We start from the raw sequence: 461373 nt of genomic DNA, 5'->3' as shown, positions 1-461373 counted from the left end.
GCCGCAGTGATCGAGCGCAGCTTCGAGACCTGGCTGGCGGCCCTCGACCTGCCCGGCGAGGAAACCGGTACGCCGCTGCAGCGTTTCGTCGCCGTCGGCGCGGCGGTGGCCGCGTCGCTCGTCAACGCCCCCGACTTCCTGCGCCTGGGTCTCATGCTCGCCCTGGAGCGGCGGCCCGAGGAGCCCCGAGGACGGGCCGTGTTTCTCCAGGTCCGCGAGGTCGCCCGACAGAGGTTCATCGAGGTGATCGAGACGCTGCTGCCGGGCCTCGATCCGGCGGACGTGCGGACCGTCGTGACGTACGCCCTGGCCGGGGCCGACGGACTGTTCCTGCAGCGCGAGATCCACGGCGATGCCGTCGATCTCGCGGCGATGTTCGAGCTGCACGCGCGGCTGGTCTACGAGGCGGCCCTCCGGATGGCCCCAGGGGCTTCCCATGACCATGCCAAGCCGTAGCTGCGGTCAGCGGTGGTGGGGGATGGAGTTCACAGCCGTTCCGCAGCAGCAGTGTCTAGCGCGTCGAGAGGAACCACAGCATGACCGGCCAGTTAGCCAGGATCGACGTCCATCAGCACATCCTGCCGCCCTTCTACCGCGCCCTGCTCGCTGAGGCCGGCATCGCGGCAGCGGGCGGTCGGGCGCTGCCCACCTGGACACCCGAGTCCGCATTGGACCAGATGGACCTGCTCGGCACCGCCGTGGCCCTGCTGTCCGTCTCGACCCCCGGCACCAGCTTCCTCACCAGCCCGACCGAAGCCGGCGACCTTGCGCGGCAGCTCAACGACTACGCCGCGGGGCTGGCCGCCGAGCATCCAACCCGATTCGGGTACTTCGCCACCCTGCCGATGCCCCACATCACGGCCGCCACCACCGAGGCCCGTCGCGTCCTCGACGAACTCCGCGCCGACGGCGTCACTCTGCTCGCCAACAGCAACGGCGACTACCTCGGTGGCCCCGACCAGGACGCGCTGTGGCAGACCCTGGACGAGCGCGCCGCCGTCGTCTTCGTCCACCCCGCTGACCTGCCCGGACCAGCCGTCGACGGCATCCCACCGTTCGCCGCCGACTTCCTGCTCGACACCACCCGAGCGGCCTACCTCCTCGTCCGAACCGGCGTCCTCCGGCGATACCCCAGAATCCGGTTCGTCCTCAGCCACGCCGGAGGCTTTCTGCCCTACGCCTCACACCGCATGGCCCTGGCCATCGCCGCCGAAACCGCACGCAGCCCGCTGGACATCCTGGACGACTTCCGCACCTTCTACTTCGACACCGCACTGTCGTCGAGCCCGGCCGCCCTGCCCACCCTGCTTGCCTTCGCCCGACCCGGGCGTGTGCTTTTCGGCAGCGACTGGCCCTTCGCGCCCATCCCGGCCGGGCAGTACTTCGCCAACGGAATCGACACCTGCCTCGAACTCGGGCAACTGCGAGCGGTCAACCGCACCAACGCCGAAGCCCTCTTCCCGCGCCTGGCCACCGGCGGCACGCCAGACCCGGACCATCGGGTGGCCGCGCGCCTGCAACGGGCAGCGCAGCGGAGCGCCGCCCGGGTCTTCTTCCGACTCGTCCAATCCGGCAACGGGGAGAAGCAGATTCCGTGAGCGCCACGGCGGACCGTCTGTTCGGCGGCGTCATGACCTGTGTTGACGCGCGTCACGTCGTGTCGGGTGTCGGTGTTTCGCGGTGTCTTGGTGGGCATGACTGAGCATACGGAGGAGTTCCAGCGTGACGCGGTCGACCTGGTCCGCTCGTCGGGCCGGATCATTCAGGTCGTCCGTGAGCTGGGTATGAGTCACGAGTCGCTACGACACTGAGTTCGTAGGCAGGAGCAGCGGTTTGGGACGGGTACAGCCGCCGCGGAAGGGCTGTCGGTGGTGGACAGGAACGCCGAGATTGCCCGTCCGCGGCGCGAGATAGCTGAGCTGCGGCAGGAGAAGGAGATCCTGCGCAAGGCAGCCGCCAGCGGCGACATCGTCGGCCGTACCCCTGCGGCGTGTGGCCCGCCGGCCCGCCGGCGCATTCCCACGGCGCGGGCCCCCGCGACCTCGACAGCCCGGCGCGCCGACATCGTCAGGCGTTTCAAGCAGGCCTGGGAAGCCAAGGACATCGACGCCCTGATCGGCCTTCTCGACCCCGACGACGGCGATCGGCGGCGGCGTCGTCGGCGCCGTGCTCCGCCCGATCGAAGGCGCCGAGCAGATCGTGCGCTCGCTGGTCCATCTCGAGGGCAGACTTCGCGTCCTGACGATCCTGGAGCGTACGGTCAACGGCCAACCCGGCCTGATCGCCCAACAGGACGGCGTCACCGTATCGGTGTACGCGTTCGAGGTCGTCGGCGATCGGATCAAGCGCATCTGGGGGTACGCCATCCCGACAAGCTCCGGCCGTGGACGGATCGCCGGCCGAGTGGTCGGGGTCGCGGGATCGGCGTGAACTCCGTCCTTTCGGGCGCGTGCAGGGGTGTGCAGCCGCCTCATCTTCTTCGGCGGCACGGATCGGCGGCCCCGTCACACGGACCCTCAGCCCCTGCACCGCAAAGGCCGATCAGCGATCGATCAGGCGCTCGTCGACGCGAAATGCCCCACGGCGGCGACGGCGAGGACGAGGAAGACCGCGGGAAACGCGATGTTGTGGAACGCCCGCGTGCGGGCGTGAGCCAGGAGCGCGCCGACGAAGAACAGGACGAGGCCGAGGGCTGCGGCCAATCCGAAGGGACGTACGCCGAGAAGGCCGAGCACCAGACCCACGACGCCGGCCCCCTCGACCAGTGCGAGGTAGGGGATCCACCGCGCGGACAGCCCGACCTCGGCGCAGTTGCGCATCACGAAGTCGGCCCTGATCACCTTGGCGGTCACCTCGATGGCGTTGGCGAGGGCGCACAGGATGGTCGCGACGACCAGGACTCCCTCCAGTACGGCGATCATGACGCGCGCCAGCGCGATCGAGCAATCGGTAAACTCACAGGTGCCTCCACGTGCGCGGGTTCATCAGGTTGTGGTCTCTCGCCCCTTCTGACGCCCGGCACGCATGAAAGGTGACCAGACGTGGAACTCGTCGAACACTTCGAGGCATCGAGGGCCCGACTGATGTCGTTGGCCTATCGCATCGTCGGCTCGCACAACGATGCCGAAGACGCGGTGCAGGCCGCCTGGCTGCGCGCGCGGTCAGCCGACCCGGCGCAACTGGTCAACCCCGAGGGCTGGCTCACCACGGTGACGGCACGCCTGTGCCTCGACCAGCTTCGCGCCCGCCATCGCCGGCGCGAAGTCGCGCTCACGGCCGACGACATCCCCGCCGAGCAGCTCGCGGCCGACGAGGCGTTCATCCGTCGTGAGGACGTCTCCCGGGCGCTGCTGGTCGTGCTCCACGAACTGTCTCCCCCGCAGCGGGTGGCCTACGTGCTGCATGACCTCTTCGCCGTCCCGTTCGACGAGATCGGGCCCGTGCTCGACACGACGGTGGCCGCGGCGAAGAAGCTCGCGAGTCGAGCGCGGATCCGGCTCAGGGACGCTCCCGCGGTCGACCTGCCGGGATCCGCCCACCAGATGGAGATCATCGACGCGTTCCTCGCCGCAGCGCGTGGCGGCGACATCCCGCGGCTCGTCACGCTCCTGGCGCCGGACGTCGTCCGCACGGCCGACCTCGGATTCCTCGCCGACGGCACCGCGCCTGTCGTCCGGGGCGCCTGGGCGGTCGCGGAGGAGACCAGGGCGTTCGTGGACCGCATCGCGGCCGCCGCCCCGGTCCTCGTTGAGGGTCACCCGGGAGCGGTGATCGCCCCTGGTGGGCACCCATTCGCATTGATCCGGATCGGCGTCCACGACGGCCTCGTCACGAGCATCGACATCACCCCTACGAGCGCGGCACCGTGTCCCTCCCGGCGGCCTCGGTGCGTGATGCTCAGTCCACTCAAGATTGCATACCATACCGTATGGTATGCTCGATTGATGGGAACACGTGATCTCTGGCTCGGCGAGGGCATCGTGGTATTGACCGACGAGGGGCCGGCGGGTCTGCGGATCGACCGTCTGGCTGCCCGCCTCGGCCTGACGAAGGGGTCGTTCCATCACCACTTCACGGGGGTCGCCGACTACCACGCGGCGTTGCTGACTCATATCGAGCATGGACAGGTCAACCTGTTGGATGGGCTGTCAGGCGAGCTCGCGACCGTCGATCCGGTCGACGCCCTGCGGGCCCTTCCCTCGCGGCTCGACGAGCTGTTCGACGCCGAGCTGGATCGGGCGCTGCGGGCGTGGGCGATCGGGAACGACGGTGCGCGTGGCGTGGTCGAACGCGTCGACAGCGCACGGCTCACTTTCCTCGAGACCCTCTGGAACCGCGTTGTGCTTGACCCGACCCGGGCGCGTGCCGCCGCCCTGCTGCCGCATCTTCTCCTGATCGGAGCGAACGCCATCCGCCCACCGCTCGACGCTGCCAGTCGACGTGCGGTGTTCGACCTACTGCCAGACCTGATTCCCCATGTCTGAGGTCCCACTCGGGCGCCCCCGCCTGCGTACGGGCGCCGTGATTGCCGTCGCTGTTGCGCTCGCGCTGGGCATCGTGACTGCTACCGGGGTTCATCGCCTAGAAGGAGGAGACAGATGCCCGCCGTCGATGTGCTGATCGTCGGGGCCGGCCCGACCGGGCTCACCCTCGCGGTCGATTTGGCCCGCCGTGGAGTTCGCGCGGTACTGATCGAGGCCGCGCCCGCACTGCCTCGTCAGTCCCGAGGCAAGGGCCTGCAACCTCGAAGCCTGGAGGTGCTTGACGATCTCGGTGTTATCGACGCGGTTCTGGGACACGGCCAGTCGCGCCAGGACATCACCCTGTACCGCGATGGCCGGCGCCTTGCGCAGATACCCGCCGGTCTCGCCGAGCCGCGCGCGGACTTGCCGTACCCGAACATCGTGATGATTCCCCAGTGGCGCACCACCACGCTGCTCGCGCGGCGGCTGCACGAACTCGGTTCCGCGATTCGGTTCAACACCCGCCTTGAGTCGTTCAAGGCTGGTAACGACGCGGTGCGCGCCGTGGTCACCACACCGGACGGCGGCCGGGAAGATCTGACCGTCCGCTACCTCGTCGGCTGCGACGGCGCGCACAGCATCGTGCGCCGCACACTGGACCTGGAGTTCGCCGGCTCGTCCGACGAGACTCAGCGCTACCTGCTCGGTGACATCACCGTTCCCGGGTGGCACCCCGAAGTCGACGGAGCCGTTCGCTCACACGCATGGCTCGGCACGGACGGGTCGTTCCTCGGTCTGGCTGGCCTGCCCAGAACCGGGCAGTGGCAGATCGGCGCGAGCATCACCGTCGGCGACGACCTCGAGCCCACCCTGGAGGCCCTCCAGCGGCTCTGGGACGAACGCACCGGCCACCCGCAGGTTCGCCTTTCCGACGCGACCTGGTTGTCGAACTTCCGGGTCAATGTCCGCATGGTCGAGGACTACCGCCGCGGCCGAGTCCTGCTCGCCGGCGACGCCGCGCACGTGCACCCGCCCACCGGAGGGCAGGGAATGAACACCGGCATCCAGGACGCCTACAACCTGGGATGGAAGCTGGCCGCCTGCCTCAACGGCCACGACGACACCCTGCTCGACACCTACCCGGCCGAACGCCTTCCCGTCGCCCGTCGTGCGTTGGCGCAAAGCACCAACATCCTCGACGTGGTCACCAACCGCAACCCACTCGTCCGGTTCGCCGTGCAACGACTGCTCCTGCCGCTACTCGGCCGACCCTCGATCAACCGCAGGCTCACCGCTCGTGTGTCCCAGATCGACATTGGCTACCACGACGGGCCCCTGGCAGACGACGAGCTGTCCGGCGGCCGCGTCCGACCCGGCGATCGGGCCCCCGACGCCCGCCTCGTCGATACCGCAACCGGGCAGCCGCTGCGGCTGTTCGACCTACTGCGCGGGCCACAATGGACGCTGCTCCTCGTTGGCGACGCCTCCGCCGGCCGCCTCGACTGTGATGCTCTTCCCGACGAGGTGCACACCTGCTTGATCACGCCCGCGCGGTCGACGTCGTTCTCCGGCCGGGTGGTCATCGACCGCGACGGGACGTTTCGCCGGGCCTACCGAGCAAAGCCCGGCACAGCGCTGCTCATTCGCCCGGACGGCTACCTCCACTGGCGCGCGCACACCCCCTGCGCCGACGCGGTGGCCAAGCACGTCCTCGGCGCGGGCGCGCACCCCCCACCCGCTGCCGCCACCCGACGACAGCCGGGCACGTGAGAAGGCCAAGACACCGAGGAGGGCTGAGCCTTTCCGCTGAGGCAGGGTGGCTGACTGGCACGGCAGCAGAAGTCGAGAACGGGCCGTAGACGATGGCGGGTCACCGTTGTCCGACATGGTGAGGCTCCATTCACGTCCAGTGTGGTTGATCATGACCCATTACCTGAGGAGTCCTTCGAGATGGTGCAACCCTGGTGGCCGCTGGCCTTGTTGGCAGTGATCCAGCTCTGCGACGCGCTGCTATGTGTAAAGCCGGTCGCCTTCATTCGGCAATGTTTGACCGACGTCCGGTTCCCCGAACGCTTCTGGAAGTTTCTCCCCCCGCTCAAGGCTGCCGCAGCGGCTGGGCTCATCGTCGGGATCTGGGTTCCGCCGTTGGCGGTGCTCGTGTCTGCGGCGCTGGTCTGCTACTTCGCGGTGGCGGTCTCGGCGCACGTCCGCGCCCGCGATTTCGGCCGCAACCTGTTCCTGAACGCGACGGCCATGTTGGTCATCTGCTCGGCGACGCTGGCCTTCACCGTCCAAACCGCATGATCGAACACGCGACGACGGCGCGGGGGTTGGGTCATCGCGTGTAACGCTTCGTATTCGGCTGGTGGGACGTTGAAGCGCCTGCGCCGGATCGCAACCTGCAGCGCGTCCAATGCCAGGTCGATCTAATCGATCGCGGCATAACGGCGAACAATCGGGGGGTTAGGATCGTGGAGTTTCGGATCCTGGGCACAGTCGAGGCATGGGCGGGCGGGAAACAGGTCGATCTCGGTTCGCGCAAGCAGCGCCTGGTGCTCGCGGTCCTGCTGCTGGAACCCAACCGAATGGTGCCGCTGGACCGGCTGGTCGACCTCGCCTGGGGCGAGGATGTGCCGGCGTCCGCACGAGCCTCGATCCAGACGCTCGTATCCCGGCTACGTGCGGCGCTTCGGCAGGTCGGCGACGGGCCCGCCATCGTCGGCCGGGGAGCAGGCTACGTCATACACGTGGATCCGCTCGTGATCGACGCGCATCGGTTCACGGACCTGATTCTCGCGGCCCGCTCGTCGGACGACGAGCGCGCGGTCGAGCTGTTCGACCAGGCGCTCGCCCTCTGGCACGGCGAGGCACTCGCAGGCGTGGCGTCCACCGAAGTCGCCGAACGCCTGTGCGGTCACCTCGATGAAGCCCGATGGACCGCCCTGGAAGACCGCCTGGACGCCCAACTGCGGCTGGGCGACGGCCGGCGGCTGCTCGCCGAGCTCACCCGGCTCGTGACCGACCACCCGCTGCGGCAGCGGCTCGTGGGCCAACTCATGCTGGCCCTGCACCGCGACGGCCGCACCGCCGCCGCGCTCGACGTCTATCGCACGCTGCGGAAGCGACTGGCCGGCGACCTCGGCCTCGATCCGGCACCAAAACTTATGCGGTTGGAATCCGCGATCCTGCGCGCGGACCCGGCTCTGGATCCGGCCGCGAGACCCATGGACACATCACCACCCGAGCCGGTACGACCGGCGCAGTTACCGCCCGCCGCCCACGGATTCGCCGGACGCGCAGAAGAACTCGCCCGGCTCGACACCGCATTGGAGTCCGCGTCGGGCATGAAGATCTGGGTGATCAGTGGCACCGCCGGCGTCGGCAAGACGGCGCTCGCCCTCCACTGGGCCCACCGCCACCGGGAGAGGTTCCCGGGTGGGCAGCTCTACCTCGACCTCCGTGGCTTCGACGCCGAGCACGACCCGCTCAGCGAGTCCGCCGGACTCCTCCAGTTGCTCAGCAGCCTCGGTGTCGATCACCGGCTGATCCCGGCGGATGCGGCGGGCCGGGCTGCCCTGTTCCGCTCACTGCTGGCCGGCCAACGCGTCCTGCTGGTGCTGGACAACGTGCGCGACGCCGCCCAGGTGAACGCGCTGATCCCGTCGGCGGGAACGGTCATCCTCACCAGTAGGCAGCGGCTCGGAGAGCTGATCGCCCGCACCGGCGCGCAAACACTGTCGCTGTCCGTGCTCACCGCCGCCGACTCTCGCCGGCTGCTGGAGGCCGCGCTCGGCGTCGACCAGGTCGCCACCGAAGCAGCCGCAGCCGGGAAGCTGGCGGATCTCTGCGGTCACCTGCCGCTCGCACTGCGGATCGCGGTGGCCAACATCGTCGCTGTCCCGAAGGCGGAGATCACCGGGTTGGTGCAGGAACTCTCCGATGGCGACCGGTTGGCCGGGTTCACCGTGGACGGCGCCGAGGAAAGTGCTGTCACGAGAGCGTTCGCCTCGTCCTACTGGGCGCTTCCGGCGGAGCATCGCCTGCTCTTCCGTCGCCTCGGGCTGCTGCCGGGACCGACGTTCACTGCGCTGCCCGCGAGCGTGGCCGCCGGGCTGCCCCCGGCTCGGACTGACCGACTGATAAAGGCATTGGCCGCGGCACACCTGATCGAGCAATACACACGCGGGCGCTTCCGGCTCCACGACCTGCTCCGAAGGTATGCGGTCGGCCGGGCGCTGGTAGAAGACACTGCTGTCGAGCTCGAACACGCTCGCGGACTCGTCCTGGACCATTACCTGCACACGGCTGACGCGGCGGGCAGGCAGCTCATTTCTCACTTTCTGCGGCTGCCGAGGAAGGTGGAGAACGGGATCAGCTTCCCGGACAACAACAGTGCGCTCGCCTGGCTCGACGCCGAGTGGCCGACTCTCGCCGCCGCGGTCGGTCAGGCAGCGGCGCGAGGTCCACGACCGCTGGCATGGCACATCGCCGACGCCCTCCGCGCCTATTTCCACCAGCGCGGTCACCGGACGGAATGGGTGGAGATGGCCTCGTTGGGGCTGGAAGCCGCGCACGGCGAGGGCGACGAACGGGCGCAAGCTGCGATGCACCAGAGCATCGCGCTCGCCTACGTCAACATGGGCCACTACGCCGAGGCACAAGACCATCTCGACAGTGCACTACGGCGGAACGCAGCCGACGGCTGGCACGAAGGCCGCGCCGCCGTGCTGAACAATCTCAGTGCGGTGCACCAGCGCCTCGGTAATCCCCACGCGTCGATCGACTGCGGGCTGGAATCGCTGGACCTTCAACACGAGTTGGGGAATGGCGCCGGGAGCGCCATGACACTGGCGAATCTCGGCTTCGCCTATTGGCAGTTGGGCCTGCTGGATAAAGCGCTGGAGCACTTCGGCCGGGCGCTGGAACTGGGGGAGCGGCAACGCGCCAGCTTCAGCGTCGCCGTCCTGCTCGTGGATCTAGGGAACGTGCACCGTGACCTCGGCAACCCGGACACGGCCGAGGAGTTCTACGCCCGGGCGCTGGCCGCCAACCGTGAACTCGGGTATCACTACGGCGAAGCGACCGCGCTGTCCGGCCGCGCGCTGCTGCACTGCCAGACCGGCCCCTCGGAGCAAACCCTCGACGACGCCCGGTCGGCAGTCGAACTGACCAGGAAGATCAGTGACCGCGGTACCGAAGCGTGGGCGCTCAACGCCCTCGGTGATGTCTGTCTGCGGTTGGGCCTGCCCGCCGAAGCCGCAGACCATCACAACCGAGCCCTGCAGGTGGCGCGCTCGACCAGCTTCCGCTGGTGTGAGGCTGACGCGTTGCGCGGCTCGGCCATGGCGCTGCTGAACCTCGACGTCCTCGACGAAGCCGAGGCCCGAGCCACGCTCGCCATCGACCTCGCTCACCGGGCCGGGTACCGGCTCGTCGAGGCCCGCGCATCGCACGCCCTCGCCGAGATCCAGGCGAGGCTAAATGGGGCGTCTCGTAATTCGGTGAAGGAGTAGCCGGGGAGGGCTGCTGGTGTCACCCGACGTTCAGGTAGAACGGTCCTCACGTCGACTGGACACGGCCGACATCATTAAGAGCTCCTAACTCTTTGAGTGGTGGAGTCGGCACCAGCAGGTGATAGCGCGGGCGAGGGTGAGGAAGGCTTCGTGGATGTCGTCGCGGATCTCCCAGCGGATGCGCAGGCGGCGAATCAGTGCAGTAGGGCTCAATCGAGCTTCAGGCCCTCCTTGACGACTCCCTCTCCCGCTCGGCCGCGCACCTGCGGGACGGGGCGCGCGTCAGAGGGGTCGGGATGCTCACTACGTCACGGCTGCGCTGTCGCCCCTACTCCCTAGTCGAGGTCGATTTGCGAGCCGACCCGGACGAGTGCATGGCTTTTGCAAGCGCGTCACGTGACAGTGGCCGGACTCGCCCATCAACTGGCAGGAGCCGATACGTGCGGAAGATCCTCAGCCTGGTCTTGACTGTTCTGTCAGTCGTCATGTCCGCGGCGACAGTCGCGCATGCCGACGACGGGCCCGTGACCCGGGTGACGCTGACCAGCGCGAACAGTTTCCACTCGCGGGTCGAGGAGCGTCTGCTGAGCAGGACGGTCACCCTCGCGGCCGGTGAATCCCGGCACGTGCGCGGACGCCTCCAGGCGACCAGCAGCGTGCAGCAAATCGTGTCGATGAACAACACCCTGAAGTGTGTGAACCCAGCCGGAGCAGTCGTCGGCACCACATCAACGTCCTCGCGGAACCACGAGGGCTCGGACACCACCTACTACGCCAGGCCTGGGCACCTGCCGATCTACGCCGACCTGCTCTTCACCGCGCCATCGGCGGGCACCTACACCTGCGGCATGTACGGGTACACGGCCTCCACCTCGCTCGACGGCTACTACCTGACCGCCGTCGCGACAGACACCTGGCTGGAGGTGAGCGACACCAACCAGGTGGGTGCGCGGTGGTGGCAGAACCCCGCCTGCAGCAGCACCGGCACGTCGAGCACCTGCACCTACGTCGGCGCCGGCACGTCCACGGCCTGGGTGTTCTACGACGACGGCACCCCCGTGCACAAATGGAACGCCGCCGCCAACGCGACCTCGGCTCAGGCGCTGGCGACGCTGGAACTGACCACTTGCTACACGGGCACCGCGTCATGCAAGAGCGCCATCGACGCGTACGAGCAGCCGCGCGGAACGAATGCGGTGGTCGACGTGCGTTTCGAGTTCATCCAACTCGACCCGACCGCCCACACGTGCCGGACCACGAGCACCGCAACCTCGCGCAAGACGATTCGCGACGACGCCCACCACTACGTCGCGAACTTCGCCCTCACCGGCGTGCCGATCGACCCGACCTGCGGAACCCGGACCTTCATCATGCGGATCTTCGTGAAACACGTCTCCGGCAACCCGATCAAGATCGACGGGGTCCAGAGCACGACCTCATTGACGAACGGCATCGCCATGAACATCTTCTGACCGTCGCCGGTCCCGGTCGCCCGACCGGCCGTCAAAGAAGGACATGGAAAGGATGCGGGCCCTCCACGGGAGGGACCCGCATTCGTGCGTTCCGCAGGCCGAGGTGGGGGCCACCGCGATGCGGCGGTCGGAGACTGCAGGCGGATTGCAAGCGGACTGCGGGCATCCCGCGCGAAGGTAGCGGCATCGAGCCCATCCCCCAACAGGAGGTTCCGTGCGTAGACGCATGGTGTTTGTGAGTTGTGTACTCGTAGCGGTCGCGGGTACGACGTCCGCAGCCCAGGCAAAGGTGTCCCCGGACCGAGCGGCCGCACAACCGTCGCTCGCCGGTTTCGCCCCGGCCGTCGACGTGGACGCGATGAACCGGCAGTTCCACCACCTGGAAGCCATTGCCGCCGGAAGCCCCGAGGGCTCGGGCGGCACGTACTTCGACGAGAAGACCGGGCAACTGGTCGTCCGGCAGGTGGCGAACGCCGACGGCGCGCGACTGCGGTCCGAGGTGGCGGCCCGTTCGCGACAGGCGGGCGAGGTGCCGGTCCGGTTCGAGACCACGACGGTGTCAATGCAGCGGCTGGAGACCGCCACGAAGGCGTTGAAGAGTTCCCGGGCCTGGGCCGGCGACAGCGCCGGGAGTGTGCACCAGGTATGGCTGGACCGCCTGACACCGCAGATCGTCATCGACGCCTCCGGCGACGCCGAGGCCCTCGTCGCGGCGGCGGTCAAGGCCACCTCCCTGACGCCGAGGGTGTCCCTGTCGAAGACCGGAACCGTCGAGGCGAGCCGCCGGGTCGACAGCGCCCCCTACTACGGTGGGCTGGCACTGTTCAACAGCGTTCCCGGAAACGCCCGTACCGCGGACGCGTGGTGCACGACCGGATTCCGGATGACCCGCGGCGGGACCAACAGCAACTGGGTGACCACCGCCGGACACTGCGGCCCGAACCAGCGCAACTTCTGGCACGGCGGCTGGAACCTGCGGGTCAGCTCGAACTACTACAGCCTGGGCACGGACGTCGCCATGCTGGCGGGGGAGAACGGCGCTTACTTCAGCCGGCACTCCTGGTTCGGTGGGCGGGACACCAGCACGTCGCATCCGGTGACGGCGAAGTTGACCGGATGGCCCGCCATCGGGTCGGCGGTCTACCTGTCCGGTGCCAACGGTGGTCTGGTGTACGGCCTGGTCCGGGACACCAACAACACCGACTGCAACGGCACGCCGACGGTTGTCGTCGACACGGTCACCGGGCACCCGAGCGACGGTCCGGTGCTCGGCGGCGACTCGGGCGGGCCGGTCACGCGGTGGAACACCGCCACCTCGGCGACGAACGACCTCACCGCCGAGGGCATCATCACCTGTAGCGACAGCTCGAGCCGGGCGGACTTCACGCCCATCCACCGCGTCGAGGCGGCCACGGACGCCGTCGTGGTGATCGGCGGCAACTGACCGGTCCGGTACGCGGGCGGCGAGCGTGCCGCCCGCGTACCGGTGCCTTGGGGCCGGGGTCAGTTCGTGTACGACGACGTTGTCGGCTCGGGAGGCGAAGGCGCGGCGAGTCCAGGTGCCGTTGCTGTCGGTCCAGGTGGAGGTGGCCTCCCCGGTCCGGAAGTCGGTGATGTCGGTGAGCCACTGCGGCCGGGTGTAGAACGCCGAGCCGGTCATGCCGCAGCGCTTGAAGATGTTCTCCTGGATGTAGTCCCAGTACGTCTGCCGGCCACGGCCTCCACGATCAGCGCGGAAATGGTGACCTCCGCCTCGGCATGGGTGGTGGTGGGAATGCCCGGGACGCCCACCAGTTTCGCTTGCCGGGCCCGCTGCTCGTAGTATTCGTGCACCTCGTCCCGGCTCTGGAAGACGCGTTGCACGTCCTCATCAGGGGAGTCCAGGCCGGAGGTGCCGGACAGCAGGTGGTGGATGTTCGCCTGGTCGGCGATGTCCGTGGCGAAGCCGTTCAGGTGGGCGCCTACCGTGTCTGACAGCCGCAGCTTGCCCTGCTGGGCCAGCTGCAAGATGGCCGCCACATGGAGCGGCTTGCACGCCGAACTGAGGCTGAATGCCGTGCCCTCGTGGTTGCGGATCCCCTTCTCCTGATCGCCCATGCCGTAGCTGCGGGACAGCACCGTCCGGCCCCGGTGCGACAGCAGCACCACGCCGGAGAACCTGCCTGCCTCGGCGAGCTGAGCAGGGACGTGCCGTGTCCGGACTGCCTGGCGCCGGGCCGCACGACGAGGAACGCCAGGTGGTAGTGGGGCTCACTGGGTGGGAGCCTGAACGGCCTTCAACTGCGGCCAACGGCGTCGAACGGCCTCAACAGCACCCACCCCTACCCGGGGCTCTACGTTCCCGCAGGCCAGAGCGGGTGCGGTGTTGTGTCCTGTCTCCCGCGGAGTGCTCCGCGGTTCTGCGCAGCGGTCGACGGCGCTCTATGTCGTCTGACAGGGGAGTGTGCGCAGATCAAGGCGGTAAGGAGCCGTTGGTTGGCCTGGTCTTGCAACTGGGAGCAGATTGGACGCAGGTTGGCGAAGATGGTCAGCTGCTCCACCCAACAGCCCGACACCATGATCAGCCTAGTCGCATCGCATTGATGCTCTTGACACGCTCCAAATAGCACCGTTAACATCACTGAAACGTTGTTAGCGCTAACAGCCGCCGGCCGCTGATCCGCGCCGGACGAGGCCGAGTCGATAGCGTGTGCGCTGGAAGCCCAACTGGTCGAGCGGAAAGCCCTTCTCCCACCCTTCGTTATCACCGTCGAAGGATGCCTCACATCCAGCAATTAGCCACGTCAGGCCGGCTGATCGTGAAATCGGACGTTTTCTGCCCGTTGTTAGCGCTAAATACGCTCAGACGGAAGGTGGGACCTAATGGTTATCGAGAAGACTGCCGGCAATCGACGTCGAGGTTTAGCGGCGATTGGCCTTGCTCTCGCGATAGGAGTGGGCGTGGGTCAACTGACACCGATCGTGCCGGCCTCGGCGGAGAAACCCGTGCCGCCGGCAGCACCCGGCACCGGACCTCAAACCCCGTCCGCCAAGGTGCCACTGGCCGGCGTCGACATGGCTCAGACATACGTGAACCCGATCAATTTGCCCGGAATGGCCGTGCGCAACATCGTAGGGACGATGCCGCCTACGGACGAGAATGTCGCAAACACTTCGCAAATCCCGGCCAGCTTGAACCTGGAGACGTGGACGGCAGCGTCCGGGCGGACTCTCGCGAGCCGATCCACCGCCGGGTTCACCAGGATTTCCGAGAACTCTGCACGAACCGGGGCGGACTGGTCCGCCCTGAACGTCGACGGGACCATTTATCTCTATGCATCAGGCGCCATGCAGAACGCCCCGAACAACAACCGCACTGTCTGGTCCACCACTGACTACCTCACGTGGACGCCCCATCAGATGAACCTGGGCTTGGTCGCACCAACCGTCGTGCAACTCGGCGACAAGTTCTACATGGCCGGCAACAACACGCCGGTCTATCAAGCGGACTCGCCCACCGGGCCGTGGACCAGCATGGGAAGTTTCCTGCGCCCGAGCGGCCAGACCCTGAGCGTTGGCGACGTGCAATTCTTCCCGGACACGGACGGCCGGCTGTACTTGACGTACAACATCGGCTCGCCGATCATGGGCGCCGAGCTCGACCCGAACAATCCTCGGCAGCTCATCAGCGACCCGGTCGTGCTCTGGACCTTTGACCCGCGCCAGGAGTGGCAGCACATCGGTGACAACAAGGCGACCTACACGCATGGGTACGTGGAGGGTTCGCAGCTGTTCAAGGTGAGGGACACGTACTACCTATCGGTCGCATCCGGTGGCACGGAGTTCACCACGTACGCGACCGGTGTGATGACGTCGGACAAACCGCTATCCGGGTTCAAAGTCACCCAGCAAAACCCGATCGGCTACGGAAACAACCACCCGAGTGCGGTATATCCGAACGCTGGGCACGGCAGTTTCGTACTCGACAAGTCCGGCAACCTGGTGTTCTTCTACACCTATGTCATCGCGTACGAGGAGTTCTTCGAGCGGCGACTGGGGATGGACATCTGCAACGTGATTCCCGCCGGTCCGAAACGGGGAGCAATCGATTGCGAGTTGTCCAACACGCCGCAACTGGCCCCGGGGAAGAAGATCTCGGGCAGGGACGACACCGGACTCTACAATGTGGCCACCAACAGCCAGGCCTACTGGGCAAGCAGCTATGCGCCCGGGCGCAACCCGTACTACGGAAGCGACCGCTCCCTATCCACCTGGTGGGAGCCGGCTGACAGCGATACCGCGCCCACGTACATCAGGGGCTTCGGGACCGTTTTTCACATCTCCGCCGCGCAGATTCAGTGGAAGGAGCTCGGACGCACGTTTACCAAGGACAACGCGGTGCAGTACACGCTGGAGTACAAGGATATCCCCACCAACACGTGGCGGCCCTTGGTCGACAGGAGTACGAACTCCACCGCGTTCACGGCTGACTACGTCACCTTCGACCGGGTGCTGACGAACGCAGTCAGGCTGAAGGTCTTGGGTACGACCGAGACCGTCAAGGTCGGAGTCCACGAACTGAACGTTTTCGGGGAGAACTACAACCTGGCCGTCGAGAAGGGCATGATCACTCGATAGTCCGGTTGCTGGGCCGTGCAGTAGGAGCGGGCGAGATCAACAGATCTCGCCCGCTCCTACTTGTGCCGCATCTCAGCACGCCTAGGGGTGCCTATGCGGCTTCCGCACCGTCAGCTTCTGGTAATTGGCGGCGTGGGGCTGGTAGGTCGGGTTGCCGGAGTAGGCAACGTGGACCCGGTAGGCCCCGGGCTGCAGATCGGCGGTCGGCAGTTCGACGACGGCCTTACCGTCCGCCAGTGGCACGACGCGCACGGTGCCGCCGAAGGTGACGGTGACCTCGCCGGTCGGGGTCGGAGCGTGGTGTTTGTGCCCGCCCGCCGGTCCAACAGTCACGTTCAATCTGAACGTGCCCCCGCGGACAACCGATGCCGGCGCGGCTTTCGCCCGGACCTTGACGGCGGCCGGGCCGGAGGGCACCCCGAACGATGCCGTACCCACCGACGCCTTCAGGTAGTCGAAGCCGAGGTACTCGGCCTTGACCGTCCGGGCACCCGCGGGCAGACCTGTCGGCAGCGTGACCGTGGCTGCGCCGTCGCTCAGGCGGGCGAGCTTCGACCACGAGCCGATGCTGAGCCGCACCTGACCGCCGGTCTCGAACCCGTCAGCTGCCGTGACTGTCACGGTGGCCGTGGTCGTCTGGGCGCCGCTCGCGTACGGCTCGACAGCCACCTCGGTGGTGGTCGTGACGTCGCTGTTCGGGATTCCGCGGATATCGTTCCACTCGCGAACGGTCAGCGGGATCACGGTGCCGTGACGCGGACGGACGACACCCGCGTTGGTCATCGTGATCGCCTTGGCGTTCCAGGTCGGGGCCTCGACGTTCTCGTGACACGCGGCCTGGTAACCCCCACCGTTCGTGTACCGGTCACCCCAGAGGTAGAACTGGCCGGGGCAGGAGGTGTCACCGGGGTTCGCCTTGAAGATGACCGGCCCCTCGTACCCCTGGTTGGCGACCCACGTCGTGCGCCCCAGAGCTGGCGCGACCAACGTCCAGTTGTCAATGTTGCTGTCCAGGAAGTCGGTGTGTTTCTCCGAGAAGATGTCCGAGCCCTGGTTGCCAGCCTCGTTCTTGGTCACCCGGTAGTAGTGGTCACCGACCCGGATCGCGGTCGTGTCGATCCGCGACAGCGGGGCCGGATCCTGCCAGACCTGGGGAGCGGAGAACGTCTGGAAGTCTCGCGTCGTGGCATACCACATCTGCGCGTTCCCCTGACCGGTGCGGTTCACGGGGTCGCTCCACAGCGACTGCGCCCAGAACACGACGTAGGCGCCGATTTCCTCGACCCACAGCGACTCTGGTGCGAAGGCGTTCCCCGCGTTGCCGGGCGCGACCTTCACGTGCCGCTGAGGGGTCCAGTTCACAAGGTCGTGTGATTCGAACACCTCGATGTACTGGGTGTCGTTGATGGCGTATCCACCCTGGTCGTACCAGTTCAGGTCGGTAGCGATCATGTAGAACGTGTCGCCGTCAGGTGAGCGGACGATGTGCGGGTCACGAAGCCCCTGGTCACCCAGTTGGGAGATGAGTGACGGCCGACCTCCGGTCAGACCGGTCCAGTCCAGGGCGGTGTTTCCGTTGGATGTGGCGAACATGATCTGCTCGCCGTCGGCAATTCCCTCGCCCTTGAAGTACCCCATGAAGTACCGCTCGTACTCCTCGGAACGTGGCATGGCGGTGATGGTCACCGGGAACGACTTCTTCCGCGAGGCCGTACCCTTGGTGATGGTCGCCGTCAGGGTGGCGGCAACATCCTCATGGCCGAAGGCCGGGCGGGTCACCTCACCCGTCGGGGTGACGAGGCTTGTGGTCGACCTCCAGGTGATCGTGGATCCGAACTCGCCCCTGGCAGCGAGGTCGAGGTTTCCGCGTACGTCGTCGGTAGCGTCCAGGGTCAGGTCGGAGGCGTCACGGTCGGCCGCCTGCCCATCGTCGAACTCGGCCTTCACCACGACGGGGATCTCCCGTGTGGTGACCTGCTCGGCACCCTTGCGGACAGTCGCCGTGAGCATGACTGTCGCGTCGGGCTGCCCCTGGGCGGGCCGGGTGATCCTGCCGGTCACCGCAACCTTGCGTGCGCTGGCGAGGGCTGGCGGGGTGTAGACCTCGACGACCGACGGGTCCGAACTACTCCAGGTGATGGCCGAGCCCGCCACGGAACCCACCTTGGGCAGAACGACATCTCGTACGACCGCACTGGTCAGGCCGAGGTCGATGGCCGCGGCGTCGGCGCGAACGCCATGGGAGACGGTCTTCTCCGCCAGGACGAGTGTCTCGTCGAGACTCAGTGCCCGGTCGTACACGCGGAAGTCCCGGATTGTTCCGCGGAACGAGTAGTGGCCCGACGTCTGCGAGCGACCGAGGAAGTTGCAGTTGGTCCCCGCAGCGTTCACCGACGGCGCCGTGGTCAGGTCAGTCGACGTCGCGTGCAGCACGCCGTCGAGGTAGAGCATGCCGGTCCAGCTCGTGCCGTTCGAGTTCAGTGACTGGGTGTAGGTGACATGGGTCCACGCTCCCTCGAGCATGCGGACCCGGTTCTGTTGGAGGTTCGCCGGACCCACCGCGACCCGGAACCGCTGCGTGTTCGACGCGAAGATGGAGCCCTCGGCGCCGGTGTCGACGTCGCACGACCCGGACTTACGGCCAAAGCCCCACATCTGGTGCTCGCCGACGTTTGCTGGGTCGACCCACACGTCATAGTCGACGGTGAGGTTGGACATACCGGCGGTAATGTCGTTCGGCAGTGCCACGTATGCGCCGTCGCGGGCGCCCTGGTAGGAGTCGGGGTTGAACCTGACTCCTTCGCCGGTCAAGGCCGCCTTCTCGGGATTCACGAGCGTGGCGTTCGCCGCCGCGCCCGCGCTACCCGAGTTGACCAACGTCGTCCCACTGGTCTCGTCGAGGGCGAAGTGGTGGACCAGACCCTCGTTGAGCTGCTCCTCGGCAGCGTGCGACGGCGTCGCCGCGAACGAGACCGAAAGAAGCACACCCAGTGCCAGGACCGCGACACCTCTACTCTTGCGACTCAGCCCGAGACGTGGCCTTCGCTGTCGCAGTCTCAACTGATCCTCCTTGATCGGCGTGGGGTTTTCTCTAAGGTGGACGGAACTGTTAACGCTAACTACGGTGTGCTGCCAGGTCAACGCAGTGCGTTGCGGCCCAAGGGTCACGGAGCCCCGAGGTTGATGTGCCCACCGGTCGGCCTGTCGGGGTTCAGATGGTGATGCGGTACGCCAGTTGTCCCGGATCCCTTGCTGGGCGGGCCGTACGCGGGCCAGGAGGCTAGCCATCAGTGGTGGAGGCCGGACCGGCCGGGCGTCCAGAACGCCGCTACCTCGCCGAACCGATCCTCTAGTGGCTGGCCGATCAGTCTCCGCGCCCGAAGTGCTCACAGATGCCGGACGGAGACGGGTCTTTGACCTCCGGTGATGGAGCTCGAGCGGTGCGGCGTGACCTCCTAGTAGAGGTCGAAGTGGTCAGGCCTGTTGTTCCGGAATGGCTGGCGCCGGCAGGAAAGCGCGGACGTGCTCCCCGCCGGCCTTCCCTCCGGACGCTACTCGTCGTTCACGGTGAACGCTCGAAGCCCAAGGCTTGGTGCCAGCGCTTCGACAAGCCAGGTAACACGGTGATCACCAGCGGCCAGCCCAGCGCGAGCGACCGTGCACCAGTCGTCGCGATCGAGCAGGGAAAGATAGCCGCTCAGAACGCGCTCTCGTCCGCCCTCGGGCCAAGCTATTCGTTGCGCCGCTGGGTGATGTAAATGCTCAGCCAGTTGCGCGGCGATGACGAAACGCTCTACCGACGGCTCTAGGCGGCCGGCGTGTTCGCAGTGGGCCTCTAGAACGGCGGAGGCGGGCGGGTAGTGCTCGAGCGTGATGCCCGTGCCGCCGCTGTCAGCCATGATGGTCAGCAGCAGGCCGGTGTGATCGACCAACTCGCTGTCCGGATTCGCTGCGGTGATCGCCTCATGTAGGTGCGCCGCAGTGGCGACCGTTCCGGCGAAGTAGCGGTTGAGGTAGTCGCCATCACAGGCGCGTCGCAGCATCCACGGCCGCGCTGCGGTGCTGCCGATCGTGCACAGGGACTCCACGACATAGACCCGTCCCCAGCCCGTGACCCGCTCGGCCAGCCACAGCAGTGCCTCCGAGCCGCCGCACCACGACCGCCGTTCGAGCGCGCGGGCGGCCAGTGGGCCGAAGTGGTTCGACAACAACCCGATCGTCTTGATCAACTCGATGTCGTCGTCATCCCATACGGTGGTCAGCAACGCCAGACCAACAGTTGCAGCGCAGCGATCGGTCGCGTGCTGGACAAGCCAGCGACCGGTCGCTCGGACACGTTCGGCGTCCACGCGACAGGCAGCAGCCGCTATGTGTTCGTTGGGATGGATCGGAACATAGAGGTCATGGAACGCCCCGGCAAGATCGCCTGGAACGGTGGACCGATCGGCGAAATGCCTGTCCAAAACGCCGGCGACATCAGCACCGCTGCGGCGCCGATCCTCCGGCTCTCGAGGACGGGACTTCCGACCTCGGTGCTGTCCATCATCCGGATACGGCTCACCGTCACGGAGAAGAGGCACGTCGGGATCCGCGCGATGCATCCGCAATGCATGATCAAATAACGACAAGTTGGGTCCGAGCAGTCCAGGCTCGGGTGTCACGCTCACCAGCGGACGGAGGACTCGATTCTTTCGATCATGCCCAGATCATGCCAGGCACTTCAGCCGACCAGCAACCGAGCCCCGCCCCGCGTCGGTAGAAATTGCCTGTTCGGGCCGGGGTAGGCTGGCCGGCGTCCGATCCGCCGCTACCTCTCGGGATTTACATGCGGACGGGGTCAACGCGGACGCGGTGACGGGCGAGTTCGGACGCCGCCTATTGCCTGAGCGGCCTCCAGGTCCGGATCCGGTCCCGTCAACCCAGTCGATCCAGCTTGTCGCGAGCGGTGGTGTCGGGCCGAGGCGTGAGGACCACGAGGCGCAGGTCGGTGTTTTGGGTGGTCAGGACGTTGGCGTCCAGCGGGATGGCGCCCACGTCCGGGTGTACGGCGGTCTTGTGCGCGCTCTCGTGATGGGCCACCGCGCGGAGGGCCCAGAGGTGGCAGAACCTGTCGTTCCCGGCCATGCGCGAGATCAGTGCCGCCACGTCGGGATCGTTTGGATAGCGGGCGCTGGTCGCGCGCAGGTCTGCCACCAACGACTGCTCGAAGTAGGCGCGCTCGGTGTCGGTCTGGCGGACTCGGGGGTTTCGGGATTCGAACTGGACGATCAAGGCGTTGCGATCGTCGGCGGTGGCGCCGGCGGGGTCGCCGAAGACGGCTGCGAACAGCCGGTTCCAGTGCAGCAGCCGCCACACGGCGTCGTAGACGGCCACCGGGGTGTCGTCGAGGTGGTCAATGACGCGGTGCAGGCTGGTGGGGATCAGGTGGGGTATCCGGTCCGGGGCCGCGGCGAAGCCGGCAAGGCGCATCAGGTGCGCCTCCTCGTCGTCGGAGAGTCGTAGCGCGCGGGCCAGGGTGGTGCACACCTGCGCCGATGGTGTGGCGGCCCGGCCCTGTTCGAGGCGTGCCACGTATTCGGGGGAGATGCCGGCCAGTGCTGCCAGCTCACCGCGCCGTAGCCCGGCGACGCGGCGAGGTGATGCGTTCGTGAGGCCGACCGCGGCCGGATCCATGCGATCCCGCCAGGCCCGCAGCGCGGCGCCGAGGTCATTCATGAACCCCATGATCCGCCATCGCTGGGTGGTACCAGTGGTACGCGGAACATCTGTGTCTTCCACAGTGGTGGCTCGGCCCTTCAGGATGGGGATCATGAGCAGAGTGACCAGGATGAATCACATCGGAGTGCCGGTCAGCGATTTGGCGCGGTCGGTGAGGTGGTACGAGGATGTCCTCGGCATCGCGCCGAACGGCGTGACGATCTCGGCGACGAACCCGGCGATCGGTGCGGTTGTCGAGGTCGAGAACGCGTCGATGCGGGCATCCTTCGCGTTGGCCGGTGACAACGTCCTGCTGGAACTCATCCAGTACGACAGCCCGCAGCCGAGGCCCTTCACCGGGCGCAACTGTGACGTTGGGGTGATGCACCTGTGTTTTGAGGTCGACGACCTCGACGCGGCGCACCGCGACCTGGTAGAGCGGGGGGTGCACGTCAACGCCGATCCGGTCGTGCTCCAGGACGGCGATGGCGTCGAAGCGGGGGCGCTGGCCGGGACGAAGATCCTCTACCTACGTGACCCCGACGGCATCCAGCTGGAACTGTTCGAGTTGCCCTCGTAGGAGCGCCGACTCCGAACCCGGCGGCCGCCCCCGGTGAGCTGTCGACCCCATCGGTGCACTGCTGTGGATACCATCGTTCGGGCCGCTACCGACACCGCCGTGGGCACCGCACCGACCCCCACCACCATTCGTCCGGCGACATGCAGAAGTTGATGACAGACAACACATCCGGATCTTTCGTCGCTCGAGAGGCGGAGCTGGGTGAGATTGCCTCGGTGACGGCAGCCGCGGCGCGGGGCCGTGGCGGGGCGATGCTCGTTCTCGGTGACGCGGGGATCGGCAAGTCGACGCTCATCGGTGAGGCCGCTTCGCGGCTCGACGGATGGCAGGTGCTGCGGGCCGGTGGTGTCGAGTTCGAGAGCGAACTGCCCTACTCGGCCCTGCACCAGTTGTGCGCGCCCGTGCTCGACCACCGCGCTGGGCTCCCCGTACCGCAGCGGAGCGCGCTCGACGCGGTGTTCGGGCTGCACGCCGGGGTCAGGCCGACCCCGATGCTTGTCGGGCTGGCCGTCCTGGGCCTGCTGAGTGCCGTAGGCCGGCGCAGGCCGGTGTTCTGCGCGGTCGACGACGTGCAGTGGATCGACGCCGGCTCGCGGCTGGTACTGGCCTTCGTCGCGGCACGCGTGGCGGTGGAGCCGGTCGCCATGGTGTTCGCTGCCCGCGACGCCGCCTCGGTGTCGGAGCTCGGTCGCCTACCCGCCCTCACTCTCACCGGACTCTCCGATTCGGAAGCCCTCACCCTGCTGCGGTATCGGGCACCCTTCGGCCACGAGGCAGCGATCGTGCAACGGATCCTCGCCGAAGCAGCCGGCAACCCTCTTGCCCTGGTGGAGTTCGCCCGCGACGCCGGACCGTTCGGGCTACCCGGGGACGCCGGGCACCGCGCCGTGGAGCACCGGTTCGTGAGTCGGTTCCTGCGGCTGCCGGCACCCACGCGCTCGGTTCTGGCGCTGGCCGCGGCGGAGCCGACAGGTGACCTCGTTCTGCTGCGGCGTGCGATGGCGATCCAGGGGCTGGACGCCGTGGACCTGACCGCGGCCGAGGACAGCGGCCTGTTGGTGGCCGGGCCCCGGGTGCACTTCCGGCATCCGTTGGCGCGTTCCGCGGTGTACCTGTCGACTGGCGCCGGGGCGCGACGGCAGGCGCACGCGTCGCTCGCCGCCGGTACCGACGTCGACGTCGATCCCGACCGTCGCGCCTGGCACCAGGCGAACGCGATCACCGGCCCGGATGAGGAGACCGCGGCCGAGCTGGAGCGTTCGGCCGGACGGGCACAGCGCCGCGGCGGACTCGCGGCCGTGGCCGCGTTCCTCGAGCGCGCGGCTCGACTGACACCTGGCCGGTCGCGGCAGGCCCGCCGGTTGTTGGCCGCGGCCCGGGCGCGGTTGGGTTCGGGGGCGCCTTCTGCCGCCCGGGAGTTGGTGGACGAGGCCGAGCGTCTCCAGCCGGACCCCGTCGACCGCCGGGCCGCGCGACTGCTGCGCGCGACGATCGAATATCACGTGGCGCGCAGTATTCCGGCGACGATCGCGCTCATCGAGGCGGCCGACGGCGTGGGGCCCGACGAGGTCCGCGAGACCTACCTGGAGGCGTTCGCATCGCTCATGTTCAGCGTCGACGAACCGGGGAGGTTGCGGCGGCTCGCCCTGCACATCCGGGAACGGGTGCCCCAGCGTCAGCCGCCACGCCCGGCCGACCTGCTGCTGCAGGCGTTGGTCGAGCAGAACCTCCGCCCGGTGGACGAGGCGATGCCCCTGATGCGCCGCACGGTCGACGCCTTCCGGGACCACGCCCGCACGTCCGACGCGGATCCGTGGTGGATGGAACGCGCCTGCGTGCTGAGCGTCGACCTCGGTGACAGCGACGCCATGGAGGAGATCGCCGACCGTCAGGTGGATCTCGCCCGGGCACAGGGCGCCTACGCGATCCTTCCCCATGCGTTGCGCTTCCAGGCGGCAGCCCGGACGATCGTGGGCCGCTTCGCCGACGCGCAGGTCTGCATCATCGAGGCGCGTGCGGTCGACGAGGCCGCCGGGACATCCAACCTCGTCGGGTCCGACCTGATGCTTGCCGCCTGGAGCGGGGACGTCGACCGGTACCGGGAGATCCGGGAGAAGCTGCGCGGCTGGGTGGGGGTGAACTTCACCGCGCTGCACTACGCGGAGAGCGTGCTGTGCAACGGCAGCGGCGATCATCAGGCCGCGCTCGACGCGTTGCTGCTCGTGCGGGACCAGCACCGGCGCGGCGCGTACGCCGTCACCGCCTTCCACCACGAGCTGGTCGAGGCAGCCGCGTACCTCGGACGTCCCGAAGAAGCCAAGGAATCGGCTGACTGGATCGGGGATGTCGCACGGGTCAACCCGAACGCGTGGACGACGGGCGCGCATCTGCTGGCGTGTGCGCTGCTCGACCCGGGGCTCGGCGCGCAGGACCACTACCGTGCCGCGATCAGCCGGTTCGCCGGGAGCAGGATGCGGGTCCACTACGCGCGTGCCCGACTGCTCTACGGACAGTGGCTGCGACGGGTCGGCCGTCGCGCCGAGGCGCGGGTGGAACTGCGCGCCGCGCACGAACTGCTCTCCACCATCGGCGCGCGCGGGTTCGCCGGCCGCGCCGCCCGCGAACTGGATGCCATCGGCGAGCCGACCCTGACCGACGACGCCGATCCGCTCGCGGGGCTGACCGCACGGGAACTACTCGTCGCCCGCAAGGTCGCCTCCGGCGCAGGCACCAAGGAGGTCGCCGCGCTGCTGTTCGTCAGCCCGCGAACGATCGACGCCCACCTGCGCAACCTCTACCGCAAACTGGGCATCACCTCACGTCGGCAGCTACGAGAACTACTCCGCTGACGGAGCCGGGCCGACCGAGCGACGAAAGGGCCCCGCCGGTACGAGACCGGCGGGGCCCTTGGGTCACGTCAGCGCCGGGCCCGATCACACTCCCGTTCGGCACGTGTCTTCAGCTCCGTCAGCCACGTCTCCAGGCCCGCCCCGAGAGCCACGGTGGAGAAACTGACGTCCTGCTCTACCTGGTCACCGCGCCACGTCTCCTCGGTACGCACGAGAACCCGGCCGCCGATCTCGGTGAAGGTCCACACGTGCACCCCCTCGTCGATGCGCAGCCCTGCACCGACCGCCGGACCGTCCCACCGAAGACACCTCTGGTGCTGAAGCTGCCGGACGGTGGACGTGACGACGAGGGTCGTGGCGGGATTCAGCGCGGTCTCGAGGACCGGTGTCGTCCATCGAAACGACGATCCGGGACGCAGTGGTCCACGATCGAGCCGCTTGCTGGAGGAGACCGGCTTCTGCCACGACGGCCAGCGTTCCACGTCGGTCTGGATCTTCCAGATGGTTCGCAGCGGAGCGTCGATCGTCGTCTCCGTCCGATAGCGAATCTTCGCCGCGGTGTCGACAGTCCTTCCCGCACATCGCACCGTCGCGTGGTCGGAGCCGACATCGCGCCTGACCTCGGCCCGAGCCGGCGCACCTGCGGTGCCCACGAGGCCGGCCACGACCACTGCCGTCGCGACGGCAAATACTCGATTCTTCACGAGGCGGTCACCGCCTCGGCGGTGCCCTTGAGTCGTTCCAGCCACATGGCGAGGGTCGTGTCGAGGCCCTCCTGGAAAGGCCCAGGGTCGGCATCGACAGGCGGGCCGGCGAAGGACTCCTCGGTCGACACCTCCACACCGTCGCCGGCCGGAGTGAGCGCCCAGACGTGGACGCCGAGGACCCCGTCCGGTCCGTCACCGTATCCCCGCCACACGAGGCGTTCCCGCGGTCGTACCTGAACGATCGTCGACTCGATCTCCATGCCCGCGGCCGACCAGCGGAACACGGAGCCCGGGGCGAGCGGACCGGGTGTTTCCACGCGTGCGTACGGGATTTCTGGCAGCCAGGTTGTCCATGCGTCGATGTCGGTGAGGATCCGCCACACGGCTTCCGCCGACGCGGTCACCGTGACGCTGTGGCGGCTGACCACCGGGGCCGACACGTCAATGCCGGCCTCGTCGGTGTCCGTAATGTTCTCCATCGTGAAGCCTCTCTGCGGTCACTGACCATCGGATCGCCGGGCATGAGAGCGAGCCGCTAGATCCACACCCGGCAGATGCGATCGTGCCAAGACGGCAACCGCTACACATCGGCAAGAACTACCTAGTTCGCGGTACGTGGTGCCCGCGGCGGATGTCGGCTCCGAGGTCACAGGCGTGTTCGTCGAGCAGCTTCTCGAGTTGCTGCTGTGGAAGCGGCAGGGCGTGCAGCGGCGGATCGGCCAGCCGGGTGAAGTCAAGATGCACCCCTCCGAACGGGAAGCGGGGCGCCGGGACCGGGCCGGTGCAGGCTGCCTCGAAGCGGTCGAGCAGCCCTCGCTAGCGCAGCAACTCCAGGATCTGCCCGCCGAGACCGCCGGCTTTCGGGGTGTCCCGGCGCCCTGGTTGCCGTTCCAGGACCAGCGGCCGGACACCGGCAAGGCGCAGCTCGGCGGCCAGCAGGAGACCGGTCGGGCCGGCACCCACAATGATCACATCGGTGTGCTTCATGCGCACCTGTCCAGGTCGTCGATGCTGCCGGACATGATCGTGCGGACGTGCTCGGTGATGCGCTCGAACGGCCAGTCCCACCAGGCTACGGCGAGGAGCCGGTCGATGTCGGCGTCGCTGTAGCGGCGGCGTAGCAGCCGGGCCGGGTTGCCGCCGACGATGCCGTAGTCGGGGACGTCGTCGACCACGACGGCGCCCGACGCGATGATTGCTCCATGGCCGATATGGACACCCGGCATCACCATGGCTCGGTAGCCCAGCCAGACGTCGTTGCCCACGACGGTGTCGCCTCGCCCCGGCAGACCGGTGATGAGGTCGAAGTGCTCGGCCCAGGAACCACCCATGATCGGGAAGGGGAACGTCGACGGGCCGTCGAGGCGGTGGTTTGCGCCGTTCATTATGAACCGCACGCCTTCGCCCAGTGCACAGAACTTACCGATGACGAGCTTCTCGGGCCCGTAGTGGTAGAGCACGTTGCGAGTCTCGAACGCGGTTGGATCATCCGGGTCGTCGTAGTAGGAGAACTCTCCGGCTTCGATCAGTGGCGAGGTGATCAGCGGTTTCAGCAGCACCACCCGCGGTTGGTCCGGCATCGGGTGCAGCGCGGTGGGGTCGGCGGGAACGGGCATCGCAGTCTCTCCTCGTCGGAACGGCACGGGCCGTTCCGATAGGATCATGCCGGGGAGGCCTCTCCGAGTCAAGTACGGCACGTGCCGTACCGTTAAGGTGTCGGAATGACCGACGCACCCCGCCGCCGTGGCGCCGAGCGAACCGAAGCCATCATGCTGACCACGCTGGAGCTGGGCCGGGAGATCGGCTACGCCAGGCTGAGCATCGAAGCGGTCGCGGCCCGCGCCGGCGTCGGAAAGCACACGATCTACCGCCGCTGGTCATCCAAAGGAGCCTTGCTACTCGACTCGCTGCTGTCGCTGAACGAGTCCAGCCTGGACTATCCCGACACCGGCGACATCGCCGCTGATCTGCGGGCGCAGATCTACGCGGCCGTGGACCTGCTCGGTGGGCCGCCCTTCGGCCCGCTGTTCCAGGCCTTGGTAGGCGAGGCCCAGCATGATCGCCAGGTCGCCGTCACGCTGAACGAGCGCTTTATCGCCCCGCAGGCGGACAAGACCGTCGCCCGGCTCAAGGCGGCCCGCGACCAGGGTCAGGTGGCACCCGACTTCGACCTGGAACTGGCGATGGCGATCCTGTCTGGGCCGCTGTACTTCCAACTGCTGATCACTCAGGAACCGCTGACCCACGAGTATGTGGACCGGGTCCTCGACGCACTCTTCGCCGGGCTGCGGCCTTCCTGATCCGCGCTGGTCAGGTGATCGGGTCGCCGTTGAGGGCGGTGGCCTGTGTGTATGGGCGGTGGCGCCGATCGCCCCGTTGCGGGCGATCTCGCGGGCCAGCGTCCGCGCCCCGGCCTCGCCCCCGGTGTCCCGGCCAGCACGCGCGCGAACACTGACCCGCGTCTGGGTCGCCGGACCCTCGATCCGCACAGTGACTTACTTCGCAATACTTGCCTCTAACGCCAACGTTAGGTTTTAGCCTGGCGGCATGCAGATCAACGGCAAGAAAGCCCTCGTAACAGGCGCCAACCGTGGGCTCGGCAAGGCCTTTGCCGAGGCTCTCCTCGCCCGCGGCGCCACCACCGTCTACGCCACCGCCCGCCGCCCTGACCGCATCAACATCCCTGGCGTCGTCGCCCTCCAGCTGGACATCACCGACCCGACATCCGTCGACGCCGCGGCGGCCGAGGTGGGCGACCTTGATGTTCTCATCAACAATGCTGGCATCTCCACAAACGCGCCCCTGCTCGGGCCCTCTACGGAAAACGTCCGCCGCGAATTCGACACCAACTTCTGGGGCACCCTCAACGTCACCCGCGCCTTCGCCCCCAGGCTTGCCGGGGGCGCCATTCTCAACGTCATCTCAGCCCTGAGCTGGTACGCCTTCGCCCCCGCCAGCAACGGCTACGCCGCCTCCAAGGCTGCGGAGTGGTCTCTCACCAACGGCATCAGGCTCGAGCTGGCCGACCAGAAAACCCAGGTCACCGCCTTGGCCCTGGCCATAGCCGACACCGACATGATGGCCGCCTACGACATCCCTAAACTCCCACCCCACGAGGTGGTCACCATGGCACTGGACGGCTTGGAAGCGGGCAAGCTGGAAGTCATCGCCGACAGTCCCACCGCCAACGTCAAGGCCTCGCTCTCCCGCGATCCCGCCCTCTTCTACGCCGACATCCCCGCCGCCCTCTTCGGCTGACCATCCTCACGGCAAGCCCCGCCAGCCGCAGGCGTTCCTGAAGATCATTCGACGGACCTTACCCAAACCCGACCGGTTGGCGGGGCACGTCAATCCCGTGAGCCGGCAACAGCGCCGACAGCCGCCGGTGCGGATCCTCCCAGCGTTGTCTGACGACTGCCCCCCGTGCGTTCCCGCCGGGAATGAACACCTTGGTGGACCCGAAGGCGTCAGCGCTGGCGCTCCCCGCGGCGAGATCCGGATGTTGACCTACGCCACCTCCCAGAAGGTGGCCAACCTACGCCGCGATCCCCGCGTGGTGTGCCTGGCCGAGGACGGCGACGACTACTCCAAGCTGCGGGCGGTCCAGCTGACCGGGACGATGGAGCTGATCACCGATCCGTTGTGGATCGCCGACGTCGTGATGCGCCTGCGGATGAAGTACGAGCGGATCCCGGTCGATGACCCGGCTGCCGCCACGCGCGCCGCCCTGGACGGCGTCGCGAAGCAAATCGGCCTACGGGTCCGCGTCGACCGGGTCGTCTCCTGGGATCACCGCAAGCTGCGCCGTTGACGGCACCGCCCGGCCGGTCAGCGTGGCCAGCTCGCGTCGATGGCGCGCAGGGTCGTGTCGAGATCCTGCCGGCCGGCGATCCACGCGGTGGTCTCGCGCCAGAAGGATCCGGCGCCGACCGCGGGCGGCATGGAGTCCGAGCCGTCGAACCGGAAGGTCCGCACACGGTTCAGGATCTGCGCATGGGTCGCGTCGACCGGATGCGCGTAATCGCCCGGGCTCACGTCGGTGAAGGCCGAGAGGGTGCCGCCCTCGTGCGCCCGCGACTGACGGAACCAGTCGGCAGTCGTCATCAGCCGGGCGGTCTCCCGCACCGCCGGCCGGTCCTGGACCAGCGCCAGGATGTCGCCGCCGATGACCGCCCGGCTGCCGTCGGCCGCGCCGGAGCCGGCCGGGGCCGGGAACGGGAAGACGTCGTAGTCGCTGCCGGCCTTCGTGCCCTCCGGAAAGGAGCCCACGATGAAGCTGCTCTGCTTGTTCAGCCAGCATCCGGGCGGGGACTGGAACATCGGCTTGAGCGCCTCGGGAAAGGTGGTCGACACGATGTGGCCGCGTCCGCCGAGCGCGTTGCCGTCGGCGAGAGCGACCTGCTCGAACATCGTGAACGCCCGCTTGATCTCGGGCGCGGTGAACGGCAGCTCGCCGGCCACCCAGCGGTCGTAGACCTCCGGTCCGGCGGTCCGCAGGACCAGGTCCTCGATCCAGTCCGTGGTCATCCACCCGGTCGCCCCACCGTCGGCGATGCCGATGCACCAGGGCGCCGCCTTCTGCTCGTCGCGGATGCGCGCAGTGAGGGCCAGCATCTGCTCCCAGGTGGCCGGCGCCTGGTACGCCGCCTTACGGAACGCCTGGGGCGGGTACCAGACCAGGCCCTTGAGGTTGAGCGAGAGCAGCACGCCGTGGAGGTTCCCGCCGATCACCCCGTTGTCGATGAGTCCCGGGCGCATCCGGCGGCCGAGCTCGTCGCGGTCGAAGAGGCCCATCTCCTCCAGATCCTTGACGTCGCCCTTCTCGGCGAACTGCGACAGCAGTGCGGGCTGGGCAGCAGCAGCAGGTCGGGCGGGTCGGCCGAGCGTAGGCGTTCGGGGGCCTCGTTCTCGAAGTCGCTGGAGGTCACGTATGTGACGTGGATGCCGCTCGTCTTGGCCCACTGGTCAAAGTGTCTCTGCATGTACTTCTTGTGATCGGAGGTCGCACCGAGGATGGTGACGGTCTCCGGCGGGCCGGTCTTCGCGCTGCCGTCCGGTTCTTGTTCGCTGCATCCGGCGGCCGCGGCCAGCAGCACCGCCAGGGCGTAGATCCCGGCGCGATGACGCAACATCGTTGTCCTACCTCCTGTGACAGCCTGGGCGGGGACCACGACAGCAACCACATCGTTGCCCTTCGGTGGCCATTTCTGCCGGACCGTGCCCGGCGCGGAGGGCGGCAAACCGACCCCGCGGTGGCCACGGCCGGACAATCCCCGCGATGACCGGTTCCTGCCCGGCTACCCGGCGCTACAGCCAGCCCCGCTGTGCCGCCTGGACACCGGCCTGGAATCGGCTGGCAGCGCCGAGCCTGTCGAGCAGCAGGGAGACATGGCGCCGGACGGTCCGCACCGAGATCCCCATACTGCGCGCCGCCGACTCGTCGGTGACACCGAGCGCCAGCAGTTGCAGCAGCCTGCGGTCACTGTCGCTGAGCCCACCACCGGCCGACGCCGTATGGTCCGGGCCGCCGAGCCGCTGGGAGTGTGCCCAGCAGGACTCGAAGAGGGCCGCCAGCGTTTCGGAGACGGCGGGGTCGATGACGATGACGGTCTCGAGACGGCCTTCGTGGCCGGTCGTGAGCACGGCGGTGACCCGGTCGACGACGATCGCCGTGGCAGCCACATCGGCTGCCGTCCGAACCTGACCGCCCTCGCTGACCAACTCGCCCACGTACGCCAGGTCGTCCTGATGCACCAGCCGGCCGTGGGGATAGAGCGCCCGGATCGCCACGCCTCGGCGCAGCGCACAGCGGTCCAGGTCGGCAGAGGCGCCGGTGAGCCCGTGCACGGCGGGGCGGTGGCTCTGCAGGGCGACGATCTCACGGCTGGCGCCGCGGACCAGCTCGTCAAGCTTGGCCTGGCGCAGCGGCCAGCTGCGGATGCGCTGCCCCGGGCCGCCGCCGTCACCGGTCAGCTGCGCCGCCATCATCGCGGAGAGGTGTACGCGCGCTCGCATGGCGTTCGCACGCTGACGGGCCGCGGCGGCCTCGATGTCGGCGAGCCGCTGGGCGAGCACGACGTCGGGCACGACCGGCGCGAGCTGCCCGAGGCGCCGAGGATCGTCGACCAGCAGACCCTCCCGGATCAGCGCCGCCCGGCTGGCGAGTACGGCGTCCTCTTTCTCACCGAGGTGCCGGGCGACCTGCGCCGCTGTCCATGACGGGTTCCGCAGCCAGGTTTCGTACGCCTCCTGGTCGATCGTCGTCAGTCCCAGTGCTTCGAGCATCGATACCCCGATCGTCGATGTTGTCGGCCGGGTCCGCGAGCCCGTGCCGGTGACCCGCTGCAGGTGGGTGCCAAAAGGGGTGGCGGCATCGGCATGCCAGCCGATCGGCGTTTGACCGAAGCCGGCCCGGAAACCGGACCGGTGAGCAAAATTCGACGTACGTCGATACTTTCGGAAGGGGAGCGTCCATGACGAGTGCGCAGGAACCGCCCGACGACGAGATCACCGCGGAACTCGAGCGGTACTCCCGGGTAGCGGTCACCGGAGGATCCGGATTCGTCGGCCGTCATCTGGTTTCGGCCCTGGCCGCGCGGCACGGGGATGTGGTCGCCCTTGACGTGGCACCCCCGCCCGTACCGCATCCGCGCCGCACCCAGACCCGCCATGTGGACCTGCGCGACGCCCAGGCCGTCGAGGCCGCCGTCGCCGATGCCGACCTGGTCATCCATCTGGCCGGGAACGCCAGCGGAACGGTCTCGGTCGAGCGGCCCCGCTTCGACTTCGAGACCAACGCGGTGGCGACTTTCAATCTCTGTGAAGCGCTGACGAAATCGGGCGTCGCCCGGCTCGTCTACCTCTCCTCGGCGATGGTGTACGGCGTCCCGCAGGTGGCTCCCTTGCCGGAGACGCACCCCGTTGCCCCCTTTCTGCCGTACGCGTCGTCGAAACTGGCCGGCGAACACGCGGTGATCGGCTTCTGCCACGCCTTCGGCCTCGAGGCCACCATCGGCCGGGCCTTTACGCTGTACGGCCCGGGGGAGAAGCCGCAGATCGCCGGCGGCGAGGTGTCCCAGTTCCTGCGCTGGCACCTGCGGGGCCGGCCGATCCACGCCGCCGGTGACCCGGACCGCAAGACCCGCGACTTCTGCCACGTCGAGGACCTGGTCCAAGGCCTGCTCCTACTCGCGGTGCGGGGCCGCAGTGGGGAGGTCTACAACATCGGCTCCGGCACCGAGACGTCTCTGCGGGAGCTCGCCCACGTCATCGAGACCGTGACCGGCGAACCCGCCCGGCTGGTCAGCGACGGAACGGTCACTGAGGACACGTACCGCATGGTTGCCGACATCACCAAGCTGGGTGGGCTTGGCTACCGTCCTCGCATACCCCTGCTGGACGGCGTCCGGAACCTCGCCGACGCGCTGGGCGACCGGCCCGAGTTGCCCGGCGTGGACACCATCTTCCGCGCGGAGCAGCGCCTCGCCGCCAGTTCCGGTCGGGCCTGACCAGCACCCCGCCCTCATGCCCGGTGCTCCGGGTCCCGCGCCGGAGCACCGGGCATGATGAGCAGAGTCGTGAGGACCGACGCACCGACGACCACGGCCCCGATGAACTGCGTGGAGCTGTATCCGGAGCCGGCACCGATCATGGTGAGGTAGACGGCGACCGAGATCGCACCGCCGACGTGCGTGGTCGACTCGAACAGCGCGGAGGCGAGCCCGCGATCCTCCGGCGCGGCGTCGCCGATGCACTCTCGGGTCAGCCCCACGTAGATGGGGCCCGCGCTCAGTCCCCAGAGGACCAGGTACACCACCAGCACGGTCAGGGACCCGGCGGTGCCGAACGCCACCAGGGCCAACGTGATCGAACACAGCAGGAGAGCCAGCGCCACGACGCGGCGGGAGCCGTAACGCCGTACCAGCCGGCCGGCCGGAGCGGCACTGATCACGGCGCCGAGCAGCACCGGAGCCAGCGCGATGCCGGCCTGCGCCGCGGACAACGAGTACACGTCCTGCAACTGCAGGCTGCCCACGACCACGACCGCGGCGTACGCCGCCGAATGCGCACCGAATGCCAGGCAGCTGGCCACCAGCCGGCGGGACCGCACCACCGACGGCTTGATGATCGGGTTGCGAACCCGCCGCTCCCACCACACCAGCGCGTTCAGCATCAGCACGCCAGCCAGGACCGGCGACACCGTCGCCAGTCCTGGCCCGTGCTCACCGATCCGGGTGGCTCCGTAGATCACGGCGAGCAGCCCACCGGTGACCAACGCCGCCCCGGTGACGTCGAGCCGCTCCTGCCGGCTGCCGGACGGCTCGTCGGCCGGCAGCAACAACAGCCCAGCCACCACGGCGAGCGCCGCAGCCGGGACAACGACGATGAACACCCACCGCCAGCCGAGGTACGAAGTGATCACGCCGCCGAGGACCGCCCCGGCCATGCCGGCCGTGTTCGCCGCGGCCGCCACCACGGAGAACACCCGGCTGCGCCACGGCTCATCAGGAAAGAGGGTGGCAGCCGACGCCAGCGCCGCGGGAATGGCGAACGCCGCCCCGAGGCCCTGCATCACCCGGCCCACCAGCAGGAGCGCCAGCGTGCCCGCCACCCCGGAGAGCAGCAGCCCGGTCCCGGTCAGCGCGAGACTGGCGACGATCACCCGGCGCCGGCCCCAGACGTCGCAGACGCGGCCGCCGAGGACGAGGAAGCCACCGATGGTCAGCGAGTAGAGGGTCACCACCCACTGCAGCTGCGCGGGCGGGACTCTGAACTCCGCGCCGATGTCCGGCAGCGCCGTGGCGACGGCGAGGCTGTCGAACAGCACCAGGAACATAGCGCCGGCAAGCACCAGAGCGGTGGGCCAGCCATGCCTCACCGGCCGCGCCGCGGGCGCCATCGTCTGCGATTCCATCAGTCCTCCGTGCTCGCCGTATGACCGTCCTCGCCCTCGTCCCCGGCTCGGCTATCCGGCCGATTGGGCCTGTCGAACGGGTGCCGGCAGGTCGTATCCGTACTGCCGGGCCACCGCACCGAGCTCGGGATCGGAGAAGTACCCGGCCAGGCCCGGTGTCATCCAGGATGTCCAGCCCGACACCGCGCCCTTGCGGATCATCCGCGGTTGCTGCTGCCCTGCGGCGTCCTGCGCCAGCACGGCGTCCTCGTGCGCCCGCATCCGCTCGAAGCTGCTGGCCTCCGCGGCGGCGCGGAGGGTGTCCGCGGTGACGTCCACCGGAAGCTCGCGCAGCGCCGGCTCGAGTACCTCCACCGGGCGCTGCTTGAGGTCCTCGAAACGCAGTACCGTGGCATGGTCGTACCCTTGGGCCTGTTCTTCCCAGGCCTGGTAGAAGGCCGACCAGTCCTCGACCGGATTGGACGAGAAGTCACCGGGACCGCGCAGCCAGTCCTCGAACTCGTCGGGCACCTTGTCCCACTCCTCCTCGCCGAAGGAGCGGCGCCACTGGCGGCGGCGGAGGCCACCTCGATGACGGAGTCGAGCCCGAACCCGATCACCGCGGTCGAGGACACCATCGTCCCGGCGCTGATGGCGATGACCGCCTCGATCACGTTTTAGGTGATGGTCGCCGCGACGAACAGACCTGCCCGCCGGATCAGGATCGCGCAGCGGGCCGGTGACGGGCCAACCGACACCACCGGCAGGGGCGCGTCACCCGGTCGTCTTCGCCGCAGCGCCGGCCAGGATGACCGCGCCGGGGTCGACCTTTCGGCCGTATGTCATCCGCGCCTGCGTCCCTCGACGCCGGCAGACTTGGAGCAGCGACTGGTAGAAACGGCGGCAGTGCCTAAACCGCTAACCCCAGTCGTCGCGTCGCGCCGGTGACCGGCCTATGCAGTTGGCGATACGGGGTTAGCGTGGGGTCGAGGCGGGTCAGTCGCGCGTCGCGCCGAGGGATCTGGGTGATCGACATCGTGGACATGTTTGCGTTCGAGACTTCAGCCGGCCTGTTGGAGACACCGGTCGGGGTCGTCGGCTCGCGCCGGGTCGAGGTCCGGTGAGCGCCGTCGAGGTTTTGGTGGTCGGGGCGGGGCCAACCGGACTGGCCATGGCCGGGCAGTTGGCCGCCTTGGGTGTGCGGGTCCGGGTGGTGGATCGGTCTCTCGACCGGGTGCGGGAGTCCCGTGCCCTGGCGATTCAGCCCCGCACCCTGGAGGTGCTCGCCAGTCTCGGGGTGACTGACGAGATGGTGGCCGTCGGGAACCGCGCCGTGCGGCTGTGTCTGCACGCACGGGGGCGGGCGCGAACCGTGCCGCTGTTCGATTTGGGTCTGTCCGGCACCGCGTATCCCTATCTGCTCTTCCTGTCGCAGGCGGAGACCGAGCGGATCCTGGGTGAGCACCTCGCGGCGGTGGGGCTTGACATCGAACGGGGTGTCGAGCTGGTGGGGCTGGACCGTGCCGTCGACGGTGCGGTGGCGACGCTGCGGCACGGAGACGGCCGGGCGGAGCGGGTGGCGGCCCGGTACGTGGTGGGTTGCGACGGCGCACACAGCGCCGTGCGGCACCTCGCCGGAATCGGCTTCGAGGGCGCTGCGTATCCGCAGACGTTCGTCTTAGCTGACCTGGAGGCCGACGGCCTCGACACGGGGACGGCGCATGTCTTCTTGTCCGAGCGGGGAATGCTGTTCTTCTTCCCACTCGGCCATCCGAGGACCTGGCGGCTGCTGGTCATGCGGCCACCCGCCGAGGTGGCCTCACCAGACGCCCCGGTCACCCTGCACGAGGTGCAGGCACTCGCCGACACCTACACCGATGCGACGGTGCGCCTGCGTGATCCTGTCTGGATGACCAATTTCCGGCTGCACCACCGCGCCGCCACCCACTACCGGGCCGGTTCGGTGTTCCTGGCTGGCGACGCCGCGCACATCCACAGCCCCGCCGGCGCGCAGGGCATGAACACCGGCATCCAGGACGCCGTTAACCTCGGCTGGAAACTCGCCCAGGCCCTGCGGGGCAACGCCACCTCGGCCCTGCTGGATACCTACGAGATCGAACGGGCGCCTGTTGGCCGGATGGTGCTGCGCTTCAGCGACCGGGCGTTCATTGTCGCGACGTCCACCAATCCGGCAGTCCGGTTCGCTCGGACCCGGATCGCCCCCGCCCTCATCCCGGTCGTGCTCGCGTCGCGGTTCGTGCGGGCCTCCGCCTTCCGGACCGTGTCGCAGCTGGGCATCAGCTACCGGAACAGCCCGCTGTCGGTGGAAGGGCCGCGCCCATCGAGGACCGGTCCACGCCCTGGGGACCGGCTGCCCGACGCCCCGCTGCCCGGCACCGGAGACGCCAGCACGCTGCATCGGCTCACCTCCACGTCCGGATGGCACCTGCTGCTGTGTGGACTATCCGCTGCCTGGCCTGCCGGCGACACCGTGAGGCTGGCTGGGGAGCAACTCACCGTGCACCGGTTGGCCGAACCCGACGCCACCGCAGCGGCCGCCACGTCCGATACTCAGGCCTTGCGACGGTTGGGGTTCGGCCCCGGCGCTAATGGCGTGTTACTGGTCCGTCCCGACGGACACATCGGCTACCGGGCTGGTGGTACCGACCTGACCGGGCTGTTCGCCTACCTGGACCGCTGGCTCGGCTCCTAACCCCGCCCGCTGCTGTCATCGGGCGTACTGCGCTGGAGCAGCGACGGTGCGGCAGCCGAGGCCAAGGGGCAGCCGGTTGACGAGCGTCGCGCCCCGCCGGCCGATACCCCGTCTGTCAGGGCGGTACTGCCGGAAGCGGTTTCCTGAGGGCGGGGTGCTGTGGCTTCCCAGCGCTGCTACTCGAGGCCAAGGCGCCGACGGCGGGCAGCGTTTCGACGGGTCAGGCAGCAGGGATGAGTTCGGCGAGGAGCTTCTCCACGCGGCTGCGGATCTCGTCGCGGATGGGGCGGACGGACTCGACGCCCTTGCCGGCCGGATCGTCGAGCTTCCAGTCCTCGTAGCGCTTCCCGGGGAAGACAGGGCAGGCGTCACCGCAGCCCATGGTCACGATGACGTCCGACGACTCGGCGGTGGCGTACTCGAGGAGCTTCGGGCTCTGGTCGGTGATGTCGATGCCGACCTCGTGCATGGCCTGCACGGCAGCCGGGTTGACGGTTTCTGCGGGGGCGGAGCCGGCGGAGCGGACCTCGACTCTGTCGCCGGCGAGGTGGCGCAGCCAGCCGGCGGCCATCTGGGAGCGACCGGCGTTGTGCACGCAGACGAACAGGACGCTGGGCTTGTCGGGCATCAGGAGCCTTCCTTGCAGTAATGGGTCGTGGGGCCGGTGGAGCAGCGCCTGGTCAGGAAACCCGGCGAGGTGCCGGCGGGGTCGCTGTTGCGGTCGAGTAGCTGGTAGCGGCCGGCGGGCCAGGGTGGATTGACCAGGCCCCGGTGTGCCTCGTCGTTCTGCGGCACGGTGTTCACGTGCGAGGGTCGAGCGCTGGATCGCGCTCGCTGGTCGGGACGACAACCTGGTCGGCGGCCTTCCCGGCGTCGGGGTAAAGGGCGGCCAGGAGGCAGATGCCGATGGCGAGGCCGACGATCTGGGCGATGACGAAGCCGGGTACGGAGGCGGGGGCGATGCCGGCGAAGGTGTCGGTGAACGCCCGCCCGATTGTCACGGCCGGGTTTGCGAACGAGGTGGACGAGGTGAACCAGTACGCCGCGCCGATGTAGGCGCCGACGGCGGCGGGGGCGACCGGCGCGCGACCGGAGCGGGCGAGGGCGAAGATCAGCAGGATCAGCCCAGTGGTCGCGACGACCTCACCGAGCCACAGGTGTCCGGCCGCGCGGTCCTTGCCGGCGAAGTCAACGGCGGTCAGGTCGAACATGAGGTTCGCGAGGATCGACCCGCCGATTGCCCCGAGGATCTGGGCGGGGACGTAACCGGCGAGATCACGGCTGGTGAGGCCGGTGCCGGCGCGGCGGCCGAGGAACCAGTCCGCGGCGGAGACGACCGGGTTGAAGTGCGCGCCGGAGACCGGGCCGAAGATCAGGATCAGGGCGCCCAGGGCGAACGCGGTGGCGATCGAGTTCTCCAGCAACTGGAGCCCGACATCGTCGGGGGAGAGGGTGGTGGCCATGATGCCGGAGCCGACCACGGCGGTGACCAGCAGTGCGGTGCCGGTGAACTCGGCCAGCAGGCGCCGCCGGAGTGCGATGGTCATCAGTCTGTTCTCTTCCATTGCAGTGACGTCCCGGAGCAGGGTGTGGGCGGGGTGCGGTGATTACCGGTTCGCGGGGACGTTGAGGTCGTCGAGCAGGCGGCGGACGCGGCGTTCTATTTCGTCGCGGATGGGTCGGACGTCGGCCAGGTCGAGGCCGGCCGGGTCGTCGAGGTCCCAGTTTTCGTAGCGAGTGCCGGGGAAGACGGGGCAGGCGTCGCCGCAGCCCATCGTGACCACCACGTCGGCGGCGCGGACGACCTCGTCGGTCCAGGGCTTGGGAAACTCGTCGGAGATGTCGATGCCGCGCTCGGCCATCGCGGCGACCGCCGCCGGGTTGACCTCGATTCCTGGTTCGCTACCGCCGGACCAGGCGACGGCTTTGGCGCGGGCGAGATGGGTGAAGAAGCCGAGCGCCATCTGAGAGCGACCGGCGTTGTGGGTGCACAGGAACAGCGCCACCGGGAGGCCGTCGTGGTGGTGCCCCTCGACGCGGGCAAGAGCCTGCAGGCGCTGGCGGGCGAAGCGCTCGGCCAGCAGGGGCAGGTAGTTGGGGACACTCCCGACAGTGGCGAACTGGTCGTAGCTGGCGTGCAGAAACCGCTCCACAGTCTCGGTGCCGTAGGTGCCGTCGAACTCGGCGGCGAGGCGGGCGGCGGCGGTGCGCAGAGCGAGCTGCTGGTCGATGGAGAGGTCTTCGCGCAGGTACGCGCTGGTGTCAGTCATGGCGGTCTCCCGAACTCGTGGCGGGGGTGATGACGGGGGCGACGCGGTCGATGCGGGCGGCGAGGTCGGCGAACGCGGCCTCGAACGCGGCGTCGGTGTCGACGCGAACCGGGTCGGGCACCGACCAGTGCAGCCGGGGCCGGACCGGGCCGTTGAGTTCCTCGTGGGCGTTGTCGCAGACGGCGATGAGCAGGTCGTCATCGCGCACAATGTCCGTGACGTGCGCCGTGCCGGCCACGTCCAACTGCAGCCCATGGCGGTGAGCCACGGCGACCGCGCGCGGATGAATCCGCTCTGCGGGCTTCGTTCCGGCGGACGCCGCCGAGGTGTGGGTGCGGTCGGACCAAAGGGCGGCGGCGAGCTGCGAGCGGGCCGAGTTGTGGGTGCAGACGAAGACCACCCGACCCACGCCGGTCAGTGGCGCTGGCGTCAGCGTGGCCAGGGCCTCGGGTCGCAGGCGCAGGTAGGTGCGACGGCGGTCTCCCTCGGACCGGCCTCGGACGAGCAAACCGGCTTCGCTGAGGACCTTGACGTGGTGGGCGACCAGATTCGTCGGCATCTGAAGGTCGTGGGCGATCTCGCCGGGAGAGGCGTCGCCCAGGGTGAGCGCGTCGACGACCGCCAGGCGCGCAGGATCGCCGAGCGCGGCGTGGACCCGGGCGCGCGCCTGCAGGGAAGCAAACTCAATAGCCATTGACTCAACTATCACTGAGCAATCGCGATGTTGTCAAGCGACGACGAGTCAGCGGTCGGTGTGGAGCGCTATGGGTGCACGCGGCGAGCTGAGGTTGGGCCGAGAGGCTGCTTCTCCTGGGCCTGAAGTGGCTGTTCTTCCAGGTGATTCCCGCCGGGGTGATGGGCGCGGACGAGAGGGGTTGGCGTCTCGGCTCGGCCGTGAGGCTGCGGTCAGCAGCAGGTCATGAGGTACGACTGCAGCTCGGCCAGCGCCGCGACAGCGCCGTCGCGGTCGGCGCGGTAGTACACCGTCTTCCCCGCGCGCCGCGAGGTCACGATCCGACCCCGGCGCAACAGGGTCAGCTGCTGCGACGCCGTCGCCTGGCTGATGCCGGCCTGCTCAGCGACTTCCCCGACGGACAGCTCAGCGCCTCGGGAGAACAGCATCATGATCCGCTGTCGCGTCGGGCTGCCCAACGCCTTGAGGAACTCCTGCGTGTCCGGCGCCAGTCCGGTCGGTCCGACGCCGGGCGCGACCGCTGCCGGTTCTGGCTGATCCATGGTCACACCTTCCCGCATCACCATCATATTGTCATTCAACAAAACGACGACATGATCATTGAGTGATCACCTCCTTAGAGCCGGTCGTCATCGTCGGTGGCGGCCAGTCCGGTCTCGCCGCCGCCCGCGCCGCCCTCTCCGCTGGCCTGCGCCCCGTCGTCCTGGAAGCAGGCGCCGCACCGGTGGGGTCCTGGCCCGACTACTACGACAGCCTCACCCTGTTCTCCCCGGCCCGATACAGCTCCCTGCCCGGCGTGGCGTTCGACGGGGGAGACCCCGACCGCTACCCGGCCCGCGATGAAGTCGTCGCCTATCTGCGCCGCTACGCCGGGAGCATCGACGCCGAGATCCGCACCGGCGCCCGGGTCACCGCTGTGCACCCGCGCCCGAGCGGTGGCTACCTCGTCCACACCGACAACGGCGACGAGATCGCCGCGGCGGGCATCGTCGCCGCGAGCGGCTCCTTCGGCAATCCGTACCTGCCGGTGCTGCCCGGCCAGGACGCCTACGCTGGCGAGGTGCGGCACGTCGCGCACTATCGGCGGCCCGTGCCGTATGCCGGCAAGCGGGTCCTCGTCGTGGGCGCGGGGAACTCCGCCATCCAGGTCGCCTACGAACTCGCGCCACACGCGAGGGTCACCCTGGCCACCCGGGCGCCGATCCAGTTCCTGCCGCAGCGCATCCGGGGCCGGGACCTGCACCACTGGCTCCGCGTCACGGGCGCGGACCTGCTGCCCAGGGCGATACTCGCCCGCCTGATTCGCCACGCGGCCGTGCTCGACACCGGCGTTTACCGCGACGCGATCACAGCCGGCCTGCTGACCCGCCGGGAGATGTTCACCGCTTTCACCGCCGACGGCGTCATCTGGGCCGACGGTACGCACGAGCCGGTCGACGCGGTGCTCTTCGCGACCGGCTACCGCCCGAACCTCGACTACCTCGCCCCGCTCGGAGCCCTGGATGACGGGATGCCCTGCCATGTGGGGGGTGTCTCCACGACCCACCTGGGACTGGTCTACCTCGGGTTGGAGTTCCAGCGGTCGTTCTCGTCGAACACCCTGCGCGGCGTCGGGCGCGACGCGTCCCACGTCGTCGCCGCCCTGGCTGGCGACGAGTCCGGCGGATCGCGGCGCCGCCGGCAGTCTACGAAGCGGTCACCGGTTCGACGGTGAGCAGCGCCGCGAGTTGGCGCAGCACCGCCGGTCGGGCTCGGTAGTACACCCACGTGCCGCGCCGCTCGGAGTCCACGAGGCCAGCCTCGCGCAGGCTCTTGAGGTGATGCGAGATGGTCGGGCCGCTGAGGTTGAAGGCGGGGGTGAGGTCACACACACACGCCTCGCCGTTGTCAGCGGAGGCGATCATCGACATCAGCTGCAGGCGGACCGGGTCACCGAGGGCCTTGAACGCCGGCGCGAGCACCGCGGCGGTCTCGGCCGGCACACGGTGCTGCGCCAGGGGCTGGCAGCAGAACGCCTCGGCGGTCACGTCGGCGAGGGTGAGAGACGCAGCTTGCTTCGACATTCCTCTAGGTTGACATCCCTCTAATCAATGTGCAACTGTCTGCTTCGACAGACGTCAAGACAGTGGGGATGGGAGAGATCATGCTCAGGCTCACGCGCCGACAGAGGGCATCCGTGACCGGTGTCCGATTTTGCGACTCCTGTGCCGAGGTCAGCACCGCCGAGCAGCGTGCCCAGCGCCGCTTCGACGCGGCACGGACCGCCCACGCGACCTTCGGCCGATGATCGCCGCCTGTGGTTGGTAGGCTTTATCGTCTATCGGCGATGAACGATGAAGGGTGGTGGGGGTGACCGAGCTACTCGATCGGACGACGGCGCAGACATACGCGTCGTGGTTCCGGGCGCTGGCCGACCCAACCCGGGTGCAGATCGTCGAGTACCTTGCCCGGCAGGCTCAGGCGATGAGCGTGAGGGAGATCGTCACCGCGATCGGGCTGGCGCAGTCCACTGTCTCGCAGCACCTGAAGATCCTCACCGAGGTGCGATTCGTCCTCGTCGAGCCGGTCGGCACCGCCCGTCACTACCGGGTCAACGACGCCTGCGTCGACTGCTTCCCCTCCGCCGCGGACGTGGTCATGGGTCGGCCCGCTCCCAGTCCGAACGGAGCCTGCTGATGCCCGACATCACCGTGCGCCCCCTGCGGGACGACGACGCCGAGCGGGTGCTGGCTATCTACCAGTCGGGACTCGACGCCGGCAACGCCAGCTTCGAGACGACCGCACCGACCTGGCCGGTGTTCGACGCGGCGAAGCTGCCCGAGCACCGCTTCGTTGCCGTCAACCCGGATGACACGGTGCTTGGTTGGATCGCGGTCGCACCCACCTCGGCCCGTGCGGTCTACGCCGGTGTGGTGGAGCACTCCGTCTACGTCGACCCCGCCGCGCAGGGCCGCGGCGTCGCCCGGCTGCTGCTGGACACGCTGATCGCCTCCACCGAAGCCGCTGGTATCTGGACCATCCAGTCCGGAGTGTTCCCCGACAACGCCGCCAGCCTCACCCTGCACGAGCGGGCCGGCTTCCGGGTCATCGGCGTGCGCGAGCGGGTCGGTCGCCATCACGGCCGCTGGCGCGACGTCGTGCTGCTCGAGCGGCGCAGTCCCGTCGTCAGCTGACCAGCCCCAGCCCCGCACCAGTGGGTTCCGTTTACCTACTTGATTCGACAGTTATCAACACAGAGGAGTTTGATCGATGAGCACTATGAACGGCCTACCCGTCGTGGTCATCGGCGCCGGCCCGGTCGGCCTGGCCGCCGCCGCGCACCTGCACGAGCGGGGCATCGCTTTCACCGTCCTCGAAGCTGGCGACACCCCCGGCGCCGCCGTGCGGCAGTGGGGCCACGTGCGGGTGTTCTCCCCATGGCGCTACAACATCGACCCGGCCGCCCGCCGGATTCTCGACGAGGCGGGTTGGGTCGCCCCTGACCTGGAGGCGTTGCCGACCGGTGCGGAGCTGGTCGGCGACTACCTCCAGCCCCTCGCGCAGCTGCCGCAGCTCAAGCCGCACCTGCGCTACGGCGCCCGGGTCGAAGCGATCAGCCGCCTGGGCCTGGACCGGCTGCGCACCGCTGGCCGTGAGTCCACCCCGTTCCTGATCCGTCTCGCCGACGGCGATGAACTGCTCGCCCGTGCGGTGATCGACGCGTCCGGCACCTGGGGCACCCCGAACGTCCTGGGTGCGTCCGGCTTGCCGGCCCGCGGTGAGAGCACTGTCGCGGCGTTCCTGGAGCACGCGTTGCCCGATGTTCTCGGCGCGGCCCGGGACCGCTTCGCCGGCCGGCACACCCTCGTCGTCGGGGCCGGGCACTCCGCCGCGAACACGCTGCTGTCCCTGGCCGAACTGGCCGAGTCCGCGCCGGGCACCGAGGTGACCTGGGCGATCCGGACCGCCTCACCGTCGCGCACCTACGGCGGCGGAGACGCCGACGCGCTGCCCGCCCGCGGCGCCCTGGGCTCACGGCTGCGCGCGCACGTCGACGCCGGCCGGATCCGGCTGCTCACCGGCTTCTCGGTGCACGCCCTCACCCCGACAGACGGCCGGGTCAGTGTGGTGGTGCGCCACGCCGACGGCAGCGAGGAATCGGTCACCGTGGACCGGATCGTCGCCGCCACAGGCTTCCGCCCCGACCACTCGATCGCCGCCGAGCTGCGCCTGGACCTCGACCCGATCATGGGCGCCACCCGCGCCCTCGCGCCGCTGATCGACCCGAACGAGCACTCCTGCGGCACCGTGCCCCCGCACGGCGTGAACGAACTCACCCACCCGGAAACCGGCTACTACGCCGTCGGCATGAAGGCCTACGGCCGGGCCCCGACGTTCCTCATGGCCACCGGCTACGAGCAGGTCCGCTCCGTCGTCGCCGCCCTCGCCGGCGACTGGGCCGCCGCCCGCGACGTCCAACTCGACCTACCCGAAACCGGCGTCTGCAACAGCAACCCCGCCGACACCGCCACCGGCGACAGCTGCTGCGGCCCGGCACCCGCCGCCGAACCCGCAGCGCGCGGACTCGCCACCGGCATCTCCGGCGGGCTGCTGTCCACACCGTTGAACCTGGTCACCCTCGACGCCGCCCCCGCCGGCGCTCAGGCCGGCGGCTGCTGCAGCTGATGCCCACCACCGCGACGGTGCCCGCCGACCCTACAGTCGGCGGGCACCACGCCCACGGTTGGCGAATCGTCGCCGCCCTGGCCATCACCTCCACCGTCGGCTACGGCACCCTCTACTACGCCTACCCGGTGCTGCTGCGCCCCATGGCCGCGACCCTCGACGCCTCCACCACCGCCGTCACCGGCGCGCTCACCGTCTCCGTCCTCGCCAGCGCGCTCATGGCCATCCCGGTCGGCAGGTGGCTCGACCACCACGGCGGACGCGCGCTGATGACCATCGGGTCGATCGCCGCAACCGCCCTGCTCGTGGCCTGGTCCCAGGTGCAGACCATCGGCCAGCTCTACGCCGTCATGATCGGCATCGGAATCACCGGCGCGATGGTGCTCTACGAGCCAGCCTTTGCCGTCATCATCGCCTGGTTCACCCCCGACCGGCGCGCCACAGCCCTGCTGGCCGTCACCATCGTGGCCGGCTTCGCCAGCACCATCTTCATGCCCCTGACCGGTCTGCTGGCCGCGCACCTCGGCTGGCGCGGCGCGCTGCTCGTCCTCGCCGTCATCCATGGGCTGCTCACCGTGCCCCTGCACGCCCTCACCATCCGCCGACCCCGCACACCATCAGCGGCGCCGACACCTGCTGACCCCAGCCCGCCGGCCCACGCCCAGCGGCGCACGATCGTCAAGGCCGCGATGCGCGACGCCCGATTCTGGATCCTGACCGCAACGTTCATCGCGCAGGGCGCGGCCACCAGCACCATGACCGTCCACCTCGTCGGCTACCTGATCAGCCGCGGCCACCCCGCCACCTTCGCCGCCACCGTCACCGGCCTGCTCGGCGTCCTGTCGGTCACCGGCCGGCTCGTCCTCACCGCCGCCCGCCGACACCTACGCGTCACCACGATCGTGGCCGCCGTCTTCGCCACCCAAGCCGCCGCCATCCTCACCATGCCCCTGCTCGCCGACACCCGCACCGGCGCTGTCATCACCGTCGTCGGCTTCGGGCTCGGCTTCGGCATCACCAGCCTCGCCACCCCAGCCCTGCTCGCCGACCGCTACGGCACCACCGCCTACGCCAGCGTCGCCGGACGCCTCGCCGCACCCGTCACCATCGCCAAAGCCACCGCGCCCCTGGCAGCCGCCGCCCTCCTGCACACCACTGGCGGATACACGCCGCTGCTCGCCGCCGCCGCCACCTGCTGCGCGCTCGCCGCCATCGGCATGACCACCCGAGCGAAAACCACCGTGCCACGGCCTTTCACCCTCCAGACCTGAGGCGATCGCCGCAGCCTTCGCCCATATAGCGGGGCGGTCGCTGTTGTACCGATGTGAGTTCGCCGAGAAGTGGCCGTGGGTGCCGGCCTGGCCGCACAGGTCTCGCATTGCGACCGTACTCCTCGGCGATGTGCGGGCCCGCTGGCAAACGCTGATTGTCGGCGGGCTACAGGTTGTTGATTCGGGCCAGTAGGTCTGCCTCGGTCAGGTTTTCCAAGACCGCGTCCTGCTTGCGGCCCAGGACCGCCAGCAGCTTCTCCTTCTCCAGCTTCTTGGCCGCCGCCGCCTTCGCCGCCTGGTCCTCCATGAGGCGGACGGCGATGACGTGCTTGACGACCTCCAGCTTGGTCTCCAAGGTTGCCTTGGCCGGATTGGTCTCGGTGGCCACGAACGACTCAGTGTCGACGGCCTTGAGCTCGGCGTTGACCGCCTTGGCCACATCATCGAGGCTGAAGCCGGACCTGGCGGTCAGCGGAAGCTCCCACAGCTGTTCCGTGGTCAGCAGTCCCTTGGCCGACGGATAGCGGAACTTCTCCCGTGTGGCCTTCTCGAAAATGGTCACGGTAGCCTCTCTGGATATCTGGTTAAGGAATCAGAACTGGATGCTGATGAGGCGGCGCCGGCCGCCGGTCATGGTCACCTTGGCGACCACGGAGCTGCGGACCGTGGAGCTGAAGCCGAGGCCGGACAGCTGATCCGGAGACGGCTCGCACTTGGTGCGGTCGCCGAGAACCTCGAACACCTTGCGGTGCGGTTGCAGGTCGCTGCGGAGGAACTCGTTGTAGATCCCCCGTGTCGGCTGGTCGTTCACGCACCCCTTGAGGATGAAGAAGTAGTGCCGGTTGCCGACCTCGTTGTCGTCGAAGTAGTTCGGCGAGTACATGATGGTGGACACCGGTACGAACTGTTCGGTGGTGATGCCCCACAACTCCTTGCCCGCACTGCCCGGCTGCACGTCCTTACCCGGCCGGAAAGCGGTGATCACCCCGCCGGCAATCGTCATCCGGCCCACCTCGACGGTCTCCTTGTGGCCGACCGCGCGCTCGTGGCTGTAATGCTCGATCCTCCCGTTGCTCTCTGTCTCGATCACGAAGCCGACCTGGGTGCTGTCCCGCTTGCGGTACTGGTTCACCTCGATCCGGTACTCACCGTCGGGGACACGGTCGGTCCAGGTGACGTTCTCCACCGGCTCGCGGGAGAGCGTCCCGCTGGCGTTCATGTCGACGTCCAGCTTGTTGCGCTTCTCCTGGTACCAGATGTGCTCGCCGTTGGGTTCGTACACGTGCAGGTCCAGGTCGTCGTGGTTGAACCAGGACAGGCTCACCCGCAGCTTGCCGGTGACGTTGCCGCCGGCCCGCTTGACCTTCTCCCTGATCGAGTCGGTGACGTTGCCGCCGTACGACCAGCCGAAATCGTTGTCCCACTTGAACAACCGCGGAGCAGCCGGTCGCCGGCCGGTGGTGAGGCTGACGAGGTGCGGCTCGAAGGTGTTGGCGACCCACAGGTCGATGGTGGCGGCGCCGGGCAGGATGTCCTTCATGAAGGAGACCACGGGAATCTCCTCCGGCTTGGCGTCGCGAAGGAGCGCACCTGACGACCGGATGGTGGCCGCCTGCATGAGCAGCCCTTCGATGCCGTCCTTCATCCGTGCCTGGGTGTCGTTGTCGACCCACAGCACGTTGGTGACCGACACGTCGGACAGTCGGGCGAACCGTCGCTGCAACGACTCCTCGATGCCCAGCTCGGCAATGGTCCTCATGGCGGCCTTGACCATGCCCGGGGTGATCAACGCGGTGGGGCGCTGGTAATTCTGCGGCGCCACCTTCGCCTCGAACGACCGGACCGCCTGCTCCAGGTCGACGCCCGCGGAGAGATCCTGGACGAGGGTGCCGATCACCGTGTTGCGGAACCGGGCCGCCGGGTTCATGGCGTTGGCGAAGACGAAGGCACGTCGGTCGGTCGCCTGGGCCCACCGGTTCTGCAGCGAGCGGAACTCGATCACCGCCCGGCGATGCTCCGCGCCGCGGTAGAGGGCGTTGTCGTCGACGAGGTCGACGACGGTGTCCAGAGCGTGCCGGGTCAGCTCGGCCAGGCCACGCTGGAAGACCTGCACCGCGGCGTCAAAGTTGCCCTGTGCCGCGCCGACGTCCTCGATGCGATGCCGCTCTTCCACCCGGCCGTGCAGGTGGTGCCACACCTCTACCTGGCCGTCGCGCAGCGTTCGGGTGGTCTTCGTCCCGTACTGCGCCTGAGTGGATCGGAAGATGGTGGACAACGGCAGCGAAAGGACGAACTCGTCCAGAGCGGCCGCGACGACAGAGAAGACCGGGTCGGATGCCGACACCCCGGACCAGACGGTACGGACCCGCCCGTCGTGAATCTCGACGACGTTGCCGAAGTGCTTGATGAAACCGCGGCAGGTCGAGCAGTCGTACTCGGATCGCTCACGGAACCGCAGATTGGTGCTGGCGGGAAAAGAATCGAGAAAGGTGAGCCAGAGTGAGTCCCGGTCGAGACCGTCGCCGGCGGCGTACAACTCACCCCTGGACATCGTGGATAGACGCGAAGTCACATCCGTCACGAACTGCTGGAAATCGCCCACCGTTCATCCCCCTTGATCGCCGGAGATGCTACGCAGCGAACGCCAATCGGAGAAACGCGTTTGCGACTGTCCGCACGGTCATAGCGGGCACCGGTGGCCTGCGGTCAGTCGACCGGAGCGCGTACGGCGTTGGGGTGCCGGGCCGGCGGTCAGCGGTTTCCGCCAGTTGGCCGGTGGCGCCGTTGAGTACATCTCGGCTCACGCTGTGGTTGCCTTTTCCGGGCACCGGCAGGCCTGGGTGGTCGAACAACTTCTCAGGCACGCCAGGCTCGCACCGAGGGAACCGTGTGAACGCGCACTCGATCAGGTGCTCGCTCATGCCACCGACCGTGCGCCTGCGCCTCGGCACCCGGTCGCGTTGGCCAAACATCGGCCTCCCACTGCTCGGTGAAGACGTGCCGACACGTAGCCCCAAGGCGCCTGGGCGACGCCAGGGTCACGGGCCCGGGATGGGGGAGCAGGGGAGTGAGCAGCCGGGCGTCCTGAACGGCATTGAACTGCATCCAATAGCGCACAACGGCGCTCAACTGCACCTGCCCCCACCCGCGGCTTCTCGTTCTGCGGATCAGAGTGAGTGCAGCGTCCTGTTTCCCGCGGAGTGCTCCGCGGTTCTGTGGTGCTTCTGCTGGGCCTCGCCGACCGCGCGGAGGTCCGCGACGCCGCAGCCGCGTGGACCGGACGGGTCAACACCGTCACCGCCCGCACGGACCGTGTGGACGTCGACGCGTAGCTGATCCGGCCCGACGGCTGCGTCGCCTGGGCCTTGCCCACCGCGCAGGATCTGGATCTGGACCTGGACACCTCCGCGCTGGTGCGTGCGCTCGGCACCCGGTTCGGCCACCCGGCCTGATCGGCGCATTAACGGTCGTCTCAGATTCGCTCGGTACGAAGTTGGCCTCAGACAAGCGATGCAACCCGTCAGGAGGCTATTGATGTCAGTCAACGCAGCGCCGCCCAGGGAAGCGCCGCCCGGTCGCTTGGCAGGCCGGTGGGTGCCGTGGCTGGTGATCGGCTTGTGGCTGGCGCTGGCGGCGGTCATGGTGCCGTTGAGCGGGAAGTTGAGCTCGGTAACCACCGACAGCGCTGTGGACACCCTGCCGGCCAGCGCCGAGTCCACCAAGGTGGCGGTGCTGGAGGACAGCCTCCCCGGCGGTGAGGACAACACGTTCGTCTTCGTGTACCACCGCGCCGGCGGCATGACCGACGCCGACCGCGCGACGGTCGAGCGCCACTACAACACCCTTGCCGAGCGGTACCCGCCGAAGGCGGCGGCCGGCGAGGACGACGAGGGCCCGGCGACAAGACTCTCCACCGACGGCAAGGCGATGATGTTCACCCTCGACGTGAGCACGACCTACGGCGCACCGGAGGCCATCGTCGGCCCGTTGCGTGACGCCGTGAAGGACCGCCCCACCGGCCTGGAACTCGACGTGACCGGCCCGGCCGCGATCGACGGCGACATGGACGCTGTCTTCGACGGCATCGACCTGCAGGTCTTCCTCACCACGGTCGCCGTCGTCACGGTCCTGCTTATCCTCACCTACCGCAGCCCGGTGTTGTGGTTCATCCCGCTCATGGCTGTGGGCGCGGCCGCACTGACCGCGATGGCGACCGTCTACCTGCTCGTCAAGGGCTTCGGCATCGTGGTCAACGACCAGAACTCGGCGCTGCTGACGATCCTGGTGTTCGGCGTCGGCACGGACTACGCGCTGTTGCTCATCGCTCGATATCGGGAGACTCTGCACCACCACGAGAACGTCCGGGTCGCGATGGTCCACGCTCTACGCGGCGCGGCGCCGGCCATCGTCGCGTCCGCGGCCACCGTGGTCGCCGGCCTGCTCTGCCTGCTCGTCGCCGACCTGAACAGCACCAGCGGATTGGGCCCGATCGGCGCCGCCGGCATCCTGTGTGCGCTGGTGGCCATGCTGACGCTGTTCCCGGCGATGCTCGTGGTGCTCGGCAGGCGAATCTTCTGGCCGGCCATCCCGCGGTTCAGCACTGCCGTGCAGGACAAGCCGGGGTTGTGGGGACGGCTCGGCACCGGCATCAGCCGCCGACGGTGGGTCGCCACGCTCGGCTCGCTCGGAGTCCTCGGCGTGCTCGCCATCGGGCTGGTGGGCAACACCGGCGCCCTGCGGGAGCAGGACCAGTTCCTGTCCGCGCCGGAGTCCGTCACCGGCTTCACCGTCCTCCGCCAGCACTTCCCGGAGCTCGGCGGCCAGCCGATGACGATCTATACGCGGCCGGCGTACCAGGAGCGGGTGGTCGACGTCGTCAAGCGCACTCCCGGCGTGGCAGAGGCCGTCCCGGGCCAGACCGTCGGAGGCTGGGCCGACATCTCCGTGTTCCCGACCGACGCGCCGGACACCGCCGCGGAGTACGACACGATCAAGCGGGTGCGCACCGCTGTGCACGCGGTGAACGGGGCGGAGGCGATCGTCGGCGGGCCGAGCGCGGAGAACCTCGACACCGAGGTCACCACCACCCGCGACGAGAAGCGGGTGATCCCGCTGGTGCTCGCCGTCGTCCTGATCGTCCTCGGGCTGCTGCTCCGCGCGATCGTGGCCCCGCTGGTCCTGATGGCGACTGTGATCGTCTCGTTCGCGGCGGCCTTCGGCGGCAGCGTGTTCGTCTTCGACACGATCCTCGGGTTCAAAGGTATCGACTATTCGGTGCCGCTGCTGGCATTCCTGTTCCTGGTGGCGCTCGGCGTCGACTACAACATCTTCCTGGCCAGCCGGGCCCGGGAGGAGACAGTGCGCCTCGGCACCCGAGAGGGCATGCTGAAGGCCCTGTCGGCCACCGGTGGCGTCATCACCTCGGCAGGCCTGGTCCTGGCGGCCACGTTCGCGGTCCTCGCCACACTTCCGCTGGTGATGCTGATCGAGGTCGGGTTCCTGGTCGCCTTCGGCGTGCTGCTCGACGCCCTGCTGGTGCGGTCGGTCCTGGTGCCCGCCCTCACCCTGCTGATCGGACGGCGGATGTGGTGGCCGAGCCGGTTGTCCCGACCGGTGGAGCTGCCGGACGATCAACGGCCGCTCGTGGAGGGGCCCGCGCCGCAACGGTGAGCGCGGCGGCACAGTCGAGATCCGGGGCGGGCTCTTGCCCGTCCCGGATCTTTGTCATGGCCCGGCGGTCGTCACCGCCTCCGCCGCCCTTGTCCTGCGCCGCCCGCTGCGGCGGGTCCTGGCACCGCGCGCCGTGGCGGTCCCGGCGCCGTGCCGCAGCGGGTCAGCGCGCCACCGTGTCCAACCCCTCGGTGAGCCGCGTGATCCGAGCGGGCGGGGCGGCGGCCGGAAGGATGATCCGCAGCAGCGCGCCACCGCGTGCGGACCGGGCGACGGTGACCCGGCCGGCGTGGGCGTCGACGACCCGCTGCACGATCGACAGCCCCAGACCTGATCCCGGCAGCGCCCGGGCGCTGTCGGCACGGTAGAACCGGTCGAACACCCGCGGCACGTCGACTGCGTCGATGCCCGGCCCGGCGTCGTCGACCTCGAGCACCGCCGACGCGCCCTCGGCACGAAGCCGGACCTGGATCGGCTGGTCAGCGGGGGACCACTTGCCGGCGTTGTCGATGAGGTTGAGCACCGCCCGCTGGAGCGCAGCGGGACGCCCGCTCATCCACACGGAGGTCACGTCGAGCGCGACCTCGATGTCAGGCACGCGGGAACGCGCCCGGGTTGCGGCGGCCACCACCACGTCGGCGAGGTCGAGCAGCTCGGTGCTCTCGTCGCTGACGTCGCCGCGCGCCACCTCGGTCAGCTCGGCGGCAAGGGTGCTCAACTCGGCCACCTGGGCGCCGAGATCGTTGAGCAGCCGGGTCCGGCTCTCCGCCGACAGTGCGCTGTCCAGGGTGCCGCGCCGATCGAGCCGGATCAGCAGCTCGACGTTGAGGCGCAGGCTGGTGAGCGGGGTCTTGAGCTCGTGGGCGGCGTCCTCGGCGAGCAGCCGCTGGGCCTGCCGGGAGTCCCGGAGCGCGGCGAGCATGTCGTTGATCGACTGGATCAGCCTCCGGATCTCCCCACCGCCTTCGTCCGGGATGTCGGCGTCGAGAACCCGGGTGTGCGCGACACGTACCGCTGCGGCAGTCAGCCGGTCGATCGGTGCCAGCCCGGCCCGCGCCACGGTCCGCCCGACAAGGGCGCCGCCAACCACGCAGAGCAGCCCGATCAGCAACATCCCGAACCCGAACCGGTTGATCGGGCTGTCGTCGGCGACGCGGGCCACCTGGACCGCGCCGTCGCCCGCCCGCAGCGTGTAAATGCGGTAGCCGTCGTCGTCGCTGTCGTTCGACTCCATCAGGGCGGCCGACGCGCCCTGTGCCACGCGCCACGCGTGCCCGCTGACCGGAGGTAGCGCGGGTTGGCCGACCGGCGTCCGGGTCGAGCCGTCGGGCAGGATGACCCGTACCAGCCGACCGGACCCGGGATACGGCGGTAGCTGGACCTGCGCCACACCGGCGTGCTCCGCGTCCGCCGCCAGGACGCGGGAGTCGGCGCGCAGCTGATCCTCGGCGGTGTCCCGCAGCTCCCAGTCCATTAGCTCGCTGGCCACCTGGAAGGCCACGAACACGCTGACCGCGATGGCCGTCGCCGCGATCACCGTCAGCCTGGTCCGCAGGGACCGCCGGCGCCACCATCGGGTCAGCCGACGCGGTTCCCGGCCGGCGGGCCTGCTCACGGAGGAGTCTCCCGCAACGTGTATCCCAGGCCGCGCAGCGTGTAGATCAGTCGCGGCTCACCCTCGGTCTCCATCTTGCGGCGCAGGTAGCTCACGTATACCTGGAGGTTGTTGGCGGTGGCGCTCATGTCGAAGCCCCAGATCGCCTCGAACAGCGCGTCGCGGGTCAAGACCCGGGTCGCGTTGCGCACGAGAACCTCCAGCAGGGAGAACTCGGTCCGGGTCAAGCGCAGCGGCCGCCCGCCACGCCACGCCTCGAACCTGTCGGGATCGACCCGGACGTCGGCGAACGACAGGATCTGCGACTCCCCGTCGGCCGGCGTGCGCCGGCGCAGCAGGGCCCGCACCCGGGCCAGCAACTCCTCGGTGGCGAACGGCTTGGGCAGGTAGTCGTCAGCGCCCGCGTCGAGCCCCGCGACCCGGTCGGAGACCTGGTCACGGGCGGTCAGCATCAGCACCGGCAGATCCCGACCCGCGGCCCGCAACCGCCGGCAGGTCTCCAACCCGCCGAGGCGGGGCATCATCACGTCGAGGATCAGCAGATCCGGCGCCGCGCCACCGATCCCGTCGAGCACGGCGAGACCGTTGGCGGCGGTGCTAGTGCCGTAACCCTCGACCTGGAGAACCCGCTCCAGCGACTCACGGATGGCCGCCTCGTCATCGGCGATCATGATCCGCACGCCGGCCCGCCCCCTTCCAGTCGATGCTTTGCCGCTCATCCTCCCCGATCAACCTGAAGCCAGGATTAGAACCGTCGCCTCTGTGGTGCCCGCGGGCCGTGCCCTTACGGATGCCTGAGCTCAGGCTTGACCACTGACGGGACGGCAACGGTCGAACCGGCCCAACCATCCGTCCTCGACCAGGGCGATCCACGCCTACCTGCGGTGGCGCAACGCCAACGCCCGACACCCAGACGTCCTCGCCGCACAACGCCGCGAGCGCGCTCGCATCCGCTCCGAACGCCAACGACGATGGGGTCAGCCCGCCGTACGAACGGCAGCCTGACCCACACCGTGAACGTTCAGCATCAGAGCACTAGCAGGGCTTGGCGTACCAGTACGGGTCGAATTCCACCCAGCTTGCGCCGGCTCCGTCGACGAAGCCGTGGGCTTCATTGCCGTTCTGGTCCAGCAGATAGGCCCAGTAGCTCGGAGTCTGGTTGTTGTAGACGGACCCCCAGCCGTTCCAGTTGAACAGCGCGTAGTTGCCGCAGGCGTAGATCACGAACATGCGACCGCGGAAATCGCCCTCGGTGTAGAGGCACAGGGCGGTGTAGGGGCAGGAGCCAGCGGTCTGCGAGGAGATCCCGGAAACGCTTGCGTTGTTGTTGTCGTCGGGGCCGGCCATGATGGCCTGCGCGGAGATTCCGGCAACGCTCGCGCGGTTGCTGTCGTCGGGGTTGGCGTGGGCGGCCGAGGGCACCGTGAGGGTGGCGACGACAGCGGCGAGTGCGGCGATGAGGAACAGCCGTGGTTTCATGCGACTACAGTCATCAATACATGGCACTGCGTCAATAGACTCGATCTGTGGGGAAAATAACGCATGCGTCCCGTTCTCGTGAATCGGGCCCGTGCCCAGCACTGACGCCGCCGACACCCTCGCCGCCCGGCTGACGCGGTGGACCACCGGATCGTTCCGGGACCTCTTCGACGGCCCCACCACCACCGTCCCGAGCGGGCAGCTGGTGTGCTGGTCCACCCGGCACCTCGCCGACGAACTGCGCGCCCCCGGCATGCTCCTGGCGCTGGATGCGATCTGGCGGGAGGTCGACACCCCGGCCGTCCGCTGCGCGCAGACACCCCGGCGGCTCGTCGTCGTCGACGAAGCCTGGACCCTGCTGCGCGACGGTGAGGGCGCCCGGTTCCTGTCCCGCCTCGCGAAGTCCGCCCGCAAACGTCGGGCCGGGCTGGCGGTCATCACCCAGGACGTCGGGGACCTGCTCGGCTCCGAGCTCGGGCAGGTGGTCATCGCGAACGCCGCCACCCAGGTGCTGCTGCGGCAGGCACCGCAGGCCATCGACGTCATCGCCGACGTGTTCGGCCTGACCGCCGGTGAAGCCCGGGTACTGCTCTCCGCCGGCCGCGGCGAAGGCCTGCTGATCTCGGGCACCCACCGGGTGGGTTTCCAGGCGGTGGCCTCCCCGCAGGAGCACCGGCTGTGCATCGGGGACCTGGAGGTGCCCGACGACGAGTGACACCCGACCGTCCGGGACCGGCCACATATCCGGGGGGCCGCGGGCCGTCGGCAACGGCGGCGCCCGGCCCCTCTTGTCGGTGCTCTCACTGACCGGTCCGACACGTGAACATCAGCTGCACCACGAGGGCGGCCTGACCAACCCCGACCAACGGTGCGGTCACGGCGCTAGGGTCTGTTTCAGATGTAGCGGTAGCGTGAAGCGCCCGTCCTCGGCCAGTGCCTTGCACAATCGGGCCGTGGCCATCAGCGGGCCGGACCGCCCGTCGATGCGCGGGCGTCGCGCCTCGCCGTCAACGGCATACTGGTCAGCGTGCCGGAGCAGCAATCAGATCTTCGTGCCGTGGCGATGCCTCGGCTCCTGGTTCGTCACGTCGTTGAGGCGGACCGGCCACGTTTCGTAGAGCTCTTCTGCGACGAGGGCTTCATGACTTTCTCCAACGGTGTCCTGTCACTCAGCGAGGCCAACGAGCGGTTCGATCGGATGATCTTGCGATGCGCGGAAGTCTCGTTCGCCAAGCAGGCGATCGTTGATCTGTCGTCCGGCGTTGTCGTCGGCTACACAGGAGTTGACTGGATCGATCTGGAGGGCCACCGATGGCTGGAGTGGGGCTACCGACTCGTTCCAGCGGCTCGCGGCAAGGGCTACGCCACTGAGGCAACCGCAGCCCTCTTGGTCAGAGCTGCCGGCGAGTACAGCGGCGACCTCCTCGCGATCATTCACCCGGATAACCACCCATCGCAGAACGTCAGCCGAAAGCTGGGGTTCCGGTGGTGGAAAACGGCCGAAGTGAACGGGGAGCTACGCAACATCTACAGGATGCGATTGCCGACGGCAGGCAGCTAAACCCCTTCACGGCTGCGGTCATAGCCATTCGTTGATTGCGACGACGTGAAGGGTGGCCTGGTAGCGCACGGCGAGCTTGTCGTATCGGGTGGCGACGCCGCGGTGGCGTTTGAGCTGGTTGATGCCGCACTCGACGGCGTGGCGCTGCTTGTAGATCTCAGCGTCGAACGCTGGTGGTCGGCCGCCCTTCGAGCCCTTCTTACGACGGTTGGTCGCTTGGTCGGCCTTGATCGGGATGCATGCCGTGATGCCACGGTGGCGCAGGTGCTCGCGGTTGGCCTTCGAGCTATATGCCTTGTCGGCGAGGACTCGTTCGGGTCGGACCCGGGGTCGGCCGCCGCCGGGCCGAGGTACCCGGATCCTGGCCAGGATCGTGGTGAACTGCGGGCTGTCACCGCGCTGCCCGGCGGTAAGCAGCATCGCAAGAGGCTGACGGCCCTGTTTACAGCCCAGGTGCAGCTTGGTGGTCCAGCCGCCACGAGAGCGACCCAAGGCGTGATCGGTGGGCTCCGGCTCACCGCTACCGCCAGGTGGCTCCTTCTGCGCATCGGGTTCGCGACGGGCGCCGGCAGCGTGTTGATGCGCCCGGGCGATAGTGGAGTCCACGCTCACGTCCCAGGTGATCAATCCGGCAGTGTCGGGGCGAGTCTGCAACCCGGTAACGATGCGCTGCCAGATCCCGGCGCGCTGCCAGCGCCGGAACAGCCCGTAGACGGTCTGCCAGGGCCCGTAGCATTCCGGCACGTCGCGCCAGGGCGAGCCCACCCGCACCCGCCACCGAATACCGTCGATGAGTCGTCGTTTACTCCACTTCGGCGGTCGACCCGGCTTCTTACCCACGGGCAGCAGCGGCGCCCGCGCCGCCCACTGCGCGTCGGTCAGGTCGAACCGCCTCGTCACCGCTACCCTGGCCACGAGGTCTCCGGACTGATGGTCTTCTTCGTCGATGAACCATCTACCGGAGACCTCGCCACATCTCGGCCACCGACACACCAACCGTCGCGGCCTGCCAACGCTCAGCCGCGCCCTATGAAACACGGCGCTAGTCGGGGCCGACCAGGAGGACGAAGGTGCGTGCCAGGCCGAAACGGTCGGTACGCGGCCAGTCCAGGGCGGCGAGCGCCGCGGCGGACGGTTCGTGCCGCTGGCCGTTGATCCGGACCTCGCACTCGGTGGAGTCACCACCCTGGCCGACCAGCATGCGAACGCCATTGAGATACGGGCGGTCGAGCCCGGCCGCGATCACCGGCGCCAGGGTCGACCACGGCATCGCCTCAGCGAACCACTCCTGCTTAGCCTGTGATCCGTCAACGGACCACCCGGTCACACTGCCGACTATCGCATGCCAGCCGGCGAACCCGCCCTGGTCGCCGGACCTGAAGTGGTTCGCCAGTCGCCCTTGCTGCTCGATCATCTCCAGGACCGTCACCAGGCAGGTCTCCATCCACGCCTGGATCGCCTGATGGGCCGCCTCGACCGGATCAGCCGCAAGACCAAGCGTGCAGTCGACGACCGTTGGCACGTCCGGCCGGTCGACATTCAGCAGGATCTCCAGGTCCAGGTGGCGGTAGTCGTCGCTGTCCGACGGAAGAACCCGGACGCCCAACGATCCCGACCGCAGCATCGGCCCTTCGGTCAGCAGCCACTCGCCACCGACCTCGGCAAGCATCGGCGCGGCAAGCTCCAACACACGCTCGGCAGGGAGGGGCTGTGGGGTCGGCCGCTGGTCGATCATGGTGGTTCACCATACCGGCAACGCTCAGTGCCGTGGGCCGAGCAACATCGTGAACGTTGGTGGTCAGGGCACTAGGCGTCGCGGCGCAGCGTGAACCAGAAGGTCGGCACCGAGTTGGTGCCGGGTGTGACGTCGATCAGTTCCCAGCCGGGGAACCTGGCGCGGAGCTCGTCGGCGGTGACGCCCGCCGCCCACGACGTGACGTCGTGGATCGGATTGCCGAGCGGCTCGGGGCCGTACCCGAACATCAGCAGCCGTGCTCCGGGAGCGGCGCGGTGGGTGAGCCCGGCGGCGTAGGCGTCGCGGCGGTGTAGCGGGATCCCGCAGTAGCAGCTCAGGTCGAAGAACAGGTCGAAGGGGCCCGGCACGTCCAGTTCGTCGAGGCGGGTGGCGTCTCCGTGCAGCAGTCGTACCGTCACTCCCGCCGCCGCGGCCTTCTCCCTGGCCTGGTCGACGGCGTGGTCGATCAGGTCGACGGCCGCCACCTCCCAGCCGTGCCGTGCGAGGTAGGTGGCGTTGGTCCCCGTGCCGCAGCCGAGTTCGAGGGCGCGGCCGGGCGGCAGTGCGTCGTGCCCCTCGACCAGGTCGACCAGCTCGGGCGGCGTTACGCCGGTGTCCCACGGTGGCGTGCCGGTGCGGTAGTAGCCCTCCAGTGCGCGGTGGACGGACTCCTCCTCCGGGTCTCGCTGCGTGGGGGTCAGGTCCGGTGTTGGCGTCCGAGTGGCGGGGGGCCGGTCCATGTCTCCTCCAAGAATTTAGAGTCGAACTCTAGTGACGTGCTCTAAAGATAAGCTAGCCATATGGACAGGGTCAAGCGGCCGGACAAGCGAGCCGAGCGTTCACGCCGTACCCGCGAAAAGGTCGTCGAGGCGGCTCGCGAGCTGTTCGTCGCGCAGGGTTACGGGGCGACGAGCCTGCAGGAGGTCGCGGACCGTGCGGGCGTCGCCGTCCAGACGGTCTACTTCGTCTTCGGCAACAAGCGCACGCTGTTCAAGGACGTCGTCGACACGTCCATCGCCGGGGACACCGAGCCGGTGGCCACCATGGATCGTGAGTGGTTCCGCGCCGCGTGCGCCGAGCCCACCGCGGCCGGGCAATTGCGCGCGCACGTCCACGGCACCCGCGAGATCCTGGGCCGGGTCGCCCCGATCATGCCGCTGATCGCGACAGCCGCAGCCACCGACCCCGAGATCGCCGCACAGTGGCCGGACGGCCCCGACCCGCGCTACACCGTGCAGTACGCAGCGGCCGAAGCCCTGGCCGGCAAGCCCGACATCCGTCCCGGCCTCTCCATCGAGATGGCGGCGGACCTGTTGTTCGGCCTTCTCAGCCCGCAGCTCTACCTGATCTTCGTCCGCGACCGCGACTGGTCACCGGACACGTGGGAAGAGTGGGCCCGCACCGCTTTGACCTCCCACATCTGCGCCGACCCCGGCTAGGGCCAGCCTGTCCTTCCGATCATGGATCGGTGCGGCAGGGTGTCTTGGCTAGAGTCTCGCCGTGGTTGTGGTCAACATGGTTGAGAAGTTCGGCGTGGACGATGTCCTCGAACGCTCGTGGGAGCTGCCATCAGCGGTCATCGAGCCGCTGCGCGCGCATGTTGAGGTGACGCCCGACGGGTGGGTCGTGGACGTGTGGCCCATGACAGCGCGGCTCGCCGCCATCGTGCAGCCTTGACGCGAGTCATCGGAGCCAGATGGTGGCGGCGATGAGGACTAGGCTGGCCCGGCAGAGGGATGCGCGTTTGGCGTAACGGATAGCCAGATCACGCCACTGCTTGAGCCGGTTGAAGCAGCGTTCCACGACGTTGCGCTTCTTATAGACCTGCTTGTCGAAGGCCGGTGGTCGGCCGCCGGCGCTGCCCTTGGCGGCCCGGCGAGCGACTCGGTCGCTGCGTTCGGGGATGACGTCTCGTGCGACTGACCCGCTTGGGCTTCACCGTCTGCCGGGGGTGGCGGTTTGCGTGGCTCTGACCTCCCGAGGCTGGAACTTGCCTGGAACCATCAGAGCCGTGACGACCTTCCGCCTCCTGCAGCAGACGAATCGCTCCTCGCGATTCGCCCAGGTCACCGTCGAGGTCGCAGCATCGAGCTGGTTCGACGTAGAGGTGACCGCCGCCGCGGTCGACGAACACCGGCGGGAAGCTGAGCTGGGCGCTCGGTGGGCTCTGCGTGGACTCCCCGCAGCGGCGAGGGTAACCGTCACCAATCTTGTCGTCACCGAGGTCGACACCAGTGTGGGCGACGTCTACGAGGCCACTGCCCGCGCTGTGTGGCAGGCGTTGCGCGTCGAGTACCCGGTGCCGTACCTGGGTTTCAGCGATCCTGGGATGGTCGCGTCGTGGCTGGGGAGCATGGTGGGCCGACGGCTCGAGGCTGTGACGGAGGCCCGGTACTGGTCTGAGGGACGGCGTGAAGCGGATGTCGAGAGCCTGCTGCACGCGTGGCTGTTCTTCGGAAGCGCGATGCCGGTGGGTCTGCACGGTGGTGGCGATCAACTCTTGCTCGCGAAGGAGGATCCGTACTGTTCCTACGACATGGACGAGTACGGAGAGACGAGGGTCGGACCGGCGCGGCGTCCGGACGTGCTGTCCGGGTTCGTCGGCGCCCGGCTCACTGACGGCGCTGTGATCGTCGGCCAAGACGTTGACGAGGTCTGCGCTGGTCTCGTGTTGCGGTTCGAGGACGGCGACCTCGTTATCGGCACGCTCGGCGACGAGTGGGTTCTCGCCGTTGGCCCGGTGCCGTCGGCCGCCGCTCAGTACTGGGCTGTGCAGCCGTTCGTGCATGGCGGTTGCCGGTAGGGTGCGACGGTCGACGTGCAGTCGGACCTGGCCGAGGATTACGTAATTGCGACACGGTGCCTGCCAGCGGCGTGATGCCCTTGCGGAGGTTGAGCGCCCCGTAGGGTCAGGCGGGGCGTGTCGGTGGCTGGAATTACCGTGCTTGTATGGCTGCACGGATGGACAACGCGACTGACATCGCATCTGCCCTGCGAGCGACCGCCCTGCGTGGGCATCCCGTCCGGGAGGGAGCCGGCCGTACCTTCCTGGTGGAGGATGTCGATCCTGCTTGACTCCTTGAGGCTTGGCGGGCGGCTCATGCCGCCATGCCGGTTACCGGCCGATGGCCGGTTTTCACGTTGCCGGGCGACCTCGACCACGAACCGGACACTGATGAGATCGCTGAACTGGACCTGGCAGTTCGGACGCTGGACCCCTGGCCGGTGTATCAGCGATACGGCAGCGATGCCGTCCAGGGCCAGGCAGAGGTTGAGGGCTATGTTCGAGCGTTCCTGGGTGGCGAGATGGTCGCCGCGGCACTCGAGCAGTTGACCCTACCGACCACCTCGGCGGCGCTGCAGAGGTGGACCTATGACACCGTGCTCGCCGACCCGGAACTCGCCTCCCGAGCCTTCCGCGGGTCCGAATACCTTGTCGGCACGAGCAGATGGCACACCTGGCCCGAGGTGCAGCTGGTGCTGCTGCCCACGACGTCGCAGTGGCTGGCCCCCGGCTGGGTGCCCTACTTCGGAGCGACCCGCGACAACGGTATTCCGGCGTTGGCAGCGGCCATGTGGCAGTGGGAGCAGCGGTGGGGCGCCTCCCTCATCGCCGGCTGGGGCACCATGCTGCAGTTCACTGCCCAACGCCGGCCGCACTCGGGCTCGCAGGCGTGGGAGCTCGCCGGGCAGCACATGGCCGTCGGTGGCAGCTTGCAGTGCGAGCAGTGGCAACTCGCGATCGCGCTTACCCAGGGCGACGCATGGTTCCTGCACGATCGCCCCTGACCGGTGCCTCATCATCATTCACCGCTGGCCGGGATTGAGCCGTCGGCGCCAGCCGTCGGTGCCGAGACGGCACGCTAGGTAGTGGTGGCCTGTGCCTGCGGCATGAGGCTCTCGATCAGTTAAATTGCCGTCGTGGAAATGCGGATCCAGGTGCTGGAGGGTGCCCTCGTTGAAACCTCGACGGCCGACGCCACAGGCATGGACCGGCGGGCGTTCGGCGAGTTCGTGGGGCCGCACGGTGAGTTGGCCTCGTACGCGTTCGGCTGGACCAGCGGCTCGGACCCGCACGTCGCCCGTCTGTCCGTGGGGATTGGTGCCGGCAATCCTGGGGGTGGCACCTTCCACGCCGTCATCTTCGCGAACGAGGACGGTCACGCGTTCTCCCTCGTCGACGAGCCGTTCGAGCGGGTGCCGCAGGGCGGTCCGGACCTGACCGCGGAGCAGTCGCGGGCCCACGAGGACCTGCCGTTCGTTTGGTGGGTCACCGACCACGTCATGCGGCACGACCGGCGAGCCTGGTGGATGCGGCACTGGCTGCTGGGCACCGTCTGTATCCAGACCCCTGAAGTCTTCGAACGCCATGAGCCTGTTCTATTCGTCAGTCACGACGCCGACGACGGAGTCTGGCAGTTGATCGGAGCCTCCGACGCGAGCGGCACCAACGGCAAAGCCGGGCACCTGCACCATGCCGCCGACGAGGACCCCACCCTGATAGATGTTCTTGACCTGTCACGTGGTCGCAGCGTGGTACGCGCGGGCGTGGGACAACCCTGGACCGGCCACGTCTAACCCGATCGAGAACTCTTTCACCCTCTTTCGGACACAGCAGCAGGGAAGCGGTGTACCTGTAGCTGGATCTGCCGCTGTCTGGACGATACGCGTCAGGGTGTCGGGGAAGGCGAGGCCGACGCAAGCGAAGAAGGTGCAGGCCGCTGTCGAGGCCATGTGACCAACGGCGGCCTGAGGTGGTCACTGCTGCGGCTCTGCCGCAGTTCCAGCGTCCTCGCCGTCGAACCGCCACGCCATCAGTCGATCCGCTGCCTTAGCGGGCGTCCCGTCCGCCAGCAAATCCTGGCGGTAGCCGCGCAGCGCATCCTTCACTCCGTCGAAGCGTTCCTTCACGACGAACGCCCGAGCGCTCGCCTCGTTTACCGCATCCTCGGCAGCGCGCGGGCGGCCCATCACGTCGTCAAGTTCGACAGCGGCGGCGCCAAGGGTGGCGTGGATGTGGGCGGCGGCGAGCGTGTCGTGTCGGCGACTGCGTTCGACGAGTCGGCCATGGAGGTCCACTCGTCCTGCTGGTATCGGCCGGTGTGGCTTTCTGTGGCGCTTCTCTTGACTTCCCTCAAAGCCGGGCGTAAACAAAGCACAAGCAAAACGAAACGGCGGTGAAACAACACCATGTACGCCGAAGAACGACAGCAGGAGATCCTTCGCATCGCCCGGGACGTGGGCCGGGTCGAGGTCGCTGGCCTGGCCGATGGGCTCAACGTGACGTCGGAGACCATCCGCCGCGATCTCACCATCCTGGAGCGGGCCGGCGTGTTGCGCCGAGTCCACGGTGGAGCGATCCCGGTCGAACGGCTCGGGTTCGAGCCCGCGCTGGCGGCGCGTGACGCGGTACTCATCGAGGAAAAGGAGCGCATCGCCAAGCTCGCCTTGAGCGAGGTGCCGGAGGAGGGCGCGATCATCCTCGACGCCGGCACCACGACCGCCCGGCTGGCCCAGCTGCTCCCGGTCGACCGTGAGCTGACCGTCGTGGTCAACTCGCCGGTCATCGCCACGACCCTCGGTACCTATGCCAACCTCAACGTCCTGCTGTTGGGTGGACGGGTCCGCGGGAAGACCCTGGCGACCGTCGACGACTGGGCGCTGTCGCCGTTGGCGGACCTCTACGTCGACGTCGCGTTCATCGGAACCAACGGCATCTCGGTCGAGCGTGGGCTGACCACCCCGGACCCGTCCGAGGCGGCGGTGAAGCGGGCGATGGTCCGTGCGGCCCGCCGCACGGTGGTGGTCGCCGATCACACCAAGCTCGGCAACGACTATTTGGCCCGGTTCGCTGAGCTGGCCGACGTCGATCTGCTCATCACCGACAGTCGTGCCGACCTCGACCTGGTCGGTGACCTGGAGTCCGCAGGCGTTCGGGTGGTACGCGCATGAGAGCGGGCCGGGCATGATCGTCACCGTCACCCTCAACCCCAGCCTCGACCGGGCCGTAGAGGTCTACTCACTCACTCGGGGCGAAGTCATCCGGGCTGCCACCGCTCACCTTGACCCCGGCGGCAAGGGCGTCAACGTATCCCGTGCCCTGCTGGCCAACGGGGTGCCGTCGGTAGCGGTGTTGCCGTCCGGCGGTGACGAGGGCAACCAGCTCATCCGCCTACTGAAGGCGGAGGGTGTGGACGTCCTCGCCGTGTCGATTTCCGGAAGGACCCGTTCCAACATCACCCTGGCCGAGCCCGACGGCACGGTCACCAAGATCAACGAGCCTGGCCCGGCCATGTGCCGCGCCGAGTTCGACGAGGTGATCGACCGTGTGCTCGCCCGTGCCAGCGGTGCCGACTGGGTCGTGCTGTGCGGCAGCGTCCCGCCCGGCCTGCCCGCCGACGCTTACGCTCAGTTGTGCCGGAAGCTGCGCGCTGCCGGCGTCAGGGTCGCCGTCGATACCAGCGGTCCTGCCCTGCGCGAGGCTGCCCTGGCCGGGGCGACCCTGCTCAAGCCCAACCGCGACGAACTGGCCGACGTGGTCGGCACCCCGCTGAAGGACCTCGGCGATGTGATCGATGCCGCTCAGCGCCTGCGGGCATGGGGAGCCAGCACCGTCGTGGCCAGCCTCGGCGCTGACGGCGCTGTCCTGGTCGATGCCGAAGGGGTCCGCACCGGCACCTGTCCGGTCGCCCGGCCCCGGAGCACCGTCGGCGCCGGCGATGCGCTGCTCGCCGGCTTCCTCGCTGCGGGCGCGCAGGGTGCCGTCGCTCTCGCTGAGGGCCTGGCCTGGGGCGCCGCCGCGGTGAGCCTGCCCGGCAGCCGGATGCCCGGCCCAGCGGACCTGTTCCGCCACGACGTCACCATCCACCCCTAGCCGGACGAGCTTCTTCCCCTGCGGCCGTCTGGACCGCCCCTCGATGAAGGAGATACCCCCGTGACCTCCTCTTCCTACACACCAGAGGTGAAGGGCCAGGGCCTCAGAGCCACTGTGCAACGCCTCGGCGGCTACTTGGCCGCGATGGTCATGCCCAACATCGGCGCGTTCATCGCCTGGGGCCTGATCACCGCACTGTTCATCCCGACCGGCTGGATCCCCAACAAGACCCTGGCCGAACTGGTCGGCCCGATGATCAGCATCCTGCTACCGGTGCTCATCGGTTACACCGGCGGCCGGCTGGTCCACGGCCAGCGCGGTGCCGTCGTGGGCGCGGTGGCGACCATGGGCCTCGTCGTCGGCGCGGATGTGCCGATGATCCTCGGCGCGATGATCATCGGGCCGCTCACGGCCTATGTCCTCAAGCTGTTCGACGGCCTGATCGAAAACAAGATCCGTCCCGGCTTCGAGATGCTGGTCGACAACTTCAGCGCCGGCATCATCGGCGCCGCGATGGCCATCGGCGGTGTCTACGGCATCGGTCCGGTGGTCGAATGGCTCACCAAGCAAGCCGGCTCGGGCGTCGACTGGCTCGTCGGCAAGGACATGCTGCCGCTGACCTCGGTGCTCGTCGAACCCGCCAAGGTGCTCTTCCTCAACAACGCCATCAACCATGGCGTGTTCGGCCCGCTGGGCATCGCCGAGGCGGCCGACAAGGGCAAGTCGATCCTGTTCATGATCGAGTCGAATCCCGGCCCCGGTCTCGGTCTGCTGCTCGCCTTCATGGTCTTCGGCCCCCGCGCGCTGCGCCCCAGCGCCCCGGCCGCGATCATCGTGCAGTTCCTCGGCGGCATCCACGAGATCTACTTCCCGTACGTGCTGATGAAGCCGAAGCTGATCCTCGCCATGATCGCCGGGGGTGCGGCCGGCGTCGGCACCTTCGTGATCACCGGTGCGGGCCTGGTCGCCACCCCCTCGCCGGGCAGCATCTTCGCCTACCTGGCGGTCACCCCCAAGGGCGGCCACTTCGGGGTCATCCTCGGCGTCGTAATCGCCGCCGCCGTCACCTTCGCGGTCGCCTCAGCCCTGCTCGGCTTCGGCCGCGGCGAGCCCGCCGCAGACGCTGTCGGCCCCGACGAGGAGACGGCTGTCCGCCCGGACGAGGAAAGGGTTGTCGACCCCGACGAGACCCTGAACAAGTCTGCGAAGCAGGAGGTCTGAAGATATGTCCACCATCAACGGCACCGAGATCAAGAAGGTCGTCGTCGCCTGCGACGCCGGCATGGGCAGCAGCGTGATGCTGGCCAGCCAACTACGGCGGCAACTCGCGAAGAACGCGGTGACCGTCGAGCACACGCCGGTCAACTCGATCCCGGCGGACGCGGACGTGGTCATCTGCCACCAGGGGCTCGCCGCACGGGCCCGGGTCAGCGCGCCCGACAAGGTAATCGTGCCGATCCAGGTGTTCATCGGCGACCCGGCCGTCACCAGGGTCGTGAACGCGGTGCAGCGCGGTGGTGAGCTGAGTGGCTGAACTGCTGGCCCGCGACGCGATCCGGCTCCACGAGCGGGCCGGATCGCGGGACGAGGCGATCAGCCGCTGCGGCGCGGTACTCGTCGAGGTCGGCGCGGTCGCCCCGGCGTACGTGGACGCGATGCTCGCCCGTGAGCAGAGCGTCTCCACGTATGTCGGGGAGGGCGTCGCCATCCCGCACGGAACGCTGAACAGCAAGGAGTCGGTCCAGCGCGACGCCCTCGCGGTGCTGCGCTTCCCGGACGGCGTCGACTGGGACGGCTTCGACGTGCGGGTCTGCGTCGCCATCGCCGCGGCCGGCGACGGGCACGTGGACATCCTGGCCCAGCTCGCCTCGGTGCTGATGGACCCAGCGCAGGCGCAGCGGCTACGAGAGTCGACGAGTGCCGATGACGTGATTACCATCCTTGAAGGGAACCCCTCGTGAAGGTTGTCCGATTCCACGCACCCGGTGACGTCCGCATCGAGGACGCCCCCGAGCCCACGCCGGGCCCCACCGACGTGAAGATCCGCGTCCGGGCATGCTCCACCTGCGGCACCGACGTGAAGATCTCCCGCTTCGGCCACCACCACATCGCCCCGCCGCGCGTCATGGGCCACGAGATCGCCGGCGAGATCGTCGAGGTCGGCGCCGACGTCACGGGCTGGCAGCCCGGCGACCGGGTCCAGGTCATCGCCGCCATCCCGTGCGGTCAGTGCGCCGAGTGCCGGCGCGGCCGGATGACGGTGTGCCCCAACCAGGTGTCGATGGGTTACCACTTCGACGGCGGGTTCGCCGAGCACATGGTTGTGCCGCACAACGTCCTCGCCGTCGACGGACTCAACCGGATCCCCGAGGGACTCAGCTTCGCCGAGGCATCCGTCGCCGAGCCTCTCGCCTGCGTCCTCAACGGCCAGAACCTCGCCGGTGTGGGGGAAGGCGACGACGTGGTCGTCGTGGGCTCCGGGCCGATCGGCTGCCTGCACGTCCGCCTGGCCCGCTCGCGCGGCGCGGCCCGGGTGTTCCTCGTCGACCTCAACCGCGAACGCCTCGACCTGGCCGCCAACCTGGTCCGGCCGGACGCGGCGATCTGCGGCGCCGAGACCGACGTCGTCGACGCGGTACTCAAGCTCACCGAGGGCCGGGGTGCCGACGTCGTCATCACCGCCACGGCCGCCGGCGTCGCACAGGAGCAGGCGGTGCAGATGACGGCGCGGCAGGGCCGGATCAGCTTCTTCGGCGGCCTGCCGAAGGACAAGCCGGTCATCTCCCTGGACTCCAACCTCGTGCACTACCGCGAACTGACCATCGTCGGCGCCAACGGCTCCAGCCCGGAGCACAACAAGGAAGCGCTGCGACTCATCGCCAACGGCTCCGTGCCGGTCGCCGACCTCATCACCCACCGCCTGCCGCTCGACCGCGCCCTCGACGCCTTCGGCATCGTGGCGCGCGGCGAAGCGATCAAGGTGACGATCGAACCCTAGGGGGATCCGATGCCCACCAGAACAGTCCTCGTCGGCTCCGCCAGCGGGCTGCACGCCCGACCGGCGGCGCTGTTCGTCGCCGAGGCGGCGAAGCAGCCGGTGCTGGTCACCATCCGCAGCGGCGACAAAAAACCCGTGCCGGCCCGCAGCATGCTCGCCGTGTTGTCGCTCGGCGCCAAGAAGGGCACCGAGGTCACCCTGGAGGCCGACGGCGACGGCGCTCAGGCCGCCGTCGACACCCTGGCCGACCTCCTCGAACGTGATCTGGACGCCGTCGATGCGTGAACTTCGGGGGATCGGGGCCAGCCCCGGTGGTGCGGCGGGGCCGGTCTACCGGCTGGCCCCGCCGCCGGCCCTGCCGCCGCTGGTGGAGAGCGTTGATCCCGGGGCCGAGAAGGCGGCCGTCCGGGCCGCGGTCCTCGCCGTCGCCGCCGACCTGACCCGTCGCGCGGACACCGCCCTGGACGTGACCGCCGCCGAGGTCCTGCGCGCGCAGGTCATGATGGCGCAGGACGAGACGCTCATTGACGCGGCCGACATCGCCATCGACGGCGGTGCGGACGCGCCGCACGCGATCACCGACGTGCTCGCCGGGCACCGGGCCGCCTTCGAAGCCGCAGGCGGGTACCTCGCCGAGCGGGTCAGCGACCTCGACGACCTGCGGGACCGCCTCGTCGCGGCGTGCCTCGGGCTGCCGATGCCGGGCGTGCCGGACCCTGGCCATCCGTACCTGCTCATCGCCCGCGACCTGGCGCCCGCCGACACCGCCGGCCTCGAGCCGGGCCTGGTGCTGGGCCTGATCACGGCCGAGGGCGGGCCGACCAGCCACACCGCGATCCTGGCCCGGACACTCGGTATCCCGGCCGTGGTCCGCTGCCCGGGCATCCTGGACGTGACCGACGGCGTGCTGGCGAGTCTCGACGGCACGAGCGGCGTCGTGGTGGCCGGTGTCTCCGCCGAGACGGTGACCACTGTCAACGCGGACCGGCTCGCGGAGATCGACCGCCGCGCCCGCTCCCGAGGCCCCGGGCGGACCGCGGACGGCCATCCCATCGCGCTACTGGCCAACATCGGCTCCGCTCGCGACCTCACCGGCGAGGTTGAAGGCGTCGGCCTGTTCCGCACCGAGCTGCTCTACCTCGACCGCAGCGACCCGCCGTCTCACGAAGAGCAGGTAACCGCGTACCGCGACGTCTTCGCCGCGCTGCCCGGCCGCAAGATCGTCGTGCGCACCCTCGACGCCGGCGCCGACAAGCCGCTGCCGTTCCTGCGTCTGGCCGATGAACCCAACCCTGCGCTGGGCATCCGCGGTCTGCGGGTCGCGCGGCAGACACCTTCCGTACTCACCACGCAGTTGGCCGCGATCGCGGCGGCGGCTGCGGCGACGGACGCCGACGTCTGGGTGATGGCGCCGATGGTCGCCACGGCGGCGGAGGCGGCAGCGTTCACTGAGTCCTGCCGCGAGCACGGCCTGCCGACCGCCGGCGTGATGATCGAGGTGCCGGCCGCGGCCCTGCGCGCCAGCCAGGTGCTGCGCCACGCGGACTTCCTCAGCGTCGGCACCAACGACCTCAGCCAGTACACGTTCGCTGCTGACCGCATGTGCGGCGACCTCGCTGACCTGCTCGACCCGTGGCAGCCCGCGCTGATCGCGCTGCTCGCCTCCTGCGCGGCAGCCGGCGTCGAGGCGGGCAAGCCAGTCGGCGTGTGTGGCGAGTCCGCAGCGGATCCCGATTTCGCCCTGGTGCTGGCAGGCCTGGGCATCACCAGCCTGTCCATGGCGCCCCGCAGCATTCCGGCGGTGCGTGAGTCCCTGGCCCAGCACACCCTGGACGAGTGCCGCCAGATCGCCGAGGCGGCCCTGGCCGCCCCCAGCCCGGAGGCAGCCCGGGCGGCGGCGGCCGGTGCTTCGCGCCAGCTCCGGATCGGCGACGGCGTGTCCGTTCGGTGAGCCGGTCACGGTCAACGACGATGGTCTTGGCTGCCGACCGGCGAACCCGCCCGCGTCGACGCCGAAATGGCCGACCTGGCAACCACCCTGCGCACCCTCGCCACCGGCCACCGGCCATCGGCAGCAGGCCCACAGCACATCCTGGGCGCCGCTCCCACCGGTGTCCATACCAGGTTGGACAGCGGGCGTGCGTCAGCCTTCCGGGTGTCCGTCGTAGACGCGGGTCTTGTACTCGGTGGTCTCCAGCGCCAGCCTGAGCTCACGGATCTGCCGCGTGATCCGGTCGTGCTGGTCGCGCATGATGCGTCGGCGTTCCGTGACGGTGCTCGGGCCCTGCTCGACGAGCGAGATGTAGCGCTTGAGGTCGGTCATGGTCATGCCGGACAGGCGCATCCGGGTGAGGAAGACGAGGCGGCGCAGGTCGGATGCGGAGTACTCGCGGTACCCGGAGGCGTTGCGGGCGGGCCGCACCAGTCCCTCCCTGCTCGTAGTACCGGAGGGTGTGCGTCGGCCTGTCACGTAGCATTCGTGCAGCACCGTCTCCCGGGAGTCGGTGCACCTGCGCTGACACCCTTGCCTCCCCGCTGGCGGGGGTCAGGTGAGTCGTGATCGCCCGCGCCCTCGTTGGCGCGACGAGTAGATCGCCGAGGCGCTCGTACCTCCCACTGCCGGTCGCATCACCGGAGCCGGCGCCGCTGCCGACATTGCCTGCGCCCGCTGCCCGCAGTGGCGATGGCGTGCAATTGACGTGGGCCGCCCCGACGCCGCCGGCCGGGTCACCGCCCGTGCACTGCTGCGGACCTTGGGCTGGACGCCGGGCCCCACGCTGCACATCGACGTCGTGGCCGGCGCGCAGGTCGCCGTAGCCACGGCATTGCTGAGACACCGCGGATTGAACCCCCTGATCAGCGCAGGGCCGCGCGGTCTTCGGAAGCCGCGTCGACCATCTCGGCGGCATCGCGACGGATCCGCTCGCTCCCCCAGGCACCGAGCGGCCCGAGCGCCTGGTTGAGCGTGCGCCCGTGCTCGGTCAAAGAGTATTCCACCCGCGGCGGCACCTCGGCGTGGACCTTCCGGTGTACCAGGCCGTCCTCCTCGAGCTCGCGCAAATGCTGTGTCAGCATCTTTTCGCTCACTCCGGGCAGACCCCGACGCAGCTGCGCGAAACGGCGTACGCCATGGGCCTCGAGTTCCCAGAGGATCAGGCCCTTCCACTTGCCGCTCACCAGGTCGAGCGCCGCATCGATGCCGCAGATGTAGGGCCCGCGTCGGGGTGCCTTGGCCATCGCTGATCCCCTTACTTAAAGGTAAGTACCGCAGAACTTAGTGGGTACTTACGAGAATAGTGACACGTCGCCGAGCATGGAGAGGTGAACAACCAACAGCACAACAGCGCCGTCACCGTGATCGGGCTCGGCCCGATGGGCCAGGCGATCACCCGCACCATCCTCGCCGCCGGCCACCCCGTCACGGTCTGGAACCGCACCACCGGCCGGGCCGAGGGCGTCGTCGCCGACGGCGCGACGCTCGCGGCGACACCCGCCGAGGCGGTCGAGGCGAGCAGCCTCGTCATCCTCAGCCTCACCGACTACCAGGCGATGTACGACATCCTCGGTCCGGCCACCGCGTCTCTCGCCGGCCGGACGTTGGTCAACCTAAGCTCCGACACCCCCGACCGCAGCCGCGAGGCGGCATCCTGGGCGGCGGCCCACGACGCGGCCTTCCTCACCGGTGGCGTCATGGTCCCAGCGCCGATGGTCGGCACGGACGCGGCATACGTCTACTACAGCGGCCCCAGCGAGGTGCTGGACAGCAGCCGAGAGGCGCTGGCCCAGATCGGCGAGCCGAAACACCTGGGCGAGGACCCGGGTCTCGCCCAGCTGATGTATCAAGCCCAGCTCGCGGTATTCCTCGGCACCCTGTCCGCTTTGATGCACGCCACCGCGATGCTGGGCGCCACGGGAATGAAGGCCACGGAGGCAATGCCGGAGTTGATCGCCTCGGCCGAGTCGATCGGCGCCCTCCTCCGCGCCGGCGAGGAAACCCTCGGCGCAGCAATGGACGCCGGAGAACACCCCGGCCACCTCAGCACGGTCACCATGATGGGCGCGACCGCCGACCACATTGTCGAGACCAGCACGACACTGGGCCTCGACCTCGCGCTTCCTCTGGCCGTGCGAGCGCATTACCGGCATGCAATCGAGAATGGGCACGGCGGCGACAACTGGACCCGCATCATCGACAGCATCCGCGAGCCACGGGACAAGCGGCGTCCTCTCATCAGCTGACTTGCGGAACCGGACCTTGCCGTCGTTCGTCGTACGGCGGGCGGCGGCGACGTCGGGATACAGGTGCAACCGGCCGCACGGCACGGTCTTGCGGGTGACCGGGGACTGGCCAGGCTGGCGGCTGTCAGACGCCCTCAAGTCTCCCGGGCGACGGGCGCATGTACACGAACCAGGTGATGACGAAGCAGATCGCGTAGAAGGCGATGAAGGCGATGTAGGCCGCATCCGCGGTCTTGTAGGCCAGGAACGACTGCCGGAAGGCAAGATTGACGAGGACTCCGCCAAACGCGCCGATGGCACCGGCGACGCCGATGAGCGCGCCGGAGAGGCGCCGGGCCTCGTGCTCCGCCGCCCGGTCATGCGGGTCGGCCGCACCGCCGGCGGTCAACTGCACACCGCACCTGGCCCGGAAGATCGCCGGGATCATCTTGTACGTCGAGCCGTTGCCGATGCCGCTGAACACGAACAGCGCGATGAAGCCGACCAGGTACAACGGCAGCGAACGTTGCTGGGAGGCGAGCAGGACGATCGACGCGCCGGCCGCCATCGCCACGAAGTTCACGAAGGTGACCCGGGCCCCACCGAGCCGGTCGGCCAGCACGCCGCCCACCGGACGGATGAGCGAGCCGAGCAGCGGTCCGAGGAACGTCAGGTACGCGGCCTTCACCGGGGTGTCGAAGGTGTCGGCGAACTGCACCTGAAGCACCTGGCCGAAGGCGAACCCGAAGCCGATGAACGACCCGAACGTGCCGATGTAGAGCAGGGACATGATCCAGGTGTGCGGTTCGCGGGTGACGTCACGCATGGCCCGTTTCTCGTTGCGGGCATGGCTGAGGTTGTCCATGAACATCGCGGAACCGAGCGCGGCCAGCACGATCGCCGGCAGGTAGATGCCGGCGACGATGCCGGGACTGGCCGTCCCCAGGACTGCCAGCACGAACAGGCCGACGAGCTGGACCGCGGCGACGCCGAGGTTGCCGCCTCCGGCGTTGATGCCCAGCGCCCAACCCTTGAGCCGGTCGGGGTAGTACGCGTTGATGTTCGCCATCGAGGAGGCGAAGTTCCCGCCGCCGACGCCGGCCAGCGCGGCGATGAGCACCAGCGTCGAGTACGAGACGCCGGGCCGGATCAGGAAGGCGCCGAGCAGGCTCGGGATCAGCAGCAGCGACGCGCTGATGACGGTCCAGTTGCGGCCGCCGAACCGGGCCACGGCAAGGGTGTACGGGATCCGCAGTACCGACCCGACCAGTGCGGGCACGGCGGTGAGCAGGAATTTCCCGGCCGGATCGATGCCGTACTGCGGCCCGAGGAACAGCACCAGCACCGACCACATCGTCCAGATGGAGAAGCCGATGTGTTCGGAGAAGATGGAGAAGATCAGGTTGCGCCGGGCGATGCGGGATCCCCGGCGTTCCCAGAAGATGGGGTCCTCGGGCCGCCAGTCGTCGATCCAGTGTCCGCGAAGGGTCAGGCTGCGCGGGTCCTGCTCGATGCTGCCGGGCACGGCCGTGGTCATGGTTCCTCCCAGGTGAGTCCTCGGTCCGCTCGACACCGTGATTGCTTCGTTCCTCAGGCCGGCGGCAGACCCACCACCAGGCGTCCGTCGGCGTCGGCGCGGACCGGGTACACGGTGAGTGGGGACTGGCCGGTGGTCGAACAGCCGGTCGCCAACTCGAAGGTGTTCTGGTGCAGGGGGCAGACGACGACCTTCATATCCACCAGGCCGTCCGCGAGCGGCCCGCCGGCGTGTGGGCAGACCGCCGACACCGCGCGCAGGCTGCCATCACGCAGCCGGAAGACGGCGATCATGTCGTCGCCCACGGCGTAGGCACGTCCCTCCCCGAGGGGGATCTCGTCGACCGGCCCGAGCTGGTGTTCCACGGCGACGAGCCTGGCCATCACACCCGCCTCGCGGATGCCGGACCGGCACCGTTCCCGTTGTCGGCCGAGCCGCCCCCCGGCACGGCGGAGCCGATCGACGGCACCACCGGCCCCGGGACAGCGACCGGTACGGTGTCGCGGACCGGCACCTGAGGCAGGACCGCCAACGGAAGGGAGGTGCGGAACTGCCCTGGAGTGACCGGGTCGCGCCGTTCCAGCCACGGGTCCCGGTACGCGGCGACGGAGGCAGCCATGGCCGCGTCGAGCCGCGCCGCGATGCCGTCGCTGTCGTCGACGACCACCGCCCGGATGTGGTCGATGCCGAGGCGCGGCACCCACGCGTACGTGCGTTCCAACCAGTTCGCGCTCTCCCGGTAGTACTGCAGGAACCGGCCGGTCAGCGTGATGACCTCGTCGGGCGAGTCGACGACGGCGAGGAGGTCCCCCTTGCGGACGTGGGCGCCGGCGGCCCCGCCGACGTAGATCTCCCACCTGCCGCCGTCGATGGCGACCACACCAAGATCCTTCACGTACGCCTCGGCGCAGTTACGGGGGCAGCCGGTGACGGCAAGCTTCATCTTGCCGGGGCCCTCGATGGCCTTGAACCGATCCTCGATCGCGATGCCGAGAGCGGTGGAGTCGCCGACGCCGAAGCGGCAGAAGTCGGAGCCGACGCAGGTCTTGACCGTCCGGAAGCTCTTGCCGTACGCGTACCCGGACGGCATGTCGAGGTCCGCCCACACGCTCGGCAGGTCTTCCTTGCGGATGCCGAGCAGATCGATGCGCTGGCCGCCGGTGATCTTTACCAGTGGTACGGAGTACTTCTCGGCCACCTCGGCGATCCGCTTGAGCTGCGCCGGTGTGGTCACGCCGCCCTTGATCTGGGGGACGACCGAGAAGGTGCCGTCTCGTTGGATGTTGGCGTGCACCCGGTCGTTGATGAAGCGGGCGTCGCGTTCGTCGACGTACTCGTCGCCCCACATCATCCGCAGCAGCGAGGCCAGGCCCATCTTGCTCTTCGCGTCCTCCTCGCCGCCGGGCACGAGGGTGGCGAACACCGCGGAGACGGATTTCAGGCCGTGTTCGCGGATCACCGCCATCAGCTCCGCCTTGGGCATCGGCACACCGGGGACATACCAGCTCGCGGCCGGGTCGTCCTCGACCTTGCCGTCAGCGGCCCACTCGACGATCTGGGCGACCAGGCCCTTGCACGACCCGCAGCCCTTGCCGGCACGGGTGGCGTCCATGACACCGGTGAGCGTCTTCACGCCGCCCTGCACGGTGTCGACCAGCGCCCGCTTGGTGACGCCGTTGCAGTTGCACACCTGCACGTCGTCGCCGAGCTCCGCGGCACTCACGTCGGCCGACGGCGCGCCGAGGTCGAACAACATCTCGACCCGCTCCTTCGGCAGGGCAAGCCCACGGTCGAAGGCCTGCATGAGGAACGCGACCTTCTGCACGTCGCCGAGGAGGGTCGCGCCGACAAGCCGGTCGTCGCGGATGATGATGCTCTTGTAGACGCCCTTGCGCGGCTCGGCGAAAACGACGGTCTCGTCGTCGTCGCGTTCCGCCTCCTTCAGGCCCATCGAAGCCACGTCCACGCCCGCTACCTTGAGCTTCGTGGCCAGCCGAGAGCCGTGGTACGCCGCGTTCGGGTTCGTCCCGGTGATGTGGTCGGCGAGCACTCGCGCCTGCTCCCACAGCGGAGCCACCAGGCCGTACGTCTCGCCGCGGTGCTGGACGCACTCGCCGACGGAGTAGATGTCGACCTCGTCCTGCACGCGCATCTGGTCGTCGACGACGATGCCCCGCTCCACCGGCAGCCCGCTGGTCGCGGCCATCTCGGCATTCGCCCGGATGCCGGCGGCCACGACGACGACGTCGCAGGCCACGGTCCGACCGTCCTTGAGCTTGACTCCCGTCACGGCGTGCTTGCCGAGCACCTCGGTGGTGTGCGCGCCGAGGACGACCTCGATGCCGAGTCGCTCGATGCTGCGCCGCAGGATCGCCCCCGCCTGAGCGTCCAGTTGAGCGTTCATCAGATGGCCGGCGGCGTGCACCAGGGTCACGTGGGCCAGGTGATTCTGTAGGCCGCGGGCGGCTTCCAGACCGAGCAGGCCGCCGCCGATCACCACCGCGCGCTCATGCTCGCGGGCGTACCGGATCATGTTGCGGGTGTCGTCGATGGTGCGAAATGCGAACACCCCCTGGTGGTAGCCGCGCCCCGGGCGGTGGATGCCGGGAATCGGCGGGACGAACGCCCGGCTGCCGGTGGCGATGATCAGCTTGTCGTACGGCGTCTCGGTGCCGTCGTCCGCGTAGATCCGTCGCGCGAAGCGGTCGATGCGGATGACCCGGGTGCCGGCGTGCAGGGTGATCCCGTTCTCGGCGTACCACGACATGTCGTTGAGGAAGATGCCCGCCTCGTCGTCGACCCCGGAGAGCACGTTGGAGAGCAGGATGCGGTTGTAGTTGCCGTACGGCTCCTCGCCGAACATCGTGATGGCGAACTGGTCGCCCCCGCCGCGTTCGAGGATCTCCTCGACCGTGCGGGCGCCGGCCATCCCGTTGCCCACCACGACAAGGCACCGGCGCTGGTCGACGGCGTCCATCAGACCTCGACCAGCCCCAGGTCGACGATCACGGTGCCGGACACCCCGGCGGGCGCCGCCACGTGCACCTCGATACCGGTGCCGGAGTCGAGGTCCTCGACCACCCGCAGCGGCACGTGGACGTCGGACTTGGCGCCGATCGGGAAGTACCGCATCGGCTGGCCGTCGCGCATGAGCAGGACACAGATCAGCTCATCACTGGCATTGCCGCCCCGGAAGTAGACCGGCTGGGCAACGACGCCGCCTGGCACCACGTAGCTGAGCGTGCCGTCGACGAGCCCGGGCCGGTCGAGGCCCTTGCCCTCAAAGCTGTAGACGCCTTGCAAGAAACGGGGAGTGGTGTGCACAGCGACGCTCCCTTGCTCATTGAGGTGCTGGATTGGGCGGTCGGGTGGTCAACAGGTCCGTGTCGTCCGGGCCGCCCGCGCGCGCGATCGACACCGCGCAGGACTTGAAGGCCGGCATCCGCGAATGGCGGTCCAGCGCCGGGTCGGTCAGCGCGTTCACCGCGGAGCTGCCGGCCCAGTGGAACGGTGCGAAAATGGTGTCGCGGCGGATGCCGTTGGTCAGGCGCGCCCGAAAGAGAGCCCGCCCGCGTCGGCTGCGCAGTTCCACCACGTCGTTGTCGGCGATGCCGTGCCGGAGGGCGAGGTCCGGATGCAGCTCCGCCCGGGCATCCGGCAGCGCCATGGTCAGGGCGGCGACCCTGCGGGTCTGGTTGCCGCTCTGGTAATGCTGCATGTTGCGGCCGGTGGTCAGCACATACGGATAGTCGGCGTCGGGCAGTTCCGCCGGATCGCGGTGCTCCACCCGGAAGAACTTCGCCCGCCCATCGGCGGTCGGGAACTGGTCGGTGAACAGCCGCGGCGTACCGGGATGGTCCTCGCTCGGGCACGGCCAGAAGACTCCCTGCTCCGCCTCGATGCGCTCGTACGTGATTCCGGCGTAGTCGGCCGTCCCGCCGGCGCTGGCCCGGCGCAACTCGTCGAAGACGCGGCGCGGATCGTCGTCGAAGTAGCGGCCGCGCCCGAGCCGACCGGCGAGGTCGGCGAGCATCCGCAGGTCGGTGCGGACCTGCGGCGGCGGCGACAGGGCCCGCTTACGGCGGATGACGCGCCCCTCCAGGTTCGTCATCGTGCCCTCCTCCTCCGCCCACTGAGCCGTGGGCAGCACCACGTCGGCCACGGCTGCGGTCTCGGAGAGGAAGATGTCGGAGACGACCAGCAAGTCCAGGGCCTGCAGCCGGTCCATCACCCGGTTGGTGTGCGGGGCCGACACGGCGATGTTGCTGGCGAACACGAGCAGCACGCGTACTCCGTCGTCGGTCCCGAGCCGGTCGAGCATCTCCCAAGCCGACCGGCCGGGCCGGGGCAGCTCGTCCGGGTCGATGCCCCAGACGGCCGCGACGTGTGCGCGCGCCGCGGGGTCGTCCAGGCGCCGGTAGCCGGGCAGTTGATCGGCTTTCTGTCCATGCTCGCGGCCACCCTGCCCGTTGCCCTGCCCGGTGACCGTGCCGTAGCCGGAGAAGGGCCGTCCGGGTAGGCCCAGGGCGAGGGCCAGATTGAGGTACGCCTGCGCGGTGTCCGTGCCGTTGCTGTGCTGCTCGGCGCCGCGAGCGGTGAGCACCATCGCCGACGTCGCGGTCGCCAGCAGCCGTACCGTCTCCCGCAGGTCCCGTTCCGGTACGCCGGTCATCCGCTCCACCCGGTCCGGCCAGTACGCCGCGACGGTGGCCCGGACCGCATCGAAGCCACTCGTACGGTCGCGCACGTACGTCTCGTCGACCAGGCCCTCGCGGATCGCGACGTGCAGCAGCCCGTTCGCCAGTGCGAGGTCCGTGCCCGGCAGTGGCTGCAGGTGGAGATGAGCTCCCCCCACGGTGGTCGTACGGCGGGGGTCGACGACGACGTGCCGCGCGCCGGCGGCCCGTCCGGCGTCGAAGTACTGCATGGACGGCGGCAGCGCGTCAGCCGGATTTGCGCCCACCAGCAGCACGGCCTGCGCCTGGGCGATGTCGGCCAGGGGGAACGGCAGGCCACGGTCGATCCCGAGGGAGCGGTTCGAAGCGGTCGCCGCGGACGACATGCAGAACCGGCCGTTGTAGTCGATCGACGCCGACCGCAGCGCCACCCGGACGAACTTGCCCAGCGCGTACGCCTTTTCGTTGGTCAGCCCGCCGCCACCGAAGGCCCCGACGCTGTCGGGGCCGTACCGGTGTTGGCTGGTACGGATGGCGTCGACGATACGGTCGAGGGCCTCGTCCCAGCTTGCCGGTCGCAACGGGCTGGTGCGGTCGGCGGGATCCTTACGGACGAGCGGGCTCAGCAGCCGGTCACTGTGGTCGAGAAGGTCGGCAGCAGTCCATCCCTTGGCGCACAGACCGCCCCTGTTGACCGGGAAGTCGTTGGGCGCCAGCAGAGGCGGCCCGTCGCCGATCGTCAGGGATATCCCGCACTGCATGGCGCAGTAGGGGCAGTGCGTATCGATCATGGACGATGCGCTCACCCGTCCGATGTTTGCCGGGCACTGTTTCCGATCCATACCGAGGTCGTAACGCTCTGCGACCCTCGGCTGCTCCGCCAACCAGGAGGTCTTCGTGGCCCACTCAAACGCTGCTTCGAGATCCTCAACCGGACCCGGGAGATGTTCCCCAGGGCTGGCGCCGGCGTCTCGGTTCGCCTGATTCCGCGCCTGGTTGAGGTGGGCGGTCGCTCGGCGGGTGGGTGCATCTGACGCGGGTGGTGCTGTCGCCGATGTCTTCCTCGTCGCGTGACGCCGTCTGGACGATGTGCCGGCCGGATCGGCGTTGCCGTGGTTGTGCGGAGTGGCGCGTTTAAGGGTGTGCGGGCTTCAGATCCCGTTGAGGCGCGGCTGCGGCCTGACGCACGGATGCTTCCTCAGTGGGGTCGTTGCGTAGCGTGAGCAGCCAGCGGTGCGTCTGTTCTGTGAGCGGGGCGTGCTGAGCGGCCAACAGCCACGTGGTTGGCGGTGAGTCCTTCGGCGATGGCGAAGAGGCCGATGCCGGCGAGGAACTCGGCGAAGATCCGCCGGAGTCGTGGTGGTGATGTGCGCTGTTGAGCAGCGGGGCGGAACGCGACGTGTTCCTGGTTGCTCTGCTAATGGCCTGCGCTATCGGACACTACGCGTAACCCCGGAGGGCGAACCTCGAAGGCACGTGACCAGCAGCTTTTCCTTCTCCGGCAAACGTTTGGCGCCCCGACAGTTATAACCGGGAGAATGCTCGCAACGCGGGGAGTGTAGGCATTGTTCATCGACGTGCGTGCCCGCTGACTCTGATCCCGCCGCTATTAACATCCCATAGGAGGTTCACGGAATGACCACACGCAGGACACGGGCGCGAGTAGGTTTTACGGCGCTCGCCGCGCTTGGGCTCGCATTGTCCGCCGCAAGTCCAGCCTTGGCCGCCAACACATACGCTTTTGAAGGTAGCGACTACGCCGCAACCAACCCAGCCTGGAGCAACTGGTTCGAGGTATGCGACGTGGAGAAGGACGGCAACGGCGTTTATGCACAATTCCGCGACAGCTACGAAAACTACATTGGGGGATTTGACGCCAAATACTGGGACAGTGATGGGTCGGCTGGCGGGTGCAGGAGCGGAAACCTCTCTGGTTATGTCGCAAAGATCCAGGTCTGCGAGGACGATTGGGGCGATGACACCTGTTCCGGCTGGAAGCCTGTAACTCATTAGTGCGGCAGTTCTTGCAGCGCCGTTGCACGAACATCGCAGCCACTGAACGGTAATGGAGACGGAGGCCCGCGGATCTCTCCGGGGGTCTCCGTCTACGACCCCACAGCACCGGCACCATGATGAGGCTTCAGCGGTGCGGCGATGGCATCCATCGGCTGAGTTATACCGACGAGTTTCCTCCTCGGCGGAGGCCCTCACCATCTGGTCGGCGTTGGCCATCAGTTGTTGTCAGAGCGCTGCGCTGCGCGAACGGGTCACACTTGCGCGCGCAGCGGGCGGAAGAACGCTCGCAGCTCCTCGGCGAGCAGCCGAGGCTCCTCGATGGCCGGGAAATGTCCGCCGCGCGGCAGCTCGGTCCAGCGTTCGACCTGGTAGAAACGCTCGGCCAGCTCACGCGGCGGCTTAGGCAGCGGCACGAACTCGTTGGGGAAGAGCGCGAAGCCGGCCGGCACCGGGATTCGCTCGGTCACCGGCGTGGGTTGCCGGCGGTGCTCGTAGTACATCCGGATCGACGGCGTAATGGTGCCCGTGGCCCAGTAGAGCGTGAGCGTCGCGAGGAGGTGCGCACGGCCGATCCGTGCGTCGACGTCGCCGTGACTGTCCGACCAGTCGCGGTACTTCTCGACGATCCAGCCGGCCAGCCCGGCGGGGGAGTCGGTCAACCCGTACCCCAAGGTTTGGGGTTTCGTCGCGTGTTGATGTGCATAAGCGCCCTCGGCGGCTTGCCACTCGTCCATCCATGCGAGGTACCGCTGCTCCGCGTCGCTCCACGGCTGCTGCGGCCGCGGCATCGCCGTGGCGCTCAGGAGGATGCCGGTGACACTCCTCGGATGCAGCTTGGCGAGCTGCGTGGTGACGCCCGCGCCGAGGTCGCTGCCGTGGGCGGCGAACGTGCGGTAGCCGAGCCCTTCGGTCATCAGCCGATGCCAGCGGTCCGCGACGAGGGCGTTGACCACGCCCGGGGATGCCGGCCAGTCGGAGAACTTAAACCCCGGCAGCGACGGCACCACCACGTCGAAAGCGTCGGCCGGGTCGTCGGGCTCGGTGAGCAGCGGGATGAGGTCGCGGTATTCCAGGAAACTGCCGGGCCAGCCGTGGGTGAGCACGATAGGTAGCGGGTCTGGCCCCCGGCCGCGGGCGTGGACGAAATGCGTACCCTCGAATCGGTAGTGCGGCAGCTCGTTGAGCGTCTTCTCGAAGGCCGGCCAATCGAAACCCTGCCACTGGCTCAGCAGCTCGCGCAGGTAACCCGGCTCGGTGCCCTCACCACCGGTTTGCGCACGACAAGCAGGTAAAGCCCGGTCGGCGACGACGCGGGCAGCCTCAGCGAGACCCAGCACCGGCGGGCCGAACAAATAGCCGCCTTCGTCAGCTGAGACACGCTCATACTCGACGCATGGCGCGGGATGCTTCACCGACTGCCGCTGTTCGGCGGTTCGCCGCTGATTTGCGCGATATTCGTGGTCGGCTACTTGCCGACTTGCTTCCCATCGCGGACATCGCGGATCTTCTGACAGCGGTTCGCTCGCGGCGGGAACTGCCCCGGGAGGGCCTCACCCGTAGCGGGATCGGGTACACCGTCCACGGCGCAGGGTGCCGCATGGTCAGCTCCGAAGGTAGAGAAGTCGACGTCGACTTGGTCACCGATCCCGTCCTCGGGTGCGCGGTTGAAGCATTCGACGCTTGGCGCGTTCGCTGGTTCCTTGATGAAGCCGCCGATGACGGCTACAACCATGAGGACATCGTCGAGGCCTGTAGCCGCCTTGCCCGGGCGGGTCACCTACGCGAGGTGGTCGAGGGCCGCTGGTTCGCGTTGCCTGATGCTTCAGGTGGCTCAGCCTGAGACACCCACACAGCAGCCAACCGCCGTCCGCCTTGAACCATCGCACGTCGCAGGAATCCGGATCTGCCGCTGGGTGGGTGCCTGGGCTGTCCGGTGTCGACCGCCATTCGTAGCGGCTCTGCCAGCGGGAGCGGGCTGCTGGGGACGTCGAGAGCTCCAACTCGCGAGGGTCATCCAAGGACTGTCAAGGCACCCCACTTCGACCTGGAACTGGCGATGGCGATCCTGTCTGGGCCGCTGTACTTCCAGCTGCTGATCACTCAGGAACCGCGGGCCTCGTCAACGCCGACCGCACTGTGCCGGCGGGCCTTCATCGCCTCGTAGAAGGCATCGTCGTCACCACCCGTTACCTGCTCGTAGGCCTCGCTGGCCACGTAGTTCACCGACTCGGCGAACAGCGTGCCGTCATCTGCCTCGATCGCCGCTTGTCGTACCACGGGATGGTCAGCCAGTCCGTCGGGCGAGGCCAGGACACGTTCGTACCACTCGCGCCCGAGCGCGATGACCCCCGCCCGGAAATCGATGAAGCTGTCGTCCGAGCATCCCCCGCCGATCAGGTACGCAGCCGCCCACACGTCCCAGCGATAGAGGGCGTCATGGAGCTGATCGAACAGCTCCTGGAACTCGAGGATGCCCTGCGGTGATGTCGCCGAGTGCGGTCATCGGGGCCGTGATTTCTGCTCGGCTCATCCGGCGTGGGGTGGTGCCCGCAATCATGCTGGATCTGCTTCCGCACGTGGACATAACTTCAGATATGGCGGTGGCCGCCTCGCGTCCACACCTGCGCCTGCTCCGATCCTTACGGTCGCACTTCGACGAGGGGGGCATCAGCCGGACGGAGTGGGCCGGCGCGGTGGAACTCCACCAGGTGCGGCCGGAGTACTTAAGAACTTCTAACGGCCGCTGTGGTGGCTGCCGGTGGAGCGGAGTGACCGGTGACCGCCTTGCTGATCCGGCTCGTTGTCCGCCACCGGATTGCCCAGCTGGGTCACCCAGTCGACGAACTCCGCGTCCTGTCTCGGCAGCGGCTCGCCGTCCGCCGGGGTGCGCGCGCCGTTCCCGTCGGCCCGGGACTTGTTGCGCCGGAACAGGCCCAGCCGCCCGCTGGCCCGTCCCGCCTCGACGACGGATGCCGGGTGGGCCGGCGCGGGGTCGGTCCCGGCGGGGCGGGCCGGCGCGGCATCGGTCGTGCGCGTCGGCCCGGCGCGCCGGGCGGTCGCGAGGGCGTCCCAGTTCGCGGCCCGGCTCAGGTTGGGTAGTGGCGGCCGGAGCCGAGGTGGGAGCGCCGGTTCGGGCCTCTCTTGCGTGCCGGCTGACTGGGTCGCCTCGGCACCCGGAGCGGGCTCGGCCGAGGGCGGCACCCGCCGCGCCGGAACGACCGGCCAGATCGCCTGAACCCGCGTCCGGTCGGTCTTCGGCGGCTGGTACATCCGGAGGGTCCCCGGAGCGACGAGGCCCCCGTCGGGCGGCATCCCTTCGGGCTCGGTGTTGTCGACCTCCGCCTCCGCCGTCCCGGAGCCGTCCCCGCCAGGTCCCGCGGGAAGGTGGGCCGCCGTCGCGGAGGCCGGTTCCGATGTCGCCGGGGTGTCGTCGAGGTCGGCCACTGTGGCGAGGTCGGCGGGTGCGGCCAATGCGGCGGTAACAACCGGTGCACCGAAGCCCAGCGGTTCGGCTGCGGTCGGGAGCTTCGCTGCGGTCGCGCCGGCGACCGGCCCCGTGCCGGCCAGGTCGACGGGCTCCGGCTCGTCGGTTGTACCACCAACGGCCGGCCTCGTGGCCTGCCGCACGGCGGGACCGGCGGCCAGCGGGCCGAGGATGTCGGCTGACTCGGCGACCCGTGCTTCGGCGGTGCGCGGCAGGAGCGGCCATCGGAACGACGCGGCGGCGGCCGAGCCGAGCACACCGGCGGCGACGGCGAGCAGCGCCCCGTAGTACGGCGTGATCTGGTACCGGTCGACGGCGTCGCCGGGACCGGCGGTCAGATAGGTGAACGCGACCAGCATCGTGCCGGCCGCGCCGGTCACGCCGTTGACCAGCGGCGGATGCCCGCGCCAGCGGGCCAGCCCGCTGGTCGCCGCGCCGATGAGCAGGGCCACCGACGGCAGAGTCAGGATCGCCAGCCGGTGTGCCGCGTCGGCGTCGAGCCAGGCCGGCTCCAGCACACCGAGCCGTACGGTGGGCAACGGCCCGGCGGTTGCGAGCGACGGGACGACCGAGACGAGCGCCAGCAGCCAAACGACGCCGCCCACTGCTGCCATGTTCCAACCCAGCGGCGGCTTCACCAGTACGGCGATCGCGGCACCCGCGCCAACCAGCGCGCCGAGGGTCGCGCAGATGCCGAGGGCCCAGATCGGGTCCACAGAGAAGCGCTCGGCGGCCTGGGCCGGCCGGATGCAGAGCGGCGCCACGACGGTGGCGCCCAGTGCGGCGGCGGCGGCGACGGCCACCAATCTGCCCGTGCTCCCCAGCGCCCCGTACCGGCGGGCCAGGCGTGCGGCGACGACGGTGCCGGCTACGGCGGCGTGTGCCGCGAACCAGGCCACCCAGACGAGCTGTGCAGGCCACTGGTTGACGGCGGCGCCGGTGGAGGCGCCGGCGAGCTGGACGATGCCGAGGCTGAACGCGATGCCGAGTTGACCGGCACCGGCGAGCATGCCCATCCCGAGCGCTGTGAGCAACAGGTTACGCGTTGTGCGAGCGAACATGTCCGGCACGTTACGCACCTAGTGCGGCTATTTTTACGGAATTGCGGTTTTCGCGTCCGACCGCCGTGCCAGCTTTGCCTCAGTTCGACCAGGCGCGATGCACCTGGTGCCGCCCACATTGCTGAGCATGTGGACGCTGTCCGGGTCGCGACAGATGACGCCGGCGGTGGGTGCGAGCCGGCTCCCACCCACCGCTGCGCGTCGATGGTGCGACCAAGCGATCGGGCTCAGCAGCGTGGTCACACTCGATGTGGCAGGGTCATGCGGAGTTGCGCCACTTGCGGCCGTGCCGGCCGATGAGCCGGTCGGCGTCGGTCGGGCCCCAGGAGGCGGCCTCGTAGGTGGGGATCGGCGAGTTGTCCTTCTCCCAGTTGTCGATGATCGGGTCGACGATCCGCCAGCACTGCTGCACCTCGTCGCTGCGGATGAACAGCGACGCGTCACCGATCAACGCGTCCAGGAGCAGACGCTCGTACGCCTCCGGGGACTCCTCGACGAACGTCTGGTCGTAGGAGAACTCCATTGTGGCGGTGCGGACCCGGAACGAGTGGCCCGGCACTTTGGCACCGAAGCGCAGCGAGATGCCCTCGTTCGGCTGGATCCGCAGGATCAGCGCGTCAGCATCGAGGCCGGTGAGCTGGTCGGTCGGGATCGGCAGGTGCGGCGGCCGCTGGAACTGCAGTGCCACCTCGGTGAGCCGGGCCGGCAGCCGCTTGCCGGTGCGTACGTAGAACGGCACCCCGGCCCAGCGCCAGTTGTCCACGTTGAGCCGCATCGCGGCGTAGGTCTCGGTCCGCGACAGGGGGTCGACGCCGGCCTCGTCGCGGTAGCCGGCCATCAGTTCCTCCCGCGTGCCGCCCCGGGTGTACTGTCCCCGGACCGCGGCCTCGGCGATGTCCCGGTCGGTGGGGAGCCGGATCGCCTGCAGCAGTTTCACCTTTTCGTTGCGTAGGCCCTCAGCCTCGAATGAGGCCGGTGGCTCCATCAGTGCCAGCGCGAGAACCTGGAGCACGTGGTTCTGCACGATGTCCCGCATCGCGCCGGCGTCCTCGTAGAAGCCACCGCGGCTGCCGACGCCGAGGGTCTCGGCGACGGTGATCTGCACATGGTCGACCCAGGAGCGATCCCAGATGGGCTGGAAGATCGAGTTCGCGAAGCGCAGCGCCAGCACGTTCTGGACGGTGTCCTTGCCCAGATAGTGATCGATACGAAAGACCTGGTGCTCGTCGAACGCGCTGTGCACGACGCCGTCGAGCTCGCGGGCCGTGACCAGGTCGCGCCCGTACGGCTTCTCGATGACCAGGCGGGAGAAGGAGCCTTCGCGTGGCTGGTTGAGCCCGACACCGGCCAGTCCGTGGATCACCGGCTCGAACGCCCCGGCCGGAGTGGACAGGTAGAAGAGCCGGTTGCCGGAGGTGCCCCGCTGTGCGTCCAACTCGTCGAGGGTCTCCACGAGCCGCTTGTAGGTCTCCGGGTCGTCGTAGCCGCCGGCCACGTACCGCACGCCGCCCTGGAGCTGGCGCTTGCTGGCGAGGGTGCGTTCGCCGAGGGCGCTCTCGGCGAACTGCTCGTCGGTCATCGACGTGCGCGCGACGCCGACCAGCGCGAACTGGTCCGGGAGCCGCTCGTGCCGAGCCAGGCTCTCGATTGCGGGCAGCAGCTTACGCCGGGTCAGGTCACCGGAGGCACCGAAGATCACCAGCGTGGCCGGCGGGGCACTCCGCTCCTGGATGAGCTGAGAGGTGTGGTCCATGGTCTGCGTTCCTCCGGGCACAAGGGGTGTGGGGTCAGTGGGTGCCGTCTGTCATGCCAGGAATTGTGCGGCTATGGCGGTGGCGTCCGGGGGCCACGCGGCGTGGCCCGTTGGTCTTGGAGCTTGAGCGTCGCATGCCGGGCTGACGGGTAGGCGACTCGGTGGCGATTCGGTGCGGTCTGTCGGCGCGCGATGTGGTGGTACGAATGATCGTGGCTAGGCGGCCCGGGGCGGTCAACGGGCTCGCCGACGGCGGCGTCACTCTCGACCAGTTCGACACCGCGGGGATTGTGCCCTGGATAAGGTCCGGGTGGTTCCGTGCGGGGCCGGAGGCTCAGGACAGGAAGCGGTGCAGCGCTGCGGTCAGGTCGTCGGGGTTCTCCTCGGCGACGTGGTGGCCGGACTCAATCGAGTACCCGCGGAGATCGGCGGCCCAGGGGCGCCAGATGGCTAACGGATCGCCGTACAGGTCTTCCAGGTCGTCCCGGGTCGACCACAGCAGCAGAGTGGGGCAGCGGACAGTGCGGCCGTCGCGCCGGTCGGCTTCCTCGTGCGCTCGGTCGACGCCGAGGCCGGCCCGGTAGTCCTCCAGCATGGCCCGCACGGTGGCCGCATCGTGGATGGCCTGCCGGAACTCCTGGTAGTTCTCGGCTCCCATGCTCTCGGGCCGGGCCTTACCGGCGTACCAGGCATCGGGGTCGGCGGCGATGGCTCGCTCCGGCTTGTCCGGCTGGGCAAAGAAGAACCAGTGGTACCAGTCATGGGCGAACTTCGCATCGCAGCGGGCGAGGGCCTCGCTGATGGGTACGCCGTCGATGACCACCAGATGACTGACCGGATCGGGGTGATCGAGCGCCAGGCGTAACGCCACGTACGACCCACGGTCGTGCCCGACCGTGGCGAACGCCGGGTGGCCCAGTTCAGCCATCAGCTGGACCAGGTCCGCGGCGACCACCCGTTTGGACTGCTGGGAGTGATCCGTGAGGATCGTCGCCTTGCCTGATTGCCCGTAGCCGCGCATGTCGGGGCAGACGACGGTGAACCCGCGATCAACCAGCTGCGGCGCGACTCGATGCCACGTCGATCCCGTACGCGGATGTCCGTGAATGAGGAGGACCGCAGGCCCGTGCCCCGCATACCGGACCCGGAGCTCCACCTCCCCGACGTCGATCCGCTCGTCCTCGAAACCGTCGAACATGGGCGACAAGTATCCGATCACCCGCCGAGCAAACATCCACTCATCGCCGTGACCGGGCACCGGAACTGTGCGGCGGCCGATGAGGGCGCTCGACACCCCTGGCTCACGCCGGCACCACCGCCTCAGATGCCGAATACCGGGCAACCCGTCGCCGGGGTCGGGTCGGTGTCAACGCCGCCCTGCTCAATACACTGTCAGCCCGTGATCGTGGAACTGGCCACGGACCCGATGCAGCAGCGCCTCATCCGGTGGCTGCGTGTCCGCCAGCGGGAACGGCAGGCCGAGGGCGGCGTACTTCTGAGCGCCGAGCCGGTGGAAGGGCAGCACCTCGACGCGTTCGACGGTGGGCACGTCTGCCGCGATGGATGCGACCGCGTCGACGTTGCACGGATCGTCGGTGAGGCCGGGCACGAGGACGAAACGGACCCAGATCGGCACGCCGCGGTCGGCCAGGCGGTGCGCGAACCGCACGGTCGGCGCCAGCCGCCCGGTTCGGGTCACCGTCCGGTACGTGGCCGGGTCGCCGGACTTGATGTCGAGCAGCACCAGGTCGGTGGCGTCGAGCAGGGCGTTGTCGGCGCGGTCGCCGAGCAGGCCGCTGGTGTCCAGGGCGGTGTGCAGCCGCATCTCCTTGCACTGGCGCAGCACCTCGCGGGTGAAGGCGGGCTGTTGCAGCGGTTCCCCGCCGCTGAGGGTGACGCCGCCGTGGGCGACCTTCAGGAAGCGTTCGTAGCGGCGGATCTCGGTGAGCAGGTCATCGACGGAGGTGGGTCGGCCGAAACGACGGTACTGGGTGTCGGGGCTGTGGCAGTAGAGGCAGCGCAGCGGGCAGCCGGCCAGGAACGCGACGAACCGGGTGCCCGGCCCGTCCACTCCGGTGGAGATGTCGAAGGAGTGGAGCGAGCCGGTCACCGGGGCCGTGACGGCGGTCATCACAGCGATCCGTGGAAGGTCCGGGAGATGACGTCGCGCTGCTGCTCGGGAGTGAGCCTGACGAAGTTCACCGCGTACCCGGAGACCCGGATGGTCAGCTGCGGGTACTTATCCGGGTGGGCCATGGCGTCCTCGAGTGTCGCCCGGTTCAGCACGTTGACGTTCATGTGGAAACCGCCGCTGTCGGTGTAGCCGTCGAGCACGCCGGCGAGGTTGGTGATCCGCTCGTCACGGGTGTGGCCGAGGCCGTCCGGAGCGACGGTGATCGTCAGCGAGATCCCGTCGCGCGCGCAGCGGTACGGCAGCTTGGCGACCGACAGCGCGGCGGCGACCATGCCGTGCGTGTCGCGGCCGTTCATCGGGTTCGCGCCCGGCGCGAACGGCTCACCGGCGCGTCGCCCGTCGGGCGTGTTGCCGGTGTGCCTGCCGTAGACGACGTTCGAGGTGATCGTGAGAACAGAGAGCGAAGGCTCGGCGCCCCGGTAGCTGGGCTGCCGCCGGATCTTGGCCATGAATCGTTCGACCAGGTCGACGGCGATCGCGTCGGCGCGGTCGTCGTTGTTGCCGAAGGCCGGGAAGTCTCCGTCAACGGCGTAGTCGACGGCCAGACCGTTCTCATCGCGCAGCACCTTGACATGGGCGTGCTTGATGGCGCTCAGGCTGTCCACGGCGACCGACAGGCCGGCGATGCCGGTGGCGAGGAAGCGGTGCACGGGGTAGTCGTGGAGGGCCATCTCGATGCGCTCGTAGGCGTACTTGTCGTGCATGTAGTGGATGACGTTGAGCGCGTCGACGTAGGTCTCGGCCAGCCAGTCCAGCGTCCGGTCGTACGCGGCCAGGACCTCGTCGTAGTCGAGCACGTCGTCGGCGATCGGTTCGGCGACGAAGACCTGCTCGCCGGTCATCTCGTCGCGGCCGCCGTTGATCGCGTACAACAGGGCCTTGGCGAGGTTGGCGCGGGCGCCGAAGAACTGCATGTCCTTTCCCACCCGCATGGCCGACACGCAGCAGGCGATGGCGGTGTCGTCGCTGTACGCGGGCCGGATCAGGTCGTCGTTCTCGTACTGGATGGCGCTCGTGTCGATGGAGACCTGGGCGCAGAACCGCTTGAACCCCTCGGGCAGCGCCGGCGACCACAACACTGTCAGGTTCGGCTCCGGGGCCGGACCCAGGTTGTACAGGGTCTGCAGGTAGCGGAAGCTCGTGCGGGTGACCAGCGGGCGGCCGTCGCAGCCGATTCCCCCGAGCGCCTCGGTCACCCAGGTCGGATCGCCGGAGAACAACTGGTCGTACTCGGGCGTGCGCAGGAACCGGATGATCCGCAGCTTGATGACGAAGTCGTCGACCAGCTCCTGCGCCTCCCGCTCGGTGAGCCGGCCCTCTTCGATGTCACGCTGCAGGTAGACGTCGACGAACGTGGCGGTCCGGCCCAGGGACATTGCCGCGCCGTTCTGCTCCTTGGTGGCCGCCAGGTAGGCGAAGTACAGCCACTGGATCGCCTCGTGGCCGGTGCTCGCCGGACCGGAGATGTCACATCCGTACCGGCTGGCCATCGAACGCAGCTCCTCCAGCGACCGAATCTGCTCGGCCAGCTCCTCACGGTCGCGGATCACGTCGTCCGATGACAGCTGAGCGTCGAGCGACGCCTTCACCGCCCGGCGCTCGGCGACCAGGCGGTCCACCCCGTACAGCGCGACGCGCCGGTAGTCGCCGATGATCCGGCCCCGGCCGTACGCGTCCGGCAAGCCGGTGATGATGTGCGAGCGGCGGGCGGCCTTCACGTCGGCCGGGTAGGCGTCGAAGACGCCGTCGTTGTGGGTCTTGCGGTACCGGCTGAAGATCGCCTGCACGGCCGGGTCGAGGGTGAAGCCGTACGCCTTGAGGCCGGCCTCCACCATCCGCAGCCCGCCGTTCGGCATGATCGCGCGGCGCAGCGGCGCGCTGGTCTGCAGGCCCACGATGAGCTCATGGTCCTGGTCGAGGTAGCCCGGCTCGTGTGAGGTGATCGTGGACGGGGTGTGCGCGTCCACGTCGTAGACTCCGCGACGGGTCTCCTCGACGAACATGCGCTGCAGCCGCCGCCAGATCCGTTCGGTACGGTGCGTCGGCCCGGTCAGGAACTCCGGCCCGCCGGTGTACGGCTCGATGTTGTCGTGGATGAATCCGCCGACGTCGATCGTCTCGCGCCAGCCGGTGCCGCGGAACCCTTGCCAGGCTTCGTGTGATGTGGTGGCCATTACCCCTCCTTCATCTCCTCCCAGCATTGCCGAGCGACCACTCGCGGCTTAAGGGTCAGAGGTCCCGGACGGGTCGGGACCGTCCGGGACCTCCAGGGGCGGACGGAACGCTCAGCGCTGCTCGACGAGCCGGTGTGCCCGCAACAGGTGCGCCCACCAGGGCCGGCTCGTCGAAGCGGCGCGCAGCGGTGGCCTGCCGGTGCGCTTGAGACTGATCCAGCCGCCGGGACCCATCGTCACCGTGCCGATCGCCGGGCGCCGACGCATGGCCAGGCCCGCCGACACCGCCGCGGTGGCCACCGCCGCGGTGGCCAGCGCGGCCAGCGCGACGGTGGTGGCATCCACTGCCGGCACGAAGCGTCCGTCGATGTAGGCGCCGATCTCCCGATCGCCACGGCGAACCGGTGTCACCGTCGTTGTCATCGTGACCTCCTACCGGCTGTCCGAGCCGGCCGCTGCGCTCGCGGCGCGACCGGCCTCGAGCCGGGCGATCGGCACCCGGAACGGCGAGCAGGACACGTAGTCCAGGCCGGCGTCGTGGAAGAAGCGCACCGAGGCCGGATCGCCGCCGTGCTCGCCGCACACCCCGATGGTCAGGTCGGGCCGGATGGCGCGGCCGCGTCGGACGGCGGTGCGGACGAGCTCGCCCACGCCGTCGCGGTCGATGCTCTCGAACGGTGATACCGAGAAGATGCCCAGCTCGAGGTACCGGCCGAAGAACGCGCCTTCCACGTCGTCGCGGGAGAAGCCCCATGCCATCTGGGTCAGATCGTTGGTGCCGAACGAGAAGAATTCGGCGACGCCGGCGATCTGCCCGGCGGTCAGGGCGGCCCGGGGCACCTCGATCATGGTGCCGAGCCGGATCGGCGGCGCACCGGGCACGCTCGCCAGCACCGACTCCGCTTCCGCGCGTACCGTCTCGAGTTCTTGAACCGCTCCGACCAGCGGAACCATGATCTCCGGCTGGGGGTCGCCGCCTGCGGCGATGCGAGCGGCCGCGGCCTGCGCGATCGCGCGGACCTGCATGGCGAACAGACCCGGGATCACCAGGCCCAGGCGTACGCCGCGCAGCCCGAGCATCGGGTTCTGCTCGTGCATGCGCCGCACCGCGGTCAGCAGTGTGCGGTCGTGGCCCGGGTCCACGCCGAGCGCCTCTGCGTGGGCCACCCGGGCGGTCAGCTCCTCCAGCGGGGGCAGGAACTCGTGCAGCGGTGGGTCGATGAGCCGCACGGTCACCGGCAGCCCGTCCATCGCGGCGAACAGCTCCTCGAAGTCGGCCCGCTGCAAGGGCAGCAGCGTCTGGAGGGCTTCGGAGCGGGCGGTGGCGTCCTCGGCCAGGATCAGCCGCTCGACCAGCCGACGGCGGTCGCCGAGGAACATGTGCTCGGTGCGGCACAAGCCGACCCCGGTGGCGCCGAAGCGGCGGGCTCGGGTGGCGTCGACGGCGGTGTCGGCGTTGGCGTGCACGTCGAGCCGGGCCTGGTGATCGGCGTGGGCCATCAGCCGCTCCACCGCGGAGAGCAGCGGGTCGCCGTGCGCCGCCAGCTCGCCCTCGAAGTACCGCACCACCGCGGAGGGCCGCACGGCGACCGATCCCGGGTAGACGTTCCCGGTGGTGCCGTCGATCGAGATGATGTCACCGGCGTGCAGGGTGCGACCCGCCACGGTGACGGCGTCGCCGTCGATGCGTAGTTCCTCGGTGCCGCAGACACACGTCTTGCCCATGCCGCGGGCGACCACCGCGGCGTGTGACGTCTTGCCGCCGCGCGAGGTCAGGATGCCTTGAGCAGCGATCATGCCGGGCAGGTCGTCGGGATTGGTCTCCCGGCGCACCAGGATGACCGGCTCGGTCGCCGCCACCGCGGCGGCCGAGTCGAAGACGATCGCGCCGACCGACGCGCCCGGAGAGGCCGGCACGCCGGTGGTCAGCGGTGGGGGAGCGGCGGTGGTGTCGAAACTGGGGAACATCAGCTGGGCCAGTTGCTCACCGGTGACCCGCTGCAGTGCCTCATGCAGGGTGATGCGGCCCTCGTCGACCAACTGGGCGGCGATGACGAACGCGGCGGCCGGGGTGCGCTTGCCGACCCGGGTCTGCAGCATCCACAACCTGCCGTTCTCGATGGTGAACTCGATGTCGCACAGGTCGCGGTAACGCTGCTCGAGCCGCTGCATGATCGACAGCAGCTGCCGATGGCTCGCTGGATCGATGGCGGCGAGCTGGGCCAGCGGCACAGCGTTGCGGATCCCGGCGACCACGTCCTCCCCCTGAGCGTTGCGCAGGTAGTCGCCGTAGACGCCATGCCGTCCGGTGGCCGGGTCCCGGGTGAAGGCGACCCCGGTTCCGGAGTTCTCCCCGCGGTTGCCGAAGACCATCGCCATGACGTTGACCGCGGTGCCCAGGTCCTGCGGGATGCGCTCCTGCCGGCGGTACAGGATGGCGCGTTCGGCGTTCCACGAGCGGAACACCGCTGCGATCGCCAGGAACAGCTGTTCGTGCGGTGCCTGTGGAAAGTCTCGGCCGGTGTGCTGGTGGAACACCTTCTTGTACGCGTGTACCAGGTCCTGTAGTTGAGTCGTGCCGAGTTCCGGGTCCGTTGCGACGCCCGCGATCGACCGCGCGGCCGTCAGCTCCTCTTCGAAAGCTTCGCCGGGAACGTCGAAAACCGTCTTGCCGAACATCTGGATCAGGCGCCGGTACGAGTCCCAGGCGAACCGCTGATCCGCGCTCTGCCGGCCGAGGCCGACCACGCTCGCGTCGTTCAGGCCGATGTCCAGGATTGTCTCCATCATTCCCGGCATCGAGAACTTGGCACCGGACCGCACCGACAGCAACAGCGGATCTGCGGCGTCACCGAAGGTCTTGCCCATCCGGTTCTGCATTAGCCGCAGGTGGTGTTGGACCTCGGTGAGCAGGCCCGCGGGCATCGTGCCGGTGCGCAGGTAGGCGCGGCACGCCTCGGTGGTGACGGTGAACCCTGGCGGCACCGGCAGGCCCATCAGGGTCATCTCGGCCAGGTTGGCGCCCTTGCCGCCGAGCAGGTCCTTGAGGTCCTTGTTGCCGTCGGTGAAGTCGTAGACGTATCGGGTCATGGCACTTGTCACCCCTTCCCTTTTCTTCCTTTGTAGACCGGTCGGGGTTCTTCGCCGTAGGGCCGGACGACCCCCATCGACGGGCCGTGGCGCGACGCGCGTGGTGACGCGCTCTTTCGGCCCTGACCTGCGTCTTTGCGGGCCTCTACCGTCACAGGTGGGAAGCGGGGAGGCGGGTGGCTGACCGCCACCCGCCTCGAGGTCCCGCCGCTGCCGCCGGGCATCGCCGGGAGACGGCGGCGCCCGCCGGCGCCACCGTCTCGGTGAAGCTCAGCCGCGTGCGGCCCAGTCGCCGAGCGCCCAGTCGCGGACCTCGGGCATGTCCTCCAGGTGCTCCACCACGTACGCCTCGTGGCGGTCGAGCTGACTCTGGCACCAGGCCTTGAGGTCCGCGGCGCCGCGGGGGAGGCGCCTGGCGTTGTTGATGGCGTCCATCACGAGGTGGTACCGCGACGCCTTGTTGCGCACCGTCATGTCGAACGGGGTGGTGGTCGTGCCCTGCTCGATGAAGCCGCGGACGCGGAACCGGTCCGCGTCCGGGCGGCCGTGCACGAGCTGGTGGATCGCGCCGGGGTAGCCGTGGAAGGAGAACACCACGTCGACGGTGTCGGTGAACAGCTCGGTGAACAAGGTCTCGTTCATGCCGTGCGGGTGGTCCTTGGGCCGGACCAGGGTCATCAGGTCGACCACGTTGACCACGCGGACCTTGAAGCCGGGCAACCGGTCGCGCAGGATCTGTGCGGCCGCGACCGTCTCCATGGTGACGACGTCGCCGGCGCAGGCGAGGACGATGTCGGGGTCGCCGGTGCCGTCGTCGGTGCCGGCCCAGTCCCAGACGCCCGCGCCGCGGGCGCAGTGCTCGATCGCCTCGTCCATGGAGAGGTACTGCAGCTGCGGCTGCTTGTCGATCACGATCAGGTTGATGTAGGACCGCGACCGGAAGCAGTGGTCGGCCACCGACAGCAGGGTGTTGGCGTCCGGCGGCAGGTACACCCGGGCGACGTCGCCGCGCTGGGTCAGCACCACCTGGATCAGGCCGGGCCCCTGGTGGGAGAAGCCGTTGTGGTCGTTGCGCCACGCCGTCGAGGTGAGCAGCACGTTGAGGCTGGGGACCTTCTCGCGCCACGGCAGATTCTTGGCCTCCTGCAACCACTTGCCGTGCTGCACGGTTTGGGAGGCGCTGACCATGGCGAACGCCTCGTACGTGGCGAACATGCCGTGCCGACCGGTCAGGTTGTAGCCCTCCAGCCAGCCGTGGCAGTTGTGCTCGCTGAGCACCTCCATGACCCGGCCGTGGCGGCTGATCGCCACATCCTCTGACGTCACGCGCTCCATGAAGGCGCGGTCGGAGACCTCGAAGACGGAACCGAGCCGGTTGCTGTTGGTCTCGTCGGGGCAGAACAACCGGAACCGGTCGGCGTTGCGGGCGTAGATGTCACGCATCATCTCGCCCAGCTTGCGCGTCGACTCGGCCCGCCGCTGCGCGGGCCGGGGCACGTCGACCGCGTAGGCACGGAAGTCCGGCAGGTCCAGATCCCGGGTCAGCACCCCGCCGTTGGCATGCGGGCTGGCGCTCATCCGTAGGTCACCGTCGGGAGCCTGGTCCCGGATCAACGCCACGGGCGCGCCGGCGGAATCGAACAGCTCCTCCGGACGGTACGACTTGAGCCAGCGTTCGAGCAGTGCGAGGTGCTCCGGGTTCTCCTTGACGCCGGACAGCGGCACCTGGTGCGACCGCCAGGTCCCGGTGACGGTGATCCCGTCGACGGAGTCCGGCCCGGTCCAGCCCTTCGGTGACCGCAGGATGATCAGCGGCCAGGCCGGGCGGGTACCGTCCCAGGAACCGTCGCGCGCGGCGGTCTGGATGTCGCGGATCCTCGTCCAGGCAGTGACGAGGGCGGCGGCGAAGCGGTGGTGCATGCCGGGCAGGTCGGAGCCCTCGACCTCGATGACGTCGTAGCCGTGGCCACGCAGCAGGTTGCGTACCTCCTCGGGATCCTTGCGCCCCAGCACGGTGGGGCCGGAGATCTTGGCGTCGTTGAGGTGCAGGATCGGCAGGACCGCGCCGTCGCGCTCGGGGTTGAGAAAGGACACGCCCTTCCAGGAGCCCTCGAGGGGCCCGGTCTCGGCCTCACCGTCGCCCACCACCGCGATGGCCAGCAGGTCCGGGTTGTCCATGACCGCGCCGAACGCGTGGACCAGGACATAGCCCAGTTCGCCGCCCTCGTGGATGGAGCCGGGGGTGGTCACCGACACGTGCGACGGGATACCGCCCGGGCTGGAGAACTGCCGGAACAGGCGCAGCATCCCGGCCTCATCCTGACTGACGTCCGGGTAGATCTCGCTGTAGGTGCCTTCCAGGTAGCCGGCGGCCACCAGTGCCGGGCCGCCGTGACCCGGACCGGCCAGGTAGATCGCCTGCTGACCGGTGTGCCGGATCAGCCGGGAGACGTGCGCGTAGATCAGCGACAGACCGGGGCTGGTTCCCCAGTGACCGAGCAGGCGCGGCTTGATGTGCTCAGCCGACAGCGGCTCGCGCAGCAACGGGTTGCCCTGCAGGTAAATCTGCCCGATGGTCAGGTAGTTGTTCGCCCGCCACCACGCGTCCAGACGGGCGAGTTCGGTGTCGTCGAGCTCGGCGAGCGTACGGGGCTCGGATACGACCGCGGTCACGGCGGCTCCTTTCACAGATCTCGGCTTGTCAGGAGTCACGCTAGGCCCGGCCGACGTCGCCCCCAAGGGCCAGAAGCCGTCCGCCGAGGGACGTTCGGCCCCCAGCTCCGGGACCTCAGGGCACCGCCGGTCTGATCAGGAATACCGGGTAATCCGGCGCGATCGTCATGAACTCAGGGAGTGAGGAATGCCGATCGACCGGGAAGTGCGGGCGGGCGCCCGGTGCCTTGGCGAGATACTCGCGCAGGATCGGCGCTCGTTCCGCCACGTCCACCTCGACCAACCGGACCGACTCCCGCCGGCCACGCCGAAGGGTGGCCGCACCGTCGGCAGCCCGCACGTTGGCCACCCAGTTGGCCCGGCGCCCGAGCATCGAGACCAGGTAGCGCTCCCCGCCATGAATGGTCATCACCAACGGCACGGCCACCGTCCGCCCGCTTCTGCGGCCGACCACTTCCACTGTCACCCAGCCCGACGGTGCCAGGAATCCGCTGCTGTGCTGGGCAGCGGCGATCCGGTTGAGCACCCGCGCCAGGCGACCGGGGCGTCCTCCCCGGTACATCCGGGCGCGCCATGATCGTCGAATGGTCACTGGTCGCTCCTTCGCAGAAACTCGGACAGCGGCCGGCGCGGTGTCACCGCGGCCTGTGGTCCGTATCCGATCCGGATGATCGTCCTGCTTCGATCCTCGGACTGCCTACGCCGACGGGGTAGAGCGTGACGTCCCGTCGCCGCAGGTCCTCCGGCCCTCGCCGGCCGAGCTGGTGCAGGGCGAACCGGCCTCGCGTGCGGTTGTCGATATTCGAGCCGCGACGCCTACTCCTTCACACCGATGTTGTCGATCGGAGGAGCGCCGAGCAGGCGTCGGACGGGCCACACAGTCGTTGCCAACGCCAGCAGTGTCGTGCCGCCGAGCACCGCCACCCAACCGAGCGGCGGGACGTACGGGATCGGGCTGCCGGTCAGTCCGTTGACGATCGCGCTCAGGGTCAGCGCCGCGATCGTCACGCCGATCAGCACCGCGGTGCCGAGCAGCCCGGCCTGTTCGGCCTGGACCATCCTCCGGATCTGACGGCGGGTGACCCCGACCAGTTGTAGCAACGCCAGCTCGCGGCGGCGGGCCAACGCGGCCAGCACCATCGTGGTGGCCGCCGCCAGCGCCGCGTACCCCACCATCACGCCGATCAGCAGCCGGTTCAGCCAGGCGCCGAACGCCATGTCGGTGCTGATCAGGCGCGTACGGGTGGCGGCGTCGAGAACCTGGGCGCCCGGGTGCCCAGCCGACCAGGTGGCCAACGCGGTGTCGGCCTCCGGGCCGGCGCTGACCAGGATCTCGTCGTCGGTACCCCCGGCCGTGTGCCCGGCGACCGTCTCGGCGGCCAGCGTGACGTCGCCGAAGCCGAGGCCACGGCCGTAGATCGCGATGACGTCCAACGTGACTGGGGTGCCGTCGCCCAGCCAGAGTTGCGCCTGGTCGCCGACGTCCCAGCCGGAAGTGGACGCCTGCATCGCCGACAGGGCGACAGTGCCGGCGCGCAGCTCGGCCAGGTTGCCCTCGCGCACGGCGAGGTCCATCGTCGACGTGATGCCCGCCGGGTCGACCGACTGCGCGCTGACCGGCTCGATTCCGCCGAGCGCCCGCACCACCACCTGCGTACGGTGCACACCGGTGGCCGCCTGCACCCCGGGCAACTCACGGATCTCCCGCGCCGCGTCCTTCGGCAGCCCACCCGGAGCGACAAGCACCCGCTCGGCGAGGGTTCCCGCGCTGCTCTGCGTGGTGGTCTGCCGTTCCAGGTTGTTCTGCAGGAACCACACCGAGCCGCCGAACCCCACTGACAGCACGAGGGCGGTCAGGACGGTCGCCATGCCCTGCGCGTTGGCCCGCAGGTTGGCTGCGGCCAGGTAGCCGCTGACCCGCCACATCCGCGGCAACAACGGTGTGAGCAGGCGTGCCGCGTACGCGTTGATCCTCGGTGCGAGCAGCGCCACCGCGATGACGAACAGGTACAGCATGCCGACCGCGCCGGCCAGAGCCCCGGTCGACCCGGCGGCACCGAGCGTGAACGCCCCGGAGGCGCCGGCCGCCGCCAGCGTCAGCACGCCGGCGCTCAGCCGCACCCGGCCGCTACGCCGAGGCTCGACAGCGATCTCGCCGAGCGCCTCGATCGGCTTGATCCCGGTGACCCGGCGTGCCGCGAGCACCGCGGCGAGCACCGCCACGAGGACCGCCACGAGGACCGCGGCCGGCACCGCGAACAGGCCGTCGGCCATCGGGAAGCTGGCCGGCACGAACCCCCGTCCGACCAGCTCGCCGTGCACCCAACGGGCCGCCAGCAGGCCGGCCGGGCCGCCGATCGCAGAGCCGAGCAGGGCGAGCAGCGTGGCCTCGGCGACAAGCATGCGACGCACCTGCCCCGGCGTGGCCGCGACCGCGCGCAGTAACGCCAGGTCACGTCGACGGTGCCGGACGGACAGCCCGATGGTGCCGGCCACCACGAAGACGATCAGCAGGACGACGTACCCCCCGAAAACCGATCCGACCTCGATCAGCAACGTCTGGGCGGCCTGGTCCTCCGACTGCTCGACGTTCCCACGGTCTTTCCCGGCGTACGTCGTGGCGCCGGCCGCCGACGCGATCTCGCGTACCGCGCCGAGGTCGGCGCCGGGCACCATCCGCACGCCGATCGCATCCACCCGGCCCGGATGGGCGGACAACCGGGCGGCCTGCGCGTCGCTGAAGAACACCGCCGCCGAACCGGTCTCGGCGGTTCCGCTCACCCGGTACGACCGGCTGACCCCGCCGACGACCAGGTCGATGCGGTCGCCCGGTGCCACGCCGAGACGGGTGTCGACAAGCACCTCGTCGTCGGCCCGTGGCGCGGCACCCGCGGCGATGGGACGACCGGTGAAGGCGTACGTGTCCCAGCCGTGTCCCACGGCAGCGGGTGAGCCGATCAGCAGCCCTTCGTCGCCGGTGACGGCCGCGACGCCCGGCACCTGGCGGATCTGCTCCACCAGGGCCGCGTCCACAGTGCCGCCCTCGGGCAGCGTGACGGTGCTCGTGGTGGTGTCGCCGCCGAACTCTTTGAACGTGTGGCTGACCGTGCGGTTGGCGACGACCACGTCGGCCGTTGCCCAGAGCCGTGGCTCCGGGCGGAAACGCAGCCCGGACTCGACGAGCGTGCCCATCGCCACCAGGATCAGCACGCCGGCGATCAGGGCCAGCAGGGTCGCGGCGGCCGGGCCGGCGCGGTGCCGCAGCAGGCGGGCGGCGAGGCCGATCATCGGAGGACCCGCCGATCCAGCGAAGCCAGGTGCTCGGCGATACCGGCGGCTCCGAGCTGCGGAAGGTCGGCGACTATCGCACCGTCGGCCAACACGAGCACGCGGTCCGCGTACGACGCGGCGATCGGATCGTGGGTCACCATCACCACGGTCAGCCCGTGTTCGTCCACGACCGCGCGAAGCAGCGTCAGCACCTCCGCCGCGGTCCGCGAGTCGAGGGCGCCGGTGGGCTCGTCTGAGAAGATCACCTCGGGGCGGGTGGCCAGCGCCCGGGCGATCGCCACCCGCTGCTGCTGGCCGCCGGAGAGCGCGGCCGGCCGGTGGTGCAGTCGGTCGGTGAGGCCGACCCGCTCGACCACCTGGGTCAGCCAGGCCCGGTCCGGACGGACGCCGGCCAGGCGCAGGGGCAGCACGATGTTCTCCTCGACGGTGAGCGCGCCGATCAGGTTGAATGCCTGGAAGACGAACCCGATCCGGGTACGACGCAGCTCGGTCAGGCGGGTCTCGGACAGCCCGGACAGGTCGGTGCCTCCGATGACCACCCGACCGGAGGTGGGCCGGTCGAGCCCGGCCGCAGTCTGCAGCAGCGTGCTCTTGCCGGAGCCCGAGGGTCCCATCACCGCGGTGAAGGTGCCCCGGTCGAAGCCGACATCGATGCCCGCGAGCGCAGTCACCTGGTTACGGCCGGCGCCGTACACCCGGGTGAGGTGTTCGACGCGTACCGCCGGTTCGATGGTCTGTCCCGGATAATCCGGCATTCTGGTGGCCTCTCTCCGTGTCATCGGCAAGAACTGCGCGCACCAGAAACGCTATTGACGTGGGAGAACGGCGACCATCCCGCGGGCTGCCAGGTCCGGGTACAGCAGGCGCTACCGCCGACCACCGTTCAGGTAGCGCAGTACCGCGGTGACCCGGCGGTCGGCCTGGTCGTCCGGTGGAAGCTGAAGCTTCGAGAAGATGCTGCGGATGTGCTTGTGCACCGCGCCGTCGGTGACGAACAGCCGCTCGGCGATCGCGCTGTTGCCAAGCCCTTCGGCCATCAGCCCCAGCACCTCACGCTCACGCGGCGACAGCTCGCTCAGCGCCGTGTCCGTCCGGCGGTTGCGGGCGAGCAACTGCGCCACCACCTCCGGGTCGATCACGCTGCCGCCGTCAGCGACGCGGTGCAGCGCGGCGAGGAACTCCTCGACCCGGCCCACCCGCTCCTTCAACAGATAACCGAGCCCGGCGGCGCCGACCGAGAACAGGTCGGTGGCGAACGCCTGCTCCACGTACGCCGACAGGACCAGCACCGCGAGGCCGGGGCGGCGCCGCCGGGCCTCCACCGCGGCCACGATGCCCTCGTCGGTGTGGGTCGGCGGCATCCGTACGTCCACGATCGCGACGTCCGGAGCATGGTCGTCGACGGCGACCAGGAACTCGCCCGGAGTACCGGCTGTGGCGACCACGTCCAGATCCTCGGCCCGCAGCAGCAGAGCCAACCCCTCACGCAGCAGCGGGTCGTCCTCGGCGATCACGATCCGCATGGCAGCTCCACGTCCATTCTCGTCGGCCCGCCCGGAGGGCTCGTCAGTGTCATCCGTCCGTCGTACGCCTCGACCCGTCGGCGGATACCGGTGAGCCCTGAGCCACGTGTCTCGTCCGCGTCGCCGTGCCCGTCGTCCATAATGGACACCAGCAGTCGGCCGCGCTCGCGGCGCACGGCCACGTCCACCTGGCTCGCACCGCTGTGCCGGACGACGTTGGTCAGCGCCTCGGCCACCACGAAGTACGCGGTGGCCTCGACCGAGGCCGCGCACCGCACAGCCACGTCCACCTCAAGTCGGCAGGGCACCACGCAGCTGCCGGCCAGGCCCGCCAGCGCGCCGGCGAGACCCCGGTCGTCCAGCACGGGCGGCAGGATCCCGCGCACCACCGTACGCAGCTCGCCGAGTGCCTGTTCCGCAGCGTCCTGCGCCTGCCCGAGGATCTCGTCGGCGCGGTCCGGATTACGGCGCGCGGCCCGCCGCGCGGCGCCCAGCAACACGTTGACCGCGACCAACCGGTTCTGGGTGCCGTCGTGCAACGAACGCTCGATCCGGCGCAGTTCGACGGCGTGGGCGTCAAGCGCCGCAGCGCGGGTGGCGGTCAGCTCGGCCACCCGCAGCGACAGGTCGACACCCGGCGGCGGAGGCAGCAGCAACCGGCCCGGCCATGCCTGAAGACGGGCCAGGACCGGGCTGAACCAGATCGCGGCGGCCAGCCAGCCCACCCCGAGCACCCCGACCGCGAGTGCCTCGGACAAACCGTCGATGCGCCACCAGACGATCCCCGGCCCGCCGGCGTCGGCAGGGAGCAACTCGTACCACAGCGGGAACGTGACGTACTGCACGGCAGAGAGTGGCAGCACGAGGCCGACCAGCCCGGTCACCAGGCCGATGAGCGAGTACAGCGCGACCCAGCCGAGCTCCCGGCGCACGAAGGGATCACGCGTCGCCGTCCGCAACCCGGCCGGCACCGGCCCCGGCGTGAGGATCGGCTCACCCCAGCGGGACAGCCGGGCCCGCTCGCGGTCGGCCACCGAGCGCACCGCCCGCAACGCACCGGGCGCCGCCAGCAGCCCCACCCCGCCCAGGCAGGTCACCGCCACGATCGCCGCCCAGAGCAGCGCGCCCAGCGCCAGCGCGGCGGTGCCCAGCCCTCCGGCGAGATGCTCCAGGGCGTCGACCGAGGCGCGAACCCGGGCCCGCACGTACGCCATCGACCCACCTCCCACGCCAACATAGGCCACCGCGGGCCCCGCCCGACAACGCCCGGCGCGGAAGGTACAGCCTGCTGTACCACTGTCGTCGAGCTGACGGGATCGTCCCCGCCGCGCCACCCGCCTAGCGTTGACGGCGTCGAGAAACGTTCACTGAAGGAGGTAGTCATGACCGATCCGTACCGCATCACCGAAGCCACGGTCGACGCACCGAAGAAGCCGGGCGGCGGCCTGCTACGCCCGCTGCTGTGGCTGGTGCTCTTCGTCAGCGCCGCGGCCAACGTGGTGCTGTCGACCGCGGCGGACAACCAGTGGATCAGCTCGGCGTTCGGCCTGGTGGCCGTGCTCTGCGCGGTCGCGTTGATCGTCCACCACCGCCGTAACCGCGCCCGAGAGTCGTAGGAACACGAACCTCACCCCCGTCGCGCTCGATCAGCCTCGCCACGGGGCGCCCGGTCCGTTCGGGTCCGTCGGTCCGCACGGGTAGGTCCGCTGGGGGTGTGGTCGATCTGAGGGCGGGCGGGCGCTACTCGCTCGGTTGACGGCGCTCGTTCTCGGCGCGCTCCCGGCTGAGGAAGAACGCACCGACCGCGCCTGCGAGGGTGCCGAACACCGCGACGGAGTACGCGGCGAGCGCGAGCTCCAGGATCTGCGCGAATGTGTCGTCGGCGCGCAGCGGTTCGCCGGTGATGGTGGTGAGGGCCGCGTCGTGTAGGGCCTGGGCGAGGCCGGGGTAGGAGCGGGTGACCACAAGCAGTTGCCCGGCCGCGAGGATGACGGTGACGGTCACCGCGGCGAGCCAGGCCAGCCGGTCGGTGAGCAGCCGGCCGGCGGAGCGGGACCCGCGTACGGCGGCGGCGACGACGCCGCCACCGCGGGCGGCTCGCAGTGCGCTCGCCGCGCGCAGGAAGCGCAGGAACGGCACGGCCAGGAAGATCAGTTGCCACCAGTTGTGTTTCCAGAACTCGCGTGCCTGGTGGCGGGCCAGCCAGGCGCGGAGCGTGAACTCGGCGACGAAGACCGCCCACAGGACCCAGCTGGTGACGGTGAGTCCGGTGCTGAGCGGTCCGTCGTGAACGAGCGCCTGCGCGAGGACGAGCAGCAGGAAGAGCAGCCCGAGGACGCCCATTGGCTTGTCGAGCCGGTGGGCGAGGCCGTTGAGGCGGGCGTCGTCCTCACGTGGTCGCCGGCCGGGATCATCGATCACCCTGCCGCAGCCTACCCGCAGCCTGGTCCGAAAACGGCCACTCCCGTCGGGACTGTCGACTCGCGAGGGCGGGCGAATCGGCACGGGGACGCTCGCGTCAGGGCAGGAGGTGGAGGCAGGGGGTCCGAACAGCGCAGCCAGCAGTGGGAGGCCGAGTGTCTGGGCGGGATGGTTGCGGCGATGCCGATGCGGCCCCGATGCCGTAGTTGGCCCGGAACAGGTTGGTGAGGAAGACGAAGCTCGTCCAGCACCACGAGAGCAGACCCAGCACCACCAGGCTGCTCAGCAGCGTCAACGCGGTCAGGTACTTCGGACGCACCCACGGTCTGCTGCTCTTATCGACCACGCCGGCAGTCCCCCGTCACGCAGTCCGCCGCTGCGCTTTCGTCGAACGTGAACGGTGCAATCGACGCGGGAGTGACCATCAGCGTTTGGCCTGAGCCTTCGGCGATGATCATCCTTCCGGGGATGTCGCCTGTTCCGCGTGACGTGCGGTCTGCCGGACCTGCCGGTTCGCCTCGTCCGCCGAGCAGCCGGTTGCCCTGAGCAGGTCGCTGGCGGTCACCCGGACTTGCGTGGCGGTGGTGACACCGAAGTTCTGCAAACCGGTGGCTGTGGCCCGGCCGGCCGCGTCAGCGGCCCGCAGGGCGTGGCGTCGGGTCCGGTCGTGGGGTTTGTCGGCTCGTGTCTCCCGGTGCAACTGGCGAATGGCCTCGGCCAGGGCGGCGACGGCGTCGGGAAGGTGGTGGGGCAGCTTTTCCTGATACTGGATCATCGTGGCTGACCGTCGGGCCAGCGCTCTGCTGTCGTCGATGACTCGAACCAGGTAGTTGACACCTCGGTCGTAGCGTTCGACGTGGCGCCGCCAGTGCCACCGGGCCGGTGCGACAGTCACCACCTCTTCGGCGCCGCTGAGGGCTTCGCGGAGTCGTTCCAGGTCCGGTCCCATGGCGCGTAGTCCGTTCAGTGCGCGTGTCGCGCGGTCCGGGTCGCTGGTGCGCATCGCGGTCTCGATGTCACGCAGGTACGCGGCAAGGGCGTCGAAGACCGGCGCGGCTGCGCGGTGGAGGACGCGCATGGGGTTCAGGGGCAGCAGCAACGCCACCACGACCAGGCCGACCACGCTGCCGGTGACCGCGTCGACGACCCGGGGTAGTTCCAGATTCCGTTGGCTGGAGGAGAGCGTGGCGATCAGCACCGCGGTGCCGCCCACCTGACTGACCACGGTGCCGCCTCGGCCCACGAGGCCGAGGGCGACGGCGATGGCGAGGGTGACGATGATGCCTGTCTGCCATGCCCCGGTGCCGATGAGGAGGACCAGTCCGTCGCCGATGGCGATGCCGAGCCCCACTCCGAGCAGCAGTTCGAGGGTGCGCCGTGTCCGCTGGCCGATCGCCGCCGCGATGGTGCCGACCGCCGCTGTCGGGGCGAAGACGGGGTTTGGGTTTCCCAACAGGTCGTGTGCCAGCCACCAGGCGAGCGCTGCCGCGAGTCCGGCCTGCACCGCGATCAGCCCGATGATTTCCATTTGGCGCCGACGTAGCCGACCCGCTCGGCTTCCCTGCCGTCGGGTGCCGGCCGCCAAGCTCCGGATGCGGCTACCCACCGCGACGAGCGGCGCCTGATCACCGGATTCGGATCGGGAAGCGGCCACGTGGCGGACTACCCGTCACGTGGCCTCCCGAACCAGGCCACCGGCCGTCGGTAGGTGCGGCGCCAGCAGGCGGGGCGGAACCACTTCCGTGCCTGCCGAGGGTACGACGAGACTGGCATCCCGTAGTGGGGCCGACCATGGTGCAGCCACCCATACCGCCGACGAATTTGCCATAACGTCCGCGCTAATCACCTCTGTAGCCGAGGTTATCGGTCCCAGACCGTCACCTCCTGTGCGGCAAGTGCCCGGCCGCCTTCGAAGGTCCGGTACGGTCCCGCAGACCCGAGGTGGTAGCGACCGGATAGGTCGCGGTGCAAGAACGGGACCACCGTGCCCACCACGGTGACCAACTGCGGCGGAGCCGGCGCGGAGTGACCTGTCGACAGCACGAGCAGGGTCCCGTCGGTTAGATCCGCGTCGCGGACGACGAACGCGTTTTCGGTGATGACCTGCTCCACGGTGGCGGTCACGGTGAGGCGATCGCCCACCTCGGCCCGGGCGACAGTGCCTGCCTGGGTCGCCGCTTCGGGATCAGGGCGGGGTTCTGGAGTCGTATCCGGGTGAGTGCAGGCCACGGCGAGTAGGACCACCGGTGCGAGAGCTGCCAATGCCGGCCGCATCCGGTCACGCCACCTGTTCATACGCGGTTCCGCCTCCCTGTCCCGTTCCATATCAAGGAAGTTCCCTGAGATGTGGCGGTACGACGGCAGAACCATGACGGTCGTATGACACTCTCGACCACTTCCACGGCGAGGTGTTCAGCAGGGGTTTGGTCCGAATCAGCCCGGGTCCTGAGCATCCTCGTGCACGGCGTGACCGCGATGCCTGCTCGACTGGTACACCCGTGGTCAACACCGTCCGGGGGATTGAGCGGCCGGCACGCCGGGTTTCGCCGAGGCCTTCCCGCGGCATTGACGCGGGCACCATTGCAGTGGTCACGGGTTCAGGCGGCGGAGGATGTCCGGCAGGTGCTCCGGCAGCGCCACGGTTCGCAGATCTGCGAGCACGGCGTCCAGCAGCCGGGCGACACGGGGTTGGTCGCGGCCGGCCCGGCGTACGTCGTCGATCGCGACCGCGAGGAAGCTGTCGAAGCTCTGCGGTGTCGCATGGACCCGGAGCGTGCCGTCGTCGTCGCGTACGAGCCATGGATGCTGGAGCCGTGCGGCGAGACGACGCAGCAGGTCGTGCGCCTCCTGGATGGCTCGTATTGCGGTCGTGGTGTCGTTGAGACCGGGGGAGAGGGCCCGTTCGGCGATGTCGGCGAGCTGGCGAAACCCGAAACCCACGTCCTGACCTGCCTGTCGTTCCACCGCCAGGGTCACCGCGGCGCGTACCCGTGCTTCGGGCACAGGTGGTGGCGGCGCCGCCTCGGTGGCGTGCACTGTCACGAGCGGCTGCCCGGCGACGACGAAATCACCCGGCGTGGGCAAGACCGAGAAGGCGCAGGCGTGGGCTCGGGCGAGTCGGGCGAGGCTGCCCAGGTCGATGTCGTCGACCAGACCGGGTCCTGGCGCGGTGACCACGCTGACGGGCGGTGGCAGTCGTACCGTTGTCTCCTGCGCTGATGTGCGGGGAACGTGCTCGTCGATGCTGCGGCGCGTTTGTGCGCCGATGGCGGCGACGATGTGCGACACCCGCATGATCGACGTGATGTGGTGCAGGTAGTAGAGGAACAATCCACTGCTGACCAGCACGAGGATCATCGCGACGGCGAGGGACAGCTCCGGCAGTCGGGCGCTGGACAGGTCGGGCAGCGCGGCGAGCACCACCATGGCGAACAGTGCCGTGGCCAGGAAGGTGCCCAGGGCGAACTGGGTCACCCGGTCCTGCAGGAAGGTGCGCAGCACTCGTGGCGAGTACTGGCTGCTGGCCAGTTGCAGGGCGACCACCGTGATCGAGAAGACGAGCGCGGTGAACGAGATCATCGCGGTGATGATCGACGACAACAGGGACCGGGCGCCGGCCAGACCGCTGGGCAGGACGTTGCCGAAGGGCAGACCGACCCGCAGCTCCAGCACGGACAGGCCGATCGCCAGCAGGATGGCTCCCGCCGCGCACGCCGCTGGGACGGGCCAGAAGCTGGTCCGCAGGGCCGTCAGCCGGGATTTCACCGTGTGCGGAGTGCCCGTCATCCCTTGCGGTGTGCCCACTGCGTCCGTGCCCACACGTTGTCGGGAACTGAATCACGGTTCGTCCGTCGTGCTGCTGGACGACGACGAACGTGCCGTCCACCGGGTGCGGACGCGGCGCTCGACGGGGTATGACCGGTACATGTGGCTCAACGACCCTTCGGATCTGCTCGAGTCACCTGCGTGACCCTGCGCGACCAGCTAACCGACGTGCTCCGCCGGCTGCTCGACGTGGTGGAGTCCGCAGACAGGGTGCGGGTGGTGCCAGCCTTCGCCCGAGGACTGTGCGGCGAGGTGGATCAGCGACGAGACAGCGGAAACCGGGCGCGGCCAGTGTTGCGTGGCGCTCCTGGGGTACCCGTGGCCGCCGTGTTTCTGGGCCGTATCGGGCTGGCGCAGGTAGCTCGTCATACCAGGGGAGGACGCCGTGCCGGACAAGCATGAGCAGGCAGTGCAGATGCGCGAGAACGTGCCCTCGACCATCGCCAGGTCTGACGACAAGGCGGTTCGCACGTACAAGGAGACCCTGGAGTCCGCCGAGGACAGCTACGGCGACGGGGAAAGGGCGCACCGCACGGCGTACGCGTCGTTGAAGCACACCCATGAAAAGGTCGGGGACCACTGGGAACCCAAGGAACACAAGGGGCCCTCCGACCCGCAGGCGGAACAGGGCACGCCGGCCTCGCGCGACCGCGGGCGACCGACGGCGCAGGGCGTGGACGCCAACGCCAGCAAGGGCCATCTCGACGATGTGGCCCGCCGGGTGGGCATCGACGACCCGCCACCACTCGGCGCGGCGGCGACCGGAGAATCGGTGCGGCCGGCCTCCGGCGGTGATGGGGCAGTTTCCGCCGGGTCGACCTCTGCGGCCGGGTGGACCTCCTACGCTGGTACCACCTGCCAATCGCCAGCAGCGTCATGGGCGGTCATGGCGTCCTGCCGGCCGGGTTCCTCTCGCAGGATTGCGCAGTGCAACCACGTGTCCGGGACGGCGAAACCGTCCACGAGCGTGCGCAGATGCGGGCGCAACTCTTTGAGCAGGCCATTCACGACGCTGGTGATCGCCTTGGAGCGGGCCGGCGTGAGTCGGCCGTGTTCCAGGAACCAGCCCTTGTTGGTCTCGATGACGCTGAGCGCGTACAGGTCACAGACCCGGGACAGCAGCGCTCGAACCGCAGGGTCGGCGGTGTCCTCGATCCCGGCGACGAACGCCTCCAGGGTAATCCGGTCGATGTGCGCCGCGGCGACGGCGAGGACATGGTCCTGCACGTCGTTGAAGATGTCGAAGGGGTGACTCGCCTTCGCGGCCGCACCGTTGCGCAGCCGGCGGACCGCGCCGTCGAGGAGATGCCTCTCGCGGTCCTCGAAGACCTTGAGCTGCCAACCGCGGTCGGTGACGGCGACCTCGTCGTCACGGCCGGGCACGGCGCTGATCAGCCGCTCAATGAGCGAGCGTGCGGCGGTTCGCTCGAGCACCATCTCGCGGACCTGCTCGGCGACGAAGGAGGCGCGCCCCCAGCCGTCCAGCGAACCGAACTCGTCCCGGTAGCCGGTGAGCAACCCCTTCGCCACCAGTTGCAACAGCACCGTGTTGTCGCCCTCGAAGGTAGTGAAGACGTCGGTGTCGGCCTTGAGGCTGGGTAGCCGGTTCTCGGCCAGGTAGCCGGCGCCGCCGCACGCCTCCCGGCACATCTGGATGGTGCGCGTCGCATGCCAGGTCTGCGCGGCCTTGAGCCCGGCTGCCCGGGACTCCAGCTCGCGCTGCCGGTGTTCGTCGACCGGCCCGTCGCCGCCCTGCACCTCGTTCAAAGCGGCCACCAACTCGGCTTGGGCGAAGTGCAGCGCGTACGTGGTGGCCAGGGCCGGCAGCAGCTTGCGCTGGTGAGCCAGGTAGTCGTTGAGCAGCACCTCCCGACCCGCGTCGGGCGTGCCGAACTGCCGGCGGATGTCGCCGTAGCGCACCGCGATGGTCAGCGCCGACTTGGTGGCCGCAGACGCCGCGCCGCCCACGCTCACCCGGCCGCGGACCAGGGTGCCGAGCATGGTGAAGAAGCGCCGGGAGTCGTTCTCGATCGGGCTGGAGTATGTCCCGTCCGGCGCGACCTGACCGTAGCGGTCCAGCAGCATGTCCCGCGGCACCGTCACGTGGTCGAAGCTGAGCCGCCCGTTGTCCACGCCGAGCAGGCCGGCCTTGGGCCCGGCGTCGCCGATGCTCACGCCGGGCAGCGGGTGGCCCTGCGCGTCGCGGATCGGCACCAACAACGCGTGTACGCCATGCCGCTGACCGTTTGTGATCAACTGTGCGAAGACGACCGCCATCCGTCCGTCGCGGGCGGCGTTGCCGATGTAGTCCTTGCGGGCCGCCTCGTGCGGGGTGTGCAGGTCGAAGGTCTGCGTCTGCGGGTCGTACGTGCAGGTGGTGCGCAGCTGCTGGACATCGGAGCCGTGCCCGGTCTCGGTCATGGCGAAGCAGCCGAAGATCGTCCCCGAGATGATGTCCCGGAGATAGGCGTCGTGGTGCCGTCGGGTGCCGAGGGCCGCGACCGCACCGCCGAACAGGCCCCACTGCACGCCCGCCTTGACCATCAGCGACAGGTCGACCTGCGCCAGCATCTCGCTGGCGATGATCGAGCCGCCCACGTCGGAGCTGCCGCCGTACTCGGTGGGGAAGGCCGACGCCATACCCAGCTCGACGGGAAGCTCGGTGAGCAACCGGGTGATCCGCTCCCGTGCCTGGTCACCGGTCTCGCCGTACACCGGGAGGAACCGCTCGTCGAGGTGCTCCCGGTGGGCATTGCGCACCGTGGCCCACGGTCCGTCGAGCACTTCGCGCAGGCGAGCGAGGTCGATGTGGTCGAGCATGGTTCCCCCCTCAGCTGACGGGCAATGGTGTCGGCAGTGCCGAATCAAGAATACCGACGCCTCGGTGAGTCGCTAAGGGAGGCGGCGGTGAGAGGGCGCATCGATCACCTGACCCCCCGCCTGCCTGATCGTTTGTCGCGACGATTCGGGGTGTCGGCTGAATATGGAATATGACAGTTGTATGACAGTTCTCTATCAACCCCAACAAATTCTGGAACTGCTCTCCCCGGTCGGACGACCCACTGGTGGGAGGCGTTCCAGCGGGACGATCGGCGCAGGCTGTGCCAATCCTGCCTGGTCTGACCGCTGTGGGCGATGGGTTGCGCAACATCTGCCGGACGACCAGTCCGGCACCGGTGCTCGCAAATTTTTGTGTGCATATCCACAACCCTGTGGAGCCGACTGGATTTGTGGCGATGGCCTCGGTAGGTTTCGCCGCCGGGCCTATGTGACCCGTGGAATGTGATCGATGTTGATATCGACGACGAGACGCGAAGATGGCGCCGGTGATGCGATACACCAGCCGGTTTCCGTCGAGAGGGGGATCGTGTCCGCGCTCATAGTGCAGTCGCTCTACAAGATTTTCGGCAGCAGGGCTGACGAAGCGGTACGACGCCTGGCGGACGGCAAGCCCCGCGCCGAGGCGCTCGCCGGGCTGCCGGCCACGGCCGCGGTGATCGATGCGAACTTCGAGGTGCGCCCCGGCGAGATCTTCGTCGTCATGGGCCTCTCCGGTTCCGGAAAGTCGACCCTGATCCGGATGCTCAACGGCCTGCTGCAGCCCACCAGCGGAAGCGTGCGGGTCGATGGGGTCGAGTTGACCACGCTCAAGCCGGCGGCGCTGCGCAAGCTGCGTCGCGAGAAGATCAGCATGGTGTTCCAGCACTTCGCGCTCATGCCGCATCGGACGGTGCTGGAGAACGCCGGATACGCGCTGGAGGTTGCCGGGCTGCCCAAGGCCGAGCGACGTGAGCGAGCCATGGACGCGCTGCGCATGGTGGGCCTGACGGAGTGGGCGGACAACCTGCCCCACGACCTTTCCGGCGGCATGCGGCAGCGAGTCGGGTTGGCCCGCGCGCTCGCGGCCGGCACCGAGATCCTGCTGATGGACGAGGCGTTCTCGGCGCTGGACCCGCTGATCCGCCGGGAGATTCAGGACCAGCTCCTGGAGCTTCAGGCCGAACTCGGCAAGACGATCATCTTCATCACGCACGACCTGAACGAGGCCATGCGGCTCGGCGACCGTATCGCGGTGATGCGGGACGGTCGGATCGTTCAGATCGGCACCACCGAGGAGATCCTGACCGACCCGGCCAACGACTACGTGGCGCAGTTCGTCGCCGACGTCGACCGGACCCGGATCCTCACCGCCGCGTCGGTGATGGAGAAGCCCCAGCAGGTGCTGGACGTCAACGCCGGCCCCCGGGTCGCCGTCAAGGCGTTGCGGGAAAGCCAGACCTCGGTGGTCTACGTGACCGGTCCGATGAAGAAGTTCCTCGGCACGGTCACCGAGGACGAGGTGTTGCGGGCGCTCCGCGAGGGCCGCCCCCACCTCGACGGTCACGTATCGACCGAGCGGGTCCGCACGGTCACCGCGGACACCGCGGTGGCCGACCTCTTCGCCGACTGCGCGGAAAGTCAGCACCCGGTTGCCGTTCTCGACGAGCGTGACCGGCTGATCGGGGTGATCCCCCGGATCACCCTGCTCAGTGCGCTGGCCGCCGCGACCCCGGACGAGCCGACGCAGGACCAGGTGGAACTGGTCGGAACGAAGGGAGAGCCCGCATGAGCCTGATGCAGTCGCCGCTCGACAGTTGGCTGCCCCGGCTGCCGCTGGGCGCCTGGACCGAGTCGGCCGTCGACTGGGCCACCGGCACCCTCGGCCCGTTCTTCGACGGTGTCGCCGCCGTGGTCGAGGCGTTGGTGCGACCGCTCAACGACCTGCTCACCGGCGTACCGGCGGTAGTGGTCGTGCTGGTGCTCGCCGGGCTCGGCTGGTGGCTGCGCGGGTGGAAGTTCGCCCTCGGTACCGCGGTCGGCCTCGGCCTGGTGGCCGGAATGCCGTACTGGGAGGAGACCATGAGCACGCTCGCGCAGGTGCTGGTGGCCAGCACCCTGGCGTTGCTGATGGCTATCCCGCTGGGTGTGCTCGTCGCCGAGAACAAGCGGGCCTCCGCGGTGGCCCGGCCGGTGCTGGACCTGATGCAGACCATGCCCGCGTTCGTCTACCTCATTCCGGCGATCTTCTTCTTCGGCATCGGCACCGTGCCGGGCGTGCTCGCCACCCTGGTCTTCAGCATGCCGCCCGGCGTCCGCCTGACCGAGCTGGGTCTGCGTCAGGTCGACAAGGAAATCGTCCAGGCGGCTGAGTCCTTCGGCGCGCCACCGTGGATGGTGCTGCTGCGGACCAAGCTGCCACTGGCACTGCCCACGATCATGACCGGTGTCAATCAGGTCATCATGCTGGCCCTGTCCATGGTGGTGATCGCCGGCATGGTGGGCGCCGGCGGCCTCGGCGACGTGATCATGTTCGCGTTGTCCCAGGTTGAGGTGGGCAGCGGCTTCGAAGGTGGGATCGCCGTCGTGATCCTCGCCGTGGTACTCGACCGCCTCACCGACTCGGCGGGCGACCGCTTTCCGTCCGCCCGGGCGCAACGCCTCGCGCGGCAGGCCGCCTGACCCCTCGCTCTCCGCCGGCAATCCCCTTTCCCGCGTACGCGGGGTCCGTCGGCATACCCGAAAGAGGAAGGACAACCCCTTTGTTCATGACACTGAAGCGCGCCCTCGCGCTCACGGTGACCGCCGCCCTGGCCCTCGGTGGCGCTGCCGCCTGCGGCGAGCAGGACGACGCGTCCGACAACGGCAAGAAGATCACCATCGGTTACATGGCCTGGGACGAGGCGATCGCGGCCTCCCACCTGTGGCAGGACATCCTGCAGGACAAGGGCTACGAGGTTGAACTCAAGAACCTGGAGGCCGGTCTCGTCTACGGCGGTCTCGCCAACGGCGACATCGACCTGTTCCTGGACAGCTGGCTACCCCAGACGCACGCCTCCTACCTGGAGAAGTACGGCGACAAGCTGGAAAAGCTCGGCGTCTGGTACGACGACGCCAGCCTGAGCATCGCCGTGCCGACCTACGTCGAGGGCATCAACTCGCTGGCCGACCTGGCCGGCAAGGCTGGAAGCTTCGACGGGGAAATCATCGGCATCGAGCCGGGTGCGGGTCTGACCAAGGCCACCCAGGAGAAGGTCATCCCCGAGTACGGCCTGGACGGCAAGCTGAAGCTGAAGACCTCCTCCACCCCGGCGATGCTGGCCGCGTTGGACGGCGCGATCGCCGACAAGAAGCCGATCGTTGTCACCCTCTGGCACCCGCACTGGGCCTACGCGAAGTACGAGTTGAAGGACCTCGCCGATCCGAAGGGCACCCTCGGCCAGGCCGAGCAGATCAACACACTCGCCCGTACCGGCTTCGGCAAGGACTTCCCCGAGGTCACCGCAATGCTCAAGAAATTCAAGATGGACGGTGAGCAGCTCGCGTCCCTGGAGGACCTGATGTTCAACACCCACAAGGGCGACGAGGAGAAGGCCGTCGAGGAGTGGCTGAAGGCCAACCCGGAGTATCTCAACACGCTCTCCTGAAGCCGCATGACTCGAGGGGCCCCGCCGGTTCGGCGGGGCCCCTCGTCGTCTCCGCCAGTCGCTCGACGACCCGTCAGGAACGGGCACGGCGAGCCGTCACGAAAGTGGGCAGGAACCGTCATCGATTCGTCGTCTAGTCCCGGCCGTTCCTTGGGTAGCGAACAAGAACCAGACGCTACGGAAGGAGCAGCTCATGCCACACGACACGACGGCGATTCTGGTCAAGCTCAGTGACTCCGGGCAGACGATCGCTGCTGCCGAGCAGGACGTGCGTGGCCGGCGGGTCCTCGACGTCGACGGTGACGACCTGGGCAAGGTCGAGGACCTGCTGATCGATCGCGAGGAGCTCAAGGTGCGGTTCCTGCGCGTCGAGCACGGAGGAATTCTCGGCATCGGCGCCACCGCCACCTTCCTCCCCGTCGAGGCGGTCAGTGACGTCACCGACGACACCGTGCGGGTCGACCTGACCCGGGAGAAGGTCGAGCAGGCCCCAACGTACGACCCGGAGGTCGTCGAGGAGGCCGGCTACTACGAGGACGTGTACTGGTATTACGGCTACGCGCCGTTCTTCAGCCCGCGTGGGGTTGCTGCGCCGTACCCGGTGCCCCCGACCCGACGCTGAGTTTCCGGGTGCCCGCGACCGACCGGTGTCTCGGCCGCTGGACACGGCCGCCGAAACACCAATCACCTGTGAGGAAACGTCATGACCTACGTTCCCTGGTTTCTGCCCGACGATTTTCCGTCCCTGATCCAGGTCCAGCCCGCCTCTCCTGATGCCCAGCTGGCCTGCCGGCTGCTGGAGAGCATGCAGCGCGATCCCCGATTGCGTCACGAACGCATCTGCATCGAAGTGCAGAACCGCGTGGTCATCCTGGACGGCGTGGTCACGTGCGCCGACGTGAGCAGGGAGGCCCACGCGCGCGCCTGGAGCACTGCGGGAGTGCACGACGTCAACAACCGGCTACGACCGTTGGAGCGGTGAACGGCATGCAGGTGGGGTGGCCGGTCTGATGACAGAGGAACGGACCGGCCGCCTCGGCCTACCTACGGGCGTTCGCTGTCGATCTGAGCCCAGACGGTCTTGCCATCACCGAAGGCAAAGAAGCCCCAGTCGTTCGCCAGGGCGTTGATGATCGGTAGGCCTCGGCCGCCTTCGGCCAGCTGATCCGAGTCCGCCGCCACAGTCGGGCGCGGGACTCCTTTCGTGCGGTCCCGGACGCTGATCCTCAGCACGTTCGCCAGGGCGGCAACCGTGATGTCGACTTCGGTTTCGGCATGCATGACCGCATTGCTGATCAGCTCCGAGGCGACCACCATGGCCCGGTCGGCCGTCGAGTGCATACCCCAGTTGCGGCAGTGGTGGGCGATCAAGCGGCGACCGGCGGCGGGTGACTGATTGTCGGCGGCCAGGCGTAGATGGGCCCGGCGAGGGTCGGACGATTCGCATCGGAAGGATTCTCCGGTGGCGGCTAGCCTGAGCCTCTGACGATTGCCGAGGGTGGCGCGTAGCAATCGACCCGTGGGGGCCAGGGTGTCCACGGACAACACCAGCTCCGGTCCGTCCGGGCGGTCACTCGCCCATCTGCCAAGGAAGGCGGCGACGGTTGCCGCGTTCGAGGGCGGGATGGCATTGAGATCGACGATGAGCGCCAGTGGGGCGTCGAGACCGCCTTCGAACAGCAGGTCGGCGAGGCGTGGTTCCTCGTCCTGGGTGAGGATGCCCGTGAGTGTGACGGTGGTAGTGCCGAATTCGAAGTCGCGGAGAATTCGCCAGGTTATCCGGTTCACGGACACCGTTCCCGGACCGACGAGCCGTGGCTCGTTCCGGTCGGTCTGTTCCCGGGGCGGCCGAGGGTGCCCGCCGCACCGGCGACGCTCTCGACGGCGTCGCTGAGGTCGCCCGAGGACGCCGTGCCCGGTTCTTCGGCCGGGAAGATCGGCTGTGGCCTGAGGCCGTCACCCGGGGTCCGGATGGTGAACACGAGGAATGTCGTCGCCTTCCCGGTCCATGCCGTCGCTGAAAGATGCGTGCACAGTTGCAGGTAATAGGGCTCGAGGCAACAATAACGTTGCTGGTCGTGACCAGAACCGCAGGGATCGCCCGCAGGCAGGGCTGCGACGGCCGCAGCTTGGAGGCGGCAGGGACTACCGCGCAATCTGCTCCCAGTGGTGCCACCACTGTTCTTCCGTGGGCTCGCCGGCCGCGATCACCAGCGAGTTGATCAGCTCGGCGGTCGTCTGGGGCTCGCTGCCGACGGTCCGTACGAGTTGCCGGATCTCCTGGGTCCGGTGTCGCATCACGTCGCCCACCAGCGTCTTGCCGGCCGCGGTGAGAGTCAGCAGAGCGACTCGTCGGTCCGACGGCCGGTGGTGCCGGGCCACCAGGTCCCGACGCACCAGCCGGTTGCAGGTCCTCGTCGCTGTGGACGGGTGCACGTGCAGCGCGGCGGCCAGGTCCACGGTGCGGAGCGGACCGCGGGAGGCGAGGATGACCAGGGTCCGGTACTGCGAGAGGGTGACCTCGACATTCAGACTCGCCAGGGCTCGAGCGGTGATTCCCACCAGGGCCCGGCTGAGGGCCGAAAGTCCGTCGACCAGTTCCTCAACCCCGGCCGTCGACCCGACGTCACTCTCCGCATGGATCTCCACGGAAAAATGATTGCATGTGCCGATGCCTTCGGCGTCGGGCTCATGAGGTAGGCGAGTTACCACGACCGCGCGGTGACACGGGGTCCCGCTCTGCACGCCAAGGGCGGCATTGTTGGCAGGGCGTTATGATCTGCGGGATCCGTGGAGCGCCGGGAAGTCTGGTCGGCACCGTGTTGAACGCTGCGCCCCGGAGGCTCCTGTGCTGCTTCTCTGCTTCGCCGCTGTCCTGCTCGCCGCCGTGCTCGTGTCGGCGCTCGCGCACCGGACGATCCTGTCCACGGCGGCGTTGTTCCTGGTCGCCGGGTTCGTTCTCGGTGAGGGCACCACCGGGGTGCTGCACCTACAGGCAGACTCGCCGATCGTGGCGCAGTTGGCCGAGTTGGCCCTGTTCGCGGTGCTGTTCACCGACGGGATGCGCGTGGGGTGGGCGGACCTGCGCAGCGCGTGGCGGCTGCCCGGTCGGGCGTTGGGCTGGGGCCTGCCCCTGACGTTGCTGGTGACGGCATTGCTGGCGCACTATGTGGCCGGGTTGGGCTGGCCGGAGGCCTTTCTGGTCGGGGCGATCCTGGCGCCCACGGATCCGGTGTTCGCGGCCGCGTTGGTCGGCAACGACAAGGTGCCCACGCGGCTGCGGCATCTCCTCAATGTCGAGTCCGGGGTGAACGACGGATTAGCGCTGCCGTTCGTGGTGGTGCTGCTGGCGGTCGCGGCCGGCTCCGACAACCTGCACCTGGGCGAGTTGACCACCGAACTGGCCGTCGGCCTGGCGATCGGGGTGCTGGTGCCGCTGGCGGCGCTCGCGCTGGAGCGAACTCGCTTCTTCGCCGCCTCAGCGGCGTACGCGCCCCTGAACGGGGTTGCGATCGGGCTGCTGGTACTGGCGCTCGGGAAGGCCACCCACGGCAATCTGTTCCTGGCTGCGTTCGCCGCCGGCATCACCGTGGCGACCTTCGGACCCCGGGAACGCGCGGCGTTCGAGCACTTCGGGGAGAACGTCGCCGAATTGCTCAAGCTGGGGGCGCTGCTGGTGTTCGGAGCCCTGATCTCGGTGGAGTTTCTCGGCGATATCTCCTGGACCGGTTGGGTCTTCGCCGTTCTGGCGATCGTGGTCGCCCGCCCGATCGCGCTGTGGATCTCGTTCCTGCGGTCCGGGCTGAGCCTGCGGGAGCAGGCGGCCGCCATGTGGTTCGGGCCCAAGGGCTTCGCCTCGGTCGTCTACGGCCTGTTGGTGATCGAATCCGGCATCGCCGCAGCCGACGAGGTCTTTCACCTGGTCGCGTTGACGATCGTCATCTCGATCCTGGCGCACTCCTCGACCGACGTCGTGATCGCGCAGGCTTTTGACGACACCCGCGACACGCCCAACTGGCACCACGCGTTGCGTCGAGTGCGGCCGCTGCGCCGCAGGAAAGCGGTCTCGCGTCGGCCTGCCGGCGACCCCTGGGAGGCTGCCGCGCCAACCGCGACGCGAAGCGACAGTGAGGCTACCGACAGGCAGCCGAATGCCGAGTAGCACAACCCAGGTAGCGGATCGTTGGTCACCAGTGGGTTCGCCGCGGGCCGCTGAGCCGCAGTGTGTTGCAGATGTCGAAGACGCCCGGTACGTCGTAGGCGAGTTCCGCCGCGACCTGCCGCGCGTTCGCGTCGCTGACCACGCCGGCGAGGATGACGACCCGGTTCTGCACGGTGACGATGATGTGCTGACGCCGCGTGGTCCAGTCGATGCTCAGTCGCTGCGCGACCAGCGCCTCGATTCGTAGGTCCTCGCAGTCGGGCTCGGGCTGGTCCGAGGTGTCGGCGAACCAGTTCTCATCGGGTAGCGGCCATGGCATGTACACGGTCAGCTCCTAGATTGTGGCGAGGCCCGGGGGAACCGGGGACGGCGCTGCGTCGTTTCCGGTTCATCGCGGGTCGGATGGGTCGAGTCCGGCGGTGGCGACGACGAGCACGACGCTGCTGCCGGCGAGCCCGACCTGGATGATCAGGGCCAAGAGGTTGAGGGTGCTGGTATCGATGCCCGCCAGACGGGCGACGATGGTGCCCGCCAGCGCGGCGACCACCCCGACGGACACGGTCAGCCAGGCCGGGGCCTCCCGGCGTCCTGGGATGATGAGCTTGCCGAGCAGGCCGGCAGCGACGCCGACGAGGAGCGCGGTGACGAGACCAGCGATGCTCATGGGCTTTCCTCGGACGTTCTTCGAGACGGGGGTGCTCCAGCAGGTGGTGGCCGTGTAGGAGGTTCGATCAGGAACCGGCAGCGGTAGTGGCGATGGCGGTTGGGCGCTCCGACGCCGAACCCTCAGACAGTTTGGCGAGGGCGTCGTCGCGGCTGTCGAAGATGGGGAAGGCTCCGTCCAGGCGCATCGTGTGCAGGACGGTGCGAATGAACCGCGACGGCGCGGCCAGGCAGAGCGTGACCCCGCGGTCGCGGGCGTCGCGGTGGGCGCGGACGAGGTGCCCGAGGCCGGTGGAGTCGATGAGGTGCACCTGGCTCAAGTCGACCACGACATGTCCGCCCATGTCGGCCGCGTGGCGCAGGGCGGTGCGCAGGTTGTCCCCGGTGTCGAGATCGACGTCACCTGTCGCGGCGACGACGGTCACGTCGTCGAGGTGGTCGATGCCGAGGATGCCGCCAGGACCGTGGTCGCCGCACGACGCGTGGCCGCCAGCAGGGAGCGGCAGGAGGCTGCAGTGTGGGCAGCGGTGTGGGCCGGTAGCGAAGGGGGAACCGCTCCAGCCCTGTTCGGACACCAGGGTCCAGACGACCTCGGCATCGGGGAGCACGCACGCGGTGGCCTTGACGGTGTCGCCGCAGGTGTCGCAGATCAGGGTCATCAGGTGGTCGTCCGGGACAACTGTCATTCTGCTGGTCCTTCCTGGGGCCATGTCTACCGACGGGGTGGGACACGGCGATCGTGCGGAGCGATGCGGAGGCCCGCTCTCGAGCGTGACGTTTCCCCGATGGCGGGCAGGGGAGCCGGCTGGCGGTCGTCAGTGAGCGACCTTTACCGAGGCGCGACCATGAGCGACCAGCGTCGGCTGGGTGCGGCTGAGTTCCTGCCCGCCCGGCGGGGTGCCGGGCGGCGACGATGGGGCAGTGTCGACGACCGGAAGGATCTGGTCCAGGCGGGCGGCGTGCAGGATGCGCCGAATGCGCGGGTTCGGATCGCGGACGGTGAGGACCCCGTCGGCGCGGGCCAGCCGCCGGTGCACATCGAGTAGCAGGCCGATCGCAGCGGCATCGATGTGCCGGCATCCGGACAGGTCGACCACCACCTGTGCGGGATGCAGGGCGAGCAGGCGGTCGAACACTGCTCCGGTCGCCGGCATGCAAGCAAGGTCGAACTCGGTGACGCGTACCTCGACCAGCGGCAGCGTGCATGGCGTGGTTGCCAGTGGCCCTGTCACAGGCGCACCCCTCTCCCTCGCGGATCCGGTCGTCTGTCACCCTGCCGAGCGGGTTTGGCGGCCACCACGCGGATCTGTGACAGTTCCGTGACAAATCGGCCAACCGGACGCCACGGTTGGCCACCGAGCCGGTCGGCTGGGGATGATGCCGGGTATGACGGCCGTACTGGTGATCGAGGACGACGACCGCATCCGCTTGGCGTTGTTGCTCGCACTGGAGGACGAGGGTTACGACGCGGTGGGCGCGGCGACGGCCGAGGAGGGGCTGCGTGCGCAGCGCCGCGACCCCGCCGACTACGTGCTGGTCGACCTGATGCTGCCCGGTCTCGACGGCTTCGAATGTATTCGGCAGCTGCGCCGTGACGACGACGTCCCGATCGTGGTGGTCAGTGCCCGGGACGACACCCGCGACATTGTCGCCGCCCTCGAAGCCGGCGCTGACGACTACGTCGTCAAGCCGGTGGCGATCAAGGAACTGGCCGCTCGGCTGCGCGCCCTGCGCCGCCGGGCCCGTAGCGGCGTCGCGGGGCACACGCCGGCGCCGGTGCCCGTGCTCGTCGTCGGCGAACTGGAGATCAGCCCTGACGGGGGAGAGGTGCGCCGAGCCGGCCAACCCGTACCGGTCACCCGCACGGAGTTCCGGCTGCTGTGCGAGTTGGCAGAGCACGCCGGCCGGGTGCTGTCCCGCCAGCAACTGCTGGAACGGGTCTGGGGGTACGACAGCGGCGACGAACGGCTCGTCGACGTGCATGTGGGCCGACTGCGGCAGAAGATCGAGCCGGATCCGGCGAACCCGCGCCATCTGGTCACCCTGCGGGGTCTCGGTTACAAGTTGCAGCGATGAGACGCCTCGGACTGCGTACCCGGGTCACCGCCGCATTCGCCGTCGGGGCCCTCCTGCTCGCCGCGTCGATGGCCCTGGTCTCGTACGAGTTGACCCGCCGCTCCCTGATCGACGAGCGGGAACGTGCGGCTCTGCGCGCGGCGTACTTCGACGCGACAGTCGTCCGTGCCGGGATCGACACCGACACCCCCGACGTCGTACAGGTGCTCCGGTCGCTGGACACCGGAGGTGGCCGCCGCCCGGTGCTACACCTCAACGGCGAGTGGTACGCCCGCACTGCGGATCCCGGCCCCACTGCCGCCATCCCCGTCGATTTACGACGTCTCGTGGCGTCCGGGAAGCCAGCGGTGCAGCGGGTCCGCGTTGACGGACAATCCGCCCTGGTCGTCGGCGTTCCCCTCTCCGCGACAGCGACGTACTTCGAGGTCAACTCGCTGCGGGAGCTGGAACAGACTTTTCAGGTCCTGGCGCTCGCGCTGACCACCGTCGCGATCATGGTCGCCGGATCCGGCGCGGCCCTCGGCTGGTACGCCACCCGGCACGGGCTGCGCCCACTGACGGCTGTCGCTGATGCTGCCGAGAAGATCGCCGGCGGTGATTTCACCGCACGCCTCGACACGGCCAGCGACCCTGACCTGACCCGCCTGTCCTCCTCGTTCAACCAGATGGTCGACCGCCTCGCCCACCGCATCGAGCGCGACCGACGTTTCGCCGCCGACGTCAGCCACGAGCTGCGCTCCCCGTTGCAGACCCTCGCCGCCGCAGCCAGCGTCCTGGCCCGTCGTCGAGAACAGCAGGACGAGCGAACGGCGATCGCGGCGGGCCTGGTCGCCGACGAGATCGACCGCTTTCAGCGGCTCGTCAACGACCTGATCGACCTGGCCCGCAGCGACCAGCCCGCCCACCGGGCTCCCGTGGACGTCGTGGCGCTGGCCAGGGACGCCTGCCATGCCCTGGATCTGCCAGCGTCGATCGTCCGCCTCGCACCGGAGGTGTCCGCGACGTGGTTGGTCGAGCCGCGGCGTGTCGCGCAGGTGCTGGCGAACCTGTTGGACAACGCCGTCACCTACGGCGGTGGGCCGACGTGTGTTCTGCTCGATCGCGACGGCAGCGTGGGCGTCATCGAGGTCCAGGACGACGGCCCGGGTGTGCCTGTCGAGGACCGAGAGGTGATCTTCGACCGTTTCGTCCGAGGGCGGGCCGCCAACACCCGGGGTGCCGGCGACGGCACCGGACTCGGCCTGGCACTGGTCGCCCAGCACGCCGCCGCACACGGCGGACGCGTTACGGTCACCGACCGCCCCGGCGGGGGCGCCCGCTTCCGCGTCACGCTGCCGGAGAGCCTGACGTGAACCGCCGCCGATTTCTCGCCGTGGGGCTCGTCGGGCTGCTGACCGGTTGTGGCATCCCCACCGACAACGCACCCCGCGTCGTGCAACCGCCGCGCGGGCCGTTCCCGACCTCCGCCCCCGCCGAGACCGCACCGGTCGGCCCGGCCACCGAGACCGTCTGCCTGGTCCGCGACAACCGGATCGTCCCGGTGCTCCGGCGCGTGGACCGCCCACCCACCATCGAGGACCACCTGCGGCACCTGCTCGCCGGGCCCACCGAGGCCGAACGTGACACCGACCTGACCAGCGCACTGCCGGGTGCGGTCAACGCCGCCGGTGCGACAGTGACCGGTACCCAGGCGGGCGTCACGGTCGACGAACCCGGCGATGACGCCGGGCGCAGCGACGAGGTCCTCGCCTTCGGGCAGATTGTCTGCACCCTCACCAGCCGCGATGACGTCACCAGCGTGGCGTTCCTGCGCGACGGCAGGCCGTTGGGCGTGCCCCGCGCCGACGGTTCACTGTCCGAACAGCCGCTCAGCCGAACTGACTACGCCCCACTGATCACCCCACGGTGAGCCGCCCTGGTCCCGCAGACCATTGGCCGGACCGTCGCGCAGAACCGCGTCGAAGCCGTGTGCGAGCAACTCGCCCCCGCCGAAGGTTCAGCGACCAGGCAGAACCGAGGTTGGCCCACACCTGGGCCTGACGGGCGACGTGCACGATGGCCGCCAGCACCTGCCGGTCGTCCGCGCGGCGTCGGCCGCTGCCCTGCGGCCGGCGTACGACCGTGACCGGCACTACCTGCCGGAAACTTCTCCGCCACCGGCAACAGCCTCCGCCATGTCCGGCTCAGCTATGTCGCCGCACCGTCGGCCTCCGACGTCGACGACGCCATCCGCCGGCTCGCACCGCTGCTCATCGAGCGCTGATCCCAGCCGCCCGGCGATGGCTTCCGCGAAACGCGTCGGCCGGTGGCCGGTGAACGGCAGGTTCAGCGACGGCTCGCACAACTCCAGTTCCAATAGGCAAAGCCCCGGCAGCCCACCGATGTGTCATCCTCACGTCGCTGCTTCCCGTGCCCGGGAACGTATACCCGGTGTCAGCCGAGATCGATGGGCGGGCCGAGGTCAACCGATCCGCTGATTCTGGCGACGATGCCGTCTGCGGTGTATGTCGCGCTGGCGAAGACCGATGATGGGCTTTGGAACCTGTCACCCTGGTGGATTTCGATTGCGCCGTTGCCGGAGGTGTCGAGCAGGTGGGCGGCGAGGCAGCCGACACTGTTGGCGTTCGCGATGTCCTCGTCGACGCCGATCGCTGGGGCGAACATCCGGGCGGCGCCCGTTCTCGCGGTCGGCGACAGCGCGTAGGTGAAGCAGCCGAGATACCCGAGTCGCCGACACTCGGTTGCCAGCCGGTCGAAGTCGGGCTGCATGGACAGCAGCGTCCGGCGATCCCGGACGGGGACGAGGAGTCGTGGCATGCCGGGCGAGGCGACCCGTACGTCGGCGGCGATGTCCGCTCGTTCCAGGCCGAGGGCCGCGATGATGCCACCGCCGGTCGCGTCAGCGTCGTCCGGTAGGGCGATGACGCCTTGGTCGAACCAGACCTCGATGCCGTCGTGGCGCCGGATGGCGGTCGTGGCGAAGGTGCGGCCTCCGGTGCACTGGCGGCCGTGGTGCTCAGTGGCGCCGCTGCGGTCCAGCAGCACGGCCTGCGCGGCGATGATGCCATGCCCGCAGTTCGTGAGTTCCCCGGCGCTGGTGAAGAACCGCACCCTGGGTGGATCCGCTGTGCTGGTGTCGATGAACGCGGTGTGGGAGGTGCCGGCCCTACGGGCGATCGCGTGCCGTTCGTCGTCGATGAGCATGGCATCGTCGATCACGACTGTGGTGGGGCTACCGCCTCTCCCGTAGCGGGTACAGGCGTTCACCACCACCACTGGCGGGCCGGCCATCAGGCGGCCGTGACGTCGGCGACACGGCAAGCCCTCGGAGCGACAGCGACGCCGATCCATACAACAAGGTCAGGGCTCACTCGAGCAGATAGCCGGCCGGGACCGCGTCGGTGAGCCAGACGCCGTTGGCGCTGCGGTGGAACACGTGCCCGGCGGCGGCCATCGCCGCCGCGTCGATGGTGAGGAGCACGACCCGACCGGCCCGCCGGGCGCCGACCCGGTGGGCGGTCTCGGTGTCGGCGGAGAGATGGACGTGGTGACGGCCGCCGCGGTGCAGGCCGGTGGCCCGGATCGACTCAAGCGCACCGGCGCTGGTGCCGTGATAGAGCCGGTCCGGTGGGGACACCGGGGGCAGCCCGAGGTCCACCGGGACCGAGTGGCCCTGGTTGGCCCGGATCCGCAACACCCCGTCGGTGCCGCGCTCGACAGCGAACCGCTGCTTGTCGTTGCCGGCGACGACCGCGTCCAGCTCGGCCCGCTCGATCCGTAGGGCGGCGAGCAGGGCGTCGACGGGGGTCCAGCCAGCTGGGTCGAGCACCAGGCCGGCCCGCTCGGGATCGTGCCGGAGCGCCTTCGACATCCGTTTGCTCAACTTCACCAGTCGCTCGCGTTCCATAGTGGCATTGTGGTCGGTCCGCGTCGCTCGAATCGAGAGGTTTTCCGGCGACACCGGTGGGGGGCGTACACCCGCTCGTGCTCGGCGGCGGCAAGCCGGTGCCTCACACCACAAAGGACCGGATCGACCTGCGGCTCGCGGACCTTCGACGGCCGGGGCCATACTGCTCCGCCACGAATCCGCGGAACAGGGACGTAACGCAAATGGCGGCACTTCCACCGGCGGCCGATCGGCTGACCAGGGGTCGGCGGGACCCCGAAATCAGCCCGGGGCTGGCGGATCTTTTCCGCAATAGGGCATCGGCCGTAAGGGCCACAGTGGCTCCTCAATAGGACCTACGTGCCTCGTCCCCGGCGACCACCATCGATCCCGAAGGGACCAGCGGCCTGGCTTTGGTTTGCCTTGGAGCGGCATGATGTAGTGACTCGACAGAGGAGTGGCGATGCGATCGGTTGACGCGGCACGCTCCATCCCGTTCGAGCTACCGTTCGGCTTTCCCAGCGCCACCACTTTGACGTACAACTATCTCTACCCGGCCGCCGCGTTCGTCGTGGCCTTCGTCGTCGGTGCGTTCGTCGCGCGGATAGTCCAGACGCTGATCCGTCGCCGCCGTGCGGCGGCGCCCGCGATGGCGGTCGTGCCCGGCGGTCTGGACCTGGCCTCCGGCAGCTCGCGACGGCAGCGGATCGTGCCCGCCGAACTGCCCCCGCCGCCCGGCCTGCTCGCCGGCCGGGACCGCGAGTTGGATGAGATGTGTGACCACCTTGCCCGGCCCGACCGGGACGGCGACGCGCTGATCGTCATCCACGGCGAACCCGGGGTCGGGAAGACCGCGTTGGCGATCAGGATGGCCCACCTGGTGTCGGACCAGTATCCCGACGGGCAGTTGATGCTCCGGTTCGACAGCTCCGACGACCAGTTGACCGAGGACCGGTTGGAGACGTTCGTGCGGGCCCTACGTGGGCCACGGGAGGACATGCCGGAGCGCGCGGATCTCGGCCGCTGGTACCGGGACCGGACGCGGCGCCGGCGGGTGCTGGTCATCCTCGACAACATCGGCGACCCGGACCAGATCCGACCACTGTTGCCGGCCGGCCCCGGGTGCCTCACCATGGTCACCGCCCGCGCTGCGGTCCCCGGGTTCCCCGGACAGTTCCCGGTGGCGCTGGAGCCGCTGCGGAACGACGCCGCCACCGCCCTGCTCGACCGGCTGGTCGGGGGCGACCGGATCGGCGCCGAACCGGAAGAGGCGAAGCAGATCGTGGCCGCCGCGGCCGGCTATCCGGTGGCGATCCAGATGGCCGGGGCGGTGCTCGCGGTACGCAAGAACTGGACCCTGGAGATCGCCGTCCGGCGCATGCGGGACATGGCCACCGATCTGCAACGAAAGAAGGTCGTCGCCTTCTCCGGCATCCTCGACCTGGCCTTCGCCCTGCTCACCCGCGAGGAGCGGGAGGCGCTGGTCCTGCTCGGCCTGACCGACCGGCGCCGGGTGGAGCGGTGGATGCTGGCGATGCTGTTCAACGGCGCCTTCACCGAGCGCACCATGCCCGAAAACGTCGCCGGCCGATTCCTCGACCGCCTCGCCTCCGCCCGGTTCGTGGAACGGCGGGTGGACGACCACTCCGGGCTGCTGACCTTCCGGGTGCCGGTCTACGTCCACGCCTACGCCGCCACCCATCTCGGCAGCCACCTGACGAGCCCGGAGCAGCAGCGCGCCCGGCGGGAACTCACCGAGGGACGGCGCCGACGCAACGAACGCAACGCCGACGAATACCTGCGCAGTACGGTCTTCGCGTTCCTGGAACGGGGTCAACTCGACGACGCCCTGAACTCCGCCCGGGAGTCACTCGCACTCTGCCGGGAACGCGCCGCCGCGCTGTCGAACAGCGACTCCGGGGCGCTGGCGTTCGCCACCGAGGAAGGTCTCACCCTCGCCGCGCTGGCCGAGGTCAACGCCGAACTCGGCTGGATCGACGAGGCCATGACCGGCGCCGAAGACGCCGGAGAACGCGGCAGCCAGTCGCCGCGCACGCTGGCCCGGGCACTGCGGGTGACCGGCAGCCTGCGCCGGCGGTTACGCCAACTGCCGCAGGCCGAGGCGGACCTGCTCGCCGCCGAGCGCAGCGTCCAGAACGCCGACGACCGCGACGAGCACATCCGGGTACTCCGCGAGTTGACCGCTCTGCAGGCGCCGCGCAAGGACCTGGAAACGGCCAAGGGGTACTTCGACCAGGCTCAACGGCTGTGTGCGGGCGGGGGACAGTCCGGCGCGCGGCAACTTCCCGCCGTGCTGCTGGCGTACGCGCAGGTATTGCGGGAGTGCGGGGACCCGGCGGCGGCGGCCACCACCCTCGCCGATGCCGAGCGGCTCACCGGTGACCCCGAAGGCTGGCAGCGGCTGCGCCGGCCGTGGATCCGGCTGCACCGCGCCCTGACCCTGCTCGACCTTGGCAAGTACGACCAGAGCCGCGAGTTCAGCTCCGCGGCGTTGGAAGGGTTCACCACGTTGCGGCACCGCTATGGCAGCGGAAACGCGCGACTCGCCCTCGGCCGGGCGCACCTCGCCGACGGAAACCTCAGCGGGGCCACCCCGGAGCTGGAGGAGTGTCACGGGACGCTCCGCCGCTGCGGGGACCGCTGGATCGAGGCGGAGTCGGCGACCTGGCTGGCGGTGGCGTACCACCGGGCCGGGCGCGGCCAGGAAGCGGTCGACCTGCTCTCCGCCGCCGAACAGGCGTTCTCGAAGCTCGGCGACGAACAGGGCGTGCGGCGGGCCGGCCGGCTGCTGTGGGAGGTGGAGTCCTCACTGCCTGTCCAACCGCTGAGACCGTTGCCGGGTGTCCGGGAGTGGATCACCGCGGTCGGTCGGCAGCCGACCGACCCGGCCGGCACCCGAGCGGGAATCTGATGCGCTCCACCCGGCCCAGATGGGATGGCTTCCTTGTCGTTACGCTGGTCGATCCGGCGGCTACGCCGACGCCTCAGGCGGTTCCGGCTCCTGATCGCCGCTGCGGTGACAGTGCTGGCCAGCGTGCTCGGCACCGTCTACGACAAGATCCCCACCGATCTGCAATTGGCGGCGCTGCTGGCGATCGGCACGCTTGGCGCGGCAGCGGTGATCCTGGTCGAGTCGCCGGAGGCCAGTTACGAACAGTCGCTGGTGGACCAGCCGGCCGCCCGCAAGAGCAAGCGCGCCAAGCTGGCCCGACCGCACCGGGGCCGGACGGAGCCGCGCTTCCGGTTCACCCAATGGCTGGGCTGGTGGCGCAACCAGGTGGTGCCCACCCTGCCGCCCCGGGACGAGCTCTTCCGAGGCCGCGAGCGTGAACTGGCCGACCTGCAGGAACTGCACGACCAGCAACGGGCGGCCCGCGCCGGCGGCGTAAGGTCGATCTTCCGGCGCGGCGGACGGCGGCCGGCGGACCGACGCGGAGCCGCCGGCCCGGTGATCCTGCTCCTGCACGGCATGCCGGGGGTCGGCAAGACCGCCTTGGCCGACGAGTTGGCCCGGCGGCTCGCCCGCCGCTACCCGCACGGGCAACTGTTCGTGAACCTCGGCACCGGTGGCGCCGCCCGCACACCGATGGAGATCCTCAACGAGCTCCTGCTGGCGCTGGGCTGGACCGACATGCCCGACACCGCGGTCGGCCGGGCGATGGTCTTCCGCTCGCTGACGGCGAAGAAGAAGATCCTGTTCATCCTGGACGCCGCCCGCAACGCCGACCAGGTCCGGCACGTACTGCCGAGCGACTCCGCCGCCGCCGTGATCATCACCTGTCGACGCGGCATGACCTGGTCCGATCCGCTGGCCGAACCGTCGTACGCGTTGGGCCTGCCGGACGACGACGAGGCGCTGGCCATCTTCCGGGCCGTCTCCCGGACCGCCGAGAGCGTCCGGCCGGAATGTGCCGCCGAGATCGTCTCGTTGTGCGGACGGCTCCCGCTCGCCGTCCGGGCCGCCGCCGAGCGGGTCTCCAACGACGGCGCGGACATCTGCCAGATCGCCGGGCTGCTGCGCGAGCCCCGGTCCCGGCTCGGCTGGTTGGACCGCCCCGGCCGGTCGCTGCGGGCTCACCTTCAGACCGAGTACGGCCGGCTGCTGCCGAAGGAACAGCGGGCGCTGGCCATGCTCGCGCTGATTCCGTCGCCCACCTTCGTGCCGTGGGTGCTGGGTCCGCTGATGGACCTGCCGCCGGCCGAGGTGGAGGCCCTGGTCGACCGGCTGTCCGCGGCCCAACTGCTGGAAGACCTCGGCATGGACGAGGTGTCCGAGGTGGCCCGGTACCGGCTCCACCCGCTGGTCCGGCTGTTCGCCGGCGCGCAGGCCGCCCGGATTCCGGCCCACCAGCGGGAGTGGGCGCTGGACCAGCTCACCGCCGCCTACGTCCAGGTGGTCAGCGCGGTCCTCACCGTCCTGCACGACGACTTCGCGTACGACGGGCCGATGGACTGGCTCGCGCCGGATTCGAAGTTCCCGCAGCGGATCGCCGACCATCCCGAGGCCTGGGTCCGGGCCGAGTACCCCAACCTGCTGCGGGTGATGGACGACACCGCGACCCTGCCGCACACCGGTTTCGGCACGCAGTTGCGCTGGCGGGTCGGCGCCTGGCTTGACGGCTGTGTCGCCGAGGGAGTGACCTCCGCCGCGACCCTGGCGGCGTACGGCCAGGCGGCCCGCGCCGCCGAGCGCGACGGCAACGTCCTCGCCCAGGTGGACGTGCTGCTCGCCAAGGGCACCTTCCTGGTGGCCGTCGAACGGTACCGGGACGCCGAGCAAGGCCTGGACCGGGCGATCGCGTTGTCGCACCTGCTGCTCGGGGACCGGTCGGCGGCGCGCGAGGAGGCCGAGCGTCGGATCGCGATCGCCCTGCGGAAGATGGGTGAGGGATTCCTGCAGGCCGCCGCGTACCAACGCGCGGTCGAGAAGCTGGAGGATGCGCTCGCCCGGGCGGAGACCATAGGGGACGGCCCGGAGCAGCGACTGATCCGGATCCTGTTCGCCGAGGCGCACCACGTCGACACGGCGGAGGCCGTCTACGACGAACTGCTCGACCCCGGGCTTTCCGACGCCACCCGCTACCGGATCTACCTCTCCCTGGCCGAGGCGGGTCGCCGACGGGGGGACTGGCAGTCCGCCGGTGACTACCTCGGTCAGGCCGCCCGGCTGGTCGACGGGGACCTGCGCCGGGTCGCGAACGTGCGGTACCGGACCGCACGTCTCGCGCTCGACCAGTACGAGGACAGGCCCGGCGGCGGTCGCGACCCGGAACTCGCCGCGACCGCGGTCCGGCGAGCCGCCCACGCGTTGCTGACCTTCCGCCAGATGGGCAACCCGCTCGGGACGGTGCGGACCCAGTGCCTGCTGGCCCGGGCGCTCCTGGCAATGGGCCGGCCGGTGGAGGCGGACCACGTCGCGCACGCCGCCGAGGGCGAGCTGGCCGCGGTGCAGGGATCGGGCGAGAAACCCGAGGTGCTGGCTCCGCTCACCGCGCGGCTGACCCGGGTCAAGGGCGAGATCCGGCTGCGCGCCGGGGATCGGACCGGCGGACGGCAGCTGTTGATGGACGCCGCCATGGCGTTCGGCGAGCTGAAGGACTGGGCCGGGCTGCGCGCGGTGCTCGGCCTGCTGGAGGAGGTCGCCCCGGCCGGGACCGAGGCGCCCGGCGTCGGGCTGCCGGTGGTCGTACCGGTCGACGGATGGCCGGGGCGCGGTCCGATGCCGATGGGCGGCGGTCCGGTCAGCTTGTCGCCGGCTGTCACCGATCGCCTGGCGGCCCGGCTGAGCAGCCAGGTGGTCGACCGGGTGCAGGATGAGCTCCGGCAGACGCTCACCCCGGCCGAACCGGTCGCGTTCCGCGGTGCGCTCGGCGCCGGGCTGACCGGCGCCGAACCGGCCCACGACGAGGACCTGCCACCGACGTGGCGCATCCCGGTCGGCGAGCTGTGCCACCTCACGGTGCTCGTAGCGACCGGGCAACGGGCCTTCGCGGACGAGCCGGGGCGGCGGCCCGCCCTGGCCGGCCCGCAGGTCTGGCGCCCGCTCGCCGTCAGCACCGGCGTCCGGGCCGACGACGTCGACCTCACCCTGTTGGTCGACGCCCCGTTCGTCGACGTGTCCGACCCGGAACTGCGTACCACCTGCCGGGTCGACGGCGGACTGGCCCGCTTGGACAGCACCCTGCGGATCGACGTACCCGGTGAGAACGAACTGCGGATAACGGTGCTGTCGTCAGGTCGGCTTGTTCAGTCACTGCCGATCCTGCTGGTGGCGGTAACCGGAGGGGAGGGCGCGGGTGGACCTGCCACTGTTCCGCTCTCCTGATGTGACGGCCCGGACCACGGTCAACGACAAGGGCATCTGCCTGCGACTCACGGCCGCCCGCGGCCCGGCGCCGACTGACATCCAACTGGTCGACGCGGATGTCGTGCGCGAACATTGCGCCAAGCTCGGGAAGCGAGTCGGTCGGGTAGCGGCGAGTTGCCGGCAGCGCTGGCCGGAGGCGACCGGCGCTGCGGGCGAGGCGCTCGGCAACCTCGCGGCTGCCGGGCGGATATTTCTCTTCGACGTGCTACACGACCCGCAACGGGACTTCCCCCGGTTGTCGCTGTTCCTGCAGGCGGCCTGCCCGACCTGGCAGAGCCGGCAGACCCGTACCCCGTTGATCCACGCCATCGCCGAGACGAACCAGTACTTCCCCTGGGAGTTGTTGCCGTTGTTCGCGCCGACGTCCACGGTGCGGGCCGGCAACCAGGCAGAGTTGGAACGGGCCGCGCTGGCCTTCCCTGGCTTCGCGGCTGTCGTCGAACGCCGCGACCCGGACCACCTGCCCGATTCCACCTCCCTGAACGGCTGGGACGGACTCCCGATCCGGATGGTGTACGACGCCAGTTTCCCGGGAGTGCAGCAGGAGGTGGGCTTCTTCCGGGGCAAGGATGCCCTGTTCCTGCTGAGGGGGCCGTACCCGAAAGACAGCGACGACCCGGCGGCACCGACGCTGGCGCAGCAGCTCTGTGACCCGGCGCTGGGGCTTGACCACAACCGGGACGGCCCGCTCGACCAGGTGGTCCACTTCTCCTGTCACTGCCAGGCCGCCGACGGCGACAGCACCAGGTATGCCTACCACCTCTCCGACGAGCAGGGCCGCAAGCTGGTGGTACCGCTGGAGGAACTCGTCGAGGAGATGATGCGGATCTGGGCCGCCGAGGTGATGGCCGCCCGACCGGGGCCGCGACCGGACATGCCGTTGGTGTTCCTGAACGGCTGCGGCACCGTGGCGATGGACCCGACGAGCGCGGCGTCGTTGCACAAGCCGTTCCGGCACAACCGCAACCGAGGCATCATCGGCACCATCGCGAACGTGCCGGACCGGATCGCCGCCGAGATCTCGAAGTGGTTCTACCTGAACCTACTCGTCGAGCGGCACGACGTAGGGCAGGCACTGCACGAGGCGAAGTGGCGGCTGCTGCAGGACCGCGGCAACCCGCTCGGACTGCTGTATTCCATCCACGCGTACGCGGGCCTGCGGATCGAGCCGGTTCCCACGTACGCCGGCCCCGCCGACGGAGGCGCCCGATGACCAGCCTGCTGACCAGTCTCTGGCACGAGACCCGGGGTCGGTTCGACCGGCTGCCGGTCTGGCTGCCCGGGGCCCGCATGGAACTCGGCGACGTCGGTGTCTTCGACGACGGGGGTTGGGTGAAGCACACCACCCTGGACGCACTCGGCATCCCCTTCACGCCGGACCTTCCCGGCGTTCCGACCGGCTACGACTACGCCTCGCACGACGGCGCCCAGGTGAGTACCTGGCTGGCGGCCGACGGCGACCCCACGGTCAGCGGCATCGCCCAGGGCAACGCCGGGCTGCGGATCCGGTTCTCCCGGGCCGGCGCGTTCGTCCTGAAGGCCGACGAGGTGACCGTCCAGAGCCTGGCCAATCTCGCCGACGTCGACCGGCGGATCCTCGCCCGGCACCGGGCCGGGAAGTGGGAGCGCGGCTGGGTGCTGGTGAGCGAGGTGGCCCGCGGCGGGCCGGCGATCACGGTCGTCTCGGGCAGCTCCGACGGCGAGGCCTTCGTCGACCTCGGCGTGACGGCGGCCGCCGCCGGCCAGCCGCTGGCCGCCGCCGGCGCGGGGATCGCCCTCGGTACCCGGCGGGGCCTGGCCGGCTACTTCGTCAGCCCCACCGAGACGACCCTGCTGTGGCGGGGCCGCTGCGTACGGGATCCCTGGTGGTCGTCGAAGACCTCGATGACCGACAGGGGCGACCAGATCCACGAGGAGTTGCCGGTCGACGGCCTGGACCCACATGTCGTCGAGATCGAGCACCTCGAGGACGTACCGACCGACGACCGGTAGTCCGCCGACGCCGATTCCGCCGGCGGGTTCGGGGCAGCGGTGGGTGGAAGCCGGATCCCACCCACCGCTACCGACGCGGGGTGGGCGCATTACGTGTCGCAGGGGCCCCGATTGAGGTTGAGGACCAGTACGCAGGGGTCGAGGTCGATATCGACGTCAGACGTGGTCGGGGTGCCGGACATGGGCTCGTCCGGCGCCTTCTGGATCACGTAGTAGCCGTTGAACGTCCACGCGCGAATCTGCCCGCCTGGATCCTCGATGAGGTAGTCGGCCCTGCGGTCCCCGTTGAGGTCGGCGAACCGAACCCGGCCGCCGGAGACGCCGACCCCCGACGCGACCAGCCCGTCGAACCTCCAGCCGAAGCGTGATTCTTTGTATGCGTTGATCCAGACGTAGACCCGTCCTGCGGCGTCGACGACGAGGTAGTCGGCGCGCAGGTCACCGTTGAGGTCGGTCAGGTGGACCTGGTCGCGGGCCGCGCCGACGCCGGGTGAGATCTGCCCGACGTAGTCCCAGCCGTACCCGGAGGCGGAGCGCTTGTTCAACCACGCCCTGACCTCGCCGGCGTCGTCGACGACGACGTAGTCGTCCTTGCGGTCGCCGTTCATGTCGGCGAAGCGCACGCGTTCCTTCGCCGCGCCGACGCCGGCGGCGATGACTCCGGCGTAGTCCCAGACGAACCCACGGTCCGGGGCGTAATTGTTGATCCACGCCTTGACGCCGCCGACGTCGTCGATGACGAGGTAGTCGTCCTTGCCGTCGCCGTCGACGTCGGCGAACCTGACCCGCTCCCGTCCGGGGGTGACGCCGGCGGTGATCTGTCCGGCGTAGTCCCAGCCGTAGCCGCCACCCTGGGTCAGCCGGTTGATCCAGGCGGCGACGGTGCCGTCCGCCCGGATCGCGACCCAGTCGGCCCGGCCGTCGCCGGTCAGATCGACCATGCCGCTGGTGGTGTCGGCGTTGGGGTTCTGGCCGACGACACCCTGCCAGTCCCAGGTGTCCGGCTGGCCGTACCGGTCGTTGAGCGCGCCGACGGCCTTTCCGGTGGAGTCGACGAGGAGGTAGTCGTCCTTGCCGTCGCCGTTGAGGTCGGCGAAGCCCACCTGGTCCCGGTTCGCGGCCGTCGCGGTCAGGGTCTGGCCGTGGTTCTGCCACTCGATGCGGGGCGTCGGGTGGCCCGGGGCCTGCACGACGAACCTGGGAACCGTGTTCAGCCATACCTTCACGTGACCCTCGTCGTGCACGACGAGGTAGTCGTCGCGGGCGTCGCCGTTGAGGTCGGCGAAGCGGACCCGGTCCCGGGCAGCGCCGACGCCGGCGGCCACCAGGCCCAGTGACGACCATCCGTACGCGCCGCCCGGGTGGAACTCGTTGGAGTAGGCGGTGATCCGGCCGCTGTCGTCGACGACGAGGTAGTCGTCGAGGCCGTCGCCGGTGAAATCGGCGAAGCGGATCTGGTCGCGGGTCGCGCCGACGCCGGTGGCGATGACCCCGGCGTAGTCCCAGCCGAATCCGGTTCCGGGAGTGAACTGGTTGATCCAGGCCGACACCCGGCCCGTGCCGTCCACGACGAGGTAGTCGTCGAGCCCGTCGCCGTCGACGTCGGCGAACCGCACGTTCTCCGGGACCGCGCCGACGCCGGTCGCGATGGTGTCGCGGCCACGCCAACCGAACCCTCCACCGAGGGTGTGCGCGTTCGTCCACGCCTTGACCCGGGCCTGGTCGTCGAGGACGAGGTAGTCGTCGAGCCCGTCGCCGTCGACGTCGGCGAACTGCACGCGGTCCCGGTTCGCGCCGACGCCCGACGCGACGACGCCCTGCCAGCGCCAGCCCTCACCCTGCGCGGAGGTGTCGCCGGAGACGGAGTCCGGAACCTTGCTGACCTCGCCCCCGCACGCGACCGGGCTTGCGCCGACCGGGTCCTCGATGAGGTTCTCGGCGCGGGCGCTCCGGACGGCGCCGAGGAAGGCGTCGGCCATCTTGCGGTAGCCCTCGGCGTTCGGGTGCACGGTGTCGGTCAGGTCGGCCCGGGTCACCGCGCCCATGTCGACCAGGCGTACGCGCTTGCCGGCCGCCCTGAACCGGTCGACGACGCCGGGAATCGCCGCGTTGTACCTCTGGACGTTGTTGTTGGCGCCGGTGTTGAACGCCGGAACGAGCTTCGCGACCAGCACCGTGGTCTCGGGAGCCAGTCTGACGATCTTGCCGATCAGCCCTTCCAGCCGGGCAGGGGCGTCGTCGACCGCATCGTTGAACTGCATGTCGTTGGTGCCGATGTGCAGCAGCACGACATTGGGGCGGTACCTCGGAATCACGCAGTCGACCTGCCGGTCGATATCCGCGATCCGCCACCACGGGTGGCCCTCGTGGTTCCGATCGGGCAGGGTCCCCGAGTTCATCGAGCCGACGAAGTCGAGCACCGGCGCGTCGGACAAGCCGCTCCAGAGCCGGGCTCGGTATCCGGTGCCCTCCGGGTCGGAAACACCGACGCCGTACGTGATCGAGTCACCGAGCGGCATCACCCGCAGGGCCGTCTCCCCGCGCGGGAGGATCGCCCGGAACGTCGTCGAGATCGCGGCGGACAGGCCCTGGTAGGCGGCGCCGAAGACCCCTCCGCAGACGACGCAGGCCCTGGAGAGCCCCGCCCACACGGCGTTGAGTACATTCGCGACGTTCGTCCAGAACGTTCCGCCGTCCCTCACGATCGCGCCCTGCAGGGGGTGCTCCCACAGGAAGGCGAACTTGCCGGCGACGGCCGCGGCGAGGGTGTTCGCCCCCCACGTGTGCCCGTCACCCAAGGTGCCGTCGTAGTGGCTCTGCACCGCCTTCAGGAGGAAGTTGCTGAGGAACTCGGCGATCCCGACGCACAATCCCTTCATCACCGTGTTGCCGGCGTCGACCTGCCGGTTGAGGGCGCCGCTCAGGCACGCGCTGCGGATCAGGAGCGTCGCCACGGTGATGCCGGCCGTGAAGCCGAAGTGCGCCCACGTCTCCCCGTTGGCCGACGGGGGCTTGTCGTCGTGGATCGTCACCGCGACCCGGTTCTCGCCTGGCCGTAGCTCGATCCTGAAGTCGTCCGGCGCGTCGTTCGACGTCGGCACGTCGTACACCTTGCGCACCAGGCACTCGCCCAGTTCCTCCGCGCTGAGCTGCTTGATGTCGCCCTCGCACAGAACGCCCCGCTTGAACAGGTCGTCGTTGTGTTCGATCAGGAAGCCCTGGTCGCTGTCGTAGTACTGGGCGTCGTAGTTCTCGTTCAACCCCTCCTCGATCAGGGGCTCCTCGTTCGCGGGATAGCTGAACTCGTACACCTGTGTGTAAGCGTCCGCGGCCCCTGCGGGCGTCGCGACCAACCCGGCCGAGACCAGGACGGCGGCGAGGATCGCGGCGACCGTCCTGGTGCGACCGCCGTGCGCCGACCTCCGGTGAGGGACTGTCTTCGAAGGGCTCAAGGCGGGGTACGTCCTTCCCGACGTTCTTCCGACCGGGCCCGCAGCGCTGAGTCCCCGGAGAGGCGCGAGGCACTCCAGGTCATAATCCTTCCGATTCCGGATGACCGTGAATTGGCGACCGTGTAAACAGGAGAGAGTCGTCAGCGAATGAGTAATTCCACACAAGCAAGTGGTAGACGCCAATAGCTGGGGAAATGCCCGATCCCAGACGGGCTGGAAGATCGGCTGAGCCCGACACCTCATGGTCGCCGCCACCCTGAGCCTCGTCGTTTACCATTCGCCTGTGTCCGAAGACACCAGACAGGGCTCCACCGCGGAGCCGGCACGGCAGCGGTTTGTCGTCTGTGGGGACGGTGCGGTGGCTCGCCGTCTGGTCACTGAACTAATAGACCGCTACGGTGTCGCGGTCACCGTGGTCCTACCAGCGTTGAGTGACCACCAGGCACCCGACTTTGCTGACCTCGCCTTGGAATTCAACGTGGCGGAGGGGCAGCCAGAGATCGTCATGGCCCGCCGCCTGACCGGGGAAGTGCTCGATCAGGCTGGGGTCCGGGAGGCTGCGGCCGTGGCGTTCGTCGGTGTCGACGACGTGACCAATGTGGATGCCGCCATGATCACCAGGGAACTGGCTCCCGATGTTCGGCTCGTGGTCCGGCTGTTCAACCCGGTGCTCGGCGAGGGCGTGGCCGCGATGCTCGGGGACTGCGCCGTACTCTCCGGATCCGAGATTGCCGCACCGGCGTTCGTTGCCGCCACGCTCGGGGACGCCACGCCGACGTACCTGCGGATGCCCGACGGTGAGCTTCTGCGGAGCGCGATGCGCGGCGCCGTTGACCCGGCCGGTGCGGAGGTGGTTTGCGGCTTGGCCGACACGACCGGCACGGAGCCGGTCGTCCTTCCAGCGGACCAGGACTCGGCAGACCTGGTACTTGTCCGCGCATACGGGCGGCCCCGAACGGACCCGCCGCGTCGAAGGCCGCGCCTGCTTCGGGCCCTCGGCTTGGTGTTCAGCCGTAATCTGCGACTGGCCTTGATCGGCACGGCGGCGTTACTCGCCGCGGCCAGCGTCCTGCTGGCGTACACCCGCGGCGTGAACCTCGCGCAAGCCGTCTACCTGACGCTGCTGACAGCGATGGGAGCCGCCGACGTCGACTCCGCCGCACCGCTCATCGAAAAGGTGACCGCAGTGGTCCTGGTGAGCACCGGGATGGCGCTACTTCCCACCGTCACGGCCCTGGTGGTCGACTCGCTGGTGCGCGCCCGGCTGACGGTCGCCGCTGGCGGCATGATCGAGCCGATCGACAACCACGTCGTACTGGTGGGACTCGGCAACATCGGCACCAGAGTCCTGGAGGAACTGCATTCCGCCGGCGTCTCAGTGGTCGCCGTCGACCGCACCGAGTCGGCCCGAGGCATCGGTGTCGCCCGTGAGCTGGGTCTGCCGGTGATCGTCGGCGACGCGACCCGCCCCGAGACACTGCGGGCCGCGTCCGTACACACCAGCCGGGCGCTGGTGGTGTTGACCGACGACGATGTCACCAACCTCGAGACCGCCCTGTCCGGGCGGGCCTCGCATGAGGCGGACCGAGCGCGGTCGGCAGCAGTCAGGCCCCCATTGCGGGTGGTGTTACGGCTGTTCGACGACGGCTTTGCGGAGCGCACGCAGCGCATTTTGAACATTGACGAGTCACGTAGCGTCTCATCCCTGGCAGCGCCGGCGTTCGCAGCCGCCATGATGGGCCAGCAGGTCATCGACACCATCTCGGTCGGCCGCCGGGTGTTGCTGGTGGCCGAGTTCCCCGTCGGCGCCGGGTCCGAACTCGAGGGGCGGTACTGCCACGACGTCAACCAGCCGGGCGCAGTGTGGGTGATCGCGGTGCGGACCGGTCGGACGGGACAGACCATCTGGTCGCTGCCGGAACGTCGGCCACTGGTCCGCACCGACCGGCTGATCGTGCTGGCCACACGCGCCGGTCTCGCCGCGCTGCTGCCCCGAACCGTACCCAGCCCCGACGCTGAACCACTGGCCGATGTCGCGCCCTTGCGGCTGCTTGCGCCAGCACCGCGCGACGGTGAGTGAACGGGGTTGTTCATGCTGATAGCCGGCTTCAAGGGTTTCCAGTCGGGCCGGCTTGAAACGGGACACCGATATGCCGAAGGCGGTGTCTGGGGACACCGGCGGCGGCGAGGCGTTCGGCGATGGATGGGGAGGAGTGGTCGAGAAAGACGACGACCTGGTGATCGTCGCCGAGCTGACAGGCTGTAGCGAGGGTGCCGAGGTTGATCCCGTCCAGGTCGTCCAGGTCATGGAGGTCGAGGACCAGCCGCAGTGGGCGGATCCGTCGAAGGACTCGCACGAGGGTCTGGCGTAGCTCGACGGCATCCTCGGCGTGCAGCGTGCCATGCGGTTGGATGACCAGGGTGCCGTCGGTGGTGGTGTCGACGTCGACCGTCACGTCGCTCATCGCGTTACCTTCCGTTCCCCGCCGTTTTCCGAGCCGTTAGGTTAGAGCCTTTCGCGGGACACCGTCGAGCGTTCACCGACGTGCTGGACCAGGCGACCAGACGGTCGAACCGAACGGCCGGCAATAAGCGTCAAAGAGCACGCGCTTGCCGGCCGCTCTCCACTCCCATCCATGCTTCGGCCGATGCAGAACGAGGCGTACCGCACTGTTCGCCTGACCGACGACTGGGTGTGACGTCTCAGCCAGCTCCATCAACGCCTATGTATTCATGACTGGACATCACCCGCATCACTGCCATCACGATCATGGATCCGACGACGGCGTGCCGTACGGCCAGGTCGAGGTCCCCGCAGGCTTCGGCCGACGGGCGCTTCTGGCCGGTGCCGGCGGGACGCTGATGCTGGCCGCGCTACCGACCTCGGCCCGGGCGGCCAACACGACGATGGCCGGCGCCCCGACCGGTGCCGGCCGGACATCTCGGATCACCCAGGGCACGATGTTGGTCCACACGGACATGCACAACCACACGGTGATGTCGGACGGCGACGGCAGTGCCGAGGCCGCGTTCGCCTCGATGCGCGAGGCCGGCCTGGACGTCGCCGCGCTGACCGATCATGCGACGCTCTTCTCCATCGAAGGGCTCAGCTCGTCGGAGTGGCGGACCACCGGCGACCTGGCCAACGCGGCCAACGATCCCGGTCAGTTCACCGCGATCCGCGGGTTCGAGTGGTCGCATCCGTTGCAGGGGCACATCAACGTCTGGAACACCTCCGACTTCGCCGACCTGTTGCGGGCCGGCAGCCCCGGCAGCCTGTACAACTGGCTCACCGGCCGGCCCGGGGGGCTGGCGAGCTTCAATCACCCCGGTCGTGAGGCGGGCCGGTTCAACAACTTCTCCTTCAACGCCTCGGCCCGCGATCAGCTCGCGGGGCTGGAGATGTTCAACCGGACCGACGACTTCCTCTTCGAAGGCTGGTCGTCGGGTATGACGTCACCGCTGGTGGCGTGCCTGAACGCCGGTTGGCGGCCGGCGCTGACCGGTGTCACCGACGAGCACGGCACCACCTGGGGCTTCCACGAAGGTAAGGGACGCAGCGGCCTGTGGGTCGCCGAGAACACCCGCGCGGCGGTGTTCGAGGCGATGGCCGCCCGTCGTTCCTTCGCCACGCGCGTCTCCGGGCTGCGGGTGGACGCCACCGCCAATGGCGTACGCATGGGCGGGGTCCTGAACGTGACCTCCGGCGACGTCCGGTTCCTGCTGGACCTCGACCGCGGCGCGGCCTGGGACGGCAAGCCCCTGCGGATCCAGGTCCTCCGCCCCGGCACCTCGGCGCCGACCGTCGTCGACGTCATTGACACCGTCAACGGTCAGGTCACGGACTTCACCGTGCCGCTCAACGTCGCCGACGGCGACTGGGTGGTACTCCGGATCTCCGACCCGTCCCTGCCCAACGGCACCCCCGGCCCAGCCGGTCACCCGTGTAACGACTTCGCGGTGGCCTACACCAGCCCCTGGTGGCTCCGGCCCTGACCTCCGAGGTGCCGGTCCCGGAACGGCGTGCCGGCCGCAGGTGGCTGCGGCGGTCGTTCCGGGACCGGCATTCGGTCTCGCGTCATGGTCGTGTCATGTGCTCAGCGAGGTAGCGGGGGCAACGTCGGGCTGTCGAGCCAGGCACCGAACAGACCGTCCAGGGGCTCGCGGGCGAAGCGTTGGGCGTGCAGACGGAACTGCTCGGTCGTCACCGTCGCGTGTGGGTGCTCGGCGACCCAGGCTCGCAGGAGCGTGAAGAACGTCTCGTCGCCGACCCTCTTCCGCAGGGCGTGCACCGTCAGCGCGCCACGCTTGTAGACCAGCGGGTCGAACATCCGGTCGACGCCGGGGTCCGCGACGACGACGTGGCGCGGGCGAGCCGCGACCCACGCGTACCACTGCGCGGCGAGAGCGTCTGTTGACATCTCACCGCAGACGCCGGACCACAGCCACTCGGCGTACGTGGCGAAGCCCTCGTTGAGCCAGATGTGCCGCCAGTCCGCCACGGTGAGGCTGTTGCCGAACCACTGGTGGGCCAGTTCGTGCACGATCAGCCGCTCGTGCGTGCGCCGCCCGTCGACGTGGTTTCGCCCGAAGACCGCCATGCCCTGCGCTTCGACCGGATCGTCGAGGTCGTCGTCGGTGACGACGACGACGTACTCCCGGAAGGGGTACGGCCCGAAGAGCCGCTGCAGCGCCGACATGATCTCACCATGTCGGCCGAAGTCGTGGGCGACGTTCCTGCGCAACGCAGGCGGGATCGCCGCGCGCTGCGCCACCGCACCGACAGCCAGATCAACCATCTCGTAGCGTCCGATCTGGACGCTCATCAGGTATGGCGAGGTGGGCTCGCGCCGTTCGTACACCCAGGTGGTGCCGCTCGCGCCCCGCCGCTGGAGCACGGGATCACCGGTCACCAGAACTGTGTACGGGGAGGGAGTCGTGACTGCCACCCGGAAGGTGGCCTTGGCGCCGGGCTGGTCATCGCAGGGGAACCAGGACGGTGATCCGTTCGGCTGGCTTGCCACAAGTACCCCGTCGGTGAGTTCCTCCCACCCGAGTTCGCCCCAGCGGCCGGAGATGGGCACCGGCTTTCCCGCGTACCGGATCTCCACCCGGAAGGTGTCGTTGGCGCCGATCGGCCGCTCGGGTTTGATCTGCAGTTTGTCCGGGCGGTGCAGGTACTTCGCCGGGCGGCCGTCCACCCGGACGTCCTGGACGCGGAGCCGACCGAGATCGAGAGTGAATCGGGACAGCGACTGGACGGCCACCGCGGTGATGTCCGCCCGGCCGCCGAGGCGGTTCGACACGACCCGGTAGTCGAGGTCCAGGTCGTAGTGCAGCACCCGGTAGCCGCCGTTGCCGTGCTCGGGCAGGTAGGAGTCGCCGGAGCGGCCGGCGCCGGGCGTTGCGCCGCTCGACGCCGACACCTTCGGATTCATGCCGACCGTGCCGCTGGCGCCGGCCAGGTGGTGATCGGATTGCCCCACCACCGGCTGTCGCAGGGTACGGCGTCGCCGCGGGTCACCAGCGAACCGGGCCCAACGGTGGTCCGCGCGCCGATGCTCGCGCCCGGCAGAACGATGCCGTGCGGGCCCAGCGCGGCACCCGCGCCCATTGTCACCTCGTCCATACTCATCACACGATCATGGAACAGGTGGGTCTGCACCACACAACCGCGGTTCACCGTCGCGCCATCGCCGAGGCGCACCAGGTCGTACTCGGGCAGCCAGTAGGTCTCCAGCCACACGCCCCGGCCGATCTTCGCACCGAGCGTGCGCAGCCACGCCGTCAGTAGTGGCGTGCCGGTCGCGAAGCGGACCAGCCACGGTGCGGCAAGGACCTCGACGAACGTGTCCGCGAGCTCGTTGCGCCACACGAAGGAGGTCCACAGCGCGCGCTCGGTGACCCGCAAGCGCCCGACCAGCAGCCACTTCGCGGCCGTCGCGAGGGCGGCGGCGACGATCGCCGCACCCAGCAGCACCGGCCCGGCGCCGAGCGCGGCCGCCCACCACCCGGCGGCCCGCCAGACGAGAGCGAGTGCGGCCAGGACGCCGACCGCCAGGGCGCCGGCGCACATCACCGGAACGATTCGGCACAGCTCGATCGCGGCGCGGGCCAGCTTCAGCCGGAAAGGCGGGTCGAAGGTGCGGCTGGTATCGGCGGCTTCCACCGTCCGGCGCAGCGGCATCGGCGGCGCGCCGAGCCACGACGAGCCCTTCTTCGCCTTGAACGGCGCCGACGACAACACCCCGACAAGCCCGCGCTTGGGCACCGAACGCCCGGGCGCCGCCATTCCTGAGTTGCCGAGGAATGCCTGCTTACCGATGCGAGCCGGGGCGACACGCAGCCACCCGTGGCTCAGCTCGTACGTCGCGACCATGGTGTCGTCGGCCAGGAAGGCCCCGTCGGCGACCGTGGTCATCGCCGGCAGCGCGAGCACGGTGGAGGCCTCCACCCCGCGTCCCACCTTGGCGCCCAGCAGCCGCAACCACACCGGCGTGAAGAGACTGGCGTAGAGAGGGAACAACCCGACCCGGGCCATCCCCATCAGCCGCTCGGTCGTCCAGGCCTGCCACGCCACCCGCCCCTGCACCGGGTGGTGTCCGGCGCGAAGGCCGACGCTGAGCGCTCGGACCGCCCCGAGCACCAGCAGCGCATAGCCCGCGACGTAGGCGACGGTCGCCGCCGCGACGGCGGCCAGCACCGCGCCGACCGTCGGTCGGACGGTGAGCGTCCAGCCGAGCAGGGCGAGCGCCGGCAGGGCCGCCACGACCGGGACCAGCCCCAGCAATTGGGCGGTGATCCCGTACGCGAGCGGCCAGAGGCGTGCACCCGTGCGCGATCGAGGGGGACGCTGCCCGGGCCACCCGTCCGAACCCTTGACAACTGCGGCTGCGGCCGGTGAGCCGGCCCAGTGTTGGTTGGCCGGTACGGCGCCGGCCACCGTCGAGCCCGCGCCGACGCGGGCGCCCTTACCGATCCGAGCGCCGGGCATCAGGGTGCTGCGGGATCCGACCCGGGCGTCGGCACCGACGCGGACCCTGCCGATGCGGACGACGTCGCCGTCGACCCAGTGGCCGGACAGATCGACCTCCGGCTCGATCGCCGCGCCGCGGCCGAGCTTCAGCAGGCCGGTTACCGGCGGCGCGGAGTGCAGGTCGACGTCGGCCCCGATCTGCGCGCCGAGGGCCCTGGCGTAGGTGATCATCCAGGATGCTCCGGCGACGCTGGTGGCGCCGGTCAGCTCGGCGAGGCGTTCGGCCGCCCACAGCCGCAGGTGCACGCCGCCACCGCGCGGGTAGCTGCCGGGGCGCACCCCGCGCAGCAGCAGTCGCGCTCCTCCGGCGGCCAGGGCGATCCGGCCCAGCGGGCTGAACAGCAGGAGCCAGCCCAGTGCCACCCACCACCAGGACACGACCGGTGCCCACGGTGCCGGAGCGAGCAGGGCGAAAACGTTGCCGAGGGCAGCCAGGACGGTCAGCCAGCGCAGCCCGACCAACGCCACCATCGGCACCATCATCGCCGCCTGGATCAGCCCGGCGCGCCTCGGCGTCGGCCGGACCTCACGGCGCGTCGCCGCCGAGCTGTCGAGCGCGTCGAGCACGGCCGCGAGCCGCGACAGTTTCGGGTGGAGGTAGATGTCGGCCACCGAGACGCGCGGGTGCCGGCGCCGAATCCATGCCACCAGTTGCGCAGCGTTCAGGCTGCCGCCGCCATGGGTGAAGAAGTCCGCGTCCGCCTCCGTGGGGCGTACGCCCAGGATCTCCGCCCAACCGCCAGCGAGCCAGTCCTCCGTCGCGGTCAGCTCACCCGCGGTGTCCTGCGGGGTCGCCAGCGGCCAGGGCAGCGCGGACCGATCCACCTTGCCGGACGTCCGGGTCGGCAGTGCCTCCACCACGGCCAGCAGCGGCACGAGCGCGGCCGGCAGCTGCTCACGGATCCGCAGCGCCGCCGTCGCGGCATCGAACGTGACCTCGTCGTGCGGAACCACGTACCCCACCAGCAGTTGGCTGCCCGCGGCGGTGCGCTGCACCGCCGCGGCGGCGCCGGCGACGTTGGGTAGCGCCTGGAGTGCGGCGTCGATTTCGCCCAGCTCGATCCGGCGTCCGCCGAGCTTGACCTGTTCATCACCGCGGCCGACGAACAGGAGCCCTTCGGGCTCCGCCCGGACGATGTCACCGCTGCGGTACGCCCGCTGCCAGCCGAGCGCGGGCAGCGCCGCAAACTTCTCGGCGTCCTTGCCCGGATCCAGATAGCGGGCCAGTCCCACCCCGCCGATGACCAGTTCGCCGGTCTCACCCATCGCCGCCGGAGCGCCGGACGCGTCGACCACGGCGAGCTCCCACCCGGCCAGCGGCAACCCGATGCGCACCGGTCCCTCGCCGGTCATCCGCGCGGCGCACGCGACCACCGTCGCCTCGGTCGGTCCGTACGTGTTCCAGACCTCGCGACCCTCGACGGCCAGGCGCTGCGCGAGCTCCGGCGGGCAGGCCTCCCCGCCGAAGATCAGCAGCCGGACCTCCTCCAGCGCTTCGACCGGCCACAGCGCAGCGAGCGTCGGCACCGTCGACACCACCGAGATGCGCTGCTCGGCCAACCACGGACCGAGGTCGACGCCGCTGCGGACGAGTGACCGCGCGGCCGGCACCAGGCACGCGCCGTGCCGCCACGCAAGCCACATCTCCTCACAGGACGCGTCGAACGCCACCGACAGCCCGGCCAGGACCCGGTCCTGCTGGCCGATTGCCTCGCTGGCCTCATCGGCGAGGAACAACCGCGCCTCGGCGTCCACGAAAGCCGCCGCCGCGCCGTGGCTGACCGCCACACCTTTCGGGGTGCCCGTCGAGCCAGAGGTGAAGATGATCCAGGCGTCGTCGTCGGGGCTGGGCCGGCCGGTCCGACCTGCGGGGGTACGACGCAGCGACACCGTCAGCCCGTCGCCGAGGACCGCGACGACCCCCGCCTCGGCGAACACGAGCTCGGCGCGTTCCGCGGGATCGTCCGCGTCGACCGGCACGTAGGCGGCGCCCGCCGCGAGAACGCCGAGGATCGCCAGGTACAGCTCGGCCGTACCGGATGAAATCCGAACTCCCACGCGGTCGCCGACACCGATGCCGTGCCCGGAGAGCGACCTCCGGACGGCCTCGACCTCGTTGGCCAGGTCGCGGTACGTCAAGGTGGTGGCACCGCTGTCGAGCGCAACTGCGTCGGCGTGCGCGCGCACGGAGTCGTCGAGAATGTCGACAAGCGTGCGGCGGGCCGGGGCCGATGCGGATCGGAACACCGCAGGAATCGTCGGTGCGGCAGCTGACGGCGGTAGCGCGACCACCTGGGGTTCACTCGTCAAGGGCACCCGACGTTCACCATTTTCGTCTTGCGGATCGGCGTCAACCAGGCGCGCGGCATGCGGACCCGCCCTGGGCAGCCCTCAACGCTACGTCGCATCGGGCCGGAAGCACGGGCAAAAGACGGCTTCGTGTCCACCACCACAGGGACCCGTTGCGGAAACGTCGAACGGCGCGACGTGCCGCCGGCCGATCACACTCGTGTCTCTGCTCAGGCCGTGTCGGCGGCCTGGCCGTCGGTCATGGGACTCCTCCTACCCTGCGCGGCCACGGCCCCACTCCTGCGTGGTCGAGTTCACGCACAGTTCATCGCAACTGGGTGTGAGTCATCGGTGTTCCCGCAGGCGGCGGCAGCGTTTGGCCGGTGGGCCGTGGCGTTCACCAGGTGAACGCGCCCGTGATCAGGATCCTTCCGAGCGACGGTCGGTGTTCATCCGCGAACCTCACTTGGTCCCTAGGGTCTTGCGCCGGCACGCCTTTCGCCGTCTGCGACACCCGGGAGCACGTCATGAGTCAGGCCATCGACATCCGCACATCGCCGGTGGGGGAGGGTCCACTGTGGCAGGCCATCGCCGCCCAGGCCCAGCGCCGGCCCGCGGCCGCTGCGGTGGTCGACGGCGCGGGTGAGCTGACCTACGCCGAGCTGGTTGCCCGCGTCGAGGAGCGGGCGGCGGAGTTGACGGTGACGGGGGTGTCGGACGGCGACCTGGTGGGGCTGCGCATGCCGCGTAGCCGGGACGCGGTCGTGGCGATGCTGGCGGTCCTGCGGGTGGGCGCGGGCTATGTGCCCATCGACCCCGCCTATCCGGTGGCGCGTCAGGAGCTCATCCTCGCCGACGCGAAGCCCCGCGCGGTCATCACATCGGACGGCGTCGTCGCGACGGACCCCCTGCTGCGAACGGAAGCGCACGCATCGGCTGGCGCGGGAGCGGCGTACGTCGTGTACACGTCCGGGTCGACCGGGCGGCCCAAGGGCGTGGTCGTGCCGATGTCCGCGCTCGCCGCGTTCTGCGCCGCCGCCCGGCAGCGCTACGAGCTCACCGAGGCCGACCGGGTCCTGCAGTTCGCGTCACTGAGTTTCGACGCCAGCGTCGAGGAGATCTTCCCGGCGCTGACCTGCGGGGCGGCCGTCGTGCTGCGCGACGATGACATGATCAGTCGCCCCGACCTGTTCCTGGACCGCTGCGCGGGACTCGGCATCACCGTGCTGGACCTGCCGACCGCGTACTGGCACGACCTGGTCGCCGCCCTGGACCGTGCCGAGGCGACAGTGCCCGCCACGGTCCGGCTGACGATCATCGGGGGCGAGGCCGCGCGGCCCGACGCGGTACGCCGGTGGCAGCGCGCCGCCGGCCCCGGGGTACGGCTGCTCAACACCTACGGGCCGACCGAGACCACAGTCGTCGCCACAGTCGCCGACCTGACCGGATGGGCCGGCGACGCCGTGCCGATCGGGCACCCACTTCCCGGCGTCACGTGTCGCGTACTGGCCGAGGACGACACCGAGACCCCGGACGGCGAAGCCGGGGAACTGGCGATCGGCGGAGCCCAGGTCGCCACCGGGTACCTGCGCCGGCCGGACCTGACCACCGAGCGATTCCGGCCGGGGCCTACCGGCCGGGAGTACCGCACCGGGGACCGGGTGCGCCGCGCCGCGGACGGGTCGCTGGAGTTCCTGGGGCGCCTCGACGCGCAGATCAAGATCCGTGGCTTCCGGGTGGAGCCGGGGGAGATCGAGGCGGCGCTACGGACCGCGCCGGGCATCGAGGACGCCGTTGTGGTGCTCGGTGAGCGGGGCGGCCAGGCGCGGCTGACCGGACACGTGGTGGCCGCCCGCGAGGTCGACCTGACCGCGGTTCGTGCCGCCCTGGCCGAGGTGCTGCCCGCGTACCTGGTCCCGGCCGCTCTGGTGCGCCACGACCGCCTGCCGCTCACCGTGCAGGGCAAGGTCGATCGACGGGCTCTGGCCGCGGTGGTCCCGGACAGCCCGGTCGTGGACCCCGGCCTCACCCCAGCGCAGCGCGCGGTGGCCCGGATCTGGACGGCGGTGCTCGGCATCCCGCAGGTACGCCAGGACGACGACTTTCTCGCACTCGGCGGCGACTCACTCGACGCCGTACGGATGATCAGCGCCCTGCGACACGAGCACGGTGTGGAGCTGACGTTGAGCCAGCTGTACGCGGCGCCCACCCTGGCGGAGGTGGCGAACCTCGTCACGAGCGCCAACACCGGCGGGGTGGCCGAGACGGTCGCCGTGGCCGAGGGCGTCCCGGTGGCGCTGAGCGCACTGCAGCGGGACTTCTGGGTCGCCGAGCAGGTCTGCGCCGACCTGCCCGCGCACACCCTGGGCATCCGCTACCGCTTCGCCGAGCCGGTCGACCCCGCCGCGCTGGCCCGAGCCCTCACTGCGCTGGCTCGTCGACACCCACTGCTGCGCGCCGGTTTTCCCGACGACGGTGCCGAGCCACGGATGGTGATCGGCTCCGACGCCCTGCTCGAGCTGGTGCAGGGGGAACCGGTCACGGCGAAGTTCGACCTCGCCGCCGGGCCGCTGGCGCGGGCGTACCTGGGCGCCGACAGTACGGAGCTGGTCCTGGTCGTGCACCATCTGGTGTTCGACGGCTGGTCCGCAACGGTCGTCGGGGAGGAATTGGCCGCGCTGTACCGCGCCGCCCGTACCGGCACGGAGCCGGACCTGGCCCCTCCCGCCGCGCTGCCCGATCTGGCGGCGCGGAACACGACCGCTCGCTCCGACGCGGACCTGCGGGAGTACTGGCGGCAGCGGTTCGTCGACGCGGACCTCGACCTGGAACTGCCCGCCGACCGGCCGCGCCCGGTGGCGCGGTCCTTCACCGCCGCGCGGCTGACCCGTCACGTCGACCCCGCGCTCCTGAATCGGCTGCGCGCCTACGGCCGAGGCGAGCGCGCGAGCCTGTTCATGGTGGTGCTGGCCGGGCTGCAGACGGTCCTCGCCCGCTACACCGGTCGAACCGACGTGACAGTGCTGACTCCGGTCGCCGGACGCACCGGACCGGGCGAGGCCGCCCTGGTCGGTCCGCTGCTCAACATCCTGCCCATGCGAGGCGACGTGGCCGGTGCACCGACGTTCGCTCAGTTGGTCGCGCGGGTCCGCGACGCCGTCCTGGCCGACCTCGACCACCAGACGCTCGCCCTGCCCGACCTGGTTGACGCGTTGGCGCGGCCCGGCAGCGGTAACCGGAACCGGGTCAGCCCGGTGATGCTCACCGTGCACAACACGCCGGCGCCGCGCGATACGGCTGTCCGGTACGCCGGGGAACTCGCGCCCGCCGCCACCATGGTGGACCTCGCCGTCGGCTTGGACTTCCCGGCCGACGGACCGCTGCTGACCATCGACTACGCGACCGAACTGTTCGACGAGCCACGGGTGGCGGCGCTGGCCGACCATCTGCTCACCCTGCTGGCCGCCGCCGCGAGCGACCCGGGCACCGAGGTACTACGCCTGCCGCTGCTGACCGCCGAGGAGCGGCACCGGATCCTGCACGACTGGAACGACGTCGCGGCGCCCGTGCCGGACGCGACGACGGTTCACGAGCTGTTCGAGCGGCACGCCGCAGCCACGCCCGACGCGCCGGCGCTGACGTTCCGCGGCGACACGATGAGCTACGGCGAGCTGAACAAGCGGGCCAACCGGATCGCCCGGCGGTTGCGGGCTGAGAGTGTCCGACCTCGCGACCGCGTGGCGATCTGCCTGGACCGGGGTCTGGACCTGTTCGTCGCGATGTGGGGCGTGCTCAAGGCGGGCGCGGCCTACGTGCCCCTCGACCCCGCCTACCCGCGCGAACGGCTCGACTACATGCTCGCCGACAGCGGCGCCGCAGTGCTCGTCGACGCCGCGTACCTACGGGACCCGCTGCCGGAGGACGGCAGCGACGTGCCGCCGGCCGCCTCGGCCGACGACCCGGCGTACGTCATCTACACCTCCGGCTCCACCGGCAAGGCCAAGGGCGTCGTCGTGACACACCGCAACCTGGTGCACGCCGCCGGCATGTGGCAGCGCGCCTACGACCTGCGGCCGGAATGGACCTACCAGCAGGCGGCCAGCTTCTCCTTCGACATGTTCGTCGGGGAGACGCTGCGGGCCCACACCATCGGCGGGCGGCTGGTCGTCGTGCCCCGGGAGACGCTGCTCGACCCCGCTGACCTGTACCAGCTGATGCGCACCGAACGGGTCGAGTGCACCGAACTGGTCCCTGCGGTGCTGCGCGGGCTGCTCGCGCACGCTGACCGCACGGGCGCGGGCCTTGCCTGGCTGCGGATGCTCATCGGCGGCGGCGAGAAGTGGCACGTGCACGAGTACGAGCTGGCCCGCCGCCTGGTCGGGCCGCACGGCCGGGTGGTCAACGCGTACGGCGTGACCGAGGTGACCGTCGACAACGTCTGGTTCGACGGCTCCGCGGCGCACCTGCCCGCCGAGGCGCCGCTGCCGATCGGCCGCCCGTTCCCCAACAACCGTGTGTACGTGCTGGACGCCCACGGCGAGCCGGTACCCGCGGGTGTCGTCGGCGAGCTGTACCTGGGCGGCGCCGGTGTCGCCCCCGGGTACCACCAGCGGCCCGAGCTGACCGCCGAACGTTTCGTCGATGACCCTTACGCCCCCGAACCCGGGGCCCGCATGTACCGCACCGGCGACGCGGCCCGCTTCCACGCCGACGGCACCGTCGATTTCCTCGGCCGCCTCGACGACCAGGTCAAGGTCAACGGCTACCGGATCGAACTGGGTGAGGTGGAGGCCGCGCTGGGCGCCCTGCCGGGCGTCGCGTCCTGCGCGGTCGCCGTGCACACCCCGGCCTCGGGTATCGCCCGGCTGATCGGATACGTGGTCACGGCGACCGGCCAGGAGGCCGACGAGGCCGCGCTCCGCGACGGGCTGGGCCGGGCCCTGCCCGTGCACATGGTCCCCGCCCGCGTGCTGACCCTGAGCGCGCTGCCGTTGACACCCAACGGCAAACTCGACCGGCGCCGTCTGCCGACGCCGCCGCAGACCGGTGCCACAGTGGCCGGCCCCGCGCCGGGGACACCACGGGAAAAGACGATCGCCGCGGCATGGTCCGCCGTGCTCGGTGTCGCCGACATCGGTCTTGACGACAGCTTCTTCGCCCTCGGCGGGGATTCGTTCGCGGCGCTGAAGGTGGTCCGGCAGATCACGCCGGCACCCACGCTGCTCGACCTCTACCAGCAACCGACCGTACGCCGACTCGCGGCACTGCTGGACGGCCGCGCGGAAAGCCCGCCCGTCGGGCGGCGGATGCTGCACCGGCTCACCCCGCGCGACGCGGACCTCGCCGCCGGTGGCATGACCGTCGTCGGCGTCCCGTACTCCGGTGGCAGCGCGGTCGCCTACCAGCCGCTGGCCGACGCGCTGCCGTCCACCTGGGCGCTGCTGGCCGTCGAGCTGCCCGGGCACGACTACGCCCGCCCCGACGAGCCACTGCTGCCCTCTGCCGAGGTGGCCGAGCGGGTGCTCGTCGAGCTCCAGGAGGTCAGCGGACCGGTGCTGCTGTACGGCCATTGCCTCGGCGTCGCCGTCACCATGCAGATCGCGCGGCGCGCCGAGGAGGCGGGCGTCGAACTCGCGGGCGTGGCGCTCGGTGCGGGCTTCCCGACGGCCCGGCTGCCGGGGCGGATCTTCGACTGGTTCTACCGGTTCGTGCCGACGGACGCGTTGACCTCGGACCGCGAGTACCTGGCCTACCTGCGGGGCCGCGGCGGCTTCACCGACGTGGACGACCCGCAGCAGCAGGCGTTCGTGCTGCGCAACGTGCGGCACGACGCCCGCGACGCCGAGGAGTTCTTCACGGCCGCCTACCTGGGGCAGACCGCCAGACTGAAGGCGCCCGTGCTGGCCGTCGTGGGCTCCCGCGACCGGGTGACCGAGCACTACCAGGAGCGCTACCGCGAGTGGGAGCACTTCGGCGAGGGCGGTGTGCACCTCGCGGTCCTGCCCAAGGCCGGGCACTTCTTCGTCAAGTCGCACGCGCAGCCGCTGGCCGCCGAACTCGTGGCGTTCGCGGGCGGCGTAACGACCGAACCGGTGCACCGGAACCACCAGGCGGGGCCCGCGCCAAGTCTCGCGCGCTTCGCGACGGTCGCCGCCGGTCAGTTCCTCTCGATGATCGGCAGTGGACTCAGCGCTCTCGTACTCAGCATCTGGGTCTTCCAACGCACCGGATCCCTCACCGACTTCGCCGTCGTCAACGCGATCGGCCTGCTACCCGGCATCCTCATCGGGCCGATCGCCGGCGCGGTCGTCGACCGCTGGGACCGGCGACGGGTGATGCTCGCCAGTGACGCCGTCGCGGGCCTGTCCATGGTGGCGCTGGCCATGACGGTGTTCGCCGGTGGCGGACTGCAGCTCTGGCAGATCTATCTGGCGGTGTCGGTCACCTCGATGGCTGGCGCATTCCAACGGCCCGCGTACCTCGCGGCCGTCGCCCAACTGGTGCCCAAGCGGTTCCTCGGGCACGCCAACGGCATCAGCCAACTCGGCGTTTCGGTCGGCACAGTGTTCGCCCCGCTGCTCGGCGCCGGCCTGATCGCCACCGTCGGCGTTTCCGGCGTGCTGCTCATCGACACCGCCACCTTCGCGGCCGGGGTGCTGTCCCTCCTGCTCGTGCGGTTCCCGAACCTGATGTTCCATCGACGGGAGGAGACGTTCCGCACCGAGATCGCGAACGGTTGGCGCTACATCATCCGCCGCCCCGGCCTGCGCGCCGCGTTGCGGTTCTTCATCGTCGACCATGCCTTCTACACGCTCGGCTTCGCCGTCATCACCCCGATGCTGCTCATCGAGCAGAGACCGGCGGTGCTCGGTCTGGCCCTGGGCGCCGGCGGCGTCGGAGGGCTCGCCGGCAGTGTGGTCATGGGCGTCTGGGGTGGGACCGTCCGTCGCGCGCACGGCCTCATCCTCTTCATGGGCCTGGGCAGCATCGCGATGACTGTCGTCGGGCTCGGCGCCGGCCCGGTGTGGGTGATCGTGGGCATGTTTCTGCTGACTTTCGGTGAGTCGCTCGCCGAGGGGCACTGGATCGCCGTCGTACAGACGAAGGTCGGCTTCGAGTTGCAGGGCCGCATCCTGTCGATCTTCATCTCGCTGATGATGCTCACGATGCCGATCGGCTACCTGGTGGTCGGCCCCCTCGCCGAACGGTACGTCCAGCCGCTGCTCGAACCCGGAGGCGCCCTCGCCAACAGCGTCGGCGAGGTGCTCGGCACCGGACCCGGCCGCGGACTCGCGCTGCTGGTGACCATCAGCGGCCTGCTGCAACTCGCGTGGGCCGTTCGGGGCTGGCTCGACCGCCGGCTGCGCCTGCTCGAGGACGGCCTGCCCGACGCCCTCCCGCCCGCCGAGATCGGCTCCCGCGACGACCTGCAGCGCGCCGCCGACGCCGCCCTGCCCACCCCCCGCTGACACCCACCCCCACGAAAGGCCACCACGTGTCCGTCGACACCCACATCGAGCACCCCATCGACGCGTACGGGACCCCCCTGATCGACGCACAGAACCTCGTACCCGGGGCCCGGATCCTCATCAAGGACGAGACCCGGTACGCGTCCGGAAGCCACAAGGAACCCGCCGCACGCCAGGTCGTCGCCCAGGCGATCGCCGAAGGTCGACGGCGCATCGTCATCGCCACCTGCGGTAACTACGGGCGCGCGATGGCCATGGCCTGCGGCGCCGTCGGCATGCCCTGCACCGTCGTGCTGCCCACCGGCTGGAGCGACGGCGGCGCCTTCATGCGCTCGGCCGGCGCGGACGTGCACCTGATCGACGGCAGCTACGAGGACGCGGTCGACGAGTCTCGACGACTGGCCACCTTCGACGGCGCGATCGACGGCAACGTCGACGGACCCTACGTCGAGGCGGTGTTCACCGGCCACGGCACCGTCGCCCACGCCCTGCACGCCGAGCTCGACGAACCGCCGGCGGCGTTGTGGATCCCGGTCGGCAACGGCACCACAGTCATCGCCGTACACAAGGCGCTGGGCCAGCTCGGGTGGGACGTGCCGCTGCACGGCGTCGGCTCGGCCGGCAACAACCCGCTGGTGACGAGCTGGCCGGGACCGTACCGGATGCTCGACCCGGACGGCGTCACCACGACCGACCACAACCAGCCGCTGGTCAACTGGCACGCACTACAGGGCCCCGAGGCCCTCGATGCGATCAGAGCCAGCGGCGGTGCCGTGCACGCGGCCACCGACGACGAACTGCTCACCGCGCGACACCTGCTCGCCGAGTACGGAGCCCAGCCCACCGCCGCCGGCTCGGTCGCCCTGGCCGGGCTGCTCGCTCACGCCCGCAGCACCGCGTTGGCCGGAACCCACGTCGTCCTGCTCAGCGGCCGCTGATCCCACCCACCCGCCCCCGAGGAAAGAACCATGACGCTCACCGCCGCGCCCGCGTCCATCCCTACCCCCGCGCCCACCCTGCTGTTCGCCCGCGCCCGCACCACCGGCGCCGACGAGCGCGTCTTCCTCGGCAAGCTGGGCGTCCTGGCCCTGATCACCGCGGCCGGGGCCACCCTCGCCCTGCGTCCGGAGCCGGTCGCGGTCGTCGCAGGCGTGCTGCTGCTGGCCGCCATGTACACCCACGCGGTCGAGCTCCAACACCAGGTACTGCACCACTCCGCGTTCCGCAGGGCGTGGCCCCACCGCCTGGTCGGGGTGCCACTCGGCCTCCCACTGTTCGTCGTCTACAGCCACTACCGGGTACGGCACCTGCAGCACCACCGCTTCCTGGGCACCCCGCACGACACCGAGTTCTTCGGATTCGACACACGCCAATCGCTGACGCTGGCCACGCTGCTGCGCGGATCGTTCGACTACCACCGCGTCCTGGTCGTGCTACGGGACGTCGTCCGCAGCGCGGCCGGCCGGTGGAACTACGAGTTCGGTGACATCAGTCCGAAAATGCGGCGTCACGTCGTGCAGGAGCACCTGGTCCAGGGCGCTGCGGTTCTCACCGCCAGCGGTCTGGCCGTCGCGGGTCTCGGTGAGTACGTGTTGCTGCTCTGGGTGCTGCCGCTCGTCGCCGCCGTGCCGATGCACTTTCTCGTTGAGCTGCCCGAGCACATCCTCTGCGACACCGATACCACCGACGTGCTCCACAACACCCGTTCGATCCGAGGTAGCTGGTTGAGTACCTGGTACACCAACGGCAACAACCTGCACATCGAGCACCACGCCGCGATGAGCGTGCCCATCAACCAGCTCCCCGCCCGGCACGAGGAAACGAGGCGGCTCGCCACACACGTCGAGCGGACCTACACCGACTTCTACCGCACGCTATGGCAGGCGCTGCGCGCCCCGAAGTAGCCCTCGAGCAGCCGCGAGCGGACGGTATCACCCCCGATCTGGCCGAATACCGCTGAGTGTGACAGTAGGTACTCAGGCACGCGGTCCGACCAGGCCGTTGTCGTACGCGAAGATGACTGCCTGGATGCGGTCTCGCGCTCCGATCTTGGCCAGGACGCGTCCGACATGCTTCTTCACAGTGGATTCGGTGAGGGTGAAGCGTTCGGCGATCTCGGTGTTGGTGGCGCCCTGGCCGATTGCTTCGAGGACCTCTCGCTCTCGTTCGCTGAGTGTGGTCAGGCGAGGGTCGGCGTGCGTGGTCGGTTCCGGATGCTGGAGGTAGGCGTCCATCAGCTTGCGGGTCAGGCTGGGCGCTACCACTGAGTCTCCGCTCGCGACGGCGCGGATGCCGGCGATCAGCTCCTCTGGGCGGGCGTCTTTGAGCAGGAAGCCGCTCGCTCCGGCTCGCAGTCCGGCGTAGACGTATTCGTCCAGGTCGAATGTGGTCAGGATAAGCACGCGGGTACGTGAGCCGGCCGCTGTTATGCGGCGGGTGGCCTCGATGCCGTCCATGCCGGGCATGCGCACGTCCATCAGCACCACATCAGGCCGAATCTGATCGACTTTCCGCACTGCCTCGGCGCCGGCGGATGCCTCACCCACCACCATCATGCCCGGGGTGCCGTCGAGCAGCATCCGGAAACCCATCCGTTGCAACTGCTGGTCGTCGGCGATCAGGACGGTGGTCATGAGGGCTCCTTGAGGACCACGTCGACGAGCCAGCCTCTCTCGGCCGGGCCGGCGGTCACCTCGCCGCCGTACATGGCGGCGCGTTCCCGCATGCCGAGCAGGCCGTGACTCGGGTGAGCCGGCCCGCCGCGACCGTTGTCGCGTACCTGTACCCGTACCTCGCCGTCGGCGACAGCCAGAGTGACGTCTGCGGCCGCGCCGCGGCCCGCGTGTTTGAGGGTGTTGGTGAGCGCTTCCTGAACGATGCGGTAGACCGCGAGCTGCACGCCCCGACCGAGGGTGTGCAGCTCACCCGAGGTGGAGTAGGTGACTGGCAGCCCGGTCGCCCGCACGCTCGGCAGCAGCCGGTCGAGATCGTCGATTCCGGGCTGCGGGCTCAGCTGCGGATCGGCGTCTTCCTCGCGCAGGACGCCCAGCACCCGGCGCAGCTCGGAGAGCGCCTGCCGGCCGGTGTCACCGATCAACCGGAGCGGCTCGGCGGTCTGCTCAGCCCGCGCGGTGGCGAGCGCGGCGCCGCCGTCGGCCAGGCCCACGATCACCGAGACGTGATGTCCGACGATGTCGTGCATCTCGCGGGCCACCCGGGCCCGCTCCTCGGCGACGGCGAGGCGGGCCCGCTGATCCCGCTCGACCTCCAGGCGGGCGGCGCGGTCCTCGAGAGCGATGAGGTACGCCCGGCGGGTGCGCACCGCGACGCCGGACGCGACCGCGGCCCCCGACGTGCCGAGAACCAGGAACAGCGTGATGATGCGGTTCTCCGTCACCGGGTTGAGCAGGTAGATCTCGGCGACCAGCAGCGCGATGGTGATCACGGTGGCCCAGGCCAGCGCCCGCCACGAACCGCGGGAGGCTACCCCGAAGAGCATCACGAGCAGGATCACCCCGGCGCCGACGCCGACGTCCAGCAGCCCCTGGATCAACTCGATGAGGGCGGTGACCAGGAACGCCGGGAACGGGTACCGCCGCCGCCAGTACAGCGGCGGCAGCAGGGCCAGCGTCGCGATCGTCGCCGACAGGGGATTCTCGATGATGTTCGGGATGCTGAAGAGCACGATAGGAATGGCCACCAGCGTGTCCATGACCCACGGGCGGAGCCGGTCGAAGGCCCGCAACCGCGCCTGCCGGTCCACCAGCCATCCCTGCGTGCTCATCAGCCGATTCTCCCCTTACGCGCTTACGCGTCGGTCCTTTTGAGCCGGTACGCCGCCGCGGCGAGCGTCACGATCACATACCCGGCGAAGACCGCGAGGCCGGCCCAGGGCGCCAGGGTGCCGTCCGCCTGGGTCAGCGCCATCACCGCGCTGCCGGCGTTGCTGGGCAGGTACGGGGTGATGGCCTCGGAGATCGAGTCCGGCAGCAGCGCGGCCAGACCGGGCACGATCAGCAGCAGGCCGGACAGGATCGCGATGGCGCCGGCGCTGGAGCGGACGAGCATGCCGAGCGCGACGCCGAGCACCGCGACCAGCCCCAGATAGAGGCCGGCGCCGACCAGGGCCCGCAGCACACCGTCGTCACCGAGGCCCAGCCCGGCGACCTTGTCGTTGAGCACGGCCGACCCCGACGCGAAAGCAGCGAAGGCGCCGGCGGTCATCGTGACGAAGGCGGCCGACCCGGCCACGAGGCTCTTCGACCACAGCACCGGCAACCGGCGCGGCACCGCGGTGAGGGTCGCCCGGATCATGCCGGTGGTGTATTCGCTCGCCCCCAGCAGCGCGCCGAGCACACCGACGGACAGAGCGGCCAGGGCGCTGCCCGACAGGGCCAGGTCGACCGAGGTCAAGTTGTCGCCCGAGAAGGAAGCCGAGGCGATCATGCCGAAGGCGATCAGGAGGAGAGCGGAGATGCCGGTCGTGATCCAGGTGGAACGCAGGGAGGAAAACTTGGTCCATTCGGCGGCGGCGACGCCACCAGGGGTGATCTTCATCGGGAGGCCTCGTATTCGACAGCGTCGCGGGTCAGGTCCATGAACGCCTCTTCCAGCGAGGCGTTCTGCGGGGTGAGCTCGAACAGCGGGATGCCGCGAGCGGCCGCGGCCAGGCCGATCTTGCGGGCGGAGGTGCCGGCGACGAGCAGTTCCTCGGCGCCGGTCGAGGTGACCGTGATGCCCGGGCCGGCAATCGTCGTGCGCAGCGCGTCGGGGGCGGGAGTGACGACCCGGACGCCCTCGGCGGTCACGAAGTCGGCCACGGTGCTGTCGGCCAGCAGCCTGCCCCGGCCGATGATGACCAGGTGGTCCGCGATCAGCGAGACCTCGCTCATCAGGTGTGAGGACAACATCACGGTGCGGCCCTCGGCGGCCAGGCCGGTGAGCAGGTTGCGCACCCAGAGGACCCCCTCGGGGTCGAGTCCGTTGACCGGCTCGTCGAGCATCACCACGGCCGGGTCACCGAGCAGCGCGGCGGCGATGCCGAGCCGCTGGCCCATGCCGAGGGAGAACGCGCCGACCCGCTTGTGCGCGACGGCCGAGAGGCCGACCATGTCGAGCACCTCGTCGACGCGGGAGCGCGGGATTCCGTGCGTGCGAGCCATGGCGAGGAGGTGGCTGACCGCCGTGCGGCCGGGGTGCATGGCCTTCGCCTCGAGCAGCGCGCCGATCTCGCGCAGCGGTGCCTGCGACGACGCGTACGGCTTGCCGTTGACCAGCACGTCGCCGGAACTCGGCGCGTCGAGGCCGACGATCATCCGCATGGTCGTCGATTTGCCGGCGCCGTTGGGGCCGAGGAAGCCAGTGACCTGTCCGGGCTTCGCGGTGAACGACAGGCGGTCGACGACCGTCTTCGCACCGTATCGCTTGGTTACTTCGCGTACCTCAATCATGCGAGCAACGCTAGATGCGCGCAGGGTCAGGATCGTGGTACCGCAGTCGACACTTCCCGGCCGACAGTGGTACCCGGGTACCACTGGCCACCCGTCGGCGGCTCACTCAGCGGCCTGCACGTTGTGACTACACAGAGTGACTAATCAAGCCGCAGTCCGCACCGACCGGTGGGCGACCAGTGACGCCACGTCATACGTCGGAGTGACGTGGCGCCACTGCCGGACGGCCACGGCGGCTGGTGGCATGGAGGCACCGAGCCGGGCGCGAAGACGCAGCCGTGAACAGCCGACCGAGGGGTAGGCCATGCGGCCGGTCACACCGAGGACGCCTCGGGCGTACGTGTGGAAGCGCGATGAAAGGAGCCCCCTCCTCGTCAAACGCCTCGTCGGATTCGCTCGGGCGATGTCCTTTGATCGGCGCCGGTGATGCCAGATCAGCATGAACACCGCCAGTTCCGTCTTCGACCACATGGCGGATCCCTGTCAGGGTCGAGTCCTGTCCGACCAGCGCCGCCCGCGCTGGACCGACGCAGTGACCAAGGAGCGATGATGAGCGTTGCGACACACCGTCTGGTGGCCGCGGTGGCGGCGGTGTCCCTGGCCGCGTGCGGCCCCGCTGATGCCGCCCGGCAACCGACGCCCGACCCCGTGGCAACGGCCGCCTCCGCCGCCGACCGAGACCACGAGTTCCGGCGACTGGAGGGGATGTTCGACGCACGGTTGGGGGTCTACGCCATCGACACCGGCACCGGCCGGACCGTGCAGTACCGGGCCGACGAACGGTTCGCGTACGCCTCGACGTTCAAGGCGTTGGCCGCCGCCGAGGTCCTCGACGAGACCACCGACGCCGAGCTGGACCGGGTGGTGCGGTACTCGGCGGACGACCTGGTGACCTACTCGCCGATCACTGAGCAGCACGTCGCCACGGGCATGACGCTGCGCGCCATCGCCGACGCCGCCGTGCGGTACAGCGACAACACCGCCGGCAACCTGCTGTTGCGCCACCTCGGCGGACCGCAGAAGTTCGAGAAGGAGCTGCGGGAGGTTGGCGACAAGGTCACCGATCCGGCGCGTTACGAGACCGAACTCAACGAGGCGCGGCCCGGTGACCGGCGGGACACCAGCACGCCGCGGGCGCTGGCCGAGGATCTGCGGGCGTACGCCGTCGGCGACGCCCTCGACCCGGCGGACCGCGACACCCTCAACGGTTGGCTGCGGGGCAACACCACCGGCGGCGAGCTGATCCGCGCCGGTGTTCCGGACGGCTGGGTCGTCGGGGACAAGACCGGCGCTGGTGGGTACGGCACCCGCAACGACATCGCGGTGATCTGGCCGCCGGACCGGGCGCCGATCGTCCTTGCGGTGCTGTCCAGCCGCGACGAGAAGGACGCCAGCTATGACAACGCCCTCATCGCCGAGGCGGCGAAGGTGGTGATGGCCGGCTGGTGACCGGATGACCGGCACCCACTCGTCGCCGAGCGCCCGCACGGACGTTCCGGACACTGCGGGGCGGCAGCGGTGAAGGACCCGACGGGGGCGTGGGACGCCGGTTGGCGGGCCGCTGCCGCCCTGCACCTTCCGGCCCGACGACCCCGAGGAACCCGACCGTGATGAGCGCTGCAATGGGAATGTCACGCCACCCGAAAGGAACCTCATGAACACCCCAAGATCCCACGACCCCTGGGAGACGACGAGTCGTCCGAGCACCTCTCCGGCAGGAAGCTCGCGCCCGGTGACGCCGGAGCATTCCCGGTCGGCCGTCGACAGCACCCGACCCTTCGGCGCCCACCTGCGCATGAGCTGGTGGAAGCCGCTCGTGGTCATCCTTGTGCCGTCGCTGGTGATGCTGGCTCTCCAGGTGGTGCTCTACCAGGTCGTGGGCGTCATCGAGGGCAGTGACAACCCGATGTCGCCCACGATGACACCGTTGAAGTCCCTGGCCATCAACATCAGCATCGGCACGACGGGGGTCGTGGCGGTCCTGCTCCTGGCGCGGATCGCCAAGGTGCCGTGGCGCAGCCTGATCAGCTCACCCCGGGCCTTCGACGCACGCCGCCTGACGTACTACCTGATGGCAGCCGCGTTGCTCGTCGGCGCGGGGATCGGCGTCGTCGCGCTGGTCGCACCCGACTCGACGCCTTGGGTCGGCTTCGGTGTCAGCGGCACGACGATCGGCCTGCTGGTGGTCACCGTACTGAGTACGCCGCTACAGTCCGCAGGCGAGGAACTGCTGTGGCGAAGCGCCGTGCTGCCCGCCGCCGCGTCCTGGGTGCGTGCGGTCCGGCCGGCTCTGGCAGTCGGGCTCGTCGTCTCCAGCCTGGGCTTCGCCATGCTTCACGGGTCGACCGACCCCTGGCTGTTCGGCTACTTCACCTTTATCGGCCTCTGCACCGGCCTGATGGCCATCATCAGCCGCGGCATCGAGGCGCCGGTCGCCTTCCACGTCGCCAACAACGTCCTGTTCGGGATCATCAACACGGTGATGGCCGACGGCGAGCCCTACGCGATCGACCGGTCCACCGACACCGGCGACGCGTCCCTCTTGATCCTCGGCGCCGTCAACATCGCCATGGTGGCGCTGGTCTGGCTGCGCGAGCGGCGGGCCCGGGCCACCCGCTGACTAGCCCCACCAGGGCGGGGTTCCCGTCCGTAGGTGGTCGTGCAGGGCGCGGGCGACCTGTGCCATCGTCGCCTCACTGCCAGGCTGCGCGACGGCGGGCACCCGGGAGGCGGTGAGCGCGGCGACCGCGTACGACTGCCCGTCGGCGTGCTCCACCACCCCCACCTCGTGGCGCAGGTGCAACAGCGTGCCGGTCTTCGACGACCAGCGGGAGGCGTCGGAGGTGAAGTCGGGCGCGAGCCGCTGCCGATGCAGGTTGTCGCCCATCAGGGCACGTACCCGCGCGGCAGCGGTCTCCTGGATCGCCGACGGCCGCCAGAGGGCCTGCAACAGGTCGACGAAGGCCCGCGCCGACCCGGCGTTGGCGCGGGTGATGTCGAGTTGGGCGACCGGGTGCCCCTGCCCGGAGGTCGCCGCGCCGATGGCGAGGGAGTGAGCCAGGTGCACCTCGTCGGGGCCGAGACGTTCCGCCGGAGTGTCGGCGAGGTCACCGACCCGGTGCCGCACGGCGATGCCGTTGATGCGCAGTCGGCGCAGTTCGGCTGTGACCGTGGCCGGCGGGGTGAGGTCGAACAGGGCGTCGGCGGCGACCCCGTCGCTGATGGCGGTGCTCAGGTAGAGCAGGTCGTCCACGGCGATCCGCGCCGGATGGCGGAAGCGGCTCAGCCCGGTCGGGCCCGGTGTGGTGATCCGACCGGGCGCGATATCGACCGGCGTCGCCGGGTCGAGTTCCCCGCGCGCGACCCGTTCGAGCACGGCGACCGCCAGCGGCACCTTCACCAGCGACGCCGCCGGATACGGGGTGTCCACGTCGAAGCCGATCTCCTCGCCGGTGTCGAGGTGGCGGACCAGGAAAGCGCCGTGCAGCCCCGCCTCGTCGAGCAGTTCGCGCGCGTTGCGGACGACGGCGCTGGCGCTCATGTCGCCGCGCCCAGGCATTGCGCCAGGTCCGCGTGCAGGACTGTTCTCAGCTGTTCGAGGTCCTCACGGAGGCCGGCGGCGATGTCGTAGCCCCGTACGAGTGGAGGGCCGGCGAGGGGACACCAGTGCAGCCCGAAGTCCTCGGCCTGCTGACGGGAGCAGAGCAGCAGGTCGGGTGAGCTCAGCGCCGTCGCTGCGGCGTCGACGAGGGACGGCGCGACGGTGACCTGGGCCGGCGCCAGTCCGGCCGACTGGCCGGCACGGGTCAGTGGGTCCCGCAGCTGGGCGACGTCGTCCTCGGGCTGGATGAGGATCCGCCGTCGTGCCTGTGTGCGGGCTCGGCCGCTGCGCAGCGTCTCCAGGAACACAGTCGACGCCGGGAAGGGGGTCCGGGCGGCCAGCCCGAGCGGAACCCGCCAGGAAGCCGCCGCCTCCGTAACCGCTACGAGCCCCGCGCCGACCTCCAGGGTCTGGCAGAGCCGGGCGCGTTCCTGCGGGCCGGCCGGCCGTACCTCCAGATCGAGCCGATGACGTCGGCTCGCGACCACCAGGGCGGCGAGGCGGTGCGGCGGGCAGATTTCGGGTACGGCGACCCGTAGCGGGCGCAGCCGGGCCCGCTCGGCGTCGTCGGCCATCGCGTCGGCGAGATCGACCAGGCGACGGGCCGTGGGCAGCATGTCCTGCCCGAACGGCGTCAACCGGACCGCGCGGGACGACCGGTCGAACAGCCGCGCCCCGAAGTGTTCCTCCAGCCCGGCGATCCGGCGACTGGCGACCGACTGGGGGATGCCCGCCGCGGCGGCGCCGGAGGTGAAACTGCCGTGACCGCTGACGGCGACGAAAGCCCGGCAGGCGGCGACCACATCCATCCACCGAACCTATACCTGGAACGCATGGAAGCGGCGGCAGGAGGCCTGAGCGGGATTGTTCCCCTCCTGGCTCCTGCGCTCGGTGCCGACAATCCTGGCGCGGATGGTGCCCAGCACGACGGCACGGGTGCCGTCCGCCAGGCTGTTCAGTCATCGGGGGTGCGTCTTGTCCGTGGGCGGCGCGGCGACGTGGTACGACTGCTTCAGTAACAAAGCCGACGAAGCGGGCGGGCCGGGTGGCGAGGAACAGAGTGGCCAATCTGCTGCGCAGGCGTGAGAGTCCGCAGCGGCCGACCTTCCTGGAACTGTTCTTCGATCTCGTCTACGTCTTCGCGCTCACCCGGATCGTGCACGAGTTGGTGTTGGACTACACCAGGGGTCACGTCGCGGAGCGGTTGACCACATCCCTTGCGGAGAACGGCGAGACTCTGCTGCTGCTTTTGGCCCTCTGGTGGATCTGGACCCAGACGGCATGGGTGACCAGCAGATTCGATCCATTCCAGCCGCCGATCCAGTTCGTTGTCGTTGCGACAATGTACGGGAGCCTGCTCCTGGCGGTCGCGATCTCGGGGGCTCTCGCCGAGACTGGCCTGCTCTTCGCGAGCACCTATGTCGCGATTCAGGTGGGCCGCACCCTCTTCTTCGTAGGCATCGTGCGCGGTCACAATCTGCGCCGCGTCAATATGCTGGCGCTCATCTGGTTCGGCGCGTCGGCCGTACCGTGGCTCGCCGGAGCCTTCGCTCCCGAGGTGACCCGCAATTCGCTGTGGACGGTGGCCCTGGCGATCGACTACCTGGGGGCCAGACTCGGTTGGCCGGTACCGGGGCTGGGTCGCTCGCGGGTGTCCCCGTGGGCCGTCGCGGGCGAGCACTTGGCCGAGCGCTACTGGCAGCTTGTCATTGTCGCGCTTGGTGAGACGATCCTGACCTCCGGATCGAGTCTTCTCCGCGGTCCGATCGTGGCGCAACGAACAATGGCCCTTACCTTGTCGTTCCTCACCACGGTGTTGCTGTGGCGGATCTACTTCTATCGAGCTGGCCAAATCCTGGGCGAGGCCATCGCGGCATCCGCCGACCCCGGCCGGCTCGGTCGGTTGGCCGAGTTCGCACACCTACTCATGGTGTCCGGCATCCTCGCCAGCTCAGCCGGCTCCGAACTCGTCCTCATAGATCCGTCCGGAGATGCCAAACCCGCCTGGGTCGGGGCCATCCTCGGAGGGCCTGCGCTCTACCTCGCCGGGCGCTCAGTATTCGAGTACGTGGCCTTCGCCCGAGTGTCCTGGCCGCGGCCGATCGGGATCCTCGTCCTCGCGGCCATGGCGCCGATCATGGTCGGCCTACCGCCCCTCGGGGTCGCTGCAGCAGCAGTCGCGGTCCTGCTCGGCGTCGCCGTCACTGACACGACCCGAGCCCGCGGACGTCCATTGGAGGAGGCCTCGCCGCCACGCTGACGCGTCCCGGGCACCCCACCGGACAAAGTCAGTTCGCTGGTGACGTTTCAGATCGGGATCAAGCCTGCTTGCGTGGCTGCTGCTGTCACCGTAGTCGAGGAACGGGATGAACCCGGTTCAGGCGTTCTTCCACAGGTGGATCACCGCCGGCCGCCGGTCGCCCCCGCCCGGCCGGGTGCCAGGGCCCGCCGTTCGACGGACCCTGGCACCCGGGGAAGATCAGCGCAGGGTGTCGATGTCGATGACGAACCGGTACCGCACGTCCGAGGCGAGCACCCGCTCGTACGCGTCGTTGACTGCCTCGGCGCCGATGACCTCGACCTCGGGGGCGATGCCGCGCTCGGCGCAGAAGTCGAGCATCTCCTGCGTCTCGGCGATGCTGCCGATGCTGGAGCCGGCGAATGAACGTCGGTTGCCGAACAACGCGAAGACGGGCACCGGCAGCGGCTGCGGCGGGGCGCCCACGCTGACGAGCGTGCCGTCCAGACGCAGCAGGCCGAGGTAGCTGGCCATGTCGATCGGTGCGCTGACCGTGTTGATGATCAGGTCGAAGCTGTTCTTGAGCGCCTCGAACGTCGCCGGGTCCTTGGTGGCGTGGTAGTGCTCGGCTCCGAAGCGCAGGCCGTCGTCCTTCTTGCCCAGCGTCTGCGACAGCACGGTCACCTCGGCGCCCATCGCCGCGGCGATCTTGACGGCCATGTGGCCCAGACCACCCAGGCCCACCACGGCGACCTTCTTGCCGGGACCGGCGTTCCAGTGCGCCAACGGAGAGTAGGTGGTGATGCCCGCGCACAGCATCGGCGCGGCCGCCTCGTACGGGATGCTTTCCGGCACCCGCAGCACGAAGTTTTCGTTCACGACGATGTGGGTCGAGTATCCGCCCTGGGTGACGGTGCCGTCCCGGTCGACGCTCGCGTACGTCTGGGTGTTGCCCTTGAGGCAGTACTGCTCGTTTCCGGTGCGGCAGTTCTCGCACTCGCGACACGAGTTGACCATGCAGCCGACACCGGCACGGTCGCCGACGGCGTGGCGGGTGACGTCGGCGCCGACCTCGGTGATCCGGCCGACGATTTCGTGGCCGACGGTGAGTGGGTAGGGAACGCTGCCCCAGTCGCCGCGCACGGTGTGGATGTCGGAGTGGCAGATGCCGGCGTAGCGGATTTCGATGAGGACATCGTGCGGGCCCAGGTCCCGCCGCTCGATCGTGGTACGCACGAGCGGTTCGGTGGCGGAAGGCGCGGCGATGGCGTTGACGGTGAAGATGGTGTCCTCCGGTGACGTGATGCTGACCAACCTGCACCTCACCACAGCCGTGGCGGCGCTGCGAGTCTCTGTCAAGGCGCGTACTGCTGTACCCCTCAGGAGCGCCGGGTGTCGCTCCGGCCGATCAGGGTACTTCTTTGCTGCGCCCACTTTCCTGGCAGCACCAGCGGGCAGGCGGTGATAAATGCCCTGCTCTAGGTGGTAATACCAGGGCATCCTTTTCTGGGTAGCCTGCAGCACGTGCTGAAGGCGATCGGTGGTGCGGGTGCGCGCCGGTGACACCGTCATCTGTCCGCCCGGTGAAGAGCACTGGCACGGTGCCACCGGCGACACCTTCCTGAGTCACTTCGCGTTGCTGGAGGCCAATCCCGACGGCTCTGATCCCACCACCTGGCTCGAGCCCGTCATCGACGAGCAGTACAACGCGGCGCACCAAGCCTGAGCACACGACCGGCCTCAGGAAGGCGACGGTGCTCGAAGCCGCCGATCAACCAACCCGTTCGATCGTCACCTTAAAACCATCCGGCCGCACTTCGAGCACATGCCGGTCGCCGTCTCGACAGCGCCGCGCGCCGCTTCTACCCCGGCTGGAGGCACCAAGCAGTTCCACCACCACGTCGTCGGCGAGCTCACCCTGGCGTACGAGAGCTTGGACCTGCGTGCCGAGTCGGACCTCACCCTGACCATCTACGCCGTCGAGCAGGCCTTACCAACCGCCCAGGCGCTGGCCCTTCTCGCCTCCTGGGCCGCCACCGCCGTCGACAGCGACAAGTCGGTGCAACCGCAGTAAGGGTCGGCACGGCGGCCACCAGCGACTCCTGGCCACAGCATGCGAGGCGGCTCAGTCGAAGTCGATTCGCATCAGCCTGCTGGCGGTCCAGTCGTCTGGATGGGTCGGCCTGACGGTGCCGGGGTCGTGGGGCTGGTTGAGGTCGTCGACGATGGCCGCGATCACCGCGGCCCGTTCCGTGGAATCGGTGACGATGGTCGCATGCGCCGGCAGGTCCGCTCTGATGCCGTTCTTGAGGTGAAAGGTGAAAGCGGGGTTCGCTCGTAGGTTCGCGTACCAGCCGGTCGCGCCTGCGCCCGCTCCGCTGCAGAGATAGGTTGCGCCGTTGGCGCGATAGAAGAAGATCTCAATGCGGCGTCGCCGTCCGGTACGCCGGCCAGTGGTGGTGATGTCCACGATCCGTTCGCGAGTTCCGGCCGCGGGTGTGATCCTGATGGCACGCCTTATCTCGTGCGGCAGGTGTGCCAGCGGGTCGAGCGCGCTGCGCTCACCGTGCTGGTCTGCGGGGTTCATGCGGCTTCTTTCTGCAGTGCGGGGCCGAGGAGCAGTCCTCCGTCGATGACGTACTCGGCGCCGGTGATGAAGGCCGCCTGCGGCGATGTGAGGAACAACAGCAGCGCAGTGATGTCGGCGGGCTGCCCGAGTCGCGGGACGGCGAACGGCTCGGGCGAGTAGAAGTCGACGATCGGAGCGTCGCTGCCGGCCGCCGGCTCGGTGATGAACGGAGTGGCGACAACGCCGGGGTGGATGGCGTTGACGCGGATGTTGTCGCGGCCCAACTCGAGGGCAGCGGTCTGAGTGAGCCCGCGAACCGCCCACTTGCTGGCGACATAGGGAGCGTAGAAGGCGGTACCGCCGGTGCCCATGGTGGAGGCGATGTTGACGATCGCTCCTCCTCCCGCGCGACGCAGCGCCGGGGCCGCTGCCTTGATGCCGAGGAAGGTACCGGTGAGATTGATGTCGAGGATGCGAGCCCACGTAGCCCGGTCAGTGGACTCGATGAGGGCCGGCGGGTTCTGCACCCCGGCGTTGTTGACCAGGATCGTGAGCGCACCGAAGGCCCTCTCGGTCTCCGCGACGGCGGCGGCCCACGACTCCTCCTGGGACACGTCGAGGCGGACGAAACGTGCCCCATCTCCCAGCTCGGCCGCGAGGCCAGCACCACGCTCGGCGTTGATGTCACCGATGACGACGTTGGCGCCTTCGGCATGCAGGGCGCGAACGTGGCTGGCCCCCTGTCCACCGGTGCCGCCGGTCACGAGAACGGTCTGATTGGCGAAACGGGACATCAGATCCTCCGGGTACGTACGAGGGACGACAAACCCGAGACCGGGTGGTGAGTCGAGCGACTCACCACGCCGAAGTTACGCTCCCGCGAGTGGTGAGTCAACCCACTCACCTCGTTATGATGGGCGCATGACCCCAGCGCCGTCGGCCTATCACCAGCGCGTGGCGGAGGAGAAGCGCGCGCTCATCGTGCAGGCCGCTACTGAGCTGTTCCTTGAGTTGGGCTACGACCGGGCATCACTGGCGCGGGTTGCCGACAGCGCTGGCGTGTCGAAAGCAACACTGTTCAAGCAGTTTCCGACGAAGGCAGCACTGTTCGATGCCATCGTCATCGACTCGTGGGCCGAGAACGACGTCGACGACCTGCCGCCCGCCGGTGACCTGACGGCCGGCCTGACGGTTCTGGGACGGCGCTACGCGACGCTGTTGATCCAGCCGGAGATGACCGACCTGTTCCGCATCGTCATCGCCGAACTGCCACGCTTTCCCGAACTGGCCAAGGCACATTTCGCACAGGGCAAACTGCCGTACTTCGAGTCCGTCCGGCTCTACCTCCAGGCCGAGCGCGACGCCAGAGCCGCAGACATCGCTGACCCGGAGATGGCCGCTACTCAGTTCCTCGGGATGATCTCGAACTACCTGTTCTGGCCGCGCCTTCTGCTCCCGGACTGGACGGTGACCCCTGCCCGCACGACCGCTGTCGTGGAAGAAGCCGTCCGAACCATGGTTGCGCGGTACGGCACCGATGTTCACCACCAGGACCGTGAGGCCGTTACCGCAACTGCTGCGGAAAACCCGCAGGGCCGCTGACAAGTCCTGGCAACAGGCTCCGCGGACAAGCCCCGGCCGGATGCTTCTGCGGACCCTCGGTCCGCGACCCGTGCAGCGGCCCGCCGCCCGCGGCCCCCGGGCTGGCCCTCCGACGTCGCTCCCGTCCCCGCTGCCCGGCCGCGCCCGACGGGCACGGTGCCGGCCCACGCCGCGGGACGGACGCCGGCCGGCACCACATCTCGGTCGCGCACGCCGGTCGCTACAGGGCAGCGCTGGTCTTTCCCAGGATGCCGGCGAGTGCACCGAAGTCGACGTCCTGCCCTTCGGTGATGTCGACGGTCTTGCGCTCGCCGTTGCCCATCGCCCGGAGGAATCCCTTGACCTCGGGGACGTCCGCTGCGTTGAACACCATGAACGAGACCTTGGCCTTGGCCACCGCGATGACGGCCGCGTAGTGGCCGTTCTTGAGGTAGTGCGGCTTGCCGTACTGGAGTCGTTCCTCCACGCCTGGAACGGTCTGGTCGATCATCGCGCGCAGCTTCTCGCAGACCTCGATCTGCCACGGCTGCGTCTTGTTGATGTACTGGGTGACCTCGTCGTTCACGGCGTTCTCCTTCATCGGTGCTCACTGGACTTCAGAACGTGTCGTAGCCGAGGGTCGGCGACCGCCTCGCTGCCCGACTGCCAGGGAAGCCGAGTCGATGAACCCAGGACCTGCCGGTGGACGGTCACCGTATCCAACGATCCGAACTGCAGTGATCCCTTGCGGTCAAACCGGGCGAGCACTCACTCGCCACAGCAGGCGCACGGGGCGCAGGGATCGCTACCGCCTCAGCGTCCGAGGGCCATCGATTCCAGCGACCGCACGTCTGGCGCTTCTGCCCCACGTGACAGGAGCAGGCCGGCGGCGGGCGTCGGCAGTGGGTTCGTCGGAGTAGATGCGGTACGGGATCCGGACGTGCTCTTCGCCGACGAAGACACCGAAGGACCCTCCCGGTGGGAGTCCAGCGGCCGGCATCACCGCCAGCCCGGCGGCGACATCGGCGCTGAGAGTCTTCGGGAAGGCGGCATCGAGACCAGATCCACCGCCGGGCTCAAGGCTGCCAGCCCTCGTTCCGGGAACGGGCTCCATGATCCGAAACTACGGAGCGGGCGTCGGGGTGGGCAACTGCGTTCGGTAGCTCTGCGGCAGCTGCCAGCCTGTTTGCCCGGGCGGCTCGGGGACCGACGCACTCCCGGAGCAGCTCAGCCAGACAATCGTTCTACGGCCCGCGCATGGCGTTACGCAGGGGGAGGGGCAGTGAACTCGATTGCGAGCAGCGGCCAACTGGGTCACGATGGCGATCATGCGTGATGTGAAGGGCGGCCCGCGCCCGGTGCGGTGAACGGGTTGGCGCCGGCGGACGAGTCGGCTGACCTGGTCTGGTTGGACGCTGCGGTCGTCAGCGGTGACGTAGCCGTCGGTGGGAACAGGGTCCGGTCGAGGGTCTTCGCTGCGGTGAACGCGGACCGCACCGGCCCGGTCGTGCGCCGTCTCTTCCGGCTGGCTGGTGACCCGCGTTCTGCGGTGCGACTCACGGTGCTGACGTTGCTGAATGGTTTGTTCACTCCGGACGGCGGCGGGGATTCCTTTGCGGATGTCGCGGCGGTCGCCTTGGCGGATCCTGACGACGCCGTTCGACGCGCGGCGTGCTGGCTGTTCGTCGCTTCGGCCGGCGTTGATCGTGCGGCCGATGCGATGTCGTCGGCGTCGGATCCGGTGGTTCGGGTGGCGTTGGCCGAGGCGATCTACCTCGAGCCGCCGCAGCGTCCCGACGATGACCGGTGGTCGCGGTTGGTCGCACAGATGAGGCGCGACGAGTTGCCTGCCGTGCGGGTTCTTGGGTCGTTGGCCGCGCTGCGCACCGCAATCCCAGGGGACTGGACCGGGTTGGATGCGGCGCTCCGCGGGGACTTGGAGGCGGCGGCCGGGGCGCTCGGCGGGCAGGGCGGTCGCAGCACATGGGGAGCGGGGCAGCGGTGGGCTGCTGCTCTCAGCCGCCTCGACCGGGAAGAAGATTCGTACTCGTGGGTTGAACGGCTGCTGCGACGACACGAGCCGGAACGGGCACGCCAGGCCGGCCTGGATATCGCCGCTGAGGCGATGCGGACGTGGCGGGCTGCGCCAGCTCGGCTGACACCGGCGCTCTCGACGGTGTTGAACGAACCGCCGTCCCCGGTCCGAGTGACAGCGGTCGAGGTGGTTAGTGCTTCGCTGACCGCGACCCGTCTGGCCGCCGACAACCTCGTGCCGCTACTCGCCGAGCCCGCGTTGTCGACGACAGTGGCGGCCGCGCTCGGCAGCATCGGGGATCCACGGGCCTTGCCGGTGCTGCTTCGTATGCTGCGCGCCGGCGCCCGGAGTCCACGGCTTGCCAGGGCGCTCGCCGCGGTGGCGCCCGCACTGTCCGACCCCACCGAGGTGGTCAAGACCGCGCGGGACGTGCTGGCAGGGCACCGGGATCCGTGCCACGCAGGCCGATCGTGGCAGCCATGCCCGGCGGTGGCCGCCGTCCGCGCCCTGGCGACGATCGGGCCGGCCGCCCGTGCCGCCGTACCGGAGCTGACCGTACGCTTGCGCGCGGCTCTCGACCGTGGCGATCCCTCGGCGGCCGGTCTCGAGGTCTTCGCCCTGCAGCAGATCGGACCGCCCGCGACACCGGCGGTGGCGCTCCTGCGACCGCTGATGACCGGCGACCATCGCGACGCCGACTGTGCGGCCAAGGCGGTCCTGGCGATTACAGAGGACCGGACGGTCGCGGACGACTACCTCGACGCCCGCCCCGAACAGCTGCGCCGTTGCCGGATCGCCCCACACCTGCTGACGTGGCTGACCCACCACGGCGGTCTCACCGACCGGCAGGTCCGCCAGATGAACCACCTGTTTACCCAGCCTGGCGCGATGCAGGTCGGCGTCGCCGCCACCCTGTGGCGGCACAACGGTCCCGCTGCGGCGCCGCGCCTGCTCGCCGAGCTGCCCAAGTACCTCGATGACGACGCCTTCGGTCCGACCGCCATGACGGTCCTTAGCGAGATGGGTCGGTACGCGGGGCCCGCGCTGTCACATCTCGACCGGCTGATCGAGTCACCGCATCGGACAGCCGTCTACCTCGGTGACCCCGACGCCGAGATGCGCGCTGACGAGCAGCTCTTCGACCTGGCGGTGACCACCAGGACCGTGGTCCGCGGCACCAGCGTTTGACCGACGCCGGACGTCCCGTACCGAGTAGACACTGATCAAGGAGGAGCCTTTTGGGCCCTAGGGCCGAGCGTGAGCAGGCGAGCTTGCGCCGGCGGATGGAGGTCCTCCGGCTTCCTGCCGTGCCGCTGCGACATGCGGGCTACCTGCATCCGCCCTCCGCGGACCCGCAATGGGACAGGACCCCGCAGGCGGTCGGAGTGGGACCAGGCAACCAGGCCTACGCGGTGTGGGCGAGCAGGGACGGGTCGGGGCAGCGTCTCGTCACGATCCACGACGGCGACCGTCAACCGGTCCGATCCGTTCGACTCGACGGCCGTCTGGATCCCTCGTTCGTGCAGCCGCTGCCCGACGGCTGCGTCCTGCTCGTCAAGGCGCGCAGTCGCAGCGGCGCCAACGCCGAGATCTGGAGCCCTGACGGTGACCGTGTACGGCAGGGTGGATTCGGCGACGCGATTGAGACCGTCCTGACCACGCCCAGCGGAGCGATCTGGGTGGGCTACTTCGACGAAGCGATGGGTGGCCACGGCCCGCAAGGTCACGGACTGGCCAGGTTCCCGCTTGACCTAGAACCCGCGTGGGTCTATCCGCATCGAGCCGACCTGCCATCGATCGCCGACTGCTATGCGCTCAACCTGGCGGGGGAGACAGCGTGGAGTTGCGCCTACACCGCCTTCCACCTCGTCGCAGTCCGCGACGACCAGCCAATCGACTACGGAGCGGCCCCCTGCAATGGAGCACCCGCCCTGCTAACCGACGGCGCCACGGGGGCACTCATCGGCGGCTACGGACCCGAGTACGACCTGATCACCCCCTTCCACATCGGCGAAGAACACGTGACGGCGGTCGGTGGGCCACGCCGGCTCGTCCTGCCCGACGGTCTTGAGGTAAGCGCACGTCGCATCTACGGCCGAGGGACGGAGCTCCACGTCATCGTGCAGCAGTCCTGGTACCGGCTCGACCTCGCCCAGCTCGTGGAGTCGATGCGGCCGGCTGGTTGGCCGACCCAGCCCGACGCCGACCAACGTCGCCCGGGCGGTGAGTAGGTAGGTCATTTGTTACACATCGGGGCGCACCCCACGGAGATGAGGCAGATGAAGCGGAGCGGCAACCAGCTATGACATAGATGGGATTACATGTCTTGCGTGATCTCAGGTATGAAGGCCGAAGGCACGTCTCGGTACTGATTCCTGAGAAGGAGCGACAGATGACACATGCCCTGCGCCGCCTACGAACGGGGGCGGTCGCGCTCGCTGCCTGCACACTTGGGCTGAGCCTACTGTCGGTACCCGCGGCCGAGGCGTACTCGGTTGCCCCTCTCGCGCCACGATCCGAGCGGGCACCGGAATCGAACCAGTTCTCGGCAGAGGGTGTGACAACGATCGGTGAACTCCGCACCGTCGACAGCTCCGTGTCCTACGCCCCCGTCGGCGGGACACAGATCATCCAGCACCCCGGTGCCACCTACGTCAAGGTGCACTTCAGCTCGCTGCGACTGGCCCAAGGCGACTACGTCACCGTGTCGAGCCGCGACGGCAAGGAGAGCCACCGGTACGACCGCCACCTGAACCGGGCGACCGGTTCGGACTACACCACCGACGGACAGCCGGGTTTCTGGGCGATGTCGGTGGAGGGCGACACCGCCGTGGTGACACTGCACAGCAACCGCCCCTCACGTGGCAACGCCGCCACCATTGACCGGTTCTGGCGCGGATACGACAGCACGGAAATCGCCGCGCACAACTTCTCCACCCAGTCCGTGTGCAGCACCGACGCCCGCCGGGACGTGGTCTGCTACCAGAACAGCCACCCCACCGAGTACGCCCGCGGCAGGGCGGTGGCGCGGCTGCTGATCAGCGGCGGTGGACTGTGCACCACCTGGCGGGTCGGCAACACCAACCGGATGCTGACGAACAAGCACTGCTTCTCGACGCAGTCCGCCGTGAGCGGCAGCGAGATGCAGTTCAACTACCAGTGCGCCACCTGCGGCGGCGCGAACCCCGGCGCCGGCACCAAGGTCAGCGGCGCCACCCTCTACAAGGTGAGCAGCGGCGGCTCCAGCCAGCTGGACTACACCCTGTTCTCGGTCAACAACTTCGCCGCCATCCAGGGATTCGGCACGCTGTACCTGGCAACTACCGCAACCAGCAATGGCACGAGGATCTATGTCCCCGGGCACGGCGACGGCACCGCGAAGCGGCTGTCGATCTACGAGGACACCCAGAACGGCGCGACCTGCGCCGTCCGGAACGCGAACTACAACACCTGGAACATCAGTTACAGCTGTGACACCTCCGGCGGCAACTCGGGTTCACCCGTGCTGAACGCCAGCCACCGCGTGATCGCCCTGCATCACCTCGGCGGTTGTCCGTCGAACCAGGGCGCGAAGGCGCACCTGATCTACAACGAGATCGCCACCCTGATCGACAACGGCTGAGGCGGTGGGCCGCCGATGCGCGCTCTGCGCCTTGGCGGCCCACCGGCATCCCCGCCGCTCGACCTCCGCGACGCCGCCGGACGACGCCGTGCGTCGATGACGCCAAGCACGCGCCAGCTAGCCCTTGGACATCGAGGGCCCCGCGCCGACGCAGACAACGCGTCGGCGGAGGTGGGCGGTCAGGCGGATTGCCGGTGGCGGCCGAGTGACAGGAGCAGGCCGGCGGCGGCCAAGACGACTCCGGCGGCGGCGGTGTACGCCGGGAGTTGGGCGGGGATGCCGAGGTGGACGGTGATGCCGAGGATGCGGGACAGGCCCCAGGGCAGCAGCGCGAGCTGGTCGTTCCACACCGTCAGCGCGCGTTCCAGGCCCACCACCGAGACCAGGGCGGACAGCACGCCGAGGGGCACACCCGCGGCGGTGAGGGTCAGCCCGACGGCGCTGCGGCGGCGCAGGCCGTAGCGGTCCCGCAGGACCACGGCGACGACCACGAACAGCCAGCAGAACGCCGCGAACGCGACGGTGACGTACACCGCGCGCAGACCCGGCGCGGTCCAGAAGGCGAACCAGTAACCGCCGGGCCCGCGCCCGGCGAGCGCCGCCAGCAGCAGCACGCTGCGCAGCAGCGCGACGCCGCCGACCACGGCCCACAGGTGGAACGGCTCCCGCCAGCCGACGACGAGGCGTACGACGAGGGCGAACAGTGCCCACCCACCGAGGGCGACCAGCATGTGCACCGGCGCGGCGAACCAGGTCAACACGAGCCGGCTGGCCACCAGCACCACGGCCGGGACCAGCCACACCAACACCCGATCCGCCCGCGTCATGGGCGTCGGCAGCGCGGCGACCCGCCACGGCCGGAGCGCGCCTTGCAGCAATCCGCGCGTGGCGGCTGCGCCGAACCCGCGCCCGTACAGACCGAGTAGCACCACCAGCAGGATCGACCCGAGCAACGCCCGGGCCGCCCAGGCCATCGCCGGGTCCCGGTCGGCGCGCTGCGCGCCGAGGTCGGCGGCGGTGAAGTTGTACGCGGGCAGGTCCAGGTCGGCGCCGTAGCGCTGCCGGTGCGCGTCGCGCGCGTCGTGGTATGCCGCCGCGGCCAGCCGCCAGTCGTGGTGGGCGGCCGGGGAACCCGTGTCCAGCCACTGCGCGTGCCGCAGCACCATGGCCCGGTACGCGCCCAGCGTCTCGAACAGGTCGACCTGGTAGTCGAGAGTCGCTGTGAAGCGCCCGCGCAGTTCGGCGTCCCGCCAGGTCGTCGGTTCGGTCGCGGCGACCAGGTCCCGCATGCGCCGGGCCAGCACGACGGCCTGCGTGCCCTCCTCGATCGCCTCGTCGACGCGGCCGCCGGTCACCGCGTAGATGCTGTCCAGCGCCGCGGAGTCGCCGGTCGGGATGTCCCACTCGAAGATCCACATCATGGGCGGCGGTTCCAGCCCGAGCGCCCGCACCGACCGGTCGGCGTACGGACCGATGTAGAGGCCCTTGGTCACCGCCTGCCGGGACAGCGCCATGGCCTGCCCGATCGCGGCGACAGTGGCCGGGTCGCCGGAGAACGTGCGGTACGCCCAGTCCGCCGTGACCTCCGCCGGGTCGGCGTGCGGGTCCCAGGCCAGCCGGCCGACGGCGTACGTGTTGAGGTCGTAAAGCTGCCAAAATCCGGTGCGCAGGTACAGCGACATGGGCCCGGCGCGCAGCGGTCCGCCGTCCTGGGTCCAGTTCCAGACACCCTCGACGTTCGGGTTGGCGGCAAGGAATGCGCGCAGCGCCTGCCGGTGCAGCGGGCCCAGGTCGTTGGGTAGCGAGCCGAACGCCTCGAACTCGCGCCGCGCCTGGAACTCCACGATGCGACGGTGCCCGCCGCCCAGCAGTGTGGTGTTCAGCGGTAGATGGCTGTAGAAATCGCCCAGGGTGTACTTGGTGGACACGATCAGGTGAGGGTCGTCGAGCCCGTCGAGGACCTGCGCGTACGACACCGGGTTGGTGTGCAGGTCGCCGACGGCACCGACGCCCACCGTCCAGGTGCGGAAGATGATTTCCTTCCCGGCTCGGCCCGCGGTGTCCAGCAGCGCCCGCAGCATCGCGCGCACCGACGTCTCCATGGTGACCGCGAGCCTTGACGAGTAGTCCCAGCCGGCGCCGGCGTACACCTCGCCGCCCTCGCCGACGCGGACCATCAGGCCGTCGACGAACGGCATGCTCTCGAACAGCTCGGCCAGACCGGCCTGGTAGACCGCCCACAGCCGAGGGTCGGCCACGTCGAGGCCGCCGACGGTCCGCGTCAGGTACGCCTCCAGCGGGGGCGACACCGCGAGCATGTCGGTCAGCAGGAAGACCCGCACGCCCATGTCCTCGGCGTACCGGAAGACGGGGCCGAACGCCGCGACCATCGCCCGTGCGCGGTCGACGTGCGGGTCGCCGGGCGGGTAGACCGCGCGCCCGTCGCCAACCTTTCCGAACGTGACGTACTCCAGGAAGCCGGGCACGACGATTCCGTTGAATCCCTGAGCCACCGAGTGGTCGACGAACTGCCGAAACTGCGCGTCGATGCGGGCCACCGCGTCAGCGTCCACCCACGGCGCGCGAGGCAGCACCGCCGACCCGACCACGTCGGTGTTCAGGCCATAGTCGTCGCCGGCGGCGAAGACGGCCGGGTCGGGCTCGCGCCCCACCGAGCCCGCATCGGTCAGCCGCAGGCCGAGCCGGGGCGTGACCACCCGACCGGCGTCCGCCGCGGGGAGCACCTCGGCGCCGGAGCGGATCCGGTCGGCCAACCGGTACATCCCGGCTGCCACGCCCGCGACGTCGCCGCCCTGGACGGCCAGCTCAGCGCCGCGCACGTCGAGCCGGTACGACTCGGGCGTCCCGCCGAGGGCCGCCAGCACGCTCGCCCGCAGCGTGCTCACCGTCGACAGGTCCAGGGTCGCGACGCGGGCCGTGCCGGTGCCCGGCGTGGCCGTCGCGGACCTGGCCGGGCTCGGCGCGGCCGGGACGAGCACCGGCCGGGGCAGGCCGCGGAAGACGACAGCGTCGGCGACGGCGGCTGCGGCCTTCCTGACGCGCGGCTCGTCGGACACGACGAGGGACGCCAACGGCGGGACCGGTGCGGGCGTCCGCGCCGGCGCGGCGACAACGTCCTCGCGCGGCACGGCGGCGGGGGCGTGGCTCAGCCCCAGCGTGTCGCCGACCCCCCAGGCCATGGTCGCGCCGAGCGCCAACAGGACGACCGCGGCGACGAGCAGCGGGTACGGCCGGCGGACATGGGCAACGTGAGCCACGCTCGCATGGTAGTGGCCTCACCGGCCGCCGTCCTCGACGTGCGGCGACTGTTCATGCCGAGATGGCGGAGGCGTTCGAATGATGAGTCACCGCAGCGCCGCTGCGAGTTCGGCGGCGTTGTCGAACGCGGGTGCCGCCCTTTCGGACTCGTCTTTCGTGAGCGTGACGGACTGGGCGCGGGCCAGCAGCTCGGTCGCAGTCTGTGGATCGTGCAGCACCATCGCGAGTTCGGCGCGGTACACCAGGACCTCCACCTGCTCGACCGGGTCGTCGTCGGCTTGCGGTCGGGCCAACGCGCTGTCGAGGATCCGAACTGCCTGTCCGGCGTTTCCCCTGGAATCGGCCTGCACGACGGCATTCGCCAGGGCCTTGGCCAGCCGCCCGGCAGGCGTGGCGGCCGGCATGGGCGCGGTGGTGGCGTCCCGAAAGACGCGGATCCAGTTGCCGCCCGGGTCGATGACGCTGAATCCGCCCAACCCGTCGGCGTTCTTCCGCGCCCTGGGCCGGGTCATCCGCGGCGTCCCGGACACCAGTACCTTGCCGTACGCGGCGCGCATGCCGGCTACGAAGGCCCGATGTAGTCCCTCGATGTCCGCGGTGATGACGAGACAGGAGCCGTAGGACTGCTCCGGGTCGAATCCGGCGATCTCGAAGAACTGCAGGTGCAGGTCTTCCCGCTGCACCCCCACGCACGCGTTGGGCTTGCGTTGCTTGTACGTGGTGCGGAAACCGAGAACTCCGTAGAAGGTTTCGATGTCGTCGATGGACGCGCACGGCAGCAGGGGAACGGTCACCTCGTTGGTCATGCCTCCTTCCTAGGCGTCGCAGGGTGTCCGTCGCACATGGAAATAGCCGATCGCCGCCTTCGAACATCCGATCGGCTGATGACCCGGAACGCGACGCCACCCAGCCGACCGGCGGCGCGTCAGGGCAGGGTGATCGGGAGCGGCACACCCTCGTGGCCGCGGGCGCAGGCGCAGCCGAAGGAGTCGGGCGGCAACGCCGGAACCGCCCGGTGGAGCACCTCGCGTAGTCGCTCGACGTTCGCGGCGAAGATGCGCAGCACCTCTGCGTGGCCGACCGAGTCGGTCGCATCGACCCCGGCGTCAAGGTCGGTGACCAGGGCGATGGGGGTGTAGCACAGCTGCAGCTCACGAGCGAGGATCGCCTCTGGGTGCCCGGTCATGTTGATCACCTGCCAGCCCTGGTGGGCGTACCACTGTGACTCCGCTCGGGTGGAGAAGCGTGGGCCTTCCACCACCACCATCGTGGCGCCGACGACAGGTTCGAACCCGATCTCGCGGGCGGCGGCGGCGACGGTCGCGCGCCCGTTGGGGCAGTACGGGTCGGCGAACGACGTGTGGACCGCACCGTCGTCGAAGTAGGTGCAGGCTCGTCCGCTGGTCCTGTCGACCATCTGGTCGGGGAGGACGAGCGCCCCGGGGACCAGTTCCGTGCTGAGCGATCCGACGGCGCACGGTGCGAGAATCTGGCGTACCCCGAGCGCGCGCAGTGCCCAGAGGTTGGCCCGGTAGTTGATCCGGTGCGGGGGAAACCGGTGGTCGGCGCCGTGCCGTGGCAGGAACGCCACGGTACGGCCACCGACGCGTCCGACGGTGACCGGGTCGGACGGCGGGCCGTACGGTGTGGAGACCTCGACCGCCGTACCACCGTCGACCAGTTGGTAGAGGCCACTGCCACCGATCACCCCCACTTCGGCCTGGGGCAGTTCAGCGGACCTGGTCATGCTTGTGCCTTCCTTGGGACAACGACGGGGAGTCGCCTGTTCAACGCTCCGAACCATCGACCCGTCGCCAGCGGATCTGCCGCACGAGGTACCAAACGCCGCTGACCAGGAACAGCGCGGCGGTGAGTGCCAGCCAGCGGGCCAGGTACGGCTGCTGGTTCTGACCGGTGGCCGCGAGATAGGTTTCCCGGCCCTGCCGCAGGATTCCGGGGAGATACACCAGGAACAGCAGCCCGGTGGCGAGCGCAGGCACCCGGACGTGGTTCAGGAGGGAGGGCCGGAGCGGTGCCTGCCCGGCGCGAGCCGGCATCGGGTGGTGTACAGCCGGTGGCAGGCCCTCTCCGCCGGAGCGCCCGAGTGCACCGCGCAGCACCCGGTCGGCCGACGCGTAGATCGGAAAGAGGACGAGGTCGTGGGCGACGGCCGCCCCGACGAACCAGAGCAGCATTCGCCCAGCAGTGGCCTCCTCGGCGATTCGGAGCGCGACCCAGCCGGTGAGGGTGAAGCAGGCGATCATGACGATCAGGTGCTGCAGGGACGATCCGTAGGTCGCCCGGAATCGGAGGATGGGCTTATCCATCGGCACCGGTCCGGAAGGTGATCTCGGCGACCCACTTCGTGCAGTGCACGCCGGGCAGGGCGGGGACGATCACCCGGGCCGGAAAGCCGTGGTCGGCCGAAAGATCGACGCCGTTGACCCGCAGAGCGAGCAGAGAGTCGGCGTCGAGCACCTGATTGGCCTGGAGGATCGCCTGGTTGAACAACCCGGCCCTCTCCAGTGACCGGATCTGCGCCGACGCCGGGTCGTCCACACCGACCAGGGTGGCGAGGTCGCGCAGCCGTACACCTGACCAGGTCTGTCGCGTCGACCACCCCTCCACGCAGGCGATCGGCAGGCGGGCGGTGTGCTGACCCATGGCCAGCAGGCGGGGACGGTCGAGGGTGACGAGGCGGTCGCCGCCCCGCACGGTCAACCGCCATCGTTGCCCCACCTCGTCCGGTTGAATGCCTGCCGCGGCGGCGGTGCGGTTGATCGGGAAGCCGTTCGGTCCGGTGCCGGGCTCACGTCCGCGCGGTAGCAGCAGTGCGGTGCGGCGCCAGCGGCCGTCGAGGGTCTGCCCGATCGTGAGGGCGCCGAGCAGCACGGAGAGGCCACCGACCAGGGCAATCGCGCCGCGACGGCTCATCGTCGGTGCGCCGGGTGCGGTGGCCACCAGGTCGTCCGGATCGGGTGGCTCGGGCCGGGTCGCGGCCAGCGGGGTACGCAACTCGGCCCGCAGTGGTTCGCGCTGCCCCGGTCGGCGGCGGTCCCGCAGGGCCGGCCGGGATCGGAGTGCGCTGACCATCCGGGGAAGCTTCAGTGTCACGTGTGCCACGAACGCTGCGATGAAGACCCAGGCGCCGAAGTAGTGCGCGGTGTAGAAGTCGAAGCCGAACAGGTATGCGTACTGGATGTTGAGCAGGCCGGTCGCGATCTCGAAGAGGATGCCGCCGACCAGCAGCAGCAGGGACAGCCGCTCCAGCACCTGGGCCAGGGAGCGGGCCGGCGGCCAGCTGAAGAGCTTCGGGATCACCGACCAGAGCTTCGCCAGCACCACGGGGATCAGGATGATGCCGAGCGTCACGTGCAGGCCCTGGGTGACCCGGAACAGCCACGACGGTCGAGTCGGCCAGTCGAACGGCGGCAGCCGTAACCAGCCCACCTCGCGGGGTAGGGCCTGATCGAACTGGGGGCCGTAGGCGGCGTAGTCGAGCAGCCCGGTGATGATCACCAGCGGCAGCCCGACGAGGAGCACGGCGCCGTACACGGCGGTGAGCCATGGACCCCGCAGCGGGCTACGCCAGCGGTCCCCGGTCAGACCGGGGACCGGTGGGGGGTGTCGTTCCAGGGCACGCCACCACCGCTGGGGGAATCCCGTTTGCCGGTCCGTCACACCCATACCCCGGGACGCTAGACGTCACTGGCCCCCAAATTTGGGCATACCGGGATACCGATCGTCTGGCAGGCGGGCGATCCGGCCTCGCTCGGGCCGAGTGCCGTCTACGGTCACCGGGATGCGGGTACTGCTCACCGGCGCGGCCGGTTTCATCGGATCGCAGATCGCCGACCTGCTCGTCGCCGAGGGCCACGACCTGGTGGCGCTCGACGCGCTGCTGCCTCAGGCACACGGCAGGGACATCCCCGAGTGGTCCCGGCGGCACGCCCCGGTGGTCGGTGACGTCCGCGACGCCCCGCTGCTGGACCGGCTTCTTCCCGGTGTGGACGCGGTGTGTCACCAGGCGGCGATGGTGGGACACGGGCTGGACCCGTCCGACGCCCCCGACTACGTCAGCCACAACGACTACGCCACAGTGGTGCTGCTCGCCGCGATGCACCGCGCCGGTGTGACCCGGCTGGTGCTGGCCAGCTCGATGGTCGTCTACGGCGAGGGTCGGTACGTCTGCGCGACGCACGGCACCGTGCGGCCCGCCTCCCGCAGCATCGCCGATCTGGCCGCCGGCCGGTACGAGCCAACCTGCCCGGACTGCGCCGGCACCCTCTCGCCAGCTCTGGTGCCCGAGGACGCGCTACTCGAGCCGCGAAGCACGTACGCGGCCACGAAGCTTGCCCAGGAACACCTGGCCGCAGCGTGGGCGCGGCAGACCGGCGGAAGCGTCTGGGCGCTGCGCTACCACAACGTCTACGGCCCGCGGATGCCCCGGGACACCCCGTACGCGGGTGTGGCCTCGATTTTTCGGTCCGCGCTGGCGGAGGGTCTGCCGCCGAGGGTGTTGGAGGACGGCCGGCAGCGCCGCGACTTCGTCCACGTCACCGACGTCGCCAGGGCCAACCTGCTGGCGTTGACCGCCTCGCCACCGCTGGGCCTCGTGCCGGTCAACGTCTGTTCGGGCGAGCCGCACACGGTGGGTGAGTTGGCCGTTGCCCTCGCTGAGGCGATGGCTGGGCCGGCGCCGCAGATCGCCGGTGGTGGCCGGGCGGCCGACGTCCGACACGTGGTCGCCGACCCCCGGCGGGCGGCGGAACTGCTCGGCTACACCGCCCGGGTCGGGTTCGCCGAGGGGGTGGCCGCCTTCGCCACCGATCCGCTACGGGAAGCGGCCGCCCTCACCGCCTGAGACTCTCGCACCACCTACCGCCGGATCAGGACACCGTCCAGAGCAGGTGACTGACCGCGAGAGCGGTGAGCACCTGCCCAGCCAGCCACAGCCGTTGGGCAGCCGGCGGCAGGTGGGCGGCGGCCACCAGCAACCAGACCACGAACGGTAACCAGATCCGTTCCACCTCCGCCTTGCTCAGCCCGGACAGATCAGCCACGACGACCGCCAGCACGGCGACCAGCGGCAGCAGCATCGTGGGCCCGGCTCCCCGCAGGGCGTCAAACCAGGCGATCACCGGGGCGCGGTCAGGACAGCGCCATCGCCTCGCAACGGTCCGAGCCGGACCGATCGACGCGTGCGCGGTCCGGAGCAGCGCCGGCCCGAGCGCCGGGCCCGCACAGAGCAGAAGCGCCGCCACGTTCGCCCACACCCAATAGCCGTACGGGCGCTCCGCGGCCCAGCCCTGGTGATACCGCTCAACCACCAGGTGGTAGCCGTCCAGCCACCAGAAACCGGCCAACGTGAAGGTGGCAACCACCGCACCGGCACCGGCCAGTGCGGCGAGCACCGCCGGCCACCGGTCCCGCGGTCGCAGTGCCACCACCGCCAGGGCGAGGACGCCGACCAGTACGAGGCCGTATGACAGGTAGAGGGCGAAGCCGAGCAACAGGCCCCCGACCGCGGCGGCGGCCAGTCCCCGCACCGCCAACAGGGCCAGCCCCGCCGCGACCACACCGGCGAAGATGCCGTCGGCCGAGACTCCCACCCAGATCGCGCCGGGCAGCAGCACCAGAAACGGCAGCACCTGGCGGGCGGCTTCCTCCGCGCCGAGGGCCCGCAGCGTCACCGGCACCGACACGGTGACTGTCGCTCCCACCAGCACGCAGGCCAGGGCGGCGACGGTGGGGCCGCCGAGACCGATCCGGTCCAACCCGACGAAGAGCAGCAGCGGCCCCGGTGGATGGCCGGCGGTGTGGGTGGACCACGCGTGCGGCTGGAAATCGAGGATCCGGGCGCTGAAGCCGGCCAGCATGGCCGTGATGTCGGTGACTCGGGGCACCTCGTGCAAATATTCGGCCTGCGGGGTGAGTCGCCGGGTGAAACCGGCCGACCAGCCGTCCACCAGCGCCAACGACATCGTCCACGCCACCGCCGCGAGGTAGGCCGCGACCAGCAGCCGGCCCCACCCGGCGGTCCGGGCCCACTGGACACCCCAGCCGATCACCCCGGTGGCGACCAGCAGCGCGGCCGGGGTACCCCAACCCAGGTGCGGACGCCAGCTGGCGTAGAGCGGCGCGGCGTCGGCGTGTAGACCGACACCGCGCGCGTTGAGCAGCACGCCCACCGCCACCGCAGCGGCGACCAACGCCACCTCGACGCCGAGCACCACGAGGTCGGCGTCGACCCGCCGGGCGGGCACGTCCGGTCCCCGGCGCAGGGGCGCGAGCACTCTCATGACGACCGGACGGTACGGCCATCGCCGGCCCGGTGGTGCGGGAACGGGCAGGACATCACCCTTCGATGAACGGGCGATGCTGGCAGAATCGCTGATGGTCCGATTTCGCCCATCCAGGGCGGCTTGGCGTCCTAGCGTTTCCGGTATGCCATCACCGATCGACGTGGTACTGCCGTGTCTCGACGAAGCCGCGGCGCTACCCGGTGTCCTGACCGCCCTGCCACCCGGCTACCGGGCGATCGTGGTGGACAACGGCTCCCGGGACGGCTCAGCGCAGGTCGCGGCCCGGCACGGCGCCCGGGTCGTCCACGAAGCGCGCCGGGGCTACGGCGCGGCCGTACACACCGGCCTGGAGGCGGCCGAGGCCGCACTGGTCTGTGTGCTCGACGCCGACGGCTCCTTCGACCCCACCGAACTCCCGGCGCTGGTCGCGCCGGTGGCCAGCGGGTCGGCTGATCTGGTGGTCGGTCGTCGCCGGCCCGTCGCCGCCGGGGTCTGGCCGTGGCATGCCCGGGCCGGCACCGCGCTGGTCGCGGCGCTGCTGCGGCAGCGGGGCATACCGCTGCGCGACCTCAGCCCGATTCGGGTGGCCCGCCGCGAAGCGCTTCTCGGCCTCGGAGTCACCGACCGCGCCTTCGGATACCCGTTGGAACTACTCATCCGCGCCGCCGCCGCGGGCTGGCGGATCCGGGAACTCGACGTGCGGTACTCGCACCGCGCCGCCGGCACCCGGTCGAAGGTCTCCGGCTCGGTACGCGGCACGCTCCGCGCGACCCGGGACTTCGCCGGGGTCCTGCGCACGGTGGAGCGATCGCGGTGACCGTCCTGCTGGTGATGGCGAAGGCACCCGTGCCGGGTGCAGTGAAGACCCGTCTCTGCCCCCCGGCCAGCCACCTGCAGGCGGCCCGGATCGCCGCCGCGGCACTGCTGGACAGTCTGGACACCGTACGCGCCACTCCCGGCGTCACACCCGTCCTCGCCCTGCACGGTCGGCTGGCCGACGCCGAAGAAGCCGCCGAGCTGACCGCGGCGACCGCCGGCTGGCAGATCCTGCCGCAGCGCGGCACCGACCTCGGCGATCGTCTCGCCAACGCCCACGCCGACGTGGCTGACGACTACCCGGGTCGACCTGTGCTCCAGATCGGCATGGATACGCCACAGCTGACGTCGGCGCAGCTCGATGCGGCCGTCCACCGCCTCACCCTCACCGACGCCGTGCTCGGCCCTGCCATCGACGGCGGGTGGTGGGCCCTGGGCCTGCACAACCCCCGGTACGCCGCCGTGCTTCGCGCCGTGCCGATGTCCACCGCGCTGACCGGGCACCACACCATCGTGGCCCTACGCAACGGGGGTTTGCGGGTAGAACCCTTACCCCTGCTTCGAGACGTCGACGAGTGGGCCGACGCACTCGCGGTGGCCGCGTCGACGTCCGGCGATGCGTCGACATGGTCGACCGACGTGATTGCCGACGGTCGTCCCGGGCGGCCCGCGGCAGCCTTGCCGGAGCGGCCCGGGGGCCAAGAAGCCGCCCACCTGGAGGCCCGCCCGGCGCGGCACGGTACCGGCAGCCGCTTCGCGCGCCACGTCGCGGCGGTTCAGCGCAGCCTGACGCCCGGGATCCCTCGATGAGCCGCAGCATCCGGGCCAGACCGACCGAGGCATTCGGCAGCGCGTTGCGACGCCGCACCGACGACCACTGGCTGGTGCACGGCGACAACGGTTGGCGCAGCCGCCTGCCGGTACGCCGGTGGCACGGCCCAGCCGAACCGGCGGTGGCCGCACTGGTCGCCCGATGCACCGGCCCGACGCTCGACCTGGGCTGCGGTCCAGGCCGGCTCACACTGGCACTCACCCGGGCCGGGCTGACCGCCGTCGGAGTCGACATCTCCGCGCAAGCGGTTCGGTTGACCCGGGCCCGAGGCGCAATCGCCCTCCAGAGAGACGTCTTCGCCCCACTGCCCGCAGAAGGGCGCTGGGCTCACGTGCTCCTGATCGACGGAAACATCGGCATCGGCGGTGACCCCGTCACCCTCCTCGGCCGGTGCCACGACCTGCTGCGCCCCGGCGGCACCGTGCTCGTCGAACTCGAAGCACCAGGCCCAGGACTCTGGCGCGGTCAGGCCCAACTGGCCCTCCAGGCCGCGGGCGGTGGTTCGCGCCTCGGGCCACCCTTCCGGTGGGCCCGGCTCGACACCACGGCGGTCACCGGGGTGGCCTCCACCGCCGGGTTCACGGTCCGCGAGGTGTTTCGCCGCGACCGCCGCTGGTTCGCCGAGTTGGCCGAGGACAGCTCTGGCGCGGCCACCCCGATGAGGTGAGGTCAGTGCCGGCTTGCATCTGCCCGGCGGCGCGGGAGGCGTTGTCGTGCCGCCGCGCGTGAACCGCCAGCCACAGCGGGGACCGGCCCTCCGACATGCATGAGTTGGCGATGGGGTTGGTCAGGCAACCAGGTCACGCCGGCGGTAGCCGATTGTGCCGGCGACCACTCCTGCCGCGGCGATGCCGGCCATCACGGACGCCGCGACCCAGGCCGGCGTGGTGACCGGCACCGTGGCCAGGTGCGCGAACGGGGACAGCGCACGGATCCAGGAGGGCGCGTCGGTGCTGTCGGCGATGACCTGCCACAGGAACCCGCCAGCGGCCGGAAGGGTGCCGATCGCCGCGACGGCGCGTGGTGCCCATCCGAGCGCCAGGACGGCAGCTCCCAGACACAGCAGCACAATCGGCACGACGTTCCAGGCGCCGGCGAGCGCGTCGCCGGCCCCAAGGCCGGCATGGACAGTGGCCGTACCGGCCCACATGGCGACGCCGGCCGCCGTGATCAGGACCAGCGCGGCGCAGCCAGCGACGGCCGCTTCGGCGGCCATCAGCCGTACCCGGGTCACCGGTGCGGCCAGCAGCAGTGTGAGACGCCGGGCATTCTCGTCCGCGGCTACCGCGGCGAGCCGCACGGCGACGAACACCCCGACCGGAACGGCCAACAGCGCGAACAGGGTGGCCGCGTAGCCCTCGACCGTGTCGAGCGCCGGGAAGCCAGCCTGGGCCGCCATCGTCGCGAACTCGGGGTTGCCGGTCAGGAACTCGGCCATGGACCGGGCGATCAGGCCCAGGAGCAGGAAGTACGCGCCGATCCCGGCCGACCATGCGGCCAGCGGCCGCACGGTCCGCCGTACGGCGAAGGCGGGCACCGAACCGAGCAACGCGGTACGCGCCGGCCGGCTGCCGGCCGTAGCAAGAATCGCCGCGCCGACGTCGCGCCGAGCCGCAAGCCGACCGGCGAGGGCCAGTAGCAGCACCGCGGCGAACGCCAGCACCGACACCGGCAGCCCTCGATTGGTGTCGAACGGGCGGGTCAGCGCCAGGAGGCCGAATGGGGACAGCCACCGAAGCCAGGCCAGCGCGGGCACACCGTCGCCGACCATCCGCGTGAGGAGCCCGACGACCAGGACGGCCGCCGCGACACCGTTGGCCGCCGACCGGCTGACGAACATCTGCGCGGTGACGCCCCCGACGGCGACGAAGAAGAGCCCGACAACAGCGAGGCCGGTGCCGTGCACCAACGAACCTGTGGCGTCCACTCCCGCAGCGATCATCGCCGCGGCGGTCGCCGCGCCAACGAGGACCGGAACGACGGCCAGCACACCGAGGTGCTGGCGGACCGCCTCGGCGAGGGTGATGCGGCCGGACAGCAGCAGACCCCACCGGCCTGCGTCCTCCTCCCCGCGGGTGATCCGGGTGGCGGCCAGCATTGCCCACACTCCGAGCAGGACCGCCAGGACGGTGCCCGTGCGCCACACCGTGAACCCGCCCGCCTGGTCGAGGGCGACCGGTTCGCCGAACAGGGTGCGGATGGCGGGGTTGCGGGCCAGCGCCGCCAGGGCGGCCGGATCCAGTGCCTCGCTGTGGTAGCCGACCACCACCAGGGCGGACATGCCCGCGCACACAGCGGTCACGACCAGGGCGCCACGGCGCACCTGGCGCACTGCGAGCCCTCTGAGCACCCGCTCCGGGCCGGCTGCTGCCGCCGTGGTTGCGATCATCGGGCGTTCTGCCCGTAGTAGGCGAGGAAGATCTCCTCGAGGCTCTGCTCTCGGACGACGATCGTCGCCACGTCTGCGTCGGCTAGGGCGCGCAGCGCTGCGGCGGGGGAGCCGCTCAGGGTGAACCGCACTGTCGCGGCGCCGTCTGCGTGCAGGTCGTGGACGCCGTGGACGCCGTCGAGGTCCGGTGGTGTGCCGGTGAACGTCGCGGCAACCTCGGTGTGGTGCAGTCGGCGCAGCTGTGCGACGGAGGCCACCTCCACCAGTTCGCCGGCGCGCAGGATGCCGACGCGGTCGCAGACGGCTTCGACCTCGGCGAGCTGGTGGGAGCTGAGGAACACCGTCTGCCCATTGTCGCGGGCAACCCCGACCGCCTGTCGGAACTGCAGTTCCATGAGCGGGTCCAGGCCGCTGGTTGGCTCGTCCAGCACCAGCAGAGGCGCCCGGGTGGCGAACGCCGCGATCAGAGCGACCTTCTGCCGGTTGCCCGTCGAGTAGGTGCCGGCCAGCTTGGAAACGTCGAGCGCGAATCGTTGGATGAGCTCGTCGCGGTACGCGGTGTCGGTGCCGGGGCCGACGCGGGCGAGCAGGTCCAGCACCTCGGCGCCGGTCATCCGTGGCCACAGCGCCACATCCGCCGGCACGTAGGCGAGCATGCGGTGGGCGGCGGCAACATCGGCGGCGTCGGTGTCGAAGATCCACGCTCGTCCGGAGGTGGGTCGGGCAAGACCGAGCAGCAGCCGGATCGTCGTTGACTTTCCGGCGCCGTTGGGGCCGAGAAACCCGAATACCTCGCCCGCCGCGACGTCGAGGGTGAGGTCGTCGAGGGCGAGCAGCCGCCCGTACCGCTTGGACAGATGTTCGGTGCGTAGGGCAGAAACGCCCATCGGAGCCTCCAGAAGCCGCAGCACGACATGACCTGCCGACCAGACTTCCCGGCGCACCTGATGCGAGAGTACTCCCGGCGGTCGGGGCGCGCCGCCCGCCCGGGCTGGCATTCGGGCTATTACCTTCCGATGTTCGGCAACGGCATCAGCGGTATGTCGACCGGATGCTGACCTGATGCCGGGAGGGAAAGCCCGCGACGATGGGGGCATGACAAGCGACATCGCCCTACTCACCGAGGACCTGACCAAGTTCTATGGTCAGCGTCGCGGTATCGAGGGTCTCAGCCTGGAGGTTCGGGCCGGGGAGGTGGTGGGGTTCCTTGGGCCGAACGGAGCCGGGAAGACCACCACGATCCGGCTGCTGTTGGACTTTCTGCGCCCCACTCGTGGGCGCGCGACTGTGCTCGGGCTCGACCCGCGCAGGGACAAGGCCGCACTGCACCGTCAGATCGGCTATCTGCCCGGCGAGCTCGTGTTTCCCGGGCGGGACAAGGCGGAGGACCTGCTGCGCTTCTTCGCCGCAGCGCGCGGCGGCGTGGCCTGGTCGCAGGTGACCGACCTCGCGGAGCGGCTGGACCTGGACCTCTCGCGCTCGGTACGGACGATGAGTAAGGGCAACAAGCAGAAGGTCGGGTTGGTGCAGGCGTTCATGCACCGGCCGGCGGTGCTGGTCCTGGATGAGCCGACCAGTGGGCTGGATCCCCTCATGCAGCAGGAGTTCCTGGCCATGGTCCGCGACGCCAGTGGTGCTGGGCAGACCGTCTTCATGTCCTCTCATGTCCTGGCCGAGGTGCAGCAGGCGGCCGACCGGGTCGCCATCGTCCGCGACGGCCGGTTGGCCGCGGTCGAGCGGGTTGAGTCACTGGGGAAGCGGGCGGTCCGGGCCGTCGAGATTCATTTCGATGACCCGGTGGATCCGGCGGAGTTCAGTGTCCTGCCCGGAGTCAGTGACGTGGTGGTGTCCGGCCCGGTGCTGAAATGCACTGTCGACGGCCGCATCGATCCGCTGATCAAGGCGGCGGCGCGTCATGAGGTGGTGGACATGTTGTCTACCGAACCCGACCTGGAAGAGACGTTCCTGTCGTTCTACTACCACGGGGAAGGAGCCGGCGATGCTTCCCGCGCTGGTGCGTAAGACCTGGCGTGACGACCGCCTGGCACTGATCGGTTGGGCCGGTGGCGTCGCCGCCTTCACCGCCATCTACACCTCCTTCTACAGCCAGTTTCAGGGAGCCGCGGAGCTGAAGCAGGACGCTCTGCCCCAGGGCATGCTGGACTTCCTCGGCATCGCCGACATGCTGTCGCCCGCCGGCTATCTGCAGGCGACCATCTTCAGCCTGATCGGCCCACTGCTGGTCCTGATGGGCGCCATCACGCTGACTGCCCGCACGATCGCTCGGCCGGAGGAGGACGGCGGCATGGAGCTGATGCTGGCCAACCCGGTCTCGCGCACCGCTTTCGCCTGGCAACGGGTGGCCGCAGCCGGCAGCGCGCTCACCGGGATCGCCGCCATCCCCGGGATCCTGCTGATGATCATTGTTCCGTGGATCGGCATGGACATCTCCCTGTCCAACGTCGCCGCCGCGTCCGCTGGCCTGGTCGCCCTGGTGTGGAGCTTCGCCGGCGTCGCCTTCCTCGTTGGCGCCGCCACCGGAAAACGGGCTGCCGTCCTCGCGATCACCGGTGGCCTTGCCGTGGCCGCCTACATGGCCAACGCCATCGGCGGCATGCTCGACGGGTGGCACTGGGTGCGCTGGCTGTCACCGTTTCACTACTTCATCGGCACGGACCCGCTGCACACCGGCTGGCACCCGCCCGAGCTTCTCGCCCTCGTGCTCCTCGGCGCCGCAGCCACGACCGCCGGAGTCATCGTGTTCGACCGCCGCGACATCGGTGTGTAAACCTGAGGCTGGTGGCCTCCGGTTACCGGCGGCCACCAGCACGCCGACAAGGAACAGCCCATGAACGACGCCAATTGGCTGGCGGCAAACTGCCAGGATCTGCTGTACGTCCCGGCCACTGCCCGGCGTCAGGCAGCGGTCAACCTGGGCGCCCGCGCAGCGGATGAGGGGCTGACGCTGCCCGAGCTCGTTACCGGTCTGCTGGCTGCCACCACCGCCCACTGGAGCGCCACCCCGGTCGCGTCGACCGACACCGCCGTCGCCGTGCATTCCCGCGCCGAGACACTGCTGGACACCGCCCGTGTCCTGCTCACCGACGCCGTGGACGGGTACACCCGGCAGAACCGCGCCGAGCTGGATCGCCACGACAACGAACGTGCCGCGTTCGTCAACGACCTGCTCACCGGCCGCGCCGACCCGGGCGGTCTGGCCGAGCGCGCACACCGGTACGGCATCCGCCTGTCGGCCACCCACACCGTCCTCATCGCCCGTGCGGCGGGCCTGACTCCCGGTATCACCCACCGCATCGATGGCGCACTGGCCTCCAGGTTCGGCGAAGGAAACACCCTCACCACCCTCCGCGACGGCGATGTGGTCTGCATCAGCGCCGGTGGCCTACGCGGCATCGCTGCCGAACTCGCCCACCTGCTCGTCACTGAGCTCGGCGCGGGTAACTGGCAGATCGCCGTCGGCCGCACCCAACCCGGTGTCCATGGCCTGGCCACATCCCTCGACGAGGCCCGCCAGACCCTCGACTACGCCGTCAGGCTCGGCTTCACCACGCCCGTACTCAATGCTGCCGACCTGCTGGTGTTCCCCGTGCTGCTGCGTGACCGCGACGCCATCACCGACCTGGTGACCACGGTCCTCGGGCCACTGACGGCGGCGCGCGGCGGTGCCGGGCCGTACCTGGAGACCCTGACCGTGCTCTTCGACAACCAGGGCAACCACACCGCGACAGCGCGGCAGATGCACCTGTCCGTCCGCGCGGTCACCTACCGACTCGACCGCATCCGGGACCTGACCGGCTACCACCCCGGCGAGCCGACCCAACGCTTCACCCTGCAGACAGCTGTACTCGGCGCTCGACTGCTCGGCTGGCCGCCATAGCCCAGGAGCGGCCAGATCAGGACGGCGTCGTTTTTGTCGGCTGCTCCTCATAGACGTCTGGCACCCCGTCGGCGTCGCTGTCGCGCTCCTCCAGCGCGCAGACCCCCTGGTAATGCCGATTACGAGCGCGTAGAACGACGGTTGCCAGCACCGCCGACAGCAGCGACCCGAGCAGAACGCCGATCTTGGAGTGGTCGTCGCGTTCGGTGCCGGCGCCGAACGCCAATTCACCGATCAGCAGGGACACGGTGAAACCGACTCCGGCCAGCAGCGCCAACCCCACCATGTCCCACCAGGTCAGCCCTTCCGCGAGCCGGGCCCGGGTGAACCGCTGCACGAGCCAGCTGGCGCCGAGAACGCCAGCCGACTTACCCACCACCAACCCCACCATCACGCCCAGGGCGACCGAGTCGGTCAGGGTTGCGCCGAGACCGCCCGCCCCGGCTACCGAGACTCCGGCGGCGAAGAACGCGAACACCGGTACCGCGACCCCCGCGGACAGGGGCCGGATTCGGTGTTCGAAGTGCTCCGCCAGGCCAGGGCCAGGTCCCGGCTTGCGGCGTAGCACCGGCACGGTGAAGGCCAGCGCGACCCCGGCGACGGTGGCGTGCACCCCGGAGGCGTGCACCAGCGCCCACGTCGTGACCGCCAGCGGCAGCAGCAGCCACCAGGACCGCACCCGGCGCTGAACCAGCAGACCGAACAGCGCCATCGGGGCCAACGCGAGCAGCAGCAGCCCGAAGTGCAGGGTACTGGTGTAGAAGACCGCGATGATCACAATGGCCAGCAGGTCATCGACCACCGCGAGGGTGAGCAGAAACGTCCGCATCGCCGAGGGCAGGCTGGTGTTGATCACTCCGAGCACGGCCAGGGCGAACGCGATGTCCGTGGCGGTCGGGATCGCCCACCCGGTCAACGCCCCGTCGCCGGCCCCGACGTTGAACGCCACATAGATCAGCGCCGGCAGCGCCATACCGCCGAGCGCGGCGGCGACGGGCAGCATCGCCCGGCGGGGCTCGCGCAGGTCACCGGCGACGAACTCGCGCTTGAGCTCCAACCCGGCGACGAAGAAGAAGATCGCCAACAGGCCATCGGCGGCCCACTGCGCCAGTGAGAGGTCCAGATGCAGCGCCTCGGGGCCCACTGTGACGTCAGCGAGCGAGCGGTACGCGTCGGACCAAGGGGAGTTCGCCCAGGCGAGGGCAAGCACGGCGGCGACCAGCAGCAGCACCCCACCGACCGTTTCGGTCCGGAGAATGTCTCCGATGCGGCGTACCTCAGGCCAACTCCTGCGGCTGAGCAGGAGTGGCGTGCGGTTGGCCGGGGGGCGGCTCATCGTGGTCCTCCGGTGGGGTCGGTGAGGAAGTCGCCGACCAGTCTTCCCGGCACACCGGCTACCACGTTAGCCAAACGACGACCATCAGCCTGTCACCGCCCCTGAGAACGGGAGCGTGTCATCCACGGCCAGGCAGCGTGCAGCCTGGGAGGTCATTCGCGCCTGGTACCGCATTTCATGAACGGACGCAGCGCATCGAGTGTCGCCGGGGCGAGCACGTCTGGATTCGCGGGGTCGGCCAGATCGTGAGCCACGCCGGCCAGCACGATTCGGCCGGGCCCGCTGGTGTGCGCCCGCTCCAGCGCCACTGCCAGCGGCGTGGTCGTGTGGCACGGGACCTGTTGGTCGATGGTTCCGCAGGTGAGCAGGGCAGGAGTCCGAGGCGGAAGCTGGTGTGCGACCGAGGCAGGGTTGATGGCGTCGATGGTTTCCACGTACCGCCGGCTGGTGCCTTTATCAATTCGCCCTTGCTTCTGGTGAAGTTTCGCCCCTCATTCTCGTCGATGACGTTCTCGTCGAGAGAAGCTGGCGCTCGCCGGACGCATCCACAGTTCGGGGCCACTGCCACCTGCCGCAACTCTGCGGCCGCAGCGGCAGGTGGGGATCCGACGATCGTCAGCCCCCACCTTCATCGCCGCATTCGGATAATTGAGCGATGCTGCCGGCTTTAGCGGCCGGTGGGCACGATGTTTGAGGACTGTCCGTTCTGCTCGTCGCGCTTCAGGCGCTTCGCAGTCTGCTTCTCCTTGATCGTCTTACCCTTCTTCTTGACGTTCGCCTTGGTCGTCGAGTCCTTGGACATGATCGAACCTCCTGAAGCAGGTCGGTGAACGTGCAGCGTGGTACTCGCCTGATCGCGGCGTGCAGGTGACGGAAGTACCGCGCGGCGGGCGCGAAGTCTTCACTGCACGCCGACCCTACGCTGTTTCAGCTCTTGCGGACGTTGGGAGTGCATCGCCGCTGCTGGGGCAGTGGCTCGTGTCGCCCCTCGCCATCGGGTCGCCGCCCAGGGAGCTCCGTCACTGGCTGCGTCACCCACCCTCATCTGGATAGCCGTGGCTGACGGGCGCGAGACGTCACTGGGCATGACCTGCGGTGAACACCGTCTGAGCGGGGTCGCCGAAAGATCTTGAAGAAAAAATCTCGTTGGCGGCAACCTGCGGGCGATGGATCGCATGTACCCGGATGTAAGCGATGATCGCCACGAGCCATAGGGGCCCGGAAATGTCTGCACGTCACCTTCTGCTGCTGCCCGTTGCGACTGTCCTTATTGGACTGTCCGCCTGCGACTCCGCGGCGCCGTCCGGCCCCAGCCCAACCGCACCTGCTCCGACGTCGGCTGCTGCGGCCACTGGCACCCCCGGTGCCTCGCCCGCTGCCCCGGCGGCCGGGATTGCCGAATGTCCCTCGGTGGCGACCCTCCAGACGCTGGTCGAGCTGCCGAAGGGCTGGTCTCTCGGGAAGGTGAACTGTTTCAAGGGCTGGGCGGCGGCCGATCCGCAGGGCCCGACCGCGGGTGACGGGGTCTACCTGTTCCGCTACGTGGCCGACACGGGCTGGAAGTACTACGACCAGGGCAGCGGATGGGACTGCAAGGACCTCGGCCTCAGCGAGCCGGCGCCGTTCTGCATCTCGGATCCGGCGACGACGACCAAGCCGGCGAACAAGCCGGCCACGAGTGCCAAGTGTCCTTCGGCGAAGACCCTCGCGGGCCTGGTGGAGCTGCCGAAGGGCTGGACGTTCGGCAGTGTCCAGTGCGTCAAGGACTGGGCGGGAGCCGATCCGCAGGGCCCGACCGCTGGAGACGGCGTCTACCTGTTCCACTACGTGACCGGCACGGGCTGGAAGTACTACGGCGACGGCAGCGGATATGACTGCAAGGATCTCGGCCTCAACGAGCCGGCGCCGTTCTGCATCTCCTGACCCGGGAGACCCCAGTCCTTGCTGTGGCGCACACCAGCTAAGGTGTGCGCCACAGTCAACCGGCCGCATCGACGCCGCCGCTGCCTGAAGGACTTGGGGTACGTGGGGGGACGAGCGGGGCATGGCGGACTCCATAGACGATCTTTTCTGTGAGTTCGTGCGGACCCGCTCGTCGGCGTTGCTGCGGACGGCGTTCCTGCTGACCGGCGACCGGCACCTCGCCGAGGACCTGGTGCAGGATGCCCTGGCCCGCACGCATCGGGGCCGGCGCCGGCTACATGATCCCGGGCACTTCGAGGCGTACACCCGTACCGCCATGTACCACCAGCACGTGAGCTGGTGGCGGCGCCGCAAGATAGCCGAGTCCCTGCCCGGCGAGCTGGCCGACGTGGTTCAGCCCGGCAGCGATCATGCTCGCCGCACCGATCTCAAGGTCGCCCTGCACCAGGCTCTCGCCCAACTCACCCAGCGGCAACGGGCCGTGCTGGTGGCACGGTTCTTCGAGGACCGCAGCGAGGCCGAGGCCGCGGATCTGCTGCAGTGCTCGGTCGGCACGATCAAGAGTCAGACCAGCAAGGCGTTGGCCCGCATGCGGCAGATAGCGCCGGAGCTGCTCTCGGCCGTGATGGAGGAGGCCTGATGACCGACAACCTCGGCCCCCTGCGGCAGGCCATGTCCGATCTGAGCGAGCTCGGCGGCACCGCCGACATGTACGAGCGCGCCCTACGCAAATCACGCCAGGTACAACGACGGAGGGCGGTCACCACCGGCGCCGCGGCCGCGGCGGTGGTGTTCGCCATCGGCGGTACGGTCGCCTTCGCCACCCAGAACCGGCCCGACCCCCCGACGCCACCCGCATCCACCCGCACCAGTGACGGACCCCAGAATCCCACCTGTCCATCGACGCAGACCCTCGGGAACCTGGTAGAGCTGCCGGCCGGCTGGACTTTCGCCTCCAGGGCAGTGGAGTGCGTCGAGACGTGGGCGGCGGCCGACGTGCAGCGTCCGGACGCCAGCGGCGTCATCTACCTGTTCCATTACACCGCCGGCACGGGCTGGCGATTCCAGGACCAGGGCACCGGATGGGACTGCAAGGACCTCGGCCTTACCGAGCCGGCGTCGTTCTGCACTTCCTGAACGCCCGCCTGGGAAATCCCCGGCCGACGACGGCCGTCAGTCGGGTGCCCATCAAGGCCCGTCGCTAAGCCGGGCGCACCTCGCGCTGGCACAACGCCGCCGGCTCTCGGATCCCTTCGCTAGCATCTGCGGCGTGTCGATCTTTCCGTACGCGCCAGACAGCCCGCAGGGGTTGGCGGCCCGGTGGGTGCAGTGGGCCGCCGCGACCGGACCGTTCCGCAACCCCATCCTGGACCGGACCGGCCGGCATGCGCACCACCGTCAGCCCAACGACGTGTGGTTCCTCGCCGGCTGCTTCGGCGGAAACGTCGAACGCCGGTGCACCGTGCCCGTAGGGCGCCCGCTGTTCTTCCCGGCCTTCAACATGTGGTGCCCGCACGGTACGTACATTCCACCGCTGCCCGCGGCGACCGGCGAGGCGCACGTCGACCAGGTGCCGCATCCGGTCACCACGATCGATGTGACAGAGCTCTTCGACGTCCGGGGCGCTTTCCTGAACCCGGTCACCCGCCGCCGGCGCCGGGTACCCATGCGGGTGTGGGGCATCTGGGCTCGCGTGGACCCGCTCGCCCCAGGACCCCATACGGTGGCCTTTGCCGGCACCGACGGGCACGGCTTCCACGTCGCCGCGACGTACCAACTCCAGGTGGCCTGAGAGTTACGAGCCGTCCCTCAGGTCTCCCACATCCTCGGTCGTCCGCCAGCGGAAGGCAGCCTGCTGGGCCGCCCCGCTGCACGCCTCGGCTGGCCGGGCCAGGCGGCGGCGACCGCCGTGGGGAGTGGCTGGTCGTCGGGGACGAGGCACGGCAGGCGGTTCGCCACGAGAACGCTGTCGCGTACGGACGTGGACCAACCTCCATGGCGATCAACGACATCTATCGCTACGATCCGATATCGAAAGATTACCGAGCGTTGATGTGTGCTGTCCATGAACCCTGGACGCTGGCAGTCCGGCGCCGTACGAACGTACCGGCCCGAGGATCACGCCGTCTCGACGAAGGGAATCCGGATGACCGAGAGCGCGCAGACCACCGAGAGCCGAACCGTTCCGCCCGCGCGGCCGTACCCGTTCAGCGTGCCCGACCGCCTCGTCGTCGATCCGACCTATGGCGAGCTGCGCGAGAACGAACCGATGACCCGGGTGAAACTCCCCTACGGCGAGGAGGCGTGGCTCGCCACCCGGTACGAGGACGTCCGTACGGTCCTCGGCGACGTACGGTTCGGCCGCGCCCCAGCCGTTCACCGCGACGAGCCCAGGCTCACCGCGCGCCAGCAGTACAGCGGCATGCTGACCATGGACCCGCCCGATCACACCCGGCTACGCCGGCTGGTGGCGAAGGCGTTCACGGCACGTCGGGTAGAGGCCCTCCGACCCCGAACCCAGGAGATCGCCGACTCCCTGGTCGACAACATGCTCCGGCTCGGTCCTCCGGCCGACCTGGTGGAGCACGTCGCCACACCGCTGCCGATCCAGGTGATCTGCGAGCTGCTCGGGGTCCCGTACGCCGACCGCGACCGCTTCCACCTCTGGTCCGAGGCAATCGTCTCGACCACATCCCTGCCAATGGAAACGATCCAGGAGTACCTGAACAATCTCTGGGGCTACATGGGTGATCTCGTCGCCGAGCGCCGCCGCGAGCCGGGGATCGACGACCTGCTCGGCGCGTTGGTGCGGGCCCGCGACGAGAATCAGGATCGGCTCAGCGAGACCGAACTGGTCGAGCTGGCCGGAGGGCTGCTCGCGGCTGGCCACGAGACCACGGTGACCCAGATCCCCAACTTCGTCTACGTCCTGCTGCACAACCCGGACCAGCTCGCCCGGCTGCGGGCCAACCCGTCGCTGGTGCCGGCCGCGGTCGAGGAACTGCTGCGGTACGTGCCGCTCGGCGTCGGCTCCTCCTTCGCCCGGTACGCCAAGGAGGACGTCGAGGTCGGCGGGGTGCTGGTCCGGGCCGGTGAGCCGGTTCTCGGCTCACTGTCGTCGGCGAACCGGGACGGCACCGTCTTCGCCGACCCGGACCGCCTGGACCTCGACCGCGAGCAGAACCCGCACCTGGGCTTCGGGCACGGCGTACACCACTGCGTCGGCGCGCAGCTGGCCCGCATGGAGTTGCAGGTCGCCGTCGCCACCCTCGTGACCCGCCTGCCCGGATTGCGGCTCGCCGTACCGGAAGCCGAGCTGCAGTGGAAGCGGGGCATGCTGGTGCGGGGCCTGCTCAGCATGCCGGTGGCCTGGTGAGCAACGCCTGGCGGATCGGCGTGGACACGCGCCGCTGCATCGGCACGAGCATCTGCGCCGGTACCGCGCCCGAGCACTTCCGCCTGGTCGGCGGCCTGTCCGCGCCGCTGGCCGACGTCGTCGCCCCGGCCGAGGTCATCCTCGACGCCGCAGACTCGTGCCCGGTGGAGGCAATCACGGTCCACGACGCCACCGACAATCGGCTGCTCGCGCCCCAGGAGTGATCCGAAATCCAGCGCCCCGCCGTCTGCGCCCACGAGCTGGGCAGGTGCGGAAGTTCCGCAGATCAACGACGAGGCGGTCGCTCTGCCGCCACTCAGGGACGACGAGTTCATAGAGCACGGTGTTTTCGGACGCCGACGCCGCAGGTTCGATTCCTGCCTAGGGTACATCTCAAACTTGGATCCATACCGGCGTTGGTCGGTATGATTTCGAGTATGAGTGCGTTCGATGACGACGACGCCGTCACCGGGGCCATCGCCGGAGCCAAGTCGCGTAAGCAGGTTCTTGAACGGCTCGGCGTCACAGCTGCGACCTCCAACTACCAGCGGCTGACTAGGGCCGCCGAGCGGGTCGGGGCCACCCTGCCACCGCTAGGCCGGAACTTCGCGCCTCGCCCGTCGAGCGGTGCCCTCGCGGACGAGGTTCACCTACGAAAGCTAGTTGCCAGTGGCCTTGACCTGAACGGCATCCTGGCGGCCGTCAGCCTGGCGCAGACGCCCTCTAACCGCCACCGGCTCGCGGGGAAGCTGGCCGACCTCGGACTCACCGCCATGCGGGCGCGACCGTGGAAGCACAACACGACGGACAATCTCACCCGGTTGACCGGGGTGCCGGCAGATCGCCTGTTCAAGGCAAAGAAGCACACGAACGCAACCGGGGACATGGCCGAGCTGGCGGTCGCTGCCTGCCTGCGGCGTCTCGGCGCGACCGTGTCGTTCCCCTTCGGGTACGCCTGCCGCTACGACCTGATCGCTGACTTTGCCGGTGACCTTTTCCGCGTCCAGGTGAAGTCGGGCCACCTGTCGAAGGGATGTGTCTCGGCGAACACCAAGAGTTCCAACACCAACCGGCCCAGCCGTCGGTACGAGGTGTGCGACGTGGACGCCATCGTGGTCTACTGCCCTGCCCTGGGATCGATCTACTGGGTGCCGACGGCGGACCTCAACGGCGCGACGATCCTCTACCTCCGCGTAGATGAGCCGGCCAACGGTCAGCGGGCAAGCATCAGGTCCGCGTTCGACTATTACATCGGTCAGGTCTAGCCCTCACCTGGAGGCGGGTGTCGCTGGTTCGAACCAGTCAGAGGTAGGCAGAACCGGGTGCCCGAGTGGTGAGGGAGCGGTTTGCGAAATCGCGTACGCCGGCTTCGATTCCGGTCACGGCCTCTAAAGCCATCCACTGCGGATCTGAGCCGTCCTGTCGTGGGCCTGGCCCGGGCCGCCCGTTGAGTGGAGGGGGCCGGGGCGCCGCTGCGCCCCGGCCCCCTCGGACCTGCTCCGCTGGTGGGGAGTAGGGGTCTCTCAGGTCACCCGCAGCGTTGACCGTTGAGGGTGAAGGCGGTTGGCGCCGGGTTGGTGCCGCTCCACGTGCCGTTGAAGCCGGTGCTGGTGGATGCGCCGGGGGCGAGTTTGCCGTTCCAACTCATGCTGTCCGCGGTGACGCTCGTTCCGGTCTGTTTCCAGGTGGCCGACCAGCCCTGGCCGACCTTCTGGGCGGTGGTGGGGAAGTCGAAGGCGAGTTTCCAGCCGTCGATCGCGGTGGTGCCGGTGTTCTTGATTGTCACGGTCGCGGTGAAGCCGCCCGGCCAACTGGTCGCCGTGTAGCCGACCGTGCAGCGGACGGTCGGGGCGGTGGGCGCGGTCCGCACGGTCAGGCCGGGCGAGGCCGTCGAGACGTTGCCCGCCGCGTCACGGGCGGTTACCACGAAGGTGTACGGGGTGTCGGGCGTCAGCCCGGTGACGGTGTACGTGGTGCCGGTGGTGTTGCCCACCTTCACGGTGCCTGTGGTGTCGACCCGGTGCACGTCGTAGCCGGTGACGGCGGTGTCGTCGGTGGATGGCGTCCAGGCCAGGGCGACGCTGTCGCCGGTGATCGTGCCGGCGGTCGGCTTGCCCGGGGCGGTCGGCGCCTGGGTGTCGGCGGGCGTGGTGGCGCGCGGCAGCACCAGGTGGGTGATCGAGTTGGCCGGGAAGGTGGCCGTGAGGCCGCCGGCGGTCACCGGCTGGTCGGCCTCCCGGACGACGCCGGCGAGGTTCGCGCCGCTGTAACGGTAGACCTGGGCGGTGCTGGCGGAGGCGCCGGTGAGGGCGACCGGGCTGGTCAGGTCGTCGCCGGTTTTGTTGACTACGACCAGGGTGAGCGCCTTGTCGGCGCTCCGTTCTGCGGCGTACACGGCCAGCTTGCCCTGGTCGGCGCTGGTCGCCTGGACGGAGGTTTCGCCGAACGCGCCGCCCTTGCCGTCGTAGTTGCGGTAGACGCGGAAGGCGTTGGCCACGGGCTGGTCGGCGGCGGGTGCGGTCCAGAGGGTGGCCAGGTCGAGCCCTTCGCGGCCGAAGATGCCGAGGACGTCAGCCTGGGCGAGGGCGCCGTTGAGCGACCCGTGGGCGCCCCAGTTGTATTCGGTCATCGCGATCTTCGTGCCCGGGTAGTGCTGGTCGACCAGCTCGCGTAGGCGCGGGATGTACCGGACCGGACTGTTGATCCAGCTCTCGTCCACGTAGGTCGGGTCCCAGAGTTGGCGGGTCGAGCGCAGTCGCAGCGCCTGGGTGTTGGCGTCGCCGGCCGCCTCGCCGAGCACGCCGGCTTGCTGCGGGTAGAGGTGGACGTCGAAGTAGTCGAGGATGCGTGTGCCGTGTTGCTGCTCATACTCGCGCATCCGGTCCAGGTACCACGGGCCGAGATCCTGGCCGCCGTGCGCGGCCTTGTCCGGCGGGTTCGACCAGCAGCCGGTGCGCGAACAGGTGTCCTGGTCGAGGCCCGAGTAGATGATCGAGTTCAGGCCCCAGCCGACGGGACCGAGCGTCTTCGCGCCGGGGTCGGCGGCCTTGATCGCGGCGGCGTACTCGTAGGTGCGGTCGCGTAGCTCGTCGTAGCCCAGCCCGGTCGGGCGGACGTCGCGGTGGGTGGAGTGCCACAGGTCCGGCTCGTTGTCCAGGTTGTAGAACTGGACCCCGCCGTCGGCGGCGGCGCCGAACTGTCCCTTGAGGTGGTTGACGAAGTCGGTGGCGTACTCCGGACCGACGGCGACGCTGGTGTCCTCCGGGTCGTTGCCGGTGACCGGTGATCCGTCCGGCTTGATGCCGTTGCCGCAGTCCGGTGCCCACTGGTCGGTGGACTGCTGCGGGCCGTACTTGGCGACGCTGAAGCCACACGCCCGCGACCGGTCCTTGGCGATCCAGCCGAGCATCGGCATCGTCATGACGGTGGCGGCGCCGGTGGCCTTGTTCTCCTGCACGAACCGGTCGCTCTCGGAGCCCTCTGGGAGGTCTTCCGGACTTGGGTTGTCGTTGGGGATGTTTTCGAAGTACCAGTCCGATGCGCGGTTGGTGGTGTCGGCACGGAAGTTGTAGCGGGTGGTGGCGTTGCCGCCGTAGCGGTGCACCGGCAGCCGCAGGTCGCGGGCGAGGGCCTGGTCGGCGAAGTTCATGCCGTAGATGTACGGGCTGATCTGGTGCCGGGCGGCGGTGGTGTCCACGGTCAGCGCCGGGCCGGTCGCGGCGATGGCGGGCTCCGGCAGGGCCAGGCCGCCGAGGGCCGTGGCGAGCACGACGGGGAGTAGAGCGGTGGTGGGTCGCACGAGCATTCCTTTCGAATAGAAGCTCGACGATGGGAGCGCGCCCACAGCGTTACGCCTTCCTGGCTCCGAGTCAACGCCGGAAGGCTCGTTATGGATCATGTCGAATCGACTCGACCTGTGACGGTCGGCCGGCTGCCGGCCAACCGAAGCCAGCCTCGTCACATATAATGACGTCCATCAATGTGACCGGAGCTGATGCTGTCGTGCCGGAACAGCTCGGACGCCGCAGCGCGGAGGCAACCGCGCCGCAGCGGTGCGAGCGGGAGCACCTCAGCGTCGCATGGCCGGAAAGTTCCCGCTGGCCCCGCCCCTGTGGTGGGGACCAGCCGTCTTGGAGGATGACGATGCGCAGTTTTCTCGCGGTGTTCAGTGCCGCCCTGATCCTCGGCGCCGCAGTCGGCAGCGTTCCGGCCGGCGCTTCGGGGGCCTCCCCGCCCTCGTGCCCCCGCGGCCTGCTCTTCTGTGAGGACTTCGAGCGACTCCCTCCCGGGGGTCCCAGCACGTTGAACTGGGGCGTCGACACCCGCCAGGGCACTCTCACCGTCGAACGTGCCCGTCGCGGCAACCAGGTGCTGCACATCCACACGGTTGACAACGGACGCGCCTTCCTGCGCGTCGACGACTTCGCCGCGCCGGGCAACCGCTTCTACGGCCGGATGCGTCTGCGCGTCGATGCCTTTCCCACGGCTCCGGACTGGGCGCACTTCACGCTGGTGGAAGCAACCGGCACCGGCAGCGCTGAGGTCGTCCGTCCGGTCGGCGGCCAGTACGCGCCCACGGTCCCTGGCATCTTCTGGGGGGTCGGCGCCGACGGCGGTCCGACCGGCGACTGGACCAACTGGCGGGAGTCCGCCCCGGTCACGGAGGACACCTGGCAGTGTTTCGAGTGGAAGATGGACGCGGCGGACAATCGCGTCGCGGTGTGGATCGACGGCGTGGCGAACCCGGAGCTGACCGCCTCCACGACCGACCACGGTGGCAACGATGTTCCCTTCGTCCTGCCGTCGGTCGACACGGTGAAGATCGGCTGGCAGCTTTACCAGGGCGGCACGACACCGGGCGAGTTCGACCTCTGGATCGACGACATCGCCCTTTCGAGTAAGCGGCTCGGCTGCTGATCCGGAGCCCCGGGTGGCTCGGTCCGACCGGTCCGGGCACCTTCCTGGCCGGCTGGCCGGCGGCATCTCCCGGCCGGCTAAACCATCGCCCCGTGGGCGCCGAAATGCTACGAAGGGGTGGTGCCTGACCTGACAAGTTCTCGTGATGCCCTGTCCCTGGAGACTCCGCGGCTGCTGTTGCGCCGCTGGCGAAGCGGTGATCTGGACGGGTTCGCCGCGGTCAACGAGCAGCCCGAGGTGATGCGCTACATCCATGACGGCCGCACCCTGGACCGGGCCGCGTCCGCGGAGCGTCTGGCCATCTATCAGCGGCACTGGGACGAGCACGGCTTTGGCCTGTACGCGGTGGAGAGCAAGGAGACCGGCGAACTGGCCGGTTTCACCGGACTGGCGGTGCCGACCTTCCTGCCCGAGATCCTGCCGGCCGTGGAGATCGGCTGGCGGCTCGGCCGCGCGTACTGGGGGCGGGGCCTGGCCACCGAGGCGGCCCGGGCCGTCGTCGCCCACACTCGTGCCGAGCTCGGCCTGCGACGGCTGGTCAGCATCCACGTCGTCGGCAACGAGGCGTCCGCGCGGGTGATGGTCAAGCTGGGGATGTCGCTGGAGCGCGAAACGGTGCAGCCGGACACCGGCCGCCAGGTCCGGGTCTACGCGATGGACCTGTAGGACGAACAGCATCGCGGCATCGAGCCCGGCGGACGCCACGGAATTCCAGCGTCGGGCGGCGGCCGAATCGGCCCGCCCGCGACCGTCCACCTCGCCCCCGCCTCAACGTGCAGGAGCGATGTCCTGTCGCAACGAAGCAGCCTCGTCGTCGCTGTCGGACATCGTTTCTGATCGTGGTCATAGGTCCCGTCGGGGACCGTCAGAAGGTAGCCTGTGACGACCGGGGCCCGCCCGGTCGCGAACCGCCATGCCCTTAAACCTGTGAGTACATGAAGACTGCGCAGACCAGCGGTGAACAGGTGCGGCACCGGATTCAGACGGTGCTCGTCGGTGTGCTTGAACGCACCCGGCTGATGCGGGGTCAGGCCAGCCGCCAACTCCTCGTCGAACAACTCCAGGATCGTCTCGGCCCCTTCTCGCTGCGTGAGCACCCCGAGTTGCGGCTGCAGATGGCCGAGCTGGTGCGTGCGTGCAGCAGGCGCGCCGACGGGCTGCAGATTCTGGTGGAGACGGTCGAGCACCTGGAGCCGGGCACTGAGGAAGTCGTCTGGTTGCAGCGTCTCCGGGACGAGTGGGAGGCGGTCGAGGTCCTGACCGAGGAGGACTGGAGCCGGCTGCGTCCGCTCTTGAGCAACCTCGCGCCCGTCAACCTGACCGTTCTGTATCAGCGCGCCACCGAGCACCGGTCGCCCGGGCCGCCGTCGTGGTGCGTCGACGCCTGGCAGGCGTTCGTCCACCTGGCCGGGCAGAACGCCGGCCCCGACGGCCTGCCGCCGAGCATGGCCTTCCTGGCGTTGCTCGAAGACCAGGTCGACGCGCAGGACGCCCGGTGGATCCGGCTGCGGAACAGTCGGGTGGCCACCGGACAGGGGCTGACGTCACAGCTGGAGGATCGGCGGGCATACCTGCACCGCGGCGGTGAACAGCCGATGGGCACCACTGCGTATCTGGTCGTCCAGGTCGAGCCGCACCTGGATCCCGACGGTAGCGACGACACCTACGCGTTGTCGCACTTCCGCCAGTGGTATGGCGCAGACTCCTGGCATTCCCGGCAGGGTGAGCCCCGCCTGGTCCATCTTCACGACCTGGAGCGTGAGGTGGAGCGGGTGATCGAGCAGATGGAGATCGAATGGTCGGACCGGACCGGCACGGTCGTGGTCGAGTTCGTCCTGCCGTGGGAACTGCTCAACGTCGGGGTGGATCGCTGGCGCAAGGAGATTGACAGCTCGCGACCGATCGCTCTGGCCATGGACTATCCCGTGGTGGTTCGCAGTCTGGAACGGCTGCGCACCCGGCGGTGGCACCGTGCCTGGCACCAGCGCTGGCGGCAGCTGCTCGCGGCTCCCGCCCACAGCGTCGTCCTGTGGAGCCAACCCAGCGGCACGGACTACTTCACCCGGCTCGAGACGGAGCTCAAGGCGGACGATCGTGTGGTCTCACTCGTTCTCAGCGAGCCACCGACGCAGCGCGGCGAGACCGGTCAGCAAGAGATCGAAGCGGCCCTGCGGGCCGGGCTGCCGGTGATCATCTGGCATCGGGGTGACTGTAGCAGTGCCGAGTTCCGGGAAGCGGTCTCCAGTCTGGTAGATGATGGAGGTCTGGGACAGCTGCCGATGCGTGTTAAAGAATTGCGGCATCAGGCGCTACAGCTCGAGCCCGCGTTGCGGGACGGCCATATCGGCCACCACCTGACGATCCTCTGGGACGATCCGGAGCGCAGGCCCGACGCGCTGGGCGCTCCCGCTGGTCGAGGAACAGGGGAGAGTTGGTGACCGGAGGTGACGCGGAGGGCACCTGGGAGGCGATCTCTCAGGCGCTGGGCCCGCTGTCCGGTTCCTTGCCCGCCCCGGCGGCCGGGTGGGGCGTGACGGTGCTGGTCGATGCCGTCCGCTCGATGGCGGTGTGGCGCGACACCGTCGACCGCGTGGTGGCGGTGTTGCGCGATCACCAGGGTTTCGCCGACGTCGAGGTGGTCCCGTTCGACTCCTCCGAGACGGGGCAGGCCGTCCTGGCCGGGCAGGTCGCGGTCGACGGGCGGATCGTGCTGGTGCTGTCCGACGGCGCCGGACCGGCCTGGCACGCCGGGACGATGTCGGCGTTGCTTCGGGTCTGGGGCCTGCGCGCGCCGGTCGCCATCGTGCACCTGCTGCCGCAACTGCACTGGTACCGGACCGGTATCCGGCCTCGTCGCCTGCGGATGCGGCGGACCGCGCTCGGCGGTGCCGCCAACGCCGATCTCACGTGGGAGGTGCACAACCCGGTCCCGGACGTCCTCGACGATCCCGGGCCCGAGGGCGGCGACCCCATCCCGGTGCCCGTGCTCGAACTCGACCCCCGCTGGCTCGGCGCCTGGGTCCGGCTGCTCACCGGCGGCGAGGCCCACCTGCCCGCGGTGCTGGCAGCCACCGGGCTCCCGGACACCGTCGCGCTGCCCACCCCGGCGGGGGCACCGTCCGCGCGGACGCGGGTGCGCGAGTTCACCGCGTGGGCGACGCCGACCGCGGTCACGCTCGCCACGCAGCTCGCCGCCGCCCCGCTCAACCTGGCCGTGATGAAATGGGTGCAGCGGGCCCTGATCCCGGAGTCGCAGACGTCACATCTGTCCGAGATCCTCAACAGCGAGCTGCTGCATCCGGTGGCCGTCGCGGCGTCGACGGCCGAAAGCGCCGAGGTCACGTACGAGTTCCACAGGGGAGTCCGCGAGGAGCTGCTCGCGGCCGGGCGCCGCGCGGACGCGGTCCGGGTGTTGCGGGTGGTCGATGAACAACTGGGGCCCACGGTGCCGGCGGTTCGTGGGCTCAGCCGGATGCTCGATGACCCCGACGCCACGCCGGTGCCCCCGGTGACCCCGGAGACCGCCCCGTTCGTACGGATCGAACAGGCCGTGCTCCATGCCCTGTCCGGCCGCTATCTCGCCCGCGCGCGCCATCTGCACGAGGCACTCGGTAGCGACGCCGAAACGCCGTCGAGCACTGCTCCGCCGAGCACGCCCCCTGTGACAATGGTGGCGGCGGTGGGCACCGATGATCGGACGTCAGAAGGAGTGCCAGTCGTGTCGAGCAGCGTGGCGGATGTGGTCGTACCGCAGAGAACCCCGGCCGGCGCGCCTGCCATCTGGGGCAATGTCCCACCTCGCAACCCGAACTTCACCGGCCGCGAGTCGCTGCTGGTGCACCTGCACGAGCAGATGCTGCAGGGTGTGACGGCGGTGCTGCCGCACGCGCTGCACGGCATGGGCGGCGTCGGCAAGTCGCAGCTCGCGATCGAGTACGTCTATCGCCACCTGGACGAGTACGACGTGATCTGGTGGATCCCGTCGGAACGTCCGGCCCAGATCGGCAACGCGCTGGCCGAGCTGGCCCAGCGCCTGCAACTGCCGGTGGGGCTGGAAGCCAACGCCGCCGTGCCGGCCGTGCGGGAGGCGCTGCGGCTGGGGCAGCCGTACGCGAACTGGCTCTTGATCTTCGACAATGCGGAGAGCCCGGAGGCGGTGCGGCGTTACTTCCCCAACGGTGGATCCGGCCGCATCATGGTCACCTCCCGCAACCCGCAGTGGTCGAACGTCGGCCGCCAGCTCGCGGTGGACGTGTTCGCCCGGCAGGAGAGCGTCGATCTGCTCCGTCGCCGCGGCCCGGACCTCAGCGAGGAAGACGCTGATCGGCTGGCCGAGGCGCTCGGCGACCTTCCGCTGGCCCTGGATCAGGCGGCGGCCTGGCTCGCCGAGACCGGCATGCCCACCGACGAATACCTGCGGCTGTTCGAGGAGAAGCGCATCGAACTGCTCGAAGTGTCGGTGCCGCTGGACTACCAGCTCCCGGTCGCCGCCGCCTGGAACGTGTCCCTCGATCGTCTGGCCGACTCCAGTCCCGGTGCGCTGCGACTCCTGCAGGTGTGCTCGTTCCTCGCCCCCCAGCCCATTCCCCGGACCCTGTTCAACCGTGGCCGAGCCGGCAACGTCCATCCGGTACTCGACGAGGTGCGTCGCGACCCGATGCGGCTCAACCGGGCCATCCGCGAGATCAACCGGTACGCCTTGGCCAAGATCTACCATCGGACCAACTCGATCGAGATGCACCGCCTGGTCCAGGCGGTGCTGATTGACCGGCTCGACGACGCCGAGCAGGCGACGATGCGGCACAGCGCGCACCTGATGCTCGCCGACAGCGACCCGAACGACCCGAATTCACCGGCCAACTGGCGTGCCTACGCGGACCTGTACCCGCACGTCATCGCGGCCCAGGCGTTCCGGTCCATCGATCCCTGGGTGCAGCAGCTGGTCGACAACATCTCCCGCTATCTCTACTGGTGGGGCGACCACCAGACCGCATTCGACCTGGCCGAGGTGGCCTACGAGGCCCGGCGCGACCAGTTGGGCGCCGCTGACGCGTCCACCCTGCGGATGGGCCACTGGATGGGCTGGCTGCTGTTCGTCCTCGGCCGGTTCGAGGAGGCGGCCCGTCTCAACCAGGAGGTGCTCGACACCTACCAGGAGACCGTGGGGGAGGACGACGAGGACCTCCTGCGCGCGCTGGGCGCCGTTGCCGCCGACCGCCGGGTGGCCGGGGATTTCCAGGGTGCCCTGGAACTCGCCGAGGAAATTTATCAGCGGCACGTGCGGGCACTGGGCCCCGACGACGTGGAGACCATCACGGCGGGCCACAACCTCGCCGTGAGCCTGCGGCTGTGCGGTGACCTGAAGCGGGCCTACGAGATCGACCAGCAGAACCAGCGGCTGCGGATCCAACTCTACGGCGCGGACCATCCGATCACCCTCGAGAGCACCCGTAGCCTCATCACCAACCGGCGTGAGCTCGGCGACTACGTGGGTGCCCGCGCCGAAGCGCAGTCGGTCGCCGACCAACTGCGCCATCAGCTCAGCCCCGGCCATCCGCAGACCCTGCGGGCGTTGCGGTTACTGGCGGTGGCGCTGCGCACAGCCGGTGACCACCAGGGGGCCCGCCAAATCTCCGGTGAGGTCCGCGACAGCTTCGTCCGCCGCTACGGTGAGAACCACCCGGACACCGTCGCCGCCTCCCTGAACCTGTCGACCGACCTGCGGGAGACCGGCGACCTCGACGACGCCGCCGAGTTGGGCGAGCAGGTGTACACCAGCTACCAGCGGCTGCTGGGCAACGACCGACACCCGCACACCATCGCCTCCCGGCTCAACTGGGCGGTCACCGAGCGGCTGCGCGGCCGGGTGGCGCAGGCGCGGCAGATGGACGAGGAGGGTTTCGCCCAGTTGCGGGAGCAACTCGGTGACGACCATCCGCTCACCCTGGCCGCGGCGCTCAACCTCGCGAGCGACTACTACGCCGAAGGGCACTACGCGCAGGCGTACGAGCGGGATGTGGACGCGACCGAACGGCTGCGGCGGGTCCTGGGCGCGGAGCATCCGACCACTCTGGCCGGCTACGGCAATCTCGCCATGGACCTGCTCAAACTGGGTCGCGAGCAGGAGTCCGCAGAGCTGCACGCGGCAACGGTGGCACAGTTCCGGCGAATCCTCGGCGACAATCACCCGGCCACTGCTGCCGCAGTGGACCTGAACCTGCGGGCCAACTGCGATATGGATCCACTGCCGCTGTAGAAGGCCAGCCCGTCACTGCGGCCCGATCCAGGCGGCGAGCTCCACCGGACCGGCGTCACCGCCGCAACCGCGTATGGCCCGGTGCACGGCACGTACCAGCTCAGGCCGGTCGCACAGCGCATCCGCGGCGGGGCCCGGCCGGGTTTCCGCCAGGATCAGCCCGAGCCCGGCCCAGGCGCCGGGCCGGTCGGAATCCGTCGACAATTCGTGCAGATACTCGCGCCGGGCGGTTTCCCGATCACCGGCCACGAGGGCCAGGTCGGCGGGGCGCGCGCCCGTCACCAGCGCGCCGATCGCCGCCGGGTCCGCCCGAAGGCGCTCGAATCCGGCGGCGTCGGTCAGGCGCCAGAGCTCCAGGACCGCTCGCGCGTCGAGCCCCTGGGCGTTCGGGTCGGCTTCCACGGCCGGCGCGACGGCAGGCAGGTCCGGTCGGTCGGCGCCGGCCATCCAGCACTCCGTGAACGCGGTGACCACCTCTGCGGGCGGCCGCAGATGATGAAGCCGCCACCGGGCCCGATGGTCGGCGACGGCGTCGTGGGCGGCGGCGAGTGGTTGGTCGGGGACGCTGTCGGTCTGCCAGCGGTCCGCGGTCACGGTGAGGCCTGCCACGACTCGACGACCGACCTCGGTGAGCTGCGGCAACTGCGCTATCAGAGCGAGTACGGTGCGCACCTGCCGACGCCACCGGGCGAACTCGAAGTGCGCCAACGCGCCGGCGTCGTCAGTGGCCCAGTGGCTTGCCGACCGCCAGAACTCGGTGATGCCCGCGAACGCGTACACCCCTTGCAGCAGGCCACCCAGCGGCCGGGGGTCGTCTCGCCACGGCGCGTACAGCCGCCCGGCGGGCTCGCCGGTGTGCAGGGGAGCCAGGTGCAGGAGCGCGCCCAACTTGATGTGCTGGAACTCGTGCACCATCGTCACCGCGAGCTCGGTGGCGTCCCGCGGCTCCGACATGGTCATGCAACCGAAGGCGTCGCCGGCCGAGGCGCTCATCGTGCGAAATCGCTCTGCCGGCGGCTGCGGCACCACCGAGAAGAGGCCCCGGGTCATGGGCGATGCAAGCGCTGGGCTGGTCTCGACGAGCAACTGCCAGGCCTGCGTGAGCAGACCGCGCCAATGATTGAGCTCCGGTTCGCTCAGCGCCCGGGGCGGCGTCGGAGCCCGCAGATTCCGGTACGGGTCGAGGCAGTCCAGCCGCACCGCGAGGGTGTGCCCGTCAGCCTGGATGTGCACACTGGGCATGGCCTGCCAGCCGTCGCCGCCGACCCGCACCTCGCCTGCCGGCGTGCCGACGACACAGTGGCCGGCGGACCCGCGCACCTCGGTGCTGTCCCACCGGTTTGCTCCCGGCACCGCGACGGCACCGAGGGTCGGCAGCACCGCGAAGCCGTCGCGGACCGGCACGGTCATCCGGAAATCGATGCCGGCAGACAGGGCTGCCGCGGCGGCGAGGGAATGCAGATAGCCGAGGTCGACCCAGAGCGGCACCGTGGAGCGGGCGGTGCCGCGGAGACGCCGCAACGTGTAAGCCGCCCAGGCACCCGCCTGGGGGTGCAGCAGCAGGTCGTCGACCTTGGCCGGGTCGTGTCGTTCGGCTTCGATGAGCAGGTCCCAGGCGTCCCGGACGGACGGGAGCGGGCCGGTGTCGTGGTCGGGGCCGACGATGTCGAGCAGGGCGCGCAACTGCAGGAGACGCCAGCTCCGCTCGACGGTGAGGAGCTCAGCGATCGTGTTCACATCACCGCCGCCGGAGGCGAGCGCGCTGACGTGCTGCTCGTCGAGTCGGTGTTGGCGGAGCGGCCTGCTCACGGCGTCGTCACCGCCCATCCAGGAACTCCAGGGCACACATGTCAGTCGACGCGTTGAGGGTTGTAGCCACTGGTGATGCTTTCGGGATCGTCAATGCGACGCAGTAGTCGCCGTATGGTCGGAGCGAGGATCCGCTCGTCATACGTCGGCAAATCGGCAAGTGTCACCTCCGTGAGGTCTATCAGATCCGACTCGATGTCGTCGATCGATCGGCTCACTACCGGCTTCTCCTCACGTCGTGCGGTCCCTGCAGCCATCATGTCGCACGCGGAGACGATTCCGGAAGCGGCAGGTGACGTCATGGGTCCACTCCGGACGCCGCCAGAATTTGCCCACTCACGGTAGCTTGTCGCTATGCCCGAGCCCCTCGGAGTCGTTTTCGTACATGGGTTTCTGTCATCGGCGGCCACGTGGTCGCCGATGCTGCGGCTGATCGAGACCGACGCCGCCCTCGGGTTCCTCGACCCCCATACCTTCGAGTACCCGAGCCCACCAGTCTCGCTGAACCCACTGCGCCGTATTCCGGACATCAATGACATCGCCGACAGTCTTCGCACCTATTTGTCACATCTCCGCGACGGCCACTCCGGATTTGTTCTGGTCACGCACAGCCAAGGCGGCCTTGTGGTGCAGCGGATGCTGGCCCGGACCCTCGCCGTCGGATGCGGACCCGAACTGGCCCGCATCCGCCGAATCGTCATGTTCGCCTGTCCCAACTCCGGCTCCGACCTGGCCCTGCTGCTTCGCCGGAGCGGCCTGTGGCGACACCCCCAGGAACGCGAACTGCGACCGCTCGACCAGGCCATCTCCGACGCGCACCGGATCGTCGTCAACCAGATCATCCACGCCACCGCGGTCACGGCCGCCACCTGCCTGATCCCGGTCGTCGCGTACGCCGGCGAACGCGACGGAGTCGTGACGCCCGCCTCGGCGAGGAGTGTCTTCCCCGAAGTGGGTGTGCTGCCCGGCGACCACTTCTCGATCATCAAGCCGGACTCGCACGGGCACCGGTCCTACGTGGCCCTGAAACGCCACCTGACGGAAGCCCACTCGATGACCGACATTCCGGCGCCGCGACCGTCCGGCGAACGACTGACCCCGACGCCGCCGCCGGCCCCCTTGACGGCCGCCGGGTACCGCGCGCTGGTGGATCGGCTGCTTGCCGTCCCGCGGATGACCGAGCCGGCCTTCCGCGAACAGGTCTACGATCTGCTGCCGCCGGTGATCGTGCACCAGTTACGGCGCGACACCGCGGCCCGGGTGGAACTGTTCTCTCTGGTGCGGAGTTTCGAGCACTACCGGCACCTGGCGCCAGGGGACTCCCTCGCCTCCGCCCTGGAGACACTCGTCCCCGACCATCCGGCGGTCACCGACGTGATCGACGCGCTGAACGGCGCGGGTCTGCACGACCCGTCGGTGTGAGCGCGCGTCAACCGCTCACCGCGGGCTCTCCTTTATCTTCGGCAATAGTGTGCCGTCGTCGCACCGCGCCCTGATCTCGCTCTTGTTGCCTGCGGACAGCAGCACCACCTGGATCTCCTTGACCGGCCCGGCGCGGTAATCCCTGAGGCTGTAGCCGGGGGCAGGATCGACGTTGAGAACGCGAACCTGATCGCCCGTGCAGAGCACAGTCACCACGCCACCGAGCGCCCGAAGGGGCGTACCTGGACTGGGGGAGGTTGGCGCCGGCGCGGCACTGGAGGGCCCCGCCAGTTGCTCGCCACTCGGTGACCTCGCAGGGGCAGGGCCGGCCGAGGAACCGGCTCTCGCGGTCGGCCCAGCCGGAGCGGCCAGCGTACGGCTTGGTCGTGAGACTGGTGCAGGCCCCGCGGACGTCTGCAGCGGTGCAGGTGACTCAGTGGCTGACGCATCGAAGGCGGCGTCGGGCGGGTTGGCACCGTCACGTGTGGCGACCCCGCCCGATCTGCCATCGACAGGTACGAACTGGGGGAGCACGAGCGAAATGGTCAGTGCCGTCGCCGCGAGAACGGGGATCAACACGGCGTTCGGGATGCGGCGCCGCCGACTGGCAGAGGAACCGGCGGTAGTCGGTGCCGACTCGGGTACCCGCTGCGTCGCCTGTTCCACAGGCCGCTCGGCGTCATCGGTCAAATCGTGCAGGACCGTCGCCACCTCCGCGGCGGCCGGCCGATCGGCGGGATCCCTGGCGAGGCAACGGTCGAGGAGGCGGTGAACCTCGGGTGACACTCCCTCGATGTCAGGCAGCGGCGCCGGATCGACGTACACGTGAGCGGTCAACATCTGTGTGGGGGTCTCCACCGACCACGGCAGCTCATTGGTCAGCGTGCGGTACAGCAACAGCCCGAGCGCGTAGACGTCGGAGGCAGGCAGGACGGTGCCACCGGCGAGCCGTTCGGGCGCGAGGTAGGCCGCGGTGCCCAACAGTTTGCCGTCCGCCTCCAGCTCCGGCCGGCCGACAGTGGTGGCGATGCCGAAATCGACCACCTTCACACCGGCCGGTGTCAGCATCACGTTGGACGGCTTGATGTCCCGGTGCACCAGATGGCGTTCATGCGCGGCGGCAAGCGCCTCGGCGACCTGCGCGCACGTCCGCAACGCGGCGGCCGGCGGCAACGGACCGGCGGCAAGTCGCTGAGACAGGGTCTGGCCGGGCAGCAGTTCCATCACCACGTACGAGACCTGGCGGCCGGCGGCATCGGTGTGCTCGCCATAGTCGTACACACTCGTCACGTGTGGGTGCCAGAGGCCGGCCGCGGCCCTGGCCTCTGCCTGGATGCGTTGTCGTGCGCCTCGGGCGGTAGCCTGTGCGCCGGCCAGGACCTTGACGGCCACCGCGCGTTCGAGGACCCGGTCCCACGCCCGCCAGACGGCCGACATGCCACCAGTACCGAGACGGCTCTCGACCTGGTACCTGCCGTCCAATAGATCACCGACCATCACTGGAACAGCTTGCCAGAGTGGACTCGCAGCGGCATGGCGACCCAAGTCGATGCTGGTCAGAAGCCTTCAGCTTGAAGGCTCTGGGGCGCTTACCGGCCTCGGACGCCACCGAGGTTTTGCGACCCGCTGGGGCGGCCGAGGCTTGAAGGAGCATCTGTTCCGAGATGATCCGCCAGCCTGACCCGCCGCCAGTAGAGGGCACCTGATCCTGGCGGCATTCAACGCCACCGACGGTGATGGCATTGGCTGGTGAAGACGCGCGCTGGCGAGCGGCCGGTCCCACGTACGCTGCCTTGGTGCAGATCGATTTGGTTGCCCTGATCGTCGACGAGTACGACCCCGCGATCGCGTTCTTCACTGAGGTACTCGGCTTCGACCTCGTCGAGGACTCCCCATCGCTGACCAATGACGGTCGACCCAAGCGGTGGGTCGTCGTTCGGCCACCGGGTGCCCAGACCGGGATCCTGCTCGCTCGCGCCGACGGAGAACACCAACGCGCCGCAAGCGGTAACCAGGTAGCCGGCCGGGTCGGGTTCTTCCTCCGCGTCGACGACTTCGACGCCGCATACCGGCGGATGGTCGAGGCCGACGTCACCTTCGTCCGGGAGCCGCGGACCGAGCCCTATGGCCGGGTCGCGGTCTTCCTCGACATCGCCGGCAACCGGTGGGACCTGCTGGGAGCCAGCTGACGTCGCGCACGTGCCGGCTGAGGCGCCAAGATCACCTGTCCTGTCCTGTCCTGTCCGGCCGGCGGTGACGACCCAGCGGTGACTGCGGGGATCTCCATGACCGCTTCCATCGTGATCACCACGGTATTCAAACCGCAGGCGTGTCGGCGGCTGTTCGCCGATGTTGGCCCCTGGCACTGGACGGGGTGACACCCTGGGCACGTGGACTGGGCAGTGAGCCGGGGGAAGCTGGCGTCGGGATTACGGTGAACGGCCTCTGATGCGTACCGCGTTGATCGTAGTAGCCGTGCTGGCCGCGGCGGTGGTCGTGGACCTGATCTTTGGCGTGCTGGTCCGTCGTGTGGCCCATGGCCGTTACCAGTGGTTGCTGGAACCGCTGCGGCAGGGTTGCCGGCGCCCGGCGGCAACGGTCCTGCTGGTTGGGACGCTGTACTACGCGCTGCCGTTGGGTCCGGCCGGGTGGCAAGACCATCTGTGGCACGTCGTCGTTGTGGCTCTGGTGTTATCCGGGGCATGGTTAGTGATCAAGGCGTTGCACGTCGCCGAGGCGGTCGCGTTCAGTCGACTCCGGGATGACACGATCGCCAGCCGGCGGGTCCGGCGGGCCCGGACGCAGATTCGCCCCGTGCGGCGGCTCACCGTCGCCGTGGTCACGATCGTCGCGATCGGCCTGATCCTGATCACCTTTCGGCCGGTACGCCTCTTCGGCGTCTCCGTATTGACGTCGGCGGGGGTGGTCGGTGCGTTGATCGGTCTGTCCGCGCGGACCGCGCTCGGCAACGCGTTCGCCGGTGTCCAGATCGCTTTCGCCGATGGTCTGCACGTCGGGGACGTGCTGGTGGTCGACGGCGAATGGGGCCGGGTTGAGGAGGTGAAGCTGACCAACGTGGTGATCCGGCTATGGGACGAGCGGATGCTCATCCTGCCGACCACGTACTTCACCGAGCGGCCGTTTCAGAACTGGACCCGGAACGAGTCCCGGGTCGTCGGCAAGATTCAGATTCATGTCGACCACACCGCCAACCTGGACGACCTGCGCCGGGAGGCGCGCCGGCTGGTCGAGTCCTCACCGCTGTGGGATCGCCACCAGTGGGTGCTCCAGATGGTCGATTCCACCCCGCAGACAGTGGTCATCCAGGTGCAAGCCTCGGCCGCCGACGGCGCCAGCGCCTGGGACCTGCGCTGCGACCTACGCGAGGGACTGGTCGGCTACCTGCGCGAATGCCATCCCCAGTGGCTGCCCCGCACCCGCGCTCAGTATCAGCCCTGAACGGGCGGGCCTGGTGCTCACATCTGCGCCTGTGGCAACGCATGTCCGCCCGGTAGTACGGGATGACCGAGGGCTGCGCCGACCCGATTGTCACCTTCTCTCGCGCTGGTCGGGGCACCGGAGTTGACGCCGCTGGTGATCTGGACGATCGCGGCGGGCACTGTCCTCGTCTAGGGGTGGCGGGTCTGCTGGTCGGCGAGCCCACGGCGTACGGAGCAGCTTGCCGAGGCGGAGCAGCAGTCCCGTTCCACGGATGCCGCGATCCTGATCGCGTCGGCCATCAGCCTCGCCGCCGTGGCCGAGGCGCTCGTCCGCGCCTCGAACCAGCAGGACAGGGTGGCTGTCACTTTGGTGATCCTCAGCGTCGTCGCGGTGGTCCTGGCGTGGGCGCTGGTGAATACGGTCTTTGCGTTCAAGTACGCCCGGCTGTATTACCGCCATGACAGCGGCATCGACCTCAAGCGGGAAGGGCAGAAGGCCGGAAGGTCGCTGGGGTTGCGGCTGGTGACGAGGCCATTGTCGACCTGCACTTGTTGGTCGACCCAGTTCCCGCCAGCGTTGCGGATGTCGGTGCGCAGGCTGGGGAATGAGGTGAGGGCCCGGCCGTTGACCATGCCGGTCTCGACCAGGGACCAGGGGCCGTGGCAGATCGCCGCCACCGGCTTCTGCTGTTCCAAGAACGCCCGGACGAAGTCCATGGCCTGCGGGTTCATCCGGAGCCGGTCGGGGTTGACCGTCCCGCCCGGCAGCAACAGGGCGTCGTAGTCGGCCGCATTGACGTCGTTCACGGTCCGATCCCCCCGGTGGCGGTTGGCGGGTTCGATGTCCTGGTTCATCGACTGGATCTCGCCGGATCGCAACGAGATCAGGTGAACCTCGGCTCCCGCCTGCTCCGTGCGGCTACGAGATGTTCAAGCAGAAGCTTGACGGCTGCGTCCGGGCCGTCTTCCAGCCCACCAGCTGATCGTCGCGACTCGGGCCTACGCTTACTTATCTTCGGCTGTGGGGCTGCCCGTTCTTCTGGTCCCGCCAGCCGTCGGGTTCGGGGTGATAGCCGTAAGCGGCAGCCCGGACCGTTTCCTCGTTTTCCAGCCCGGAGCCGATCGCGCCGCCCACGGTGGCCAGCGAGCTGGTGATCCAGGCGAGCGTCAGATAGTCGGTAAAACTGACCGGCCGCTCCAAGATCTGTTCCAGCACGGATGTGTCGATCAGCAGTGCCCCGACGAGCACCGTTCCCACGAACAACACCACGTAGGACACCGCCGTGGCCAGAGTGAGGGTGAGGATCGTACCCAGGTTGAACAGCCGAGCCAGTTCAGCCGGCGTGTCACGGTCTGGTTTCTCCCACAGGTCGTGCGCGACGATCAGCCAGGCCACCAATGCGGCCAGCCCGAGCAGCATGATCACGCTGAGCCGGAGGCCGCCGAGCGCATCGCCCATCTGCCAGATGGTGTCGGTGGTGAGCGCGAAGGCGGCCGTGCCGAACGCGCCGACCAACAGCTTGGACAGGCCCAGCAGGGCGCGCCCGGGGCGGTTGGCGCGGACCATGCCGGTCAACAGCCGCGCCCGGCCGATGAGCCCCGAGGCGACGTAGCGCTGCTCGCCGGCGTCGGCCTCGCTAAGCACCCGGTGGACCGCGGGAAGCCGACGTGCCATCTCGGCCGGTGCCCCGCCGGCTGACGACACCCGCTGGTCGGAGACGTCGCTCAGCAGCCCGCTCACCAGATCCGGAACAGCCGCGCTGGCTGCCCGCAGCTGGTGCAGTCCCAGCGCGGGCAGAGACACCACCGCGACTCGGCGCCGGGCGGAGGTCTGCGCGACCAGGGGCATCCGCTCGGCGTGCAGTGGCAGGTCGGTCAGGCAGATGGCGACGTCCCACTGGTCGTCGGCGCGCCGTTGGGCAAGATCGTCGAGCAGGGCCTCGGCGCCCCCGTCGCGGCGCGGCGCCACCTCCCCCCAGCCTTCCCGGACGATCCACCGCACATCCGCGCTCACCCGCTCGGTGAGCCCGCTGGCCAGCTCCGCAGTGAGCCTCTCGGCCACCCGGGCCGGTTGGTCCGGTGGGGTTGCCACCAGTCCCACGACGATCTCCGGGCGTTGCTGTTCGCTCTGGGTCATCGGTGCTCCTCACCGGTAGCCGGGCTCGGCCGCCGAACGGCGAAAACCGGGGGCGTCACGCACCGTTGCGGCAGCTCCTGTGCCAACTGACGTACTGGTAGAGCCAGGCCGCCGAGAGAAGCACGCCGGCCAGCCGGTACAGCGCCACCTACGACGCCCTCGTCGAACGGGCGCCCCGCCCAGGCAGCCTAAGAGACCACCCCGAAAGGTGCAGCGGATTCGGTGGATGGCGCTTACGTGTACCGGGTGGTCGACCAGGACCCGGGCCATGGAGCTGCTCGCCCCATTCGCAGGGGCCCGGGCGGTGAGACCGGGTCGTTCCGGTGGGCGCCTCGATTGTGGACAGCCGGAGACATTGACGGGCATCGGGTGGACGGCCACGGCGGGCGATCTGATCATCGCGCGAAAGGCGGCTACGGCAGCGGTCTCGGTGGCCGGCTGGCCCCGCTGCTCGTACCGCAGATCACAGCGATGACCGAGCGGGCGAGAGGTGGCGCGTTACGGCCGGTCGGGCGAGCCTGGCGATAGTGACGACTGGCCAATCGGCAATCGGGTGCCCGACGGCGGTAGTTCATGGGCGGAGAAAGCAGTTCGCCGTCGTGAGCAGATGTTCGTGTGGAGAATGTGCGAAGTGGAGCCCAGCAGTGAGGCGGAGATTGACGCGGGTCGCGGGTGTGCCGGATTGCTCTCGGCTCATTCCGCCGCTGACCGCTGCTGTGGTGAGGGCACCGGCTGCTGGTGTGATCGCGGGTGCCGAGGTGGTGCCACCCTGAGCCATGGTGGTTGCATCCTGAGCCAGATGGTGCCAGAGTGGCACCATAAGAGGTTGGTAGGCGGCCCGTCACGGGTGACCGTCGCGGCAGCTCATCATCGATGACAGGAGTTCTCCCGCATGTTCGCCAGATTCGGACGCGCCATCGTCCTCAATCCATGGAAAGTGATCGCGGTATGGCTCGTGCTGCTCGTCGGCTCCTTCTTCGCGCCGTCCCTCGCTGATCAGGTCAGCACCGATCAGGCCAGCTTCCTGCCGTCCCGCTACGAGTCTGTGCAGGCACAGGAGGTCGCGGAACGCGCGTTCGGCCAGGGCGACGGGGCGAGCGCCACCATCGTCGTCAAGCGCGCCGATGGGAACCCGCTCGGCGCTGCCGACACCGAGCGGGTCGGGCAACTCGCCCAGACTCTCCAGGGTGCCGGCATCGACCGGGTCGGCGCCGCGGTCACCGGGCCGCAGGCCGTCTCACCGAACAAACTGGTGCAGCTCGTCAACGTCTCGCTCACCGGCCCACCCGCCGACCCGGTGCTCGGCGACGCAGTCGTGTCGATCCGCGACAAGGCAAAATCCACACTGGAAGGTTCGGGCCTGTCGTACGCGGTGACCGGAGATGTCGCCCTGCTCGTCGACAACCAGGACGCCTTCGACACCGCTCTGCTGGTCGTCAGCATCGTGACCCTGGCCCTGGTCGTCGGCCTCCTGCTCATCATCTACCGCAGCCCGGTCGCGGCCTTCCTGCCGGTCGTCGTCGTCGGCGTGGTCTCCGCGGTGTCGAGTGCGGTCATCACCCTGTTCGTCAAGGCCTTCGGCATGCAGGTGGACCAGTCACTGCTGACCATCCTCACCGTGGTGCTCTACGGCGTCGGCACCGACTACATCGTCTTCCTGCTGTTCCGCTACCGGGAGCGGCTACGCGCTGGTGACGACCCGAAGAACGCGCTCGCCACCGCGGTCAGCCGGGTCGGTGAGGTCATCGCGTCGGCTGCCGCGGCGATCGTGATCGCGTTCGGCGCACTCCTGCTCGCGGTGTTCGGCGGCTTCCGGAGTCTCGGCCCGGGCCTTGCCATCGGGGTGGTCGTCATGGCGATCGCCGCGGTCACGCTGGTGCCGGCCATCGTTTCGCTCATCGGCCCCAAGGTGTTCTGGCCGTCGAAGTCGTGGCAGCGCACCCCTCGGGGCAGCGTCTTTCAACGCCTGGGCCGGTTCACCGGGCGTCGGCCGGCCGTGGTCGCCCTCGCCTCGGGCGGCGTCATGGTCGCGTTGGCGCTGGGTGTGTTCGGCCTGAAGGTCGACTACGACCAGGTCGCGCAGCTGCCCGCCAACACCGAGTCGGCGCGCGCCCTGGATGACCTGAAGACCGGGTTCCCCGCTGGAGCCCTCAATCCGACCACCGTCTTCGTCCGCGCCGACAACGGCCAGCGTCTCGACCCGGCGACACTCACCGGGTACGCGCAGTCATTGGCCCAGGTGCCCGGGGTCGGCAGTCTGATGCCCGCCGCTGACGGCAGTCCTGCCGCCATCAGCTCGGACGGCACGGTCGCCCAGATCAGCCTGCTGCTGAACACCAGCCCGTACTCGACGGCGGCCCTCGACCTGGCCGGTGACGACCTTCGGCAGGTAGCCCACGACCAGGCCCCGGCAGGAACGACCGCGCTGGTCGGCGGCGTCAGCTCGGTCTTCGCCGACATCCGCGACGCGAACAACCGCGACCTGTGGGTGATCTTCCCGGTGGCCGGGGTGCTGATCGCCGTGATCCTGGGGCTGCTCCTGCGCAGTCTCGTCGCCCCGGTGTACCTCATGATCGCGGTCGGCCTCGGCTTCATGGCGACGCTCGGCGCGACCGTCCTCGCCTTCCAGGGCATCGGCGGCCGGTCGGGCCTGTCATTCTCTCTGCCGATCATCCTGTACCTGTTCGTGGTCGCGATCGGCACCGACTACAACATCCTCATGATCGCCCGGCTCCGCGAAGAGGCACGAGCCGGCAACGATCCGCGCACCGCCGCCTCGTTGGCGATCCAACACGCTGGACCGTCGGTGGCCGCCGCCGGTCTGATCCTCGCCGGTACGTTCACCTCGATGCTGTTCGCCGGGGTGTCGTTCCTGACCGAGATGGGCTTCGCGGTCTCGGTGGGAATCGTGCTGTCCGCGTTCATCATGTCCCTGTTCCTCGTCCCGGGGGTCACCGCGATCCTCGGTCACACCGCCTGGTGGCCGGGGCACGGCGACGCCACCCGATCCGACCGGTCGGAGCCGACCACTGCCGGCCATACGGAGTCCGAGGCCACACCAGCGCACTGACCGACCGCGACACGCGGTGGGCGAGGCGAACAGCCCCGCCCACCGCGACCGCGGTTTCCGGTCGGCGTGCTGGCTTCCGAGCCGGTGCCCCGCCTGAAGAGGGTGGTGCGGATAATTTCCGGCATGTCTGCTGGAGCGAATCGTGTCGACGATGCTGCGGACGCGGGGCACGTGGCCCCCACCACCGGTCGGACCCAGGTGGCGGTGGGCAATCGTCAGGCATGGCGGGTGGTCGTCGGGTTCGGTGTGGTGAGCCTGGCCGCGGACATGGTGTACGAGGGCGCCCGCTCGATCTACGGGCCGCTCCTGGCCTCGTTGGGCGCATCGGCCGTCCTCGTCGGCCTGATCACGGGTGCCGGGGAGGCCGCGGCGTTACTGCTGCGTCTGGTGTCCGGGCCGATGGCGGACCGGACCCGCCGGTACTGGACCCTGACGATCGTGGGCTACGGGCTGACTGCGGTCTGCGTACCGCTGCTTGCGGTGACTCCGATTCTGGGCGGCGCCGGCCTGGCAGTGGCCGCGGTGCTGATCCTCGCCGAGCGGCTCGGTAAAGCCATCCGCAGCCCGGCCAAGTCGGCACTGCTCGCCGATGCCGCGAGTCGGGTCGGGATGGGCCGCGGGCTGGGCGTACACAAAGCCCTCGACCAGATCGGCGCGTTCGCTGGTCCGCTGCTGGTCGCCGCGGTCGTCGCGGTCACCGCCGGCGCGCTGTGGCCGGGGCTGGCGGCGCTGACCGTGCCGGCCGTGGTGGCGATGCTCCTGCTGACCACGCTTCGGGCACGGGCCCGTAGCTCTCCGGCAGAGCGGGACACCAGCACACGGTCAGAGGCTGCGGCGAAGACCGGTCGGGAACCGCTGCCGCGCAGATTCCACTGGTTCGCGGCGGCGATGGCGGTGTGCACAGCGGGCCTGGTGACCTTTGGGCTGATCGGTTTCCATCTGGTGCGCGCGGGCGTGGTCGCGACGGCGGCGGTGCCGCTGATGTACGCGACGGCGATGGCCGCTGGTGCGCTCGCCGCACTGGTGACCGGGGTGCTCTACGACAGGGCCGGGGCGTGGGTCTTGCTGGCGCTACCCGCCATGATTGCCGTCGTGCCGCCGCTGGCGTTCGGTGGTGATCTGCCGGCGGCGGTGTTCGGGGTCGTGGTCTGGGGCGCTGCCGTCGGGCTGCAGGACTCCACCGTCAAGGCCATGGTCGCCGATCTCGTGCCACGGGAGCGGCGGGCCACCGCGTACGGCATCTTCGCCGCCGTGCAGGGCACCGGAGCCCTGGCCGGCGGTGCCGCGGCGGGGCTGCTCTACGACCGCTCGGTGCCAAGCCTGATCGTCGCCGTGGTGCTCGCCCAGGCCGTCGCCCTGCTCATGCTCATCGGCGTACTGGCTCGAACGCGCCAGCACCGACGCGACCCTGCCTGAATCCGGCTCGTAGTAGCGCAGCGTCTGCGGGTTCACCCCGGCCGCAACGGCGAGCTGGCTGCTACGCAGCCCGTTCATGACGTCATCCTGGCGGTGGCCCGCTGCGCGAGCGCGTCGAGGACGTCGACGTGCGTGGCCGGCACCTGCACGTCGAGGCGCAGCGCATCGGTGTCGCCGGTGATGGTGAACGAGAAGAACGAGCAGCAGGAGCTTTCCCGGTCGGTCAGGTCCCGGGCGGTCGTCTCGGCGGTGGAGTCGAGACGCCACAGCAGGTGGGTGGGGGACAGTCGATGCTGCCCTCGCAGGGCGGTGGTGAAGAGGTCGTCGAACTCGGCCAGCCGCAGCGGCCGTTGGACGTTCGGCAGGGTGCACGACTCGGGCACCCATGCCTGGTCATCGCTGCTCATATCCATGACGGTAAGCCTGTACCTGGGAACCGGATGCAGGCCCACGCGCGGTGGTGCAGCAGCCGTCGGCGCATTCGCTGGTGTCGCCGCCTGCGGCGGGGTATCGCAGGGCCGCAGCCGAGGCGCAGCAGCTGTCGCCGCGCCAGGCTTCGCGGCCTTCCTTGACCGCGACTGCGGCGATGATCAACGCGGCGGCGGGGTCGGCCCACCACCAACCGAAGAGCGAGTTGACCGCGAGCCCGACCAACAGCACCGCCGAGAGGTACGTGCACAGCAGGGTCTGCTTGGAGTCCGCGACGGCCGACGAGGATCCGAGTTCGCGTCCCGCGCGGCGTTGCCCGGCCGACAGGACCGGCATCACCGCCAGGGACACCGCGGCCAGGACCAGACCGATCGTGGAATGCTCCGCGCGGTCCGCGCCGACGAGCGCGCGCACCGACTCGACGGACACGTACGCGGCGAGGGCGAAGAACGACAGCGCGATGACCCGCAGCGCGGCGCGCTCCCGGCGTTCGTGGTCGGGACCGGAGAACTGCCAGGCGACGGCGGCGGCCGAGGCCACCTCGATGACGGAGTCGAGCCCGAACCCGATCAGCGCTGTCGAGGAGGCCATCCTCCCGGCGCTGATGGCGATGACCGCCTCGATCAGGTTGTAGGTGATCGTCGCGGCGACGAACAGGCGCACCCGCCGGATCAGGATCAACCGGCGGGCCGGTGACGGGCCGACCGACATCGACGGAAGTGGCGCGTTCATCAGCAGCACCCCTCGGACTGGGCGGCGGAGCAGGCGGCCGGATCGACGGCCAGGACCAGACCGAGGAGGTCTCCGAGGGCGTGCGCGAGGCGGGCGTCAGCCAGTGCGTAGCGGCTACGGCGACCCTCCGGCACCGCGACGACGAGGCCGCAGCCCCGCAGGCACGCCAGGTGGTTGGACAGGTTCTGCCGGCTCGTGCCCAGCAGGTCGGCGAGGTCCGCCGGGTAGCCGGGCCCCTCGCGCAGAGCGAGCAGGAGCCGGGCGCGGAGCGGGTCGGACAGGGCGTGACCGAAGCGGGCCAGGACCTGTCCGTGCGTCAGAGTCTCCATCACCCGACAGTACATCGCCCAGTGAATAAACAGTACACTGAACTGTCCGGTCCTGGGCCTTGATGGGCCACGACCACGGTCACTTGTGGAGCGGACCGACGACGGCGGCGTGAGGGCACGGCCGGCACTTCCCCGCCTGGTGGGGGAGAATCGAATCATGTTTGTCATCAGGGAGCGGTTCTTCTCGATCGGCGACGACTTCGACGTGCTCGACGAGCACGGCACCAAGGTCTTCCACGTCGACGGCAAGGTGCTCAGCGTCCGCAACAAGGTCGTGATCGAGGACGCCGCCGGCCAGGAGGTCGCCACGCTGCACCGGCACCTGGTGGCGCTGCGTCCCACGTACGAGATCCGGATCGGCGGCGAGAAGGCCGCGGAGGTTCGCAAGAAACTGCTCACGCCGTTCCGCGACAAGTTCACCATCGACGTGCCGGGGCCCGACGACCTGGAGATGAAGGGTGACCTGCTCGACCACGAGTACGTGATCGAACGCGACGGCACCGAGGTGGCCGCGGTCTCCAAGCGGTGGCTGACGATCCGGGACACCTACGCCGTGCAGGTCAGCGCCGGCGTCGACCCGCTGCTCATCATCGGCAGCGTCCTCGCGCTCGACCTGGCCTTGAACCGTGACAAGAAGAAGAAGGTCGACGACGACTGACCCCTCGGCCGTGCGTCGTGAACAGCCCTAACCCAGGCTGGGCGGGAGTAGGCGGCTGCGCTACTGGCTGTCGGGCCGGATGTTGTGGTTGAGGTGGAACACGTTGTGCGGGTCCCAGACCGTCTTGAGTGCGGTGAGCCTGGCGAGCTTGGCGGCCGGATACGCGCGGCGTATCCCGCGTTGCCCCTCGTCGGCGGCGAGCGAATTGACGTAGACGCCGTCGGCGTACGGGTCGAGTGCGGCTCCGGCACTGCGAGCCGCTGCCATCCGACTGTCGTCTTCGGACGGGTCGGTCCAGCGGGAGCCGGCGCCGAACTCGAACATGGTGGCGCGGTGGCTGAACGCCGCGTCGGCGTCCGCGACGTCGGCGATGGCGCCGCCGTGCGCCTGCAGGCCGACGCTGGGCAGTTGGGTGTCGGCCCGCAGGTCCGACGCGCCGCGCAGCAGGAACGCCTCGATCGCGGCGGTGGGGAACTGCCGCAGGTAGTGCGCGCTGGAGTACCGGCGGTAGGCGTGGCCGCCGACGGTGTCGTCGCGTTGCTGCAGTTCCAGGTACGACGGGGTGGTGACCCGCTCGGCGACCGGGCGCCCGAGCGCGCGCATCGTCGGCAGCAACCGGCGACCCTGTGCCGGGTCGCCGACCCAGACGAAGCCGACGGTGGCGACTGGGCCCCCGGCCGTGCTGTTGACGTCGGCGGTGAAGGTCGCCTGCCGCGGCGCGACGGCGTTGAGGTCCCGCCAGCCTTCGAGAACCGGTACGGCGTCCTCGGCGGGGAAGTCGAACTCGGCGACCAGGGTCTGCGTTCCGGTGTGGTGCAGGTGGAAGTCGAAGTCGGTGACGATGCCGAAGTTGCCGCCCCCGCCGCGCAGACCCCAGTAGAGGTCGGGGTTCTCGGTTCGGCTCGCGGTCACCACTTCCCCGTCTGCGGTGACCATCGTGTAGGAGACGACGTTGTCGCAGGCCAACCCGTGTTGGCGGGCGAGCCAGCCCATGCCACCGCCGAGGGTCAGGCCGCCGACCCCGGTGTGCGAGACGTTACCCGCGGTCGTGGCGAGGCCGTATGGCTGCGACGCCCGGTCGAGTGCGCCGAGCAGCGCGCCGCCCTGGACCCGGGCGCGTCGCCGGATCGGGTCGACCCGTACCCCGTTCAACGGGGTCAGGTCGATCATCAGACCGTTCGCGGGGACGGCGAGGCCGGACACGTTGTGCCCGCCGCAGCGCACCCCGATCTCCAGGTCGAGTTCGCGGGCCAGGCGCACAGCGGCCACCACGTCGGTGACGCTCGCGGCCTGCACGATAATCCGCGGGCGCCGGTCGATCATGGCGTTCCAGACGGTGCGGGCCGCGTCGTAACCAGGATTACCCGGCGTGAGGACGCGGCCGTCGAAGCGGGGACTGGTCGTTGTCGTCATAGGTCTGAGCCTGACGGAAATTGGTACACCCGGTAAGGTCCGATTCCATGGGCCGAACCAGGACCAATTCGAGCACTGCGGAGGACCTGCTCATCCAGGTCGACCGCTTCGCGGGCGAAGCGCTGCACCGGCAGATAGCCGCCTCGATCCGGGGCAGCATCCGGGCCGGCCGGTTGCGTCTCGGGACCTCCCTGCCGCCCACCCGCACCATCGCCGCCGACCTGGGAGTCTCACGCGGCGTCGTGGTCGAGGCCTACCAGCAACTCGCCGCCGAGGGCTACCTCACCAGTCGGGCGGGCGGCTACACCCAGGTCGCGGTCGAACCGGTTCCGCCCGCGGCGGGGCGTCGCGGCGGGGATCGGGCGACGGCCCGGATCGACTTCGGGTACGGCCGCACCGACGTGTCGTCGTTCCCCCGGGCCGCCTGGCTGCGCTCGGTGCGAACCGTCCTCACCACCACGCCGAACGAACGCTTCGCCTACCTCGACGGGCGTGGCGTACCCGAACTGCACGCCGCCCTGACCGACTACCTCAGCCGGGTCCGCGGCACATCGGCCCGCCCGGAGAACGTCGTGATCTGCAGCGGCTACGGCCAAGGCGTCGCCCTGATACTCCAGGTGCTCGCGGCGCGCGGCGCCCGCAGGGTGGCCGTCGAGGACCCCTCCGCTGATGACGACGCCCGCCTCGTCGCGGCCGCACTCGGCCTGGACATTATCGGCGTCCCGGTCGGGCCAGACGGCATCCTCGTCGAGAAGCTCCAACAGACCGACGCGGATGCCGTCGTGCTGACGCCGTCGCACCAGTGGCCCACCGGCGGGGTCCTGTCAGCCACCGCGCGGGCCGGGGTCATCAGCTGGGCGCAGCGTCGCGGCGCCGTGGTGATCGAGGACGACTACGACGCGGAGTACCGCTACGACCGCTCGCCCGTCGGCGCCATGCAGGGGCTGGCACCCGACACCGTCGTCTACTGCGGCACAGCGAGCAAGACGCTGGCGCCAGGGCTGCGCCTCGGGTGGCTGCTCGCGCCGTCACACCTGGTCGATGACATCACGGCGGCCAAGGTACGGGCCGATCGCGGCTCTCCCGTCATCGACCAACTGACCTTCGCCGACTTCCTCACCCGCGGCGAATTCGACAGGCACCTACGGCGCATGCGCCCGGTCTACCGCCGCCGCCGCGACGTACTCCTGGCCGCGCTGCGCGCATGGCTACCCGACCTGGAACCGGTCGGTGTCGCGGCGGGCCAACACGTCGTGACCTGGCTCCCGCACGACCTCGACGAGGACCTGGTGGTGGCTGCCGCCGCCCGGCGCGGACTGGTCGTGCAAGGCGTCTCCCGGTACCGACTGAGCCCCGACGGACCCGGCGGGCTGATCTTCGGGTACGCCACCCTCACCGAACGCTCCATCACCGACGGAGTGGAAGCCCTCGCCGACGCGGTCGCGGAGGTCCGTGCGCGGATCTGCCGCGGGTATGAACATCCCCAATTGGAGGAGACATAAAGGTCATACCGGTGTCCGTGCACACGACGATCGCCCAGGTGACCTGACGCTTGGCCCCCGAGGTGAGGGTGATGGAGGATGGGCGAATGCGTGCGCGGGACCGTAACAACGTGATGCTGACCGGTCGTGAGGGTGGCCCTACTGTCGTGCTCGCGCACGGCTTCGGTTGTGATCAGCACATGTGGCGCCACGTGGTCAGCGAAATCGGACAGTGGGCCCAGGTGGTGCTATTTGACCACGTCGGATCCGGCAAGGCTGATCCGGCGGCCTGGAACGCTGACCGGTACGCCTCCCTGGATGGCTACGCCGACGACGTGCTGAGCATGTGCCGGGACCTTGACCTCCAGCAGCCGATCTTCGTGGGGCATTCGGTCAGTTCGAGCATCGGGGTCCTTGCGGCGAACCGCGAACCGGATCGCTTCTCCGCGCTTGTCCTGGTCACGCCGTCACCGTGCTACATCGACGACGAGGACTACCGGGGCGGTTTCACTCGGGAGGACATCGACGACCTGCTCGAGTCACTCGACAGCAACTACCTCGGCTGGTCGTCGAGCATGGCACCCCTGATCATGGGCAATCCGGAGCGGCCGGAGCTGGGCGAGGAGCTGACCGCGAGCTTCTGCCGGACGGATCCCGCGATGGCGCAGGTGTTCGCGCGTGCCACGTTCCTGTCCGACAACCGTGCCGACCTCGCCGCGGTGAGCGTTCCGACCCTGGTCCTGCAATGTGCGCAGGACGCCATCGCGCCGCCCGAAGTCGGCGCGTTCGTGCACGCGCAGATCGCCGGAAGTCAGCTCGTCACACTGGATGCGACCGGGCACTGCCCGCAGCTGAGCGCTCCGGAAACGACGGCCGCGGCGATCACGTCGTTTGTCAGGGCCGCCTACCGATGACCGCCACCGGGGGGCGTGATCCGCACGGCCCGGGTCCCAACGATGACGGAAGCGCCCGACCGAGCGAGGCGGGGTTTCCCGCGTTGCTGGAAGACGACCTCGAAGACCTGTACGAGAACGCGCCGTGCGGGCACCTGTCCACCCTCCTGGACGGCACCATCGCGAAGATCAACGGCACGCTGCTGGCCTGGCTCGGCTACCGCCGCGAGGAACTCGTCGGCCGGCGCCGCTTGAGCGACCTGCTCACCGGTGGGGGCCGGATCTACCACGAGACCCACTTCGCGCCGATGCTGGCCATGCGAGGCGAGATCGGCGGTGTCGCCCTCGACCTTCGCACGAAGGACGGCGTTCGCATGCCGGTCCTCGTCACGTCCGTCGTCAAGGCTGGCAGTGAAGGTCAACCGCAGCTCATCCGGACGGCCATCTTCGACGCCACGATGCGCCGCTCCTACGAACGAGAGCTCCTCAGTGCCCGCAAGGCTGCGGAACGCGAGGACGAGCGGCTACGACATCTCGTCGGCAAACTGCAGCGCAGTCTCCTCCCGGCCGTGCTGCAAACCCCGCCGGGACTGGAAAGCGCCGCGTACTACCGGGCAGCCTCCACCGACGAGGTCGGCGGCGACTTCTACGACCTGTTTCCCCTTGAGGACGGCCGCTGGGGCTTCTTCCTCGGCGATGTCAGCGGCAAAGGCGTCGAAGCGGCCGCCGTCACCGCCCTGGCCCGCTACACGTTGCGGGCCGCGACCGTCTACAACCCGGACCCTGCCGCCGCGCTGCACAACCTCAACACGGTGCTCTGGCAGGAGTACCGCCAGGACGCGCGCTACTGCACCGTTGTGTCCGGCATCCTCACACCCACGCCGGCCGTCAACGGGTTCACCGCGATCATCGCCAGCGGCGGGCACCCCGAACCACTGCTGCTGCGCGCCGATGGCTCCGTGCACTACCAACCCACGAAGGGCCGCATCGTCGGGGCCTTCCCCAACTCCCGATACACCAACACCACCGTCGTGGCGAACCCCGGCGACACGTTACTTCTCTACAGCGACGGGCTCACCGAGGCGCGTCCCGCCAGCAGCGAGACTGCCGATGGCCGTTACGGAACGGCAGCCCTCGCTCGATTCGCCCACTCCCTCGCGCCGACCAACGCCACCACTGTCGTCGCCGCGGTCACCGAGCTGCTCCGCACCTTCGGCGCCGGGCTGAGCGACGACACCGCCATCCTGGCCATCAGCGCGCCACCTGCCTGACCCGAGTGCTCATACCGCCGATGTCGTCTGGCCCCGGGCCGGTCAGGCTGGACCGTCCACCAGCGGGTCGTGAACCCGGCCGAGGAACAGCGGAACGCCGGTGAGCCGGTCGTGGATGACGTACAGGAATGGCCGGTTGACGAAGAACTGCGGTCCTTGCGGGATCGACGGCGGCCGGACGATGACGGCCGACGCGGCTGCGGCCTCGGTACCCTTCTCGTCCACCGCGATGAACGTCTCGTGCACCACGTCGTCGATGCACAGGGCCGGCTCCGTGCTCATGCCGGTGAAATCGGCCTGTGACGTGAATGCCGTGGGCATGCCGAGGCTGCCCAGCGCGGCACCCAGCTCGACCGGCAGGCGGAACGTCCACCGGGGCAGGCGCAGTTGGACGTCGGTGATCTGGAACCCGGTCAGCAACGCGCCCAGCCAGGTCGCGTCGAGGTTCGCCTCCACCGCGGCCAGATCGTCCCGGGTCGGCATGACGATGGCCATGGCAAGCCCGTCGCCCGCGTACGGCACGTCGACCGCGCGCCACCCGTCCCCCTCCAGGTAGCCCATCCTGTCGAACGGCCCGCGCATGACCGGGACGTCGACAACCGTCCCGTCATCCCTGGCGAACGGTTCCACCACCGTGGCGGCCAGGGTGAACGGGTACTTCCAGGCCGCCTTGAGGTAGATCGTGTTGGTCAGAATCAGGCTGGTGGTAGGCCCCACGGCGTCGGACTGCAACAGCTCCGGGATCTTCGCGTTGGTCCGATCTGACACCCAGGTGTTGATCTCCTGGCGGGCCACCTCGGGGGCGCCACGGAAGTCGACCGGGTGCGGCGCGGCACCGTAGTAGCCGGCCAGGGCGTCCCGGAACGCGGGTCGCAGGACCAGGTCGAGTCGTGTCCACAGCGCGTTGGCAGTGGTCACCCGAGCCTGCTTGATTCCGTCACCGTCCTGGTAACGGCCGGCGAGCGTCTGCTCGATGGTGTTGAACCCGCTGTCGAGCGCGCCGGGGCGCGGATGCGGCGCGTGGAGCACCGCGTCCATCTCGTCCGCCGTGGTCGAGCCGGCGCCCGCCCTGGTCATCGCGAGCGCGAGCCCGACCGAGTACGGTGCGCACACCACATTGCCGCCCGCCCGGCTCGACGCCAGCGTGCGGTAGAGGTCGGCCGTGAAGCCGCGAACGGCGGTAGCGGCGGCCTGCACTGTGGCCGGGTCGGGTGGTACGCGGTCCGCATTCGTCGAGGTGGACGGCGGGCCGAACCGCCGAGGATCACCTGGGACGGCGGTAAGGGCAGCGGCCGCAAGCGGCACCGCCCGCAGAACTGATCGACGCGAGACCATGTGTCGACGGTAGAGCAGTTCCACGATGACCCACCAGAGACAAACTTAAATTCATCGATGTTCAGCAATGAGCCATCGTGGCGATACCCGTACGCTGGTGTGATGATCGACTTTCGCGCGGCGGTTGAGGCACGGGATCCGGACGCTGTCGCGGCGGCCCTGGCCGACAACGTGGTGTTTCGCAGCCCGGTGGCGTTCAAGCCCTATCCCGGCAAGGCGATCACCGCAGCGATCCTGCGGGGCGTGCTGCGGGTGTTCGAGGACTTCCGGTACGTCCGTGAGTTGAGCGGTGACGGCGGTCGCGATCACGCGCTGGTGTTCGAGGCCCGGATGGGCGACGTCGCCATCGAGGGCTGCGACTTTCTGCACCTGGACGAGAGCGGCCTGATCGACGAGTTCACGGTCATGGTTCGTCCGCTGTCCGCCGCGCAGGCCCTGGCCGCCGCGATGGCCGCTCAATTCGCGCAGATCCAGCGTGAGGCCGCCGACGGTTAGTGGCGAGCAGGTTTGGGGGTCTGTCCTCCAGCCAGGTGAAACCTGAGCGATTCTCCTCTTCTGTCCGAGGCTTCCGCTGAACGCCGTTACGGTGTGATTTGGGCGATCAGGCACGTCGCCGCGGGACCGGAGCCCGGCCGCTGTCGGGGCACGCGCCGCTCGATGGTGCGTCCGACCGGTCGCGGCTTCGGCGAGTTCGCGTAGACGCCATGCGCATCTGCCCGCGTTCGGAGACCACTGACCAACGAGGGGGAAGAGACATGCTCGGTATCTCGCTACGTCGGCCGAAGACCATCGCCGCAACGCTCGTCGCCGCAACGCTGGTGACGGTGCTCGGCTCAGCAGCCCCAGGCGTGTCCGCGGACGGCGGTCCGCGACCATCCCCGGACGAGGGGCGTCGCACCAAGCCGACAATCGTCCTGGTGCACGGCGCCTGGGCCGACGGCTCGAGCTGGAGTGGGGAGGTCCGCAGACTCCAGGCACGCGGTTTCGAGGTCCAGGTTGCGCCGCAACCCAGCCGGGGGCCGACGATCGACAGCGGCTACCTGAAGGATTTCCTGTCCACCATCGAGGGTCCCATCGTGCTCGCGGCGCACTCGTACGGCGGGTTCGTGGTAAGCGACGCCGCGACCGGCAACAGCAACGTCAAGGCACTCGTGTTCGTCGACGCCTTCGCCCCGGACAAGGGGGAGACCGTGGAGGAACTCACCGCCGGCTCCGGCTCGGTGCTGGAGCCGGCCTTGACCGACCCCGCGAGCGTTTTCAAGCTCGTGCCGTTCCCGGGTGCCCCGGAAGGTGCGGTCGACGCGTACGTCCTGCCGAAGGTGTTCATCCCCGGCTTCGCCAACGGTCTGCCCCGGCGGCAGGCGGAGGTGCTCGCCGTGACCCAGACCGCCCTGGCCACGAACGCTCTGGGGGAGCCCGCCACGGAGCCGGCGTGGAAGACGATCCCGGTATGGGCGGTGATCGGCACCGAGGATCGGGTCATCCCGCCGGCCCGCCAGGAGGAGATGATGAAGCGGGCGGGAGCCGACATCACCCGGATCGACGCCGGTCACCTGGGCCTGATCTCGCACCCCGGTGAGGTTACCGAGGTCATCCTGGAAGCGGCCCGGACGACCGACTGACGGGACCTCGGGACATCAGCAGCAACCGTGGCCGAGTCCCGCGTGGTGACGGGTTCGCCAAAAGGCCGTGGCATCGCGGAAAGCGATGCCACGGCCGGTTGTCGTGTCAGTTGGTCGCCTTGGCGGCGGCCTCGATCTGGTTGGTGACCGCACCCGCATCCGTGACCATGGACAGGTGGGGGGCATTGATCTCGATGGTGTGCGCCTTGGCCCTCTTGGACATGGCGATCTGCTGAGCGGCGGGGATGACGGCGTCCTGCTTGCCGATCACGGACCACGAGGGGATGGTGGTCCAGGCCGGCGCGCCGGCCTCCTCGACCAGGGCGTTGTAGGCCAGGGGGCGTTGCCGGGCGGCGAGTACCGCGACGTCCTTGGCGGGGATGCTCTTGTCGGCGAACGCCTTGCCGAAGACCGACGGCTTGACGTAGAGGTTGGGGTAGTGCGGGTCGCCACCGGGGATCGCGACCTGGTCGAAGACGGTGGACGCTTCGGCGGCGAAGACCGAGCCCGGCACGGCCGAGGTCAGCGAGTAGACGGTGTCGTGCTGGTCCGGGATGTACGCGTCGACGTACACCAGGGCCTTGACCTGCTTGTCACCCAGGGCGGCGTTCGTGATGACCATGCCGCCGTACGAGTGACCGACGAGGACGACCGGTCCGGTGATGGTGTCCAGGTACGCGCGGAGATTCGCGGCGTCGTTGTCCACGCCCGACAGCAGGTTCGGCGGCGTGACCACCCGGTAGCCGTCGTGCTGGAGCTTGGCCGCCACCTTGTCCCAGCTGGACCCGTCAGCCCATGCGCCGTGCACGAGCACGACTGTCGGCTTGACCGATGCGGGGCGCGAATGCTGGGCCGTCGAGGCCTGCGCGGTGCCGATACCGGCACCAACCAGGGTCAGGGCGCCGATGGCCACGCCTACGGAAAAGAGGCGCCGCCGGAAGAGCAATTTCACGGTGTTTCCTTTCACTTCTGAAAAAAGTCGAGCAGGGCGGCGTTGACCTGATCGCTGTGGGTCCAGGCAATGGCGTGCGGCCCGCCCTCGATGACGAGCAATCGCGTATCCCCGATGAAGGCGGACACCCGCTGGCCGGTCACCCCGATGGGTAGGACCCGGTCCTGGTCGCCCTGAATCACGAGTACCGGCACGTCAATCTTGGACAGGTCTTCACGGAAGTCGGTGAGCCAGGTCGGGATACAGGCCACCGCGGCGAGGGGAGATCCGGCCACGGCTACGGCCAAACTGGCCTGGAACGCCTCGTCGCTAACCAGCGAGCCGCCGTAGACGTCGAGGTTGTAGAAGTTCTCCAGGAACTGCTTGAGCCACCCGTTCCGGTCCGCCCGCGCCGCCTGGATGAACCCATCGAACAACGACTGCGGTGCGCCTTCGGGATTGTCCTCCGTACGCAGGAGGAACGGCGGGATCGGCGACATCAGGACGGCCTTCGCGACCCGCCCGGTGCCGTAGCTGCCCAGGTAACGGGCAACGTCGCCGGTTCCCATCGAGTGACCCACGAGGATGGCGTCGCGTACGTCCAGTTCCGTGAGCAGCACGTCCACGTCGCTGGCGAACGTGTCGTAGTCGTATCCACCGGCGGGCTGGCTGGAATTGCCCCAACCCCGCCGGTCATACGTGATGACCCGGTAACCGGCAGCGAGTAGTGCGGAGACCTGCTTCTCCCAGGCCTGCCCGCTCAACGGGTAGCCGTGACTGAGTACCACTGGCGTACCGGCGCCGTGATCCTCGTAATAGATCTCGATGGGGTTGGCTCCCTCTGAGCCAACTGTGACACGGGGCATGCGCACTCCTTGGGCTTGCGTTCCGCGCTGGGAACCTTGCCGAAGGTACTGATCTGGCACCGCTTCTCGAATCACCCGAATCACGTAGTCCCCGTGTGTGGCGACCGACTCGACGGACAACGAGAGATGGGGGATGCGGGGACCCCGGGGCAGGCCGCAGGCTGGGCCGAAAAGCGAAGCCGCTGCCCTTCCATCTCTAGGATGTCAATCGTGACGACGCCCGACCGCAGGCTCCCGGACGGGCCGCAGTCCCACTGCGAGTTCAAGGTATTCGGCGGTCTTGGTTGCCGACGGGACGGCTCGGACGTCGATCTTGGCCCGGTACGCCAGCGGATCATCCTGGCGAAGCTCCTCGCCGCCGGGGGTGACGCGGTCAGCCTCGAGAACGTCATCGACAGCCTGTGGGACGAACAACCGCCGGCCAGCGCCGCCAACCAGATCCACCGGCACGTCGGGAACCTCCGGCGGATTCTCGAACCGGACCTGGACGTCCGCGAGACCGGTCGATACCTCCTACCGGCCGGTACGGGCTACCGCTTGATCCTCGCGACCGAGGCCTCCGATCTGGCCATGTATCGCGAGTTGGTCCGGCGGGCCCGTGAGGCGCTCGCCGGCGGGGACGCCGTGGCTGGTGTGCGGGCGTACCTGACCGCACTGGAGCTTGGCCGCAGCCCCGCGTTCACCGACCTGCCAACCAGTGCGTTGAGTTCGCCGGAGTTCGTCGCCATCGAACGGGAGCGCGTCGCGGTGGCGCTCGCGGCCGGCGAAGCCGCGATCGCCCACGGCATGGCCGGCACGGCGCTGACCCCACTGCTGAGCGTTGCCGCCGCGGCGCCGCTGGACGAGGCGCTACAGGCGTGCCTGATGCGCGCGTACGTGGCCACCGGTCATCGGGCGGAAGGGGTGCGGGTCTTCGAGCGGACCCGTCAACGTCTCGCCGAGGAACTGGGGGTGGACCCGGGGCAGGAACTGCGGGAGGCGTATCGGGAACTGCTCGCCAGTGGCTGGACCCTGCAGGAGGAACTGCGCCCGCCGGAGGCTCCCCGGCCCGCACAGCTGCCGCCGCAGGTCGCGGGCTTCGTCCGCCGAAACGACGTGGCAGCCGTGCTTGACGACCAACTGTCCGACGCGTTCAGCGATGCGACCATCGTGATCACCGTGCTCGGCGGGATGGGTGGCGTCGGCAAGACCGCGCTCGCCGTGCACTGGGCCCACCAGGTCGCCAGCGAGTTTCCCGATGGCCAGTTGTTCCTGAACCTGAGGGGTCTCGATCCGGACGGACGCGTCATGTCATCGGAGGAGGCGCTCGCCACGTTGCTCGCGTCCCTGGGCGAGCCGGCGGTCTCGTCACCGCAGGAGAACGTCGACGCGCAGGCAGCGCGTTACCGCAGTCGCCTCTTCGGTCGTCGGCTCCTGATCCTCCTGGACAATGCGCGCGACTCCGAGCAGGTCCGCCCGCTGTTGCCAGCCTCCCAGGGCTGTCTGGTCATCGTGACGAGTCGCAACCGGATGACGAGCCTGGTCACCCGGGAGGGCGCGCGTTACCTGCAGGTCGATCGGCTGACCGGGGCCGAGTCCCGCCAACTTCTGATCAACCGCCTCGGCGCCCGTCGCGCCACCACGAACCCGGACGCGTTGGACAAGGTCATCGCGCTCTGTGCCGGGCTGCCGCTCGCACTGGCGATCGTGGCGGCCCGCGTGGCCCTCAATCCGGCCCTGCCATTGAGCGCGGTCCTCAGCGACGTCTCGGCGCCGTCCGCCAGACTCGACGCGTTGTCCAGCGCGGACTCGTCCGACGATGTCCGGTCGGTGTTCTCGTGGTCGTATCGCGCCCTCGATCCGTCGACGGCGCAGGTGTTTCGTGCCCTCGCCGTCCATCCGGGTCCGGGGATCTCGCTGGAGTCGGCGGCCAGTGTCGCCGGAGTCGGGCGCGCACAGGCGCGCGCACTGCTCATGGAACTGGTGACCGCGAATCTGCTCGACGAGTCGCAGTTGGGGCTTTACGGTCTGCACGACCTGTTGCGAGCCTACGCGGGCGAGCTCCTCGACGAGGATCAAGAGCGACCGGGGTACGAGCGGCGTCTCGTCATGCACTACCTGCACTCGGCCCGCGCCGCCTACGCGAGCCACCACCGGCAGCCAGTCGGCACCGTCCGCGAACCGCCGTCGGAGGTGACGCCTGAATCGTTCGACAGCGTGCCACAGGCTGCCGCCTGGTATGCGCGGGAACGGTCCGCGTTGTGGGCGACGATCGATCTGGCCCTCGCACACGGCCTGGGGCGCGACGCGGCGGCCATGGTCCTCGCCGCCTCAGCGCCGGGCAGCAACTCCGTACCCGCGGGCCGGACAGAGACCGTACTCGCGATCCTCGACCTGGTCAGCGTGCTCGGCGAGCCACTGATGGAGGCGGAACTTCTTCGTACCGTCGGTGAGGTCTTCGCCCCGCTGCCACAGGCCGACGAATATCTCCGTCGAGCCCTGTCCATCTTCGACGGCGCCGGAGAACTCGCCGGACAAGCCGAGGTCCTGCGGAACCTCGCCGTACTCTCGTTGTCGCGTGGCGAACACGACGCCGCCAACGCCTACGGTGAACGCTCGGTGGGTCTTGCCCGGCAGACGGGGCACCAGGAACTGCTCGCCGTCTCGCTGCTGACACTCGCGAGAGCGCTCCTGGGATCCGACCAGTTCGAGGCTGGCACGCGGGTCGCGGACGAAGGGCTGGCTATCGCAGTGGCGCAGCACCTCGATCACCTGAAGATCTACTACGCCCAGCTCATCGCGGAGTCCTCCTGGAAACTCGGCCGGCTCGAACGAGCGGCGAAGGTGTCGGAGTGGGGGTTGACGGTGGGTGTCTGTGAGTCGAACGGTCCCCGGTGTGCCGTCGCGGCGATCCTCGCGCGGGCCGCATTCGATCTGGGCGACCTGGTGCGCGCGGAACGGGGGTGCCAGCAGTTCGAGAACCTGATCGCCGACAACGGCTTCCGGGAACTCATCGAGTTCTCCGGCATCGAGGAGGCCGAGGCATACCGGACCATGGTCGCGTATGTCCGGGCGCGGCTGAGCTTGATGAGGGGCGCTTCGTGAGCGGGTAGGGCGAGCACTGAGTCTGCACTCGTCGTGCACAACGGCGCGATCGGATGGTCGTCGAGACCCCGATCCCTCGCCCGAGGAGCACCATGCACTGCGTCGTAGCCGAGCCTGCCCGAGTCCTTCCCCGTGCGGCGCTGACCCCACGACAGGAACAGATCGCCCTGCTGGTGGCGGCGGGCTCCACGAACATCGAGGTCGCGACGCACCTGGTCATCAGCACCCATACCGTCAAACATCACCTACGCGGAGTGTTCCACAGGCTGGGCGTCGCGTCTCGCCGCGAACTACGCAGCAGGCTGGCCTGCCACGACACGACCAACCACTTCGCCCGCAGCTGCTGCCTGACCAGCCAGGAGCGGGACATCGCGCAGCGGGTCTCGAACGGCGCGTCCAACCGCGAGGTGGCGGCACAACTGTTCATCAGCCCGAGCACTGTGGACTATCACCTGCGCAAGATCTTCCGCAAGCTCGGCATCAGCTCACGCCGAGAACTCGCGAGACGAGACACCCTTGCCTAAATTATCTTAGTCATTAAGATAACCGCATGGGCATATCGACCGACTTCTCAGTGGCGATCGCCGGCGCTGGCCTCTCCGGCCTCTGCCTCGCCCAGTACCTGACGCGCGCCGGCATCGACGTGCACGTCTACGAGCGGGATTCGGGCCCCTTCGTCCGGCGGCAGGGCTACCGGATCATTCTCGACCGGTACGGGCTGGAGGCGCTGCGCGAGAGCCTGCCCCGCTCGCTGTACAACCTGGCGCTGACCACCGGCGACGAGCCCGGAGGGCACCTGCGCTTCACCGACAGCCGTCTGCGGGACGCCTTCACCATCACCTTCAAGGACGAGCCGCACGCGACCCGCCAGGTCGACCGGCTGACCCTGCGGTCGATCCTGCAGTCCGGGCTGGACGGGCGCATCCACTACGGCAAGGACGCCGTCGCGGTGGACAGCGCCGACCCGGCACGGCCGCGGCTGCTGTTCTCCGACGGCGGGGCCGCGGCGGCAAGCGTCGTCGTGGGCGCGGACGGCGTCGGCTCGGCGCTGCGCGCGCAGCTCATGCCGGACGCCGACCCGGCGAACACCCCGATGGCGGGCATCTACGGTCGGTCGCCCCTCCTGCGGAACGGCGAGAGTGTCATCCCGGACGCGCTGCGTACCAGCGGGGTCCTGGCCATCGCCGACCGGCCGGGCCGCGCCTTCTTCTTCACCTCCATGCGGTTCGGCGAGAGCCCGCGGGAGGCGTTCACGCGCCTGGCCCCGGGCAGCTATGCGCCCACCGGCGACGACTACGTCATGTGGGGGTTGCTGCTCCGGCAGGAGGAGGTGCCCATGGGCATCCGGGGCGACCTGCTGGCGCTGTGGAGACTGGCCTCCGGGATGAGCATGGACTTCCACCCGGTCATCCGGCGGCTGGTCGGCACGGCCGAGTTGGACGCCACGGTGCTCAACCTCTTCGCCACCGGCCAGCGCCCGCGCCGGTGGGCGGTGCCCCGGGCCACGATGATGGGCGACGCCGTACACGTCATGCCGCCGTTCGGCGCCCACGGCGGCAACACCGCCCTGCGCGACGCCGCAGTGCTCGGCCACAGGCTGGTCGAGGCCCGGGCCAGCGGCGCGCCGGTGGAGGAGGCGATCGCCGGCTACCAGGACGAGATGGTTCCCTACGCCTTCCGCGCCGTCGACACCGCCGCCGGGCTGATGCGCCGACTCACCGGGGGAGCGGCGGCACCACACTGGGTGCTGACCCGCGTGTTACCTCGACTGCACAGGGTCACCGTACCGGAGGCATGATTGCGGGCATGTCCCACGAGCCGGCCCGCGCGTCCGCGACCGCCGACCTGATGCGCGCCGGGCGGGAGACGGCCCGGCTGTCCATGGTTTTCCGGTACGCCATCGCGGAGCGGTTGGGCCTCACCGTGAGCGACCTGGAGTGCCTGGACTACCTGGCGGACGTCGGATCCGCTACCGCGGGGCAGGTCGCCGAGCGGACCAACCTCACCACCGGGGCGGTGACCAGCATGCTCCGCCGGCTCCAGCAGGCGGGCTACGTGACGGCCGATCGCGATCCGGCGGACCGGCGGCGGGTGATCGTCACCCTGCGGCCGGAACGGAGCGCCGAGTTGGAGCGGCCGTACGAGCGGTTCGCCGAGCGGGCGGAGCGGCTCATCGAGGGCTACAGCGTCGAGGAGGTCGAGCTGTTGGTCCGGCACTATGACCGCATGCAGGCGATGTACCTCGCCGAGCTGGACCGCCTCCGCAACGGCGACAGCGCGCAGCGGTCCTCCTGAGGCGACGGGGCGTCACTGACCGCGTTCCCGGTCCGCTGTCCGACGACGAGATGCTGCCGTCATCGAGAAGCCTGCTGCTGCGCTCACCAGTGCTTCATGGCCGCCCGAGAGCATTCGGTTGCTCCTGCGGTGCTGCCTCCCGATGCCATGTCTCGGCGAGGAGGGCGTAGGTGTAACCGTCCACCCAGCCCAGTTCGGCGTGCCAGGAATCGCCGAGGCCGTGCTGCTCACGACGCATGCCGACCTTTTCGAGGATTCGCACCGAAGCGAGGTTGTCCGCGAAACAGCCGGCGGTGATTCTCCGGATTCCCAGCCGTTCGATCGCGTACGCCACCACAGCGGAGACCGCCTCGGTCGCGTAGCCATGCCCGCCGTAGGCCGGATCGAAGATGTAGCCGAGATCGGCCTCGGTCCGTGGCGGCATGCCGGGTTGACCCATGCCGTCGACGGCCTTGAGCGAGACGGTTCCGATCACCACACCGTCGAGCGTGGCCGCCATGCTGTGGTCGTCGGGGTCCGCGGCCGCGCGTCGCCACGTCGCGCGGAAGGATGCGGGGTCGACCTGCGTGCGGAGTAGCCAGCGCGTGACCTGCGGCAGATTGCGGTACTCCAGGATCCGGTCGACGTCATCGTCACGCACCGGGCGAAGCTCGAGGCGCTCGGTGCGTACGGTGCTGTTCTCCATGCGGCGGACGCTAGTGGATGCACCCCGGCGAGACCCGCGAATTTCGAGCCGCCGACAGCGCTATGCGGCGAAACGTCGGCATTGGCGCCTGGTGAACGACGGGTATCCCGGACGGGGATTCGGCGTCGATCATTGCCCGAAGATAGATGCGAGTCACTCTCACCTCCTGGCGCGACGCCCGGGCGCGGAGGGCGAGACGTCGGCACCGTAAGCCGGGCGTGACCGAACGGCCCGACTCCGCGTCCCCGGAGGATCGCCATGCCCCGTCCCGCTGTCCGTACCCGGCTCGCGGCGTTCACCGCCGCCGTCCTGACCGCGAGCGTCCTGACGGTGACCCCGCCGTCGCCGGCGCTGGCCGCCAGCACGTTCGCCGCCAACGACTACTGTCTCGGCCAGTGCGCCGACATCCTGCCCCCGGGGCAGAACGGCAACGCCACGCTGGTCGCCATCCTGGCGCACCAGGCGCTCGGCACCCGCCCGGCGCACTCCAGCGACCAACTCGACGAGTACGCGAACCTGGTCTACAACTACGCCGGGCTGACCGACGAGCAGATCGCCCACTTCTACAACGACGCCTCGTTCGGCGTCCCCGCCGCGCAGGTGGAGAGCACCGTCTCGCCGCGAGCGGACGTCACCATCGTGCGGGACAAGGCCACCGGCGTCCCGCACGTCACCGGCACCACCCGCGCCGGCACCATGTTCGGCGCCGGCTACGCCGGGGCGCAGGACCGGCTCTGGGTGATGGACCTGCTGCGGCACGCCGGTCGCGGGACGCTCACCTCGTTCGCCGGCGGCGCGCCCGGCAATCGTGAGCTGGAGCAGAGCATCTGGGCCAACTCGCCCTACTCGGAGACGGACCTGCAGGCGCAGGTCGACGCGCTGCGCCTCAAGGGTGCCCGTGGCCAGCAGCTCTACACCGACGTGGTCGACTACATCGCCGGCATCAACGCCTACATCGACAAGTCGATCGCCGAGGACAACTACCCCGGTGAGTACGTCCTCGCGGGCGCCGGCAAGCCGACGCACTTCACAATGACCGACCTCATCGCCACCGCCGGGGTCGTCGGCGGGCTCTTCGGTGGGGGCGGCGGCAGCGAGATCCAGTCCGCGCTGGTCCGGGTGGCCGCCCGCGCCAAGTACGGCGCCACCGAGGGCGACCGGGTATGGGCGGCGTTCCGCTCCCAGAACGACCCGGAGACCGTGCTCACCCTGCACGACGGACAGAGCTTCCCGTACGGGGCGACGCCGCCCGGCGCGACCAGCGCGGTGCTCCCCGACGCCGGCTCGGTGGTCGCCGAGCCCCTCGCGTACGACGCCAGCGGCGGGGCCGCCGCCCGCACCGGTGTCAGCACCGCCACGCAGGGGCTGCTCGGCGGCCTGTCCAACCTGCGCGCGCACGGCATGTCCAACGCGGTGGTGGTCTCCGGACGGCACACCACCACCGGCAACCCGGTCGCCGTGTTCGGGCCCCAGACCGGCTACTTCGCGCCGCAGCTGCTGATGCTCCAGGAGTTGCAGGGGCCGGGCATCAGCGCTCGTGGCGCCGCGTTCGCCGGGCTCAACCTCTACGTGCTGCTCGGACGGGGCCAGGACTACGCGTGGAGCGCGACCTCCGCGTCCCAGGACCTCACCGACACGTACGCGGTGCCGCTGTGCACCACCGACGGCAGCGCCCCGACGTTGCGCACCAACCGCTACCTCTACCACGGGCAGTGCCTCGCCATGGAGGCGCTGGAGCAGCGCAACTCCTGGTCGCCGACGCTTGCCGACTCCACCCCGGCCGGTTCGTACACGCTTCGCGCGCTGCGCACCAAGTACGGGCTGGTGTCCTACCGGGGCCTGGTGAACGGGCAGCCGACCGCGTTCACCAAGCTGCGCTCGACCTACCGGCACGAGGCTGACTCGGCGATCGGCTTCCAGGCCTACAACGACCCGTCGGCGATGGGCAGCGCGGCTGCCTTCCAGGCCTCCGCGGCCACCGTCGGGTACGCGTTCAACTGGTTCTACGTCAACTCGACCGAGGCGGCGTACTTCAACTCCGGCTCGAACCCGGTCCGTCCGGCCACCGCCGACCCGAACCTGCCCACGAAGGCCGAACCGGCGTACGAGTGGGCCGGCTGGAACCCGGACACCAACGATGCCACCTACACCCCGGCGTCGGCACACCCGCAGTCGGTCAACCAGGACTACTACGTCAGCTGGAACAACAAGCAGGCGCGGGACTTCGGGGCCGCTGACGGCAACTTCAGCTTCGGCTCCGTACACCGGGCTCAGTTGCTCGACGGCCCGGTGCGCGCCGCGATCGCCCAGCGCAAGCTCGGCCGCGCCGACGTCGTCAGAATCATGGCGGATGCCGCGGTGACCGACCTGCGCGGCCAACAGGTTCTCGGTGACCTGCTTCGCGTGCTGGACAGCACGCCGGTCACCGATCCGGCGTTGGCCGACGCGGTCGGCAAGCTGCGCGCGTGGCAGCAGGCCGGGGTCCGCCGGGTGGAGACGTCCCCCGGCTCCAAGGTCTACCAGCACGCCGACGCGATCCGGATCTTCGACGCCTGGTGGCCGCTGCTGGCCTCGGCGCAGTTCCGCCCCGGCCTCGGGCCGGACCTCTACGCCGCGCTGGTCGACGCCATCGAGGTGAACGAGGCACCGTCGGGCGGCCAGAACGGGGGACGCGACGGCGTCGCGAGCTGGGCGTTGCAGGGGCAGGCCCACAAGGGATCGTCGTTCCAGTACGGCTGGTGGGGCTACGTCGACAAGGACCTGCGCACGGTCCTCGGCGACCCGGTGGCCGGTGGGCTGGGCCGCGCGTACTGCGGCAACGGCAACCTCGACGCGTGCCGGCAGGCTCTGCTCGACGCGCTCGGCCAGGCCGCCGCGGTGCCGGCCACCACTGTCTACCCCGGAGACAAGTCCTGCGGGGCCGGCGACCAGTGGTGCGCCGACTCGATCGCCCAGTCCGGGCTCGGCGGCATCACCCACCCGCTGATCGCCTGGCAGAACCGCCCCACCTACCAGCAGGTCGTCTCGTTCCCGGCGCGCCGGGGCGACGACGTCACCAACCTGGCGCAGGGCCGCCCGACCACTGCGTCGAGCACCCAGTTCCTCACCGGCCACACGCCGGGCAAGGCGGTCGACGGCAGCCTCGGCAGCCGGTGGGCCAGCAGTTACAACGACAACCAGTGGCTCCGGGTCGACCTCGGCGCGGCCCGCAGCGTCAGCCGGGTCGTGCTGCGCTGGGAAGCCGCGTACGGCACCTCGTACCGGATCGAGGTCTCCGGCGACGGCAACTCCTGGACGCCGGTGTTCACCACCGCCGCCGGCAACGGCGGCGTCGACAACGCCACCTTCGCCCCGGTCACCGCCCGCTACGTGCGGGTGTACGGGGTCAAGCGGGCCACCTCGTACGGGTTCTCGCTCTACGAATTCGAGCTGTACGGAAAGTGATCTCGCCCGGAGGGGGCGGCCGGAACCACCCGCCGGCCCCTCCGGACGTGCGCAGCGCCATGGCTGGCAGCCGGGGTCTGAAGCGATCAGCACGGCTGCGAGCCTGCTCCGATCACAGCGCCGGGTATCACCTCACACGGCAGGCGCCGTCGTGGGCATGGCACCCTCGGCGAGCTTGAGTCGCGTCCAAATGTTCATGTTGATGACAACAGCCACGATCTCCTGGATCTCGTCCTCCGTGAAGTGCGCAGCCACCCGGTCGTGTGCCCCCTGGAGCCGCGTGTTGACTGTGACGTCGGAGGCCCGGGTCAACGCCTCGGCGTAGGCCAGGGCGGCTTGTTCCTCTTCGGTGAACAGGTGCGTCTCCCACCACGCGGTGAGGGTTTCGACCTTGGACGGCGGGATGTCGGCGACGCGGGCGGCGGCGTGGTGCACCAGAAGGCAGTAGCTGCAATTGTTGATCTGCGCGACGCGTAATCGCAGAAGCTGAGCCAGGGCCTGGTCCACCTGGAGCGTCGCGGTATGGCCGAAAGCTGCGGCCCCGGCGTTTGCCAGAGCCATGAGTTGTTCGTTTGTGACGTTCAGTCGGACGTTCTGAATCCTGGTATCCAAGAGGTGACCTCCTATAGGTGACAACGACAAGACCAGTGGTGGGGACGTCCACTTGGTGCGCAGCCCCCAACATCGGAAGAAATCCTCCGACCTCGCCGGAACGGGCTGAACGCTCACAGGTCGGCGCCGGGTCGCCGCCGAGATGGGTGACGGGCGCGGACCCGCGGCGTGTGATCAGATGGTGCGACGAGCGCCGGAATGAGCCTTTCTCAGCTGGGACAATTTCTGCTCAAAGACACAGTGCTTCTCGGTGCCGCTCTCGTGACAGCTGTCGAGTCGCTGCGCGCGGCCGCCCTGCTGACCTGCCCGCGAGCGCGATGAATCAGGAGCTTCGCGTCGGGCAAGAGTCCGCGTGGCAAGATCTGCCGGCCGACGGACGTGCCGTCGTGTCAACAGAACGCGTCTAACTACGAATCGATGGCGCGTCGCGGCCGAGGCGGGCGCGGGCCCGGGCCCGGGCCATACGAATGGCCGCGGTCAAGGCCGTGATGTCGTAGGCGCCGTAGTGGCGGCGGCCGTTGATGAAGAACGTCGGGGTGCCGGACACTCCGCTGTTGTCGGCGGACTCGATGTCACTGTCGATGCGGGCGGCGTGGGCATGGCTGGTCAGATCGTCGTGGAACCGTTTCTGATCCAGACCGAGGTCGTCGGCGTACTTGATCAGAGCGGTGATGTCCAGTTCGCCCTGGTGGTCGAGCAACAGGTCATGCATCTGCCAGAATTTTCCCTGAGCGGCGGCTGCTTCGGTGGCCTCGGCTGCGAGTCGGGCGTGCGGATGCACGTCTGACAGAGGCAGGTGACGCCACACGAAGCGCAGGTCGGCGTCGCCCAGCAGCTGCCGGATGACCGGTTCGGCCTTCCCGCAGTACGGGCACTGGAAGTCGCCGTACTGCACCAGCGTTACCGACGCATCGGCTGGGCCGCGGACGTGGTCCTGCTTCTCGTCGACCGCCGGGGTGAGGTCGATCAGCTCCGTCATGTGGCCGAAGAGCGCCCGGATGCGCTTGTCCTGAGGCAACGTGTTGGTGGCGCGGAACGCGATCCACGTCAGTGCTGAGGATACGATCGCGGCGCTGAGCACCCCGACTTTGGCCTCGGCCAGTTGGTCGCCGGTGAAGGCCAGGCTGGCGACCAGCAGTGACACCGTGAAGCTGACACCGGCGATCGTGCCGCTGCCGAGCACACCCGCCCAGCCCACGGCCGGACGGATACGCCCGTGGGAGAGCCAGGTGAGCCCGGCCGAGGTGCCGATCACGGCGAGCGGCTTGCCGACGACATACCCGAGCAGCACGCCCCAGGTGACAGGCGACGCGAACGCCTGGGCCAGGAACGGACCGTCGATGCTGATCCCGGCGTTGGCCAGGCCGAACAGCGGCACGATGACGTAGCTGGACCATGGGTGGTAGATGCGCTGAAGGCGGTCGTTGGGCGATAGGGTGTTCGCCAGGCCGATCGAAGCCGTACGCGCGAGCGTGGGCGTCGGCTGCTCACGGAATGACCGGAACAGCCCGGTGACTTTTTCGAGGTCAGATCGGCCGGGAGAGTAGGCAAACGCGGTCAATCCGATGGCCAAGCCGGTCACCACAGGGTCGACTCCGCTGACCAGCAGCGCGCCCCACATCACGACGGCGACCGGCACGTACGCCCAGCCGCGTCGGACGCCGCCTGCGCCGATGGCCAACATGACCGCGAATGCCGCCCCGGCCACCACGATGGGCAGCACCCTGATGTCCTCGCTGTAGACCAGGGCGATGACGATGAGTGCGACCAAATCGTCGACCACGAACACGGTGAGCAGGAAGATCCGGACCCGGTCGGGCACACCTCGGCCGAGCAGGGCCAGCAGACCCAGCGCGAGGGCCGTGTCGGTCGACATAGCCACGCCCCAACCATGCGCGCCCGGCCCGCCGTGGTTGATCCCCAGGAAGATCAGTACCGGGATCAGCATGCCAATCAGGCCGGCCACGCTGGGCAGCACGAAACGTCGCCGGTCGCGGAGGTCACCGAGGTCGAACTCGCGCCGCGCCTCAAGGCCGACGACAAGGAAGAACAGCGTCATCAAGCCACTGTTGATCCAGGTTTGCAGGTCGCGGGAGAGTTCGAGGTGCCCGAGGCGAAGGGACAACTGGGTGCGCCATACGGCTTCGTAGGAGCCGACGTCGATGTTGGCCCAGAACAGTGCGGCGACGATGGCGGCCACGAGCACGCCGGCGCTGCCGGACTCGATTCGCAAGAATGCTCGCAGCGGTGACGCCAGGTTCCGCTTCCGGATCGTTCGGCCGGTCTTGGTTTCGGTCACACGTCACCTTCCGACGTGCCGGCCGCGCCAGCACGGATAGCTAGACCACGTGGCGCACGCGACCCCCCGACCTGGCGCTGCTGGTCGCCACTCAGCAGCACCAGGCGTCCGGTTCAGTACTGATCGCGCCGCCCTGGCGGCCGTCGGCTGCCGAGAGAGCGCCGAGCAGCAGACGGCCTGTTCTCAGCGCGGCCCGACGAACGCGGTCCGCACGCTCCACGCGAACTGAATCAGCAGGGTCACCGGGGACCTCTCGGCAATGTCGTGCATCACCTTCAGGTCGTCGGGGTCGGGCTCCTCGCTGAGCGTGATCGTGCGCTGCAGGTAGCGCTCTGCGCCTTCCTGCTCGGGTTCGTGGTAGTCGATTTCGACGGTGATATCGCCGGCGGTGTCGTACTTGTAGTCGACATACTGCCGCAGCGTCTGAGCAGTGCACGACGCGAGCGCCATCAACAGGTACTCCGTCGGCGTCGGGCCGTCCCCGAGTGCGCCGTTGTGTGGTTCATCGGCGACGAACGTGAAGCCGCGGGTAGTCATGTCCGTGCGCCGACGCTCGGTGGCCGGAAGGACAACTCGGGCCGATGCGACGACATGATCATGAGTGGTTTCCATCAGCCGTGCCTTCCTGTAGATCCAGTGGTGAGGGTCCAGGGATACGCAGCCAGCAGCAGCCGGAGCCGGAGCCGGAGCAGGGGGCCGTGGCCAGGCGTATCACCTCATGGCCGGGTGCCTTCGGAGGTTAGCCTCAGCGGACTAGTTAGTCCAATCGCCCGTTCGCTCCCAGGGTTGGGTGCTGGGCGAATCTGGACGGCGTGGTGTATCAAGCTGCACTGACAGCGGCGAGGGGTCAGCATTGCCCCGGATGGCTCGATCAACACCAGGCCCGATAATGGACCAGAAGGTCTGTTGATCCTGCGTTGGCGGAGGGCCTGCCGGATGGGATCCAGGGTCGCCGCCGGGATCGATCCCGCTGGTGGTGGTTACGGAGGTCGGGGTGCCCCAGTTAAGGGGTCGGCTCACCGGACGGCTGCACGAGGAACGATTTGATGTGTTCCAGTGCCATGTCCAGCGCGACTCCCATGGGTGCGACGTCGTGCGCGGCGTTCGCCAGCAGGTAGCCGCCCTGCAATGCGGCCATCAACCCCGTGGCCAACTTCTCCGGGTCGGCGTCCTGGCGCAGTAGACCGCTGTCCCGCATCCGGTGCAGACCGTCACTGATCAGCTTTTCCCATGCAGCGAACGTCTCCGACAGCGACGATCGAGCCTGCTCATCTTGGTCGGACAGCTCAAGAGCCATCGACCCGAGGCCGCACCCGTATTTGCCGTTGTTCAGCGAGTTGGCCTGGACCAGCGCGTTACGCCATCGGACCAGCCCTGAGAATGATCTCAGTCGTTCGAGCCCTGCACGCTCACGCTGAAGCACAAGCGCGCCTCGATACTTGACCAAGGCGCGCACAAGTTCCTGCTTGTCGGCGAAGTGGTGGTAGAGCTGAGACTTGCTCGTCTGGCTTGCCTCGCGGATGTCGTCAAGGGTCGTCGCGTTCACTCCGCGTACGAGCATCAGCCGGTTCGCGGCCTCGAGGATTCGTTCGCGGGTCGCGATGCCCCGTTGACTGATCCTCCGCCTATTTGTCGGCGCAGCCACCTGCTCGTCGCTCATCTGTCAAGTGTATCCAGCGCACCAGATAATCCAGGGAGAATGGGACCTTGGAGTCCATAGGTGTCGTGTCCGCTCGATGAGCGTGCTACAGCTCGTCAGACCATCTTTCGGGGAAGTCCTAATGGACTATTTGGTCCTGCTGGAAAGAGGTTCCTGCTGTTGTTGGGCGATGCCTCGTGAGCGGCACTCCGGCTAGAGCCCGAACCGATCTGGCGGACTCCTCGTCCGGGCCGATCACTTCGGCCCGGACCGGCGCGCGGACCCGGGTCCGCGCGCCGGAGGTGTCAGGCCGTCGGCCGCTTCGGAAGCTTCCACCCCGGGCGGGGGAAGTGGCAGGTGTATCCGTCGGGGTAGGTCTGCAGGTAGTTCTGGTGCTCAGGCTCGGCTTCCCAGAAGTCGCCTGCCGCGGTGACCTCGGTGACGACCGTGCCAGGCCACAAGCCCGAGGCGTCGACATCGGCGATCGTGTCCTCGGCGACCCGCTTCTGCTCGTCGTTGGTGTAGAAGATCGCCGAGCGGTAGCTCATGCCGATGTCGTTACCCTGGCGGTTCTTCGTCGACGGGTCGTGGATCTGGAAGAAGAACTCGAGCAGCGCACGGAAGTCGGTCTGGTCGGTGTCGTAGACGACCTCGATGGACTCCGCGTGGGTGCCGTGGTTGCGGTAGGTGGCGTTCGGGACGTCGCCGCCGCTGTACCCGACGCGCGTGGACACGACGCCGGGCTGGCGGCGGAACAACTCCTCCATGCCCCAGAAGCAGCCGCCGGCCAGAATCGCCTTTTCGGTGTTCACATCGTCTCCTTGCCTGTCGTCGTGCTGGTGTTGGTGTCACTCGTGAACAGGGCGCGGTATTCGCCGTACCCTGCGTTCGCCAGGTCGTCGAGGTGGATGAACCGCAGCGACGCCGAGTTGATGCAGTAGCGCAGTCCGCCCTTCTCGGAGGGACCGTCGTTGAAGACGTGGCCGAGGTGGCTGTTCCCGTGCAACGAGCGGGCCTCGGTCCGGATCATTCCGTGGCTGGAGTCTTCGCGCTCGACGACGTTCGTCCTGGCGATCGGCTGGGTGAAGCTCGGCCAGCCGGAGTTGCTGTCGTACTTGTCGACAGATGCGAACAGCGGCTCGCCGGACACGACGTCGACGTAGATGCCGGGCTCATGGTTGTCCCAGTAGGCGTTGGCGAACGGTCGCTCGGTGCCGTCCTGCTGGGTCACGCGGTACTGCTCCGGGTTGAGCCGCGAAACGGCCTCCGGGTTCTTGCGGTACTGGGTGTGCTGGTGCACAGCTCTCCCTTCATGGCCTTGCGACGCACAGCTGCGGAGCCAGGCGGGGTGCACCTGGACACGTAAGTACAGACAATCCCCGGGTTGGCCATATTCCCGCAGCCGTTGCCTTGAATGGACCCCAGAGTCCAGGGCGAAATCTGCGGCAGAGACGGAAGATCACCTTTCACTGATGTTGAGCTGGGATTTATCCTGACCTCAGCCGTGACCGCCTGACTCAATAGCGGACTTGACAGACCAGTTTCGCCGCAACTAGCTTCGGGATCTCCGACGGGATGCCTCCGGTAGCGATGCGCTGCCCGACCTGCCCGCCGGCTTTGAGTTCGGCAGACGTCCCCGCCACTCGGCGACAACCTCGCGCCGCAGCCGCTGCCGGTCAGCGTGGTGTGGCACGGCGCCGAGGCTTGGCGCCGCCAATGCTGGGAACGGAGTTGTGCTCCTCGTGGCAGTGCGGCGAGGACCGGATGCAAGGAGGTATCTGATGAAGGCGATCGTGGTGACGGACGAGGCTGCGGGAACGGCCGGGATGACGCTGGTGGAGCGGCCTGAGCCGGAACCGGCCATCAACGACGTCGTTGTCCAGGTTCATGCGGCGGGGTTCGTCCCGACCGAGATGGCATGGCCCTCGACCTGGACAGATCGCCTCGGCCGTGACCGGACTCCGTCGATACCCGGGCACGAGCTGGCCGGAGTGGTAAGCGCACTCGGCTATGGCACGACGGGACTGTCGGTGGGACAGCGGGTCTTCGGCCTCACGGACTGGACCCGCGACGGCACCCTGGCGGAGTATGTGGCCGTCGAGGCGCGCAACCTCGCACCGCTGCCCGGCGACGTCGACTTCACGGTGGGCGCGAGCCTGCCGATCTCTGGTCTGACCGCGTGGCAGGGACTGTTCGAGCACGGCCGCCTTCGGGCGGGGCAGAGCGTCCTCGTGCACGGCGCGGCCGGCGCAGTCGGTTCGATGGTGACGCAGCTCGCACGTGAGTTCGGCGCTTACGTCATCGGCACCGGACGCGCTGCCGACCGACAGAAGGCGTTCGACTTCGGCGCGCAGGAGTTCGTCGACCTCGAGAACGACGTCCTCGAAGACGTCGGTGGAGTTGATCTGGTTTTTGACGTCATCGGCGGCGACATCGGGAAACGGTCGACAGGCCTGATTCGAGCCGGAGGAACGCTCGTGTCCGTCGTCGGGCCGCCCGAGGTGCGGCCCGTGGACGCCCTGACGATCGATTTCGTCGTGACGTCTGATCGCGGCCAACTGGTTGAAATCGTCCAACGGGTACGAGACGGGCGACTCCGGACGAACATCGGCAACGTCGCGGGCCTCGACGACGCCGTCGCCGCTCTCAACCCGACCGAGCGGATCACCGGAAAGACGATCATCCGCGCTCGCTCGTAAGGATTCGGGGGCGGCTACCGGTTCCGCTGTCCTCGGGGATCACCGCCGACGGCATGGTCGGCGGCAACTGGCCCTCGGAACGTAACACCGCGATCTCGCCGGCGGAGCTGCGGACGTGCCCACGCGTTCGCAGCCCGCAGCCGCCGGGGAAGCCGGGCGCGACGACGCGCGTGTTCAATGCCCCCGCTCGGTGGGGTGCGACCGAGGGGATGCCGGGTCCAGCACGTCGGCATACTCCAGATGAGCGCTGACGAATGCTGCCGCGAACGGACACGTCACGGTAGCGGTCTTCCCCTGCATGCGCAGCTCGTCGAGGACGCCGGCGATGAGCCTGCTCGCTACTCCCTTCCCCCGGAACTCGGGGAACACGGATGTCGCCGACAGGATGACGCGGCTTCCGACCTTGCTGTAGACCAGCCCTGCGGCTGTCCGGCCCCCGATCGCAGCCTCGTAGATGCCGCTCGCGCCGTTGTTGGTGATGACGAAGTCTTCCGCGCCGGGCGGGGTGGCTACCGACAGGTTCGAGCCACCCGAGTCCTGCTCGGCGCTGGTCAACGTGATCATGTCTCCGGTGTTGTTCACCAATTTCTCCTCAGATCACTCCGCCGCGATTGTGCGGATTCCTCGATGTTCAGGTGATCGGCAGCGGGATGCTGACGACGAGCGACCCACGCAGATCGACCAGGGCCCGATCGGCCGTGCGCACCAGGCGCATGACGACGTTCTCGCAGCCGGGACATCGGGCGACGAGGCCCGGCGCTCGGTCGAACACGCGCATCGCGGCCAGCGGACGGGTCATCCGGCAGCCGGCGCAGGTGAGCTCGGCAACGGTGAGGTCAGCCCCGATGATCTCACCGAGCGGTCCGGCGAGGGCGTTACCGTCCACCCAGGGTCGATCGTCTGCTCCGACGTCGGTGGTCGGCACGGTCATCCTCCAGTGGGTCCGAAACGTTCGGTGCGGATGTTCGAGGGGTTGTAACCGATGTCGACGAGAAGGTCGGCCACGGTTTCGACGAATCCGGTGGGCCCGCAGACGAACGCGACAACGTCGGCATCGCGGGGCCAGGCGACGCGGGCAAGGATGTCCGCGTCCAGTCGTCGAGGTGGGGCCGGCCAGCCGGACGGCACAACCCTGGTATAGACGTGGGTGACGGCGACGGGAGTATCGCCTGTGGCTTGTGCAGTCGCAAGATCCGCCGTGAACAGTGCATCCGACGGGGACCGGGTCGAGTAGAGCAGCCTGGTGGGAGTCGTCGCCGCACGCACCATCGACATCAGGGGCGCCACGCCGGATCCGCCGCCGATCAGCAACGCCGGGCGCGGGTCGGCGGGTCGGCGCACGAACCAGCCGCCGAGCGGTCCACGGATCTCGAGGTGGTCACCCGGCTCCGCAACCTCGACGAGGTGCGGCGAGACCTCGCCGTCAATCACCGCCTGGACGGTCACCTCGAGCCGGTCGGGCCCCGGGGCGGACGAGATCGAGTAGCTGCGGTGCGCCATGTACCCGTCGGGAGCCGACAACCGGACGTCGACGTGCTGGCCCGGTACGTGACCTGTCCAGCCGTCGACGTCGAGGACCAGGGTCCGCGCCGTCGCAGTCTCCGCGCGCGTGGCGGCGACGGTCGCCGGCTGCCAGGTCAGTCCTCCAGGTACCGCTGCTCGCGCCATGGGTCACCGTCGTTGTGGTAGCCGGCCGTCTCCCAGAACCCGGGCTCGTCGTCGAGACGCAGTTCCAGAGCGCGCAGCCATTTCGCGCTCTTCCAGAAGTACAGGTGAGGAACGAGGAGGCGAGCTGGCCCGCCGTGCACAGGAGCCAGCGGCTCGCCGTCAAACTCGTACGCCACCCAGGCCTGGCCGTCGAGAAGGCCCTCGAGCGGGATGTTCGTGGTGTAGCCGCCGTAGGAGTGGGCGACCACGTACTCGGCAGTGGTCTCGACGTCGGCCAGCAACGTGTCCACGGAGACGCCTCGCCAGCTCGTGCCGAACTTCGACCAGCGTGTGACGCAATGGATGTCCACGGTCGGCTCGTCGGCAGGAAGGGCGGTGAACTCCGCCCACGACCACGTGCTTCGCTCACCGGTCTCGGTGACGACGGCGAGCTCCCACTCGTCGAGGTCGATGCGCGGTGTCGGTCCCGCCGACAGTACCGGGAAGTCGTCCGTGCGGTACTGGCCGGGTGGGAGATCGGCGTCGTCGCGTCTGCGGCCACCGAAACCGCGGGTGATCACTGCCATGCGCCCCGCCTTGAGTTGTGGCCGCACGGCCGCACTCCGGCGTAAGTTAACTGGACCATATCGTCCAGAGTACGCTGATGTGGCGACTGTCGGCAACCAACCGTGGGTAGTAGTGGTCAGAGCCTCCCCGGCGAAGCTTGCCGAGGAGGCTCTGACCACTGCTGGTGAAACTGGTTCTCCAGCTCAGAGGCGCGGGTCCTGCTGGACCTTCAGGGCGTTGAGGATCGGGTCGCTCTCGCCCTTGTCGCGGCGAAGCTCGATCTTCAGATCGCCACCGGCGTGCTCGACCGTGACCGCGTTCAGGTCCGCGGTCAGCGCGCCCACCTTCGCCTGCACGTCGTGGTCGTAGAGCACGACCTTGCCGTCGGCCAGGACATCGAAGGCACGCTTACCGGCCTTGACCTTCTCGATCTCGGCGAAGTCGAGGCCGATCCGGTACGTCCCGGCGGGGGCGTTCTTGAACACGTAGCTGAACGTCTGGCCGCTCCGCTGGGTGCGGAACAGCGCGTCGTCCTCGGTGCCGGCGATGTCGGCCTTGGTGGCATGCGCCTTGCCGCCGACGTAGCCCCACTGCCGCGAGCTGAGCCCCTGGTCGGGCGCCCAGAAGAAGCCGTCGGCATCGACGTACCCGGACCCGCCCACGTCGACGCCCTTCCAGTAGGCCGAGGTCGCCAGGCGGACCGGCTTGAGCTGGGTCTCGCCCTTGCCGGCGTTCGACGCCACCAGCACGTCCCCGACGAGCACGCCCGGCTCGACGCCGGCGTTGTTCGCCGTCGCCGTGACAGTGGTGGACTCGCCGGCCGCGAGCGTGACAGTGCCGGTTGCGGCCGGGCCCGTGAGGGTCAGCCAGGAAAGGTCGGCGGCTTCGTGCCCACCGTCGCTGGCGCGCTTCTGCTCGCTGACCCGCACCTCCAGCGGGGCGGAACCGCTGTTGGTCACTGTCACGTCGCCCGTCGCCGTCTGGCCCTTGTCGAGGAGCCAGTCGAAGTCACCTCCGGTGACGGTGGCGACGCCCGTGGTCAACGCCGCGTCGACCACCTCGGCCTGATCCTTCTTGGCGATGGTCACCGGCTGGCTGGCGGTGACGTAGTTCGGCGACTCGACCTGCACGGTGTTCTCGCCGACCAGCGCCTGAGCCTTCCAGCGGCCCTTGGCGTCGGCGGTGATGACCCGTTCACCGGCCGGCCCCTTGAGCGTGATGATCGCGCCCTCGATCGGCTTGCCGTCGTTTTTGTCGGTGACAGTGCCCTCGATCGTGCCGGCGGCCGGGAGGGTGTACTCCAGGCCCATGCCGGCCTTCAGGACGGGCTGGTTGAAGGAGTACTGACTCGCGGGGTTGCGGTTCAGGCTCTCCACGCCGACCGTCGCCGACGAGCCCTTGGTGAGGGGGTTGTCGCCGCCGACGCCGTCGCCGTACCCGATCTGGATCCGTCCGTCCGCGACCAGGGTGACCGAGAAGCTCACGCGAGCGGTCCGGTCACTGTAGAAGGCGATGTTGCGCCACTCGATGACCTGCGCCGCCAGCCCGTCCACCTCGGTCGTGCCGAAGTAGATGCCCGCCTCGTCGTCGACGATGAGGTCGTCCCAGAGCGGATAGATCGCGTCGATCGGGTACGACGACGGCAGTGCCGTGTTGTTGCCCAGCGTGCTGGCGCGGTCGAAGGTCAGCGTGCCGTTCGTCGTCACGCACACCCCGTCCCAGGCCGTGTCGTAGAACGGAGCCAGGAAGCTGGAGTCGAACCACAGAGGGCCGCAGAGGTCGTCGCCGTGCCACCCGGACTCCTGCGTGCCCTGGCGGTAGAGCCCGTCGGTCACCTTCATGGAGTACGAGCGACCGGCGGGGGCCACCGGCACGGGGCCCGGCTCCGGCTCCTCTGGCTGAGGCTCCGGCTCCGCCTCGTCCGCGCGCGGGTCGAGCGTCACCCGCAACGCGGCGATGGTCGGGGCCTTCAGGCCCTTCGAGCCCCGTAGCTCCACGGACAGCGGACCGCCCTCGTGCTTCACGACGGCGGTGCGCCAGTCGGCGACGTTCGGCCCCACAGCCGCGGCCGGGTCGTACGCGTAGTCGGTCAGCGTGCCGTCCACGAGGACATCGAACACCCGCTTGCCCTTGGCCACCTTCTCGATCTCGGCGAAGCCGAAATCGATCGCGTAGGTGCCCTTGGGCGCGTCCGGGAAGCGGTAGAACAACTGCTTGTCCGGAGTGGTGCGCTGCGACTGGAACAGGGCATCGTCAGTCGTGCCTTCGATTCCGGCCTTCGTGGCGGTGACCTTGGTCTTCCCCTCGTAGCCCCACGCCTTCTTACCGGCGGCCTGGTCGGCGAGCCAGGTGTAGCCGGAGGCGTCGGTGAACTTTGCGCTGCCGGCGTTGACGCCGACCTGGTACTTCGTGGTCGTGAGCGTCACCGGGACGTAGGTCTTGGACTGGCGTCCGGAGTCGGACCTCACCACGATGTTCGCGCCGAGAACCCCGGGCTTGGCGTCCTTCGAGGAGATCGAGACCTTGACTGTCGTCGACTGACCAGGGGCGAGGGTGCCGCCGGTCGAGGAGAGCGACAGCCACGGCAGGTCGGTGAGCAGGTCGTCCTCGACGTCGACAAGCACGACGTCGTCGGCGATCTGGTCCGCCGCCCACAGCGCACCGGTCGAGTCGGTTTCGAGGCCGCCGCCCTGGCCGGCCTTCTGGCCGGGGAACCACCACGCGTTCACCAGCGAGCAGTCGTCGGGGTCGACCTGCAGCAGGCGGGTGGGCCGGTTGGAGGTGAGGTCGGTGTACCAGATGGTGTCGGACGCCTGGTTGTAGGCCAGGCCCATCACCTCGGGCAGCGGCGGGGCGCAGAAGGACAGCAGCGCACCCGGGTTGTCGTGCGACGTCCCGGCGACGGTGCCGATCATGCCGTTCCGCCGGCCGCCGACGTAGAACACGTCCTCGGTCGGGTTGTAGGCGAGGCCGGTCAGTTGCAGCGTGGACCAGTCACCCTTGATCTGCCGGGTCTCCTTCCCGGTCTGCCTGTCGAAGCAGTGGATGTAGCTGGCCGGGCTGTCCTCCATCTGGCACATGTCACCGGTCTTGGTGTCGAGCGCCATGTCGAACGCCCGGTACGCCGGGTTCCACGACGCGTCGAAGACCTTCCCGGTCGGCTTGCCCGCCACCGTCCAGGCGGTGTTGGTCCGGGCGTTGTAGTCGTGGACCCAGACGTCGCCGTCGTACCCGACGCCGGACGGCTCCTTGTCCTCGATCTTGCCCGGGATGGCGATCCGGGTGATGACGTCACCGCCGGAGGTCGGACCGACCTTGCCAGCCGCCTGTGCCTCCGCGGCGGATGCCGTCGCGGCCTTGCCGTCGACGCTCGACGGCTTCATGCCGCTCGCACCGGCCTTCCACGCGGCGAGGTCGATCGTGCTGGCCGCACCCGTGCCGGTGCGCGTGGTGGCGTCGGCGGCGTCGAGTTCGGGGTGGCGGGCGGCCTCGCCAAGGTCGTACGTGAGTGGGGCGGAACCGTTGTTGGTCAGCGTCAGAGAGCCCACGCCGTTCTGGTCGGTACCCAGCAGCGCATCGAGGCCGTCGGCCTTCAGGCCGGCGGCACCCGTGGTCAGGCGCGCGTCGATCTTGGCGCTCGCGTAGAGCTTGTCCAGGGAGAAGGGGTACGCCGCGGTCGTGTAGTTCGGCGCGTCGACAGTCATCGTGTAGTCGCCGACCGGAAGCTGGCGATGCACGATGCCCGTTCCGTTGGTCGTGACGGCCTCGACGAGCCCGGACTTGTTGGTGAAGGAGACCTTGGCCCCGGCGACCGGTAGCCCGTCGTTCTGGTCGACGACTGTCGCGTCCAGGTACCCGAAGTCAGGCATGTCGTAGGTGACGATCATCCCGTCGCGCAGCACCGGGGCCTTGTCGGAGAACCGGATGCCGTCGACGCCGGCCCAGCCCTGGATGCCGGTCACGGCGTGCGCGCCGGCGGTCACCGGGTCGTCGGTCCCGACGCCGTCGCCGTACCCGAAGATCATCGTGCCCGAGCGGGTGAGCGTGGCCGAGAAGTTGACCGGCTCCGTGTATTCCGTCCGGGTCGGGTAGGCCCAGAGCTTGGCCTTGCGGTACTCGATGACGAACGCGTCCTCACCGTTGACCTTGGTGGCCGCCGTGAAGACGCCGCCGCCGGGAGCGAACTCGACGGGGGTCTCGACGTAGAAGGGGAAGATACCGGCACCGCCATAGCCGGGTCCGGTGGCGCCGTCCGGGGCGATCACGCCGCGCAGGCCGATGCCGAGGGTGTCGTGGCTGCCGTTGTAGAGCGCGATCGGGAACGGCAGCTTCACCGTCGCCCACACGCCACTGCTGAACGCGACCGGGTCGGTGCCGCGCAGGTATTCGCCGTCGGAGACGGCACAGCTGTAGCCGCCCTCGTCGACGACGAGCCCGACGGGGTACTCGCGCGACTCGTTCTGCGCGCCGACGGTCAGCGGCACTGTGGTGGGGGAGAAGCAGGCGTTGGGCTTGACGCCAAGCGTGTACCCGCCCTCGGGGACAGCGGTGATCGTGAACGCGCCGTTGGCATCCGTGCGTACCGGCTTCAGCGGCGTGTCCTTGACGGAGACGTCGGCGTTCGGGACGGGGCGCTTCTTGTCGTCGACGACCCTGCCGCTGATGTCGTGCTTCACGGCGGCCGTGAGCGGCAGCTTGACGGAGGTGTCCTGGCCGAGGGTGATCGTGACGTTGGCGCTTGAGGTCAGGTAGCCGAAGACCTTGGTGCTGAGCTGGTAGTCACCGACCGGGAGGTTCGTGGTGAACCGGCCGTCCTTGTCGGTTCCGATCGACCGGCTGAACGGCCCGCTGATCGTCACCTCGGCAGCGGGGACCGGGGCGCCGTCGGCGGTGACGACACCGGTGAGGGTGCCGCCCTTGCGGGGTGCCAGCTCGAGCAGGCGGACGAGGTCGAGCCGGCCCTCGCCGTACTTGTTGTTGACCTCGGCGGTGCCGCCGCACTCGGTGTCGTCGACGTCGACGGCCGACTCGCCGAGCAGGCGGCGGGTTTCCTCGACCTGCCCGATGAGGGTCGGGTCGTAGCTCCACAGCGCCGCGACCGCGCCGGCGACGTGGGGTGCCGCCATCGAGGTGCCGGACATCTCGACGTAGCTGCCGCCCGGGTAGGACGAACGGACGCCGTCGCCCGGAGCGGAGATCTCGGGCTTGATCCGGCCACCTTCACCCTCGCCCTTGCGGGAGAACAACGCGAGCGTGCCGTCCGGCCGGTACGCGCCGACGGAGTAGGCGCTCTCGGCGGAGCCGGGCGAGGAGACGGTGTCGCAGGCCGCGTACGGCGTGGTGTTGCCCGACGACCAGACGCTGAAGATGCCCGCGGCACTCCAGGCCTCGTCGATGGCCTGGAAGAAGTCGTCGAAGTTGTGCTCGACGTTCTGGCCCCACGAGTTGTTGATGACGTGGGGGCGCTTGGACGGGTCGGGGTTGTTCCCCTGGACGTCGGTCGGGGCGAGCAGCCACCAGCCGGATCGCAGCAGCGACTCGACGCCGGTGCTCTCACAGCAGCCGTTCGTCGCGATCCACTGCGCGTCCGGGGCGACGCCGACGTGGTTGGTGCCGTCGTCGCCGACCATGGTGCCCATGGTGTGCGTGCCGTGTCCGTTGTCGTCGCACGGTGCGCCCGTGCAGGTGCCCCGGGTGCCCATCCAGTTGTAGTTGTGGTCGACGGTGCCGTCGGGCTTCGTGCCGCGGTACTGGTGCGCCAGGGCCGGGTGGTCGAACTGGACGCCCGAGTCGAGGTTGGACACGGTGATGCCCGCGCCGGTGGCGCCCATGGCCCATGCCTGCGGGGCGTGGATGGCGTCCAGACCCCACGAGACGGTGCCTGCCTCGGCGGTGGCCTTCGGGGCGGCGGGGCGGGCCGCCTGGTCAGTGGGAACCTTCTCGTCGACGGGCTCGACCAGCGCGACCTGCGGCGTCGCGTGGATCTCGGCGACCTGCACCTTCGTGGCCACGTCGAGGGCGAGCTTCTCGGTGCCCCCCTTGACGAGCACGGCGTTGGCGATCGGGTAGGAGGTGTACTTGACGCCCGCCCGGTCGAGGTCGCTGGAGACCGATGCCAGGGAGTCCTTCGCCGCCGCGGTCAGCGCGTCGTAGACGAACTGACCACGAGCCGTCCAGTCGGCGAGCTTCTTCGCTGGCCCGAGGTCGGCTCTGGTCTCGAAGGTGATCCAGAAGTCGGAAGCCGGAGACGTACGGAAGCGGTCCTTCAGGGGCGACGCGATCTTCTTGGCGGCCGAGCCGGGATCCGGCTCAGCGGCGGACGCCGGTGGTGCCTGGATCAGGCTCAGGCCGACCGCTGCGGCAAGCGTTGCCGCGAGGGCTTTGAGTCTCATGAGAATCCTTCGACCTACAGGGGTTGGTAGGGGTCGTGGTTCTTGTGGTCGTCGGCACCGTCGGCGTCGTGGGCGTCGGAGGCGTCGCGGGCGCTGTCGTGCGACTCGCGGGACAGCTCGAGAGGTGGCTGGTGCTCGATGACGGAGTCGTCACGCGAGACAGGTCGCTCAGGCATGCATTGCCCGATGGCTATGAATCATGGAGTCATGCTCGGCGCGAAGGGTGACCGTTGCTATCCAGCGGATACGTCAATTTTCACGACGCGTCGTCGAGGGAGTCCTCTTCGGCGAACACTCCGGCCTCCACTGCTTTGACCGCGAGCGCGGTCCGGGAGCTCACCTTCAGCTTGCGCATCGCCGCACGCAGCTGCTGATCCACTGTGGCCGGCGACTTGGCCAGGATCCGGCTGATCTCCCGGTTCGTCTTTCCGGCGACGACCAGTTGGACCACGTCGAGTTCGCGAGGTGAGAGCTGGTCGCCGTACCCGCGTCGGCCGCCGCGCCACAGTCGCGGGACCTCGGCGCCGTGTTCACGCAGCCGCTGCGCGACCCGGTCCGCGTCGCCGCGGGCGCCAAGCCTGAACAGCTGCTCGTACTGTGCGGCCAGCAGCTCTCGGCCCTGGTCGACCCGGCCTTGCGCGATGAGCGCCTCGGCCTGACGTTCACGGGCGAGCAGAGCATCGTAGGGGCGCGGCAACGCGCTCCAGGCGCGCGCCGCCCGATCGAATGCCGTCGCCGCGCGGGCGTGGTCTCCGACGGCCGCGAGCAGCAGGGCACGGCACACGGTGAGCGCCGCGCGAGGCGCAGGCGCCGTACGGCCACGCAGCCCTCTGCCGAACTGGTCGCCCAGGCGTGTCGCGGCCTTCAGGTCGCCCGCGGCGAGGTGCGCCTCGATCCGGGCCGGAACGAGGTCCGTCGCCCAGACCCAGATGCCCTTTCTCCGGACGGTGTCCATCGGCTCGTCCGTGATCTGCAGCGCCCGACCGCTGTTGCCGTCGGTCAGCCACAGCCTGGCCAGCGCAGCGGCGGCCTCCATCGTGTCGTCGGCTGCGCCGAGACGGGCAGACTCCTCGAGGACCAACCGGAACTGCTCCTCCGCGGCGCGCCGCCGTCCGGCTGCGGCTGCCAGCCGGGCAGCCAGGCGAATGCTGCCGAGGTAGTGCGCCGGCCGGTCTCGGTCGGCATCGGCGAGTGCCGCGCTCCGCTCCGCGAGGCCCTCCCACCGACCGGTGAGCCACGCCAGATTGGCCTGTTCGAGTCGGACGTTGTGGTGCAACCGGGACGCCTGCTCGGCCTCGGCGAGGCGCATCGCCACGGCGAGGTGTTCCTCCGCGTCGGCGTACCGGCCCCAGATCAGTGCGCCGGTCCCGATATTCGCGTGGATGCGGGCCACGTCGAGACGCTCCGCCGCGGTCGCGCCGTCGGTGGGCAGCTCAGCGACGACGTCCCAGGCCTCCTCCTCACCGAGCATGAGCAACGCCGCGGCCCGGTTGCCGGCCAGATTGAGCCGCTCGGCGGGGGAATCGAATCCGGCGGTGAGGTCGGCGGCGCGATCCAGCCAACGCCGATGGGTCGACGCCGGCCACGGCCCCGCATAGGCCCAGCCGAGATAGGTCATCGCCCGAGCCGCCTCGACCGGGTCATGGTCGAGGTTGGCCACCGCCTGCTCCAACTCGCTGAGTGCTGCCTGCGCCTCACCCCCGGTGATCAGGAGCCGACCGAGAGGGTTGCGGATCTCGGCCTGCTGACGGGCGGAGAGACCGGGGGTCTCCAGCACCGAGCGCAGGGTACGGATCACGCGGTGGTAGACCTCGTCGACCTGTTCCCGACGGCCCAGGGCGGCAACTCCGGCGATGCGCGCGACCCGTGCCCGGTCCACCGGCGGCAGCACTGCCCACGACATCAGATCGACCAGCAGGTCGACCGCCTTGGTGTGGTCACCCGAAGCCATGGCCAGCTCGGCGCTCTGCTCGGCGTACCGCGCCCAGGACTGCGTATCGCCGGCCTCGCGGAAGTGGCGGGCAAGACGTGCCACCGGCGGTGGATGGCTGTGCTCCAGGGCCCGGCCGGCCAGCAGGTGGAAGTGTCTGCGGTCGGTCAACGGAATCGCCTCGTAGACGGCCGTGGCCGCCAGCACGTGCCGGAACCGCCACCGGTCGCGGTCGTCTCCGTCCAGGACACCGGCGGTGGCCGCCTCCGCGACAGCGCCTCGGCAGGCAGCTGGTGACAGACCGGCGGTCATCGCGATCGTGGCCACCGACGACCGCTGAGCCAACGTCGCCGCGGCTCGCAACACCTGCTGTGCGATCGGCGACAGGCGGCCCACCCGCTCCCGGGTGGAGTCGCGCACCGTCGGCGGCACCTGTAGCTCGCGCAGCTTCAGCCGAACCCACTGTCCGTCGCGGAAGACGAGGTCGGCGCGGTCGCACATGAGGCGGACCGACTCCTCCACGGCCAGCGGAACGCCACCGGTCCGCTCGTGCATGAACGTCGTGAACTCCTGTGAGATCGCGTTGCCGTCCAGCATCGAGGACACCAGCGCTGCCGTGTCGTCGGGTCGCATGGGCGCCAGGGCGATCCTCAGCTGGGTCACGCCGGCAGGCAACCGGGACGTCAGCCGCAGCAACAGCGACCCGTCGTCCACCTCCTCCGGCCGATAGGAGACCACGAGGCTGGGCCCGTGCGCCTGCTGTCGGGAGGTGACGAACAGCAGGAACTCCAGGGTCACCTCGTCGGCCCAGTGAGCGTCCTCGAGCACGAGAACGTCGACACGCAGAGCCCGAAGCAGCTCGTCCAGGGCGCGGAACAGGCGATGCCGGGCCGCCTTCGCATCGTCCAGCGGCGGCAACGCGGGTGGCAGGTCCGAGGACCACTCCGGGAACAGGGGCCGTAACGCACCCGCGAGCTCGGTGAGCCGCAATCGCGACACCGGGCGGTCGATCCCACGGAACGCGTCGACGATCGGCCCCAACGTCAGCGACTCGCGAAGCGGTGGGCACACCGACACCAGGGCGGTGCGCTGGTCCGGTGCGGCCAGCCACTCCCGCAGCAGGCGGCTCTTCCCGATCCCCGCCTCGCCCTCGACCAGCACGATCGCCGGTGGCCGGGCCAGGGCGCCCCGAAGCGCCGCCATCTCCCGGTCACGACCCACGAAGTGCGGCGTGGAAACGGTTGGTGAAGTCCGGTCGTCCTCAGGCGAGGGGTCGAGCATGCGTGATGATCTCGCTTTTCGCTGCTCGGACACAAGTACCCTCACGTGACCCGCGTCGCGGGATGCTCATGCAAGGGCTCTGCGCGACGCCACCGCCACCACACTCGGTACCGACCGGGATGCACTGGTCCAACGCCTCGACCGCGCCGGCTTCGGTCACCTGCTCCGCCCCGACATCATCGACGCCAGCCGCAGGCGTGCCCGAGAACTGCGCAGCCATAACGATCTTCTCAGGTGACGGAGAGCACCAACCCGGTTGTCGGTCGGGGCGGGACTGCCTAGCGTGCTCATCGTGGAGCACGAGGGTCGTAACGCAGACGAGTACGTCCGATGAGCGGTCGTCTTCGCGAGATCGCCCGGCAGACGGTCGCCATCGCTGATTCGGGTCGCTATCGCAATGGCGCCGGTGACGAGGTCGGCATCGGCGAGATGGTCCGTGCCGCAGTCGCCGGCACGCATCTCCACCTGCCAGACGAGGAACCCGGGGCGGACAACGCGGAGCCCGGCGAAGGCAGGGTGGAGGTGACGAACGAGTCGACGTTGCAGGCAGCCCGTCGACTGGCGCCCGGAGCGGCCTGCCTGGTGTTCGCCTCGGCAAAGAACCCGGGTGGGGGATTCTTGGGCGGGGCGAAGGCGCAGGAGGAAAGCGTCGCCCGCTCCTCGGCGCTGTACCCGTGTCTCCTTGCCGCCCCGGAGTTCTATGCGTTCCACCGTGAACAGCGGGACCTGCGGTACAGCGACCGCGTCATCTTCTCCCCGGACGTGCCGGTGTTCCGGGACGACAAGGGCAATCTGCTCGACCAGCCGTACACGACGTCGTTCCTGACCGCTGCGGCGCCGAACCTGGGCGCGATCCTCCGCAACCAGCCCGAACACGTTGCGGACGTACCGGCGGTGCTGGCCCGGCGTGCCCGCCGCGTGCTGGAGGTCGCGGCCGCGCACGGACAGCGGACGTTGGTGTTGGGCGCGTGGGGATGCGGCGTGTTCCGCAACGATCCCGCTACGGTCGCCGAGACCTTCGCCGACGCGCTGCGGGAGGTCGATCGCTTCGACCACGTGGTGTTCGCCATCCGCGACAACCTGCCGGGAACACCGGTGTACCGCACGTTCGCGGAACACTTCCCGGGAACCGCCGCGGACCCGGCGGTGGACAGCGAGCGCGGGTGAGCGGCGCAATTCTCACCGGATGACGGAGCGCGCCGTCAGTTAGCGGAGGTCCACCACGTATGTCCATGCCCTCGTCGCGAGATGAAGCTGTACAGCAGCAACCGTTGACCTTCGATGTGACGCTCGCCCGGATCAACGAAGGTGTGCAACTCCATCATCATCAGGGCCAGCCTGCGGCTGCCCGCGACCTGTTCACGCGGATTTGCCCGCGAATACCTCCACCGTGCACAGGCGGGCATCGGCGCGCTCGGCGACGACCAGTACGGCCAGCTGATCAAGGGCGGCCTGGATCGGCTGACTCAGCAGCTGACCCCCAGGTAGACCGGAGCCCGCGTTAGGGGCGAGAAGAAGAGGGCGGGGTGACATACGGGATATCCGGGGAGCGGGCGGCCGGCGGTACGCGGACAATGGGGGAATGAAGCGAGAGGTACGCCTGATGCGGTTGACCGGGGCGCGCGCCAACGGCGCGGTGGCGACGGGAGCGGCGGCGACGGGCGCGCGGGCTGCGGGGGCGGCCTCGTTCGGCGCGCTCGCCGTGGGGGCAGTGGCCGTCGGGGCTGTGGCAGTCGGGGCGCTGGCCATCGGGCGGCTGGCGATCCGCCGGGCGGTCGTGCGGGAGCTGCGCGTCGGTCGGTTGGAGATCGACGAGTTGGTGGTGCACAGCCGACCCACCGCTGAGGGATAACCGCCCCGCCTGTGGGCGAGGTGCGGGCAGAGGCGCGACATGAGCCTGCCGGGCATCAGCGACTGCGCGCTGCGCTAGGACGCCGGTGGCCACGAGGCAAGCTCAGCGGCACCGAGACGTATCTTCGTCCAATCGACATCGCGACGTGAAGCCAGACGCTGCTGGAGCCAGTCGCTGCGCTGCGCGTGCTCCACCCGCAGCTGCTGGAGATCCAGATCCACGTCTGAAGGCGGCCCGCTGTGCTCCAGGCCAGCGACTCGAACCTCCATCGCCGCAACGAGCCGCCGATCGAAGTCGTCAATCGCTGCGAGGACCTCTGCGGCCGGCATGGTGACGTCCAGCCGATCGGGACCCTCGAACGCACCCCGCGTCCAGGGCGGAATCTGCTGGCTCAGCGTCACCACGTCCGAGCCGTCAACGGCATGCCGCCAGCACTTCAGGTCTGGCGCGTTCCTCAGGTAACCCAGGTCGAGGGCGTAGTCGCTCTGAATGTCGAACGCGGCGTCCACGTCGTCGCCGTAGTCGTCTCGGTCGGGGAACTCCCGTGGCAGAAACGTCCCATCGACAAACGGAATCAAATCCTCCGGTACCGGCGCTTGCAGCGCCCAGCGCAGGACGATCAGGTCTTCCCACAGCCGCGCGACGTAATAGTCGGGGTATGGCCGCTCAAGGTTCCAGACGCCGACAGCCGCGTCGGTGTAGCGCAGGAACTCGCCGTCCTGGACCCTTATCCAGTACCAACCGCTGGTCAACCCGAACCAATGCAGGCTCGGGCGGTCGCCTCCCCAAGGCGGCATCTCGGTCAGGGGTCGAAGCTCAAACTCGAAGCGGACCACCGATCACCTCAAGCTCGGTCGACACGGGCACGTCGGCGATCCGCTCGTCAGCCCGGCTTCCGGCCGCACCGTCCCTCGGGGTCGCCGCAGTCTGTCCACGATCGGCGACACTACTGTCGGTATTCTGCACCTGTCATCCGACAAACTCCCCTGCGTGTTCGTCCTCGGTTGACCTGAGCGCCCAGGGATGCGGCCATTGAGAGGACCCGGCCATGCGCCTGTCGTTCCCGTTGCACCAGAATCCGAGCCCGGCGAGCGCGGAGCGGCGAGCCGAGATCATGGCGAATCCGGGGTTCGGCACGTACTTCACCGACCACATGGCACGGGCCGTGTGGAAGCCGGACGGCGGCTGGCAGGATTCCGAGATCATCCCCTTCGGGCCGATCCTCATGCACCCGGCGGCGGCCGTGCTGCACTACGCCCAGGAGATCTTCGAGGGGATGAAGGCGTACCGGCACCGTGACGGGTCGATCTGGTCCTTCCGGCCGGAAGCCAACGGCGAGCGCTTCGCCCGGTCCGCCCGGCGGCTGGCGCTGCCCGAACTGCCGGTGCCGGACTTCATGGCCTCGGTCGAGGGCCTGGTCCGCGCCGATCAGGCCTGGGTGCCCGAAGAGGATGAACACAGCGTCTATCTGCGGCCGTTCATGTTCGCGTCCGAGCCGTTCCTGGGCGTTCGCCCGGCGAAGGAGATCACCTACATGGTGATCGCATGCCCGGTCGGGGCGTACTTCTCCGGTGGTGTCAAACCGGTCTCCATCTGGCTCTCCACTGAGTACACCCGGGCGGCGCGGGGCGGCACTGGCGAGGCGAAGTGCGGCGGCAACTACGCCTCCAGCCTGGCGCCGATGGTCGAGGCCGCCGAGCACGGCTGTGAGCAGGTCTGTTTCCTGGACGCCGCCGAGGGCCGCTACGTGGAGGAGCTCGGCGGCATGAACGTCTACTTCATCACGGCTGACGGCCGGATCATCACCCCGGAACTCGGCACGATCCTTGAAGGTGTCACCCGGGGGTCGATCCTCATCCTTGCCAAGGATCTGGGTCTGGAGGTCGAGGAACGCCCGGTGGAGATCCGGGAATGGCAGGAGGGCGTGGCGTCCGGCGCGATCACCGAGGTGTTCGCGTGTGGCACCGGCGCGGTGGTCACCCCGGTCGGTCGCCTGGTCTGGGAGGGCGGCGAGGTGACGGCCCCGAAGGCCGGCGCCGAGGACTCGGTGACCATGCGGCTGCGCCGCCATCTGCTCGACATCCAGTACGGCCGTGCCGCCGACCCGTACGGCTGGATGACCCGCCTCGTGTGACGAGGAGCGTTCCAGCCGCGCGTCGTCACGGCGTGCGGTAGTCGCCGCTGAGCCGACCGAGCTTCATGGCCAGGTGCAGACACAGCCGCTCGTTGCCGTCCTTGAGGTCGGTCCCGGCGAGCTGCTCCACCCGTTGCAGCCGGTAGTAGAGGGTCGTCCGGTGCAACCGGAGCTTCTCGGCGGTGGCGTGTGCGTTGCCCGCCAGGTCGAGGTAGGCCTCCAGGGTCTCCAGCAGCACCTGGTGGGCGTCGTCGCGCAGCAGCCGCTCCAGCCCGGGATGGACGCCCGCGACGTCGAGGTGCTGGCTGTCCAGTTGGGACAGAACCCGGTAGATGCCCAGGCCCGCCCAGGAGACGACCTGGCCCAGCGCGGGCAGTTGGGTACCGACCCGGGCGGCCTGCGCGGCCTCCTGGTAGGACTCGACCGCGCTGGACAGCCCGGCGCGGGGCTGCCCGATCCCGGTAACCGTCCGATCCACCGACGCCAGACCGCGGGTCGCGGTGCCCAGCGCCTCGTTGAGGTGCCCGGCGGAGGCTTCCGGCGAGGGTCGGCCGGCGATCCGGTCGCCGCAGACCAGCAGCACCCCGTGGTCGTGCCAGACCAGGTGCAGTGTCTCCCGTACTCCGATCCACCGACGGGTGGTGACCAGGGCCTGTTCCAGGGCGATCCGGGCCACCTCGTCGGGCTGTCGCCCGCCGGCCGGCACGAGCTGGGCGACGAGCGCGACGGTCGACCCGTCGGCGACCACGACGCCCTCCTCCAGCAGCGCCCGCGCCGCGTGCTCGCGTGCCTGCCTGCTCTCCACCAGTAGGGTGCGGGTGGCCTCGGTCTCCCGCTGGGAGGCGAGCTCGCCGAGCAGGTTCTCCCGGTACAGCGCCAGCGACAGGTCGGTGAAGGGACCGGTCGCGGTGGCGATGTCGGCGTCGGTCATCGAACCGTCCGCGTCGATGAACCAGACGAATCCGAGCAGCAGGTCGTCGTGTCGGATCGGCACGCAGACCCTTGCCAGCAGGTCCAGCTCGGCGCACGCGGGGGTGCGGACCGGCGCGTGGGCGGTGAGCACGCCCATGCCCCGGAACCAGGCGATCACCTCCGGCGTCGTCTGCCTGCGCAGGATCGACGTGCGGCGGACGTCGTCCATCGGGCCGTCGTGCTCGCTGTAGGCGACCACCCGCTGTCGCCGGTCCTCGATGAGGGCGGGTCGCCCCACCCGGGCGGCGACGGCGTCGACGATTCGCTGGAGCTCACCGTGCATGTAACTCCCAAGGTTGCGCTGCGTGACAGGGATCGCGCGACCGCCAGTCCTTACCCTCCGGTGCGGGTGGGTCGTCGCGCAAGGTCCACTGTCGAAGTCGCGACAAAAAGACGGGCGGCGACGCGGTGGTTCCGGCATCTGTCCGAAGACCGGGGGCGACAGACGTTTCTAGGGTTCCGGTACGGACCGCACCAGCGCCGCCGCGCACGGCGCGGGTCTGATGACGGGCGGTGCCGGCGGGGAGGGGATTTCGGAGTGGGAACTGGTCGGCCCTGGCGGGGCGTACTGGTCGCCGTCACCACGCCGTTTCGCGCCGACCTGTCGGTCGACTTCGACAAGCTCCAGGAACACGTCCGTTGGCTCGCCGCCGAGGGGTGCCACGGGGTCGCGCCGTGCGCGTCGTTGGGGGAGTACCGGGCCCTCTCCGACGACGAGCGGGCCGCCGTGGTGAGGGCGACGGTGCAGGCCGCGCCGCCCGGCTGCGCGGTGGTGCCCGGCGTCGGCGGCTACGGCAGCAGGCAGGCCCGCCGCTGGGCGGAGCAGGCCGCCGAGGCCGGCGCCCACGGCGTGCTCGCGCGGCCACCCGACGGGCCCGCAGCCCGCGCCGCCGACGTGGTCGCCCACTACCGGGAGGTGGCGGCGGTCGGCCTGCCGGTGGTCGCCCACAACGACCCGTACGACACCCGGCTGGACCTCACGCCGGACCTGTTGGCGACCGTCGCCGAGATCGACGGGATCGTCGCGGTCAAGGAGGTCACCGGCGACGTCCGCAGGTTGCACCGCCTGCGGGACCTCTGCCCGCACGTCGACGTGCTGGTCGGCGCCGACGACGTGGTGCTCGAACTGGTGCTGTGCGGCGCCACCGGATGGGTGGCCACCCTGCCCAACGCCCTGCCCCGCCAGGCCGTGCGCCTGTACGAGCTGTGCGTCGCCCGCGACCTGGGCCGGGCGCTGCCGCTCTACGCCGAGCTGCACCCGATCCTCGGCTGGGCCTCCCGGCCGGAGGCCGTGCAGGCCGTCAAGCTCGCCATGGAGTGCGCGGGGCGGTTCGGCGGGCGGTGCCGCCCACCGCGCGGACCCCTGTCCGGGGCTGCCGCCGATCGGGTGCGCCGGGACGTGCTGCGGGCCCTCGCGGCCACTGTCGATCCGGCTTCCGGGGCCGGTCCTGGCTGATCCGCCGGTGGGCACCGGTCCTTCAGGTGTCGGAAGTCGCCGGCCCACCTGCCGACATCTGCACGGTGACCGGCACTGGCCCGTACTCCTAGATTCGCTGCGCGGCCTGCTGACAAACGTTCCGCGACACCCCCCATCGGGACGCCGGCGCCGCGTTTCCCTCCGACGAGAGGTGGTTCCGTGCACCGTGCTACCCCCCACCGCACCCGGCTGAGGCGGGCCGTGCTGGCCGCTGCCGTGGTGACCACGCTCGTGGCGACCGGGGCGGCGCAGGCCGCCGCGGCCCCGGCCAACCCGGCCGGCGGCACTGCGCCGTTCCAGGTCCTCGACCCGCAGGCCTGGCAGAACCCGGACACGATGACCTGGAACGACTACAAGGCTGTGCCCGGCAAGAACTGGGCCGACCCGAGCGTGTCCGGCTCGGTCCGCAACTTCAAGATCGCCCTGGTGGCGCTGGACTATCCCGACGAGACGTTCGCGGTCTCCCAGCGGGCCCGCTCCACGGTCTTCGGCAACCCCCAGTCCGTCGCGACCAACATCCCCCGAGCGGACGTGCCGAAGTTCTACCAGGACTTCCTGAACACCCCGAACACCCTGAACAAGGGCCACACCCTGCACGAGTACTGGATGCAGGACTCCAACGGCCGCTACGGCGTCGACCTCACCGGGTTCGGGCCGTACCAGATGCCGGCCAAGTCCTACCAGTACGGGCTGGACAACGGGTTCAACCCGGGCGCCTGCCCGAGTGGGGACGTGTGCAGCAAGAACATCCGCACCGACGGCCTGGGCGCCTGGCGGGCGGCCGTCGGCGAGGAGGTCGCCAACCAGTACGAACTGGTGTTCATCCTCAGCGCCGGCCAGGACGAGTCGTCGACCTGGCAGGAGTTCGGGCAGATGATCTTCCAGAACAAGGAGGACGTGCCGGACGCCTGGGGCCCGCCGGACCCCAACCTGCCGAACTGGGCGAAGACCCGCTACGTGGACTGGACCTCGTGGAAGGCGGCGGCGACACTGTGGCCGAACGCCGGCGGTGGCTCCTCGACGCAGGGGGAGAGCTCCGGCATGGGCGTCTACGCCCACGAGCTGACCCATCTGCTGGGCATCGGCGACAACTACAACAACCCGTACGGCGAGCCGCTGCGCAGGGCGTACACCGGGATCTGGAGCATGATGTCGCGCGGGTCGTTCAACGGCCCGGGCGGTCCGCACACCCGCTGGCAGATTCCGCCGACCAACGGCGGCTCGATGGGCTCGCTGCACACGGTGCGGGACAAGCTCAAGATCGGCCTGCTCGGTGAGGAGCACGTGCTGCGGCTGTCGCGGGAGTCGCTGGCCTCCTCGGGCCTGGTGGTCGCGCAGGTCACGGCCCGGGCGGTCGACGCCGGCCCGAAGGGTCTGAGCGGCGTGAACATCGCGCTGAACAAGGACCTGTCACCGACGTGCGGTGTCAGCACCGACCCGTTGTGCGACGGTGGCAGCTTCAACAACTACACGGTCGAGGTGGTCGACCGAATGGGTGCGGACTCCTTCACCCCGGACAGCGGCGTGCTGGTGAGCAAGACGAAGAACGCCGACAGCGCGCCGTTCCAGTGGGTGGTGGACGCCAACCCGCAGGACATCGACATGATCGACTTCTACCGGCCCGACGGAACCCCGCAGAAGATCACCATGGGTGACTACCGGCAGCTCTCCGACGCGTTGTTCCACGCCGGCGCGGACACCGGCAGCCAGTACGAGTACGTCGACGAGGCCAACCGGCTGCACTTCTACATCATCGACCTCAAGCGGGACTCGGCCGGCTCGCTCTCCTACACGGTGGCGGTGCGGTCGTTGGACGGCACCGGCGGGCCGAGCAGCCACGACGTGCTGCTGGGCAAGGGCGAGGTGACCGGCGGTGGCAAGCCGACGAACCGCGGGGTGACCTGCTCGTTCGAGCTGACCAACACCGGTTCGTACTCGGCCGGCGGGCAGCAGCACCCGGAGGACGTCAGCGCGTACCTGAAGTCGGACGTCTACCGCCTGTCGGCGGAGGTGGCCGGCAAGGGCTGGCGGACCTGGCTGCCCAACCAGCTCGCCACCGCGCAGTTCGGCAAGGCCACCACTGTCAAGGTGTCGGTGGGTGCCACCGCCGCCGCCGCGGACACCGGTTTCGTGAAGCTCACCGCGACCTCGGAGAGCGACCCGACGAAGACGGTGACCAAGCAGTGCCGCGTCGAGAAGTCCTGACCGGCGCCCGAGGTTGAGCCCATTCCTGCTCGGGTCCGCGGCGGCCTGCCGCCGCGGACCCGAGCAGGCGGGCGGAAGGAGGATGACGTGCGGCGAAGCATCATGACTCTGCTGCCCCTGCTGCTGGCCGGCGCCACCGGCTGCGGCGCCGTCGGCGCCGCCCAGGAGGCGGCCTCCCCGACGACCGTCCGGGTCCTGGTTCGCGACATCAACATCCGGGCCGCTGGCGTGGACTGCGCCGGCACCGGCCCGTACCAGCACTTCCACAACCGGGCGCCGTTCCGTGTGCTCGACCCGGACGGGGCGGCGCTGGCCAGCGGGCAGCTGCCGGCGGGGACCGCGGTGGCCGCCTTCGCCGAGGATCTGGGGGTCGAGCGCCTGCCCACCTACTGCGAGTTCGCCGTCGGAGTGCGCGTGCCGCAGCGGGCCTCCTACCGGTTGGAGGTGGACGGCCGGCCGGCGCTCGACCTGACGCCGGACAGCAGTGAGGGTCCGGCGTTGGTGGCGGTGGTCCCGTCATGAGGAAGGCACTCCTGCCGCTGCTGCTGGCGGCGGCGCTGCTGGGCGGATGCAGCACGCCCGAGCCCGCTCCCGCGCCGGCGCCCGCCGGAGGGGCGGCGGCGCTGCCCGGGCCGGTCCCCGCCGACCTGGCGTTGCGCCCGGCGCCCCGCACCGCCCCGGCCGCCCCGGCGTTCACCGGCGTGCTGACCGACGGCACCCCGTTCACCGCTGCCGAGGTGTGGGCGCAGCGCCCCGTCGTGCTCACCTTCTTCAGCTCCTGGTGCACCACCTGCGCCAGCCGCCAGGCCGCCCTCAGTGAGCTTGCCCGCGCCTATCGGGACCGGGTGGTCTTCGTCGGTGTGGCCGGCGCGGACCAGGCCGACGAGGTCCAGGACTACCTGCGCGCGCACCGGGTGGAGTATCCGGTGGTCCTGGACGACCAGCAGACGATCTGGCGTTCGTACGCGGTGCGGGAGCCGCCGACAGTCGTGCTGGTGGCCAAGGGTGGCGCCCTGCTCCGCGGCTGGCCGGGTGGGCTGGACGCCCCGACACTCGACCGGCGGCTGCGGGAGCTGGTGCTGGCCGACCAGCCGTAGTCCGGTCGCCCAGGGTCGCACCCCGTCGAACCACACCCGGCGAAGTTCCTACACGTGCAGGTGGTGGCACGGGCCACCGGCTCGTAGCGTTCGCAGCCTCGGACACATCAAGGAGACTGCATGGCTACAGTGGGAACGCGCTGGCGCACAGGCGTGGCCGTACTGTCCGCGACGGTGCTCGCCGCCCTCGGCGCGGCGCCGCAGGCGCAGGCGGCGGACGGCCCGCCGACGATCGTCGTCCAGGACGGCGTCACCCAGCCGGTGTTCGGCTACGCCGACGCCATTCGGGAACGCCTGTTCATCGACTCCACCTTCGACAGCGACAACGACGGTCTGCGCGACATCATCGCGTTCGACCTGATGCGGCCGGCGGCCACCGCGCAGGGGCTCAAGGCCCCGGTGGTGATGGACGCCAGCCCCTACTACTCGACGGTCTGCCGCGGCAACGAGTCCGAGTGCAAGGCGGACCTCGACGGCGACGGCCTGCTGGACAAGTGGCCGCTGTTCTACGACAACTACTTCGTGCCGCGCGGCTACGCGGTCATCCTGCTGGACATGGTCGGCACCAACAACTCCACCGGTTGCCCGACCACCAACGCCAACCAGGACAACCTGAGCGCCAAGCAGGCCGTCAACTGGCTCAACGGCAGGGCCACCGCCCGTAACGCCGCCGGTGAGATCGTCAAGGCGGACTGGCACAACGGCAAGACGGGGATGATCGGCAAGTCGTACGACGGCTCGCTGGCCATGGCCACGGCGGTGACCGGCGTGAAGGGCCTGACCACTGTCGTGCCCATCAGCGGACCGACCGAGTACTACGACTACGTGCGCAGCAACGGCGTGGTCACCCGCGGCAACAGCTACGTGGCGTCGCTGGCCAACACGGTCACCAACCCCGAGCGCCGGGACTACTGCAAGCCGGTGCGCGACGCGATAGGCGCCGCCGACGGCGACGAGCACGGCGACTACACGGCCTTCTGGAACGAGCGCAGCTACGTCAAGAAGGTCCCCAACGTCACCGCCAGCGTGCTGCTCTACCACGGCCTCAACGACGACAACGTCCGGCCGGACCACTTCAGCAAGTTCTGGTACGCCCTCGCGGAGAACAACGTGCCGCGCAAGCTGTGGCTGTCGCAGGAGGGCCACGTCGACCCGTTCGACTCGCGCCGCGCGGTGTGGGTGTCGACGCTGCACCGGTGGTTCGACTTCTGGCTGCAGGGCGTCGCCAACGGCATCATGGATGAGCCGCGGGTGGACCTGGAGCGGTCCGCCGACGTGTGGGAGACCCACGCCGACTGGCCGATCCCCGGCAAGGCCGACACGGAGGTGTTCCTGCAGCCCGGCACCACCGGCGCGGGCGGTCTCGGGCTGGTGCCCACCGCGAAGCCGGCGACCGGGGCGTTCCAGGACAGCCGCACGCAGAGCCAGAACACCATGATCCTCAACCCGGACGTGGTGCAGCCCAACCGGCTGGCGTTCGTCTCCGCGCCACTCTCCGCGCCGCTGCACATCTCCGGCACCCCGACCGTGCAACTGCGGGCCTCCGCCGACCAGACCGACACCAACCTCGGGGCGATCCTGGTCGACTACGGCACCGACGAGCGGGTCGCGCACCGGGCCTCCGGCGAGGGGATCATCACCCTGACCACCGAGGACTGCTGGGGCCAGAGCAGCCCGACCGACGACGGCTGCTACAAGCAGACGACGAAGCGGGTGGCTACGGCGGACTACGAGCTGGTCACCAAGGGCATCATGGACGCCCAGAACCGGCAGTCGATCCGCGTCGGCGTGCCGCTGGTGGCGGGGGAGTCGTACAACTTCAGCTTCCCGCTGCTGCCGGAGGACTACGTCTTCAAGCCCGGCCACCGGATCGGCGTGATCATCGTGGCCAGCTACCCGCAGTACTCCAGCCAGGCGGACACCACCGCCGCGAACCTGCAGGTCGCGCTGAAGAGCAGCAACATCGTCCTACCAGTGGTCGGCGGCACCGCCGCCGCGCACGCCGCCGGCCTCTGACCGGCTGAACGGCGGGCCGCCCGGCGCGGCTCACCACCGGGGCGGCCCGGCGATCACCCCTCCACGGAGGGTCCTCGATCGCCGGGCTGTCCCGTCGACGTCGCGCCCTCGACAGGTTCGACGCCGTCGCCCGTCAGCGGCCCTGCAGGCGCTTCACGTTGTCGCCGAAGGTCCACCCCTTCGACCCGTCCCAGTTCGCCGACCAGGTCATCAGGCCCTTGAGTCCGGGCACGGAGTTCCAGGCCTGCGTGACCAACGACGTCGACAGGTGGCCGCCGCCCGCCCCGATCTGCGCCGGCAGGCCCGGGACCTGCCTGTCGTACGGCACCCGGATGGTGGTGCCCTGGATGGTGAGGCCGTTGTTCAGGCACTGCGTCTGCACAGTGAAGCCCTGCACCGTGCCCGCCGGGTACGAGTCGCCGGCGCAGCCGTACATGCTGCCGTTGTAGTACTGCATGTTCAGCCACCAGAGCCGGCCGTTGTCGACGTACTTCTTGATGATCGGCAGGTACGAGCCCCAGATCGAGCCGTAGACCACGCTGCCGCCGGTGACGTACGCCGTCTCGGGTGCCATGGTCAGGCCGAAGTTCGACGGCATCCGGGCCAGCACGCCGTCGATGATCCGGATGAGGTTGGCCTGCGACGTGGACAGTGTGTTGATGTTGCCGCTGCCGGTCAGGCCGGTCTCGATGTCGATGTCGATTCCGTCGAAGTGGTAGGCCGTCAGGATCGGCACGATCGTTGCGATGAACCGGTCGGCGACCGCTGTGGAGCTCAGGTCGATGCCTGCGGCGGCCCCGCCGATCGACATCAGGATGGTGGCGCCGGCCGCCTTGGCCTGGCACATCTCGGCCGGGGTGGCCACCTTGACGCCAACGTCCATGCCGTTCTCCCAGAGGACCGTGCCATCCGAGCGGATCACCGGGAACGCCGCGTTGATCACGTTGTAGCCGTGTTGGTTGAGCCGGCTGTCGGTGATCGGGATCCAGCCGAGGCCCGGGTGTACGCCGTTGGTGGCCCCGTCCCAGTTCTCCCAGTAGCCCTGCAACACCTTGCCGGTGGGCCGCGACTTCACCGCGCAGGTCCCACCGGTCGGCGGCGGCGTGGTGGGGGGAGGTGTGGTCGGTGGTGGCGTCGTGGGCGGCGGGGTCGTCGGTGGTGGCGTCGTGGGCGGCGGCGTGCTTCCCGAGCACGCGCCCAGGTCGCGCCAGAGCGACGGGGTCGCGGCGGGGTTCCAGCCGGCGCCGGGGTGGGCGGTGTGGGTGACCAGTGCCTGGTAGAGCCGGCCGCCGTAGGTGACCTGGGCGCCCGCCTGGTAGGTGGTGCCCTCGGCCCAGGCCGGGGCAGCGCAGGCGACCATCGGGAGGGCGTTGGCCGAGGACACGGCCGCCATGCTGCTGGGGACGAAGGCGACGGCGGCCGTGAGGGTCATCGCCGCCCCGGCGACCACTGCGAAAATCCGACGGCTTCTCATGGCTCACTCCCCAGGGTTCGACGACCCGCGACCTCCACATATTGACGTTCGTGAAGTTTAATATCAAGGGTTGTTTACAGATCCGGGGGAAGTTGGAGTGGTGCTGCTCGTTCATGAGCGCTTGCGTCGTTCGACGACATCCACAGCCCGCCGATCGTGACCGACGCCGTTGACCGCTGCTCCTTTGGTGGCGAAGTGGACCAACCACGGTCTTCCGTCCTGCGCCGCTGACAATGCTGGGTTCGCACGCGGGTGACGTCCGGAACATCGACACGCCTGGACAGGCATACCCCCTGGGGGTATATCGTGAGGGTGAGGAGGCGATGAGGATGTCGCACGAGAACGAGCACCAGGTAGAGCCCATGGGTGGGGCGGTGGACCGACACGGCGACCACGGTGATCATGGGAGCCGCCGAGGGGACCCGAGCGGCCAGCCGGTACAGCCCGGCCCCTACGGCGGCCATGCCGGGCACGCGGGGCATGACAAGCACGCCGGGCACGCGGGGCATGACAAGCATGCCGGGCACGACCCGGAGATGTTCCGCCGCAAGTTCTGGCTGAGCCTGGTCCTGACGGTGCCGATCGTGGTCACCAGTCACATGGTGATGGACTGGTTCGGCTATCAGCTGGACTTCCCGGGCGTCGACTGGGTGGGCCCGGTGCTGGGCACTGTGGTGTTCGTCTACGGCGGGTGGCCGTTCCTGCAGGGCGCGGTGCGGGAGGTCCGTGACCGGGCGCCGGGGATGATGCTGCTGATCGCGATGGCCATCACCGTCGCGTACGTGGCCTCGGCGGCGACCGCGCTCGGCGTGTTCGACCTGGACTTCTGGTGGGAGCTGGCGGCTCTGGTCACGATCATGCTGCTCGGGCACTGGCAGGAGATGAAGGCCATCGGTCAGGCCCAGGGCGCCCTGTCGGCCCTGGCCGCGCTGCTGCCCGACGAGGCCGAACGCCTCGGCGGTGACGGACAGCCCGAACGGGTACGGGTCAGCGACCTGCGCGTCGGCGACGTGATCCTGGTGCGCCCGGGCGGGCGGGTGCCGGCCGACGGCCGCATCACCGACGGCCGTGCGGAGTTGGACGAGTCGATGATCACCGGCGAGTCCCGGCCGGTCGGCCGCGAACGCGGCGACCGGGTGGTGGCCGGCACTGTCGCCACCGACGCGGCCATCCGGGTGCGCGTCGAGGCCGTCGGCGAGGACACCGCTCTGGCCGGCATCCAACGCCTGGTCGCGCAGGCCCAGCAGTCCAGCGGCAGGGCGCAGGTCCTCGCTGACCGGTTCGCGGCCTGGCTGTTCTACATCGCCACCGCCGCTGCCGCCGCGACGCTGCTGATCTGGACACTGGTCGGCAACCTCGACGAGGCCGTCGTCCGCACCGTCACGGTGCTGGTGATCGCCTGCCCGCACGCGCTGGGGCTGGCCATCCCGCTGGTGATCGCCCTGTCGACCGCCGTGGCCGCGAAGGGCGGCATCCTGGTCAAGGACCGCCTCGCCCTGGAGCGGATGCGCACCGTCGACACGGTGCTGTTCGACAAGACCGGCACCCTGACCCGCGGCGAGCACGTCGTCGCCGGTGTCGCCGCCACCGGCGGCGTCAGCGAGACCGACGTACTGGCCGTCGCGGCGGCGGTCGAGGCCGACAGTGAACACCCCCTCGCACGGGCCATCGTCGCCGCCGCTGCCCAGCAGGGCGCCCGGCGCACCGCGACCGGTTTCCGGTCGCTGACCGGTCGCGGGGTGCGCGCCGACGTCGACGGCGTCAGCTACGCCGTCGGTGGACCCGCCCTGCTGCGCGAACTCGACGCCACGGTGCCCGGCGACCTCGACGAGCGTCGGGCCGAGTGGTCCCGCCGGGGAGCGGCGGTACTGCACCTGCTGCGTCTCGACAGCGAGCAGGCACGCGTCATCGGTGCCCTCGCCCTTGAGGACCAGATCCGCCCCGAGGCTCGGCAAGCCATCGCCGAGCTACGTGAGCAGGGCATCCGCAAGATCGTCATGATCACCGGGGACGCGCGGCCGGTGGCCGAGGCGGTCGCCGCCGACCTGGGCTTCAGGCCCGGCGAGGACGAGGTGTTCGCCGAGGTGCTGCCCGCCGACAAGGACGAGGCGGTCGGTGAGCTGCAACGCCGGGGGCTGCGGGTGGCGATGGTCGGTGATGGCGTGAACGATGCTCCCGCGCTGGCCCGCGCCGACGTCGGCATCGCCATCGGCGCCGGCACCGACGTCGCGATCGAATCCGCTGGCGTCGTTCTCGCCTCCTCCGACCCGCGCGGGGTCACCGGGGTAATCCGGCTCTCGCGCGCCTCGTACCGCAAGATGATCCAGAATCTGGCCTGGGCCGCCGGCTACAACGTCGTCGCCCTGCCCTTGGCCGCCGGCGCTCTGGCCTGGGCCGGAGTGAGCCTGAGCCCCGCGGTCGCCGCGGTGCTGATGTCCGCCTCGACCATCGTGGTTGCGCTCAACGCCCAACTGCTGCGCCGCGTGCAGCTGCGCCACCCGGATCTCTGATCGGGGTACACGGGTTCACCCCGCCCGGGAACTGATGAGGTGGCACCGGGCGCGCGGTCGGGTCTGCCACGAGCGCCCGGTCCTCACCGCGCCGGCGGCAACGGGAACAGCCACCGCCGGCGCGGCCCGGCCTCAGAGCCGGGAGGTGAAGGTGGCCAGGAAGCGGTGCGGGGTGACGACGCCGGCGTTGTCGAAGCAGATGACGTCGACGTCGGCGTTGGTGGTGTACGTCCAGGGCTGGGTGAGGTGGCAGTAGTTGCTGCCGGCGCCCTGCGCCACCACCTGGGCGTGCGTCTCCTTGACGCCGACCTGCGGGAAGGTCGCCAGGTAACGGCCGGCGGGCGCCAGCGGTGCCACAGTGTTCGCACCGACACCGAGCACCGAGTTGTCGTTGGTCGGCCCGCCGACGGCGGTACCCAGGTAACCGAAGTACGACGGCGGGCCGAGGGAGCCGATCACCGGCCGCCGACGGTGGTACGAGAGGACGAAGTCGGTGTTGATGAACGCGCCAGCCTGGTCATAGCAGAAGACGTACACCTGCACACCGGTGCCGACAGCGCTCCAGGAGTAGACCTTGCAGCGGCGGGGACCGGCGTTCGGCTGGACGGCGGTGACCTGCACGTTGCCGGCGAGCACTCCGGCCAATCCCACACCGGGCAGCCGCACCAGGTACTGCCCGACGCCCACCGGCCCGACAGTGTTCACGACGCCGGTGGAGTTGTACGACTGCGCCACCAGGCCGCTGCTCCACTGCACGTACGCGTGGGAGGTGCCGGCCGGCAGTACGCCCGAGCTGGTCGTCCAGAGCACTGTGAACGGAGTGTCCTCGCGCGTGCCACCCGGCTTGTGGCACTGCACGTCGACGATCTCGTCGGTGCCGGACTGGAACCAGCGGACCACCTCGCAGTAGTGACCGGTCCGGTTCACCGGGGTCACGTGCGGCACGCCCCGTGAGCTGGCACCTATCTGTGGGAAGCGGACCTGGAACCGGCCGGGTGCGAGCTTGATGCCGTCGGCCCAGGCGGCCGGGAAGGCGGCCTTCCAGCTACCCCATTGCCGGCTGGTGTCCAGCACTGTCCAGACCGGCGCGGTGGGGTCCTTGACGTACGCGAAGCCCCAGCGGTCGGCGGTGGCCGCCGCAGCCGGTGCCGGCGGCACGAGTGCGCCGGCGGCCAGGACGGCGGCGAGTGCCGCGGTGACGAATGATCGGAGACGCATCTGTTCCTCCAGTCGACGGGAACATGTCGGGGAGGAGTGTGCGCCTAGTGATTTGATGGTCACAGTCGGCTACGCCGTGCTCAGGTGTCGGCTGTCCGCTACTCGCGGCCGAGCTTCTGGGGTGCCATGCTCGACGGCGATGAGCACCCATGTGGAGCCCGGACGCCACCTTCGTGAGGCCCGTCAACATCACCTCGCGCAGGTGAACGGTGTTCTTCGTCGTCCGGGGACGTATGGCAGGGACGAGATGGCCGAGCGGCTTCTGCTGGAGGCGATGGCTGCAGTGGAGGGGAGCCTGACTCGGTGGCAATCGGAGTTCGATGGGCTGCGGGAACGCGACGCGTTCGCCCCGACGGGTGTCAGGGGTGCGTACTCATATGTACTGCCGGTCGAGGCCCTGCGCGATGCCACTGCCTCGGTCTACGCCGAGATCGCCCATCGCCTCGGCTGGTTGGAGCTGGATCGGACATTGTCGGAGGCGGAGTTCGAGCAGCTGAGCGCCGGCATCGGTGACTGGGTCAGCCAGGACCGGACGCTGTCGGCGGTGATCGAGAGGTTTGGGCCGCCATCGCTGTGGATCGGCGGGCCCAACGCCTACTACCCCAAGACCCTCGCGTACGCCACTGCTCGTCCCGAGGATGACCTGGTCTGCTTCCTGAACCGCCCCGGCGCTGGTAGAGACCTCTTTTCTTGAGAGGATCCCTGTCATGCCGAAGCAGTACCCGAAGGATCTACGTGATCGTGCGGTGCGTCTGGTTCGTGAGCATCGTGGCGATTACGGCACCGAGTGGGAGGCGATCGGGTCGATCGCTGCGAAGCTCGGGATCGGGTCGGCGGAGACGCTGCGGAAGTGGGTGCGCCAGGCCGAGGTCGACCAGGGGACGCGCCCGGGTGTGACCAGCGAGGAGTCAGTCGAGTTGCGGCGGCTGCGGCGGGAGAACGCCGAGCTGAAACGCGCCAATGAGATCTTGAAAGCCGCGTCGGCTTTCTTCGCGGCCGAGCTCGACCGGCCACACACACGCTCGTGAGGTTCATCGACGAGCACAAGGCCCGCTTCGGCGGAGTCGAGCCGATCTGCCGAGCCCTGACCGGGCACGGGTTGAAGATCGCGGCCAGCACCTACTACAAGGCCAAGGCGGTGCCGCCATCGGCGCGGTCGGTCCAGGACGCCCGGTTGCTCGACGAGATCCGCCGGGTTCACGTGGCAAACTACGGCGTCTACGGCGCCCGGAAGGTGTGGCGGCAGCTGCGCCGTGACGGTGTCGAGGTAGCCCGCTGCACCGTGGAGCGGCTGATGCGCGACGCGGGCCTGCGCGGAGTCGTGCGGGGCAAGAAGATCCGCACCACGGTCGCCGATCCTGGCCATGAACGCGCCGGTGACCTCGTCGCCCGGGACTTTAGCGCCGCAGCACCGAATCGCTGCTGGGTGGCCGACTTCACGCACGTGGCCACCTTCGCCGGCGTCGTCTACGTCGCCTTCGTCGTGGACGTCTACTCCCGAGCGATCGTGGGCTGGTCGGCGGCGACCAACAAACGCACACCCCTCGTCCTCGACGCGGTGGACATGGGCCTGTGGCGCCGCGACCGCGACGGCCGAACCGTGACACGAGGCTTGATCCACCACAGCGACGCCGGTTCGCAGTACACGTCGTTCCGATTCACTACCCACCTCGTCGCAGCCGGCATCGACGCGTCCATCGGCACCGTCGGCGACGCCCTCGACAACGCGCTCATGGAATCCACCATCGGCCTGTACAAGACCGAACTGATCAAGCCCCGCGGGCCGTGGCGCAGCCTCGCCCAGGTCGAACTGGCCACCGCGGAATGGATCGACTGGTACAACCACCACCGCCTCCACTCCGCGATCGGGCACCGCCCGCCCGCGGAGAAAGAATCGATGTTCTACGCTCACCACCTGCCCGACCAGCCGGAGCTGGCCACAGTCTGAGGACTCCACCAGACTCGGGGCGGTTCATCCACCTATGGAATGCCTTGACGGACAACGCACCGGAGGGGCAGCTTCGGGGTGTCCACCCCGAACCGGTGCTGCTCGCCGTACGCCATCGGCCCGGCGGATTCCCCGGCTCGTTCTCCTTCACCCCGGAAGGTGTGAGCCGTAGGCCCACGGATCATCAGCGGAGCTGAGCCGGCGCGACTGCTTGCTCAGCGGAGGTGGTCGGCGAGGTGACGCACCGACTCAGTGAACGCCTCCTCGGATTCGCAGGGCCGGTGGCCTTTGATCGGTGGCGGGAAGATGTCGCCGGACGGAGGTATGACGCCGTACGGGTCGCAGAGCCGTCGGTCCACCGTCGCCTCTCTGTCGGATGCGGCGGGTGTCTCGTCGGGGCCGTGCGGCGGAAAGACGCGGCCACCGATGGGATCGGTGTCCCGCCACAGATTCACCCACCGCCAGTCCACTCGGTCGGCGATCTCGTGGATCACCTCGTCGCTGACGTATGCGGGAAAGAGGCGGGCGTACAACCGTCGGAGCGGCGAGCCGTGGGTCAGCAGCGCGATCCGCTCGGTGACCCGTGGCGGCAGTTGGAGCACGGTCGCGGCGAGCAGGACGGAGCCGTGGCTGTGTCCGGTGAGCACCACCGTGTTGCCGGAGTCGACGAGGTGGGTGATCCGGCAGGTCAGTTCGGGAACGGCCCGTTCGGCGTAGCAGGGTGGCGCGAACGGGTGCGCGGCTCTGGGCCAGAAGGTGCCCAGGTCCCACAGCACGCCGACGTACCGTCGAAAGCCGGGGGTGCGATAGGCGAAGATGCCGCCGACGATCAGACCGACGATGATGGCGGCGATCAGGTAGCTGCCGACACCGATGCTGAAGTTGACGAAGCTGACCGGTAGCCCCACGTAGCGCTGGATCAGTTCGCCCGGTGGCGTCGGCAGCAGGCCGAGCGCGACCATCGTCATGCCGATTCCGGCCAGGCAGGCGTAGAGCACCGCGAGTGGCACCAACCGCTCGGTGAACCGGGCATGGGCGATGGCCTTGCGCACCTGCCGCAGCCGTGGTCCGGCATCGTTCGGCGCGTCCGGAAAGTCACGAGCAACTATCGACGCCGCTGCGCGTTTCCGTCCCGGTCGTGACGTCAGCGATACCACGCCGCCGACGGCCAGCGTCACCAGCACCGCCAGCGTGAAGCCGAGGATCGCCCAGATGCAGGCACGCGGAGGGCTGGTGATGAGCGCCTCCGCGGTCGGTGCGCCTCTGTTCAGGACGTCGGACACCCGGTATGCGAGTTCGGCGGAGTATGTGAGCGCCAAACTGATCGCGGCGACGGAGGCCGCCAGAGCGCCGAACCCGAGCGAGGGCGCGGCGTCCGACTGTCGATCCCGGTGCCAGAACAGCACCGCACCCAGGGCAGCCAGCAGTATCGCCTGGCCGATGAACAGCCCGACGACCGTCAGGTTGTAGCCGGGTAACCCGTTGCGCTCCGGCCAGGGGGCGGGATTGGTCAGGACGTGGATCCAGACCAGCACAGTCAGACCGAGGGTGATCGTGCGTAGCACGCTGACGAGGCGGTCGAGCCGGCCTTCCGTGGGTGCGGTCAGGGGCGGGGTGCAGAGCAGGACCGCGCAGGTGACCAGCAGAAGTCCGGCAACTGCCGTCAGCGCGACGGTGCCGATCGACAAGCCCTGTGCCGCCCGGGCGCCGAGCAGGCTGAGGTCCAGCGTGGCGAACGCCGCCGCGACGTGAATCGAGCGCAGTCGGCCGACCAGCGGCTCGTTGTCCCACCGGCCGACGGCGGTGAGCCGGTGCGCCGGAAGGGGTTGGTCGGCCGCGCGGAAGACGTGAGACGGGAGTGCCGGGCGGGCGCTGAGCCCCCACACCAGGCTGATGGCCGCGGCCGGCGCGAGCGCGAGCACCGCCAGGCGCAGTCCGGCGGGACGCCCCCCGAGCCAGGAGAGCCAACTGCGTCCGGCCAGGCACTCGGGCGAGGACATGCACTTCCACGCGATCACATCCAGCGCGATTCCCACCATGCTCAGCACGTACATCCCGGTCAGGGTGAGGGCCAACAGCCGGCACAGGGCCTTGATCACCGGGTCGCCGGCTCCGGCCGGACGCATCCAGATGGCGAGGTTGATCAGCATGAAGGGCAGCAGGATCACCATCGACAGCGTTCGCACCGCGGTGCCGGCGGGCAGGTTGTTCCAGCGGTAGGCCTCCAGCGTCACGCCGTCCGCCTCGCCGCCCTCGTGGTTTCCCGGTCGGGGTCGGTAGAAGCCGCCTCGGTGGTCACCCGCCACCTGCTGCACATGCGGCCGATCCAGGAGGTCATCCGGGCCGGTGGCGGACACCCCGTGCACCCGCAGTTCCACGAAGCCGTCAGCCCCAGCGCGCCCGCCCGCGTCTTGCTGATCCATCCGGTACCGGCCCCCCGGCGTGTACGCGGCTCACACCGACCCGCTCGGCTGATCCGACGGCGCCCGCGTGGCGCAACGGGCGTACCCCGCGAAGGGAGATGCAACCCCGTGCTCGTAGCGCGCTGCTTCGTGCCGATTACCGGTGGCGGACCGACGCATCGGAGGAGTGGGGATCGCGACGCCTACCAAAAGGTGTGTGGTCCGCTGGCATTCTTCGGGTATCGACTCGATGACCTGCCCGGCGTGGTACCAATACCCAGATAGGCGAAGCCGGCGGGGATGGGCGGCCCATGTCGACAAGGGCAGCAGCGCTGCTTCGGAAACCCGGGCAACCGCAGCGACCGAGCCTTCTGGAACTCTTCTTCGACCTGGTCTTCATCTTTGCCCTGAATCGGGTCTCGCAGCGGCTGGTCGAGGAGCTCACCGAGCAGCGAGTCGTCCTCATCGAGGCTGGCGAGACGCTGTTGTTGCTGCTGGCCTTCATGGTGCTGTGGTTCGTCACGGCGTGGGTCACCGACCTCTATGATCCGCAGCGGCCGCAGCTCCAACTGCTCGTCTATACGGCGATGCTCGGTGCGCTGGTGATGGCGGTCGCGGTGCCGCACGCGTTCGGGGACAGAAGTCTGGCCTTCGCTGGTGCGTACGTCGCGGTCCACATCATTCGTGGGCTGATCATCGTTCCGATGCTGCGCGGCCACGAGGCTCAGCGTCGAGCGGCTGGGGTGTTCTTCTGGTTCACGCTGTCGGCCGTGCCGTGGATCGCCGGCGCGATCGTGACGGACCTGGCCCGCACCCTGTTGTGGACGCTCGCGATCGCCATCGACGGCGCGGCACTGCTGCTGTTCTATCCCGCGCCGTGGTCTCGCCCCACCCAACGGCAGTGGCCCGTGCTGGCCGAGTACCTGTCTGAGCGCTACCGACAATTCTTCATCATCGCCCTCGGCGAACTGATTCTGACGACCGGCTCGGCCTACAGCGACACGTCGTTCCGGCACGGCGGAGCCGCGGCAGCCTTCGCGGTCTCATTCGCCACGACCGTGCTGCTGTTCCGCGTCTACCTTTTTCGGGCGGGCCAGCTGTTGCCCGAAGCGATCAGAGTCGCCGTTGAGCCCGCGCACCTCATCCGGGAGGCTTTCCTCGCCCACGTACTCATGGTCGCCGGGATCGTCGTCGTCGCCGTCGGATACGAGATCGTGATCGAACATCCGTTCGGGCACACCAAGCCGGCGTGGATCCTCGTTGTCCTCGGCGGACCGATGCTCTTCCTGATCGGGCGAGCCCTGGTGGAACATGCCGTATTCAACCGCGTCTCCCGCCCTCGGATGATCGGCGCTCTGGCGCTCGCCGCCGCCTCGCCGTTCATGATCTTCCTGCCGCCGCTGGCAGTGGCCGTCACCGCCGTCTTCGTCCTCGCTGGCATCGCCGTTTCCGACGCCGTGCACGCCAGGGGGAAACCGCCCGAACGGCCGCACCCACCCAATTCCAGAAAGGACATTGCAGACTAGCTGGGGCCACCACCCACCTCTAACCGCCGACTTCGCCATCAGTCCATGGGAGGCCGGGACCTGAGGCCCACCTGGGTGCGGGCGGCCGTCTCCATGCGCCGCAGGACATCGGCACGCGCGATTTGCTCTTGATCATTCATGGTCATGTTCTCCCTACTGGCGGGTGCCGGTTCGGGCGGCCCGCTCAACTCTGGCGATGAGGCGGCTGTTGTGAACGGCGTGCCCGAAGCCGGGCGTGTGGTGGGTTCCGTTGGCGATGTCGCGTGCCAGGCTGGCGTACACCTCGCCCACGTTGATGGAGGCGCCGCTCCAGATCTCCGCGGCGGTCGGGCCGGCCCCGGTGGCGACGGGGCGGTCGGGTGCGGCGAAGTCGATGCTCGACGACAGCGTGAGGTCGCCGACCTGAACGCCCGCCGGGTGGTTGCCGGTCAGTCTCAGCCAGCCATCGGAGCCGCGGACCTCCAGGCTGAATGCGGCGTCCGTCGGGGGCACGCCGGCCAGGATCTGCACACCTACGGGGGCGCCCGACGAGGTCTTGACGATGGCGTCGAGGTGGTCCGGCACCTCCCGGACGGAGATGGCACCGGTGTCCATCAGCTTCACCTCCGGCCAGAGGAGCTCCGTGCGCGCGTCGACCTCGGTGATGTCACCGAGTACGGCCTCGACCACGTCCAGAACGTGGCCCGCCGCGATCGTCAGGAATCCGGCGCCCGTTGCGGCCTTGTCGAAGTACTCGTAAGCGCTCACCGACTCAGGGCCGTTTCCGAAGGTCGTCGCGGCGACCCGCGCCGAGAGCAGCCGGCCGAGTCGCCCCGCCTTGATGATCTCTGCAGCGCGGCGGACCGAGGGGTTGAGCCGGCCCTGGAGGCCGATTGCGGTGTGCAGCGATCCGGCGGCTTCGGCCATCTCCTCTGTCTGCGCGACGGTGGCTCCCAGCGGCGACTCGGAATACACGGCCTTGTTTGCGGCGAGGGCGGGAAGCACGAGGTCGCGGTGGGCGGGGACCTTGACCGCCACGGTGACGAGGTCGATCGACGGATCATTGATGAGCTCGAGGGGATCGGCGTACCAGCGCTCGGCACCGAAAGCCCCTGCGGCATTGCGAGCGCTCTTCTCGTGACGTGTGGCCACGGCGGCGAGGACGAACTGCGGCTGTGCCGCGAGCGCGGGGATGTGTGCTGCCCCGGCCCAACTTGCCTTCGTGTCCGCACCGATGATGCCGACCCGAATCATCTTGCCCTGCATGCTGTTCGGCTCCATTCCTTGACCTGCGAACGTGGGCGGCCGCTGGTACGTCTGCTCTGCTCAACCGTCGATGGCGGCCATGTCGGCCTCGGCGTGGCGATCGCCGGCCGCCGGGGTCAGGTTGTTCAGCCGGGCGATCTGGCCAGCGGTGAGTTGGATGTTGTCGGCGGCGCAGTTCTCCTCGACCCGGTCGACGCGCCTGGTGCCCGGGATGGGCGCGATGCCCTCGCCCTGCGCCAGGAGCCAGGCCAGGGCGATCTGCGCGGCCGTGGCACCCACCTCGCCGGCGACGTCGCGGACCTCGTCGGCAATGCGCAGGTTGTGCGTGAGGTGTCGCCGGTGAACCGGGGATTGGTGCGCCGCCAGTCGGTGGCGTCCAAACCGTCGAGGGAGCGGATGTCGCCGGTGAGGAAGCCATGCCCGAGCGGCGAGTAGGGCACGAGGCCGATGCCGAGTTCCCGCAGCGTGGGCAGCACATCGGCCTCGGGGTCGCGGGTCCACAGCGAGTACTCCGTCTGGACGGCGGCCACCGGATGAACCGCGTGAGCCCGACGGATCGTGGCCGCGGACGCCTCCGACAGGCCGATGTGGCGCACCTTGCCCACTGTCACCAGCTCGCTCAAGGCTCCCATCGTCTCCTCGATCGGGGTGTCCCGGTCGACCCGGTGCTGGTAGTAGAGATCGATGTGGTCGGTGCCGAGCCGCCGCAGCGACCCGTCCACTGCCGCGCGGATGCTGGCGGGGGTGCTGTCCGGCCCTGGCCTACCGGTGTGGGAGATGAGGCCGAACTTGCTGGCAAGGATCACCTCGTCCCGGCGGCCGTTGATCGCGCGACCCACCAACTCCTCGTTGACGTACGGGCCGTACACCTCTGCGGTGTCCAGGTGGGTGACGCCGAGGTCCAGGGCGCGACGGATGGTGCGGATCGATTCGGCTTCGTCACGGCCGGCGCCGGTGTAGAAGGCCGACATTCCCATGGCTCCGAGCCCGATGCGTGAGACCTCGAGGCCTCCCACTGATGTGCTGTGCATCGCATGGTCCTTCCTGGATCGACGGGCGGTCCGCGCTCCGATGAAGCGCCCGGCTGAACTTGACGCTTCAAGTTCTACACCCTCGAACTTGAAGCGTCAACAAGTAGTCAGTAGGGTGACCTCATGGCTGAGAAGGAGACGGGCAGGCCGGCCGGGACCGACGCCGGAACGCCCTGGCTGAATGACGACGAGCGGGCAGCCTGGCTGGCCAACTCCGCGCTCATGATCAGCCTGCCGGCTGCCCTGGATGCGCGTATGCAACGCGAGTCCCAGTTGACCTTCTTCGAGTACGTGGTGCTCTCGGTCCTCTCCGAGGAGCCGGAACGCATGATGCAGATGAGCCGTCTCGCCGAACGAACGGCGGCGTCGCTGTCCCGCTTGTCGCACGTCGTCGGACGGTTGGAGAAACGGGGCCTGCTCGCGCGCGCCCGGATCCCTGGCCCCGGCAGAGCCACCAACGCGATCCTGACCGAGGCCGGTTACAAGGTTGTCGTGGCCGCGGCACCGGGACATGTCGCGGCGGTCCGCGAATACCTGATCGACCAGCTCGAACCCCACGAGCTGACCGCGTTGACGCGCATCGGCACCGCGGTCGAGGCCGCCGTCAACCGCACCTCGGCGACGTCCGCACCGTAGCCGCCGAGGGGCGGACGTCACCGCATCGGGTGGCGCTCGGCGAACCGCCATACGATCTCGCTGGCGTCGGGGCCCGCGTGATCGGTGTAGCGGCCGTCGCCGTCGGGGCCGGGCCAGGCGTGCCCCATGTCCTGGACGCGGTACGACTCGACGATCGACGAGCCGTCCGGTGCCGTGATCGTCGAATGCGTGTACGCGTGCCGGCCCGCTTCGGCCGGCACGGACACGGTCTCCTCGGTCAGGTCGAGGCTGTTGTTGGGTAGTCCGTCGTCGACGAGGTCGCCCACGGCGGTCCAGTGCGCGACGAGTCGGGTGGCGACCAGGGGCGGCACGACCTCGTCCTGCTCGCCCTGGATGACCAGCAGCGGCACCCGCCGGGCCCGCTCACCCATCTGGGCCCAGGCTTGACGTGCCGTGTCCAGCGGCGACGTCGAGTCCGGGTTGTTCGGGTCGACCTGGTCGAGCCCGTACTCCCCGCCGGCGACAGAGGTCGCCGTGGCGAAGACGTCGGGGTAGGTGACGGCGAGAATGACCGCGGTCCCCGCGCCCGACGAGGCGCCGGCCACGTGCACCCGATCCGGATCCGCGCCGTACTTCTCGACCACCTGGCGGGCGACGCCGGCGAGCAGCGCGGGTTCACCACTGTCTCGGTGCTGCTCCCGGGGGTCGGTCGAGTTCCAGCAGGCGATCACGTTGCGGGAGATCAGTTGCGTGGGGTAGACGACGATGAAGCCCTCCCGGTCGGCCAGGCGGTTGAACTGGGTCGTGGACTTCATGGAGTTCCACCCGTAGCCGGTCATCGCACAGCCGTGGATCGCCATGACGACCGGCAGTCGGGCCGTCCCGTCGTGTTGGGGAGGAAGGTGGACCTGGTAGCGCTGCGAACCGGCGTCGCCGTCGTAGACGTGGTTGCGGTCGCCCTCGCCCATCTGCCAGGGCAGGCCGAGCTGAAGAGCGGCGACGCCGACGCTGACAGCGGCCACGACGGCTACGAGGACGCCGGAGACGATCCGCAGCCAGCGCCGTCGCACCCGCCGGGTGGGCTTGCTGCCAGCAGGCGATACGGGAGCCGGGGAGCTCACGCGGCCCTCCTTTCCAGGTACGGGGACACTGCCTAGCTTCGAGGAAGCACGGTGATGGCCACGATGGCGCTGTTGACGACGGTGGCCGTCACGGTGCGGGTCACGGCTGCCGCCGCAGCGTCGGCACCCCAGTCGCCCCGCTCGAGTTCCTTGGCCCGGCTGATCACCGATGACGTCCACGGAATCTCGCGGTGGAACTGCGGGAGCGTCCCGCTCGCCGAGAGCAGCGCCGCGAGCGCGGCGACACGGGCTTGCGGCTGCGCGCCGTCCACGAGGATCTGCCGAACGTCGGCGAGCAGACGGCCCCGTCGTTCGGTCCTGCCCTCCCGCAGGGCCGTCGTCCGGAACAGGCCGAGCACCTTACGGGGCTCCTGAACGATGTCGCCTCGTTCGATGAGCCGCTCCAGCACCGGCTTGCGCAGGGCGGGACCGACCGCGGCCAGTGCCGTCTGCACACCCCTCGGTTTCTCGGCGAGGTAGTCCCAGGCCGGGCGTAGGAGGCCATCCGACGGTGGGTGACCCGCCACGCTTCTGACCCGCCCCCGGGCCTCCGTGGTCAGGTGATCGCCGAGGGCGAGATCCGCGAGGACGGCACCGCCGAGGACGTAGAAGAGCGTGTTCTCTCCCGCGATGGTCCCGGATCTGGGTTGGAACAGAAGCAGTAGGAGATCTTCCACCAGGGTCGGGGCGTCGAACTGGGGTTCGGTGGTCATCGGCGGGGCTCCCAGCGGAAGAGTCGGGTGGCGAGGGCGACGGCGATGGCGACCCAGGCGAGGGTGGGTGCGAGCAGGAGCAGGGAGTCGGTTACGGCGACGCCGCCGTTCCAGGCGTTCATGGTCAGTTCGGTGGCGGCGCCGCCGGGCAGGAGTCGCTTGAGCCAGGCGAGGTTCTCGGTGCCGGAGATGCCCACCCAGGTGGTCACGGCGATCACCCCGAGTGTGACGGGCAGGGTGGTGACCTGGGCGTGTTCGGGGGAGTTCGTCAGCCCGGCGGTGGCCAGCGCGAGGCCGATCAGCATGGCCAGGGCCGCGATGGTCGCCACCACCAGCAGGGCGACGTTCGCCGGTCCGCCGGCGACCACGGCCAGGGCGGTCAGGATCGCTGTCACCTGCACCACGGCGAGCACGACCACGGGCAGCAGCAGCCCGGCGAGGATGCTCGTGTCGCTTGCGGCGGTGGAGCGCAGCCGCTTGAGGAAGAGATTCTGCCGCCGGGAGGCCAGGGTGGTGACGGCGGTGGCGTAGAGCCCGAACGCGGCGATCGTGAACATGACGATCGCGGCGATGTAGCCGAGACTCCCGATGTCGGCGAAGGTCTCGTGCTGACGGACGAAGTACGCGCTGACGACTACCGGGATGATGAGGCTGGTGATCAGCACCAGTCGGTTGCGGAAGAGTTGGATCAGTTCGCTGGACGCGATGGACAACACGGTGACGCTCCTGTCGGAAGAACGAATCAACTGTTGATGGCACGGAAGACGTCGTCGAGCCGGGTCGGCCCCGCCGCCAGGTCGCGCAGCTCCACGCTGTGGTCCTGCGCCCAGCCGAGTAGGAGGTGCAGGTCCCTCTGCAGCTCGAAGGTCTCGACGACGGCCTTCCCGTCCGCGTCGACGGCGGCCCGCACCGGCAGCGTCGGCGCCGATGCCGGGAGGGAGAAGCGGATGACCGCGGGCAGTGTTCGGGTCAGCTCGGAGACGGTGCCCTCCCGGTGGAAGGCGCCCTCGTGCATCAGCCCGATCCGGTCCGCGCGCTGTTGTGCCTCCTCCAGGTAGTGCGTGGTGAGCACGATGGTCGCGCCGTTCTCCCGCAGCCGGTCCACCGTCGCCCAGACGGCGTCGCGGGACTGAATGTCGAGGCCGGTGGTCGGCTCGTCCAGGAAGATCAGCTCCGGGGTGCCGTAGACCGCGGTGGCGAAGTCCAGCCGCCGCTTCTCCCCGCCGGACAGCTGCGACACCTTGCGGCGGGCCCGGCCGGTGAGGTCGACCAGGTCGAGCACCCGGTCGACGTCGTCGGTGCGTCGGGTGAGCCGGCCGACCAGACCGACGGACTCACGGACTGTGAGGTCCGGGGAGAATCCGCTCTCCTGGAGCATGACGCCCATTCGGGGACGTACCGCTCGCCGGTCGTCGGGGCTGCGCCCGAAGACGCGTACGGTGCCCGAGGTTGGCCTCCGGTGTCCCTCGACAACCTCCAGGGTCGAGGTCTTTCCAGCTCCGTTGGTGCCCAGCAGCGCGTAGAGCTCTCCGGGCCGTACCTCGAAGGAGAGGTCCTTCACGGCGTGGAAGTCGCCGTAGGTGAGGTTCAGCCGCTCGACTTCGATGACAGGTGTGGTGGACATGTACCCAATGACAGCGCGGGCGCGGCCGACCCGTCAGTGGCACCACGTCACCACCGCATGTGACGTGGTGTCACTGGTCGTGACCCCTTGCTGCCGGATACTGAGGTGGTGACCGGGAGATCGCCGCGCTTCACCGAGTCGACGCAGGGAAGGCTGCGCCGGCTCAACCTGGCCACGTCACTGCCGCCGGTGGTGTTCGCCGCGGCGGTCCTGCTCTACACCGATGCGCGTACCTGGTGGCACGTCGTCGTCCTGGCGCCGGGGGCCGTGGCGGGCGTGGTGGCCTTCGAACGGTGGACGGCCAACGACCTCGCCCGGGTCGCGCTGCCCTGCCTGGTCGTAGCGGCAGCGGTCTGGCCGCTCGGGGTCCTGGTGGTTGGCAGCCCCAACGCCTACTGGGGTTTCTGCGCCGTCGGCTCGCTTGCCCTGCGCGAGGTGCGACGACACCGGAAGCTGGTGGTGGCGGGACTGTTCACCTACGTCGCCGCCGTCGGCGCGGCGCGGCTGCTGGTGCAGCGGGACGACGTCGGTCACGTCCTGGTCACCTACGTCCTCATCCCGACCGCCCTCACCGTCATCGTGACGGTCTTCACCGTGGTGGGCGAGCGGTTCTACGACCTCATCCGGGAGCTCGAACAGACCCGGGAACGCGAGGCGGAGCTGGCAGTGGTCCGGGAGCGCGTGCGGTTCGCCAGCGACCTGCACGACATCCAGGGCCACACCCTGCACGTGGTCAAGCTGAAGATCGCCCTCGCCCAGCGACTGCTGCTCAACGACACCGCTCGGGCGGAGAAGGAACTGCGGGAGACGTACACGTTGGTCAGCGACACCATCGCGCAGACCAAGGAACTCGCCTACGCGCAACGGCGGCTCAACCTCACCGCGGAGATCGAGAACGCGAAGAACCTGTTCGAGGCCGCCGGCATCCGGGTCCGGGTGACCCGGGAGGCCGAGGTCGACGCCCGCGTCAGCGAACTGCTCGGGCAGGTGCTGCGGGAGACGACCACCAACATCCTGCGGCACGCGCAGGCCACCCAGGTGCAGATCACGCTCACCGCGTCGGGCATCACCATCGTCAACGACGGCGTGACCGCCACCACGGCCCCCGAGCTCAGGGGACTGGCGGCGCTGAGGCAACGGGTGGCAGGCGACGGAGGCGACCTGACGGTGGAACAGAAGGACCAGCGGTTCCTGACCGCAGCGGTCTTCCCACCCGCGCGGGCCGACGCGGCCCCGACCGTCACGGGAAAGGACCGCCGATGACCACAATCGTGCTCGCCGACGACGAGGCACTGCTGCGCACGGCCCTGGCGGCGCTGCTGCCGATGGAGGGCGACATCACTGTGCTCGCCGAGGCGCAGGACGGCCAGACAGCGATCGCTGCCACCCTGCGACACCGCCCCGACGTGCTGGTCATCGACCTGGAGATGCCGGGCGTGGACGGCCTGGGCGCGGTCGCCGAGATCCGCCGCGAGCGACCGGAGCAGGTGATCCTCATGCTGACCCGGCACGCCCGCCCCGGCGTGCTGCGTAAGGCGCTGAAGCTCGGCGTCCAGGGCTTCGTCAGCAAGTCCGCCGAGCCGGCCCACATCACCTCGGTCATCGCGACCCTGCACGCGGGAAAACGCTGGATCGACCCGGACGTGTCCGCGCTCGCCGTCACCGAGGACTGCCCGCTCACCGACCGTGAAGTCGACGTCCTGCGGGTCACCGGCGAGGGCTACTCGGTCGTCGACATCGCCGCGCGGCTCCACCTCGCTCCGGGCACCGTCCGCAACTATCTGTCCAACGCGATGCGTAAGACCCAGACCCGGACCCGCCACGAAGCGGCCCGCTACGCCCGCGAACACGACTGGCTGTAGACGCACCGTCATCAGCACGGATCGGACCGTTCGTGTAGCCGGCAGCCGCGCACCGAACCTCGCCTGGGTAGCCTGCCGGCATGGCGAAGGTTGTCACCTACCTGGAGATGAATGACCCCACGGACCTGCGACCGGGGAAGGTGGTGCCGGAACTTCTTCTGCGGCGCGTCGACGGTGGCCTGCCGCTCGTGCGTGCCACCAATGCTCAGGTCGGAGCCCCTTACGGGTGGCGGAGTGCGTCTCGCACTGACGAAGAGTGGCAGGAGCTGGTGCGGTGTCGTCCGCTGCGCCAGTACTGGTTCATCACGCTGGAGGACGAGACCGTGGGGGTTGCGAATCTGGAACCCCAGTCTGACGGAGATGTGGAGATCACCGCGTTTGGGCTGTTGCCCGAATATGTCGGGAGGGGTCTCGGTGGCCATGCGCTGACGTTGACCATCCGGCAGGCCTGGGGCAGTGAGGCCGTGGAGTCTCCAGCGGTACGCAGGGTTTGGCTGCACACATGTTCCTTGGACCATCCGAATGCACTGCGCAACTATCAGCGACGCGGCTTGACCGTCTACCGCACCGAGGTCGAAGCCGAGTAATAGGCGGCTGGCCGACTCAAGGCGTGGCCTTCACCGGATGCGGGCGGACCCGGCGTGACGCCGGGTCCGCCCGTTCCAGTCCGTCCTGTGTCAGGTGTTTCGCCCTACCGCTGGTGGATCTGCACACCCTCGAACAGGTCGTGCGCGGAGCCAGCCGTGATCATCGTGCGAGGGCGGCGAGTCGGAACTGCTGGTTGGTTCGTCCGTGGCAGTCGTAGAGCTGGATCTGGGCTCCGTTGGTGGTGCTCCAGGTGTCGAGGCAACGTCCGGACTGGACGTTGCTGATGGTGCCGTTGGAGTTGAGGTTCCACTGTTGGTTGGTCTGGCTGTGGCAGCTGTAGATCTGCACGGCGGCGCCGTTGGCGGTTCCAGCCGCGTCGAGGCACATGGTGCCGTACACCTGCAGTTGTTTGCTGGAGGTGTAGGTCCATGCCTGGTTGGTCTGCTTGTTGCAGTCGTAGAGCTGGACCCGGGTGCCGTTGTTACGGGAGGCGTTGGGTACGTCGAGGCACCGACCGGACTGCGTGCCGACGATCTCGGAGGCCGAGCCGGGTGGGGTTGTCGGCGGATCGGTGGGGGTCGGCGTGGGGGTGGTCGGTGTCGAGGGCAGCAACGGGCACGTGCTGCGGTAGGTGACCACGCCGCTGGAATCCAGCAGTGGGCAGAGGAACTGGCTGTACCGGGTGTCGTTGTCGATGAACATCTTGACGAACGGCAGCATGGTCCGGACCATCACCGGGTTCGACCGTCCGACCATGAAGCCATGATCGGCACCGGCGACCTCCAGGTAGACGCTCTCCGTCGTAGCCGGGAGGCTGTTGTACAGGCCGGTGGCGTAGGACGGGGTGACCACCGTGTCCGCCTGCCCAGAGAAGATCATGGTGGGCACCCGGTCGTTGGCCAGGTTCGACGACGGCGAGTACGGCGCGATGCCGACCACTGCCTTCAACGACGGGCGGCGGGTGGCTGCGCTCAGCGCGCCACCGCCGCCCATGGAGTGACCGGCGACCGCCAACCGGCTGGGGTCGACCCGGTCACGTACCGGGCTCTGCTGGGTGAGGTAGTCCAGTGCGGCGAGCAACTGGGTGCCTCGGGCGGTGTCGAAGTCGTTGCGGCTGTTGGTCTCGATGCCGATCACGACGAAGCCGTGGGAGGCCAGCCACGGTCCCATCCAGGCGAGTTCGGCGGAGAACAACGCTGTGTAACCCGGCGAGATCGCGATGGCACCGAAGGTGCCCTGACTGGTGTCGGTCGGGTAGTAGATCCTGCCGCCGTTGAAGCCGTACCCGGTCGGGACGCTGACCGAGGTGTTGGCGAAGGGGCCGTTCACGGCGGTGACGCTGGCCTGCGTGGGGTCCGGGCCCCGCTGGTACGGGTTGTCGGCGGCCGACGCCGACCCGGTCGCCACGGTGATGGTGAACAACCCGACGACGGCGGCGATCCCGGCCGCGGCGAGCTTGACCATCCGTCCCCGAAACCGGGCGGACCCTCGGTCGCCATGGGTGTTCCCCGAGGGCGGGGGGTGGTGTCCGTGTCCTCGCACTATCGCTACCTCCTGGTGGTGGATGGGTGCGGGGCGGGTGGGCTCGGTGTGGTGCCGAGCCCACCCGCCCCGGCGATGTCCGGTCGTCAGCGTTGCAGCGTCAGCAGACCCGGCCGGTACGGCAGGAGGCCGTAGTCGCCGCCAGAGCTGGGGGAGCGCCCCTGGTAGAGCAGTTGCAGGTTGCAGGCGTCAACGGTCATCGTCTGATCGGCGTTGGTCCGCAGCAGTTCGCCGTGACTGATGTCGTTGGTCCAGGTGGCACCGCTGTTGGCCTTGCCGGCGAACGGGTTGCTCTCGCTGGTGGCCTGCGGCGTCCACGAACCACCCAGGCTGGTGGCCGTGAACGAGCGGAAGTAGCGGCCCTGCGAGCCGATCGCCTCGACGATCATGAGGTACTTGTTCAGGCCCTGGAGCTTGTAGACCTGAACGGCCTCGAAGAGGTTGTTTGTCGTGTCGGTCATGATGGTCGTGTAGTTGGAGCCGAAGCTGCCCGGGAAGTTCCCGATGGGCATGCTGGCCCGGTAGATCCGGCCGTTGTCTCCGGCGAAGAACAGGTACATGTTCTGGTCGTCACCGATGAGTGCCTGGTCGATCGGGCCGGTGCTGGAGTTGGAGATGCTTCCGGTGAACAGTGTCTGCGGCGACGACCACCCGTTCGGGTTGGTCGGGTCGCTGGAGGTCCGGTACGAGAAGGCCGTGCCGCCCCACTGGTAGGCCAGCACCCAGATGTTGCGCGGTGCGAAGTAGAACAGCGACGGTGCGACCGTCGCGTTGTTCATCGCGTTCTGGCTGGCCGAGCCCATCTGCGAGTAGTTGCTGAAGAGGCCGAAGTTCATCGATCCCCACGTGGTGCCGGTGTCGTGGGTGGTGGCGTAGACGAGCTGCTGACCGTTGTACGGCGCGACGGTGAAGTCCTTCAGCGACACCCATCCCGACCTCGGCTGCGCCAGCGCGCCCGTCGACGACCAGCGGTACGACGAGGGGAGATCACACGTGCCACCGGTCGGCGGCGGCGTCGTCGGTGTCGGCGTCGGGGTTTGGGTGGGCCCGCCGGAAGTGGCGAGTCGGAACTGCTGGTTGGTCTGTCCGTGGCAGTCGTAGAGCTGGATCTGGGCTCCGTTGGTGGTGCTCCAGGCGTCCAGGCAGCGTCCGGACTGGACGTTGCTGATGGTGCCGTTGGAGTTGACGTTCCACTGTTGGTTGGTCTGGCTGTGGCAGCTGTAGATCTGCACCGCCGCACCGTTGCCGGTCCCGGCGGCGTCGAGGCACATGTTCCCGTACACCTGCAGTTGTTTGCCCGAGGTGTAGGTCCATGCCTGGTTGGTCTGCTTGTTGCAGTCGTAGAGCTGGACCCGCGTGCCGTTCGTGGTCGAGGCGTTGGGTACGTCGACGCACCGACCGGACTGTGTGCCCACGATCTCCGAGGCGGAGCCGGGTGGGACGGTGGGGGTGGGCCCCGGCGTGGTGGGCGTGGGAGTGGGCCCGGGGCCGGCGCTGTTCAGCGCCTCAAGGGTGGCCGTGTAGGCGGCCTTCTTGTTGCCGTTGCACTCGAAGAGCAGCGGAGTGCCGCTGGAGCGCCACGAGTCGCAGTCGCGCACCCCCCACACGGTGACCCCGTTGCAGCGAGCCACGGCAAGGCAGTCGTTGACCACACTGCGGTAGGTGTTGGCCTGCGTCGTACCAGATCCCTCGATGTCCAATTCGGTGATCTGCACATCCACCCCGAGAGCGGCGAAGCTGGACAGCGTGGTGCGGTAGTTGCTGTTGTACGGCGAGTTGGCGTTGAAGTGCGACTGGAAGCCGACGCAGTCGATCGGCACCCCACGAGACTTGAAGTCGCGCACCATGTTGTACACGGCCTGCGTCTTGGCCCAGGTCCAGTTGTCGGTGTTGTAGTCGTTGTAGCAGAGCTTCGCGTTCGGGTCGGCCGCGTCGGCGGCGCGGAACGCCGCCTCGATCCAGTCGTTGCCGGTGCGCTGCAGGTTCGAGTTGCGGCGGGCGCCGCTGTTGCCGTCCTCGAACGCCTCGTTCACCACGTCCCACGAGTCGATCTTGCCCCGGTAGTAGGTGGCCACCCTGGTGACGTGGTTCAGCATCGCGTTGCGCAGCGCGGTGCCCTCCATGCTCTGCATCCAGCCCGGCTGCTGCGAGTACCAGGCCAGGGTGTGGCCCCGGACCTTCCAGCCCCGGGAGATGGCGTGGTTCACGATCCGGTCCGCGTTGCTGAAGGTGAAGTTGTTCTGCTGCGGCTCGGTCGCGTCGATCTTCATTTCGTTCTCGGGAGTGACGCTGTTGAACTCGCGGTTCAGGATCGTCGTGTAGGCGCTGTCGTTGAGTTTGTTGGCGGCGACAGCGGCACCGAAGTACCGGCCAGACTGGGCCGCGGCGGCGCCGAGGGTCGTCTCTGCGGCCTGAGCAAGATTGGGCAGCAGCGACACGGCCAGGGCCAGAATTATCGCTGCCGTTCCGGAAAAAGTGAGTGTTCGTAGTCGGGTACGCCCGGTGGGACGGGTCCGGGAAACCATGCTGATCCTCCAGTGGTGGGGTAGGGGATTGCTGTCGCTGTTCCGGTGGGAGGCCCCGATCGGATCGCGGCGGGCACGATGGTGAGTCCGCCCGATCGGGCCGGGACTCACCTCAGGCGTCCGCCCGGATACGAGTCGACTGGGCTGCCTGGCCAGGGGTGAAGCGTGGTGGCGTGTCGGCCCGGTCGCCCGTGGGGGAGTGATCGTGAACGTTGGGCTCTTCCGGTGGTGGACGTGGTCACATGGCAGGTGGTGGGCCTGATGGTCGCGTGAAGCGCCTCCGGTGCTGAGGGGATCTTGTTAACGTTCACACTTGTCGATGGCTCTCAGGCTGGCAGAAAATTCCAGAGTTTTCAACCGGTAGTTTCGGGCCTGTTACGGATCAGAGGGGTAGGGACCTTCCGGCCTCTGGGGGTGGGGCGTCAGCTCACACCTACCGCAAGCGCTGGACGCCGGCGTTACCAGCCAAGACGAGGGCGGTCCGGCCAGAGGTGACACTGCCGCACCTCGCTCGCCTGGGGGAGTGGAAGCAACCCAGGGAGGGAGGCGTCACGGTGCTGGCGCGGCCAGGGTGCTGGTATGCCCGCTATCAGAGGTCCTCGCTGGGCGTACGGCGCCTTCGCTTGGCTGATCTTCTTCGTGGTGTCCCATGTGATCCTGGTGTTCTTTCCAGGCGACGATCCGACCGGTGATGGCCCCTGGGACATGAGGGCCTATGTGATCTTCAACGTCGTGCTCATCTCGATGTCGGCCATCGGAGCAGTCGTCGTTCTCGCCACAGTCTGCCCGCGGGCCCGGCATCTTGCCCGGTGGTTACTTCTGACGCCACTGTTGTCGGGCAGCGTGCTGCTCGTCATCCGGGGTGTCCCAGGGATGGTCGAGAATATTCTGATGGTCACGGGTGTCCGTCGCGGCGGCTTCGTGGGGGTAGCGGACATCTCCACAGGAGAGTTCTGGACCGGCATCGGAATCAACACGTACTTCTTCGCAGGAGCGGTGTTGCTGGTTGGGACAACCGTTTCCTACGGCCACCGATCGGCGGAAAGCGCTTCGAAAGGATCGTCCGACCCGCCTCGGTGAGGCGTACCGGTTGTCCATGGCGGGCGTCGTTTCCCGATCTCACCGCATCCTGTGGACCGCGTCGGCGACCTCCTGTCTCAACACCGCCGCCTCGTCGTCGCGTGAGTTTGTGGCCGGGAATCAGCACTGTACGACGGGCAGGGCTCGACCGATTGGCCGGATCTGCCGTGCCCCGTTCGGTGTCAGCGGACGATGACGAGGTTGGCCATGTCGACGACCGGTCGGTAGCCGAGGGCGGCGTAGATCTTGTTCGACGTCGGGTTGGCCTGGTCGGTGAACAGGCAGACCCGCGCGCCCTCGGCCTGGATTCGTCGGGAAACCTCGGCGACCGCGTTGCTGGCCCAACCACGCCCGCGCTGAGCCGGCGGTGTGTACACCGGGCCCACCCGGGCCACCCCGAACGACGGTGGGTTGGCACCGGTGAGGTGTACCGGATTCCCCGTCTCGTCGACCCACAACCACAGCCGTCCGGCGTGGAGTCGGCGCAGCATCTCCGCCTGGTCGGGCGCTTCGTGCGCACTGGCACCGCGCGGACGGCCCGCCTGTTCGTCGGCGTCGCCCATGAACGCGGCGACCCACTGCGTGACCAGTGCCACGTCGTCCTCGGTCGCGACCACCAGGTTGCCTGGCGCTGGTGGCGGCCACGTCAGCTCGCCGAGCTCGTGCAGCCGTGTGTGCTGGGTGACCTGGACTCGACCCCCGCCGAGCCGGGTCAGCTCGGCGGCGCACACCTCAACGGCAGGCAGGGCCCCGTTGACCGCGAGAACCTCCTCCCCGCGGTTGTGCAGGGCATGGGCCAGCGCAACGGCTGCCTCATCGGGCATGGGCAGCAGGAACGGCGGGTACGGGGCAGACGGCGCGGTGCGCATCCCGGCACCGACGACCGTGCCGGAGTCGTCGCTGACCACCAGCCACCAGCTGTGGTCGGACTGCGGGATTCCCTCGGTCCGCTGCGACAACAGCCGGTGCGCGATGGTGGTCACGACCGTGCTGACGACCGGATCGGCACCCAGGTAGTCACCCGCAGCCGCGAGGAACTCGCCCGGATCGGTGCAGAACCACAGCCGCAGGCCGGCCTTCGGGACAGTGCTCATCCGCGTACGCTAGCCACCGCCTGCGTCGTGGCGACAAGGATATTTCCTGGCTGACGACTGCGAACGCTGAGCCGGAGTTATCTCCCGGCCGCTTGGACGCCACACACGGCAGCCTTCGACGTCCGCCTGGCGCAACGCTCCGTCAGCGGGACGCGGCGGGCTGAGCCCGAACGACGCGATCGCCAACGGCTGATGGCTGATGCCTGGCTCCGGGACGGGACATTCGACGACCTAACCTCCTAGGACGCTCTGCGGGTTGTGCCTTGACCGACTGTGCCGCCCGCGCGGCCAGGGCCAGGACCGGCGGCAAGGAGAACGTGACGCTACGGAAGTGGCCGCACACGTACTGGACCGCCGCGTCCCGCCGACACAGGTGGCTGAGAATTCGCCCCGAAAATTCGGTAACCAAATCGCCGGGCCAACCCGTCAGGTCAGTGATGGATCGCCACTGCGGGCGGTCGGCCGAGGAGGGGTACGGGACATGGGTGACGTGCGTGGGCGTTTCAGGGACGACCTGGCCCGGCACCCCGCCCCACCGTTGGGTGACCTGGTCCAGCAGTCGGTGGTGCAGGGCCGCCGGCTGCGCCGTCAGCGGCGCCTGGCGCAGTTCGGCGTCGGCGGATCGGCGTTGGCGATGCTGCTCGTCATCGGCCTGGCCGCCGGGCCGCTCGGCGTCGGTGCGGATGATGCCGGTCAGGCCGGTGGGCCGAACGTCGGTTCGCCGGGCGGGGTCGTCGACACCGCCACGCCGTCTCCGGCTGGGTCCCCGGACGGCGCCCCGGGCGGGTTGGAGGGGGGCACCGACGAAGAACAGCGCAGAGACTCCTTTCGGCCAGGGCCGCCGGTTTCCTCGACCACGGTGATCGACACCCTGAGGATCGGGGCCGGGCCGGACGGTGAACTGCTGACCACCACACCGCAGGGCGCTCTGGAGTTGCTGACCCGGCTTCTACCCAAGGGGAAGACCAGCGGTTATGCGAGCCTGGAGAGCATCGGCGCGCGCCCCGGCATGCCCTACGTCCAGGTCTACCTGGACCGGGGATATGGGCCGGGGATGGTGCGGCTTGCCATCTACCGGGACGACCGCGGCGGCGACCCTGTCCCGGGAACGGTGGAGCTGACGGAGATGCCCGACAACTGCGTGCAGAACAAGATGGTCACCGTGCACCACCCCGGTGGCCTCCGGGTCGAACTGATGATCTCCACGTGTCTGGTCTGGGACGCCAAGGGGGCGGTGCCGACACCGCCCGTCCTCTCCGTGAAGGAGGCGACCGAGATCGCCGGCAACCCGACCTGGGGGACGGAACTGCCGGCCGAGTACGTCGTCAACGGTGCCAAGAGGTTTTCGACGCTGGCCCGGTCGAATGGCTGACGAAGACTTCGTGGAGTTCGCGCAGGCGGCCGCTGGCCGGCTGCGCGACGCCGCGTTCCTGATGTGCCGCGACTGGCATCTCGCCCAGGACCTCACGCAGACCACGCTGGCCAAGGTGTACGCCAACTGGAGGCGGGTCCGCCGGGCCGACGACCCCCACGCGTACGCCCGCAAGATACTGCTGCGCTGCATGATCGACCAGCAGCGGCGCCGCTCCAGCAGCGAGTTGGCGATGTCGGCGCCGCCGGAGCGGGGCGAGGAACATCCGGCCGAGCTGCGCATGACGTTGCTGGATGCGGTCGCCACTCTGCCGTTGCGGGATCGGGCGATCATCGTCCTGCGCTACTGGGACGACCTGAGCGTGGAGACGACCGCCGAGGTTGTGGGTGTCTCCACCGCGGTTGTCAAGAGCCAGAGCATGCGCTCCCTCAACCGCCTGCGCGAGTTGCTGGGTGAGACCCGTTCCGAGTTGTTCGCCGAGGAACGCCATTGACCGGTCCCGTCTGCGGTCGAGGTGCGACCGATCCCGGTGGTGTCGGGTCGAAGGCCGACAACCGCGGGGCCCGTGCTGCGGCGACGGCGAACGCGCCACCACGCATCGTCGCCTGAAGCGCCACCCGCGGTGGCAAGTATCTGCGTCTGGGGAGGTTTCCGGTGTCCGTATCGAGCGGCAGGACAGGCCGAGGCCGGATTCGCGGCAGCGGCCGAGGCTCGGTCGCTGTCGTGCCGGCGGTCCTGTCGGCGTTGCTGGTGATGGCCGCAGGGTGCCATCGGGAGTCCGGCGCCGGCCCCGATGAGCGACACACCGCGAACGCGGATCGCGGTGAACTGAGCCTGCTACTGGGTGCGGGCGAGCTGGGAGCGGACTGGCATGAGGGCGGCGCTCCTCGCACCGGCCTGCCGCCCTGGCCGTGGGAGCAGGACAGTTGTCCCGACTATCGGAGCAGCGACTACCCGGCCAAGTCGCATCGGCGCAGTGCCGTGGAGCGCTACTACCGGCTGTCCGACGGCTCGTCGCCGGCCCACCACGTCGTGGAGACGTACGAACCTGGTTGGGCCGAGCGGAACGTCGACGACGTCCGTCGGGTCCTCGTGCGGTGCGCGAGCTACTCGGTTCTCGGATCGCAGGTCTCGTTCGACGTCGTCGATCCCCATTATCTGAAAGGCGCCGGCATGCTCATCCGAGGTCGCATCGCGCATGCGGACGTCCCGAGCACCGTCACGTACTTCGTCATGCTGAAACGAGGCGAGACGGTTTCGACGGTCCGCCTGCCCGACCCGGGCAGCCAGGCCGTGGTGGACTCGATCGCGGCGAGGGCGGTGGCCCGCCTTGGCTGAGCGCGAAGGTCGGCGGCTGCCGCGCCGCTGGGTCGTCTCCGCGGTCACCCTGTCTCTGGCCGGTGTCGCGACGGGCGCCTTCGGTGCCACGCGCGCCCGCGACGGCGATCGTGCCGGCCCATCGCACGGTCCTTCCCCCACCAGTCCGATCCCCACCACGCCGGCGATCGACCGGATCGACCAGGCGAGAACGCGTATCAAGGCCTACGTGCAGCGGTACGACGGCCACCTGGCGGTCGCGGCACTGGACCGACAGGGAACGGCCGCGGTGACGGTCGGCGCCAGACGGTTCGAGACCGCCAGCATCGTCAAGGTCAACATCCTCGCGGCCCTTCTGCTGCGCCAGAACCCGCCGGGCAAGGCCCTGAGCGCTGACACCCGACGGTTGGCCGAGGCCATGATCGTGTCGAGTGACAACGACGCGGCGGTAGCCCTGTGGGAGCGGATCGAGGGCTCGCGCGGCCTTGCCGCCGCGAACCGTGAACTCGGTCTGCGGGAGACCAGGCCCAACGTGCACTGGGGAATCACCACGACCACGGCTGCCGACCAGCTCCGTCTGCTGACCGCGCTGACGTCGCCGACGGGACCGCTGACCCCGCAGGACCGTACGTTCATCATGGGCCTGATGAAGAAGGTGACCCCCGAGCAACGATGGGGGGTCAGCGCCGCCCGGGAGTCGGGCAGTCGTTCCTACTACGTCAAGAACGGCTGGGACACCGCCGATGTCGACGGCGGCCGCTGGCTGGTCAACAGCATCGGACGGATCGTCGAGGCCCGTCATGACTGGCTGATCGCCGTGCTCTCCGACCATCACGTGAGCCAGAAAGAGGGCATCCGCGTCGTCGAGAGGGCCGCCACGTACGTGCTCAAGGAGCTGCGCGCCGCCACGGCGGACGACCATCCTCCGCAGGGATAGGCCCCACCCTCCGGGCACACCGACAGTGGGTTGGGTCGACCTGCCCCGACCCACGCCCGGGGCCGGGTGGGGCGTCCGTCGATTCGGCGCCACGATTCGTGAAGCACCTGCCAGAGTGGTTCATGCCCTTGAGTACGTACCACCTCAGAGCCTCGGTCGCCGTGTCCGACATTCAGACGGCCGTGGCCTTCTACGAAGGCGCGCTGGGCCTGCGGGCGTTGCGGTCCGGCCCAAGCGCCACCATCGCCGACGGCAGCCGCGTCTACGGTTCCGGTGGCGGGCCGGCGCTGAACGTGTACCAGTCGGTCACTGCCGGACAGACCTCTGCGACGGTGGCGACGTGGTACGTCGACGACATCGACCAGATGGTCGACGAACTCACCTCGTCCGGCGTCGAGTTCGTTCGTTACGAGCAGTTCGAGCACGACGAGAAGGGGATTACCGCGCGGGCCGGAGGTGGGCGTATCGCTTGGTTCCAGGACCCGGACGGCAACACCTTCGCTCTCGAAGCCGACGCGTGACCCTCCACCCGAGCTGCGGACCTATCGCCGCCACACATTGATGACCTGTGGTGGCGCCGGTGGGCGTACGAAAGTCCGTGCCGCAGTTGGTTGGGCGGACGGAAGACTGATCCGGCTCAGGGCGTCAACGCCCTGAGCCGGATCAGCGTCCTAGTTGTCGGTCCTGCCGATCAGGTGACGTTGATGTCGCTGCACCACATGTAGGTCTGGTCCAGGTGCGACGCCCTCCAGAGCACGAACAGGATGTGGTTCCCGCTGCGTGACGGAAGCGAGACGTTGAACGAGATGTTCTGCGCTGGTGCGTAGCGCCCGGTCGTCGTGATCAGGTCGAGGTTGCCCCACCCGAGTTTCTGGGTGGACGGGTTGAACCCCTGCTTGGTGACGTAGACCTGGAAGTAGTCAGCGCCGTGGCTGGCCTGGTCGTACAGCTGGACCGTGAGGTTGCGGCTGACGGTGGTCGTCTTCCACGCCCCGGGCTGGTTCACGCTGTCGTTCCGGGACAGGGCGTTGCTGCACAGCTGCCCGTCCGGGGTGCGAGCCTGGTACTGGCCGCCGAGGCCGTCCCGCAGCTGGCTCATCCAGTTCCACATGGTGTCGGGGTTGGCCTGGAAGGCCCGCCAACACATGGGGTCCTGCTGCTGCATGGCGGGGTTCATGTGCTGGTTGCCCCAGGTCTTCCAGCACTGGTAGGCGCGACTCATCGGGTTGATGATCGTGCCGTGGGCCTGGGCGGCCCCGGTGAAGGGCAGCATGCCGGCCACGATGGCGAACACCATGACGAACGCTCGCAGGGACCGACGGACTGGTGACCGGGATCGTCCGCCGGATCGATCGGACTTGAGTGAACGCACTGTTCATCCTCCGCTCTTCGGGACTACAGATCAGAATGGGAACGCTCCCAAACCAACTGTTGCATCTATCGACTCAAATATCAATCGTTATCTATCTTTGGTCGGATGTGGATCGAGCTGACCGGGCTGTCCGCAGCCGCCCGGTTCGGATCAGGGCGCGGTGCGACCTCGCTCCCTGCTACCCGGCACGGTCAGAGGCCGGCTGCGGCGTCGTACCGGCGACGCTGGTCGGCCATCTCCGACTCGGTCAGCGCCTCCTTGAGCGCCAGGTCCGCGTACTTGGGCGGGAGCATCTGCCGCACCCGGTCGGTGAACATGACCTCGGCGGTCGCCTCGACCACCTGGATGCCCGGCGGCTCGGTGGACATGTCCATGATCACGGGACCGGCCAGCTTGACCGCCACGTCCCAGGGGCGCTTCTGCTCGGCGACCCCGCAGAGGTGGAAGCCGTAGACCGTCTGCACGTCGGCGAGCGCGGTGACCTCCGACGGCTCGTAGCCGTAGACGCGGACCCCGCAGATCACTGCCGGCTTCTCCGTGGCGGCCGCCTGCTGGACGTTGTGTCCGGCGTGGTTGTGCTGCCCCGGGTCTGCCTGTTCGAGCGTGCTCCGCATCCGGGCGGTGATCTGCGCCTGCAGATCCGCTGGCTCCGCCTCCGGGCCGGCCCGGTTGACCAGTACGACAGTGCCGGCCGACACCGCCAGCAGGATCACCGCCACCCACACGAAGCGGTTCCGGTACCAACCCGCGAAGTTCACTCGGGAAATCATGATTGCTTCTCACCTCGTCGCCGGTTCTGGTGGTGGCAGGCCGAATCGGACGCCCCCGGCGGGTCAGGCGTCGAGTGCGTCAGCCGTTGGGGACACGTGCCGGGGGTTACCTACGGCGGGCGAGGATGATTGCCCGGCAGGGCGCCCGTCGTCGTGGAGATGGCCCGGCGATCCGCCAGGCGAGCGTCCGCCAAAGGCGGCGCGCTGCCGGCGCTGCGTTGCTCCCGTGCTGGCCGTTCCCAGCGCGGTTGCCCCCGCGCTGCGGCGATATGAGCCATTCCAACACGTCTGGATCGGCTTTGGCAACATCGACGAGCATCAGCGTGGAGCCGGCCCGGTCACCCGCTCCTTTGGTTGGGGATCACCGCGCCCGCAATGCCGCCTCTGTGGCCGCGACGAAGCCGTCGGGGTTGTCCAGCATGATGTTGTGGCCAGCCTCTGGTACGGCGACCACCCGCACGCCGGCATCGGTCAGGGCGCGCGCACCTCGCGGCTCGTTGTCGGCCGGATGGAGGTATGTGCGGGGCACGGGCAGGTCGACCAGCAGCTCACGCACGGTGGGGGTGGTGCCGCGGCCGAGGTGTGCCGCGGTGCGGTAGAGCGCCTCCGGGCCGGTAAGCCGCATTGTCGCCGCCCAGGCCGTGCCGACCCGGGTGAGCGTCTCGGACCGGCCGCCGCCGTGGACGAACTGCTCCTCTGTGTAGCGGGCGCCGATGCCTTCGCCCGGAGGCTGCGGGTCGAGGGTGGCGTCGACAAGGACCAGTGCGGAGACAAGGTGCGGGTGGCGGGAGGCCAGGACGACGGCGACGGCGCCGCCCATGCTGTGTGCGATCACCTGCGCGGCGCTGACCCCGGCTGCCGACAGGGCGACAGCGAGGAGATCGGCGTGCTCCTCGAGTGTGTACGAGGCGTCGGTCGGCCGGTCGCTGATGCCGTGTCCGAGCAGGTCCATCAGCAGGCTGCGCTGTCCGCTGAGGACGGGGTTGGTGGCCACCGCCGCGTAGTACGCCGGCGAGGAGGCGCCGAGCCCGTGCAGGTAGATCCGAGTGGGTTCGGTCCCGGGGAGTTCCACCCAGCGGATCGTCGTGCCATCTGGTCGCACCTGGGCGCCGCGCATCACATACCTCCTGACCGGTACCTCGTGTTCGAGGTATCTCCTGGCCGATGTAACCTAGCAGGGTGTTGGAGTTCGCGATAATGGGCTTCCTGGCCGACGCCCCGCTGCACGGTTACGAGCTGCGCAGGCGCGTGGCCGCACTCACCGGCCACGTCCGGCCGATTGCGGACGGGACGCTGTATCCGACGATCAAGCGCATGGAACGTGCGGGCTTGCTGCGCCGCGACGTGCAGGCTGGCCAGATGGCAGCACCACGACACGTGCTGACCCTGAGCCCGGCCGGGCAGGCGGAGTTGCTGCGTCAGCTCCGCGCACCCGACGAGCTGTTCATCACCGACGAGAACCGCTGGTTCACGCTGCTGGCCTTCCTGCGCCACCTTGACGACCCGGCGGCCCAGGGGGCCGTACTGCGTCGGCGGCTGAATTTCCTCACCCAGCCGGCGAGCTTCTTCTGGGACGGCGACCGGCCACTGCGCGCCGACGACTTCCCCGACGACCCCTTTCGTCAGGGACTGTTCCGCATCGCCACCGTCACCAGCCGCACGGAGATTGCCTGGCTGCGGGAAATGCTGACATCCCTCACGCGATGACCACCGGACCGACTTCCGGTAGGCCGACTGTCCGCAGCCCCGCGTCAATGCGCGCATCTGCTGCTGGTCGTGCGCGCCGGCCTGTGGGAACCCAAGGTGCAGTCCGGTGAGTGGCCTGCTTCGCGAACGTCATCGTGGTCGGAACAGCGGTATCCGAACAGATCGGCGGCGGGCGCAACGGGGATCGGGATATGGTCCGTAACACCCGATTTGCCGCTTGTAAGGGGAAAACGTGAGTCGCCTGCCGTACGTGAACCCCGCCGATGCCCCAGCGCCGGTCCGCGACGCGCTGCAGGCCGCGCTTCCCCTGAACTTCTTCCGCGTCATGGCCCACGCCGAGACGGCGTTTCCGCCCTGGATGCGCTGGGGCGGCACGCTACTCAAGGACCTGGCCCTCGACCCGCTGCTCCGCGAAATCGCGATCCTGCGAGTCGCCCAACTGAGCGACGTCACATACGAGTGGGTTCAGCACGAGCCCATCGCCCGATCCGTCGGCGCCACCGACGAGATGATCCACGCCCTCGGGCGCAACGAGATCGAAACCGACTGTTTCACGTCGGACCAGCGGATCGTCCTGCGTTTCACCACCGAAGTCGTCCGCGACGTCTGCCCGCCCGACGACACCACCGCCGCACTGACCGGGTTGCTCTCCCCGCGCGAGGTGGTCGAACTCCTGATGGTGATCGGGCAGTACATGATGATCGCCCGCGTCGCCGCGGTAGCGGACCTGGAAGTCGACAAGCCGATGGGCGCCGCCGTCTACGGTGTGCGGGCCTGACTAATGTCATGAGTACCTGTGCACCTCACATCGAAGGTCGTGACTAAGCGCACTGGGGCGCACCACGTCCCGTCGATGAGACTCGATTCGACGCCGGAACAGCAGCCGGCCGGATTCGAGGGGCGGCGGGACGGTGGACGAACGCTACGACAGCTACTGCGCCGCGGATCCGCTGTTCTACGACTCGCTCGGCAGCGCCGTCGCACAACCCGTCTTCCCGGCCGCCGAACGGCCGATGCCGACCGGCTGGCGCCGCGAGCCGCTCGACGACTGGCTGATCTACGCGCCCGACGGCGGCTCGCTGCCGCAGCAGGGCTGGAAGATCCATGTCTCGGCGGGTCTGGCGAACGCCGAGCGGGTGCTGGACGCGGTCTGGGACTACTGCGTCCCCCGCGGCCTGTCCTTCAAGTTCCTGCGCGGGCCGCGCACGATGCTGCTCCGCAATTCCAAGTACGCCGCCCGGGCCGCCAGCGGCAAGTTCGTCACTGTCTATCCCCGCGACGACGCGGAACTGGAGCTGGCCTGCAAGGAACTCGACGAACTGCTCACCGGCGAACCCGGGCCGTACATCCTCAGTGACCTCCGCTACGGCGCCGGCCCGGTCTACGTGCGCTACGGCGGCTTCGCCGCCCGCTACTGCCACTCTCCCGACGGCCAGGTGGTGCCGGCGATCGAGGACGACTCCGGCACGCTGGTGCCGGACCGCCGGGAGCCGGTCTTCCACGTACCGTCCTGGGTCACAGTGCCCGACTTCCTCGGCCCGCACCTGGCCGCCCGCGGCGGCACCAGCACAGACCAGGTGCCGTACCGGATCGAGCGGGTGATCCACTTCTCGAACGGCGGCGGGCTGTACGTGGGCAGGGACCTGCGCACCGACACCGCTGTGGTGCTGAAGGAGGCCCGACCGCACGCCGGCCTGGACGCCGACGGCACCGACGCCGTCGCCCGGCTGGCCCGCGAGGCGCAGGCCCTGCGGCAACTCGCCGACCTGCCGCAGGTGCCCCGGGTGCACGACGAGTTCGCGCTCGGCGAGCACCGGTTCCTCGCGCTCGAGTTCATCGAGGGGCGACCGCTGAACAAGGTGCTGGTCGACCGGTACCCGCTGATCGACGCCGACGCGACCGACGGCGACCGGGCGGCCTACGCCCGATGGGCCCGCCAGACGTACGAGCAGGTCGAATCCGTCGTGGCGGCGATCCACGAGCGCGGCCTGGTCTACGGGGACCTGCACCTGTTCAACATCATGATCCGACCGGACGACCGTGTGGCCCTGGTCGACTTCGAGGTGGCCGCCCCGATCGCCGGGCACCGCCGTCCCGGGCTGCGCAACCAGGGCTTCGCGGCGCCGAGGGACCGGACCGGGCCGGCGGTCGACCGGTACGCCCTGGCGTGCCTGCGGTTGGCGCTGTTCCTGCCACTGACCCAGCTGGTCCGGCTCGCCCCGGCGAAGGTGACCCACCTCGCCGACATCATCGCCGCGAACTTCCCGGTGCCGAGGTCCTTCCTCGATCCGGCGGTCGAGGAGATCACCGGTGGTCAGCAGGTCACCGCGGGCCCCGCAGGGGAGTTCGGCGCGCACGACTGGCGCACCATGCGCGAGCGGCTGACGACGGCGATCGTGGCCAGCGCCACCCCCGAGCGCGACGACCGGCTCTTTCCCGGAGACATCGAACAGTTCCGCAGCGGCGGTCTCAACCTCGCCCACGGGGCGGCGGGAGTGCTGTACGCGCTCGACAAGAGCGGTGCCGGTCGGTGGCCCGAGCACGAAGACTGGCTGGTGCGGCGGGCGACAGCGCCTCCGTCCGGCACCCGCTGCGGCTTCTACGACGGGCTGCACGGCGTCGCGTACGCCCTCGAGCACCTCGGACGCCGGCAGGACGCGCTGGACGTTCTCGACATCTGCCTGCGGGAACCCCTGGACGGGCTCGACCACAGCCTGGCGAGCGGACTGTCCGGCATCGCGCTCAACCTGGCCGAACTGGCCGGGCGGACCGGGGAGGCGTCGCTGTACGACGCCGCGTGGCGGGCGGCCGAGCAGGTGATCGGGCAGCTGGCCGACGACCCGGGCCCGGACATCAGCGGCGGACGTAACCCGTACGCCGGGCTGTTGCGTGGCCGGACCGGGCCGGCGCTGATGCTGGTGCGGCTCTACGAGCTCAGCGGCGACGACGAGCTGTTGGGGCACGCCGCCACGGCGCTGCGTCAGGACCTGCGCCGGTGCGTGCTGCGTCCGGACGGTGCCCTGGAGGTCAACGAGGGCTGGCGCACCATGCCCTACCTGGCGCACGGCAGCGTCGGCATCGGGCTGGTCCTCGACCAGTACCTGCGCCACCGGGACGACGACCGGTTCGCCGAGGCGAGCGCGGGGGTCCGCCGCGCCGCGCGCTCACCGTTCTACGCACAGTCCGGGCTCTTCGCCGGCCGGGCCGGCATCATCACCTACCTCGCCGCCTCGGCCGACGACACCGACCGCCGCGAACTCGACGCGCAGGTGGATCGGCTGGCCTGGCACGCGCTGCCGTACCGGGACGGGACCGCCTTCCCCGGTGAGCAGTTGCTGCGCCTCTCCATGGACTTCGGCACCGGCACCGCCGGCGTGCTGTACGCGCTGGCCAGCGCGCAACACGACCAGCCGCCGGCGCTGCCCTTCCTCGCGCCCCTGCCGGGCGCGAACAGACTCCCTCGCGACAGCGGGGGCGACCTGATCGGCGAACGGATGGAAGGGAGGTGAACGACATGGCACTTCTGGACCTCCAGGGCCTGGAGATGGCTCCGGCCGACCGCACCGGTGGCGGTAGCCGGGCGAGCCTGCTGCTCTGCGGCGACAGCTCGCTCTCCGTCACGACCTGCAACTGATCCACGCACACGTGGGGCCCTGGGTGGGTAGACGTGCCCACCCAGGGCAACCGCGTACCAACGGGAGGACCGATGCCGACGTTCGCCGTGGGGGACAGGCTGCTGCGGCAGACGGTCCTGGCGGGCGGCGGCTGGACCGCCGCACTCGCGGCGGTCGCGCTGCTCGGCGCGGCCGCCGAACTGCTGCTCCCCGCGGTCCTCGGCCGCGCCGTCGACGCCGCCCTCGACCGCGGCTCCGGCTGGTGGGCGGTGACCGCCTGCGCACTGGTCGTCGTCCTCATCTGCGTCGACACCCTCACGGACCTGGCCAGTGGGTTCGGTGCGGCGCGCGCCACCGCCGGTCTGCGCCGGCGCCTGCTGCGTCACCTGTTCGCCGTGGACGTCCGCGCCACCCGCCGGCACCCGGTGGGTGATCTCGTCGGCCGGTTGGTCGGCCAGGCCGCCGACGCGGGGCAGGCCGGCAACGCCGTGGTCCTGTCCATCGTGGCGGTGCTCCCACCGCTCGGCAGCGTCGTCGCGCTCGTCATCATGGAACCGGTCCTCGGGGTCACCCTGCTCGCCGGTCTCGGCCTGCTCGCCGTCCTCATGCGCGCCTTCGTGACCGACGCCTCGGCCGCGACCGCCCGGTACCAACGGGTGCTCGGCACCATCGCCGGCCGGCTGCTGGAGTCGCTGACCGGTGCCCGGACCATCGCCGCCGCCGGCACCACCCCTCGCGAGGAGGACCGGGTGCTGGCGGCCCTACCGGAGCTGGACCGGCACGGCCGACGCACCTGGGGACTGCTGGCCCGGGCGAGTGCGCGCACCTCGGCCGTGGCGCCACTGGTGAACCTGAGCGTCATCGCGGTCGGCGGGTACGCCCTGACCGCAGGCTGGCTCACGCCAGGTGAACTGGTCGCCGCGGTCCGGTACGCGGCCCTGGGCGCCGGGCTCGGTGCAGTGCTCGCCACCCTGAACCACCTGGTCCGCAGCCGCGCGGGAGCACACCGGGTCGCCGAGCTGCTGACGCAGCCCGCCACACCGGCAGGCGATCGGCCCCTCCCGCCCGGCCGCGGCGCCCTGCGACTGCGCGGGGTGTGCGTGCTCGCCGGCGACGGCCGGCCCATCCTGGACGGCATCGACCTGGACGTGCCGGCCGGGGCCACAGTGGCCGTCGTCGGAGCGTCCGGTGCCGGCAAGTCGACACTGGCGGCGGTGGCGGGTCGGCTGTACGACCCCGACGGCGGTGAGGTGCGACTGGACGGTGTGCCGCTGCGGGACCTCGACGACGCGGCGCTGCGCCGGGCCGTCGGTTACGCCTTCGACCGGCCGGTGCTGATCGGCGCGACCGTCCACGACGCGATCGGCTTGGCGCTGCCGGCCGACTCGGCGGCGCCGCCGGCCGATCGGAGCCCGGCCACGCCGGCGGTTCTGCGGGCGGCCCGGATGGCGGCGGTCGCCGACGTGATCGACCGCCTGCCCGGCGGCTACCGCACCCCGCTGGTGGACACACCGCTCTCCGGGGGCGAGACCCAACGCCTCGGCCTCGCCCGCGCGTTCGCCGCCGAACGGCTGCTCATCCTGGACGACGCGACGTCCAGCCTCGACACCGCTACCGAACACCGGATCACCGAGGCGGTGCTCGGGCGCGCCGGGGGGCGTACCCGACTGGTGGTCACCCACCGGACCGCGGCGGCCGCGGCGGCCGACCTCGTCGCCTGGCTGGACGGCGGACGGCTACGTGGCCTGGCGCCGCACCGGCAACTGTGGGCCGACCCGGACTACCGGGCCGTCTTCCAGCCGGCCGGCGGTGGGTCGTGAGCCGTCCCGGCGTACGCCAGGTGACCTGGCGGGCGCTGCGCGCCCGTCGGCGGGAGCTCGCCCGGCTCGGCGGCTGGTCGCTCGTCGAGTCGCTGCCCGCGCTGCTCGCCGGCTACCTGGTCGCCCGCGCCGTCGACGAGGGATTTCTGGCCGGACGTCTCCTCAACGGCCTGGCCTGGTTGGGGGTCCTCGCCGTGGCCGTGCTGGTCGGCGCGGCGGCCACCGGCCGGACGTACCGGAGCCTCGGCGCCGTGGTCGAGCCGTTCCGCGACGAGGTGGCCGCCCAGGTGGTTCGGGGCGCGCTGCGCGACGCCACCAGGGCGGGTGGCCGCCCGGACAGCGTCGCCGTGACCAGGCTGACCCACCAGATGGAGATCGTCCGCGACACCTTCGCCGGTCTGCTGATGGTGACCCGCGGTTTCCTCTTCTCCGCTGGCGCGGCAGTGCTCGGCCTGCTCGCCCTGGCACCGGTGGCGGCGGCGCTGGCGGTCGCGCCGCTGGTCGCCGGTCTGGTCGTGTTCCTCGCCGCGCTGCCGGCGATGGTGACGCACCAGCGCGCGTACGTCCGGGCCGGTGAGCAGCTCGGCCAGTGCGCGGCGACCGCGCTGGCAGGTCACCGTGACGTGCTGGCCTGCGGCGCCCAGGCACGCGTGACGACGGAGGTGGCGCGCTGGGTGTCGGCGCAGGCCGCCGCCGAACGCATGCTCGCCCGGATGGCGGCGATCCGCAGCCTCAGCCTCGGCATCGGCGGCTGGCTGCCACTGCTGGTGCTGATGGTGGCCGCCCCGTGGCTGGTCGAGCGGGGTCTCACCGCCGGCGCGGTGCTGGGAGCGCTGATCTACGTCTCCACCGGGTTGCAACCCGCCCTGCACACCCTGGTGCAGGGCCTCGGCGCTGGCGGGCTGCGCTACGCGGTCACCCTGGAGAACATCCTGCGCACCTGTCCGGTCTCGGACGACCCCCGCCCGTCGACCCCCGCCGCCCGGACGCCCCGCCGCCGACCGCCCACCGGTCCCACCGCCCGCCCGCCAGCCGTCGAGGTGCGGGGACTGACCTTCGGCTATGGTCCGCACGCCCGGCCCGTCCTGCAGAACTTCTCACTGACACTGGCCGACCGGGACCATCTCGCCGTGGTGGGCCCCAGCGGTGCGGGCAAGTCCACACTGGCCGCCCTGATAGCCGGTCTGGTGCCGCCGCAGGCAGGCACTGTCCACCTGGCCGGCACGACTGTCGCCGAGATCGAGCCGGCCGCCCTGGCCCGGATGCGGGTGCTGGTTCCCCAGGAGGCGTACGTCTTCACCGGCAGTCTCGCCGACAACCTCCGCTACCTCCGGCCGGACGCCGACGACCACACGCTGGAAGTCGCCCTCGACGCGCTCGGCGCGCGTCCCCTGGCGACCCGCCTGGGCGGCCTGGGCGCGCCGGTCACGCCGGCCCTGCTCTCCGCCGGCGAGCGGCAGCTCATCGCGGCGGTCCGGGCCTGGTTGGCACCCGCGCCGTTGGTGGTCCTCGACGAGGCGACCTGTCACCTGGACCCGGCGCTGGAAGCGACAGTCGAGGCCGCCTTCGCCCGACGGCCCGGCACCCTCGTGGTGATCGCACACCGGATCAGTTCCGCGCTGCGGGCCGGTCGGGTGCTGGTCCTCGACGGCGACGCGCCAGTGGTGGGCACGCACGAACAGTTGTTGGTCCGCTCGGCCACCTACCGGGTGCTCGTCGGCTGCTGGGACGACTCGGTGGTGCCATCCCCGGCGGCGTCGGCGCGTCAGGGCTGAATCCCGTACATCCGCGCCCGACTGTGCCGGTCAGATCCAGCCCGCCTCGCCTGCCATCCGCACGGCCTCCACCCGGGTACGCGCGCCGACCTTGCGGGTGATCCGACCGAGATGGTTGCGGACGGTGCCTCGGGTGAGCCCGAGCGCCGCCGCCACCTCCGCGACCGGCGCGCCTGCGGCCGTCAGCCTCAACACCTCGGTCTCGCGGCTGGTCAGTGGGCCGTCCGAGTGCAGTGCCGCGACGACGAGATCCGCGTCGAGCACGGGTTCCCGGCGGGCGAGCCGCCGGATCCCGTCGATGACCCGCTGGGGGCCGGCGTCACTGCGCAGGATGCCGACCGCCCTGGTCGGGCACAACATGCCTCGCAGTCGCCGGGCCCGATGCGGGTGGGCCAGCACCAGGACGGGGCACCGGCCGAGGCGGTCGGGATCGACTCCCTCGACGAAGTCGAGGTCGGCTACCACGACGTCGGGGCGCTGGGCGCGGACGGCCGCGGAGACCGCGTCGCCGCGATCCACCTCCGCCACGACACGGATGTCCTCCTCGGCGGCGAGGACGAACGACAGCGCGCCCAGAACCAGGGCGCCGTCCAGGGCGAGCAGGGTACGGATCACGATGAGCCTTCCCGCACTCCGATGGCGATCACACAACGTCAACATTCAAACACGCTCCCGGCGGGGCCGCACGGCGACGGGGGCGGGTCCGGCGGAGTTTCCGGACCCGCCCCGACGGCTAGGGCCTGTTTCATAAGAACTGGCCGGCCTGCGGCGGGCCCGGACGACGACCTGCGGCGTTGCGGTTTCGTCCGGATACGACACCGGTATCCGGACGAAACCGCGCCTTGCCGGATCGCCGCCCGGACTCCGCCTCGGCTCGACCGCCCTTATGAAACAGGCCCTAGAGCCAGCCGTTACGCCTCGCGCGCGACACCGCCTCCAACCGGTTGCGAGCCCCGGTCTTACGCAGAATCACCGACAGGTGATTGCGCACCGTCCCGTGTGCCAGGTAAAGGCGGACCGCGATCTCCTTCAGCGGCAGACCTTCGGCCGCCATCCGCAGTACGTCCATCTCCCGGGGCGTCAACGGCATCTCCGGTGGACTCAGCGCTGCCACGGCCGCGGCCGGGTCGATCGCCCGCTCGCCAGCCGCGAGCGCGCGGATCGCCCGCACCAGCTCGGCCAGCGAGCTGTCCTTCCCGACCAGGCCCCGCGCGCCGGCTGCCAGCGCCGCCTCGACCAGCGCCGGGCTCCACCGTGGGCTCATCGCCAGCACGGCGGCGTGCGGCGCCTCGACGTCGATCCGGGCGACCACCTCCACCGGGTCGGGCAGCTCCGGTGTCAGTGCCAGCACCACCACCTGTGGTCGACACCGCCGGACCACCGTCAACAGTTCGCCGACACCCTCGACGTCGGCGACCACCTCCATGTCCTCCTCACGTGACAGCGCGGCGCAGAGCGCCCCGCGGAGCAAACCCATGTCCTCGGCGATGACAACGTGGATCACCACGTCTTCTCCGATCTCAGGTACGCGTCACGACGGCCACTGATCCCGGAACATCCACGGTTGGTCAGTGCGGTCGTGCGCTACAGACGAGTAGGCGTCGGCCCGCCGCACCGTCGCGGGGGACGGGCGCGGGCACTGATCGACCGACCAGCGGGTGGAACAGGCCACGTGGACCGGCCACCGGGGTCGGTCGACCCGCCTCAGCCAGGGCGGGCGATCGCAGAAGGGGTTTGGCTCTCGACCAGAAACGGCACGAGATCGCAGGGTTGCCCGGCACCGAGGTGCGACTGCCGGTCGAGCGGCCGGACCAGCCCCGGACCGGGCGTCGATCCATTGTCGACACCGGCGGCGTCCTGGTCGGCGGGCGCGACCGGCTCACCAGGAAGCACACCCCGCGCGGCCACCGGTGCCGGGCGTGCGGCGAGGTGCCTCGTCTGGGCCGTGGACCGCGTGGTGCCGACGACGGACATCGGCGGTGGCGCGGCTGGGGTCGACGGCACTGCGACGCGTACGGAGGCCAGCGCCGGACCTGCCGGTGGCGTCGGCACTGTCGGTACGGGAGCCGGCTCGGTCACCGGCACGGCGGTCGGCCCGAGTGCTGGGGGAACGGGCAGTGCGGGTGCCGTCCCCGGAACGATCACCGGGCAGAGAGCGGGTGGTAGAACGGCATCGGCCACGCGGAGGAGCGCCATGACGACGGGCCTGATCGGCACCGTGCTCACGATGTCGACGACGTACGGCAGAGGGGCGGTGACCAGGCCGACCACTGGCGAATCGGCCGGAGCGTGCACCGCCGACGCGTCGGGGACGGCGGTGGCCGGCTGTCGCGGTGGATCGGTGGACGGCCGCGACAGGTCCAACCGCGAACGATGAGCCGCGCGGGCCACGGAGGCCGGTCGGAGCCGTTCGCGCTCCGCCGCGCGGGGTGCGACGGATGCGCCAACCCGGTGCAGCGGCACGGACACGGGCGGAGCGCTCGTCGGCCGTCGAGGCTCCGTCGAGGGTGCCTTCTCGCGGGGAGTGACGACGCCAGCGATGGGCCCTGCCAGCGGGGCACGGGATTTGTCCTGGCGGCTGTCGTCGGCGGTCGCTGCTCTGTGACGGTCCTGGCTGGGGCGGTCGGCGACCGCGAGCCGCGCGACCGACTCGACCAGACCGCCGATCCTCCGATGAGGCTCGTCACCGGAGCCGCTGCGCATCCCGTCGGCGGCGGCCGGCCCCTGAAACAGGGCGGCCACGACGAAACCGGCCCCGACGGCGGCCGCGATCAGCACCAGCCGCCGGGCGAGCCTGCGCAGCCGGCCGGCCGCAGGCGGCGCGGACCGCTCCGGCGCAGACGCCGACGGGGTTCCGTTGACGGGACTTCGCACGCGGGCACGACCCCTTCCCTCTGGGTTGCTGACCCATGGTAGCGATGCGCTCACGTATCCGCATCCGGTGGAGGTGCGCGTGCTCGTCGGCAGGATGCGGCAGCACCACGTCTGATGTGGAGGCCGGTTGCCCGCTGCCCGGCTGGTCCCTGACCGGCGGCCGTCCCGGTCCGGGAGGAGACCGCCTACGCGGGTGGCGGCGCGGTCGACCCCCGGATCCGCAGCGACGGGCTGATGACGATCCGGTGGGTGGGGCGGTCGGGGTCGGCGAGCCGGTCGGCGACGAGACGCACGGCGGCTCGTCCGATCGAGCGTCGCGGCGGTCGGACCGCGGTCAGCGGCGGGCTGAAGAGCCCGGCGACCTCGTCGTCGTACGCCACGATGGAGAGGTCGCCGGGAACGGACAGGTGTCGCTCCTCGCAGTGCTGCACCAGCGCGATCGCCTCGGCGTCGGCGTGCACCAGCAGCGCCGTCGTCCCGGTCGCCTGGCACTGGTCGAGGATGCCGTTGAGCACGGTGTCCCGCTCGGGTGACCGGGCGTCGGGTACCACAGCCACCACCGTCGCGTCCGAGTCGAGGCCGCACTCGGTCGTGGCGTCGAGCCAGCCGCGCCGCACGTGCTGGCTGGTGGGGCTGTTGGCGTCGAGCACCAGGCCGACCTTGCGGTGTCCGAGCGACGTGAGGTGGCGCACCGCCATGGCCGCACCGAGCGCGTGGTCGGTGACCACCGACTCCATGACGGCGTGGTGGCTGCCTACCGTGGCGGTGCGTTCCAGCAGGACGACCGGGACGCCGACCTGGTCGAGCCACTCGATGGTGCGCTCGGCGGTCGGTGCCGCCATGCTCGGCGCGATGATCAGCGCGTCGACGCCCATCCGCTCCACCAGCCGGGCCAGTTGCGGCTGGTCGTCCTCACTGTCGTAGGAGGAGCCGCGCAGAACCACACGCATGTCGAGCTCGCGGGCGGCCGATTCGACGCCGCGAGCCACGTCCGGCCAGTAGTAGTCCAAGGAGGGCACGAGCATGCCGAGGGCGCGCCCGACCAGTGGGTCCTGACCTGCGGCGGGTGGCTCGTCGGCTGCCGGGACGTCGTCCGGCAGGATCAGGGCGACCCCACCGTGGACCCGACGAACCAACCCGTCGGCGGCGAGCTCCGCGATGTCGCGCCGGATGGTGACCGGCGCGGCGCCAAGCACGTTCGACAGGTCAGAGACGCGCATCGAGCCGTCGCGTTGCAGGGCCGCCAGCAGTTGCTGGCGGCGGGCGACCTGAAGCGGCCCTCGGGAGGCCTCCGCCGTGGCGACGACGGGGCTGTCCTTGGTCATGGGGGACCTCCGAGGAACGCTTCGTGCGACGCGAGCATCCGTGCCGGCAGTTCCGTCCTCCTCGGACGGTAGAGCGGCTATGAACGATTGTGATCGTATCAGACCGCTTGACGCTTCAGGGCGGTGTTGTGCGCTTATTTGATCGATAGTGTCCACATCGGTTTGGGAGCGGCATTGACTTGCTCCGTTGTGAGCGTTTTACTTCGGAAACCCTGCGGATGCCTGCGCGTCACATTCATGGGCAACGCCCCGCTCGCCACATTCCATGGAGACGGATCGATGCGACAGGACCACGGATGACGTACGGGACGACCGGCCAGGTGACGCCGGAGACGGGCTCGGATGTCGCCACCGCCGGGACCTGGAACCGGGATGACTGGTTGGCCCTCGCCGACCGGATGCTCGCCGCCGCCCGACCGTTCGCGTCGCCCGGACACGCCCTCGTCACCTTTCCCGGCCCGGAGGGCGGTTATGGGCGGGCCGTCGACGGACTGGAGGGTTTCGCCCGCACCTTTCTGCTGGCTGGTTTCCGCATCGCGGGTGCCCGGGGAGTGGGCGTGGACGAGCTCGTGGACCGGTACACGGCTGGTATCACCGCCGGCACCGACCCGCGCTCTCCAGACCGTTGGGTGCGCTTGGACGAGCACCCCCAGGCCAAGGTGGAGGCCGCCTCCATCGCGCTGGTCCTGGACATGACCCGCCCATGGATCTGGGATCGGCTGCCGTCCGTGGTGCGCGGGCGGGTGGTGGACTATCTGCGCCCGGCGGTCGGCGACGACACGTACCCACGGATCAACTGGGTCTGGTTCCGGCTGGTCGTCCAGACGTTCCTGCGTTCGGTGGGTGGGCCGCACTCGCTCGACGAGATGAACGAGGACCTGACCACCCATGACGGCTTCGTCCGCGGGAACGGTTGGATGTCCGACGGGTCGCACCGCGCCTACGACCACTACGTGGGCTGGGCCCTGCACCTCTACCCGACGCTGTGGGCCCGGATGGCCGGCGCCGCGGACCTGGCCGAGCAGCGCCGGGAACGGGACCTGGCCGGCCTCGACCGCTTCCTGAGCGACGCTGTCGCGCTCGTGGGCGCCGACGGATCACCGTTGATCCAGGGGCGAAGCCTGACCTACCGCTTCGCCGCGGCGGCGCCGTTCTGGATCGGCGCCATCGCCGGCGTGCCCTCGGTCAGCCTCGGCCGGTTGCGCGGCGCGGCCACCCGCATCGTGCGTCACTTCGTCGCCAACGGCGCCCCGGACGAACGAGGCCTGCTCACCCTCGGCTGGCACGGGCCGTGGCCGCGACTTGCGCAGTCGTACTCCGGGCCGGGCTCGCCGTACTGGGCCAGCAAGGGCCTGCTCGGCATCGCGCTACCCGTCGACCATCCGGTGTGGACGACTCCCGAGGAGCCGCTGCCGGTGGAGGAGTGGGACGCGGTGCGGGCGATACACGCACCCGGCTGGCTGGTCTCCGGCACCCGTGCCGACGGCATCGTCCGCGTCGTCAACCACGGCACCGACCACGCCGTCGAGGGCGCCACCGTCTCAGATTCCCCGCTCTACGCCCGACTGGGTTACTCCACCGCCACCACCCCGGTCCTCGACGACAGCGGCTGGGCCAGTCCGCTCGACCAGTCCGTCACTCTCGTCGACGACGCGGGCCGGGTCACCCACCGCGCCGGTATGCGCCTGCTGACCGTTCGGGTCGACCCCGACGGTGTGGGCGTGGCCGGGTCACGTGCCCTCGCTTACTGGGTCGACCCGGAACCGGGTCAGCGCGATCACGGCGGCGGTCGCGTGGGCCGGTCCCGACCGGCCGGGCACCTCACCCTGTATTCGCTGGTCCGCGGCCCCTGGGAGCTACGTCTGACCCGCGTCGACGGCCTCGCCGACGGCGTCGAGGCGGCCGCGCTGCGGCTACGGATCGGCGGCTGGGCGATTGCCGGGGATGCGACGGCCACCGCCGGCGGCGGTGTGGCGGTCGTGACGGGGGCCGACCTGACCAGCTGGCTCGAGAGCGTTCACGGCGACGGAACGGCCGGCGTCACCGCCGTTCCGCACGGCGGGCCCCTTGCCGGCGGGCTGGTCGTGCCCTGGCTGGACCACCCCGTCCGGCCGGGGGCATGGGCCGCCACCTTCACCGGGCTGGCCAGGGTGCCGGTGACCACGGCGGGGCAGGCATGCCAGGCCGTGGTCGACGAGGACGGCCGCGGCCTCCATCTGGCGGTCGACTGGCCCGACGGGATCAGCACGTCGACCCGTCTGGACATGGAGCATGCCAGGCCCACCCAGGCGACCTGGTAGCAGTGCGGGCCCGTCCGGGCCCCTTGACCTGAAGGAGAGAGCATGAAGCGTGCGATACCGGCCGTCATCAGCGCCGCGACGGCCCTGGCGCTGGTTCTCGCCGGCTGCGGGGGCGGAGACGAGCCAGTCGACCCCAATGCCCCGGTGACCATCACCCTCGCCGGCTGGAGCCTGTCGTCCACACCCGAGTTCAAAGCGCTCGCCGACGGCTTCAAGGCGACCCACCCGAACGTGACGGTGGAGCTCAAGGAGTACGCCCCAGGCAACGACTACGACACCCAGATGATCACGGACCTGGCCGCCGGCACCGCCCCGGACGTCTACGTCATGAAGAACCTCAAGAACTTCTACACGTACCAGAGCGGTGGTCAGCTGCTCGACGTCTCCGACGCCACTTCCGGTCTCGGCTCGAGCCCGGCGCTCGCGTCGTACCAGGTGGACGGCAAGGCGTACGCGGTGCCGTACCGGCAGGACTCCTGGGTGTTGTTCTACAACAAGGACCTGTTCGCGAAGGCGAAGGTGGCTCCGCCGGACGGCAACTGGACCTGGGACGACTACACCGACGCGGCGAAGCGGCTGCACACCGGGCTGAAGGGGGCCGGCTCGAACGCGACCGGCGCCTACCAGCACACCTTCCAGTCGACGGTGCAGGGATTCGCGCTCGCCCAGACCCCCAACGCGGACCTGCTTTCCGGGGACTTCGGCTACCTGAAGCCGTACTACGAGCGGTCACTGGACCTGCAGGCGGCCGGCGCGCAGCCGACCTTCGGCACCGCGAAGACCAACAAACTCACCTACCAGGCGCAGTTCGGCAAGCAGCAGTCGGCGATGCTGCTGATGGGTACCTGGTACGTGGCCACGCTGCTCAACCAGCGACAGAGCGGTGACGCCGACACGTTCCAGTGGGGGATCGCCCCGGCGCCGCAGTTCGACAAGTCCACCACCGGCACCTCCGCCACACCTGTCACCTTCGGTGACCCGACCGGCCTGGGGATCAACCCGAAGATCAGCAAGTCCAAGACCGCCGCGGCCAAGGCCTTCCTCCAGTACGCGGCCGGCCCGGATGCCGGCAAGGCGCTGGCCGGGATCGGCATCACCCCGGCCCAGGTCACCGACGCGGTCACCGCGACGCTGTTCGGGCTGGCCGGCGTACCGCAGGACGACCTGTCGAAGTTCGCCTACGCCAAGCACACCGTCAAGCCGGAGAACCCGGTGTCGAAGCACACCGCCGGCCTGCAGAACCTCCTCAACGAGACGCACTCGGCGATCCTCTCCGACAGCAAGGGCGTCGACGCGGAGCTGAGCAAGGCGCAGGCCCGCGCCAAGAACGAGGTCCTCAACCAGTGAGCTGATGGCGGGTCCGGCGCGCCTCCGCCGCACGCCGGTCCCGCCACCACGCCGAACGCTCCCGGAGACTCCCTATGGCAACATTGCCGCGCACGAGACCCAGGAACCGGCGGCTGGTGTCGCGCAACACGGTCGCCGGCTGGTCGTTCATCCTTCCCAACTTCGTCGGCTTCGCCGTGCTCACCCTGCTACCCGTCGTCGTGCTGTTCTACGTGGCCTTCACCAACTGGAACGTCTTCGGGGTGGCCGAGTGGACCGGCACCGCCAACTTCCGGCGGATGTGGGACGACGCGAGCTTCTGGACCGCGTTGCGCAACACCGTCTACTACACCGTCTTCCACATCCCGCTGACCCTCGCGGCGTCACTCGGGCTGGCGCTGCTGCTCAACCGCAAACTGCGCGGCGTACGGTTCTTCCGCACCGTCGCCTTCTTCCCCTACATCACCTCGATCGTGGCGATCGCGGTCGTGTGGAACCAGCTGTTCAGCCCGGAGTACGGCCCGATCAACGCTCTGCTCGGTGCCGTGGGGGTGGACAACCCGCCGGGCTGGACCACGTCGTCGACCTGGTCGATGCCGGCGGTCATCATCGTCGGCACCTGGCGGTACATGGGCTACTACATGCTGCTGTTCCTGGCCGGCCTGCAGACCATCCCGGCCCAGCTCTACGAGGCGGCCGAGACCGACGGCGCCACACCGTGGCAGCGGTTCGTGCACGTGACCCTGCCCGGGCTGCGACACACGACCTTCTTCGTCACCGTGCTGCTGACCATCGAAAGTTTCAAGGTCTTCGACCTCATCCTCGTGATGACCGGCGGCGGACCTGGCCAGTCGACACTGGTGCTCTCGCAGTACATCTACCAGAAGAGCTTCGAGGAGAACCAGTTCGGCTACGCCTCGGCGGTCTCCATCGTCCTGTTCGCCATCTGCTTCAGCATCACGGTCATCCAGTTCATGGTCAACAAGCGGAGGAACAGCTGATGACCGCGACCGACCTCTCCCTGGCCACCCCCGCCGTCGCCGCGTCCGACAACCGCAGCGCGCCCGGCCGACCGGTCCGGTCCCGGGGCTGGCGGCTCGTCGGGTACGCCGCCCTCGTGCTCGCGGCGGCCGGGCTGCTGCTGCCGTTCTACTGGATGGTGGTGGCGTCGTTGAAGACCAACAGCGACGTCTTCACCATCCCGATCACCTGGCTCCCCGATCCCGTGGTGTGGCGCAACTACCTCGACATCTGGCAGCGCTCGGACATGATGACGTGGTTGGGTAACACCCTGCTGCTGTCGGTGGTCGTCACCCTCCTGCAGGTGGTGACCGGGAGCTTCGCCGCCTACGGCTTCGCCCGGGTCCGCTTTCCCGGCCGCAACGCGCTCTTCCTGGCGTACGTCGGAACGATCGCGGTGCCCTGGCAGTCGTACATGATTCCGCAGTTCATCCTCATGTCGAAGTTGCAGTTGTCGAACACGCTGTGGTCGATCGTCGCGCTGCAGGCGTTCGGCGCGTTCGGCGTGTTCCTGATGAAGCAGTTCTACGAGACGATCCCCGAGGAGCTGAGCGAGTCGGCGCGGGTCGACGGTCTCAGCGAGTTCGGCATCTACCGTCGGATCATGCTGCCGCTGTCCCGACCGGCGCTGGCCAGCCTGGCCCTGCTGACGTTCGTGACCACCTGGAACGACTACCTCGGCCCGCTGATCTACCTGCGCAGTCCGGAGCTGCGCACCATCCAGTTGGGACTGAACACCTTCATCTCCCAGTACAACGCCGAGTACGCGCTGATCATGACGGGCTCCGTGCTGTCCGTGCTGCCGGTCGCTGTCATCTTCCTGCTCGGCCAGCGCCACTTCATCGAGGGCATCGCCACGACCGGACTGAAGGGTTGAGGCCCATGCGTTCGCGCCACCACACCATCACCGCCGTCTTCGACGGGTTCTACGTCGCGCTCGTCACCAACCTGCTGCTGGTGCTCGGTTGCCTGCCACTGGTGACGCTCATGTTCACCACCGAGGCGGCACGCTCGTGGCCGCTGTACGCGCTGACCGCCCCGCTCTGCGCGCCCGGGCTCTGTGCGGTCTTCGCGGTCATGTCCGCCTACTCCGCCGGCGACTCCGGCGGGGTGCTGCGCACCTACGGCCGTGCCTGGCGAGCCACCGCCCGGCCGGCGATGCTCTGGACGGCGGCAGCCATGGCCGCACTGGTCGTGCTCGCCGTCGACGCCCGCGCCGCGTGGGGCCATCGGGTCGGCGCACTCGCCCTTCCGGTCCTGGCGACCCTGATCGTCCTCACCATCGCGACCACGCTGCTCGGGCTGGTGACCCTCGCCGACCGACCCACCGCGCGGTTGCGTGACGTGGCCCGTGCCTGCCTGTATCTGGCGGTGCGCCGCTGGTACCTCACCGCCGTGTCTCTGCTCGTCCTCGTGCTGCTCGCCCAGATCCTGGCCGCCCGCCCCGCGATCGCGCTCGGCCTCGCCGCCGCGCCACTGCTCTACGTCGTGTGGGCCAACAGCCGCTTCACCATGCGCGCCGCCCTCGACCCACCGACGACAGCACCCCAGACCACGTGAACACCACGTTCCGGCCACCGATCCGGGACGCCGATGAGACACCTGCCCGGCACCGGACCGGACACACGAGGGAGATCAGCATCCATGACGGCGACCGACGTCCGTCCCAACTCCGACGCAGAAGCCACGGCGGCCGCGGTGGCCGCCGCGATACGTACCGTCGGCGCGAACATCGCCACCTTCGGCGACCGGTACCCCGCGGACACCACCGACGCCAACCGCTACCCGCTCCGGCCACCGAGTGCTGGCCAGCCCGAGGGCGCCAACGTCGGCTGGACCACCAGCTTCTGGCCCGGCATGCTCTGGCTGGCACACGACCTGACCAGTGACGATCACTACCTGCGGGCCGCGATGTCGCACGTGGACAGCTTCGCGGCCCGGATGACCGACGGCATCGACCTGGACACCCACGACCTCGGGTTCCTCTACACCCTCGCCTGCGTCACCCCGACCCGTCGTACCGGCGACCAGCGGGCCCGAGACGCGGCTCTCGCCGCCGCCGACCACCTGATGACGCGCGTTCTCGAACCCGCCGGAATCATCCAGGCCTGGGGCGACCTGAACGACCCCCGCCAACGCGGCCGCACCATCATCGACAGCCTCATGAACACGCCGCTGCTCTTCTGGGCCAGCGAGACCACCGGCGACGACCGCTACGCCGCCGCGGCCCGCCGGCACACCGCTCAATTGCGCCAGCACATCCTGCGTCCGGACGGCACCACCTTCCACACCTTCTACTGGGACACGGACAGCGGCGCGCCACTGCGCGGGGAAACCGAACAGGGCCACGCCGACCACTCCTGCTGGGCGCGTGGGCAGGCCTGGGGCATCTACGGGTTCAGCCTCAACCACCGGCACATCGGCGACCCCGCGCTGCTCGCCGCCGCGAGGACCTGCGCCGACCACTTCCTCGCGCGCCTGCCCGACGACCACGTCGCGTACTGGGATCTGGAGTTCGGCGACGGCAGCGGCCAGGAGCGGGACAGCTCGGCAGCGGCCATCGCCGTCTGTGGCCTGGTCGAACTGGCGGACGGCCTCGCCGACACGGCCGGCGCCGGCCGGTACCGGACAGCCGCCACCAAGATTCTGCGCTCGCTCATCGACAACTACTCCACGGGCAGCCATCCGGCCTCGAATGCGCTGATCCTGCACGGCGTCTACGACAAACCCAAGAGCGTCGGCGTCGACGAGGGAACCCTCTGGGGCGACTACTTCTACCTGGAGGCCCTCACCCGCGCCACGATCCCTGGCTGGATCAGCCCCTGGTAGCCGCCGCGACCGACCCGCACTGCCCGCATTCTGCGAAAGGTGATCATGAACTACCGCTACCACTGCTCCATCCCCGCCCTCGACGGCCGGAACACGCTGCCATTCAACCCCTGCCGGCTGCTGGACTTCACACTGCTGCGGCTGTCGGCTGGCGAGTCCTGGACCGGCGGGTCCGGCGACCGGGAGATCCTGGCCGTCATCCTCGGTGGCACGGCCAGCTTCACCGTCGCCGACCGCCACTTCCCGCAGGTCGGTCAGCGTGCCGACGTCTTCTCCGGTAAGCCGCACTCCGTCTACATCCCGGCCGGCTCCGAGGTGACCGTCGAGGCCGTCACCGACGTGGAGATAGCCCTACCCAGTGCACCAAGCGAGTTGGCCACCGACCCCTATGTCATCGCACCGGAGCAGGTCGCGACCGGCCGCTGGGGAGCGGCCAACTTCGGCCGTACCTACCACCAGATCCTCACCGAAATCTCGCAGCCGGACCTGCCCGCCCGCCGTCTCATCGTCGGCGAGACCTACACGCCCTCGGGCAACTGGAGCACCTACCCGCCACACCGGCACAAGGTCGACGACCTGCCAGCCGAGGCCGCACACGAGGAGATGTACTACTACCGCGTCAACCCGGCGAACGGGTTCGGCATCAGCCGGGTCTACACCGACGACGGGTACGAGGAGAACGTCACCATCCGCGATCACGTCATGCAGATGATGCCGGAGGGGTACCACACAGTGGTGAGCGCGCCCGGCTACACCACCTACTTCCTGTGGTTCCTGGCCGGCACACAACGCACCCAGGGCGCTCGCGAGGACGCCGACCTCGCCTGGGTGGGCCAGACCGTACCGACCCTGCGGAGCCTGGGCCTGTAGTGACGTCCGGTGGAACCCATCGCACCGTCGACGGGTAGTCGTCCGAGATCCCACGACGTCATTCGGTAGCGGAGAGGCCGTCCATGGCCCTATTGTGCTAGGCAACTAGTGGAATGGGGTGGCGAGGTGATCGAGTTTCACCTGGACGCACGGTCCGGGGTTGCGCCGTACATGCAGCTCATCCGGCAGGTACGGCACGCACTCCGGCTCGGGGTCCTGAAGGAAGGCGACAAGCTGCCCACCGTCAAGGAGGTGGTGGCCCGGGTCGCGATCAACCCGAACACGGTGTCCAAGGCATACCGCGAGCTGGAGTACGAGGGCCTGGTCACCGCCCGGCCAGGACTGGGCACGTTCGTCACCCGCACGCTGGGCGGCGACTCGCTGAGCAAGCACGAACCGCTGCGGCAGGACCTCGCGCGCTGGCTGACCGAGGCACGGGAGGCCGGCCTGGACGACGAGAGCATCGAGGCGCTCTTCCTCAGCAGCTTTCGCGCGTTTTCGGAGGCCCGAGCATGACTAGCGCGCTGATCACGGACGGTCTGACCAAGCGGTACGGGCGCCGCTCCGCACTGAAGGACTGCACTCTGGACATTCCGGCCGGCCACGTCGTGGGCCTGGTCGGGCCGAACGGCGCTGGTAAGTCCACGCTGCTGCAACTGGCCTGTGGGCTGCTCGATCCGACCTCGGGGCGGATCGAGGTGCTCGGCGCGCGGCCGGTCAGCGGGTCGCCGCAGGTCGGGTTCGTCGCACAGGACACACCGGTCTACGCCGGCCTGACCGTCGCCGACCACCTCCGGATGGGTGCACACCTGAACCCGTCCTGGGACGGTGCGCTCGCCGAGCGGCGGATCGCCCAGGTCGGCCTGGACCCGGCACAGAAGGCGGGCAAGCTCTCCGGTGGCCAGCGCGCCCAACTCGCCCTGACCGTCGCCGCGGCGAAGCGCCCCAATCTGCTGCTGCTCGACGAGCCGGTGGCGGCACTCGACCCGCTCGCCCGACGCAACTTCCTGCAGGGGCTGATGGAGTTGACCGCCGAGCAGGGCATGAGCATCGTGATGTCCTCACACCTGGTCGCCGACCTGGAACGGGTCTGCGACTACCTGATTGTGCTGGTCGCCTCTCGGGTGCGGGTGGCCGGTGACGTGGACGACCTGCTCGCCACCCACCACCGCCTGGTCGGGCAGCGGCGCGACACCGCCGACCTGGGCGCCGGGCGAGCCCTGGTCGAGCAGAGCCACACCGATGTGCAGTCGACCCTGGTGGTGCGCAGCACCGCGCCGATCGTCGACCCGACGTGGCAGGTCGACCGGCTGGACCTGGAGGACATCGTGTTGGCGTACATGAGCGGTGCCACCGGCGACGGGCCGGATCGGGTTCTGGAGGGACAGCGATGATCTGGATGACCTGGCGGCAGTTTCGCACCCCGGCCCTGGCCACCGGCACCCTGTTGCTGCTGCTCCTAGGTGGTCTGGCGCTGACCTGGGCCGAGGTGACGGAGCTGGCCACGCAGACCGGGTACACCGGCTGCCAGGGCGACGCCTGCCTCGCCGCCGGCGAGGCATTCCTCCAGGCCCTGCAACCGGGGTGGGCCAGTGAGTTCCACATCGCCGCCATCGGCGCCCTGTACCTGCTGCCCGCCCTGGTAGGCATCTTTTGGGGTGCGCCGTTGGTGGCCCGGGAGTTGGAGACCGGCACGTACCGCATGGTCTTCAGCCAGTCCGTCAGCCGCGACCGCTGGCTGCTGGTCAAACTCGCGGTCGGTGGCGGTGCCGCCGCGCTCGGTGCCGGCGTGCTCAGCCTGGTGCTGAGCGAGTGGGCGCAGCCGATCGACGGGGCCTCGGCGGACCGGATGAACCCGCTGGTGTTCGCGGCCCGCGGGATCGTCCCGGTTGGCTACGCGATGCTGGCCTTCGTGGTGGGTGTCGCCACCGGACTGCTGCTGCGGCGGACCCTCGCCGCGATGGCGGTGACCCTCCTGGTGGTCGTCGGCCTCCAGATCGCCGCTCCGTTCGCGATCCGCCCCTGGCTGGCTCAGCCGATCACCACGGTCAGCCCCCTACGGTTCGACGGTGATTTCGGGATCTCGATGAGCCCCGACACCGGGCGGATGATGGTCCATGTCGAGCCCGACCGCAGGGGTGACTGGGTCGTGTCGAGCACCACGATCACCTCGACCGGAGCGGAGTTCACCGGTCCGGCCGATATGACCCAGTGCGGGCCGAGGGCGCTCGGCGGGCGCGATGCGTGCCAGAGATGGCTGGGGGAGCAGAACCTCAGCCTGAAGGTGAGCTACGTGCCCGGCTCGAAGTTCTGGACCCTGCAATGGCGGGAGTTCGGCGTGCTGATCGCGCTGACCGTCGTGCTGGCCCTGTTCTCCCTCTGGTGGGTCCGCCGCCGACTGGTCTGACCGCACAGCCGGAGGCATCAGATCGCGGCGAGTGCCTTGGCGATGTTCCGCTCGGCGAGGTCGCGCATCCATCGTCGGTCCGGGAAGTCGGTGTCCGCGATGCGCAGTGGACCCTCGATCAGCGACAGCACCTGCGCGTACCGGTAGAGCTCCAACCTGTCCGCGTCCAGATCGACCGGACGCAGCGCCGGATACGCCTCGCCGAAGCGCATCTGCAGCCAGGCGTGCTCCCATTCGACGTCGAAGTAGGACAGCCCTTCGATGTCGATCATCACCGGCTCGCCGGCCGGTGTGACGAGTACGTGATCCGGTCCGAGTTCACCGTGCACCAGCGCGTACTCCCGCCGTGGCGCGACCCTGCCATGGAGGTGATGCAGGTGGGCGGCAATCCTCTGCTGCGCAGCAGACAGCCTGGGGTCGCGGGCTGCTGCTGCGTCGAGGTGGCCGAGCGCCCGGTCCACGATGATGTCCTCGGTGCGTCGAGTCTGGGACGCCTTGCCCTGGGCGATGGCCGCGAGCCTGCCATAGCGTGGGTCGAAGGTGGTGTGCATACGGCGCAGGGCGTCGCCGAGAATCGACAGCGGCGCGGCGGCCGCAGCGGGATCGCGTTCCATGAGGGTCTCGAGCCGTAGCGCGCCGGCGTCTTCGAGCAGCGCCATGTCGGCGTCGAGGTAGCGGCCGTCGCGGTCGAGCATGATCAGCCGCGGCACGCGCACACCAGCGGCGACGAGTACCGCGTGGTTGGCTGCGAAGAGTTCCGCGCCCGACGCGTCGGTGAACGGGTCATCCGGGACCGTCGGCGACGGCGGCCAGTAATTCTCGCCCGCTGCCCACACATACAGAATCACGGTCTTCTGATCGTCGAGACCGAGCCGGTAGACGCCCTTCTTGCTGCCACCGGTCAGCCGCTCCAGGCCGGTAAGCCGGCTCGTGGAGCCGAACTGCTCCGCCACCAGATCGTGCAAATCATCCGACTGCAGGAACGTCCGCATCATGGGTGCCTCTCCTCAGGTCGCGGCGCTCGCCGGCCACGGTAGACGGCTCGCCTCGATCGGCGCGGCGTTGCTGGCCCTCACCGCACTGGCTCTGATGGACACGTGCATTGGCATGGTCCCGATGCCCCTCTCCGTCGGCAGGGACAACGCCCTGTTCGCGTGGCATGCCATCACGCCCACGCTGTCCCTACCGCAACCGATGCCGGCGCTCACGGCGGTGGTCGAACTGACCGCGTACCTGCTGCTCGTCGCGGGCCTCACCGATCGTCCCGTCGGGACGCGCGCGCCAGCGGCCAGGGTCTGAGAGCACTCTGTCGACGGGGCGTACTCCTGGATCAACCGCTGGGTCGGTCGAGCTGGTGGAGTCGGCCGGTTTCCAGGTGGGAGATGTCGCCTTCGGAGTCGAGGGCGGCGTCGAGCAGCTGCGCGAGCGAGGTGCCGTACACGGGAACGTCGGCGGGCTCGTCGATCAGGCGGACGAGCGCGTCGAACTCGTCCGACTGTGCGGCCGTCACTTCCTCGGCTCGGCAGAGGATCCAGTGGGTCGACTGCGTTGCGTAGTCGACGGCAGCACAGATCTTGCGGCCATCGGCGAGGTCGATGATCGGCAGGAGTGACCGCTCGTCGTTGTCGCGGTAGATCCAGCGGTGCTCGGCGGCCGGCAGTAGCTGCCACGCGCCGAACAGGGTGGCGGCACCGATGCGCTGGTAAAGCGCCACGACCTCGGCGGGCGCGTTCAACAGGCGTACGGGCTGGGGTGGTGTGGTCTCGTGGTCGCGCACCATCCGGTCGATGACGTCGTCGATCTCCACCGCGCTCGGCGCGAGGTACCAGCCGGCAATGGGCCGCAGTCCACCGTTGTCGTCCTGCGCGACGCCGACCAGGCCGGCGTGCAGGGCGACCGCCCGGTTCTCGCCCGCCACCAGATCGTTGACGTCCACTGTCACCCGCGACAACGTCGCGGGGACCTGATCGGTGCGGAGGCCGGGACCGTGGTAGAAGCCGCGTCCGTCGACTGTCGCGTCGCGAGGCTCGTCGATGGGCAGTTCCAGCAGCGGGTTCGGCCGGTCGAACGTGCCCTCACCGCGAAGGTACGGGTACAGGCGCGCGGCCCAGCCGGTGACCACGTCACCGCCGTACGCGTCGACCGGGTTGTAGATGCGCCGCCAGAACGCCACGTCCTCATCCCCTGCCGCGGCGCGGACGAACTGGTCGGCGATCGGCCCGAGCGAGCGGCACCACTTCTGCAGGCCGAACCCGGCGAGCGCGTCCACCCGCGCGCGAATCTTCTGCCAGTCCGCCACGTCGCCAGTCAGCGTGATCGACGGGATTCCGCACACGCATACCAGCCAGAGTGAGAAGTACGGCGAGTAGGCGTCGAGGAGGGCTACTCGTCCCGCGATCCGGTCGACGTCAGTGCTGGTGGAAAAGTCGCACTCGAACAGGTCCGCGTCGGTGATCTCGGCCGCGAGCAGTTCATGGAAGGACGCCACCAGGTCCTGCCAGGAAGCGGCGTCCTGCGGCATCTGCCCATCGACGGTGACGGTGAGCCGCTTACGGCCGGCGTGACTCACCAAGCGGGGGCGCAACTCCTCGGCGTGCAGCCGGATGTGTTGCGCGACCCCCTGCGTGATGGTCAACCACACCGCGTCCGGAGACAACACCAGCGGGCGATGGTCGGCGAACGCCCGGCCGACGGCGTCGAGCAGCGGATGCACTCCGTCGGGCACGAGCACCGGCATCGCCGGATCGCCGCCAATCACCAACGCGTCATCGAACAGTTCGTTGAGCGGCCGGGTGGGCAGGCGCACGGTCGCGGGGCTCACCTCGTCGACCCGGAAGATCGCCATTGGGCGACTCTAACGCTCCTTCGCCCGGACCAGATCCCACCCTGTCAGCTTCAGGCAACCACCAACCAGTGCGGAGTGTCGCTCGACGGCTGCGCTCGTGATGGCCATCCGTCGACCAAGCTGGGTTGAGCGGCGGCTCAGTCTGCCGGTGCTGGAGCGGCACCCACCGCAGCCCGCGTGCCGGTGCCGCGGTTTCTGGTCGTCGCTGTGCGGCCTGCTCGGGCCGGCGCGGCTGCGGACCAGGCCAGCAGCCACCGCCGAGCCATGATCAACTCGCCGACGGGAAACCGGTCGCGGCCCAGCGGTTGCCCGGAGGCTCAAGCCGGCGGTGGTTGCCGGCGGATGACCAGCAGAGCGATGTCGTCGACAGGGTGCTCCTCCGCGGTGGTGGCCATGATGTGGTCGCACAACGCCTCGGCTGGCCCGGACTGCACGGCGTCGGCGAGGCGCTCGATGCCGGTGTCGATCAGTTCGCTGCGGCGTTCGATGAGTCCGTCGGTGTAGAAGACGAGCGCCGCGCCCGGCGGTAGGTCCAGAACCGTGGTGCGTCGATTGGTTGATGGTCGGCCCACACCGAGTGGCCGGTCCACCGTCAGGTTGACCGGCTGGGTGGGATGACCGGGGACAGCCAGCAGCGGTGGTAGATGGCCTGCGGAGGAGAGGTGCACCCTCGTGCGGTCGGGTGTGATCAGGGCGTAGACGGCGGTGGTGAGGGTGCCTGCTTCGAAGTGGTGGATCTTGCGGTCGAGGGAGGTCAGCGCCTGGGCGGGATCGTCGGAATCGAGCGCGTAAGCGCGTAGCGCGCTGCGGATGCGTCCCATGACGACGGCGGAAGGCAGCCCATGGCCGGAGACGTCACCGATGACCGCGCCCAGCCAGCCCGAGGGCAACGTGAACACGTCGTACCAGTCGCCGCCGATGCCCAGGTCGTGGCCGGGCACGTACCGGGCGGCAAGGTCCAGGCCGGGAATGTCGGGTAGCCGGCCGGGCAGCAGGCTGTGTTGCAGGGCCAGCGCAGCCTGCCGGTCGAGGACCTGCACTCGGGCCTGACCCGCCAAGCTGGCACGATCGGCGACGAGCTGCAACAGCTGCACGTCGTCGGGCCCGAACCGCCGCATTGCCAGGGAGCCGACGTGCAGTACGCCGACGAGGTTGCCGTTGGCAATCATGGGCACGCCCAGCAGGGCACGGACGCCCGTGGCGAGCAGGATCGGATTCACCACGTCGTCGGGCGTCACGTTGTGGATCGTGACCGGGGCGCGTGTCGCCGCCACTCGGCCGGCGAAGCCGCGTCCGACCCGGATACGGAACCCGCGGCGCACCTCCTCCTCCAGGCCCTTGGCCGCGGTCGCGACGAGCTCGCCGGTGTGGTCGTCCAGCAGGAGGATGGTGGCGGTGTCGACCTTCAGTAGGTCCCGGACCCGTTCGAGTAGCTCGTCGAGCAACTCGGCGATGTTGAGCCCTGACAGGGCGGCGTCGGTGATCGCCTCGATACGTCTCAGCCGCTCGTCGTTCGTCACCAGTTCGGCATCGGGCACCCAGGCAGCCTAGACGCCGACACGCGGCCGATGGCACGTCAGGCGCGAGATCAACAGTGTCGTGCCGTCGGCGTGGGGTACCTTCCCATGTCACATCGATGCAATGGTCGCCGGGTGAACCCGTTGCGGAGCGCTATCCTCCCTCGTGCCACCGGCTCCACGTCCGACAGGGAGGGGAAGCAGTGGGTGACCCACCGCTCGGCCACCACGTCCCCACCGCCAGCAAGCCCCTGTTCTCGACGTCGTTCACCCTCGCCGACCTCAACCGCGTCCGACACGAGGTCGAGGTCGTCGGTCGCCAATGCGGCCTCGACCACGACGAGATCGAGAACTGGGTCATCGCTGTCAACGAACTCATGATCAACGTGATCCGGCACGGGGGAGGGGCAGGTTGGCTACGCCTGCTCCTGGACGGTCAGCTCACCTGTGAAGTCACTGACCAGGGGCTGGGCTTCAACGCCGCTCGCTACGTTCCGTGCGCCGAGCGACCGCCCCTGTCCGGTACGGGAGGAATGGGCTTGTGGGTGGTGGGGCAGATGGCCGACTACCTCCTCGTCGACAGCGGACCCGTAGGCACCACCATCCGCATCGCGGCACGCAGCCGCCGCCTCGGATAGCCGTCAGCGGTCGACCGAGAAGGCCGGCAGGCAACGGTGGCAGCCATACGCTGGTTCATGGCAGCGGCACGGAGGCCTCGCCAAGTGGCTCCGTTCGATGGTCCATCGTGGAACATGAGCGGGTGTACCGTCGCCGCATGACGGTGCTCCAGGAGTTTGTCGCCGCTCTTTCCAGCGGCCAGATCCAGGTTGTCGACCTCACCGCTCCGCTCTCGGACCAGACCCCGATCCTGGGTCTGCCCGAGCAGTTCGGCCAGACCTGGCCGTTCCGGCTCAGCGAAATCAGCCGGTACGACGACCGAGGCCCGGCCTGGTACTGGAACAACTTCTCCACCGGCGAGCACACCGGCACCCACTTCGACGCCCCGGTGCACTGGGTCACCGGCCAACAGGGCGCCGACGTGTCGCAGGTCCCGGTGAGCCAGATGATCGCCCCGGCGGTGGTGATCGACCACGCCTCCGACGCCGCCGACGACAGTGACTTCCTGCTGGAGGTCGAGCACGTCAAGGCGTGGGAAGCGGAACACGGCGCCCTGCCCACCGGAGGCTGGCTGCTCTACCGCACCGGCTGGGACGCCTACGGCGACGACCCGGAACGGTACGCCAACGCCGGGCGTACCCCGGGCATCTCCGTGGAGTGCGCCCGCTGGCTGGCCGAGGAGTCACCGATCCAGGGCGTCGGGGTGGAGACGGTCGGGACCGACGCGGGCGCCGCGCATTCGTTCGACCCGCCATTCCCGTGCCACTCGTACCTGCTCGGCCAGGACAAGTACGGCCTGACCCAGCTCCGTAACCTGGCGCAGTTGCCGGCGACCGGCGCGGTGGTGATCGCCGGACCGCTGCCGATCGTCTCCGGGTCGGGCAGCCCGTGCCGGGTCCTCGCGCTGGTCGAACGGTAGGCCGGACCACCGATGCGGGTAGCCGAGGTGGTCGGGCGGACCCTGTACGGACACGGCGCACGGCACGTCTTCGGGGTGGTCGGCAGTGGCAACTTCCATGTCACGAACGCGCTCGTCGCGGCCGGCGCCCGGTTCGTGGCGGCGGCCCACGAGGGCGGCGCGGCGAGCATGGCCGACGGGTACGCCCGCACCGCCGGGACGGTGGGACTGCTCTCGGTGCACCAGGGTCCGGGTGTCACCAACGCGCTGACCGGCCTCACCGAGGCCGCGAAAAGCCGTACCCCGATGGTGGTCCTGGCCCCGGAGGCGACAGCGCCGCGGTCGAACTTCTTCATCGACCTGCCGGCGCTCGCCGCCGCGGTCGGGGCCGACTTCAACCGGGTACGCGCGACGCACGCGGCCGAGGACACGGGCGCGGCGTACCGGACCGCCGCCCGGGGCGCGACGGTGGTGCTGGGCCTCCCGTTGGAGGTGCAGCAGGCCGTGACCGAACCGTGGTCCGGCCCGGTCCCGGTGGTCGCAACGGCCCCGCCCGCCATCCCGCCGATCGAGGCGTTGCTGGCCGCGCTCCAGGCCGCCCGTCGGCCGGTCTTCATCGCCGGTCGGGGCGCCCGGGCAGCCCGAGAACCGCTGACCGGGCTCGCCGACGCGTGCGGCGCGCTGCTCGCGGTATCGGCCGCCGCGAAGGGCCTGTTCGCCGGGAACCCGTGGAACCTCGACGTCGCCGGCGGCTTCGCCACCCCACTCGCCGCCGAGCTGATCGGCACGGCGGATCTGGTCGTCGCGTGGGGCAGCACGCTGAACATGTGGACCACCCGGCACGGCGAACTGATCCCACCCTCCGCCGTCGTCGTCCAGGTGGACCACGACCCGGCCGCGTTCGGGGTCAACCGCCCGGTCGACCTGACGGTGGCCGGCGAGGTGTCTGCGGTCGCCGAGGCGGTGCTCGGGCGGTTGGGGGACCACTTCACGGGGTCCGTCGACGGCGGGTGGCGTACGCCGGAACTGGCCCGACGGATTCGCGGCCACGGCCGGTGGCGGACGGTTCCGTACCAGGATGAGGGCGGCGGCGCGCCGACGACGATCGACCCGAGGACGCTCTCGGCCGCACTGGACGACCTGCTGCCACCCGACCGGACGGTGGTGGTCGACTCCGGCAACTTCATGGGCTACCCGTCGATGTGGCTCGACGTGCCGGACGTGGCCGGGTTCTGCTTCACCCAGGCGTTCCAGTCGGTCGGGCTCGGCCTGGCCAGCGCGCTCGGCGCGGCTGTCGCCCGGCCGGACCGGCTCACCGTGGCCGCGGTCGGCGACGGGGGCTTCGTCATGTCCGCGACCGAACTGGTCACCGCCGTTCGGCTGGCGCTACCCCTGCTCGTGGTGATCTACGACGACGCGGCGTACGGCGCGGAGGTGCACCACTTCGGCCCGGACGGGCACCCGTTGGAGACCGTCACCTTCCCCGAGACCGACCTGGCCGCGATCGCCCGCGGTTACGGCTGCGACGGGATGACCGTCCGGACCGTCGACGATCTCGCACCGGTACGCCGCTGGCTCGCCGGTCCCCGTACCCGGCCGCTGGTGATCGATGCCAAGGTCTGCGCCGCGCGCGGCTCATGGTGGTTGGAGGAGGCGTTCCGTGGCCACTGAGCCACCACCGCGGTGCCGACGGCGGTCCCGGGTGTCAGCCGGGCGACGCCCGGTCGGGTCGGTGACAGGGGTGTCACAGCTGACGTACGTTGGCGGGGTGGCCACTCTCTGGACCTTGGGATGCGATGCCGACGATCCCCAGCGGATCGCCGCTTTCTGGGCGTTGGCCCTCGGCTATGTCAAGGAGCCCGGTTTCGACGAGCCCGACAACGCGTCCATCGTCGACCCGGACGGTCGGGGTCCTGCCATCAGCTTCCTGAAGGTCCCCGAGGGAAAGTCCGCCAAGAACCGTATGCACATCGACATCCGGGTGGCCGGTCCCGGCTCCGGGGACATGGCCGAGCGCGCCCGGTTGATCCGGCAGAGGGTCCCCGACCTGGTTGCCGCTGGCGCGACGGTGGTCCGCGAGGAGTGGTACGGCGACGTCCTCGGGCACGTCGTCATGCAGGACCCCGAGGGCAACGAGTTCTGCGTCGCCTGATGCCATGATCACTGCCGTGGCGACGCCGCGGGCTGCTGATGGCGTCCCGGCCAAACAGGTGCCGATCGGGCAGCGCCGGCGGGACCGTTTGCTGGTGGAGCCGGAGGGTAGGTGGGAATTCATGACCACGCCTGAGCAGAGTCAGCAGGAGAGAGCCCTCGAAACCGGCGCGGTGTACCAGGACGCCGAGGGACGCCGAACGACGGATCCTGGCTCCGGGGCCGCGAATGCGGACAGTGAGGCCGACCGCAACGCGGAGCACCTGAAGCGGGGCGAGGTCGGGCCGCGCGTCCCGGAGGAGTAGCGGGCCGGGGTGTACGGAAACCCCCTCGGGGTAGCGGTAGGGGACGAGCGAAAACCCCCGAGGAGGACGAGATGACCGATCCCAGGTACGTACCGATCGGACTGGCCGACGCCGGGCGGCTGATCGACGACGACGGCGCGGACACCGGCCCTGCCGGGGAGATCGTCGGCGCGGACGACGCGAAGGCGGACGCCGCCCGGACCGGCGCCGACGTGGACCTGTCCCACGCGGCCCGCGACGGCGATGGCGCGGCGGACGCCGACGCCGACGCCGAGCGGTAAGCCCCTGGTCAGCGCCTGGTTTCTCCGGCTGCCCCGTCCACCAGGGCCTGCGCCACGTCGCGGAGCTTGCGGTTGGAGTCCTGCGACACCTTCGCCAGGATGTTGAACGCTTCGGTGGCGGTGCACCGGCGTTCAGCCATGATGATGCCCTTCGCCTGTTCGATGACCGCACGGCTGGCCATCGCGTCCTGCATCTGGCGGGCGAGGTTGGCTGTGCTCTCGTAGAGCTGGGCGTTGGCCAGGGCGACGGCGGCGTACGCGGCGAAGGTCTCCAGCACGGCGACCGTGTCGTCGTCGAAGGCGTGCGGGGTGCGGGCATAGACGTTGAGCGCGCCGACCACCGCCTCCTGGATCGGCATGCCGATCGACACGGAACTGCCGACTCCCGCCTTGCGGCCGCGTTCGGCCCAGTCGGGCCAGCGATCCTCGGCGGTGATGTCGGGCACGGAGAGGATGTCGCCGCCGGCGGCGGCGGCCAGACACGGGCCGCTTCCCTGGGCGTACTGGCGTTCGTCCAGGTCGAGAGCCAGCTCGTGGGTGAACGCCGCGGTGTGCCCGGTTCCGCCGCGAACCAGCGTGACCGAGACCTCGACCGGCACGGGCAGCACCCGTTTGGCCAGTTCCGCGACGCGCTGCAGAACGTCGTCGAGGCTGGTCTCAGCGAGTTTGATGCGGCCGAGCTCGGCGAATGCGTCGGCGGGGTCCGTCGGCGAGTGGGTCATGGCACCGAGTCCTCACGGCCGGCGCGCCCATGGAGAATCGAAGCTCGGGATGGCGTGGGCGCGCGGATGGCAGCCCGCGTGACGCGGACCGCTGCACGGACCCCCAACCGGGCGGAGCCGGGACCAACGCCGGTTGCTCGACGCTGGTTCGTCACATCCGGTACGCGGATGTGAACTACAGGCCCGTCAGAATACCCGGGATATCAGTCGGCGACGACGAGCGCCTGGGGCGCGGAGGCCGGTAGCCGAAGACCTGGCCCACGCCCCAGCCGGCCAACCGGGCCGCCACCAGGTCCGCCGCTGTCGCCTCCTCGCCTCGACCGCCTTCCAGCATGTGGCCCTACCCCGGGCCGGCGGACCGAACCGGACGGGTAGTACCTCTTCGGGATCTTCGCGATCAGTGTCGGATCGGACTCGTCCCCGGCGATGGGTGTCGGCGGCGCACGTCGTGGGTAGGGTGGTCCGCGGGTCAAGACATGCGCCCAGGTCCGCCGCCCGCGCCTCGTCGCCGCGGGAGGGTCCGACTCACCGATGAACCAGATCGGGAGGCGTCATGTCCATCCTCGAACAACCCACTCGGCAGCACGCTCAACCCATACGGCAGCACGCTCGGCCCGCCAAACCGATCATGACGCTCGACCTGAACAATGACCCGCATGCGCCACTGATCGTCGTTTCCGGCGAGGTCGACATGAGCACCGCTCATCTCATCAGTGAGCTGGCCGAACACGTGATCACCCGGCGGCCCGCACGTCTGGTGCTCGATCTCTCCGGGGTGACCTTCTTCAGCGCCCATGGCATCAGCGCCCTGCTGCGAACACAGCGTGCGGCCGAGTCTGCCGAGGTCGCGTTGGCCCTGCGCGCCGCGGCTCCGTGCGTCACCTACCTGCTGGCGGTCACCGGCACCCGGCTAGACCTGGATATCCCGGTGACCAACGCGAGTCGGTGATCCCGTTTTCGATTGGGGCTGCGCCGCTCGGGGTGAGAAGCCCTCCGACTGTGCTCCAGGGAGGCTGAGCCGATGCCGTGCGCAGCCGACCCGACCCCGCCGAGGGAGGACGCGCCCACGCCGGCCGTCCGGGGGCAGGTGGCAGACTCATCGGCGTGGACGACGTGGCCGCATCGACGGTGGATGGTGAGCTGGAGAGCGTCAGCCTGGTGGACCTCGCCGTCTCCCGGCTGACCCGGGAAATCCTCAGCGGCAAGAGCGACCCGGGCGAGCGCCTGGTGGAAGAGCAGTTGACGCGGCGGCTCGGGATCAGCCGGGCTCCGTTGCGGGAGGCGCTGCGGTTGCTGGCCCAGCAGGGGCTGGTCGAGCACGTGCCCCGGCGTGGGGTCCGGGTGGCCACCCTGTCGGACCGCGACGTGCGGGAGCTGTACGAGCTGCGTGACGTGCTGGAACGCTTCTCGGTGCGGGCGGGGATCCCGGTCGGCCGGGAGAGCGACCTCGCCGGGTTGCGGGCGACACTTGACCAGCTGAGGGAGGCGACCCGGGTCGGCGACCGGATGGCGGTCGCCGAGTCGCACCGGGAGTTCCACGTCGCGTTGGTGGCGCTCGCCGGCAACCGGCAGCTCTCCGCTGTGTACGGCTCGATCCTGGTGAAACTCCAGCTCTACATGGCGATCAACCTGCGCCGGGAGGCGGAGCTGGCGCAGCCGCTGGACGGGGTCCACCGGCACGAGCGGTTGTTCGAGGCGGTCGCCGGGGGAGACCCGGAGGAGGTGCTTGCCGTGCTCTCTGGGCACGGCGCGCGTTCGTACCTCGGCTAGCTGGAGTCAGCCGTGGGCACGCCCCGTCATGTCGTCGTTACGTGACGCGCGGTTTCCCGAAACAGAACAGTCGACAATCGACTGTATGCCAGAGCGAGTGAAGTCCATTGCGGAGCTTCGGTCGGCGTACCGCGAGGGCGGCCTGACCCCGGCGGACCACGCCGAACGCGTCCTGGACGGGCTTTCCGGGAGCGACCACGGGCCGGTCTGGATCAGCACCGTCCCGGCCGACCGCCTCCGTGAGCGCGCCGAATCGCTGACCCGCCACGGTGATCCCGCGCTGCCGCTGTACGGGATCCCCTTCGCGGTCAAGGACAACATCGACGTGGCCGGCATGGTCACCACGGCGGGCTGCCCCGACTTCGGGTACCTGGCCGCCGAGGACGCACCGGTGGTGCGGCGGCTCCTCGACGCGGGCGCGCTACTGGTCGGCAAGACCAACCTCGACCAGTTCGCCACCGGCCTGACCGGCGCCCGCTCGCCGTACGGCAGTTGTCAGAGCGTGTTCGGCGGCGGCCTCATCTCCGGGGGCTCCAGCTCCGGCTCGGCGGTCGCGGTGGCCGCGGGCCAGGTCAGCTTCGCCCTGGGTACGGACACCGCCGGCTCCGGCCGGGTGCCGGCGGCTCTCAACGGGATAGTGGGCCTCAAGCCCACCCGGGGTCTGCTCAGCACGGCCGGCGTGGTGCCCGCCTGCCGCTCACTGGACTGCGTGTCGGTCTTCGCCCCCGACGTGGCCGGCGCCCTCGACGTCCTGCATGCCGCCCGTGCCGTCACCCCGGCAGACCCCTGGGGACGCCCGTTCCCGGCCGAGCGGGTCGTGCCCCGCCCGCCGGGGACGCTCCGCCTCGGGGTGCCCCGGGCGGAAGACCTGGAGTTCTTCGGCGACACCGGGCAGGAGACCCGATTCGCTGCTGGCGTGGAACGGCTGCGCACCTTCGTCGGTTCCCCCCGGTCGGTGCCGCTCGGCGCCTTCTTCGAGGCGGGAGACCTGCTCTACCGGGGGCCCTGGGTGGCCGAGCGCCTCGTCGCCCTGGGCGGCTTCCTGCGCTCGCACCCCGAGTCGGTCCTCGCGGTGACCCGGGCCGTACTCGAGACCGGGTGGCGCTACGACGCGATCGACGCCTTCCGGGGTCAGCACCGCCTGCGCGAACTGCGAGCGCAGGTCGACCAGCTCTGGGAGGACATCGACGTGCTGGTGGTGCCCACCGTCGGCACCACCTTCACCCTCGACGAGATCGCCGAGGACCCGATCGGGCGGAACGCCATGCTCGGCCGCTACACCCAGTTCGCGAACCTGCTCGACCTGGCCGCGGTGACCGTACCCAACGGGTTCACCAGCTCCGGCCGCCCGGCGAGCCTGACCCTGGTCGGCCCGGCGTTCAGCGACACCACACTGGCCCGGCTGGCCGCCACCCTCACCGAGGGCGGTGCGCCGACCGGCGCGGTCGAGGCCGGCTCACCGCCGCCCCAGCGTACGGCGGAACTGCTGATCGCCGTGGTCGGCCGGCACCTGACCGGCGAGTCCCGCAACGGCGAGTTGCTCGGGCACGGCGCGGTCCTCGCCGGCACCGCCCGCACCGCACCGCTCTACCGGCTGTACCGGATGGACACCCCCGACGGCGACGGACTGCCGGGCCTGGTCCGGACCGGCCCGGACGGGTCGCCGGGCCACCCGATCGAGGTGGAGCTGTGGCGGCTGCCCAGCGCCGCGCTCGGTGGGCTGCTGGCCGGCGTGCCGGCCCCGCTCTCGGTCGGCTGGATCCGGCTGCACGACGGACGGGATGTGCTCGGTTTCCTCTGCGAAGCGTATGCGGCGGGCCCGCCGGCCGAAGACATCAGCGCCAGCGGCGGGTGGCGGGCGTACCGCCGTTCCGCGGCCCGGCGCTGACGCGGCAGCACCAGCGATCACGACAGGAGGCGAGAGGATGGGCAGCATCGGGCCGGTAACGGCCAACCCCTACCCGTGGCCCTACGACGGCGCGGCGGACACCGCGCGTACCGCACTGCTCTGCATCGACTGGCAGACCGACTTCTGCGGACCGGGCGGCTACGTCGACGCGATGGGTTACGACATCGGCCTCACCCGGGCCGGCCTGCCGGCCACTGCCCGGCTGCTGGAGCACGCACGATCGCTCGGGATGCTTGTCGTACACACCCGGGAGGGGCACGACCCGCAGCTGTCGGACCTGCCGGCGAACAAGCGGTGGCGTTCGGCGCGCATCGGCGCCGAGATCGGCGCCGCCGGCCCGGCCGGCCGGATCCTGGTCAGGGGCGAGCCGGGCTGGGAGATCGTGCCCGAGGTGGCCCCGGTGGCCGGTGAGGTGATCATCGACAAGCCCGGCAAGGGCGCCTTCTACGCCACCAACCTCGACCTGGTGCTCCGCACCCGGGGCATCACCCACCTGATCCTCACCGGCATCACCACCGACGTCTGCGTGCACACAACAATGCGCGAGGCGAACGACAGGGGATACGAGTGCCTGATCCTCTCCGACTGCACCGGCGCCACCGACAAGGCCAACCACGACGCCGCCCTGCACATGGTCACCATGCAGGGTGGCGTCTTCGGCTGCGTCACCACCTCCGACGACGTCATCGCCGCCACGGCCAGGTGAGGTGCGCCCATGTTGACCATCGCCGCCGCGCGGCCCGGCCCGTACTCCTTCGACCTCTCGACCACGGCGCTGCTCGTCATCGACATGCAGCGCGACTTCCTGGAACCCGGCGGGTTCGGTGAGAGCCTGGGCAACGACGTCGGCCAGTTGCGCCGGACCATCGGGCCGCTCGTGGCGCTGATGGCCGACGCCCGCGCCGTCGGCCTGAGCATCCTGCACACCCGCGAGGGGCATCTGCCCGACCTGTCCGACTGCCCGCCGGCCAAGCTCAGCCGTGGCGCACCGAGCAAACGGATCGGTGACCCCGGACCCAAGGGCCGCATCCTGGTCCGTGGCGAGTACGGCCACGACATCATCGACGAGCTGACGCCGCTGCCCGACGAGCCGGTCATCGACAAGCCCGGCAAGGGCGCCTTCCACGCCACCAACCTGGACGTCCTGCTCACCGAGCGGGGCATCCGCAGCCTCCTGGTCACCGGGGTCACCACCGAGGTGTGCGTGCACACCACCGTCCGGGAGGCCAACGACCGCGGGTACGAGTGCCTCGTGCTCGCCGACTGCGTCGGGTCCTACTTCCCCGAGTTCCACCGGGTCGGGCTCGACATGATCGCCGCCCAGGGCGGCATCTTCGGCTGGGTCGCCGACTCGGCGCAGGTACGCGCCGCGCTGCCCACCACCCCCGTGTTGCAGCCCTCCTCCTGACCGGGAGCAGCCATGACAGCGACCAAACCCACAGTCGTCCCGCTCCCGTACTGGGTCCGCGGCGACACCAACGCGTTCTTCGGTTTCGGCGTCAACGTCCTGGTCAACGTGCTCACCCTGACCGGGCTCTGCCTCGCCGTGGTGAACCTTCCCGAGGGGGAGGTGTTCGGCACCATCCTGCCGGCGCTCGGCATCGCCCTGGTCGCCGGGAACGTCTACTACACCTACCTGGCCCGCCGGCTGGCCCGACGGGAGAACCGCGCCGACGTGACGGCCCTGCCGTACGGGCCGAGCGTGCCACACATGTTCATCGTCATCTTCGTCATCATGCTCCCCATCTACCTGCGCACCCAGGATCCCGTGCGCGCCTGGGAGGCCGGGCTGGCGTGGGCCTTCATCATCGGCGTGATCGTGCTGATCGGCGCGTTCGTCGGGCCGTACATCCGCCGGTACGCGCCCCGGGCCGCGCTGCTCGGCACCCTCGCCGGAATCTCCATCACGTTCATCTCGATGAACCCGGCCGGGCAGATGTGGCGGATGGCCTGGGTCGCGCTGCCGGTCTTCGCGTTGCTGCTGATCGGTCTGCTGACCGACGTGAAGTTGCCGTTCAACTTCCCGATCGGGCTGGCGGCGCTGCTGCTCGGCACCGCGATCGGCTGGGCCGGTGGGGCGATGTCGGTGCCGGATGTCACGGCCGCGGCCCGGGACATCGCGATCGCCGTCCCCTCGTTCAAGCTGGACCTGCTCTTCACCGGGCTGGCCGACATGGCGCCCCTGCTGGCGACGGCGATCCCGCTCGGCGTCTACAACTTCACCGAGGGCATGACGAACGTGGAGAGCGCGGCCACCGCGGGGGACAACTACAACCTGCGCAGCGTGTTGCTCGCCGACGGTGCGGGCGCGGTGATCGGGGCCGCGCTCGGCTCGCCGTTCCCACCGGCCGTCTACGTCGGGCACCCGGGCTGGAAGGCCGCCGGTGGACGCAGCGGCTACTCGATGGCGACCGGTGTGGTGATCGCGTTGCTCTGCTTCCTCGGCATGTTCGGGCTGCTCGGCGCGATCTTCCCGACGGCGGCGATCGTGCCGATCCTGCTCTACATCGGATTGTTGATCGGGGCGCAGGCGTTCCAGGCGACCCCCAGGGCGCACGCCGCGGCAGTGGTCGCCGCGCTGATCCCGAACATCGCGGCCTGGGCCACCGGGCAGATCGACAACACCCTGGCGGCGGCCGGTACCACCGCTGCGGCGGTCGGCGACGATGCGCTCAACGGCGCCGGCGTGATCTACGACGGGCTGCTGGTGCTGGGTCAGGGCGCGATCCTCGCCGGCCTGGTGCTCGGCGCGGTGGTGGTCTTCATCATCGACAAACGGTTCGGTCGGGCCGCGATTTTCGCCGGCTCCGGCGCGCTTCTGTCGTTCATCGGGCTGATCCACGGCGAGCGGATCGAGTGGAACGCCAACGGTCAGGTGGCACTGGGCTACCTCTTCGTCGCGGTGATCTGTGTGGTCTTCGCGCTGGGGCGCCCCACGCCCCGCGAACCGGACCCGGAGGAGGTTGATCCGGAACGGGAGCCCGGTCGGGCCGATCCCGCCAATGACCCGTCGGCCGACGGGCAGCGGACGTCAGCGCTGAGCGGCTGAGCCGGTCGGCCCGGTCGGGAGCGTCACGGCTCCCGACCGGGCCGGCGAGTTCCCTGACCGATCGGATCGAAGGGACGTACCGCATGGAGATCGACCGGACGGACGTTGTCGCCGAGGTGGCGGCGGCCTTCGCCGACTACGAGCGGGCGCTGGCCGACGGGAACGCCGACCGGATCTGCGGGTACTTCTGGGATTCCGAGCGCACCGTGCGGTTCGGCCTCGCCGACCATCAGTACGGGCTGGACGAGCAGCGCAAGTGGCGTGCCGCGCAGCCACCGCTGCCGCCCGGTCGCCGGCTGGTCGATCCGATCATCACCACGTTCGGCCCGGACCTGGCGGTCGTGACAACCCGATTCGGGTACGACGGCAGCGCCGCCACCGGTCGGCAGACCCAGACCTGGGTACGCCTGCCCGTCGGCTGGCGGATCGTCACCGCGCACGTCTCGCTCTCCGCCGCCCCCACCGCCTGACGCGACGCGCCGCCCGGGACAGGACCCGAGCGGCGCGCCTCCGACCTGGCGGGCCGTGCTAGTTGCGCGTGCTCCACTGCTGGTTGGCCCCGCCGTGGCAGGCCCAGAGGTGCAGTTGCGTGCCATTGGCCGTGCCGGATGCGACGGCGTCGAGGCACAGCCCCGACTGGGCGCTGGTGATGGTGCCGTTGGCGTTCAGGTTCCACTGTTGGTTGGCTTGGCCGTTGCAGTCCCAGATGAGGACCGCGGTGCCGTTGCTGCTGCCCGCCCCGCTGGCGTCCAGGCACTTGTTGCCGTAGACGGTCAGGGTGCGGTTGGCGGTGTGGGTCCAACGTTGGTTGGTGCCACCGTGGCAGTCCCACAGTTGCGGGCGTGCGCCGTTGCTGGTGCTGGAGTTGGGGACGTCGACGCACCGACCGGACTGGCTACCCGCTATCAGCACGTTCTGCTGGCCGGCCGGCGGAGTCGTCGGCGGGGGAGTGGTGGGCGGCACGTCCGATCCGAACTGGGTGAAGAACCGCCACACCTCCTGCTTGACCCAGCTCCGCGCGCCGCTCTCACAGCCGGCGCACCCGTCCACCGGGCCTTGCTGGTGGCCGCCGTCGAACGCGGCCCAGACCACGGGGTAGCCGGCCCGGCAGCCCGAGTAGGCGGTGGTGATGTGGGTCAGGCTGCCCGCCCTCGGCTCGGGCGGGTTCTGCGCGGCGCATCCGTTGTTCCGGACGAACCTGTCGCGCAGCGACCGTCCGCTCGGAATGTTGTCGTTGATGCCGTGAATCCCCAGGTACGCCACCGGCTGGGTGCCGCCGCTGCATCCGCTGATCGCCCCCGGGGCCGCGATTGCCGCGACCGCACGGAACACCGTCGGCCGGGAACACGCCAACGAGTAGCTCATCGCGCCGCCGTAGCTGAACCCGACCGAGAACCGTTGGGTGGTGTCGACGCAGAGAGCGTTGTCGATCGTGCGGATCATGTCGTCGGTGAAGGTGACGTCTTCACCGTTGGAGTTGCCCCAGCCGTTGTTGAGGCCCTGTGGGGCGACGAAGATCGTAGTGTTGTTCGACTGGGAGAGCATGCCGTAGTAGGCCCACGCAGCTCCGTCGGAGCCGCCACCCGCGACCTGGCTGGCGGTGCCACCCAACCAGTGGTACCCGAAGGCCAGCCGGTGGGCATAGGTGTTGTTGTAGTTGTCCGGCAGCCGAAGGATGAAGCTGCGGCTCTTCCCGCCGCTCTGGATGGTGTGGGTGCCGCTGTTCAGCCCGGGCGCCTTGCCGCAGCCGGCAGTGGTGGCCGCCGCCGCCGGTGCGACGGTCGTGACGACGTACGTTCCGACGGCGATCAGAACCATGACCGCCATGGCTGCCCCCAGCCAGGGGGCGGAAAGTTTGCGAAGTGGCACGGTTGAGCCTCCTTGTGGGTGGTGGAACATCCGTTGGGCCGGTCCCCTCTGCGGGAACCTCGCCGGGCTCAGCTCCGGCTCCATCGTTGGTTGGCCGCGCCGGTGCAGTCCCAGATCTGGACGCGCGTGCCGTTGCCAGTGCCGTTGCCGACCATGTCCAGGCACCGGCCCGAACCAACTCCGGTGATCGAGCCGTCGGTGTTGAGCCGCCATTTCTGGTTGGACTGGCCGTTGCAGTCCCAAATGATCACCGAGCTGCCGTTGGCGGTGCCGGCGCCGTTGACGTCGAGGCACTTGCCGCCGAAGACACGCAGCTCCTGAGCGGCGGTCGAGGTCCAGCTCTGGTTGCTCTGGCCGTGGCAGTCCCAGATGATCGCCGCCGCGCCGTTGGTCTGCGAGGCGCCGTTGACGTCGAGGCACCGTCCGGAGGACGTGCTGCGCAGGGCCGACGTGCCGCTCGGTGGCGGGGTGGTCGGTGGCGGCGTCGTGGGGTCGGTGCCGCTACCGAACTGGGTGAAGAACCTCCACACCTCGCCCTTGGTCCAGGTCCTGGCTCCGCTGTCCCCGCCGCCGTCCACCGGGCCGGGGGTGTGCCCGCCGTCGAAGGCGGCCCAGACCACCGGATAGCCGGACCGGCAGCCGGAGTAGGTGGTGGTGATGTGGGTCAGGCTGCCCGCCCTCGGCTCGGGTGGGCTCTGTGCGGTGCACCCGTTGTTGCGCACGAACCTGTCGCGCAGGGACCGTCCGGCGGAGACGTTGAGCACCGCGTCCCCGATGCCGTGGATCCCCATGTACGCGACCGGCTCGGTGCCGCCGCTGCACCCGCTGAGCTGCCCGCCGGAGTAGACCGCGACAGCGCGGAAGACACTTGGCCGTGAACAGGCCAGCGAGTAGCTCATGCCCCCGCCGTAGCTGAAGCCGAGCGCGAAGCGTTGCGTGGTCTCGACACAGAGGTCTGCCTCGATCACCCTGATCATGTCGTCGACGAAGGTGACGTCCTGGCCGCCGGGGTTTGCCCAGCCGTTGCCGTTGCCCTGGGGGGCGACGAAGATGGTGCTGTTGTTCGCCTGCTGCCGCAGCCCGTAGTAGGACCAGGCGGCCCCGTCGGACCCACCGCCGTCGACGTCGTTGGCGGTGCCGCCGTTCCAGTGGAATCCGAAGATCAGCCGGTAGGCGTGGTTCCTGTCGTAGTTGTCAGGAATCCTCAGGATGAAACTACGGTTCTGGCCGCTGCTCTGGATGGACCGTTGGCCGCTGGTCAACGTGGGCGCCTTGCCGCACCCGGCGGTCGCCGCGGCCGCGCCGATGTCCGCCGCCGACGCGGTGGTGCTCACGCCACCGGCCAGTGCCGCCGCGCTCACGGTCACGACGACGGCCGCCGCCGTCGCGAGAAGACCAAGGATGGGTCTACGTCTTGTCATGAAGGGGCTCCCGCCACTCGGCACGAACTGGTTGAAGGGGATCCACGGCAACCCGCACGCCGCCACGACGCGCCGCTGCAGGTCACCCCATCGACCACGTTCGCCGCGGACGAACCCCAGAAGACGCGATGTGCCGACGGTGCCCGGCCGGCTCATCGACACAGGTTTCCGCCACTGGTCTCGCCGCCCACGCAGGACCAGTCGGTTGCCGAATCGATGGTGGCCACCAGTGCGCCCGAACACCACGCGACCGTTCGACCGGAGGTGCCGGAGCACCTGGCTCAGCGTCGAATCGATTCGCTCCGACGCTAGATCCCGCAGTGAAAGATGTCAATGCCGTGTCCGGCTGGTTGCGGCCAGGGTGGCGCGGTCAGGCCCCCGCGAGATCCGCCGCGCCGAAGGAGACCGCGAACCGTTTGCACCAGATGGAGACGCTGCGGAAGTCGCGTGGGTCCACCGACGCCGGCAGCTCGTACACCTGGTTGCCCTTGTTGCCCTTGAGCTTCGCCAGCTCGACCCATTCGCCGTCGTCGAACACGCGCCAGCCGGCCGTGCCCCGGATGACCGGCTGATCGGTCAGCCACACCCGCAGGTCCGGACCGTTCGACGTGTTCAGGTCTCGGATGACGAGCTGATGGCGACCGTCGGCGAGCCGGTGGATCTCGGCACTGCCTGTCGTCCGGTGCTCATGGGTGACGAACTCACCGCTGGTCAGGATCTCGTTCGCCGCTGGGGTGGCTGCCGAGATCGCGGGGGCCGGCGTCGAGGACTCCGGGCTCGCGGACGCCGGGACCGGGGTGGCCGATACCGTTCCAGAGCCGGGAATCGCTTCGTCGACATAGGTGTCGGTGAACAGCTTCCACGGCTGGAACCAGTAGAGGCCCAGCATCGCCACGACGACAGCACAGGCGAGACCGGCTCGGACCAGCGGCGAGCGGAACATCCGTTTTCCCACCCCCGCAGCGTACGGCCACGGCCGCCGTCGAACCGTTCGCGAACCCTTTCCGAACTCTTACGACGCTCACGGCTCCATATCTGCCAGCGCCTGTCCGCACGGGCAGGCTCCCTGGTCCTCCGGCAACGTCTTCACCGCGTCGCCGAGCAGCAGGCGCAGGCGATCGATGTTCCGGGCGAAGACCGTGAACACCTCCTGCTGGGTCACGCCGTGACCAACCTCGACGCCCGAGTCGAGGTCGGTCACCACTGACACCGCTGTGTAGCAGAGCGCCAGTTCACGGGCCAGCACCGCTTCCGGGTGGCCGGTCATTCCGACGACGGACCAGCCCTCCCGGCCGTACCACTGTGATTCGGCCCGGGTGGAGAATCGGGGCCCTTCGATGACGACCATGGTTCCGCCGTCGACCGGCTGCCAACCGGCGGATCGGGCGGCGTCGAGGACCGTGGCTCGTCCGACCGGACAGTACGGGTCGGCGAAGGGCACATGGACGACCTGGGGGAGTTGCCCGTCCGCGCGTGGCTGGCCGTCGTGGTAGGTCTGCGCGCGGCCGCTGGTCCGGTCGACCAGCTGGTCCGGTACGACGAGGGTCCCGGGGCCCAGATCCGGTCGTAGGCCGCCCACGGCACCCGGTGCGAGTACCTGGCGCACGCCGAGCGCTCGCAACGCCCACAGGTTGGCCCGGTAGTTGATGCGGTGCGGAGGGTGGGTGTGCCGGCGTCCGTGGCGGGGCAGGAACACCACCGGCCGCCCGGCGAGACTCCCGACGGACAGCGCGTCGCTCGGCGGTCCGTACGGTGTGTCGACGGTGACCTCGGCGACGTCGTCGAGGAACTCGTAGAAGCCGGATCCGCCGATCACGCCGATCGGCGGACGGTCGGTCGTGCTGATGTCTCCTGCTGACATGGGTATCCCTCCTGGGCGAAAGTGGAGAACGTGTGGGGCTGGCTCAGGAGCGGTCGGTTCGCCGGTCCGTGCCACGCCGGTCGAGCGCCGTGGCGACGACCAGGACGATCACGATCGCGGCCCAGAGGACAGCCAGCCCGACGGTGAGCCCCAGCGGGTAGTCCCGGTCCGGTAGGCCCGGGTTCGGAGGTGCCGAGGGCGGTCGCCACAGCAGGGGCACCGCGATCAGCAGCAACGTGGCGCTGGCCAGCAGACCCGCGGCGATCCAGGCCCGGCGCAACCGGTTCGTCACCAGTCGGCTCAGCGCCAGGCCGACCAGTCCGACCAGCGGTGCCACCAGAAGGTCGTGCAGCACCGGGCCGCCGATCAGCCACGGCACCGTGGTGCCGAGCTGGGGGAGGAGCAGCCAACCGCCGTACGCCGTGAACGCGGCGCCGACCACGAGCAGGAGCAGTCGGACGGCTCTCACCGCAGCACCTCCAGCCGGGCCACCCACTTGGTCTGGAGGACCCCCGGCCGGCTCGGCGCGATGAGTCGGCAGGGGTAACCGTGGTCGGGCGACAGTTGCTCGCCATTGATCCGCAGGGCGAGCAGGGTCAGCGGGTCGCGGGCATGGGCCGCCGGGAGTGTGCTGGCCGCGTACAGGCCGTCGGTCTCCAGTGAGGTGACCCGAACCGGTCGGCCGGTCGGTGCGCCGGCCCGTCGGAGCAGCTCGACGACGGGCACGCCGGTCCAGTGGGCCGAGGCGCTCCAGCCCTCCACACAGGCGATCGGCAGCTCCGCCGTGCGTTGCGGCAGGGCCGCCAGGTCGGCCAGGGACACCGTGTCCCGCCCGCCCGGCCAGACGATCTCCAGTCGCCAGTCCGGTGGAACGGCGATGCGCGCGGCAGCCGCCGTACGGTTGATCGGTACGCCCTGCGGCCCGGTCGCGGACCGCCACGCCAGCGGCGACACCCGACGGAGCCACGGCACTGTGACCCCGGCGGTGGCCAGCACGGCGACTCCCGCGACGCCCGCGGAGGTACGCAGGAACGCGCGTCGCTGCGCCGTGTCCCGATCGTCAGGCCCCGGCGCCGCTCTCCTGCGTCGCAGTGGCGTTTTCAACGCCGCGCGGGCGACCGGCAACTTCACAGCGACGTGCAGCAGCATCGCCCCGACCACCAGCCAGGCGACCGCGTAGTGCGCCGTCGGGAAGAAGAACCCCCACGGGTACGACTGGGCGACGTTGAACAGGCCCGTGACCAGCTCGAAGAACGCGGCGCAGACCAGCACCAGGACGGAGATCCGTTCGAGGGCGTGGGCGGACAACCGGATCGGCTGGCGCACTGGCGGGCGGACGAACAGCCGGGGGTAGACGCTCCACAGCTTGGCCAGCAGCAACGGAATGGCCGCGACCCCGGAGAGCACGTGGACGCCCTGGGTGATCCGGTACAGGTTGACCGGTCGGGTCGGCCAGGTGAACCAGCCCGGCGGGTGCTGAAGGTAGTGGCTGAGCAGTCCGGTGCCGAAACACAGCCCGAACGCCACCCCGAGCCAGAGGCCGAGCCGGGCGGTGACCAGCGGTGAGTGCGAGGGCGCTGTGAAGTCCTCCGGGGCGGGGAGACGTGGCCGGCGGATCATGAGCGTGCCAACTCGGCGAACCAGCGTGGACCGAACCGGAAACGGTCGGCGACCCGCAGGCCGGCGGCGTCGGCAGCCTGGGCCACCGCCTCCGTGTCGACCCGCGCCCAGTGAAACGCCGGTCCCCGCAATTGCCGTTCGCCGGACGATCCCGACAGGACGTACGCCTGTCCCTGCCACAGCCCGGCTCCCGGCGGTTCCACCTCGACCACGAGCGTTCCGTCGGCCGCGATCAGTGCGCCGCACCGGCGCAGCAGTCGGACCGGGTCACCGCCGATGCCGATGTTGCCGTCGATGAGCAGGGCGTGCGCCCACCTGCCCTCGCCGGGGAGTGGTTCGAAGACGTCGCGTCGCAGGGCGACGACCCCCCGGTCCTGGGTCAGACGTACCGCCTCGGCGGAGATGTCGACCCCCAGCGCGACGAGGCCGCGTTGGGCGAGCGCCCGGGTCAGCCGGCCCGGGCCGCAGCCGAGGTCGATGGTGGGCCCGGTGCAGCGTGCGGCGACGGACTCGATCGCCGGTTCGGGCGGGCCGTGCCAACGCCGCACCGGCAACAGGTCACGCCGCCCGTCGGTGTGCACGAGCCAGTGGTCGGGTTGGGCCGCGGGCATCGGGCCGACCGGTGCACCGCGCAGGTCATGGTCGGCGGACCATCCGCCGAGTCTGCGCAGCACCACGTCGAAACCGTCGAGACTGATCGTCGAGGTCACCGGGGGCGTCCAGTCACCAACTGGCCTACCGATGCGACGGCCTCCGCGAACCGGGTGCCGGGCAGGTCGGCCGCGACCGCCAGCGCCGTCGGCCAGTCGTCGACGTCCCGCTGTACGGGCAGGATCGCCGGACGGACGCCGTGCTGCCGCAGGGCGGCGAGGGTGCGGCGACCGGTGTCGCCGGTCGACATGGGTACGTCGCGTAACACGCTCGCGTACGCCGGGTCGCGCAATCCGAGTGCCCACCAGCCGCCGTCGAGCGCCGGCCCGAACACCGCCTCGTGTTCGGCGAGCCGCTCCAGCGCGGTGGTGAGCAGGGCCGGCCGGATCTGCGGTGTGTCCATGCCGATCTGCAGCACCGGTCGGCCGGGGAACGACGCGGCGGTGTCGGCGTGGGCGTTCGCGAGGCGGTCGGCGAACGTGCCGCCGCGCTGCGGAAGCAGGTGCCAACCCGCCAGCGCGGCGGTCAGCTCACCGCCGTACTCGGCGTCGGCGAACCGACCGGTGTGGGCCAGCACGGGAATGGTCGAGGCGGTGGCGCGCACCGCCGCGAGGGTGTCCAACAGTGACGCGGCCGCGATCCGGGCCGCCTGGGTCGGATCAGCCGGCGGGCAGAGGCGGGTCTTGGCCAGCCCGGGGACCGGCGCCTTCGCGACCAGGAGCAGGACGTTCACCGGCCACCACCGGCGTCGGCGCGCAGCACTCCGGCGAAGTCCCGGGTCGCCCGCCACGTGCCCCGGACCGACCCGGAGACCTTCGAGCTGGTGCCGGCCGCCCGGGGCGCGTACGCGACGTCCAGTTCGAGGATCCGCCAGCCCGCCCCGGCCGCGCGCAGCAGCAGTTCCAGGGGGTAGCCGAACGCGCGGTCGTTGACACCGAGGCCCAGCAGCGCCGCCCGGTGGGCAACGCGGATCGGGCTGATGTCGTACACCGGCACGCCTCGACGCCGCAGCAGGGCGGCGACCAGCGCGTTTCCGGTGCGGGCGTGCCACGGCCAGGCGTCCGCCGAGACCGGCCGACGCCGCCCGACGGCGAGATCGGCTCGACCGTCACACACCGCCGCGACGAGCCTGGGCAACTCGGCCGGGTCGAACGAGCCGTCCGCGTCGAGCACGCAGACCAGATCCGCCTCCGCAGCCAGCAGGCCGGTGTGCACGGCGGCGCCGTACCCGCGTCTCGCCTCGTGGACGACCCGGGCCCCGTATTCGGCCGCGATGACCGGCGAACCGTCGGTGGAGCCGTTGTCGACCACGATGGCGCGGTAGCCGGGCGGAAGCCCGCTCAGTACGGCAGGCAGTGCGGCCGCCTCGTCCAGACACGGCAGCACCACGTCGATCGTTGTGTGCATACCGGCGACGCTAGGCCCGCCACCGGCCGTCCGGACCGCCGTTTCTCCTTACGAATCGCTTACGCGGCAACGGATCTTACGACTCGCTGACGTCTCACCGTTCGGCCATCGAATCCCTGGTCGGAGGTCGTAGCGTCGGCCGTCACCATGACCATGATGACCCGGCCGGGACGACCCCGGTCCGCCGACCTGATCGTCCTCGGTGCCGAGGTGGTCCTGCTCGCCGTTGCCGTCGCCGTCGGCGCACTGCTCAATCGGCAGGGCGTGCGGCTTCATGCCGACGCGGCGCCGATCTACGCCTCCTGGAAGCCCCACCTGGGGCCCGGCGCCCCCGTCGCGCTGCTCGTCGCGGCGCTGTTCGTCTGGCGGGGCACGCGCTGGGGAACCGACACGCCGTGGCCGCGGCTACTGGGGGTCGGCTATCTCGCCTCGGTGCTCTGGACACTGTCGTTGGCCCTGGTCGACGGCTGGTCCGCGGGGTTGACCGAGCGGCTCACCGTGCAGGCCGAGTACCTGCACGAGGTGCCCCGGGTGACCGATGTCGGCATCATGCTGTCCGGCTTCGCCGACCGGATCCTCGACTTCCAGCCCGATTCGTGGTCCACGCACACCGCCGCTCACCCACCGGGCGCGTTGCTCCTCTTCGTCTGGCTGGAGCGGATCGGCCTGGGCGGCGGGACCGCCGCCGGGCTCGCCTGTGTGCTGCTCGGCGCCACCGTCTCGGTGTCGGTTCCGGTCACGTTGCGGGCGCTCGGTGCCGAGGACGCGGCCCGGGCGGTGTGGCCGTTCCTGGTGCTCCTCCCGGGAGCGGTCTGGGTGGGCGCGTCCGCGGACGGGATCTTCACCGCGGTGGTCGCCGCCGGGCTGGCGCTGCTGGCGGTGGGTGGCCGGCCCGGGGCCGCACTGGGCGGGTTGCTCCTCGGCTTCGCGCTCTACCTGTCGTACGGGTTCGTCCTGGTCGGGTTGCTCGCGTTGACAGTGGTGCTGCTCCGGGCGCGGGACCGCCTCGGTGTGCTCCTGGTCGCGGCGACGGGGGTCGCGGCCGTCGTCGCCGTGTTCACCCTCGCCGGCTTCTGGTGGCTCGACGGCTACCACCTGGTGGCACGTCGTTACTACCAGGGTTGGGCGGCGGATCGTCCGTACGGTTACTGGGTGTGGGCGAATCTCGCCGCCCTGCTGCTCTCGGTCGGCCCGGTGGTCGGGCCGGCGCTGCGGCGGGCGGTGACCGCCGTGTCGATCCGAGCACCGCACCCACCGCTCGCGGCGGCTCTCCGGCAGCGGATCGCCGGCCCCGGACCCACCGTGTGGTTACCCGTCGCCGCGATGGTGGCCGTGCTCGCGGCGGACCTGTCCGGGCTCAGCAAGGCCGAGGTGGAGAGGATCTGGCTACCGTTCGCCGTCTGGCTGCTGGTCGCCACCGCGCACCTGCCCGCCGGTCACCGGCGGTGGTGGTTGGCGGCCCAGGCCGCCACGGCTCTCGCCGTCAACCACCTACTGTGGACGGTGTCGTGACCGATGCCGGATCCCGCATCACCGCTGTGGTGAAGTCGGCGATGCCAGCGGCGAAGCCGACTCGGGCGGTGAAACCGAGCAGCCGGGCGGCGCGGGCCGGATCGGCCACGACGTGCCGCACGTCCGCCGTCCGCCCGCCCCCGACCGTGACCGGCGCCGGCCCGCCCATCGCCGACGCCAGCTCGTGGGCCAACTCGCCGACGGTGTGCGGCTCACCCGAGCAGACGTTGACCGGGGTCAGGGGCTCCGGTGCCGGTGTCGTCAGGGCCAGCAGGTTGGCAGTGGCCACGTCGGTCACGTGCACGAAGTCGCGCCGTTGCCGGCCGTCCTCCAGCACCCGGGGCGGTCGCCCGGCCGCCAGGGCCGACCGGAAGATCGACGCGACCCCCGAATACGGAGTGTCACGCGGCATTCGCGGACCGTAGACGTTGTGGTAGCGCAGGGCCCAGACCGACCCGCCGGTCTGCCGGGCCCAGGCGCCGGCGAGGTGTTCCTGGGCCAGCTTCGTGGCGGCGTACGTGCTGTGCGGCTCCAGTGGCGCGTCCTCGGGCACGAGACCGGGGGAGAGCGCCTTGTCGCAGCGAGGGCAGGTCGGCTCGTACTGGCCCTCGGCCAGGTCGACGGCACGGCGGCCGGCGGGCCGGACGATCCCGTGGGTCGGGCAGTGGTAGCGACCCTCGCCGTAGACCACCATCGAGCTGGCCAGCACCAGTCGGCGTACCCCGGTGGCGTGCATCGCCGCGAGGACGGTGGCCGTACCGAGGTCGTTGTGAGCGGCGTACCGGGGGGCGTCGGCCGGGTCGATGCCATGGCCGACCATGGCCGCCTGATGGCAGACCGCGTCGACCCCGGCCAGTAGCCGGGTCAGCAGCTCGCTGTCGCGTACGTCGCCGACCACCAGGTCGTGCCGCTCGGTCCAGGGCGGTGCCGTCGCACCGTGCGCCTCCGGCAGGAGCGCGTCCACGGCCACCACCTCGTGCCCGTCTTCGGTGAGCAGGTCAGCGACGTGGGAGCCGATGAACCCGGCCGCACCGGTGACAAGTATCCGCATTCCGGTCACCGTAGGACCTCGCGTACGCCCGCTCGGGTTTTCGCACGCAGCCGTAAGAACCTCGCAAGCTTTGCCGTTGCGGGCCGAGCCCGGTGCGTGGCTACGCTGGGCCGATGGACATCTGGGGGAGACGTTGACGACGCGGGACGGGGAAGGTCCGTGACGCAGCGCGTGCTGGTGGTCGACGACGATCAGACAGTGAGCGACGTCATCCGTCGTTACCTGGAGAACGACGGCTTCCAGGTCAGCCTCGCCGCGGACGGCGCGGCGGCACTGGCGGCGGTGGAGCGGCAGGTGCCACACCTGGTCGTGCTCGATCTGATGCTGCCCCGGGTCAACGGCCTGGAGGTGTGCCGGGCGCTGCGGGTACGACCGGACGGCGTACCGATCGTCATGCTGACCGCACGCGGTGACGAGGCCGACCGGATCCTCGGGCTGCAACTCGGCGCGGACGACTACCTGACCAAGCCCTTCTCTCCCCGTGAACTGGTGCTGCGGGTCCGTTCGGTGCTCCGTCGCGCCGGTGGTGGGGCACCGCCCGAGCGGCCGGAGGCGCTCACCGACGGCAATCTGGTGGTGCACACGTCCTCCCGAACCGCCCGCCTCGCCGGTGCGGATCTGGCGCTGACGCTGCGCGAATTCGACCTGCTCGTCCACCTCATGCGGCATCCGTCCCGGGTGTTCGGCCGGGCCGAACTTCTGGAGCAGGTCTGGGGCTGGAACTTCGGGGACCACTCGACAGTGACGGTGCACGTACGCCGGCTGCGGGAGAAGATCGAGGCCGACCCGGCCGATCCGCAGCGGATCGTGACCGTCTGGGGCGTCGGCTACCGCTACGAGCCAGCCCATGCGTGACGTACTCCTGATCTTCGCGATCGCCCTCGTCGCGGCACTCGGCATCGGGCTCGCCGGTGCGGTGCTGCTCCGAGCGCTTCGGCGTAGCTCGATCACCGTGCACCTCAGCGTGCTGCTCACCACCACTGTGGTCGCCGTCGCCGTCGGGGTGATGGCGGTCGCGGAAGCGATGTTCCTCTCCGCACACGACCTTGAGGTCGTGCTGATCACCGTCGCGGCGGCAGCGGTGGTCAGCCTCGCCGTCGGCGGGCACTTCGGCCGGCGGCTGGCCCGCGCCGCGGTGTGGCGCGACCAGGCCCGGGAGCGGGAACGACAACTGGAGAAGGGCCGGCGCGACCTGGTCGCCTGGGTCTCCCACGACCTGCGTACCCCGCTCGCCGGGCTGCGGGCCATGGCGGAGGCGTTGGAGGACCGGGTGGTGCGTGATCCGGACACTGTCGATGAGTACCACCGACGCATCCGGCTGGAGACCGACCGGATGACCCGACTCGTCGACGACCTGTTCGAGCTGTCCCGGATCAACGCCGGAGCGCTGCGGTTGTCGTTGACGGCGGTGCCGCTCGGAGAGGTGGTCTCGGACGCGCTGGCCAGCACCATCCCGCTGGCCGACGCTCGCCGGATCAAGCTGATCGCCAGCGAGTCGGGGTGGCCGACGGTCGCCGCGAGCGAGCCGGAGCTGGCTCGGGTCGTGGCCAACCTGCTGCTCAACGCGGTCCGCTACACCCCCGAGGACGGCACCGTACGTATCGAAGCCGGACGGGAGGAGGACCACGCCTGGCTGTCGGTAGCCGACACCTGCGGCGGCATCCCCCCGGCCGACCTTCCCCGGCTGTTCGACATCGCGTTCCGTGGCGAGCCGGCCCGCACTCCCGGCCCCGGCGACGGTGGGGCCTCCGGTGGGCTCGGCCTGGCCATCGTTCATGGCCTGGTGGAGGCGCACGGCGGTCGGGTCGAGGTGCGAAACACCTCCGACGGCTGCCAGTTCATGGTCCGCCTGGCCACCGCCTGACGGAACGAACGCTCGGAGTGGCGGGATGGGGCCGTCGGGTTGCGACGGACCCACCCCGTTGGCTGAGGGCGAGGATCAGGCGTCGGCGTGCTGGGCGGCGACGTCGAGGATCCAGGTGATGCCGAAGCGGTCGGTCAGCATCCCGAACGCTGGTGCCCACTGCGCCGGGCCGTACGCCTCGACGACAGTGGCGCCATCGGCCAGCTTCTCCCACAGCGCGCCGACCTCTTCGACACTCTCGCCGCGGACGGACAGGAAGAACGGCTCGCTGGTCAGCGTCATGCCGTTCTCACGGCGCGTGGAGGGCAACGGGGCGATGCCGGCTCCAGCCCGGCTGGGCACGTCGTAGACCATGACGCGGAATCCGTCGTCGGTGGCGACCTGGCCCCAAACGGCCTTGCCGGCGTCGGGCAGCTCCTTCGGCATCCCGAAATCGCCGTACGTGATCACCATGATCTCGCCGCCGAACACCGAGTGGTAGAACTCCAGCGCCTCCCGGGCGTTGCCCCGGAAGTTGAGGTGGGTGGTCGTGGTGATGCTCATCGAGACTCCTGGTGAAGTTTGTTTCCGGCAACGGTGTCCGGCCGGCGTCAGCACCAAGGGTCGACGACGTAGGTGACAGGATGTGTCACCTACTGCGAATAGATTCCATTCATGCCGAAGGCCTCGGGTCGACTGTTGGCCCTGTTGTCGCTCCTTCAAGCGCGCCGCGACTGGCCGGGCACGGTCCTGGCCGAGCGGCTCGACATCAGCCTGCGGACGGTGCGCCGCGACGTCGACCGGCTGCGCGAACTCGGCTACCCGATCGCGGCCGTGAAGGGTCCCGACGGTGGCTACCGGCTCAGCGCCGGCACCGAACTACCGCCTCTGCTCTTCGACGACGAGCAGGCCGTCGCCCTCACCCTCGCGCTGCAGATTGCCGCCACCACCCTGGGCGACGGCACCGGCGAAGCGGCAGCACGCGCGTTGACCACGATCCGGCAGGTCATGCCGTCCCGGCTCCGGCACCGCGTCAACGCCCTCCAGGTCACCGCCGTCGAACGGCCCGTCACCCGACCGGCCGGCCCGATCGACGACGACGTGCTCCTGGCGATCAGTTCCGCCGTGCAAGCTCACGAGATCCTCCGCTTCGGCTACGGCCCCGAGGCTGTGGACAAACCCCCGCGCCGCGTCGAGCCGCACCACCTCGTCACCTGGGACGGACGCTGGTACCTCGTCGCGTGGGACCTCGACCGGTCAGCCTGGAGTACCTTCCGCGCCGACCGGATGACCCTGCGCATCCCGAACGGACCCCGCTTCACGCCGAGGGAACTGCCCGGCGACGACGTGGCCACCTTTGTCACCGGCAGGTTCCGCGGTGCCGACGACGGCGTCATCGGCTGGCCCTGCCAGGGCACCGCGATCCTCGACCTGCCGGCCGCCACAGTGGCCCTCTACACCCGCGACGGGACCGTCGAGGACCTTGGTTCGGGCCGCTGCCGGCTCACTCTCGGCTCCTGGTCCTGGCCCAGCCTGGCCGCTGCCATGGCCCGGTTCGACACCGAGATCGACGTTGTCGGCCCCACCGAACTTGTCGACGCCTTCGACCACCTGGCCCGCCGCTTCGCCAGGACCGCCGCCAGCGCAACCCTGGCCTGACTCCTTGATCGGGTGCTCGTGCATGCCGCCGGTCGCGTGCGGCAACTAGCCTCAAGTCATGCTCAGCTTCGAGATCACCCCGATCGGTACGGTCCGGAATGACAGGACCGATGTCCAGCACACGGACAACTGGGGTGCCGTCCGCAGCACGATCACCATCGACGAGCGCTTCGGTGATTTGTGCCTCCAGGGCCTGGAGGGCTTCTCCCATGTGGAAGTCCTCTTTGTCTTCGACCAGTTCCCAGCACACGGTGATCACCGCGAACCCCGTCCCTACCGTGGTCGCTCCGACCTCCCGCCCGTTGGTGTATTCGCAGGCCGCGGCCCTCGCAGACCAAACCGCATCGGAGTGACGTGCTGCGCCATCGAATCCGTCCACGGCCGCGAATTGACGGTGGTGGGTCTCGACGCGGTCTCGGGCACCCCGGTCGTCGACCTGAAGCCGACGATGGTGGAGTTCGTCCCGGTGAACGTCGAGCAGCCAGAATGGGTCAGCCGCCTGATGTCGGAGTACTTCCAGCCTTGAGCGGTAGTTAGCCGCTGTCAGGTGCGCCGGTCGAGGGACCTGCGTCGGGCGTACCCCCGTTGCGTGCAGCTTCGTCGATGGGCCGCATCCGTCGACGGGCTTCGATGGAACATCCGCCTCCCGGGACCACACGATTTGCCGGTTCTGACTACGCTTTCCACTGTCTCGGACGCGATCGAGGGAGGGCGCATGTCGGTGAATGAGCCGGCGAGCGGGGAGTTCGCTCGCATGCTTGACGCGACGGTTGGCGCGTTGCGCGCCGCCGGCACCGCGCCGGAGGACGAGGAGGCCGTGCGCCTGCGCCGGGTCGGTGAGTCCGCCGAGGGGCAGGTCCGTGCCGAGTTCGGCGCCGATGGTCGGCTGGAATCGCTGACGCTGGACCCGCGGATGATGCGGCTCGGCGCGGCCGAGGTCTGTGACCACGTGATCGCGGCCGTGAACGCGGCGATCGACTCGATGCGCGGCGGCGGCCCGGCGGTGGCCTCCGGCGACCTCTCGCAGCTCACCGAGCAACTGGAACAGGTTCGCGACACGGCCGTGCCGCGGCTCGGTGCGTTCCTGCAGGCGCTCACGGACGCACAGGAGCGGATGGCCCGAGGAGGTTCCCGATGAACGGCTTCGAGGTAGAGCCCGCGCTGCTGCGTTCCGGCGGTGACGAGGTCATCGGCGCCGCCGAACGCTTCATCGGGCAGTTGGAGAGCTTCGAGGCACAGATGCAGGGGTACGGCGAGCCGTGGGGCGCCGACGACATCGGCTCGCTGATCGGCATCGCGTACACGGAGGCGTCCACCTGGGTTCTGGACTGCATCGGCGTGGCCGCCGAGGAGATCGGCGCGGCCGGCAGCGACCTGACGAAGATGGCCGACAACTTCGAGTTGGTCGAGGAAGCCTCAGCGGGCGCGCTGCGGGACATCCAGGGAATGCTGGGGTGACGACATGGGACTCCAACTGCCGGGTGAGTTGATCACGGCACTCGGCTGGATCGGCTACACCTGGCCCGAAGCCGACGAGGAGAAGCTGTTCGAGATGGGCCAGGCCTGGCTGGACTTCTCCGGCACGGTCGCCGAGGCCTCCGGGGAGGCCAGCTCGGCTGCGGCGGCGGTCTGGTCACAGCACCAGGGCGAGTCGGTGCAGGCGTTCCAGAAGTGGTGGTCCAAGCCGGAGAGCGGCCCCGGAACGCTGCCGGACTACTCCGAGGCCGCCATGCTGATCGGCACCGGGCTGATCATCGCCGCCGCGATCGTGCTCGCGCTGAAGATCCAAGTGATCGTGCAGCTGGCGATCCTCGCCTTCGCGGTGGCTCAGGCGATCGCCACCGCCGTCGTCACGTTCGGCGCGTCGCTGGCCGAAGTCCCGATCTTCCAGATGATCACGCGTGAGATCGTCGGTCTGCTGATCGACCAGGTGGTCCAGGAGCTCCTCGATGCCTAGCAGGGCGCCGAAGAGCTCGAAGAAGCGCGGCGGCGCGGGTAAGCCGAAGGTTGGTAAGGGCGTCCGCGCGGCGGTGAAGAAGGCCGCCGCGAAGCCGGTGGTGCGCAACAACGACCTGCCCGAGGTCACGATCAAGGTGCAGCGCAAGTCGTTCCACGCGCGCGGCCAGTTTGACCGCAAGATGAACGCGCTGAAGAAGCTCAGCGACGAGGGCAAGCTGTTCAAGCAGGCGAACCCGGTCGGCCGGGACAAGAAGATCACGGCCGACTACAAGAAGCGCATCCGGCAGAAGATCTTCGACAAGTACTGGCCCCACGACAAGAAGATGGCGAACGCCCTCGCCGCCCGACTCCGCAAGCAGCAGCCCGACCATGTGTGGGAGCTGCAACTCGGAGGCGCCGACGACGTTAGTAATCTGAAGCTCCTGCACGGCAGAACAAACTGGGATGTCGGCGGGCAAATCTGGCATCAGATCAAGAACCTGCCCGATGGCACACCGATCCGAATAGAGGTAGTGGGTTGAATCCCGAGTTGCGGGAGCTCATCGCGGAGCTGCGTACCGACCTGGAGGCGAACCAGCCGGAGACGCTGGCGTGGGCCCAGATCAACGAGGGCGCTCCGGCCGACCAGATTCCCGCCGAGCTGCCGCAGCCGGTCCGGGAGCTGCTCGAAGCCGCCAACGGCATCCTGGCCGGCGCGTTCGACCTGCCAGCGGTCGCGGACCTCGACGACATCCAGTACTACCTCGAGCAGATGCCCGAGTTCACCGGCGTCGCCGACGAACCCGCCGAGTGGCTGGTCATCGGCACACTGGACGACGAGCCGCTGCTGATCCGACGCGACACCGGCGCGGTCTGGTACTTCCCGGCAGAGACCACGGACGAGTGGTTCATGCGCGAGATGTTCCTCGACGTCGCGCCGGACCTCGACTCGTTCCTCGCCTACTACGTCTTCGGCGCCGGGTACGGCGAAGTCGCCTCCGACGACGACGAGTGGTGGGACTTCCTCGACGAACACGGTCTGACCACGCCCGGTGACGATGACGAGGAGGCGGACGATTGACCGCGACGCATGAGGAGCTCACCGCGCTCTGGGGCGCCGATGGGATGATCTACTTCCCGGTCGACCGGTTCGACGACGTCCTCGGCCCCCTGACGCCAGAGGTCTTCCCGCCGTTCGGGGCCATCCCGGTCGACGTGCCGATCCTGTTCACGGTCGACGTCGACGTCCCCGGCATGGAGCTGTTCTCCAAGCTGAACATCGAGATCGGCGACGCCAGCCCACGCATCCACATCGTCCTCGGCAGCTCGCCCGAGGACCCGCAGCTGCTCTTCTGCCTCGACGCGCTGACCGGAGCCGTCGTGTTGCTGGACCTGGAAACCCCCAACTTCGAGGCGGTCAACGCGACCTTCGCCGCGTTCGTCGAGTTCCTCTACCGGCTCGGAGGGCTCATCGCGACGGACCCGGGCGGTCGGGCTCGCGCGGCCCGCGCCGCAGCGATCCGGGCCGACCTGATGGACGTCGACGCGTCCGCGTTCGCCGACCCGAAGTCGTGGTGGAGCCTGGCCTTCGAGCAGCTGGAATCCACCAGCGGCTAGCCCCGTCGCTGCGAGCGGCCCGCACCTGATGACCAGCGGGGCTCTCCGACGGCTCCTCCTGTCAGCGCCACGTGGTTGGATGCAGGCCGCTGATCAGGAGAGGGAATCATGACGCGCACCACCCCACCGCGTCCGTTGGATGTGGTCTCGTTGTTCCCGGAACTGGCAGCGAGGGCCAGGACCGCCACCCGCCTTCATCCCCGCCCGGGAGACCCGACGGTGCATGACAGCTCGGTGGGTGGGCCTTTGCTGTGGCCGGAAGACGAGGCCTGGCCGACATGCGGCGACGAGCACGAGCCGTACGGGTTGACGACGCTGGAGGACGTCCGCACGCGTCGACGTGTCCTCGCCGCGGCGTGGCAACGGCCCAGGCCGCCGGGAACGAATCTGCTGACTCCCGATGAGAAGGTGGTCGTGGACCGCGTAGATTCCGGTTACGACCCGGCGCTGCTGCCGGTGGAGCCGCTGCCGCTCATCCCGCTGGCCCAGCTCTACGCCCGGGACGTCCCTGATCTGCCCTGTCCCCCTGGCACGGACATGCTTCAGGTGCTGTGGTGCCCGTTCGACGAAATCATGGATGCGCGGTCGGCGGTGCGCCTACGGTGGCGGCAATCCACAAGCGTGCGGAACCCGCTGATGCACCCGCCCGAGCCGGCCTTCGTCGGTCAGGGCTGTTACGTGCCGGAACCTTGCGTTCTGCACCCAGAGCAGGTCACCGAGTACCCGGCTTATCACGAGCTGGATGACAAGCTGGCGGAACGCATCATCTCCCGAGAAAGGGAGCTCCTCCAGTCACCGGACGAGAAGCAACCGGGTTACCGGGGCGATCTGTCAATCGCTCCCGGTTGGAAGGTCGGTGGCTGGGCCGCCTTCTTCACCTTTCGGAGCCCGGCGGGCCCTGATGAGCTCCGGTGCTGCGGCGCTCCGCTGGAACCACTTCTCACCATCCCCAGCGACGAATGGGACGGCGACAGCCGCAGTTGGCGTCCCATCGCTGAGGAGGACGAGTCGGCCGATCACACCCCGACCCAGGTGGAGATCGGCCGTGGCTACACGCTCCAGGTCTATCGGTGCACCGCCTCACAGGAGCACCCACCGGTCACCATCATGCAGTAGCTATCCGTAGCTGCTCTTCTGCCTCGGCGCGCTGACCGTAGCCGTCGTGTTGCCGGACCTGGAACGGCCGCGCTCGTGCGAGCCACCTCCGCACTACGGCCGTCCACGAAGGAACGGAGATCGTCCACCAGAACGACCCGGGTCTCGCTGGCAGCCATCCGACGATGATGCCTGCACCTGCCGTGCTTCGGTATCCGGATATGCCGCTGTTCGAGGGCGGGTCTGGCCGGTGCGCTCTGCTCCTGCTACACAGGGCGCGTGGGGGCGGACATCTATGACCGGTACGAGCGGGACGCGGAGGACCACTTGGCGGCCTATGGCTTGCGCGTCAGGGATGACCAGGTCCCGATCATTCGGAACATTCTCGTACGGGAAACCCGGCACGAGGCGGACACCTACGCCGGATTGGGCACCGTCCCCGGCAATACCCAGCTGATGCGGATCTGTGCCATCCAGCTCTGGCACGCTGGTGCCGTCGAGGACGTGTTGCTTGTTCACCGCGCTCGCGGCACCAGCATGGACGCGACCGGCGCGGTCGATGTGGAGTTGATGCTGGGGGCAGGCGTGGCCAGGACAAAGGAGTACCTAGCCGCCCTGGGCACCGCGGAAGCCCAGGGGATCCTCGACGAGATCGCGTGGGTGGAGGAGTCCTACGACGCCGGGCACTATGGGGCTTTCCTCGACAGGTACTACCTGACTACGTGATTGGCTGGGGACGGTTGTGACTCTTCCCCACGACAATGGTGTCAGCCAGGGCGACGTCCGCTCACCGCGCAGCCCGTGAGGACCCGCTCAGGTGGTCGGACTCCATACCCACGGGGTGGTGGCGCCCACGGCGTGGAGGCCGAGTCGTTGGAGAAATCGGCCTGCTGTCCTTGGACGCATCGACCAAGAGGTACCTGATGCCCCGGTCGGCAGCGACCTGCGCACGGCGGGCAACAAGCGCCCGGTAGATGCCCTTTCGGCGCCATTGCGGCAGGGTAGAGCCACCCCATAGTGCGGCGAACTCGGTGCCGGGGATGACGACCAGCCAGGCGGCCGATACGACCTCGCCCGCGGCCTCCGCAACGAGAATCATGATGTTCTCCGGGGCGGACTCGATGCGGTCGCGTAGGTCATCAGCCAGCCAGGACCAATCGACGCCCCAGACCTCGGATTCCATGGCCGCGATCCGGCGTAGGTCGGCCAGGTCGGTCGTCGCGCGGATGGCGATGCCGTCGGGGGCTTCGCCGGCGCCGGTCAGGTCGGCTGCCAGACCGATGACGACTGTTTCCTCGTCCTCCGGCGCGAACCCGGCCAGCCGCAGCCGCTCGGTGAGATCCTGCCGGTCGTGGCCGTACGTCTTCCACTCCATCGCCTGGCCGCGCGCCGCGGAGCGGTCACGAACTCGACCAATGAGCGCGTCCAAGTCGCCAACGCTGAGGTGATCGAGGTTCTGGGCGAAGGCCAGTCCTCGCGTCGGGGTAGCAATCTGCAGGACGGGGCCATCCCAGGACGGCTTCCAGTTGTTCGGCAGCCGGGCCGCGATGGTGCCGCGCACCTGCTGGTCGTGCAGCGCGAGAAGATCACTCCGTGTCGTCATCACGGCGGAGGATGGCATCGGTGTTGCCGGTCAGTAAACCCTTTTCGTCGTGTCCGCGACGGCCGTGCCGGCACAGGAACGCCCACATCAGCCGCGTGACGCAAACGAGCACGAGTGTCGCGACGCGTCTCCTCGGTCGCCGTAGACTTCGATCATGAGGCGAAACCTCACCGAGGTCGCGGCTGAACTGCAGGCACTCGAGTTGGTGGACTTCGACGTGATGCGGCTCGACGCCAGTGGCAGCGAACAGCTCGACGCGATCTGTACGGAACTGGCCGGGCGGGACGACCCACAGCAGTGGGCTCCGCTGCTCTACGCCTTCTTGGAACGTCTCGACGCGGCGGATCTGGGGAGTCCCGGGCCTCTCGTGCACACCTTGGAGACCTGGCCTGGCTACCGTCCCCTGTTGGTTGAGTCGATGCGGCGCAAACCGACTCCGTTGACCGTCTGGATGGCCAATCGCGTGCTCAACGGGAATCCGTCGGATGCTCCTCAGTGGCTGCAACTGCTGCGGGAGACGATGAGCCATCCCATGGCACCGCCTCAAGTCCAGGCCGATGCCCGCGGCTTCCTCGAGTACCAGGCCACGCGCTCGTAGCAGGGGCACCGGCTCTCCGGTCAGCTCAACGAGGGTGCCTTCCAGGCTCAGCGGCGTGGACCACTGCGCTCGGCGAGTTTCTTCAGGTTGAGCAGCTGCCGCCGAGCCATGATCAGGTCGCCGACGGACAACCCGGGTGCGGCCCAGCGGGTCGTCCGCATGACGACCTTGAGCAGCAAGCGCGTCGCGTCGTGCTCCTGAGGCACGAGGACGTAGGACATGTAGGCGCCCATGATGGTGCTCGTCAGTTGGTTGCCGGGGTCGACCGAGACGATCCTGCCCAACCTTCGTCCGCCGGCGGTGGTGAACGCCTCTCCGACCTGTGGCTCGGGCAGGCCCTCCAGTTGTCGAGGTGAGCGGCGGCCGAGGTTGTCGATCCAGTCGTACGAGTACGGGGCAAGCCTCACTTGGGCTACCCACGGCCACACCGTTGCCGCGGGCGCATCGATCCCCACTCCCCGCCACGCGCGGAGAGTGGGCGAGACGACGAAGTCGTCGCAGGGATAGGTGCGCAGGGTCTCGCTGGTGGTCACGCCCCACCGGTCACCGATCACGCATCCATCGTCCGCCATGTGGCGGCCTCAGTCGACCCGCTGGGCCAGCACCTGCCCTGGCCAGGATCCGACCAGGAAGGTCTCGGTGGGAGTGAACCCGTGGCGCTCGTAGTACGCCACCAACTCACCTCCGCCGCCCGCCCAGCAGTCGACCCGTAGCAACCGCACGCCGGCTCGCCGGGTTTCCTCCACGGCACGTGCCAACAGGGCCGACCCGAGTTTCTGGCCGGCGAATCGACGGTTGGAGACCAGGAGGCGAACGTACCGCTCGGGTTCTTCCACGGACGCGATCGGTACCCGCGGATCGGGCCCGGAGTCCAGCACCAGGGCCGCGGCCGGGGTCCCGTCCACTTCCGCGATGTACGGGAGGTATTCGGTCAGGTACCGATCGACCTGTGCGGCCCGTTCGGGTTTTTCCGAGAACGGCGTCGTGCCCCACTGCTCGGTGTTGCCGCGCTCGTTCATCCAGACCACCGCGGAGTCGAGCATGTCCAGTACGGCAGGTGCGTCGGCCGGGCCGCCGCGTCTGATGCGTACGCCGCGGGTGGTGTCGTCCATGGCGGAATGGTAATCCGCAGGTCGGCCCGTCACGACCGAGGCCGTCATCCGGCCGGACCTCCGTCCCCAGGTCCGAAATCTCCGGAGTTCAGGGTCTGGTTCATCGCCGCCAGTAGGCGCTCAAGGGTTTTGCGGTCGTTGTCGGTGAGGTCACGAAGGATGGCCGCCTCGTTTGCCAGGTGTTCCTCGATGAGCCGGTCGGTCAACGCCACGCCGGCCGGAGTCAGCCCGACCACTCTGCCGCGCGCGTCGGCTGCGGAGACCGAGCGGGACACGAGGCCGCGGGCGATCAGTCGGTCGACCCGCTTGGTCACGGCGCCGGTGGTCACGAGCATCCGGTGACTCAACTGGCCCGCTGTGAGCGTGTAGGGCTTGCCCTCGCGGCGCAGTGCCGCGAGCACGTCGAAGTCGCCGTTGCCGAGGTCCGCCGCGGCGAAGGGCGGCCGCAGTGCCACATCGAGTACGGCGGCCAGCTGCTGGATGCGGCCGATGATCAGCAACGGAGTGGGGTCGAGGTCTGGTCGCTCGCGGCCCCACTGACAAACGATCTCGGTGATCCGGTCGGCCTCCACTGTTGCATCTTACCTTCCAGGGAAGATAACTTGTCTTCAATGGAAGACAAGTTGACCCCAACGTCAGCTCCGGTGGTCACGGCATACGTGGATCCGTCCTGCCCGTTCGCCTGGATCACCTCCCGCTGGCTCATGGAGGTCGCCACGATGCGGCCGCTCGCTCTGCGGTTCGAGGTGATGAGCCTCGCGGTGATCAACGAGCATCGGGACCTGGAGCCCTGGTACCGCGAATTCAATGACCGGGCGTGGGGGCCGGCCAGGGTGTGTGTGGCGGCAGCCGCGCAACACGGCTCCGCCGCACTTGCCCGGCTGTACCCGGCGCTCGGCCGCCGGATCCACGACGCCGGCGACAAGGACTTCGACACCGTCGTCCCGCTGGCACTGGTCGAGGCCGGCCTCCCCGTGGGTCTGGCCGAGGCCGCCCATCGGAGCGACGTCGACCCACAGATGCGGGCCAGCACCGCCCGCGCACAGCAGTTGGTGGGCGAGGACCTCGGTACCCCGACGGTAGTCGTCGACGACGTGGCCTTCTTCGGTCCCGTACTGACCTCTATCCCTCGTGGGGAGGAGGCCGTCCGCGTCTTCGACGGCGCCCGCCTGCTCGCCGGCTGCCGGGCCTTCGCCGAACTCAAACGCGCCCGGTCCGACGGCCTCACTTTCGCGTAGCTCCACCACGGCCACCGGCAGAGCCGGTCACCCCGCACCGGCCGACCCAGGCCCGTCGATCCTTCGTTACCGGCCGTTCGACATGGCGTTCACTCGAATCGATACGGTTCGTTGGCCGCCACCGACGGCGGTTTGTGCGAAGGGACATCGATGCGCAGGACAACGGACTGGTCGGCCCGCGCCCTGGGCGCTCTCGCGGGGGCGGTCGCGCTGGTGGCGGCCCTGCTGCCGGCGGCCCCAGCGGCCGCCGCGAGCGCCGGCTTCAAGGCGGCGACGCTCAACATCTACTACGGGCTGAGCCAGGCCGACTTCGTGCACGACCTGAACCTGATCGCGTCCAAGGCGGACCTCGTCGGTCTCAACGAGGTCGGTGCCCGCAAGGGGCTCCTGGAGGGCTGGGCGGCCGACAACGGCTGGTGGTTGTACGCACCGGGCGGGACCAACCAGGCTGGCGAAGCGTTGATCGCGAAGAAGAGCATGTTCGACGTACTCGACAAGGGCTCGATCTTCGTCTGTGACACCAACGGCCCGGGCGAGGTGCCGCCCGCGCGGTACAACAACTGGGTCAAGTACCGGCACAAGGCCAGTGGCCGCAACGTGACCCACATCAACGCCCACGCGGTGGCCAGCATCGAAACCGCCGGCCGGCCGGAGGACCTGCCGCGCACCAGGTGTGCCGAGGCGCAGTTCCAGGGCCTCAAAGAACTGGCGGTCGACAAGCAGGACGAGGGCCAGGTCATCGTGAGCGGAGACCTCAACGTCGACTTCAGCGCCGACCGGAGCTACGGGTACGCGAAGTTCCCGTGGCAGGTCTTCGAGGCCAACGAATTGCCGAATCTGCGCTCCAACTACAACCTTTACGGCGAGAAGGGCACCGGAACGCACGGCAACCGGCACATCGACTACGTCTACTTCTGGAAGCGGCTGCCCGAGTACCAACTGATGTGGATGACCGACTACGACATCGTCGGTGGCACGAGGTCCGACCACAACGGCGTCGTCTCCACCTTCTCCATCCAGAGCTGACGCCTTCGGTCCGCCGGCTACGAGCCTCGGCGCTCGGGATGTCCCCGGTGCGCCGCCCACTCGGGCGCGAGGATCGACATCACCGTGGCGTCAACCCAGCCGTCCCCATCGCGCAGGACCTGCCGCAGCACGCCCTCGGCCACGAAGCCGACCTTCTCGTACGCCCGGCGGGCCCGGGGGTTGAAGGCGAACACTTCCAGCGAGATGCGGTGCAGGCCAAGTCTCTCGAAACCGTGGCCGACGACCAGGCGTACCGCCTCGGTGCCCAGGCCGCGGTCGCGGCCGGCGGCGGTGAGCAGCGTGCGGAAGTTGCAGTTCCGGTTGACAGGGTCCCAGTCGTTGAGGACCACCTCGCCGACGCAGGCCCGGGTGGCGCGGTCCACGACCGCCAGGTCGAGTCGGTCGGTCTGGGCGTTGCGGCTGCCGTACCAGGAACGCAACCGCTCCTCGTCGGGAACGTCGGCGGCCGCGCTGCCGGTCAGCCGGGCCACCTCGGGGTCGGCCACCGCCGCTCGGAAGGTGTCCAGGTCGTCGTCGACGAAGGGCCGCAGGATCACCCGCTCACCGGTGAGGGTGGGCTTGATCGAGAAGTCGGGGGTCGCCTGGTCACTGGGCATCGACTGATCGTCGGCGCGACCCCGGCGACGTGCAACCGGTTTCCGGGGCAGGATACGAGGGTGATCCTGATCGTTCCCGCGAACCCGCTGCGTCCACGCCATCCGGACGAGCACTTCACTGCCGAGGCTGAGGCGGCCCGTGCCGCCGGATTCCAGGTGGCGGTCGTCGACCACGACGCCGTGGCACGGGGCGGTGACGTACGTCGGGCGGTGGCCTCGGTCTCGGGCACCGGTGCGGCGGTCTATCGCGGTTGGATGCTGCGCAGCGAACGGTACGCGGCGTTCGCCGAGGCTCTCGCCGAGCGTGGTGTGGTGTTGAGGACCGGTGGTGAGCAGTATCGGCGGGCACATGAGCTGCCGGGCTGGTACGCGGCGCTGGCGGCGGTCACTCCCGCGTCGGTGTGGACCTGCGGCTCGGATCGGGCAGATCTTGACCATGCGCGCGTCGCGCTCGGGACGGGACCGGCGGTACTCCGTGACTACACCAAGTCGATGAAGCACTACTGGGACGACGCGGCCTTCATCCCCGAGATCGACGACGCGGTCGCTGTCTGGAGAGTGGCGAGCCGGTTCCTGGAGTTGCGTGAGGACGACTTCGTGGGCGGGTTCGTGCTGCGCCGTTTCGAGCGGTTCACCTCCGCCGAGGTGCGCACCTGGTGGGTCAACGGCGACTGCGTCCTGATCGGCCCTCATCCGGACAGCCCGAACGACCGCCCTTCTGTGGAGGTCGACCTGGAGCCGCTCGCGCCGATGATTGCCGGGCTCGGTCTGCCCTTCGTCACAGTGGACCTCGCCCTACGCGCCGACGGCGTGTGGCGGGTCATCGAACTCGGCGACGGGCAGGTCAGCGATCGACCAACCAGCATCGAGCCCGAAGCGATGATCGCCGCCCTACTCGGCCCGCCACGCCCCCAGCGTGCGCACCGCCGTCGACGACACAGCGGCCAGTTCGGGCTGCGCTGGCAGGAACACCGTGGCTACGCCCAGCGACTGGTTCATCGCTGCGAGCTGGTACTCAGCCCGGAGGTCGGTGGTGTTACGCACCCCGCGGACGAACACTCCTACTTCCCGGAGACGACAGTAGGTAGTGGTCAACCCGCTCCAGGCCGCAACGGTGACCGAGGTCCACTCGACCGGCAGCACGGCCCGGACGGCGGCTGCCCGCTTCTCTTCGTCGCTGCCCGGATGCTTGATGCTGTTGACCGCGACGAGCACGACCACCTCGTCGAAGAGATCGCGTGCCCGGCTCACCACATTCAGATGCCCCGGAGTGAAGGGATCGAAGCTGCCGGGGTAGACGGCTCGCACCCGTACGCGGCCGGAGGTCCGTGCTGTCGGACGCGACGATTCGGGTGTCACTGCCGCAAGACCCGCTGCGCGTCGCTGATGACCTGCTCCGAGGCGATCGGGGCCCACGACGCGAACAGCTCCCGGAAGTAGGCCCCGTGCCGGTCCGCCACCGCAGGATCCTGCTCGATGACGTCCAGCTCGTTGACGATGCTCAGGTCCACGAGCGACCGAAGTTGAGTCTCACCGGGCGTCCGCACCTGACGTGCGAAGCGGTCGAACACCTCGCCGGTCCTTGTCAGCTCCTGCCAGCTGCGTCCACGGTCGCAGGCCCCGTACAGATAGACGAGCTCCTCGGCGTCGGCGCCAACGAGATCCCGCAGTACCGCACGATCGGCCCGATCAAGCAGGGTGACGTCGAACCCGTCGGTGCCGTAGACGGCGTGAGTGAGGCCCGCTGCCTGCACGTCACGGGCGCAGCCGAGCACGGCGAGTCGTTCGCTGACTCGACAGAGGTGGGCGTACAGGTTGCCTCCGGGATGGGCGATCTGCTCAGCGCCCTGCCGGCGGAGCCAGGCCCGCACGCCGTCATCCGTGCTCATGGTCCGACTGTAGGCATCGACCGTCGGATGCGATGGCCGCCGGACGTGGGCAATATGTCACAGCGCCGTGGGCATGCCTGGCATCGCGGCGGCCGCGAGCACGTCCTCGCGGTCGAAAATGCGGGGTACGCGCAACGCTGGTGCCGCACACTCGCCATCATGCTGGCATCGGCTCGTAGCGTCGGGGATCTGGCCGCTGCGCAAGCGCAGGGTCATCGGGTCAAGTTCCTGTTCTTCTGGGGGCACCAGCCCGAGCGGGACGGGGGTGTCGGCGCAGGCTGCTTGAGCCAGTGGTGGCCGGCGCCCTTCATCGCCGACAAGCTGCGGTTCGCCACTGCGGAGCACTACATGATGTGGCGCAAGGCCACCCTGTTCGGCGACCGAACGATGGCGGAACAGATCCTCGCCGCGCCGCATCCCCACGCCGCGAAGGTGCTGGGGGGACGCGTCGCGGGTTTCGATCAGCAGACGTGGAGCGAACATCGCTTCGCGATCGTGGTGGCCGGCAACCTCGCGAAATTCGATCAGCATCCCGCGCTACGGGCGTTTCTGCTGGCTACCGGGCAGCGAGTCCTGGTGGAGGCCAGCCCGGTCGACCGGATCTGGGGCATCGGCCTGAACCGCGACGATCCGGCTGCTGGGGAACCGGGCCGTTGGCGAGGGCTCAATCTGCTCGGCTTCGCGCTCATGCAGGTGCGTGAGGCGCTCAGGGAGCAGGGTCGTCAGGGGACGGTTCTGGCGTGACTCCCGGCTTCGCCGGACGTCCGGTGATCTTCCTTGATGTGGACGGACCGCTGATCCCGTTCAAGGCCCGCCCAGTTGGTCAGAGACGTCCGTCGGGCGATACCACCCGAAGGCAGACGGAAAATACCGGCAACCCCCTCCTTGACCGTCTCAACCCAGAGGACGGTCGTCGGCTGCTCGCCCTGGGGTGCCAGTTGGTCTGGGCAACGACGTGGATGGCGGAGGCGAACGAGGTCGTCTCCCCCCGGCTCGGGCTTCCGGACCTGCCGGTCGTTGATTGGCCCGACGACGACGAGGAGACGGGGCGTGGCCTGCACTGGAAGACCGCCTTCCTGACCCAGTGGGTAGCAGGTGGCCCCTTCGTGTGGCTTGACGACGAGATCACTGATGCCGACCGTCGATTCGTGATGGCTCACCACCCGGCGCGGGCGCTGCTGCATCGCGTTGACCCGTACACGGGTCTGACCGAGGCGGACTTTGCCGTCGTCCATCGATGGGTTCAGGAGGGTCACCGCACGGTCTGACCGGGGTTGTGGAGGACGGGTGACGTGATCGGGGTCGCGGGGGAGCGGCCACGGTCGATCCCTTGACACTCGTAGATGCGATCGCTAACACTTGTCCGCAACGCGAACTTAACGAACCGAACACATTGCGCCGCGGTCGCGTAACGCGTCAGAGGCGCCGCATGCGAACTTTCCACCCGACCCCAGGGTCGCCCAAGCCTGAGCCTGCTGTCTGCCTGCGCTTGTTAACGTTAACATAGATGATCTTGCGAGAGGAGCCCGAGATGGTGGTTCTGTCGGATGCATCGACCATGCGTCTACGCGCCCTCCTCGTGCTCTGCGCCGTGGCCGCCGCAACTGTCGTGGTTGTGGTGGCCGACGGGCCGGCGCATGCCGCCACGCTGCCGACCGGCGCCGTCTCGCTGGAGGCGGTCAACCAGGCCGGACGGTACGTACGCCACATCGACTATCTCGGTCAGCTCGACCCGGTCACCTCCAGCAGCGCCAACCAGACCAAGCTGGATGCCACCTTCACCGTGGTCAACGGTCTGGCGTCGCCGACCTGCTACTCGTTCCAGACCAGGGCCGGCATGTTCCTGCGGCACCGCGACTACCGGCTCCGGGTCGACCCGAACACCGGCGACGCCGCTTTCCGGGCCGACGCCACCTTCTGTGCCGTGGACGGTTCGGTCAGCGGATCGGTGGCGCTCGCCTCGTACAACTACCCGAACCGGCGGATCCGGCACCGCGACTTCGCACTCTGGCTCGACGCCTACCAGGACACGGCCGCGTTCCGAGCGGACAGCTCCTTCCGCCTCGTCGCGCCCTGGGCGCCCAAAACCACCAGAGGGCCGGTGATCCCGGGCCTCTTCGCCGACCCGCACGTCGCCGTCCTCAACGGCCGCTACTACCTGTACCCGACCACCGACGGCTACGCGAGCTGGTCCGGCACCTACTACAAGGCGTTCTCCTCCACCGACCTGGTCAACTGGACCGACCACGGCGTGATCCTCGACCACGGTCCGGACGTGTCCTGGGCGGACAACTCGGCCTGGGCGCCTGCGGCGGCCAGCGCCAACGGCCGCTACTACCTGTACTTCAGCGGCGGCGCGGCCAGCGGCAACACGGCCAAACACCTCGGCGTGGCGGTGGCCGACAGCCCCACCGGGCCGTTCCGCGATGCGCTGGGCCGACCACTCATCCGCAGCGACCAGTTCTCTGGCGGGCAGACGATCGACCCGATGGTGTTCACCGACGACGACGGGCAGTCCTACCTGTACTGGGGGCAGGGCGTCGCGCGGGCGGTGCGGTTGAACTCCGACATGGTCTCCTTCGACACGGCACAGGCGCGCGTCATCACGCCGTCGGGCTACAACGAGGCGCCATTCGTGTTCAAGCGCAACGGTCTCTACTACTTCATGTGGTCGGAGAACGACACGCGCAGCGAGGACTACCGCGTCGCCTACGCCACCGGCTCCTCACCTCTCGGGCCGTGGACCAGGCGCGGCGTCGTGCTGCAGAAGAGGCTCGACGTCGGCATCAAGGGCACTGGCCACCACTCCGTGGTCCGGGCACCCGGCAGCGACACCTGGTACATCGCCTACCACCGGTTCGCGGTGCCGGCCGGCAACGGCACCAACCGTGAGACCGCCATCGACCGGATGGAGTTCAACACCGACGGCACCATCCGCCCCGTCGTACCGACCCTCTAGCTGACCCGTACGCCCCTGCGCGAAGGAGAGAGACACATGTCGAGAGTCCTCGCCCGGCTCGGTGCGGTTGCGGTCGCCGCGTGCCTGCTGTTCACCACCTGGTCGGCGGCGACACCGAAGGAGGCGGCCGCGCTCGACCCGACCGTCGGCTACCTGATGGCGCACTTCACCGGCGAGTCCTCGACCGACCAGCAGATCTATCTCGCCCACAGCACCGACGGCCTGCGCTGGACCGACCTCAACAATGGTGGGCTCGTGCTGCGCTCCACCGTCGGCACCCGTGGCGTCCGTGACCCCGCCCTGGTCCGCTCACCGGCCGGCGACCGGTACTGGATCATCGCCACGGACCTCTGCATCGGCTGCGGTCAGGACTGGTCGACCGCGATCAACAACGGCAGCCGCAACCTCGTCGTGTGGGAGTCCACCGACCTGGTCAACTGGTCGGCGCCCTGGCTGCTGAACGTCGCCGGCGCGATCCCGGACGGACGCAACGCCTGGGCTCCGGAGGCGATCTGGAACCCGGCCACCGGCGACTACGTCCTCTACTGGGCGACCAACGTCCCGCTCAACGGGGCGACGAAGCACCGCATCTACTACGCGCGCACGGCGAACTTCCGCAGCGTCACCACCCCGCAGGTCTTCGTCAACCGGCCGGGAAACCAGGAGATCATCGACACCCAGATCGTCGAGGTGCCGGCCGGCGTCGGCGCCTACCGCTACGTCCGGGCCTCCCGGGACGGCCAGATCGCCATCGAGGGCAGCAACTCCATCCTCGGCACCTGGACCAGCCTCGGGAACCTCTCCGGCATCGGGCTGACCGGCTCCCAGGTCGAAGGCCCGATGTGGATGAAGATGAACACCCGCAACGAGTGGGTCCTCTACCTCGACCAGTACTCCAGCGGGCGCGGCTACCTGCCGGTCCTGACCACCGACCCGTCGAGCCCGGGCAGCTACCGACTCCCGGCGTCCGGCTCGTACGCGATGGGTGGCACCAAGAAGCGGCACGGCTCGATCCTCAACCTGACCGCTGCCGAACAGAACCGGGTGCTCGCCCGCTGGCCCGCCACCGCGGTCAACCGGATCCAGTCGTACAACTTCCAGGACCGGTACGTGCGGCACTACGACTACGACGTCCGCATCGACCCGAACGTCAGCCCCGCCCAGGACGGCCAGTGGCGGCTGGTGCCCGGCCTGGTCGGCTCCGGCACGGTTTCCATCCAGTCGGTCAATTACCCGGGCCACTACCTGCGCCACTACGGATACGACTTCCGGCTGGAAGCCAACGACGGCACCGCCACCTTCGCCGCCGACGCCACCTTCCGGCAGGTCGCCGGCCTCGCCAACTCCTCGTGGACGTCGTTCCAGTCCTACAGCCACCCGGACCGATATCTCCGGCACTACGCCTACCTGCTCCGCCTCGACCCGGTGTCCGACGCGCAGAGCCGTGCCGACGCCACCTTCCGCGTGACCAGCTGAACCTGGTCCCTGTCCAAGGAGTTCCGACTGTGGCACTACATCGACGGGTGCTCTCCGCCCTGGTGGCCGCGTTGACGGCGATGGTTGGCATCGTCGTCGTCGCGTCGTCGCCGGCCACCGCCGCCACCAACCAGTTCCGCGGCATGAACTGGGCAATGCTGGGTGACAACTTCAAGACCAGCCCGCTCGTCGTGCAGGGCCTGAGCATGTCCGACAGCAACGCAACCGTGCGGGCCAAGGCCAATGCCCTGTACGACGACATGGCGTCCACAATGGGGGTCAACACCATCCGACTGCCCATCAACACCCACACGGTGGGGACGGCCTGGTGGGAGGCGTACCGCGGCGCCATCGACGCGGCCACCGCCCGCGGCTTCAAGGTCATCCTCGCCTACTGGGAGGACGGCGCCGCCTCCGGTGGCAGGATCACGAACCTCGCCGCGTGGAACGCGATGTGGTCCACGGTGACCAACACGTACGGCTCGAACACGAACGTGTACTTCGAGCCGATGAACGAGCCGCACGGCTACAGTTCGGCGGAGTGGCGCACCGTCGCGGCGAACTGGCTCAGCTACCACTACTCGGCGGTGCCCGGCCGGGTGCTGATCGGCGGCACCGGCTTCAGCCAGGACCTGCGCGACATCTGCAACGACAGCCGGTTCAACGCGACGCTGCTGTCCTTCCACTACTACGCCTTCTTCTACGGCGCGATGACCTACGACGCCTTCCGCAGCCACATCCAGGCCCGCCTCGGCAACTGCGCCTCCCGCGCGGTCGCCACCGAGTTCGGCGCGCCCATGAACGACGGCCGCAACTACGCCGACGCGGGCAGCACCGACAACTTCGTGCGCTACATCCGCGCCATGGCCCAGGTCATGCGCGACAACCAGATGGGTGGCACCTACTGGCCCGCCCTCGGAGGCAAGACCGGCAGCATCGGCTACGACTGGTACTCGATGTTCGCCCTCAGCGGCAGCGGTACCGACCTCAACCTGACCGTCCGCAACACCTCCGGCGCGGACCGGATCCGGTACGCGTGGGGCGACGCCATCGGCGGCGACCCGACGACGCCTCCGCCGTCGACGGGAACGTACTACCGGATCAACGTGCGGCACAGCGGCAAGGCCATGGACGTCCAGCAGCCGAACACGGACAACGGTGCGCGCGTGGGTCAGTACACGTACGGCGGTGGTGCGTGGCAGCAGTGGCAGTTCCAGGACGCCGGCAGCGGCTACTGGCGCATCATCAGCCGGCACAGCGGAAAGTGCCTCGACGTGGTGAGCGCGTCGACCGCCGACGGCGCGGAGCTCGTCCAGTACACCTGCGGCACCGGAGCCAACCAGCAGTTCCAGATGGTCGCCAACGGCGGCTACTTCCAGCTCCGGGCACGACACAGCAACAAATGCGTCGACGTGCCGGCAGCGGCGACCGCGGACGGCGTTGTCCTCAAGCAGTACTCGTGCAACTCCGGCACCAACCAGCAGTGGTCCCGCACGGCCGTCTGACTGTCGTTCCGACCTGACGACCGGTTCTCCAAGACGATCGGCGCGTGGTGATCGGCGAGCCGGCGGTGACAGCGTTCGCGCCTGTCACCGCCGGCGTGGCCTATCCAGCGGCAGTTACGGCAGCGGGCGGCCGAGGCGGGCACAGGTAGGGGTTCCGTAGGTTCCGCCCGTGTGGGCGGGGAACTTCAGGGACGCCCGTGACTGCGGCCCGAACTGGCCGTCCGCGCTGATGCCCGCCTTGCTCTGGGCGAACTTCAGCGCGTTGAAGGTCAGTTGGCCGAACACCCCGTCATCGCTGAGCAGCGCCTTGCCGGCGGGTGCGAGGTAGCAGTCGTTCAGGGCCCACTGAAGGGCCACAGTGCCCGGCCCGGCGTCGCCCCAGACCAGCGAGCACGGCAGGACGCCGTACCTGCCGATCGGTGCGGCGACCTGATAACCCGCCTGGTTGCTGACGACGGTGTAGGACTCGCATTCCGGCTGGCTGCGAGCGTGGGCGGGGCTGGCGGCGACGAGCGTGCCCGCGAGCACGGTCATGAGCAATGCGAGCAGTGCTGCCAAACGTTTCATCGAGTTCTCCTTCATCGCAGTGTCGTCCGGTGCCCGGGGCCCCCGTCGGGCTGCTCCCCGGGCAGTCGGACTCCTCGGCGGACACCCGCCGCACGGCTCGTGTCCTGGAGTCAGGCTGGTCCGGGGCGAGGTTGTCCGACAGGGCGGCGGCGCCGGACAAACAACGTCGGACAATCCGTCGGACGTCTGCGCAGCTCAGTCAGCGGCTTGGCGGCGCACCGCAGGAGGGGTCGTACGGCTCTGAGGGGATGTGCGTCGCCCACTCCTGCCGGGTCAGCTCGCGGCCGACGGCGGCGCAGATCTGGGCCCTGGCGGCGCGGAGATCGAACGACCAGCTGACGATTCGGCCGTCCTCGGCGCCGGAGATGAGAGTTCCGGCGGCAGTGAAGGCGAGCCCGCGAACTCTCGCGCCATGGCCGCTGAGGGTCGCGACGCGTTGCTGGGTGACGGTGTCCCAGACGACGACGGTGCGGTCGTCGCCAGCGGACGCGATCCTGCGGCCGTCACGGCTGAAGGCAAGGACCTGGACGGGCGCGGTGTGGCCGTGCAGAACGGCGAGTTCGCTGCCGGTCGCGGCGTCCCAGAGCTTGACGGTACGGCTGTCGCCGGCGGTCGCGAGCAGAGCTCCGTCCGGGCTGACCGCGATGTCCTGCACTGTGCCCTGCTGACTCTTCACTCGGCTGAGGAGTTTGCCGGTGGCGACGTCCCACGTGTTGACGAAGCCGCCCACGCTCGCGCCCAGGAGGCGGCGGCCGTCCGGGCTGAAGGCCAGCGACGTGACGATCTGCGCCGGGAACCTGGCCGTGATGTCGGTCGGGTCGTTGATGTCGCCGACATCCCAGATGAAGGGGCCGAGCGTGGCGGCTGCGACGAGACGGCCACCAGGATCGAAGGCGACGTCCGTGGACGCACCGATTCCCTTGGACACGATCGGTCGGGTGGCGTGTCGTCGACGGTGGAGATCCCAGATCGTGATGATGTTGTTCCGGGTCACGGCGGCGAGCCGTAGCCCGTCGGGGCTGAACGCCACGGCCTGCACCTCGTCTGCGTGCCCGGCGAGGGCTGCCACCTGTCTACCGTCGGTGTCCCAGATGCGGACGGTGCCGTCGCTGCCCGCCGAGGCGACACGGCTGCCGTCCGGGCTGATCTTCAGGTCCTTGACCTGGGCCGCGAAACCACTGAACGGGGCGTCCTCCAGACTGTGGAGCACGATGGTTCCGTTGAAGCCGGCGGAGGCGAGCATCGCCCCGTCCCGGCTCAGGGCGACGGACACCGTCTCGGTGCGGCCCCGGTCCTGAAAGGTCTGCAGGGACTCGCGGCGTCGCACGTCCCAGATGGTGATCGCGCCGTTCTCGTCGGCCACGGCGAGCATGCTGTCGGTGGGCGCGGAGATCGTCCACGCGTAGCGGCCGGCCAGCGGTAGCGGCGGAAGGCGGACGGGCTGGCCGCCCGCAAGATCCCACAGGTACACCCCGCGGTCGTCGGCGGAACCCGCGAGGACATACCCCGAGGGACCAAAGGCGACCGAGAAGACATGCTCGGCGGGCAGTCTGGCGAACACCGTGCCGGTCGCCACACGCCAAGCGGCCGGGTGCTCCACCCCGTCGCTGGAGACAAGGATCGCGCCGTCGTGGCTGAACGTGAGAGATCGGACCGGACTCCGGTGCTCGCGGAGCAGGGTGCGAGTTGTGGTCCGCAGATCGTAGAGGGCGATGTCGCCGGCACGGCCGGCAGTCGCGTCAGGGCCGCCGGTGAGGCCGACGGCGAGCTTGGTCCCGTCGGGGCTGAAGGCCATGCCCGACCCGAGGTTGTTCTCCGTCAACCGGGTCTTCTGTTGGCGCGTCGCTACGTCCCAGATGATGATGGACCTGTCGATCCCGACGGAGGCGAGCAGCCTTCCATGGTCGGCGAAGGCCAGGTCGGCGGTCCGACCGGTGTGACCGGAGAGGGTGGCGAGCCGCGTGCCGAGGGTGGGGTCCCACAATCCGATGGTGCCGTCGCCGGCCGCGGAGGCCAACAGGGAATGGTCCGGGTTGAACGCGACCGTGTAGATGGACGGCCCGCCGACGTTGAGCTCGGTGCGGCGAGGCGCGGCGGCTGCGCTGAGCACGCTGCCCTGGGTCTCGGTGTTCGAGTTGAGGTTGTCCGCCTCGACGGCCAGCAGGCCGGCCAGGTCGGGATCGGTGGCGAGCAGGGATCGGGCTTGCAGCGACAGTTCACCGGAGAGCGTGGCCACCTGCTGTCGGCGGGTGTCCTGGCGTTGTCGTACCGCGACGCCGCCACCCAACAGGGCGAGGACGAGCAGCGTGGATATGCCCGCGACGAAGCGCTTGAACAGGCGGGCCTGACGCCGGGCGGCGTTCTGCTCGGATTCGGCGAGAGCGGAGCTGGCGTGCAGGAAAGAGCTTTCGAGTTCGTTGAGCTCCTCCGGATGGTCCTCGGCCAGGGCCTGCGCGCCCAGGAGTTGGGTTCCCCGGTACAGGGCTCCGGCATCCCGGTGGAGCGTCGACCAGGTGTGCGCGGCTTCGGTGAGTCGCCGGTGGATCAGCAGGTTCGCGCGACCATCGGTCAGCCATCGGTGTAGCCGCGGCCAGGCCCGGATGAGTGCCTCATGGGCCACCTCGACAGTGCCGTCGCCCATGACCACCAGACGGGAGTCGGCCAGCTGGTCCAGAACTCGGGCGGTGACAGCCTCGTCGGCGATACCGTCGAGTTCGGTACGCATGATGCGCCGCCGGGTGTCCTCGGTGCCGTCGCCCAATGCGGTGAGCCGCAGGAAGACCCGGCGAGCGGCTTGTTGGTCGGCTGACCCGAAGTCGCCATAGGCCCGCTCGGCGGTCTGGGCGATCGCCCCGCGTACACCGCCGCTCGCCTGATAGGCCGTCAGGGTGAGGGTCTCCCCGGTGCGTCGCTGCCACGTCTCGAGGAGCGCGTGCGAGACGAGCGGCAACGCGCCCGGCTCGTCGGCGGCATCGGTGAGCACCGTGCTGACCAGGTCGGCGTCGACGCCCATGCCGACCTGGGCGGCGGGCCGGATGATGATGTCCCGCAGGTCGGTGGAGCTCACCGGCCGCACCAGGAGGTAAGCCTCGTCGTCCAGCGCGGCGGCGAGGTTCGGATACTGCAGGAGGTGGGCGAGGAAGTCGGCCCGTACCCCGAGCACCACTGTGGTGCGGCGGTCGGGCCCCTGCGCGGCGTCCAGCAGCGCCTCGATGAACCGGCGGCGTTCCGCCTTGTCGGGGCAGAGTGTGAACACCTCCTCGAACTGGTCCACCACCAGCAGCGCGCGGGTCTGCGGCGGGCCGCCCGCCAGTGCGCTCCGCACCGCGATGTCGAGCGTGGCCGCATCCGCCGCCAGGTTCTTCCGGATCTCTGGCGCATCCTGGCCGGTCAACTTCGCGACCTCGGCGGCCAACGCCTCCAGCGGGCGTTCGGTCGGCGTCAACAACATCGTCTGCCACCGCTGCGCGAGCCCACGGTCGGCGGTGATGGCTCCCAGCAGACCGGCCCGCAGCAACGAGGACTTGCCGCTTCCGGAAGCCCCGACGACAGCGGTCAGGCACCGCCGATCGGCCCGTGCCAGCAGCCGTTCAACCAGCTCCGTACGGCCGAAGAACAGCTCCGCCTGCTCGGGCTGGAATGCCGTCAGCCCCTGGTACGGGCAGGACTGCGCGGTGGTGTCGGTGGCGCGGGAGGCAACCGCTGCTTCGGCGATGGCCGACCACCGTGCCCGCCACTCGGCCGGGTCCCCGCCGCAGGCCTGGACATACCCGAGCGTTACCTCCAGCGACGGCAGCCGATCACCCTTCGCCGCGTCCGCCAACGTGCTTGCCGAGTAGTGCGCGCGCCGAGCCAGGAGCCGATAGCTCGGGTTGCCCGCGTGCTCTCGCAACTGTCGTAGCTGCCACGCCAACCGTTGCACCGGGCCTGCCGTGGGGTCCACCGGCTTCTCCGGACGGCCCAATACCCACCTCCGCATACTGGGCCGTAACTCTCGTCGCGCGACCATGGCGAGCTTCGGCACGGGCGCCCATCGGATCGGGCGAGAAGAAGTATCCAGTTGCGGCGATGCGTCGCGGCCCGGGGGTTCGGTAGGCGCCGGCAGGCAGCAGGTAAGGGCTGTCCCATCGGAGCGGGGGAACACTCGCCTGGGCCTGGCGTTGCGCTACCGTCAAGGCGCGCACCCCGGCGTCGACCAGTCCGCGTCCGGCGGCCGTCGATGGCCGGTAGGACCCACCAGATCCAAGGAGAACCCGATGCCGGAGCCTGAGCCCGCCCAAGACGCCCCCGCGGTGGATGCCGACACCTCGACAGCGGCCGAGACCGAGACCGACGCGCCTGCCGTTCCCGCGAATCGGGCCGCCCGACGGGCGAAGGGCAAGGTGGCCTCGCCTCAACCGCATGGAAAGGGTCAGCACCTCGGCGGCCGGGGCTCGGTCCAGAGCCCTCGCCAGTGGGGTAACCGCCGAAGCGGTTGATTCAACCCGGCCGGCCCGGAACCCCCGCGCCGGTCCAGCGTCGGCGTCGTTCGTGGTGCGGCCCGAGCAGACCGGGCACAGTGGAATCCGCAAGCCCGACGTCCGTCGGCTTTGTCGGCGACGACGGGTACGGTTTTGGTGCTCGACACGCATGGGCATCGGCGGCACGTCGCCGGAGCGGAAGCGGCCAGCCCGGTGGCGACGGGAGCCGTGGGAGGGAGCGAGGGTGGCGCAGCGCAGAGCATTGGTGGTTCGGGGCGGTTGGGAGGGGCACCAGCCGGTCAAGGCGACCGAACTGTTCCTGCCCTTCCTCGAAGGTAGCGGCTATGCAGTGCGGGTCGAAGAGTCGCCGGAGATCTACGCCGACGCCGCCGAGATGGCCGAGACCGACCTCGTCGTGCAGTGCATGACGATGTCGCAGATCACCGCGGACCAGGTGGCGGGTCTCAGCGCGGCGGTCATCGCCGGTACGGGCTTCACCGGCTGGCACGGCGGCATCGTGGACTCGTTCCGCGCGTCATCGGAATACCTGCACCTGGTGGGCGGCCAGTTCGCGACCCATCCGGGTAAAGAGCCGTGTGAGCGTCACGGCGGCCCGGAGGACAACTTCCTGCCGCACACGGTGCGCATCACCGACCTTGGCCGGGAGCACCCGATCACCGCCGGCATCGAGGACTTCGACCTGGTCACCGAGCAGTACTGGGTGCTGCACGACGACCTGATCGACGTACTGGCCGTCACCACCCACCCGACCCAGGCGTGGCACCCGTGGCACCGTCCGGTCACCTCGCCGGCGATCTGGACCCGACTGTGGGGTGCCGGACGGGTCGTCGTGACGACCCCCGGGCACAGCCTCGACGTGCTGGAACACGCGGGCGTCCGTACCGTCATCGAGAGGGGAATGGTGTGGGCGACCCGCACCGCGTCGGCGTCGTAGGTCTCGGGGTCATCTCCCGCGCCTACCTGGACACACTCGCGGACCACCCCGACGTGAGCATCGCCGCGGTGGCCGACCTCGACGCCTCCCGGTCGGCCGCGGTCGCGGCCACGATTCCCGGAGCCGAGGCGATGAGCGTCGAGCGCCTGCTGGCCCGTCCGGACGTGCAGACGGTGCTCAACCTCACCATCCCCGCGGCGCACGCGGACATCTCGCTGGGTGCGATCGACGCCGGCATGAACGTGTACGTCGAGAAGCCGCTCGCCGTGACGTTTTCGGACGGCCGCTCGATCATCGAACGGGCCGCTTCGGCCGGCGTCCGCGTCGGGTGCGCGCCGGACACAGTCCTGGGTACGGGTACGCAGACGGCGCGGGCGGCGATCGACGGAGGGCTCATCGGACGCCCGATGTCCGCGTCGGCCGTCATGGTCACTCCGGGGCACGAACGCTGGCATCCCAACCCCGACTTCTACTACGCCCCGGGTGGCGGCCCGATGCTGGACATGGGGCCGTACTACATCTCGGCGCTCATCCACCTGCTCGGGCCGGTCCGGGCGGTGACCGGAGCCGCCAGCCGCCTCCGCGCCGAGCGCGTCATCGGCTCGGGCCCGCGCACCGGCCAGCGGATCCCGGTGGGGGTGGACACCCACCTCACCGGCGTCCTCGAACACGCCAACGGTGCGCTCTCCACCATCACGACGAGCTTCGACGGCGTCAAGACGACGGCCGCACCGATCGAGGTGCACGGAGAGACCGGCACGCTCGCCGTACCCGACCCGAACTACTTCGACGGCGAGGTCCGCCTCTTCGCGCTCGGCGGCACCGAATGGCGCGCCCTCGAACCGCGGGCCGGCTACGCCGAGGGTTCCCGGGGCATCGGTCTGCTCGACCTTGTCAGGGCCGACGATCAGCGTCCGTCGCGCGCCGGAGGCGACGTCGCACTGCACGTCCTCGAAACGATGACCAGCCTGCTCCGGTCCGCGGCGGAAGGCCAGCGGATCGAGCTGACGACGACGGCACAGCGGCCGGCACCGGTTCCGCTCACTCCGCTTGAGGACTGGAAGGCGTACGCGAAGACACGCTGACGAGGGCCGGACCGGAATTGTCTTGGTCATCGTGGGAGGCCGAAGTGGTGGGCGAGCGAGGCGCGCAGCGTGGCGGCGTCCCCGGCGGACCAGGCGATGAAGCAGTCGGGGCGTACGAGGCGCCACGCAAAATCTATCCCCCGCAGCGGGTGCCGGCCGATCCCGCCCCGACACGTCACACACTGTCCGGTACGCCGTGCCGAACCCAACGCCGGACCTGGTCGGCGGCTTGGTCGGCAACGCCATGCCCCAGAGGGCGAGTCAGCAGGTCACTCAACGCGAACATGTCCAGGACCCGCCCCACATAGGTCCAGTTCTGCACCAGGGGCAGGTCTGCGGGCTGCTGCTCGGCGAAGCCCGCCTGGAAGCCATCCAAGAATCCGGCGGGGTGGTCAGCGCCGAACCGGGCCATGTTCGCAGCATCGCCATACGGGCAACCGGAATAACTGAACTCCCAGTCGAGCAGCGCATCCACTCGCCAACCGCCGCCCACCCGAGAGACCAGGATGTTCTTCGGGTTGATGTCGGCATGTACCAGCCGAGTCTGACCGTCGATGCCTTCCAGCGCCGTCGCGTGAGCCGCGCACAACATCACCCAAGCACGACGCGTCTCGCCGTCGAGCCGGCTGTCGGGAACGGCAGCCATACAACCCTCGGCGACCTCGACCAACTGCTGCGACCAGGGGCGCTCCTCCTTGACGGTGAGATCCCCGTTCACGAAGAAACCTCGTCGGTCGAACGTCGCACCAGCGACTCGCGCGACGACCCGTCCGACTTCCGCCCCCAGCTCACCCGCCTCCAACCGCCCAAGATCACCCCTGGCGAGCACACCACTCAGCAAGACGCCGTCCACATACTCGATGACCATCGCGGGGCGCACCCGCCCGTCTCCGGCGGGCAAGACCAACAGGACGTCCGGGACCGGCACATACCGGCGGGCGACGTCCATGACCCCCGCCTCAACCGTCGGATCGGTTCCTCCGAACCGGGCAACGACCCGACGGTCAGCAAGCGTGAGAAGGCAGGTCTCGTGAGAGAAACCGCCCGCCAACACCGATGTCGCCACGACCCTGCCACCCAGAGCCGCCGCGATCCCCTCAACTTCCTCGATCCGCATCGACCCAGTCAATCAAGACACCACGACACCCGAGTCTCGGCGCTCATCCAGCTGCTCAGGACTGGCAGGCGTGCCAGGCTTCGTGAGGTGGTCGGGTTGACAGGCGGAAGAGCCGGTGGGCACCGAGAATGGGAACGTGGCACCCGCCTTCGTCCTGCACCACCACCGTAAACCGCGACCGCACTTCGACCTGCGGCTCGAGGAGGACGGTGTGCTGCGCTCGTGGGCGGTGCCGCGCGGTCTGCCGGACAGCCCCAGCGACAACCGGCTCGCGATCGCCGTGCCCGACCACGACCTCGCTCACCTCACCTACGAGGACGTCGACAAGTCGATCGCCGACATCGGCACCTGGGAGGAGCACGCTCGCACCGAGCGGCGGATGCTGTTCACACTGCACGGCCGCGCCGGCCGCCGGCGGTACGCGCTCATCCGCACCGGCGAGGGTTGGCTGCTGCACCTGACAAAAGAGCAGCCTCCGGACGAGAACAGATAGACGGCGACCGAGGGGTCTGGGCAGCTCGGTGCTGAACAGGTGCGGCATAGGCTGCCCAAGTGAGCTACGACCTGTACTTCTGGACGTCCGGGGCGACAGAGGATCCTCGTCAGCTGGCGGATCGGCTCGCGGACGAGTCGGCGGATGGTCTCGTGTCGGATGACGGCGTCCTGGCTTTTCGTGCCGAGCTGCTGCACCGCTGGCCGGACCTTGCCGACATGATCGCCCCGTGGCATGACGATCTGGGTTGGCGGCAGCCGTGGGGCCACACCGGCCTCGCCGATCGATTCGTCGGCCTGACGCTACCCCATGGGTGGGAAGGCACCAGCGCTCTTCCTGTGCTGGCCAGTGCCCACGGGCTCGACTCGTATGACCCGCAGTTGGATCAGCTGGTGTCGGCCGGATCGCAGCCGCTCAGCGGGGCGATCCACGACGGCGTGGCGCACGTCGAGGGATGGGTGACCGAGGACCACGTCGTGCGGTTGCTTCGCCAGATCAGCACCTACATCGGTTACGCGTACGACGATCTCGACGAGGCTGCCCTGGTTGGCGCGCTCGACGACACGAACGACGAGACAGCTGACCGCTGGTTCGAGTACCCGCTGGTCGGCACACCCACGGTGGTGGTCCGGCTGGCGCGGTCACCCGGTAGCGCGGCTGTCACTGTGATCGTCGAAGGCAGCATGGATCTGGTGCTGGCCGCGCGGATAGAGACTGTGCTCGACCTGCTGTAGCGCCGTGCAGGCGCGGGACACGTCGTGACGTCGTGAGCGGTGGTCCAGGACGGCGCGTCCGCACATGGGGTGGGGTGGGTGCCACCGCCGACTCGATGGGGCCCTAGCATCGCCGGCATGGCGACACGGCTTGTGCAGATCAACATGAAGGCTCGGGACGACTCCGCGTTGGGCGGGTTCTGGGCGCAGGCGCTCGGTTGGGAGGTGTCCAGTGAGGGACCCGGCGTGACCAATCTCGAACCCGAGGGCTTCGTCTACCCCGACCCCGTCGCAGTCTGCATCGACCTCGTCGTCTCCCAGGAGCCCAAGACGGTGAAGAACCGGGTGCACGTGGACCTCGCCACCACCTCGGCGGCCCACCAGGCGCAGGTGGTGGCCCGCCTGAAGGATCTCGGCGCCACACCTGCCGACGTGGGCCAGGGTGACGTGCCATGGACGGTCATGGCCGACCCGGAGGGCAACGAGTTCTGTGTGCTGGACCCCCGACCGCTCTACCGGGACACCGGACCGATCGCCGCCGTAGTGGTCGACTGCGCGGATCCGCGAGCCATGGCCCGGTTCTGGAGCGAGGCCACGGACTGGACAGTGCACGAGGTGACCGACAAGGGTGCGCGACTGCGCTCCGCCAAGGGCGTCGGCCCCTATCTGGAGTTCGTCCGTACACCCGACGTGAAGAGCGGATGGAACCGCGTCCACCTCGACGTCCGCCCGTACCCCGGTGACGACCCGGAGGTCGAGGCGGCCCGGCTGCGGAGTCTCGGCGCGGCCCCCATCGACCTGGGCCAGGACGTCCCGTGGAGGGTGCTCGCCGACCCGGAGGGCAACGAGTTCTGCCTCCTCACCCCGAGCTGACCGTCCCACCACGGGTCGGCCTGAACGACGAGCGCCGCGTTTCAGGCCGAGGAACTCGGCCCTGACGCGGACGCCTCGACCGTCTGCCGAGCACCGTGGACGGCAACCCCGGTCAGCCGGATGTTCCCCAGCGCCTCGGGAACGTGCGGATCGGTGGCGAGGATCCCGTCGTTGACGTCGAGCCCGAGCATCGTCCGCAGGAACAGCAGGGGAGCGCCGCTGGCCCAGGCCTGGGGATTGCAGGCGGTGGGGTACGGCACGGGTCGTCGGCCGAGCGAACGGTCGTACCCGGAGATGGCTTCGGGCAGGCGGTGCTCGAATTGGGCGGCGGCCTCCAGCATCGCCATCGCGATGCGGTTCGCGGCGTCGCGGTGACCGTACCGGGCGAGCCCGGCGGCGATGATCGAGTTGTCGTGTGGCCACACGGTCCCGAGGTGGTAGCCGATGGGGTTGTAACCCACGTCCTCGGTGGAGAGGGTCCGGACACCCCAGCCGGAGAACATCTGGTCGGACATCAACTGCCGGGCCACCGCGGCGGCACGATCCGGCGGGACGATGCCGCTCCACAGCAGGTGGCCCATGTTCGAGGTCATCGAGTCGATGGGGCGCTTGTCGGCGTCGAGACCGATCGCGTAGTAGCCGCCGCGGGCAGGCAGCCAGTAGTCGCGGTTGAAGCGCTCGCGCAGCTCGGCGGCCTCGGTACGCAGCCGTCGCGCCAGTGCGTGGTCGGCCCACGGGCCGTCGGCGAGTTGCGCGGCGCGCAGCTTCGCGTCATAGGTGTAGCCCTGGATCTCACAGGTCGCGACCGGCAGGGTGGGAAGGCTGCTGTCGGCGAACTGGACCCCGTCCGGTGAGTCGCGCCAGCAGTGGTTGCGCATGCCTTCGGGGGAGCGGGTGGCGTACTCGACGTATCCGTCGCCGTCGCGGTCTCCGAAGTTGTCAATCCACCGCAGAGCGGCGTCGGCGTTCGGCCGCAACCGCTGGACCAGCGCGTCGTCGCCCGTCCACCGCCAATACTCGGAGAGCAGGATGAGCCACAGCTGGGTGGTGTCGGCCGCGCCGAAGCACGGGCCGTAGGGCATGATGCCGAGCTGCGTCAGCTCGCCGGATCGGAACTCGTGGAGGATCTTTCCCGGTTCCTCGTCGCTGAAGTCGTCGACGGCGGTGCCCTGGTGCGCGGCGAGAGTGACCAGCGCGCCCCGGGCGACGTCGGGTCCGCAGCTGACGCTCTGGTAGGCGGTGATCAGAGTGTCCCGTCCGAAGACCGCCAGGAACCAGGGCATACCGGCGGCCAGCAGAACGACCTGCTCACCCCGAATCTCCTTGGCGATCCGCATCGACACCAGGTCACTGGCCGACTTGTGGTACACGTCGCGCAACAGGTCTGATTCCGCGCTCAGGTGTGGCTTGTTGGCCCTCCACCGCCAGGCTGCGTCGTCAGCGCCGGGATCCTGCTCTTCGCCGAAGGTGCGGCTGGCCGGCTGGTAGTCCCTGCCCCGACAGTTCAGCAGCACCCGCAGCTCACAACCCCAGGTCTGACCTCGCCCCAGGTGCACATCCCAGACCAGTGCGTCGCCCTCGACCCGATCGGCACGCGGCTCGGCCTCCACCGTGGTGACGGCCGACCAGTGCGAATTCTGGTAGGAGAAACGCAGCGCCGAGCCGTCCGGCCGGTGGGTCCGCCGGATGTCGGCCAGCCTGCTCCGTCCCGTTCCCTTTATCTCGAACAGATCAGCGAAGTCCGCGCCGACATCCAACCGCAGACGCACGGAGACCGGCTCGGCACCAAAATATTGCACAGTTATTCGCTCATGCATGCCGTCGCCGACGAACCGTTCCCGTCGCACGCCGACCCGGTTCGCCGCCAGGCCCTCGATTTCAGGGTTCGCGAGAAAGAAGGCCGCCGAGTACGGATCGACAGGGTTCGCGCTGAGGACGAGCGGAGCCTTCCCGTCGACTGTCAACTCCCAACGGCTGAGATAGCGGGTGTCGTCGTGCACCAGACCAGCGATGGAGTCGGCCGGCACGTCCCCGGCCGGATTGGACAACATGAAGGTCCGGCCTTCGAAAATGCCGACAGCGTCCGAGCCCAACTCCGGCGGCATGTCGCGGTTGGCGCCACCGTGAGCCTTGTCGGGTTGTTGCGTCGTCGACGGGGACCCGGACGGTGTCGATTGAGATTGCATGGCATTCTCTCCCCCCGGTAGGCAGGGCAGAGACCCCGCCACGCACCGCAGTCTAGGACTCGAAAAGATGACCTCGCTGCCATATCGAAGGGCGCCCACCGGGTTCGGGCAACGGCCCTATTGCGGCGAAAAGCGGCAGTTCGAGGCCGGAATGAGGCCCCACCGGGGACGTTGGCATTGGGGCAACGTCGCTCTATGGTGGGGGCATGCCGCCGGTGACCTTCCGCTCGCCCGCCGCCACCGAGGTGGCGGTGGGCGGTGCTGTCCGCGTGCCGACGGCGACCCGCCCCAAGGCCGACATGCGGGTGCCGGTCGTCCGCGCGCCGCACACCGTGCCCACGCACACACAGTCGAGCCTGGTGCGAACCGGCCGAGGCCCACCCGCGGAGTCGTTGCATACCCAGAACGACCGCCAGGGCGAAGCTATCCAAGCTTCGGCCCTTTTTGTTTTTCCCGCCCATTCCCCTTGAAAGGCAGATCATGAGCGTCGATCATCGTCGTACTCCCGACCAGAGTTGGCTGGCTGACCTGCGAGCGTCCCTGGCGGACGACTTCGCCACCCAGACGGCTCGGCTGCGGGAACTGACCGAGCTCAACGCGGACACCGGCGACCCCGGCGAGGCCCACAACCAGGCTGCGCTGCTGCTGGCCACCCGCCAGAACATCGAGCAGATCACCGGTGCGCTGAGCCGGATCAGCGACGGCACCTACGGTGCCTGCCAGAGGTGCGGCCGGAGCATCCCGGCCGAGCGGCTCGAGATCCTCCCGCACGCCCGCTTCTGCGTGCCGTGCCAGGAGAAGCAGAACAGGTGACCCCGCGGTATGGCTGCCGCGCCGCCGGCACGGCAGCCATACCGTCAGGCGTGGGAGGCCGGCCTTTCATCCAGTGAAAGCTCCGGTTCCCCAGCGGGGACAGCGCACGGGACGATCCGGCTCCATCGACGTCCGTCTGCATGGAGGTCCGGTCGCATGACATTCGCGCGTAACCAGTGGTATGTGGCGGCCTACGGCAGTGAGGTGGGGCGGGATCTGCTCGCTCGTACGGTGCTCGGTGAGCCGTTGGTGCTGTACCGCACCGGCGCCGGGAAGGCGGTGGCGCTCGCCGACCGGTGCGTGCATCGGCGCTTCCCGCTGTCGGAGAGCCGGCTCGACGGCGACACGATCGTCTGCGGTTACCACGGCTTCACCTACGATCCGACCGGCGCATGTGTCTTCGTACCCGGTCAACAGCGCATACCGCGCACCGCGCGGGTGGCCTCGTTTCCGGTGGTGGAACAGGACTCCTTCATCTGGGTCTGGATCGGCGACCTGGACCGGGCCGACCCGACCGCGATTCCCCGCGCGCCGTGGCTGGCCGACCCGCGCTACGCGGTGGTGCGGGGCATGGCGCCCCTGAACGCGCGGTACGGCCTGCTGGTGGACAACCTCCTGGACCTGTCCCACGAGACCTACCTGCATGGCGGTTACATCGGTACACCGGAGGTGGCGAACACTCCGATCACCACCGAGGTGGACGAGGACCGGGGCATCGTCTACGTCAGTCGGCACATGGACGACGCCCAGTGCCCGCCGTTCTACGCGCGCTCGACCGGGATCCAGGGCCGGATCACCCGGTGGCAGGACATCGAGTACCACCCGCCCTGCCTCTACCTCCTGCACAGCCGGATCGCACCGCAGGGTGTCTACCCGCCCGCCGACGGCGAGGACAGCGAAGCGTTCCACGCCGAGATCGTGTACGCCATCACCCCGTCGACCGAGCACACCACCTATGACTTCTGGGCCGTGGCGCGCGACTTCGCGATCGACGACGAGTCGGTCAGCGAGTACCTGCACCACAGCAACCACACCGTTGTCATGCAGGACGTGACCGCGCTCAACATCCTGGAGCAGGTGATCGCGACCGAGCCGGACAGGTATCAGGAGTTGAGCATCAACATCGACACCGGCGGTCTGGCCGCGCGCAGGCTGCTGGCCCGGATGGTCGGGCCGGGGACGGTGGGAGCGGCGCGGTGAGGACCCGAGCAGGCGCCCTCGGTGGGGATCGGGTCTACCGGATCCACTGGGTGCCGGGCACCGACACCCTGCGCGGGATCTGCCACTGCGGGGCCGAGCGCCTCGCCGAGGATCCGGTCGAGTTGTGGGAGTGGCTGCTCGCCCATCCGGAGGGCCATCAGGGCGTGGCCGGGCCGGCGCCCGGACCGCCGAGAACGCTGGCGATGCGCGAGTGACAGTGGACGTTCTGATCGGTGTAGAGCTGGTGGTCGCCGGCCGGGATCAGGTGGCGGCCGAGGTCGTGGCGATCCGCCTGAGTCGGGCGGATGGTGGTGACCTGCCCGAGTGGACGCCGGGCGCGCACATCGACCTGGAGTTGAGCGCCGGGCTGGCCCGTCAGTACTCCCTCTGCGGCGACCCGGCGGACCGGTCCGTCCTGCGGATCGCGGTGCAGCGCGAACCGAACGGACGCGGCGGCTCCCGGCTGGTGCACGAGCGGCTCACCGTCGGCGCGACCGTCCGGGTGAGCGGGCCGCGCAACACCTTCCCGCTGGTCGCGGCCCGGCGTTACCTCTTCGTCGCTGGTGGCATCGGTATCACCCCCATCGCACCGATGGTCGCCGCCGCCGACGCCGCGGGCGCCGACTGGCGGCTGGTGTACGGCGGACGCAGCCGCGCCACCATGGCCTTCGCCACCACCCTGCGGGAGAAGTACGGCGACCGGGTGAGCCTGCACCCGCAGGACGAGACCGGGTTGCTCGACCTGGTCGGGTTGCTGGGTCGGCCCGGCAACGGACTCGTCTACTGCTGCGGCCCGGAAGCGCTGATCACCGCGGTCGAGGAGCACTGCCGCGCCTGGCCACCCGGCTGCCTGCACGTCGAGCGGTTCACCGCACGGGGCGACACCGGCGCTCCAGAGACGACGATCGAGGTCGAACTCGCGCTTTCCGGGCGGACGGTGACCGTCCCGCCGGGCACGCCGATCCTGCAGGCGGTCGAGGAGGCCGGCGTGCAGGTCCTCTCGTCCTGCCGGGAGGGCACCTGCGGCACCTGCGAGACCCCGGTGCTCGCCGGCGTGCCGGAGCATCGCGACAGCCTGCTCACCGAGGAGGAGCGGGCCGCCGGGGACACCATGATGATCTGCGTCTCCCGGGCCCGTACGCCCCGACTCGTGCTGGAGCTGTGACTGCCCGGCGTGGGCGAGGATGATGACGGGGTGCGCGCAGAACCGGGACGGTCGGTGACGAGCAAGGTGCTGGCGCTGCTCGACGCGTTCAGCCCGGCCACCCCGGCGTTGACATTGAGCGAGTTGGCCCGTCGTACCGGGCTGCCCCTGCCCACCGCGTACCGGCGGGCTGCGGAACTGGTCGCGTGGGGGGCACTGGAACGCGGCGACGACGGGCGGTACCGGATCGGTTTGCGGCTGTGGGAGGTGGGCTCGCTCGCCCCGAGGGGCCTGGGGCTGCGCGAGTTGGCCCTGCCGGTCATGGAGGACCTGTACGAGGTGACCCACGAGAACGTCCAGCTCGCCGTCCGGCAGGACCTCGAACTCGTCTTCATCGAACGGATCGCCGGACGCCAGGCGGTGCCCGTGCTCACCCGGGTGGGTGGCCGTTTCGCGCTGCACGCCACAGGCGTCGGACTGGTCCTGCTCGCCCATGCGCCCGTCGAGGTTCAGGAGCAGGTGCTGGCCGCGCCGCTGGAGCGGTACACCGAATTGACCATCATCGACCCGAAACGGCTGCGTAGCTACCTCGCCGAGGTGCGCCGTGTCGGGTACGCGGTCAGCGACCGCCAGGTCACGATGGACGCCCTCTCGGTGGCCGCACCGATCCGCGTACCGGAGGGTGTGGTGGCGGCGATCTCGCTGGTGGTAGCCCACGACCGGGCGGACCCGGTGGCCTTGGCCCCGTTGGTCCAGGCCGCGGGCCGGGTGGTCTCCCGGGCGCTGAGCAGCTCCACCCGCCCCGCCGTCTGATGTAGACAGACTGCGGATCGTTGACGCCCGATCAAATTCTGCATTACGTTTCCCGTGCGCGTGTTACTCCCCGCCTTCGTGCGCGGATCGGCATCGACGACAGGGAGCACTTCATGTCACTGGACGGCAAGGTCGCCATCGTCACCGGGGCCGGGCGGGGTCTCGGCCTCTCCTACGCGCAGGAGTTGGCGCGGCGGGGCGCCTCGGTGGTGGTCAACGACGTCGATGCCGAGGCTACCGCCGCCGCCGTGGCAGCGATCCAGGCAGCCGGCGGCCGGGCCGTCGCGGTGGTCGCACCGGTAGGCCCGACCGAGACCGCGAAGGAACTCGTCAGCACGGCGGTCGGGCACTTCGGGCGGCTGGACATCCTCGTCACCAACGCTGGCGTCCTGCGCGACACGGTGCTGTGGAAGATGAGCGACGAGGACTTCGACACCGTCATCAACGTGCACCTGCGCGGCACCTTCACCACCGTGCGTGAGGCGGTGCAGCACATGCGGCAGGCCGGCGAGGGTGGGCGGATCATCTGCGTCGGGTCACCCACCGGGCAGCGGGGCACCTTCGGCCAGACCAACTACGCGGCCGCCAAGGCGGGCATCGTCGGCATGGTCCGGACCTGGGCGCTTGAGCTCAAGCGGGCCGGCATCACAGCCAACACCGTCGTTCCGGTCGCCGCGACCGCGATGACCGCCACCGTCCCCTACTTCGCCGCAGCGGTGCGGGCCGAGGCGAACGGCGAGCCGATGCCCGCGTTCTTCCGACACGATCTGGGGTTCGGCACGGCGGACGACGTGGCCGGGCTCGTCGCGTTCCTCGGCTCCGACGCGGCGGCCTCGGTGACCGGGCAGGTGATCGGTGTCGGTGGGGACCGCCTGCAGATCTGGACCCACCCGGAGGCGGCGCTGACCGCGCACCGCGAGGGCGGCTGGACGTACGACGCGCTCGTGGAGGCCTGGCCGACGAGGTTCGCCGGCGCCGCGCAGAGTGTCGGCGAACGCTTCCCGAAGCTCCCCGAGGAGTTCGAGCCCTCGGCCTCCTGACCAGCCCCAGCAGACCAGCCCGCACAGCCCCGCCCGACGAAGGTTGGCCCCATGTACCAGCCCGCGATCGACCTCGACGACGTCACGGCGATCGACATGCACGTGCACATCGAGGTCGACGGCCACGGTCACACCTCACTGCCGGAGCCGCTCGTGGCGGCGGCGTCGGCGTACTTCAAGACGGACGGGCCACGGCCTGCGGTCGACGCGGTCGCGCAGTACTACCGCGAGCGGCACATGGCGGCCGTCGTCTTCACCGTCGACGCGCGTACGCAACTGAAGCACCAGCCACTGTCGAGCACCGACATCACCCGCGCGGCGGCCGAGCACGCCGACGTGCTCATCCCGTTCGGGTCGGTCGACCCGCGCACCGGGGGAGCGGCAGTCGAACTCGCCGACCGGCTGATCCAGGAGGAGGGCGTACGCGGCTTCAAGTTCCACCCCACGGTGCAGGGCTTCGACCCCAGCCACGACGAGTACGCGCCGCTGTGGGGCCTCCTGGAGCGGGCGGGCGTCCCGGCGCTCTTCCACACCGGGCAGACCGGCATCGGCGCGGGTATGCCGGGCGGCCACGGCCTGCGGCTCGGCCTGTCGAATCCGATCCTGCTCGACCCGATCGCGGCCGACTTCCCCGACCTGCAGATCATCATGGCTCACCCGTCGGTGCCCTGGCAGGACGAGGCGTTGTCGGTGGCCACGCACAAGCACAACACCTGGATCGACCTGTCCGGCTGGAGCCCGAAGTACTTCCCGGCCGAGCTGGTGCGCTACGCCAACTCGGTGCTGAAGCGACGGGTGCTCTTCGGCACCGACTACCCAATGCTCACCCCCGATCGGTGGCTTCGCGACGTGCAATCGACCGACCTCAAGCCGGACGTGCTCCCGGGCATCCTGAAGGACAACGCGGCCCGCTTACTGGGCCTCGCCCGGTGACGACGAGAGGAAACGCCATGACGACGACCATCACCTACGACCGGCTCGGCGACCTCGCCGGCACCGATCTCGGCTACACCGGGTACCGCGCTGTCACCCAGGACCAGGTGGACCTGTTCGCCGACGCCACGGACGACCACCAGTGGATCCACGTCGACCCCGAACGGGCGAGGACCGGCCCGTTCGGCGCGCCGATCGCGCACGGCTTCCTCACCCTCTCCCTGGCGGTTCCCTTCTGGACCGAGCTGCTCGAAGTCAAGGGCGTGACCACGAAGGTGAACTACGGCCTCGACAAGGTGCGCTTCCCCGCGCCCGTCGTGGTCGGGGCGCGGGTGCGCATGCGGGCCACCGTCGTCGAGGTCGTCGAGGTGCGCGGCGGCTACCAGATCGCTGTCGACCAGACGATCGAGATCGAGGGCGGGACCAAGCCGGCGGTCGTCGCGCGAGGGCTGTACCGCTTCTACGCCTGAGCCCGGGGGCATCCGTCGAGCCGGGTGAGCACACCACCTCCACCCCCAGGAGAATGATGATGCACCAGCACGGAATCGGCGCCTGGGTGGCCAAGCGCCGGCTCAAGTCCCCGGACCAGATCGCGATCATCCACGGCGACCGGTCGCCCATGACGTACGGTCAGTTCGCCGACGCTGCGGACCGGATTTCGGCGGTGCTGCGGGAGCGGGGCGTCGGCAAGGGTGACTCGGTCGCCTACCTGGGCGAGAACAGCCCCGAGCTCCTCCAGGTGATGTTCGGGGCGGCGCAGCTCGGGGCCGTCTTCGTCCCGGTCAACACCCGGCTCGCCGCACCCGAGATCGCGTACGTCCTCGCCGACTGCGGCGCGCGGGTGCTGATCCACGACCCGGACTTCGCGGTGCCGGTGGCCTCCGCCGCGCCGACCGCCCGGACCCCGTACGTCATCGTCAACGGTGAGGGCACCGCGGACCGGCCCGGGCTGGCCCACCTGACACGGGCCACCGTCACTCCGTTCACCGACCAGGCGGACACCACCCACGAGGATCCGGCGGCGATCGTCTACACCTCGGGCACGACCGGCCGGGCCAAGGGCGCCGTGCTGACCCACGGCAACCTCACCTGGGTGGCGCTCAACTGTGTGGTGGACTACGACGTCGTTTCCACCGACGTCGCGCTCATGATCTCGCCGCTGTTCCACGTCGCCTCGCTCGGGATGGGCGCCCTGCCCGTCATCCTCAAGGGCGCCACGATGGTCATCGAGAAGGGCTTCGAGCCGGGCCGCGCACTCGCGCAGATCGAGCGGCACGGGGTCACCATGCTCAGCGGCGTGCCGACCACCTACCAGTTGATGGCCGACCACCCCGCCTGGGCGTCGACCGACCTGTCCACGCTGACGAAGCTCACCTGCGGAGGTTCGGCGGTGCCGGCCCGCATCCTCAACGCGTACGAGGCACGGGGCCTGTCCTTCTCGCAGGGTTATGGCATGACCGAGGCCGCGCCGGGCGCGACCGCGCTGCCGCCGACGATGACCCGCGTCAAGCAGGGCAGTGTCGGTCTGCCGCACTTCTTCACCGACGTGCGGATCACCGACGCGGCCGGCGCGGTGGTGCCCACCGGCGTTGTCGGCGAGATCGAGGTGGCCGGGCCCAACGTCTTTCCCGGGTACCACGGCCTCCCGGAGGCGACCGCCGAGGCGTTCACGGCCGACGGGTGGTTTCGCTCCGGCGACCTCGGCCACCTGGACGCTGACGGCTACCTCTACATCTCCGGTCGCCTCAAGGACATGATCATTTCGGGGGGCGAGAACATCTACCCACTTGAACTCGAGCAACTACTCACCGAGGTCGACGGGGTGACCTCGGCGGCGGTCATCGGGGTACCGGACGCGCGTTGGGGGGAGGTGCCGTGGGCAATCGTGACCGTACGGGAGGGGGTGTCCGTGGACACCGCCACCGTCCGGGCGTGCCTGGACGGCAGGATCGCGCGCTACAAGCTTCCGAAGAACGTCGTCATCGTGGATGAGCTGCCGCGGACGGCGTCGGGGAAGGTGCGGAAGGCCGATCTGAGGAGCCGATTCGGCGCTTAGCCGCGGGCCGGGCCGCGACGAGTTCGGCGAACTCCGCCGCGGACGCCTCGGCCAGCTTCTCGTGCATCCGACGGTAGGTCTCCACCGATCTCGTGGCGGGCCATTCCGCGTCCATGAACTCGGCCGGCAGCCTCGGGTCGGCGCGCAGCAGCGCGAGCCAGTCCGCCACGAGCATGGTCCGAACAGTGAGGGCGCTCGGCGCCACCGTCATCGCGGACGGGTCGTCCCACACGTCGATGAAGGCGAGGTGCGCCCGCCGGATCGCCTCGATGTCCCACGCTGAGCGCACACTCTCGCCGATCGGGAACCCGGCGAGTTCGCGGGCGTGGAAGGCGACCACGGTGTTGGGCGCGAGGTCCTGCCGCAGCGGCTCCAACGAACCGGCGAGGTCGACTTCGCCGGGCGCGAGCCAGAGCCCGTCCCGGAGCGGCGCGAAGCCCTCCCAGGTGAGGGTCGAGCGCAGCCGGTGCCGCAGCATCCGCTGGCCCTCCGGGATGGAGAAGGTGACCAGCGTCCACCCGCTGCCCTGGGGGTCGAACGGCCGCGGCCCCCGAACGCGGTACGTCGCCTCGCGTAACACCGCGACCCCGTGCTCGGTCAGTGAGAACAGCGTCTCCCGGCCGCTCCTGCTGCGGGCGAGGATGCCGCTGTGCACGAGACGGTCGAGGGTCGCGCGGGTGGCCGGCGCGGCGACGTCGGCACCCTCCAGCACGGTGATCAGGACGCTCGCCCGGATGGGTCCCGTGGCGCCATCGACGACGTGCTCGCCGAAGAAGGCGAGCAACAACTGCTTCGGCTGACGACTACCCACAGCCCTTCCCTTCGGCGAACTCGTTGCCGTGGCCGCCGATCACCGCGCGGATCGCGGGGCCACAGCCTGCCCGCGCTTGGCCCGCTGGATCTGGTCGTAGACGTGCGTCCGCAGTTCCGTGAAACGGGGCAGAGCGCGGGTCGTGATCTGATCGCGCTCCGGCGGCAGGTCGATCGCGAGGTCCTCCTGGACCCAGGTCGGCGACGTGGACAATACTAGAACCCGCTGACCGAGATACACCGACTCGTCGATGTCGTGGGTGACGAAGACAACCGAGATGGTTCGGCTGGCGTGCAACTCGCGGACCAGGTCCTCCAGGTCGGCCCGGGTCTGCGCGTCCACGGCGGCGAACGGTTCGTCCATGATCAGGACGTCGGGCTGGTAGGCGATCGCCCGTGCGATCGCCACGCGTTGTTGCATCCCCCCGGAGAGCTGCCACGGGTGGCTTCGCGCGGCGTGCGCGAGGCCCACCGCCTCAAGAGCGTCGACGACCAGCTTGTTCCGGGCCGTGCGGGTGAGCTTCTTGTGCCGCAGTGGAAGCTCGACGTTTCCGCGCACCGTCAGCCAGGGGTAGAGGCTGCGACCGTACTCCTGGAACACGACGGCCATGGCCGGGCTGGGCCCGGTCACCGGCGAGCCGTCCATCTCGACCACGCCGCCGGTTGGCCGCAGCAGACCGGCGAGGCACTTCAGGAGGGTGGTCTTGCCGCAACCGGACGGGCCGACGATGCAGACGAGCTCACCGGCGTCCATCGTGAAGCTGATGTCCCCGATCGCCTCGACGTTGCCCGTCGCGGCCTCGTAGACCTTCCGTAGGTGCTCCACCCGCAGCAGGCTGCGCCGATCAGGCACGGTTGACCTCCCTGATTCCGTGGTACCAGCGCAGGACGCGCCGTTCGACGAGACCGAAAGCGACGGCGAGGAAGACGCCGACGAGACCGAGGAGGAGGATGCCGCTCCACATCTCGGCGATCAGGTAGTTGCGCTGGAAGTAGGCGATCCGGTAACCGAGGCCGGAGGAGGAGGCGAACATCTCGGAGATGACCATCAGGATCAGCGCGACCGAGAGGGCCTGACGGACCCCGGCCATGATCCGTGGGCTAGCGGCCGGGAGCACGAGGAACCAGAGCCGTTCCCACCCGGAGACCTGGAACGATTCCGCGGTCTCCGTCATGACGCTGTCCGTCCCCCGGACACCCTCGATGGTGTTCAACAGGATGGGCCAGACCGCGCCGGAGACGATCACGACGACCTTCATGGTGTCCGTGATCCCGAGCAGGAGCATCACCACCGGAATCAGTACCGGCGGCGGGATGGCCCGGAGGAACTCCAGCAGCGGTTCGAGGAGTTCGCGCAACCAGTGGGTCAGGCCGATGACGGTGCCGGCGGCGATGCCGAGCACGATCGACGCGGCGACACCGAGGCCCAGGCGGGCGAGGCTCGGCAGCACGTCCTCGACGAACGCCGGACCGACCCAGGTCTCCCGGAAGGCTTCGGCGATCGTCAACGGATCGGGGAAGAACCGGCTCGTCGTCCTCGTCGCCACCAGACCCCAGAGCACCAGAAGCAGGGTCGGCAGCCCCAGCGGGTAGAGGAGGCTCGCCGCGATCCGGGACCCGACCGTCCGGCGGCGTGCCGTGGTGGCGACCCGCCCGGTGTACGCGGTCACAGCGGCTCCTCTCCTCGTACCGACTGGTGCCAGGACAGCACCCGACGCTCGACGAACCGGAAGACGATGTTCACCACGAGCCCGAGCAGGCCGGTGACCACGACCAGCGCGTACAGGCCGGCGGCGTCTCCGGAGGACCGGGACAGCTCGATCATGCGCCCGAGGCCGGGGTTGCCGATCACCATCTCCGCGGTGATGGCGAGGATGAGCGCGACCGCCGCCGCGAGCCGCAGGCCCGTCATGAGGTACGGCAGGGTGGTCGGCAGGACGAGGTGCGACAACTGCTCCCGCCGGGTCAGACCGAAACTGCGGGCGGTGTCGCGAGCCACCACGTCGACGTCGGCGACGCCGTAGATCACCTGCACGAACACCTGCCAGAACGACGCGTAGATGATGATGACGAGGGCGGCCTCCCGCTGGATGCCGAACATCAGCACGGCGAGCGGGATGAGGGCGACCGACGGGATCGGTCGCAGGAACTCGACCATCGTGTGGGTCGCGCGCCGCAGGAACGGCACCAACCCGACGACCGTGCCGAGGACGACGGCGGCGACCGTCGCCACCGTGAGGCCGATCGCCCAGGACGTCATGGTGCTGCCCAGCCGTCGCCAGAACGCGAGGTCGACGAACTGCTCGAGCAGCCGCGCCAGCACGTCCGTCACGTACGGCAGATACAGCGGGTTGATCAGGCCCAACGTCGGGATCAGTTGCCAGACGACGAGGAACCCGGTCAGGCCGACGACGCCCAGCATCGCTTTGCGTAACGCGCGCAGGCGTCGGGTGGGAAACACGCGCATTGTCACTCCCGTCGTCAGGCGGGCGGCGAGGCCCTCCCCGGTCCGGAGGCCGGGGAGGGCGGGATCGCGCCGGCTACTGCTGCTGGATGAGACGGTCGAAGTTGGGCTGCTTGTCGAGCACCTTGTACTTCTGCGCGAGCTCGGCGAGCGTCTGCAGGCTCGACCGGTCGACCTCCCAGCCGAAGGCCGGTAGCCGCACCGACTCGGCCACCGGTGGGGGCAGCTCCAGATTGTCCTTGATGGCCTGCCGGAGCGCCGCCTCGTTGGCGGGGGCCTTGGCCCACTCCAACGTCTTCTTCATCGCCGCCGTGAAGTCCTCGACCAGTTTGGCGTCCTTCTCGGTGCGTTCCTTGGTGGTGATGGTGGTGAGCGTGGTCAGGCCGGGCACCACCGCCTGGTAGGGCGCGACGATGAAGGTGTCGCCACGGGCCTTCAGTTGAGTGACAAAGGGTTCGGGTACCCAGGCGGCGTCGATGTTGCCGGATTCGAGTTGGGCCGGGGCGTCCGGGAAGGCGACCTCGACGAACTTGATTTTCGACGGGTCGCCGCCATCCTTCTCGACCGCCGCCATGATCGTCACGTCGCCGGCGGCGCCCAGGCTGTTGACCGAGACCCGCTTGCCCGCGAGGTCGGCCGGCCGCTTGATGCCGGACTTCGCCGAGGCCACCACGGCGTTGATGTCGTCGCCGTCGGCGTACGAGGAGGCGTAGTTGCCGATGATGACGACGCCGAGATCCCGCAGGTCGGCCCGGAACGGGCCGAAGGGCTGGCCGATGGCGAAGTCGATGTCGCCGTTCATGAGCGCGGGGATGGCCTGCGCGCCGCCCTGGGCGGGCAGCACCTCGACCTGGAGCCCGCGTTCGGCGAAGATGCCCGCCTTGATGCCGCCCCACAGCGCGGCGGTCTCGGTGATGGGCAGCGCCGCGACCCGGACCTTGCGCAGGTCGCCCGAGGTCTGCTCGGACGGGTTGGACGCGTCGGAGTCGGTACATCCGGTGAGGGCGATCGCGGTAGCGGCGATCAGCCCGAGAGCCATGACCTTCTTCATTGACGAGGCCCTTCCTGGGCGGGGGTGGTGGGTGCGTCGGAAGTCGGCGGATGCCTCGGATCTGCAGGTGAACTACCGCTGCGTGGGGGCGCACGCCGCTGTGGTGGCCATGGTCAGTCACCTCGGCATCGAAAGTCAATAATTTCTGACGCCCGTCATGGATTAGTTGAACGACGCTCTACGTGGCGACGTCGCCACGCTCGCTTTCAGACCTCGGGCAGACCCACGTAGTTCTCGGCCAGGCTCGTGGCGTAGGCGTCGGAGGTGGCGACGTACCTCAGCGTGGCGGTCTGCAGCTTCGTCTCGTACGGGTCGTCACGCTCCAGCCGGTGCAGCATGGAGGTCATCCACCAGGAGAAGTGCTGGGCCCGCCAGACCCGGCGCAACGCCGTGGCCGAATAGGACTCCAGCAGATCGGTGCGTCCCCCGTCGTACCACCCGGCGAAGGCGTCCCCGAGCAGCGCGACGTCGGCCAGGGCCAGGTTCATGCCCTTCGCGCCGGTGGGCGGAACGATGTGCACGGCGTCCCCGGCCAGGAACAGCCGCTCCCACTGCATCGGCTCGACCACGAAGCTGCGCATCGGGGTGATGGACTTCTCCAGGATCGGCCCCTCGTTGAGCGACCACCCCGGCACCGTCTCCAACCGCGCCCGCAGCTCCGTCCAGATCCGCTCGTCCGGCCACGCGTCGATGTCCTCATCCGGCGCGACCTGGAGATACAACCGAGAGATCTCGGGGGAGCGCATGCTGTAGAGGGCGAAGCCCCGTTCGTGGTTGGCGTAGATGAGTTCGTCCACCGCCGGCGGCGCGGCGGCGAGGACGCCCAACCAGGCAAACGGGTACACCCGCTCGTAGGTGGTCAGCACCCCCTCGGGCACCGCGCCGCGGCTCACCCCGTGGAACCCGTCGCAGCCGGCCACGAAGTCGCAGTGCAGCTCCTCGTCCCGCCCGTCACGTCGAAAGTGGACGGTTGGCGAGTCCGAGTCGAGACCGTCCAGGCGTACCGCGTCGGCCTCGAAGAGGATTGAGCCGCCGGCCGCGAGCCGGGCGGCGATCAGGTCCTTGACCACCTCCTGCTGCCCGTAGACGGTGATCGCCCGCCCGGTCAGGTCCGCCATCGGCACGCGGTGCGACTCGCCGGCGAAGCGCAGCTCGATGCCCTCGTGGCGCAGCCCTTCCCGTTGCAGCCGCTCGCCGACGCCGGTGCGGCGGAGCAGGTCGATCGAGCCCTGTTCGAGGACACCGGCCCGGAGTCGGTGCTCGACGTGGTCGCGGCTGCGGCTCTCCAGCACCACGGACTCGATCCCGCGCAGGTGCAGCAGGTGCGACAGCATGAGCCCCGCCGGCCCGGCGCCGACGATGCCGACCTGGGTACGCATTCCTGGCATGCCCCTTTCCTCCCGGTGTCAGAACGGGTACCGCGTGATGGCGCCCTGCACAGTGAGCCACTGGGTCTCGGTGAACGCCTCGACGTTGGCCGCGGGCCCGCCGAACCGGGAGCCGGTGCCGGACGCCCCCACCCCACCGAACGGCGCCACCGCCTCGTCACTCACCGTCTGATCGTTGATGTGCACGACCCCGCTGGGGATCCGGTCGGCCAGGGTCATCGCCTTCATCACGTCGCGGCTCAGGATGCCCAGCGACAGGCCGTACTCGGTCTGCCGGGCCAACTCCACGGCCTCGTCCTGGTCGGCGAAGGTGATCACCGGCGCGACCGGGCCGAAGACCTCCTGGGCGTACGCCGGGGTCGCGAGGGTGACGTCGGTGAGCACCGTGGGCCGGTAGAACAGCCCCTCGTACGTGCCCCCGGCGGCCAGCCGGGCACCCGCGTCGACGCTGGCCGTGACCAGTGCATGGATCTTGTCGCGTTGGCGCTCGTCGATGATCGGCCCGAGTGCCACCTGCTCCTTCGCCGGGTCGCCGACCGGCAGGTGGTTCGCCTTCTCCGCCAGCCGCTCCACGTAGCGCTCGGACAGACTCTCGTGCACCAGGTGCCGGCCGGTGGTCATGCAGATCTGGCCCTGGTGCAGGAACGACCCCCAGGCGCCGGCGGAGACCGCGAGGTCCAGGTCGGCGTCGTCGAGCACGATCAGCGCCGAGTTGCCACCGAGTTCGAGGTGCGCACGTTTGAGGTGGCGTGCCGCCGCCTCGCCGACCTTGCGGCCGGCAGCGGTCGAGCCGGTGAAGCTGATCACCCGTACGTTCGGGTCGGCCACCAGCGCCTCCCCGACCTCGACCCCGCCGGGAAGGACGTGCAGCAAACCGTCGGGCAGGCCGGCCTCCTCGAAGACCCGAGCGATCGAGACACCACCGCAGACCGCCGTGCGCGGATCGGGCTTGAGCACCACGGCGTTGCCCAGCGCCAGGGCCGGGGCCACGGAACGGGTGGCCAGGATGAGCGGGAAGTTGAACGGCGCGATGACGCCGACGACGCCGACGGGCAACCGGCGAGCCAGGCTGAGCCGCGGTTGCGCGCTCGGGATGATCTCGCCGAGCGGGTGCGAGGCCAGCGCCGCCGCCTCGTAGCACTCCTGCGCCGCGGTGTCGGTCTCGACGCCGGCCTTGGGTGGGATGGACCCGGACTCCCGCACGATCCAGTCGCCGATCTCGGCGGCGTGCCGCTCGAACAGGTGCCCGGCCCGGCGTAGCACCGCCGCCCGCTCGGCGTAGCCGGTGCCGGCCCAGGCGCGCTGGGCGGCGGCGGCGCGGGCGCAGGCGCGCGTCACGTCCTCGGCGTTCGCCACGCCGACCTGGCCGATCTGTTCCCCGGTGGCGGGGGATCGCACCGGCGCTGTGCCGCCGGCGGGTTCCACCCAGCCGTTGCTGTGCAGCGTGCCCTGCCAGGTCGTGGCGTCCAGCAGTGTCATGGCGGTCCTCCTCGGAGGCGTTCGCTTACCGAACGGCTGTTCTCTCCATGAACGTTGGCACGTGGCTCGGCTCGCGTCAACGCATCGTCCGACGTGAGTACCAAACACTGTGGACGTGTCACGCCGGGCCGGGCCAGCCTGTCGTTGACGGATGCCATCCTCCGTCGTACGTTCGATATGAGTACGGCAGTCCGCATAGCGAACGGCTGGCGGCAGCACGGTTTTCGCAGGAGGCGGGGAGGCCCATGGCGAAGCTCGTCTCGCTGGCCGACGGCGTGGCGCACCTGGTCCGCGACGGTGACGTGGTGGCCCTGGAAGGGTTCACGCACCTCATCCCGTTCGCCGCCGGTCACGAGATCATCCGCCAGGGACGGCAGGACCTGACCCTCGTGCGGATGACCCCCGACGTCATCTACGACCAGCTCATCGGCGCGGGTTGCGCCCGTCGCCTGGTCTTCTCCTGGGGCGGCAACCCGGGCGTCGGGTCGCTGCACCGCTTCCGGGACGCCGTGCAGCACGCCTGGCCGCGTCCGCTCGAGCTGGAGGAGCACAGTCACGCGGGCATGGCGAACCGGTACGTCGCCGGGGCGTCCGGGCTGTCGTTCGCCGTCCTGCGCGGCTACACCGGCACCGACCTGCCCGGGCACACGACGAACATCCGGCCCATCACCTGCCCCTTCACCGGCGAGACACTCACCGCCGTCCCCGCCCTGCGGCCCGACGTGACGGTGGTGCACGCCCAGCGCGCCGACCGCAACGGCAACGTGCAGATGTGGGGCATCACCGGGGTGCAGAAGGAGGCGGTGCTCGCCGCCCACCGGTCACTGGTCACCGTCGAGGAGATCGTGGACGAGTTGGAACCCGTACCCGGGCAGGTCGTCCTGCCCGGCTGGGCGGTCACCGCGGTGGCCGAGGTGCCCGGCGGCGCGCACCCCTCCTACGCCCACGGCTACTCGGTGCGCGACAACGACTTCTACCGGGACTGGGACGCCGTCAGCCGGCACCGCGACACCTTCCGCGCCTGGTTGGACGAGCACGTGCACAAGGCCGGGGCAGCGGCATGAGTCAGCGCGACGAGCGAGGGAACGCGATGGCGGACTGGACCGCCGACGAGATGATGACAGTCGCCGCCGCGCGGCAGCTGCGCGACGACACCGCCTGCTTCGTGGGGATCGGGCTGCCCAGCACCGCGGCGAATCTCGCCCGGGCGACCCACGCCCCGAACCTGGTGCTCATCTACGAATCCGGGTGCCTCGGCGCGAAGCCCGACCGGCTTCCGCTCTCCATCGGCGACGGCGTCCTCGCCGACACGGCTGACGCGGTGGTGTCGGTGCCCGAGGTGTTCAACTACTGGCTCCAGCCGGGCCGGATCGACGTGGGCTTCCTCGGCGCCGCGCAGCTCGACCGCTACGGCAACATCAACACCACGGTCGTCGGTGGCGACTACGACGCCCCGACGGTTCGGCTGCCCGGCGCCGGTGGCGCCCCGGAGATCGCCGCCTCCTGCGGCGAGGTCGTGGTGATCGTCCGGCAGGACCTCCGGACGTTCACCGAACGGGTCGACTTCGTCACCTCGGTCGGGTACGGGACGGGCCCGGGCGACCGGGAGCGACTCGGCCTGCGGGGCGGAGGCCCCCGAGTGGTGATCACCGACCTCGGCGTCCTCGAACCCGACCCGGTCACCTGCGAACTCACGCTGACCCGCCTGCATCCCGGCGTGACGCGGGAGCAGGCGCGGGCGGCCACCGGCTGGGACCTCGCCGTCGCCGAAGGGCTGACCACGGGTGAGCCACCGACGGCACGGGAACTCGCGGTGCTGCGGGCGCTGGAGGCGACGAAGTCCGACAGGAGACGACAATGACCACTCAGGACACCCGGGCCAGCGGCGGCCTGGTGCTACCGCGGTACCGGCGCGACGACGTCGAGACCCACCCATCCCTGCTCAGCCCCGGCTACAAGTCGACAGTGGCGCGGGCGCCGAGACACCCACTGATCTACCTGCCGCAGCGGCTGACCGAGGTCACCGGGCCGTTGCTGGGGGAGGGGCGGCTCGGTGCGCTCGACCACGACCTGACCCGCCAGCACGACGGTGAGCCGCAGGGACAGCGGATCATCGTGCACGGGCGGGTCCGCGACGGTGACGGCCGACCGGTACCCCGGACCCTGGTCGAGATCTGGCAGGCAAACGCCGCCGGCCGGTACCGCGACGCACGCGACACCTGGCCCGCGCCGCTCGACCCCCACTTCGAAGGGGTGGGCCGGGCGCTCACCGACGACCAGGGGCGATACCGGTTCATCACCGTGCAGCCCGGCGCCTACCCCTGGCGTAACCACGACAACGCCTGGCGGCCGGCGCACATCCACTTCTCCCTCTTCGGCCGCGCGTTCACCCAGCGGCTGGTCACGCAGATGTACTTCCCGGGCGACCCGCTCTTCTTCCAAGACCCGATCTTCAACTCGGTCCGCGACCCGAAGGCCCGGGAACGGATGATCGCCCGCTACGACCACGCCACCACGGCACCGGAGTGGGCGTTGGCGTACGAGTTCGACATCGTGCTGCGCGGCCGGGAGAGCACCCCCTTCGAGGACGAGGACGACGATGAGTGAGCAGTTGGGCCTCATGCCCGCGCAGACCGTCGGGCCGTACCTGCACATCGGCCTGCGCTGGCCCGACGGCCCGTACGTCGTACCCGAGGGCACGCCGGGTGCGTGCTGGATCAGGGGTCGGATCGTCGACGGCACCGGGACACCGGTGGTCGACGCGATGGTGGAGAGCTGGCAGGCCGACCCGGACGGCCGGTTCGACCATCCGGACGACCCTCGGGGGGCCCGGCCGCCCGCGCTCGAGGGCTTTCGCGGATTCGGGCGGAGCGAGACTGACGGGCAGGGGTGGTACCGGCTGTTGACCGTCAAGCCGGGTTCGCTGCCCGAGCCGGACGGCGGCACCGAAGCCCCCCACCTGACCCTGTCGGTCTTCGGGCGTGGGCTGCTGCACCGCCTCGTCACCCGGCTCTACTTCCCCGACGAGCCAGCGGCGAACGCCGCCGACCCCGTGCTGTGCAGCGTCGACGCGGACCGCCGCGACACCCTGCTGGCGAGTCCCGCCTCGGACGGGTTCCGGTTCGACATCCATCTGCAGGGAGACCATGAGACCGTCTTCTTCGCCGTCTGACGGCCTGCTCGGCGGCCTCTCCGGCGCCCCGGACGTCGACGCGGAACTCAGCGACCCGTCACTGCTCCAGGCGATGCTCGACGTGGAGGCCGCGCTCGCCCGGGCCGCGGCGGACGCCGGCATCCTGCCACCGCCGGCTGCCGAGGCGATCGTCGAGCAGTGCCGCGCCGAGCGGTACGACCCGCTGGCGCTCGGCCGGGCGGCCGACGCCACGGGTAACCCGGTCGTCCCGCTGGTGGGTGAGCTGACCGCCGCCGTGCCCGAGGATGCCCGAGCCTGGGTGCATCTTGGGGCGACCAGCCAGGATGTCCTGGACACCGCGCTGGTCCTGGTGGCTGTGCGGGCGCTCGGGCCGCTGCTGGATCACCTCGACGCCGCCGTGGACGCCGCCGCCCAGCTGGCCGCCGCCCACCGGGACACCGTGATGGTCGCCCGGACACTCGGGCAGCAGGCGGCACCCACCACGTTCGGGCTCAAGGCCGCCGGCTGGTTGACCGGTCTGGTCGAGGGCCGGGACCGGCTGCGTCACGCCCGCGCCGCACAGCCGGCGCAACTCGGGGGCGCGGTCGGCACCCTGGCCGCGTACGGCCCAGCCGGTGCCGAAGTCACCGAGCGCTTCGCGGCGCACCTGGGCCTCCCGCCGAGCCCGCTGCCCTGGCACACCCGCCGTCAGCCCTGGCTCGATCTGGCCACCGCCCTCGGTGGGCTGCTCGTGGCCGCCGGCAAGGTCGCGCTCGACGTCGGGCTGCTCGCCCAGAACGAGGTAGGCGAGGTCGCCGAGGGCGGCGCCGGACGCGGCGGCTCCTCAGCCATGCCGCACAAGCGCAACCCGGTGGACTCGATCCTCGTCACCGCTGCGGCGCGACGCGGGCCGGGTCTCGTCGCCACCCTGTTCGCCGCCGCGGTGCAGGAGCACGAGCGGGCCGCCGGCGCCTGGCACGCCGAGTGGGAGCCCTTGCTCGATCTGCTGCACCTCGCCGGTGGCGCCGCCGCCCGGTGCGCCCGGATGTTGGCCGGGCTGCAGGTCCGTCCGGAGCGGATGCGGGAGAACCTCGACGCGACCGGCGGCCTGCTGCTCGCCGAGGCCGTCGCCGCGCGGCTGGCACCCGCTGTCGGTCGCGGCGTCGCACACGACCTCGTGACCCGCGCCGCCGCCGGACCCTCGTTCCGCGCCGCGCTGCTCGCCGACCCCGAGGTACGCGCCCACCTGTCCGACACGGAGATAGCCGAGGCGCTCGACCCGTACCGCTGGCTCGGCTCGGCCGGCCGGTTCGTCGACAGTGCTCTGGCCGCCGCTCGGGGCGTGGACGGATGACGTCCCGGTTGCACCTCACCGTCGACGGCCCGGCCGCCGCGCCGGTGCTGCTGCTCGGCAGCTCCCTCGGCACCGCCGCCGCGATGTGGGGACCCCAGGTCCCGGCGCTCGCCCAACGGTTCCGGGTCATTCGGTACGACCACCTGGGCCACGGCCGCTCGGCGGTGCCGCCCGGGCCGTACACGTTGGACCTGCTGGGCCGGGAGTTGCTGCGGACGCTGGACGACCTCGACGTGCCGTGGGTGCACTACGCGGGGCTGTCCCTCGGGGGCATGGCGGGCATGTGGCTCGCCACGCACGCGCCCGAGCGGGTGGGTCGGCTGGCGCTGCTCTGCACGTCGGCGTCGCTCGGCCCACCCGAGCAGTGGCGGGAACGAGCCGCGACGGTACGCGCGAACGGTCTACCGGCGATCGCCGACGCGGTGGTGGCTCGCTGGTTCACCCCGGCCTTCGCCGCGGCCCGGCCGGAGGTGGTCGCCGCGCACCGCGCCATGCTGACCGCGACGTCGTCGGCCGGATACGCCGCCTGCTGCGAGGCGATAGCCGCGATGGACCTCCGACCCGACCTCGACCGCGTCACCGCGCCGACGCTGGTCGTCGCCGGAGCGGACGACCCGGCAACCCCGGTGGTGCACGCCCGCGAGATCGTCGGGCGCATCCCACAGGCCCGGATGGCCGTGCTCGACGCGGCGGCGCACCTGGCCAACGTCGAGCAACCCGAGCAGGTGTGCCGACTCCTGTTGGAACACTTCCACGAGGGACGTGGTGACGAATGAACGACCGCGAGCGGCACGAGGCGGGCATGACGGTACGTCGACAGGTGCTGGGTGACGCGCACGTGGACCACGCGGTCGCCAACACGGAGGAGTTCACCGCCGACTTCCAGGACTTCATCACCCGCTACGCCTGGGGGGAGGTGTGGAGCAGGCCGGGCCTCGACCGGCGTACCCGCAGTTGCATCACCCTCGCCGTGCTCGCCACCCTGCACCACGACGAGGAGCTGGCGATGCACGTCCGGGCCGCGCTGCGCAACGGGCTCAGCCCGGCGGAGGTGGCGGAGGTTCTGCTCCAGGTCGGCGTCTACGCTGGCGTACCGGCGGCGAACCGGGCGTTCAAGGTGGCCCGGGAGACCCTGCGGCAGGAGGCCGGGTGAGCGTGAGCGAGGAGGCGACGAGGTCGCCGGAGTTCGTCCAGTCGTTGGAGCGCGGCCTCGCGGTGATCCGGGCATTCGACGGCGAACATCCGCAGCTCACGCTCAGTGACGTGGCAAGACGGACCGGACTGACCCGGGCCGCGGCGCGCCGGTTCCTGCTCACCCTGGTCGAGCTGGGCTACGTGCACACCGACGGTCGGCTCTTCTCGCTGCGGGCACGGATCCTCGAACTCGGCTACGCGTACCTGTCCAGCCTGAGCCTGCCCGAGGTCGCGCAGCGGCACATGGAGGCGCTCGTCGCGCGGGTGCACGAGTCCTGCTCGGTGTCGGTGCTCGACGGCGACGAGGTGGTCTACGTCGCGCGCGTGCCCACCAAGCGGATCATGACGGTGGGGATCAGCGTCGGCACCCGGTTCCCCGCGTACGCCACCTCCATGGGCCGGGTGCTGCTCGCCGCGCAACCGGCGGACTGGCTGGACGACTACCTGGCCACGGCGCAGCTGCGGCCGCTGACCCGGCGTACCGTCACCGACCCGGCCAAGCTGCGCGCCGTCCTGACGAAGATCGCCACCCAGGGGTACGCCATCGTGGACCAGGAGTTGGAGGAGGGGCTGCGCTCCGTGGCCGCGCCGATCCACGGCGAGAACGGGTCGGTGATCGCGGCGGTGAACGTCTCCGCGCACGCCACCCGGGGGTCCTTCGAGATGATCCGTCGGGAGCTGCTCCCGCCGCTGCTGGCCGCCGCGAAGCGGATCGAGGAGGACATCCGGGGCGGCCTGAGCCGGACGGCCGACGCCGATCCATCGTGACTCAGCGCAGGGCCGCCGCGGTGACGACCGGAGCCGGACGCCGCAGGTACCACTCGGCCACCGCAAGATTGATCAGCCAGCCGGCGACCACCAGGCCGGCCCGGGCGTTGCCGTCGGGTTGCTCGCCGGTCGCGATGAGGTACGGCGCGTGGGTGAACGCCTGGGTACCGGCGCCGAGCCCGATCGCGTAGCCGCGCACCATCCACCTGCGGTGCCGGGCGATGTCCCGGCGGAGCACGGCGGCGAGGCCGAGCAGGATCGAGCCGGCCATGGCCGAGCCGAAGACGAGTCGCATGCCGGCGAGCACGTCGTTGTCATGGGCCGGCAGGTCGTACGCGACGGCCATCCACAGGCCGGTGAACGCGACAGTCAGCCCACAGGGGACGAGCAGCCGGCCGGCCCTGCGGTGCCAGGAGTGCCGGCGCAGACGGGGCACGAACTGGAACGCGCCGAGGATCGTGTAGACCACGGCGCCGACGATGTGCAACACCACAGGCAGCGGATCGGCGACGAAGCGCGCGTTCGCCGGGGTGACCTCCGGTCCGGCGCCCAACTCGGTGAGACGTCCCGCGCCGGCGAGCATCGGTATCAGTCCCAGCAGGATCAACGCGGCGGGTAGCCGCCACTCGCGCATCGTCATGCCACCGATGGTGGACGCCGCACCCGTCCCCGCTCATCGGCACATGGGCCGCGATCGGGTCGGCCCATGGTCGCACCCCGTCGTCGTACTTCCGGCGGTCACCAGTGCCGTCGGCGGCGGTTGGTCTCGTACGCCCACATCGCCACCTCGACCCGGTTACGCACCCCCAGCTTCATCATCAGGCTGGTGACGTGCGACTTGACAGTGCTCAACGTGATGTAGAGCTCGTCGGCGATCTCCTGGTTGGTGCGTCCCCGCGCGACGGCGACCAGGACCTGCTCCTCCCGGTCGGTGAGCGCCTCGACGGGCTGCGCGCGCGGCGCGGCCGGGTCCGCGTCGGCGAACGCCTTCAGCAGCCGCGTGGTGACGCTCGGCGCGATCAGCGCGTCCCCGTTGGCGGCCGCGTGCACCGCCTGGCTGAGCAGGTCGGGGCCGGCCTCCTTGAGCAGGAAACCGCGAGCGCCGGCCCGCAGCGCCGCGTACACGTACTCGTCGAGGTCGAAGGTCGTGATGACGACCACCGCGAGCGGCTCCGGGACCGTTGGCCCAGCGAGCGCCCGGGTGGCCTCGATGCCGTCCATGCCCGGCATCCGAATGTCGAACAGACACACGTCGGGGCGGAGCCGCCGGGCGAGCTCGACCGCCTCGCGGCCGTCGCCGGCCCCACCGACGACCTCGATGCCGGGCTGAGTGTTCAGGATGATGGTGAGGCCGGTACGGACGATCTCCTGGTCGTCAGCCACGAGCACGCGAACCGTCACGCGCCGACCCCCTCGCGGGGGAGCACGGCCGTGACCGTCCACCCACGGTCCGGGTTGGGGCCGGCCTCGCAGGTGCCGCCGAGCAGGTCGGCGCGCTCCATCATGCCCACCAGCCCGAAACCGGGCGAACCGGTCGGACGGGCACCGCCGGCCTCACCGTCGTCGCTGACCCGCAGGCACACCGACGTGTCGTCGGCTGCGACGCTGACCTCGATGCGGGTGGCGTGGCGCGCGTGCCGACGGGCATTGGTGACCGACTCCTGAGCCAGGCGGTAGAGCGCGGAGCCGACAGTGGGCGGAAGGCCTCCGAGGTCGCCGCGCAGATCCACGTCGACGGTCGGCCCGGTGCGGAACTGGCCGGCGAGCCGCCCGATGTCGGCGATCTGCGGGTTGGGACCGAGGTCGGCGGGCTCGTTGCGGCGCAGGACGCGGACCATCGCGCGCATCTCGGCAAGCGCACGGGACGCCTCGGCCTCGATGGTGTGCAGCGCCTCGACGGCGGCATCCGGCTGACTCGCCGACGCGGCGATGCCGGCCTGGGCGCGGATCGCCATCGCCGACACGTGGTGGGCCACCGTGTCGTGCAGGTCGCGGGCGAGCCGTTCCCGCTCCAACAGCTTCACCTGATCGAGCTCGCGCAGTCGGGCGGCGGCGCGGAAACGGATCGCGACACCCAGCGTGGCGGCGGCGAACATCACCGCGAAACCGGCGACCAGCTCACCGCCGTCGATCGAGCCGACCAGGCCGGCGGTGGTCACCTTGGCCACCACGAAGAACGAACCGAGCACCGCATCCCGGCCGGAGCCCCAACGGAACAGCGCGTAGACCAGGAGGACCAGGAAGCCCGCCGTGAACAGCTGGCAGGGATCGCCGGGCAGCACGAACGGGGCGACCGTCGTGCAGCCGAAAGCGATCACCACCATCGCCAGCGGTGCGGTACGCCGCCACAGGAGCGTGGGCAGCAGCGCGAGCGCGACGACGACGCAGCCCACCCGCCACGGCAGATCGGGTCGGAAGACCCCTTCCACCAGGATCGCCGGAGCGAGGGCGGCGATCACCGCCCAGTCGCGCCACGTCCGCGACGGGGCGGGTGAGACACGCGGCTCGGCCAACACCGCGTGCAGGCGAGGGTGCATGGGACCCATCGTACGAACGGTGGTGCGACTCCAGATCGTCCCAAAGTACGACCCGGGTGGCCGGTTACTGGCGATGGTCTCGATCAGGGGAGCTGGAGTTTCGCGCGGACGGCGGTGGCGTCCGGGTGGTTGAGAGCCGTGAAGATGTCCAGTGCCCGCTGCCAGTCGGCCCGACCGGAGGTGGGGTCGCCGAGGGCGTGGCGGGTGTCACCGAGCCGGCTGAGGGTGTCCGCCTCACCCCAGAGGTCGCCGAGGTCGCGGGTCAGCTCAAGCGTGCGCTTGTAGCACTCCACGGCCCGGCCGTACTGGCCGAGGTGATGGTGTGCGAAGCCGAGACTGTCCCAGGTCGCGGCCTCGCCGGCGCGGTCGTCGAGCTGTTGGAGGAGTGCGAGGGCCTGCTCGCAGTACGCCAACGCGGCGAGGTGCTCGCCGAGCTGGGCATGGCACCAGCCGACCGCGTTGAGCGCGTCGGCCTGGGCCCGGCGATGGCCGGCGGCCTCGGCCAGCGCGAGGGTCCGCTTCGAGTGCTCAAGGGCTTTCCGTGGCTCGCCCTGCCGGTCCCACAACGAGGCGAGGTTCTGGTGCGTACGCGCCTCGCCCTCGGCGTCAGCAGCGCGGACGTACAGGTCGAGGGCCCGTTCGAGGTGGCCCAGCGCGTCGGCGTACCGGTTGACCACGGTGTGGGCGCCGGCGAGGAAGCGGTGCGCGACCGCCTGTGCGACCGGGTCGCCGAGACGCTCGGCGGCGAGCAGGGCCGAGCGGCAGGTCTCGACGCGGTCCTGCCAGTGCCCCTGCCGGTCCAGGAACGTGTCGAGGGCCCGACCCAACCGCCAGGTGTGCGCGTCGAATCCCGCACCGGCGGCCTGGCGGAGCGCGGCGAGCAGGACCGGATGCTCGGCGGTCAACCAGGCCATCGCCTCCGCGTGGGTGGTGGGCCGCTCAGGACGCACACCGGCTGCGGGCGGGGTGATGAGGTGGTCGACCGGGTCGCTGTGCGGGCGCAGCAGGGCGTCGGCGGCGTGGGTGGTGTGGGTGTAGTGGTCGAGAAGCCTTGTCGTGGCGGCCCTGCGGTCCGGCTCGGGATCGGTGCCGTCGCTGAGTTCGGCGGCGTACGCCCGCAACAGGTCGTGCGCCGTGAACCGGCCGGGCCGGTACTCGGCGAGCAGGTTCGCACGGGTCAGCTCGGTCAGTGACCGGCGGGTTCCGTCCGCCGGAAGACCGGCCAGGCTCGCCGCCGCGGCCACCGTGATGTCCGGGCCGGGGTGCAGGCCCAGCAGCCGGAACAGGCCGGCCGCCGGCGGGGTGAGGGCGGTGTACGACCAGGAGAACACCGCCCGTACCTCGCCGACCGCGTCACCCGCGTCCAGGACGCCGAACCGCCGACCGGCCGTCCCCAGCTCGGTCGCGAGGGTGGCCAGCGGGAAGCCGGACTGCTGGACCCTGGCGGCGGCGATGCTCAACGCCAGCGGTAGCCGGGCGCAGGCGGCGATGATCGCCTCGGCGGCCTCCGGCTCGGCGGCCACCCGTTCGGCGCCGAGCCGACCGGTGAGCAGACGACCGGCCGCGTCGCGGCTGAGCAGGCCGAGCGGGATCGGGTGCGCGCTGTCGAGGCTGACCAGAGAGGTGAGCTGGTTGCGGCTCGTCACCAGCACCACGGTGGTGGGTGTGCCGGGCAGCAGCGGACGGACCTGTTCGGCGTCGCGGGCGTTGTCCAGCACGATGAGGACCCGTTTGCGGGCCAGCGCGCTGCGGTACAGCGCGGCCTGGGCGTCGAGGTCGGCGGGCACCCGGGCGGCCGGCACCCCGAGCGCGTCCAGGAAGCCGTGGAGCGCCTTCGTCGCAGTCAGCGCCTGCCCGCGCGGGTCGAAGCCGCGCAGGTTCACGTAGAGCTGACCGTCGTCGAACTGGTCCGCGACGCGGTGCGCCCAGTGCACGGCCAGGGAGGTCTTGCCCACCCCGGCGGTGCCCGAGATGGCGGCGACCACGACGGCGGTGGGCGCGGCGACGAGCTTGTCCAGAAGGGCCAACTCGTCGTCGCGGCCGGCGAGGCTGGCCACGTCGGCGGGCAACTGCCGGGGCACCAGCCGGTCGGTTGGGCGCGGCGTGCGACGGCGGCTCTCCTCGACCCGGTCCCGGGCGGTGGCCAGCGCGCCCTGCTCGGCCGGCGTGGCACCGAGGAGCCGGACCAGAGCGTCGAGCCGGTCGGTGGGCGGCAGCGTCTTCCCGGTGAGGTATTCCGCGATCGCGGTGTGCGACCAGCCGGTGCGGGCGGCCAACTCGCGATAGGTCAGCTCACCGTCACCCTGTTGGCGTGCGTGCCTGCGTCGCAACGCCCGCAACAACCCGGCAAGGTCGTCGGACGTTCGCACCCCCGCAGCGTCCAGTGTCCCGCCCCCCGTTGGCAATCGACGTCCGTCAGTGTACGGCGGTGTACGGAATCCCGGCCAGAGGCTCGGCCCGGTCGGCGATCCTGCTCGGGTGCAGAGCGCACTGATCGAACCATTGGAGGTCATGTGTCCGTACATCTCAAGTCTCTGGTCCTGGCCCTGACCGTGCTCGCGGCGACGCTCACCGTCCCGGCGGCGGCCGCGTCGGCGGCGCCCGACGTGGCCATCTGCAAGACGAAGGCGTCCTGCGCCGACGGCGGCCTGCGGGCGACGTCGTCGGGCAAGGCGGCGCGCACCACGGGTGACATCACGACAAACGCGATCCCGGTGCCCACGCCGCCGGCGTTTCCGCCGGGCACCCCCTGCTACCGCGAGGAGGTCTCCGAGCAGGTCTACGAGACAGCCACCTACACCACCATCTACGAGTTGTACTTCCAGGCGAGCGTCTGCCTGTTCTCCAACGAGATCGTGCTGTACGGCCTGGACACGTCCCTCTCCTTCCCCAACGACGTGCAGGACCCTCGACTGACCTCGATGCGGTTCGTCGTGCGCGACCAGATCGTCACCTACAGCCCGACCGAGAAGGACGGGTACTCCGAGCTGTGGGTGACCTTCTGCCCCGACCCGGCGCAGCCGAGCACCTGTCAGCGGTACCTGCACCGGCTGGGCCTGATGTTCAACCCCGCCTGGGTCTACCCGTTCTCCGTGTTCGAGCGACTGAGCTGACGGTGTCGGGGACGGCGTTGCGCTCATGATCGATCAGGGCGTCTCCCCGGTGGCTCGTGGGGCGCCCTGATCACCCGTGCCGGCATCGGTTGCCAGCGGATCACCACCACGTTACGTTGAGATGCCATCGACGAAGGTCTACATCGCAAGGTACGGGGGCCCGCATGTCGTCTGTCACTCGTCGCACCGTTCTGGCCGGTGGGGCCGGTGCCGCCATCGGCCTGGCTCTGCCCGGCGTCGCCGCCCACGCCGACGGTCACCAGCCCACCAGCGTGAGCTTCACCCTCGACGCCAGAACGCTCGACGGCGGTGAGCAGGTCACCTCGGTCACCCTCGACACCGGCCGGCTCGGGCCGATCGACCCGGCCGGGCTGACCCCCGGCACGTTCAGCGTGCACGCCAGGGCCACCAGCCCGATCCCGATCGCTCCCGGGGACCAGATCTTCAGCGAGTACGACCTGGACCGCACGGTGACCGCGGCCCGGCTCGACCGGCACGGAAACATCGTGCTGGACTTGAGCCACGCCGAGGGTCAACCCGGCGGTGGCACCCTCGGCTACATCCTGAGCAGGGGCCGCAACGTCCGGCTGGACCTCGTCTACACCATCACGCAGAACACCCCCATCGTCGGGCGCCGCGGCGCGCCGATCACCATCACCCGCTTCGTGCAGGCAGGGCTGTCGAACCCCGAGGTGGACGCCTTCAGCTACCACATCTCGGGCTCGGGTATGAAGTACCGGCTGTACTCGCCCGACCACTCGCCCCGGCACGGCCGGCGGCCGCTGATCGTCTGGCTGCACGGTGGCGGCGAGGGTGCCTCGCTGCCGGACGACTACTACGACAACGAGACCACGCTGCGGGCCAACCGGGGTGCGCTCGGCTTCGCCACCCCGCAGGCTCAGCGGATCTTCTCCGGCGCGTACGTCGTCGCTCCGCAGAGCACCTCCTACTGGATGGAGGACGGCCCCCGGTTCGCCCCGCTGATCCGCGAGATCATTCAGGACCTCGTACGCCGCAAGCGGGTCGACCCCGACCGGATCTACGTGGTCGGTTGCAGCAACGGCGGCTACATGTCCCTGGAGATGACCACCACCTATCCCGACCTGTTCGCCGCGTCGGTGCCGATCTGCGGCATCGTCGAGCCGCTCAGCGGGGAGGGCCCGCCGCTGATCACCGACGCCGAGTTGGCGAAGATTCGGACCCCGACCTGGCTGGTCACCTCACGCGACGACGACACAGTGCCACCCGAGACCAACACGATCCACGCCCACGACCTCATCCCGGGATCCCTGATCACCCTGTACGACCACGTCGTCTGGAACGGCTACCAGTTCCCCGGCCACTGGTCCTGGATCTACGTCGCCCGCAACGACCCGAGCCTCAACGGCACCCACATCTGGCAGTGGATGGCCCGCCGCCGTCGGTGATCCGCCCTCCGGGCAGGCCGAAGAGTGCCGCGCCGCCGGCCGGCACGGACTACTTGCGGCGTAGCTCGCGCAACACGCCGTGCCGGCGCACCGCCCACGCGAAGCGCCGGACACGCGGGTGCCACACGAACAGCACCGCCGCCCGACGGATCAGGCCGAACCGGTTGTCGCTCAACTGGTTCTCGATCGCCTGCCAGATCAGCTCGCGCACCTTGGCGCTGGCCAGCACCGCCCGCACCTCACGCCGCACCGCCGGATCCTCGGCCGCCGACGCGATGGCGGCAGCCTGACCCGGCCGGTCCGCCAGCGGCTCCACCGCCGCCGCAACGAGCGGCCTGCGTACCTCGTCGCGCTCCAGCAGCAGCAACACCGCCTCCCGGATCTCGACAGTGTCCAGGGCGGACCGCAGCAGGCTCAGCAGGCTGCGCTCCACCTCGTGGTCATGGTCCGGAACGGACAGGGTGGCCAGCAGCCCCGCGATCTCCTCAAGATCGACGACGTGTCGCACTCCAGAGCGGAACTCCGGCAGCTCCCACGCGACCTGCAGAGCCTTGACGAGGTTGCGGTTCATGGGCCATCCGCTACCCGGAAGCGCCGGCCGACGAAACCCCGTGACCGGTCCGGGCCGAAGCACCACGATCCGGCGCAGGAGCGGCCACTCGAACCCGAGCGGCCGCTCCTGCGCGGGTCAACACCAGGTCAGTGTCGAGTTGACCCGGGTGACGTTGCTGATCGTGTTGTTCGCGCCACCGCAGGGGCTCTGGGTGATGTTGGTGCCGCTGACTGTCAGATTCTGGAACCGGATGCCGGAGGAGATCGGGAACTCGGTCCGGGCCGCGATCCTCACCTCACCACCGCCCGTCACCGTCCCCGACACCCCGGCGATGACCACGTTGTAGCAGTTCTCCACCAGGATCGCGTTGTTCCCCGTGTTCGAGATCGTCACCCGGTCGATCACCGCGCCACCGGACTCGGACACGCAGAAGATCCCTCGGCCACCGCCGGACGCGAGCACGGTTCCGACCCGGATGTTTGTCGGGTACGAGTTGCCCACCCGGCCGTTGCGGTTGGCCATCCGGAACGCCGCGTACCCGGTGCCCGCCCCGGCGCCCTGCGCGTCGACAGTGCCGATCGTGGCGTTGATCGTGTCGTTTAGCAGCAGGCCGGAGTCCCGGGTGTTGCGCGCCGTGACCGTGCCGATCGTCAGACCATCCACGCCGTACGTCTCCACCCCGTGGGTGCCGGTCCCCGACACGTACACGGTGTCGATGCGGATGTTGCGCACCTTGACCGCCCGATCCCCACCATGGTTGTCGATGCGGACGCCCAGACCGGCCGAGAGCCGCATGTCGATCTGCCCGAGGGTCAGGTTGTTCACGTTGCGCATGAAGATCCCGTACAACGGCGAACCGGTCAGCGTGAGGTTCTGCACCTCGACGTCAGTGGTTCCCCGGGAGTACACCGGTGCCTGGTCACCCGAGCCGGACCCGGTCACGTTGATCGTGCCGCACACGGCCAGTGTCGTGTACGACGGCAGCGACAACCGCGAGCCGGCGCTCACCGAGCCCGAGCCGCGAACCACCACCCGCTGCTTCGACGTACGCCCCGCCGAGAGCGAGTTGACCGCCGCCTGCATCGCCGACAGCATGTCCGAACCCGAGTAGACAGTCGACGAGCCGTTGCGGGCCGTCCAGGTGCTCCCGCTCAGAACCGCCTCGGCGTTGGTCGACCCGCTGCCACAGCCGGTGGTCGGCGGTGTGCTGCCACCTCCGACCGCGATCAGCTGCCACTGCTGGTTGGTCCCGTTGAGGTCGGCGTACTGGCTGATCCGGCCGCCGTCGGCAGTGGACCGCTCCCAGACCTCAAGTGCCTTCGCCGAGTGGCGGTTGATCAGACGTACATGGCCGCTGTCGGAGTCGAGAACCTGGAACTGCTGGTTGGTGCCGTTGACATCGGACCACTGGCGGTACTCGGCGCCGTCGGCGGTGTTCCACTCCCACAGGTCGACGACCTTGCCGCTGTGTCGGGCCTTGAGGCGGTAGTAGCCGCTGCCGGAGGAGACGAACTGGAACTGTTGCCACGCGCCGTCGTTACGGGACCACTGCTGGATCACCGCGCCGTCCGCGGTCGAGGTGTCCCGGACGTCGAGGACCTTGCCGCTGTTCCGGTTGACCAGGACGTAGTAGGCGTTGGTGTCGATGCTCGCCGCCGCTGCCGGCGGTGCGCTGATGAGAACGGCACCGGCCGCGCCGACCAGCATGGTGATCATGGCGAGCACCACTGCGGTACGCCGGCCGCGTTTGATCGACCCGCCGCCGAACGGTCTTCTCGTGATGGTGAAGGGCATCGCTCCTCCTACTCCAGGTGGAAGGTGGCCGAGGCGCGCTCGGCGCTCGAACCGACCGCCTCGATGTAGAGCAGTCCGTCACGGTGGCGCACGTGGCGGCCCGGGAAGTTCTGCGACTCCAGGGAGATCCCCGCGCTGTCGGCGAGGCCGGCTTGGCGACGGAAGCTCGCGTCGCCGCCGAAGAGCGCCGAGCCGTCGTTCTTTTCCACGTACAGCGCGTAGCCCCGGTGGCGTAGGTAGTAACCGGGGAAGTTCGTCGACTCCAGCGACACCGATCCGCCGCCGGCGAGGCCGGTGACGATGCGGAACTGGGAGTCGGCCAGGTTGGCCACGTTCGGCTCGATCCGTGCCCGGTAGTCGTAGTGCCGGATGTAGCTGCTGGCCTGGTCATGTGAGCGCAGCCGCACCGGTGTGGCCCCGTCGGGCACCGGGATGCCGAAGTTCGGCGTGCCGTCGGCGTTCCAGTACACCTTCTGCAGCCGCGTGCGTCGGTTCGGGTCGTTGAGCGGGTCGCCGGTGATGTCGCGGTAGTTCCGGTCGTGGTAGACGAGGATGTCGCTCTGCCCGTCTTCGGAGACGGTGAACGAGTTGTGGCCGGGGCCGTACTGGCTGGTGGCCGCGTTGCTGGCGAACACCGGGCTGGGGCTCTTGCTCCAGGAGGCGGCGTCGAGCAGGTTCGCGGTGGCGGAGGCGCTCAGCATCCCGAGGCAGTAGTTGGCGTCAGTGGCGCTGGCCGAGTAGGTCAGGAAGATCCGGCCGTTGCGTTGGATCACCGCCGGGCCCTCGGCCACCCGGTAGCCGCGGGTCTCCCAGTCGTACGTCGGCACGACCAGCCGGGTCACCGTGCCGGTGATCTGCCACGGGTTGGCACCCATCCGGGCGAGATAGACGTTGGAGTTGTTTCCGATCGAAGGCTCCTGCTGTGCCCAGGTCAGATAGCGCACCCCGTTGGCGACGAAGGTCGAGGCGTCCAGGCTGAAGGTGTCCCAGGGTGTCGTGATGCGGCCGCGTTCCGTCCACGAACCGGTCAGCGGATTGGCGTTGGCGTTCTCCAGCACGTACATCCGGATCCGCCACACGTCGTCGGTGCGGCCCGCTGCGAAGTACACGTACCAGCGGTTGTTGATGAAATGGATCTCCGGCGCCCAGATGTGGGCACCCATCTCTCCGCTGGTGTGGCGGTTCCAGATCGTCGTCTCCGCAGCCGTCGCCAAACCCTGCAGTGTGGTGGCCCGGCGCAGCACGATCCGGTCGTACTGCGGCACCGTCGCGGTCAGGTAGTAGTAGCCGTCGGTGTGCCGGAAGATGTGCGGGTCGGCCCGCTGGTTCACCAACGGGTTGGTGTAGTTCACGGACGGTGCGGCTTGCGCCGGCCCGGCCACGGGCAGGCCGGCCGACACGGCGAGGACCACCAGCACCGCGGCCAGCGCCGACCGGAGACACCGGGAGCCGCTGCGGCCGGCGGGCTCCCGGCGGATGGCTCGGCGGGTGTTCGGGTCGGTTCGAGGGGATGGCAGCGGCATCTGTCCTCCGCGGGATTGGGAACGGCCATTGACCAGCACCTGTAGCACCGCGGCGACGCCGTAGCCGAGCCGGTCGACGCCGCGCGGCGACGTCGGGCAGGGCCGGGGGAGAGGCGCGAAGGGCTGGGAATGTGACGGTGGCGTTGCCACCAGGTGGCGGAGTTCATGTTGGCGTTAACATCGATATCTGTCAAGGTCTGGCGGTCGCTCACCTGGCCGGAACAGCGGGCATCGCGTACCTGGAGGTAGGGTCCTCGACGTGCTTCGACGGTGGGTTCCGGCGATCCTGGTGGCGGCGTTCGGCGTGCTGGTGGCGGTGACGCAACTGACGGCCGGTCTGCCCGTCGTCGGCGGCGTCGAGTTGTTGGTCTTCCTGGCGTTGGCGCTGCTGCTGTCGCCGTGGGCCTTTCCCCGCTCGATGGGCGCCGACGAGGCGCAACGGGCCAGCGCGGTGGACGGCCGGCCGATCGTCTACTGGCGTCCCGGCTGTCACTACTGCCTGCGGCTCCGGTTCTCCCTCGGCCGGCTCGCCCGGCGGGCGCACTGGGTCGACATCTGGCACGACCCGGCCGCTGCCGCCGCCGTTCGGGCGGTGGCCGGCGGCAACGAGACGGTGCCCACCGTCGTGCTCGGCGATCGGGCTGTGGTCAACCCCGACCGGGCCTGGTTCCGCGAGCAGCTCCGCGCGTCCTGACCCGGCGAGACCCTCATCTCACGAGGTCACCGGCGAGGTACACCGCGAGCGGACGGCGCAGCAGAGTGATGTCGCTCGTCGGATCGCCGTCCACGATCAGCAGGTCGGCGTCGAACCCGGGGCGGACGCGGCCCTTGCGTCGCCCCAGGCCACACACCTCGGCGCCGACCGAAGTCGCCGCGGCGAGGGCGGCGGTGGCGGACATGCCGCAGACCACGTACTCGACGAGCGTCTCGGGCAGGATCCCGTGCGGCTTCGCGGGGCCGAGGCCCGCGTCCGAACCGGCCACCAGGCGGACCCCGGCCCGGTGCAGGGTGGCAACGCCGTCCCGCAGCGCGGCCTCGCTGAGCCCGGCCCGCGCCGCCATCTCCACCACCTCCGCTGGCGTGACCACGGCCGGGTCGGTGCCGAGCGTGGCACAGACCGCCACCCCGGACGCGGCCAGTCGATCCGCGAGCTCTGGGGGAACACGGGCGCCGGCCGCGGTGACGCAGGTGCAGTGCTCGATGCCGTCCACACCGACGCGCAGCGCCTGCTCGACCGCGCTGAGCGCGTGCGCGTGCGCGGTCACCGGCAGGCCCAGATCGTGGGCCTGCGTCAGCGCGGCGGTCAGCTCCTCGTCGGTGAACTGCGGTCTCGTGGTGTCGGTGCCCGGGGTGAACACCCCGCCGCTGGCCATGACCTTCACCAGATCGGCGCCGACCGCCGCCCGCAGACGTACGGCCTCGCGGAGCCCGTCGACACCGCTCGCCTCACCCCCCAGCGACCAGCAGTGCCCGCCGACGCTGGTGAGCGGTGCGCCCGACCCCACCACCGTCGGAAGGTCGTGACGCACCCCCCGATCCCGCCAACGGAGCACCGCGTCACGCCGGTCGCCCAGGTCCCGGACCGTCGTGACGCCGGCCGCCAGGTGCGTACGCAGTGATGCCTCGACGACCCCGTCGAGGTCCGACTCGGGACGATCGGCGAGCCGGCCGAGCGCGTCGGGCCCGGCGTCGGCGCACAGGTGCACGTGCGCGTCGACCAGGCCGGGCAGCAGCGTGCCGTTCGGCTCCTCGCGCACCGACCAGCCTTCCGGCGCCTCGGCGTTACCCAGGTGAACCTCGGCGATGCGCCCCTCGTCGAGCAGGACCAGCACCCCGCCGTCCACGAGCCGTTCGCCGTCGAACATCCGCGCCACCCGGACAGCACGCTTCGTCATCGTCACTCCAACCCGCCCCGCTCGGCCGCAACTGCCAGCACCGACGCCCGCGACCTACCCGCCACTGCCGGCCACCGGTCATGGCCTGACCATCGCACCACCGCACGGCGCACAGCCTCCCCCGCCAGAGCGATATCTCGTCCCCTGCCGGGTTAGCGGCCTGCCGAGACATTCCTGCGGGTCGAAGGGTGTTCCTCTCGTCGTACCTCGATGGCATCATGCTCAGCGTCATCCCGGTGGCGCGGTGGTACTCCCAGCTGGAGAAGGAGCAGCACCAGCTGACGAGCGAATGGGTGTCGCTCGCCCGGTTCTCCCTGGCCGACGAGTTCTACTACGGCAGTTTCGTCATCCGCCACGACGACCTGGCCGCCGGTCGGCTGAACGAGGCGCTCTCCGTGACCGAGTTCAGTGAGTAGAACAGACCTGCGCTGCCTGCGATCACCCGTCGATCAAGCGGCGGGCTACCCTGACCGGCGGTGCCTCGAACCGCGTGACCAGAGGAGTCGGTGCTGACATGACGGCAGGACGACCGATGCCGACCCAGGACGACGTGCTCGGGTACTTCGACACGCTGTCGAACTGGGGGCGGTGGGGCGACGACGACGAGCGCGGAACGCTGAACCACATCACCGACGATGTCCGGCTCGCGGCGGCGCGGGCCGTGCGGCACGGCAGGAGTGTGTCCTGCGCGTGGGAGGTCGCCGCACCGGCAGACATGGAGCGGTCGACGACGACGTGCCCGTGCACCGCCGACATGCCGGGTGCGGAGAACATGCCGCCCGCCTTCCACGCCGACCGGCGCTGGGGCTTCTCGTCCGAGCGGCTCGGCATCTCGTACCACGGCAACACCATCACCCACCTCGACTCGCCGTGCCACATCTACTGGGACGGCACGATGTACAACGGGCGGTCGCACTCGTTTGTCGACGCCGCGACGGGCTCGGCATGGGCGGCTGTCACGGCGGCCGCGACCGGGATCGTCACGCGTGGTGTCCTGCTGGACGTCGCGGCGGCCCGCGGTGTGCCGTGGCTGGAGCCGGGGGAGGGCGTGTATCCCGACGATCTCGTGGAGGCCGAGCGTCGCCAGGGTGTGCAGGTGCGACCCGGCGACGCGGTACTCCTGCGGACCGGCTATGGCTGTTTCCGGCACGAGAACGGTGCGGCCAGCGGCTTCACGCAGGCCGGCTGGCACGCGTCCTGCCTGCCGTGGCTGCACGAACGGGGCGTGGCGCTGATCGGCGCTGACACGCCCCAGGACGTTCAACCGTCGGGGTACGACGACGTGTTGATGCCGGTCCACGCCGTGAGTCTCGTCGCGATGGGTCTGTGGATGCTCGACAACTGCGACCTGGAGGCGTGCGCGACGACGGCTGCCGAACTCGGCCAGTGGGACTTTCAGCTGGCGGTCGCACCGGTCCGCTTCTCCGGCACGTCCGGCAGCCCGGTCAACCCGATCGCCACGTTCTGACCGGGGACGCTGCCTCTGTCGGCGCCTCGGCGTTGCCGGACCATCGTGTGATGATCGAAGCGGTGATGTAGTAGCCGCCTTGGCTGTTCATGGTCGCCACGTGGAGATCCACCGAGGCCGGCGTGATTTGCAGCAGGTGAGCCTCCCAGCGCTGGTAGCGGAGGTCCCGCAGCCACACATCTTCGAGTTCCGCTGCGACCTGGTGCGGCGACGCGGCTTGTTCGGCGAGGCAGTGGGCGGTCAGTTGACGGGCAGGGTCCGCACTGCTGGACACGGTCACCTGTCGTATCGATCGGCAGCGCCAGAGGTAGTGGTCGAAGTCGATCGCCATGCCAGAGAGGTTGTCAGGATCGGCAGGCGGCGTCGCGTCGGCGACAGCACGCACGGCAGCGACGAACCCGACGACCTGATTGTCGCCGTCCTCACCATAGGTGAGGGCGCTGGGTGTGACGTCCTCCCACCAGGCTCTCAGGGTGCGGCGCCGCCACCAATACAGGACCGTCCGATCGTCCGGCCACGGGGCCAGAATCCCGCCGCGTGGCTCGAACCGGTCGCGGCGATCATCGATGCGCCGCCAGAGGGGTTCCCGCTCGAAATCGGCTACGTCGGCGCGGGTCTGCGTACGGCTGGCATCGGGGCTGGACACGGACGGAGTGAAGCTCCGCTGGGCATCGAACAACGAGCGTTCGTTCGCGCCGCCCGTCCGATACGGCCAGCGCAGTTGGTAGACGTCGTCCTCCCACCCGCACACGGGACAGATCTCATGAGAACCCGGTGGCTCCGAGAGCGTGCGATATCCGCAGCACACACAGGGGTACGCGGGCTCCATGCCGCTAAGCGTGCACTAGGAATCTCGTCGAGTCCTGCGCTTTTTGAAGCGCTGGCTGCGCGGAATTGCCGCTGCGAAGCGGTCAGCAGCTGTGGGCTCAGCTCGGGTCCATGACGGGCCGGGTCAAGATCTCAGCGGCGTACCCCCTTTGTCAGAGGCGAGCCACTGGCCGAAGTCCTTGTCCCGGTAGGCGGTCGCGAGGGCGAGCCACCCCAAGAAGAAGCCGCTGCCGCCGCAGGTGGTGCTGCCGCCGTCGCCGCCGCACACGGTAGTGCGCTCGATGGTCGCCTCGTGCCTGTACGGATCTTGCCCGATCGTCAAACCCCACAGGTTGGTCTCGCGGTGGCGTGCCGACTGGCTCACGCCGTCCAGCTGAGCCCTCTTCGACGCGATGAGGTTGAGCACCCGGGGGTCGTCCGGCGTCAGCGAGACCTCGCAGGGGTTGAACGCCTCCACGGCGACCAGCATCGCCGGCAACTCGACGCTGCGCACTGGCGAGGTCGTCGCGTCGACGTACTCGGCCAGCGGTGGAAGGCCGTACTCCTCGGCGCTGTCGGCGTAGCTGGCCAGCTGGTGAGGGGTGGGCCGGAAACGGGCCGCGTCGTGACCGAGCGTGGGTCGGCCGCCGGGCACCAGCGCGAACCGCATCCCGTCCCGCTCGAACAACGCCACCCGGTGCGACCGCCCCGCGTACACCGTGTCCTGAAGGCCGACCGGCACGGTCAGACCGTGCCGGTCGGCGATCTCCTCGGAGAGGCGGCGCGCAGCCCCGTCGGCGAGGTCGTTCCACTGCGCGACAGTGAGATCGGCGTACGACACCGCGCAAGGATAGGACCGGACGCCCCGCTCCCGCAGGGGCGATCCTGGCGGAACCGTTACGACCCGAACGCGTAGCCGCCGGGTCGGACCGGGTAGCGAACGAGGTTGTACGGGGCGGTGTCGATGCAGTACCGCTTGGCGGGTCTGTTCGGATCGCCGCCGGCCTGGAGCGTTTCGATCTGGTCGGCTCGACCCGGACCGCCCTCAATGATCTTGATAGCGAAGACGTGGTTGACCATTGGGCTGCCGCCTTCCGGGACGACAGCGGTTACCAGTGCGGTGTCGCCCACCACGCTGACGCACGTCACCTCGGCGTGTCCCTCGCTCGCCACGCTCCCGTCGGGCAGCGCGTGCCGGAAGCGGAACACGCCGTGGCCTGTCCCGTGGCGATCGACCCAGCCCAGGACGCCGAACCGGATCTGATGATCGACCAAGCCGGGCTCGTCGTAGACGAAGCCGCCGACGCCGGCGATCCACGCGCCCGGCGTGGCCGGCACCTCGGGTGGGTCCTGGTCGTCGGCCCGCGCCGATGCCGGGGCACCGACCACCGTCACGACCCCGGCGAGTATGGCGACAAGCAACCTGCGGATTGTCATGGCTTCTCCATTCTTCGAACAATGGCTGCGCGCCGGCCGTAGTCGGCCGCCACGGCGATGACGAGCGGTCCCCACCCGAGCATCGGGGCGTAGTAGCGGAGCACCTCCCAGCCGGGAGCCGGGTGCACCGGTTCGTCGTCGCCGATGCCTACCCAGGTGCTCTGCACGAGGTGGAACCTCTGGTTCAGAAGGAAGTAGACGCAGATGGCGACGAGCGACCAGCCGCCGATCAGCGCGACGCGCACGACCGGACGCGCGGGGACGCGGCGGCCTCCGACGCGGGGCAACCAGTGCGGAAATCGCTGTCCCCACCTGTGCACCAGCCCGAGTGTCAACAGGGCCAGTCCCATCGACAGCACGGACAGGAAGATCATGTACCACTGTGTGACCGCATCGTCGGTGAACACCAACGACAGTCGCCAGAGTGCGGACGGCAGGACGCAGAGCGGTACGGCGTAGGCGGCCCAGACCGCCCACCGTGGCGGGACGGCGGTCGAGACGCGGGCAGTGTCGGTGGTGCTCATGGGTGCTCCGATCCTGGAAGGTCGGTCATGGAGGTCTTGGCCGAGGTGGTGAGGGCGTAGCCGGTGGTGGTGACGGCCAACGACACTCCCCAGCCGAGGAAGACCAGCAGCGTGGCGGTGACGGCCCATCCGTCCCACACGTCGGACCAGCGGGTGTCACCTGCGAGTAGTTCCCCGACGAGCACCGCGATGCTGAGCACGCCGTAGGTGACCAGCGTGAGTGCCACCACGCCGGCCGGGATCACCGCCAGCCGTCGGGGGACCTGTCGACCGTGGAGTCCCGGCACCCAAAACGGAAACTGCTGCCCCCACCGCTGTACCAGCCCGAGAACGAGCAGGCCGGCGAGCGGCGGGACGAGCGTGATCGCCACCCCCGTCGGCGTGGAGAGGTCCCGCTCGATGTCGTTCAGTGCCCGCTCGGAGATGCCGACCGGCATGCCGAGCACCCACAGCGCGTGGGGCACGGCCCAGCCGACCACGGGCAGCGCGACGGCGACGTACGCCCAGCGGCGTGTCCACCGTGGCACCGGTCGGTAGCCGGCGGCGACCGGTCCGCGCCGGGGCCCGGATGCATTCGCGAGCCCGGCGAACAGGACGCCACCGGCCACCAGTACGAGCCGGGCTCCGAGGTCACGCCAATCCGAGGGCCGACCCGCCAGCGCCGCCGGGACCTCGAAGACCAGGTGCAGCGGGAACGCGACCACCAGGAGCAGCGCGGCCGCAGCCCAGCTACCGGCGGTCGCCCACTTGCCGGGAAACCGGACCGTGCAGCCGAGCACCACCGCGAGGCCGACGCCGACTCCCAGCGCTCCCCACCCCGACCAGAACGGCACCGTCACGACCTGGTCCGCGCCGCACCCGCCGGCCGGGTCGACAAGTTCGGTGCGATCGCAGGCGGTGTATCCCCACCGGCCACCCGCGATCCAGTACAGCCGCTGCGCCACCGCGGCGGCGACGAACACGACGCACGCCAGCGCCCACGGTCTGGTACGGCTCGGTTTCTCGACGACAGCCATGGACCAACGATCGCTGGCTGCGGGTCAGCTCTCCTCCCCGACAGATGGGGAAGGGCTCCCTCCGCCGGGGGACGGGTCGACCGGGGGACGGACGCGCGGAGCGGGATCGGCGGCGGTCGCCTCAAGGAATGCTCAAATTCGATCGACGTGAACCGCTGCGGCCCTGATCGCACATACGCTCACCGGACCCGGCCCGCCGGCAATCACCCGTCGTAAGCAGAAGGAGGGGATATGCGGCGTCATCAACGGCGTATCGCGCTTCTCGCACTGTCCACCCTGGTGGGCAGCGTCCTCGTGACGACCGGCCCCGCGGGCGCGGATCCCACGGGGTCGTCAGCCGCCGCCAGCCGATCCCAACCTGAGGATCGTGAATCGGTACGCCTCGTCCACATCCGGCTGACCGGCGCTGACATGCTGGACAAGGTGGCCGCGGCCGGCTTCGACCTGGAGCACGGCCTCCGGCGCGTGCCGAACGGCATCGAGGGCGAGGCGGTGGTGAGCGCCGAGCAGGTCACCGAACTCACGGCGATGGGCGTCGAGGTGCTCGGCGACGACGCCGGCTTCGCCTGGAGCGACGAGGCCGATGGCGGCATCGGCGTGGCCAGCGCGCGGACGGTCCAGCCGGCGAACCACGAGGCGACGGTACGGGTCGTCCGCGCGGACTGGTTCACCACAAAGGGGCAGGGCTTCCTCTACGTCGAGGCGCGGACCACCGAGGGGCAACAGGCGGACCCGATCGTCGGGATGCAGGTGGAGAACGACTCGGGGAAGGGCACGCCGTTCGGCTTCGCCCGGACGATGAGCCGGTTCGTCGACTCCGGGCAGTACATGTTCCACCGGAACCTGTTCAAGCTCGACGTGCGCCCCAGCAAGATCCAGGTGACGAGCTCCACCGGTGGCGTCACGACCGGCGTCGTCTCCAACTGGTTGGAGGACGCCCCGCCGCCGCTGACGGCGAACCCGTCCTACAAGTCGGACTTCGTGGACGGCTACCGGCATCCGCAGCAGCTCTACAGCCGCGCCAAGGAGATCGCCCGCCAGTACCCGGACATCGCCGAGATCGTCTACCTGCCGAACCAGACGAACGGGTACCAACGCAAGGCGCAGGCCCAGATCGGCGGCACCGGGCAGGCGGCGGTGGTCGTCACCTCGGCGGCGTGGGGTCACCAGGGCGGCAACGACATCACTGTGGACTTCGTGGACCGCCCCGACCCGGATCTCCCGCTGGCGGTGGAGGTCACCGGCACGGCGGTCCGTGTCCTGCTCGCCACTGACGCCTCGGGTGCGCCGACGAGCACGGCCGCCGAGGTGGCCGAGGCGCTGCGGACCCGCTCGGCGGGGCTCATCGACCGTGCGCACCCGTACCGCACCAACGAGGGCACCGGCATCGTCGCACCGACGGCCGGGCCGGTCGCGCTGACCGACTTCCTCGACCAGAAGCGGGTCGGCGCACCAGCGGGGGAGGTGCCGCGTGGCCCGGCCACGATCCCGGTCCTGCGGATCGGCAAGCACCGTGACGGTAAGAAGCCTGGTGTCCTCATCCAGGCGCAGGACCACGCCCGCGAGTGGGTGCCGGCGACGACGAGCCTGGAGTCCGCCGAACGTCTGGTGCACAACTACCGGTCCGACCGGGAGACGAAGAAGATCGTCGAGAACACCGACGTCTTCTTCATCCTGTCGAACAACCCCGACGGGGCGAACTACAGCTTCTACAACTTCGCCTCCCAGCGCCGGAACCTGACCAACCACTGCCCGGACGCCAACGCCGATCCGGGTCGACGCAACTCGTGGGGCGTGGACTTGAACCGGAACTACCGGGTCGGGTCGGGGCACGACGGCTACGCGGGTGCGTCGACCAGTTGCGTCAGCGACACCTACCAGGGCCCGGAGGAGCTGTCCGAGCCCGAGGCGAAGAACATCGTCTGGCTGGTCGAGAAGTACAAGAACATCAAGTTCATGATGTCGGTGCACTCCAACGGCGGTCAGCTCTTCTGGCAGCCCGGCGCCTACATCGCGGACGGCCGGATCACCACGCCGCGTCCGCCGCTGGGTGACGAGGCGTTCTACTGGCAGTCCGCCGCCCGGATCCTGTCGCAGGTCAAGGCGCACCGGGAAACCGTCGTCACGCCGGAGAACGTCGGCGGCTCGTCCGACGTCCTCTACTCCTCGGCGGGCAACGTACGCGAGGACCTGTACCACACGTACGGGATCTACGCGTTCGGCTGGGAGGTCGGCGGCTCCGTCTACAACCCGGCTACCGGTGCCTGGCAGGGCGGTTCGTTCCAGCCGGAGTGGGATGGCAACCCCGAGCTTGTCAGTGGTCACGCCGAGACGATGGAGTACGCCAACGGGATCATGGAGATGTTCCGGGTCGCGGCGGACTGGGGCAGGGACAAGAAGGACCCGACATCGCAGCTGGTTCCGGGCGCGGGGCGCTACTCCGGGCCTGTCGACGTGCACTTCGAGACCAGCGAGCCGGCCACCATCTACTACACGACCGACGGCAGCCGACCCACGCTCGAGTCACCCCGCTACGCGGCGACGGAGTTCCGTGAGCCGGGGCAGGTGTTCCACGTGACCGAGACGACGACGTTCAACTGGTTCTCGGTCGACAGCGCCGGCAACATCGAGAAGAACTACGACCCGACGAAGAACGACAGGCGCGACAACTACCGCACCGCGACGATCAGGATCGCCAAGAGGTAGCGCCAGTCCGACAGTCGTTGCCCCGTCGGTGCGGTCGCCCGCGCCGACGGGGCAACTGTCGTCTGCGGTCACCGTCTGCCCGGGCAGGTCGCGCCGGTCAGCCTCGTCGGCCGGCCCACAACGGGCTGTCCACGTAGTGGTTGTCGTAGCGGTCCTGGGTTTCGCCGACGTCCTGCCAGGTGGCTTCGCCCCGGTGCACCTTGTCGAGCAGTCGGTAGTAGTCGAACCGGGGCTTTCCGGGGGTGATCACGACGAGGAAGTCGGCGTCCCGGCCGTCGGCGGGGGCGAAGGCGTGCGGGGTGTTCGGCGGGACGAAGAGCGCGTCTCCCTGGTGAAGGGTGTGCAGTTCGTCGTCGACGAGCATCTCGAGGGCGCCGTCGAGCACGAAGAACAGCTCACCGGAGTGGATGTGCAGGTGCGGGGGCGCACCGTCAGTGCCGTGCTTGAGCACTGTGCGGTTGCTGGTCAGGGCGCCGCCGGTGTGCTCGGGGTCGAGGAGCAGTGTGATCACGCTGGCCGGGTCGCTGTCGAGAACCTCGGCCTGGGCTGCGCGTACCAAAGTCATTGTCGGCTCCTTCGTCGTCCGTCGATTCCTAGACACTAGATGTCCAGGATCTGCCGACGCCAGCGATCATGGTGATCGTCACAAATCCTGGACAGGTAGAGTCCAGGAATATGCGGATGAGTCAGGGCGTCGAATGGGCCCTCCACACGTGCCTCAATCTGAGCTGGCTGGACGCCCCGGTGCCGACCAGCACCCTCGCGGCGTTCTACGAGCTGCCGCCGGCGTACCTGAACAAGCAGCTCCAGGCCCTGGCCCGGGCCGGGATCCTCACCTCGACCTCGGGGCCGCGCGGAGGCTTCCAACTGGCCCGGACTCCGGCGGCGATCTCACTCCTGGACATCGTGGCCGCGATCGAGGGCCCGGAGGAGCTGTTCCAGTGCGACCAGATCCTCCGCAAGGGCCCGGGCGAGCACACGGGTGTCGACTATCGACAGTCCTGCGCGTTCGCCCAGGCCATGCGGGGTGCCGACCTGGCCTGGCGGCGAGAGTTGGCCGGCAGGACCGTGGCCGACGTCCGGGCCGACGTCGAGCGCGGGCACCCCGAGGCCCCGGCCGACACCCGGGCCAGGATCGCGGAACTGCGCTAGCCGGCTCACGCTCAGCTGCCGTGGACCTCCAGCTCCCACAGCGAGTAGCCGTACGCGGGCAGGGCCCGCTGGGTGCCGTGGACGCGCAGGTAGCGGCCGGTGGCCGAGATGGCGATGTCGTCCACACCACCGTCGCCAGTGGTCGTGGTGTGCACCGGCGTCCAGGTGAGGTTGTCCGGAGAGACCTGGATCTGGTACGCCCGCGCGTACGCCGCCTCCCAGGTCAGCCGGACCCGGTCGAGGGTGCGGGAGGCGCCGAGGTCCACGGCGATCCACTGCGGGTCGGCGTACGCGCTGCCCCAGCGGGTCGTGGCGTTGCCGTCCACGGCGTTGCCGGCCACGTGTGTGCTGCCCGGCTCCACACTCGACGTGGTGACCGGCCGGCCCCGGGAGAGCAGGGTGCCGCCGGCGGCGGTGCCGTAGACGTTCAGGTCCCACAGCGAGTAGCCCCACTGGGTGGCGCGTTGGGTGCCGTACACCCGCAGGTAACGACCGGTGCCGGTGACCGTGAGGTCGTCGACGCCGCCGTCTCCGGTGGTCGTGGCGTGCACCGGTGACCAGGTGACGTTGTCCGGCGAGACCTGCACCTGGTACGCCCGCGCGTGGGCCGTCTCCCAGGCCAACCGCACCCGGTTGATCGCGTACGTGGCGCCCAGGTCGACGGTGATCCACTGCGGGTCGGCGTACGCGCTGCCCCAGCGGGTGGTCGTGTTGCCGTCCACGGCGTTGCCCGCCGCGTGCACGCTGCCCGGTTCGACGCTGGACGCCGTGATCGGCCGGCCCCGGGCCAGGTCGGTGGCGGGTGGCTCACTCGGGCCGTCGGTCTTGATCCGTACGTTGCGGTAGTTGATGTCCATTCCGGCGCCGTCGTTCTGCAACCCGATGTAGCCGTTGGCGATGGCCCGGCTGCTGACGTAGTCGTTGATCTTGACCCCGTTGAGCCAGATCTCGACCCGCTGGCCGTGCACGCCGATCTCGTAGGTGTTCCAGGAGCCGGGTGGCTTGAGCGCCGCAGCGCGGGCGGCCTGGTCAGGTGCCTGGAAGCTGTAGACGCTGCCGGTGGTGCGCGTCGGGTCGCCGTCGGTGGCGTCGATCTGGATCTCGTGACCGGCGGCGACCGGGGCCCAGGGGTCGCCCTGCGGATCGGGGAAGCCGATGAAGACCCCGCCGTTGTCGTCGCCCGGCATCATCCAGTCGACCTTGAGCGAGTAGTTGGCGAAGGTGCGCACCGGGTACCAGAGCAACCCCATGCCGCCATTCGACGTGAGGGTGCCGTCGGTCAGCGTGAAGCCGCCCGGCCCCGCCTGCCGCCACTGCCCGAGGCTGGCCTGGGTGCCGTCGAACAGCGGGGTGTAGCCGGGCTCCGGCCGGCAGTCGGCCGCCACCGCCCCGGCCGCCACCTGGATGCCGCCGAGCAGCATCCGGGTGAAGTTCGGGTCGGTGTAGCTCTGCTCGGTGTGGCCGAGGCCGGTGTACCAGGAGCGTCCGCCGCCGTAGCTGTGGCACCAGGTGATCGGGTGATCGCCGCCCATCGACCCACCCGTGTACGACGACTCGTCGAGGCTGGCCAGCACCTTGACCGCCGAGCGGGGGTTGGCCCGGTAGTTGTACCACTCGTCGGTGCGGGTCCAGGTCGACGGCAGGTGCGCGGTCGAGGCGTTGGCCCGGTCCTCGGCTCGCACTGTCGCCTGCTGGGTGGCCGGATGCGAGGCGAAGTAGGCGCCGACCAGCCCGCCGTACCACTGCCAGTCGTACTCGGTGTCGGCGGCGGCGTGCACTCCGACGAAACCACCGCCGGCGGCCACGTACGCCTCGAACGCGCCCTGCTGGGCGGAGTTGAGCACATCGCCGGTGGTGCTGAGGAAGACCACCGCCTGGTATTGCGCGAGGTTGGCAGTGGTGAAGGTCGCCGCGTCCTCGGTGGCGGTGACGGTGAAGCCGTTCGCCGCGCCGAGCTGCTGGATGGCGGCGATGCCGTTCGGGATGGAGGAGTGGCGGAAGCCGGCGGTCTTGGAGAAGACCAGGACCTTGCCCAGCGGTGCGGCCTCGGCCGCAGTCGATGCCGTGCGTGCCGCGGTCACTGGTCCAGCCGGTCCGACGGCGACGACGCCACCGGCGAGCAGAACAGCGAGCGCGATTCGTAGCGGCGGCGTCATCTTCATCTTCATCGACACGATCTCCTCTGGATCGTCGCGGATGCAGGTCTCGCACCCCGGGAGTTGCCCCGGTGTGCCCACGTCCGCCGAAACGAGGGCGATGTCGAGACGACGCGGAGCGGTGCCACCGTGCCGGGTTGACGGCTACCGGATGAACATCGATCCACATCGCTGATGTGCAGTTAACATCGGGCTTCGGTGAGGGTCAATCCCCCGGGATTGTCAGCACCGCTTCAGGAGCGGTGCGCCGCCACGTTGATGACGTTGCCGTCCGGGGCGCGGACGAAGAACCTGCGCACGCCCCACGGCTCGGTCGTCAGCGGGTGCACAATGTCGTAGCCGAGCCGCTGTGCCTCGGCATAGGCGCCGTCCACGTCGTCCACCTGCACGCTGATGACCGAATCCTCGGGTGCGGTGGCGTCGCCGGAGACGAGCTGCACGGCCACGTCGGGGTCGGACGAGGTGTAGCGGGCCACCCAACCCAGGTTGAACGCCTCGGTGCTCAAGCCGAGAAAGTCGGTGTAGAAGCCCTTCGCGGCGCTGACGTCAGCCACCGGAAGGTTGGGCAGGATGCGGACGACGCGCATGGAGACCTCCAGCTCAGGCGATCGAGAGCTCCTGATTATCCCGACCCTCAGGCCCTGATCCGCTCGGCGACCCGTACCGCGACGGCCCTGAGCTGCTCGGCGGAGAGCGGTGGCTCCGGCTGCGCGGCGACTGCCCGCTCGTCGACCCCCACCATGTTGCTGACACTCGCGCTGAGCGCCCGGTTGCCCGGCAGTTGGATCGAGACGATGTGCTGCAGGCTCGCGGTCCGCTTCCCGGTCAGCGTCTCGGTCTTCATCCGGAGGCCGCCGGGGGTCGTCCCGGCCACGCAGACGCGGTGGTAGCGGTTGTCTCCCGCGCCCTCCGGCAGCTCGCACGGCCAGTGGAATCCGGCGGGCCCGTCGGGCGCCGAAGGATCGACGGGCTGGCCGGTCGGTCCCGGTTCGAGGACGTCGGGGTAGATCGACACTCCCAGCGGACCCTTCCGGCCCCGATACGACAGGCCGGATCCGCCGTCGACCATGTCGTCCCGGCCGTTGTGGGTGAACACGGGCGGCCGCCCGTCCGGCTGGCGTGCCTCGCCCACGTGGTTGGGGATCCAGAACCACGTCGACCCGGGCGCCACCGCACTCAGCGCGGCATCGAACTCCGCGCCGAGGCGCTTCGCGCTGGCCTCGGCGCTCTCGTCGGTGTCGAAGACCAGGCGGAAGCCGGTGCCCACGGCGGTGGGGGAGGGCGCGGCCAGCGACCGAGCCGGCTCCTGATCGTGTACGGCGATGCCGACGCCGACCGCCAGCGCCAGGACAGCGGCCAGCGGACCGCCGGCCAGCCGGGCACGGCTCGCGCGCCGCTCGCGCCGGACGATGCCCTCCACGTCCACCTGGGGAGGCGGAGGCGTCCCGATCAACTCATCGAACAACTGGTGACCCATCTGCTGCCTCTTCCTCAGGAGTGGCCGGTGACGACGGCGCGCAGGTTCGCCAGCCCGCGGGCCGACTGACTCTTGACGGTGCCGGTGGAGATGCCGAGGATCTGCGCGGTTTCCTCCACCGAGCAGTCCAGGTAAAAGCGGAGCACGAGCACTGCCCGCTGCTTCGGGCCGAGGGAACGCAGCAGCGCGGCGAGTCCTTCGCGGTCGGTGACCGTCTCCGGGGCCGCCGCGGCCACGTCCGGCAGCGTCGCGCTCGCCTGTTCCCGCCGCTTCCAGGGCCGGCGCCGCTCATCGAGCCAGGCGCGGGTCAGGACCCGCTGGGCGTACGCGTCCCGGTTGTCCGCCCGACCCGCCGTGCGCCAGTTCCGGTAGAGCTTCGCCACGGTCACCGACACGACGTCGTCGGCGGTGTGCCAGTCCTGGCAGAGCAGGAACGCGCTGCGTCGCCAGCGATCCATCCGGCGCGCGACGAAGTCGTGGAAGTCGGTCTCGTCGGCCCGCCTCACCGGGTTCTGTCCTCTCCGGCGACCATCACGGGTCTGTTCTCTGCGCTGACTCTCACGGCCGTACGACGCGGCCCTCCCGCCCGGGGGTTGCACGCCGGTCGGCTGTCATTGCCGCGGAGGATCTGGAGGCGGTCAGTCGGTGCGGATGCCGGACAGGATCTGCATCGCCTGGCGTTCCCGGTCGGCGAGTTCGCTGAGGATCGCCGAGGCGTGGGTGAGATGGTCCGGGTCGCAGGTCTGTCCGGCTAGCGCGATGTGGTGGGAGACCTCGGTCCACATCGGGGCGATCTCGGCGTACATCTGGTGAGCCAGGCGGAGGTCGCCGTTGTCGACGATCGTGGCGCACTCGGCGAGGAAGTCGCGGTACATGGCGCGGAACAGGGCGCCGCCGGTTCCGCCGTGTTCCATCAGCGTCGCGGCGAGCGGCAGGTCGCGTGACGGGTCGCGGGAGCGGTCCAGCCACCGGGTGACCTGCCGGGCCGCCTTGGCGATGCCCCGGTGGCCGAGGTTGGCGATGGGTGGGTTGAGAAAGGTGTCGGCGTTGCTGCGGATGCTGGCCCGGATGGCGGTGCCCAGGTCCGGCTGGCCGGTCGGGCTGGCGACGGTGTAGGAGAGGTGGCGGGCGGTCATCGGACCGCGTTCGTTGCGGGCCTGCGCCAGGCTCGTCAGTGTGGTCGTCACCGCGCCGCCCTGCTGAGCCGTGTCGATCAGGCAGGCGTGGGTGTCGTCGTAGCCGTACATGGCCACGAAGTGGCCCCCGAAGTGGACCTTCGTGGTGAAGTAGTCCAGGTGGTAGGAGTCCAGTTGCAGGCCGACCGGGCGTCCGGCGGCGAGGGAGGCGGCGACGTTCCGCCACGCCTTGGCGGGTGATGCGGTCTCCTGGATCTGCAATGTCAGGCCCAGCCGGTCGGCCACGGACCGGGTGATCGTGGTCGGCTTGGTACGGCCACCGAGGAACGGAAAGTCCATGCTCCTGGCATCCCAGTAGACGAAGCCCAGACCTTCGCCGAGGCCGAACAGCATGGGCTCGGACAGGTCCAGGCCCTCGTGGCGCAAAAGGGCACCGAGGGTGGTGGTCTCACAGTGCTGACCGGCGGGGAACGCGACATTCTCGATGATCATCCGGCTTCCTGATCTGGGTGTTCGGGCGGGCCGGCCAGACGGTCTGCCGACTAGACTGCCGGGCCTAGCAGGTAGTGGCGATGCCAGCGGGGGCGACGATGAGCACCGACGATCGGATCGTACGGGCCCGAGAAATCTATGAACGGGCGGTGTTCGGCGGCGACACCAGCGGGCTGATCGACGCCGAGCAGGGCCTGCACGCCGTCGAGGCTGATGCGGCGTTGGCGCGGGGGATGATTCTGCACGCCCGGTTTCAGGGCGCCCCCGCCGACGGTGACTCGTCGCCTACCGAGGATCCCTCCGAACTGCTTCTGTTCGAGCGCGCGCTCGAGCTGTACCGGGCACTGGGGGACCCGCGCGGCGAAGCCGAGGCGTTGTTCTGGATCGGTTGTCTGCACCAGTTCATCCGGCGTGACGACGAGACCGCGGTTCCGTACCTGGAGCGGTCCTGCCGACTGGCGGCGGAGACCGGCGACACGTCGACCCGGTCCGAGGCGCTACGCCACCTGGGCATCGCTGCGCACGCGGCTGGCCGGCTGGACGAGGCGCGCGAGCGGTTGGAGGAGTCGACCCGGCTGCGCCGGGAGGTCGGGGCGCTGCCGGGAGTGGCCTCTAACATGATCGGGCTGGCCTACATCGCCGCCGCCCAGGACCGTCGAGCGGACGCGCTCGCCACCCTCGACGAGGCGGACACCATCGCGCACACACATGGTGCGCACGCCATCAAACGGCACATCGAGCAGGCGAGAACGCAGATCTGAGCCTGCGGCCACGGGCAGGCGAGCGGCGATCAGGTGCCGGCCGGGGGTTGTGGAGGAGTCAGCTCAGCGTGGCCGCCTTGCGCAGCAGCACCGAGCGTTCGCGCTGGTTGGCGCAGAGGCGGGCGGCCAGCTCCAGCTCGGCGCGGGCTTCCGGAAGCCGGCCGAGGCGGGTCAGCAGCTCACCGCGTACGGTCGGCACGAGGTGTGAACCGGGGAGCCGGTTGGAGGCGATCAACTCGTCCACGATGGCCAGAGCCGGCGCCGGTCCGGAGGCCATGGCGACGGCGACGGCCCGGTTGAGGTCGACCACCGGCGAGGGTGCGACCCGGCCGAGCGCCCCGTAGAGCCGGGCGATCCGGGCCCAGTCGGTCTCCTCGACCGAGGGCGCCGACGCGTGGGTGGCCGCGATCGCGGCCTGTAGGCCATAGGGGCCGAGGCACTGCCGCGACGCCCTGGCCAGCGCGGCCAGCCCACGGCGGATCGCCGGGACGTCCCACAACCGGCGGTCCTGGTCCTCGAGGAGGATCGGGGCGCCGTCCGGATCGGTGCGGGCCGGGAAGCGCGCGGCCGTCAGCTCGCACAGGGCGAGCAGACCGTGCACCTCCGGCTCGTCCGGCTGGAGCGCGGCAAGCGTGCGGGCCAGCCGGATCGCCTCGTACGCCACGTCCGGGCGCAGCAGCCGGTCGCCCGACGTGGCCGTCGAGCCCTCCGTGAAGATCACGTAGAGGACGCTGAGCACACCGCCCAGCCGCTCCCGGCGCTCGCCGGCCGGTGGCAGCTCAAAGGGCACTCCGGCCGCCGCGATCGTCTTCTTGCCCCGGGTGATGCGGGCCTGCACGGTCGGCACGGGCACCAGGAACGCGCGGGCGATCTCCTCGCTGGACAGGCCGCCGACCACCCGCAGGGTCAGCGCCACCCGTGCCTCACGGGAGAGCACCGGATGGCAGCTGACGAACATCAACGCCAGCACGTCGTCGTCGATCCGGTCACTGTCGATCTCCTGGTCGGGTGCGGGATCGGCCGCCAACAGGGCGTACCGCTCCTGGAGGGCGACCCGGCGGCGGATCGCGTCGATCGCCCGCCGCCGGGCCGTGGCCATCAGCCACCCGGCCGGGTTGGCCGGAGAGGCACGCGGCCAGGACACCAGCGCCTCGGCCACCGCCTCCTGGGCGGCGTCCTCGGCCAGCCCGAAGTCACCTGTGAACCGGGTCAGCGCGGCGACGATCCGCGCCGACTCGATCCGCCAGACGGCCTCGACGTCCGCCGTACCCATCAGATCTGGCCGCTGCTCTCGCCGCCCTGCGGGACCTCGTCGGCCTCGGCCACCCGCCGGACCTCGATCTTGGACCCGCGGACCGCCGGGACCCGCCTGGCCCACTCGACCGCCTCCTGCTTCGTGGCGACATCGAGCAGGAAGTAGCCCCCGAACAACTCCCTGGTCTCGCCGTACGGGCCGTCGGTGACCACCGGTGCCTCGCCGCCGAAGTCGACCACGACGCCCTGACGCGGATCGTCCAGCCCTTCGGCCGCGACGAGAACGTCCGCCTTCATCATGTCCTCGATGAACTGGCGGGTGGTGGCCATCATTTCGTCGAGGTTGGCCATCATGGCCGCGTTCGTCTCATCGGTGCCCCGCATGATCAACATGTACTTCGACATCGCGTTCTCCTCATCCGACGGGGCCGCCTCCCGGCCCCAGCATCCCCACGTCGAACGAGCGGCCGACGGATCGACACGGCCCGGAACAATTTTCCCTGTCACGGGGCAGGGTCACTCGCTCTCCGGCGGCGCCGTCAGTTCGGCGTGCCGCACTGTGAAGTTGCCGCGCGTCACAGTGGCGAATGCGGCCGGCGCGAGGCACGTACCGATTCGGGCCGGGCCCCATTGGCCCGCCTCGTCCTGGTCGAAGCTGGCTGACCAGGTGAAGCCGACCCGGTCGCCGTGGCGCCCGCCGTCCTGCACGCTGAAACCGACACGCTTGCCGACGAAGTCACTTGCCCCCTGGTCGGCGCGGGTGACGATGCCGGTCAGAGTCGCATGGCCAGGGCTGGTGATCATGCAGTCCACCGACGCCTCCCACCGTACGGTGATGTCGGTTGCGGACAGCCAGTGTGAGACGCGCACTGTGCCCGCCGCGTCCGCGGGGCTGCCGTGCCCCCCTCTCGGAATCGGGAGCGGGCGGCTGTACGGCGCCGACCGGGCGTCGAAGGTGAACGACTGCACGTCATCGTCCTGCCCGTACGGTAGGGCGAACTCCGCCGATCCGGTCACCCGCGCCGGTCGGTGCTCTGCCGCCCCGGCCGGCGTCGCCGCTGCAACGAGCATGGCCGCTGCGGCCACGCCCCACCCGAGTGTTCTGCGCATTGTCGTCCTCCCCATCCGGCCGCTGCACCGCGGCCCTGCGATGCCTCCAGAGTCGGCGAGGTGGGAGTAGGAGTGATCCCCTCCGAGAGGGGAGTGGCTCCCTCGCACCTGGGACGCCGGGCCTCGATCGCCGGGAAGCACACCCGGCCGGCGACTATTGATTCAATAGGCAATCGTCAATAGATTGAGGGTGGGCGCCGCCGGGGTCCGGGCAACCGGGCCGTCGGCGACTGACAGGTCCACCCCGAGCCGGGCACTTCGGTCGTACGCACGACCGGTCGCTGTGGCGCACCGCCGCGCCGCATCCAGGGCACGTTGTCATGCCGCGTCCGTCCAGGACGCGCCGCCGTGCCGCCTCCGCTCAGCTCGATGGCAGAAGGACCCTTCATGACGATCTTCCGTGCCCGCCCCGCCGCGACCCTGGTGGTCGCCGCCGCGCTGGCCGCCGCCGCGACCACCACCGGAGCGGCACTGCTCACCGGCCCGGCCGCAGCCGCCCAGGGCTGCCGGGTCGACTACACGCCCAACCAGTGGCCCGGCGGATTCACCGCCACCGTCAAGGTCTCCCCGGGGGACGCGGCCGTCTCCAGTTGGACCGTCACCTGGACGTACGCCGGGGACGAGCGGGTCACCAGCGGCTGGAACGCCACGGTCAGCCAGTCCGGATCGACGGTGACCGCCCGCAACGCGTCGTACAACGGCAGCATCCCGGCCGGCGGCTCCACCGAGTTCGGGTTGCAGGGCACGTACGGCTCCAGTGGCGGCGTGCCGACCGGGTTCAGCCTGAACGGCGTGCCGTGCAACGGCGCCACCCCGCCGCCGACGACGCCTCCGCCCACCACCCCTCCGCCCACGACCCCGCCGCCGCCGACCACGCCGCCGCCGACCACCGAGCCGCCGGTCGGGTGTGCCGGCGCGGTGCTCTGCGACGGCTTCGAGGGCCAGACCGGTTCGACGCCGTCCGGTGACTGGACAGTGGTGAGCCCGGACTGCTCCGGCGCCGGTACCGCCACCATCGACACGGCGACCACGCACAGCGGCAGCCGGTCGGTTCGGATCAACGGTGCCGCCGGATACTGCAACCACGTCTTCATCAAGGCCACGAAGAACCTCAGCAGCGTGGGCAGCGTCCGATACGGCCGGGTCTGGGTCCGGCACACCACCGCCCAACCCACCGAGCACACCACGATGATGGCGATGGCCGACGCTGCCGACGGCAACAAGGACCTGCGGTTGGGTGGCCAGAACGGCGCGTTGCAGTGGAACCGCGCTTCCGACGACGCGACCCTGCCCGAGCAGAGCCCGGCCGGGGTCGCGCAGAGCCTGCCGCTACCCACCAACCGGTGGACGTGCGTCGAGTTCATGGTGGACGGCGCGGCCGGTCAGCTGCGTACCTGGGTGGACGGGACCGCAATCCCCGGGCTGACCGCGGACGGCGCACCGACGCACGACATCGACGGCCAGTGGTACAACCGCGCCTGGCGGCCGCAGCTCACCGACCTGAAGCTGGGCTGGGAGAGCTATGGCGGCGGAGCCGACACCCTCTGGTACGACGACGTCGCGCTGGGGTCCAGCCGGATCGGCTGCTGACCCGTCGAGGTCGTGGTTGGGGGCCGTCAGCGGTGCCCCGCCGTGGGGATGAATGCGTCGAGGGTGTGACCCAGGTTCCGGGTCACACCCTCGACTGCGCCGGCGTCGGTCTGAGCGGGCGCCGGCCGGAACGCGGGCCGGCGTCCGCCGTCGGCTGATGCACCGCACCCCCGCCTGCCAGGCCGCGCAGGCGCTGTTGATATGTTCCCGCCCATGAAAACCGTTTTCATTAAGGCGGGCCTGTGCCTAGTGCTGGCCGTGGCTGGCTGCTCCGACCGGGGAGCCTCCGCACCGCCCGCGCAGGACCACCTGGCCACCCCCATCCACCTGACCAACTGCGGACTGCCGGTCAGCGTCTCCGCGCCACCCCAGCGAGCGATCGCACTGGAACAGAACGCCACCGAGATCATGCTCAGCCTCGGTCTCGCCGATCGGATGGTCGGCACCAGCTACCAGACCGACCCGGTGCTGCCCGAGCTGCGCCCGGCGTACGAGGAGGTGCCGGTGCTGGCCAAGCTCTACCCCTCACGAGAGGCGGTCCGGGCGGCGACCCCGGACTTCGTCTACTCGACCTACACCTCCGCGTACGCCCCGGACGCCGCTGGCTTGCGCGCTGACCTGGCCACGCTCGGCGTGCCGGCGTACCTCTCCGAGTTCGCCTGCGAGAAGCCGGCGGACGCGACCCAGACGGTCACCTTTGACGGGATCTTCGACGAGATCCGCGACATCGCCAGCGTCTTCGGCGTCCCGGAGCGGGCCGACAAGCTGATCCACGACCAGCAGAGTCGGTTGGACGCCGCCCGAGGTACGGCGCCAACGGCCGCGCCGAGCGCCGGCCCGTCACTCCTCTGGTACTACTCCGGAACGAGCACCCCGTACGTGGCCGGGCACGGCGGGGTACCGGACGCGATCAGCTCGCTGCTGGGCGCCCGCAATACGTTCACCGATGCCAGCCAGAAGTGGCCGGCCGGCAACTGGGAGGAGATCGCCAAACGCAACCCGGAGGTGATCGTGTTGGCCGATCTGACCCGGGGCGGCGACGGCGACAGCGCCCAATCGAAGATCGACTTCCTGCGCCGCAACCCGGTGACGTCGAAGCTGGACGCGGTGGTCGCCGGACGGTTCGTCACAGTGCCCGGCTCGTCGATGGACCCGTCGATCCGCAGCGTCCAGGCGGCGGAACTGGTCGGCGCCCACCTGCACGGGACCGCCCGATGACCCCGCCGGCCGGCGCCGAGGGCGCCGCACTGGACCAGTCGGCCGCCCGCCGCCTGCTCGAACTCTGGAACGACCAGCAGTCCGCCTACGTGGCCCATCGCGACCCGCGGTTCGACGCGATGGCCGACGTGCTGCGGCTGCACTGCCCGAACGACCTCACGATCCTCGATCTGGCCTGCGGTCCCGGCGCGATCAGCGACCGGATGCTGGCGCAGTTCCCCCGCGCCACCGCCGTCGCGGTCGACTACGACCCGATCCTGCTGGAAATCGCGCGGCGTGCCCTGGACCGGTACACCGCACGGGTCGAGGTCCACGACGTCGACCTGGTGGCCGACGGCTGGGAGGAGGCGCTGACCGGACGGCGGGTCGACGCCGTGCTCACCTCGACGGCACTGCACTGGCTCGCGCCGGAGGAACTGCTGCGGGTCTACACCACCGCGGCGCGGCTGCTGCCCCCCGGTGGTGTGCTGCTCAACGCCGACCACCTCCGCTACGACGAATCGGCGTCCACCCTGCGCGACATCGCCGGTCGGCACGACGCGCAGGTGCAGGACGAGACATTCGCCGCCGGGGCGCTCACCTACTCCGCCTGGTACGCCGAGGCGACCCGACACCCGGAACTGGCCGGCCTGGCTGCGCAGCGGGAACGGCGGTTCGCCGACCGACCGCCGCAGGCCCCAGCCTCACTGGCGTTCCACCTGGCTGCCCTTCGCACGGCCGGGTTCGCCGAGGTCGGCACCGTCTGGCAGTACCTGGACGACTACGTGGTGTTCGCCCGCCGATGAACCCGCGAGTCGCACGGTCCCCAGTCTCGGCGAGCGGCCGGCGGGACTCGCCACCCCCTACCGGCATCTCGAGAAACGGCCGGTACGTCCTTCCGATGGCCACGCTCCTGCTGCTGGTCACCATCGCGGCGGCGGTCAGCGTGGGTTCGGCCGATCTGCCGGTCGGCAGCGTTCTGCGCGCGGTGGCCAGCCATGTGGGCCTTCCGGTCCAGCCCCTGCCGGCGTTGCCGGACAGCATCGTGTGGGATCTCCGGTTGCCCCGGGTGCTGTTGGCCGCGTTGGTTGGTGCCGGTCTGGCGGTGTGCGGGGCGGTGCTCCAGGCGCTCACACGTAACCCGCTGGCCGACCCGTTCCTGCTCGGTGTCTCGTCCGGCGCCTCCACCGGAGCGGTGGCGGTGCTGGTACTCGGCATTCGGATCGGCGCCGGCCCGGTCGACCTGACCACCGGCGCGTTCGTCGGCAGCATGGCCGCGTTCGGCGCGGTGCTGCTGCTGGCCGGCCGGAGGGCCGGCGAGCCGACCCGAATCGTTCTCGCCGGGGTGGCCGTCTCGCAGCTCTTCAGCGCGGTGACCAGCCTGATCGTGATCTCCGACGCGCACACCCAGGACACCCGTAGTGTGACGTTCTGGCTGCTCGGTTCGCTGACGGCGGCCTCCTGGCCGTCGGTGGCGCTGAGCGCCGTGGTCGTCGGCGTCGGCGTGCTGGTCTGCTGGGCCAGTGCGACGGCGCTGGACGCGTTCGCGTTCGGCACCGATACCGCCCGCTCGCTCGGCTTCTCTCCCGGGCGCACCCGGCTGCTGCTGTTCACCGTCACCGCTCTGGTGGCAGCCGCGCTGGTCGCGGCGAGCGGCGCCATCGGTTTCGTCGGGTTGACCGTGCCACACGCCGTACGGTTCCTGTTCGGCTCCCGGCACCGCACGTTGCTGCCCGCCTGCGCGGTGATCGGCGCGATCTTCCTGATCTGGGCGGACACCGTGGCGCGGACCGTCTTCTCGCCACAGGAGCTACCGGTGGGCGTGCTCACCGCGCTGCTCGGGGTGCCGGTGTTCGCGCTGGTCATGCGACGCCGGACGGGTACGCCGTGATCGCGCCGGGCACCGCCGACCGGGGAGTGGGCGGCAGTGGTCGGGCGACCGGCGGTGACCCGTACCCGGCGGGAGCGTCGCCGGCGCGGCTGCACGCGGACCGGATCGGGTGGGGCGTGGCCGGCGTACGGATCCTGGCCGGGGTGGCGCTCACCGCCGAACCGGGCGCCACGGTCGGGCTGCTCGGGCCGAACGGCTCCGGCAAGTCGAGCCTGCTGCGGCTACTGGCCGGGCTGGCGCGGCCGGAGTCCGGGCGGGTGCTGCTCGACGACGTCGCGGTGGACGGGGTACCCCGGCGTGCGCTGGCGCGGCGGATCGCGGTGGTCACCCAACAGGTCGCCACCGACCTGGAGATGTCCGCACTGGAGGTGGTTCTGCTGGGCCGGACGCCGTACCGGCCACGCCTCGCCGGGGTCGGCGCCGCGGATCTGGAGCTGGCGCGGCGCGCGCTCGCCGAGGCCGGCCTGGCCGGCTTCGAGCAGCGCCGCTGGTCCAGCCTCTCCGGTGGTGAGCGGCAGCGGGTAGACCTGGCCCGCGCGCTGGTGCAGGAACCGGATCTGCTGCTGCTCGACGAGCCGACCAACCATCTGGACATCCGGCATCAGCTGGAGTTGCTGCGGTTCCTCGCCGAGTCGGCCAGCACCGTCGTGGTGACCCTGCACGATCTCAATCTGGCCGCGCAGTACTGCGACCGGCTGGTGCTTCTGTACGGCGGGCGGGTGGTCGCGGCGGGTACGCCCGTCGAGGTTCTCACCACCAGCCGGATCGAGCAGGTCTACCAGGTGCGTACGGACGTCGACATCGCCGCTGACGGCCGGCCCCGGATCTGGTACCGCAGCCACGCGCCGTAGGCGCCGACGGAGCTGACGAAGCGCGGGCCGAGACACCGCGACACTCAGTCGCGTACTCCAGGCGGGAGGATGTCTAGCACTGTTTGGTCCGCGCGGTGGCAAGGGGCGGGAAGCGTATTGCCGCGTCCACCCTCGGCGGCGTGCGGTCGGGGACCGAAGAGAGGCGACAATGAACCGCACGTTGACCGACATCCTGGACGCGGCGGCGGATGGGCACTTCCCGCCACCGGACGGCGGGACCACAGTGGTGCCGCAGCCAAGCCGCCGCGACGCCGGAGTCATCGCCTTCACCGGACACTCGGTGGTGTTCACCGACGAGGACCCCCAGTGGGTACGTCATACGCTGGCCGCCCTCGACTGCGACTCCCTGGCGGCTACGATGAATCCGCGTTTCCTGGGTGCGTTGCTCGACCGCACCCGGGGCTCAATGGACAGGCAGCGGGCTTTCGACCGGTGGGCGCCGAAGCGCTTCTACTCCAGACGTAGGCGCCGCACCGGGCGAGCCGCACGTACCACGTGGGCCGAACTGTGATCAGCAGGAGGTTTCCGAGATCACGCCCGGGGGCATCCCGGCGGATGAAGTCAGCCGCTCGTTACCCCTGATCGAGGAGAGCACCATGTCGGTCCAGGCATTTCTCTACGTTGTCGCCGTAATCCTCATCGTGCTCGCTGCTCTGCCGCTGCCCACGAGGGGTGTCTCGCTCGCGCTTCTGGGTGCCGCCTGCGCCCTGCTCGCCTACGCCTGGCCGGTGATCACCGACTGACCTTTCCGTGAGTCGTCGTTGGTGCGGTCGGTGGCAGGCAGCCAGAGCGTGATCTGGCTGCCGGCCACCGACCGCGATTCTGTTGTCTCATGGGACTGCTGCATCGCCGGCGGCGTACTGCTGCGGCGCTGCCCACGAGCGGTTGCGGGCGGACACATCGACGCTTGCTGAGTTTCTTTCACAAGCGTAGGAAGGACACCACCCGTCGATCCGCCGTCCAGCGTCGAAGGAGATGCGTGTGACCACCTCCAGAGGGCTCCGTCTCACCGTGTCCGTGCTGGTGACAGCGGGCGCCGTCCTGCTCGGCACGGCGGCCCCCGCCGCGCCGCCAAGGACTCCCGCGCCGGCCGGGCACCCGTCCTGCGACCCGATCGACCCGACCGCCTGCCTGCTGCCGTTCCCGAACGACTACTTCACGGTGCCGGACCGGAGCAGCCCCACCGGCAAGCGGGTGCGCTTCGCCGCCGCCGCGATGCCCGCGAACGTGCAGGGAACCCCGATCGACCCGACGGAGTGGAACCGGCAGGACGGGTTCAGTCCGGGCTCGCCGATCCTGGTGCGGGTACCCGGCCTCGACGCCGCGGCGAGCGGGATCGCGCCGGTCACCGACATCGGACGCTCGCTGGCACCGAACGCGCCGATCGTTCTGCTCAACACCCGGACCGGGGAGCGCACGCCGTACTGGGCCGAGTTGGACGCGCACGCCGTCGGTCAGCCCGACCGGCAGTTGTTGATCATCCGACCGGCGGTGGCGCTGGCCGAGGGCACCCGCTACGTCGTCGGGCTGCGCGGCCTGCGCGACGGCGACGGCGCGTCGATCCGGGCGCCGAAGGCGTTCACGTCGTACGTGACCGGTGCCGGCGTCCACCAGCGGGACGCCCGGGCGCCGCAGGTGAGGCGGATCCTCACCGAGCTGACCCGGGTCGGCGTCCAGCGGCACAGCCTCTACCTGGCCTGGGACTTCACAGTGGCCAGCCGGCACGGGCTGACCGGTCGGATGTTGGCGGTCCGGGACGACGCGTTCGCCGACCTGGGCCGGGCCGCGCCGCCGGTCACCGTCACCCAGGTGACCGACCATTCGCCGGAGCAGGATCCGCTGATCGCCCGGCAGGTGACCGGCACAATCGGCGTACCGTCCTATCTGACCGGCGACGGCGGGCCCGGCTCCCGGCTGCACTACGGGCCGGCCGGTGGCGCTGGGACGCCGCCCACGCCGAACGCCCTGCCAACGCCGTCCGGCGCGACGGTGGCGGCGGACTTCGTTTGCAACATCCCGCGCAGCGCCTCGGCCGCGCGGCCGGCACACCTCTCACTCTACGGCCACGGCCTGCTCGGCCGACCGACCGAGATCAACGCCGGCAACGTCAAGACGATGTCGAACACCCACAACTTCACGTTCTGCGCGACCAGCTGGATCGGCATGGCCGCCGCCGACGTTCCGTATGTCGCCGGCGCCTTCACCGACCTCAGTGTCTTCCCCGCAGTAGCGGACCGGTTGCAGCAGAGCTTCCTGAACTTCCTCTTCCTGGGGCGCGCGATGATCCACCCGGCTGGCTTCGCCGCCCACCCGGCATTCCGGGACGCCACCGCCCGGCCGCTGATCGACCGCCGTGGCGGACTGCACTACGACGGCAACAGCCAGGGTGGCATCAACGGAGGCGCGCTCACCGCCATCGCCCAGGACTGGACCCGGTCGGTGCTCGGCGTGCCGGCGATGAACTACTCCACGCTGCTGCAACGCAGCGTGGACTTCGCACCGTTCCAAGCCGTGCTGGACAGCTACTACCCGGACAAGGTCGACCAACAGTTGATCCTCGCGCTGCTGCAGATGTTGTGGGATCGGTCCGAGGCCAACGGGTACGCCCAGCACATGACCGACCGGCCACTACCGCGCACCCCGGCGCACCAGGTGCTGATGCACGTGGCCTTCGGCGACCAGCAGGTCTCGCCCGCCGCGGCGGAGGCGCAGGCGCGCACCATCGGCGCGCGCCTGCACACTCCCGCGCTCGCCGACGGCTGGTCACTGGACGTGCGGCCGTACTGGGGCATCACGCCGATCCGCCGCTACCCGTACATCGGCTCGGCGATCGTGATCTGGAACAGCGGCGCGGCCCACGCGCCACCGCCGACCAACCTCGCCCCGGCCGGGCCGGAGTTCGGCGACGATCCGCACGAGTTCCCCCGCGCCCAGGCCGGGGCCCAGAAACAGAAGGCCGTCTTCCTGCTCACCGGCAAGGTCGTCGACGTCTGCGGGCGGACACCCTGCCCCTGACGCGAGACTCGGAACGAAGCGGGGCGCTGGCACAGCCAGCGCCCCGCCGGGCAACGTCGCGGTCGTCAGGTCAGCAGCGCACCTCGGTCTCCTTCTGCGCCACGTCGGAGATGCCGCCGAGGGCCCGGGTGCACACCGACAGCGTGTTGGCGCCCGAGGACCAGACGTCCGGGCCGCTGGAACACTGCAGGTCGCGCAGCGTGCTTCCGGTGACGATGGAGGTGCAGACCTGGTATGAGCCGTGGCTGGCCCGGTACTGCTGCCACACGTACGTGTAGGCGTAGTTCTTGCCGCAGCCCTTGTACTGCTTGACCGATGCCGCGGTCTGACCGCCGACGGTGACGTACGCCGTCGCGCCGATCTGCACCGAGTCGGCGCAGCGCGGGTTGGTCTCGGCGTGCGCAGTGCCGGCGAACGCCAGCGTCGCGGGCACCGCCAGACCGGCGGCCGCGAGGATGCGTACGCCACGGCGGGAAAGGCTCTTCATCGGTGACCTCCTTCAATGCACCGGGACCGTCGAGCCCGGTGTCGTCGATGCACCACATTGATGGTGGCCTTGGCCCGTTCGGTACCCTCTGACACGCTCTGACAACGCCTGACGACGTCGTCTGACATGGGGGAGTGATGAAGGACCAGCGTGCCGCCGCCCAGTCGATTCAGGACAGACAGGCCGCCGAGAGGTTCGCCGAACAGCTACGGGCCCTGCGGACCGCCGCGGGTGAGCCGTCGTTCCGCAAGATGGCTGGGCGGTCGGGCCGGATCTCGCACACCACGCTGCACGAGGCCGCCGCCGGGACCAGGTTCCCCTCCTGGGAGACCGTGCGGGAGTTCGTCCGAGCCTGCGAGGCGGACGAGGTCCAGTGGCGGCACCGGTGGGAGGACGCGCAGCGCCCCGGGACGGCCGACGACATCGCGGATGGCGAAGAGGCGCCGGTCAGCACCGAACCCCCGAGCGGCGCGGACACCCCGATCAGCACGGTTGAACGGAAGCCCGACACCCGAGCCGACGCCACGGAGGCCCACGGGCCGGTGGTGTCCAGCGTCCCCGCGACGTCGCCGACTGAGCAGGGCGCGCTTCGGGTCACCGACTACCCGCCGACCGACGAGGAGGTCGTGGGTGCGCGCCGGCACCGGCTGCCGTGGCTCGCCGCTGCCGCAGTGGTCCTGGTGGTGGCGATGGTCGCCGTCCTGGGCGTCGTCGTCCGTGGCCGGTCGTCCCGGGACGACTCCGGGGCGGCGGCGGCGTCGTCCGCACCGTCGGTGTCGCCGTCGGCCTCAGCATTCTCGGACTCGCTGATCCCCGGCGACTCAAGCAAGTTCATCTCCGACGTCACCATCCCCGACGGCACGCGGGTGCGGGTGAACTCCCAGTTCGTCAAGGTGTGGGCCCTCAAGAACGTGGGGAAGGTCGCCTGGCACAACCGTTTCCTCGCCCGCACCAACCCCACCGCCGACGCCGACGGTTGCCGGGTGCCTGACCGGGTGGCGATCGGTGACACCCCGCCCGACGAGCAGGTGATGATCAGCGTCGAGGTCACCGCGCCGAGCCGCCCCGGGAAGTGCTGGGTCAGCTGGAAGATGGTCGACGAGAACGGGCAGGAGTACTTTCCCACCCGCCGGCCGGTGTACTTCATGGTCACCGTCACCGCCTGAGCGCGCCTCCCGGCCGCCCGGACCGGTGTCAGGGGGCTAACGCTGGAAGCTGACAACACCACATCCACCGAGGTCAGTGACGGCCTGACGGATCTGACAAGACAGCAGGGGTACCGAACAGCAGGCCGATTCTCGCAAGGTGATGTCCGTTCCGAACGACACACCAAATGCGAGGAGGATCGACAGTGCGCCGTCCCTGGTTATCCGTCGGGCTCGCCGCGCTCTGCGTGGCTGTCGGGGTTCCGGCCCAGGCGTGGGCCGCGACATCCGGCGCCACAGCGCACCGAACCGTCACCACTACCGCGCGGCCGGTCGTGGACATGGAGGCCACCGTCCTGGCCGCCCAGATCGACCCGCGACGCGCCGACAACACACTGACCCCGGGCGCGAAGAACTCCGTGCTCGCCGTCGAGCAGGCGCTGCAGGCGCAGGGCCTGCTGAACGCGCAGTGGGTCGACGGCTACTTCGGCACCGTGACGGTCTCGGCGTACGCGGCGTACCAACGCTCACTCGGCTTCAGCGGGCTGGCCGCGAACGGGCTGCCCGGCACGACGTCGCTGACGAAGCTCGGGCAGAACCGTTACACCGTCGGCAACCCGATCGGACCGGGCGCGAAGGTGCAGCGTGACGGGTACGTCGTCAACGCCCGTACGCAGGCGATGTTGGCCGAGGCGCAGCGTCTGCTCGGCTACCCCCTGGTGCTCGACCAGGGCTCGTACAACCCCGGGGGCGACCCCACCTCGGCCGGTACGCACGACGGCGGGGGTGTGGTGGACATCGCGGTCACCGGCATGACCGCCGCCAGGCGCACCGCCGTCGCCCGGGCCCTGCGCCAGGTCGGCTTCGCCGCCTGGGTCCGCAACCCGAACCAGGGCGACTGGCCGTGGCACATCCACGCCACGGCGATCAACGACACGGACCTGTCCAGCCAGGCGCAACACCAGGTCGGCGACTACTACCTCGGCATGAACGGCCTGGCCAACCAGGGACCGGACGACGGCCCCCGAATCCCGATCAAGACCTGGGAGCAGTACCAACGCGGGCAGTGACCCGCACCCCTTCACCGTTTCTGAAAGGACACCATGAACATCCGTAAGAGCCTCGCCGCCGTCGGCGTCGCGCTGGCCGCGACCACCTCGATCCTCAGCGTCGCATCGCCCGCGTCGGCGGCGGCCCGAGATGGGGTCTGCGACAGCGGCGAATTCTGCTACTACTACAACAGCGACAACGCGGGATCGATCTCGGACTTCACCGGTTCGCTCGACGACTACGGCACCGAGCAGCCCTCGTGCTACGACTTCAAGGGCGCTGGCGCTGGCAAGGGCCTGTGCATCAAGAACGAGGCCGCCTCGGTCTGGAACCGCAGCACCAAGACCGTACGCGTCTACTACAACAGCGGTTACGCCGGTTCTTACCAGGACTTCGCGGCCGGTGCGAAGGGCAACCTCAACGCCACGCTGAAGAACAACAATGCCTCGCACCAGTTCTCGCCGTCGACCCGCACGAACCTGTCGTACGCCCTGTACCAGGCCAGCGGCGGCACTGTCACGTGCGCCTTCGACGGTTACACCACCACGCCCGGCCGGCACGAGGGCATCGACATCGCCCGCAGCGTCGGCTCGGACGTGCGCGCCCTGGTCTCCGGAACGGTCATCTACGTCGCGCGGGGCGCCACCGGCAGCGGCGGCCTGTCCACGATCTCCGTCTACAACTCCTCACTCAACAAGTCGGTGATCTACCTGCACACCGCGCCGAGGTCCGGGGTGAGCGTGGGCGACGCCATCAGCAAGGGCGAGATCATCGGCGATGAGTCGTGGCACGGGGTGTCCTCCAGCTCGGGCGCGCACACCCACGTCGAGGTCCGGGCCGGCCGGCAGACCCACGCGGCCGTCAGCGTCGGCGACCCCACCCTGGACAACGCCGACCCGACGGCGTTCTGGAACTCCCAGGGCTACAACGAGAAGTAGGACACCGTGAATATCCGCAAGGGCCTCGCCATCGTCGGCGCCGTCCTCGCCATGTCCACTTCCATCCTGAGTGTTGCGTCGCCCGCAGCGGCGGCCGCACGGGACGGAACCTGCGACAGCGGCGAGTTCTGCTACTACTACAACAGCAACCAGGCCGGCTCGGTCTCCGACTTCACCGACTCACTTGACGACTACGGTACGACCCAACCGACCTGCTACGACTTCAAGGGCGCGGGCAGCGGCAAGGGCCTGTGCGTCAAGAACAACGCCGCGTCGGTCTGGAACCGCACCAGCAAGACCGTGCGGGTCTACTTCAACAGCAACTTCGCCGGTGCGAGCCAGGACTTCACCGCCGGGGCGAAGGGCAACCTCAACGCCACGCTGAAGAACAACAACGCCTCGCACGAGTTGGTGAGCGGGCCGACGGGTTGTACCACCGACGGCACCAACAGCAAGCTGCCGAGCACCATCCTCGTCTACCGGGTCAGTCTCGGGCGTGTCGACCGGGTCGACTTCAAGACGTACGTCAAGAACGTCCTCCCGAACGAGTGGGTGACGAGCTGGCCGGCCGCCTCGCTGGATGCCGGCGCGATGGCCGTCAAGAGTTACGGCTGGTACTGGGCGTTGCACTCGACCCGGAAGACGTCCGGCGGGCAGTGTTACGACGTTCGGGACGACACCGGCGACCAGGTCTACCGGCCGTCGTCGGCAGTCTCGTCCACGTCCGCCGCGGTGGACCGGACATGGTCGGCCCGGATGACCCGGAGCGGCAACATCCTGCGGGCGCACTACTGCGCGACGACTACCGCGTGCGGTGGCTGGGTGGACGGGGACTGGCTGTCGCAGTACGGCTCGCGTGACCTCGCGAACGAGGGCAAGAACTATCAGGCGATCCTGCGCTACTACTACCGCGACATCGCGCTCTCCTGAGGTAACGCACCAACCGCGCCGCCCGCCGCAGATCCGCGGCGGGCGGCGCGCTCGTGAGTACGGCACTGGCTACGCGGGCGGCTCGATCGCCTCGACGAGCACCTCGAGCACATGCCGGTACGGCTGGCCAGTGGCCCGGCTCATGCCCATCTCGCAGGTGCGGTTGCAGGAGGCGTATGCGTCGTGGTCACGCTGATTGATCTCGGCGGCCTGCGCCGCGGTGGCGCCGGCCGTGACCTCGGGGTGCAGTAGCCCCCGGTCACCGGCGAAGGCGCAGCACCCCCAGCTGTCCGGCACGGTGACGGTGTCGGCGACCGCCCCGGCCACCGCGCGCAGGTCGTCGATGCCGCCCAGGTGCACTGTGGAGCAGGTGGGGTGCAGGGCCAGTGAGCCCAGTCGCCGGGGCTGCGGCAGCGCCGGCAGGAGGTGCTCGGCGGTGAAGGTCACGCTGTCGACGAAGCGCAGCGCGCCGTACCGGGCCTGGTCCTCCTCGGCCAGCGCGGCGGTCAGCTGCGTCAGCCCGTGCGTGCAGGACGACGCGTCGCACACGACGGGCAGGCGACCCTCGTCGCTGGCCACCCAGAGCGCGGTCAGGGTCCGCTCGGCCATCTCGCGGTGGCCGGCGGGGTAGCCCTTGGACTGCCACGGGGTTCCGCAGCACAGACCGGCCGTGCCGGTCGGTACGACGAGCGGCACCCCCGCGAGTTCGCAGAGGCGAAGGAACGCTGCCGCCGAACCGCCGGACGAGCCGTCCTCCGGTGCGAAGAGGCTGCCGACGCAGGCCGCGAAGAACACCGCCTGGGCGTCCGGCGCGCTGCGCGGGGTGGGGCGGGGCGCGCCGGCGCGCGGCATGTCGTCGCTCCACGCCGGCACGAGTTCGGTGGCGCCGAGCCCACGGATCATCCCGGTGGCGGCGCGGGTCACCGGCGTCGGTACGGCGTGCGCGGCGGTCAGTCCCACCCGGACGCCGGTCACGGCGGCCTGCCAGTGCCGGGCGGCAGTGCGGGCGGTGCGCTGGGCGCGAGGGCTGTGCCGCTCGGCGCGCAGCCGTTTCATCGCCGCCCCGGTGTCGATGCCGACCGGGCAGGCGGTGACGCAGAGGCTGTCCGCGGCGCAACTGTCCACCGCGGCGTACTCGTAGTCGGCGGTCAGCTCCCGGCGGCGCTCCTCGTCGCCGGCGGCGGTGGCGAGGGCGATCTGCCGTTGCAGGACGATGCGCTGCCGGGGCGTGGTGGTGACGTCGGCGGTGGGGCAGACCGGCTCGCAGTAGCCGCACTCGACGCAGGCGTCCAGCTCGGGGTCGACAGTCGGGACGGCCTTGAGCTGCCGCAGGTGCACGGTCGGGTCGTCGTTGAGCAGCACACCGGGGTTGAGCAGTCCGCTCGGGTCGCACAACCGCTTGAGGTCGCGCATCACGTCGTACAGCTCGTCGCCGTACTGCCGGCGGACGAAGGGCGCCATGGCGCGGCCGGTGCCGTGCTCCGCCTTGAGTGTTCCCCCCTCGGCGAGCACCAGGTCGACCATGTCGTCGGTGAACCGGGCGTAGCGGGCGATCTCGGCCGGGGTGTCGAAGGACTGGGTCAGCATGAAGTGCAGGTTGCCGTCGCGGGCGTGTCCGAAGATCACCGCGTCCGGGTAGCCGTGCCTGTCGAACAGGCGGATCAACCCGTCGCAGGTGCCGGTCAGGCGTGGCATCGGGACCGCGACGTCCTCCAGCAGGGCCGTGGTGCCGGGCGGGCGGGCCCCGGCGACGGCCGTGTAGAGGCCCTTGCGCAGGTGCCAGAGGTTGGCCCGTTCGCGTGGGTCGCGGGTCAGCTCGGTGCCGGTGACGGCCGGCAGCCGGTCGAGCACGGGCCGGGCGTCGGCCAGCGTCGCGGCCAACTCCTCCGCGCTGTCCTCGGCGAACTCCACAAGCAGCGCGGCGTGGCCGGTGACCGTCAACCCGCGCAGGGCCGGGCTGGCGCCCGGGTCGCGCTGGCTGACCCGCAGCGCGGCCGCGTCGAGCAGCTCGGCGGTACGGGCGCCGGCGGCGAGCAGGGCCGGCAGCGCGTCGGTGGCGTCGGTGAGACCGGGCAGGATCAGCAGGCCGGTGGCGGCGTGGTCGTGGATCTCGACGGTACGGAAGACGGCCTCGGCCACGAAGCCGAGCGTGCCCTCGCTGCCGATCATCAGGTGGGCGAGCATCTCGACCGGGCTGGTGTGGTCGAGCAGCGAGTTCAGCCCGTACCCCATGGTGTTCTTCATCGCGAACAGCCGCTCGATGGTGGCGCGCGACCCCGGCGCCGATCGCACCCGGTCGCGCAGTCGCAG

412 protein-coding genes, 1 tRNA gene and 14 pseudogenes (2 of these 427 cut by a window edge) are annotated in these 461373 nt (G+C 69.7%); 228 read left to right on the top strand and 199 right to left on the bottom strand.

What is annotated here, in order from left to right:
* From IW249_RS31910 to IW249_RS31900, 3 genes are all read left to right on the top strand, one after another.
* Positions 1-456, top strand: partial view of a TetR/AcrR family transcriptional regulator gene (locus IW249_RS31910; RefSeq protein ID WP_196924184.1) — the 3' portion only. 192 nt of this gene lie to the left of the window's left edge; only the last 456 of its 648 coding nucleotides appear in the window; its start codon lies beyond the left edge, outside the window; it ends in the stop codon at positions 454-456.
* A gap of 80 nt (positions 457-536) precedes the next feature.
* Entirely contained in the window at positions 537-1598 is a 1062-nt protein-coding gene (locus tag IW249_RS31905) for an amidohydrolase family protein (RefSeq protein ID WP_196924183.1), read from the top strand.
* A 568-nt stretch (positions 1599-2166) separates the two neighbouring features.
* A complete protein-coding gene (locus IW249_RS31900; RefSeq protein ID WP_196924182.1) occupies positions 2167-2430 on the top strand; it encodes a sigma-70 family RNA polymerase sigma factor family protein in 264 nt (87 codons plus the stop codon).
* 122 nt (positions 2431-2552) lie between these two features.
* Here IW249_RS31900 and IW249_RS31895 read toward each other — a convergent pair whose 3' ends face one another.
* Positions 2553-2921, bottom strand: a complete 369-nt coding sequence (locus tag IW249_RS31895) for a DoxX family protein (RefSeq protein ID WP_196924181.1) — start codon at positions 2919-2921, stop codon at positions 2553-2555.
* 120 nt (positions 2922-3041) lie between these two features.
* On the opposite strand from IW249_RS31895, the gene IW249_RS31890 reads away from it, so the two are divergent.
* The 6 genes from IW249_RS31890 to IW249_RS31865 all read left to right on the top strand — a co-directional run bounded on the left by IW249_RS31890 (position 3042) and on the right by IW249_RS31865 (position 12892).
* On the top strand, positions 3042-4484 hold the full coding sequence (locus tag IW249_RS31890) for a sigma-70 family RNA polymerase sigma factor (RefSeq protein ID WP_196924180.1): 1443 nt from the start codon (positions 3042-3044) through the stop codon (positions 4482-4484).
* Positions 4485-4598: 114 nt separating this feature from the next.
* The gene (locus IW249_RS31885) at positions 4599-6233 is read left to right on the top strand and encodes an FAD-dependent oxidoreductase (RefSeq protein ID WP_196924179.1); all 1635 of its coding nucleotides are present in this window, start codon (positions 4599-4601) and stop codon (positions 6231-6233) included.
* Positions 6234-6413: 180 nt separating this feature from the next.
* Positions 6414-6767: a DoxX family protein gene (locus tag IW249_RS31880; RefSeq protein ID WP_196924178.1), complete on the top strand. Its 354-nt coding sequence runs from the start codon at positions 6414-6416 to the stop codon at positions 6765-6767.
* 167 nt (positions 6768-6934) lie between these two features.
* On the top strand, positions 6935-9976 hold the full coding sequence (locus IW249_RS31875) for an AfsR/SARP family transcriptional regulator (protein ID WP_196924177.1): 3042 nt from the start codon (positions 6935-6937) through the stop codon (positions 9974-9976).
* A 440-nt stretch (positions 9977-10416) separates the two neighbouring features.
* Positions 10417-11448: a hypothetical protein gene (locus IW249_RS31870; protein ID WP_196924176.1), complete on the top strand. Its 1032-nt coding sequence runs from the start codon at positions 10417-10419 to the stop codon at positions 11446-11448.
* Between the two features lie 289 nt (positions 11449-11737).
* Positions 11738-12892, top strand: a complete 1155-nt coding sequence (locus tag IW249_RS31865; protein ID WP_196925115.1) for a chymotrypsin family serine protease — start codon at positions 11738-11740, stop codon at positions 12890-12892.
* A gap of 212 nt (positions 12893-13104) precedes the next feature.
* Here the strand turns inward: IW249_RS31865 and IW249_RS31860 are convergent, their stop codons facing one another.
* A complete protein-coding gene (locus IW249_RS31860; protein WP_307788773.1) occupies positions 13105-13596 on the bottom strand; it encodes a serine hydrolase domain-containing protein in 492 nt (163 codons plus the stop codon).
* A 714-nt stretch (positions 13597-14310) separates the two neighbouring features.
* Here IW249_RS31860 and IW249_RS31855 point away from each other — a divergent pair.
* Positions 14311-16065 (top strand): family 43 glycosylhydrolase, encoded by a 1755-nt coding sequence (locus IW249_RS31855; protein ID WP_196924175.1) that lies wholly within the window; start codon positions 14311-14313, stop codon positions 16063-16065.
* A gap of 81 nt (positions 16066-16146) precedes the next feature.
* On the opposite strand, the gene IW249_RS31850 is transcribed toward IW249_RS31855, so the two are convergent.
* Both IW249_RS31850 and IW249_RS31845 read right to left on the bottom strand, forming a co-directional pair.
* Positions 16147-19206, bottom strand: a complete 3060-nt coding sequence (locus IW249_RS31850) for an immunoglobulin-like domain-containing protein (protein ID WP_196924174.1) — start codon at positions 19204-19206, stop codon at positions 16147-16149.
* A 410-nt stretch (positions 19207-19616) separates the two neighbouring features.
* Positions 19617-20330, bottom strand: a complete 714-nt coding sequence (locus IW249_RS31845) for a hypothetical protein (protein ID WP_196924173.1) — start codon at positions 20328-20330, stop codon at positions 19617-19619.
* Between the two features lie 36 nt (positions 20331-20366).
* Here IW249_RS31845 and IW249_RS31840 point away from each other — a divergent pair, with 36 nt between their 5' ends.
* Positions 20367-20687, top strand: coding sequence for a hypothetical protein (locus IW249_RS31840; RefSeq protein WP_196924172.1), 321 nt, complete (start codon positions 20367-20369; stop codon positions 20685-20687).
* A gap of 292 nt (positions 20688-20979) precedes the next feature.
* Here IW249_RS31840 and IW249_RS31835 read toward each other — a convergent pair whose 3' ends face one another.
* Entirely contained in the window at positions 20980-21780 is an 801-nt protein-coding gene (locus tag IW249_RS31835; protein WP_231392740.1) for a helix-turn-helix transcriptional regulator, read from the bottom strand.
* A 112-nt stretch (positions 21781-21892) separates the two neighbouring features.
* Here IW249_RS31835 and IW249_RS31830 point away from each other — a divergent pair, with 112 nt between their 5' ends.
* Entirely contained in the window at positions 21893-22342 is a 450-nt protein-coding gene (locus IW249_RS31830; RefSeq protein ID WP_196924170.1) for a VOC family protein, read from the top strand.
* Positions 22343-22494: 152 nt separating this feature from the next.
* A complete protein-coding gene (locus tag IW249_RS31825; RefSeq protein WP_196924169.1) occupies positions 22495-25191 on the top strand; it encodes an AAA family ATPase in 2697 nt (898 codons plus the stop codon).
* Between the two features lie 68 nt (positions 25192-25259).
* Here the strand turns inward: IW249_RS31825 and IW249_RS31820 are convergent, their stop codons facing one another.
* The 4 genes from IW249_RS31820 to IW249_RS31805 form a co-directional block, all read right to left on the bottom strand.
* Entirely contained in the window at positions 25260-25895 is a 636-nt protein-coding gene (locus tag IW249_RS31820) for an SRPBCC family protein (protein ID WP_196924168.1), read from the bottom strand.
* Complete coding sequence (locus tag IW249_RS31815) at positions 25892-26377, bottom strand: SRPBCC family protein (RefSeq protein ID WP_196924167.1); 486 nt, start codon at positions 26375-26377, stop codon at positions 25892-25894. Before IW249_RS31815 ends, IW249_RS31820 begins: the two co-directional genes overlap by 4 nt.
* 337 nt (positions 26378-26714) lie before the next feature.
* Positions 26715-26885, bottom strand: coding sequence for an FAD-dependent monooxygenase (locus tag IW249_RS34620; protein WP_231392739.1), 171 nt, complete (start codon positions 26883-26885; stop codon positions 26715-26717).
* Positions 26882-27514, bottom strand: coding sequence for a CatB-related O-acetyltransferase (locus IW249_RS31805; protein WP_372433016.1), 633 nt, complete (start codon positions 27512-27514; stop codon positions 26882-26884). The genes IW249_RS34620 and IW249_RS31805 overlap by 4 nt, the downstream gene beginning before the upstream one ends.
* 105 nt (positions 27515-27619) lie before the next feature.
* On the opposite strand from IW249_RS31805, the gene IW249_RS31800 reads away from it, so the two are divergent.
* From IW249_RS31800 to IW249_RS31790, 3 genes are all read left to right on the top strand, one after another.
* The gene (locus IW249_RS31800) at positions 27620-28198 is read left to right on the top strand and encodes a TetR/AcrR family transcriptional regulator (protein WP_196924166.1); all 579 of its coding nucleotides are present in this window, start codon (positions 27620-27622) and stop codon (positions 28196-28198) included.
* A gap of 247 nt (positions 28199-28445) precedes the next feature.
* A complete protein-coding gene (locus IW249_RS31795; protein WP_196924165.1) occupies positions 28446-29156 on the top strand; it encodes an SDR family oxidoreductase in 711 nt (236 codons plus the stop codon).
* Between the two features lie 241 nt (positions 29157-29397).
* Positions 29398-29709 (top strand): pyridoxamine 5'-phosphate oxidase family protein, encoded by a 312-nt coding sequence (locus IW249_RS31790; protein ID WP_196924164.1) that lies wholly within the window; start codon positions 29398-29400, stop codon positions 29707-29709.
* Between the two features lie 17 nt (positions 29710-29726).
* Here the strand turns inward: IW249_RS31790 and IW249_RS31785 are convergent, their stop codons facing one another.
* From IW249_RS31785 to IW249_RS31775, 3 genes are all read right to left on the bottom strand, one after another.
* Positions 29727-30692 carry an ABC transporter substrate-binding protein gene (locus IW249_RS31785; RefSeq protein ID WP_196924163.1) on the bottom strand — a complete coding sequence of 322 codons (966 nt, stop codon included), beginning with the start codon at positions 30690-30692 and terminating at the stop codon, positions 29727-29729.
* On the bottom strand, positions 30626-31030 hold the full coding sequence (locus IW249_RS31780; RefSeq protein ID WP_196924162.1) for a hypothetical protein: 405 nt from the start codon (positions 31028-31030) through the stop codon (positions 30626-30628). The genes IW249_RS31785 and IW249_RS31780 overlap by 67 nt, the downstream gene beginning before the upstream one ends.
* Positions 31031-31205: 175 nt before the next feature.
* The gene (locus IW249_RS31775) at positions 31206-32183 is read right to left on the bottom strand and encodes a helix-turn-helix transcriptional regulator (RefSeq protein WP_196924161.1); all 978 of its coding nucleotides are present in this window, start codon (positions 32181-32183) and stop codon (positions 31206-31208) included.
* Positions 32184-32371: 188 nt separating this feature from the next.
* Here IW249_RS31775 and IW249_RS31770 point away from each other — a divergent pair, with 188 nt between their 5' ends.
* Positions 32372-33406: an NAD-dependent epimerase/dehydratase family protein gene (locus IW249_RS31770; RefSeq protein WP_196924160.1), complete on the top strand. Its 1035-nt coding sequence runs from the start codon at positions 32372-32374 to the stop codon at positions 33404-33406.
* A 14-nt stretch (positions 33407-33420) separates the two neighbouring features.
* Here the strand turns inward: IW249_RS31770 and IW249_RS31765 are convergent, their stop codons facing one another.
* The 3 genes and pseudogenes from IW249_RS31765 to IW249_RS34615 form a co-directional block, all read right to left on the bottom strand.
* On the bottom strand, positions 33421-34812 hold the full coding sequence (locus IW249_RS31765) for an MFS transporter (RefSeq protein ID WP_196924159.1): 1392 nt from the start codon (positions 34810-34812) through the stop codon (positions 33421-33423).
* Between the two features lie 51 nt (positions 34813-34863).
* Complete coding sequence (locus IW249_RS31760) at positions 34864-35322, bottom strand: sulfotransferase domain-containing protein (protein WP_196924158.1); 459 nt, start codon at positions 35320-35322, stop codon at positions 34864-34866.
* Between the two features lie 38 nt (positions 35323-35360).
* Positions 35361-35558: pseudogene (locus IW249_RS34615) on the bottom strand (cation transporter); the annotation flags it as partial.
* Between the two features lie 353 nt (positions 35559-35911).
* Here IW249_RS34615 and IW249_RS31755 point away from each other — a divergent pair.
* Entirely contained in the window at positions 35912-37504 is a 1593-nt protein-coding gene (locus tag IW249_RS31755) for an FAD-dependent monooxygenase (protein ID WP_196924157.1), read from the top strand.
* Between the two features lie 220 nt (positions 37505-37724).
* Here the strand turns inward: IW249_RS31755 and IW249_RS31750 are convergent, their stop codons facing one another.
* From IW249_RS31750 to IW249_RS31725, 6 genes are all read right to left on the bottom strand, one after another.
* The gene (locus tag IW249_RS31750; RefSeq protein WP_196924156.1) at positions 37725-38132 is read right to left on the bottom strand and encodes an arsenate reductase ArsC; all 408 of its coding nucleotides are present in this window, start codon (positions 38130-38132) and stop codon (positions 37725-37727) included.
* Positions 38132-38308, bottom strand: a complete 177-nt coding sequence (locus IW249_RS31745; protein ID WP_196924155.1) for a hypothetical protein — start codon at positions 38306-38308, stop codon at positions 38132-38134. The genes IW249_RS31750 and IW249_RS31745 overlap by 1 nt, the downstream gene beginning before the upstream one ends.
* Positions 38305-39051 (bottom strand): aquaporin, encoded by a 747-nt coding sequence (locus tag IW249_RS31740; protein ID WP_196924154.1) that lies wholly within the window; start codon positions 39049-39051, stop codon positions 38305-38307. Before IW249_RS31740 ends, IW249_RS31745 begins: the two co-directional genes overlap by 4 nt.
* Positions 39052-39111: 60 nt before the next feature.
* Positions 39112-39774, bottom strand: a complete 663-nt coding sequence (locus IW249_RS35120) for an arsenate reductase ArsC (protein WP_196924153.1) — start codon at positions 39772-39774, stop codon at positions 39112-39114.
* The gene (locus IW249_RS31730; RefSeq protein ID WP_196924152.1) at positions 39767-40468 is read right to left on the bottom strand and encodes an arsenate reductase/protein-tyrosine-phosphatase family protein; all 702 of its coding nucleotides are present in this window, start codon (positions 40466-40468) and stop codon (positions 39767-39769) included. Before IW249_RS31730 ends, IW249_RS35120 begins: the two co-directional genes overlap by 8 nt.
* A 212-nt stretch (positions 40469-40680) precedes the next feature.
* A complete protein-coding gene (locus IW249_RS31725) occupies positions 40681-41010 on the bottom strand; it encodes an ArsR/SmtB family transcription factor (protein WP_196924151.1) in 330 nt (109 codons plus the stop codon).
* A 62-nt stretch (positions 41011-41072) separates the two neighbouring features.
* Here IW249_RS31725 and IW249_RS31720 point away from each other — a divergent pair, with 62 nt between their 5' ends.
* The gene (locus tag IW249_RS31720; RefSeq protein ID WP_307788772.1) at positions 41073-42182 is read left to right on the top strand and encodes a flavin-containing monooxygenase; all 1110 of its coding nucleotides are present in this window, start codon (positions 41073-41075) and stop codon (positions 42180-42182) included.
* On the opposite strand, the gene IW249_RS31715 is transcribed toward IW249_RS31720, so the two are convergent.
* Positions 42154-42531: an ArsR/SmtB family transcription factor gene (locus tag IW249_RS31715; RefSeq protein WP_196924150.1), complete on the bottom strand. Its 378-nt coding sequence runs from the start codon at positions 42529-42531 to the stop codon at positions 42154-42156. The genes IW249_RS31720 and IW249_RS31715 overlap by 29 nt on opposite strands.
* Before the next feature lie 286 nt (positions 42532-42817).
* Here IW249_RS31715 and IW249_RS31710 point away from each other — a divergent pair, with 286 nt between their 5' ends.
* The 4 genes from IW249_RS31710 to IW249_RS31695 all read left to right on the top strand — a co-directional run bounded on the left by IW249_RS31710 (position 42818) and on the right by IW249_RS31695 (position 46404).
* Positions 42818-43144, top strand: a complete 327-nt coding sequence (locus tag IW249_RS31710; RefSeq protein ID WP_196924149.1) for an ArsR/SmtB family transcription factor — start codon at positions 42818-42820, stop codon at positions 43142-43144.
* Positions 43144-43641 carry a GNAT family N-acetyltransferase gene (locus IW249_RS31705; RefSeq protein WP_196924148.1) on the top strand — a complete coding sequence of 166 codons (498 nt, stop codon included), beginning with the start codon at positions 43144-43146 and terminating at the stop codon, positions 43639-43641. The genes IW249_RS31710 and IW249_RS31705 overlap by 1 nt, the downstream gene beginning before the upstream one ends.
* 76 nt (positions 43642-43717) lie before the next feature.
* Positions 43718-45133: an FAD-dependent oxidoreductase gene (locus tag IW249_RS31700; RefSeq protein WP_196924147.1), complete on the top strand. Its 1416-nt coding sequence runs from the start codon at positions 43718-43720 to the stop codon at positions 45131-45133.
* A complete protein-coding gene (locus IW249_RS31695) occupies positions 45133-46404 on the top strand; it encodes an MFS transporter (RefSeq protein ID WP_196924146.1) in 1272 nt (423 codons plus the stop codon). Before IW249_RS31700 ends, IW249_RS31695 begins: the two co-directional genes overlap by 1 nt.
* Positions 46405-46570: 166 nt before the next feature.
* Here the strand turns inward: IW249_RS31695 and IW249_RS31690 are convergent, their stop codons facing one another.
* Together IW249_RS31690 and IW249_RS31685 are read right to left on the bottom strand one after the other, a co-directional pair.
* Positions 46571-46966, bottom strand: coding sequence for a hypothetical protein (locus tag IW249_RS31690; RefSeq protein ID WP_196924145.1), 396 nt, complete (start codon positions 46964-46966; stop codon positions 46571-46573).
* 30 nt (positions 46967-46996) lie between these two features.
* Positions 46997-49006: a DUF8224 domain-containing phage-derived protein gene (locus IW249_RS31685; protein ID WP_196924144.1), complete on the bottom strand. Its 2010-nt coding sequence runs from the start codon at positions 49004-49006 to the stop codon at positions 46997-46999.
* A gap of 730 nt (positions 49007-49736) precedes the next feature.
* Between IW249_RS31685 and IW249_RS35285 the strand changes: the two genes are divergently transcribed.
* Positions 49737-49856: an aromatic-ring hydroxylase C-terminal domain-containing protein gene (locus IW249_RS35285; protein WP_372433055.1), complete on the top strand. Its 120-nt coding sequence runs from the start codon at positions 49737-49739 to the stop codon at positions 49854-49856.
* Positions 49857-49938: 82 nt separating this feature from the next.
* Positions 49939-52074, top strand: coding sequence for an MMPL family transporter (locus IW249_RS31680; protein WP_196924143.1), 2136 nt, complete (start codon positions 49939-49941; stop codon positions 52072-52074).
* A 163-nt stretch (positions 52075-52237) separates the two neighbouring features.
* On the opposite strand, the gene IW249_RS31675 is transcribed toward IW249_RS31680, so the two are convergent.
* Positions 52238-53689 carry a HAMP domain-containing sensor histidine kinase gene (locus IW249_RS31675; protein WP_196924142.1) on the bottom strand — a complete coding sequence of 484 codons (1452 nt, stop codon included), beginning with the start codon at positions 53687-53689 and terminating at the stop codon, positions 52238-52240.
* Entirely contained in the window at positions 53686-54360 is a 675-nt protein-coding gene (locus tag IW249_RS31670; RefSeq protein WP_269215505.1) for a response regulator transcription factor, read from the bottom strand. Before IW249_RS31670 ends, IW249_RS31675 begins: the two co-directional genes overlap by 4 nt.
* 160 nt (positions 54361-54520) lie before the next feature.
* Here IW249_RS31670 and IW249_RS35380 point away from each other — a divergent pair.
* A pseudogene (locus IW249_RS35380) lies at positions 54521-54694 on the top strand (IS630 family transposase); the annotation flags it as partial.
* Positions 54695-54724: 30 nt separating this feature from the next.
* Here IW249_RS35380 and IW249_RS31665 read toward each other — a convergent pair.
* On the bottom strand, positions 54725-55168 hold the full coding sequence (locus IW249_RS31665; RefSeq protein ID WP_196924140.1) for a peptidase inhibitor family I36 protein: 444 nt from the start codon (positions 55166-55168) through the stop codon (positions 54725-54727).
* 106 nt (positions 55169-55274) lie between these two features.
* On the opposite strand from IW249_RS31665, the pseudogene IW249_RS31660 reads away from it, so the two are divergent.
* Positions 55275-55883, top strand: a pseudogene (locus IW249_RS31660) (VirB4 family type IV secretion system protein); the annotation flags it as partial.
* A 312-nt stretch (positions 55884-56195) separates the two neighbouring features.
* Complete coding sequence (locus IW249_RS31655; RefSeq protein WP_196924139.1) at positions 56196-56729, top strand: GNAT family N-acetyltransferase; 534 nt, start codon at positions 56196-56198, stop codon at positions 56727-56729.
* A gap of 18 nt (positions 56730-56747) precedes the next feature.
* Here IW249_RS31655 and IW249_RS31650 read toward each other — a convergent pair whose 3' ends face one another.
* The 3 genes from IW249_RS31650 to IW249_RS31640 form a co-directional block, all read right to left on the bottom strand.
* Entirely contained in the window at positions 56748-57644 is an 897-nt protein-coding gene (locus tag IW249_RS31650) for an IS5 family transposase (RefSeq protein ID WP_196924138.1), read from the bottom strand.
* Positions 57645-57771: 127 nt separating this feature from the next.
* Positions 57772-58464 carry a DUF6348 family protein gene (locus tag IW249_RS31645; RefSeq protein WP_196924137.1) on the bottom strand — a complete coding sequence of 231 codons (693 nt, stop codon included), beginning with the start codon at positions 58462-58464 and terminating at the stop codon, positions 57772-57774.
* Positions 58465-58535: 71 nt separating this feature from the next.
* Complete coding sequence (locus IW249_RS31640; protein WP_196924136.1) at positions 58536-59204, bottom strand: class I SAM-dependent methyltransferase; 669 nt, start codon at positions 59202-59204, stop codon at positions 58536-58538.
* Positions 59205-59264: 60 nt separating this feature from the next.
* On the opposite strand from IW249_RS31640, the gene IW249_RS31635 reads away from it, so the two are divergent.
* Together IW249_RS31635 and IW249_RS31630 are read left to right on the top strand one after the other, a co-directional pair.
* Positions 59265-59903 (top strand): TetR/AcrR family transcriptional regulator, encoded by a 639-nt coding sequence (locus IW249_RS31635; RefSeq protein ID WP_196924135.1) that lies wholly within the window; start codon positions 59265-59267, stop codon positions 59901-59903.
* Between the two features lie 61 nt (positions 59904-59964).
* The gene (locus IW249_RS31630) at positions 59965-60141 is read left to right on the top strand and encodes a hypothetical protein (protein WP_196924134.1); all 177 of its coding nucleotides are present in this window, start codon (positions 59965-59967) and stop codon (positions 60139-60141) included.
* Positions 60142-60147: 6 nt separating this feature from the next.
* On the opposite strand, the pseudogene IW249_RS31625 reads toward IW249_RS31630, so the two are convergent.
* Positions 60148-60378, bottom strand: a pseudogene (locus IW249_RS31625) (IS5/IS1182 family transposase); the annotation flags it as partial.
* Positions 60379-60475: 97 nt separating this feature from the next.
* Between IW249_RS31625 and IW249_RS34605 the strand changes: the two are divergent.
* The 3 genes from IW249_RS34605 (at position 60476) to IW249_RS31610 (ending at position 63042) form a co-directional block, all read left to right on the top strand.
* Positions 60476-61267 (top strand): hypothetical protein, encoded by a 792-nt coding sequence (locus tag IW249_RS34605; protein WP_231392737.1) that lies wholly within the window; start codon positions 60476-60478, stop codon positions 61265-61267.
* A 305-nt stretch (positions 61268-61572) separates the two neighbouring features.
* The gene (locus tag IW249_RS31615; RefSeq protein ID WP_196924133.1) at positions 61573-62253 is read left to right on the top strand and encodes a DUF4253 domain-containing protein; all 681 of its coding nucleotides are present in this window, start codon (positions 61573-61575) and stop codon (positions 62251-62253) included.
* A gap of 138 nt (positions 62254-62391) precedes the next feature.
* Positions 62392-63042, top strand: a complete 651-nt coding sequence (locus tag IW249_RS31610) for a hypothetical protein (RefSeq protein ID WP_196925045.1) — start codon at positions 62392-62394, stop codon at positions 63040-63042.
* Positions 63043-63222: 180 nt separating this feature from the next.
* On the opposite strand, the gene IW249_RS31605 is transcribed toward IW249_RS31610, so the two are convergent.
* Positions 63223-63543: a hypothetical protein gene (locus tag IW249_RS31605; RefSeq protein ID WP_196924132.1), complete on the bottom strand. Its 321-nt coding sequence runs from the start codon at positions 63541-63543 to the stop codon at positions 63223-63225.
* A gap of 111 nt (positions 63544-63654) precedes the next feature.
* Between IW249_RS31605 and IW249_RS31600 the strand changes: the two genes are divergently transcribed.
* From IW249_RS31600 to ptsP, 8 genes are read left to right on the top strand one after another with little or no spacing between them, the layout of a single operon-like run.
* A complete protein-coding gene (locus IW249_RS31600; RefSeq protein WP_112676261.1) occupies positions 63655-64416 on the top strand; it encodes a DeoR/GlpR family DNA-binding transcription regulator in 762 nt (253 codons plus the stop codon).
* Between the two features lie 13 nt (positions 64417-64429).
* Positions 64430-65338 carry a 1-phosphofructokinase gene (pfkB, locus tag IW249_RS31595; RefSeq protein ID WP_196925044.1) on the top strand — a complete coding sequence of 303 codons (909 nt, stop codon included), beginning with the start codon at positions 64430-64432 and terminating at the stop codon, positions 65336-65338.
* A 60-nt stretch (positions 65339-65398) separates the two neighbouring features.
* Positions 65399-66559: a mannitol-specific PTS transporter subunit IIC gene (gene mtlA, locus IW249_RS31590; RefSeq protein WP_196924131.1), complete on the top strand. Its 1161-nt coding sequence runs from the start codon at positions 65399-65401 to the stop codon at positions 66557-66559.
* Between the two features lie 4 nt (positions 66560-66563).
* Complete coding sequence (locus tag IW249_RS31585; RefSeq protein WP_124778212.1) at positions 66564-66872, top strand: PTS sugar transporter subunit IIBC family protein; 309 nt, start codon at positions 66564-66566, stop codon at positions 66870-66872.
* A complete protein-coding gene (locus tag IW249_RS31580) occupies positions 66865-67299 on the top strand; it encodes a PTS mannitol transporter subunit IIA (RefSeq protein ID WP_196924130.1) in 435 nt (144 codons plus the stop codon). Before IW249_RS31585 ends, IW249_RS31580 begins: the two co-directional genes overlap by 8 nt.
* Positions 67296-68336: a zinc-dependent dehydrogenase gene (locus IW249_RS31575; RefSeq protein WP_196924129.1), complete on the top strand. Its 1041-nt coding sequence runs from the start codon at positions 67296-67298 to the stop codon at positions 68334-68336. The genes IW249_RS31580 and IW249_RS31575 overlap by 4 nt, the downstream gene beginning before the upstream one ends.
* 9 nt (positions 68337-68345) lie before the next feature.
* A complete protein-coding gene (locus tag IW249_RS31570) occupies positions 68346-68621 on the top strand; it encodes an HPr family phosphocarrier protein (RefSeq protein WP_124820844.1) in 276 nt (91 codons plus the stop codon).
* A complete protein-coding gene (gene ptsP / locus IW249_RS31565; RefSeq protein WP_196924128.1) occupies positions 68614-70287 on the top strand; it encodes a phosphoenolpyruvate--protein phosphotransferase in 1674 nt (557 codons plus the stop codon). The genes IW249_RS31570 and ptsP overlap by 8 nt, the downstream gene beginning before the upstream one ends.
* A 192-nt stretch (positions 70288-70479) precedes the next feature.
* Here ptsP and IW249_RS31560 read toward each other — a convergent pair whose 3' ends face one another.
* Together IW249_RS31560 and IW249_RS31555 are read right to left on the bottom strand one after the other, a co-directional pair.
* Positions 70480-70758: a MerR family DNA-binding protein gene (locus tag IW249_RS31560; RefSeq protein WP_196924127.1), complete on the bottom strand. Its 279-nt coding sequence runs from the start codon at positions 70756-70758 to the stop codon at positions 70480-70482.
* 434 nt (positions 70759-71192) lie between these two features.
* A complete protein-coding gene (locus IW249_RS31555) occupies positions 71193-71573 on the bottom strand; it encodes a winged helix-turn-helix transcriptional regulator (RefSeq protein WP_196924126.1) in 381 nt (126 codons plus the stop codon).
* An 84-nt stretch (positions 71574-71657) separates the two neighbouring features.
* Here IW249_RS31555 and IW249_RS31550 point away from each other — a divergent pair, with 84 nt between their 5' ends.
* Positions 71658-72575 (top strand): NAD(P)-dependent oxidoreductase, encoded by a 918-nt coding sequence (locus IW249_RS31550; protein WP_307788771.1) that lies wholly within the window; start codon positions 71658-71660, stop codon positions 72573-72575.
* Between the two features lie 124 nt (positions 72576-72699).
* On the opposite strand, the gene IW249_RS31545 is transcribed toward IW249_RS31550, so the two are convergent.
* Genes IW249_RS31545 through IW249_RS31525 form a run of 5 tightly spaced genes read right to left on the bottom strand, consistent with a single transcriptional unit; the run spans position 72700 to position 79573 of the window.
* The gene (locus IW249_RS31545; RefSeq protein ID WP_196924124.1) at positions 72700-74091 is read right to left on the bottom strand and encodes a nitrate/nitrite transporter; all 1392 of its coding nucleotides are present in this window, start codon (positions 74089-74091) and stop codon (positions 72700-72702) included.
* 53 nt (positions 74092-74144) lie between these two features.
* Positions 74145-74474 (bottom strand): Rieske (2Fe-2S) protein, encoded by a 330-nt coding sequence (locus IW249_RS31540; protein ID WP_196924123.1) that lies wholly within the window; start codon positions 74472-74474, stop codon positions 74145-74147.
* Entirely contained in the window at positions 74474-77068 is a 2595-nt protein-coding gene (gene nirB / locus IW249_RS31535) for a nitrite reductase large subunit NirB (protein WP_196924122.1), read from the bottom strand. Before nirB ends, IW249_RS31540 begins: the two co-directional genes overlap by 1 nt.
* A complete protein-coding gene (locus tag IW249_RS31530) occupies positions 77068-77415 on the bottom strand; it encodes a molybdopterin oxidoreductase (RefSeq protein ID WP_196924121.1) in 348 nt (115 codons plus the stop codon). The genes nirB and IW249_RS31530 overlap by 1 nt, the downstream gene beginning before the upstream one ends.
* Before the next feature lie 16 nt (positions 77416-77431).
* Positions 77432-79573 carry a molybdopterin oxidoreductase family protein gene (locus tag IW249_RS31525; protein ID WP_504871062.1) on the bottom strand — a complete coding sequence of 714 codons (2142 nt, stop codon included), beginning with the start codon at positions 79571-79573 and terminating at the stop codon, positions 77432-77434.
* A gap of 829 nt (positions 79574-80402) precedes the next feature.
* Between IW249_RS31525 and IW249_RS31520 the strand changes: the two genes are divergently transcribed.
* Complete coding sequence (locus IW249_RS31520) at positions 80403-80780, top strand: hypothetical protein (protein ID WP_196924120.1); 378 nt, start codon at positions 80403-80405, stop codon at positions 80778-80780.
* Between the two features lie 254 nt (positions 80781-81034).
* Here the strand turns inward: IW249_RS31520 and IW249_RS31515 are convergent, their stop codons facing one another.
* The gene (locus tag IW249_RS31515) at positions 81035-82195 is read right to left on the bottom strand and encodes an epoxide hydrolase family protein (protein WP_196924119.1); all 1161 of its coding nucleotides are present in this window, start codon (positions 82193-82195) and stop codon (positions 81035-81037) included.
* Between IW249_RS31515 and IW249_RS31510 the strand changes: the two genes are divergently transcribed.
* Positions 82177-82623 carry a DUF6896 domain-containing protein gene (locus IW249_RS31510; RefSeq protein ID WP_196924118.1) on the top strand — a complete coding sequence of 149 codons (447 nt, stop codon included), beginning with the start codon at positions 82177-82179 and terminating at the stop codon, positions 82621-82623. The two genes, IW249_RS31515 and IW249_RS31510, sit on opposite strands and share 19 nt — an antisense overlap.
* Before the next feature lie 260 nt (positions 82624-82883).
* On the opposite strand, the pseudogene IW249_RS31505 reads toward IW249_RS31510, so the two are convergent.
* The 14 genes and pseudogenes from IW249_RS31505 to IW249_RS31440 form a co-directional block, all read right to left on the bottom strand.
* A pseudogene (locus IW249_RS31505) lies at positions 82884-83261 on the bottom strand (DUF4240 domain-containing protein); the annotation flags it as partial.
* A gap of 255 nt (positions 83262-83516) precedes the next feature.
* Positions 83517-85328: a hypothetical protein gene (locus IW249_RS31500; protein ID WP_196924117.1), complete on the bottom strand. Its 1812-nt coding sequence runs from the start codon at positions 85326-85328 to the stop codon at positions 83517-83519.
* 259 nt (positions 85329-85587) lie between these two features.
* Positions 85588-87081, bottom strand: a complete 1494-nt coding sequence (gene zwf, locus IW249_RS31495) for a glucose-6-phosphate dehydrogenase (RefSeq protein ID WP_196924116.1) — start codon at positions 87079-87081, stop codon at positions 85588-85590.
* Between the two features lie 334 nt (positions 87082-87415).
* Positions 87416-88375, bottom strand: a complete 960-nt coding sequence (locus IW249_RS31490) for an alpha/beta fold hydrolase (RefSeq protein WP_307788770.1) — start codon at positions 88373-88375, stop codon at positions 87416-87418.
* Positions 88376-88462: 87 nt separating this feature from the next.
* Positions 88463-89212, bottom strand: coding sequence for a pyruvate formate-lyase-activating protein (pflA, locus tag IW249_RS31485; protein ID WP_196924115.1), 750 nt, complete (start codon positions 89210-89212; stop codon positions 88463-88465).
* Positions 89212-91449 (bottom strand): formate C-acetyltransferase, encoded by a 2238-nt coding sequence (gene pflB / locus IW249_RS31480; RefSeq protein WP_196924114.1) that lies wholly within the window; start codon positions 91447-91449, stop codon positions 89212-89214. The genes pflA and pflB overlap by 1 nt, the downstream gene beginning before the upstream one ends.
* A 111-nt stretch (positions 91450-91560) precedes the next feature.
* The gene (locus IW249_RS31475; RefSeq protein WP_196924113.1) at positions 91561-91872 is read right to left on the bottom strand and encodes a hypothetical protein; all 312 of its coding nucleotides are present in this window, start codon (positions 91870-91872) and stop codon (positions 91561-91563) included.
* 9 nt (positions 91873-91881) lie between these two features.
* A complete protein-coding gene (ppdK, locus tag IW249_RS31470) occupies positions 91882-94539 on the bottom strand; it encodes a pyruvate, phosphate dikinase (RefSeq protein WP_196924112.1) in 2658 nt (885 codons plus the stop codon).
* A gap of 270 nt (positions 94540-94809) precedes the next feature.
* Entirely contained in the window at positions 94810-97212 is a 2403-nt protein-coding gene (locus IW249_RS31465; protein WP_196924111.1) for a phosphoketolase family protein, read from the bottom strand.
* A 115-nt stretch (positions 97213-97327) separates the two neighbouring features.
* Positions 97328-97804 carry a nitroreductase/quinone reductase family protein gene (locus IW249_RS31460; protein WP_307788769.1) on the bottom strand — a complete coding sequence of 159 codons (477 nt, stop codon included), beginning with the start codon at positions 97802-97804 and terminating at the stop codon, positions 97328-97330.
* Positions 97805-98028: 224 nt separating this feature from the next.
* Complete coding sequence (locus tag IW249_RS31455; RefSeq protein ID WP_196924110.1) at positions 98029-100500, bottom strand: ABC transporter permease; 2472 nt, start codon at positions 100498-100500, stop codon at positions 98029-98031.
* Positions 100497-101258, bottom strand: a complete 762-nt coding sequence (locus tag IW249_RS31450; RefSeq protein ID WP_091404619.1) for an ABC transporter ATP-binding protein — start codon at positions 101256-101258, stop codon at positions 100497-100499. Before IW249_RS31450 ends, IW249_RS31455 begins: the two co-directional genes overlap by 4 nt.
* 111 nt (positions 101259-101369) lie before the next feature.
* The gene (locus tag IW249_RS31445) at positions 101370-102026 is read right to left on the bottom strand and encodes a response regulator transcription factor (RefSeq protein ID WP_196924109.1); all 657 of its coding nucleotides are present in this window, start codon (positions 102024-102026) and stop codon (positions 101370-101372) included.
* On the bottom strand, positions 102014-103240 hold the full coding sequence (locus IW249_RS31440; RefSeq protein WP_196924108.1) for a sensor histidine kinase: 1227 nt from the start codon (positions 103238-103240) through the stop codon (positions 102014-102016). The genes IW249_RS31445 and IW249_RS31440 overlap by 13 nt, the downstream gene beginning before the upstream one ends.
* A gap of 168 nt (positions 103241-103408) precedes the next feature.
* Between IW249_RS31440 and IW249_RS31435 the strand changes: the two genes are divergently transcribed.
* Positions 103409-103642 carry a hypothetical protein gene (locus tag IW249_RS31435; RefSeq protein ID WP_196924107.1) on the top strand — a complete coding sequence of 78 codons (234 nt, stop codon included), beginning with the start codon at positions 103409-103411 and terminating at the stop codon, positions 103640-103642.
* Between the two features lie 124 nt (positions 103643-103766).
* On the opposite strand, the gene IW249_RS31430 is transcribed toward IW249_RS31435, so the two are convergent.
* The 4 genes from IW249_RS31430 to IW249_RS31415 form a co-directional block, all read right to left on the bottom strand.
* Positions 103767-104447, bottom strand: coding sequence for a hypothetical protein (locus tag IW249_RS31430; protein WP_196924106.1), 681 nt, complete (start codon positions 104445-104447; stop codon positions 103767-103769).
* A gap of 454 nt (positions 104448-104901) precedes the next feature.
* The gene (locus IW249_RS31425) at positions 104902-105975 is read right to left on the bottom strand and encodes an FUSC family protein (protein ID WP_196924105.1); all 1074 of its coding nucleotides are present in this window, start codon (positions 105973-105975) and stop codon (positions 104902-104904) included.
* Between the two features lie 332 nt (positions 105976-106307).
* Positions 106308-106817 (bottom strand): hypothetical protein, encoded by a 510-nt coding sequence (locus IW249_RS31420; RefSeq protein WP_196924104.1) that lies wholly within the window; start codon positions 106815-106817, stop codon positions 106308-106310.
* 219 nt (positions 106818-107036) lie between these two features.
* Positions 107037-108233 carry a DUF2254 domain-containing protein gene (locus IW249_RS31415; protein WP_196924103.1) on the bottom strand — a complete coding sequence of 399 codons (1197 nt, stop codon included), beginning with the start codon at positions 108231-108233 and terminating at the stop codon, positions 107037-107039.
* A 454-nt stretch (positions 108234-108687) separates the two neighbouring features.
* Between IW249_RS31415 and IW249_RS35115 the strand changes: the two are divergent.
* A pseudogene (locus IW249_RS35115) lies at positions 108688-109002 on the top strand (ChaB family protein); the annotation flags it as partial.
* A gap of 110 nt (positions 109003-109112) precedes the next feature.
* Here the strand turns inward: IW249_RS35115 and IW249_RS31405 are convergent.
* Positions 109113-111092 carry an acyl-CoA dehydrogenase family protein gene (locus tag IW249_RS31405; protein WP_196924102.1) on the bottom strand — a complete coding sequence of 660 codons (1980 nt, stop codon included), beginning with the start codon at positions 111090-111092 and terminating at the stop codon, positions 109113-109115.
* 547 nt (positions 111093-111639) lie between these two features.
* On the opposite strand from IW249_RS31405, the pseudogene IW249_RS31400 reads away from it, so the two are divergent.
* The 5 genes and pseudogenes from IW249_RS31400 to IW249_RS31380 all read left to right on the top strand — a co-directional run.
* Positions 111640-112809 (top strand): annotated as a pseudogene (locus IW249_RS31400) (quaternary amine ABC transporter ATP-binding protein); the annotation flags it as partial.
* Positions 112810-112877: 68 nt separating this feature from the next.
* Positions 112878-113771, top strand: coding sequence for an ABC transporter permease (locus tag IW249_RS31395; RefSeq protein WP_231392736.1), 894 nt, complete (start codon positions 112878-112880; stop codon positions 113769-113771).
* Positions 113772-113857: 86 nt separating this feature from the next.
* The gene (locus tag IW249_RS31390) at positions 113858-114736 is read left to right on the top strand and encodes a glycine betaine ABC transporter substrate-binding protein (RefSeq protein ID WP_196924100.1); all 879 of its coding nucleotides are present in this window, start codon (positions 113858-113860) and stop codon (positions 114734-114736) included.
* Positions 114737-114929: 193 nt separating this feature from the next.
* Positions 114930-115358, top strand: a complete 429-nt coding sequence (locus IW249_RS31385) for a PRC-barrel domain-containing protein (RefSeq protein ID WP_196924099.1) — start codon at positions 114930-114932, stop codon at positions 115356-115358.
* Positions 115359-115439: 81 nt separating this feature from the next.
* A complete protein-coding gene (locus IW249_RS31380; protein ID WP_196924098.1) occupies positions 115440-115718 on the top strand; it encodes a BON domain-containing protein in 279 nt (92 codons plus the stop codon).
* Between the two features lie 62 nt (positions 115719-115780).
* On the opposite strand, the gene IW249_RS35110 is transcribed toward IW249_RS31380, so the two are convergent.
* The gene (locus IW249_RS35110) at positions 115781-116524 is read right to left on the bottom strand and encodes an ATP-binding protein (RefSeq protein ID WP_196924097.1); all 744 of its coding nucleotides are present in this window, start codon (positions 116522-116524) and stop codon (positions 115781-115783) included.
* 357 nt (positions 116525-116881) lie between these two features.
* On the bottom strand, positions 116882-117379 hold the full coding sequence (locus IW249_RS31370; protein WP_372433054.1) for a MarR family winged helix-turn-helix transcriptional regulator: 498 nt from the start codon (positions 117377-117379) through the stop codon (positions 116882-116884).
* Between the two features lie 205 nt (positions 117380-117584).
* On the opposite strand from IW249_RS31370, the gene IW249_RS31365 reads away from it, so the two are divergent.
* Positions 117585-118898 carry a cation:proton antiporter gene (locus IW249_RS31365; RefSeq protein ID WP_307788767.1) on the top strand — a complete coding sequence of 438 codons (1314 nt, stop codon included), beginning with the start codon at positions 117585-117587 and terminating at the stop codon, positions 118896-118898.
* A 25-nt stretch (positions 118899-118923) separates the two neighbouring features.
* On the opposite strand, the gene IW249_RS31360 is transcribed toward IW249_RS31365, so the two are convergent.
* The 4 genes from IW249_RS31360 to IW249_RS31345 all read right to left on the bottom strand — a co-directional run bounded on the left by IW249_RS31360 (position 118924) and on the right by IW249_RS31345 (position 120793).
* Positions 118924-119223 (bottom strand): BON domain-containing protein, encoded by a 300-nt coding sequence (locus IW249_RS31360; protein ID WP_196924095.1) that lies wholly within the window; start codon positions 119221-119223, stop codon positions 118924-118926.
* A gap of 63 nt (positions 119224-119286) precedes the next feature.
* Entirely contained in the window at positions 119287-119562 is a 276-nt protein-coding gene (locus tag IW249_RS31355; protein ID WP_196924094.1) for a GlsB/YeaQ/YmgE family stress response membrane protein, read from the bottom strand.
* Positions 119563-119629: 67 nt separating this feature from the next.
* Positions 119630-120247, bottom strand: a complete 618-nt coding sequence (locus IW249_RS31350; RefSeq protein ID WP_196924093.1) for an STAS domain-containing protein — start codon at positions 120245-120247, stop codon at positions 119630-119632.
* A gap of 129 nt (positions 120248-120376) precedes the next feature.
* Positions 120377-120793 (bottom strand): STAS domain-containing protein, encoded by a 417-nt coding sequence (locus tag IW249_RS31345; protein WP_372433015.1) that lies wholly within the window; start codon positions 120791-120793, stop codon positions 120377-120379.
* A gap of 154 nt (positions 120794-120947) precedes the next feature.
* Between IW249_RS31345 and IW249_RS31340 the strand changes: the two genes are divergently transcribed.
* From IW249_RS31340 to IW249_RS31330, 3 genes are read left to right on the top strand one after another with little or no spacing between them, the layout of a single operon-like run.
* Entirely contained in the window at positions 120948-121637 is a 690-nt protein-coding gene (locus IW249_RS31340; protein ID WP_196924092.1) for a response regulator transcription factor, read from the top strand.
* Positions 121634-122989: a sensor histidine kinase gene (locus IW249_RS31335; RefSeq protein ID WP_196924091.1), complete on the top strand. Its 1356-nt coding sequence runs from the start codon at positions 121634-121636 to the stop codon at positions 122987-122989. Before IW249_RS31340 ends, IW249_RS31335 begins: the two co-directional genes overlap by 4 nt.
* The gene (locus tag IW249_RS31330) at positions 122986-123546 is read left to right on the top strand and encodes a GerMN domain-containing protein (RefSeq protein WP_196924090.1); all 561 of its coding nucleotides are present in this window, start codon (positions 122986-122988) and stop codon (positions 123544-123546) included. The genes IW249_RS31335 and IW249_RS31330 overlap by 4 nt, the downstream gene beginning before the upstream one ends.
* Positions 123547-123678: 132 nt before the next feature.
* Here the strand turns inward: IW249_RS31330 and IW249_RS35375 are convergent.
* The 3 genes and pseudogenes from IW249_RS35375 to IW249_RS31320 form a co-directional block, all read right to left on the bottom strand.
* A pseudogene (locus tag IW249_RS35375) lies at positions 123679-123781 on the bottom strand (IS5/IS1182 family transposase); the annotation flags it as partial.
* Positions 123782-124070: 289 nt separating this feature from the next.
* Entirely contained in the window at positions 124071-124928 is an 858-nt protein-coding gene (locus IW249_RS31325; RefSeq protein WP_196924089.1) for a PhzF family phenazine biosynthesis protein, read from the bottom strand.
* A 76-nt stretch (positions 124929-125004) separates the two neighbouring features.
* Positions 125005-125544, bottom strand: a complete 540-nt coding sequence (locus IW249_RS31320) for an RNA 2'-phosphotransferase (RefSeq protein WP_196924088.1) — start codon at positions 125542-125544, stop codon at positions 125005-125007.
* 442 nt (positions 125545-125986) lie between these two features.
* Here IW249_RS31320 and IW249_RS31315 point away from each other — a divergent pair, with 442 nt between their 5' ends.
* The 4 genes from IW249_RS31315 to IW249_RS31300 are packed head-to-tail and all read left to right on the top strand — an operon-like array spanning position 125987 to position 133903.
* A complete protein-coding gene (locus IW249_RS31315) occupies positions 125987-128455 on the top strand; it encodes an AAA family ATPase (protein WP_196924087.1) in 2469 nt (822 codons plus the stop codon).
* Positions 128456-128488: 33 nt separating this feature from the next.
* Positions 128489-131869 (top strand): NB-ARC domain-containing protein, encoded by a 3381-nt coding sequence (locus IW249_RS31310; protein ID WP_196924086.1) that lies wholly within the window; start codon positions 128489-128491, stop codon positions 131867-131869.
* Positions 131841-133124 carry a CHAT domain-containing protein gene (locus IW249_RS31305; protein ID WP_196924085.1) on the top strand — a complete coding sequence of 428 codons (1284 nt, stop codon included), beginning with the start codon at positions 131841-131843 and terminating at the stop codon, positions 133122-133124. The genes IW249_RS31310 and IW249_RS31305 overlap by 29 nt, the downstream gene beginning before the upstream one ends.
* Positions 133121-133903 (top strand): hypothetical protein, encoded by a 783-nt coding sequence (locus IW249_RS31300; RefSeq protein WP_196924084.1) that lies wholly within the window; start codon positions 133121-133123, stop codon positions 133901-133903. Before IW249_RS31305 ends, IW249_RS31300 begins: the two co-directional genes overlap by 4 nt.
* Before the next feature lie 89 nt (positions 133904-133992).
* Here the strand turns inward: IW249_RS31300 and IW249_RS31295 are convergent, their stop codons facing one another.
* Positions 133993-137355, bottom strand: coding sequence for an FG-GAP-like repeat-containing protein (locus IW249_RS31295; RefSeq protein ID WP_196924083.1), 3363 nt, complete (start codon positions 137353-137355; stop codon positions 133993-133995).
* Positions 137356-137596: 241 nt separating this feature from the next.
* Here IW249_RS31295 and IW249_RS31290 point away from each other — a divergent pair, with 241 nt between their 5' ends.
* Positions 137597-139435: an NAD-binding protein gene (locus tag IW249_RS31290; RefSeq protein ID WP_196924082.1), complete on the top strand. Its 1839-nt coding sequence runs from the start codon at positions 137597-137599 to the stop codon at positions 139433-139435.
* Between the two features lie 28 nt (positions 139436-139463).
* On the opposite strand, the gene IW249_RS31285 is transcribed toward IW249_RS31290, so the two are convergent.
* Complete coding sequence (locus IW249_RS31285; protein ID WP_196924081.1) at positions 139464-139820, bottom strand: STAS domain-containing protein; 357 nt, start codon at positions 139818-139820, stop codon at positions 139464-139466.
* A 322-nt stretch (positions 139821-140142) separates the two neighbouring features.
* On the opposite strand from IW249_RS31285, the gene IW249_RS31280 reads away from it, so the two are divergent.
* Positions 140143-141351 (top strand): CehA/McbA family metallohydrolase, encoded by a 1209-nt coding sequence (locus IW249_RS31280; protein WP_196924080.1) that lies wholly within the window; start codon positions 140143-140145, stop codon positions 141349-141351.
* 101 nt (positions 141352-141452) lie between these two features.
* Here the strand turns inward: IW249_RS31280 and IW249_RS31275 are convergent, their stop codons facing one another.
* Positions 141453-142793 carry a M1 family metallopeptidase gene (locus IW249_RS31275; RefSeq protein WP_196925037.1) on the bottom strand — a complete coding sequence of 447 codons (1341 nt, stop codon included), beginning with the start codon at positions 142791-142793 and terminating at the stop codon, positions 141453-141455.
* Entirely contained in the window at positions 142790-146647 is a 3858-nt protein-coding gene (locus IW249_RS31270; protein WP_372433053.1) for a Pls/PosA family non-ribosomal peptide synthetase, read from the bottom strand. Before IW249_RS31270 ends, IW249_RS31275 begins: the two co-directional genes overlap by 4 nt.
* Positions 146648-147207: 560 nt before the next feature.
* On the opposite strand from IW249_RS31270, the gene IW249_RS31265 reads away from it, so the two are divergent.
* From IW249_RS31265 to IW249_RS31255, 3 genes are read left to right on the top strand one after another with little or no spacing between them, the layout of a single operon-like run.
* Entirely contained in the window at positions 147208-154149 is a 6942-nt protein-coding gene (locus IW249_RS31265; RefSeq protein WP_196924078.1) for a non-ribosomal peptide synthetase/MFS transporter, read from the top strand.
* A gap of 26 nt (positions 154150-154175) precedes the next feature.
* Complete coding sequence (locus tag IW249_RS31260) at positions 154176-155087, top strand: pyridoxal-phosphate dependent enzyme (protein ID WP_196924077.1); 912 nt, start codon at positions 154176-154178, stop codon at positions 155085-155087.
* A gap of 30 nt (positions 155088-155117) precedes the next feature.
* Positions 155118-156053: a fatty acid desaturase family protein gene (locus IW249_RS31255; protein ID WP_196924076.1), complete on the top strand. Its 936-nt coding sequence runs from the start codon at positions 155118-155120 to the stop codon at positions 156051-156053.
* 72 nt (positions 156054-156125) lie between these two features.
* Here the strand turns inward: IW249_RS31255 and IW249_RS31250 are convergent, their stop codons facing one another.
* The 4 genes from IW249_RS31250 to IW249_RS31235 are packed head-to-tail and all read right to left on the bottom strand — an operon-like array spanning position 156126 to position 159599.
* On the bottom strand, positions 156126-156782 hold the full coding sequence (locus tag IW249_RS31250; protein ID WP_196924075.1) for a response regulator: 657 nt from the start codon (positions 156780-156782) through the stop codon (positions 156126-156128).
* Positions 156779-157933: a sensor histidine kinase gene (locus IW249_RS31245; RefSeq protein ID WP_196924074.1), complete on the bottom strand. Its 1155-nt coding sequence runs from the start codon at positions 157931-157933 to the stop codon at positions 156779-156781. Before IW249_RS31245 ends, IW249_RS31250 begins: the two co-directional genes overlap by 4 nt.
* Positions 157934-157956: 23 nt before the next feature.
* The gene (locus IW249_RS31240) at positions 157957-158706 is read right to left on the bottom strand and encodes an ABC transporter permease (RefSeq protein WP_196924073.1); all 750 of its coding nucleotides are present in this window, start codon (positions 158704-158706) and stop codon (positions 157957-157959) included.
* Positions 158703-159599, bottom strand: a complete 897-nt coding sequence (locus tag IW249_RS31235) for an ABC transporter ATP-binding protein (RefSeq protein WP_196924072.1) — start codon at positions 159597-159599, stop codon at positions 158703-158705. Before IW249_RS31235 ends, IW249_RS31240 begins: the two co-directional genes overlap by 4 nt.
* Positions 159600-160148: 549 nt before the next feature.
* Here IW249_RS31235 and bla point away from each other — a divergent pair.
* Positions 160149-161048 (top strand): class A beta-lactamase, encoded by a 900-nt coding sequence (gene bla / locus IW249_RS31230; protein WP_196924071.1) that lies wholly within the window; start codon positions 160149-160151, stop codon positions 161046-161048.
* A gap of 283 nt (positions 161049-161331) precedes the next feature.
* On the top strand, positions 161332-162219 hold the full coding sequence (locus IW249_RS35105; RefSeq protein ID WP_196924070.1) for a CPBP family intramembrane glutamic endopeptidase: 888 nt from the start codon (positions 161332-161334) through the stop codon (positions 162217-162219).
* On the opposite strand, the gene IW249_RS31220 is transcribed toward IW249_RS35105, so the two are convergent.
* Positions 162220-163140 (bottom strand): serine hydrolase, encoded by a 921-nt coding sequence (locus IW249_RS31220; RefSeq protein ID WP_196924069.1) that lies wholly within the window; start codon positions 163138-163140, stop codon positions 162220-162222.
* Positions 163137-164009: a LysR family transcriptional regulator gene (locus IW249_RS31215; protein WP_196924068.1), complete on the bottom strand. Its 873-nt coding sequence runs from the start codon at positions 164007-164009 to the stop codon at positions 163137-163139. Before IW249_RS31215 ends, IW249_RS31220 begins: the two co-directional genes overlap by 4 nt.
* A gap of 251 nt (positions 164010-164260) precedes the next feature.
* Between IW249_RS31215 and IW249_RS31210 the strand changes: the two genes are divergently transcribed.
* Positions 164261-165460, top strand: a complete 1200-nt coding sequence (locus IW249_RS31210; protein WP_307788766.1) for a low temperature requirement protein A — start codon at positions 164261-164263, stop codon at positions 165458-165460.
* Positions 165461-165679: 219 nt separating this feature from the next.
* On the opposite strand, the gene IW249_RS31205 is transcribed toward IW249_RS31210, so the two are convergent.
* Entirely contained in the window at positions 165680-166723 is a 1044-nt protein-coding gene (locus tag IW249_RS31205; RefSeq protein ID WP_196925036.1) for an NAD(P)-dependent alcohol dehydrogenase, read from the bottom strand.
* A gap of 259 nt (positions 166724-166982) precedes the next feature.
* Here IW249_RS31205 and IW249_RS31200 point away from each other — a divergent pair, with 259 nt between their 5' ends.
* On the top strand, positions 166983-167165 hold the full coding sequence (locus IW249_RS31200) for a cupin domain-containing protein (RefSeq protein WP_196924066.1): 183 nt from the start codon (positions 166983-166985) through the stop codon (positions 167163-167165).
* Between the two features lie 99 nt (positions 167166-167264).
* Positions 167265-167513 (top strand): MmyB family transcriptional regulator, encoded by a 249-nt coding sequence (locus IW249_RS31195; RefSeq protein ID WP_231392733.1) that lies wholly within the window; start codon positions 167265-167267, stop codon positions 167511-167513.
* A 51-nt stretch (positions 167514-167564) separates the two neighbouring features.
* Here IW249_RS31195 and IW249_RS31190 read toward each other — a convergent pair whose 3' ends face one another.
* Positions 167565-168026 carry a nitroreductase/quinone reductase family protein gene (locus IW249_RS31190; protein WP_196924065.1) on the bottom strand — a complete coding sequence of 154 codons (462 nt, stop codon included), beginning with the start codon at positions 168024-168026 and terminating at the stop codon, positions 167565-167567.
* A complete protein-coding gene (locus IW249_RS31185; protein ID WP_196924064.1) occupies positions 168023-168802 on the bottom strand; it encodes an SDR family NAD(P)-dependent oxidoreductase in 780 nt (259 codons plus the stop codon). Before IW249_RS31185 ends, IW249_RS31190 begins: the two co-directional genes overlap by 4 nt.
* A 127-nt stretch (positions 168803-168929) precedes the next feature.
* On the opposite strand from IW249_RS31185, the gene IW249_RS31180 reads away from it, so the two are divergent.
* Positions 168930-169610, top strand: coding sequence for a TetR/AcrR family transcriptional regulator (locus IW249_RS31180; protein ID WP_196924063.1), 681 nt, complete (start codon positions 168930-168932; stop codon positions 169608-169610).
* A 220-nt stretch (positions 169611-169830) separates the two neighbouring features.
* Here the strand turns inward: IW249_RS31180 and IW249_RS31175 are convergent, their stop codons facing one another.
* Positions 169831-170175 (bottom strand): DUF1801 domain-containing protein, encoded by a 345-nt coding sequence (locus IW249_RS31175; protein ID WP_196924062.1) that lies wholly within the window; start codon positions 170173-170175, stop codon positions 169831-169833.
* 1134 nt (positions 170176-171309) lie between these two features.
* Between IW249_RS31175 and IW249_RS31170 the strand changes: the two genes are divergently transcribed.
* The 3 genes from IW249_RS31170 (at position 171310) to IW249_RS31160 (ending at position 175246) form a co-directional block, all read left to right on the top strand.
* The gene (locus tag IW249_RS31170) at positions 171310-172812 is read left to right on the top strand and encodes a hypothetical protein (protein WP_196924061.1); all 1503 of its coding nucleotides are present in this window, start codon (positions 171310-171312) and stop codon (positions 172810-172812) included.
* 83 nt (positions 172813-172895) lie between these two features.
* On the top strand, positions 172896-173855 hold the full coding sequence (locus tag IW249_RS31165) for a hypothetical protein (RefSeq protein WP_196924060.1): 960 nt from the start codon (positions 172896-172898) through the stop codon (positions 173853-173855).
* Positions 173856-174181: 326 nt separating this feature from the next.
* Positions 174182-175246: a trypsin-like serine peptidase gene (locus IW249_RS31160; protein WP_307788765.1), complete on the top strand. Its 1065-nt coding sequence runs from the start codon at positions 174182-174184 to the stop codon at positions 175244-175246.
* Between the two features lie 179 nt (positions 175247-175425).
* Here the strand turns inward: IW249_RS31160 and IW249_RS35100 are convergent, their stop codons facing one another.
* From IW249_RS35100 to IW249_RS31135, 5 genes are all read right to left on the bottom strand, one after another.
* Complete coding sequence (locus IW249_RS35100; protein WP_196924058.1) at positions 175426-178524, bottom strand: hypothetical protein; 3099 nt, start codon at positions 178522-178524, stop codon at positions 175426-175428.
* Positions 178525-178611: 87 nt separating this feature from the next.
* Positions 178612-179331: a DUF8817 family protein gene (locus IW249_RS31150; RefSeq protein ID WP_196924057.1), complete on the bottom strand. Its 720-nt coding sequence runs from the start codon at positions 179329-179331 to the stop codon at positions 178612-178614.
* Positions 179332-179450: 119 nt separating this feature from the next.
* Positions 179451-180272: an S-methyl-5'-thioadenosine phosphorylase gene (locus IW249_RS31145; protein ID WP_196924056.1), complete on the bottom strand. Its 822-nt coding sequence runs from the start codon at positions 180270-180272 to the stop codon at positions 179451-179453.
* A 40-nt stretch (positions 180273-180312) separates the two neighbouring features.
* Positions 180313-180852, bottom strand: coding sequence for a hypothetical protein (locus IW249_RS31140; protein ID WP_196924055.1), 540 nt, complete (start codon positions 180850-180852; stop codon positions 180313-180315).
* Positions 180845-182212, bottom strand: a complete 1368-nt coding sequence (locus tag IW249_RS31135) for a molybdopterin-dependent oxidoreductase (protein ID WP_196924054.1) — start codon at positions 182210-182212, stop codon at positions 180845-180847. The genes IW249_RS31140 and IW249_RS31135 overlap by 8 nt, the downstream gene beginning before the upstream one ends.
* Before the next feature lie 115 nt (positions 182213-182327).
* Here IW249_RS31135 and IW249_RS31130 point away from each other — a divergent pair, with 115 nt between their 5' ends.
* Positions 182328-183389 carry an NAD-dependent epimerase/dehydratase family protein gene (locus tag IW249_RS31130; protein WP_196924053.1) on the top strand — a complete coding sequence of 354 codons (1062 nt, stop codon included), beginning with the start codon at positions 182328-182330 and terminating at the stop codon, positions 183387-183389.
* 25 nt (positions 183390-183414) lie between these two features.
* On the opposite strand, the gene IW249_RS31125 is transcribed toward IW249_RS31130, so the two are convergent.
* A complete protein-coding gene (locus tag IW249_RS31125) occupies positions 183415-184827 on the bottom strand; it encodes a hypothetical protein (protein ID WP_196924052.1) in 1413 nt (470 codons plus the stop codon).
* A 145-nt stretch (positions 184828-184972) separates the two neighbouring features.
* On the opposite strand from IW249_RS31125, the gene IW249_RS31120 reads away from it, so the two are divergent.
* From IW249_RS31120 to IW249_RS31110, 3 genes and pseudogenes are all read left to right on the top strand, one after another.
* Positions 184973-185647, top strand: coding sequence for a glycosyltransferase family 2 protein (locus tag IW249_RS31120; RefSeq protein WP_196924051.1), 675 nt, complete (start codon positions 184973-184975; stop codon positions 185645-185647).
* Positions 185644-186246 (top strand): annotated as a pseudogene (locus IW249_RS31115) (TIGR04282 family arsenosugar biosynthesis glycosyltransferase); the annotation flags it as partial. The gene IW249_RS31120 and the pseudogene IW249_RS31115, both read left to right, overlap by 4 nt.
* A 206-nt stretch (positions 186247-186452) precedes the next feature.
* Complete coding sequence (locus IW249_RS31110; RefSeq protein ID WP_196924049.1) at positions 186453-187145, top strand: class I SAM-dependent methyltransferase; 693 nt, start codon at positions 186453-186455, stop codon at positions 187143-187145.
* A 120-nt stretch (positions 187146-187265) separates the two neighbouring features.
* Here the strand turns inward: IW249_RS31110 and IW249_RS31105 are convergent, their stop codons facing one another.
* Both IW249_RS31105 and IW249_RS31100 read right to left on the bottom strand, forming a co-directional pair.
* Positions 187266-188867, bottom strand: coding sequence for an efflux permease Rv1217c-related protein (locus IW249_RS31105; protein WP_196924048.1), 1602 nt, complete (start codon positions 188865-188867; stop codon positions 187266-187268).
* The gene (locus IW249_RS31100; protein WP_196924047.1) at positions 188864-189754 is read right to left on the bottom strand and encodes an ABC transporter ATP-binding protein; all 891 of its coding nucleotides are present in this window, start codon (positions 189752-189754) and stop codon (positions 188864-188866) included. Before IW249_RS31100 ends, IW249_RS31105 begins: the two co-directional genes overlap by 4 nt.
* Before the next feature lie 208 nt (positions 189755-189962).
* Between IW249_RS31100 and IW249_RS31095 the strand changes: the two genes are divergently transcribed.
* The 3 genes from IW249_RS31095 to IW249_RS31085 are packed head-to-tail and all read left to right on the top strand — an operon-like array spanning position 189963 to position 192765.
* Complete coding sequence (locus tag IW249_RS31095) at positions 189963-190889, top strand: ABC transporter ATP-binding protein (RefSeq protein WP_196924046.1); 927 nt, start codon at positions 189963-189965, stop codon at positions 190887-190889.
* A complete protein-coding gene (locus tag IW249_RS31090) occupies positions 190867-191655 on the top strand; it encodes an efflux permease Rv1217c-related protein (protein ID WP_196924045.1) in 789 nt (262 codons plus the stop codon). Before IW249_RS31095 ends, IW249_RS31090 begins: the two co-directional genes overlap by 23 nt.
* Positions 191656-191715: 60 nt before the next feature.
* Positions 191716-192765, top strand: coding sequence for a PucR family transcriptional regulator (locus IW249_RS31085; RefSeq protein ID WP_196924044.1), 1050 nt, complete (start codon positions 191716-191718; stop codon positions 192763-192765).
* 16 nt (positions 192766-192781) lie between these two features.
* On the opposite strand, the gene nhaA is transcribed toward IW249_RS31085, so the two are convergent.
* From nhaA to IW249_RS34905, 3 genes are all read right to left on the bottom strand, one after another.
* The gene (gene nhaA / locus IW249_RS31080; RefSeq protein ID WP_196924043.1) at positions 192782-194101 is read right to left on the bottom strand and encodes a Na+/H+ antiporter NhaA; all 1320 of its coding nucleotides are present in this window, start codon (positions 194099-194101) and stop codon (positions 192782-192784) included.
* Positions 194102-194253: 152 nt separating this feature from the next.
* Positions 194254-194535, bottom strand: a complete 282-nt coding sequence (locus tag IW249_RS31075) for a hypothetical protein (RefSeq protein WP_196924042.1) — start codon at positions 194533-194535, stop codon at positions 194254-194256.
* Between the two features lie 233 nt (positions 194536-194768).
* Positions 194769-194903 (bottom strand): hypothetical protein, encoded by a 135-nt coding sequence (locus IW249_RS34905; RefSeq protein ID WP_269215350.1) that lies wholly within the window; start codon positions 194901-194903, stop codon positions 194769-194771.
* 608 nt (positions 194904-195511) lie between these two features.
* On the opposite strand from IW249_RS34905, the gene IW249_RS31070 reads away from it, so the two are divergent.
* The 8 genes from IW249_RS31070 to IW249_RS31035 all read left to right on the top strand — a co-directional run bounded on the left by IW249_RS31070 (position 195512) and on the right by IW249_RS31035 (position 200785).
* A complete protein-coding gene (locus IW249_RS31070; protein ID WP_196924041.1) occupies positions 195512-196024 on the top strand; it encodes a hypothetical protein in 513 nt (170 codons plus the stop codon).
* A gap of 121 nt (positions 196025-196145) precedes the next feature.
* Positions 196146-196664 carry a SigE family RNA polymerase sigma factor gene (locus IW249_RS31065; RefSeq protein WP_196924040.1) on the top strand — a complete coding sequence of 173 codons (519 nt, stop codon included), beginning with the start codon at positions 196146-196148 and terminating at the stop codon, positions 196662-196664.
* Entirely contained in the window at positions 196664-197161 is a 498-nt protein-coding gene (locus IW249_RS31060; RefSeq protein ID WP_196924039.1) for a hypothetical protein, read from the top strand. Before IW249_RS31065 ends, IW249_RS31060 begins: the two co-directional genes overlap by 1 nt.
* Positions 197162-197294: 133 nt before the next feature.
* On the top strand, positions 197295-197816 hold the full coding sequence (locus IW249_RS31055) for a hypothetical protein (protein ID WP_196924038.1): 522 nt from the start codon (positions 197295-197297) through the stop codon (positions 197814-197816).
* A 354-nt stretch (positions 197817-198170) separates the two neighbouring features.
* The gene (locus tag IW249_RS31050) at positions 198171-199400 is read left to right on the top strand and encodes a cytochrome P450 (protein ID WP_196924037.1); all 1230 of its coding nucleotides are present in this window, start codon (positions 198171-198173) and stop codon (positions 199398-199400) included.
* Positions 199397-199624: a ferredoxin gene (locus IW249_RS31045; protein ID WP_196924036.1), complete on the top strand. Its 228-nt coding sequence runs from the start codon at positions 199397-199399 to the stop codon at positions 199622-199624. The genes IW249_RS31050 and IW249_RS31045 overlap by 4 nt, the downstream gene beginning before the upstream one ends.
* 201 nt (positions 199625-199825) lie before the next feature.
* Positions 199826-200665, top strand: a complete 840-nt coding sequence (locus IW249_RS31040; RefSeq protein ID WP_231394519.1) for a group I intron-associated PD-(D/E)XK endonuclease — start codon at positions 199826-199828, stop codon at positions 200663-200665.
* A gap of 51 nt (positions 200666-200716) precedes the next feature.
* Positions 200717-200785, top strand: a tRNA-Arg gene (locus tag IW249_RS31035).
* Between the two features lie 143 nt (positions 200786-200928).
* Here the strand turns inward: IW249_RS31035 and IW249_RS31030 are convergent.
* Positions 200929-203205 (bottom strand): glycoside hydrolase family 44 protein, encoded by a 2277-nt coding sequence (locus IW249_RS31030; RefSeq protein WP_231392732.1) that lies wholly within the window; start codon positions 203203-203205, stop codon positions 200929-200931.
* Positions 203206-203366: 161 nt separating this feature from the next.
* On the opposite strand from IW249_RS31030, the gene IW249_RS31025 reads away from it, so the two are divergent.
* The 4 genes from IW249_RS31025 (at position 203367) to fxsT (ending at position 210573) form a co-directional block, all read left to right on the top strand.
* Complete coding sequence (locus tag IW249_RS31025) at positions 203367-204317, top strand: hypothetical protein (RefSeq protein WP_231392731.1); 951 nt, start codon at positions 203367-203369, stop codon at positions 204315-204317.
* Between the two features lie 120 nt (positions 204318-204437).
* Complete coding sequence (locus IW249_RS31020; RefSeq protein ID WP_307788764.1) at positions 204438-204983, top strand: GNAT family N-acetyltransferase; 546 nt, start codon at positions 204438-204440, stop codon at positions 204981-204983.
* Positions 204984-205303: 320 nt separating this feature from the next.
* A complete protein-coding gene (locus tag IW249_RS31015; RefSeq protein WP_196924032.1) occupies positions 205304-206755 on the top strand; it encodes a VMAP-C domain-containing protein in 1452 nt (483 codons plus the stop codon).
* Entirely contained in the window at positions 206752-210573 is a 3822-nt protein-coding gene (gene fxsT / locus IW249_RS31010; protein WP_196924031.1) for an FxSxx-COOH system tetratricopeptide repeat protein, read from the top strand. Before IW249_RS31015 ends, fxsT begins: the two co-directional genes overlap by 4 nt.
* A gap of 12 nt (positions 210574-210585) precedes the next feature.
* Here fxsT and IW249_RS34575 read toward each other — a convergent pair whose 3' ends face one another.
* On the bottom strand, positions 210586-212382 hold the full coding sequence (locus tag IW249_RS34575) for an HEXXH motif domain-containing protein (protein WP_196924030.1): 1797 nt from the start codon (positions 212380-212382) through the stop codon (positions 210586-210588).
* Positions 212383-212423: 41 nt separating this feature from the next.
* The gene (locus IW249_RS31000) at positions 212424-212684 is read right to left on the bottom strand and encodes an FxSxx-COOH-like cyclophane-containing RiPP peptide (RefSeq protein WP_196924029.1); all 261 of its coding nucleotides are present in this window, start codon (positions 212682-212684) and stop codon (positions 212424-212426) included.
* 52 nt (positions 212685-212736) lie between these two features.
* Here IW249_RS31000 and IW249_RS30995 point away from each other — a divergent pair, with 52 nt between their 5' ends.
* Positions 212737-213804, top strand: coding sequence for an effector-associated domain 2-containing protein (locus IW249_RS30995; protein ID WP_443673248.1), 1068 nt, complete (start codon positions 212737-212739; stop codon positions 213802-213804).
* 15 nt (positions 213805-213819) lie between these two features.
* On the opposite strand, the gene IW249_RS30990 is transcribed toward IW249_RS30995, so the two are convergent.
* Positions 213820-215301, bottom strand: a complete 1482-nt coding sequence (locus IW249_RS30990) for a serine/threonine-protein kinase (protein ID WP_269215347.1) — start codon at positions 215299-215301, stop codon at positions 213820-213822.
* Positions 215302-215597: 296 nt separating this feature from the next.
* Here IW249_RS30990 and IW249_RS30985 point away from each other — a divergent pair, with 296 nt between their 5' ends.
* The 3 genes and pseudogenes from IW249_RS30985 to IW249_RS35280 all read left to right on the top strand — a co-directional run.
* Positions 215598-215993 (top strand): VOC family protein, encoded by a 396-nt coding sequence (locus IW249_RS30985; RefSeq protein ID WP_196924026.1) that lies wholly within the window; start codon positions 215598-215600, stop codon positions 215991-215993.
* A 286-nt stretch (positions 215994-216279) separates the two neighbouring features.
* The gene (locus tag IW249_RS30980) at positions 216280-217263 is read left to right on the top strand and encodes a mechanosensitive ion channel family protein (protein ID WP_307788763.1); all 984 of its coding nucleotides are present in this window, start codon (positions 216280-216282) and stop codon (positions 217261-217263) included.
* A 237-nt stretch (positions 217264-217500) separates the two neighbouring features.
* Positions 217501-217668, top strand: a pseudogene (locus tag IW249_RS35280) (DUF1345 domain-containing protein); the annotation flags it as partial.
* Between the two features lie 26 nt (positions 217669-217694).
* Here the strand turns inward: IW249_RS35280 and IW249_RS30970 are convergent.
* Positions 217695-218099 (bottom strand): type 1 glutamine amidotransferase domain-containing protein, encoded by a 405-nt coding sequence (locus IW249_RS30970; protein ID WP_231392729.1) that lies wholly within the window; start codon positions 218097-218099, stop codon positions 217695-217697.
* A 154-nt stretch (positions 218100-218253) separates the two neighbouring features.
* Positions 218254-219381: an ABC-2 family transporter permease gene (locus IW249_RS30965; RefSeq protein ID WP_196924024.1), complete on the bottom strand. Its 1128-nt coding sequence runs from the start codon at positions 219379-219381 to the stop codon at positions 218254-218256.
* A gap of 892 nt (positions 219382-220273) precedes the next feature.
* On the opposite strand from IW249_RS30965, the gene IW249_RS30960 reads away from it, so the two are divergent.
* Together IW249_RS30960 and IW249_RS30955 are read left to right on the top strand one after the other, a co-directional pair.
* Positions 220274-222451 carry an MMPL family transporter gene (locus tag IW249_RS30960; RefSeq protein WP_196924023.1) on the top strand — a complete coding sequence of 726 codons (2178 nt, stop codon included), beginning with the start codon at positions 220274-220276 and terminating at the stop codon, positions 222449-222451.
* A 123-nt stretch (positions 222452-222574) separates the two neighbouring features.
* Complete coding sequence (locus IW249_RS30955) at positions 222575-223867, top strand: MFS transporter (RefSeq protein WP_231392728.1); 1293 nt, start codon at positions 222575-222577, stop codon at positions 223865-223867.
* 74 nt (positions 223868-223941) lie between these two features.
* On the opposite strand, the gene IW249_RS30950 is transcribed toward IW249_RS30955, so the two are convergent.
* The 3 genes from IW249_RS30950 to IW249_RS30940 are packed head-to-tail and all read right to left on the bottom strand — an operon-like array spanning position 223942 to position 225357.
* Positions 223942-224274: a hypothetical protein gene (locus tag IW249_RS30950; protein ID WP_231392727.1), complete on the bottom strand. Its 333-nt coding sequence runs from the start codon at positions 224272-224274 to the stop codon at positions 223942-223944.
* Positions 224261-225028, bottom strand: coding sequence for a cation efflux transmembrane domain-containing protein (locus tag IW249_RS30945; protein ID WP_196924021.1), 768 nt, complete (start codon positions 225026-225028; stop codon positions 224261-224263). Before IW249_RS30945 ends, IW249_RS30950 begins: the two co-directional genes overlap by 14 nt.
* Positions 225028-225357 carry an ArsR/SmtB family transcription factor gene (locus IW249_RS30940; RefSeq protein ID WP_196924020.1) on the bottom strand — a complete coding sequence of 110 codons (330 nt, stop codon included), beginning with the start codon at positions 225355-225357 and terminating at the stop codon, positions 225028-225030. The genes IW249_RS30945 and IW249_RS30940 overlap by 1 nt, the downstream gene beginning before the upstream one ends.
* Before the next feature lie 157 nt (positions 225358-225514).
* On the opposite strand from IW249_RS30940, the gene IW249_RS30935 reads away from it, so the two are divergent.
* Complete coding sequence (locus IW249_RS30935; RefSeq protein ID WP_196924019.1) at positions 225515-226015, top strand: LURP-one-related/scramblase family protein; 501 nt, start codon at positions 225515-225517, stop codon at positions 226013-226015.
* 60 nt (positions 226016-226075) lie between these two features.
* Here IW249_RS30935 and IW249_RS30930 read toward each other — a convergent pair whose 3' ends face one another.
* Positions 226076-227428: an FAD-binding oxidoreductase gene (locus tag IW249_RS30930; protein WP_196924018.1), complete on the bottom strand. Its 1353-nt coding sequence runs from the start codon at positions 227426-227428 to the stop codon at positions 226076-226078.
* A gap of 47 nt (positions 227429-227475) precedes the next feature.
* Between IW249_RS30930 and pdxR the strand changes: the two genes are divergently transcribed.
* From pdxR to IW249_RS30915, 3 genes are all read left to right on the top strand, one after another.
* The gene (gene pdxR / locus IW249_RS30925; RefSeq protein ID WP_196924017.1) at positions 227476-228930 is read left to right on the top strand and encodes a MocR-like pyridoxine biosynthesis transcription factor PdxR; all 1455 of its coding nucleotides are present in this window, start codon (positions 227476-227478) and stop codon (positions 228928-228930) included.
* A gap of 86 nt (positions 228931-229016) precedes the next feature.
* Positions 229017-229823 (top strand): alpha/beta fold hydrolase, encoded by an 807-nt coding sequence (locus IW249_RS30920; protein WP_196924016.1) that lies wholly within the window; start codon positions 229017-229019, stop codon positions 229821-229823.
* A gap of 83 nt (positions 229824-229906) precedes the next feature.
* Positions 229907-231073, top strand: a complete 1167-nt coding sequence (locus IW249_RS30915; protein WP_231392726.1) for a PP2C family protein-serine/threonine phosphatase — start codon at positions 229907-229909, stop codon at positions 231071-231073.
* Positions 231074-231115: 42 nt separating this feature from the next.
* Here the strand turns inward: IW249_RS30915 and IW249_RS30910 are convergent, their stop codons facing one another.
* Positions 231116-232408 carry a serpin family protein gene (locus IW249_RS30910; protein WP_196924014.1) on the bottom strand — a complete coding sequence of 431 codons (1293 nt, stop codon included), beginning with the start codon at positions 232406-232408 and terminating at the stop codon, positions 231116-231118.
* A gap of 102 nt (positions 232409-232510) precedes the next feature.
* On the opposite strand from IW249_RS30910, the gene IW249_RS30905 reads away from it, so the two are divergent.
* Both IW249_RS30905 and IW249_RS30900 read left to right on the top strand, forming a co-directional pair.
* Entirely contained in the window at positions 232511-232903 is a 393-nt protein-coding gene (locus IW249_RS30905) for a nuclear transport factor 2 family protein (protein WP_196924013.1), read from the top strand.
* Between the two features lie 260 nt (positions 232904-233163).
* Positions 233164-234030 carry an alpha/beta fold hydrolase gene (locus tag IW249_RS30900; RefSeq protein ID WP_196924012.1) on the top strand — a complete coding sequence of 289 codons (867 nt, stop codon included), beginning with the start codon at positions 233164-233166 and terminating at the stop codon, positions 234028-234030.
* A gap of 106 nt (positions 234031-234136) precedes the next feature.
* Here IW249_RS30900 and IW249_RS30895 read toward each other — a convergent pair whose 3' ends face one another.
* On the bottom strand, positions 234137-234982 hold the full coding sequence (locus IW249_RS30895) for an alpha/beta fold hydrolase (RefSeq protein ID WP_196924011.1): 846 nt from the start codon (positions 234980-234982) through the stop codon (positions 234137-234139).
* A gap of 11 nt (positions 234983-234993) precedes the next feature.
* Complete coding sequence (locus IW249_RS30890) at positions 234994-235827, bottom strand: alpha/beta fold hydrolase (RefSeq protein WP_196924010.1); 834 nt, start codon at positions 235825-235827, stop codon at positions 234994-234996.
* A gap of 126 nt (positions 235828-235953) precedes the next feature.
* On the opposite strand from IW249_RS30890, the gene IW249_RS30885 reads away from it, so the two are divergent.
* The 4 genes from IW249_RS30885 to IW249_RS30870 all read left to right on the top strand — a co-directional run bounded on the left by IW249_RS30885 (position 235954) and on the right by IW249_RS30870 (position 241206).
* Positions 235954-238911, top strand: coding sequence for an AfsR/SARP family transcriptional regulator (locus IW249_RS30885; protein ID WP_196924009.1), 2958 nt, complete (start codon positions 235954-235956; stop codon positions 238909-238911).
* Positions 238912-239003: 92 nt separating this feature from the next.
* Positions 239004-239435, top strand: coding sequence for a response regulator transcription factor (locus IW249_RS30880; protein WP_231392725.1), 432 nt, complete (start codon positions 239004-239006; stop codon positions 239433-239435).
* 26 nt (positions 239436-239461) lie between these two features.
* Complete coding sequence (locus IW249_RS30875) at positions 239462-240709, top strand: FAD-dependent oxidoreductase (RefSeq protein ID WP_196924008.1); 1248 nt, start codon at positions 239462-239464, stop codon at positions 240707-240709.
* Positions 240710-240717: 8 nt separating this feature from the next.
* Complete coding sequence (locus tag IW249_RS30870; protein ID WP_231392724.1) at positions 240718-241206, top strand: MarR family winged helix-turn-helix transcriptional regulator; 489 nt, start codon at positions 240718-240720, stop codon at positions 241204-241206.
* 94 nt (positions 241207-241300) lie between these two features.
* Here the strand turns inward: IW249_RS30870 and IW249_RS30865 are convergent, their stop codons facing one another.
* Positions 241301-241891, bottom strand: coding sequence for a GNAT family N-acetyltransferase (locus IW249_RS30865; RefSeq protein ID WP_196924006.1), 591 nt, complete (start codon positions 241889-241891; stop codon positions 241301-241303).
* 258 nt (positions 241892-242149) lie between these two features.
* Between IW249_RS30865 and IW249_RS30860 the strand changes: the two genes are divergently transcribed.
* Complete coding sequence (locus tag IW249_RS30860) at positions 242150-245335, top strand: penicillin acylase family protein (protein WP_196924005.1); 3186 nt, start codon at positions 242150-242152, stop codon at positions 245333-245335.
* 132 nt (positions 245336-245467) lie between these two features.
* Here IW249_RS30860 and IW249_RS30855 read toward each other — a convergent pair whose 3' ends face one another.
* Entirely contained in the window at positions 245468-245896 is a 429-nt protein-coding gene (locus IW249_RS30855; protein WP_196924004.1) for a carboxymuconolactone decarboxylase family protein, read from the bottom strand.
* Positions 245897-246145: 249 nt separating this feature from the next.
* Here IW249_RS30855 and IW249_RS34900 point away from each other — a divergent pair, with 249 nt between their 5' ends.
* Positions 246146-246268, top strand: a complete 123-nt coding sequence (locus IW249_RS34900; RefSeq protein ID WP_269215346.1) for a hypothetical protein — start codon at positions 246146-246148, stop codon at positions 246266-246268.
* A gap of 82 nt (positions 246269-246350) precedes the next feature.
* Here the strand turns inward: IW249_RS34900 and IW249_RS30850 are convergent, their stop codons facing one another.
* From IW249_RS30850 to msrB, 5 genes are all read right to left on the bottom strand, one after another.
* Positions 246351-248246, bottom strand: a complete 1896-nt coding sequence (locus IW249_RS30850; RefSeq protein ID WP_196924003.1) for a Na+/H+ antiporter NhaA — start codon at positions 248244-248246, stop codon at positions 246351-246353.
* A gap of 183 nt (positions 248247-248429) precedes the next feature.
* Positions 248430-248858, bottom strand: coding sequence for an OsmC family protein (locus IW249_RS30845; RefSeq protein ID WP_196924002.1), 429 nt, complete (start codon positions 248856-248858; stop codon positions 248430-248432).
* Positions 248859-249249: 391 nt separating this feature from the next.
* Positions 249250-249906 (bottom strand): TetR/AcrR family transcriptional regulator, encoded by a 657-nt coding sequence (locus tag IW249_RS30840; RefSeq protein ID WP_196924001.1) that lies wholly within the window; start codon positions 249904-249906, stop codon positions 249250-249252.
* A gap of 284 nt (positions 249907-250190) precedes the next feature.
* Positions 250191-250697, bottom strand: a complete 507-nt coding sequence (gene msrA / locus IW249_RS30835) for a peptide-methionine (S)-S-oxide reductase MsrA (RefSeq protein ID WP_196924000.1) — start codon at positions 250695-250697, stop codon at positions 250191-250193.
* Positions 250694-251185 (bottom strand): peptide-methionine (R)-S-oxide reductase MsrB, encoded by a 492-nt coding sequence (msrB, locus tag IW249_RS30830; RefSeq protein WP_196923999.1) that lies wholly within the window; start codon positions 251183-251185, stop codon positions 250694-250696. The genes msrA and msrB overlap by 4 nt, the downstream gene beginning before the upstream one ends.
* Positions 251186-251666: 481 nt before the next feature.
* Between msrB and IW249_RS30825 the strand changes: the two genes are divergently transcribed.
* Positions 251667-252584 carry an NADP-dependent oxidoreductase gene (locus IW249_RS30825; protein ID WP_196923998.1) on the top strand — a complete coding sequence of 306 codons (918 nt, stop codon included), beginning with the start codon at positions 251667-251669 and terminating at the stop codon, positions 252582-252584.
* Positions 252585-252758: 174 nt separating this feature from the next.
* On the opposite strand, the gene IW249_RS30820 is transcribed toward IW249_RS30825, so the two are convergent.
* The 7 genes from IW249_RS30820 to IW249_RS30790 all read right to left on the bottom strand — a co-directional run bounded on the left by IW249_RS30820 (position 252759) and on the right by IW249_RS30790 (position 264341).
* On the bottom strand, positions 252759-253166 hold the full coding sequence (locus IW249_RS30820) for a GNAT family N-acetyltransferase (protein WP_196923997.1): 408 nt from the start codon (positions 253164-253166) through the stop codon (positions 252759-252761).
* 49 nt (positions 253167-253215) lie between these two features.
* Positions 253216-253515 carry a DUF6510 family protein gene (locus tag IW249_RS30815; protein WP_196923996.1) on the bottom strand — a complete coding sequence of 100 codons (300 nt, stop codon included), beginning with the start codon at positions 253513-253515 and terminating at the stop codon, positions 253216-253218.
* Positions 253512-254252 carry an FAD-binding oxidoreductase gene (locus tag IW249_RS30810; RefSeq protein WP_196923995.1) on the bottom strand — a complete coding sequence of 247 codons (741 nt, stop codon included), beginning with the start codon at positions 254250-254252 and terminating at the stop codon, positions 253512-253514. The genes IW249_RS30815 and IW249_RS30810 overlap by 4 nt, the downstream gene beginning before the upstream one ends.
* On the bottom strand, positions 254222-254818 hold the full coding sequence (locus tag IW249_RS30805; RefSeq protein WP_196923994.1) for a sulfite oxidase-like oxidoreductase: 597 nt from the start codon (positions 254816-254818) through the stop codon (positions 254222-254224). The genes IW249_RS30810 and IW249_RS30805 overlap by 31 nt, the downstream gene beginning before the upstream one ends.
* Positions 254819-255001: 183 nt before the next feature.
* Positions 255002-261190 carry a S8 family serine peptidase gene (locus IW249_RS30800; protein ID WP_196923993.1) on the bottom strand — a complete coding sequence of 2063 codons (6189 nt, stop codon included), beginning with the start codon at positions 261188-261190 and terminating at the stop codon, positions 255002-255004.
* Between the two features lie 14 nt (positions 261191-261204).
* Entirely contained in the window at positions 261205-261366 is a 162-nt protein-coding gene (locus IW249_RS30795) for a hypothetical protein (RefSeq protein WP_196923992.1), read from the bottom strand.
* An 80-nt stretch (positions 261367-261446) separates the two neighbouring features.
* A complete protein-coding gene (locus tag IW249_RS30790; RefSeq protein WP_307788762.1) occupies positions 261447-264341 on the bottom strand; it encodes an ATP-binding protein in 2895 nt (964 codons plus the stop codon).
* Positions 264342-264731: 390 nt separating this feature from the next.
* Here IW249_RS30790 and IW249_RS30785 point away from each other — a divergent pair, with 390 nt between their 5' ends.
* The 3 genes from IW249_RS30785 to IW249_RS30775 all read left to right on the top strand — a co-directional run bounded on the left by IW249_RS30785 (position 264732) and on the right by IW249_RS30775 (position 266253).
* Positions 264732-265568 carry a TIGR02452 family protein gene (locus IW249_RS30785; RefSeq protein ID WP_196923990.1) on the top strand — a complete coding sequence of 279 codons (837 nt, stop codon included), beginning with the start codon at positions 264732-264734 and terminating at the stop codon, positions 265566-265568.
* A gap of 141 nt (positions 265569-265709) precedes the next feature.
* Entirely contained in the window at positions 265710-265889 is a 180-nt protein-coding gene (locus IW249_RS30780; RefSeq protein WP_231392723.1) for a hypothetical protein, read from the top strand.
* A 94-nt stretch (positions 265890-265983) separates the two neighbouring features.
* Positions 265984-266253, top strand: coding sequence for a hypothetical protein (locus IW249_RS30775; RefSeq protein WP_196923989.1), 270 nt, complete (start codon positions 265984-265986; stop codon positions 266251-266253).
* Between the two features lie 74 nt (positions 266254-266327).
* Here IW249_RS30775 and IW249_RS30770 read toward each other — a convergent pair whose 3' ends face one another.
* Positions 266328-267089: a DUF5984 family protein gene (locus tag IW249_RS30770; RefSeq protein WP_196923988.1), complete on the bottom strand. Its 762-nt coding sequence runs from the start codon at positions 267087-267089 to the stop codon at positions 266328-266330.
* A gap of 212 nt (positions 267090-267301) precedes the next feature.
* Between IW249_RS30770 and IW249_RS30765 the strand changes: the two genes are divergently transcribed.
* Positions 267302-268387, top strand: a complete 1086-nt coding sequence (locus IW249_RS30765; RefSeq protein ID WP_196923987.1) for a branched-chain amino acid aminotransferase — start codon at positions 267302-267304, stop codon at positions 268385-268387.
* Between the two features lie 25 nt (positions 268388-268412).
* On the opposite strand, the gene IW249_RS30760 is transcribed toward IW249_RS30765, so the two are convergent.
* Complete coding sequence (locus IW249_RS30760) at positions 268413-269642, bottom strand: PucR family transcriptional regulator (protein WP_196923986.1); 1230 nt, start codon at positions 269640-269642, stop codon at positions 268413-268415.
* Positions 269643-269897: 255 nt separating this feature from the next.
* Between IW249_RS30760 and IW249_RS30755 the strand changes: the two genes are divergently transcribed.
* From IW249_RS30755 to IW249_RS30735, 5 genes are all read left to right on the top strand, one after another.
* Positions 269898-270815, top strand: a complete 918-nt coding sequence (locus IW249_RS30755; RefSeq protein WP_196923985.1) for a dihydrodipicolinate synthase family protein — start codon at positions 269898-269900, stop codon at positions 270813-270815.
* A gap of 180 nt (positions 270816-270995) precedes the next feature.
* Positions 270996-273041 carry a M6 family metalloprotease domain-containing protein gene (locus tag IW249_RS30750; RefSeq protein WP_307788761.1) on the top strand — a complete coding sequence of 682 codons (2046 nt, stop codon included), beginning with the start codon at positions 270996-270998 and terminating at the stop codon, positions 273039-273041.
* An 87-nt stretch (positions 273042-273128) separates the two neighbouring features.
* Positions 273129-273563, top strand: coding sequence for a hypothetical protein (locus IW249_RS30745; RefSeq protein WP_196923984.1), 435 nt, complete (start codon positions 273129-273131; stop codon positions 273561-273563).
* Entirely contained in the window at positions 273560-274138 is a 579-nt protein-coding gene (locus tag IW249_RS30740; protein WP_196923983.1) for a TlpA family protein disulfide reductase, read from the top strand. The genes IW249_RS30745 and IW249_RS30740 overlap by 4 nt, the downstream gene beginning before the upstream one ends.
* 120 nt (positions 274139-274258) lie before the next feature.
* Positions 274259-276154, top strand: coding sequence for a CocE/NonD family hydrolase (locus IW249_RS30735; protein ID WP_196923982.1), 1896 nt, complete (start codon positions 274259-274261; stop codon positions 276152-276154).
* Between the two features lie 133 nt (positions 276155-276287).
* Here IW249_RS30735 and IW249_RS30730 read toward each other — a convergent pair whose 3' ends face one another.
* Positions 276288-277547, bottom strand: coding sequence for a carbohydrate-binding protein (locus IW249_RS30730; RefSeq protein ID WP_372433052.1), 1260 nt, complete (start codon positions 277545-277547; stop codon positions 276288-276290).
* A 410-nt stretch (positions 277548-277957) separates the two neighbouring features.
* On the opposite strand from IW249_RS30730, the gene IW249_RS30725 reads away from it, so the two are divergent.
* Positions 277958-280138, top strand: coding sequence for a heavy metal translocating P-type ATPase (locus IW249_RS30725; RefSeq protein ID WP_269215345.1), 2181 nt, complete (start codon positions 277958-277960; stop codon positions 280136-280138).
* A 132-nt stretch (positions 280139-280270) separates the two neighbouring features.
* Here the strand turns inward: IW249_RS30725 and IW249_RS30720 are convergent, their stop codons facing one another.
* Complete coding sequence (locus tag IW249_RS30720; protein WP_196923980.1) at positions 280271-281356, bottom strand: hypothetical protein; 1086 nt, start codon at positions 281354-281356, stop codon at positions 280271-280273.
* Between the two features lie 139 nt (positions 281357-281495).
* On the opposite strand from IW249_RS30720, the gene IW249_RS30715 reads away from it, so the two are divergent.
* Positions 281496-282050 (top strand): hypothetical protein, encoded by a 555-nt coding sequence (locus tag IW249_RS30715; protein ID WP_196923979.1) that lies wholly within the window; start codon positions 281496-281498, stop codon positions 282048-282050.
* 13 nt (positions 282051-282063) lie between these two features.
* A protein-coding gene (locus tag IW249_RS30710) for an IS3 family transposase (RefSeq protein ID WP_196922394.1) occupies positions 282064-283304 on the top strand; the annotation gives its coding sequence in 2 pieces (ribosomal slippage) (positions 282064-282340 and positions 282340-283304; 1242 coding nt in all).
* A 215-nt stretch (positions 283305-283519) separates the two neighbouring features.
* Here IW249_RS30710 and IW249_RS30705 read toward each other — a convergent pair.
* A complete protein-coding gene (locus IW249_RS30705) occupies positions 283520-285727 on the bottom strand; it encodes a hypothetical protein (RefSeq protein WP_196923978.1) in 2208 nt (735 codons plus the stop codon).
* Between the two features lie 290 nt (positions 285728-286017).
* Between IW249_RS30705 and IW249_RS30700 the strand changes: the two genes are divergently transcribed.
* A complete protein-coding gene (locus IW249_RS30700; protein WP_196923977.1) occupies positions 286018-287232 on the top strand; it encodes a low temperature requirement protein A in 1215 nt (404 codons plus the stop codon).
* Between the two features lie 153 nt (positions 287233-287385).
* On the opposite strand, the gene IW249_RS30695 is transcribed toward IW249_RS30700, so the two are convergent.
* Together IW249_RS30695 and IW249_RS30690 are read right to left on the bottom strand one after the other, a co-directional pair.
* On the bottom strand, positions 287386-288492 hold the full coding sequence (locus IW249_RS30695; RefSeq protein WP_196923976.1) for a Gfo/Idh/MocA family protein: 1107 nt from the start codon (positions 288490-288492) through the stop codon (positions 287386-287388).
* Between the two features lie 45 nt (positions 288493-288537).
* Positions 288538-289508 (bottom strand): annotated as a pseudogene (locus tag IW249_RS30690) (aldo/keto reductase).
* Positions 289509-289631: 123 nt separating this feature from the next.
* On the opposite strand from IW249_RS30690, the gene IW249_RS30685 reads away from it, so the two are divergent.
* Positions 289632-290144 carry a MarR family winged helix-turn-helix transcriptional regulator gene (locus tag IW249_RS30685; RefSeq protein WP_196923975.1) on the top strand — a complete coding sequence of 171 codons (513 nt, stop codon included), beginning with the start codon at positions 289632-289634 and terminating at the stop codon, positions 290142-290144.
* Positions 290145-290161: 17 nt separating this feature from the next.
* Here IW249_RS30685 and IW249_RS30680 read toward each other — a convergent pair whose 3' ends face one another.
* Genes IW249_RS30680 through IW249_RS30665 form a run of 4 tightly spaced genes read right to left on the bottom strand, consistent with a single transcriptional unit; the run spans position 290162 to position 293563 of the window.
* A complete protein-coding gene (locus IW249_RS30680; RefSeq protein WP_196923974.1) occupies positions 290162-291226 on the bottom strand; it encodes an extracellular catalytic domain type 1 short-chain-length polyhydroxyalkanoate depolymerase in 1065 nt (354 codons plus the stop codon).
* Between the two features lie 32 nt (positions 291227-291258).
* Positions 291259-291939: a GOLPH3/VPS74 family protein gene (locus tag IW249_RS30675; protein ID WP_196923973.1), complete on the bottom strand. Its 681-nt coding sequence runs from the start codon at positions 291937-291939 to the stop codon at positions 291259-291261.
* Positions 291936-292655, bottom strand: a complete 720-nt coding sequence (locus tag IW249_RS30670; protein ID WP_196923972.1) for an ABC transporter permease — start codon at positions 292653-292655, stop codon at positions 291936-291938. Before IW249_RS30670 ends, IW249_RS30675 begins: the two co-directional genes overlap by 4 nt.
* A 26-nt stretch (positions 292656-292681) precedes the next feature.
* The gene (locus IW249_RS30665; protein WP_196923971.1) at positions 292682-293563 is read right to left on the bottom strand and encodes an ABC transporter ATP-binding protein; all 882 of its coding nucleotides are present in this window, start codon (positions 293561-293563) and stop codon (positions 292682-292684) included.
* A 108-nt stretch (positions 293564-293671) separates the two neighbouring features.
* On the opposite strand from IW249_RS30665, the gene IW249_RS30660 reads away from it, so the two are divergent.
* From IW249_RS30660 to IW249_RS30650, 3 genes are all read left to right on the top strand, one after another.
* A complete protein-coding gene (locus IW249_RS30660) occupies positions 293672-294826 on the top strand; it encodes a sensor histidine kinase (protein ID WP_196923970.1) in 1155 nt (384 codons plus the stop codon).
* Complete coding sequence (locus tag IW249_RS30655; RefSeq protein WP_196923969.1) at positions 294823-295425, top strand: response regulator transcription factor; 603 nt, start codon at positions 294823-294825, stop codon at positions 295423-295425. The genes IW249_RS30660 and IW249_RS30655 overlap by 4 nt, the downstream gene beginning before the upstream one ends.
* An 80-nt stretch (positions 295426-295505) precedes the next feature.
* Positions 295506-296012, top strand: a complete 507-nt coding sequence (locus IW249_RS30650; protein WP_196923968.1) for a GNAT family N-acetyltransferase — start codon at positions 295506-295508, stop codon at positions 296010-296012.
* Positions 296013-296172: 160 nt separating this feature from the next.
* On the opposite strand, the gene IW249_RS30645 is transcribed toward IW249_RS30650, so the two are convergent.
* Both IW249_RS30645 and IW249_RS30640 read right to left on the bottom strand, forming a co-directional pair.
* On the bottom strand, positions 296173-297477 hold the full coding sequence (locus IW249_RS30645; protein WP_231392721.1) for a poly(ethylene terephthalate) hydrolase family protein: 1305 nt from the start codon (positions 297475-297477) through the stop codon (positions 296173-296175).
* 164 nt (positions 297478-297641) lie between these two features.
* Positions 297642-300080, bottom strand: a complete 2439-nt coding sequence (locus IW249_RS30640; RefSeq protein WP_196923966.1) for a non-reducing end alpha-L-arabinofuranosidase family hydrolase — start codon at positions 300078-300080, stop codon at positions 297642-297644.
* 579 nt (positions 300081-300659) lie between these two features.
* On the opposite strand from IW249_RS30640, the gene IW249_RS30635 reads away from it, so the two are divergent.
* Complete coding sequence (locus IW249_RS30635; RefSeq protein WP_196923965.1) at positions 300660-301160, top strand: hypothetical protein; 501 nt, start codon at positions 300660-300662, stop codon at positions 301158-301160.
* A gap of 182 nt (positions 301161-301342) precedes the next feature.
* Here the strand turns inward: IW249_RS30635 and IW249_RS30630 are convergent, their stop codons facing one another.
* Complete coding sequence (locus IW249_RS30630) at positions 301343-302254, bottom strand: GNAT family N-acetyltransferase (RefSeq protein ID WP_196923964.1); 912 nt, start codon at positions 302252-302254, stop codon at positions 301343-301345.
* A gap of 481 nt (positions 302255-302735) precedes the next feature.
* On the opposite strand from IW249_RS30630, the gene IW249_RS30625 reads away from it, so the two are divergent.
* The 5 genes from IW249_RS30625 (at position 302736) to IW249_RS30605 (ending at position 306401) form a co-directional block, all read left to right on the top strand.
* Positions 302736-303626, top strand: coding sequence for a hypothetical protein (locus IW249_RS30625; RefSeq protein ID WP_196923963.1), 891 nt, complete (start codon positions 302736-302738; stop codon positions 303624-303626).
* The gene (locus tag IW249_RS30620; protein WP_196923962.1) at positions 303619-304119 is read left to right on the top strand and encodes a SigE family RNA polymerase sigma factor; all 501 of its coding nucleotides are present in this window, start codon (positions 303619-303621) and stop codon (positions 304117-304119) included. Before IW249_RS30625 ends, IW249_RS30620 begins: the two co-directional genes overlap by 8 nt.
* A gap of 230 nt (positions 304120-304349) precedes the next feature.
* Positions 304350-304964: a hypothetical protein gene (locus IW249_RS30615; protein ID WP_196923961.1), complete on the top strand. Its 615-nt coding sequence runs from the start codon at positions 304350-304352 to the stop codon at positions 304962-304964.
* Positions 304957-305880: a serine hydrolase gene (locus IW249_RS30610; protein ID WP_196923960.1), complete on the top strand. Its 924-nt coding sequence runs from the start codon at positions 304957-304959 to the stop codon at positions 305878-305880. Before IW249_RS30615 ends, IW249_RS30610 begins: the two co-directional genes overlap by 8 nt.
* A 161-nt stretch (positions 305881-306041) precedes the next feature.
* Positions 306042-306401, top strand: coding sequence for a VOC family protein (locus IW249_RS30605; RefSeq protein ID WP_307788760.1), 360 nt, complete (start codon positions 306042-306044; stop codon positions 306399-306401).
* A gap of 170 nt (positions 306402-306571) precedes the next feature.
* Here the strand turns inward: IW249_RS30605 and IW249_RS30600 are convergent, their stop codons facing one another.
* The 3 genes from IW249_RS30600 to IW249_RS30590 form a co-directional block, all read right to left on the bottom strand.
* The gene (locus IW249_RS30600) at positions 306572-307177 is read right to left on the bottom strand and encodes a lytic polysaccharide monooxygenase auxiliary activity family 9 protein (protein ID WP_091405127.1); all 606 of its coding nucleotides are present in this window, start codon (positions 307175-307177) and stop codon (positions 306572-306574) included.
* A gap of 266 nt (positions 307178-307443) precedes the next feature.
* Positions 307444-308022, bottom strand: coding sequence for a hypothetical protein (locus tag IW249_RS30595; protein ID WP_196923957.1), 579 nt, complete (start codon positions 308020-308022; stop codon positions 307444-307446).
* Between the two features lie 361 nt (positions 308023-308383).
* The gene (locus IW249_RS30590) at positions 308384-309094 is read right to left on the bottom strand and encodes an alpha/beta fold hydrolase (protein ID WP_307788759.1); all 711 of its coding nucleotides are present in this window, start codon (positions 309092-309094) and stop codon (positions 308384-308386) included.
* 107 nt (positions 309095-309201) lie between these two features.
* Between IW249_RS30590 and IW249_RS30585 the strand changes: the two genes are divergently transcribed.
* The 6 genes from IW249_RS30585 to IW249_RS30560 all read left to right on the top strand — a co-directional run bounded on the left by IW249_RS30585 (position 309202) and on the right by IW249_RS30560 (position 316938).
* The gene (locus IW249_RS30585) at positions 309202-309729 is read left to right on the top strand and encodes a PadR family transcriptional regulator (protein ID WP_196923955.1); all 528 of its coding nucleotides are present in this window, start codon (positions 309202-309204) and stop codon (positions 309727-309729) included.
* Positions 309730-309961: 232 nt separating this feature from the next.
* The gene (locus tag IW249_RS30580) at positions 309962-310507 is read left to right on the top strand and encodes a carboxymuconolactone decarboxylase family protein (protein WP_196923954.1); all 546 of its coding nucleotides are present in this window, start codon (positions 309962-309964) and stop codon (positions 310505-310507) included.
* Between the two features lie 133 nt (positions 310508-310640).
* Positions 310641-313238: a class III lanthionine synthetase LanKC gene (gene lanKC, locus IW249_RS30575; protein WP_196923953.1), complete on the top strand. Its 2598-nt coding sequence runs from the start codon at positions 310641-310643 to the stop codon at positions 313236-313238.
* A 5-nt stretch (positions 313239-313243) separates the two neighbouring features.
* Positions 313244-313363 carry a SapB/AmfS family lanthipeptide gene (locus IW249_RS30570; protein WP_013734295.1) on the top strand — a complete coding sequence of 40 codons (120 nt, stop codon included), beginning with the start codon at positions 313244-313246 and terminating at the stop codon, positions 313361-313363.
* A 72-nt stretch (positions 313364-313435) separates the two neighbouring features.
* Positions 313436-315163: an ABC transporter ATP-binding protein gene (locus tag IW249_RS30565; protein ID WP_196923952.1), complete on the top strand. Its 1728-nt coding sequence runs from the start codon at positions 313436-313438 to the stop codon at positions 315161-315163.
* Complete coding sequence (locus IW249_RS30560) at positions 315160-316938, top strand: ATP-binding cassette domain-containing protein (RefSeq protein WP_196923951.1); 1779 nt, start codon at positions 315160-315162, stop codon at positions 316936-316938. Before IW249_RS30565 ends, IW249_RS30560 begins: the two co-directional genes overlap by 4 nt.
* 30 nt (positions 316939-316968) lie before the next feature.
* Here IW249_RS30560 and IW249_RS30555 read toward each other — a convergent pair whose 3' ends face one another.
* The 4 genes from IW249_RS30555 to IW249_RS30540 all read right to left on the bottom strand — a co-directional run bounded on the left by IW249_RS30555 (position 316969) and on the right by IW249_RS30540 (position 321137).
* The gene (locus tag IW249_RS30555) at positions 316969-317553 is read right to left on the bottom strand and encodes a response regulator transcription factor (RefSeq protein ID WP_196923950.1); all 585 of its coding nucleotides are present in this window, start codon (positions 317551-317553) and stop codon (positions 316969-316971) included.
* 283 nt (positions 317554-317836) lie between these two features.
* Positions 317837-318445: a response regulator transcription factor gene (locus tag IW249_RS35095; RefSeq protein WP_196923949.1), complete on the bottom strand. Its 609-nt coding sequence runs from the start codon at positions 318443-318445 to the stop codon at positions 317837-317839.
* Positions 318446-318642: 197 nt separating this feature from the next.
* Complete coding sequence (locus IW249_RS30545; RefSeq protein WP_196923948.1) at positions 318643-319812, bottom strand: hypothetical protein; 1170 nt, start codon at positions 319810-319812, stop codon at positions 318643-318645.
* Positions 319813-319997: 185 nt separating this feature from the next.
* Positions 319998-321137: a substrate-binding domain-containing protein gene (locus IW249_RS30540; RefSeq protein WP_196923947.1), complete on the bottom strand. Its 1140-nt coding sequence runs from the start codon at positions 321135-321137 to the stop codon at positions 319998-320000.
* A gap of 296 nt (positions 321138-321433) precedes the next feature.
* Here IW249_RS30540 and IW249_RS30535 point away from each other — a divergent pair, with 296 nt between their 5' ends.
* The 10 genes from IW249_RS30535 to IW249_RS30490 all read left to right on the top strand — a co-directional run bounded on the left by IW249_RS30535 (position 321434) and on the right by IW249_RS30490 (position 331889).
* A complete protein-coding gene (locus tag IW249_RS30535; RefSeq protein ID WP_196923946.1) occupies positions 321434-323437 on the top strand; it encodes a DUF2264 domain-containing protein in 2004 nt (667 codons plus the stop codon).
* A 42-nt stretch (positions 323438-323479) separates the two neighbouring features.
* Complete coding sequence (locus IW249_RS30530; RefSeq protein ID WP_196923945.1) at positions 323480-324784, top strand: ABC transporter substrate-binding protein; 1305 nt, start codon at positions 323480-323482, stop codon at positions 324782-324784.
* Between the two features lie 116 nt (positions 324785-324900).
* Positions 324901-325764 (top strand): carbohydrate ABC transporter permease, encoded by an 864-nt coding sequence (locus tag IW249_RS30525; RefSeq protein ID WP_307788758.1) that lies wholly within the window; start codon positions 324901-324903, stop codon positions 325762-325764.
* Positions 325764-326660 carry a carbohydrate ABC transporter permease gene (locus IW249_RS30520; RefSeq protein WP_196923943.1) on the top strand — a complete coding sequence of 299 codons (897 nt, stop codon included), beginning with the start codon at positions 325764-325766 and terminating at the stop codon, positions 326658-326660. The genes IW249_RS30525 and IW249_RS30520 overlap by 1 nt, the downstream gene beginning before the upstream one ends.
* Positions 326661-326665: 5 nt before the next feature.
* A complete protein-coding gene (locus IW249_RS30515) occupies positions 326666-327343 on the top strand; it encodes a hypothetical protein (protein ID WP_196923942.1) in 678 nt (225 codons plus the stop codon).
* 84 nt (positions 327344-327427) lie between these two features.
* Positions 327428-328612, top strand: coding sequence for a glycoside hydrolase family 88 protein (locus IW249_RS30510; protein ID WP_196923941.1), 1185 nt, complete (start codon positions 327428-327430; stop codon positions 328610-328612).
* 45 nt (positions 328613-328657) lie between these two features.
* On the top strand, positions 328658-329482 hold the full coding sequence (gene iolB, locus IW249_RS30505; protein ID WP_231394489.1) for a 5-deoxy-glucuronate isomerase: 825 nt from the start codon (positions 328658-328660) through the stop codon (positions 329480-329482).
* A gap of 126 nt (positions 329483-329608) precedes the next feature.
* Entirely contained in the window at positions 329609-329998 is a 390-nt protein-coding gene (locus IW249_RS30500) for a GntR family transcriptional regulator (protein ID WP_196923939.1), read from the top strand.
* A complete protein-coding gene (locus IW249_RS30495) occupies positions 329995-330876 on the top strand; it encodes an ABC transporter ATP-binding protein (protein WP_196923938.1) in 882 nt (293 codons plus the stop codon). Before IW249_RS30500 ends, IW249_RS30495 begins: the two co-directional genes overlap by 4 nt.
* On the top strand, positions 330873-331889 hold the full coding sequence (locus IW249_RS30490; protein ID WP_196923937.1) for an ABC-2 membrane transporter-related protein: 1017 nt from the start codon (positions 330873-330875) through the stop codon (positions 331887-331889). Before IW249_RS30495 ends, IW249_RS30490 begins: the two co-directional genes overlap by 4 nt.
* Positions 331890-331906: 17 nt before the next feature.
* Here IW249_RS30490 and IW249_RS30485 read toward each other — a convergent pair whose 3' ends face one another.
* Entirely contained in the window at positions 331907-332884 is a 978-nt protein-coding gene (locus tag IW249_RS30485; protein WP_196923936.1) for a phosphotransferase family protein, read from the bottom strand.
* Here IW249_RS30485 and IW249_RS30480 point away from each other — a divergent pair.
* The gene (locus IW249_RS30480; RefSeq protein WP_196923935.1) at positions 332883-333188 is read left to right on the top strand and encodes a hypothetical protein; all 306 of its coding nucleotides are present in this window, start codon (positions 332883-332885) and stop codon (positions 333186-333188) included. The two genes, IW249_RS30485 and IW249_RS30480, sit on opposite strands and share 2 nt — an antisense overlap.
* A gap of 31 nt (positions 333189-333219) precedes the next feature.
* Here IW249_RS30480 and IW249_RS30475 read toward each other — a convergent pair whose 3' ends face one another.
* A complete protein-coding gene (locus IW249_RS30475) occupies positions 333220-334734 on the bottom strand; it encodes a DUF4419 domain-containing protein (RefSeq protein ID WP_196923934.1) in 1515 nt (504 codons plus the stop codon).
* 317 nt (positions 334735-335051) lie between these two features.
* Complete coding sequence (locus IW249_RS30470) at positions 335052-336272, bottom strand: PP2C family protein-serine/threonine phosphatase (protein WP_196923933.1); 1221 nt, start codon at positions 336270-336272, stop codon at positions 335052-335054.
* Positions 336273-336454: 182 nt separating this feature from the next.
* Between IW249_RS30470 and IW249_RS30465 the strand changes: the two genes are divergently transcribed.
* The 6 genes from IW249_RS30465 to IW249_RS30440 all read left to right on the top strand — a co-directional run bounded on the left by IW249_RS30465 (position 336455) and on the right by IW249_RS30440 (position 340504).
* Entirely contained in the window at positions 336455-336889 is a 435-nt protein-coding gene (locus IW249_RS30465) for an ATP-binding protein (protein ID WP_196923932.1), read from the top strand.
* A 137-nt stretch (positions 336890-337026) separates the two neighbouring features.
* Positions 337027-337788: a cyclase family protein gene (locus IW249_RS30460; protein WP_196923931.1), complete on the top strand. Its 762-nt coding sequence runs from the start codon at positions 337027-337029 to the stop codon at positions 337786-337788.
* 12 nt (positions 337789-337800) lie between these two features.
* Positions 337801-339438 carry a thiamine pyrophosphate-binding protein gene (locus IW249_RS30455; protein WP_196923930.1) on the top strand — a complete coding sequence of 546 codons (1638 nt, stop codon included), beginning with the start codon at positions 337801-337803 and terminating at the stop codon, positions 339436-339438.
* Between the two features lie 97 nt (positions 339439-339535).
* Complete coding sequence (locus tag IW249_RS30450) at positions 339536-339919, top strand: VOC family protein (RefSeq protein WP_307788757.1); 384 nt, start codon at positions 339536-339538, stop codon at positions 339917-339919.
* Positions 339920-339923: 4 nt separating this feature from the next.
* The gene (locus IW249_RS34565; protein ID WP_231392718.1) at positions 339924-340223 is read left to right on the top strand and encodes a hypothetical protein; all 300 of its coding nucleotides are present in this window, start codon (positions 339924-339926) and stop codon (positions 340221-340223) included.
* 71 nt (positions 340224-340294) lie between these two features.
* Entirely contained in the window at positions 340295-340504 is a 210-nt protein-coding gene (locus IW249_RS30440) for a hypothetical protein (protein ID WP_196923928.1), read from the top strand.
* A gap of 8 nt (positions 340505-340512) precedes the next feature.
* On the opposite strand, the gene IW249_RS30435 is transcribed toward IW249_RS30440, so the two are convergent.
* Entirely contained in the window at positions 340513-341226 is a 714-nt protein-coding gene (locus tag IW249_RS30435; RefSeq protein ID WP_196923927.1) for a GAF and ANTAR domain-containing protein, read from the bottom strand.
* Positions 341227-341779: 553 nt separating this feature from the next.
* Here IW249_RS30435 and IW249_RS30430 point away from each other — a divergent pair.
* From IW249_RS30430 to IW249_RS30400, 7 genes are all read left to right on the top strand, one after another.
* Complete coding sequence (locus IW249_RS30430) at positions 341780-342175, top strand: STAS domain-containing protein (protein WP_196923926.1); 396 nt, start codon at positions 341780-341782, stop codon at positions 342173-342175.
* A 155-nt stretch (positions 342176-342330) separates the two neighbouring features.
* Positions 342331-342996 carry a GntR family transcriptional regulator gene (locus IW249_RS30425; RefSeq protein ID WP_196923925.1) on the top strand — a complete coding sequence of 222 codons (666 nt, stop codon included), beginning with the start codon at positions 342331-342333 and terminating at the stop codon, positions 342994-342996.
* 85 nt (positions 342997-343081) lie between these two features.
* Positions 343082-344884: an allophanate hydrolase gene (gene atzF, locus IW249_RS30420; RefSeq protein WP_196923924.1), complete on the top strand. Its 1803-nt coding sequence runs from the start codon at positions 343082-343084 to the stop codon at positions 344882-344884.
* 37 nt (positions 344885-344921) lie between these two features.
* Positions 344922-345611, top strand: coding sequence for a biuret amidohydrolase (gene biuH / locus IW249_RS30415; RefSeq protein WP_196923923.1), 690 nt, complete (start codon positions 344922-344924; stop codon positions 345609-345611).
* Positions 345612-345620: 9 nt separating this feature from the next.
* Positions 345621-346313, top strand: a complete 693-nt coding sequence (locus IW249_RS30410) for a cysteine hydrolase family protein (protein ID WP_196923922.1) — start codon at positions 345621-345623, stop codon at positions 346311-346313.
* Between the two features lie 12 nt (positions 346314-346325).
* Complete coding sequence (locus IW249_RS30405) at positions 346326-347954, top strand: SulP family inorganic anion transporter (RefSeq protein WP_231392717.1); 1629 nt, start codon at positions 346326-346328, stop codon at positions 347952-347954.
* A gap of 83 nt (positions 347955-348037) precedes the next feature.
* Positions 348038-348424: an AtzH-like domain-containing protein gene (locus IW249_RS30400; protein WP_196923921.1), complete on the top strand. Its 387-nt coding sequence runs from the start codon at positions 348038-348040 to the stop codon at positions 348422-348424.
* A gap of 58 nt (positions 348425-348482) precedes the next feature.
* Here IW249_RS30400 and IW249_RS30395 read toward each other — a convergent pair whose 3' ends face one another.
* From IW249_RS30395 to IW249_RS30355, 9 genes are all read right to left on the bottom strand, one after another.
* Positions 348483-349772: a ricin-type beta-trefoil lectin domain protein gene (locus tag IW249_RS30395; RefSeq protein WP_231394481.1), complete on the bottom strand. Its 1290-nt coding sequence runs from the start codon at positions 349770-349772 to the stop codon at positions 348483-348485.
* A gap of 119 nt (positions 349773-349891) precedes the next feature.
* The gene (locus IW249_RS30390; RefSeq protein ID WP_196923919.1) at positions 349892-351244 is read right to left on the bottom strand and encodes an RICIN domain-containing protein; all 1353 of its coding nucleotides are present in this window, start codon (positions 351242-351244) and stop codon (positions 349892-349894) included.
* 370 nt (positions 351245-351614) lie between these two features.
* Positions 351615-352199 carry a DM13 domain-containing protein gene (locus IW249_RS30385; RefSeq protein WP_372433014.1) on the bottom strand — a complete coding sequence of 195 codons (585 nt, stop codon included), beginning with the start codon at positions 352197-352199 and terminating at the stop codon, positions 351615-351617.
* A 66-nt stretch (positions 352200-352265) separates the two neighbouring features.
* On the bottom strand, positions 352266-353105 hold the full coding sequence (locus tag IW249_RS30380; protein WP_196923918.1) for an S-methyl-5'-thioadenosine phosphorylase: 840 nt from the start codon (positions 353103-353105) through the stop codon (positions 352266-352268).
* 43 nt (positions 353106-353148) lie between these two features.
* Complete coding sequence (locus IW249_RS30375) at positions 353149-353574, bottom strand: hypothetical protein (RefSeq protein WP_196923917.1); 426 nt, start codon at positions 353572-353574, stop codon at positions 353149-353151.
* Positions 353571-354725: a molybdopterin-dependent oxidoreductase gene (locus IW249_RS30370; RefSeq protein WP_196923916.1), complete on the bottom strand. Its 1155-nt coding sequence runs from the start codon at positions 354723-354725 to the stop codon at positions 353571-353573. The genes IW249_RS30375 and IW249_RS30370 overlap by 4 nt, the downstream gene beginning before the upstream one ends.
* Positions 354722-355435 carry a class I SAM-dependent methyltransferase gene (locus IW249_RS30365; RefSeq protein ID WP_372433013.1) on the bottom strand — a complete coding sequence of 238 codons (714 nt, stop codon included), beginning with the start codon at positions 355433-355435 and terminating at the stop codon, positions 354722-354724. The genes IW249_RS30370 and IW249_RS30365 overlap by 4 nt, the downstream gene beginning before the upstream one ends.
* Positions 355432-356109: a TIGR04282 family arsenosugar biosynthesis glycosyltransferase gene (locus IW249_RS30360; RefSeq protein ID WP_196923915.1), complete on the bottom strand. Its 678-nt coding sequence runs from the start codon at positions 356107-356109 to the stop codon at positions 355432-355434. Before IW249_RS30360 ends, IW249_RS30365 begins: the two co-directional genes overlap by 4 nt.
* A complete protein-coding gene (locus tag IW249_RS30355) occupies positions 356106-356783 on the bottom strand; it encodes a glycosyltransferase family 2 protein (protein WP_196923914.1) in 678 nt (225 codons plus the stop codon). Before IW249_RS30355 ends, IW249_RS30360 begins: the two co-directional genes overlap by 4 nt.
* A gap of 147 nt (positions 356784-356930) precedes the next feature.
* Here IW249_RS30355 and IW249_RS30350 point away from each other — a divergent pair, with 147 nt between their 5' ends.
* Complete coding sequence (locus tag IW249_RS30350; protein ID WP_196923913.1) at positions 356931-358295, top strand: hypothetical protein; 1365 nt, start codon at positions 356931-356933, stop codon at positions 358293-358295.
* On the opposite strand, the gene IW249_RS30345 is transcribed toward IW249_RS30350, so the two are convergent.
* The gene (locus IW249_RS30345) at positions 358267-359346 is read right to left on the bottom strand and encodes an NAD-dependent epimerase/dehydratase family protein (RefSeq protein WP_196923912.1); all 1080 of its coding nucleotides are present in this window, start codon (positions 359344-359346) and stop codon (positions 358267-358269) included. The two genes, IW249_RS30350 and IW249_RS30345, sit on opposite strands and share 29 nt — an antisense overlap.
* 159 nt (positions 359347-359505) lie before the next feature.
* Here IW249_RS30345 and IW249_RS30340 point away from each other — a divergent pair, with 159 nt between their 5' ends.
* Together IW249_RS30340 and IW249_RS30335 are read left to right on the top strand one after the other, a co-directional pair.
* A complete protein-coding gene (locus tag IW249_RS30340) occupies positions 359506-360201 on the top strand; it encodes a response regulator transcription factor (protein ID WP_196923911.1) in 696 nt (231 codons plus the stop codon).
* Complete coding sequence (locus tag IW249_RS30335; RefSeq protein WP_196923910.1) at positions 360194-361210, top strand: sensor histidine kinase; 1017 nt, start codon at positions 360194-360196, stop codon at positions 361208-361210. Before IW249_RS30340 ends, IW249_RS30335 begins: the two co-directional genes overlap by 8 nt.
* Positions 361211-361285: 75 nt before the next feature.
* Here the strand turns inward: IW249_RS30335 and IW249_RS30330 are convergent, their stop codons facing one another.
* Entirely contained in the window at positions 361286-361753 is a 468-nt protein-coding gene (locus tag IW249_RS30330) for a VOC family protein (RefSeq protein ID WP_196923909.1), read from the bottom strand.
* A 111-nt stretch (positions 361754-361864) separates the two neighbouring features.
* Here IW249_RS30330 and IW249_RS30325 point away from each other — a divergent pair, with 111 nt between their 5' ends.
* From IW249_RS30325 to IW249_RS30280, 10 genes are all read left to right on the top strand, one after another.
* Positions 361865-362848, top strand: a complete 984-nt coding sequence (locus IW249_RS30325; RefSeq protein ID WP_196923908.1) for a helix-turn-helix transcriptional regulator — start codon at positions 361865-361867, stop codon at positions 362846-362848.
* A 58-nt stretch (positions 362849-362906) separates the two neighbouring features.
* The gene (locus IW249_RS30320) at positions 362907-363374 is read left to right on the top strand and encodes an SAM-dependent methyltransferase (RefSeq protein ID WP_196923907.1); all 468 of its coding nucleotides are present in this window, start codon (positions 362907-362909) and stop codon (positions 363372-363374) included.
* Between the two features lie 189 nt (positions 363375-363563).
* On the top strand, positions 363564-363986 hold the full coding sequence (locus tag IW249_RS30315; protein WP_196923906.1) for a YbaB/EbfC family nucleoid-associated protein: 423 nt from the start codon (positions 363564-363566) through the stop codon (positions 363984-363986).
* Positions 363983-364306 (top strand): hypothetical protein, encoded by a 324-nt coding sequence (locus IW249_RS30310; RefSeq protein WP_196923905.1) that lies wholly within the window; start codon positions 363983-363985, stop codon positions 364304-364306. The genes IW249_RS30315 and IW249_RS30310 overlap by 4 nt, the downstream gene beginning before the upstream one ends.
* Before the next feature lie 4 nt (positions 364307-364310).
* On the top strand, positions 364311-364805 hold the full coding sequence (locus IW249_RS30305; protein WP_196923904.1) for a WXG100-like domain-containing protein: 495 nt from the start codon (positions 364311-364313) through the stop codon (positions 364803-364805).
* Positions 364798-365328: an endonuclease gene (locus IW249_RS30300; protein WP_196923903.1), complete on the top strand. Its 531-nt coding sequence runs from the start codon at positions 364798-364800 to the stop codon at positions 365326-365328. Before IW249_RS30305 ends, IW249_RS30300 begins: the two co-directional genes overlap by 8 nt.
* The gene (locus IW249_RS30295; RefSeq protein WP_196923902.1) at positions 365325-365867 is read left to right on the top strand and encodes an SUKH-4 family immunity protein; all 543 of its coding nucleotides are present in this window, start codon (positions 365325-365327) and stop codon (positions 365865-365867) included. The genes IW249_RS30300 and IW249_RS30295 overlap by 4 nt, the downstream gene beginning before the upstream one ends.
* On the top strand, positions 365864-366403 hold the full coding sequence (locus IW249_RS30290; RefSeq protein ID WP_196923901.1) for an SUKH-4 family immunity protein: 540 nt from the start codon (positions 365864-365866) through the stop codon (positions 366401-366403). Before IW249_RS30295 ends, IW249_RS30290 begins: the two co-directional genes overlap by 4 nt.
* Positions 366404-366511: 108 nt before the next feature.
* Positions 366512-367519 carry a hypothetical protein gene (locus tag IW249_RS30285; protein WP_196923900.1) on the top strand — a complete coding sequence of 336 codons (1008 nt, stop codon included), beginning with the start codon at positions 366512-366514 and terminating at the stop codon, positions 367517-367519.
* 258 nt (positions 367520-367777) lie between these two features.
* Positions 367778-368224 carry a hypothetical protein gene (locus tag IW249_RS30280; protein WP_196923899.1) on the top strand — a complete coding sequence of 149 codons (447 nt, stop codon included), beginning with the start codon at positions 367778-367780 and terminating at the stop codon, positions 368222-368224.
* Positions 368225-368285: 61 nt separating this feature from the next.
* Here IW249_RS30280 and IW249_RS30275 read toward each other — a convergent pair whose 3' ends face one another.
* A complete protein-coding gene (locus IW249_RS30275) occupies positions 368286-369101 on the bottom strand; it encodes a GNAT family N-acetyltransferase (RefSeq protein WP_196923898.1) in 816 nt (271 codons plus the stop codon).
* Between the two features lie 154 nt (positions 369102-369255).
* Here IW249_RS30275 and IW249_RS30270 point away from each other — a divergent pair, with 154 nt between their 5' ends.
* Positions 369256-369699, top strand: a complete 444-nt coding sequence (locus IW249_RS30270; protein ID WP_196923897.1) for a hypothetical protein — start codon at positions 369256-369258, stop codon at positions 369697-369699.
* Between the two features lie 47 nt (positions 369700-369746).
* Here the strand turns inward: IW249_RS30270 and IW249_RS30265 are convergent, their stop codons facing one another.
* From IW249_RS30265 to IW249_RS30255, 3 genes are read right to left on the bottom strand one after another with little or no spacing between them, the layout of a single operon-like run.
* Entirely contained in the window at positions 369747-370253 is a 507-nt protein-coding gene (locus IW249_RS30265) for a polyketide cyclase (protein ID WP_196923896.1), read from the bottom strand.
* 27 nt (positions 370254-370280) lie between these two features.
* A complete protein-coding gene (locus tag IW249_RS30260) occupies positions 370281-370811 on the bottom strand; it encodes a GNAT family N-acetyltransferase (RefSeq protein WP_196923895.1) in 531 nt (176 codons plus the stop codon).
* 44 nt (positions 370812-370855) lie between these two features.
* On the bottom strand, positions 370856-371383 hold the full coding sequence (locus IW249_RS30255; protein WP_196923894.1) for a MarR family winged helix-turn-helix transcriptional regulator: 528 nt from the start codon (positions 371381-371383) through the stop codon (positions 370856-370858).
* A 39-nt stretch (positions 371384-371422) separates the two neighbouring features.
* Between IW249_RS30255 and IW249_RS30250 the strand changes: the two genes are divergently transcribed.
* Both IW249_RS30250 and IW249_RS30245 read left to right on the top strand, forming a co-directional pair.
* Complete coding sequence (locus IW249_RS30250; protein ID WP_196923893.1) at positions 371423-372049, top strand: mycothiol-dependent nitroreductase Rv2466c family protein; 627 nt, start codon at positions 371423-371425, stop codon at positions 372047-372049.
* Between the two features lie 150 nt (positions 372050-372199).
* Entirely contained in the window at positions 372200-373075 is an 876-nt protein-coding gene (locus IW249_RS30245; protein ID WP_196923892.1) for an endonuclease/exonuclease/phosphatase family protein, read from the top strand.
* A 17-nt stretch (positions 373076-373092) separates the two neighbouring features.
* Here IW249_RS30245 and IW249_RS30240 read toward each other — a convergent pair whose 3' ends face one another.
* Positions 373093-373692, bottom strand: a complete 600-nt coding sequence (locus IW249_RS30240; RefSeq protein ID WP_196923891.1) for a GNAT family N-acetyltransferase — start codon at positions 373690-373692, stop codon at positions 373093-373095.
* Positions 373693-373947: 255 nt separating this feature from the next.
* Here IW249_RS30240 and IW249_RS34885 point away from each other — a divergent pair.
* Positions 373948-374574, top strand: a pseudogene (locus tag IW249_RS34885) (ATP-grasp domain-containing protein); the annotation flags it as partial.
* A 9-nt stretch (positions 374575-374583) separates the two neighbouring features.
* Here IW249_RS34885 and IW249_RS30230 read toward each other — a convergent pair.
* Both IW249_RS30230 and IW249_RS30225 read right to left on the bottom strand, forming a co-directional pair.
* Positions 374584-374943, bottom strand: coding sequence for a nucleotidyl transferase family protein (locus IW249_RS30230; protein WP_307788843.1), 360 nt, complete (start codon positions 374941-374943; stop codon positions 374584-374586).
* Positions 374944-375047: 104 nt separating this feature from the next.
* A complete protein-coding gene (locus IW249_RS30225) occupies positions 375048-375581 on the bottom strand; it encodes a DUF6817 domain-containing protein (RefSeq protein WP_196923890.1) in 534 nt (177 codons plus the stop codon).
* Positions 375582-375740: 159 nt separating this feature from the next.
* Here IW249_RS30225 and ybiA point away from each other — a divergent pair, with 159 nt between their 5' ends.
* The 5 genes from ybiA to IW249_RS30200 all read left to right on the top strand — a co-directional run bounded on the left by ybiA (position 375741) and on the right by IW249_RS30200 (position 381521).
* Entirely contained in the window at positions 375741-376325 is a 585-nt protein-coding gene (ybiA, locus tag IW249_RS30220) for a riboflavin biosynthesis intermediates N-glycosidase (RefSeq protein ID WP_196925026.1), read from the top strand.
* Positions 376322-376849 carry an HAD domain-containing protein gene (locus IW249_RS30215; protein ID WP_307788756.1) on the top strand — a complete coding sequence of 176 codons (528 nt, stop codon included), beginning with the start codon at positions 376322-376324 and terminating at the stop codon, positions 376847-376849. The genes ybiA and IW249_RS30215 overlap by 4 nt, the downstream gene beginning before the upstream one ends.
* A 263-nt stretch (positions 376850-377112) precedes the next feature.
* Positions 377113-378540 carry a family 43 glycosylhydrolase gene (locus tag IW249_RS30210; RefSeq protein ID WP_196923889.1) on the top strand — a complete coding sequence of 476 codons (1428 nt, stop codon included), beginning with the start codon at positions 377113-377115 and terminating at the stop codon, positions 378538-378540.
* 36 nt (positions 378541-378576) lie between these two features.
* On the top strand, positions 378577-380016 hold the full coding sequence (locus tag IW249_RS30205) for a glycoside hydrolase family 43 protein (RefSeq protein WP_196923888.1): 1440 nt from the start codon (positions 378577-378579) through the stop codon (positions 380014-380016).
* A gap of 29 nt (positions 380017-380045) precedes the next feature.
* Positions 380046-381521 (top strand): RICIN domain-containing protein, encoded by a 1476-nt coding sequence (locus IW249_RS30200; RefSeq protein ID WP_307788755.1) that lies wholly within the window; start codon positions 380046-380048, stop codon positions 381519-381521.
* Between the two features lie 114 nt (positions 381522-381635).
* Here the strand turns inward: IW249_RS30200 and IW249_RS30195 are convergent, their stop codons facing one another.
* Both IW249_RS30195 and IW249_RS30190 read right to left on the bottom strand, forming a co-directional pair.
* Positions 381636-382088 (bottom strand): peptidoglycan-binding domain-containing protein, encoded by a 453-nt coding sequence (locus IW249_RS30195; RefSeq protein ID WP_196923887.1) that lies wholly within the window; start codon positions 382086-382088, stop codon positions 381636-381638.
* Positions 382089-382287: 199 nt separating this feature from the next.
* Positions 382288-386031, bottom strand: coding sequence for an nSTAND1 domain-containing NTPase (locus IW249_RS30190; protein WP_196923886.1), 3744 nt, complete (start codon positions 386029-386031; stop codon positions 382288-382290).
* 761 nt (positions 386032-386792) lie between these two features.
* Between IW249_RS30190 and IW249_RS30185 the strand changes: the two genes are divergently transcribed.
* Positions 386793-387503, top strand: coding sequence for a ThuA domain-containing protein (locus tag IW249_RS30185; protein ID WP_196923885.1), 711 nt, complete (start codon positions 386793-386795; stop codon positions 387501-387503).
* Positions 387473-388588, top strand: a complete 1116-nt coding sequence (locus IW249_RS30180; protein WP_196923884.1) for a Gfo/Idh/MocA family protein — start codon at positions 387473-387475, stop codon at positions 388586-388588. The genes IW249_RS30185 and IW249_RS30180 overlap by 31 nt, the downstream gene beginning before the upstream one ends.
* Before the next feature lie 175 nt (positions 388589-388763).
* Here the strand turns inward: IW249_RS30180 and IW249_RS30175 are convergent, their stop codons facing one another.
* Positions 388764-389705, bottom strand: a complete 942-nt coding sequence (locus IW249_RS30175) for a phosphotransferase (RefSeq protein WP_196923883.1) — start codon at positions 389703-389705, stop codon at positions 388764-388766.
* A gap of 136 nt (positions 389706-389841) precedes the next feature.
* On the opposite strand from IW249_RS30175, the gene IW249_RS30170 reads away from it, so the two are divergent.
* The 3 genes from IW249_RS30170 (at position 389842) to IW249_RS30160 (ending at position 391784) form a co-directional block, all read left to right on the top strand.
* The gene (locus IW249_RS30170; RefSeq protein ID WP_196923882.1) at positions 389842-390198 is read left to right on the top strand and encodes a DNA polymerase ligase N-terminal domain-containing protein; all 357 of its coding nucleotides are present in this window, start codon (positions 389842-389844) and stop codon (positions 390196-390198) included.
* Between the two features lie 59 nt (positions 390199-390257).
* On the top strand, positions 390258-390932 hold the full coding sequence (locus IW249_RS30165; RefSeq protein ID WP_196923881.1) for a hypothetical protein: 675 nt from the start codon (positions 390258-390260) through the stop codon (positions 390930-390932).
* 117 nt (positions 390933-391049) lie between these two features.
* Entirely contained in the window at positions 391050-391784 is a 735-nt protein-coding gene (locus tag IW249_RS30160) for a VOC family protein (RefSeq protein WP_196923880.1), read from the top strand.
* Between the two features lie 41 nt (positions 391785-391825).
* Here the strand turns inward: IW249_RS30160 and IW249_RS30155 are convergent, their stop codons facing one another.
* On the bottom strand, positions 391826-393889 hold the full coding sequence (locus IW249_RS30155) for an amylo-alpha-1,6-glucosidase (protein ID WP_269215500.1): 2064 nt from the start codon (positions 393887-393889) through the stop codon (positions 391826-391828).
* A 561-nt stretch (positions 393890-394450) separates the two neighbouring features.
* On the opposite strand from IW249_RS30155, the gene IW249_RS30150 reads away from it, so the two are divergent.
* The 9 genes from IW249_RS30150 (at position 394451) to IW249_RS30110 (ending at position 401969) form a co-directional block, all read left to right on the top strand.
* On the top strand, positions 394451-394783 hold the full coding sequence (locus IW249_RS30150) for a TraR/DksA family transcriptional regulator (protein WP_196923878.1): 333 nt from the start codon (positions 394451-394453) through the stop codon (positions 394781-394783).
* Between the two features lie 156 nt (positions 394784-394939).
* Positions 394940-395983 (top strand): aromatic ring-hydroxylating dioxygenase subunit alpha, encoded by a 1044-nt coding sequence (locus IW249_RS30145; protein WP_196923877.1) that lies wholly within the window; start codon positions 394940-394942, stop codon positions 395981-395983.
* Entirely contained in the window at positions 395980-396198 is a 219-nt protein-coding gene (locus IW249_RS30140; RefSeq protein WP_196923876.1) for a hypothetical protein, read from the top strand. The genes IW249_RS30145 and IW249_RS30140 overlap by 4 nt, the downstream gene beginning before the upstream one ends.
* Positions 396195-397148 (top strand): PDR/VanB family oxidoreductase, encoded by a 954-nt coding sequence (locus tag IW249_RS30135; RefSeq protein WP_372433012.1) that lies wholly within the window; start codon positions 396195-396197, stop codon positions 397146-397148. The genes IW249_RS30140 and IW249_RS30135 overlap by 4 nt, the downstream gene beginning before the upstream one ends.
* A gap of 30 nt (positions 397149-397178) precedes the next feature.
* Complete coding sequence (locus tag IW249_RS30130) at positions 397179-397940, top strand: IclR family transcriptional regulator (RefSeq protein WP_196923875.1); 762 nt, start codon at positions 397179-397181, stop codon at positions 397938-397940.
* Between the two features lie 113 nt (positions 397941-398053).
* Complete coding sequence (locus IW249_RS30125; RefSeq protein WP_196923874.1) at positions 398054-398980, top strand: SDR family oxidoreductase; 927 nt, start codon at positions 398054-398056, stop codon at positions 398978-398980.
* A 51-nt stretch (positions 398981-399031) separates the two neighbouring features.
* Complete coding sequence (locus tag IW249_RS30120) at positions 399032-399913, top strand: amidohydrolase family protein (RefSeq protein ID WP_196923873.1); 882 nt, start codon at positions 399032-399034, stop codon at positions 399911-399913.
* Between the two features lie 17 nt (positions 399914-399930).
* Entirely contained in the window at positions 399931-400383 is a 453-nt protein-coding gene (locus IW249_RS30115) for a MaoC family dehydratase (protein ID WP_196923872.1), read from the top strand.
* A 59-nt stretch (positions 400384-400442) separates the two neighbouring features.
* Positions 400443-401969 carry an acyl-CoA synthetase gene (locus IW249_RS30110; protein ID WP_231392714.1) on the top strand — a complete coding sequence of 509 codons (1527 nt, stop codon included), beginning with the start codon at positions 400443-400445 and terminating at the stop codon, positions 401967-401969.
* Here IW249_RS30110 and IW249_RS30105 read toward each other — a convergent pair.
* From IW249_RS30105 to IW249_RS30075, 7 genes are all read right to left on the bottom strand, one after another.
* Entirely contained in the window at positions 401893-402780 is an 888-nt protein-coding gene (locus IW249_RS30105; protein WP_196923870.1) for a PaaX family transcriptional regulator, read from the bottom strand. The genes IW249_RS30110 and IW249_RS30105 overlap by 77 nt on opposite strands.
* Before the next feature lie 39 nt (positions 402781-402819).
* Positions 402820-403632 (bottom strand): ABC transporter ATP-binding protein, encoded by an 813-nt coding sequence (locus IW249_RS30100; protein WP_196923869.1) that lies wholly within the window; start codon positions 403630-403632, stop codon positions 402820-402822.
* Positions 403625-404449 carry an ABC transporter permease gene (locus IW249_RS30095; protein WP_307788754.1) on the bottom strand — a complete coding sequence of 275 codons (825 nt, stop codon included), beginning with the start codon at positions 404447-404449 and terminating at the stop codon, positions 403625-403627. Before IW249_RS30095 ends, IW249_RS30100 begins: the two co-directional genes overlap by 8 nt.
* Positions 404446-405246, bottom strand: coding sequence for an ABC transporter permease (locus IW249_RS30090; protein WP_196923868.1), 801 nt, complete (start codon positions 405244-405246; stop codon positions 404446-404448). Before IW249_RS30090 ends, IW249_RS30095 begins: the two co-directional genes overlap by 4 nt.
* A 73-nt stretch (positions 405247-405319) precedes the next feature.
* Positions 405320-406294, bottom strand: a complete 975-nt coding sequence (locus IW249_RS30085; RefSeq protein WP_196923867.1) for an ABC transporter substrate-binding protein — start codon at positions 406292-406294, stop codon at positions 405320-405322.
* Positions 406295-406500: 206 nt separating this feature from the next.
* Positions 406501-407682 carry a 4-hydroxybenzoate 3-monooxygenase gene (gene pobA, locus IW249_RS30080; protein WP_231392713.1) on the bottom strand — a complete coding sequence of 394 codons (1182 nt, stop codon included), beginning with the start codon at positions 407680-407682 and terminating at the stop codon, positions 406501-406503.
* A gap of 18 nt (positions 407683-407700) precedes the next feature.
* Positions 407701-409161, bottom strand: coding sequence for a benzaldehyde dehydrogenase (locus tag IW249_RS30075; protein ID WP_196923866.1), 1461 nt, complete (start codon positions 409159-409161; stop codon positions 407701-407703).
* 245 nt (positions 409162-409406) lie between these two features.
* On the opposite strand from IW249_RS30075, the gene IW249_RS30070 reads away from it, so the two are divergent.
* From IW249_RS30070 to IW249_RS30035, 8 genes are read left to right on the top strand one after another with little or no spacing between them, the layout of a single operon-like run.
* Positions 409407-410225 (top strand): CoA transferase subunit A, encoded by an 819-nt coding sequence (locus tag IW249_RS30070; RefSeq protein ID WP_196923865.1) that lies wholly within the window; start codon positions 409407-409409, stop codon positions 410223-410225.
* Positions 410222-411022: a CoA-transferase subunit beta gene (locus IW249_RS30065; protein ID WP_231392712.1), complete on the top strand. Its 801-nt coding sequence runs from the start codon at positions 410222-410224 to the stop codon at positions 411020-411022. Before IW249_RS30070 ends, IW249_RS30065 begins: the two co-directional genes overlap by 4 nt.
* Entirely contained in the window at positions 411019-411768 is a 750-nt protein-coding gene (gene pcaH / locus IW249_RS30060; RefSeq protein ID WP_231392711.1) for a protocatechuate 3,4-dioxygenase subunit beta, read from the top strand. The genes IW249_RS30065 and pcaH overlap by 4 nt, the downstream gene beginning before the upstream one ends.
* A complete protein-coding gene (gene pcaG, locus IW249_RS30055) occupies positions 411761-412333 on the top strand; it encodes a protocatechuate 3,4-dioxygenase subunit alpha (RefSeq protein WP_196923864.1) in 573 nt (190 codons plus the stop codon). The genes pcaH and pcaG overlap by 8 nt, the downstream gene beginning before the upstream one ends.
* Positions 412308-413648 (top strand): 3-carboxy-cis,cis-muconate cycloisomerase, encoded by a 1341-nt coding sequence (gene pcaB, locus IW249_RS30050; RefSeq protein WP_196923863.1) that lies wholly within the window; start codon positions 412308-412310, stop codon positions 413646-413648. The genes pcaG and pcaB overlap by 26 nt, the downstream gene beginning before the upstream one ends.
* Positions 413645-414424: a 3-oxoadipate enol-lactonase gene (gene pcaD / locus IW249_RS30045; protein ID WP_231392710.1), complete on the top strand. Its 780-nt coding sequence runs from the start codon at positions 413645-413647 to the stop codon at positions 414422-414424. The genes pcaB and pcaD overlap by 4 nt, the downstream gene beginning before the upstream one ends.
* Positions 414421-414801 carry a 4-carboxymuconolactone decarboxylase gene (gene pcaC / locus IW249_RS30040; protein WP_196923862.1) on the top strand — a complete coding sequence of 127 codons (381 nt, stop codon included), beginning with the start codon at positions 414421-414423 and terminating at the stop codon, positions 414799-414801. The genes pcaD and pcaC overlap by 4 nt, the downstream gene beginning before the upstream one ends.
* Positions 414798-415610 carry an IclR family transcriptional regulator gene (locus IW249_RS30035; protein WP_307788753.1) on the top strand — a complete coding sequence of 271 codons (813 nt, stop codon included), beginning with the start codon at positions 414798-414800 and terminating at the stop codon, positions 415608-415610. The genes pcaC and IW249_RS30035 overlap by 4 nt, the downstream gene beginning before the upstream one ends.
* 1 nt (position 415611) lies before the next feature.
* On the opposite strand, the gene IW249_RS30030 is transcribed toward IW249_RS30035, so the two are convergent.
* The 4 genes from IW249_RS30030 to IW249_RS30015 all read right to left on the bottom strand — a co-directional run bounded on the left by IW249_RS30030 (position 415612) and on the right by IW249_RS30015 (position 420516).
* Positions 415612-416250 (bottom strand): DUF2306 domain-containing protein, encoded by a 639-nt coding sequence (locus IW249_RS30030; protein ID WP_196923861.1) that lies wholly within the window; start codon positions 416248-416250, stop codon positions 415612-415614.
* Positions 416251-416348: 98 nt separating this feature from the next.
* Positions 416349-417011 carry a response regulator gene (locus IW249_RS30025; RefSeq protein ID WP_196923860.1) on the bottom strand — a complete coding sequence of 221 codons (663 nt, stop codon included), beginning with the start codon at positions 417009-417011 and terminating at the stop codon, positions 416349-416351.
* Complete coding sequence (locus tag IW249_RS30020) at positions 417008-418147, bottom strand: sensor histidine kinase (protein WP_196923859.1); 1140 nt, start codon at positions 418145-418147, stop codon at positions 417008-417010. The genes IW249_RS30025 and IW249_RS30020 overlap by 4 nt, the downstream gene beginning before the upstream one ends.
* A gap of 83 nt (positions 418148-418230) precedes the next feature.
* Positions 418231-420516, bottom strand: a complete 2286-nt coding sequence (locus tag IW249_RS30015; protein ID WP_196923858.1) for an ATP-binding protein — start codon at positions 420514-420516, stop codon at positions 418231-418233.
* A gap of 144 nt (positions 420517-420660) precedes the next feature.
* On the opposite strand from IW249_RS30015, the gene IW249_RS30010 reads away from it, so the two are divergent.
* Positions 420661-421260: a hypothetical protein gene (locus IW249_RS30010; protein WP_196923857.1), complete on the top strand. Its 600-nt coding sequence runs from the start codon at positions 420661-420663 to the stop codon at positions 421258-421260.
* Positions 421261-421424: 164 nt separating this feature from the next.
* Entirely contained in the window at positions 421425-422687 is a 1263-nt protein-coding gene (locus IW249_RS30005; protein WP_196923856.1) for a prolyl oligopeptidase family serine peptidase, read from the top strand.
* Between the two features lie 49 nt (positions 422688-422736).
* Here the strand turns inward: IW249_RS30005 and IW249_RS30000 are convergent, their stop codons facing one another.
* The 3 genes from IW249_RS30000 to IW249_RS29990 form a co-directional block, all read right to left on the bottom strand.
* The gene (locus IW249_RS30000; RefSeq protein ID WP_196923855.1) at positions 422737-423258 is read right to left on the bottom strand and encodes a hypothetical protein; all 522 of its coding nucleotides are present in this window, start codon (positions 423256-423258) and stop codon (positions 422737-422739) included.
* A gap of 117 nt (positions 423259-423375) precedes the next feature.
* Complete coding sequence (locus tag IW249_RS29995) at positions 423376-425034, bottom strand: RICIN domain-containing protein (RefSeq protein WP_196923854.1); 1659 nt, start codon at positions 425032-425034, stop codon at positions 423376-423378.
* 8 nt (positions 425035-425042) lie between these two features.
* A complete protein-coding gene (locus IW249_RS29990; RefSeq protein ID WP_231392708.1) occupies positions 425043-426557 on the bottom strand; it encodes a family 43 glycosylhydrolase in 1515 nt (504 codons plus the stop codon).
* 259 nt (positions 426558-426816) lie between these two features.
* Here IW249_RS29990 and IW249_RS29985 point away from each other — a divergent pair, with 259 nt between their 5' ends.
* Positions 426817-427251: a glutaredoxin domain-containing protein gene (locus IW249_RS29985; RefSeq protein ID WP_196923853.1), complete on the top strand. Its 435-nt coding sequence runs from the start codon at positions 426817-426819 to the stop codon at positions 427249-427251.
* Between the two features lie 13 nt (positions 427252-427264).
* On the opposite strand, the gene IW249_RS29980 is transcribed toward IW249_RS29985, so the two are convergent.
* The gene (locus IW249_RS29980) at positions 427265-428452 is read right to left on the bottom strand and encodes an amidohydrolase family protein (protein ID WP_196923852.1); all 1188 of its coding nucleotides are present in this window, start codon (positions 428450-428452) and stop codon (positions 427265-427267) included.
* A 188-nt stretch (positions 428453-428640) separates the two neighbouring features.
* Between IW249_RS29980 and IW249_RS29975 the strand changes: the two genes are divergently transcribed.
* Together IW249_RS29975 and IW249_RS29970 are read left to right on the top strand one after the other, a co-directional pair.
* On the top strand, positions 428641-428868 hold the full coding sequence (locus tag IW249_RS29975; RefSeq protein ID WP_196923851.1) for a hypothetical protein: 228 nt from the start codon (positions 428641-428643) through the stop codon (positions 428866-428868).
* A gap of 98 nt (positions 428869-428966) precedes the next feature.
* Positions 428967-429920, top strand: coding sequence for a cyclase family protein (locus IW249_RS29970; RefSeq protein ID WP_231392707.1), 954 nt, complete (start codon positions 428967-428969; stop codon positions 429918-429920).
* Here IW249_RS29970 and IW249_RS29965 read toward each other — a convergent pair.
* From IW249_RS29965 to IW249_RS29945, 6 genes and pseudogenes are all read right to left on the bottom strand, one after another.
* Positions 429898-430566, bottom strand: coding sequence for a hypothetical protein (locus IW249_RS29965; RefSeq protein WP_231392706.1), 669 nt, complete (start codon positions 430564-430566; stop codon positions 429898-429900). The two genes, IW249_RS29970 and IW249_RS29965, sit on opposite strands and share 23 nt — an antisense overlap.
* A gap of 18 nt (positions 430567-430584) precedes the next feature.
* Positions 430585-430749: pseudogene (locus tag IW249_RS35275) on the bottom strand (CPCC family cysteine-rich protein); the annotation flags it as partial.
* A gap of 123 nt (positions 430750-430872) precedes the next feature.
* Positions 430873-431568: a hypothetical protein gene (locus tag IW249_RS29960; RefSeq protein ID WP_231392705.1), complete on the bottom strand. Its 696-nt coding sequence runs from the start codon at positions 431566-431568 to the stop codon at positions 430873-430875.
* A gap of 56 nt (positions 431569-431624) precedes the next feature.
* On the bottom strand, positions 431625-432164 hold the full coding sequence (locus tag IW249_RS29955) for a hypothetical protein (protein ID WP_196923849.1): 540 nt from the start codon (positions 432162-432164) through the stop codon (positions 431625-431627).
* The gene (locus IW249_RS29950) at positions 432161-432688 is read right to left on the bottom strand and encodes a hypothetical protein (protein ID WP_196923848.1); all 528 of its coding nucleotides are present in this window, start codon (positions 432686-432688) and stop codon (positions 432161-432163) included. Before IW249_RS29950 ends, IW249_RS29955 begins: the two co-directional genes overlap by 4 nt.
* Positions 432685-433704: a hypothetical protein gene (locus IW249_RS29945; RefSeq protein ID WP_196923847.1), complete on the bottom strand. Its 1020-nt coding sequence runs from the start codon at positions 433702-433704 to the stop codon at positions 432685-432687. The genes IW249_RS29950 and IW249_RS29945 overlap by 4 nt, the downstream gene beginning before the upstream one ends.
* A 231-nt stretch (positions 433705-433935) precedes the next feature.
* Between IW249_RS29945 and IW249_RS29940 the strand changes: the two genes are divergently transcribed.
* Positions 433936-436410 (top strand): M14 family metallopeptidase, encoded by a 2475-nt coding sequence (locus IW249_RS29940; RefSeq protein WP_196923846.1) that lies wholly within the window; start codon positions 433936-433938, stop codon positions 436408-436410.
* 97 nt (positions 436411-436507) lie between these two features.
* Here the strand turns inward: IW249_RS29940 and IW249_RS29935 are convergent, their stop codons facing one another.
* Positions 436508-436975, bottom strand: coding sequence for a cupin domain-containing protein (locus IW249_RS29935; protein ID WP_196923845.1), 468 nt, complete (start codon positions 436973-436975; stop codon positions 436508-436510).
* A 110-nt stretch (positions 436976-437085) separates the two neighbouring features.
* Here IW249_RS29935 and IW249_RS29930 point away from each other — a divergent pair, with 110 nt between their 5' ends.
* Positions 437086-437562: an RrF2 family transcriptional regulator gene (locus IW249_RS29930; RefSeq protein ID WP_231392704.1), complete on the top strand. Its 477-nt coding sequence runs from the start codon at positions 437086-437088 to the stop codon at positions 437560-437562.
* An 11-nt stretch (positions 437563-437573) separates the two neighbouring features.
* Here IW249_RS29930 and IW249_RS34550 read toward each other — a convergent pair whose 3' ends face one another.
* The 5 genes from IW249_RS34550 to IW249_RS29905 form a co-directional block, all read right to left on the bottom strand.
* The gene (locus IW249_RS34550; protein ID WP_372433051.1) at positions 437574-439724 is read right to left on the bottom strand and encodes a ThuA domain-containing protein; all 2151 of its coding nucleotides are present in this window, start codon (positions 439722-439724) and stop codon (positions 437574-437576) included.
* A 227-nt stretch (positions 439725-439951) separates the two neighbouring features.
* Positions 439952-440305 (bottom strand): VOC family protein, encoded by a 354-nt coding sequence (locus IW249_RS29920; RefSeq protein WP_196923843.1) that lies wholly within the window; start codon positions 440303-440305, stop codon positions 439952-439954.
* Positions 440306-440352: 47 nt separating this feature from the next.
* A complete protein-coding gene (locus IW249_RS29915; protein WP_196923842.1) occupies positions 440353-441195 on the bottom strand; it encodes a hypothetical protein in 843 nt (280 codons plus the stop codon).
* 14 nt (positions 441196-441209) lie between these two features.
* On the bottom strand, positions 441210-441701 hold the full coding sequence (locus tag IW249_RS29910; protein ID WP_307788752.1) for a sigma-70 family RNA polymerase sigma factor: 492 nt from the start codon (positions 441699-441701) through the stop codon (positions 441210-441212).
* 132 nt (positions 441702-441833) lie between these two features.
* Complete coding sequence (locus IW249_RS29905) at positions 441834-442823, bottom strand: BtrH N-terminal domain-containing protein (RefSeq protein ID WP_196923841.1); 990 nt, start codon at positions 442821-442823, stop codon at positions 441834-441836.
* Between the two features lie 98 nt (positions 442824-442921).
* Here IW249_RS29905 and IW249_RS29900 point away from each other — a divergent pair, with 98 nt between their 5' ends.
* Positions 442922-443584, top strand: a complete 663-nt coding sequence (locus IW249_RS29900; RefSeq protein ID WP_196923840.1) for a tetratricopeptide repeat protein — start codon at positions 442922-442924, stop codon at positions 443582-443584.
* A gap of 58 nt (positions 443585-443642) precedes the next feature.
* Here IW249_RS29900 and IW249_RS29895 read toward each other — a convergent pair whose 3' ends face one another.
* The 3 genes from IW249_RS29895 to IW249_RS29885 all read right to left on the bottom strand — a co-directional run bounded on the left by IW249_RS29895 (position 443643) and on the right by IW249_RS29885 (position 445948).
* The gene (locus tag IW249_RS29895) at positions 443643-444857 is read right to left on the bottom strand and encodes an RNA polymerase sigma factor (protein WP_196923839.1); all 1215 of its coding nucleotides are present in this window, start codon (positions 444855-444857) and stop codon (positions 443643-443645) included.
* A complete protein-coding gene (locus IW249_RS29890; protein WP_196923838.1) occupies positions 444857-445243 on the bottom strand; it encodes a YciI family protein in 387 nt (128 codons plus the stop codon). The genes IW249_RS29895 and IW249_RS29890 overlap by 1 nt, the downstream gene beginning before the upstream one ends.
* A gap of 111 nt (positions 445244-445354) precedes the next feature.
* Positions 445355-445948 carry a hypothetical protein gene (locus tag IW249_RS29885; protein WP_196923837.1) on the bottom strand — a complete coding sequence of 198 codons (594 nt, stop codon included), beginning with the start codon at positions 445946-445948 and terminating at the stop codon, positions 445355-445357.
* A gap of 387 nt (positions 445949-446335) precedes the next feature.
* Between IW249_RS29885 and IW249_RS29880 the strand changes: the two genes are divergently transcribed.
* The 8 genes and pseudogenes from IW249_RS29880 (at position 446336) to IW249_RS29845 (ending at position 454513) form a co-directional block, all read left to right on the top strand.
* Positions 446336-447538 (top strand): cellulose-binding domain-containing protein, encoded by a 1203-nt coding sequence (locus IW249_RS29880; protein WP_196923836.1) that lies wholly within the window; start codon positions 446336-446338, stop codon positions 447536-447538.
* 213 nt (positions 447539-447751) lie between these two features.
* Positions 447752-448756 carry an ABC transporter substrate-binding protein gene (locus IW249_RS29875; protein WP_196923835.1) on the top strand — a complete coding sequence of 335 codons (1005 nt, stop codon included), beginning with the start codon at positions 447752-447754 and terminating at the stop codon, positions 448754-448756.
* On the top strand, positions 448753-449541 hold the full coding sequence (locus IW249_RS29870) for a class I SAM-dependent methyltransferase (protein WP_196923834.1): 789 nt from the start codon (positions 448753-448755) through the stop codon (positions 449539-449541). Before IW249_RS29875 ends, IW249_RS29870 begins: the two co-directional genes overlap by 4 nt.
* 95 nt (positions 449542-449636) lie before the next feature.
* Positions 449637-450626 (top strand): FecCD family ABC transporter permease, encoded by a 990-nt coding sequence (locus IW249_RS29865; protein ID WP_231392703.1) that lies wholly within the window; start codon positions 449637-449639, stop codon positions 450624-450626.
* Positions 450623-451477: an ABC transporter ATP-binding protein gene (locus IW249_RS29860; protein ID WP_307788751.1), complete on the top strand. Its 855-nt coding sequence runs from the start codon at positions 450623-450625 to the stop codon at positions 451475-451477. The genes IW249_RS29865 and IW249_RS29860 overlap by 4 nt, the downstream gene beginning before the upstream one ends.
* A 169-nt stretch (positions 451478-451646) precedes the next feature.
* Positions 451647-451910 (top strand): annotated as a pseudogene (locus IW249_RS29855) (GNAT family N-acetyltransferase); the annotation flags it as partial.
* A gap of 184 nt (positions 451911-452094) precedes the next feature.
* On the top strand, positions 452095-452241 hold the full coding sequence (locus IW249_RS29850; RefSeq protein ID WP_167337290.1) for a hypothetical protein: 147 nt from the start codon (positions 452095-452097) through the stop codon (positions 452239-452241).
* Positions 452242-452479: 238 nt separating this feature from the next.
* Positions 452480-454513 (top strand): hypothetical protein, encoded by a 2034-nt coding sequence (locus IW249_RS29845; protein WP_196923832.1) that lies wholly within the window; start codon positions 452480-452482, stop codon positions 454511-454513.
* A gap of 70 nt (positions 454514-454583) precedes the next feature.
* Here IW249_RS29845 and IW249_RS29840 read toward each other — a convergent pair whose 3' ends face one another.
* Positions 454584-455000, bottom strand: coding sequence for a hypothetical protein (locus IW249_RS29840; RefSeq protein WP_196923831.1), 417 nt, complete (start codon positions 454998-455000; stop codon positions 454584-454586).
* A gap of 137 nt (positions 455001-455137) precedes the next feature.
* Between IW249_RS29840 and IW249_RS29835 the strand changes: the two genes are divergently transcribed.
* The 4 genes from IW249_RS29835 (at position 455138) to IW249_RS29820 (ending at position 459063) form a co-directional block, all read left to right on the top strand.
* Positions 455138-456166, top strand: a complete 1029-nt coding sequence (locus IW249_RS29835) for an NBR1-Ig-like domain-containing protein (protein ID WP_196923830.1) — start codon at positions 455138-455140, stop codon at positions 456164-456166.
* Between the two features lie 185 nt (positions 456167-456351).
* Positions 456352-457215, top strand: a complete 864-nt coding sequence (locus IW249_RS29830; RefSeq protein WP_196923829.1) for a peptidoglycan-binding domain-containing protein — start codon at positions 456352-456354, stop codon at positions 457213-457215.
* A gap of 33 nt (positions 457216-457248) precedes the next feature.
* A complete protein-coding gene (locus IW249_RS29825; protein ID WP_112678391.1) occupies positions 457249-458133 on the top strand; it encodes a peptidase inhibitor family I36 protein in 885 nt (294 codons plus the stop codon).
* A 6-nt stretch (positions 458134-458139) separates the two neighbouring features.
* On the top strand, positions 458140-459063 hold the full coding sequence (locus IW249_RS29820) for a peptidase inhibitor family I36 protein (RefSeq protein ID WP_196923828.1): 924 nt from the start codon (positions 458140-458142) through the stop codon (positions 459061-459063).
* Positions 459064-459132: 69 nt separating this feature from the next.
* On the opposite strand, the gene IW249_RS29815 is transcribed toward IW249_RS29820, so the two are convergent.
* Positions 459133-461373, bottom strand: the 3' portion of a protein-coding gene (locus IW249_RS29815) for an FAD-binding and (Fe-S)-binding domain-containing protein (RefSeq protein ID WP_196923827.1). 627 nt of this gene lie beyond the right edge of the window; 2241 of the gene's 2868 nt are visible here — the last part of the coding sequence; its start codon lies off the right edge, out of view — the gene reads right to left on this strand; the stop codon is at positions 459133-459135.

Origin of the sequence: Micromonospora vinacea (assembly GCF_015751785.1) — a bacterium.
Classification (GTDB): Bacteria; Actinomycetota; Actinomycetes; order Mycobacteriales; family Micromonosporaceae; genus Micromonospora; species Micromonospora vinacea.
This window is presented reverse-complemented; position numbering and strand designations above follow the sequence as displayed.

What these genes read in the sequence shown, in the direction of transcription:
- IW249_RS31355 (WP_196924094.1), bottom strand. Translation starts at nt 119,562, where the DNA reads ATGAGCATCGCTGGTCTCGTCACCGCGCTCCTCGTCGGCGTCGCTGCC.
- IW249_RS31140 (WP_196924055.1), bottom strand. Translation starts at nt 180,852, where the DNA reads ATGGATAAGCCCATCCTCCGATTCCGGGCGACCTACGGATCGTCCCTG.
- IW249_RS31885 (WP_196924179.1), top strand. Translation starts at nt 4,599, where the DNA reads ATGCCCGCCGTCGATGTGCTGATCGTCGGGGCCGGCCCGACCGGGCTC.
- IW249_RS30720 (WP_196923980.1), bottom strand. Translation starts at nt 281,356, where the DNA reads ATGCGTCTCCGATCATTCGTCACCGCGGCACTCGCCGCCGTCCTGGCC.
- IW249_RS31090 (WP_196924045.1), top strand. Translation starts at nt 190,867, where the DNA reads ATGCTTCCCGCGCTGGTGCGTAAGACCTGGCGTGACGACCGCCTGGCA.
- IW249_RS29940 (WP_196923846.1), top strand. Translation starts at nt 433,936, where the DNA reads ATGCGGCGTCATCAACGGCGTATCGCGCTTCTCGCACTGTCCACCCTG.
- IW249_RS34620 (WP_231392739.1), bottom strand. Translation starts at nt 26,885, where the DNA reads ATGAAGCACACCGATGTGATCATTGTGGGTGCCGGCCCGACCGGTCTC.
- nhaA (WP_196924043.1), bottom strand. Translation starts at nt 194,101, where the DNA reads ATGAGCCGCCCCCCGGCCAACCGCACGCCACTCCTGCTCAGCCGCAGG.
- IW249_RS30355 (WP_196923914.1), bottom strand. Translation starts at nt 356,783, where the DNA reads ATGCACACAACGATCGACGTGGTGCTGCCGTGTCTGGACGAGGCGGCC.
- pcaC (WP_196923862.1), top strand. Translation starts at nt 414,421, where the DNA reads ATGAACGACCGCGAGCGGCACGAGGCGGGCATGACGGTACGTCGACAG.
- IW249_RS30785 (WP_196923990.1), top strand. Translation starts at nt 264,732, where the DNA reads ATGAGCGGTCGTCTTCGCGAGATCGCCCGGCAGACGGTCGCCATCGCT.
- IW249_RS31110 (WP_196924049.1), top strand. Translation starts at nt 186,453, where the DNA reads ATGAGCCGCAGCATCCGGGCCAGACCGACCGAGGCATTCGGCAGCGCG.
- pcaD (WP_231392710.1), top strand. Translation starts at nt 413,645, where the DNA reads ATGACGTCCCGGTTGCACCTCACCGTCGACGGCCCGGCCGCCGCGCCG.
- IW249_RS31835 (WP_231392740.1), bottom strand. Translation starts at nt 21,780, where the DNA reads ATGAATGACCTCGGCGCCGCGCTGCGGGCCTGGCGGGATCGCATGGAT.
- IW249_RS30480 (WP_196923935.1), top strand. Translation starts at nt 332,883, where the DNA reads ATGGGTGCCTCTCCTCAGGTCGCGGCGCTCGCCGGCCACGGTAGACGG.
- IW249_RS31195 (WP_231392733.1), top strand. Translation starts at nt 167,265, where the DNA reads ATGCCGGTCGCCGTCTCGACAGCGCCGCGCGCCGCTTCTACCCCGGCT.
- IW249_RS31315 (WP_196924087.1), top strand. Translation starts at nt 125,987, where the DNA reads ATGCGATCGGTTGACGCGGCACGCTCCATCCCGTTCGAGCTACCGTTC.
- IW249_RS30240 (WP_196923891.1), bottom strand. Translation starts at nt 373,692, where the DNA reads ATGCCCAGTGACCAGGCGACCCCCGACTTCTCGATCAAGCCCACCCTC.
- IW249_RS31455 (WP_196924110.1), bottom strand. Translation starts at nt 100,500, where the DNA reads ATGATCGGCCTCGCCGCCCGCCTGCTGCGGCACCGCGCCGGCCCGGCC.
- IW249_RS30535 (WP_196923946.1), top strand. Translation starts at nt 321,434, where the DNA reads ATGACGTACGGGACGACCGGCCAGGTGACGCCGGAGACGGGCTCGGAT.
- IW249_RS31540 (WP_196924123.1), bottom strand. Translation starts at nt 74,474, where the DNA reads ATGGCCAGGCTCGTCGCCGTGGAACACCAGCTCGGGCCGGTCGACGAG.
- IW249_RS31235 (WP_196924072.1), bottom strand. Translation starts at nt 159,599, where the DNA reads ATGATTGAGGTACGCGAAGTAACCAAGCGATACGGTGCGAAGACGGTC.
- IW249_RS30455 (WP_196923930.1), top strand. Translation starts at nt 337,801, where the DNA reads ATGCGGGTAGCCGAGGTGGTCGGGCGGACCCTGTACGGACACGGCGCA.
- IW249_RS29950 (WP_196923848.1), bottom strand. Translation starts at nt 432,688, where the DNA reads ATGAGCACCACCGACACTGCCCGCGTCTCGACCGCCGTCCCGCCACGG.
- IW249_RS30655 (WP_196923969.1), top strand. Translation starts at nt 294,823, where the DNA reads ATGACCACAATCGTGCTCGCCGACGACGAGGCACTGCTGCGCACGGCC.
- IW249_RS31185 (WP_196924064.1), bottom strand. Translation starts at nt 168,802, where the DNA reads ATGTCCCGTTTCGCCAATCAGACCGTTCTCGTGACCGGCGGCACCGGT.
- pfkB (WP_196925044.1), top strand. Translation starts at nt 64,430, where the DNA reads ATGATCGTCACCGTCACCCTCAACCCCAGCCTCGACCGGGCCGTAGAG.
- IW249_RS31095 (WP_196924046.1), top strand. Translation starts at nt 189,963, where the DNA reads ATGACAAGCGACATCGCCCTACTCACCGAGGACCTGACCAAGTTCTAT.
- IW249_RS30860 (WP_196924005.1), top strand. Translation starts at nt 242,150, where the DNA reads ATGCCCCGTCCCGCTGTCCGTACCCGGCTCGCGGCGTTCACCGCCGCC.
- IW249_RS31765 (WP_196924159.1), bottom strand. Translation starts at nt 34,812, where the DNA reads ATGGAATCGCAGACGATGGCGCCCGCGGCGCGGCCGGTGAGGCATGGC.
- IW249_RS31340 (WP_196924092.1), top strand. Translation starts at nt 120,948, where the DNA reads ATGACGGCCGTACTGGTGATCGAGGACGACGACCGCATCCGCTTGGCG.
- IW249_RS31380 (WP_196924098.1), top strand. Translation starts at nt 115,440, where the DNA reads ATGACCTACGTTCCCTGGTTTCTGCCCGACGATTTTCCGTCCCTGATC.
- IW249_RS30630 (WP_196923964.1), bottom strand. Translation starts at nt 302,254, where the DNA reads ATGAGCACTGTCCCGAAGGCCGGCCTGCGGCTGTGGTTCTGCACCGAT.
- IW249_RS31220 (WP_196924069.1), bottom strand. Translation starts at nt 163,140, where the DNA reads ATGAGCGCCAGCGCCGTCGTCCGCAACGCGCGCGAACTGCTCGACGAG.
- IW249_RS31325 (WP_196924089.1), bottom strand. Translation starts at nt 124,928, where the DNA reads ATGGCCGGCCCGCCAGTGGTGGTGGTGAACGCCTGTACCCGCTACGGG.
- IW249_RS31125 (WP_196924052.1), bottom strand. Translation starts at nt 184,827, where the DNA reads ATGAGAGTGCTCGCGCCCCTGCGCCGGGGACCGGACGTGCCCGCCCGG.
- IW249_RS29870 (WP_196923834.1), top strand. Translation starts at nt 448,753, where the DNA reads ATGACCCCGCCGGCCGGCGCCGAGGGCGCCGCACTGGACCAGTCGGCC.
- IW249_RS30020 (WP_196923859.1), bottom strand. Translation starts at nt 418,147, where the DNA reads ATGCACCCTCGCCTGCACGCGGTGTTGGCCGAGCCGCGTGTCTCACCC.
- IW249_RS31570 (WP_124820844.1), top strand. Translation starts at nt 68,346, where the DNA reads ATGCCCACCAGAACAGTCCTCGTCGGCTCCGCCAGCGGGCTGCACGCC.
- IW249_RS30935 (WP_196924019.1), top strand. Translation starts at nt 225,515, where the DNA reads ATGTTTGTCATCAGGGAGCGGTTCTTCTCGATCGGCGACGACTTCGAC.
- IW249_RS30945 (WP_196924021.1), bottom strand. Translation starts at nt 225,028, where the DNA reads ATGAACGCGCCACTTCCGTCGATGTCGGTCGGCCCGTCACCGGCCCGC.
- IW249_RS31120 (WP_196924051.1), top strand. Translation starts at nt 184,973, where the DNA reads ATGCCATCACCGATCGACGTGGTACTGCCGTGTCTCGACGAAGCCGCG.
- IW249_RS31050 (WP_196924037.1), top strand. Translation starts at nt 198,171, where the DNA reads ATGACCGAGAGCGCGCAGACCACCGAGAGCCGAACCGTTCCGCCCGCG.
- IW249_RS31435 (WP_196924107.1), top strand. Translation starts at nt 103,409, where the DNA reads ATGACCGATCCGTACCGCATCACCGAAGCCACGGTCGACGCACCGAAG.
- IW249_RS31390 (WP_196924100.1), top strand. Translation starts at nt 113,858, where the DNA reads ATGACACTGAAGCGCGCCCTCGCGCTCACGGTGACCGCCGCCCTGGCC.
- IW249_RS30565 (WP_196923952.1), top strand. Translation starts at nt 313,436, where the DNA reads ATGCCGACGTTCGCCGTGGGGGACAGGCTGCTGCGGCAGACGGTCCTG.
- IW249_RS30900 (WP_196924012.1), top strand. Translation starts at nt 233,164, where the DNA reads ATGCTCGGTATCTCGCTACGTCGGCCGAAGACCATCGCCGCAACGCTC.
- pdxR (WP_196924017.1), top strand. Translation starts at nt 227,476, where the DNA reads ATGGGCCGAACCAGGACCAATTCGAGCACTGCGGAGGACCTGCTCATC.
- IW249_RS31250 (WP_196924075.1), bottom strand. Translation starts at nt 156,782, where the DNA reads ATGACCACCGTCCTGATCGCCGACGACCAGCAGTTGCAACGGATGGGT.
- IW249_RS30885 (WP_196924009.1), top strand. Translation starts at nt 235,954, where the DNA reads ATGGGGGATGCGGGGACCCCGGGGCAGGCCGCAGGCTGGGCCGAAAAG.
- IW249_RS30155 (WP_269215500.1), bottom strand. Translation starts at nt 393,889, where the DNA reads ATGCCGCCGGAGTTGGGCTCGGACGCTGTCGGCATTTTCGAAGGCCGG.
- IW249_RS30120 (WP_196923873.1), top strand. Translation starts at nt 399,032, where the DNA reads ATGTACCAGCCCGCGATCGACCTCGACGACGTCACGGCGATCGACATG.
- IW249_RS31785 (WP_196924163.1), bottom strand. Translation starts at nt 30,692, where the DNA reads ATGGGCCTCTTCGACCGCGACGAGCTCGGCCGCCGGATGCGCCCGGGA.
- IW249_RS31060 (WP_196924039.1), top strand. Translation starts at nt 196,664, where the DNA reads ATGACCGACAACCTCGGCCCCCTGCGGCAGGCCATGTCCGATCTGAGC.
- IW249_RS30435 (WP_196923927.1), bottom strand. Translation starts at nt 341,226, where the DNA reads ATGACCCACTCGCCGACGGACCCCGCCGACGCATTCGCCGAGCTCGGC.
- IW249_RS31040 (WP_231394519.1), top strand. Translation starts at nt 199,826, where the DNA reads ATGATTTCGAGTATGAGTGCGTTCGATGACGACGACGCCGTCACCGGG.
- IW249_RS30950 (WP_231392727.1), bottom strand. Translation starts at nt 224,274, where the DNA reads ATGAGCAGCGATGACCAGGCATGGGTGCCCGAGTCGTGCACCCTGCCG.
- IW249_RS31500 (WP_196924117.1), bottom strand. Translation starts at nt 85,328, where the DNA reads ATGTTCGCTCGCACAACGCGTAACCTGTTGCTCACAGCGCTCGGGATG.
- IW249_RS29930 (WP_231392704.1), top strand. Translation starts at nt 437,086, where the DNA reads ATGCGGATGAGTCAGGGCGTCGAATGGGCCCTCCACACGTGCCTCAAT.
- pcaH (WP_231392711.1), top strand. Translation starts at nt 411,019, where the DNA reads ATGACCACTCAGGACACCCGGGCCAGCGGCGGCCTGGTGCTACCGCGG.
- IW249_RS30410 (WP_196923922.1), top strand. Translation starts at nt 345,621, where the DNA reads ATGTTGACCATCGCCGCCGCGCGGCCCGGCCCGTACTCCTTCGACCTC.
- IW249_RS31895 (WP_196924181.1), bottom strand. Translation starts at nt 2,921, where the DNA reads ATGATCGCCGTACTGGAGGGAGTCCTGGTCGTCGCGACCATCCTGTGC.
- IW249_RS31065 (WP_196924040.1), top strand. Translation starts at nt 196,146, where the DNA reads ATGGCGGACTCCATAGACGATCTTTTCTGTGAGTTCGTGCGGACCCGC.
- IW249_RS31245 (WP_196924074.1), bottom strand. Translation starts at nt 157,933, where the DNA reads ATGAGCACGCAGGGATGGCTGGTGGACCGGCAGGCGCGGTTGCGGGCC.
- IW249_RS29990 (WP_231392708.1), bottom strand. Translation starts at nt 426,557, where the DNA reads ATGCCGCTGCCATCCCCTCGAACCGACCCGAACACCCGCCGAGCCATC.
- IW249_RS29980 (WP_196923852.1), bottom strand. Translation starts at nt 428,452, where the DNA reads ATGACGAAGCGTGCTGTCCGGGTGGCGCGGATGTTCGACGGCGAACGG.
- IW249_RS31725 (WP_196924151.1), bottom strand. Translation starts at nt 41,010, where the DNA reads ATGGATCAGCCAGAACCGGCAGCGGTCGCGCCCGGCGTCGGACCGACC.
- IW249_RS31805 (WP_372433016.1), bottom strand. Translation starts at nt 27,514, where the DNA reads ATGCCCGTTCCCGCCGACCCCACCGCGCTGCACCCGATGCCGGACCAA.
- IW249_RS31150 (WP_196924057.1), bottom strand. Translation starts at nt 179,331, where the DNA reads ATGACCAACGAGGTGACCGTTCCCCTGCTGCCGTGCGCGTCCATCGAC.
- IW249_RS31445 (WP_196924109.1), bottom strand. Translation starts at nt 102,026, where the DNA reads ATGCGGATCGTGATCGCCGAGGACGACCCGCTGCTGCGTGAGGGGTTG.
- IW249_RS30665 (WP_196923971.1), bottom strand. Translation starts at nt 293,563, where the DNA reads ATGTCCACCACACCTGTCATCGAAGTCGAGCGGCTGAACCTCACCTAC.
- IW249_RS30620 (WP_196923962.1), top strand. Translation starts at nt 303,619, where the DNA reads ATGGCTGACGAAGACTTCGTGGAGTTCGCGCAGGCGGCCGCTGGCCGG.
- IW249_RS29875 (WP_196923835.1), top strand. Translation starts at nt 447,752, where the DNA reads ATGAAAACCGTTTTCATTAAGGCGGGCCTGTGCCTAGTGCTGGCCGTG.
- IW249_RS30685 (WP_196923975.1), top strand. Translation starts at nt 289,632, where the DNA reads ATGGCTGAGAAGGAGACGGGCAGGCCGGCCGGGACCGACGCCGGAACG.
- IW249_RS30370 (WP_196923916.1), bottom strand. Translation starts at nt 354,725, where the DNA reads ATGATCCGCCGGCCACGTCTCCCCGCCCCGGAGGACTTCACAGCGCCC.
- IW249_RS31025 (WP_231392731.1), top strand. Translation starts at nt 203,367, where the DNA reads ATGACGTCCATCAATGTGACCGGAGCTGATGCTGTCGTGCCGGAACAG.
- IW249_RS30395 (WP_231394481.1), bottom strand. Translation starts at nt 349,772, where the DNA reads ATGGTTCTGATCGCCGTCGGAACGTACGTCGTCACGACCGTCGCACCG.
- pobA (WP_231392713.1), bottom strand. Translation starts at nt 407,682, where the DNA reads ATGCCAGGAATGCGTACCCAGGTCGGCATCGTCGGCGCCGGGCCGGCG.
- IW249_RS31415 (WP_196924103.1), bottom strand. Translation starts at nt 108,233, where the DNA reads ATGACGGGCACTCCGCACACGGTGAAATCCCGGCTGACGGCCCTGCGG.
- ptsP (WP_196924128.1), top strand. Translation starts at nt 68,614, where the DNA reads ATGCGTGAACTTCGGGGGATCGGGGCCAGCCCCGGTGGTGCGGCGGGG.
- IW249_RS29895 (WP_196923839.1), bottom strand. Translation starts at nt 444,857, where the DNA reads ATGGGTACGGCGGACGTCGAGGCCGTCTGGCGGATCGAGTCGGCGCGG.
- IW249_RS31750 (WP_196924156.1), bottom strand. Translation starts at nt 38,132, where the DNA reads ATGCCCGACAAGCCCAGCGTCCTGTTCGTCTGCGTGCACAACGCCGGT.
- IW249_RS31100 (WP_196924047.1), bottom strand. Translation starts at nt 189,754, where the DNA reads ATGGGCGTTTCTGCCCTACGCACCGAACATCTGTCCAAGCGGTACGGG.
- IW249_RS31170 (WP_196924061.1), top strand. Translation starts at nt 171,310, where the DNA reads ATGTCGTCGGCGTCGGATCCGGTGGTTCGGGTGGCGTTGGCCGAGGCG.
- IW249_RS30310 (WP_196923905.1), top strand. Translation starts at nt 363,983, where the DNA reads ATGAACGGCTTCGAGGTAGAGCCCGCGCTGCTGCGTTCCGGCGGTGAC.
- IW249_RS30345 (WP_196923912.1), bottom strand. Translation starts at nt 359,346, where the DNA reads ATGCGGATACTTGTCACCGGTGCGGCCGGGTTCATCGGCTCCCACGTC.
- IW249_RS29880 (WP_196923836.1), top strand. Translation starts at nt 446,336, where the DNA reads ATGACGATCTTCCGTGCCCGCCCCGCCGCGACCCTGGTGGTCGCCGCC.
- IW249_RS31790 (WP_196924164.1), top strand. Translation starts at nt 29,398, where the DNA reads ATGTTGACCTACGCCACCTCCCAGAAGGTGGCCAACCTACGCCGCGAT.
- IW249_RS30300 (WP_196923903.1), top strand. Translation starts at nt 364,798, where the DNA reads ATGCCTAGCAGGGCGCCGAAGAGCTCGAAGAAGCGCGGCGGCGCGGGT.
- IW249_RS30740 (WP_196923983.1), top strand. Translation starts at nt 273,560, where the DNA reads ATGAGGAAGGCACTCCTGCCGCTGCTGCTGGCGGCGGCGCTGCTGGGC.
- IW249_RS29890 (WP_196923838.1), bottom strand. Translation starts at nt 445,243, where the DNA reads ATGTCGAAGTACATGTTGATCATGCGGGGCACCGATGAGACGAACGCG.
- IW249_RS30225 (WP_196923890.1), bottom strand. Translation starts at nt 375,581, where the DNA reads ATGAGCACGGATGACGGCGTGCGGGCCTGGCTCCGCCGGCAGGGCGCT.
- IW249_RS30840 (WP_196924001.1), bottom strand. Translation starts at nt 249,906, where the DNA reads ATGAGCGACGAGCAGGTGGCTGCGCCGACAAATAGGCGGAGGATCAGT.
- IW249_RS29970 (WP_231392707.1), top strand. Translation starts at nt 428,967, where the DNA reads ATGACGGCAGGACGACCGATGCCGACCCAGGACGACGTGCTCGGGTAC.
- IW249_RS30350 (WP_196923913.1), top strand. Translation starts at nt 356,931, where the DNA reads ATGACCATGATGACCCGGCCGGGACGACCCCGGTCCGCCGACCTGATC.
- IW249_RS31670 (WP_269215505.1), bottom strand. Translation starts at nt 54,360, where the DNA reads ATGATCGCCGATGACGAGGCGGCCATCCGTGAGTCGCTGGAGCGGGTT.
- IW249_RS31385 (WP_196924099.1), top strand. Translation starts at nt 114,930, where the DNA reads ATGCCACACGACACGACGGCGATTCTGGTCAAGCTCAGTGACTCCGGG.
- IW249_RS30730 (WP_372433052.1), bottom strand. Translation starts at nt 277,547, where the DNA reads ATGGCGGCCGTGTCCTCGGCCAACGCCCTCCCGATGGTCGCCTGCGCT.
- IW249_RS30530 (WP_196923945.1), top strand. Translation starts at nt 323,480, where the DNA reads ATGAAGCGTGCGATACCGGCCGTCATCAGCGCCGCGACGGCCCTGGCG.
- IW249_RS31780 (WP_196924162.1), bottom strand. Translation starts at nt 31,030, where the DNA reads ATGTTGCGTCATCGCGCCGGGATCTACGCCCTGGCGGTGCTGCTGGCC.
- IW249_RS30495 (WP_196923938.1), top strand. Translation starts at nt 329,995, where the DNA reads ATGACTAGCGCGCTGATCACGGACGGTCTGACCAAGCGGTACGGGCGC.
- IW249_RS30905 (WP_196924013.1), top strand. Translation starts at nt 232,511, where the DNA reads ATGATCGACTTTCGCGCGGCGGTTGAGGCACGGGATCCGGACGCTGTC.
- IW249_RS31105 (WP_196924048.1), bottom strand. Translation starts at nt 188,867, where the DNA reads ATGATCGCAACCACGGCGGCAGCAGCCGGCCCGGAGCGGGTGCTCAGA.
- IW249_RS31610 (WP_196925045.1), top strand. Translation starts at nt 62,392, where the DNA reads ATGCGGATCCAGGTGCTGGAGGGTGCCCTCGTTGAAACCTCGACGGCC.
- IW249_RS30065 (WP_231392712.1), top strand. Translation starts at nt 410,222, where the DNA reads ATGAGTCAGCGCGACGAGCGAGGGAACGCGATGGCGGACTGGACCGCC.
- IW249_RS30960 (WP_196924023.1), top strand. Translation starts at nt 220,274, where the DNA reads ATGTTCGCCAGATTCGGACGCGCCATCGTCCTCAATCCATGGAAAGTG.
- IW249_RS30775 (WP_196923989.1), top strand. Translation starts at nt 265,984, where the DNA reads ATGAAGCGAGAGGTACGCCTGATGCGGTTGACCGGGGCGCGCGCCAAC.
- IW249_RS29995 (WP_196923854.1), bottom strand. Translation starts at nt 425,034, where the DNA reads ATGCCCTTCACCATCACGAGAAGACCGTTCGGCGGCGGGTCGATCAAA.
- IW249_RS30725 (WP_269215345.1), top strand. Translation starts at nt 277,958, where the DNA reads ATGTCGCACGAGAACGAGCACCAGGTAGAGCCCATGGGTGGGGCGGTG.
- IW249_RS30000 (WP_196923855.1), bottom strand. Translation starts at nt 423,258, where the DNA reads ATGAACCGCAACCTCGTCAAGGCTCTGCAGGTCGCGTGGGAGCTGCCG.
- IW249_RS30475 (WP_196923934.1), bottom strand. Translation starts at nt 334,734, where the DNA reads ATGGCGATCTTCCGGGTCGACGAGGTGAGCCCCGCGACCGTGCGCCTG.
- iolB (WP_231394489.1), top strand. Translation starts at nt 328,658, where the DNA reads ATGAACTACCGCTACCACTGCTCCATCCCCGCCCTCGACGGCCGGAAC.
- IW249_RS30570 (WP_013734295.1), top strand. Translation starts at nt 313,244, where the DNA reads ATGGCACTTCTGGACCTCCAGGGCCTGGAGATGGCTCCGGCCGACCGC.
- IW249_RS30315 (WP_196923906.1), top strand. Translation starts at nt 363,564, where the DNA reads ATGTCGGTGAATGAGCCGGCGAGCGGGGAGTTCGCTCGCATGCTTGAC.
- IW249_RS31450 (WP_091404619.1), bottom strand. Translation starts at nt 101,258, where the DNA reads ATGCCGGATTATCCGGGACAGACCATCGAACCGGCGGTACGCGTCGAA.
- IW249_RS31290 (WP_196924082.1), top strand. Translation starts at nt 137,597, where the DNA reads ATGGTCGCCGCCACCCTGAGCCTCGTCGTTTACCATTCGCCTGTGTCC.
- IW249_RS31800 (WP_196924166.1), top strand. Translation starts at nt 27,620, where the DNA reads ATGACCGACGCACCCCGCCGCCGTGGCGCCGAGCGAACCGAAGCCATC.
- biuH (WP_196923923.1), top strand. Translation starts at nt 344,922, where the DNA reads ATGGGCAGCATCGGGCCGGTAACGGCCAACCCCTACCCGTGGCCCTAC.
- IW249_RS31255 (WP_196924076.1), top strand. Translation starts at nt 155,118, where the DNA reads ATGACGCTCACCGCCGCGCCCGCGTCCATCCCTACCCCCGCGCCCACC.
- IW249_RS31705 (WP_196924148.1), top strand. Translation starts at nt 43,144, where the DNA reads ATGCCCGACATCACCGTGCGCCCCCTGCGGGACGACGACGCCGAGCGG.
- IW249_RS31680 (WP_196924143.1), top strand. Translation starts at nt 49,939, where the DNA reads ATGTCAGTCAACGCAGCGCCGCCCAGGGAAGCGCCGCCCGGTCGCTTG.
- IW249_RS29900 (WP_196923840.1), top strand. Translation starts at nt 442,922, where the DNA reads ATGAGCACCGACGATCGGATCGTACGGGCCCGAGAAATCTATGAACGG.
- IW249_RS30735 (WP_196923982.1), top strand. Translation starts at nt 274,259, where the DNA reads ATGGCTACAGTGGGAACGCGCTGGCGCACAGGCGTGGCCGTACTGTCC.
- IW249_RS31420 (WP_196924104.1), bottom strand. Translation starts at nt 106,817, where the DNA reads ATGGTTCTGCCGTCGTACCGCCACATCTCAGGGAACTTCCTTGATATG.
- IW249_RS30380 (WP_196923918.1), bottom strand. Translation starts at nt 353,105, where the DNA reads ATGTCAGCAGGAGACATCAGCACGACCGACCGTCCGCCGATCGGCGTG.
- IW249_RS30845 (WP_196924002.1), bottom strand. Translation starts at nt 248,858, where the DNA reads ATGGAAACCACTCATGATCATGTCGTCGCATCGGCCCGAGTTGTCCTT.
- IW249_RS34550 (WP_372433051.1), bottom strand. Translation starts at nt 439,724, where the DNA reads ATGAAGATGACGCCGCCGCTACGAATCGCGCTCGCTGTTCTGCTCGCC.
- IW249_RS29945 (WP_196923847.1), bottom strand. Translation starts at nt 433,704, where the DNA reads ATGGCTGTCGTCGAGAAACCGAGCCGTACCAGACCGTGGGCGCTGGCG.
- IW249_RS31640 (WP_196924136.1), bottom strand. Translation starts at nt 59,204, where the DNA reads ATGGACCGGCCCCCCGCCACTCGGACGCCAACACCGGACCTGACCCCC.
- IW249_RS31715 (WP_196924150.1), bottom strand. Translation starts at nt 42,531, where the DNA reads ATGTCGAAGCAAGCTGCGTCTCTCACCCTCGCCGACGTGACCGCCGAG.
- IW249_RS30245 (WP_196923892.1), top strand. Translation starts at nt 372,200, where the DNA reads ATGCGCAGGACAACGGACTGGTCGGCCCGCGCCCTGGGCGCTCTCGCG.
- IW249_RS30955 (WP_231392728.1), top strand. Translation starts at nt 222,575, where the DNA reads ATGTCTGCTGGAGCGAATCGTGTCGACGATGCTGCGGACGCGGGGCAC.
- IW249_RS31520 (WP_196924120.1), top strand. Translation starts at nt 80,403, where the DNA reads ATGACCACACGCAGGACACGGGCGCGAGTAGGTTTTACGGCGCTCGCC.
- IW249_RS31700 (WP_196924147.1), top strand. Translation starts at nt 43,718, where the DNA reads ATGAGCACTATGAACGGCCTACCCGTCGTGGTCATCGGCGCCGGCCCG.
- IW249_RS31510 (WP_196924118.1), top strand. Translation starts at nt 82,177, where the DNA reads ATGGCGCGGGATGCTTCACCGACTGCCGCTGTTCGGCGGTTCGCCGCT.
- IW249_RS30765 (WP_196923987.1), top strand. Translation starts at nt 267,302, where the DNA reads ATGCGCCTGTCGTTCCCGTTGCACCAGAATCCGAGCCCGGCGAGCGCG.
- IW249_RS31880 (WP_196924178.1), top strand. Translation starts at nt 6,414, where the DNA reads ATGGTGCAACCCTGGTGGCCGCTGGCCTTGTTGGCAGTGATCCAGCTC.
- IW249_RS30205 (WP_196923888.1), top strand. Translation starts at nt 378,577, where the DNA reads ATGTCGAGAGTCCTCGCCCGGCTCGGTGCGGTTGCGGTCGCCGCGTGC.
- IW249_RS30250 (WP_196923893.1), top strand. Translation starts at nt 371,423, where the DNA reads ATGGAAGACAAGTTGACCCCAACGTCAGCTCCGGTGGTCACGGCATAC.
- IW249_RS30675 (WP_196923973.1), bottom strand. Translation starts at nt 291,939, where the DNA reads ATGACCACCGAACCCCAGTTCGACGCCCCGACCCTGGTGGAAGATCTC.
- IW249_RS31350 (WP_196924093.1), bottom strand. Translation starts at nt 120,247, where the DNA reads ATGACAGTTGTCCCGGACGACCACCTGATGACCCTGATCTGCGACACC.
- IW249_RS30870 (WP_231392724.1), top strand. Translation starts at nt 240,718, where the DNA reads ATGTCCCACGAGCCGGCCCGCGCGTCCGCGACCGCCGACCTGATGCGC.
- IW249_RS30815 (WP_196923996.1), bottom strand. Translation starts at nt 253,515, where the DNA reads ATGACCGTGCCGACCACCGACGTCGGAGCAGACGATCGACCCTGGGTG.
- pcaB (WP_196923863.1), top strand. Translation starts at nt 412,308, where the DNA reads ATGAGACCGTCTTCTTCGCCGTCTGACGGCCTGCTCGGCGGCCTCTCC.
- pflA (WP_196924115.1), bottom strand. Translation starts at nt 89,212, where the DNA reads ATGACCGCCGTCACGGCCCCGGTGACCGGCTCGCTCCACTCCTTCGAC.
- IW249_RS29850 (WP_167337290.1), top strand. Translation starts at nt 452,095, where the DNA reads ATGTCGGTCCAGGCATTTCTCTACGTTGTCGCCGTAATCCTCATCGTG.
- IW249_RS30940 (WP_196924020.1), bottom strand. Translation starts at nt 225,357, where the DNA reads ATGGAGACTCTGACGCACGGACAGGTCCTGGCCCGCTTCGGTCACGCC.
- IW249_RS30115 (WP_196923872.1), top strand. Translation starts at nt 399,931, where the DNA reads ATGACGACGACCATCACCTACGACCGGCTCGGCGACCTCGCCGGCACC.
- IW249_RS30110 (WP_231392714.1), top strand. Translation starts at nt 400,443, where the DNA reads ATGCACCAGCACGGAATCGGCGCCTGGGTGGCCAAGCGCCGGCTCAAG.
- IW249_RS29885 (WP_196923837.1), bottom strand. Translation starts at nt 445,948, where the DNA reads ATGCGCAGAACACTCGGGTGGGGCGTGGCCGCAGCGGCCATGCTCGTT.
- IW249_RS30275 (WP_196923898.1), bottom strand. Translation starts at nt 369,101, where the DNA reads ATGACGACACGGAGTGATCTTCTCGCGCTGCACGACCAGCAGGTGCGC.
- IW249_RS31405 (WP_196924102.1), bottom strand. Translation starts at nt 111,092, where the DNA reads ATGCTCGACCACATCGACCTCGCTCGCCTGCGCGAAGTGCTCGACGGA.
- IW249_RS30890 (WP_196924010.1), bottom strand. Translation starts at nt 235,827, where the DNA reads ATGCCCCGTGTCACAGTTGGCTCAGAGGGAGCCAACCCCATCGAGATC.
- IW249_RS31600 (WP_112676261.1), top strand. Translation starts at nt 63,655, where the DNA reads ATGTACGCCGAAGAACGACAGCAGGAGATCCTTCGCATCGCCCGGGAC.
- IW249_RS30390 (WP_196923919.1), bottom strand. Translation starts at nt 351,244, where the DNA reads ATGACAAGACGTAGACCCATCCTTGGTCTTCTCGCGACGGCGGCGGCC.
- IW249_RS30460 (WP_196923931.1), top strand. Translation starts at nt 337,027, where the DNA reads ATGACGGTGCTCCAGGAGTTTGTCGCCGCTCTTTCCAGCGGCCAGATC.
- IW249_RS30145 (WP_196923877.1), top strand. Translation starts at nt 394,940, where the DNA reads ATGACATTCGCGCGTAACCAGTGGTATGTGGCGGCCTACGGCAGTGAG.
- IW249_RS31775 (WP_196924161.1), bottom strand. Translation starts at nt 32,183, where the DNA reads ATGCTCGAAGCACTGGGACTGACGACGATCGACCAGGAGGCGTACGAA.
- IW249_RS31190 (WP_196924065.1), bottom strand. Translation starts at nt 168,026, where the DNA reads ATGAACCCCGCAGACCAGCACGGTGAGCGCAGCGCGCTCGACCCGCTG.
- IW249_RS29905 (WP_196923841.1), bottom strand. Translation starts at nt 442,823, where the DNA reads ATGATCATCGAGAATGTCGCGTTCCCCGCCGGTCAGCACTGTGAGACC.
- IW249_RS31770 (WP_196924160.1), top strand. Translation starts at nt 32,372, where the DNA reads ATGACGAGTGCGCAGGAACCGCCCGACGACGAGATCACCGCGGAACTC.
- IW249_RS31240 (WP_196924073.1), bottom strand. Translation starts at nt 158,706, where the DNA reads ATGAAGATCACCCCTGGTGGCGTCGCCGCCGCCGAATGGACCAAGTTT.
- IW249_RS31615 (WP_196924133.1), top strand. Translation starts at nt 61,573, where the DNA reads ATGCCGGTTACCGGCCGATGGCCGGTTTTCACGTTGCCGGGCGACCTC.
- IW249_RS30485 (WP_196923936.1), bottom strand. Translation starts at nt 332,884, where the DNA reads ATGATGCGGACGTTCCTGCAGTCGGATGATTTGCACGATCTGGTGGCG.
- IW249_RS30330 (WP_196923909.1), bottom strand. Translation starts at nt 361,753, where the DNA reads ATGAGCATCACCACGACCACCCACCTCAACTTCCGGGGCAACGCCCGG.
- IW249_RS30005 (WP_196923856.1), top strand. Translation starts at nt 421,425, where the DNA reads ATGTCGTCTGTCACTCGTCGCACCGTTCTGGCCGGTGGGGCCGGTGCC.
- IW249_RS30700 (WP_196923977.1), top strand. Translation starts at nt 286,018, where the DNA reads ATGTCGACAAGGGCAGCAGCGCTGCTTCGGAAACCCGGGCAACCGCAG.
- IW249_RS35120 (WP_196924153.1), bottom strand. Translation starts at nt 39,774, where the DNA reads ATGACTGACACCAGCGCGTACCTGCGCGAAGACCTCTCCATCGACCAG.
- IW249_RS30440 (WP_196923928.1), top strand. Translation starts at nt 340,295, where the DNA reads ATGACCGATCCCAGGTACGTACCGATCGGACTGGCCGACGCCGGGCGG.
- IW249_RS31030 (WP_231392732.1), bottom strand. Translation starts at nt 203,205, where the DNA reads ATGCTCGTGCGACCCACCACCGCTCTACTCCCCGTCGTGCTCGCCACG.
- zwf (WP_196924116.1), bottom strand. Translation starts at nt 87,081, where the DNA reads ATGGACCACACCTCTCAGCTCATCCAGGAGCGGAGTGCCCCGCCGGCC.
- IW249_RS31265 (WP_196924078.1), top strand. Translation starts at nt 147,208, where the DNA reads ATGAGTCAGGCCATCGACATCCGCACATCGCCGGTGGGGGAGGGTCCA.
- IW249_RS30990 (WP_269215347.1), bottom strand. Translation starts at nt 215,301, where the DNA reads ATGGTCGGTGATCTATTGGACGGCAGGTACCAGGTCGAGAGCCGTCTC.
- IW249_RS30875 (WP_196924008.1), top strand. Translation starts at nt 239,462, where the DNA reads ATGGGCATATCGACCGACTTCTCAGTGGCGATCGCCGGCGCTGGCCTC.
- IW249_RS31000 (WP_196924029.1), bottom strand. Translation starts at nt 212,684, where the DNA reads ATGACGTCACCTGCCGCTTCCGGAATCGTCTCCGCGTGCGACATGATG.
- IW249_RS30400 (WP_196923921.1), top strand. Translation starts at nt 348,038, where the DNA reads ATGGAGATCGACCGGACGGACGTTGTCGCCGAGGTGGCGGCGGCCTTC.
- IW249_RS30195 (WP_196923887.1), bottom strand. Translation starts at nt 382,088, where the DNA reads ATGAAACGTTTGGCAGCACTGCTCGCATTGCTCATGACCGTGCTCGCG.
- IW249_RS31335 (WP_196924091.1), top strand. Translation starts at nt 121,634, where the DNA reads ATGAGACGCCTCGGACTGCGTACCCGGGTCACCGCCGCATTCGCCGTC.
- IW249_RS30600 (WP_091405127.1), bottom strand. Translation starts at nt 307,177, where the DNA reads ATGGTGTTCGCCATCGTGGCCGGCATGCTGCCCTTCACCGGGGCCGCC.
- IW249_RS30920 (WP_196924016.1), top strand. Translation starts at nt 229,017, where the DNA reads ATGCGTGCGCGGGACCGTAACAACGTGATGCTGACCGGTCGTGAGGGT.
- IW249_RS30160 (WP_196923880.1), top strand. Translation starts at nt 391,050, where the DNA reads ATGGCGACACGGCTTGTGCAGATCAACATGAAGGCTCGGGACGACTCC.
- IW249_RS29840 (WP_196923831.1), bottom strand. Translation starts at nt 455,000, where the DNA reads ATGAAGAGCCTTTCCCGCCGTGGCGTACGCATCCTCGCGGCCGCCGGT.
- IW249_RS30825 (WP_196923998.1), top strand. Translation starts at nt 251,667, where the DNA reads ATGAAGGCGATCGTGGTGACGGACGAGGCTGCGGGAACGGCCGGGATG.
- IW249_RS30635 (WP_196923965.1), top strand. Translation starts at nt 300,660, where the DNA reads ATGCCCGCTATCAGAGGTCCTCGCTGGGCGTACGGCGCCTTCGCTTGG.
- IW249_RS29865 (WP_231392703.1), top strand. Translation starts at nt 449,637, where the DNA reads ATGGCCACGCTCCTGCTGCTGGTCACCATCGCGGCGGCGGTCAGCGTG.
- IW249_RS30430 (WP_196923926.1), top strand. Translation starts at nt 341,780, where the DNA reads ATGTCCATCCTCGAACAACCCACTCGGCAGCACGCTCAACCCATACGG.
- IW249_RS31815 (WP_196924167.1), bottom strand. Translation starts at nt 26,377, where the DNA reads ATGGAGAACATTACGGACACCGACGAGGCCGGCATTGACGTGTCGGCC.
- IW249_RS30855 (WP_196924004.1), bottom strand. Translation starts at nt 245,896, where the DNA reads ATGGCTCTGGCAAACGCCGGGGCCGCAGCTTTCGGCCATACCGCGACG.
- IW249_RS30540 (WP_196923947.1), bottom strand. Translation starts at nt 321,137, where the DNA reads ATGACCAAGGACAGCCCCGTCGTCGCCACGGCGGAGGCCTCCCGAGGG.
- IW249_RS30640 (WP_196923966.1), bottom strand. Translation starts at nt 300,080, where the DNA reads ATGGTTTCCCGGACCCGTCCCACCGGGCGTACCCGACTACGAACACTC.
- IW249_RS30175 (WP_196923883.1), bottom strand. Translation starts at nt 389,705, where the DNA reads ATGCGGATCGAGGAAGTTGAGGGGATCGCGGCGGCTCTGGGTGGCAGG.
- IW249_RS31425 (WP_196924105.1), bottom strand. Translation starts at nt 105,975, where the DNA reads ATGGAAATCATCGGGCTGATCGCGGTGCAGGCCGGACTCGCGGCAGCG.
- IW249_RS31695 (WP_196924146.1), top strand. Translation starts at nt 45,133, where the DNA reads ATGCCCACCACCGCGACGGTGCCCGCCGACCCTACAGTCGGCGGGCAC.
- IW249_RS30810 (WP_196923995.1), bottom strand. Translation starts at nt 254,252, where the DNA reads ATGGCGCGAGCAGCGGTACCTGGAGGACTGACCTGGCAGCCGGCGACC.
- IW249_RS31180 (WP_196924063.1), top strand. Translation starts at nt 168,930, where the DNA reads ATGACCCCAGCGCCGTCGGCCTATCACCAGCGCGTGGCGGAGGAGAAG.
- IW249_RS31585 (WP_124778212.1), top strand. Translation starts at nt 66,564, where the DNA reads ATGTCCACCATCAACGGCACCGAGATCAAGAAGGTCGTCGTCGCCTGC.
- IW249_RS30695 (WP_196923976.1), bottom strand. Translation starts at nt 288,492, where the DNA reads ATGGAGCCGAACAGCATGCAGGGCAAGATGATTCGGGTCGGCATCATC.
- IW249_RS31215 (WP_196924068.1), bottom strand. Translation starts at nt 164,009, where the DNA reads ATGGATGTGGTCGCCGCCTGCCGGGCTTTCGTCGCCGTCAGCGGTCAC.
- IW249_RS31730 (WP_196924152.1), bottom strand. Translation starts at nt 40,468, where the DNA reads ATGGCTATTGAGTTTGCTTCCCTGCAGGCGCGCGCCCGGGTCCACGCC.
- IW249_RS30335 (WP_196923910.1), top strand. Translation starts at nt 360,194, where the DNA reads ATGCGTGACGTACTCCTGATCTTCGCGATCGCCCTCGTCGCGGCACTC.
- IW249_RS30965 (WP_196924024.1), bottom strand. Translation starts at nt 219,381, where the DNA reads ATGACCCAGAGCGAACAGCAACGCCCGGAGATCGTCGTGGGACTGGTG.
- IW249_RS31905 (WP_196924183.1), top strand. Translation starts at nt 537, where the DNA reads ATGACCGGCCAGTTAGCCAGGATCGACGTCCATCAGCACATCCTGCCG.
- IW249_RS34905 (WP_269215350.1), bottom strand. Translation starts at nt 194,903, where the DNA reads ATGTCCAAGGACTCGACGACCAAGGCGAACGTCAAGAAGAAGGGTAAG.
- pcaG (WP_196923864.1), top strand. Translation starts at nt 411,761, where the DNA reads ATGAGTGAGCAGTTGGGCCTCATGCCCGCGCAGACCGTCGGGCCGTAC.
- IW249_RS31740 (WP_196924154.1), bottom strand. Translation starts at nt 39,051, where the DNA reads ATGACCATCGCACTCCGGCGGCGCCTGCTGGCCGAGTTCACCGGCACC.
- IW249_RS30865 (WP_196924006.1), bottom strand. Translation starts at nt 241,891, where the DNA reads ATGGAGAACAGCACCGTACGCACCGAGCGCCTCGAGCTTCGCCCGGTG.
- IW249_RS31545 (WP_196924124.1), bottom strand. Translation starts at nt 74,091, where the DNA reads ATGACCACGGCCGTGCCCGGCAGCATCGAGCAGGACCCGCGCAGCCTG.
- IW249_RS30070 (WP_196923865.1), top strand. Translation starts at nt 409,407, where the DNA reads ATGGCGAAGCTCGTCTCGCTGGCCGACGGCGTGGCGCACCTGGTCCGC.
- IW249_RS30995 (WP_443673248.1), top strand. Translation starts at nt 212,737, where the DNA reads ATGCCCGAGCCCCTCGGAGTCGTTTTCGTACATGGGTTTCTGTCATCG.
- bla (WP_196924071.1), top strand. Translation starts at nt 160,149, where the DNA reads ATGAGCGTTGCGACACACCGTCTGGTGGCCGCGGTGGCGGCGGTGTCC.
- IW249_RS30325 (WP_196923908.1), top strand. Translation starts at nt 361,865, where the DNA reads ATGCCGAAGGCCTCGGGTCGACTGTTGGCCCTGTTGTCGCTCCTTCAA.
- IW249_RS30520 (WP_196923943.1), top strand. Translation starts at nt 325,764, where the DNA reads ATGACCGCGACCGACCTCTCCCTGGCCACCCCCGCCGTCGCCGCGTCC.
- IW249_RS30405 (WP_231392717.1), top strand. Translation starts at nt 346,326, where the DNA reads ATGACAGCGACCAAACCCACAGTCGTCCCGCTCCCGTACTGGGTCCGC.
- IW249_RS30970 (WP_231392729.1), bottom strand. Translation starts at nt 218,099, where the DNA reads ATGAACCAGGACATCGAACCCGCCAACCGCCACCGGGGGGATCGGACC.
- IW249_RS30645 (WP_231392721.1), bottom strand. Translation starts at nt 297,477, where the DNA reads ATGGTCAAGCTCGCCGCGGCCGGGATCGCCGCCGTCGTCGGGTTGTTC.
- IW249_RS30150 (WP_196923878.1), top strand. Translation starts at nt 394,451, where the DNA reads ATGAGCGTCGATCATCGTCGTACTCCCGACCAGAGTTGGCTGGCTGAC.
- IW249_RS30305 (WP_196923904.1), top strand. Translation starts at nt 364,311, where the DNA reads ATGGGACTCCAACTGCCGGGTGAGTTGATCACGGCACTCGGCTGGATC.
- IW249_RS31665 (WP_196924140.1), bottom strand. Translation starts at nt 55,168, where the DNA reads ATGAAACCACGGCTGTTCCTCATCGCCGCACTCGCCGCTGTCGTCGCC.
- atzF (WP_196923924.1), top strand. Translation starts at nt 343,082, where the DNA reads ATGCCAGAGCGAGTGAAGTCCATTGCGGAGCTTCGGTCGGCGTACCGC.
- IW249_RS30090 (WP_196923868.1), bottom strand. Translation starts at nt 405,246, where the DNA reads ATGCGCGTGTTTCCCACCCGACGCCTGCGCGCGTTACGCAAAGCGATG.
- IW249_RS29915 (WP_196923842.1), bottom strand. Translation starts at nt 441,195, where the DNA reads ATGGGTCACCAGTTGTTCGATGAGTTGATCGGGACGCCTCCGCCTCCC.
- IW249_RS29825 (WP_112678391.1), top strand. Translation starts at nt 457,249, where the DNA reads ATGAACATCCGTAAGAGCCTCGCCGCCGTCGGCGTCGCGCTGGCCGCG.
- IW249_RS31085 (WP_196924044.1), top strand. Translation starts at nt 191,716, where the DNA reads ATGAACGACGCCAATTGGCTGGCGGCAAACTGCCAGGATCTGCTGTAC.
- IW249_RS30075 (WP_196923866.1), bottom strand. Translation starts at nt 409,161, where the DNA reads ATGACACTGCTGGACGCCACGACCTGGCAGGGCACGCTGCACAGCAAC.
- IW249_RS30085 (WP_196923867.1), bottom strand. Translation starts at nt 406,294, where the DNA reads ATGAAGAAGGTCATGGCTCTCGGGCTGATCGCCGCTACCGCGATCGCC.
- IW249_RS31130 (WP_196924053.1), top strand. Translation starts at nt 182,328, where the DNA reads ATGCGGGTACTGCTCACCGGCGCGGCCGGTTTCATCGGATCGCAGATC.
- IW249_RS30760 (WP_196923986.1), bottom strand. Translation starts at nt 269,642, where the DNA reads ATGCACGGTGAGCTCCAGCGAATCGTCGACGCCGTCGCCGCCCGGGTG.
- IW249_RS31285 (WP_196924081.1), bottom strand. Translation starts at nt 139,820, where the DNA reads ATGAGCGACGTGACGGTCGACGTCGACACCACCACCGACGGCACCCTG.
- IW249_RS30705 (WP_196923978.1), bottom strand. Translation starts at nt 285,727, where the DNA reads ATGGATCAGCAAGACGCGGGCGGGCGCGCTGGGGCTGACGGCTTCGTG.
- IW249_RS31440 (WP_196924108.1), bottom strand. Translation starts at nt 103,240, where the DNA reads ATGGCGTACGTGCGGGCCCGGGTTCGCGCCTCGGTCGACGCCCTGGAG.
- IW249_RS30510 (WP_196923941.1), top strand. Translation starts at nt 327,428, where the DNA reads ATGACGGCGACCGACGTCCGTCCCAACTCCGACGCAGAAGCCACGGCG.
- IW249_RS31555 (WP_196924126.1), bottom strand. Translation starts at nt 71,573, where the DNA reads ATGGCCAAGGCACCCCGACGCGGGCCCTACATCTGCGGCATCGATGCG.
- IW249_RS29835 (WP_196923830.1), top strand. Translation starts at nt 455,138, where the DNA reads ATGAAGGACCAGCGTGCCGCCGCCCAGTCGATTCAGGACAGACAGGCC.
- IW249_RS31475 (WP_196924113.1), bottom strand. Translation starts at nt 91,872, where the DNA reads ATGACAACGACGGTGACACCGGTTCGCCGTGGCGATCGGGAGATCGGC.
- IW249_RS31825 (WP_196924169.1), top strand. Translation starts at nt 22,495, where the DNA reads ATGACAGACAACACATCCGGATCTTTCGTCGCTCGAGAGGCGGAGCTG.
- IW249_RS30515 (WP_196923942.1), top strand. Translation starts at nt 326,666, where the DNA reads ATGCGTTCGCGCCACCACACCATCACCGCCGTCTTCGACGGGTTCTAC.
- nirB (WP_196924122.1), bottom strand. Translation starts at nt 77,068, where the DNA reads ATGGACGCCGTCGACCAGCGCCGGTGCCTTGTCGTGGTGGGCAACGGG.
- IW249_RS30260 (WP_196923895.1), bottom strand. Translation starts at nt 370,811, where the DNA reads ATGGACGACACCACCCGCGGCGTACGCATCAGACGCGGCGGCCCGGCC.
- IW249_RS31145 (WP_196924056.1), bottom strand. Translation starts at nt 180,272, where the DNA reads ATGACCAGGTCCGCTGAACTGCCCCAGGCCGAAGTGGGGGTGATCGGT.
- IW249_RS30910 (WP_196924014.1), bottom strand. Translation starts at nt 232,408, where the DNA reads ATGGTCTCGCGTCGATCAGTTCTGCGGGCGGTGCCGCTTGCGGCCGCT.
- IW249_RS30030 (WP_196923861.1), bottom strand. Translation starts at nt 416,250, where the DNA reads ATGACGATGCGCGAGTGGCGGCTACCCGCCGCGTTGATCCTGCTGGGA.
- IW249_RS31320 (WP_196924088.1), bottom strand. Translation starts at nt 125,544, where the DNA reads ATGGAACGCGAGCGACTGGTGAAGTTGAGCAAACGGATGTCGAAGGCG.
- IW249_RS30805 (WP_196923994.1), bottom strand. Translation starts at nt 254,818, where the DNA reads ATGGCAGTGATCACCCGCGGTTTCGGTGGCCGCAGACGCGACGACGCC.
- IW249_RS30320 (WP_196923907.1), top strand. Translation starts at nt 362,907, where the DNA reads ATGCTCAGCTTCGAGATCACCCCGATCGGTACGGTCCGGAATGACAGG.
- IW249_RS30490 (WP_196923937.1), top strand. Translation starts at nt 330,873, where the DNA reads ATGATCTGGATGACCTGGCGGCAGTTTCGCACCCCGGCCCTGGCCACC.
- IW249_RS30625 (WP_196923963.1), top strand. Translation starts at nt 302,736, where the DNA reads ATGGGTGACGTGCGTGGGCGTTTCAGGGACGACCTGGCCCGGCACCCC.
- IW249_RS31395 (WP_231392736.1), top strand. Translation starts at nt 112,878, where the DNA reads ATGAGCCTGATGCAGTCGCCGCTCGACAGTTGGCTGCCCCGGCTGCCG.
- IW249_RS29935 (WP_196923845.1), bottom strand. Translation starts at nt 436,975, where the DNA reads ATGACTTTGGTACGCGCAGCCCAGGCCGAGGTTCTCGACAGCGACCCG.
- IW249_RS30650 (WP_196923968.1), top strand. Translation starts at nt 295,506, where the DNA reads ATGGCGAAGGTTGTCACCTACCTGGAGATGAATGACCCCACGGACCTG.
- IW249_RS30795 (WP_196923992.1), bottom strand. Translation starts at nt 261,366, where the DNA reads ATGCCTGAGCGACCTGTCTCGCGTGACGACTCCGTCATCGAGCACCAG.
- IW249_RS30880 (WP_231392725.1), top strand. Translation starts at nt 239,004, where the DNA reads ATGCACTGCGTCGTAGCCGAGCCTGCCCGAGTCCTTCCCCGTGCGGCG.
- IW249_RS31275 (WP_196925037.1), bottom strand. Translation starts at nt 142,793, where the DNA reads ATGAATCCGAAGGTGTCGGCGTCGAGCGGCGCAACGCCCGGCGCCGGC.
- IW249_RS30125 (WP_196923874.1), top strand. Translation starts at nt 398,054, where the DNA reads ATGTCACTGGACGGCAAGGTCGCCATCGTCACCGGGGCCGGGCGGGGT.
- ppdK (WP_196924112.1), bottom strand. Translation starts at nt 94,539, where the DNA reads ATGACCCGATACGTCTACGACTTCACCGACGGCAACAAGGACCTCAAG.
- IW249_RS31645 (WP_196924137.1), bottom strand. Translation starts at nt 58,464, where the DNA reads ATGATCGACCAGCGGCCGACCCCACAGCCCCTCCCTGCCGAGCGTGTG.
- IW249_RS31635 (WP_196924135.1), top strand. Translation starts at nt 59,265, where the DNA reads ATGGACAGGGTCAAGCGGCCGGACAAGCGAGCCGAGCGTTCACGCCGT.
- IW249_RS30930 (WP_196924018.1), bottom strand. Translation starts at nt 227,428, where the DNA reads ATGACGACAACGACCAGTCCCCGCTTCGACGGCCGCGTCCTCACGCCG.
- IW249_RS31795 (WP_196924165.1), top strand. Translation starts at nt 28,446, where the DNA reads ATGCAGATCAACGGCAAGAAAGCCCTCGTAACAGGCGCCAACCGTGGG.
- IW249_RS31830 (WP_196924170.1), top strand. Translation starts at nt 21,893, where the DNA reads ATGAATCACATCGGAGTGCCGGTCAGCGATTTGGCGCGGTCGGTGAGG.
- IW249_RS31300 (WP_196924084.1), top strand. Translation starts at nt 133,121, where the DNA reads ATGACCAGCCTGCTGACCAGTCTCTGGCACGAGACCCGGGGTCGGTTC.
- ybiA (WP_196925026.1), top strand. Translation starts at nt 375,741, where the DNA reads ATGCTGGCATCGGCTCGTAGCGTCGGGGATCTGGCCGCTGCGCAAGCG.
- IW249_RS29955 (WP_196923849.1), bottom strand. Translation starts at nt 432,164, where the DNA reads ATGACAATCCGCAGGTTGCTTGTCGCCATACTCGCCGGGGTCGTGACG.
- IW249_RS29920 (WP_196923843.1), bottom strand. Translation starts at nt 440,305, where the DNA reads ATGCGCGTCGTCCGCATCCTGCCCAACCTTCCGGTGGCTGACGTCAGC.
- IW249_RS34900 (WP_269215346.1), top strand. Translation starts at nt 246,146, where the DNA reads ATGAGCCTTTCTCAGCTGGGACAATTTCTGCTCAAAGACACAGTGCTT.
- IW249_RS31855 (WP_196924175.1), top strand. Translation starts at nt 14,311, where the DNA reads ATGGTTATCGAGAAGACTGCCGGCAATCGACGTCGAGGTTTAGCGGCG.
- IW249_RS30595 (WP_196923957.1), bottom strand. Translation starts at nt 308,022, where the DNA reads ATGATTTCCCGAGTGAACTTCGCGGGTTGGTACCGGAACCGCTTCGTG.
- IW249_RS30285 (WP_196923900.1), top strand. Translation starts at nt 366,512, where the DNA reads ATGACGCGCACCACCCCACCGCGTCCGTTGGATGTGGTCTCGTTGTTC.
- IW249_RS30715 (WP_196923979.1), top strand. Translation starts at nt 281,496, where the DNA reads ATGAGCACCCATGTGGAGCCCGGACGCCACCTTCGTGAGGCCCGTCAA.
- IW249_RS30210 (WP_196923889.1), top strand. Translation starts at nt 377,113, where the DNA reads ATGGTGGTTCTGTCGGATGCATCGACCATGCGTCTACGCGCCCTCCTC.
- pflB (WP_196924114.1), bottom strand. Translation starts at nt 91,449, where the DNA reads ATGGCCACCACATCACACGAAGCCTGGCAAGGGTTCCGCGGCACCGGC.
- IW249_RS31135 (WP_196924054.1), bottom strand. Translation starts at nt 182,212, where the DNA reads ATGGGTGTGACGGACCGGCAAACGGGATTCCCCCAGCGGTGGTGGCGT.
- IW249_RS30270 (WP_196923897.1), top strand. Translation starts at nt 369,256, where the DNA reads ATGAGGCGAAACCTCACCGAGGTCGCGGCTGAACTGCAGGCACTCGAG.
- IW249_RS34565 (WP_231392718.1), top strand. Translation starts at nt 339,924, where the DNA reads ATGATCACTGCCGTGGCGACGCCGCGGGCTGCTGATGGCGTCCCGGCC.
- IW249_RS30800 (WP_196923993.1), bottom strand. Translation starts at nt 261,190, where the DNA reads ATGAGACTCAAAGCCCTCGCGGCAACGCTTGCCGCAGCGGTCGGCCTG.